Raw genomic sequence first — 458640 nt, forward strand, 5'->3', positions numbered from 1 at the left:
CCTGGCAGCCGACGCAGTTCCGCCTCGTCTGCGCCACCAACCGCGAACTGGAGGCGGAAGTGGCGCGCGGCGCCTTCCGCGCCGACCTGTACTACCGCATCGCCGGCTGGCGTTGCCGGACGCCGCCCCTGCGCGAGCGCCAGGACGACATCCTGCCACTGGCCCGCTACTTCCTGGCGGAACTGGCGCAGCAGCCCGCACCGGCGCTCGACGCCGCCGTGCGCGAGTATCTGCTGCTGCGCGAGTATCCGGGCAATGTGCGCGAACTGCGCCAGACCGTCACGCGCATCTGGCACCGCCATTGCGGCCCCGGCCCCATCACCATCGGCGCCCTGCCGCCCGAAGAGTGCCTGCTGGCGCCGTGCTGGCCCGACCAGCATTTCGAAGCGGCCGTGCGGCGCGCCCTGCACCTGGGCCTGAACCTGTCGCACATCACGCGCTGCGCCACCGACATGGCCATCCGCCTGGTGCTGGCGGAAGAACACGGCAACAACCAGCGCGCCGCCGCCCGCCTGGGCGTGACGGACCGCGCCCTGCAGATACGCCGCAAGGCTGCCGCCTGCGCGGCCCAGCTGGCAAAAACGGCCAGCGAGGTTGCGCCAACATGAGTCCACTGCCTCGCAGGTGGCCATGGTCGGCCCATGTCCCGTATTTCAGCCCCGGGCGCCATGTCCTGGGCGCGTATTTCAAGCTGGCTTCCACGGGCGCGGCGACGCGGCTGCACCCCATGCAGGGCTTGCGCGGGCTGGCCGTGCCGTTCGCGCGTTGCGTCCACCACGCTACCTTGAGCCAGCCACAGCGGCGCCGCATTGGCGGTGCTGGCCAGGCACCTGCAAGCGGCCGGCGCAGCTGTTTTGCCGGACGCCGCCACGCTGGCCGGGCAATAGCCGCTATGCCTATGCGCTGATCCACGGCGTGACGCTGAAGGCGCGTTCCTGGCGCTGGCCATGCTGCAACCGCCGCAGGCGCAAGGCCTGGCCTTTTTCCTGCTGCTCATGCTGCTCATGCCGCTCATGCCGGCCTCGTCCTGCCGGCGTCATCGCGCAGTTACTGCGCGTCGAACAACCCTGCTGCCTGGCGCCCGCGTCGTGCATCGGCGCTAGCGCCGCATCCGGTCCTGCCTGGCCAGGCGCAGGAAATTCTCCCCCATGACGAGCGCCGCATCGGCCGGCGGCAATCCCAGCAAGCGGATCTTGTGCAATTCCAGCCCCGGATGCAGCCACGGGCCATCCGAGCCGAACAAGACCTTGTGCGGCCCGGCGCGACGCACGGCCTGTTCCAGCAAATCGAAACGCCGCACGCCGGAACTGTCCGTGTGGATATTGGCGTGCCGCACCAGGTGATCGATCAGGGCCAGCTGCGCGGCCCAGTCGTCGCCGAAGCTGCCCAGGTGCGGCAAGATGAAATCGACGTCAGGATATTGCAGCGCCAGCAGTTCCGCCACGGCCACCTCGCCCATGGGGTCATACAGCACGGGCAAGCCGAAGAAACGCGCCGCTTCGCACAACTCGCCGCTGATGCGCGCATCCGCGCGGTGCGCCTTAATGCCGACAAAGCCATGACGCTCGACGGCCGTGCGCACGAGATCCATGATGCGGCCCCGGTCGCGCCGCGCGTGCACGAAGGCAAAACCGTAAAAACGCTGCGGGTCGCTGGCGACGAGGCGCGCCACGCCATGATTGGCGATGGCGTAATCGGAGTGGAAAGCAGCGAACAGCACGCTGCGCTCTATGCCGGCGGCCTGCGCGCGGCGCAGATAGGCACCCAGCTGGGCGTCGCTGTCCCACGGTCCGCTCAAGCCGTCGCCGGGCCCGGCATGGCAATGACAGTCGATGACGGGTGCCATCACACGTCCCGCGCCGGCCACTCAGGTCCAGTCGCCCATCACGACGATGCGGTTGCCGCGCCGGCGCCAGCGTCCGCTTTCCGCTTCCTGTTGCGGCGCCGCCGGGCGGAAATGCGGCAATTGCTGGTGCAGCGCCCGCGTCAGCGCGCTTTCCACGGCGCGTGGGCTGCCATCGCCCTCGCTGGCCAGGCGCGCCGCCTGCCCCGCGATGCGCACGAAGCGGCGCGCCATTTCCAGCTCGCGGTCGGCTGGCGCCGCGCTCGCCATTTCCAGTTCCAGCGCATTGCTGGCCGCGCGGCCCAGGGCCGAACCGAGCGCCGTGCCCACGCCCGGGATCGGGATCATCGAGCCGAGCGCGCCGCCGACAAAGGGCAAGGCCGTCTTCGCCACGGCCTTCAGGGCGCCGCCCAGGGGCTGGGCCACCTTGGCGATGGTCGAGCCCACTTTCTTGACGCCCTTCCACACGCTCTTGAAGACATTGCCGAGAAATTGCTCCAGTTCGTCCTCGCTCGCCACTGCCAGCAGCTCCATGGCCAGTTGCAGCTCTTCCTCCGCACTGAACACGGCCGGGGTGCTCTCCTTGCCGGGCCAGGCCTCGCCGAATTCCAGCACTTCAAACGCGGTGCCGGCCCGCTGCCGGCATTGCGCGCATTCGCATTCGAGTTGGTGCATGATGCCCTCCTACGCAGTGATCAAGACGCTATTCTCAATTCCACATCTCGCCCAGCACGGCCAGCTCCAGTTCGCGCCGCTGGTTGGTCAGCACGCCCCGCTGGTTGGCGAACATGTCGTCGTGGATGCGCCGTTCGATGCGCCGCCGCTGCGCTTCCGACGCCAGCGGCGCCACGTACACCTGGTGAGCGCTCAGGTCGACGCCCATCATCTGGCCGCACAGCCGGTGCTGCAGCAGGCGCCGGTGCAGATCATCGGTCTGGCCGCTGTAGGCGCGGCGGCGCCCGCCCGCATCGAACTCGATCACGTACATGCCTGGCCCCCGGCCATTCGGATCAAGCAGGGCATTGGCGAGCGTCCCCAGTGCCAGGTAATTCAAGGCAGCCGCTTCCGGCACCCGGCCCATGGTGCCCGTCAGGGTGGGCGGGATTTCGCCCTGCTGCCGGTCGTCGTCCTGGCCCTGGTCAAAGCCCTGATCCTGGCCCTGGTCCAGACCCGGCTGCTGCACGTCGCCAAATCCGGGTTCAGGCACGGGATACGCCGCAGGATAAATGGCCGGGTAAATGGGCGCATAGCCGCCCCAGCCCCGATAGCGCGGCGGCAGGTAAGGCAGGGGATGTGGCGGGAAGCGCGATGGCCGGCGCCCCTGTCCCTGGTAGCGGGGCGGCGCGGGACGGCGCGGGCCACGCAGCGGCGGGCGCGCGCGCAGGCCGCCGCGGCCGCCGTCGGGGCGCCAGCGCTCGCCCTCCCATTCGCCTTCCTCCTCGCCCTGCCATTCCTGGGACCACTCCTGCGACCATTCCTGCTCTGCCGCATATTCCCCCGCGGCCGGCTGGCCCGCGAAGGGCAGCATTTCAAAAGCTTCGTTCATATCGCCTCCTGATGTGATGTTCAAGCAAGCCCATCGCCTGCTCCAGTTGCGCGGGCGTATGGTCGGCCCGCAGCAGAAACGTCAGCGCCCCCGCCCTGCCTCCCGCTTGCGCCAGCGCCAGCACGCCAGCCTCGCGCAAGACTTCCTGCAAGTGGGCACGGCCCGGCAGGCGCTGCACGGGAAAGCCGCCGCCCCGGCACGCGATGCCGGCCGCCGCCATGCCGGCCCGCCACTGCGCCACCCTCGCTGCCAGCCCGGCGCGCAATGCATCGCCCTGCCGCGCGTTCAGCACCAGCGCCCGCCGCGCCGCCGCCAGCACGGCCGCCGAAGGCGGACTGGCGTGCACGCGCGTCTGGCTATGCGCGGCAAAGCGCCGCAGCAGGCTGCGGCTGCCTGCCAGCACGGCCAGCGGCACGCCCAGCCCCTTGGCCAGCGAGGCGCCGATGATCAGTTGCCCGCCCTGCCCGTCGCTGCCGCCGGACAAGCCATGCAGCCGCGCCGAGCCGCCGCCCTGCGCACCGCACACGCCCAGTACCTGCGTGTCGTCGAGCAATAAATAACCGCCGCCCTCGCGCGCGACGGCGGCATAGGCTGGCAGCGGCAAGACCCGCTCGCTGCCCGGCACATAGCCGTCGGCCAGGACCAGCGGGCGCCGCCCTGCCCTGCGCCAGGCCGCCGCGTGGCGCCGTAGCACATCCACGTCGCCACTGGGAAACAGGCGCAGTGGCAGACCCAGTGCCTGCGCCCGCTCGGCGCCCCAACGCGCGATGGCGTAGCTGCCGCCATCGACGAGGATCACCAGCCGTTCGGCCGCCAGCATGCCGAACAGATCCCAGAACAGGTGCAGGGTCGAGGGCAGCACGCATGCCGCTTCGCAGCCTTGCAGCGCGGCCAGGCCGGCCGCCAGCGCCAGCGCCCCCGGCGCCTCCTGCAGCGCCGCCGGCTTGCCCAGGCTCAAGCTGCTCCAAGGGGCCAGGGCCGCAGCGGGATGGCGCATGCCCAGATACAGGGCGCTGCTGAAGTCGAGCATGCAGGCGCCTCCTGGCCTTCCTACACGCTGCGCAGCTGCTGGCTCAGGCGCTGGCGCAACAGCACCGAGGGCATGGTCGACTCGATCGCCGGGTCGCTGCTGTCGACGGACAGGTCCACCCCCGTGGCGGCCCGGTAACCGTGGATGTAGCCCTGCACTTGCGGACGCCAGAAGCGCGCCCAGTTGAAGGCCTGCGTGGGTTCATAGATGTCGCTCCAGTTGCCATAACGCACGGACAGCAGCAACTGTTCACCGAAGATGGCGAGGTTGCGGAAGTGCATCACGCTGGTATCGGTCCAGCCCTGCAGTTTCTTCATGGCGTCGACCCGGTCCATCCACGGCTCTGGATATGCCACCATCACGCGCGTGGGCAGGAATTCGCGGAACTCGGGCCGCGCCAGCATCCACTGCTGCATCAGCATCTCGATGCGGGCCGTCGACGGCAAGTCGCCGAACTGGTTGTGCGCGCCCTGCGACAGGATCAAATGAATTTCCTTGAGCGCGTTCAGCACGGGGAAGGCATCCGCCTTGACGGTGGTGTCGTCATCCTGCTTGTAAAAAGAGGTCAGCAGGCGCAGCAAATGGTGGAAGGCTTCGAGGAATTTCGAGCGGCTGTCGGCGGGCCGGAAGTGCTGCACCGCCTTGCCATCGAGCCGCACGCCGTAATGGTGGTCGTACTCGTAGTTGCGGCGCACCACGGTCAGCCTGTGCTGCTCGTCTTGCGTGTAGCCCCACAGCAAATTATTCAGCGGGCGCAGCATGTCGATTTCCGTGTTCGACAGGGGGTCGAGTCCGCCGCCGGGCGCGCGCAGGTTCTGGAAGCGCTGCGTGATGGCATTCATGGTTTGCACCAGCATGCCTTCTTCGTGCCAGTACGACCAGATCAGTTCCAGCAGGCAAGGATTGGCCAGCTTTTCCTGGATGATGCCAAAGCACAGGTCCACTTCGCCTTCCTGTCCGCGCGGGATGCTGATGGGAATGTCGGGCAGCTTGCGGCGGATCACGGCCAGGTAGGGCAAGGTCTGGAAGCCGTCGATGTTTTCCAGGTAGTCATTGCGCAACACCGTTTCCAGGTCGCGCCCCTGGGGAATGTCGCGCCGGTCCAGATAGGCGTTGTCCTCCGCCGGATTGAAGGCCAGCGGCTGGTTCAGCACGCCGCAATTGACCATCACGAACGCTTCCGTCGCCACTTTCAGCACGCGGTAGGAGTCCGAATCCGAGAACGGCAGCGCGCGGCGCTGCTTGAGCTGCTGGAACGCCTCGGCCTTCTTGAGGAAGCGCTCCTGCTCGAAACCGCGCACAGTGGCCAGGTCGCTGCAGAACAGGCTGTCCATGAAATGCAGGTAATTCGTAAACGACATGGCCTCGGTGCTGTTGCGTATCAGTGTCCACAGCGGCAAGTCTTCCGTCGGTTCCGTTTCCGTGCGCGTCAGCGAGACGCCCACATTGCCGGAAATGGGCTGCGGCTGGCGCTCCTCCGTCTCGTATTCCGCATCCACGGCCAGCATGGCGTGCGGGCTCAGTCCCTCGGGCACGGGCAAGGCGCTGCGCAGATCCGGGCGCTGCGACAGCATCATCTGCCCGGAAAAGCGATGCATCCCGGCACGCCGCACGGGCGCGGTAAAGGCATTCGGCGTGCCGCGCAGGGGCACCCACGGCGCGGCGGCCAGCACTTGCACCTGGTCGCGGCCATCGGCGCTCTGGTCGCCGTCGAACGACACGGTGGCGATGGCGCGATCGCCCACCCTGCCGAACTGGCAGTCGCTGGGATGGCAATCGGCCGTCTCGAACGCCAGGCCCACCTGCGGATTGAGCTGGGGCTTGAAGCACAGCACGGCGCTGCAGCCGGACTGCACCGTCACGCACTGGGGCATGGTGGCGGGGAAATTGCCGTACACGCCCACGTAACTTCCCGTCTCCAGCTCGGCAAACACGGTGCTGCCACGCCCATCCGTCCAGCGCACGCCCACCAGCCTGGCGGGATCAGGCACCCAGGTGGCGGCGACGAAATTGTGGCAGTCGGCCTCGGCACCGCGGTACAGGCTGATGGCGGCATTGGCGACCATCGTCCCGCTGTCCTGCTCGTGCACGGTGACGGCGATGCTGCCACCCCGGATTTTCGGGCCCGCCTGCCCCGCCCCCCTGCTTTTGCTGCTCATCTTGCTGCTCATGTCATTCTCCTCAATGGATAATCAAACGCGATGCCAGGGGCGGCAGCGGGCTGCCGGGCTGGCGGCCATGCCGCACGACGTCGGCGCACAGTTCCGAGGTGTCCAGGGTGCTGCGCAAAGCCCAATGGGTCAGCAGGCGCCCCAGCAGTTCGCTTTCATCTTCCGGACTCAGGCTGCCGCTCGCGCGCGCCTGGCCCAGCACGGCGAACACCAGGGTGGGCGTGGCCTGGTACATCTGCGCCGGTGCCAGGTTCCAGCTGCGAAAAAGATGCGCCAGCATGGCCGGCTGGCGCCCGTGCACGGCCATGGCCTCGGCCAGCGAGCCGCCGCGCAAGGCCGGCGGCCGGTGCTGCACCAGCAAGCCGACCAGGGCCGCCATGCTGCCCTGCAATTGTTCGAGCAAGCGCTGCTGCGGCATGGGCAGGCCGGCCAGCGGGTAGTACGACAGCCACAGCTGCTCCAGCCGGTTCCACTGCGGGTGCGGATACAGGGCCCGCCCCATGGCGCAGCTGAGGCGCACCCGCAGCCACGGCACCGGATGCGGGTCATCCACGTTGAGGCGGAAGACAAACACGCGCGGCAGGCTGACCACGCCCATCAGGCCCAGGGTGGCGGCCACGCCCACGCGCGCCAGCGACCAGTAGTCGGCCACGATCTCGGAAATCCAGCGCTCCCACAGCTGCCACACGTGGACCAGGCCGCTGCCGCCGTGCTGCATGGCTTGCAGCACGGGCCGCAGGGACGCCACCAGGTCCAGCAGCGCCGCGCCCTGGTGGCCAATCTCGTGCACCAGCGAGGAAGCGATGCCGCTGCCGATCATGCGTTCGCGCGGCAGGCGGATGATGGCGACGGGATTGTCGCCGCCGCCGGGCAGGCGCGTGCGCGCGCGGCGGATGGCCGCGCCCGGCCCCCGGTCCAGATAGCAGATCACGGGCGGCGCCTGGTACACATTGCCGGGCAGCGCCAGCGCGTCGGCGGCGACGATGTCGAGGCCGGCCAGCCACACGCCCGTCTTGTGTTCGCTGCGTTGCGTGATGACCTCGTTGAACAAGTCGAACTGGGTCAGCGCGGCATTGAATTTCAGGCGCAGGAAGGTAAACCGGCGCTGCGCTTCGGCGGCCGTGGCCATGCTGGCGCCGTTGGCCGCCTCGCGCCGCAGCCACCACTGGAACTGTGCCACCATGCGCCGCAGTGCGCGCCGACCCTGCACCAGCTGGCTTTCGATCGCCGACTGGGCGCTGGGCATCAGGGCGGCCGCCAGCACCGTCGGCTCGATCAGCGCAAACGGTTCCAGCCGCGCCAGCCGCGTCAGCAGCGAGCGCGCCTCCTGCGCCAGCATCCAGGCCGCGTAAGCGCCGATGGCCATGATGTCAGACGCCGTACAGGACGATTTTATGGCCCTGGCGCGCCCACCGCCCGCTGGCCGGCCGCATGCCCGATGCGGGGCGCGCACCGCCCTGCGCCAGGCTGCCGCCGCTGCCGTTTTGCGTGGCCACCTGGCTGCCGGGACGGCCCAGCAAGCCGGGCGCGAACTGACGCGCCGCCGCGCTGGCCGCCGCCTGGGCGATGGCGCGCGGATCGCCGTTGCCGCGCGCCTGGGCGGCACGGTTGACGGTATCGGCCGCCAGGCGCACGAACTGCTTGGCGCCCTCGAATTCGCGGTCTTCATTCGATGACGCTTCCGCTTCCAGGCCCAGGGCACTGCCGGCCGCCGAAGCCAGGCCGCTGCCAATCTTGGCGCCCAGCGGGCCGCCGAAATAGCCGCCGATGGCACCGCCTGCCAGGGGGATGGCTTTCTTCGCCACGCCCTTGAGCACGCCGCCGATGGCTTGCCCCACGGGCGACTTGATGATGCCGCCCGCCACCGACGCGGCCTTGCGCAGGAAGTTGCCGAGAAACTGTTCCAGTTCCGCTTCATTGCTGACCGACAGCAATTCATTGGCCAGTTCCATCTCTTCGGCTTCGGAAAACATGGCGTTGGAACCGCCCTCGCCGCTCCATTCACCCTGGCCGAATTCGAACTGTTCCGCTTCAAAGCCGGACATCTCCTGCCCGTATTCCAGGGTCGTACGATCTATGTCATGCATGATGAACTCCTCAAAGTGACACCTCGGTTGACATCCCATTTACACTGCAGTGCCGGACGGCGTGTGCCTCCGGCTAACAATCGAGCACGACGATGTGCCCGCCTTCACGGCGCCAGCGGCCACCGTTCGGAATCTGCGCCGACGCCTGCGCCGCCTGCCGCAGCAGGCCGGGCGCCAGGGTGCGCGCCACGCGCAACAAGGCCGTTTCCACCTGCGCCCTGGGCGCGCGCGCAGCCGTGCCGCCGGCGTCGGCGTTCTGTGCCAGCGCCGTATTGACGGCATCGACCAGATGCACGACGTGACGCGCCAGCTCGAATTCCTGGTCTTCCGGACTCAGTCCCTCCAGTTCCATGCCGAAGAGGCGCGCGGCATGCTGGCGACGCGCCTGCGACGCCGTGCCATGCAGGGGCAGCATGGGCGCCACCACCTGGTTCAGCAGCTGGCGCAACGGCATTTCCAGCGGCGTGCCGCGTATTGTCTGCCCGGCCACGGTGGCGCCCAGCTGGCGCGTGAGAAAGGCGTCGAACTGCGGCGGCGCCGCCACTTCCAGCAGCTGGGCCGCCAGCGCCAGTTCATCCTCGTGCTGCAGGGGCAAGGCGCCCACGGGCTGGGGCAACTCCATCTCGGGACGATAGGCAAGCAGACGGCTGGTCATGGCAGGCTCCGGCAAAAAGAGAAAGCACGCGGCTGATGCCCTGCCAACGCAAGGCCCATGCCAGCAAAAACAGGAGGATGGGGCGGCCGGCGGCGAACGGCGTTTCGCCGATGGCGTAAAAACCATGGTTTCCGGCGAAGCGCATTTCGTTGCCAGGATGAGCTTTCAGACAAGCTTAATTAGCAAGAACGATTACGTCGCCTATCCGCCACAAAGGCGAAAAAACGTTGAAAATATTTTCCATTTATAAAAAATAAAGTTCCATGAAAACAGGCTAAAAACGTCGCAACGCCACTTAACGTGCGCACAAACAAAAAGATGAGCAAGACGCAAATATCTAATTGGAAACGCGATTTTGCGGGCTTCGCTCTACAATTACCGGGCCAGAATTTGATTGCCCGAGAGAAACTAAATGACCCACCCAACTTTGCGCCGCTTGCTGGCCTTGATATTGATCAGTTTGCTATCCGCCTGCGGCGGTGGTGGCGGAAGCGGCGACAGCCAGACCAGCGCCGTCCTGAAGCCGGACACGCCGGCGGTGCCGCCATCAACCGTCGCGCCTGCCGATCCGGACGCGCCCGGCGATACTGTTCCACCACCGCCCCTGACCACGCCGCCCGTGGGACAAGCCGTGACCTTCACGCGCCAGGAAGCGTCGCGCTTCCTGGGCCGCGCCACGTTCGGCCCCAACATGGCGGCCATCGATGCGCTGGCGGCCAGCGACAGCGACGCCTGGTTCAAGGCGCAGTTTTCCAAGCCGCAGACCTTGCACCGGAAATATATCGACGGCATGCTGGCGAACCAGGCAACGGGTGGGCAAAAAGTCGGTTTTACGGGGGTGTATGAGACGTTCTGGCAGCAGGGCATCCGCGGCGAGGATCAATTACGCCAGCGCATGGCCTTCGCCCTGTCCGAGATCTTCGTCATTTCCCTACAAAATGAATCCGTGCGCCCCCAGGTGCGCGGCACGGCCAGCTACTACGACATGCTGGGCCAGCGCGCCTTTGGCAACTTCCGCGACCTGCTGGAAGGCGTGGCGCTGCACCCCATGATGGGACTGTACCTGTCGCACATGCGCAACCAGAAGGAATCGGCCACGCGCACGCCCGATGAAAATTTCGCCCGCGAAGTGATGCAGCTGTTCACCATCGGCTTGTACCAGCTGAATCCGGACGGCAGCCTGAAACTGTCCGGCGGCAAGCCCGTCGAGACCTACACGCACGACGACGTGGCAGGCCTGGCACGGGTGTTTACCGGCTGGAGCTGGGCCGGCCCGGACCAGAGTTCCACGCGCTTCTATGGCGGCACGCCCGATCCGGACCGCGACTGGCAACCGATGCAAAACTATGCGGCCTTCCATTCCAGCGGTGAAAAGCGCTTCCTGGGCCAAAGCATTTCCGGCGCCACCAGCGGCCAGGCCGACCTGAAAGTGGCGCTCGACACGCTGTTCAAGCATCCGAACGCAGGGCCCTTCTTTGGCCGCCAGCTGATCCAGCGCCTCGTCAGCAGCAATCCCAGCCCCGCCTATGTGGGCCGGGTCGCTGCCGCCTTTGCCAACAATGGCAGCGGCGTGCGCGGCGACATGCAGGCCGTCATCCGCGCCGTGCTGCTCGATCCGGAAGCGCTGGCGCCCGCCGGCACCACCTTGCGCACAGGCAAACTGCGTGAACCCCTGCTACGCCTGGCAAGCTGGATGCGCGCCTTTGATGTCAAGCCGGCCAGCGGCCCCTACAGCATTTACTATCTCGACGATCCCTTGAGCGGCCTGGGGCAAAGCCCATTGAATCCGTCCTCCGTGTTCAGCTTTTTCCGGCCGGCATACGTGCCCCCCAATTCCGCCCTGGCCAGCGCGGGACTGGTGGCGCCGGAGCTGCAGATCACGGCGGAACCATCGGTGACCGGTTACCTGAACTTCATGCAGGAAGCCGTCAATAGCGGCGTGGGCGAGGCCCGCGTGATCAAGCCCGACTACACGCGCGAACTGGCGCTGGCGGGCGATCCCGGCGCCCTGCTCGACCGCATCGATCTGCTCATGATGCACGGCAGCATGCCCGCCAGGCTGCGCGGCCAGATCACCGCTGCCGTCAACGGCATCGCCATCCCCGCCGCCACGGCCAGCAATGCCACGCAAGTTGCCACCGCGCAAGCCAACCGCGTCAAGCTGGCTATTTTCCTCACCATGGCCTCGCCTGCCTACCTGGTGCAAAAATAAGTTAAATCATGCAAAATTTCCCATTTTCCCGCCGCCGCTTCCTCGGTTCCATGCTGAGCCTGGCCGGCACCACGGCCGCGCCGTTCGCCCTCAACCTGGCCGCCATGGGCAATGCCGCCGCGCAATCAGCGGGCGACTACAAGGCCATGGTGTGCCTGTTCATGGCGGGCGGCAACGACGCCTTCAATACGGTGCTGGCCACGGACACTCCCTCCTGGAATGAATACCTGCGCCTGCGCAATACAGGCACGGCCGATTCCATCCATTTGCCGGGTCTGAATGAAACGGGCGGCGTGCTGCCTGTCATGCCCGCCACGGCGCAGGCAGGGCGCGCCTTTGCCCTGCATCCCCAGCTCGGGCCCTTGAAGGACCTGTTCGACAATGGCCGCGCGGCCATCGTGGCCAATGTGGGTACCCTGATCCAGCCCGCCACCCTGGCACAGTACAAGGCCGGCAGCGTGGCCTTGCCGCCCAAACTGTTTTCCCACAGCGACCAGCAATCGACGTGGCAATCGGGATCGCCGGAAGGTGCCAGCACGGGCTGGGGCGGACGCATCGGCGATGTGGCCGGCGCAGCCAACGGCAACGCCACCTTTACGGCCGTCTCGGCGGCCGGCAATACCGTTTTTCTCAGCGGTCGCCAGGTGCGCCAGTTCCAGGTGGGCCAGGCCGGCGCCGTGCCCATCCGTGGCCTGAGCGGCAACCTGTTCGGCAGCGCCGGCGGGGCCAGCGCCTTGCAAGCCATCATCAACGAGGGGGGCGGCGACTTGATCGAGCAGGAACACGTGGCCGTCGTGCAGCGCGCCATCTCCAGCCAAAGCGTGCTGAGCGGTGCCATGCTGGCGGCCGGTCCCGGCGGCGTGCCCAATCCCACGCCCTACATCAACCCGAACACGGGCGTGGCAGGCGTCAATCCCCTGGCCGTGCAATTGCAGACGGTGGCGCGCATCATCGGCGGACGCGGGGCCCTGGGGGCGAAGCGCCAAGTGTTTTACGTGACCCTGGGAAGCTTCGATACGCATGACCAGCAGAAAGTGCTGCATGCCGACCTGATGGCGCGCCTGGCCCATGCGCTGGCATACTTCGACAGCACCCTTGCCTCGTTGCAAGGCGCCGACCTGCGCCGCCAGGTGACGACGTTTACGGCCTCGGACTTCGGCCGTACCTTCAGCAGCAATGGCGATGGCACGGACCACGGCTGGGGCGCGCACCACTTCGTCGTCGGCGGCGCCGTGAGGGGCCGCGACATCTACGGCGCCTTCCCCGTCACCGGCCTCGGCCATGAACTGGACGTGGGTTCCGGCGCCCTGCTGCCGACCACCTCGGTCGACCAGTACGGCGCCACCCTGGCCAAATGGTTCGGCGTGGCCGACAGCCAGCTGGCCAGCGTGTTCCCGAACATCGGCAACTTCAGCCGGCGCGACCTGGGCTTCATGGCGGCCTGATACCCTATCCGTTGACGGCGATGGCAAGCGTCACCACGTAGCCATCCGTGGCATTGCCTGTCACGCCGGCCATCTGCAGGCTGGTGCCATCGCTGAAGACGTTGTCGGTGGCGTAGCTGATCTGCGCCAGGTTGCGCACGCTGGCCGTATAGCCGCTGGCCGTGTAGGCCTCGTTCAAGGTGGCCAGCGGGAAAGTGAACTGCGAGGTCTTCACGCGGCTGGCCGCGCTGGCGGCCTTGGCCAGGCTGGGATACACCTCGAAATGCACGTGGGGCATGCGCCCTGCATAGCAGCCAGGGAAAATGCTGGTAAAGCTGACATTGCCGGCGCTATCCGTTTCCTGCACGCCGCGCAGATAGTTTTGTCCCGTCACGCCGCTCGAATACAGCGAATACAGGCCGTCGCGGTCGCAATGCCACAGGTAGATCGCATAGCCGGCCAGGGCGGCGCAGCTGCCGCTGGCATTGAGCAATTGCAGCTGGATGGTCAAGGGCACGCCGGCCGCCACGCCGCTGGCGCCATTGAAGCTGGCGCGGATATCGCCGCGCACCACGCCCGACTGGTTCAGCACGTTGACGATGCTGCCGCCATTCGTGTTCGTGCCGTCGGCCGGGTACGGTCCGCCCGTTTCCTCGGGTATCACCGTGCAGGCGCCCGTCGTGGGCGTCGTGACCGTGCCCGTGCCCGACGTGCCGGTGCCAGCGGCGCCGCTGCCACTGCCGGCGTTGCCGGTGCTGCCGTCGGCCACCGCGCCGCTGGCGTCCGAGCCGCCGCCACAGCTGATCAAGGGCAAGGTGGCGGCGCCGGCCAGCAGCCAGCGCAAGACTTGCCGCCGCTCGGCCGCCTGCCGCCGCATCATTTCGAGGTCGGATGCCAGACCGTGATCATGTAAGTCCATAAATACTCCATCAAGTGGGGCAAGCCCGCCAGCGCCGGGCTCAGGCTGGCGCACAGGAACAGGGCCTGCGTGGCCCGTTCCGAAAATGCTTTCCTGGCGGCGGGGGCGAACTCGCGTTCCATGGTTCAGGCCGTTGTATTGACCAGGTTGCCGCTGGAAGACAGGCTGCCGCCCGCATTCGCCGCGCCCAGGCTGCCCGACAGCGCCTGCAAGAAACTGCTCAGCTTGCTACTGCTGCCACTGCTGCCGCCATCGCCGCCCAGCGCGCTGATCAGGCTGGCAAAGCTGGACTGCAAGTCCGTCACGCTGCTGTCCCCGCTGCCGGCACTGTCCGTCTCGTCGCTGCCGGACGCCGAAAGCTTTTGCAGCAGGCTCTGCAAGTCCGATTCGATATTGCCCGGGCCGCCGCGCGCGCCACCGCTGGGCGGCGGCCCGGACGGCGGTTCGCCGCCCTCTTCCTGCCCACCGGCACCGCCGCCGCTCTGGGCGTGCAGGCTGCCCATCAGCTGGTGCAAAAAGGCGCCCAGCGCCTGGCTGGCGTCACTGCTGCCGGTGCCGCTGGCGCTGGCCGTCGCGCTGTCGCTGTCGCCAGCGTCATCGCTGCCGTTCACCGTCACGCCGATCGCGGACAAGGCGCTGGAAATGGCGTCAAGAAAGGCGCCATCGTCGGGCTTTTGCGGCGGCGTGCCGCCCACGCCGCTGGTGCTGCCGGCGCTGCTGCCGCTCAGGCGGCTGAACGCGCTCAACTGGCTGGCGGCGCTGCTGGAACTCAAGGCACTGATGCTCATGCGGATACTCCCTGTGGTGGATGGGTTTTATTGGGGACGACGGGGGCCGGTGCGGCGCTCGCGTTGCTGCTCCGTCTGCTTGCGCTGCTCCGGCGTCAGCACGGCCAGCAGTTGCTGCTCCAGCCGCGCCTGCTGCAGGCTGATCGTCGCCATGGCTTGCGCCGCCGTGCTGGCCAGCGCGCTGGCTTGCGCATCGTCGTAGGCACTCGACGCGGCCAGTGCGCGCAGCTGCTCGTGCGCCTTGAAAGCAATCTTCTGCTGTTCGCGCAGCAATGGCGCCTGGGCATAGGTGGCGGCAAAGACCTTGTCCTGCTGCGCTTCGCTCAGTTCGATCCCATGCAGGAAAGGCGGCAAGCCTGGCGTGCCAGGGGCACCGGGGCCGGGTCCATGGCCAAGGCCGGGCGGCGGTCCTTGCATGGCGCCTGGCGGCGGGCCGTCGGACTTTGGGCCCTGCTGGGCCAGGGCGACCAGCGGCATGCTGCAGGCGGACAGCAGCAACAGGGATACGGCAATACTCAGGTATTTCATCGGGCTTTCCTTTCGTGGCAGTCAGCCCTGATTGTCGGCGTCTGGCATGTAAAGCAACGTTAGGATGGCGTAAAAGCGTGTAAAGGAAGGCGCGCGAATGTAAGCAGAAGTATGTAAAAGCGGGTAAAACGGTGCTGAACACCCCCGTTTGACTGCTATCATCGGGCGATATTCACCCGAAAAAGCACAGGCATGAGCAAGGTTTTGTTAATAGACGACGACGTCGAACTGGTCGGCATGTTCCAGGAATACCTGACGCAGGAAGGTTTCGACGCCAAGGCCGTGCATGATGGCGAGAGCGGCGCGGCCGAAGCACTGACGGGCCTGTATGCCATCGCCATCCTCGACGTCATGATGCCGCGCATGAATGGCCTGGAAACCCTGCGCCGCATCCGCGCCGGCAGCAACCTGCCCATCCTGATGCTGACGGCGCGCGGCGATGACACGGACCGCATCGTGGGCCTGGAACTGGGCGCCGACGATTACGTCACCAAACCGTGCACGCCGCGCGAACTGACGGCGCGCATCCGCGCCATCCTGCGCCGCGCGCAAGCCGTGCCGCATGACGCCTCGGGCATGGCGCCGCTGACCGTGGGCCAGCTGACGATGTGGCCGGAACAGCGCCGCGCCGCCTGGGCCGGCACGCATCTGGAACTGACGAGCACGGAATTCAACCTGCTGGAAGTGCTGGTGCGCCATGCAGGCAAGCCCGTGAGCAAGAATCAATTGTCGGAACTGGGCCTGGGGCGGCCCATGGCCCGCTTCGACCGCAATATCGACGTGCACTTGAGCAGCCTGCGCCGCAAGCTGGGCAGCCTGGCCGATGGCCGCTCCTGCCTGCAAACCGTGTACCGGCTCGGCTATCAACTGATCAAGGAATAAGCGTGGGCCGTCTGTTCTGGAAGTTTTTCTTATGCATCATGCTGGCCCAGCTCACGGCCACCATCGGCATCGGCGGCACGTTCTGGCTGAAAAACCGTGCCGCGCAGCAGGAACGGGCGCTCGACATCGATACCAGCCCGCCTGCGCAGATGGCCATCGAAGCGGCCAGCGCCACCCTGGAAGCGGGTGGCAGCAAGGCCTTGCAGCAATTCCTCGGCAAGATGGCGCGCATGCGCGTGTTTGCCGTCGACGCGCAAGGACACGAACTGATGGGACGCAACGTCCATCCCGCCATCCTGTCCAAGGCGCGCGCGCTGCTGGCGCAAGACACGCCGCATGCCGTGGTGCGCGACGTGCGCGGCAGCGATGGCGGGCGCTACCTGCTGTTCCTGCCCTCGTCCGAACGCTTCCGCAATGCCGAGGCGGGCGCCGCACGCGACACGCTCAACGCCGTGACGCTGGCCGCCCCGCGCGGCATGCCGCCGGGCCCGCGCCCCAACGAGGCAGGCGCGCCGCCACCGCGCGCCGATTATCCGCGGGGCCAGCCGCGCGAGATCGGCGGCATGGGCGGCATGCCGCCAGGCCCGCGCATGGACAGCCCCTACCGCACCTTCATCCCCCTCACGGCCGCCATCGTCGCCAGCCTGCTTTTCGCCTTTTTGCTGGCCTGGTATTTTGCGCGCCCCATCCGCGACTTGCGGCAGGCCTTCGAGGCTGCCTCGAACGGCAACCTGGCGCCGCGCTTCGACGCCAGCGGCAAGCGCGGCGATGAATTGACCAACCTGGGGCGCGATTTCGACCGCATGACGGGACGTCTGCGCAACCTCATGGATAGCCAGACGCGCCTGCTGCACGACGTCTCGCACGAACTGCGATCGCCCCTGGCGCGCCTGCAGGCGGCCATCGGCCTGGCGCACCAGCAGCCGGACAAGATGGCCGCCTCGATGCAGCGCATCGAGCGTGAAAGCGAGCGCATGGATAAACTCATCGGTGAGCTGCTGACCCTGTCGCGGCTGGAAGCAGGCGCCGTGCAGGCGCATAGCGAGGACATCTGCATCGCCGACCTGGTCCACGATATCGTCGACGATGCCCGCTACGAAGCGGAGCCGCGCCACGTTGCCATCGAAGTCACGGGCAAGGCGGCCAGTGCCGACACCGTCATCACGGGCCAGCCCGAACTGCTGGCCCGCGCCGTGGAAAACGTCGTGCGCAATGCCGTCAAGCACAGCCCGGACGCGGGAAAAGTGGCAGTGGATATTGCGCTGCAGGATGGCGGCCAGCAACTGCGCATTGCCGTGCTGGACCGTGGGCCGGGCGTGCCGCAGGCCGACCTGGCCAGCATTTTTCAACCCTTCTTCCGCGCCAGCAATACCCAGCACAGCACGGAAGGCCATGGACTGGGCCTGGCCATCGCCCGGCACGTGATCGACGCCCATGGCGGCCACATCGCTGCCAACCTGCGCAGCGGTGGCGGCCTGTGCGTGGAAATGCTGTTACCCGTGACCATGCCAGGCTGACCTTCCGGCCGCGCCTGGCATGGTCCGGGCTATGCCTGGGTATCGATGATGCTGCCCAGGGTGGACGAGGCCGACTTGGCCGGACTCGTGGCTGTCTCTGCGCTGCTGGCAGTCTGCGTCTCCTTCTGCGCCGCCTGTTGCGCAGCCGCCGCTTGCAACTGAGCAATTTGCGCCTGCAAGGCCTGGATCTGCTGCGCCAGCTGCTGCTGCAGCTTTTGCGACGCCTCCGTCTGTTCGCCTTTCTGCGATTCCGTCAATTGCTTTTGCGCCGCCGTGATCTGCTTTTGCAGCGCCGCGATCTGCGAACTGCTGCCCGTACTGCCGCTCCCCGCCGCGCTCACTGCGCTGCCCGAACCGATTGCCGCTACCATATTGCCTCCTGTCTGTGTCGATACCCTGGTTAACGGCAAAGGGCGGCGCGGACATAGTGCAGCCAGTGTAAAGCCACGTAAAGGCATGTAAAGATCGCTGCCCGCGCGCATGCTGGCACGCTTGCGCCCAAGCACGAAAGACTGGCACACTGGCGCTTCCTTCCCCGCGCCTGCTCAACGATGAAAACGCCCTTGCTGCCCGCCCTGCCCGACCTCGCGCCCCGCCAGCGCTGTGGCGTGATCGAATTTCCCGTGCACCACATGCGTGGCGGCACCTCGACAGGGCTGGTCCTGCACGCGGCATCCGTCCCTGCCGACCCGGCGCTGCGCGAGGAATTGCTGCGCCACCTGATGGGCGTGCCCCAGTCTGGCCAGCTTGCGGGCAACCGGCAAATCACGGGACTGGGACGCGGCGCGCCCACCAGCAACAAGGTATTTCTCGCCGAGGTGGAACAGCATGCGGGAGAGCCGCGCCTGGTCAGCACCCTGGCGCAGCTGGCAGGCGGGCATGCCGACATCGACTGGAGCGTGAACTGCGGCAATATGTCATCGGCCCTGCAATTGTGGGGGCTGGACAGCGGCGTCATCGAGGCGCTGGCCATCGGCACGCACGCCATCGCCATCCGCAACACGAATACGGGCGTCATCACGACCTCGCGCATGGTGCGCGAACCGGACGGCAGCTTTGCGGCAGCCAGCATCCCCGGCGTGCCGGGCAACTATCCCCGCGTGGACCTGTTCATGCACGACCCCGTGGGGGCGAAGACGGGACAGTTGCTGCCGACGGGCAAGGCGCAGGACAAGGTGCTCGGCCATGACGTATCCTGCGTGGACGTGGCCGTGCCCATGGTCATCGCCTCGGCCCGGCAGTTCGGCAAGACGGCGCACGAGTCGATCGCGGAACTGGAAGCGGACGCGGCGTTCATGGACGCCATCCGGCACGTGTGGAGCGCGGCGGGACGCTTGATGGGCTTGCGGCGACGCGATGGCCAGCGGATGACGCTGGAGGAACTGGCGCGCAGCGAAACCATCCCCAAGTTCTGCATCGTGGGCGCCGCCAAGGAAGAGGGAAATATTGCTGTACGCTACTTTACGCCGCAGGCGGGCCACGCCTCCCTGGCCGTCTCGGGCGGCTGCTGCCTGGCGGCCGCCTGCCTGATAGAGGGAACGGTGGCGCACGGCATCGCGCGCGGCGTGCCGCCCGTGGGCGCGGAGGACGCGGAGATGGATATCGGCATCGCCAACCCGGCAGGCATCCTCGGCACCACCATCGTGGCGCGCCGGGACCTTGCCACGGGCCAGATTATCATCGGCAGCGCGGCCTACCGGCGCAGCGCGCAAATCCTGCTGCGCGGCCATGCGCCGCTCTACCAGGCTTCCGCCGCGCTCAAGGCATGGCTGCTGAAACAGATTTGAGCGGAGCGGGCGCCCCGCCCGCTCAGGCAGCCATCAGGTCTTGGGCAGGGTCACGCCGACCTGGCCCTGGTATTTGCCGCCGCGGTCCTTGTACGACGTTTCGCACACTTCGTCGGATTCGAAGAACAGCACTTGCGCCACGCCTTCGTTGGCGTAGATTTTCGCCGGCAATGGCGTCGTGTTGGAAAACTCCAGGGTCACATAGCCTTCCCACTCCGGTTCGAACGGCGTGACGTTGACGATGATGCCGCAGCGGGCATAGGTGCTCTTGCCCAGGCAAATGGTCAGCACGTTGCGGGGAATGCGGAAATACTCCACGGTACGGGCCAGCGCGAACGAGTTCGGCGGAATGATGCAATAGCCCTTGCCCGACACATCGACGAAGTTGTTCGCGTCAAAATCCTTGGGGTCGACGATGGTGGTATTGATATTGGTGAACAGCTTGAACTCGTCGGCGCAGCGGATGTCATAGCCATAGCTGGACGTGCCGTAGGAAACGATGCGGTTGCCGTCGCGCTCCTTGACCTGGCCCGGTTCGAACGGCTCGATCATGCCCGTCGTTTCCGCCATGCGGCGTATCCATTTGTCGCTTTTAATCGTCATCGCTGGGGTATCTTTCTAGAATATCGTAAAGGCTGGGGCGGCGCGCCTGGCGCAGGCGCGGCCCGGATGGCAGGATTTTACGCGAAAAATCCCCGCCGTTGGCCCTTGCCACATGAAAATCCCTGGCGATCGCCTATTGTTTCGCCAGCAAGGAAGTGATCATCTCCTGCACCACTTGCGCCGTCAGTTCGGGGTTTTCCATGGGAAACAGATGGCCGCCGGGCACCTGGCGAAAAAAGGGACCGACCAGCTTGCGCGTGGCCGTCAGGCCAGCCTGGCGGCACTCCACCGATGCCGTGCCGCCAATAAAGCCGATGGGGACGGGAAAACCATCCCTGACGAGGCGGCCGATATGGTGCGGCAAGCCACGGTACACGTCAGTCTCCACCTCGCGCGTAAAGCGCAGCTGCACCCCGTCCGGATGGGGCGCCAGGCCGCTGGCGATGTAATCGCGCAAGACTTGCGGCGCCCAGATGGCGAACATCTCCTTGGCGGCAAAGTGTTCGTACGCCGCTTGCGCATCGGGCCACAGCTTGCGACGCCTGGCGGAAAACCGCGCGGGGGAATAGCGTTCGCCCAGCGCCGTGTTGCGCGCCAGGCGCACCAGCAAGGCGCGCCAGCCGGCCACCACGGGCGAATCGAGCAAGACCACGCAGCGCACGAGATCGGGCCGCTGCTTGGCCACCATCACGCTGAGCATGCCGCCCAGCGAATGGCCGACGAGGATGACGGGCGCCGTATACCGGCGCTCCAGCTCGTCGATATATTCGCGCACCAGCTCGGGCCAGCCCGTGCTGACGGGATAGGCGGGGTCATGCGCATGCATGTCGAGCGCCTGCACGTCATAGTGCCGGCCCAGCAAGCCGAACAACTTGCGGTAGGTGCCGGCAGGGTAGCTATTGGCATGGGCAAAGTGCAGCTGCGGGAGTGTCATCGTGGGACTGTGCCGGTAAATGCGATAGGCAATTGTAATGGCATGCCGGCAAGACGGATCAGAGGGAGGCCTCTAATTGCTGGCCTGCCAGCGCCATGCCGGGCACGAAGGACGCCAGCACGGCGCCCAGCTCGGCCATCGAATCGACCACGCAAAAGGCATCGTCAAACGCGTGATCCCGGTTCATGTGATTGCGCAGGACGATGCATTCCAGCCCCGCCGCGTTAGCGGCGCGCAAGCCGCGCGGCGAGTCTTCCACGGCCACGCAGTCGCTGGCAGCCAGTCCCAGGCGCTGCAAGCCCAGCTGGTAGCCATCGGGGGCAGGCTTGCTCTGCGCATACATTTCACGCGTCAAGACAAAGTCGAAGTGGCGCAGCAGCCCCGTGGCCGCATGGCTGATGTCAAAATGTTGCGCATATGCGCTGGTGACGACGCCCATGGCCACGTGTGGACGCAGCGCCGCCAGCACGGCCGCGATGCCGGGCATGGCCAGCTGGCGCGCCTGGCGCAGGCGCCGGGCGAACAGCTCGGTGCGCGCCGCCCGCAAACGGTCGACGAGTTCGATACCGTGCCCCTGTCCCAGCAGCAAATGCCAGGCGCCATAGTTATTGTCCAGGAACCAGTCAAAAAACTGCTTCGGCGTCAGGTCGATACCGTATGGCACCAGCAAGTCGCGGTTGCTTTCGTAAAACAGCTGCTCGGTGTTGACCAGCACGCCATCGTTATCCCACAGCACGCCCTGGATGGTTTTCATCGCTAGTACTGACTCACAAACTTACTTGAAGAAAATGTCGTAGGACAGCTTGACGATCAGCAGCACCAGCAGCACGAGGAACAGGATGCGCACGAAGGCGGCGCCACGGCGCACGGCGATCCAGGTGCCCGTCAAGGCGCCCAGGATATTGCACACGGCCATGGGCGCAGCCACCGCATACACCACGTGGCCGGCAGGAATGAAGAAGGCCAGCGCGGCGATGTTGGTGGCGATATTTACCAGTTTCGAGCACGCCGAGGCAAGGATGAAATCGAAGCCGAAGACGCGGATGAAGAGGAAAATCAGGAAACTGCCCGTGCCCGGCCCGAACAGGCCGTCATAGAAGCCGATGGCGCCGCCGATGACGATGGCCAGGATGCGTTCGCGCGGACCGATGGGCCGCGCTTCGCGCATGCTGCCGAAATCCTTCTTGATGAAGGTGTAGATGGCCATGATGATGATCAATACCAGCACCATCGGACGCACCACCTGCTGCGGCACGTAGGACACGGCGGCGGCGCCGATAAAGGACATGACAAAGGCGCTGGCCACGGCCGGCAGCACCAGCAGCCACGGGATATGCACCTTGCCCACAAAAGAGCGGGCGGCAAACGTGGTGCCGCAGGCGGAAGCGAATTTATTCGTGCCCAGCAAGGAGGTCGAGGCCATGTTCGGCATCAGGTTGAACAGGGCCGGCAGCTGGATCAGCCCGCCCCCGCCCACGGCCGCGTCGATCAGGCCGGCAAAGAAGGCGAATAAACACAGCAGCGAGATGGTCAGCATGATAGGCAGCGGGAAATGGGCGACAGGGGCAGTATAGGCGCCGTGGACTTTTCCGGATGCAACTTCAAATTGCGGAAAACGCAATCTGGCGTAGCGCTTGACGGAATGCGCCCCATGCGCTCTACTGGTCTCTTTTGCCGGGAGCGCGTAATGTCGATGAAACTGATGTGGGAAATCCGCGCCTTCTGCACCGTCGTGGAAAAGCGCAGCTTCATCCACGCGGCGCGCATGCTGGGACGCTCGCCGTCGGCCGTCACCCGCGCCATCCAGTTCCTGGAAGACGCCATCGGCGCCGAGCTGATCCTGCGCACGCAAAAGCAGTTCACCCTGACGACGGCCGGTGAAACCTATTACGCGTCGGCCAAGCATTTGCTGGAAACGCAGGCCGAGGCGGAAGACCAGCTGGCCGAGCTGAGCAATTCGCCGCAAGGCTGGGTGCGCCTGTCGGCACCGGAAATCCTGTCGCTGGGCTTCTTGCCGAAAGTGGTGGCGCAGTTTTCGCGCGATTACCCGAACGTGTCGGTGGATATCCATTTCTCGGACAAATCCATCGACCCCATCCAGGAAAAGCTCGACTTCGCCATCCGCGGCGCCTTCCCCCAGTCCAGCGAACTGATCGGCTATCCCCTGTGGAACTACCGCCGCTACATGTACGCTTCGCCCGGCTATATCGCCCGCATGGGCGCGCCGGAGGAACCCGAAGAGCTGGCCGGCCACGACATCATCATGCACTCGGCTCCCCGCATCCTGCGCGACTGGCATTTCGTCTCTGCTACACGCAACGTGCGCTACCAGGTGCAGCCGCGCTTCCGCTTCACCTCCGGCATCGCCACTTTTCAAGCGGCCCTGGAAGGCGCCGGCATCGTGCGCCTGGCCAGCTGGCTGGCCGAACCGGCCGTGGCCGCAGGAACATTACGCAGGGTCTGCACGGCATACCGCCTCACGTCTTCCAAGGAGCTGGACCCCAGCATCCATGCCGTCTACGGCACCTCGCGCATGGCCAAGGGGGCGCGGCTGTTTCTAGAGTATGTGCGGCAGCGGGGGCTGGAGATACCCGATGAACGTGTCATTTAAGGACTATTTCGTGACGATGGCGTCGCTATACACGGCAAACTCGGCGCCTTCGAAGGCAAAGCCAGCCACTTCGCGCATGCCCAGCCGTTCATGCGCGCGCAGCGAAGCGACATTGTCGCGCCGGATGAACAGCACCGCCTCCGCGCCTTGCTGCCGTTCGCGCAGGGCGGCATGCAGCAGCGCCAGCAAGCCCTGTCCCCGCTCCGACGCCGCAATGCAGGCGGGGCCGTACACATAGGCGTTGTCACTTCCCGCATATGCGGCCAGCATGGCCAGCACCACGGGCGCCCGGGCCGTGACTGTAGCTGCGCTGAACAGCACGCCAACGACAGGTCCGCCTGCCACGCGCCGCGCCACGATGACGGGCGATGTACCGTTCGCCATGCCAGCCACCTTGTCGCGCGAAAACTCGCCCGTCAGGCTGCCGCCCTGCGATGGGGAGTTGGCTTGCAACAAGGTCGTGATGGGGGCGATGTCGGCGGCCTGGGCCATGCTGACAAGATACGCGTGGCTGGAATAGCGCAATCTGGACTCCCGGGACGATGGTCAGGAGAGCCTAGCATGAAAATGCTAGCCCCCATGCCAATACCGCGGCCGGCTGGCCCGGTATCGCGTTACCACGACATCGTCGCCAAACGCCAGCAGCACCGTCCCTTCCACATCGGTGCGCAGCCGCGCGATGCCCAGGTCGCCATAGCGCGCATACACCTGCGCCTTCGGATGCTTGTAGCGGTTGCGGTGCCCCACCTGGAAGATCGCCAGGCCTGGATGCACGGCGGCCAGGAAGGCCGGCGTGGACGAGGTGCCGCTGCCGTGATGGGGCGCCAGCAGCACGTCGGCCGCCAGCTCGCCGTCCGCCGAGCGCGCCAGCAATTGCGCCTCCTGCGCCGCTTCGATGTCGCCGGCCAGCAGGATCGCATGCTTGCCGGCCGTGATCTTCACCGTGCAGCTGCGGGCGTTGGGTTTCAGGGCAATGTCCGTATGGCTGGCGGACAATGGGTGCAGCATGGCGAAGTGCACGCCTTCCCAGGTCCAGCTTTGGCCCGCCATGCAGTGCAGATACGGGCGCTTCAGCTCGCGCTGCGCTTCGATGGCCGGGTGGCCGCCGAACAGGGACGAGGCCAGCCAGCCCACTTGCACGTTTTCCAGCAAGGACACGGCACCACCCGCGTGATCGAGGTCGCTGTGCGAAATGATCACGCCGTCCAGCTTGCCGATGCCGCGCGCGCGCAGGTAGGGCACGATGACCCGACTGGCACCGTCGGAGTCCATGCCGTAGGCCGGCCCCGTGTCGTACAGCAGGCGGTGGCCGTGGGTTTCCACCAGCAGGGCCATGCCCTGCCCCACATCGAAGGCCGTGATCCACATGCGCCCCGGCGGCGGACTGGACGGCAAGGCCGTCAGCAAGGGCAGCCAGCCCAGCATGCCGGCCCAGCGGTGCGGCCATCCCCTTGGCGCCAGCAGCCAGGCCGTGCCGAACAGTGCCCAGCAAAAGCTCCACCATGGCGGCGCGGGCGCCGTCCACACGGCGAAACGGCGCGCGCCCAGCCATTCCAGCACCTGCGCCAGCATCTGCACGAGGGCGTGCGCCAGCAGCAACAGCCAGTCGCACAAGGGCGCCGGCAGCAGGCTGCCCGCCAGCGCCAAGGGCGTGACAAGCAAGCTGATGACGGGAATGGCCAGCGCATTGGCGACAGGGCTGACCAGGGACACTTGCGAGAACAGCAGCATCGTCAGCGGCACCAGCCCCACCGTCACCACGTATTGCGTATGCGCCCCCAGCGCCACGGCGGCCCGCAGGCGGCGCCAGCGGCTGGCGCTGTGCGGCAAGTGGGCCGCGGTGCGGCCCGCGCCCGCATACAGCATGGTGGCGACGGCGCCGAACGACAGCCAGAAACCGGGCCACAGCACGGCCCACGGATCGAGCAGCACGACGATGCCCAGCGCCAGGCACAGGATATGCACGATGCTGGTGATGCGTCCCAGCCACAAGGCCAGCGCCACCACCATCAGCATATATAAGGTGCGCTGCGCGGGCACGCCGAATCCGGCCAGCAGCACGTACAGAAAGGCGGCCAGCGCGCCGGCCAGCGCCGCCACCTTCTGCGCGGGCAGCCACAAGGGCAGTTGCCAGTGCGTGAAAAACGAGCGCCGCCACAGCGCGCCCGCGCCCAGCGCGAACAGGCCCGCGATCATGGTGATGTGCAAGCCGGAAATCGAAATCAAATGGCTCACGCCCGTGCGGTTGAACACTTGCCAGTCCGACTGGGGAATGGCGCGCTGGTCGCCCACCACCAGCGCCACGATCACGCCCGCATACTGCCTGCCTTCCAGGCTGCGCCCGATACGCGCCCGCAGCGCCGCGCGGCTCGCTTCCACCACGTTGCCGAAACCGGGCACGAAGGCGGCCAGGCGCACATTCGGCATAGCGGCGCGCGGCGGCGGCCGCACGTAACCGGTGGCGCGCACGCCCTGCTCCAGCAGCCACACTTCATAATCAAACCCCAGCGGGTTCGCGTTGCCGTGCGGACGCTGCAAGCGCACCGTCAGGCGCCAGCGCTCGCCCGGCTGCACGTCGCCCACGGCATTCGCTACTTCATCACGAAAACCCGCGTACCAGGACAGCGCGATGAGCGGCGGCACCGTTGCGCCAACGGCCTGCTCCACGGCAAAATTGAAGCGCACGCCCTGCTCGAAACGGTAAGGCAGGCTGGCCACCGTGCCAATGACCGTGATGTCCTGTCCTTCATCGGCCAGCGCCAGCTGCGGCGCCATGGCGGCCTGGGCCAGCCAGGCGGCCCAGAAAAAACCCAGTCCCGCGCCAGTAGCGAGCGCAACAGCCGAACGCCAGTACGCGCGGCGGCGCAATGGCAGTGCCGCCAGCACCCCGGCCCCGGCGAGCAGCAACAGCAGCGTGCCTGCATGCGGCGGCAGGCTGGCCTGCGTCTGCAGCCAGGCGGCACCGGCGGCAAAACCGAGGATCAAGGTGCGCATGGGGTCGGGTAGTCGCTCGACGCTAAAGGGCCTCCACACTATGCGCGTGGCCTGACCCTGCCGTCTGATCTGGCGCAATGGTGGCGTGGAAAACGCCCTTCACGCATGCGGAAGGGCACGGTCCTTTCCGACAATATCCCCATGCCAAGATGGCTATCCGGCGCCCGGGCGCCACGACGCGGCGGAACTCGCCTGCCCCAGCGGACGGCTGCCGAAACCTATTGGCAGGACTTCCTTCAACGCCAGGTGGGCGCGACCGGCGCCGCGTTTGCGCACCTGCCGGCGCGACCGGCCAGCGCCACCTATGCCGCATCCTCTGCCGCACTGACCAGCCTGTTGCCGGCCGTGGACGCCCCGCTTGGCGTGCCCGACCTGGCCTGCAGCGACGGCTACCTGGTGGACTTGCTGCCGTCCCTGCGCTTCGGCGACCGGCGCACCGGTTCGGAATCGGGCTGGCGCGCGCTGCTCGATGGCGCGTTCACGCATGTCGAACTGGACGATATCGACCTGCCCTGGTCGCCCACGCCGCAAGAACCGTGGACCGCCCTGCCGGACACCTATGACATCGACGGCCTGCACGCCGCCGCCAGGCAGCGCCTGCGCGACGCGTTGATGGCCGCCGTGGCGCCGCCGCAAGTGAAAGATGGCACGATCGCCGCGGGCCGGGGACTGCGCCTGGCGCGCGCCCCCCGCCCTGAGATGCGGGCGCGCAGCCGGGCCGCCACCGTCCGCCCCCATCGACGGTATAATCGGCCTCGCTTACTTCAACACCCAGGCACGACATGACTTCCTCCGCACTTCCTCCCGACGCTTCCACCGACCTCGCCGACCAGACCGAAGACAATAATGACGCCACCCTGGTCGCGGAGCTGGGGGAGCTGGCCAAGCATGTCCGCCTGGTGAAGATGGAAGGCCGCGTCTTCGTGCGCTTTTCCGGCGAGATCAAGGCGGGCGGCCTGCGCGTGCCGTATGCGCTGGTGCCCGCGCAGGGCGTGCTGGCGCGGCCGGCCAAATGGCGCAAGATGGACCGCGAGACCAAGCTGGCCCTGGTGCGCGAACGGGCCAGCGCGGCCGTCTTCGACGAGCTGCGCCAGCACGTGATGGATTTCGTCGCCGATATCGCGGGCCAGTGCGAGGACGTCGAGGCGGACCCGATGCTGTTCCTGCACACCCTGGGCGACATGCAGACGTCCGAGCCGGCCGGCATGGTCTTCGACCGCATCCGCCAGCGCTTCAACCACGCCATCGAGCGCCAGCAGGAAGAGCAGCACGCGGCGCGCACGCGCCAGAGCATCAACCTGGCCGAATATCCCGCCTCGTTCGAGATGGCGCGCCGCCTGCCGCGCCGCTTCATCGCCCTGCTGGGCCCCACCAATTCCGGCAAGACGCACCGCGCCATGGAAGCGCTGGTGAAGGCAAAAAGCGGCATCTACCTGGCGCCATTGCGCCTGCTGGCCCTGGAAAACTACGAGCGCCTGCAGGAAGCCGCGCCGCATGGCAAGCCGCTGGCCGTGAGCCTGATCACGGGCGAGGAGCGCCGCGTGGTCGACGGCGCCACGCACATCGCCAGCACGGTGGAAATGCTGGACACGAAAACCGTCGTCGAGGTGGCCGTCATCGACGAGATCCAGATGCTGGCCGACCCGGACCGGGGCGCCGCATGGACGGCGGCCGTCTGCGGCGCGCCGGCCCACACGGTGTACCTGGTGGGGGCGCCGGAGGCGCGGCGCGCCATCGAGGCGCTGGCCGAGCGCCTGGACTGCCCGCTGGAGGTGCATGTACTGAAGCGCATGGCGCCGCTGTCGATGGAAGCGACGGCCGTGCGCAAGGTGCGCAACCTGCGCCGCGGCGATGCCGTCATCGCCTTTTCGCGCCGCGAAGTGCTGATGTGGCGCGACATGATCACGGAAACGGGACTGTCGGTGGCCACCGTGTACGGCAACCTGTCGCCCGAAGTGCGGCGCGCACAGGCGCAGCGCTTCCGCGACGGCACGGCCGATATCGTCGTCGGCACGGATGCCCTGGCGATGGGACTGAACATGCCGATCGCGCGCATCGTCATGACCACCAGCGTCAAATACAATGGCCGCGAGGAGGAAGAGATTTCCGCCGCGCTGGCGCGCCAGATCGCCGGGCGCGCGGGCCGCTACGGCGTGCATGAAGAGGGGCTGGTGGCCGGCTACGACAACGAAACGCATGAAGTCATGCGCGCGCTGCTGAAGGAAAAGCTGCATCCGCTGAACACCAGCGGCTTTGCCGTGGCGCCCTCGCTGGAACACCTGCACCGCATTTCCGCCGTGACGGGCGAACTGTCGCTGAGCAAACTGCTGCGCCGCTTCATCCACAATATCGACGTGCCGGACGGCTTCTTCTTCCCCCGCATCACGGAAGACCAGAAAGAGCGCGCCATCTGGCTCGATACCCTGCCCCTGTCCGTGGCCGACAAGTTCACCCTGTCGCTGGTGCCCATTTCCAGCAAGGTGCCGTCGCTGCAAACGGCGTGGGAGCACTGGTCGAAGAATCTGTCGCTGGGCAAGACGTCCACCTTGCGCCAGCACGCGTACGGCGGCGGCACGCAGAATTTGCAGCAGGTGGAAGACACTTGCCGCTACTACTCGGCGTATGCGTGGCTCAGCTACCGCCTGCCCGAGTTCTTCCCCGATATCGCCGTGGCGCAAAACCTGTCGCGCGACGCGTCCGAACGCGTCGACTCGATTTTGCGCGCGCACAATGCGGCCTCGCGCGGCCGCTCGAAGAAGTTCAAATAGGCCTTAGCGCAACTCCCAGAACCACACTTCCGCGCAGGTCCAGTAACATTCGGAGCCGCACACCTTCACGCCAGCCGATGGCAGCAGGAGGTCGATATGCCCGCCCGCGCCGCCCAGGTAGCCGGGGATGCGGAAAAAGGCGACGATGCCCTTGCGCTGGCCGATGCCGTCGATGGCCGCATCCCTGCCGAATTTTTCGGGCGCGCCAAACAGCGACGGGCTGGCCAGCATGTGCGCCAGCTTGGCCTGTCCCGGCTCGATCAGCGCGCCCTTGAACGGTCCCTTGCGGATGGCCATGCGGCCTTTCAGCCGGATGCCCGCCTTGATCAGGGCCAGGCTGATGCGGATGGCGCAGGTGTTGGCAAAGCTGTCCTTGCCGATCAAATCCTCCCAGCCGATTTCGCCGAACAGGGCCGCCTGGTCGACGGCGGCCACGCTCGCATAATTTTCACGCAGCTTGATGAATGCAGGTTTCACGTCAGCCTCCTGGAGGTGGAGTGGAACAGGGAAAACGCCGCGCCAGGATGGCGGCGACCAGCGTGGAAGCGTCGCCCTGGCGCGCGCGCGCGGGCAGCTTTTTCAATTCAGCGATGACCTGCGCATCGATTTCCACCGTCTTCACGCGGCCCGTGTCGCACCACAGCCGGCCCTGCGCCGCATCGGCCACGCCGGCCAGATAGCCTTTTGCGTAGCGCTGATCGAGCAGGAAAGCGGGATCGGCCATCTCGCCCTGTGGCGGGCCTTTCGTGTAATGGGCGATCAGCTGGTCGGCGCTCAGGCGCGGCGCCGGCGCATAGGCGGCATCCGCGCCCCGCGCACCCGGCAGGCACAGACACAGTGCGAAGAAGAGCAAGAAAATAGGCATGGCCAGCCCGAGCCGGTGGAGGAACATCTGGCCGATTGTAGGACGCGGCGGCGGCCACGGTTCTGAGCGAGGTCAAGTGCAGGACGGACGTGGCGCGACTGAACCTTCCTTGCTGGTGCCTGTCCATCATCACCCGCCGCCACTTGGGCGCGCGGCAGGGGCCGGGCTTCCCATGGCAGCGCCTGGCCATTCCGTGATTCAACCTGACGATAAGGAATTGACATGTCCACACCATTTCATGGCGAAGAATTCACCTTCACGCAACCGGACGGCAGCGCGCTGGCCGTGCGGGGCTGGGGCAATCAGTATCACGCCGTCTTCGAGACGCTCAATGGCTACACGGTGGTCGAGAATCCGGCCACCGGCTACTATATGTATGCCAAGCTGAGCCCCGACGGCGAGCAGCTGGAATCGTGCGGCGCCAGGCCCCGGCAGGTTGCCGTGCAAGCGCTGGGGCTGGAGCAAGGACTGCGCATCAAGCCTGCGGCGGCCAGGGCGGCCGTGCGCGAGGGCGCCGTGCTGACGCCGGGCACGTCGCGCTGGGAACAGCGGCGCAAGCAATACCAGGCGGGCATGCGCGCCCACAGCCTGGCGCCCGCCATCATGCCGGCACCGCCGAAACGCGAAACCGTGGGCGATTTCGTCGGCCTGTGCCTGCTGATCGACTTCCCCGACGTGCCTGGCACGATTTCGCAGCAACAGGTCAATGATTTCTGCAACCAGCCCGGCTACCAGGGCTTCGGCAACCGCGGCTCCGTGCGCGACTACTTCCTGGATATTTCCGGCGGGCGCATGCGCTACAGCAACCTCGTCACGCCCTACTACACGGCGCGGCAGCCGCGCAGCTATTACACGAACGAGCACGTTGCCCAGCCGCAGAAGGCGCGCGAACTGATCAAGGAAGCGCTGGAACATTTCAAGCGCAATGGCTTCGACTTTTCCAGCCTGACGACGGACGAGCAGGAGTATGTGTATGCGACGAATGTGTTTTATGCGGGCAAGCGCGTCAACAACTGGGCCAAAGGCCTGTGGCCGCACGCCTTCCACCTGCTGACGCCCTATAAGCTGGGGCCGGAAATGTATGGCTTCGACTACCAGATCACGGACATGGACAGGGAACTGTCACTCGGCACCTTCTGCCATGAAAACGGCCACCTGGTGTGCGACTTTCCCGACCTGTACGACTATGGCGACGAATCGTCGGGCGTGGGCGCGTTTTGCCTGATGTGCACCGGCGCCAATATCGACAAGAAAAATCCCACCCAGGTAAACGCCTACCTGAAGTACCGCGCCGGCTGGGCCGCATCCACCGTGCGCATCGATCCCGGCATGAGCGCCACGACAGCGGCCGGCAAGAACCAGTTTTTCATCCATCGCAAGAGCGCCACCGAATACTTCCTGATCGAAAACCGCCAGGCGGCCGGACGCGACCTGGCCTTGCCTTCCGCCGGGCTGGCCGTGTGGCATGTCGATGAACTGGGCGACAACCAGAATGAACAGATGACGGCACAGCGCCACTATGAATGTGCGCTGATGCAGGCGGACGGGCGCTGCGACCTGGAGCGCGACGCGTCGAACCAGGGCGATGCGGGAGACCTGTTCGCGGAAGGCGGCAATGCGCAATTCGGCCCCGAAACGGCGCCGAACAGCCACTGGTGGAATGGCGACGCCTCGGGACTGCACCTGGCGCAGATCAGCGCGGCCGGCGCCGCCATGTCATTTCGCAGCCTGTAAGGCCTGCGCCCTTACGGCTTGGCCGGCGCCGCGTAATGCAGCTTGAGCACCAGGCCATTGTGGTCGTCGGCCAGGTAGATGTCGCCATCCTGGCCCTGCTTGACGTCCACGGGGGCGCCGCGGCCCTGCTTGCCCTTGCGCTCCCAGTTGCCGATCAGCTCGACGGACTTGCCCAGCGGGGCGCCAGCCTTGTCGGGCAGCAGCGCCACCAGGCGGTGGCCGTTGCCGCGGTAGCCGTGGTAGCCGATGATCAGGCTGTTCTTGTACGGCTCGGGGAAGCGGCTGGCCGTGTAGAAAGTCATGCCCAGGGGCGCGGCGTGGCCGGGCAGCAGGCGCTGCGGCGCCACGTATTTGGCGGCGCAGGCCGTCTTCGGGTATTCGGGGCTGGCGACATTGTCGTCGTAGCAGTACGGCCAGCCGTAGTGCTGGTCGGCCTTGATCAGGTTGAGTTCTTCGTGCGGCAGGTTTTCATCGCTTTTCAGCTGCGGCATGGCCGCCTGGATGGCGTCGCGCGCATTTTCCGCCTGCCACAGCTCGCCCGTCGACGGGTGGAAGGCCAGCGCCATCGAATTGCGCAAGCCGCGGGCATGCGTGCGCCAGCCCGTCACCGTGCCGGCCGGCCAGGCCATCTTGTATTCGCGGATGGCGCCCAGCGCTTCCGGGCCTTCCGCCGAGGCGCACGGTTTGGATGGGTCGGGCGCCTTGCCATCGTTTTCGCAGTGGTCGGTGCTGGAACCGACGTTCACGTACAGGTCGCCCCTGGGGCTGAAGCGCATGGTGCTCAGCAGGTGCAGGCCCAGTCCCGGCAAGGCCGGCGTTTTGGCCGTGCCGCCGATGATGTCCGTGGTGGCGCGGGCCGGATCGCGCAAGTCGAAGCGGAAGATGCGCCCCACTTCGCCCACATAGACCATGCCGTCCGGGCCCTGCACGATGCCGTTCGGGCGATCGAGCTTGTCGAGCAGCAGCTTGCGCTCATAGCCGGCGCCGGCGGCCTTGCGCTGCAACAGCCATAATTTGCCCTGCTTCGGCGTCCATCCCGCCATGTCCGTGACGAGGATGTCGCCATTCGTCAGCGGCAGCACGCCACGCGGGAACTTCAGGCCGTCGGCCAGCACGGCCACGCAAAAGCCGGGCGGCGTGGCGACGTCGAGGCGGGGCATGCCGTCGCACTGGGCGCCTTGCGCGGCCATGGCGGGCGCCAGCGCGCCGGACAGGCAGGCGGCCAGCGCGCCTGCGATCATCTTCTTGGTCATTGTGGGCTCATTCCATCAAGGGTAGTCGGGGCAGCACGGCGCGCGCGCTGGCACTGGTGTGCGCCGCCACGTCGGCCAGTGCCAGGCCGCGCAATTCGGCCAGCACGGCGCCGATGCGCGGCAATGCTTCGGGGCTGTTGCGGCCAGGGTGTATCCAGGCCGGGGAAATATCGGGCGCATCCGTCTCCAGCACGATGGCCTCCAAAGGCAATTCCGTGGCCATGCGGCGTATCTGCAAGGCGCGCGTAAAGGTCATGGCGCCGCCGAAGCCCAGCTTGAAACCCAGGTCGATATAGCCCTGCGCCTGCTGGAAGCTGCCGTTGAAGGCATGCGCGATGCCGCCGTTCGGGCGGATCTGGCGCGCGTGCTTGAGGACGATGTCCTGCGAGCGGCGCACGTGGGTGAGCACCGGCAGGTCGAAGTCGCGGGCGATCTTCAGCTGCTCGCGCAAAAAATGCTCCTGCCTGGCGCGCATGGCCGGTTCGCACAGCATGGGGATGAAGAAATCGAGGCCGATCTCGCCGATGGCCACAAAATTCGGGTCGGCCATCGCCACTTCCACGGCGGCGCGCAGCGCCAATAAATCGTCCTCGGTGGCATGCGGCACGTAGATCGGATGGATGCCCAGCGCGTAGCAAGCGTTGGGCGCCGCAGCCGCCAGCTCGCGCACGATGGCGAAATTGGCCCGTTCGACGGCGGGGATGACGATCATGGCCACGCCCTGCCCGGCTGCCCGCGCCGCCACCTGCAGCGATTCGCTGCCGAATTCATGCGCGTCGAGGTGGCAATGCGTATCGGTCCACAGCATGGCGGCTCCTTGGTATTGCTCAGTATTGATAAGGCTGCAGCCCTTCATCCGTCAGGCGCAGCACGCGGTCGCAGCGCCTGGCCAGCTCGATATCGTGCGTGACGATGACGAAGGCAGTGCCCAGGGTGCGCGACAATTCCAGCATCAGGTCGAAGATCTGTTCGGCCGTGGCGTGATCGAGGTTGCCCGTCGGTTCATCGGCCAGCACGCAGGCGGGCTGCGTGACGAGGGCGCGGGCCAGCGCCACGCGCTGGCGTTCGCCACCGGACAGTTCGCCCGGCGTGTGCGTGACACGCTTGGCCAGGTTCACGCGCGCGAGGATTTGCTGCGCCAGCTCGGTGGCCGGCGCGCGCTTCATGCGGCGTATCATCAGCGGCATGGCGACGTTGTCCAGCGCGGAAAACTCGGGCAGCAGGTGGTGGAACTGGTAGACGAAACCCAGCGAGGCATTGCGCAAGTCGCCGCGCGCCTTTTCGCTGAGGGTGGCGAAGTCCTTGCCCAGCAGGGCCACCTTGCCGCTGGTGGGCGTATCGAGGCCGCCCAGCAGGTGCAGCAGGGTCGATTTGCCCGAGCCGGAAGCGCCGACGATGGCGACCCGCTCGCCGCGGTGGATGTCGATGTCGATGCCCGCCAGGACCTGCACCTTGTAGCTGCCCTGCGTGAAAGTCTTGCCCAGGCCGCGGCAGGAAAGCACGGCGGAATCAGCGGAAGCGCCGTTGGAAGCGGGTTTGTTCAGATCGGTCATGGTCATAGTCAGTGGATTATTCATAGCGCAGGGCTTCCGCAGGCTTCACGCGGGCGGCCCACCAGCTCGGGTACAAGGTTGCCAAAAAGGCGAGGATCACGGCCAGCACGCCGATCTTGGTGACGTCTGGCCAGCGCAGGTCGGACGGCACGGTGCTGATGAAATAGATATCCTTGGAGAGGAACTGCACGCCCAGCAGGTGCTCGATGAAGGGCACGATGACATCGATGTTCATGGCCACCAGCACGCCGCCGCCCACGCCCAGGATGGTACCCAGGATGCCCACCAGCGCGCCCTGGATCATGAAAATCTTCATGATGGAGCCGGGCGAGGCGCCCAGGGTGCGCAAAATCGCGATATCGGCCTGTTTGTCCGTCACCGTCATCACCAAGGTCGAGACGAGATTGAACGCGGCCACGGCGATGATCAGGGTCAGGATGATGAACATCATGCGCTTTTCCGTCTGCACGGCGGCAAACCAGTTGGCATTGAGCTGGGACCAGTCGCGCAGCCACAAGTCGCCGGGCATGCTCTTTTTCAGTTGCGCCGCCACTTGCGGCGCCTGGTTCATGTCGGCCAGGCGCAGGCGCAGACCGGACGGTCCGTCGATGCGCAGCAGGCGCTGGCCGTCTTCGATATTGATGAAGGCCAGGCCCGCGTCGAATTCATTGTGGCCCGCCTGGAAAATGCCGCTGACGGTGAAGCTGCGCATGCGCGGCAGCACGCCGGCCGGCGTGACCTGGCCCTGGGCCAGCATCAGCGTGACTTTTTCGCCGAGGTTGACGCGCAGGGCGCGCGCCAGCTCGATGCCCAGCACGATATTGAAGGTGCCCGGCTGCAGGGCCTTGAAGCTGCCCATGCGCGTCTGGCCGGCGATGTCGGACACGTTCGGCTCTTCCTCGGGCAGCACGCCGCGCACGATGGCCGGGCGCAGCGCATCGTCGCGCAGCAGCATGCCCTGCGTTTCGACGAACGGCGCGGCGCCTTTCACGGCCGGATTCTTGAACGCCTGCGCCGCCTCGGCGCGCCAGTCGGGCATGCTGCCGCTGTTGTCGAACACTTCCACGTGGGCCAGCACGGACAGCATGCGGTCCGTCACTTCCTTCTGGAAGCCGTTCATCACGGACAGCACGACGATCAGCGCGGCCACGCCCAGGCCGATGCCGGCCATGGAAATGAGCGAGATGAAGGAGATAAAACTGTTGCGGCCACTGCGCTTGCCGGCCCGCGTGTAGCGCAGGCCGACCAGCCATTCGAAGGGAATATTTTTTAACATGCTCATTAATTCATTAATTCTCTGGGGTCAGACCCGATGGGTCTGACCCCGGCAGTTTGTTGATCAGCCAATGACTCATACCGCAGCAAAAGGCTGGGGTCAGACCCGACGGGTCCGACCCCGGTACACAAGCCAACTATTCATACCGCAGCGCCTCGGCCGGCTTGACGCGCGCGGCGCGCCAGCTCGGATAGATGGTTGCCACCAGCGCCAGGCCAAAGGCGATCAGGCCGATCTGCGCCACGTCCAGCCAGTGCACGTCCGACGGCACGGCGCTGATCTGGTAGATTTCCTTGGAAATGAAGTGCAGGCCGAAGATGCCTTCGATGAAAGGCACGATGACGCCCACGTTCAGCGCCAGCAGCACGCCGCCAATCACGCCCAGCGCGCTGCCCAGCAATCCCACCAGCGCGCCCTGGATCATGAAGATCTTCATGATGGAGAACGGCGAGGCGCCCAGTGTGCGCAAGATGGCGATGTCCGCCTGCTTGTCGGTGACGGACATCACCAGGGTCGAGACCAGGTTGAACGCGGCCACGGCGATGATCATGCTGAGGATGATGAACATCATGTTCTTCTGGCTTTGCACCAGCGCATACCAGCTGGCGCTGGCGCGCGACCAGTCGCGCATCCACAGCTGGCCCGGCATCGACGCCTTCAGTTCGCGCGCCACCTGCGGCGCCTGGTTCATGTCGTGCAGCCGCAGGCGCAGGCCGGACGGGCCATCGAGCTGCAGCAGCTGCTCGGCATCCGCCATGTTGACGAAAGCCAGGCTGCCATCGAGTTCATTGTGCCCCGCCTCGAAGATGCCGGCGACCTTGAGCGCGCGCATGCGCGGCATGACGATGCCGTTGGCGGGGTCGCCCGCCTTCGGCTCGCGTTCCAGCATCAGGGTCACGTTCTGGCCAACCTGCACGCCCAGCGCCTTGGCCAGGTCGATGCCCAGCACGATATTGTAGGAACCGGGGGTCAGCGCATTGAAGCTGCCCTGCTTCATCTGGCCCGCCACGCTGGAGACGGTGGCTTCCTGCTGCGGCAGCACGCCGCGCACGACGGACGGACGCATGGTTTCGTCGTTGAGCAGCATGCCCTGAGTTTCCACGAACGGCGACACGGCTTTCACCTGCGGGTTGGCGTAGGCGGCGCGCTCCTGCGCCTGCCAGTTCGGCATCGAGCCGCTGGTGTCGAACACCTCGACATGCGCCAGCACCGACATCAGGCGGTCGGTGACTTCCTTCTGGAAGCCGTTCATGACGGAGAGGACGACGATCAGGGCGGCCACGCCCAGGCCGATGCCGGCCACGGAAATGAGGGAAATGAAGGAAATGAAGCTATTGCGCCCGCTGCGTTTCCCGGCGCGCGTATAGCGCACGCCGACCTGCCACTCAAAAGGAAATTGTTTGATGATGCCCATGCGCTCCCGCGACAACGATGATATGCGAGCGCGCAGTGTGCCACACAATGGGCATTTCATGCATCAACTCTGCGTGAAACAGCGCACGCCGGCCCTATTTTGCCTCCTGCGTCAGGCCGAAGGCCCGCAACAGCTGGCCCGCCAGCGCATATTGCCGCATCTGCGCCAGGGTCAGGCGATGCAGCTGGTCGATGCGCCGCTGCTGTATCGTGAAATACGTGTCGCGCGTCTGGATGATCTGCTGCAGGTTGCGCCGGCCCGCCTCGTACTGGATGGTGCCGCCGCGCACGACGAAGGCCATCTTCCTTTCCTGCTCGTCGAGCAGGGCCAGGGTGCGCTGCGCATTGGCGATGCGCGGCAGCATGCTGGCCAGGTCGGCGCGCGTGCCCTGTTCCGCGCGCGCCACGTCCGCGTCGGCCGCCTGGGCGCGGCTGATGCTCTCGTCGCGCTGCGCCAGGCTGCCGCCGCCGAGCGGGAATTCCCAGCTCACGCCCACCGACCAGCCCCGCTGCTGGATGGTCGATGGCGGCGGCGTGGTCTTGTTATTTAAAAGATGGCTGACATTCAGGTCCACCTTGGGCGCCAGGGTGGCCGCCACGCCGCGCACGCGCAGCTGGGCCGCCGCCGCCCGCTCGCGCGCGGCGCGCAACTGCGCCTGCTGCGTATCGGCGTTTTCCAGCGCTTGCGCCGACAGCGGCGCAAAGGCGAAATCGGCAAACTGCGCCACCGGCTCGAAGGCCAGCGCTTCGAGCTTGATGCGCGCCGCCTGCTGGTCCGTCAGCAAGCCGTCCTGCACCAGCTCCGCGTCCAGCTGCGAACTTTGCGCCAGTTCGCGGTCCACCTCCGACGATTTTCCCAGCTCCGTCTGGCGCGTCACCTGCTGCACCAGCTGCGTCACGTCGCGCAAGCGCTCCTGCGATTGCAGCAGGCTGCGTTCCAGCCGCTGCATGTCGAAATACGCCTCGGCCAGCTTTTCCGCGCTTTCCGCCCGGGCCCGCTCCACGTCGAAGGCGGCACCTGCCATCTCGCGCTCGGCCGCATCGAGTTCGGCGCGGTCGGCGCCGCCGTTGTAGACATTCCAGCGCACGCTCGCTTCCACCTGGTGCGTACGGCGTTCCACGTCCAGGGTGCCATCGAGGTCGTTGCTGCGCCCCCGCGTCGCCTGCAATCCCGCATTCGGGAACAGGCGCGAGCGGGCCTGCCTGTAGCGCGCCTCGGTGGTGGCCAGCGCCGCCTGCGCCGCCGCCACCTGCGGATCGCGGGGCACGGCGCGCGCCAGCAGGGCCGGCAAGCCGCGCATGGCCTGCGCCTGGAAAGTGGCCGGCGGCGCGGCCTGCGCCCCCGCGTTGGCGCAGGCGAAGGCGATGCAGAGTAAAAAAGCGCGCATCACCGCTCCTGCAGGGAAGACTGCAAGCCGCGCAGCACGGGCTTGAACACATATTGCAGCACCGAGCGGCGCCCCGTCAGGATGCCCACATCGACGGGCATGCCGGGCGTGACGGGCAGCACCTTGCCGTGCGCCGTCAGCTGGCTGCGGTCGGTACTCAGCTGCACTTCGAAATACGGCTCGTTGCGCTCGTCGGGAATGGCGTCGGCGCCCACGCGCACCACCTGCGCCCGCATGCGGCCGTAGGTGGTGGCGTCGTACGCCAGCACATTGGCCGAGGCGCTCTGTCCCACGTGGATGAAACCGATATCGGACGGTTTCACGCGCACGGAGATCAGCACTTCCGAGTCGGCCGGCACGATTTCCAGGATCGGCTTGCCCGGCTGCGCCACGCCGCCCACGGTGGCCACCAGCACGCGGTTGACGACGCCGTCGACGGGCGCCGTGACGTCGCGCCGGCTGACCTGGTCCTGCTGGCCCTTCACCGTGCTGGCCAGGGCGCTCGCCTTGGTTTGGTATTCGCTGCGCTGGGCGCCCCACTGGCCGCGCATGCGCGCTTCCACCTCGCCCGCCTGCGCCTGCGCTTCGGCCAGCGTGGCCACCAGGCGCGGCACGGAGGCGCGCAGGCTGTCGAGCTCCGTGCGCTGCTGCTGCACGCGCTGCTGCGCATTCAGGTAGTCGCCGCGCGAACCGGCGCCCTCTTTGAACAGGCGCTCTTCGATCGACAGGCTTTCCAGGGCGATTTTCAAGCCCGTGTCCAGCTGGGCGATGCGGCTGTGGGCCTCGGCCAGCTCGCCGCGCCGGCGCGTCACGCCTTCGCGCGCGGCCGCCGTGGCGGAGGCGAATTCGCGCTGGCCGTCGCGCCACAGCTGCGTTTCCTTGGCGATCAGCTCGGGCGCCTCCTTCTGCCATTCCGGCGCAAACTGGGGCGTACTTCCGGACAGCAGCGCGTCGAGGCGCGCCCTGCCCGCCAGCGCGGCCAGACGATTCTGCACGCTGGCGCCCAGGTTGGCGTCATACTGGGCCGTGTCCAGGCGCAGCAGCAGGTCGCCGCGGCGCACGCGCTGGCCCGGCTTGACCAGCATCTCGCGCACGATGCCGCCTTCCAGGCTTTGCACTTCCTGCAGGTGCGATGGCGGCGTGATGGCGCCGCGGCCATTCACGGACACGTCGAGCTGGGCGAACATGGCCCAGGCCAGCACCAGCACCAGCAATGCGGCAATCAGGGCCAGCATGCGCAGGACGATGCGCTGCGGCTCCCTTTCCGGGTCCGGGTGGGCCGCCGGCAGCGGACGGGCGTTCAGGGCGCTCATGCCGCCGCTCCCTGTTCCACCGCGGGCCTGGCCGCCTGGCTGTTCAACACGCGCATGACCTCATCGCGCGGACCATCGGCGACGATGCGCCCCTTGTCGAAGACGATCAACCGGTCCACCAGCGCCAGCATGGCCATGCGGTGGGTGACCAGCACGATGGTCGTGTCCTTCAAGGTACGCAGGCGGGCGATCAGGCGCTGCTCCGTGGCCGGATCGAACATGCTGCTCGGTTCGTCGAGCAGCAGCATGGGCGGCTTCGCCAGCAGGGCGCGGGCCATGGCCACGGCCTGGCGCTGGCCGCCGGACAGGCGCTCGCCCCGCTCGCCCACCTCCGTCGCCACGCCGTTGGGCAGCTGGGTGATGATGTCGTCGAGGCAGGCCAGGCGAATGGCGTCGAGCAGGCTGGCGTCGTCGGGCTGGCTGCGTCCCAGCTCGATGTTTTCGCGCAGGGTGCCGTGGAACAGGGTCACGTCCTGCGGCACGTAGCCGATCTGGCGGCGCAGGCTCAAGGGTTCCAGCTGGGTGCTGGCCAGGTCGTCGAACAGCACGCTGCCGCTTTGCGGGCCATATTGGTTGAGCAGCAGGCGCAGCAGGGTGCTCTTGCCGGAACCGAGCTTGCCGATCACGCCCACCCGCTCGCCGGGGCGGATCTGCAGGTTGAGCTTATCGAGCAGCGGCGGCGCATTCGGGTAGGCAAAGCCGACGTCGCGGAACTCGATGCGCCCGGACAGCGGCGGCGCCTGCAGGCTGGCCGCATCGTCGTCCGTGGGCGCTTCCATGATTTTATTCAGTGCGTGATACGACAATTTGGTCTGCTCCCAGCGCATGATCAGGCCCGCGATCTGGCTCACGGGCGCCAGCGCGCGGCCCGTCAGCATGCTCACGGCGATGATCTGGCCCAGGGTCAGCAGGTGTTCGCCCATCAGCAAGGCGCCGGTGGCCACCACGGCCACGCCGGACAGCGCCAGCACGGCCGTGTTGATGTAATTGACCCTGCTGACGATTTCGCGCGTCTCGACGCTGTTGGCGGCGATGGCCACCGTCAGGCTTTCCCATTTGCGCCGGCTCCACGCCTCGGCGCCCAGCGCCTTGATGGTGTCGAGGCCATTCATGGTTTCAAACAGGTGCGCCGTGCGCTGCGCGCTTTCCTGCATCGAGGCGGCCACGTGGCGCGCCAGTGCCGCGCGCGAGGCAAAGGCGACCAGCAGCAGGATCGGGATGGCGGCCAGCGGCACCAGCACCAGCCAGCCGCCCACCAGGGCGATCACCAGCAGGAACAGCAGCAAAAAGGGCAAGTCGCCCAGGGTGGTGAGCGTGGTGGAGGCAAAGAATTCGCGCACGGATTCGAAATCGCGCACGGTATTGGCCAACGTGCCCCCGGAGGCGGGCCGGCTGGCCGCGCGCAGGCGCAGGCACTGGGCGAAGATGTTCGACGACAGGGCCACGTCCATGCGGCGCGAAGCCGTTTCCACCAGTTCGCCGCGCAGCAGGCGCAGGGCCAGTTCGAAGCCCGTCAGCACCACCACGGCGATGGTCAGCACCCACAGGCTGGCCGTGGCATTGTTCGGGATCACGCGGTCGTACACGGCCATCGCGTAGAACGGCACCAGCGCGCCGATGATGTTCAGCACCAGGGTGCCCAGCAAGGCCCAGCGGAAGATCCAGCGGTTGCGGTTGAAAACGTCCCAGAACCAGCGACCCGCCACCGGCATGCTGTAGAGCAAGCTGCGCTGGTCGAAGAACATCACGGGACGCACGGCCACCCAGCGCCCATCGGGCACTTCCTGCGCCAGCGCCGCCCCGTCGAGCCAGGAACTGCCGTCGATGCCAGGTACGTGGCATTCATATTTGCCATCGGCAAGCGCCAGCACCACCAGGACCCGGCCCGCGCCATTGATCAGCAAGGCGGGCATTTCCGTGGCGCGGCGCGGCTGGTCCGCCGGCAGCCAAGTAGCGGCCAGGGTGGCGTGCGCCAGCGCCTGGTCGAGGAAATCGGCGGCGGCCGGGTCGGCCTGTGCCGCCACGCTGGCGCGCAGGCGCTCGGCCTGCACTGGCACGCCAAAAAAGCGCGCCAGGAAGACGATGGCGTCGGCGATGGCAGCGGCATTGGCGGTCGAAGGCGCGGCCGATGCGTCGGCGGGGCCTTGGGCGGCGGCGGAAGGTGGCGTCATGATGGGCTCGATCCAGTCTCTGGCAGTGGCGAGTGGCAAAACAGCGGGACACCAGCGTCACGGCCGCGCTGCGACGACGTACAGAAACACTGCTTGCAGAAACATTGTGCCATAGTAATAACGACTGCTTGAAAATGTGTTGCGAAAAAGAAAAACTGCGGCGCGTCGTGACGGACGCACCGCAGCAAGAGTCACTACAGGGGGACGGCGACAGCCTTAGACTTGGCCAGCCTTGCGGCGGCGGGCCATGAAACCGAGCAGACCCAGGCCGGCGACCAGCATGGCCCAGGTTTGCGCTTCCGGCACCGGCGACACGCTGAGCAGGGTCTGCGAAGCGGGGTTGACGCTGGTCAGGCTCGTGTAGCTGTACAGGTTCTGGATGGCGCCATTGCCCATGGCCACGCCCAGCATGGTGTTCGCTTGCGCGACGACGGCGTTGCTCAGGCTTTTGAAGCGCAGGTCGCCCGTCAGCAGATTGGTGTTGTCATTGTTCAGCTCCCACAGGGCCAGCTGGAAAGCGGCGGCGCCGTTGGCATTGCTGGACGCGTTCGCCACCGATGAACTGTAATAGCCTTCATACAGGCGCTTGATGGCGTCGCTGGCGGCGAAGGTGCCGCTGCTGTAGCTGTTCGCGCCGCTGTTCAGGGCGACATGCGGGTCCAGGCAGAATGCCAGGAAGCTGTTGCTGTCGTAGCTGACTTGCCAAACGGAAGGCGTGATGGCATTGCCGCTGCCGAAGGCGCCGCCGGTTGCCGTGAACAGGGGCACGCCATAGAAATCGTCGACGGTCAGTTTGGAGCCGGCTGCCAGGGCGCTGCCGCTGGCCAGGGCAAAGGCGGCGGCCGCCAGGGTGCCGCGAACGATCAGGTGCATGGATTTTTTCATTGTGTTTCCCTAAATATTTATAGTAAGTATCGAAAGGCGCCGGCCCCCTGAGACAGGGGCCGGCAGCGGTGCCAGGCGCGGTTGCGGCCTGGTACGGGACCTCAGGCAGCCATTTCCTGGGGCTGGGTAATTGCGTGGGCCATGGCGCGGCGCAGGACTTCGGCCATGTCGCACTGGGCCTGGGCTTCCGCGGCCGGGGCGGCGGCTGGCGCGGCGGCGACGGTGGTCACCGTGCCATCCTGGCCCAGCACCACGTCGAGCGTGCTGTCGTCGCGCAGCAGATCGGCCATGCTGGGCAGGTGCACGCCGGCCTGGGCCGCATCCTTGGCATCGACGTTGAAATACACGTCCGTCATGTCGACCGTCTTGCCGTCGGCCAGGGTGGCGCTGCTGCGCTCCAGGTGCAAATTGCTGTTGGCGTCGAGGAAGGGCAGTTCCGTGTAGCTCACCGTCAGGCTGGCCACGCCGGCGTCGTGCAGGGACATCAGTTCGCCGTCGTCCGTCACGCCATTGCTGTTGGCGTCGCGCCAGATGCGCAATTCGGCGAAATGATCATCCTTCGCGTCGACCACGCCGTCGCCGTTCGAGTCATAGCTGGACAGCTTGGCAAAGCCCGTGCCCTTCTCGCTGCCGCCGAACAGTTCCGAGATGTTGTCGATCTTGCCATTGCCATTGCTGTCGATGGCCAGCAAGCCGTCCTGGGCCGAGACCCAGCCCGTCTGGATGGCGTTGCCCGTGCCCAGCAAATCGAAGCTGCCGTGGAAGTCGGCGCGGGCGATCGTGTGCACGCCGTCGCCGTTCAGGTCGATCACGATCGGCGTGATGGCTGCATCCCAGCTCATGTCGTTCTGGCCCGACGCCAGTTTCAGGATGTCCGTGTAGACCACGTTGGCCGTCGTGCCGTTGCTGTTGACATCCGAATCGATGTTGTCGTTCGTGCCCACGTTCTTCGCGCCCCAGCGCCACGTATCCATGGCGTAGCCCGCGTGGTACACGCCCGACTTGTCGAACTTGAGCGAATAGCTGCCCGGATCGAGGTTGCTGAACAGATAGTTGCCGTTGGCATTCGTGTACGTGGTGGCCAGCAGCACGCCGCTGCCCGAGTACAGCTGCACCTTGATGTTGGCGATGCCCGCCTCGTTGGCATCCTGCACGCCGTCATGGTCGGCGTCGCGCCAGACCTTGTCGCCCAGGCTGGCCTTGCGGTAGATACCCGCATCCCAGCTCATGTCGTTCTGGCCGGCAGCCAGGTTGATCAGCGACGAACGCCCCGTGCTGACATCGACGTCGGAATCCGTGGCGTCATTGCCGACATTCGCCTTGGTGTAATAGAAGCCCGATGGACGGATGACTTCCACCTTGTAGCTGCCGGCCGCCAGCTCGCTGAACAGGTAATTGCCGCTGGCATTCGTCGTCGTCGTGGCGATGACCTGGTTACTGGCATTGAGCAGGTTGACCTTCACGCCCGCCACGCCCAGTTCGCCTGCATCCTGCACGCCGTTGTAGTTCTTGTCTTCCCACACGCGGTCGCCGATGGACGCCGTGTTGAGTTTGACCAGGCCCGCATCCCAGTCCAGCTGCACGTCGCCCGATTTCAGCACGGCCATGGTGGTGGTGAGGCCGGTGGCCGGATTGACGTCGGAATCCGTGGCATAGCCGCCGATATCGGCCTTGGTGAAGCCATAGCCGGCCGGCGGCACGAAGCCCAGGTAATAGTTGCCTGGCACCAGGTTACTGAACAGATAGTTGCCGTTCGCATCCGTGGTAGCGCTGGCGACGATGGCGCCGTTGCCGTTGTACAGGTTGACTTTCACGCCGCCCACGCCCGTTTCGCCCGCATCCTGCGTGCCGTTGCCATTCGCATCAAACCACACGCGGTCGCCGATGGAAGCCGTCTTGTACAGGCCCGCGTCGAGATCCTTGTAGTTCTGGCCGGCGACGACCGTCACCTGGCCGCTGTTGCCGGCCCCGTTGATGTCGCTGTCGAGCGCATCGTTGCTGCCCGCATCCTTGACGGTGGTCAGGTAGCCGGCTGGCGCGACGACGGCGATCGAATAGGTGCCCGGATCGACGCTGAAGTTGTAATAGCCGGTGGCATCCGTCACGGTCGAGCCGATCACGCTGCCTGCCGCGTTTTTCAGCTGCACGGTGACGCCGCCAATGCCGGACTCGCCCGCATCCTGGATGCCGTTCGCGTTCGCGTCATGCCAGACCCGGTCGCCGAGGGTGGCCGGCAGGGCCACGATGCCGGCGTCCACGCTGTGGTTGCTGTCGCCCGAAGCGAGCAGCACTTGCGCCGTGCGGCCGTCCGCATTCACATCCGAATCGCGCTGGTCGTCGCCGCCCTGGTCCTGGCCCGTGAAGACATAGCCGGCCGGCAAGGTCGCTTTATCGAACTGCACGCTGTAGGCGCCCGGCTTCAGGTTGGTGAACAGGTAGTTGCCATTCGCGTCCGTCACCAGCGGGCTGCCGACGGGGTTGCCCGACGCATCGAGCAAGGTCACTTTCACGCCGGCAGCGCCCGCCTCGCCCGCGTCCTGCACGCCGTTCTTGTTGGTATCGAACCAGACGCGGTCGCCCAGCTCGGCCGTGCGGTACAGGCCCGCGTCCAGGGTCAGATTGGTCTCGCCCGGCGCCAGGGTGACGGGCGCCATCTTGCCGCTGGCATCGATATTGCTGTCCCTGGCCGTGTCGCTGCCCTGGTTGGCTGCCGTCGGCACATAGCCGGCCGGCGCCACCACGGTCACGGAATACGTGCCCGGATTGACGTCGAAATGGTAGCCGCCGCTGGCGTCCGTCGTGGTGGTGGCCACCACGTTGCCGGCAGTATCCTTGAGCTGCACCACCACGTTGGCGATGCCCGCCTCGCCCGCATCCTGCACGCCGTTGGCGTTCCTGTCTTCCCAGACGAAGTCGCCCAGGTGCGCCATCGGCACCTTGAAGGTCAGGTAATGAGGGACCAGGCTCAGGTCTTGCGCATTGCAGCCAGCCGTGCCGCCGTCATCGCGCACCTTGAAGCCGAGGTCGAAATCGCCCGCGACGGTCTGGCTGGGCACGAAGACCAGGTGGCCCGCGCGGATGTCGTCGATGGCGATTTCCGTGCCCACCGCGACGGCCACGCCGTTCAGCAAGACCTGGCCCGCCGTGGTGGTGTTGGTGATGACGACGGATTTGAAGCCATCGTGCTCGACGTCGTCATGGAAGCCGAAATCGCTTTCGCTCAGCACCACGCTGGCACCGTCGACCAGGGTGAAGGTCTTGTCGGCCGCATCGGGCGCGTCATTGACGGGATCGATGATGACTTGCAGGCTCAACTGGACGATATCGCCGTTGCCCTTGTCGATTGTCACCTCGATGGTGGAAAAGCTGCCGTTGTAGTTCGCGGCCCAGTCGCCGGGGCGCACATACACGGTATCGCTGTCGAGCAGGCCGAACAGCGGCGTATTCGTGTTCGACTCCGTATCGTCGGGCAGCAGCACATTGAAAGTCTTGATGTTCAGCTCGCCCTGCGCCGTATAGCCCGCTTGTATCAGCAGGTCGCGGATATCGAAATTCTTGTTGGTATCTTCGCAAACGTGGACCGTGGTCGACAAATTAAACGTAGTCATGCTGCCTCCTGACGGCGCGCCACGGTGGCAGCAGGAGTGGAAAGAGTCGAGGCCAGGGCGCAGTTAGCCAGGCCGTGCAAAGCGGCGAATGTATACATAGATGGGCTTCCAAGAAGAGACTTGTTAAAAAATGAAGCCGGCAGCATCTTGTATACAGTTTCTAGGGACACAGGAGCCAGACGACGCAACCACACAGCAGGGGGTGATTGTCTTTCTGATATTTAAGTTAGCGCAATTATATCGTCGATATTTTCAAATGCAAATTAATTTCCATCAATATTGATAGATTTTTTATATTAACGATGTATTTTTGACACTTGTCTTGTGGACTTGCAGCTGCGGAAATTGCATGCCCCCTACTCTGGGACGGCCACAATCGCCTACAATCTCGGGATGAATCAACTTACCCTCGTCTTGCCCTTCGCCCTGCCCAACGCCGAACTGGCTGCCGACCTGATCAAGGTCCTGCAAGCACCCGCCCTGGCCGCCCTGCTGTCGCGCACCTCCAGTTGCGAATTAGAAACTTTTGACAACGCCAACCGCCTGCTGCCCCACGAAGCGTGGCTCTCGCATGCACTGGGCCTGTCGCCGGCCGCCGATGGCGAGGCGGCACAAACGGCCTTTGCCGTGCAAGCCATGCGCGGCTACGGCCTGGCGCCCGAGCCGGGTGCCCGCTATTTCCTGCTGCACCCGGCCCACCTGGCCATTGCCCGCAGCCATATCAGCCTGGAAGACTTGCGCCAGCTCAATCTGAGCGAAGCGGACGGGCGCGCCCTGTTCGACATTGCGGCCCCGTATTTCGACGAGATCGGCCAGCCGCTGGCGTATGGCGACGCGGGCACCTGGTTCATGCGCGCCGACGCCTGGAGCGACTTGCAGTGCGCCACGCCGGACGGCGCCACCACGCAGGACCTGTCTGTCTGGATGCCCGAAGGCGAGCATGCGCGCGCCGCGCGGCGCCTGCAAAACGAAGTACAGATGCTGTGGCATGAGCACCCCGTCAATGGCGCGCGCGAAGAGCGCGGCGCCAAGCCCATCAATTCCTTCTGGATCTGGGGCGGCAGCCAGGCCGCGGCCAGCCCTGCCCGCTGCGCAGCCAGCCTGCACGTGGCAGATGCACCGGGCTGGCTGGCCGCGCTGGCGGAACCGGCACGGCGCCAGGCCAGTCCAAGCAGTGTGCTGGCCAACGAGGCGGACGCCATCGTCGTGCTGGACGGCTTGACGCAAGCGGCGCAGGCGCAGGAATGGGGCTTGTGGCTGCAACAGTTGCAGGCGCTGGAAGCGCACTGGTTCGCGCCCCTGCTGGCGGCCTTGAAAGAGGGCCGCCTGGGGCAGTTGCGCCTGGTGCTGAGCCACCGCGACGCCTGGCTCGATTGCACCACCAGCAAGCACGCGCAGCGCAAATTCTGGCGCGCCATTACCCTGAACAAGTTGAAAGCATCATGACCCGTACCCGCATCGCCACCCGTCCCTGCCCTTACCGCGAATCCGAATTGCTGCGCCAGGGCGGCATCCATCCCGTGCTGGCCCGGCTGTACGCGTCGCGCGGCCTGTCCGACGCGGCTGAACTGTCGATCGAAGCGAAGGACTTGATACCACCATCCGGCCTGCTGCACATCGGCGCGGCCGGCGTCTTCCTGGCTGACGCCATTGCCGCCAAGAAACGCATGGTCATCGTCGCCGACTACGATTGCGACGGCGCCACGGCCTGCGCCGTGGCCATACGCGGCTTGCGCGCCATGGGCGCCGACGTCGATTTCATCGTGCCCAACCGTTTTGAATACGGCTACGGCCTGACGCCGGAAATCGTCGCGCTCACGGCGCGCGAAAAGTCGCCCGACATCATCATCACCGTCGACAACGGCATCGCCAGCATCGACGGCGTGGCCGAGGCGAACCGGCGCGGCATCCAGGTGGTCGTCACGGACCACCATTTGCCGGCCCATACCCTGCCCGACGCGGCCGTCATCGTCAACCCGAACCAGCCCGCCTGCGGCTTCCCGTCAAAGCACCTGGCGGGCGTGGGCGTGGTGTTTTACGTGCTGCTGGCCCTGCGCGCGGAGCTGCGCCGCCGCGGCGTCTTCGATGCGCAAACGCAACCCAAGCTGGACAACCTGCTCGACCTGGTGGCACTGGGCACGGTGGCCGACGTCGTGCGCCTCGATACGAACAACCGCATCCTCGTCGCGCAAGGCTTGAAACGCATGCGCAAGGGCAATATGCATGCGGGCGTGGCCGCCCTGTTCCGCGTGGCGGGCCGCGAAGCGCGCAGCGCCACGCCGTTCGACCTGGGCTTCGCGCTGGGCCCGCGCCTGAATGCGGCCGGGCGCCTGCAAGACATGTCGCTGGGCATCGAATGCCTGATCACGGACGACGAAGGCCGCGCCTGGGCGCTGGCCCAGCAACTCAACGACATCAACCTGAAGCGGCGCGAAATCGAGGCGGAAATGCAGGATACGGCCCTGCTGCACCTCGACACGTTCGAGCCGGCCAACAGCAGCACCATCAGCGTCTTCGACGAGTCCTGGCACCAGGGCGTGATCGGCATCGTCGCCTCGCGCCTGAAGGAAAAGTTCTACCGCCCGACCATCACCTTCGCGCCCGGCGCGGACGGCTGGATCAAGGGTTCGGGCCGTTCGATCCCCGGCTTCCACCTGCGCGACGCGCTCGACCTTGTGTCGAAGCGGGCGCCCAGCCTGATCGACAAGTTCGGCGGCCACGCCATGGCGGCGGGACTCACCATCCGCGCCGACGCCTTCGACGCGTTTTCGCAGGCCTTCGAGGCCGTGGGCCAGGCCTGGCTCAGCGCCCAGCAGCTGGAGCGAGTGGTGGAAACGGACGGTCCGCTGGAAGACGCGTACTACACGACGGCCTTCATCGAACTGATGGATAGCCAGGTGTGGGGCCAGGGCTTCGCCCCGCCCGTCTTCTGCGATGAATTCCGCGTCGTCAGCCAGCGCATCCTGAAAGAGCGCCACCTGAAACTGCTGCTGGAAAAGAACGGCGTGCGCTTCGATGCCATCTGGTTCGGCCACACGGACGCCCTGGGCGAGCGCACGCGCGTGGCCTTCCGGCTCGATGCGAATGAATACAATGGCACGACCAAGGTGCAGTTGATGGTGGAGCACGCCGAACCTGTCTGATGGCGCCAGCCCAAACCTGCTGCGCGTCGCGCTTGGCGGCTGGCGATGCTCACCGTGCCCTGGCACGCTTGCGCTTCTCGGCCGCAAATCACTGCCGCTCGCTACGGTTTGGTCAGGCGCCGTGAGGTGCGTGGTCTTATTGCCGTGTCTCATGCTGACCTGGAATAATGTCGCAACAAGCCACCGCGGAGACTGGAACCGGCCTCCCCCACCTGAGAGGTATCCAGCACCATGTTGACCGGCCTGAACCACCTCACCCTCTCCGCGCGCGACCTGGCGCGCAGCATCGTCTTTTACCGCGACGCCTTGGGCCTGCGCCTGCATGCCCGCTGGAACGGGGGCGCGTACCTGTCGGCCGGAGAGCTGTGGCTGTGCCTGTCGCTGGATGGACAGGACACAGCCGCGCTGGCCAGCCCCGCCTACACGCATTACGCCTTTGCCATCGCGCCCTCCGACTTCGCCCCTTTTGCCGCCCGCCTGCGCGCGGCCGGCGTACCCGAATGGCAGCAAAACCGCAGCGCCGGCGATTCCCTGTATTTTCTCGACCCGGACGGCCACCGGCTGGAAGCCCATGCGGGCAGCCTGGCGCAGCGGCTGGCGGCGTGCCGCGCGGCGCCGTACCCGGGCATGATCTTCACGGACTGACAGCGACCATCGCCCCTAAATTCGTGAAATTCGTTAAATTCATTAAAAAACTAAAAATGCATTGCATTGTTGCAATGGGAGAACGCCGTTATGCTTCGATAACCCGCTGATAATCTTGCTTTTAAGACTTAATCAAGCGGACAAGATTGCCTGAGAAAATGGCAAAATATGCGACATTTTGATGCATTAATGAAAATATTGATTGAAAATAGTAAACACTTTATTTGGCAGATTCACTAGAATTGGCACTGCATCAGGTCATTCCACTGGTGCATCATCAGTTCTGAGGGCAAACCCGTCGAAAGGCGGGGACGCAAAGCCACCGGCCTACCGCGCGCAAGCGCCACGGCAGCGGGGCTGCCAATGCAGGGCCGGGTCCGCCAGCGCTCAGCGCCAGGTTCGATGCATTGTCGAGATGTGGCCCTCGCCCAACTCGGAGAATTTCGCCATGCCTGCATCCCTGTCACTTTCCGCACGCCATACCCGCCTGCTGCTGGGCACCGCCACCGCCATGCTGCTCGGCGCTTGCGGCCCCGGCCAGGAAACCGCTGCACCGCCAGCCATCCTCGCCACGGCCGCGACCGAATTCCAGGTCGAGGTGCCGGTCATCCCCGCCGCGGTCGGGGCGCTGGTGGCGCAGCCGATGTTCCACACGGCCCCGGCTCAGCTCGACGCGCCCGACGGGCGCGACAACGCCAACAGCAGTGGCTCGGCCCACTGGCGTCCGCATATGCAGCGCGTGCCGGGCGCCCTGGCGGGCATGGCCACGCGCCGCCTGACGGCGCAGAAAATCGCCGCAGCGGAGCTGGCGGCACAGGACATCGCGCCGCTGCAAGCCGGCGATGCGGGCGCCATCGTCACGCCCATGGCTGGCGGCAGCGTGGTGGCCACGTATTCGCCCGCCCAGATCCGCGCCGCCTACGATCTGCCGCCGCTGCCAGCGGCGGGCACGGCCCTGACGCCAGCCCAGGCCGCGCAGCTGGGCGCAGGGCAAACCATCTACATCGTCGACGCCATGCACGATCCGAACGTGGTGGCCGAACTGGCCGCCTTCAACCAGAAATTCGGCTTGCCCGGCTGCACCACCAAGGCCATCGCCACGAATGCCGCCCTGCCCTTGCCGCCAGCGCCGGCCGGCGGCTGCGAATTTTCCGTCGTCTACAACACGGCGTCGAGCACCATGACGGCCACCGCGCCCGCCTACAATTCGGGCTGGGCGATGGAAATCACGCTCGACGTGCAATGGGCGCACGCCACGGCGCCGCTGGCGCGCATCGTGCTGATCGAAGCGCCCGACGCCTCCCTCAACAGCCTGCTGGGCGCCGTGCGACTGGCCAACCAGATGGGGCCGGGCATCGTCTCGATGAGTTTTGGCGCCGCCGAAGGCAACTGGACGGCCTCCGTCGACAGCGCCTTCACGGGCAAGAACATGAGCTACCTGGCCGCCACGGGGGACTCGGGCAGCGGCGTCTCGTGGCCTTCCGTGTCGGGCAACGTGCTGGCCGTCGGCGGCACCACCCTCAGCTACAGCGGCAGCGGCGCGCGCAGCGAAACGGCCTGGTCCGGCACGGGCGGCGGCGTCAGCGCCTACACGGCGCTGCCCTCCTACCAGACCGGCAATATTGCCGGCCTGGGCAACCTGCTGCGGCGCAGCGTGGCCGACGTGGCCTTCAATGCCGACCCTGCGTCGGGCCAGTACGTGGCCGTGATGACGCCGGGCACCAGCGCCGCCAGCTGGTTCAGCGTGGGCGGCACCAGCCTGTCCACGCCGCAGTGGGCCGGCCTGCTTGCCATCGCCAATGCCAGCCGCGCGCTGCAGGCCAAGTCGGCGCTCGGCTTGCCGCATGGCATGCTGTACGGCCAGATCGCCGCCGTGCCTGGCACGTTTGCCAGCAGCTTTGCCGACATCACGCAAGGCAGCAACGGCACGTGCAGCGTGTGCACGGCCAGGATCGGCTATGACCCGCTGGGCGGCCTGGGCACGCCGAACGTGAAAAACCTGCTGGCCAACCTGGCCGGCACCCCGCCGGCGCCCATCGCACCCGTCGTCGCGCCCGCCAGCATCAGCGGCGCGGCCGGCAAGCCGCTGTCGTTCACCGTCTCGGCCAGCGCCGCCAATCCGCTCGGCTATGCCATGCTGGGCGCGCCAGTCGGCATGAGCATCGCCGCCACGGGCGTGGTCAGCTGGCCCGCTCCCGTCACCGGCACGTATGCCGTGACCATGGTGGCGCGGGACAGCGTCAGCGGCCTCAGTGGCCAGGCCGTGTACGCCATCAGCATCGCGCCGGTGGCGCCGCCCGTCGTCGCTGCCGGCGCCGTCACGGGCAAGGCCGGCACGGCGCTGTCATTCAATGTCGGCGTCACCGCCGCCAATCCCGTCAGCTACGCGCTGAGCGGCGCGCCCGCCGGCATGGCCATCAGCGGTACCGGGCTGGTGAGCTGGGCCGTGCCCGTGGCCGGCCTCTACGCCGTCACCGTCACGGCCACCGACAGCAAGACGGGCCTGAGCGGCAAAGGCGTCACCACGGTGGCGATCGCCGCCCCGCTGCCGCCCGTGGTGACGGCGGCCAGCATCAGCGGCAAGCCGGGCGTGGCCCTGTCGTTCGCCGTCACGGCAGTGGCGCCGAATTCCGTCACCTACAGCCTGGTGGGCGCGCCGGCGGGCATGGCCATCAGCGCCACCGGCGTCGTCAGCTGGGCCAGCCCCGTGCTGGGCACGTATAGCGTGACCGTCATCGCCAGGGATGGCAAGACGGGCCTCGCGGGCCAGGCCATCGCCACGGTGAGCATCGCCGCCGCCGGCCCGACGATCAGCGCCGCCGCCATGACGGGCGTGGCCGGCAAGGCCATGAGCGGCAGCATCGTCCTGACGGCACCGGGCGCCACCTCGCTGCGGGTATCGATCCTCGGCGCGCCGCTGGGCATGCAGTTTTCCATGACTGGCATGACGATCACCGCCAGCTGGCCCCTGCCGCTGGCCGGCAGCTATGCCTTGACTATCGTTGCGGTCGATAACAATGGCTTGACGGCGCAAATGAAGGTACCCGTCACCGTCACGGCGAGATAAGCCGGGAAGCCGTCCTGGCAACGGGGCGCACCAGTCGCAGGCACGGCTGGTGCGCCCCGTTTTTCGTGCGCGTCCCTTGCAGGCAATCCATAAAAAGAGTATATATAATCCATATACGGATTTTTATACAAGGAGATCGCATGAATCTCGCCTACGCCTACCCCAAGAGCCGCTTCGAGCCGGCCGTGCTCGTTGACCTGAACGCCAAGGCCGAGCGCGAGCGCTTGTCGCAGGCGGCGTTAAAAGGCTTCTTCAAGCTGGCCGCCGCCTGGAAGCTGCGCGACGACGATGCGCGCGAATTGCTGGGCGGCCTGTCCAGCAGCGCCTATTACGAGTGGAAGAAACACCCGGACCGCGTGCTGGAAGTGGACCGCATCACGCGCATTTCGTATTTGCTGGGCATCTACAAGGCCTTGCACATCCTGTACGGCGACAAGCTGGCCGATGAATGGGTCAGCCTGCCCAACAAGAACCCCATTTTCGGCGGGCGCACGCCCCTGTCGCAGATGCTGGCCGGCGGCTTGCTGGCCATGCAGACGGTGCGCAAGCTGCTCGATGCGCGCCGCGGAGGGCTGTGACCTTGCCGCCCGCCGCCCTGGAACCCCTGCCGCCGCTGGCCGCGCTGCGCCAGATCGACACCTGCCGCCTGATCCCGTCGCGCTTTGCCGACATGGAAGACTCCGTGCTGGCGCCGCTGGCCGAGGACGACGCCCACCTGCGCGAACTGTTTGACCTGGACAATGCGACGAACGCGCGCCTGGTGGCGGAATATGGCGGCGCGCCAGGCATAGGCGTGGACGAGCTGGTTTTTGGCGTGCCGCACTTCCGCATCATCAACGCCGCCTATACCTATGCCCGACCGGAAGGGGCGCGTTTCAACGATGGCGAGCGGGGCGCCTGGTATTGCGCCTTCGACATGAACACGGCGCTGGCCGAGATCATTTTTCATAAAACCGTGGAATACCAGGAAATCGACTATTTCGACGACAGCGTCAACTACCAGTCGCTGCTGGCCGATTTTTCCGCCAGCTTCCACGACCTGCGCGGCCAGCCCCGCTATGCGGCCTGCCTCGACCCGGCCAGCTACATCGTTTCGCAAGACCTGGCGGCCGTGCTGCTGGACGCGGGCTCCATGGGCGTGATCTTTCCCAGCGTGCGGCACGACGGCGGCACCAACCTGGCCTGCTTCCGCCCTGCCCTGGTCGGCAATGTTCGCAAAGGCGCCGCCTATCGGTTAACATGGCGGGGCACGCCGGCGCCGCGCGTGGAAATCCTGCCAGCTTAGCCGCGCGGCGCGGCACCCGACTCACCGAATATTGATATCTCGCATGCAAACCAATCCTGAAAAAGACACCGAACTGCGCCTCAAAGTCAACAGCGAAACGGCCCGCCTGGCCTGGAGCGAGCTGGAAAAGCATTTCGCCCAGGGCAACGTCGTCTGGGTCGCCAACGAGCTGGACCTGGTCGAAGTGGCCGTGCGCATCTCGCACGACGACAAGACCACCATCAGCCAATGGCTGGCCGATGGCAAGGTCGCCAAGGTCTCCGACCAGCAGGCGCTGGACTGGCAAGCGGCCGACGCGGCCTTATGGGCCGTCGTCGTCAGCCCGTTCATCCTGGTGCAGCAGGAAAAGCCGACGAAGCATTAATGCCCTCCCCCCAGATACGCCGCGATCACCTTCGGATCCGTCTTTAAACTTTCCGCCGGGCCGTGCACGGAAATGCTGCCGTTTTCCAGCACGTAGCCGTAATCGGCCACGTTCAGGGCAGCCGCGGCGAACTGCTCCACCAGCAGCATGGTCACGCCTTCCGCTTTTAATCGCGTGATGATGCGGAAGACTTCTTCCACCAGGATGGGCGCCAGGCCCATCGACGGTTCGTCCAGCAGGATCACTTCGGGATTGAGCATCACGGCGCGGGCCATGGCCAGCATCTGCTGCTCGCCGCCCGACAAGGTGCCGGCCAGCTGGTCGCGCCGCTCCTTCAGGCGGGGGAACAGTTCCATGGCCTTGTCCAGGTCGCCCTTGATGTCGCCTTTCGGGCGCGCCCGCGTAAAGCGGGGGAAGGCGCCCAGCAGCAGGTTGTCCGTCACCGACATCGAGGCGAACACGCGCCGCCCTTCCGGCGAATGGGCCAGGCCGGCGCGCGCGATCCGGTGCGAATCGAGGCCCGTGACGTCCTTGCCGCCCAGGGTCACGCTGCCCGACCTGGGTTTGAGCATGCCGGAAATGGCGCGCATGGTGGTGGTCTTGCCGGCGCCGTTCGAGCCGATCAGGGTCACCAGCTTGCCCTGCGGGACATCGAGCGAGATGCCGTGCAGGACTTCGACTTTGCCGTAGCCGGCGTGCAGATTATGGATCGATAACATGGTATCCCCGTCAGTGTGCAGGTGCGGTGGCGGCGTCGCTGCTGCCGCCCAGGTAGGCTTCGATCACTTTCGGATCGCTCTGGACAAGCGCGGGTGCGCCTTCGGCGATCTTCTGGCCGAAGTCCAGCACCGTCACCACGTCCGACAGCGCCATCACCACGTCCATGTGATGCTCGATCAGGATGATGGTGATGCCATGCTCGCGGATCTTGCGGATGATGGCCATCAGCTCCTTGATGTCGGGCGCCGTCAGGCCCGCCGCCGGCTCGTCGAGCAGCAGCAAGCGGGGGTTCAGGCCCAGCGCGCGGCCGATTTCCAGCAAGCGCTGTTTACCGTACGGCAGGTTGCGCGCCTCTTCGTCGGCCAGGTCGGCCAGTCCGACGAATTCGAGGATGCTGGCGGCCCGCTCGCGCGCCGCCTTTTCTTCGCGCTTGTAGCGGGGCGTGTGCAGCATCACGTCCAGCACGTTCGACTGGAAGGTGTTGTGCAAGCCGACCAGCACGTTTTCCGTCGCCGTCATCTCGCCGAACAGCTGCACGTTCTGGAAGGTGCGCGCCACGCCGCCCAGAGCGATCTCGGACGGCGTGCGCCCGGAAATGACGGCGCCGGCAAATTCCACCTTGCCCGCTGTCGGCTTGTAGATCCCCGTCAGCACGTTCATCATGGTGCTCTTGCCGGAGCCGTTCGGCCCGATCAAGCCATGCACGGAGCCTTGCGTGACGTTCAGGTCCACCTGGTTCAGCGCCTTCAGGCCGCCGAACTGCATCAGCGCCTGCTCCACGCGCAGCAGGGTGGCGCCCTGCGCGCCGCCTTCGGCATGGTGGAACGGCGCCACGCCGCTGGACGCCACCGCTTTCACGTGGCGGCGGCCCTTGCCCACAAAACTCATCAGGAAACCGACGATGCCGTCCTGCAGGTAGTACACGACGAACAGGGTCATCAGGCCGAAGATGGTCAGGCGCCAGTCGACCATGTTATCGAGCTTGTAGGAAAACGCGGCCAGGCCGATGGTGGCGACCAGCGGCACGATCACGCCGCGCACCGTGGAGCGTTTTTTCGCCAGCATGTAGGCCGAGCCGATCACGCCCAGCACGGCGGCGGCCACGGCGATCTTGCGGAACAGTTCGATGTCAGACAGCAGGCTGGGCAGCATGACAACGATCAGGGCGCCGATCAGCGCGCCCGAGCGCGTCTTGCGCCCGCCCATGATGACGGCCAGCAGGAACAGGATCGTCAGCTCGAAGTTGTAGGTATTGGGCGAAATATACTCTTCCGAATACGCATACAGGCTGCCGGCCAGTCCGGCGAAACCGGCGCTGATGACGAAGGCGTAGACCTTGTAGCGGTACACGGAGACGCCCATGCAGTCCGAGGCGATGGGGCTGTCGCGCAGCGCCTCGAAGGCGCGCCCCAGGTTCGATTTCAGGATGCGGTGCACGACGACGAGCGAAATGACCATCAGCGCGGCCACCATGTAGTAGTACTCCACTTCGCTCAATTTGTGGCCGAACAGCACGGGCTTGTGGATCTTGATGCCCATCGGGCCTTCCGTCAGGAAGCTCATCTCGTTGATGAGGATTTGCACGATGGTGCCGAAGGCCAGCGTCACCATGGCCAGGTAGGGACCCGTCACGCGCAGGGCCGGCAAGGCCAGGATGGCGCCGAACAGGGCCGCCCCCAGGATGCTGGCGGGGATGGCCAGCCAGAACGGCGCGCCCAGCTTGAATACCAGCACCCCCGTGGCGTACGAGCCGATGCCGAACAGGCCGGCGTGGCCCAGCGACACCTGCCCCGTGTAGCCGACGACGATGTCGAGGCCGAACAGCAGGATGGCGTAGATCAGGATGGTTTCGGCCAGGTGGATGTAATACGGATTCGGGATGACGACGGGGAACAGCGCGAGCACGGCCAGTCCCGCCGCGCTCAACGCCAGCATGGTGATTTTCTTGTTCATGTGTTCCTCAGACTTTCTTGATCGCGGCTTTGCCGAACAGGCCCGATGGCTTGATGGCCAGCACCAGCAGCAACAGCAGCAGGCCAGGCACCTCCTTGTAGCCGGTGGAGATGTAATAGCCGGTGGTGGTCTCGGCGATGCCCAGGATCAGGCCGCCGACGATGGCGCCCACGCCCGACGTCAGGCCGCCGATGATGGCCACGGCGAACGCCTTCAGGCCCAGCGAGGCGCCCATGGTGGCCCCCGTCAGGGTCAGCGGCGCCACCAGCACGCCCGCAAAGGCGGCCGTGGCCGACGACAGCGCATACGAAAACGTGATGACCATGCCCGTGTTGATACCCATCAGGCCGGCCGCGTCGCGGTCGTTGGCCGTCGCCACCACGGCCTTGCCGTAGATGGATTTGCGGTTGAACACTTCGACGGCCAGCATGATGGCCAGCGCGCCGATGATGACGGCCACCTGCATCTGCTGCACGTTGGCGCCAAACACCTGGAACGGCGCGGCGGACAGGGGCGACGGGAACATCAGGTCATCCTTGCCCCAGATGTTTTCCGCCACATTTTTAAAGATGATGGCCAGCGCGATGGTCGACATGATCCAGCCGAATTCCGACTTGATCTTGATGGCGGGCCGCACGCCGATCCATTCCACGAACACGCCCTGCAGCGCGCCGAAGGCGATGACGATGGGGATCATCAGCAGATAGCTCATATAGGGGCCGCCGTGGATGGTGCCCACCAGCGACAGGCCTACCAGCGCGCCCAGCATCAGGGACTCGCCCTGGCCGAAATTGAGGGTGCCGGACGTGGCAAAGGTCAGCTGGTAGCCGAAGGCGATGACGGCATAGATCATGCCCAGCGCGACGCCGCTGAAGACAAGCTGCAGGAAGATTTCCATGATATTCCCCGAAGGACGGAAGATAAAAAAATGGCCAGTCCTGATTCCTCAAGGCTGGCCACTGCGCGACAAACGTCCGCCAGGCTTATTTGGCGAGGATGACCTTGCCGTCCTTGACTTCGCCGAAGACCGTCAGGTCGGCCGTGATCGCCTCATGGTTGGTCTTGCTGAATGGCTTGTTGTACGTGGTGACGGCGCCGTCCACTTTCTCGCCCAGGTTTTCCAGTGCGGCGCGCACTTTCGGGCCATCCGTGCCGCCGGCCTGCTTGAAGGCGGCGGCCAGCAGGTAGATGGAGTCGTAGCCTTGCGCGGCCGACACGGCCGACGGCATGCGTCCGCCCGACGGTTTATAGGCGGCGACATAGGCGTCAATGAAGGCCTTGCGTTTCGGCGTGCTCGGCTCCTGGATGAAGGTTTGCGGCATGCGCGTGCCGTCACCGTTCTTGCCCGCGTTATCGATGAAGTTGCCCATGGCCAGGGTCCAGCTGCCGATCAGCGGCACTTTCCAGCCCAGTTTTTCCATGCCGTTGGCGATCTGCGCCAGTTCCGGGCCGATGCCGTAGGTCAGCACCACTTCCGCGCCGGCCTGCTTGGCTTTCAGCAGCTGGGCCGTCATGTCGACGTCCTTGATATTGTATTTTTCCACGGCGACGGGCTTGATGCCTTTCGCATCGAGGGCTTTTTCCAGGTCGGCGCGGCCCAGCTGGCCGTAGTTGGTGGAGTCGGCCAGGATCGCCACTTTCTTGAACTTGCGGCGGTCGACGGCTTCCTCGACGATCATGTGCGACTGGATCTGGTCGTTGGCGGCGTTGCGGAAGATGTAGTTTTCAGGCTGGTCGGCGAACTGCTTGGTGACGATGGAGCCGGTCGCCACGTTGTTGATGACAGGAATTTTCGCTTCCTGGTAGAAGCGCTGCGAGGCCAGCGCCACGCCCGTGTTGATGTAGCCGACGGTGGCGGCGACCTTTTCCTTGTTGATGAGTTCCTGGGCGATTTGCACGCCGCGTTCATTCTTCGCTTCGTCGTCGCGCTCGATCAGCAGCAGCGAGCGGCCCATGACGCCGCCCTTGGCATTGATTTCCGCGACGGCCAGTTTCACGCCGTCGCGCATCGACACGCCCATCGGCGCGGAACCGCCCGTGAACGGGCCGGACACGCCGATCTTGATGGGGTCGGCTGCGACTGCCGCTTGCGAGAAACCCAAAACCAAACTTGCCACGAGCAATTTCTGTTTCAAATTCATTGTCATCTCCTGTAATACAACGTTTTTAATGCCACTTATTTTTATAGTCGTACGCTGGATAACCGCCCCATCGATAAATCATTGTAGGTTAGTAAACATGCACCAGCAACAACAACATATGACGCGTCGCAGCATGCAAAAAAGCGCCGATTGTCAGCCTTTTGTAAGAAAAATATGGCGCAAATTGGCGCAGCTTGCGCCATCGCGCAACAGCATTGTGGCAAAACGGGACAACGCCCTGCAAGCAAGCTCGACGATTGCTGGCGAGCTGATCTGGCGCAAGGCCGCCACTGTCCGGCATGCTAAGTTCGGCCATACCGGCGCCCGCGCGCAGGCTCATCCAGCATTCCCACCGCATGGAGGCGATATGCAGCGCCCATCGACAGTCCCGTTCCACACCGTGCTCCTCTCTTCGCTCGCCGGCCTGCTGCTGGCCGGCTGCGCCAGCGACGTGGCGCCCGTGCGCACGTTTGCCGAGCAGACACAGAAATTATCCGTCAGCTTCGATCCCATGCTGGCCGGCACCTTCCACAGCTGCAGCGACAGGGCCCTGCGCAAGCGGCTGGTCCTCAGCGAGCATTTCGATGCGCAAGCCAGCGAGCAGGCAGCGCGCGCCGATTGCGCGCCCATCGCCGAGGCCAGCGTGGCGATCGGCCAGCTCAACGACGTGCTGCTGCGCTACGCGCAGACCCTGGCGGCCGTGGCGGACGAGAAGCTGCCCGTGCACAAGGAAGAATTTACGGGACTCGGCGATGCCCTGGGCGGACTGGCGCAAGCGGATGGCGAAACGCCCCTGCTCGACGCGGACAGGCTGTACAAGGTCGTCAAGCTCAGTGAACACTTGAGCCGGCTGGCCACGCAGCGCCTGCAAAAATCCGCCTTGCGCGAACTGCTTGAGGAACAGGAAGCCGTGACCATCGTCAGCAATGCATTGAAGGAATATGCGCAGCGCAACTACCGCGCCGGCCTGCAAGACGAGCTGCGCGACCTGGCCCTGCTGCGCGGCGCCGTCGATGCCGCCGCGCCGCGCGAACCGCTGGCCGCCAACTACATCCGCACGCGCTTGCACCTGGAAGGCCGGCAACTGCAGGAAAGGGAAAAGATCGTTGCCGCGTACGTAGCCGCCATCGACGCGCTGCAGGCGAGCGTGGCCGTGCTGCGGGCCAACCTGGATCGCCTGCAGGCGCCGGAGCTGGAACAGCAGCTGGCAGCGTTTTCCAGCAACGTCGCCGCGCTGCAAAAACAGGCCGCCTACTATGCGCCCGCCCGCTGGTAAGTCCAGGCACAACCGGAGACCATCATGGCCCCACAGAGCGAATTGACGAAAGACCAGGCCTACGCCATCGCCGACAGCCTGGCGCAGGCATCGAGCCTGGTGCTGGAATTGCGCGTCCGCGCGCGCGACGCGCTGACGCCGGACGAGCGCGCGTTACTGGAACAATATGAAAACCACCTGGACCAGATGGTGGCCCTGTTCCGCGCCTACGGCATCACCCTGATCGCCGAGGGTGCGGAGCAGGCGCGCGGCGAGATCGAGGACGCCATCGCCAAGGGCAAGCTGCAGCTCAAGCGCATCGCCGACGTCAAGGCCGCCATCACCGCCGCCGCCAGGCTGGTCGACCTGGGCGCCGCCATCCTGTCGCGCGACCCGTTCGCCATCGGCGAGGCGGCGGCCAGCCTGCGGGCCAAGCCGAAGAAGGCCGAAGCGGCATAGACGGCTGTCTCAGGGCTCGGCAGACCGGTGCCCCATCGCGTGCGTGGCCATTTTCAGGTACAGGTTCGCCTGTTCCTCGCTGTGCGCATAGCCCATGCGCCCTTCAGCCAGGGCGACGGATTTCTGCTGCAGCGCTTCCGGATATTCCGCGTCACAGGCGGCATCGAGCCAGAGGCGCGCCCGTTGCTGGTCAGTTTCGAGCAGCATGTTCGCCAGGATGAACATGGCGGGCGCCACTTGCTGCCGCGCGGCCTGTTCCAGCGAGCGCATGGCGGCAGGAAGATCCTGCGGCCCGCCCATGCCGTTTTTCAGCATCAGGCCCAGGTAATACGCGGCCGCGCCGCTGCCCTGCCCCGCCGCCTGCGCGAACAGGGCGCGCGCGGCCGGCTGCGATGCCGGCCCGGCGCGCATCAGCACCTTCGCCTGCGCCAACTGCGCGGCGGGACCGGCGCCGGCCTGCGCCAGCGGCGACGCCAGGGGTGATGCCAAGGTTGACGCCAGCGGTGACGCCAGCGCGGCCCCCAGCAGCCAGGCCGCCAGCGTCATTTCGACAGGTCGAGCTGATACAGCGCAAAGCCCTTGCCCGCGCCATCGTCAGCCTTCAATTGCGTCACGTTGGCGATGCCGGCCGCCTTGGCCAGCTCGATCACGTTCGGCGCCGAGTGGAAGACCACCGGGCCTTGCGTGGCGGCCCTGGCGAAACGCCAGCTGCGCGCCGAGCCGTTTTTCGCGCGCGTCAGGTTTTTTTCCTGCGTGACGTAGGCGATCAAGAGTTCGCGGTTGTTGTCGGGCGAGGCCACCACCGTCTTGCTGCCGTCAAGGCCAGGGAAATTGCCGCCGCCGCTGGCGCGGTAATTATTCGTGGCGATGAGGAATTCCTGGCTCGCGTCCACCGGCCTGCCCTTGTAGGTGAGTCCCTTGATGCGCTGGCCCGGCTGCTGCGTGATGTCGATCTGGTAGCGCACGTCGGCGCTGGTGATGGCGTCGAAGTTGTAGCTCGGGTGCGCCGTGTTGACCAGTTCCTGCGGCTCGGTCTTCTTGACATCGATGGTATTGAAGCGCCGCGCCGACTGTTCCAGCCACGCCTTCAGTTCCGCGCCGTTCATCTTCACGCCGTACAGCGCGTTCGGATACAGGTACAGGTCGGCCGCGTTGTTCAGCGCCACGTTGCCCGCCTTGACGTCCGTGTAGTCGGACACGCCGGCCGAGCCGCTCTTGAACGGCGACGACATCGACAGCACGGGCAGGTGCGCGTACTGCGGCAGGTTCGCCTTGACGTAGGCGGCCAGGTAGCCCGATTGCGCCTGGTTCACCACCTCGATGGCGCTGACATCGCCCACGTCGGCGAAATACGTCGACATGCGGAAGTCAGTGGCGCCGACCGGCGTCTGCACGTAGGCGATGGTCGCCGCGTGTTCCTCGGCCACCAGCCTGGCGATGGCCGCATCGGGCGCCACATAACTCTTGTCCGCGTTCTGGATGCCGCGCGCTTCCACCGTGGTGGCGCTCTTGTCGACCACCCACTGCTTGCCGTCGTGGCGCAGGTGCAGGCCGATCACGCCCAGGTGCTTGCCCCACAAATTGGCCATCACGGTGGGCACGCCGTTCACCAGCCCTTTGACCTTGTCGACGCCGGGCAGATTAAACTGCGGCACCGTGCTCGTGGCGTTGGGGAACAGCTGGTGCGAATGGCCGATCAGCATGGCGTCCACGCCCGGCACTTGCGACAGGTAGTAATTGCCGTTTTCCATGGTCGGCGAATACGGGCTGTCATCGAGGCCGCCGTGCGAGATGGCCACCACCAGTTCGGCGCCCTTGGCGCGCATCTCGGGAATGAATTTTTCCGCTGTCTCGCGCACGCCCTGCGTGTAGACGCGCCCTTCCAGCCAGCGCTTGTCCCACGCCATGATGGTGGGCGGCGCAAAACTGATGATGCCGACCTTCACGGTGCTCGTCACGGCCTGGCCATCGGGGCCGGCTGCAGTGATCTGCTTGTCGATGATGTGGTAAGGCGCGAACAGCGGCTTGCCGCTCTTGACGCTGTAGACGTTGGCCAGCACTTGCGGAAATTGCGGGCCGGCGCAGCGCGGTTTGGCGGCGTCGACGCTGTCGACATCAAACCGGTTGCCCGTCACCTGGCTCAAAAAAGCCAGGCCGTAGTTGAATTCGTGGTTGCCGATGCCGCCGCCGTCCACTTTCAGCAGATTCATGGCCTTGTAGATGGCCAGGGTGTGGTCGCAGGCCAGCGGTTTTACCAATGCCTGGTAGTCGGCCAGCGCCGTGCCCTGGATGGTGTCGCCATTGTCGAGCAGGAGGGTATTCGGGAACTCGGCACGCGCCTGTGCGATCAGGGTTGCCGTGCGTTCCAGGCCGATCGACGGTTCCGCCTGCAGCTTGTAGTAATCATAACTGAGCACATTGGCGTGCAAGTCCGTCGTCTCCAGCAGGGCCAGCGTGGCGCTGCTGCCCGCCTGCGCGGCGGCCAGCGGGTGAACGGGTCCGGTGGCGGCGGGCGGCACGGCGCCGCAGCCGGCCAGCAGCAGCGGTAACAGGGCGAGACGGGGAAGTTGGCGCAGGGGGTGGCACATGGGAATTCCTGTGGAAAGACAATATCGCCAGCATCATACGCAGCACGACAGCCCCTTTCAAGGCATAAAACGCCCTTGGCAACCGGCAGAACATTGTCGCAAATACAGCAAATGAGTGCTTTTATTGCGGCGCGCGCCACCGATTCGATGCCGCCGGCATGGGAAACGGCCCGCGCTCGCGTATAATTCAAGGTTTGATTTCACCATAGAAGACCAGAACATTATGGAAGCCGAACGCATCAACGCCATCTCCGCCCTGCTCAACGACCTGACCGTCCGCGAAGCCGAACTTCGGAGGTATCTTTGACTTCACTGTCAAGTCGGAGAAACTAGAGCAAGTCAACGAAGAACTGGAAGATCCTACCGTCTGGAACGATCCCAAGCGCGCCCAGGACCTCGGTAAGGAGAAGAAGGCGCTGGAAGCCATCGTCTTTACCCTGACCAAGGCCGATGCCGACCTGCGCGATACCCGCGACCTGTTCGACATGGCCCGCGAGGAAGGCGACGAAGAGACGCTGGAAGCGATCGAGCAGGACGTGCAGGAAATCCGCAAGGTCATCGAAAGCATGGAATTCCGCCGGATGTTCAACAATCCGATGGACCCGAACAACTGCTTCATCGACATCCAGGCCGGCGCCGGCGGCACGGAAGCCCAGGACTGGGCGTCGATGCTGCTGCGCCAGTACCTGCGCTACTGCGAACGCAAGGGTTTTAAAGTCGAAATCCTCGAGCAGTCCGACGGCGAGGTTGCCGGCATCAAGACGGCCACCCTGAAAGTCGAGGGCGATCACGCCTACGGCTTCCTGCGCACGGAAACGGGCGTGCACCGCCTGGTGCGCAAGTCGCCATTCGACTCGGCCAACGGCCGCCACACTTCGTTTACGTCGCTGTTCGTGTATCCGGAAGTCGATGATTCGATCGAGATCGACGTCAACCCGGCCGATATCCGCGTCGATACCTACCGCGCGTCGGGCGCCGGCGGTCAGCACATCAATAAAACCGACTCCGCCGTCCGCATGACCCACGCGCCGACCGGCATCGTGGTGCAGTGCCAGAACGACCGTTCGCAGCACCGCAACCGCGCCGAAGCGATGGAAATGCTGAAAGCCAAGCTGTACGAGCATGAACTGCGCAAGCGCATGAGCGAACAGCAGAAGCTGGAAGACTCGAAGACGGACGTGGGCTGGGGTCACCAGATCCGCTCCTACGTGCTGGACCAGTCCCGCATCAAGGACTTGCGCACCGGCTTCGAGACGGGCAATACCAAGGGCGTGCTCGATGGCGACATCGACGACTTCATCTCCGCCTCGCTGAAACAGGGCGTGTAAGGATGACTGCATCCGCTCCAGCACGGCGTGCCTTCCTGTTCGACATGGATGGCACGATCGTCGACAACATGGCCTACCACACGCAATCGTGGCTGGCGTTCTTTGAACGCCAGGGCCATGCGCTGGACGCGGACGCCTTTTTCCGCGATACGGCGGGCCGCCAGGGCCGCGAAATCATCGCCAAGTATCTGGGCGAGGATGCCGACCATGCCACCCTGCTGGCGGAAAAGGAAGTCGTCTACCGCGAACTGTATGGCCCGCACCTGGCCACGGTGGCCGGTTTCGACGCCTTGATCGCCAGCGCCCGCCAGCACGGCGTGGGCCTGGTGGTGGGCACGGCCGCGCCGAACGAGAACATCGCGTTCACGCTCGACGGCCTGGACCTGCGCCACCGCTTCGACGCCATCGTCGGCGCCGCCGACGTGGAACGGGGCAAGCCGCACCCGGACGTGTTCCTGAAAGGCGCGCAGCTGGCCGGCGCGCTGCCGCGGCACTGCATCGTCTTTGAAGACGCGCCCCTGGGCGTGGAAGCGGCGCGCCGCGCCGGCATGCGCGTCGTGGCGCTCACCACCACCCTGCCGGCCGAAGCGTTTGCCGCCTTCGACAACGTGATTGCCATCGTGCCGGATTTTTCCGCGCTCGACATCGACGCACTGTTTGCCAGCGTGGCGCCAGCGCTGGCACCACATCATCAATAATCAACAACGAAGAACATCATGACTACGGATATCCAAGAACAAGCCGCCGCCCCCGATGAAAACAAGATCATCGCCGAGCGCCGCGCCAAGCTGGCCGCACTGCGCGAACAAGGCGTCGCCTTCCCGAACGATTTCCGCCCTGAGCACAAGGCGGCCGATCTGCACGCGCAATACGACGGCAAGACGCGCGAAGAGCTGGAAGAAAACCCCGTACACGTGGTGCTGGCCGGCCGCATGATGCTCAAGCGCGAAGCCGGCAAGAAAGCCGCTTTCGCCACCCTGCAGGACGCTTCCGGCCCGAAGGCCGATGGCCGCATCCAGATCTACGCCACGCTCGATCTCACCGGCGAAGCGGCCATGGCCGCCCTGCACCACTATGACCTGGGCGATATCCTGGGCGTTGCCGGCACCCTGTTCAAGACCAAGACGGACGAACTGACCATCAAGGTCACGCAACTGCGCCTGATCACCAAGTCGCTGCGCCCGCTGCCGGACAAGTTCCACGGCCTGGCCGACCAGGAAACCAAGTACCGCCAGCGCTACGTGGACCTGATCATGAACGAAGAGACGCGCCGCACCTTCAAGGCCCGCACCGCCGCCATCTCGTCGATCCGCCGCTTCATGGAAAAGAACGAGTTCATGGAAGTGGAAACGCCGATGCTGCACACCATCCCTGGCGGCGCGGCGGCCAAACCCTTCATCACGCACCACAATGCGCTGGACATGCAAATGTTCCTGCGCATCGCGCCCGAGCTGTACCTGAAGCGCCTGGTCGTGGGCGGCTTTGACCGCGTGTTCGAGATCAACCGCAACTTCCGCAACGAAGGCGTGTCGATCCGTCACAACCCGGAATTCACGATGATGGAATTCTACGCGGCCTACACCGACTACAAATGGCTGATGGACTTCACGGAAGCCGTCATCCGCCAGGCCGCCATCGACGCGCACGGCACCGCCACCCTGACCTACGGCGGCCGCGAGCTGGACCTGGCCAAGCCGTTCCACCGCCTGACCATCGTCGAAGCGATCAACAAGTACGCGCCGGGCTACACGCCGGAGCAGCTGAACGATGCGGACTTCATCAAGGAAGAGCTGAAGAAATTCGGCGTCAAGCCATTCGCCACGGCCGGCCTGGGCGCGCTGCAACTGGCGCTGTTCGAGGAAACGGCCGAAGCGCAGCTGTGGGAACCGACCTACATCATCGACTACCCTGTCGAAGTATCGCCGCTGGCGCGCGCTTCCGACACGGTGGCCGGCATCACGGAACGCTTCGAGCTGTTCATGGTGGGCCGCGAGATCGCCAACGGCTTCTCCGAGTTGAACGACGCAGAAGACCAGTCGGCCCGCTTCCTGGCGCAGGTAGCGGCCAAGGACGCCGGCGATGAAGAGGCGATGTTCTACGACGCCGACTACATCCGCGCGCTGGAATACGGCATGCCGCCAGCCGGCGGCTGCGGCATCGGCATCGACCGCCTGATGATGATCATCACGGATTCGCCGAACATCCGCGACGTCCTGCTGTTCCCTCACCTGCGCCGCGAAGAATAATCGCGGACGCTGGCCAATAAAAAGCCGCCTGATCGCAAGATCAGGCGGCTTTTTCACTTCTGTCGCCGCGTAGGTCGGATTAGCGCTACGCGTAATCCGACACATTGTTGGCCATTCATGTCGGATTACGCGCTTGCACGCCAATCCGACCTACGCATCCCGCATTACTGAATCACGGTATAGCACGGCACATACGCCGTGCCCGCCAATTTCATCCTGTGCTGCGCCACGAACGAGGCCAGCAGCGCGTCCATCGGACCCATGATGGCCTTGTCGCCGTGGATCTCGAAATTGCCGTGCTCCTCGATCGAGCGGATGCCGTCGTCCTTGACGTTGCCCGCCACCACGCCGGAGAAGGCGCGGCGCAGCTGGGCCGCCAGCAAGTGCGTGGGCTGGTTCTTGTGCAGGCTCAGGTTGCGCATGTTGTCATGCGTGGGGTGGAACGGCTTCTGGAATTCGTGGTCGATCTTCAGCAGCCAATTGAAATAATAGGCATCGCTGTGCGCCTTGCGGAATTCACGCACCTGGCGGATGCCTTCGAGCATCTCGCGCGCCACCAGTTCCGGGTCGTCGATGATGATCTTATAGCGCTGCTGCGCTTCCGGGCCCAGGGTGTCGTGGATGAACTGATTGATCTGCACGAAATACTCGCGCGACGTTTCCGGCCCCGTGAAGATCAGCGGGAACGGGATCTCGGCATTATCCGGGTGCAGCAGGATGCCGAGGATATATAAAATCTCTTCGGCCGTGCCGGCGCCGCCCGGGAACACGACGATGCCGTGGCCCGCGCGCACGAACGCTTCCAGGCGTTTTTCGATGTCCGGCATGATCACCAGGTCGTTGACGATGGGGTTCGGCGATTCGGCGGCGATGATGCCCGGCTCCGTGATGCCCAGGTAGCGGCCATTGTGCAGGCGCTGCTTGGCGTGGCCGATGGTGGCGCCCTTCATGGGGCCCTTCATGGCGCCCGGGCCGCAGCCCGTGCAGATGTCGAGGCCGCGCAAGCCCAGCTGGTAGCCCACTTCCTTCGAATAATTGTATTCGGCGCGGTTGATCGAGTGGCCGCCCCAGCACACCACCAGGTTCGGGTTGAGCTGGGTTTGCAGCACGTTGGCGTTGCGCAGGATGTGGAAGACGGCGTCCGTCACGCCTTCCGTGCTGTGCAAGTCGAATTTCGGGTTGCCCGTGACTTCATCGCTGACGAAGATAATGTCGCGCAGGACGGCGAACAGGTGCTCGTGGATGCCCTTGATCATCTTGCCATCGACGAAAGCGATGGCCGGCGCGCCCTTGATGTCGAGCTTGATGCCGCGCTCGCGCTGGATGATGGAAATCTCGAAGGATTGGTAGCGTTCAAGCAAGGCGCGCCCGTCGTCGACGGTGCTGCCGCAATTGAGGACCGCCAGCGCGCAGCGGCGGAAAGTGTTGTACAGGCCGCCCTGGCTGGTGTCGAGCAGTTTGTTGACTTCAGTCTTGGAGAGCACGTCCAGGCGGCCTTCCGGTGAAACCAGAGTATCGATAACGTCGTGTTCCATAATGCGAAAAATCCCTTTAAAAATCGATCCTCGAATGTCTTGCGCCACCAATATACGACAAGTCAGGCAAGTTGTGCTGTAGCGTCACAAAATGCCCCTTGCCCGCCCCCGGGCCACAAACCGGTTTGACCAATATGAAACAGTCATTCTTGCTAATGCGAATGGAAACCTTCGCTCAGCGCAATTTGTAGATTAGAATGCCAGCCTATTGGAATTCCCGTGTGGTCGGTGCTTCATGAGAGTACCCGCAGCCCGGCAGGCTTCCATAAGTTTGTTTTATCGATTGACTATAATAATTTTCAGGAGGAACCGCATGAGCGGTGCGACTACGCCCAACAAGGAAGCCGTTATTCCCGAGTTCAAGCAGATTATGGGCCATCCAAGCCCATTGTGGATGTTGTTCATGACTGAATTCTGGGAACGCTTCGCGTTCTACGGAGTTCGCTGGGCGCTGGTACTGTACATCGTGGCCCAGTTCCACGCTGGCGACGGTTCGGGACAGGCAGCGGCCAACCTGACCTACGGTTCCTTCCTCGCGCTGGTGTACGCCGGCGCCCTGTTCGGCGGCTATCTCGCCGACCGCATCATCGGCTACCAGCGCTCCATCCTGCTGGGCGCCGTCTTCATGGCTGCCGGCCTGTTCTGCATCTCGGTACCCAACCAGGACATCTTCAATCTGGGCCTGGCCACCATGATCGTCGGTAACGGCATGTTCAAGCCGAACATCTCGACCATGGTCGGCAAGCTGTACACGACCGCCGATCCGCGCCGCGACAGCGGCTTCACGATCTTCTACATGGGCATCAACATGGGCGCCATGGTCGCGCCCGTCTTTACCCAGTGGCTGGCCGAGTCGATCTTCGGCACCAGCGCCATGCCGTCGTACAAGATGGTCTTCATGGCCTCCGGCTTCGGCATGCTGATCAGCCTGGTATGGTTCGCCATCGGCCGCCGCGCCCTGAAGGGCATCGGCGCGCCGGAAGCCGGTTCCGGCAACCCGATGCGCGTCGTCTGGGTGGCCCTGGGCTGCCTGTGCGTGATCCCGCTGATGTACTTCCTGCTGACGGTCGGCGCTGAAAAGCTGCAAATCGTCCTGACCGTGCTGTTCATCGGCCTGGCCGTGATGCTGATGGTCGAAGGCATCCGCAATGGCAAGGTGGCGCGCGACCGCGTCATCGCCATGCTGCTGATCTTCGTCTTCAACATCCTGTTCTGGATGTTCTTCGAACAGGCTGGCAGCTCGTTTACCTTCCTGGCGGACAAGATCGTCAACCGCGACCTGGGCTTCTGGATCTTCCCGACCGCCTACTTCCAGACCGTCAACTCGGTGGCCATCATCATCTTCGCGCCGATCATCGCCGCCATCTGGGTTTTCCTGGCGCGCCACAACGTCAATCCTTCGATCCCGCGCAAATTCGGCCTGGGCTTGCTGGGTAACGCCCTGGCATTCGGCCTGCTGATCTTTGCACTGTCGAGCCTGGTTGGCGCCGACAACAAGATCCCGTTCTGGACCCTGACCACGGTCTACGTGCTGCAATCGATCGGCGAGCTGTGCCTGTCGCCGATCGGCCTGTCGATGGTCACCAAGCTGGCGCCGGTACGCCTGGTCGGCATGGGCATGGGCGGCTGGTTCCTGTCGACCGGTATCGGCAACAACCTGTCGGGCATCTTCGCCAGCTACGTCAGCGGCGAGAGCGGCATGTCGGTGCAATCGGCCCTGTCCGGCTACACCTTCGGCTTCTGGTCCCTGCTGGGCGCCGGCGTCGTGCTGTTCCTGATCGCACCGTTGATCAACAAACTGATGCACGGCGTGAAGTAAGTTTTCTGCCTTAGCTGAACACGGCGGCCTGCGGGCCGCCGTTTTTCATTCCGGCGCCGGTTTTTGCCAGGCCGGGCGGTACAATACGGCCAGGGCCACCGGCCACGTCACCAACCTATACAAAGAATCCCATGTCCAGCATCTCCACCACCTCGCCCCTCTCCGACGACGAATACGCCGAACTCGATACCCTGCTGGCCGCGCCCGCGCTGGAAGGGCGCGCCATGGACGTGTCGATGCTGGAAGGGTTTCTCACGGCCGTCGCCCTGAGCCCGAAACAGCTCGCGCCCGAGCAATGGCTGCCGTGGGTCTGGGACAAGGCCGCAGGCAGCGCCGCCCCAGCGCCAGGCGCGGACAGCGACCGGGCGGCCAGCCTGGCCCTGCGACACCACGCCTACATGGTCGAATGGCTGGCGAAAGACCCGGACAGCTTCGAGCCCATCTACGAATGCGGCCCCGAATGGAGCGTGCCCGCCTGGTGCGCAGGCTTCGTGCTGGGCACGACCCTGGACAAGCCCCAGTGGGCGGCCCTGGCCGTCAGCCACCCCGAGTACCTGGCGCCGTTCCAGCACCTGGCCACGGCCACCGAACTCGATGACGAGGCGGCCGAAAACGCCATGGATGGCGTCACCCCGTCCGTCATCGCCATCAACCTTGCCTGGGCGCGCCAGCGCCACCTGAAACAAAGCCAGCCCGGCGCCACGGTGCTGCGCGAGTTGCCGAAGACGGGCCGCAACGACCCGTGCCACTGCGGCAGCGGCAAGAAGTACAAAAAATGCTGCGCCGACGCCGATAGCGCGGCCGGCTAAGGGCGCCTCTCCTTGCGCCAGCTGCTGACGGCCCTGCTGCGCTTCCTGCTGCGCCACGCGCTGCAGTTCGCGCTGTTCATCGCCATCCTGCTGGCCGGACGCCTGCTGCTGGCCGAATGGCGCGCCTACAGCGCCGGCCGCGAGGCCGTGGCCGCATTGCGGCAAGCAAGCGTCACGGCGGACCAGCACGGCGCCAGCCTGGCCGATACGGCCACGGCGCGGGTCAACGCCATGCGGCACGCCTCGCACGCGGCCATCACGGCCCGCCTGCAGGACGTGCAGGCGCAACTGGCCGACTTGCGCGCGCGGCAGCAGCCGGCGCTGTTTACCGTTCCCCTGCCGGACGCCGAGACACTGGCCCGCCACGCGCAGGAGGAAGCGGCGCGCCGCGTGGAAATCGAAGTGCTGGCGCAGGAAGCGCGCTATCTGCTGGCCCTGCAGGCGACGCTGAGCGGCGAGGATGCGCGCCAGACCCTGGCGCGCCTGCACGCGCAGCACGCGCGCGCGTATGCCGCATTGCAGGAGAATGTCCGCCAGCGCCAGCTGCTGGAAGCGCAGCACCCGGTGGCGGCCCACCTGCCCGGCAGCGACGCCCATGCGCAGATGGCGCGCCTGGACGCGGAAGGCCAGCGCCTGCGCGAGATCAATCTGCAGGCCTACAAGGCCTGGCTGGCGCAGCGCGCGCGCACCGGCGACGGCAGCAACGCCGCCCGCCCCGCGCCCTTCGCCATCGACGGGCAAGCCCTGGCCGCCGCGCTGGCGCCCGTGCAGGCGGCCATCGCGGCGGGCGAAGCGCAGCTGGCGCGCAACTGGATCGGCCGCTGGCGCGGTCCCGTCATGGACGTGGCCCCCACGGCCGCCCTGCTGGTGCTGTCGGCCATCCTGCTGCCCGCCGCCATCAAGGCCTTCTTTTACTTCGTGCTGGCCCCCGTGGCCGCGCGCTTGAAACCGCTGTCGATCGCGCGCGAACTGCAGCTCGATGCCGCCGCCCTGCCCTTGCCGCCGCGGGGAGAATCGCGCATCTCCGCCGTCTCGCAGGCGCTGCGCCTGGAACCAGGCCAGCAGATGCTGATCCATCCCGAATACCTGCAATCGTCGCCCGTCAGCACGCGCAAGCGCACCCGGTGGCTGCTGGACTGGCGCTTTCCGTTCACCAGCCTGGCCGCCGGCATGGTGGCGCTGACGCGGCTGCACAGCGACGTGCCGGCGTCCGTGACAATTTCCGCCAGCGACGACCCGCTGCTGGAAATCGCCGTCGTCCGGCTGCCGGCCGGCAGCGCGCTGGTGTTCCAGCCACGGGGGCTGGTCGGCATGATCATCGACGCGGGCCAGCCGCTGGCGATGTCCAGCCACTGGCGCCTGGGCAGCCTGCATGCCTGGCTTACCCTGCAGCTGCGCTTCATCGTCTTTCGCGGCCCCGTCACCCTGATCGTGCGCGGCTGCCGCGGGGTGCGCCTGGAGCGCGCCGGCCAGGGCCGCTCCATCAGCCAGTCGGCCACCCTGGGATTTACCACCGACGTGCTGTATTCCACCATGCGCAGCGAGACCTTCATCCCGTATCTGCGTGGCCAGCAAGCCTTGCTCAACGACCGTTTCGACGGCGACAATGGCGTCTACCTGTACGAGGAAACCCCGCGCCACGGCAAGCAGCCGGGCAAGGCGGGCAACTGGTTCGAGGGATTTACCGACGCAATCCTGAAAGTATTCGGCATCTAGCCGCAGCGCCCCGCATGAACGACTTCCTGTTTGCCGATTTTCTCGAGAACCATGCCGCATATGCGGCCGTGCAGGCCTACTGGCAGACGCGCCTGGCCTGTTTCGACGGCCAGTGCGCGCCGTATCTGCGCACCGCGTTTGCCAACGGCCAGCCGTTTTGCGACGGCAATCCCATCGTCAACCTGGCCGACCGGGACACCGGCAAGGCGGCGCGCATCGTGCAGCAGTGCCCGCGCGAATCCGGCCCCGGCTACACGAGCTTCGAGCAGGCCATCGAACTGGCAAGCCCCGACGGACACCGCCCGGCGCGGGAAAAGATCATCGTGCTGACCTTGACGCAGGCGACGGCGCAGCGGGCCGAGGATGAATTGCGGGCGTGGTTTGCGCCGGCGTAGGATGGCGAACTAGGCTGCCACCGAGTGCGACACCACCAGCCACTCTCCCGGCTGCAGGTTCGCTGCCGCCTCGCGCGTGGCCAGCACGCTGTCCGGATCGAGGTCCGGGCGGTTCAGCTTGTAGGAGTAGGCGAAATCGTCGGCATCGAATGCCTGCCCCGCCTTGACATAGTATTTGAAGCCGACGAAGGTGTCGGGATTGGTGACGACTGCATATTCCAGTGTAACGCTGTTCATGGCGGCCCCCGTCGGCGCTGGTGAGAGGGCCATTATGCGTCAATTCCGGCACCGGCGACGCAACGCTGCCTCCTTGCGGCAAGTCAATGGCCGGGCTGGCTGTCGGCGCTACAGTAGCCTGGGCCAACAAGCACCTCTCCGCTGCCATGCGCACACTCCTCGCCACCATCAGGAACACCTTCCCCCTGCCAGCGCGGCTGTCGCCGGCGGCGCGCAGCGAACGCCGCGCGGACCGGCGCGGCCTGCCCGCCTTCGATCCCGGCCCCGCCGCCGTCATCGACGCCTGCACCGCCTGGCTGGGCGCGGCGCAGGATCATTCCAGCTCAAACGACGGCGGCGTCGCCCGCGACTACAGCCTGCAAACCGGCTGGGCCAGTTCCTATCCCGAGACCACCGGCTACATCATCCCCACCATGCTCGCCCTGGCGCAGCGCAGGGACGACAAGGCGCTGCATGCACGCGCGCGGCGCATGCTCGACTGGTGCGTGGCGATCCAGTTTGCCGAAGGCGGTTTCCAGGGCGGCAAGATCGATTCCGCGCCGCGCGTGCCCGTCACCTTCAACACGGGCCAGATCCTGCTGGGCCTGGCCGCCGGCGTGGCGGCCTATGGCGATGCGTACGCGGATGCCATGCACCGCGCGGCCCGCTGGCTGCGCGACAGCCAGGATGCGGATGGCTGCTGGCGCCGGCATCCGACGCCGTTCGCCCAGCCGGGCGAGAAGGCCTATGAAACCCACGTGGCCTGGGGCCTGTTCGAGGCGGAGCGCATGGCGCCTGGCCACGGTTATGCCGCCGCCGGCTTGCGCCAGGTCGATTGGGCGCTGACCAAACAGCAGCCGAACGGCTGGTTTGCATCGAACTGCCTGGACGATCCCGCCCTGCCCCTGAGCCACACCATCGGCTACGCCCTGCGCGGCGTGCTTGAGGCGCACCGTTACTGCCCGCGCCCCGGCCTGCTGGACGCCGCCGTGCGCACCGGTTCCAGCATCGCCAAGGCCACGGCGCCCGACGGCTACCTGCCCGGCCGCCTGGGGCCGGACTTCCAGCCGGGCGCCGCCTACGCCTGCCTCACCGGTTCCGCGCAGAACGCCCATTGCCTGTTCCTGCTGTACCAGCTGACGGGCGAGCGGCGCCTGCTCGACGCGGCACGCCGCCTGAACCGCTACGTGCGGCGCTCCATCCGCATGGACGGCCCGGCGCACGCGCGCGGCGGCGTCAAGGGCGCGTTTCCCGTCGACGGCGACTACGGCCAATGGGCTTACCTGAACTGGGCCGCCAAGTTCTGCATCGATGCAAATATGCTGGAAATGGATATCGATCGGGACCTGGGCGATGCTTGAGCATGCAAAACGCACCGTCCACGCCGCGCTGGCAATGTGGCGCCGCGCCGCCAGTGCGCAGGCCATGCGCCAGGAGCGGCGCCATGTCGCGCGCGCCGAACTGGCGGCCGGCCTGGCGCGGCTCGGCGTGGCGCCAGGCGACACGCTGTTCGTCCATTCGTCGCTGAAAAGCCTGGGCTATGTGGAGGGCGGCGCGCTGGCCGTGATCCGCGCCCTGCAGGACGCCGTCGGCCCGCACGGCACCGTGCTGCTGCCCACCTATTACCTGCCCGGCGGCACCGTGCGCGCCACCTGCGCCATGCCCGCCTATGTGTTCGACCCGCGCCGCCACGGCACGCACATGGGGCGCCTGCCGGAAGCGTTCCTGGCCAGCGCGGGCATCCGCCGCAGCCTCCACCCCACGCATTCCGTGTCGGCCTGGGGCCGGCATGCCGGGTACCTCACCGAGGCGCACCACCGCGCGGCCTCGATCTTCGGCATGGATTCGCCCTGGCAGCGCTTCATCGGCTGCGACCAGGCAAAAGTGCTGGGCCTGGGCATTTCCATGGGGCCCGTCACGTTCTATCACGCGCTGGAAGACGCCATGGGCGACGCCTTTCCCCTGCCCGTCTGGGAAGAGAAAACGGCGCTGCTGGCCTGCCGGGACCGCGACGGCCAGCGCTGGCAGGTGCCGGTGCGCCCTTTCGATCCCGCCATCGCGCAGCGCCGCATCGACCAGCCCGGCCGCGACGATTTGCGCGATTACTTCCAGAGGGAATTCGACGCCGCCGGCCTGCGCAGCAACGGCCGGGTCGGCGATGCGGCATCGTGGCTGATACCGGCGCAAGCGTTTTTCGAGCACCTGCGCCAGTTGGCCAGCGAAAACGTGACGATCTACGCCACCGCGGCGCAGCTGGCGGCGCGGCCCATCCCGCGCACCCTGCCACGGCACGGCGAGTGAAGCCGCGCCCCGCCGGCTAGGGCTTGCGCTGCAGATCGTATATGCCGCCGCCGCTGGCGATAAAATACAGGGTGCCGCCGGCCGCGCTGACCTCATCCTCGATGGGGCCGTCCGTGCCGCGCTTGCGCACCGTCCAGCTTCCCTCCTGCAAATCGGCCACCAGCACCTGCATGGACGCGTTTTGTGCCGGCAGCTCGACCGTGACCGTTCCGCCCAGCGGCATGCCGCTCTTCGAGAACAGCACCACGCGGTTCTTGATCTTCACGCCCGCCAGCAAAGGCGCATCGATGGCCGTCGTCGGCAGCGCCGGCAGCGCGCTGCCCGCATCCATCACCTGCATCACGTTCAGGAACAGGTCCGTCTCGCTGGCGGCGGGCGGCGACACTTCCAGCCGCCAGGCGCCCGCTTCCTCGGTCGCGTATTCGGCTTCAGGCTGAATCGGATAATTCGTCCCGCCGACGCTGAATTCGTTGCCGCTGCCGCCCACCTTGGCCAGCACGGCATTCGCCGGCAGCAAGGTGCGATTGATCAGCTTGCCGTTGTACTGGTAGCTGCTGTTGTAGTCCCATTCCGTGCGTTGGATCACCACCGTGTCGCCGCTGATGTCCGGCTCGGACTGGCTGTGCAGCAGCCAGGTCTTCTTGAATCCCGCGTCGCTGGCGCTGACCTTGTCAAACACGATCAGTGCCGCCGGGTAGTTCGCATCCTTGAAATTGAGAAACACGAACGAGCGCTGGAACTGGCGCACCTTGTTGCTGTACGCGGCTGTCAAGTCACCCTTGATGTAGCTGAAGTCGGGCGCGCCCGCCACGGCGCCAACCTGCTGCTGGCGCAGCACCGTGGCCACCTTGTGGCCGTTGGCCAGCTGCGCCAGGGTTGACGGCTCGTCGCCAGGAAAGCGCTGGCCGCCGTCATTGGCGTAGCCATCGAATTGCTCGCCAGCGTCATACACCAGCATGGTGTTGTGCGCGATGGTGCGCTTGTGATAATTCATGTCATGCGCGCTGCCATATTCCAGGACAATGGAAGGATCGGCCACGTCCCTGCCGCTATAAATGCCCGAATCGATGGCCAGCCCGCCCTTGTAGTAGATCTGGAAATGCCCGGCATCATAATGCTCGTGGTTGCCGAACCAGTCGCCGCCAAGTTTCATCGTCGCCACCACGTTGCCTGACTGCACCTGGATGGGCTGGCCATCGGTCCAGCCCGTGCGGGCGATCATCAGGCCGGCGGGATCGGGGAAATACTTGGTCAATGGCAACACCGCCGGGACAGGCGTGCTGCCCATGACGGTATTGCCAAGCAGCACAGGCCAGATGCTGTCCTTGGGATGGATGAAGTTGGTCGACTGCTGCAGCGACTGCTTCAAATATTCATGCTTCAAGGTGGCATTGTTGTAGTAGGTGGCGGGCAGCAGGAAAGCCAGCGGTTCGCTCCAGTACTGCTTGCTATTGGTGTACGAGGAATGGTAGACGTCGCCATCACGCATCCATTGCCCATCGGGCCGGCGCGTGTACAGCCAATGATAGGGCATCATCTGCTGCACGGGATCGAACACGGGGGCCGCGCCCATGCGGCGGAACAGCCATGCGGCGTACATATCGGCCAGGAAACGCACGGTGCCGTAAGAAGCACCCTGCTGATACGCCTGCGCGGCGTAGGCATAGTTGCGCGGCGCGACATAGTCGGCAAAAAAGCGCCCGGCAACAATGTTGTAGACCAGCGGCGCCTCGTCATAAAAGGCGATGGCGGCGGACAGCTGGTCGCGCAGCAACTGGTTGTCGCTGCCATGGCCCACGACGGCGCCTTGCCGCGATGGCGGAAAGCCGATTTCCATCGTCGCCGCCAGCTGCGTAAAGCGCGTGACGACGTAGGCGCGCTGCTGCGCGGTCATCAGCTTGAAGCACCAGTCATACACCATGGCGCTGGCCAGGATGGCCTCGCCTTTTTCATTCGGATAGTTGTAGCCAGGCGCAAACCGCACGGCCGCCAGGTAGTCGAGCAGCATCTGCACGGCTTCCTGGCCGCGCTGCGCCTGCGCGGGCGAGGCGCTGCCTTCGTACAAAAGGGAGTGCAGCGCCTTTGCCTTGATTCTGCTCACGACATCGATCTGGTGATTCGTCCCGGCCGGACCGCCGGGCACGAATACGGGCAGGGCCACGACGGCCGGCGCCTCGATGAATTCCTGCAGGACCGCGCGGTGCGCAGCCATCTCTTGCGCGCCAGACTCGAAACGGCTGCGCATGGCGGCCAGGTCCCCCACCCTGGCAAACAGGCGCGGATGTTCGCCAGCGGGCGGCCGCACGGGGGGCAGCGGGTACGCGCCATACCCTTGCGGCACAAAATCGGCCAGCGCCGTGACCAGCAGGCAGTCGATGCCCACGCCACCATCACGGTACTGCAGTTTCAATGTGCGTTCGCCTGCGGCCAGCCAGCGCGTGACGGGCACCCAGGTCCACTGCGCCGCCTGGCCGGCAGAAAGCGGCACGGCGACGCTGGCATACGCGGCATTGTCAAACGCCAGATACAGCGATGCGGCGCTTGCCGCCGGCGCCTGCACGCGCAGCCAGATCGTGTAATTGCCGTCGCGGGGCACGGCCACGCTGTACGACAACTGCGCTGACGCGCCTGGCGACTCGGCGCGCGCCGCGTCCGCCGGCGTGACCAGATACGCGCCGCCCGACACCTCGTTGCTGCCCAGGCCTTGCGCCGCCCACGGCGCGCCGGGCGCCGTCGCTTCCGCTTCAAACATGGCCTCGACGGGAAAAGACGCCGCGTGCAGGACGGGACTGGCCGCCAGCAGGACGACGTGGATCAAACCTTGCAAGCTGTTACGGCATCGCAGCATGGACATGGGGAACTCCTTTTTGTTGTATTTTAAACAGCAGCAACAATACACCATCCGGCGCGATTTGATTTCATTTTTATAACAAATCTGTCTTTTTCAGTTTCTCTTGCGCAAAAAAAACCGCCCGGACTGATCCGGGCGGTTTTCATGGAATGGGCGAAACCATCAAGCCGGCGGACTGTCCGCCTTTTTCTCTCTTGCGACGAAATACAGCAGCACGATGATGGCCGCGTACGGCAGCAGCGACAGCGCGTCCGAGTGCAGGCCCGCGTAGAGCGGATTACCATGCTCGGCCCAGTCGGCCATCATCTGGTCGAAGTGCGTGAGCACGCCGGCCGTGATGGCGATGATGATGCCGGCCAGCGCGCCGCCGGCGATGTAGCCGGACGCCAGCAACACGCCCGAACTGCGGTCGCCCGCCAGCTGGCGCTCTTCCTCGTTCAGCTTGGCGTTGTGTTCCAGCTTGTTGTTGCGGCGATCCGCCAGCCAGCGCACCAGGCCGCCGACGAAGATCGGCAGAGTGGAGGACAGGGGCAAATACACGCCCACGGAAAACGCCAGCGACGGGATGCCGGCCATTTCCAGCACCACGGCGATCATCACGCCAAACAGCACCAGGGTCCACGGCAGCTGCTGGTCAAGGATGCCCTTGATGATGTAGGACATCAGCACGGCCTTCGGCGCATCGTATTTCTTCACTTCCGTGCCATCGGGCCGCTTGTTGTAATGGCCGTTGATGCCCGGATCGACCAGGTAAGCCAGCTGGCCATCGTCCTTCACAAAATACTTGCCGGCCGGGCCGCCCACGGTATCGGTCTTTTGCCAGACTTTGTACGTATTATGGTCGGTGTCCGCTTGCGGGCCATGCAGCTCGCCCGTCACCGTCAGCTTGGACGCGTCGACCGTCAGGCCTGGCGCCACTTGCGCGGCCGGCACGTAGACGGTGCTTGCCTCATTGAGTTTCAGCAGGATGGGGCCGAGGATCAGGGCCGACGACAGGGCGCCCGCCAGGATCGCGTACTGCTGCAGGCGCGGCGTGGCGCCCACCAGGTAGCCCGTCTTCAAGTCTTGCGAGGTGGTGCCGGCATTGCTGGCGGCGATGCACACGATGGCGCCCACCGACAGGGCCGTCACATAGTAACGCCCGCCCGTCCAGCCCATGATCAGGAAGATCAGGCAGGTAAACAGCAAGGTGGCCACGGCCATGCCGGAGATGGGGTTCGACGAGGAGCCGATTTCGCCCGTCAGGCGCGACGACACGGTGGCGAACAGGAAGCCGAAGACGAGGATCAGCAGCGCGCCGAGGAAATTCATGTGCAGCGGCGTGGCAAAGGTGATCACGGCGATGATGGACAGGCAGCCGATGACCACCCATTTCAGGGGAATGTCCTGGTCCGTGCGCAGGGTGGACGTGGTCTTGACGCCCTTGCCCAGGCCCTTCAGGCCGGCCGACAGGCTGCGCCAGATCATGGGCATGGCGCGCACCAGCGAAATGAGACCGCCGGCGGCCACGGCGCCCGCGCCGATGTACAGCACATAGGCGCTGCGCACGTCGTCGGCGCCCATTTCGCTGATCAATTTGGTGCCCGGCGAGAGCACGGTGGTCAGGCTGTCGCCGAAGAACTTGATCATCGGGATCAGCACCAGATAGGACAGCACGCCGCCGGCCGCCATGGTGGCGGCGATGCGCGGGCCGATGATGTAGCCCACGCCCAGCAACTCAGGCGAAATCTCGGCGCCGATGGAGCCGCCCTTCAGCGGCGCGGCAAATTCCACGCCCGGCGTGTCCTTCCAGCCCTTGAACGAAATATTGAACACCTTGTACAGCAGGCCCACGGCAAAGCCGCCGAAGATGATCTTCGCGCGGCGCTTGGCGTCCAGCGCGGCAGCCGAATCCTTCTCGATGCTTTCGCCGGCGGCGATGCGCGATTCTTCCGTGGCGGCGGCTTTCAGCACTTCGGCGCACGCCGTGCCTTCGGGGAATTTGAGTTCCTTGTGCTGGTCGACGATCATGGTGCGGCGCATCGGGATCATCATCAGGATGCCCAGCAGGCCGCCGAGGATACCCACCAGCATGACACGCGAGATTTCCAGGTCGAAGCCGAGGATCAGGATGGCGGGCATGGTCACGCCCAGGCCGAAGGCCAGCGATTCGCCGGCCGAACCGGCCGTCTGCGTGATGCTGTTTTCCAGGATCGACGAATCTTTGCCGCCCACCTTCTTGGCCAGGCCGAACAGGGTGATGGCGATCACGGCGACGGGAATCGAAGCGCTGACGGTCAGGCCCACCTTCAGCACCAGGTAGAGCGAGGAGGCGCCGAAGACCATCCCCAGGATGACGCCCATGAACAGGGCGCGGAAGGTCATCTCGGGCAGCTTCGCATCGGCCGGGATGTAGGGCTTCACGACGCTCGGTGTTGCATCTTTTGCCATGGATATTTCCTTAATTTTTAAAAATAAACAGCCCGGATTGACGCCCGGGCTATTTTCTTGAAGCCGAGACTATCGCACAGCCGCGTTTCGATGAAAAGGTTTTTTGCTCCCCGTACCGGCGCCCCGCCCGCACGGGAGGCGCTGGCGCATTGGTCTATAATCGCTGCCACCGTGCCCTGCACGCTCATGTGAGACTGCCTTGACTGCCAAACGAACCGGATTTCCCTGGCCTTCCCGCCGCGCCACCGTGCGCGGGTTCATCATCGCCGGCTGCGCCGCGCTGGCCGCCGCCGTGCTGCTGGCCGCCTATCTGTTCCTGTACGTGCGTCCGCGCCTGCCCGACCTGGACGTCATCACGGATTACCAGCCGAAGATTCCCCTGCGCGTGTACACGGCCGACAATGTGCTGATCGGCGAATTCGGCGAGGAACACCGCGACTTCGTGCCCATCGCGCAAGTGCCGGAGATGATGAAGAAGGCGCTGCTGGCCATCGAGGACAGCCGCTTCTATGAACACCATGGCATCGACTTCGTGCGCGCCGGCGGCGCCGTGCTGTCGAACCTGCGCCACGGCTTCGGCCACGGCGGCGGCTCCACCATCACCATGCAGGTGGCGCGCAATTTCTTCCTGACGCGCGAAAAGGTCGCCTCGCGCAAGCTCAATGAAATCATGCTGGCCCTGAAGATCGAGGCGGCCCTGTCAAAAGAGCAGATTCTCGAGCTGTACATGAACCAGATGTACCTGGGCCAGCGCTCGTTCGGCTTCGGCAGCGCGGCGCAGACGTATTTCGGCAAGCCCCTGTCAGAACTGTCGATCGCCGAAATGGCCATGCTGGCCGGCCTGCCGCAAAACCCGTCGCGCCACAACCCGATCAGCAATCCGAAAAAGGCGCGCGCGCGCCAGCAGCTGGTATTGAAGCGCATGCGCGAGCTCGATTACATCAGCGAAGGCCAGTACCGGCAGGCGCTGGCGCAGCCGCTGCACCTCAATAGCCGCGGCAAGCAGGGCTTCGACACGCACGCCGAATACGTAGCCGAACTGGCGCGCCAGGCCGTGTACGCGCAGTTCAAGGAAGACAGCTACACCAAGGGAATCAGCGTCTACACGACGATTCTGAAAGCCGACCAGGACGCGGCCTACGCCTCGACGCGCCGCAACGTCATCGCCTACGACCAGCGCCACGGCTACCGTGGCCCGGAAACCTTCATCGACCTGCCGGCGGACCCGGAGCAGCGCGACGACGCCATCGATGCTGCGCTGCAAAAACGCCCGGACAGCGATGGCCTGATCGCCGCCGTCGTCACGGAAGTCGCCAGCGGCAAGGTGCTGGCCGATATCGGCGATGGCGACGCCAAGGCGATTACCGGCGACGGCTTGCGCTTCGCCGCGCCCGCGCTGTCCGCCAAGGCGGGTGCCGGCATCAGGCTGCGCCCGGGCGCCGTGATCCGCATCAGCCAGGATGCCAAGGGCAGCTGGGCCATCACGCAAGTGCCGCTGGTGGCCGCCGCCTTTGTCTCGCTCGACGCGGAGACGGGCGCCTATCACGCCATGGTGGGCGGCTTCGACTACAACCTGCAAAAGTTCAACCACGTCACGCAGGCGTGGCGCCAGCCCGGTTCGGCCATGAAGCCCTTCGTCTATTCGGCGGCGCTGGAAAAAGGCTTTTCGCCGGCGACCCTGATCAACGACGCCCCCCTGGAAATGCAGGCCGGCGGCAAGGTCTGGGCGCCGCAGAATGACGACTTCAAGTTTGACGGTCCGATCACCATGCGCTATGCGCTGGCGCAGTCGAAGAACGTGGCCTCGGTGCGCATCCTGCGCGCGCTGGGCATCGCCTACACGCACGACTTCCTGGAAAAATTCGGTTTTGATCCCGCGCGCCAGCCGAACAACCTGACCATGGCGCTGGGCACTGGCTCCGTCACTCCAGTGCAGATGGCGGGCGCCTACGCCCTGTTCGCCAATGGCGGCCACCAGGTGGAACCGTACCTGATCGACCGCATCGTCGACGCCAAGGGCGCGGTGCTGATGCAGACCAAGCCGCCGGCGCCGAACGACGACAAGACCCTGGCGCTGGACCCGCGCAACGCCTTCGTCATGGACAGCATGCTGCGCGAAGTGGCGCGCTCGGGCACGGGCGCGGCAGCGACGAAAAAACTGGGCCGCAGCGACATCGCCGGCAAGACCGGCACCACCAGCGACGCCGTCGACGGCTGGTTCGCCGGCTACGGCGGCGGCATCGTGGCCGTGGCGTGGATGGGCTATGACGATCCGAAGTCGCTGGGCGGACGCGAATTCGGCGCCACCCTGGCCATGCCGATCTGGATCGACTACATGCGCACGGCCCTGTCGACGCGCCCGCAAGTCGCGCGCGCCGTGCCTGCGGGCCTGAGCCAGGTCGATGGCGAATGGATGTACGACGAATTCATCGACATGAATGGCGTGAAGACGCTGGATATGGATGTGGAGACGCCAACGGACCCGGCTGCCCTGCCGGAGACGCTGCCGCCAGAAACCACGAACTGATCGATAAAGGGCGGTGCGCGCAGGTCGGGTTAGCCGCAACGGCGTAACCCGACACGAGCCGCCGTCCGCGCGTGTCCGATTACGCTGCGCTAATCCGTCCTGCGTCGCCGCTCAGACTCAAATACCTGCGCACCGTGCTGACCACGCTGTCGGCGAAATCGTCGACATTGACTTTCGCGGCGCGGTACTTCCAGCGCTTCACGTACCAGTCCTGGAACAGGGCCAGGCAGTGTGCGGACAGCAAGGTGGGGTCGCCCTGCGGCTTCGGCTCGATTTGCGCGATGGTGGCGGCGATCAGCGTCTGTACGAACAATTCCGAATTTTTCGCCATGCTGCGCTGCTCCACCTGCAGCACGCGCGAATCCATGAAGACAAAATAAAACCACGGCTGCAGCACTTCAGATAGATAAATCGACGAGCGTATCATCGCCTCGAGCCGGTCCAGCGGCGACTTGACGTCGGCGAACAGCAGCGGCATGGCCTGCGTGGCGTGGCGCACGACGTCCTCGATCATCTCGGCCAGTTGGTCCTTGCTGGTGATGTAGCCATACAGCCCGCCCATCGACAGGCCCGTCTCGCGGCACAGGTCGCGCAAGCTCATGGCGCGGAAACCCACGTCATTGGCCAGGCGGAACGTGGCGCCGAAGATGCGTTCGAGATTTTCCAGTGCTGGCTTGCGGCGCTTGACGCCGATACGGCCCGCATGGCGGTCAAGAATATATTCCCAGATATTTTCGCCATTCAGAGGCGTCATCTGCTGAAACTGTTCAAAATTAAAATGGGTCGACAAGTGCATTCCCAAGTAACGGTTATGAGCGGTGTAAATACAGCGCCTGACAACGGCCCTGCAAGACGGCGGGACTGCGGATTTCGGGGCGATTATAGCTCAGGAAAACAACTATTTGACTTTTCAACTATGCAATGGGCGTATAAGCAACGAGCGAGGCGCACAGTTATTGCGCTGCATCATGCAATTCACATGCATTTTCAATCCAGCAATGCTACATTTCAAAAACCGAGCGCTCGCTATATTTAAGACATCGATAGAATGTGTGGCCGGCACGCGGTAATCGCTACAGCATCGACATTTCCACCATACTAAAATATCGGAGACAAAATGAAGAATCGCTTTTGGCAACTGCTGTCCACCCTGCTGCTTTCCCTCGCCATCCTGCCCGCGCGCGCCAACGCCGCCGGCTACACGCAAACGAAGTACCCGATCGTGCTGGTGCACGGCCTGTTCGGCTTCGACAAGCTGGGCCCCGTCGAATATTTTTATGGCATCCCCGACGCCCTGCGCAGCGGCGGCGCGCAAGTGTATGTGACCACCGTCTCGGCGGCCAACAGCACCGAAGTACGCGGCGAACAGCTGTTGTCGCAGGTGCGGCAAATCCTCGCCGCCACGGGCGCGGCCAAGGTCAACCTGATCGGCCATAGCCACGGCGGTCCCACGGCCCGCTATGTCGCTTCCGTGCGGCCCGACCTGGTGGCCTCCGTCACCAGCGTGGCCGGCGTCAACAAGGGATCGAAAGTGGCCGATATCCTCAGTGGCGCCATTCCCAATACCAGCGGCGCGCTGGGTAATGCGCTCGCCTCCCTGATCGGTATTTTGTCGGGCAACAAGGGCTTGCCGCAAAACGCGGGCGCCTCGCTGACGTCGCTGTCCACGGCCGGTTCGCTGGCCTTCAACAGCCGCCACCCGCAAGGCATCCCGACCAGCGCCTGCGGCGAAGGCGCCTACCAAGTGCAGGGCGTGCACTACTTTTCGTGGAGCGGCGCCCAGCCGTACACGAACGTGCTCGACGTGGGCGACCCGCTGCTGGCCGCCATCAGCCTGGCCTTCGGCGGCGCCAAGAACGATGGCCTCGTCAGCAGCTGCTCCAGCCACCTGGGCAAGGTGATACGCGACGACTACGCCATGAACCACCTCGATGAAGTCAACCAGTTCGTCGGCATCGTCAACCTGTTCGAGACCAGCCCCGTCACGGTCTTCCGCCAGCAGGCCAACCGCCTGCAAGGCCTGGGACTGTAAGGAGTAGCGCATGCACGCGAAATGGATCGTCGGCGGCGCGCTGGCCGCCCTGGCCCTGTACCTGGCATTGCGGCCGGGAGCGCCGCCCGCCCCGCCGCCGGAAAAGGCGGAACCGGACCTGTTCGCGTTCGTGCGCTCGATGGAAGGCACGCGGCCCGACGGCAACGTGACGGTGGCCGCCGGCGACAAGCTGGTGGTCGACGCGGAACTGGCCCACCTGTTCGACTACTACCTGGCGGGGCTGGGCGAAAAGCCGCTGGCCGCCATCCGCAGCCAGATCGAAGCGGAACTGGACCAGCGCCTGGCGCCCGTCCCCGCGCGCGAAGCCAAGCGCCTGCTGGGCGCCTGGCTGGCCTACAAGCAGGCCCTGGCCGGCGCGGAACAGGCATTGCCCGCGCAGGCCGATGCCGCCGCGGCGGCGCGCGCGCGGCTGCAGGCCATGCGCGCCTTGCGCGGCAACTACTTCACGGCCGAAGAAAGCGCGGGCCTGTTCGGCGCCAGCGATGCCCAGGACGACGATGCCGTGGCGCGCATGGCTGTCCTGAGCGATCCTTCGCTCGACGAAGCGCAGCGCCAGGCAAGACTGGCGGCGCTGGACCAGCAGCTGTCGCCGGCCCAGCGCGCCGCGCGCGACGCGCCGCTGCAGGTGGCGGCATTGGACGAATCGGTCAAGGCGCTGCGCGCCCGGGGCGGCGGCGAGAATGAAGTCTACCGCCTGCGCGCCAGCACCTTCACGCCGGCAGCGGCGGCGCGCCTGGCGGAGCTGGACCGCGAGGAATCGCAGTGGCAGCAGCGCATCATCGCCTACCAGGCGGCCAAGGCGCAACAGGCCGCCCTGCCCGGCGGCGCGCAGGATGCGGCGGCGCTGCAGCAGCTGCGCGACGCCAGTTTCACGCCGGAGGAACAGCGCCGCCTGGGCGCCTATGAATAAGCGGGCTTGAAGCAAGCCGGACTTGGTCAGGGGTTGGCGAATTCCATGGTCACGCCGGCCGCCGCGGCCGCCTCCAGCAAGGCGGGACGGTATTCTTCACCGCCGATATACGCCACCGTGGCGTCGAGCTGCTTGCCCTTCAGCTGCGCCAGCGCGCGCTCCAGCGTGGCGGCCGCCACTTGCTCGTTCTTGCTGCCCACAGCCAGCTGCTTCATGCCGGCGGACAGCGCGCCGATGATGTCTTGCGCCGCACTGGTCACGGTACCGCTTTTTAGCATGCCGACCATCATCTTGTTGGAAAAATATGAATCGGCGCTGGGCACGTAAATGAAATTGAATTGCTTGTCCGGCAATTGCGCCTGTAGCGCCGTCATCAATTGTTCGGGACTGCCTTTGTCGGCCGCCTGCGCGTGGCCGGCGATGGCGGCAGCCAGACACAGGGAAATGGTGAGGTGCTTAATGAAGGGCATGGCGATAACCTTGTGGGAGGCGCATGCTTGCCGCAAGCGCCGTAGTTAATAAAAACGGAAATGAAATTGATAATAATTCCGTAAATCAACATTGTAAATAGGCAAGTTAAACGAGCTGCGCGAGCAATTGCGCCGCCGCCTGCACGTCGGCGCTGCCCTGCCCCTGCTCGTAGCGCGCATGCACGGGCGCCAGCAGCGCCCGCGCTGCATGGCCGCGCCCCTGCGCGTGCAGCAAGGTCGCCAGGCTGGTGGCGCAGCGCAGTTCCCAGCCCGGCACGCCCTGTTCGCGGGCCAGCGCCAGCGCCTCCTCCAGCTGCGCCTCGACCTGCGCCAGGCCCGCATGATCGTCTTCGTCCAGGCCGCGCCACTGGCGGTGCGCGGCGCGGCGCAGCACTTCGGGCATGCTCCACGGCGCCAGGCCCGTGCGCGCGCGCCGCACCGCCTGCGCATCGGCGGCGGCATCGTGCAGGGTGGCCATGACATCGATCTGCATGGGCCAGCTGCGCACCGCGGGCCAGGAAAATTCGGCCATGCGCTCGCCCGCGTCGAGCAGCTGCTGGTAGCCGGCGCCCCAGGCGCTCCAGTACAGCAGACCGTAGCGGGCCGCGTGGTCGCGCAGCAGGCAGTTCCAGGCGCGCGCCAGGCCATGCTGGCCGCACCACAGGGCGACGGGGATGGCGCTGAAGGCCAGCGCCACGCACAGCGAAGCGCCATTGTGCTCAAAGCCCAGCATCACCGCTTCGCGCGCGATGTGCAGGGCTTCATCGGGCCGCCCCAGCAGCCACAGGCAGCGCGACAGGTTGCCGCGCAAGCACACCTGGTGATCGGCCAGCAAGGCATTGTTCAAGGTCAGCTGGCCGTCGCCGTCGGGATGCGCGAGCACCATGCGCGCCAGCGCCGCCGATTCCGCATGGCGGCCCTGCAAATGTTCGCCCGCCGAGCGCATGCGCGCCTGCACCAGCTGCATCGCCGTGCCGCCGCCGGCCTGGCACAGGTGCGCCAGCTGCGCCACGTAGAGGCCGGCACCCGTGAAATCGGCCAGCGCCATGCTGCAGATCCACATGCCGCAGATGGCTTCGGCGCGGCGTACCGTATCGGCCGACTGCATGGCCAGCACATAACCGTGGCGGAACGACAGCAGCATGGCGCCCGTCACGCCCTGCGTGTGCATCAGCAGATGGGCCAGCGAGGCATGCAGCTGCATTTCGCTGTCCGCGTCGACGATGGCATGCTGCGCCATCTGCTCCAGCGCCCGCTCCACGCGCACGCGGTATTCGTCCAGCAGCGACAGCTGGTAGAACAGGGTTTGCGCCGCCAGGGTCAGGGCGATGCCCAGCGCCGCGTCGGCCGCCTCGCCGAAGGCCCAGTCGATGGCGGCGCGCAAGTCGTCCACGTGGCGGCCATAGCAGGCGCTCCAGCTGGCGAACGACATGCGCTCCCAGTCGGCGGCGACCCTGCCGGCCAGCGCCAGGCAGTGGTGCGCGTGGCGCAGGAACACGGCGTCGCCGTGGCCGCTCGCCTGCAGCTGGGTGGCCGCGTAGGCGCGCGTCGTTTCCAGCAGCCGGTAATACACGTGCTCGCAGCAAAATTCGATGCTGACGAGGGACTTGGCGGCCAGGTCGGCCACCGTGTCGAACACGTCGCGGCCCGCCACGGCGGCGGCGGACTGCATGCGGAAGCGGCTGCGGAACACGCTGAGCACCTGCAGCACCTCGCGCTCCTCGGCGTCGAGCAAGCCATAGCTCCAGTCCAGCGTGGCGCGCAGCGTCTGGTGGCGCAGCGGCACGTTGCGCGGCCCGCGCGTGAGCAGGCGAAAACGGTCGTCCAGCTGGCGCCGCAATTCGTGGATGCCGAAGTGGCCGATGCGCCCGGCCGCCAGTTCCAGCGCCAGCGGGATGCCGTCGAGGCGGCGGCAGATCTCCGCCACCACGGGCACGTCGGCATCGCCCAGCACGAAGCTGTCGTCAACGGCCGCGCAGCGCTCGCAAAACAGCTGCACGGCGGCGAAATGCCGGGCCGCCTGCGCATCGGGCACGACGTCGGCCGGCGGCAGGCCCAGCGCGGGCAGCCGCTGCAGGTGTTCGCTGGTGATGCGCAGCGGTTCGCGGCTGGTGGCCAGCAGGTGCAGCAGCGGCGCGCCCTTGAGCAGCGCGTCGGCCAGCATGGCGGCCGCGCCGATCACGTGTTCGCAGTTATCCAGCACGATCAGCATGTGGCGCTGGCGCAGGTAGGCCAGCAAGGCGGGCATGGAATCGCCGGCCGGCACGGCCACGCCCAGCGCCGTGGCCAGCGCCAGCGGCACCAGGCGGCCTTCGCCCAGCGGCGCCAGGTCGACGAAGCAGACGCCGTCCGCATAGCGGCGCAGCACGCGCGTGGCCAGGGCCACGGCCACCGTGGTCTTGCCGATGCCGCCCGGGCCGACGATGCACAGCAAACGCAGTTGCAGCAGCTGGTTGGCCATCGCCTGCAGCGTTTCGCCGCGCCCGACCATGCGCGTCAGCAGCACGGGCAGATTGTGCTGCGGCTCGGCGCTGGGCGGGCCGGCCGCCACCGCCTGCCCCGTGTAGGACAGGGGCGCCAGGAAGCCGTAGCCGCGCCCGGGGATGGTGGTGATGTAGCGCTGGCCGTCGCGGCCATCGCCCAGCACCTTGCGCAGCGCGGCCAGGTGCACGCGCAAGGTGGCGTCGTCGACGACGGCGTGCGGCCAGACGATGGCCAGCAATTCATTCTTGTCGACGATCTCGCCGGCCCGCTCCAGCAGCGCCAGCAGCAAATCCATCGCGCGGCTCCCCAGGCGCAGCGCGCGCTCGCCGTCGAACAGCAGGCGCTCGAGCGGCAATAGGCGAAACGGGCCGAAAACAAAGGCCGGAATGGAGCTGTTCATAGTTGTTGCATGGGGAAAGGGTGAAAGCAAACGGCGCGCGGTGGCAGTATTCTACTGAGCATCCGCGCCGCGCCACATGGCGTCATGTAGGCGTCCTGTTACAGGGGCCGCTCACATGGCCAGCGCCAGCGCGGGACGGGCGCGCGCCAGCAGCGCGGCCACCGCCGCCGCCGGGGCCGGGCGGTGCAGGTAAAATCCCTGCACCTGCTGGCAGCCGAGGCGGCGCAGGCGCTCCAGCTGCTCGCCGCTTTCCACGCCTTCGGCCACCACCTGCAAGCCCAGGCCGCGCGCCAGGGCGATGGTCGAGGCCACGATCATGGCGTCATTGCGGTCGATGGCGATGTCGCGGATGAAGGAGCGGTCGATTTTCAGCGTATGGATCGGCAGCATCTTGATGTGGCTCAGTCCCGAATAGCCGGTGCCGTAATCGTCGAGCGAAATGGCCACGCCCAGCGCGCGCAGGCGCACCAGCACGTCCTTGGCCTGCGAGATATCGTCGATGAAGCAGCTTTCCGTCACTTCCAGCTCCAGCAGGCCCGGCGCCAGGCCGTGCATATCCAGGCAGCGCGTGACGGTGGCCAGCAGTTGCGGGTCGCGCAGCTGCCGCGCGGAAATATTGATCGCCACGGGCACCAGGTCCAGGCCGGCCAGGCGCCACTGCGCCAGCTGGCGGCAGGCGGCGGCGATGCTCCAGTTGCCCAGCGCCAGGATGGCCTGCGTTTCCTCGGCCAGGCCGATGAACTCATTCGGAAAGATCAGGCCATGCTGCGGATGGTCCCAGCGCAGCAGGGCTTCCAGGCCGACGACGTGGCGGCGCGCCGTGTCGAACTTGCCCTGGTAATGCAGGCAGAACTCGTCGTCGCGCATGGCCAGCTCGAAGCGCCCCTGCAATTCCAGGCTGCGCGCCGACGACAGGTTCAGCGCCATGTCATAGAAGCGGTAGCTGTCGTGCGCCGCCTTGGCGCCGTCCATGGCGCTGCCGGCGCCCGACAGCAAGGCGTCGACGCTTTGCCCGTCGCGCGGGTACAGCGCGATGCCGATGCTGGCCGTGGCCAGGATGGCGGCGCCGCCCGGGGGCGTAAAAGGCTGGCGCAGCGCATCGAGCAGCATGCCGGCGACGGCCGCCAGGCGCTCCTCGCTGGCCACCTCGCACAGCAGCAGCACGAATTCATCGCCGCCGAAACGCGCCAGCAGGTCGCCGTCGCGCAGCGCGTGGCGCAAACGCCGCGCCGCTTCCTGCAACAGGGCGTCGCCTGCCAGGTGGCCCAGGCGCTCGTTGACCTGCTTGAAACGGTCCATGTCGACCAGCAGCAGCGCATAGTGGTTGCGGCTGTGGCGCGCCTGCAGCAGCTTGCCGCCGGCGCTGTCGTAAAAGCGGCGCCGGTTGGCCACGCCCGTCAGCTCGTCGCAGGTGGCCAGCTGGTCGGCGCGGCGTCTCTCGCGCGCCAGCTGCAGGCTCAGGGTGATGTGCGCGCCTTCCGCCAGGCGCCACTGCGCGCGCAGCCGGCGCCGCGCGGCCCACACGACGGCGCCAGCCAGCGACAGCACGGCCAGCGACATCAGCGCCGCCTGCGCCACCAGGCGCCAGCGCAGGCCGTCGAGCTGCGCCAGCACGCGCTCGTGCTCCTGGCTGACGCGCACCTGCAAGCCGTGGCGCAGCAAGGTGCGCACCTCGAGCAGGCGCGCCGCCTCGTCCGCATGCCCCGCCCCACTGGCCGGCAAGCCGTCCTGCAGCGCCGCCAGTACGCCGCTGCCAGCGCCGGCGATCTCGATGCGGCCATGCGCCTTGCGGCTGATTTCTCGATAGGGGCGCAGGAAATACGCCAGGTCGGCCGGCAGCTCGGCCAGCGGCGCCAGGGCGTCGTCCAGCTGCGCCGCCAGGATCGAGGCGACGTCGCGGTTCTCGATGCGCGCGCGGTCCAGCGCCTGCCCGGCCTCGTCGTCGAGGCGCACGGCCGTGTAGCCCCAGATGCACAGCAGCAGGCAGGCGGCCAGCCCGGCGCACAGGCCCGTGCTGACGGCGTTACCCTGCCAGGCCGCGTCCAGCCAGCGCCGCGCCACAGGCCCGATACGCCGGCGCTTCCCGATGACAGGCGGCTCCACTCAGGCCACTACGCGGTCAGGCGCGGCGCGGCCGGCGCAGGACGCGCCAGGGTCGCCGGCGCCGGCTGCAGGCGGAACACGCTGACCACCTGCAGCAGGTTCGCCGCTTCGCCTTCGAGCGACTGCGAGGCCGCCGCCGCTTCTTCCACCAGCGCGGCATTCTGCTGCGTCACTTCGTCCATCTGCACCACGGCCTGGCTGATCTGGCCAATGCCCGTGCTTTGCTCGGCGCTGGCCGCCGTGATGTCGGCCACCATCCGGCTCACGCGCCCGACGGCCGCCACCACCTCCCGCATGGTGGCGCCGGCCTGCGCCACCAGCGCCGCGCCCGCGTCCACCTGTTGCGTGGAATTGGCGATCAGCGCGCGGATATCGCGCGCGGCGGCGGCGCTGCGCTGCGCCAGGCTGCGCACTTCGGTGGCGACGACGGCGAAGCCGCGTCCCTGTTCGCCCGCGCGCGCCGCTTCCACGGCCGCGTTCAAGGCCAGGATATTCGTCTGGAAGGCCAGCATGTCGATCACGCCGATGATGTCGGCGATCTGCGCCGACGAGGCGCTGATCGCTTGCATGGTGTGGATCACCTGTCCCACGGCCTGGCCGCCGTCGCCGGCGATCTTCGCCGCCTCGGTGGCCAGCGCGCTGGCGTGGCGCGCGTTGTCCGCGTTCTGCTGCACGGTGGAACTCAATTCCTCCATGGCGGACGCCGTCTGTTCGAGCGAGCTGGCTTGTTCTTCCGTGCGCGCCGACAGGTCGGCATTGCCGGCCGCGATCTGCGTCGAGGCGGTGGCGATGGTGTCCGTGCCGCTGCGCACGCGCTGCACGATGTCGAGCAGGTTGCCATTCATGACGGACAGCGCGTCGAGCAGCTTGCCCGTCTCGTCGCGGCCATGGCGGCCAAAGCGCGACGTCAGGTCGCCGGCGGCCACCGTCTGCGCCACGCCCAGCGCGTACTGCAGCGGCGCGACGATGCTGCGCGTGACGAGCCAGGCCGTCACCAGCGAAAAAACGACGGCCAGGGCGCCCAGCGCCAGCATCATGCCGCGCGCCGACAGGTATTCCGCGCGCACCTGCGCGCCCGCCTCTTCCATGCGGTCGTGCTGGTGCGCGATCAGGGTTTCCAGCGCCGTCATGTAGCGCAGCTGGTCATCGCGCACGCTGCCCAGCAAGAGGGTCGCCGCCTCGTCGCGCGCATCGGCGTCGAGCAGGGCCAGCACCTTGTCGCGGCCCTGGTTGAAGGCGGCGCGCGCCTGCGTCACGGCCGCCATCAGCGCCCGTCCCTGGTCCGACAGCACGATGCGTTCGAGCCGGGCCAGGCGCTGTTCCGTGTCCGCGCCCGCCCTGGCGATGCTTTCGCGCTCCTGCGCCAGCTGCTGCGGCTCCGTCATCAGCAGCAGGTTGCGCGACGAGCGGGCGATGACGTTGACATTCTTGATGATGTCATTGGCCAGCACGGTCTTCGGGTATTTATCCTCGATCACGTCGCGCATGCGCAGGTCCAGGCTGGCCAGGCGCAGCATGCCCAGCGCGGCAGTGCCCAGCAACATCAAGGTCAGCAAAGCAAAGGACCAGCGCAAGCGGGTCCCGATCTTCAAATTCGCCATCTTCATTCGCATCCTTCAGGGTGGTGCATCGGTCATCGCGCCGGGTCCGCGTGCAAGGCTGACGGCAATGGCTGGCGCCGCCAGCGGCCATGGAAGGCCGGGCGCAGCGGGCGGAGGGGTCAGCCTGGACAAGGCAGAGGCGGGGGCTTGGGGTGCTACGGCGGCAAGTGTGAGTTATCGCACAGGCAATGTCGCGTTAAGTTTTGCAAAGATTTGCTTAGATGGCAAAACAGCTATTTTAATAACACTGTTTTTTTAGTAAGTAGAAACCACAGCAAGGCGGGCGGGAGGCCACGTAAAAACGGCCGCTCAAGGCGGCCGCGGCAAGGGTGGCAAAGGCCGCCCTCTTCCCGTCACGTCATCAGAAGACTTCCCACTCGTCCTCGCGCGGTGCGCTCTTGCGCGCCGACGGCACGGCGCGCAGCACGGGCCGCGCCTTGACTGGCGCAGCAGGATGAGCGGGACGCGCAGGCGCCGCCCGGCGCGGCGCGCCAGCCGCCGCGCGCACCACTTGCGCGCCATCGAGCTTGAACACGCTGACCACGGCGGCCAGCTGGCCCGATTGCTCCTGCAAGGATTCGGCCGCGGCGGCCGCCTCTTCCACCAGGGCCGCATTCTGCTGCGTCACCTGGTCCATCTGGCCGATGGCCTGGTTGATCTGGTCGATGCCCGAGCTTTGCTCCTGCGTGGCCAGGCTGATTTCCGCCATGATGTCCGTCACGCGCTGCACGCTGGAAACGATTTCGGCCATCGTGCTGCCCGCCTCGGCCACCAGCTTGCTGCCTGCGTCCACGGCCACCACCGAGTCGCCGATCAGGGTCTTGATTTCCTTCGCCGCGGCGGCCGAGCGCTGCGCCAGATTGCGCACTTCCGTCGCCACGACGGCGAAGCCGCGTCCCTGCTCGCCCGCGCGCGCCGCTTCCACGGCCGCGTTCAGGGCCAGGATATTCGTCTGGAAGGCGATGCCGTCGATGACGGAAATGATGTCGACGATCTTGCGCGAGGAATCATTGATGGCATCCATGGTCTGCACCACCTTGCCCACCACTTCACCGCCCTTGACGGCCACGCCCGAGGCGCTCAGCGCCAGCTGATTGGCCTGCTGGGCATTGTCGGCATTCTGCCGCACGGTCGACGTCAGCTCTTCCATCGACGACGCCGTCTCTTCCAGCGAACTGGCTTGTTCTTCCGTGCGCGACGACAAATCCAGGTTGCCGCTGGCGATCTGCGACGACGCCGTGGCGATCGTCTCCGTGCCGCCGCGCACCTGGCCGACGATGTTCACCAGGCTGGTGTTCATGTCCTTCAGCGCCTGCAGCAGCTGGCCCGTTTCTTCCGTCGTGTGCACGTCGATCTGGCTGGTCAGGTCGCCCGAGGCCACCGTCTGCGCCACTTTCACGGCCGAATTGATCGGCTGCGTGATGGCCCGCGTGATATACGCGGCGCAGGCGATGCCGGCCGCCGACGCCAGCAGCGCCAGGATCAGCATCAGGCTTTCCGAGCGGATCACCGCCGCGCCGCCCGCCTTCACGCTGGCCTCGGCCACGCCGTTATTAAGCTTGATGATGTCGTTGAGCGTGGCTTCGGCCTTGCCGAACAGGCTGCGCGAATCCTGGTACTGCTTGTAGAAGGCCACGAACAGCTCCTTCTGGCGCTGCTCGTCGCGGTTGTCGGCCAGCTGGCGCAGGATGGCGCGCACCTTGTCGTCATCGACCTTCCAGGCCGACCACTCGCCCTGGAAGCGCTGCCACAGCACGGCTTCTTCGGGGGTTTGCGGCAGCGGCTCGTACAGCTTGCGGCCCGCCTCGATATTGCTCCAGGCGCGCGTGCGCAGCTGCAGCGCCTCGGCAAATTTATCCTGCGCCTGGTAATTGTTTTCATAGATGGCCGCCGTCAGGGTGGCGGCGGCGACGGCCGTCTGGCCTTCGTTTATCATCAGCAAGCCCTGAATCGACGGCAGGCGCACCACGCCGATTTCATTGACGGCGCTGCCGACGGTGGCGATGCCCGTGTAGCCGCTGATGCCGACCACCAGCAAGGCCAGCATCATCACGGCGACGAGCGTCGCCAGCTTCCATTTGATCAGTAAATTCTTAAACATGGCTAGGTCCCTTATAAAGTCACGACGACTGCTGGCGAGGTTGAGGCTGGCATGTTCGAGTAAAACAGCTGACACTTGTATAAAGGTGGCGGGGATGGGGCGTACGCTTCGTTACAATTGGCGAGATTTGTTAACAAGCATAGAGGAAAAGCCCGCGTTTGGCTGATACATACTTGATACAAAACAAGATTTATTTCTTTACTGTGGCGCGCGTTGCAAAATTGCCTACGAGAATGGATGCTTGCCCCCGTTTGGTGCAGAAAATCGGCGCGCGCCGCTATTGGCTGCGCAGTTAATAGTCGTATAAGATGATCAACAGGCAAACAACAGGCACACCATGGCTTATCCTATCGAACACAAACTGGTGATCGGCGTCGCGTCCAGCGCGCTGTTCGACCTGTCCGAATCGCACCAGGTCTACCTCGACAGCGGCCCCGAGGAATACCGCAAGTACCAGGAAGCGCATATCGATACGGTGCTGGCGCGCGGCGTGGCCTTCCCCTTCATCCGCCGCTTCCTGGGCATCAACAGGCACTATCCGCGCCAGTCGCCCGTGGAAGTGGTGCTGTTCTCGCGCAATTCGCCGGAGACGGGCTTGCGCGTCATGCATTCGATCGCCCACTATGGCCTGGACATTTCCCGCGCCGCCTTCATGACGGGCAAGCCGCCCTATCCCTACCTGCCCGCCTTCAATGCGTCGCTGTTCCTCAGCGCGAATGAAGACGACGTGCGCAGCGCCCTGGCCTGCGACTACCCGGCCGGCCTGGTGCTGCCGTCGCGCACGGAAGACGATGAAAGCGACGAGGAACTGCGCGTGGCCTTCGACTTCGACGGCGTGATCGCCGACGACGAGGCGGAAACCGTCTTCAAGCGCAACAACGACGTCGATGAATTCCACGCCCATGAAACCCTGAACGTGGGCACGCCGCACCGCCCCGGCCCGCTGGCCGGCCTGTTCCAGAAGCTGGCGGCCATGCAGCGCCTGGAAGAAAAGGCCCAGCGGCGCGACCCCGCCTACAAGAAGGTCCTGCGCATCGCCATCATCACGGCGCGCAACGCCCCGTCGCACGAACGCGTGGTGACGACCCTGAAAAGCTGGGGCGTGGCGGCCGACGAGACGTTTTTCCTCGGCGGCATGGACAAGTCGCGCGTGCTGGCCGTATTCAGGCCGCATATCTTCTTCGACGACCAGCTGAGCCACCTGAAATCCGTGGGCGGCACCATCCCGATGGTGCACGTGCCGTTTGGCATCGCCAATGTCCGCGCAGGATAAAACCTGCCGCGCGGCGCGCTTGGCTGGCGGCGGTGCTCGCCGTGCCACGGCACGGTTGCGCTTCCTGGCCGCAAATCACCGCCGCTCGCAACGGTTTTCGCAAGCGCGGAGACAGGGGCGATGGTCTATAATCTTGCCTGTCAGCGCCGTCACTGGCGGCGCGGCGCGTATCACAGCTGTTCCATTCAACTGCCTCTGCCACTAGCGTCGTCGCCTGCATGTCCTTAGACTTAAAAAAATCCCTCCCCAAACCCGGCAGCCGCTTCGCGCTGCCCGCCCTGTATGGTTCATCCGACGCCTATGCCCTGGCGCTGGCCGCGCTGGAATTGAAAGCGCGCGGACAGATGCTGGCCGTGGTGGTGGCGCAGGCCAGCGATGGCCAGCGCCTGCTCGATGAAATACCGTGGTTTGGCGGGAAGGAACTGCGCTGCCATCTGCTGCCGGACTGGGAAACCCTGCCCTACGACGCGTTTTCGCCGCACCAGGACCTGGTCTCCGAGCGCCTGGCCACCCTGCACGAAATCCAGACGCGCCAGTGCGACGTGCTGATCGTGCCGGCCACCACGGCGCTGGTGCGCCTGGCGCCGCCCTCGTTCCTGGCCGCCTACACCTTCTTCTTCAAGAAGGGCGAAAAGCTCGACGAGGCGCGCCTGAAGTCGCAGCTGACCCTGGCGGGCTACAGCCATGTCTCGCAAGTGATGTCGCCCGGCGAATATTCGGTGCGCGGCGGCCTGCTCGACCTGTTCCCCATGGGTTCGGCCCTGCCCTACCGGCTCGATTTGTTCGGCGACACCATCGAAACCATCCGCACGTTTGACGCCGACACCCAGCGCTCGCTGTACCCCGTGCACGAAGTGCGGCTGCTGCCGGGGCGTGAATTCCCCATGGACGAAGCGGCGCGCACCACCTTCCGCAACCGCTGGCGCGAGCAGTTCGAGGGCGACCCATCGCGCTCGGTGGTCTACAAGGACATCAGCAGCGGCATCGCCTCGGCCGGCATCGAATACTATCTGCCCCTGTTCTTCGAGCAGACGTCCACCCTGTTCGACTACCTGCCGCCCGACGCGGCGCTGGCCCTGGTGGGCGACATCGACGCGGCCATCGGGCGCTTCTGGACGGACACGCAGTCGCGCTACCGCTTTTTGAAGGCGGACCGCGAGCGCCCTATCTTGCCGCCCGAAGCGCTGTTCCTGTCGGACGAACAGTTCTTCGCCCTGGCCAAGCCGTATCCGCGCCTGGCGATCAGCAAATCGAACGATGCGCTGGCGTCCGAACTGTCGGCGCCCGTGCCGAACATCGCCGTCAACCGCCGCGCCGACGATCCACTGGCCAACCTGCGCAGCTACCTGCTGCAGCCGGGCCGCCGCGTGATGATCTGCGCCGAATCGAACGGCCGGCGCGAAACCCTGCAGCAGTATTTCAGCGAATACGACCTGCACCTGACGCCGGTGGAAGGCTGCGACGGCTTTTTGCAATCAAGCGCCAAGCTGATGCTGGGCGTGGCGCCGCTGCACGCGGGCTTCGAGCTGTTTACGCCCGAGGGCAACCTGGCATTCATTACGGAGACGGAGCTGTATGCGGGTTCCGGCCGCCGCGTCGGCACCAAGAAGCAGGAAGGCGTGACGCAGGTCGAGTCGATGGTGCGCGACCTGTCGGAGCTGAAGATCGGCGACCCGGTGGTGCACATCAACCACGGCATCGGGCGCTACATGGGCCTGACCAGCATGGACCTGGGCGAAGGCGAGACGGAATTCCTGCACCTGGAGTACGCCAAGGACACCAAGCTGTACGTGCCGGTGTCGCAGCTGCACGTCATCTCGCGCTATTCGGGCGCCTCCCCGGAAGACGCGCCGCTGCATTCGCTGGGCTCCGGCCAGTGGGAAAAAGCCAAGAAGCGCGCGGCCGAACAGGTGCGCGACACGGCCGCCGAGCTGCTCAACCTGTATGCGCGCCGCGCGCTGCGCCAGGGCCATGCGTTTGAATTCTCCGCGCACGACTACCAGCGCTTCGCCGACAGCTTCGGCTTCGACGAGACGCCGGACCAGGCCGAGGCCATCAACAATGTCATCAAGGACATGACCTCGGGTAAACCGATGGACCGCCTGGTGTGCGGCGACGTCGGCTTCGGCAAAACGGAAGTGGCCTTGCGCGCCGCCTTCATCGCCGTCATGGGCGGCAAGCAGGTAGCCATCCTGGCCCCCACCACGCTGCTGGCGGAACAGCATGCGCAAACCTTCGCCGACCGCTTCGCCGACTGGCCCGTGCGCATCGCCGAGCTGTCGCGCTTCCGCACCGGCAAGGAAATCACGCAAGCCTTCAAGGGCATGGCCGACGGCACCATCGACATCGTCATCGGCACGCACAAGCTGCTGTCGGACGACGTCAAATTTACCCGATTGGGCCTGGTCATCATCGACGAGGAACACCGGTTCGGCGTGCGCCAGAAGGAAGCCTTGAAAGCCCTGCGCGCGGAAGTGGACGTGCTGACCCTGACGGCCACGCCGATCCCGCGTACCCTGGGCATGGCGCTGGAAGGCTTGCGCGACTTTTCCATCATCGCCACGGCGCCGCAAAAGCGCCTGGCCATCAAGACGTTCGTGCGCAGCGAGGGCGAAGCCATCATCCGCGAGGCGTGCCTGCGCGAACTCAAACGGGGCGGCCAGATCTACTTCCTGCACAATGAAGTGGAAACCATCCAGAACCGCCTGGCCATGCTGACGGAACTGCTGCCCGAGGCGCGCATCGCCGTGGCGCACGGCCAGATGCATGAGCGCGACCTGGAAAAGGTCATGCGCGACTTCGTCGCCCAGCGCTTCAACATCTTGCTGTGCACGACCATCATCGAAACGGGCATCGACGTGCCGACGGCGAACACCATCATCATGCACCGCGCCGACAAGTTCGGCCTGGCGCAGCTGCACCAGCTGCGCGGCCGCGTGGGCCGCTCGCATCACCAGGCGTATGCCTACCTGCTGGTGCACGATGTGCAGGGCCTCTCCAAGCTGGCGCAGCGCCGCCTGGACGCCATCCAGCAGATGGAAGAACTGGGCAGCGGCTTTTACCTGGCCATGCACGACCTGGAAATCCGCGGCGCCGGCGAAGTGCTGGGCGAGAGCCAGTCGGGCGAGATGACGGAAATCGGCTTCCAGCTGTATTCGGACATGCTCAACGAAGCCGTGCGATCGCTGAAGGCGGGCAAGGAGCCGGACCTGGCGGCGCCGCTGGCGTCGACCACGGAGATCAACCTGCATGTGCCGGCCCTGCTGCCGGCGGATTTTTGCGGCGACGTGCACGAGCGCCTGTCGATCTACAAGCGCCTGGCCAACTGCGCCACGCAGGAGAAGATCGACGATATCCAGGAAGAGCTGATCGACCGTTTCGGCAAACTGCCCGATCCCGTGAAGGCGCTGATCGAGACGCACCGCCTGCGCATCGCCGCGAAAACCGTGGGCATCGTCAAGATCGACGTGCATGGCGAAGCGGCCACCCTGCAATTCATGGCCAAGCCGCCGATCGACCCGATGCGCATCATCGAGTTGATCCAGAAAAACCGCCATATCAAGCTGCATGGCCAGGACAAGCTGAAGATCACGGCCGCCATGCCGGACCTGGCCGCGCGCGTGACGCAGATCAAGACCACCATCAAGCAATTGACGGTGTAGACCACTCATCTCATTTATGCAGGCCTGACCCATGACCAATACCAAGACCATCACCATGAATCTGATCCTGCAGGGCCTGGACGGCGACAGCGCACGCCTCGAACGCATCGCCGCGCTGGCCGCGCCCACCTCCATCACGCGCCTGGGCCCGAACGCCGTGCGCTGCGAGAAGATCGCCTACTCGCCCGCGCTGCGCCCCACCATCGAAGTGGCGGCGCAGGCGGCGCAGCTGGACGCCACCTACATGATGGGCCAGCGCGACCTCAGCGAATTCAAGCTGGTGGCGATGGACATGGATTCGACCCTGATCACCATCGAATGCATCGATGAAATCGCCGACATGCAGGGCTTGAAACCGCAGGTGGCGGCCATCACGGAAGCGGCCATGCGCGGCGAACTCGATTTCGCGGCCAGCCTGACACAGCGCGTGGCCCTGCTCGAAGGCCTCGACGCGTCGGCGCTGCAGCGCGTCTACGACGAACGATTGAAACTGTCGCCGGGCGCGGAAGCCATGCTGGCGGCCGTGCAGCAGGCCGGTTTGAAGACCCTGCTGGTGTCGGGCGGTTTTACTTTCTTTACGCAGCGCCTGAAACAGCGGCTGGGCCTGGACTACACGCACGCGAACGAACTGGAAATCGTCGATGGCAAGCTGACGGGCAAGGTATTGGGCGGCATCGTCGACGCCGAGGAAAAGCAGCGCACGGTGGAGCGCGTGTGCGCGGAGCTGGGCATTTCGCCGTCCGAAGCCATCGTCATGGGCGACGGCGCCAACGACCTGAAGATGATGGGCATCGCCGGCCTGTCCGTGGCCTTCCGCGCCAAGCCCGTGGTGCGCTCGCAGGCAGACGTGGCGCTGAATTTCGTGGGCCTGGATGGCATTTTGAATATCCTGAACTGAGTTGCTGTGCTGGGGTCAGGTCTGCCATTCAGACACGATCTCAGCCTCGGACACAATGGCAACGCTGGTGATATCTGGCCCACCAACTGTTGCCATAATATTGATCCGCTATAGCACCCTGCTTGGAGACGGGTCCGGCATCCCGACCAGGGTTTACAGGCGTGCGCCGCCAAGCACTTGCAACTTAAGCAGCGAAACCATACTCAGCATCAGCCTAAAACAGAACACTTAATGTTGAGATCGTGTCGAAATGGCAGACCTGACCCTCCCCCTTCCTCCCCCTTCTTTGCGCCGCCAAGCACCTGCACTTAAGCTGCGAAACCGTACTCCGCATCAGCCTAAACAGAACATTTAAGGATGAGATCGTGTCTGAACGGCAGACCTGACCCTCCCCCCTACATCTGCCACAAACGCAGCGGCAGCAATCCCCACCAGGCCAGCACCAGCAGCAGTTGCAGCGCCGCCAGCAACGCCACCCAATCCCATTTCGCCAGCGCGCCAGCTTCGGCCGCGGTGCCACGGCTGCGCCAGCAGCGGGCCAGGCCGAACGCCATGGCCAGCGGCAGCGCGCCCGTCGCCAGCGCCAGCAGCACGCTGGCCACCGTCACGTCGCCCAGGCGCAGGTAGGACTGGAAGAAAAAGAAGGGCAAGGGCAGCGCCAGCGCCAGCAGCGACAGCACGGGCGCGAACAGATGGTCGCCGCGCCCCAGCGCGCGGCGCGCGGCACGGTAGGCGCCCGCCAGCAGCACGTACAGCAAGCCCGCCACGCCCAGTGCCAGGCTGCCCCACAGCACCAGCATGCGCAGCATCGACACCCGCTCATAGCTGCGCAGGCCGTCGCTGAGGATATGCCGTCCATCCTCCTGCATCAGCACGTGCGATGCGGTGCTGCGGTCGCTGGCGCGGAACAGGAAGCCGCCGGCCGGCTCCAGTTCCGTCGGTTCGCCCTGGAACGGAATCAGGAACAGCGACTCGCCATCCCATTTGAGGCGCGTAAAACCGAAGACGGCATCGATCCAGGCCATGCTGGCCATGGGACTGGGCGACGGCAGGTACACGCCCTGCCAGTTTTCCACCGTGGGAGCGGGCGTGCCACGCGCGGCCGGCGCGCGCAGGGGCACGTCCAAGTCGCGCAGCAGCAGCCGGTTGAAGCGTTCATAGTCGGCTGCTTCCGCATCCGTATTGAAAGCCACGAAAAAGGCGCTGTCCTGCTCGGGGTAGATGCACAGCATGGCGCGGAAACCCACCGTGGTGCCCGGATGGCAGGCGCCCACCACATTGTGGCGGTCGCGCACGGCCAAGGCCAGGCCATGCCCCGTCGCCAGGCCCGCCTGCGCCGCATCCGTGCCGGCCGGCTCGGACAAGGCGCCCATCAGGGCCAGGTCGATGAATTGCGCGCCGTTCAGCCGGCCGTCGCCCATGAGGAATTGCGCCAGCTTGCCCATGTCGGCCGCCGTCGTGGTGAACTGCGCGGCCGGACGCAAATACTGGGGCACGGCTGCCTGTGCGACGCCATGCTCGAAGTGGCCCATGGCCAACCGCGGATCGGCCTGCGCGCCCGCGTGTGTGCCCGTTTGCGTGACAAAGCCGAAGGTGCTGTCCGCCATGCCCAGCGGCTGCAGCAGCTGGGCGTCCAGATAGCGCTCGTACGGCTGGCCCGTGACTTTCTCGATCACCATGCCCAGCAAGCCATAGCCCATGTTCGAGTAGGCATAGCGGCTGCCCGGACGGGCACGCACGCGCAGCAGGTTGCGCCCGCCATCGAAGGCTTCGGCCAGCGGCGTCTCCGGCGCAGGCTTCAGGCTGAATGCCTGCCAGAAGCGCACATTGTCCAGGCCCGAGGTATGCGCCAGCAAATGGCGGATGCGCACGGGATCGCTGGCTTGCCACGGATTCTTCAGGGCCGGTTCGGGCAGCACCTGGTGCAGGGGCGTGTCGAGCGTGAGCCGGTCTTCGCTGATCAGGCGCATGACGCCCAGCGCCAGCGCCACCTTCGCCACGGAACCTACCTGCACGCGCGTGTCCGCCAGCATGGGCAATTGTTTCGAGGCATCGCGCAAACCCGCAGCGCCCGTGCGCACGCTACCATCGGGCATGACTTCGCTCCAGACGGCGCCCGTCAGGCCCTCTTCCTTCAGGCCGGCGGCAAACTCCGCGTCCAGCGTGGCGCCGGCGGCGTGCGCCGCGGCACAGCACAGCAGCAGCGCCGGCACGGCGCGCCGCAGCCATGCGCGTCCATGCTCCAGGGTCGTATGTAATCTGTTAAGTTTCAACAATTGAGCAGCCTCTCCATGCGTGGCCTGCGCCCCCTCGCCGCGGCACTTGTTACAATTAAAAACTGCGCAAAAAGTGAAGCAAGGGAGACTACATGTCACAAGATATTATTTCCGATACCAACATCCAGCAGACCAAAAACCTGGCCTGGTGGTTGTACCTGATACATGGCGCCAGCTTCGTGTTCTCGCTGGGCGCCTTTTCCTTCATTCCGCTCATCATCAATTACGTGAAGCGGGATGAGGCGGCCGGGACCTTCGTATACAGCCATCACAGCTGGATGATCCGTTCCTTCTGGTGGTATGTGTGCTGGATCGTCGTCGGCGCCGTACTGTGGATCACCATCATCGGCATTCCGCTGGCATTCGTCGTGTGGGGCGTGGCCTGGCTGTGGAAAGCCTACCGCCTGCTGCGCGGCTTCCTTGACCTGAGCAACAACACGCCCGTGCCCATGTAAGCCGGCAGGCAAGCCGTCGCGCTGGCCTGCCACCCCGCCTACATCGCCGCGAATGCCCGTTCGATATCGGCGATCAAATCCTGCGGATCTTCCAGCCCCACGTTCAGGCGCACCAGCTGGCCCGGCAACTGCCAGCCCTTGCGCATGGACGCGATGCGGTACGGCATCACCAGGCTGTTCGCGCCGCCCCAGCTGTAGCCAATCTTGAACAATTGCAGGGCATCGATGAAGCGGTCCGTCTGCGCCTCCGTGTAGCGGGCATCGAACAGCACGGAGAACAGGCCGCCCGCACCCGTGAAATCGCGCTGCCAGATGGCGTGGCCGGGGCAATCGGCGAAGGCCGGATGCAGCACCGTGGCGATCTCGCTGCGGCCCTTGAGCCAGCTTGCCACCGTGCGCGCACCCGCGTCATGCGCATCGAAGCGCAGCTTCATGGTGGGCAAGCCGCGCAGCACCAGGTAGGCATCATCGGCCCCCACGCCCAGCCCCAAGCGCATGTGCGCCTGCGCCAGGCGCTCGTGCAAGGCCCGCTCGCGGGTGATCAGGGCGCCCATCAGCACGTCGGAGCCGCCCGACTGGTACTTCGTCAGCGCCTGCATGATGATGTCCACGCCCAGCTCGAAGCCGCGCAGGGCCAGGCCCGCCGACCAGGTGTTGTCCAGGGCCACCAGCACGCCGCGCGCATGGGCGGCCGCGCAGATGGCGGGCAGGTCCGGGACTTCCATGGTCACGGAACCGGGTGCTTCCGTCCAGATCAGCTTGGTATTTTCCTGAATCAGGGCGGCGATGCCGGCGCCGATCAGTGGGTCGTAATAGCGGGCCGTGATGCCGAAATCCTGCGCCAGCCAGCGTCCCAGTTCCCGGTTCGGATTGTAGATATTTTCCGGTAGCAATACATCGTCGCCCGTCTTCAGCAGGGCAAAGTCCGCCATGGCGATGGCCGCCAGGCCCGACGGCGCCAGCAGGCAGTATTTACCCCCTTCGATTTCGGCCAGCCGCGCTTCCAGGGTGAAGGTGGTGGGCGTGCCGTGCAAGCCGTAGGTGTAGGCGTTCTTGTCTTTCCAGTCGCCCGAGCGCATGGCCGCCACGTCCTTGAACAGCACGGTCGACGCGTGGTGGATAGCGTTGGGAAAGGCCGCAAAGCCTTGCGGCGCCTGGTAATCGCTGTGGATCAGCGCGGTTTGCGGGGATTTGGGTATGGTCATGGCATCGTCGGCAAATAAAAAAGGCGGCCCAGCCTGTGCTGGTCCGCCTTGATTGTAAGGGCTTCTGCCCTTGCCTGCCGTACGTCTGACAGAGTGTTACACCTTGTCGAATATCATTTTCACCGTGAAAAAACGTTCAGGCCAGGGCGCGCTGCCGCAGACAGTACCTTAATGTACAGCAAGGCAGCGCGACGCCGGCATGACGTTCTTACTCCGCAGCGCCCCACAGGTCGTGCGCGTCGGCCGAGGTGATGGTCACATCGACGAACTGGCCCACGGCCAGCTTGCGGTGCGGCTCGTATGGCGGCTTGACGTAGACGACGCCGTCGATTTCCGGCGCGTCGGCGGACGAGCGGCCCACGCCGCCGGAGCGGGTGACTTCATCGATCAGCACGCGCACGGTTTTGCCGACCTTGGCTTGCAGGCGCTTGCGGGAAATTTCTTCCTGCAGCAGCATGACGCGGCCGCGGCGCTCTTCGCGCACTTCTTCCGGCACGGGATTGGCGAGTTCATTGGCCGTCGCGCCTTCGACAGGCGAATACGCGAAGCAGCCCAGGCGGTCGATCTGCGCTTCCTTGAGGAAGTCCAGCAGGTACTCGAATTCCGCCTCCGTCTCGCCCGGGAAACCGGCGATGAAGGTCGAGCGGATCGTCAGGTCCGGGTTGATGGCGCGCCAGGCCTGGATGCGGTCCAGGTTTTTCTCGCCGCTGGCGGGACGCTTCATGCGTTTCAGCACGTCAGGATGCGCGTGCTGCATCGGAATGTCGAGGTATGGCAGGATGTGGCCGCCGCTCATCATCGGGATGATCTGGTCCACGTGCGGGTATGGATACACATAGTGCAGGCGCACCCAGGCGCCGTAGGACTTGGCCAGCTCGCCCAGCGCTTCCGTCAGCTGCGTCATGTGGGTCTTGACGGGACGGCCATTCCAGAAACCGGAACGGAATTTCACGTCCACGCCATACGCCGACGTATCTTGCGAAATAACAAGCAATTCCTTGACGCCGGACTTGAACAGGTTTTCCGCTTCCATCATCAATTCGCCGATCGGGCGCGACACGAGGTCGCCGCGCATCGACGGGATGATGCAGAAACTGCAGCGGTGGTTGCAGCCTTCGGAAATTTTCAGGTAGGCATAGTGCTTCGGCGTCAGCTTGACGCCTTGCGGCGGCACCAGGTCGAGGAACGGCGCGTGCGGCTTGGGCAGGTGCAAGTGGACGGAATCCATCACTTCGGCCAGCGCGTGCGGCCCCGTGACGGACAGCACCTTCGGGTGCACCTTCATGATGATGTCGTCGCCGGCAGCATCTTTCTTGGCGCCCAGGCAGCCGGTCACGATGACTTTGCCGTTTTCAGCCAGCGCTTCGCCGATGGCGTCCAGCGACTCTTGCACGGCAGCATCGATAAAGCCGCAGGTATTGACGATCACCAGATCGGCGCCAGCGTAGGATTTCGCCGTTTCGTAGCCTTCGGCGCGCAGTTGGGTCAGGATTTGTTCGGAGTCGACCAGCGCTTTCGGGCAGCCGAGCGAGACAAAGCCCACTTTCGGCGCCGCACCTGGCATGGCCAGCATGGCCTCGGGCTGGGCGGAAGGAAGGGGAATACGGTGAATTTCAGACATAGTTGGCAGCTAGTAAAATGGTGAGGCGAATCGGCTATTGTACCCCGAGCCGCCCTTAGCTGTCAGTGGCGGTCTGGTTTTGCTGCGGGATATGCAACGGTGCGAGCCACGGGCGACCTGCCCTGAGCATATTCTTTCACGTATTCCATATCTGGCTGCAGCCCATACTTGACTAATGTACTTGTTATTTCATACACAGTCTCGCTATAATAAGATTTTATTGCTCTGTGGAAATAAAATGTTCATCAAAAATTTCGTTGCCAACGTTTTTGCAGCAGCCATCTCTGCGCTGATGCTCGGTGGCTGTGTCACAACGCATGTGCAGCGCCCTCTCAGCGTCGGCGTGCCCTCCGAAGGTACAGCCGTTGCTGTCAGCATTACTGCCAACACTGATGCGGTGAACGGATTGGGCCAGATCACCTTGGGCCGCCTGAGTAGCGGAGACGCAGTATCCAGCCTGGTCCTGCAGCAATATATCCTGAACCAGGTTGCCAAGGATATGGCGCGCGACACGACTCTTTTCATGGGGACCCTGCCACCGGGGAAATACTACTTCAGTCAACTGGCCGACGCCGGCAAATCAAACCGCTACATCAAAATGGGCAGCGGCCTGGGCTTATTTACTGTGGAGGAAGGCAAGCCGGTCGATCTGGGCCGCCTGATCGTCACTCCTCTCTATGGCGAGCGTGTACTGGTCGGCCGCAGCGTGCGGGTGCGAGACAACCGCACCCTGCTCGAACGCTATTCTCCCGAGCACCTGAAGCTGTTTGCACCCGAAAAGACAGTCAGCTGGTCCGGATCGCGCAGTGATACGGATCGCGCTGAGGAAGTCGCCATGGCCCGCCCCACCGGCGCCGAATGCGTGACGGAGCTACCAGACGGCAGCGTGGCGGCCGCAACCCGCATGGGCACAGTGCTGTGGCGCAGCCCTGAGGGAACATGGAAACAACTGGCCAGCGACAAAATAGAGACGCTGAACTGCGTGCAGCCGGTGCAAATGCCGGATGCAGACTTGCTGGCCTTCGGCGAGTTCGGCACCCTGCTGCGCCATGCGCCGGGACAGAACAAGCTTGAACCGATTGACACTGGCAACCTTCCCTATGGCAATCTGGTCGGACTGGCTGGCAATATGGACGCTGGCTGGTATGTCGCCGTCCAGCGTAACAATGAAGTCACGATTTATCATTCCGCCCGTCTCGAGCGCGGCGAGTGGAATCAGGTACGCAGTGAGAAGCTGGGGAAGTGGCTCCTGAACCAGGACACCTGGTTCTGGCTGCGCGATATCGGCACAGGCTTTGCCTACACGTCGACGAAAGGAACGCTGCACCTCTACGACTACGCCAGTGGCCAGTGGTCAGAGCGGGCAATGCCTGATCGCCGTGTGGATGCGATGCGCATCAGCGGCAGCGGCATGTGGAGCCTCGTAACACAAGGTTACGGGCCATTTGCGATCACCTCCAGAGATGCTTTCGTTTCAGTGAATCAAGGTCAAACCTGGCAAGAGGTCGCCGCTAGCCACATTCCGCTGGTTCAGCGTACCGATGGCACCCTGCTGCGTTTTGAAAGCAGTCTGATGAGCGATACGACCTTACATGCCAGTAGCGACATGGGCAAAACGTGGACACTGGTGGACGCCAAACCGAAATCACGCGAGTTGACCCCGCTGAAATCGGGTGCGATTCTGGGAAAAATAATGCAGTGGAGCGTGCCGGCGCAATTTGAAATATCGAACGACGGCGGCAAAAGCTGGACTGCCGAAAGCATGAAGTGAAAGTTCTGACCGTCAGTCGACAATGCCATGCCCACCCGATGTGAACGATGACTACCAGGCGGCATCCGTGCCGTCTGCCTGGATCGACTTGCAGAGCAAGAGCCGGATGGCGGACGCGCCTGAATAGGTGGTGGAAGGCACGTCGATTGAAACCCTGATTGAGCAGATCTTTGGCAATCAGGAAGTCAGCTATATCCACGTCCACCACGCCAGACGCGGTAGCTACGCTGTCCGGGTTGACCGGGCATAGGTAGCAATGGATTGCATGTGCGATTCTCAGGCTCCTGCATCGCTTATCATCCAATGCAGGCTATGAGCTTGCTCAGTCCGGTTCCAAAGCACGGCAGGAAGCAGCACCTGGGAATTCAATACGTAGCTTGGGCCAGGTACCTTGCCAATTCTTGCCACGCACGCGGCCTGCGTAGACCGATTGCTTCGCTGTCAGAAATCGCTCTGTCGGCCGGACCACCAGATCGAAAAGATCATGCAGGCCGAAAGGAGCCGCTATATCGATGCCTGCAAGGTCATTGAGTCGCACACCCACGGCAGTGGCGGTTTCCGGCCAGTATCTCCTGGCATCGGAAGCGGTCAGGTAAGGCAGGTCCGCATTGCGTTCATGCATACGCGCCTGATTCTTTACCGACCAGCCCAGCGTGCCGTCCCGTGCTCTTAAATTCGACTCAAGCATGGCGTCATGCGCCTGTGTCGCCTTGCTTGGGTCGTACCAGATGACGTCGATATCGTGAGGCAGTGGCGAGGGCGAACGTTGATGCAAATGATCCCAGACACAGCATCGCACAAATCCCGCAGCGACCCAGCAATCGGGCAGATCAAGTTCCCTGACAAGACGAAGGACATGCATACGCTCATTATCGGCTGCAATCATTGCTTGCAATTGCTCAAGCAGCGCCATACATACTCCTCGTGGACCTGCAGTTGCATATCAAACGAACGCTGCGATGTCATCCTTGCCGGACAGCGTCTGCCCATCAAGGAAAAATGGTTGTACCATGCTCCGATCAAAACCTGGCACACCGAGGCGATATGGCGCCTGAATGCACAACGGCACAGGAACTCCTGTGCCGTTGTACGACGTAAAAACCGGATCAGCTTATTTTTTGTCCGTCGGCGGAACCGGCGGCACGAACGGGAACGTGCCGAACAGATTCTTGCTCTGGCTCTGCATCTGTTCCTGCATCTGCACGAACAGGCTCTTGCTCTGGTCGATGTAGTTGTTCATCATGCCTTGCATCATCGGACCCTGGACATTCATGAACTGGGTCCACATTTCCGGGCTGAATGGCTTGCCTTCGAAACTGCCGGCCGACGTGCCCGTGAATTTGTGCTGGATATCGGTAAACGCTTGCACGTTCTTTTCCAGGTAGGATCCCATCATGCCCTGCATGGCGTGGCCATAGTAGCGGATGATCTGCGACAGCACGCTGCTCGAGAACATGGGCGCGCCGTTGGCTTCCTCTTCCAGAATGATCTGCAGCAAGATGCTGCGCGTCAAATCTTCACTGGATTTGGCATCCACGACTGTAAAGACCTCGTTATCCAACACCAGCTGCTTGACGTCCGTCAAGGTGATGTAGGAGCTGGTTTGCGTGTCATACAGACGGCGGTTGGGATATTTTTTAATCAGGCGGTCTATATTTTTTTTTGCACTACTCATCACAAGTTCCACTTATTGCGCCGCAGCGCGTACTGAGTTAATCCGAAAAAAAAGCGAACGTGGGTCCGCTTTCGCACCTGCCTACTTTTTGCATTATAGAGTGGAAAACGGCTCCATTGCACATCAGGGTAGTAGATTCCCGCATTTATTGCAACGCAACTAAAAGTAGATTCCTGACAAGACCGGAGATCACCGCGGTCTTGCCCTGCCAGAAAGCTTGGCCTTCCCTATTCGGCCCTGACTTTAACATACCGGCCAGGCGCCGCCTCGATCGGCGCGTGGCGCTTATTGCCGGGCTTGCCTGGCGCCTTGACGTCGGCGCCGCCGTGTTCGGCCAGGAACGCCGCCCATTCGGGCCACCAGCTGCCCACGTGCTCCGTCGCGCCTTCCATCCATTGCTCGGCGCTTTGCGGCTTCGACCTGGCCGTGCGTGGCTGGTCATTGCTCCAGTAGCTGCGCTTTTTCTTCGACGCGGGATTGATCACGCCGGCGATGTGGCCGGACGCGCCCAGGATGAAACGGTTGGCTTTTGGCTTTTTCGGGTTCAGCAGGGCCGTGCTGGCATACGCCGCGCCCCAGGGCACGATATGGTCTTCGCGCGAACCGTAGATGAAGGCGGGCGCGTCGATGCTGCTCAAATCGACCTTTTCGCCGGCCACCGTCAGCTTGCCCGGCACTTTCAGGCTGTTTTCCAGGTAGGTATTGCGCAGATACCAGCAAAACATGGGGCCGGGCAAACTGGTGCCGTCGCCATTCCAGTACAGCAAGTCGAACGCGGGCGGTTCCTTGCCCTTCAGATAGTTCGACTGCACGTAGTTCCACACCAGGTCGTTCGGCCGCAGGCTGGAGAAGGTGCTGCCCAGGTCGCGGCCCGACATCAGGCCGCCCTTGGCCAGGGTTTGCTCGCGCAGCGCCACCTGCGGCTCGTCGATGAAGACGTCAAGCGCGCCCGTGTCGCAAAAATCGAGGAAAGTGGTCAAGAGGGTCAGGCTGGCGGCCGGGTTCTGGCCGCGCGCCTTGAGCACGGCCAGCGCCGTGGAAACGATGGTGCCGCCCACGCAAAAGCCGAACATGTTGAGCTTGTCCTGGCCGGAAATCTCCTGCACCACGCGGATGGCTTCGATGACGCCCTGCTCCACGTAATCGTCCCACGTAACGTGCTGCATGCTCAGGTCCGGATTGCGCCACGACATCAGGAATACCGTATTGCCCTGCTCCACGGCATAGCGCACGAGCGAATTTTCCGGCTGCAAGTCAAGGATATAGAATTTATTGATGCATGGCGGCACCATCAACAGGGGCCGCTGGTGTACCGTGGGGGTGCTTGGCGTGTACTGGATCAGCTGGAACAGCGCGTTTTCAAACACCACCGTGCCCGGCGTGGTGGCCACGTTGCGGCCCACTTCGAACGCCGATTCGTCGGACTGCGAGATGCGGCCCTTGCCCATGTCGGCCAGCATGTTGCTCAAGCCCTTGGCCAGGCTCTCGCCCTTGGTCTCGATCAAGGTTTGCTGGGCGTCCGGATTGGTGGCGAGGAAGTTGGCGGGCGACATGGCGTCGACGATTTGCTGCACGGCAAAGGCAATCTTCTGCTTCTGGTGCGGCGTCGCTTCCACGGCATCGGCCATGGCAGTGAGAAATTCGGCGTTCAGCAGGTAGGCGGCCGCGTTGAAGGCGGACAAGGGACTGGCGTGCCAGGCCGGCGCGGCGAAGCGGCGATCCTTCAGCTCCGGCGTCTTGCCCGCCATGAAATCGGTCCACAAGCCCGTCAGCTTGGCGACATAGGCATTTTTCAGCTGTTCGATCACTTCCGGCTTGATGCTGGCACCCGCATCCTGCAAAATGCCGGCAATCGGATTGCTGGCCGGCTGCGGTACCATGTTGAACCACGTTTTCCACTGCTCAGGATTGCTGATCTGCGCCATCCATTCCTTGGTCATCATTTGAGGATCGGGCATGTTCATAGATATATGTAAGTCCATTCAAGAATTGGGGACGCCAAACAAAACCTGCTGAACGCCAGCATTGTTCGGCGTCGAAACGTAGTCGAAGAATAACTTTTTGATCACCTGCATGCAAACCCTGCATGCAAACCTTTACTGACTGCCACTACTCATGATGCTCATGACCGCTGTTGCCTGGATCTATGTCGTCGGCCTCATGGCGCTGACGGAACCGTCCGTCGTTGCCGGGGTGATGACCTTCGTGCTGTACTGCGTCATCCCGCTGTCCATCCTATTCTATCTGACGGGCTCGCGGCGACGCAAACGCAAGGCCGAGCGTATCGCGGACATGCGGGCGCGCGCTCTCGCCTCAGCAGACGATAAAACAAAAACGGCAGACACATAAGTGTCTGCCGTGCAGATTATTTGCGCCAGATCAAGCTGGCCTGTCGTCCCGTGACGCCATCGCGCCGGTACGAGTAAAAGCGTGCCGCATCGCTGACGGTGCAATACTCCCCGCCCGCCACTTGTGCCACGCCGTCGCGCAGCAGCATGGTGCGCGCCAGCGCATAGATGTCGGCCAGGTACTTGCCTGGCTTGCCAGCGATGGCCGTGAACGCGGCCGATAGAACTTGCCGCTCTGCATCGTCATGCGCGCCGTCGCGGAACGCTTGCAGGACATCGTGCCCCACTTCAAATTGCTGCGGACCGATCGCCGGCCCCAGCCACGCGAGGATCTCCGTCGCGCCCTGCGCCCGCATGCGTTCCACCGTGCGCCGCAAGACGCCGCTGGCCAGGCCGCGCCAGCCCGCGTGCGCCGCGCCCACGACGAGTCCGTCATGCGAGCAGAACAGCACAGGCAGGCAATCGGCCGTCATCACCACGCACACGGCGCCCGCCTGCGTGGCGACGCTGGCGTCGGCGTCCGGCACGCAACCGTGCAGGCTGGCGGCGTCCGCCACGGCCACGCCATGCACCTGCGACAGCCAGGCTGGCTGCGCCGGCAAGACGCCGGCCAGCCGCGCGCGGTTGTCCAGCACGTGCGCGGGCTCGTCGCCCACGTGCGTGCCCAGGTTCAAGCCGCCGCCGCCCTGCTCGTCACCATACACGCCCTGGCTGACGCCGCCAGCGCGCAGCGTCGACAGCGCCCCCACATTGGCCGGCAAGCCGGGCCAGTGCGGAACGAGGCAAGGCAAGGCTGCCTTCATCAGACCTGTTCCGGCTCGGGAATGCCGGCCGTGGCGATCAGTTGCGCGAAGTCGTCGGCCAGCGGCACGATCCACTCGCACGCTTCCAGGGTGCCCGGATGCACGAGGCCGAGACGGCGCGCCTGCAGCGCCTGGCGCGAGAAGACGGACACCAGGTGCTGCTTGCCATACACATAGTCACCGACCAGCGCAAAGCCCAGATGCTGCATGTGCACGCGGATCTGGTGCGTGCGGCCTGTTTCCAGGCGACATTGCATCAGGCTCACGGGGCGGCGGTCAAGTTCGCCGCTGCCGATCAATTCGTAGTGCGTGATGGCCGGCTTGGCCGTGAAATTTTCCGACACGGCCATCTTGACCCGGTCGCGCGGGTGGCGCGCGATCGATGCGTCAATGGTGCCCGCCGCTTTCGGCGTGCCCCACACAAGCGCGAAATACTCGCGCTTGACGGTGCGTGCCTGCAGCTGGCGCACCAGGTCCGTCTGCGACGCCAGGGTCTTGCCGACCACCATCAGGCCGCTCGTATCCTTGTCCAGGCGGTGCACGATGCCGGCGCGCGGCACGCCGGCCAGCTGCGGGCAGTGGTGCAGCAGGCCGTTGAGCAGGGTGCCGGACCAGTTGCCGGGGCCCGGATGCACGACCAGGCCGGCCGGTTTGTTGATCACGATGATATGCTCATCCTCGTGCACGATGTTCAATTCCATCGCTTCCGGCTTAAAAGCCTCGTCTTCCGGCGCGCTTTGCGGCAGAATGACGATCTTTTCATCGCCATAGGCGGTCATGTTGCGTTTGGCAACTTTTCCGTCGACGGTCACGAATCCGGCTTCCAGCCACAATTGCAAGCGGCTGCGCGAGTATTGCGGCACCAGCTTGGAGATGACTTTATCGAGGCGGTGGCCGCAGGCGTCCGGCGTCAGTTCCAATGTAATCGGGGCCATTTCCTCGAAGACGTCGTCGGCGGCAAAATCGCCGTCAAACGCCGCTTCGGCAGCATGGTCAGAAAGGGAGTCAAACGCGGGGTCAGCCAAATTAGGCTTCGGAGTTAATATCACAGCATTCCCATCGGCTATAATCAGCCTATTGTAAAATCTTGGTTAAAACCTTCTTGCAAAACGTCATGCAAAAAAAATTATCGTTGGTAGTCGCTTCAGTCGTTCTGCTCGGCATGTCCGCTTGCAGCTTGTTGCCTGAAAAAGTGGATGAGACCAAAAACTGGTCCGTTACGAAATTATACTCGGAGGCGCGTGAAGAAATGGCCGGGCAGCACTATGAAGCTGCAATCGGCCTGTTCCAGAAGCTGGAGGCTAACTATCCTTTCGGCAACTATGCCCTGCAAGCGCAGATGGAGATCGCTTACGCGTATTATAAGTCGGGAGACCAGGCGCAGGCATTGGCCGCCGTCGAACGCTTCATCAAGTTGCATCCGAACCACGCCAATGTGGATTATATGTACTACTTGCGGGGCCTGATCAGCTTTAACGACCAGATCAGCTTCCTGAACTTCCTGTACGAACAGGATCCGACCGAGCGCGATCCGAAAGCCACGCGCGAAGCGTTTGCGGCCTTCAAGCAATTGGTGGACAAGTTCCCGAACAGCAAGTACGCCCCCGATTCGCTGGCCCGCATGAATTACCTGATCGATGCGATGGCGAAATACGAAGTGCACGTGGCGCGCTATTACTACCGCCGTGGCGCCTACCTGGCCGCCGCCAACCGCGCGCAAACGACGGTGAGCGACTTCGCCGCCTCGCCGGCCATCGAGGAAGCGCTGTTCATCATGTACCGCTCGTATGACAAGCTGGGCCTGACCGACTTGCGCGACGACACCTTGCGCGTGCTGACCAAGAACTACCCGAACACGGCATTCCTCAGCCCGGAAGGGGTGAACAAGGAACGCAAGTGGTGGAAGTTCTGGCAGTAACATAAGAAAAACCGGGCTAGCCCGGTTTTTTTTCTTGCTTCGCCCCCAAAAGCAAGAACCGGGGTCGTCCCCTCAGGATACGACCCCGGCTTTTGCAACTGGGCGGGGGCTTTACCGATCCATTCGCGCCTATTCGCCCACTTTGCGCCTAAATACCCAGCTGGTGTCATTCGACGCTTCCGGCACGAAGCCGTAGCCATCCACGTCGAACTGCTTGAGCTGTTCGGGATCGCGGATGGCGTTGACGGCGGCGTAGCGGGCCAGCATGCCGCGCGCGCGCTTGGCGTAGAAGGAGATGATCTTGTACTTGCCGTTCTTCCAGTCCTCGAACACGGGCGCGATGACGGGCACGTCCAGCTGGCGCGGCTTGACGGATTTGAAATATTCTTCGGATGCCAGATTGACCAGCACCTTGGCGCCCTGCTCCTTTGCCGTGCGGTTCAGGCCTTCGGTGATGGTGTCGCCCCAGAAGGCATACAGATCCTTGCCGCGCGCCGTCGACAGGCGCGTGCCCATTTCCAGGCGGTGCGGATGGATCAGGTCGAGCGGGCGCAGCAAGCCATACAGGCCCGACAGGATGCGCACCTGCGACTGGGCGTAGGCCAGCTGGGCCGGCTGCAGGCTGCGCGCCTCGAAGCCCGCATACACATCGCCGTTGAAGGCCATGATGGCCTGGCGCGCGTCGTCGAGCCTGGGCGTCCAGGACGCATAGCGGGCCACGTTGAGGGCCGACAAAGTGTCGGAAATGCCCATCAGGCTGCCCACTTCGGCGGGCGAAAACTGGCGCATGCGTTCGATCAGCTGGGCGGAATGGTCGAGAAAATCGGGGGTGCTGTGCAACGAGGTTGTTGGCGGCGTCTCCAGGTCGAGACTCTTGGCGGGCGAAAGCACGATCAACATAAATTATCACTACAGAATAGAATTGCCGACATGATACCTGCTCCACAAAAACTCGTCCTCGACACCAACGTTTGTCTCGACCTCTTCGTCTTCAACGATCCGCGCTGGGCCCCCTTGCTGGCGGCCATGGAAAGCGGCGCCGTGCACGCCATCACGCGCGAAGATTGCCGCGAGGAATATCTGGTCGTCTTGCATTACAAACATCTGCCGCTCGATGAAGCCAGCCGCGCCGTCGCCGCCGCCCGCTTCGACAGCTTGATCACGGTGGTGGCGCCTGTCGCTTCCAGCGTGCGCCTGCCCGTGTGCACGGACAAGGACGACCAGAAATTCCTCGAACTGGCACGCGACGCCAATGCCGACGTGCTCATCACCAAGGACAAGGCGCTGCTAAAGCTGGCGCGCAAGACGGCCAAGGCAGGCATGTTCAGGATCATGGTGCCGGAAGGCTGGGCACTGCCGGCCTGAGGCGGCAAGGCCGCCACCGGAACGGGGCGCGCTGCGCTAGAATAGGCAACGATTCCATTCTTGCCTTGCGCCACTACCGTTCATGAACAGCCCGTCCCTGCCCTACCCGACTCCCAGCCTGACCACCCGCCTGCCCCTGGTGGGCACGACGGTATTTACCCGCATGTCCAGCCTGGCGGCGCAGCACGGCGCCGTCAACCTGGGCCAGGGTTTTCCCGACTTCGATTGCGACCCGGCCCTGGTCGAGCTGGTCAGCGACGCCATGCGCGCCGGCCACAACCAGTATCCGATGATGACGGGCGCCGCGCCCTTGCGCGAGGCGATTGCCGCGAAGATCGCCAGCCTGTACGGCCACGCCTACGATGCGGGCACGGAAATCACCGTGACGGCAGGCGCCACGCAGGCGCTGACCACGGCAATCCTGTGCTGCGTGCATCCGGGCGACGAAGTCATCGTCATCGAGCCGGCCTATGACAGCTACCTGCCGGCCATCGCGCTGGCCGGCGGCGTGCCCGTGCTGGTCTCCATGCAGGTGGGGGAACAAGGCTACAGCGTGCCGTGGGACCAGCTGGCCGCCGCCGTCAGCCCCAGGACGCGCCTGATCATCATCAACACGCCGCACAATCCGACGGGCACGATTTTGCGCCCGGCCGACATCGCCGCGCTGGCCGACATCGTGCGCGGCACGCAAATCTTGATCTTGTCCGACGAAGTATACGAGCACATGGTGTACGACGGCGTGCGCCATGAATCGCTGAGCCGCCACCCGGAACTGGCGGCGCGCAGCTACATCGTCTCCAGCTTCGGCAAGACCTATCACGTGACGGGCTGGAAAGTGGGTTATGTGGCGGCGCCAGCGGCCCTGACGGCCGAGTTCCGCAAAGTGCACCAGTACAACGTGTTTACCGTCAACACGCCGATGCAGCACGGCCTGGCCGGCTACATGGCCGACCCGCAGCCCTGCCTGGACTTGCCCGCGTTTTACCAGCACAAGCGCGACCTGTTCCGCGGCGGCCTGGCCGGCAGCCGCTTTTCCCTGCTGCCGGCCGACGGCACGTACTTCCAGTGCGTGCGCTACGATGGCATTTCGCAAGAGAGCGAAGCGCAGTTCGCCGAATGGCTGACGACGGAAATCAAAGTGGCGGCCATTCCCGTCTCCGCGTTTTATGCGCAGGGCAAGGAGTCGGGCATCGTGCGCTTCTGCTTTGCCAAGAAAGACGAGACCTTGCGCCTGGCGCTGGAGCGCCTGCGCAGCATATAACCGAGCACGGCTTCGCCACGGCGGGGCAAAGGATGACAGCATGGTACAGCGTCGCATCGGCCCGGCCGACCTGGTTCCCGGCGAACCCCTGCCCTGGGATTTGTTCCTGGCTGATCATAGCGCAGGCCCGCAACTGCGCAAGGGGCAGATCATCTCGGATGGCACGCAGCTGGGGCGGCTGTTGCAGCTGGGCCTGTATGTGGGCGCGCCGGATCAGCCCTCCGTCCTGCGCCTGCTGAACGAAGCGGCGCAGCGCCTGGAGCGCTTGCTGCTGGACTTGCGCAGCGAAAACAACGCCGAGCGCGACGTGCGCGACATCGCCCGCGAACTGCTGCGCGCGCTCGACCACGATGCCGACATCGCCCTGGCCAGCATCATGCTCAACCAGATCGCCGGCAGCTACGCCGTGCGCCACTGCATCGAAACGGCCTTGCTGGCCATGCTGGTGGGGCGCGGCATGCACAAATCCCACGACGAACTGCTGCTGATCGGCGCCGCCGCGCTGACCATGAACGTGGGCATGCTGCGCCACCACGACAGTTTCCAGGACCGGCGCGGCCCCTTGAACGACGAGGAAATGCGCATCGTGCGCCAGCACCCGCAGGAAAGCGAGGAACTCTTGCGCTGCGCCGGTGTCGACGACGAGGAATGGCTCAGCTGCGTGCTGCTGCACCATGAAAACGACGACGGCAGCGGCTATCCGCAGGGGCGCACGGCCGATGAAATCCTGCAAAACGCCAAGCTGATCGGCCTGGCCGACCGCTATTGCGCCCGCGTCTCGGCGCGCAACTACCGCCGCTCCATCCTGCCCGACCAGGCGCTGCAGCACATCTTCCTCGACCAGAACCTGCCCATCGACCCGCTGCTGGGCGAGCAATTCGTCAACCTGCTGGGGAAATATCCGCCAGGCACATTAGTCCGCCTGCGCAGCGGCGAACTGGGCGTCGTCACGCAGCGCGGCGCCGCCCACGTGCATCCGCTCAGCGACCCTCTGGGCGCCCCGCTGGCCGCCGCCGAACTGTCGCAGCTGGCGCCCCGCGACACGGCAGACAGCCGCTTTGCCATCGTATCCTCGCTGCACGAAGACGATGCGGGCCTGCATTTCAGCATGCGCCATGTGTGGGGCGATGAGGCGCGGCTGTAGCGTGGGCAGGCCAAGGCCGCAGCGCACGCAATGTCCGGCAAATGCCACCTTACTGTTTCGCAGGACGGATGCCCGTGTACTGCGCGCTGACCAGCAGCCATTCGTTGCCGCTCAAGCGGGCGACATAGCCGGCGCGCATGGCGAAGGCACGGGCGCTTCCATCCTGGTTGAGACGGTATGACAGGCGTGCCGAAATGAGCGCGGTATCGCCGAGCAGGCGCACCACAGGTTCGTCGACCTGCAGCTGCGGGCTGGGCCGCTTCTGTCCCGGCGCATAAAAGGAAAGCATTTTTTCACGTCCGTCCACTTCGCCCACCGGCGATATTTCCACATAATTCTCGGCCGTGATGGCTTTCAGCGTAGCTTGATCAAAGTTATTCTGCGCCTGCGCATGCCGCTGTACCAGGGCAACAAGTTCGGCATCGCCGGACGCCGCGTTCGCGCTACCGATAACGCCGAAGGCGCCTAGCAGGCAAGTGGAGAGAACATGTGAAAAGGTCAATTTCATGGACAATCATCCTGGTCGAGGTCATTGGGAAGCGTCCGTTGCCTGCTGCGGCAGTATCGGACACTCGCTTGCGGCCGCTCATTGCGAGAAAACCCACTGCATGCTATCCCCTTTCCCTTTTCTGGCGCATGCCAGTGCGACAAACCGCTTGATTGGAGGATTGAAATGCAATTTCGCCGGCTCGGGATGCGCATGGCGATGCGTTCAAAGACGCCCGCAAGCCATGCCTCAGCGCTCTCGCTCAGGAGCATCGAGCAACTTCTGTTGCAGATCAAGGTTGAGCGCCCACTGCTCTTCCACGGGAATGGCGCGCCGCGAGCTGGTCTTGAGGGAGCCTTCTTGCGTCCACAGAAATGGATAAAAATTCAGGCATAGGTCGCCGGACAAGGGCAATTCGGGCAATGCGTCAAAGTCCTGCGCATCGCCGGGCTGCCGGCCGTAAAACTGCCGCAACTGGCGAGTAAAAGCCCATTCGACAAACGCCGTGAAGCCGACCTCCAGCGCCTCCCACGCCAGTGTCTCGGGCGCGAGGTAATACATCTTGCCCTGGTCGGCCCCGAGTGCGCCGCCGTTGATGGCAAAAAAGCCGCCGAGCACGTCGTCGGCCACCAACAAAAAACCCTCGCTCTTTCCGTCGTTCCACGTAGCAATGTTCCGCTCCAGCTTGCCATGCCCTGAGCCCAATATCCGGAGCCAGCCGTCATCGACGAGGATGCCGCCGGTTTCATAGGCGATCGCGCCGAGGGGCGAACGCGTGGTGACCTGCAGGCTCAGCAGCACGTCCTCCCTGCGGGCCGAGGGCGGCAGCAATTCCACCTGGATCTCGGCCTCGCTGGCCCATTGCCTGATCAGCGGAAACGCTGGGTCTTCACTATCCAATAATTCATTCAATGTACGCATTCCACCTGGCCTTATCGATGACCGCTTCCGGCGGTCGGAGAGTGCATGACGACGCTGGCACTGCCCGGCGGGCAGCGCCCGGCATTCCAGCGGCTCGCCCCTGGCGCGATGCAGTGTCGCTGACGACATCTGCACGCTCCGCAAATTTTACACAGACACTCCCCAGTCCCCCTGCACGCCTGCCGCCGGCCACGCAAAGCCGGCCTGATGCCGGCGTCCGGCATGCCGTGCATTCCCCCGTATCGACCGTTCATCCTGCGCCTGGCGCCATTCGTCCTCCCGCGCTCGCCCGCCAGGGCGGCCGCACATACCATGCCGATATGACCACTCCACTCCAGTTCAAGTCCGGCCAATTGTATGGCGACGCGCATCACGGCGCGCGGCAGCCTTTTCGATATCCGCCGCCGGAAGGCCACGCGTGGCAAGGATGAAGCCGAAACGCACCGGCATGACGATGCCCGCTTCGTCTTCGTCCTGTCCGGCACCTATATTTCCAGCGCCTTGCACGACGCACCGAGAGCGCTTCGTCGATGGCAAGGGCAGTTTAATTGCTGACCAGTCCGACCATGCCGACATTGATGCGCCCGTAAGCGACCTTCATTTTGCGGACGTCAAGTATGCGCGCAGTCCATGCGTGAGCACGAAAGGAAACACGCTCGCGTGATCTTCATCCTCGAAGACCCGCAAGCGCGTCTTCAGGCCGGGGAACTTGCGCGATTTCAACTTTCCATCGAATTCGCGCAAGTCGGCCAGCATGTCGGCCTCGTCTTCCAAGCGCGAGCGTTTCTTGCCCGCCGCCAGCTTTTCCCGGCCGCCGATGCCGAAGAAGACGGATGCGGGCAGGTCCTTGTGGCTGGCGGCATACGCCTGCTCGCGGTCGAACATCACGCCCGCGTCGTACCACAGCGAAGGACTGCCGAGGATGTAATGCTCGAAGGTGCGCGGTTCCGTCAGCAGGAATTGCAGGCCCAGCAGGCTGCCATAGGAGTGGCCGATAAACACCTTGCGCTGCATGTTCACGCGGTAATGCTGCGAAATAAAAGGGAAGACCTCGCCCGAGATGAACTGGCCATACGCCTTCGCTTCGCCGAACGCCGCTTGCCGTCCCGGCATGTCCGAGCGGTAATCATGCTTGCGCGGTGTGGTGGGCGTGTAATCGCGGCGCCGGCTGTACACGCCGCCATCGCCATTCGCATACGACAATCCCACCACGATGACTTCTTCCATGCCCGCATGCTTGTTCAGGCGCTGCGCAATATTGCGCACGACGGGAAACGCATAATTGGCGTCGGTGACGAACAGCACCGGATAGCGTTTATTGCCCTGCCGATAGGAATCGGGCAAGGCGACATACAGCTGGTAGTCGCGCTTCAGGGCCTGCGCGCGGATATCGCGCACTTCCGTATTCTCAAGGACGTAGCCGGCAGGCGCGCTGGCGGGGGCGGCAAGTGCGCTGTTGAGCAGGCCGCACAATGCAAGCAGCAGGCCAAGGGTTTTCAAATTACGGGATTTCAAACGGTGCTCTCCATGTCGTGGTGATGGCAGCCCGGCATGCGCATGCAAGACCGGGCAATGCGCCGGTGGCGCCTACTTCGCCGCTGCCGCCGCCAGCTGCACCAGCTTGCGCTCGACAAAGGCCTGCAGTGGCGGCGACAGGGTTTGCAAGCCCTTGGCCCGCTCGAACGCCTGGCGCGCCTGGGCCGGGTGGTTGTCGGCTTGCAAGGCGATCCCCAGGCCCATCCACCAGACGCTGTTGTCGGGCGCCGTCTGCAGGGCCAGCTGGTATTGCTCGGCCGCTTCGCGGTAGCGCTGTTCGCGCTGCAGCACGCCGGCCAGGAAGGCGCGGTAGTCGCCGTTGTCGGCGGCGTATGGCAGGCTGCGCGTCAGGGTGTCGAGCGCCGCCGGTCCGCCGTTGGCTTTATCCAGCTGCAGGCGGGCCAGCATCATGGCCTGCGCCGGCTGTTTCGGGTCCAGCGCCAGGCTCAGCTGCAACTGGCGGGCAGCCTCGTCGGGACGCTGCGCTTCTAACAGCAGGCGCACCAGGGTTTCGCGCGCGCCCTGGTGGCGCGGGTCCAGCTGCAGGGTCTGCAACAAACCGGCCATCGCCTCGGACACGCGGCCCTCCTGCAACTGGGCCAGCGCGCGCCGGTATTCATTCTCCACGCGCTGCTGCGGCGTGACTTGCTTGCCGTCGACAATGCGTTCGCCGACGGCGGGCGCCGCCGCCTTTACCGCAGGCGCCGCGTAGGGCTTGGCGGCACTGCCCGTGATGCGGCGCATTTCCATGTCACCAATAGCGGCTGGCGCCCTGGCCTTCGCCTTGACTGGCGGCCCGGCCTGTTCCGCGGACGCCGCAGCAGGCGCGGCGACCGGCTCTGCCGGCGCAGGGACTGGCACGGGTGCAGGCTCCGCCACGACCGGCGCAGGTGGCGCCGCAGGAACGGTGGCGGGAACCAGCGGCGTACTGGCCACGCTGACCAGCACGGGCGGCACGGCCGGACGCTTCCAATATACCCAGCCCAGCGCGATGGCGGCCGCCGTCAAGCCGGCCGCGCCGCCGAAGACCAGCGCGCGCGAGATGCCCCGCTCGCGTTCCGGCACGGAGCGGATGCCGCCGGCGTCGGCGCGTCCGTCCGCCGTGCCGCGGGCATCGAGGTCTTGCAACATCTTGTTAATCAGGCTCATCTACAGGCTCATCTTCGTCATCGGTTCAATAAAGTCCAGCTCACGCCACAGGCGGCGGCCAGCACGCCGGCGCCGGCCAGCCACGGCCATGGGCGCGTCCAGAAGCGCCGCTTGCTGGCCAGGGTATCGCTGGCGGCCAGCGCCACGTGGCGGCCGCTGACCTGCTGCCGTCCTTCGCCATACGCCGCCATCAGGGCCTTGTGCGCCATGATGTTGATCAGCCGCGGAATGCCGCCGGAAGCCTTGTACAGGCGCGCCACGCCGCTGCGGCTGAACAGGCGCGCGCCGTCAAAACCGGCCACGCGCAGGCGGTGCGCCACATAAAACTCCACGTCGTCGCGCGAGAGCGGCCCCAGGTGATAGTGGAAGGTGATGCGTTGCGCCAGCTGGCGGATTTCCGGCAGGGCCAGCTTGACGTCCAGCTCCGGCTGGCCAAACAGCACGATCTGCAGCAGCTTGCGCTTTTCCGTTTCCAGGTTCGTCAGCAGCCGCAGCGCTTCCAGGCTGTCGACGGGAATCGCCTGCGCCTCGTCCAGGCACAGCAGCACGCGCTTGCCTTGCGCCGCCAGGTTCAGCAGGCGCAGGTTGATGGCGCGCAGCAGCTGGTGCTGCTCAATATCCTTTTCCAGCAAGACATCGAGGTCCTCGGCCAGGGCCAGGATCAGGGAACGCGGCGGCAGGTTCGGATTCGGGATGTAGGCGGTCACGAACTCCGGCCCCAGCGACTGCATGAACTTGCGGCACAAAAAAGTCTTGCCCGTCCCCACTTCGCCAGTGATCTTGATGAAGCCCTCGCCGTTGCGCGCCGCCACCAGCAGGGTGTTGAGCGCCTTTTGCGATTGCGGGCCATTGAAAAAGAAACTGGTATCGGGCGTGAGGCCGAACGGCGCCTCGCGCAAGCCGAAATGGGCCTGGTACATTTAGCGCCGCTCCGACGGACGGCGCGGGTCGAGCGCCTCGATGCGCTTGCCAGAATCGAGCAAGTCCTCGTTCCAGCTATTCGCGCCATCGACGATGGTCGGCTTGATCAATACCACCAGTTCGCGCTTCTGGATCACCTGCCCCGTGTTGCGGAACAGCGCGCCCAGCACGGGAATGTCGCCCGCGCCCGGCACTTGCGAGCGGTCCGCCGTCGTGGCCTGGCGCATCAGGCCGCCGATGGCGACGATGCGCCCATCCTGGCTGCGCACCATGCTGTCCATCTCGGACGTGCTGGAAGCGGCCAGCGGCAGCTTCAGCGAACCGGCACTGCCCAGGTCGATCTCCTTGCTGATGGTCGACACCTGGCTGACGGACGGGTGCACGTGCAGGATGATGTTGCCGTCCGCATCGATCTGCGGCGTCACGTCCAGCACCACGCCGGAAAAGAAGGGTTGCAAGGTGACGTTCGGACTGGTGGTGGCGCCGCTGGCCGTCGTGTTCGTGGTGGTTGACACGCCCGTCACGTAAAACTCGTCCGTGCCGATCTTCAGCACGGCCTTCTGGTTGTTCATGGTGGCGATGCGCGGGCTCGACAGCACGTGCACGGAGCCTTGCGACTCCAGGAAGGAAATCATGGCGGCAAAGTTCGCCGTCTGGAACGCCAGGCCGAACATGGAACCGGCCGAGTTCGCCGCCGAACTGAGGCCGAAGCCGCTGCTGGCCGTCAGGCCGCTGCCATTCGTCATGTTGGGCGGCTGGCCGCCGTTGAACGGCAGCGGCGCCAGGGTGCCGCCCGGCTGGATGAAGCCGGTGGAGACGCGGTTCGTGTGGCCGCTCTTGATCGAGGCAAACGACGCCCAGTTGATGCCCGTCTGCGTGTTGTTGTTGAGCTCGACTTCGAGGATTTTCGCTTCCAGGATCACCTGGCGGTCAACGGACAGCTGCGTGGCCTTCAAATACATGTCGACATTGCGCAACTCTTCCGGCATGGCGCGGATGACGATCACGCCCGATTGCGGGCTGAGCACCACCTGGCGCCCCCCTTCGGTGCCGCCGACGATGGCTTCCAGCGACAGCTTCAGTTCACGCCAGAAATCCGCGTTCGAGGTGGTGGTCAGGTTGCTGCTGTCTTCGCCGGGCACCAGGCCGCCCGGGTTTTGCGTGCTGTTATTGTTGTTGCTGCCACTGCCGCCCGTGCCGCCCGACGTGGTTGCGCCCACGGAGGAAACCGAGGTCGACGAGACGCGCAGGTTCGACGTGCCCTTGCGCGCGCCCGTCAGGTAATTGACGTGGAACATCCGCGTCTGCATGGTCAGGGGCTTGATGTAGATCTGCGTGCCCTCGACCTTGTAGTCGTAGCCATACAGTTCGCGCACGGCGTCGAGCGCCTGGAACAGGGTCACATCCTTCAGGTTCGCGGAAATCGTGCCGCCGATGTCAGGGTGGACCAGCATGTTGTAGCGCGTGCCCGCCACGATGGAAGTGAAGAACTGGCGCGCCGGCACATTGTTGAAGGCCACGTTGAAACGCTCGTCGAGCGCGGCGCGGGCCTTCGGCAATTGCTGCGCCAGGGCCGCCACGGGCGGCAGCAGCGCCGCTTCCACGGCATCGGGCTGGCTGGCCGGAGTGGTGGTGGCCGCCGCGCCTTTCACGGCATCGCTAATGGCATTGTAGGTATCGCGCTTGACGGGCGCGACATTGCAGCCGCCCAGGCCCAGGCTGACGCCGATAACCGCCGCCATCGTACTGATCTTGAACATGCTCGCCTTGTGTTGATTGAATTGCTTGGCCACTTCGTCTACTCCTGCTTGCGACCGGTCCTGGAACCGGCCTTGGACTGATTGTCGGTCTTGCTGTCCGGGTACAGCGTGAAGGTTTCCAGCGTTTTCCCACGCCGCAATAGCACGGCCGTGTCGCGGATGTCCGTCACCACGGCATCGCCCACCTTGCTGCCGACCCTGACCACCTGGCCATCGATGACGGCCACGCGGCGCCCGCCCGGCTTGTTGGAAATGAGCACCGATTGCAGTTGCGGCCGCGCCGGGCCAACGGGCACCGCGCTGGCGGGCGCCCACAGGGCGGCTGGCGGACGCGTAGGGTCGTCCAGCGCCTGCGCCTGCGCGCCCGGCCCGGCCAGGCCCAGCGCAAAAAGGGCCGCCAGCGCTGGGGTCAGAGTGCGATCCATGTGTCGTCCATGCTCAGAGTATATAAAGTCAGGGTCAGCGTCGCGCCCGGATACGTGTCTGCAGCGAGCTGGGCCTTGCCCCAGAACACCCGCGTCGGCATCGCTTGCAGGGCCTGCATGTATTGCACCATGTCCGCATAGCTGCCCTGCAGCACCACCTCCACGCCATGCCGGTGCAGCACGGCGGCGGGCCCGCCGGCGGCCTCGGCCTTGCCCTTGGCGCTATCGCTGTCCGTTGTCCGGCCTTCACCGACGGTGCTGCTCGGTAAAGTTTTCAGCGCAACCACGCGCAGGCCGGCATGCCGCCGCAGCAAGTGTTCGAGCAGCGTGACCATGCGCTCGGGCGCCACCAGGCCATGCTGCTGTTGTCGCAGTTCCTGCTTCAGGGCTTGCGTTTCGGCCAGGATCGCCGCCAGGCGCGCACGCGCGTCGCGGTCCGGATCGGCAGCGTGGGCCAGCATGATCAGCTCGATTTCCTTGTTCGTCGCCGTCAGCAGGTTTTGCTTCTGTGAAATGCTCGCCGCGAGCGCCGCGCGTTTCGCCAGCAAGGGATTAAAGCTCATGAAATAAAACACGAACAGCACGGCGGCGGCACCGGCGCCAAAGACCATCAGCCGCTCGCGCAGGCTGAGGGCATCGAAGGCGGCGGCCCATTTTTTCAGCAGGGGCAGCATCAGCGTACCCCTCCCGCTGACGCGGCCGCTGGCGCGGGCTGGTTCGACGATTGCAGGCTGAATGCCACATAGGGCACGCCCGGCGCCTTGCCTTCGGCTACGGCGGCCTGGGGCGGCGGACCGATGTCGAGGCTGGCGAAGGTCTTGCCCTTCAATACTTCCTGCCGGCCCAGGCGGCTGATGTAGGCCGGCAACAGCGAGGCATGCAAGGCGCGGCCCTGCAAGCCGATGGCATTGCCGGCGCCGGCGATATCCACGCCCGTCAGCCAGACGCCTTCCACCCTCGCCTGCGCCAGCGCGCGGAAATACTCGGCGTAGCCGCGTGTATTGCCCAGCTCGCCGCTGGCCAGCACGGCCGAGGCGTCCTGCAGCAGTTGGCGCTGCGCTTCGGCGGCCGCCAGCTCCTGTGCCAGGGCCGGATCTTTCTTGTGCGGCGGAAAATCGCGCGCAGTCTGGTCGCGCTTGGCTTCGAGCTGCGCCAGCGCCGCCGCGACACCGGCCTCCCGCTGTGCCAGTTCCGTCATCGAACGCGTGCCCAGCACGCTCAAGACCAGCAAGCCCAGCGCCAGCCCGCCCAGGGCCAGGCCGGCCGTGCGCGCCGACATATGGTGGGTTTGCGGTTCAAACTGGGGGTTGAACAGATTGATCTGCTGGCTCATGCGCCCTTCCCTTCGCTCTTGCCCTGCTCGCGCAAGGCCGCGCCGATGGCCAGGAAATAGCGCGCCTGCATGGCCGGTTCGCGCAATTCGGCGAGCTGGGAAAAGTCCAGCACGCTGGCCAGGTCGAGACGCTCGACCGGCATGTACAGGTTGTCGGCAAGGTAGGCGTGCAAGCCATCGGTGCCGTCCGTCATCAGCATCAGGCGCGCCAGGGAAATGAAGTGGAATTGGCGGTCGAAGTGGTCGAACGAGCGCTGCAACTCCAGGGTGACGCGGTCGTAGTATTGGCTGGCGTCGGGCGACTGCAATTGCGCCAGGCTCACGTCAATGCGCCGCGCCTGGTACAGCTCGCCGTTGAAGCTGATCGTCAGCAAGCCGCCATCGCCGTCAAAGGAGAGCACGGCGATGCCGCGCCCCGGGGTTTCCAGCAAGGTGGCGATATTGCGTTGCGCCATCTCGGGAATATCGATCACGGACAGGCCGATCTTGCATTCGGCATACAGCGCCTGGCGCCGCGACACGGCGTTGTTGCGCGCGGCCACGGCAAACACGCTGCTGCCGCGCTGGGTGCCGTTCGGGTCGCCAGGGATATCGAACACGTCGATGGTGGCCTCGGCCAGGGGGAAGTCCAGCATGTCCTTCAGGCGCCAGCCCACGGCCGTCTTGAGTTCTTCACGCGGCACGGCTGGCGCTTCCAGCGACAGCAGCTGGTATTCGCCGCCGGCCAGCACGGTGGTGCAGTGGCGCGACGCCGCTTGCAATTCCTTGCCCAGCTTTTCCAGCGCCTCGACCGGCGCGGGCCGTGCCGCCGCCTGGTAGCTGGCGCCCAGCACGCGCGGCATGCCGTCGGCGGGACGCTCGACAACGACAGCGCTGACACCTTCGCGGCCAAATGCCGTCGCCATCCAGCCATCGTCTTTCTTTGCTCTTGCGAATAAACCCATGCGAACTATCCAGTGTAAGTGCCTGCCCGATCTTGCCGCGCAGATAATGCATCAAACCAATTTTAATTCATGAAACCAATTTATTGTGCATAAACAACAAATTAGCGATGCTTTTCTCCACGCCCCTCAATTTGCGAGCACCGCCTGCAAGCGGCGTTGCACATAATCGGCATTGTTCTGCGGATTCGGACACCCTGCGGCCCCTGGCCGGTTGCACGCGGTGGCCGTGATGGTCCAGGTGCGCAAGGTACCGGGACCGGTGACCAGCGCGCACTGCACATTGACGGTAAACGTGGACAGCGAGGTACCGGCAGGCAAGGCAAACGTGGCGCCCGGATCGCACTGCCCATCGATCAGCTGCCGGTACACGCCCCACTCGAGGCCCGCGCGCGCGGCCTGCTCGGCGCGCGCGCCCTGCACGTCCAGAACCGACTCCGTTTGCTGGAAAGTGGAGATATTCACCATCACGGCGGCCAGCGCGGCCAGTACCACCAGCAGGAAAATGGCCGTGACCAGGCTGAAGCCGCGCATGCGGCGCAGCCGGCCGGCGGTTGGCAAGCGATGCTTCATGGCGTATTCCTTGCCTGCACCTGCTGCACCAGGCGCACGATCCCCGTGTTGCTGCCCGCCACGCCCAGGCTCAGGTCGACACTCACCAGGCCGCGCTGCACATTGTCCAGGATGCTGTAGCTGAAACGGCAGGCGGCCACCTGGCGCGCCAGCAAGGCCCCATTCGCCGCCAACAGGGGCGCCGTGCCCGCAGCGGCCGGCTGGACGGACTGGATGGCATAGCCCGCATAGCGGGTCAGGCTGCCCGTGCCCAGGTTGCAGGCATAGGTGACGGGCATCGTTATCACCTGAAAACGGTTTGATGGCGATGGCAGCGGGGCCGGGTCCGTGGCAAACGGATTGCTGGCCAGCGTGACCTCGTTGCCGGCCACGCCGCTCACGCTCGCGCGGTTGCAGCCCGTCGCGGCACTGCAGGCATAGGCGTCGTTCGCCGTGTACGCCGTGCCCAGGTTATAGACGACGACCTGGTCGCCCACCCGGATGGCCTGGCGCGTGCCCAGCGTATCGGCCGGCGCGGCGCCGACGAGGGTAAAACTGAACGGTGCCGGCGGATTCGGCACGGCGGTAAAGCTCAGCACGTTGCCCAGGCCCGGCGGATCGCTCTCGCTCAGATAGCGCCCGCCTGTCCTGGTCAGCAGCAGCTCCAGGTACAGGCCATCGGCCGACACGCGCACGCTGTTGGGCAGGGCCAGGCGCACGTCGCGCGTCAGCCGGCGCGTGGCCGTATCGGCCGTGTCGGCCAGCGCCGCGCGCGCCGTGACGTCCACATAGCCCTGCACGGGCACGCGGATGAAGACGGCGACCATGGTGCCGATGATGCCCGTGATGACGATCACGATGACCATCTCCACCAGGGTAAAGCCGCGCCTGCGCAACTGCATGGGAGTGGTCTTCATGGGATATTGTTCGGTGCGTAGCGCGTGCGGTAGCCATCGAGCACGACCTGCTGCTTGTCGCCATAGCTCACCGCGACCGTAATGCGCAAGCCGACGAGCGCGGGCGAAGAGGGATAGGCTTGCAGTGTGGTCACGGGGCGGATGGTTACGCCGCTTGCATAGCCGGACGGAAAAGCGACACCCGCCGCATCCGTCGCGTACTTGAGCTCCTCGCCATAGGCTTTCACATAATCGTTGACATTATCAAAAGGCCGCCCCACGCCGCCAGCCTCCTGGCCCGGCCCTTCCGGGATCGCGCAGTCGGCCACGCTGGCGGCCGTCGCGGCGGCGGGGTCTTGCGGATCGCAATAGGTAAAGCGCGCCAGTTCGATTTCTTCCAGCATGCCTTCGGCGATGGCCAGCGCCTGCTTGCGCAGCTGCGGATCGGCGCTGCGCTGCGTCGTCATGCTCATCACGCCCAGGATGGCGGCCGACGCCACGCCGACGATGACGATGAACAGCACCAGCTCGATCAGGCTCACGCCGCGCTGGCGCCGCCGCGCGCTAATACACATAGCCGGTCTCCCCTTCCACCGTCACGCTGCGCGAGGTGCCGTCGCCTCGTACGGTGATGGCCAGCCGCGCGGGGAAAGTCGATGCCGCCGGAAACACATCGGTCAAGGCATACGGCTTGCCCAGCGCGTCGAAATAAAAGCCGCCGATGGCCGCGCCGTTCGGCAGGGCCACGCTGGCCGGGCGGCCTTCGCACAGCCAGGCGGTTTGGCCGGCGCAGGAGGCCAGCGTTTCCTTGCGGCCACTGTTGCTGCCCGCAGGCGGCAGCACCCGGCTGGCCGCCGAATCGCAGGCGGCTGTAAAGCACAAGGCCACCCGGTCGGCATTGACGAGGACAAATACGGAACGGTTTTGCGCGATTGCCAGTTTTTGCCCGTAGCGCACGATATTGGCCACCTGGTCGCTGAAACTGCGTGCATCAAAGGTGGCGCGCTGGAAAAACCGGGAGGCGGCAAACGTGGCCAGCAAGCCAGCGATCACCAGCACGGCCACCAGCTCGATGAGGGTGAAGCCGCGCGCGCCACGGCGCCGCGGCCAGCCTGGCGGCGCTGCGTCGGAGTGCGGGAAAACGGTCGGTGGCTGTGGCAATGGATGGCCCGTAAAAAAGCCCAACTGGCAAAGCCTGGGGTTGGGCTGGGGACGCGCAAGGAAGGCCGGCGCTGCCTGGCGTTCCTTGCAGGGGGTTACAAGCTTAACCGCAAGTGCCTGCGGTTGCATTTACTGCGATAACAGGCGCTCCGCCCGCTGCGGCAGGTGCCGTGTACACCACCGAGCAGCTGGCGCGGGTACTGGCTTTGTCCACCGCGACGGTCATGACGGAACCGGCAAAGGTGATGTTGTAGTCATCGACCGACAAGCCAGCGGCTTCCTGAATGCCATCCGCACTGGCAGCGGGGTAGCCAAACGCATCCTTGATTGTCTTGCCTTCCATCACGACTGCCTTGGTCGGGTCGCCATTGACCAGGTATTGCGCGTGGTACAGCGCCGCACCCGCCTTGACGGCGCCAGCGGCCGCCTGCATCTTGGCCACGCGCGCATCGGTCGACATGTCGATGAATTTAGGAATGGCCGTCGCCGCCAGGATGCCCAGGATAACGATGACAACGATCAATTCGATCAGGGTGAAACCCGCCTGGGCGCCGCTCTTCAGACTACGTAAGGATTTGTTCATACCAACTCTCCAAAATCAATTAAAAACATCAAAAACTTGAAACTTCCGCTGCGCCGCACTCAGTTTGCTGCCGGGTCCGGCGATTTCCACGCCACGATATCGGGCTCCTGGGCGAGCTTTTCAATCTCGGCGTCCGCACCCGGCAAGATTACCTTAAATTTCACCACATCAACCTTCGTAGCAGGAAAAATATTGCCTTCACTTAACAAATAAATGATTTTTTGCTCTGTTTTGTCGTACAACCAGTTCCCCGCAGGTAATTTATCGAGCTCCGGCTGCGCGAACTCGCCCAGGTAATTGGCCGGCTTGTCGGCCAGCCAGTCGAAGGGATTCTGCCGCGCCAGCGCCGCGATCTCGGTGCGCTGGCCCGCCAGGTACAGGTGCAGCACCTGGACCCGCAAACTGGTGCGCAAGGCGCCCAGGGTCTGCGCCATGGCCACCCGCTGCGCCTGCTGCTGGTAGTCGCTCACGCGGCTCAGCAACACCGTCACCAGGATGGCGAACACGGCCGCCACCACCGCCAGCTCGAACAGGGTAAAGCCGCGCTGGCGGACGGGTGGCGCCATCAGTGCAGGGCCGCCCGGCCCAGGTCCCAGATCGGCAGGAAGATGCCCAGCGCCAGCACCAGCACCATGGCGCCGAGGAAGACGATGAGAATGGGCTCGATCTGCGCCGACAGGGTCTTGAGTTCGTAATCGACTTCGCGCTCGTACATGTCCGCGATCTCGTCCATCAGGTCGTCGAGCGAGCCCGATTCCTCGCCCACGGCGATCATCTGCAGCACCACGGGCGTAAACACATTGGCTGCCACCGAGGTGCGCAAGATGCTTTCGCCGCGCTCGACGCCATCGCGCATCTGCTCGACGCGCGCGCTCAGGTAGGTGTTGTCGACCGTTTGCGACACCACCGTCAGCGCCTGCACGATGGGCACGCCGCTGGTGCTTGACAGCGCAAAGCTGCGGGCGAAGCGGGCCATGGTGCCCTTCAGGATGATCTTGCCGGCGATGGGCAGGCGCAGCTTGGCGCGGTCCCACTTGTACAGGCCCTCTTTCGTGCGCAGCCAGGCGCGCCAGCCGAAAAAGCCGCCCGCGCCCGCCAGCAGCAGGATGGGCCAGTACTCGACGGTGAACCGCGAGGTCGCGATCAGGATGCGCGTCATCAGCGGCAATTCCGCATGAAAGCTGGCAAACACTTTCTCGAACTGGGGAATGACGAAGATGTTGACGATGATCATCGCCGCCAGCATGGCGATGACGACGAAGGTCGGATAGCGCGTCGCCGTTTTCACGCGCGAACGCATGTCGCGGTCGAATTCCAGGTGGTCGAACAGGCGCAGGAAGACCTCGTCGAGGCGCCCCGTCATTTCGCCCACGCGCACCATCGACAGATAGAACGGCGTGAAAACGGCCGGGTGGCGCGCCATGGCGGCCGACAATTCGCGCCCCGCATCGAGCGACTCGCGCACGTCCTTGATGATGCGGCCAAAGGCGGGGCTGATGGCGGACTCCTGCAAGCCGGCCAGGCCGCGCATGATGGGCACGCCCGCCTTCAGCAGGGTGTACAGCTGGCGGCTGAACAGCTGCACGTCCATGGGCGTGACTTTTTTCTCCGTCAGCTTGTCCCACCAGTTCAAGGTGCTGGCACCGGCCCCCGTCACCGTCTGCCTGGTAACGCTGATATCGACGGGGGTGATGCCGCCCGCCATCAACTGGTCGGCCACGGCGCCGCTGTCGGCGCCTTCCATCACGCCGGTCAGCAGTTCACCGTTGGCATTGCGTGCCTTGTAAGCGAAGAACGGCACCTCAATCCTCGCTCTGGTTGCTGATGCGCATCGCTTCCATCACCGTCGTGCGGCCGGCAACCACCAGCTGCACGGCGTGGCGGCGCAAGGTTTCGCCCGCCATCTGCGCCGTCGCCACCTTCATGAAGTGGGACGGATCGGCATGGTTGGCGGCGTCGGCCACGGCGCGCGTAATTTCCAGCAACTCGTACACGCCCGTGCGGCCCCGGTAGCCCATGCCATTGCAGTGCGAGCAGCCCTTGCCGTGGAAATACTGGTTGCGCTCGACCAGCTCGCCCAGTTCCAGGCGCAGCCATTCGTATTCGTTCGGCGTGGGCGCATACGGCGTGCTGCAGCTTTCGCAGATCACGCGCACGAGGCGCTGCGCCAGCACGGCTTGCAGCGAGCTGCCCACCATGTAGCGGGGCACGCCCATGTCCATCAGGCGCAGCGGCGTGCTGATGGCGTCGTTGGTGTGCAGGGTCGACAGCACCAGATGGCCCGTCATGGCGGCGCGCAAGCCGATCTGCGCCGTTTCCTGGTCGCGCATTTCGCCGACGAGCACGATGTCGGGATCCTGCCGCAGGGCCGAACGCAGCACCCTGGCAAAGTTCAGCTCGATCTTGTCGTTGACTTGCACCTGGTTGATGCCAGGCAAGCGGTACTCGACGGGGTCTTCCACCGTGATGAGCTTTTTTTCCACGGAGTTCAGTTCGGCCAGGGCGCAATACAGGGTCGTCGTCTTGCCGCTGCCCGTCGGTCCCGTCACCAGCACGAGGCCGTTCGGGCGGCTGACGATGGCGCGGAACTGCTCCACCAGCGCCGGCGGCATGCCGATGGCGTCCAGACGCAAGGTGGTGCCGCCCTGGTTCAGCAGCCGCATCACCACCGATTCGCCGTACTGGGTCGGCATGGTGGAGATACGCACGTCGATGCGCTGGTTTTTCACGCGGATGGCGAAGCGGCCATCCTGCGGCAGGCGCTTCTCGGAAATATCCAGGTCCGACATCAGCTTCAACCGCAGCGCCAGCGAGCTGGCGATCTTGCTGTCCGCTTCCGTCTGCAGGTGCAGCACGCCGTCGATGCGGAAGCGGATCTGCAGCCGGCCTTCCTGCGGCTCGATGTGGATGTCGGAAGCGCGCACCTGCGTGGCATCCTCAAACACGGATTGCAGCAGCTTGACGATGGGCGCCTCTTCCAGGCCCGGATTGACGGCCAGGGCGCCGAAGTCGACGGACACGTCGCCCAGGTCCTGCTCCAGCTCGCGCGTCAGGGTGGAAATATCTTCCGTGCGGCGGTAGATGCGGTCGATGGCGGCCAGCACTTCCGTCTCGTTGACGACGGCCAGTTCGATCTGGCGCTTGACCAGGCGCGAGATCTCGTCGTAGGCGAACAGGTCGGTCGGATCGGACATGCCAACCAGCAAACCCTCGCGGCGGTCTTCCAGCACCAGGGCGCGGAAGCGCCGCGCCTGGGTTTCCGGCAGCAGCCGCACCAGCTCGGGATTGATGTTGAAAAACTTCAGGTTGATGTAGGGAATGTCCAGCTGGCGCGCCAGCGCGCCGGAAATCTGCTCTTCCGTGACAAAGCCGTGCTCGACAAAGACCCGTCCCAGCTTGCGCCCGGAGCGCTTCTGCTCCGTCAAGGCCTGGCCCAACTGTTCTTCCGTCAGCAGTTTCTGCTGCACCAAAATTTCACCGAGCCGGACTTTCTCTGGCCTTGCCATGCTTACTCCTCGACAAATTCAACAGACGGCGCACGCCAGCGGTGCGCGAGAGTATTTTATTCCAGAACCTGTTGTTTCTTAAAGAAAATATATTCCAAGGTTTGATTTTTGTGCATTTCAACACTGTACAAGTAAACACTTGCCGGGCACCCGCGCGCGTGGCAATAATGAAGGTCGTCCACCGTTTTTTTCGCCCACTGTCTCCCATGAACGCCAGCGCCATCGAGTTTCACAACGTGCATACACAGCTGGACGGCATGCGCGTCCTGCGCGGCGTCGACCTGCAGGTGCGCGCGGGGGAACTGTTCGGCCTGGTGGGCGTCAATGGGGCCGGCAAGACCACCCTGCTCAAGTGCCTGCTGGACTTTTGCACGCCGCAACAGGGCAGCATCGCCATCTTCGGCCAGCCGCACCGCCTCAGCGCGGCGCGCCTGCCCCTGTCCTTCCTGCCCGAACGCTTCCAGGCACCCTACTACCTGACGGGCGACGATTTCCTGCGCTACCTGGCGCGCCTGCACAAGGTCGCGCATGACGAACAGGCGGTACGGCAGGTGCTGGCGGCGCTGGAACTGGCGCCGGAAGCCCTGTGCCGTCCCGCGCGCACGTTTTCAAAAGGCATGATGCAAAAGCTGGGACTGGCCGCCTGCCTGCTGTCCGGCAAGCGGCAACTGTTGCTCGATGAACCGATGAGCGGACTCGACCCGAAGGCGCGCGCACAGTTCAAGCAGGCGCTGCGGCAATGCCAGGCACAGGGACGGGGCGCCCTGCTCACCGCGCATGCCCTGGCCGACGTGGAAGAGCTGTGCGACCGCATGGCCATCCTGCATGCGGGCCGCATCGTCTTTGCCGGCACGCCCGCCGCCTGCCGCGCGCAGCATGGCGGCGCGCCCGATGCCAGCCTGGAACAGGCGTTCCTCAATTGCATCGCGACATGAATACCGCCTCCCGCCCAGGCGGCGCGCCCGGCGCTGCAGGCGATCACTACGCGCCGTCGCCGCACGGCATGTATCTGCGCCATTTCGGCTTGCGCACGGCGCCGTTCGGCATCACGCCCGACCCGGCCTTCTTTTACCCCGGCAACACACGGGGCGAATTGCTTGCGGCGCTGCTGTACGCCGTCACGCAGGGCGAAGGCATCATTCAGCTGACGGGGGAAGTGGGCAGCGGCAAGACCATGCTGTGCCGCATGCTGGCCGAGCGCCTGCCGCCCCGCGTCGATGTGCTGTACCTGCTCAATCCCAGCCTGGCACCCGATGAAGTCATGCACGCCATCGCCGCCGAACTGGGCCTGGATCTGGCCGGCCATGGCGCCGATGCCGTGCTGCGCGCCCTGCATGCTGAACTCATCAACAGACATGCGGCGGGACGCCAGGTGCTCTTGCTGGTGGAAGAAGGACAAGCCATGCCGGTCGACACCCTGGAAGCGCTGCGCCTGCTGACAAACCTGGAAACGGCCAGCCACAAGCTGCTGCAAATCGTGCTGTTCGGCCAGCCGGAACTGCAGCACACCCTGGACTTGCCCCAGCTGCGCCAGCTAAAGGAGCGCATCACGCACAGTTTTACGGTACCGCGCCTGCCGCCCGCCTTGCTGAACGACTACCTGGCATGCCGGCTGGCGGCGGCCGGCCGGATGGCACCGCTCGTCTTCACGCCGGCCGCCCTGCGCCAGCTGGCGCGCGCCTCGCAGGGCATCGTGCGGCGCATAAACATCCTGGCCGACAAGGCCCTGCTGGCGGCCTACGCCGACGATGCGCAGGAAATCCATGCGCGCCATGTGCGCCTGGCCATTGCCGACAGTCCCTTCCGCCCCGCACCCTGGCATGCGGGCAAGCCGCTGGCCATCGCGCTGGTGGCGCTGATGCTGTTGCTGGCTGCCACGCTGCTGTGGCAATGGCTGGCGCCCGGGCACGGCGGCGCAACGGCCGCGACCACGTCAACAACTGCGGCGACAACTGCGGCCGGCACGCCCCCCCTCCCACCGCCCACGCCATTGCTCGATCGCAGCTTGCTGGCATCGCGCCACTGGCTGGCCCAGCAAGGCGCACAACAGCTGACCGTGCACATTGCCAGCCTGCCAGCCGCCGACACGGCCGCCGCCGAAGCGTTCCTGCTGCAGGCGCAGCAAGCCATCGGCCTGCGCGACTTGCACGTCTTCCGCCTGCCTGCCGCGACGCCGCCAGCCCGGCACATGGGCACGCGGGACGCCGTGCCGGCTGGTGCCCCCGCGCGCCTGCTGTTTGTCTATGGCAGTTTCGCCGACCGCGCCAGCGCCGAAGCCCTGTGGTCGCGGCTGCAAGGTACATCGCCGCAGAAACTATTGCTGAGTAACATGGACAATATCCGCACGGAAATGAATGCCATCGAACACGAAATGCGCTGACGTGGTACACCCTGATTTTATTTCTTTTTATTCCCTCCATGCCCTGCACAGACGATTGCTTTTAGAGGATCATGGTGGTTAAAATTGCTAAAGCACAACACGACTTCAAGGGCGCACTTTTCATGACTCAACACCCTATTCCCGTGCTGGCCTCTCGCCTCGCCCTCGCCTGCAGCGCCATGCTGGCCGGTTGCGCCTCGCATCAAATGCCCTTGTCGCCCGGTCACCTGAATGAAGCGCCGCGCCCGGCAGGCGCCATTCCCGAACCGGTACAGCAGAGCAGCGTGCTGCCTGCGCCGCTGCCGGCCGCGCAGGCGGAAACGTATAGCGTGACCGTGCACAAGGTGCCCGTGCAATCGCTGCTGTTTGCGCTGGCGCGCGACGCCGGCATGAACGTGGACATCCATCCGCAGATCGAAGGCAGCGTGACCCTGAACGCGCTAAACCAGACCCTGCCGCAATTGCTGGCACGTATCAGCAAGCAAGTCGATATGCGCTACGAAATCGATGGCAAGAATCTGCTGGTGCTGCCGGACGCGCCCGTCTGGCGCAATTACAAGGTCGATTACGTCAACATGGCGCGCAGCACCAACAGCAGCGTCAATATCGCCACGCAGATTTCCACGGCCGGCGGCGGCAGCAACAGCGTCAGCAATCCCAATGGCAATGCCCAGGGCAGCAGCGGCAATGGCAATAACAATTCGACGACCCTGGTGGTGAATCGTTCGGAAAATAATTTCTGGTACAGCCTGGAAAAAAATATCCGCGACCTGCTGCGCGAAACCACGCTCAACGACGTGCAGGTGGACCCGCTGGCACAGCTGAACCAGCAGTTGACGAATGCCCAGGGCAATGCGCAGGGCCAGCAGGGACAGGCGGGCCAGCAAGGGCGGCAGCAGAGCCAGGGCGGCTATCCGTCGCCGCAGGCCGGTGGCGGACAGTACGGCAATGCGTACGGCGCCCTGGCCCCGATGCAGGCCGGCGGCCAGTATGCGCCGGGCCAGCAGCAGGGCAATGCGAATGCCAACCCGTCCCAGCCGGTCGATGCGAACGGCCTGCCCTTGCTGAAACTGGCGAACAAGGGCAGCCCGTCCTCGGTGGTGGTCAATGTCGAGGGCGGCCTGATCGCCGTGCGCGCCACGGGGCGCCAGCACGAGAAAATCGCCGAATTCCTCGACGTGGTGCTGCACAGCGCCAAGCGGCAAGTGCTGATCGAGGCGACCATCATCGAAGTGCGCCTGAGTAATGAGTACCAGCAAGGCATCAACTGGTCGCGCCTGACGGGCAGCCTGCAGCTGCGCCAGCAGCAAGTGGGCAGCCCGCCGCTGCCCTCGGGCGTGACGCCGGGCGCCACGCCGGGCATCTTCGTGCTCAATTACCTCAAGGACAGCTTCAGCACCACCATCCAGTTGCTCGAATCGTTCGGCAAGGTGAAAGTGCTGTCCAGCCCGAAGATCAGCGTGCTCAACAATCAGACGGCGATGCTGAAGGTGGTGGACAACAATGTCTTCTTCACCATCAAGGTCACGCCCGCCGTGATCAGCTCGACAGGCACCATCACCACGCCGGCCACCTATGAATCGAAGCTGGAAACCGTGCCCGTCGGCTTTGTCATGAGCGTCACCCCGCAGATTTCCGACAGCGACGAAGTGACCTTGAACGTGCGTCCCACCATCACGCGCATCGTCGGCTACGTGCAGGATCCGAACCCGGCCCTGGCGACGGCGAATGTGCAGAGCCGCGTGCCCGTGATCCAGGCGCGCGAACTGGAATCGATCATGAAGGTCGGCAATGGCCAGATCGCCGTGATGGGCGGCCTGATGCAGGATTCCATCGACAATGCCAAGGATGGCGTGCCCGGCCTGTCCAGCCTGCCAGTGGTGGGCAACTTGTTTACCTACCGTAACGAGGCCAACAGCAAGACGGAACTGGTGATCTTCATGCGCCCCGTGGTCGTCAAGGATGCCAGCATCGACGGCGACTACCGCGATTACCGCTACCTGCTGCCGGGCCAGGCCCCGCTCAACAGCCAGCCGTACACGGAGGGGCCGCCAGCGGCAGTGGTACAGCCGCAGGCCCGCCTGCAGGGAGACTTCCCATGAGCTTGCTGATGCAGGCGCTCAAGAAGGCCGAGCGCGCCAAGCAGAACAGCCTGCCCGACGAGGAGCTGGAAAAACCGTCGGAAGCCTACGACCAGGTGCTGGCACTGGCGCCGGCCGATGCCATGCCCCCCCGTCCCGCCGCAGCCACGGCCCCCGTGCAGACGCTGAGCACCCTGAGCCTGGAGCCGCTCGGCGACGCTCCCGCCATCGCGCCAGCGCCAGCACCGGCGCCCGCCCCCCTGCCGACGCCGCCTGACGCCAGCCCGGCCCAGGCAGCAACGGCACAGGCCGCCGGGCCGCAGCCGGGCCAGCGCGCCGAGCCGCCCCGCGCGCGTGCCGAGCCGCCGCCGGCCAAGCCCCGCGCCAGCCGCAGCAACACGCCGCCGAAAGGCCCGGCCGGCCCGATCAGCATCGACCCGGCCACCGTGCGCCTGGCCGTGCTGCTGGCCATCCTGCTGCTGGTGGCCGGCAGCATGGCCTGGTGGTACTGGCGCGCCAGCACCAGCCCCGGCGCGGGCGCCAACCTGCCCGGCGTGCCCATGCCGCTGACGGATGCGCCGGGCACGGCTGCCGCCGCCGGTTCCATCGTGGTGCTGGCGGCGCCGGGCGCAGGCACGGCGGGCGCCGCGGCGGCTCCCGAGCCGGCGCCCGCGGCCCTGCCGCCTGAATTGCAGCCGGCGCCGCGCCAGCAAGCCGGCGCGGCCGAACAGCAGGCGATGATACAGGCGGCCGCCCAGGCCGCCGTGGCGGCGCAGCTGGCGCAGATGCCGCCACCGGCGCCGCCCAGCCTGCCGCCCGTCGCCGCGCCCGACAACAGCCAGATCCAGGTGCTGCGCAACGCGCCCGCAGCGCAAATCGCGCCCGGCGTGCAGCAAGCCTACCAGGCCTTGAACGGCGGCCAGCTGGGCACTGCGCGCCAGCAATATGAAGCCGTGCTGCAGCAAGACCCCAATAACCGCGATGCGCTGCTGGGCCTGGCGGCCGTGGCCCTGCGCGACAAGCAGGGCGCGCAAGCCGCCACACTGTATGTACGTTTGCTGGAAATCAATCCTGACGATGGCGAGGCGCTGGCCGGCCTGATCGGCCTGCGCCAGGGCGACGTGGTGCAAAGCGAAGCGAAATTGAAGGCGATCCTGGCCCGTTCGCCCGACAGCGGCCCCGTGCTGTTCGCCCTGGGCAACGTGTACGCCAAGCAGCGCCGCTGGAACGAGGCGCAGCAGCAATTCTTCCGCGCCTACAGCGCCGTGCCCGGCAATCCCGACTATGCATTCAACCTGGCCGTGGGCCTGGACCGGCTGAACCAGCCGAAGCTGGCCGCCACCTATTACCAGCGCGCGCTGGCCCTGGCGCAAACGGCACCGGCCGCCTTTGACCGCGCCGTGGTGCAGGCGCGCCTGCGCGAACTGGGCATGCCGGCGGCCGCCGCGCCAGGCAGCGATCCGGCCATCATCATTACCCGTCAGGAATAAGCACTCCATGGCAGAACAGGCAAAACTTCCCCTCGGCAAACTGCTGATCCAGAAAGGCGTGATCAGCGAGGACCAGCTGCGCATCGCCCTGATCGAGCAAAAGCGCAGCAGCGAGCCGCTGGGCAAGCTGCTGATCACCCTGGGCTTCGTCACGGAAGCCACCGTGCGCGAGGCGCTCAGCGAAAACCTGAAACAGGTCAGCGCCGACCTGTCGAGCCTGGTGGTCGACGCCATCGCCCTGAAACTCATCCCCAAGGATGTGGCCAAGCGCTACCGCGTCTTCCCCATCGTCTACGAGCGGCAGTCCGACAACCTGATCCTGGCCATGGCCGATACCAGCAACATCGTCGCGCTGGACCAGATCAGCGCCATGCTGGTCAAGGGCATCACGATTTCCACCGTGCTGGTGAATGAATCGGATATTTCGCGCGCCATCGACCAGTACTATGGCTTCGAGCTGTCGATCGACGGCATCCTGCATGAAATCGAAACGGGCGAAGTCAGCTATCAAAGCATGGCCTCGCCGTCGGACGAGTACAGCCAGCCCATGGTGCGCCTGATCGATGCGCTGCTGGCCGACGCCGTGCAGCATGGCGCCTCGGACATCCATTTCGAGCCGGAACAGTCGTTCCTGCGCATCCGCTACCGCATCGACGGCATCCTGCGGCAAATCCGCAGCCTGCACAAATCGTACTGGCCGGCCATGGCCGTGCGCCTGAAAGTGATGTCGGGCATGAATATCGCCGAGGCGCGCGCGCCGCAGGATGGCCGCATCAGCATCAAGTTTTCTGGCCGGCAAATCGATTTCCGCGCCTCGGCGCAACCCACCACGCATGGCGAAAACGTCGTGCTGCGCGTGCTGGACCGGCAAAAAGGCATCGTCCCGCTCGATGCCCTGGGCCTGGCCGAGACGGAGCTGAACCTGCTGAAACTGATGATCGCGCGCCCCGACGGCGTGATCCTCGTGACGGGCCCGACGGGCAGCGGCAAGACCACCACCCTGTATTCGATACTCAACCATATCAATACGGAAAGCGTCAACATCATGACCCTGGAAGATCCGGTCGAGTACCCCATGAACATGATACGCCAGACCTCCGTCAACGATTCCGTCAAGCTGGGCTTTGCCGACGGCATCCGCTCGATGATGCGGCAAGACCCGGATATCATCCTGGTGGGCGAGATCCGCGACCGCGAAACGGCGGAAATGGCCTTTGCCGCCGCCATGACGGGCCACCAGGTGTATTCCACCCTGCATACGAGCTCGGCCATCGGTTCCGTCTCGCGCCTGCTCGACATCGGCATCCTGCCCGACATCATGGCCGGCAACATCATCGGCATCGTGGCGCAGCGCCTGGTGCGCCGCCTGTGCCCGCATTGCAAGGAAAGCGTGATCGCCGACGACGTCGAGCGCCGCCTGCTGGGCCTGGCGCCCGACGACGCTCCCGTCAGCATCTGCCGCGCCGTCGGCTGCGAACGCTGCGCGCACCAGGGCTATAAGGGCCGCCTGGCCATCATGGAAATCCTCAAGATGACGGCCGAGCTCGATGAATTGACGGCGCGCCGCGCGAGCAGCCGCGAATTGAAGAACGCGGCGCGCGCGGCCGGCTTCAAGGCCCTGGTCGACGACGGCATGCGCCGCGTGCGCGAAGGCGTCACCACGCTGGAAGAAGTGGCGCGCGTGGTCGACCTGACGGACAGGCTGGCCTGATGGCGCTGTATGTCTACCGCGCCATGGATGCCGCCGGGGCGATGGTTCCCGGCAGCATGGAGGCGGCCAACGTGCCGGACCTGGAGGCGCGTTTGCACCACATGCAGCTCGACCTCATCGACTGCAAGATCACGGGCCAGTACCTGGTGCTGCTGGGCAAGCGCGTCATCCACCGGCGCGACCTGATCAATTTCTGCTTCCACATGGAGCAATTGACGGGCGCTGGCGTGCCCATCCTGGAAGGCTTGAACGACTTGCGTGAAAGCACGGATCACCCGCGCCTGCGCGAAGTCGTCACCGACCTGATCGAAAGCATCGAAGGCGGCCTGCCCCTGTCGGGCGCGCTGGCCCAGCATGGCGACATCTTCGACGCCACGTTCACCAGCCTGATCCTGGCGGGCGAACAGAGCGGCAAGATCGCCGAAGTCTTCAAGAACCTGTCGGAAAGCCTGAAGTGGCAGGACGAGCTGGCGTCGCAGACGCGCAAGATCGTCATGTACCCGGTCGTCGTGGCCATCGTCGTGGCCGCCGTCACGTTTTTCCTGATGATCTACCTGGTGCCCCAGCTGACGGCCTTCATCCGCAACATGGGCGGCGAACTGCCGCTGCATACGCGCGCGCTGATCCTGGTGTCGAATGTCTTCATCGATTACTGGTACGTGCTGCTGGCCCTGCCCGTGCTGGCGTTCTTCGGCGGACGCGCGGCGATCCGCCGCAGCCCGCCCGCGCGCTATGCGTGGGATGGCCTGAAGCTGCGGCTGTGGCTGATCGGCCCCGTGCTGCACAAGATCATCCTGTCCCGCTTCGCCACGTTTTTTGCCCTGATGTATGCATCCGGCATCAGCATCCTCGAATGCATCCGCCTGTCCGAAGGCATCGCCGGCAACCAGGTGGTGGCGGCCGGCCTGCGCCGCGCCGCGCAGCTGATCAGCGAAGGCCACGGCGTCACCGCCGCCTTCCAGCACACGGGCATTTTCCCGCCGCTGGTGATCCGCATGCTGAAAGTGGGCGAAGCGACGGGTTCGCTGGATACGGCCTTGCGCAATGTCAGCTACTTCTACAACCGCGAAGTGAAGGAGTTGATTGAAAAAGTGCAGGCGATGATAGAGCCGGCCATGACGGTGATCCTGGGCCTGCTGCTGGGCTGGATCATGCTGTCCGTGCTGGGGCCGATTTACGACACCATTAGCACGATCAAGACCTGAGGCCGCCGTGTTCCGCAAACAACTGCTCTACATTACCAGCGATGCCCTGTGCGCCTATGACTGGCAGCACGGCGCGCTGGGTCCCGGTCACGTGTTTCCCGCCAGCGCAGCAGGGCTGGACGGTTTTGCCGCCTGGCTGGAAGACGCGCAGGCGCAGCGGCTGGACGTGCCCGCCTACCTGCTGACGGATTTGATCGAGGAAGATTTCCAGCACCAGCTCGTGCCCCACGTGCGCGGCAAGGCGGGCCGCGCGCTGCTGGAGCGGCGCAAGCAGCAGTTGCACCGCGACACGCCCTACCGTGGCAGCACCCTGCTGGGCCGCGAAAGCACGGGCCGCCATGACGACCAGGTGCTGTTCTTTGCGCTGACCAATCCCTCGCTGCTGCAGCCGTGGACGGAAGCGCTGGAACACTTGCGCATCCCCGTCGCCGGCATTTATTCCACCAGTCTGCTCAGCATTGCCCTGGTGCGCAAACTGGCCCTCGCGCACGAGCACCTGCTGCTGGTGACGCAGCAATCGGGCGGCTTGCGGCAAAGCTATTATGAAAAAGGCCAGCTGCGCTTCTCGCGCCAGACGGCCGCCATCGCGCTCGACGGCGTGGCCGTGAATATCGCCCTGGAAACGGAAAAAACCCGGCAATTTCTCACCAGCACGCGCATGCTGGCCCGCGGTGAAGTGTTGAACACGGTCATCCTGGCGCCCGCCGCGCAGATCGCCAAGCTCGAACTGCTGTGCGATAACGACCTGGAAGTGGCCTACCACTTCATCGACCTGCAGATCGCCGGCGAGCGCGTGGGCTTGCGCCAGACGCCGGCGCTGGCCGATGAATTACTGCTGACCTTGCTGGGCAAGCATCCGCCGCCCAGCCATTACCCGCCCGGCCCGCTGGCCCGTTATTACCATTTCCAGCGCGCGCGCAAGGCGCTGTATGGCGCCAGTGCGCTGATCGGCGCGTCGGCGGCCCTGTGGTGCGTGATCAATGTGCTGGGCGGCATCAACGATGACGCGGCCAGCGCGCGGCTGCAGCAGGAAACGGCGTCCTACGAGGAACGCTACCGCAACATCATGGCTGGGATGCCGCCGGCGCCCGCCAAGACGCAGAACATGAAAGTGGCCGCCACCCTGGGGCGCATGATCGCCAGCCAGGCGCCCGAGCCGGGCCGTCTGCTGGGCATGCTCAGCGCCGCGCTGGACCAGGCGCCGCAAGTCCAGCTGGGCCAGCTGCACTGGAACGCGGGCCCGCCGCCCGCCCGCACGGCCGGCAGCGGGCAGGCGCCGCCGCAGCCGGGCAGCGGTCCGCCGCTCGGCAGCAGCCTGGCCGGCATTCCTGCGCCGCCGCCGCAGGCGCTGCGCCTGGAAGCGGACGTAGCCATGCCAAACAATGACTACCGCGCCGCGCTGGGCGCCATCACCGCCTTCGCCCAGACACTGGCGCGCCAGCCAGGCATGCAGGTGGCGATCGAGGAAACGCCGCTGGACTTGCGTTCCAGCGTTGCCCTGTCCGGCAAGAGCACCACGCCGGCGCCGGACAGCCAGGCCCGCTTCACCCTTTTGCTGGTGTGGCAGCCATGAGCGGCCCCGTCAAGCAAACGCCGCTGCCCGGCATGAAAAAGGCCGCCGCCCCCGTCCGCACCCTGCCCGCCTGGCTGGGCGAACTGCCGCTGATCCGCCGCGCCCTGCTGTGTTTTGCGCTGACCATGCTGGCCAGCCTGATACTGCTGAGTCTAAGCGCCGCCTACCGCGAACGCGCGGCGCAGCAGCTCGACTTCGCGCGCCATGCGCGCGCGACAGCGGCCAATCTGTTCAACCACGCGGAAGCGGAAAAAGGCGAAATCCGCCTGTACGAACCGCAATTCCTCGCCTTGCGCCAGCGCGGCCTGATCGGCGAGGAAAACCGCCTGGCCTGGATCGACGCCATCCGCGTGAGCCAGGAACAGCGCAAACTGCTGCCCATCGGCTATGAAATCAGCGCGCAGCAAACGCTGCAAGTGCCCGCGCCGATGGCGATGGGCCAATACCAGCTGCGCGGCAGCCGCATGCAGCTGCACCTGGACCTGCTGCACGAACTCGATCTGCTGAACTTGCTTGACGACTTGCGCCAGGCCGGCTTTTTCGCCGTGCACGACTGCACGCTCAAGCGCAACGGCGCCGGTGGCGCGCCAGCAGGCGCCGCGTCGTCCCTCAGCGCCGATTGCACCTTGCTGTGGCTGACCCTGGGCAGCGTGGCCGTGCCCGTGCAGGGGCTGCCATGAAGCGCGCCCTGATGTTGTGCGTGCTGCTGGGGGCGGCGTTCGGCGCCCGCGCCCAGGTGCCGCAGCTGGGGCGCCTGTTTTCCACGCCCGAGCAGCGCGCCCAGCTTGATGCCCAGCGCTATGGCCCGCCGCCGGGCACGCCGGCCCCGGCCGCGGCGCCACCACCGCCCCCACCGCCACCCGCGCCGCCCGTCGAACTGAATGGCGTGGTCGAGCGCAGCAGCGGGCGCTCGACCGTCTGGCTGAACCAGGCGCCGCAGCAGGAACCGCACAACCAGCTCGAGCATGCCACGGGCGGCACCCTGACTCTGCGCCTGTCGAGCGGCCAGGTGGTACTGCTGAAACCCGGCCAGCGCTACGACCCGGCCAGCGGCAGCGTCAGCGAAGCGCCGGAGGGATCGCCATGAAGCGAGGAACGCCTGCGCGCCAGCGCGGCGCGGCCCTGCTCCTGCTGGTGGCCGTGCTGGGCCTGGGCGCGGCCAGCCTGCTGATCGGCGCCTTCGGCCGCGACACGGGCGAGGCGGCGCGCCAGCAGCGCACCCTGGCCACCCTGGCGCAGGCGCGCGATGCCTTGCTGGGCTTTGCCGTCACGCATGGCCGCCTGCCCCGTCCGGCCGCCTCCGCCCTCGATGGCCGCGAACGCGCCGCCGACTGCGCCAGCGACGCCGACTGCAGCGGCTTCCTGCCGTGGGTGGCGCTGGGCGTGGCCGGCAGCGACGCCTGGGGCAAGCTGCTGCGCTACAGCGTCACGCCGGAAATGAGCCGCGCGCCCATCGTCTCGTTCTCCGCCGTCGCCAACCGGGTCGTGCTGGCGCGCGACGAGCGCGGTGACTTCGTCCACGTGGCCGGGCAGGACCTGTGCGACGTCAGCGCCCAGTGCCTGCCCGTCGTGCTGTTCTCGCAAGGCAAGGAGCATTTCGGCACGACGGCCAGCGGCGTGGCGCAACGCAATACGGCACGCGGCAATATCGATGAAGCCGCCAACGACGGCGCCAGCCGCAGTTTCATTTCCCGTCCCGCCAGCGCCAACGACGCGCTGCCAGGCGGCTCCTTCGACGACCTGTTTACCTGGATTACTTTGCCTACCCTGTATCAACGCATGCGCGCCGCGCGCAACCTGCCATGAGCGCCCGTCCGCCCCATTGCCGCCGGCAGCGCGGTTTTTCGCTGATCGAGATCGCCATCGTGCTGGTCATCGTCGGCCTGATGATAGGCGGGCTGGTCACGCCGCTGACGGTGCAGCTGGAGCAGCGCAAGGTGGCCGAAACGCACACGGCGCTGAACGAGGCGAAGGAAGCCCTGACCGGCTACGCGCTGCGCTACGGCTACCTGCCCTGTCCCGCCATTTCCGCCACCAACGGGCTGGAAGACCGGCGCGGCGGCCGCTGCAACGGCGACAAACGCGCGGGTTTCCTGCCCTGGGCCACCCTGGGACTGCGCCAGGGCGACAGCTGGGACCATCTCTTCCGCTACAGCGTGACGCCCGCCTTCAGCGACAGCGAACAGCCATTCAACCTGGCCACGCCGCGCGACATCAGCATCGTCACGCGCAATGGCGGCGCGCTGCTGCAGGCGACGGCGCTGAACGACATCCCCGCCATGATCATGTCCCACGGCAAGAACGGTTTCGGCGCCACCAGCGTGCAGGGCCAGCGCCAGGCCGTGGCCACCGGCAGCAATGTCGACGAGCGCAGCAACGCGTCGAGCAGCAACATCTACATCAGCCGTCCCGCCAGCGGCGCGCAGCAGCCTGGCGGCGAATTCGACGACATCGTCGTCTGGCTGTCGCCGAATATCCTGTTCAACCGCATGGTGGCCGGGCAAAGGCTGCCACGCTGATGCCGATGTCCGCCCTCGCTCCCGCCCGCACCATCGCCCGCTACACCGTGCTCGAAGCGCTGCGCAGCCGCCTGCTGTGGCTATTCGTGCTGGCCGCCTGCGGCGCGGCCGGCCTGGCCGGTTTCCTGCAACAACTGGCGCTGACGGAAAGCAATGCCGTGCAGGCGGCCTTGCTGGCAGCCGCCTTGCGCCTGGCCAGCGTCTTCCTGCTGGCCACGTTCATCGTCACCAGCATGACGCGCGAAGCCGCCGACAAGGGCCTGGAACTGCTCCTGGCCCTGCCCATGCCCCGCTGGGCCTATCTGCTGGGCAAACTGCTGGGCTATGCCGTGCTGGCGGCCGTGCCCGCCGTGCTGTTCGGCGCCTTGATGGCGCTGTTCGCGGCGCCCGCGCAGGCCGCGCTGTGGGCCCTGTCGCTGCTCGGTGAATTGTGGATCGTCGCCGCTTTCAGCCTGCTGTGCGCGGCCAGCCTGCAGCAGGCGCTGCCCGCGCTGGCCGCCGTCAGCGGCTTTTATGTGCTGGCGCGCATGCTGGGCAGCCTGCAACTGCTGGCGCACGGTCCCCAGGCAGGCCAGGCGTGGCCGCAGCAGGCCATGGCGGGCGCCATCGACGTGCTGGCCCTGCTGCTGCCGCGCCTCGACGACTTTACGCGCACGGAATGGCTGCTGTACGCCACGGGCGACCTGTCCGCCCTGGCGGGCGTGGCGGCGCAGACGGCTATCTATGTCGCCCTGCTGGCCGGCTGCGCGCTATGCGACTTTTACCGCAGGAATATCTGATGGCCGCCTCGCTGCGCCCCTGGTCCAGCGTGCCGCGCCCCGCGTGCTGGCTGCTGGCGGCCAGCCTGCTGCTGCAGCTGGGCTGGCGCGTGACGCAGCAGCAGGCGCCGGCGCAAGCGCGTCCGCTGCCCGCCGCGCCCGCGGCGGCGGTGGCGCGCATGGCCAGCCTGGGCGAGCCGCTGGCCATGTCGAAGGCCATGCTGCTGTATCTGCAGGCGTTCGAGGACCAGCCCGGCGTCAGCCTGCCGTGGCGCGCGCTCGACTATGAGCGCCTGGCCGGCTGGCTGGAAACGGCGCAAACGCTCGACCCGCGCAGCCAGTACGCGCTGGTGGCGGCCAGCGAAGTCTACGCGGGCGTGGCCGATCCCGCGCGCGCGCGGCGCATGCTCGATTTTGTCGCCGCCAGCTTCGCCGCCGACCCGCAGCGCCGCTGGCCCGCCATGGCGCAGGCCGTACTGGTGGCAAAGCACCAGCTGCGCGACCTGCCGCTGGCCCTGGCGTACGCGCGCGCGCTGCGCCGGCAGGCGACGGGGCCGCAAGTGCCGTCCTGGGTGCGCGAAATGGAAGCCTTCATCCTGGAAGACATGGACCAGCTCGACAGCGCGCGCCTGGTGATCGGCGGCCTGATCGCCAGCGGCCAGATCAGCGACCCGCACGAACTGGCATTCCTGGCCCGCCGCCTCGACGAACTTTCCACAAAGAAAACAAAGTGAGCACCCTGACATGGCCGGCCGCGCCCCTGCGGAAACGCCATTCCCGCCCATGCCCATTTGCAGTAAACTTGCCCCTGACCATGCCCCTACCATGCCCTCGCCGGGCCACGCTTTTCAAAGGAATTCCCATGCACCCACGCCGCCAGCAAGGCTTTACGCTCGTTGAAATCGCCATCGTCCTGGTCATCATCGGCTTGCTGCTGGGCGGCGTGCTGAAGGGGCAAGGCTTGATCGACAGCGCCAAGGTGAAAAACATCATCCAGCAATCGAATTCGCTGACGGCCGCCGTGAATGCCTACCAGGACAAATTCCGCGCCCTGCCCGGCGACGATATCCAGGCCACCGTGCACGTGCCTAACTCGGCCGGCAACGGCAATGGCGACGGCCAGATCGGCGACGGCCAGCCGCGCGAATTCACCCTGGCGCCGCAGCACCTGGCGCTGGGCGGCTTCATTACGGGTTCGTTCAACGGCACCTCGCAATTCATGACCAGCGCCCAAGGCGGCGCCGTCTACCTGTACAACGACGAAGTGGGCGGCCGGGCCGGCAACGGCATCCGTTTCGACAACTTGCCGGAAGGCTATGCGGAGCAGATCGACAGCAAACTCGACGATGGAGTGGCCAGCACGGGCAGTGTCCGCGCGAACATGCCATATGGCAATACCGGTGCTATCATCCCCCGCACCGCCGTATTTTTCTGACAAGGCCGTCACTATCAAAGGAATACCATGTCACTGCATCGCAAACTCGTCATCTCCCTGGCCGCCGCCTGCGCCGTGCTGGCTGGCAGCGCCCAGGCCCAGTACGTGGGTCCCTCCACCGGTCCCGAGGCGCCGAAGACCGTCGCCGCCATCCTGAAAAATCCCGTCGACGACCAGGCCGTCGTGCTGCGCGGCTATCTGCTGCGCAAAGTGGGCAATGAAAAATACACGTTCTCCGACGGCACGGCGGAAATCCGCGTGGAAATCGACGACAAGGTCTTCATGAATCGCAAGATCGATGCGAAGACGCCGGTGGAAATCCGCGGCGAAGTGGAAAAAGATTTCATGGAAAGCCCGGAAATCGACGTCGACGTGCTGACCGTGGTGCAGTAAACCTCCCGGCTCTCCCGCCGCCACGGCGGGTTGAGCGCCTTGCCCGCCTGCCATCGGCGCAGCGCGGCGGCTTCTCCATGTGTTCCTTGCGCAACCTATTTTTCATAGCAGAAACTAGGCTTGTCAGAACAATCAATTTCGTCTAGCATCTTTTCATTCAACGTCAGCCAGCGCCAGCGTGAGCCAGCCTGTCGACTCATCCATTCTGGGAGCCTTCCGGGTGCAAGATTTGCCTTCGATACGCTCAAGAATTTCATGGCTGGTGCTCGCCTGGGTCATTCCGACGGCGCTGGTCTTCATGCTGCTGGTGGCACAAAGCTACACGCGCGAACGGGACCATGTCGTCAGCGAGACGGCGCAGGCGGCGCGCGCCGTGGCGGCCGCCGTCGAGCGCGATCTGAGCGGTGCGCAAATGGCCGCGCGCATCATCGCCGGCTCGCCCATCCTGCAAGGCGGCGACGTCGGCGCCCTGCGCACCCTGGCCAGCGGCCTGCTGCAGCCGGGCCTGGCCATCAGCACCTTCATCGTTTCCGATGCCGCCGGCAATCAGCTGGTCAATACCTCCCTGCCCGCCCTCCAGGCGCCGCCGGCGCTGCCGCAGAAATGGGCGGCCAGCATGCAGCGCGCGCGCGAGCAGGGCAAGCCGCGCCTGACCAGCCTGTTCAATGCCCCCGGGACGGCGCCGCAACTGGCGCTGAACCTGCCGCTGCCCCGCGACAAGGGCGGCGCCTGGGTGCTCACGGCCTTGTACCCGGCCGACTACCTGCCCATGCTGATGCGCGAACTGAACATGCCGGCCTACCTGGGCGCGGCCATCATCAATGCCGATGGCATCAACGTGGCGCGCACCCTGGCGCCGCAGCGCTACGTGGGCCAGCGCGCCGCCGCGCCGCTGCTGGAACAGCTGCGCCAGGGACGCGAAGGCGTGCTGCGCCATGCCACGCTGGAAGGCATCGATGTCTACACGGGCTTCCACCGCGCCCGCGCCGATACCTGGACGGTGGCCGTCACCATGCGCACCAGCACGGTGGCCGATGCGCTGCTGCGCTCGGTGGTGACGGGCTCCGTCATCCTGGCCCTGCTGCTCGGCGCCGCCTACGCGCTGGCCTGGCGCGTCGGTGGCCGCCTGGCGCGCACCCTGCAGGAGCTGACGCAGCAGATCCAGGCGCTGGCGCACGGCAAGCCCCTGCTCGCAGGCAAGCACGCGGACCGCGAATCGGCCGACATGGCCGGCGCCCTGGGCGCGCTGGAACGCGACTTGCGGCGCCACCGCACGCAGCTCGAAAGCCTGGTGGCCGAACGCACCCTGGCCCTGGAAAAATCCACGCGCCTGCTGGAAACCGTGTATGCGACGGCGCCCATCGGCATGCTGTTCGTCGACCGCGAGCTGCACATCGTCATGATCAACCAGTACCTGGCCGCCATCAACGCGGCCAGCGTGGAGCAGCATCTCGGCCGCCCTGTCGGCGTCATGCTGTTCGACGATGCCGTGCGGGTGGAAGTGGAGCGCTGCCTGCGCCAGGTGCTGGAGACGGGCCAGCCCATCGTCGATATCGAATTGAAAGGCACCAGCGGCCAGCAGCGCGAGCAGGCCAGCCAGTGGATCGTCTCCTTCCACCCGATCTTTGGCCCCGGGCGGCAGATGCTGGGCGTGTCGGGCCTGTGGCTCGACATTACCGAGCGTAAGCGCAGCGAAGCGGAATTTCGCCGCTCCAAGCATTTGTTCGGCACCATCATCGAAAACATTCCGGCCATGGTCTTCGTCAAGCGCGCGGACAGGCTGAGCTTTGAAATGGTCAACCGCCACGCGGAACTGACCCTGGGACGCTCGCGCGAGCAATTGCTGGGCAAGACGGACAGCGATTTCTTCCCGCCGCAGCAGGCGGCCGCCTTCACCAGCGCCGACCGCAAGCTGCTGGCGACGGGGCAGATGGTGGAAATCGAACAGGAGCCGATCAACACGGCGGACGGCACCACGCGCCACTTCACCACGCGCAAGGTGGTGCTGCGCGACGACGCGGGCCGCGCCAGCCACGTGCTGGGCGTGTCGATCGACGTCACGGACCGCAAGCGCGCCACGGAAGTGCTGCATGCCACCACCTGGCGCCTGGAACAGAGCGAGCGCTTCATCCGCACCGTCACCGACAACCTGCCCGGCATGGTGTCGTACTGGGGCCACGACTTGCGCTGCCGCTTCGCCAATAAATTCTACAACGAGTGGTTTGGCCGCAGCAGCGCCGAGCTGGCCGGCATCCACATGAGCGAACTGCTGGGCCAGGAGCTGTTCGACGTGTATGCGCCCCACGTGGAAGGCGTGCTGGCGGGCCGGCCGCAAAGTTTCGAGCGCGACCTGCTCGACCCGACGGGCCAGGTGCGCCACACGTGGACCAACTACATTCCCGATTTCGACGACGGCGGCGGCGTGCGGGGCTTTTTCGTGCTGGCATCGGACGTGTCGGAACTCAAGCGCACGGAACTGCGCCTGCACGAACTGAACGAACAGATGGTGCGCGCGCGCGACAAGGCCGAGGCGGCCAGCATCGCGAAGAGCGAATTCGTCGCCAACATGAGCCATGAAATCCGCACGCCGATGAACGCCATCATCGGCCTGGCGCGCCTGCTGGAAGAATCGCCGCTGGAGCGGCGCGAGCGCAGCTACGTCGGCAAGATCCAGATGGCCACGCAGTCGCTGCTCAACATCGTCAACGACGTGCTCGATTTTTCCAAGATCGAGGCGGGCCAGATGGTGCTGGAGCAGCGCCGTTTCCAGCTCGAGCGCATGCTGGGCAGCGTCGGCGTGCTGCTGGCCAGCAGCGCCTGGGCGCGCGGCGTGGAACCCGTGTTCGTGCTCGATCCCGGCGTGCCGGCCGAACTGGTGGGCGACGCCCTGCGCGTGGAGCAGATCCTCATCAACCTGGTGGGCAACGCCGTCAAGTTCACCACCGAGGGCGAGGTGGTGCTGTCCATCCGCGCCGTGGCCGAGGATGCGGCCGGCGTGACCCTGGAGTTTTCCGTGCGCGACACGGGCATCGGCATCGGCGCGGCCGAGCAGGAACACATCTTCGACGCCTTTTCCCAGGGCGACAGCAGCACCAGCCGCAAGTACGGCGGCACGGGCCTGGGCCTGGCCATCTGCCGGCGCATGGTGGACCTGATGGGCGGCCAGATCAGCGTCAGGAGCACCCTGGGTGAAGGTTCGGACTTCCGCTTCAGCTGCCGCTTCGCGCGCGTCGCCGCCAGCGCGGCCCTGGCCGACGCGCCTGGCAAGAGCGCGCCGAAAGCCCTGTCGGTGCTGATCATCGACGACAACGCCAGCGTGCGCGCCATGCTGGCCGAGTGGTGCGCGGCGCAGGGCTGGCACAGCCGCAGCGCCGATGGCGGCGAGGCCGGCCTGGCCCTGCTGCGCAGCCATGCCGGCGGCGCCGACGGCTTGCCGCCGGCCGACCTGGTGCTGCTCGACGCGGCCATGCCGGGCATGGACGGCATTTCCATGCTGACGGAAGCGCGCGCCGACGAGCACCTGCGCCTGCCGCCCGTGATCATGCTGGTGGCCGACCAGGACAGCGAAAACCTCGAGCGTCTGGCCGACAGCCTGATGCTGGCGGGGATCGTCGCCAAGCCCGCCACGCCGGCCCGCTTGCTGGCGGCCGTCACGGCCGTGCGCGACGGGCGCAATGGCCGCAATGCGCCGCCCATGCTGCCCGTCTCCACGCCGCTGTCGGGCTTGCTGGCGGGCATGCGCGTGCTGCTGGTGGAAGACAATGAAATCAACCAGGAAGTGGCGCAATACATTTTGCTGCACTCGGGGGCGCGCGTGGCCGTGGCGGCCAACGGCCGGCTGGCCGTCGAGCTGCTGGCCCGCACGCCGCACGCCTGGGACGTGGTGCTGATGGATTTGCAGATGCCCGTCATGAACGGCTATGAAGCCACCCTGGCCATCCGCGCCCTGGGGCTGCTGGAACTGCCCATCGTCGCCATGACGGCCAACGCCATGGACGAGGATCGCCTGCGCGCCATCGCCAGCGGCATGAACGCGCACGTGGCCAAGCCCATCGACGTCGATGACATGATCCAGACCCTGACCCGGCTGGTGCCGGCGCTGCCTGCCGGCGCCAGCGGCGGCGCCCTGGCCGGCGACCTGGCAGCCGACGCGCTGGCGGTGCCGGCCGCCATTCCCGGCATCGACCTGGACACGGCGCTGCGCCGCTTCGGCGGCGACTATGGCGCTTTCCTGGCCCTGCTCAAGCGCTTTGAAAATTCGCAGGGCGACGCCGTTGAGCAAACCCGGCGACTGCTCGACGACGGCCAGCAGCAACAGGCGGCGCAGCTGCTGCACCGCGTCTGCGGCGTGGCCGCCAACCTGGGCGCGGCCAGCATCGCCGGCCTGGCCGCGGACACGGAAAAGGCGCTGAAAGGGGGCCACCCGCACGCCACGGCCACCTTGCTGGGACAGCTGGAAGAGGCGATGGCGCTCGTCATCGAAGGCGCGCGCACCCTGCCCTCGCCCCTGCGGCGCGGCGATGCGCCGCCGCAGGCATCCGGCACGCACACAATCGACCTGCAGGCCGGCCTGGCCGAACTGCTGGTCACGATCCGCAACAACAACCTGAAGGCGCTGGCCCAGTTCCACGCCCTGCACCCCGCCATTCAACAGTCAGACCGAGAAGCCGCTCTGGCGATGGCAAATGCGATTGAAACACTGAATTTTTCCGAGGCGGAAAAGCTCGTGCTCGATCAGCTGAAACGAGAGGAAAACAAGTGAGCTGGACCAACCTTGCCATGAACGGGCGCATCCTCATCGTCGATGACGCCATGGAAAACATCCAGATCCTGCACCAGCTGCTGCGCGAGGAGCACGACGTGCTGTTCGCGCTGAGCGGCGAAAAAGCGCTGGAAATCGCCCATAGGCAGATGCCGGACCTGATCCTGCTGGACGCCGTCATGCCCGGCATGGACGGCTATGCCGTCTGCAGCGCCTTGCGCGAATCGGCCATCCTGAGCGCCATTCCCGTCATCTTCGTCACGGCCCTGAACCAGCCCGAGGACGAGACGCGGGCGCTGGAAGCGGGCGCCGTCGACTTCATCACGAAACCGTTCAACGCCGCCGTCGTGCGCGCCCGCGTGCGCAGCCAGCTGACCATCAAGCGGCAGGCCGACGCCATGCGCGAACTGTCGCTGACCGATTCGCTCACGGGCGTGGCCAACCGGCGCAGCTTCAACGACGCCATGGAAAGCGAATGGCGGCGCTGCGCCCGCGATGGCGTGGCCATGGCCGTCATCATGGCCGACATCGATCACTTCAAGGACTACAACGACACGTATGGCCACCAGGCGGGCGACCTGTGCTTGCAGCAGGTGAGCGCCGCCCTGCGCCGCTGCGCCGTGCGCCCGCCCGACCTGCTGGCGCGCTACGGCGGCGAGGAATTCATCGTCCTGCTGCCGCAGGAAACGCGCGAAGGCGCCGAAGTGGTAGCCCAGCGCATCCTCGATGAAGTGCGCGCCCTGCACATTCCGCACGCCAGATCGAGCGTCGGCCCGCACGTCACCGTCAGCCTGGGCATGGCCAGCGTCATGCCCACGGAAGGCATGGACGCCAGCGCCCTGATCCGCGCCGCCGACGCCCTGCTGTACCGCGCCAAGCATACGGGGCGGGACAGGTATTGCGCCTCCGACGCCGAGTGATTACGGATAGCAGCGCATCAGGAACTCCGCCACGCACACGGGTTTCGTATCGCCTTCCCGCTCCATGGTGACGGCCCAGTTCACTTGCGCCCCTTCCGGCAGCTCGTCGACCGAAAGAATGTCGAGGCGCGCGCGCAGGCGGCTGCCCACGGGGACAGGCGCGGGGAAGCGCACCTTGTTCAGGCCATAGTTGATGGCCATGCGGATGCCGGCCATGTGCAAGGCGCCCGCAAGCATGGCCGGCAGCAGCGACAGCGTGAGGAAACCGTGCGCCACGGTGCAGCCGTACGGCGACTCGCGCGCGCAGCGTTCCGCGTCCACGTGGATCCACTGATGATCATCGGTGGCGTCGGCAAAGGTGTCGATCCGCTGCTGGGTGATGGCGAGCCAGTCGGAGACGGCCACGTGCTGTCCCGCCAGGGCCTGGAAACCGGCGATGCCGGCGATATCACGCATGGCGTTCTCCTGCCGGGCGGCGGCCGAACATGCCCATGCCCTCCACCGTCGCCACCACCTCGCCGTGCTGGTTGCGCACGCTCCACACGGAAATGACGATGCCGCGGTCCGGTTTCGAGCTGGACGGGCGCACTTCCTTGACCTGATAGGTCAGCTGCAAGGTGTCGCCGGCGCGCACGGGCAAGATCCAGCGGATACTGTCCAGGCCTGGCGAGCCCATGCTGGACGAATGCCTGAGCAGCTTATCTACCACCAGGCGCATCATCATGCTGCACGTGTGCCAGCCGCTGGCGATGACGCCCTTGAAAATGGTTTGTTCGGCGGCCGCATGGTCGACGTGGAAGGGCTGCGGGTCGAAATCCGTGGCGAACTCGATGATTTCCTGTTCGCTCACGTGGCGCTGGCCCAGGTCGATTTCCAGGCCTTGCATAAAGTCTTCAAAATACCAGTGCTTGGGTTTGATTCCGGTCAATGCGGTCATGCGGTCTCCGTCGGCAAGAAGCCCGGCTGGGCGATGAAGCGCTCGATGTGATGCTCCACGTCGCCCAGGGTCAGGGCGATCATGCTCAAACGCTTGAAATGGTGGGCGGCGGGCAATTCGTCGGTGACGCCCATGCCGCCGTGCAATTGCACGGCTTGCTGGCCAACAAAAGTGGCGGCCAGCCCCACCCTGGCCTTGGCGGCGGACACCGTGCGGCGCCGCTCCGCCGCGTCCATGCTATCGACCCTGGCGGCGGCCAGCATGGCCATCGAGCGGGCCTGCTCCAGGTGGATGAACATGTCGGCCATGCGGTGCTGCAGCGCCTGGAACTTGCCGATCGGCGCGCCGAACTGCTGGCGCGTTTTCAGGTATTCCAGCGTGGCGGCAAAAATGGCATCCATGGCGCCCACGGCTTCCGCGCACAGCAGGGCGGCACCGTAGTCGGCGGCCGCGTCCAGCACGGCCCAGCCCTGCCCCGCCTGGCCGACCAGCGCGCCGTGGCCAAGCACCACTTGCACGAGGGTCACGCTGGCGGCGCGCTGGCCATCGATGGTGCGGTAGTCGCGCACGCTCACGCCCGGTGCGCCGGCGGGCACGAGGAACAGCGAAATGCCATCCGTGTCGCCCTGGCTGCCGCCGCTGCGCGCCGAGACGATGAGGAAATCGGCCTGCGCGCCGTGGACGACGACGGTTTTTTCGCCATCGAGCACGAAGCCGTCGCCGCTGGCGGTTGCCGTGGTGGCGACGTCATGCAAATCGTGGCGCGCCTGGCGTTCGCCCAGCGCGCAGGCCAGCTTGATGCCGCCGCTGGCCACCTGTTCCAGCACGCCGTCGTGGCCGCCCGCCAGGGTCAGGAAGCGCGCGCCCAGCACGGTAGCCAGGTATGGTTCGACCACCAGGCCGCGGCCCAGTTCCTGCATCACCAGCAGCATGTCCACGGCCGTGCCGTCGAAGCCGCCAGCGCCGGCCGGCAGCGGCAAGGCCGTCATGCCCAGTTCGGCCAGGGTGGCCCAGGCAGAGTCGGACGTGCCGGTGGCCGAATGAATGATCTTTTGCCGCGTCTCGAAGCGGTAATCCCTGTCGACCCAGCGCCTGAGCGCATCGGCGAATTGCTGCTGTTCCTGATTAAAATGGAAGTCCATGTCGTCTCCTTCTGGCTTACAGGCCGAGGATCATCTGCGTGATGATGTTTTTCTGGATTTCATTCGAGCCGCCATAGATCGATGTCTTGCGGTAATTGAAGTAATACGCGGCCAAGGGCGCGGCCAGGTCGTCGCCGCCCGCGCTGTGCGGCGCGCCGCCGTCAAGGTAAGCGGGGTCGAAGGGCAAGGCTTGCGGGCCGATGGCTTCCACCATCAGCTCCGTCAGTTGCTGCTGCAGCTCCGAGCCGCGCACCTTCAGCATCGATGCCTGCGGTCCCGGCCCCTTGCCTTCCTCGCTGATGACGCGCAAGACCGTCATTTCCAGCGCCATCAACTCGATTTCCACATGCGCCACCTTGGCCGCATAGGCAGGGTCGTACAGCAGCGGCGCGCCGCGCTTGGTCTGCTGCATGGCCAGCTGCTTGAGGAACGTCAATTCGCGCTTCGAGCGGCCTACGGCGGCGATGCCCGTGCGCTCATGGCCCAGCAAATACTTGGCATAGGTCCAGCCCTTGTTTTCCTGGCCCACCAGGTTGCTGACGGGCACGCGCACATTGTCGAAGAAGACTTCGTTCACTTCATGCTCTTCGTCCAGCATGATGATGGGGCGCACGGTGATGCCCGGCGTCTTCATGTCGATCAGCAAAAAACTGATGCCTTCCTGCTTGCGCACCGTGCTGTCCGTGCGCACCAGGCAAAAGATCATGTCCGCGTGCTGGCCCAGGGTGGTCCAGGTCTTCTGGCCATTCACAATGTAGTGATCGCCGTCGCGCTCGGCCGTGGTTTTCAGGGATGCCAGGTCGGAACCGGCGCCCGGCTCGGAATAGCCCTGGCACCACCAGTCGTCGCAGTTCAGGATGCGCGGCAGATAGTAGGCCTTTTGTTGCGCGTTGGCGAAGGCCATGATGACGGGCGCCACCATGTTGACGCCGAACGGCAGGATGGGCGGCGTGGCCGCGCGCGCGCACTCGTCTTCCCAGATGTGCCGCTGCACGGCCGTCCAGCCCGTGCCGCCATGCTCCACGGGCCAGGCCGGCGCGGCCCAGCCCTGCTGCGCGACAATCTTATGCCAGCGCACGTAATCGTCACGGTTCAGGCGCAAATGCTGGCGCACCTTGCGCTGCAAGTCCGCCGGCAAATGGGTGTCGAGAAAGGCGCGCACGGAGTCGCGGAAAGCGTTCTCCTCGGCCGTGTAATGCAGGTCCATGTCTGTCTCCTTGTTCTTATGAGTTGCCGTGATGACTGCACGCAAGGAAGCTCAGCGCACAAAAAAAGCACGACCGTTCTCAAGGATTGTACAACAGATTGGGAGCGGCGCCAGGGGTTTTACACAGGCTGGCGCGCAAGGGGAAGTGACTGAAGTTGCCTGGAATTTGCTGGCATTGGCCGGCGGCGGCCGTCCCATGTTCCATGATGGCGAAATTGCCGAATGTCGGGTTCCGGTCGGAGCCGGCGTCTATCATCGCGCCATCTCGCGGCATCTTCCTGATGCCTGACACAGCATCCATTCATTCATTTTGTCGACATCTGACCATCTGCATGCACCAGCGCACCTTGCTCGGTGAACTGCCGGGTACTCGCCAGCACGCCCTTGTCACTGTAAACCTGACGAATGCTTACCTTGCCGTTGGGATGGTAACTATTGTGTACGCCCACGGGCAGCCCCCCGCGCCACTGCCCCCGCGACTCCAGCTTGCCATCCCTGAAATACGTCGTCGCTACGCCGTGTTCGCGGCCATGCTCATCTTGCCCTACCTGCGATCCGATATTGCCATCCCGATCATAAAGGCGGTAACCGCCCACCATCTTGCCTGAAACAAAATCGGCTGCATCGGTCTGTCCGGAGATACGCACCAGGTCGCTCTTGATGGTATCGAAAATCTCCACCTTCCAGGTACCGGGCAACGCGCCTTTTGGCAAGGGCAACACCAACACATAAGGCGAGCGCTGTCTGAGCTGCGGCATCAGCTGTTCGTCCAGGTACAGGCGCGCCTTGCCGTCGGCACAGGTGCTCGGGCCACAGCCAGCAATCAGGCGTGCAAACGGAATGGCCTCCTCCCCTTTTTCCCCACAGGGCAGCCAAACAATGTCACGGCCATGGGCGTCTTGTCACGGATGCGCTCGATGAGTCCCGGCCTGAGGCTTGCATATTCATCTCGATTTTCCAGCATGCCCTGCTTCATGCGCAGCTGGTTGCCGCCACACGCAGTAGTTTCCGCCACGGTCAACACATCGGCCCCTGCGCTATCCTGGCCACTGGAAATCGCCGTAAACACATGTCGCTGAATAATATCCGCCTGCGCCAGCATGGGCCACAACAGCATGGCGCCTAGCGTCGCGCGCAGCATTTTCTGATTTTTTTCAAGTACATCTCTGATATGGGCTCAATTAGCGGGCTTGGCGGATGCGTGCTGTCAATGGCTCCAGGCCGCGATCACCCATACAAATGCAGCAGCACCTGCACGGCCACGATCTTGACGATGGTCATGCTGGGGAAGATCATGGCGTAGCCCAGGTTGGGGCGGTCCGACTTGGCCAGGCGGTTGGCGAACACCAGCACGGCCGGGTTGCCCGTGGCGCCGGCGGCGATGCCCAGCAGCTCGGGAAATGGCAGGCGCAGGACGACCTTGCCGAGGATGACCACGAGGGCCACCACCACCAGCACCGTCACGGCCCCCAGCGCCAGCATGGGCAAGCCGTCGGCGCCCACCTGCTGCACGAAGGGCAAGCCGGAGGCCATGCCGACGGAGGCGAGGAAAATCGTCAAGCCATAGTTGCGCATCACCAGGTTGGCCGACAGCGGCAAGCGCCAGCCGATCTTGCCCACGCGGCCCAGGCGGCCCAGGATCAGCGCCATCACCAGCGGACCGCCGGCCAGGCCCAGGCTGAACGAGCCTATCCACGGCAAGGGAATCGGAATCAGGCCCAGCAGCACGCCCAGCACCATGCCCATGCCCAGCGAGACATAGCTGAACTCGGCCGTGGCCGTGATGGAATTGCCGAACAGCTTGCGCACGTCGGCCGCGTGTTTCGCCGGCGCGATGGCCATCACGCGGTCGCCGAATTCGAGGGTCAGATACGGGTGCGGCAGGATCATGGCGTCGCCGCGGCGGATGAAGGCGATTTGCAGCGGGAAGTCTTTCGACAGGTTCAGCTCGCCCAGCGGCACGCCGACGATTTCCGCGTCCGACACGAACACTTCGTTGCCATCGAAATCGCTGCGGTCCTTCAGCAGGCGGCCAGGGTCCAGGTGGCCCAGCGCCGTGCGCGCCGCTTCCACGCCCTCGACCGTGCCCGACACCATCATGGCATCGCCCACGCCGATCACCATCGACGGGTCGGGCAAACGGTTCTGGTGCCCTTGGCGCACGCCGATCACCTGCACGCCCGCCAGAGGGCCATCGGCCAGTTCGGACAGGGTGGCGCCCGCCAGGCGCGCTTCGTCGATGGTGATTTCCGACACGATGATCGGCGCGGGCGGCGGCGTCAGCACGGGTTTCAGGATGCGCCCCGCCAGGTACAGGCCCAGCATGGGTCCCACCACGCCGAACGGATAGGCGACGGCATAGCCGACGGCCGCGTCGCCATTGCCGTGCGATGCTTCCAGCGCCGCCTGCAATGCAGCCGTGCTGGTCATGGCGCCGGCAAACACGCCGCTGGCCATGCGCAGGGAAATGTCGATCCATTGCCCGCCCCAGATGGAGACGGCCAAGCCGCCCATGACGGCCACGAAAGCGATCAGGTTGTGCTTTTGCCCCGCGCCGCGCAAGCCTGCGAAGAACTGCGTGCCGTACTGCACGCCGATGCCATATAAAAACAGCAGCAGGCCGATGGAGCCGACCAGCGGCGGCGGCACGGAGCCGGGAGCGAATGCCCCCAGCGCCAGCCCCGCGAACAGCACGCCGCCCACGCCCAGCGAAAAACCGAACACGCTGACACGCCCCAGCGCATAACCGGCGCCGATGACAAGGAACAAGGCCAGGATCGGCGACGACTCCAGGGTATGGCGGAAGAGTTCTAGCATCGGAGCAACCTCAATCTGGGGAATGCCCAGTTTAGCATGCACAAAAGCAACATGATGGCGCAATGCCATGCAAGCGTGCGGCGCGTGGCGCGGGAAAAAACGGGCAAAAAAAAAGCCCGCTGCGGGAGCGGGCTGAATCTATTTCCTTGGAGGAAGTAGAGGAGACAGGTGCAATGATGCCGCGTTGCAGCATATAAATCTAATTCTATGTTGTGATGATAGAAATATGCTTTATCAATATCTCTGCCAGGCTGCTGGAGGGCCGGCACGCTTCAGCGCGCATGCATTCCCTGCACCATGCCAAAAATAAGGAGTGCGCGCGGGGATCCCTGCGCGCGCGTGGCCAGTACGCGGGCCTGCTCCACCGCGACGCAAGCGCGCTGTGTAAATCCTGCTGCCACTGTCTGCACCTCCCGCCCGATGCGCTGCGGATCATTGACCACGTCGTAGCCTGCGCGCTGGAACCGCAATTGCTCGATACCGGCGTCGCCTGCAGTCGATGGCTTGACGGCGATGAGCGACCAGTGGCCTTCATCGCCGAGAAATCGCTTCTGTCCCAGGAAAGCGTTGACGCGCTCCGCGAGAGGCTCCGAGCTGGGCAGTTCACTCTGGTACAGGCTCAGCGGACACAGCATCGTGCCAGGCTTCCAATCCAGACTCGGCAGCGCCGCGAGCGCCTCCGGACGCAATTGCCCCAGGTAGCGGTCGAGCGGGTGCCGTTGCTCAGAGCAGGCGCCGAGCGCCATCAGCACAAGCATGCTGGCGGCGCGAAACAGAGGACTCATCAGCTGGTTTCCTTCCTGGAGGTGAGAATACCTCCAGCCATGTTAAACGATCAGCCGGTGATGGCAGCGCATGACGCCGCAGCACTCAGCCCCTCCTTGCGGAACGCCGGTAAACAACGGGCAAAAAAAAGCCCGCTACGGGAGCGGGCTGAATCTATTTCCTTGGAGGAGATAGAGGAGACAGGTGAATGATGCCGCATCGCAGCATCATGATCCAATTGCATGTTGTGATGATAGAAATATGAACCATCTATATCTGCGCCACGCCGGCCTCCCCACCCTCGCCTCTTCTTAGGCCGCGCTGTAGCCCCGCAGGGTTTTCGCAGCCGCCACCATGTTGGCCAGGGCCGGGATCACTTCTTTCCAGCCGCGCGTTTTCAGGCCGCAATCGGGGTTGACCCACAGGCGGTGGGCGGGAATGCGCTCGGCCGCCTTGCGCATCAGCTTGACCATCTGTTCCTGGCTGGGAATGTTGGGCGAGTGGATATCGTAGACGCCAGGGCCGATTTCGTTCGGGTACTTGAAGTCATCGAAGGCGTCGAGCAATTCCATGTCGGAACGCGAGGTTTCGATCGTGATCACGTCGGCATCCATGGCGGCGATCTGCGCGATGATGTCGTTGAATTCCGAATAGCACATATGCGTGTGGATCTGCGTCTCGTCCGCCACGCCATTGGCCGTGATGCGGAACGATTCGACTGCCCAGCGCAGGTAGTCGCTCCATTGCGACTTACGCAGTGGCAAGCCTTCGCGCAGCGCCGCTTCGTCGATCTGGATCACGCGGACGCCGGCCCGCTCCAGGTCCTGCACTTCGGCGCGCATCGCCAGCGCCAGCTGGTGGCACGACACGGAACGGGGCTGGTCGTCGCGCACGAAGGACCAGTTGAGGATGGTGACGGGGCCCGTCAGCATGCCTTTCATCGGCTTGTCCGTCAGCGACTGGGCGTAGGTACTCCATTCGACCGTGATGGCGCGCGGGCGGCTGATGTCGCCGAACAAAATAGGCGGTTTCACACAACGCGAGCCGTATGATTGCACCCAGCCAAACTGGCTGAAGGCATAGCCGTCCAGCTGTTCGCCGAAATATTCCACCATGTCATTGCGCTCCGCCTCGCCGTGCACAAAGACGTCCAGGCCCAGCGCTTCCTGTTCCCTGACGCAATGGGCGATTTCCGCCTGCATCAGTTTTTTATAGCTGGCTTCGTCCAGCTGGCCGCTGCGGAACTGGCTGCGCGCCTGGCGGATTTCCGCCGTTTGCGGGAAGGAGCCGATGGTTGTCGTCGGATACAGCGGCAGATGCAGCAACGCCGCTTGCTTGGCGGCACGCACAGCATAGGCGCTGGCGCGCCGGCCCAGGCTGGCGTCGATGCGGGCCACGGCCGCCTTGACGTCCGGATTGTGCACGCGGCGCGACTGGCGGCGCGCCTGCACGGCAGCGTGATTGGCGTCCAGCACCGCCTGCACGCAGGCGCGGCCATGATTCAGGGCGCTCGCCAGGGTGCGTACTTCATCGAGTTTTTGACGGGCAAAGGCCAGCCAGGACTGGAGCTCGGCATCGAGCTGCTGCTCGCTGTCCAGGTCGACAGGCACGTGCAGCAGGGAGCACGACGGCGCGATCCACAGGCGCGATTGCAGCCTGGCATGCACGGGCTCCAGCCACGCCAGCACCTCGCTCAAATCCGTCTTCCAGATATTGCGGCCATTCACCACGCCCAAGGACAAGACGCTTGAAGCGGGCAGCTGGGCGATGACTTGCTCCACTTCATCGCGGGCATTGACGGCATCCAGGTGCAAGCCTTGCACGGGCAGCGTGCACGCCAGTGCCAGGTTGTCTTGCAGCTTGCCAAAATATGTCGCCAGCAGCAAGTTGACATTGCCCGCCTTGCTCAGCGCATCGTAGGCCGTGCTCAGCGCCTGCTGCCAGGCGCTGCCCAGTTCGGTGACGAGGATGGGTTCATCGATCTGCACCCACTCCACGCCGTGCGCGGCCAGTTCCTGCAGCAGTTGCACGTAAACGGACAGCAAGCCTTGCAACAGCGCCAGCTTGTCGGAATCATCCTTCGCCTTGCCCAGCCACAAGTAGGTGACAGGGCCGATCAGCACGGGCTTGGCCTTGACGTTCAACTGGCGCGCTTGCGCCAGTTGCCGCAGCAAGCGGCTGCTGTCGAGCTTGAATTGTGTGTCGGCAGAAAATTCCGGCACGATGTAGTGGTAATTGGTATCGAACCATTTCGTCATTTCGCCCGCGTGGACGCAGCTGCAATCGCTGTCGCTGGCCGAACGGCCACGGGCCACGCGGAAATAGTTGTCCAGCGCAGCGCCTGCCAGTCCGCGCACGCGCTGCGGCAAGTTACCCAAGGTAAAACTCCAGTCCAGCACCTGGTCATAGAAGGAAAAGTCGCCCACGGGCGCCAGGTCCAGCCCGTGCTGGTCTTGCCAGTGGCGCTGGCGCAATTCGGCCCCGTGGCCTTCCAGCGCATCCAGGCTGCTGTTGCCCTTCCAGTAGTCTTCCAGGGCGAATTTCAGTTCGCGCCTGGCGCCGATGCGCGGGTAGCCCAGATTGTGTGTCGTGACGGTCATGGTGGTAATTCCTCCTGGTGAAGTATGGAGACATCATAGAAGCTTCCATCCATGAAAAATAATGGTAATATTTCATTAATCCATTATTAATATTCATGCGAACTTCTCCATGAACACATCCGACACAAGCGACACCACCGTGGCAGCGGCCGACCTGGCCACCTTGCAGGAAGATTTCAAACGCGGCAGGCTGGTCTGGCCGGATGGCAAGAACAAGGCGCTGCTGCATTCGTGTTGCGCGCCATGCTCGGCAGAAGTGATGGAAGCGATGCTGGCCTCCGGCATCGATTTCACGATCTTCTTTTACAACCCGAACATCCACCCGCTGAAGGAATACGCACTGCGCGAGGAGGAAAACATTCGTTTCGCGGGAAAATTCGGCATCCCCTTCATCGACGCCGATTACGACCGCGACGGCTGGTTCGCGCGCGCCAAGGGCTGGAAAACGCGCCGGAGCGGGGCATCCGCTGCACCATGTGATTCGACATGCGCTTCGAACGCACGGCCCTGTACGCGCACGAGCACGGTTTCCCCGTCATCACCAGTTCGCTGGGCATTTCACGCTGGAAAGATATGCGGCAGATCAACGGCAGCGGCGCGCCCGCGGCAGCCCGCGATCCCGGGCTGCGGTACTGGGAATACAACTGGCGCAAGGGCGGCGGCTCGGCCCGCATGATCGAGATCAGCAAGCGGGAGAATTTCTACCAGCAAGAGTATTGCGGCTGCATCTATTCCCTGCGCGACAGCAATGAACACCGGGTCGCCATGGGCCGCGAGCGCATCCACCTGGGCGTCAAGTTCTATGGCATCAACGATGGCACGGAGGACAAGGACGCGGGCACGAAAAAATAGGCAAAAAAAAAGCCCGCTGCGGGAGCGGGCTGAATCTATTTCCTTGGAGGAGATAGAGGAGACAAGTGAATGATGCCGCGTTGCAGCATATAAAACCACTTTATATTCGTGATGTCAGAAATACGCGGCAGTGATATTAGGGGCAACACATCATTCCATGCGGCAACTTTCATGCCACCGCTTCCGTTTTTGCGTCGCCGGAACGCAACATATTCTTGATGCCGCGCAGGGCTTGCCGTACCCGCGCCTCATTTTCGATCAAGGCAAAGCGCACGTATTCGTCGCCATATTCGCCGAAACCGATGCCGGGCGACACGCTGACCCTGGCTTTTTCCAGCAGCAGCTTGGCAAATTCCAGCGAGCCCAGGTGGCGATACGCCTGCGGGATATGCGCCCAGATATACATGGATGCCTTCGGCTTTTCCACCATCCAGCCCGCCTCATGCAAGCCTTTCACCAGCACGTCGCGGCGGCGCTGGTACTGGGCGCAGATCTCCGCCACGCAGCTTTGATCGCCTTCCAGCGCGGCAATGGCCGCCACCTGCACGGGCGTGAAGCTGCCATAGTCGTGGTAGCTCTTGATGCGCGCCAGGGCCGCCACCAGTTCCGCGTTGCCCACCATGAAGCCGATGCGCCAGCCCGCCATGTTGTAGCTTTTCGACATGGTAAAAAACTCGACGGCCACGTCGCGCGCACCGGGCACCTGCATGATGGAGGGCGCTTTCCAGCCATCGAAGGTGATGTCGGCGTAGGCCAGGTCATGCACTACCAAAATATTGTGCTGTTTGGCCAATGCCACGACGCGCTCGAAAAATTCCAGCTCCACGCATTGCGCCGTCGGGTTCGACGGGAAACCCAGCACCATCATCTTCGGCTTGGGATAGCTTTCGCGGATGGCCCGCTCCAGTTCGGCAAAGAAATCCACGCCCGGCCCCATGCGCACGGAACGGATATCGGCGCCCGCGATGACGGCGCCCCAGATGTGGATGGGGTAGCTGGGATTGGGCACCAGCACCGTGTCGCCACGGTCGAGCGTCGCCAGCATCAGGTGGGCCAGGCCTTCTTTCGAGCCGATGGTGACGATGGCTTCGCTGTCCGGGTCGATATCGACGTCGTAGCGCTTCTTGTACCAGTGGGAAATGGCGCGGCGCAACCGGGGAATGCCCTTCGAGGCGGAGTAGCCGTGCGTGTCGGGACGTTTCACCGTGTCGATCAGCTTATCGACGATGTGCGCCGGCGTGGCGCCATCGGGATTGCCCATCGACATGTCGATGATGTCCTCGCCACGGCGGCGCGCGGCCATCTTGAGTTCGGCGGTAATGTTGAAAACGTAGGGGGGAAGACGATTGATGCGCGAAAAGCTGCGCGGAGCTTGGCTGTCGGTCATGGTTATCTCTGTACGTAAGCGCCCGGATCCGTCCGAGCGACGTTGGCGTAGTAGCTACGCCTGCAACGATACTAACCCGCGCCTGCGCAAACTGGCAAGCGCGATTCGGACGCGCTACAATACGCGCTGATCGAAAATGAGCGCACCGGTTGGTAACCCGGTAAGTGCCTGGCACCGTCCGGCATGCTCCCGCCCACGCGGACCCGCGGCGCTGACCTTTGGCTATGACACCAGCCGGGGAGGTGTTCTGGTTCGTGCATCTTTCCGCCGCGCCATCCCTCCCCTGCCTTGATGAGGAATAAATACGGATGGCAACATACGACACCGCAGTAAGCAGCATGACCCTGGACCGTGCCGGCATGGAACAGCAACTGGCGCAATCGGCGCGTCACTTCGTCGATTGCGCATTCGACGGCGAAGACCTGTCGCGCCTGGATTTACAGGGCTGCACCTTCGAACGCTGCACCTTTGCCGAAACGACTTTATTCGCCTGCAAACTGGCACGCAGCACGTGGCGCCGCTGCCGCGCCGGCAGCGCCGATTTCGAATCCGTCGACGCCGTCGACGCCAGCTTGGAAGGCTGCGACCTGAACAACACCAAATGGCGGCGCGCCAAGCTGTCCTCGGCCACCTTCCGCGGCTGCAAGCTGACGGGCGCGTCGTTCGAGGAAGTGTCCCACCTGGGCTTGACGTTCGAGGACAGCCTGCTGGTGGGCGCCGATCTGCGCGGCTTTTCCTTCCGCAAGGCGCTATTAAAGCAGCTGGATTTTTCCGACGCCTACCTGGCTGGCTGCGACTTCCGCGAGGCTGTCTTCGAAGGCGGCAGCCTGCGCAATGCCACCATCAAACTGGCAAAGTTCCAGGGCGCCGACTTGCGCGGCGCCGATATCGACGGCTTCAAATTGAGCGAAGCCTCGCTGCTGAAAGGCGCCGTCATCACGCATGCGCAGGCGGCCAACTTCATGCGCGCGCTCGATCTCGTGGTGATTTAAGCCTTGCCGCACAGCCAGCAGCGGCTGCCGCCAGCGATACGGCTGGCGGCACCACTGCGCCGCTGTCGGCGCCCGGCATGCCGCATCTTGCCCGGGAATGGGCGGATGCCTGGCATTCCCCAAACAGGCACCCGGCAGGCCAGCTTCCGCCAAATAATGCGTGCTATATTTCACACCCAAGTTTCCATTCTAGAGCTAGCGCTGCGACTGCGCGAATGCAAAAAAAGACCATGATGAAGGCCGTAAAAATAATCCTGTTCATATTTCTGTGCCTGGCAACATCCGTCACCATTCCGCCAGCAGGATTAATTTTTAGCTATATGGCGCTGCGGGAAAACAGGGAGAGCATCCGTAGATTTATCATCAAGACATCTCCCGATACGGAAAAAATCATCCCCGCGCTGATCGCCAGATATAACGATCCCAAGACCATCATTTCGCTGGCTATTTTTTCCATTGCCACGATAGTCGGCTTTTTCCTCCTGGTCTCGCATCTGCAGACACAAGAAACAGATGACTACGTAGCTTACATCCTCAAACAGGTCGCGCTGACCGGCATTCTTGTCACCGGCGTGACAGGCATCGCCTGGGTATTATTCTCGCTGGGCTCCCTTTTTGAAAGCCTGCTGGCAAAGGTGGGGTTTTCCCTGGTAGTGTCTGCCTGCATTATTTTTTCGCGCCTGAACGCGGTCGACTTCTTTGCTGCCAACTTCCCCTTTCCGCCATCCTACGCGCCGTTTTCCTTTGGCCTTGCCACCCTGATATTTGCGTTCTCGTTCAGCGCTTTTGCCTTCGCTGCGCTGGCAATCGTCTTCGAGATTTTTTTCATGCTGTTCCTGTTTATTTTCGACTTCAAGAATCACAAAAAAACCACCTACTTCCTCTTTTTTATCTCTTTTGCAGGGTTTGCAGGAAGTTATTCGGCGGCGCAGGCCATGATTCAGGGCATCTCAAACAAGGGGCCACTTTTCATGCTCAAGGCTGCGGAGCGGTATGATTTCACCACCAATCATATGTGCCAGACCCAGGAAGGTGAAACCGTTCTCTTCATTGAGAATGTCGCCGACCGCGCCATTGCAGCCACGTTTCCGCCTCCCCCGGAAGGCAAAAAGATCGCTCCCCGGGATCTTTCCGATGACATATTAAAAACCTATCTCCCGACCAATTTCCGCACCGTTCATTGCAATCCGTTTTCCGAACCCCGCCAGGAACCTGGCTGGTGCGGCAATTCGCGGGGGTTTGGTTTTTGCGATGCCGATCGCATGCCACACAAGTAAACAGGCAAAAAAAAGCCCGCTACGGGAGCGGGCTGAATCTATTTCCTTGGAGGAGATAGAGGAGACAAGTGCATCTTGCGGCATTGCGGCATATCACGCCACTTTATATTTATGATGATAGAAATTTGAATCCGTGATAATGAGGCGCCATCGGGTTTTCAAGCCGTACGGCGCGCCGCCGAGGGTAAAAATTCTCCCAGCCATACCAGCGCGGCCAGTCCGGGGAACGCCATGCCGGTCAGCAAGGTCGCCTGCCAGCCATGGCTGGCATACATCCAGGCGCCGATGGCCGAGCCGGCAGCGCCGCCCGCAAAAAATAAGGCAAAGTACAGGCCGTTCAGGCGGCCCCGCACTTCCGCGCCCAGGCTGAAGATGGCGCGCTGGCCCAGCACCAGATTCGCCGCCACGCCCATGTCGAGCACGATGGAAGCGGCCACCAGCAGGCCCAGCGCCACATGCTTCGACTCTGGCGCGAACATCGGCAAGGCGAAGGCGATGACGCCCAGCACCAGCGCGGCGGCCGTGGCGGGCAAGGTATGGCCCGCGTCGGCCAGGCGGCCGGCGATCGGCGAGGCAACGGCGCCCGCCATGCCCACCAGGGCGAAGATGGCGATGCCCGTTTGCGACAGGCCGAACGCAGGGCTGGCCAGCACCAGCGGCGTGACGGTCCAGAACAGGCTGAAGGCGCCAAACAGGCCCGCGTGATAGGCGGCGCGGCGGCGCAGCACGGGCGTGCCCAGCAGCAAATGCCACAATGAGGCCATCAGGACAGGATAGCGCATGCTGGAAACGGGCTGGCGCACGGGCAAGGCGCGGCGCAGCACCAGCGCCAGCAGCACCATCAGCACGGCAGCGCCGCCAAACACCACGTGCCAGCTGGCATGGGCCGCCACCAGCGACGCCACGGGGCGCGCCAGCATGATGCCCAGCAATAAGCCGCTGACCACCTTGCCCACCGTCTGCCCCCGCGTCGCTTCCTGCGACAGGTGGGCGGCAAACGGCACGATCACCTGCGCCGCCACGGAACCGAGGCCGATGGCCAGCGCCGCTGCCAGGAACACCACGGCGCCCGTGGAGAGGGCCGCCGCCAGCAACGCCGTGGCCGTCACCAGCAGGGCCGTGATGATCAGGCGGCGGTTTTCCAGCAAGTCGCCCAGCGGCACGACAAACAGCAGGCCCAGGGTATAGCCCACTTGCGTCAGGGTGACGATCAGTCCCGCCGCCTTGGCCGACAGGCCCGTGGAGGCGCTGATGGGCCCGACGAGGGTTTGCGCGTAATACAGGTTGGCGACGATCAAGCCGGAAGCGATGGCCAGCAGCAGCACCATGCCCGGCGAAATGTCGGGTGGTGCGGATGGCGCAGCGCGGGAAGAGGCCTTGTTCATGTTATTTCCTCGGTTCGTTAGGGATGTGGCTATTCTAGGCAAAGCTGCGCCCAAGATAATTAGGGCATAATCCTCCTATACTTTTCACATTAAATGAACAATCAAAGGAAGACGATCCGTGGACAAGATCAAGGCCATGCAAACCTTCGTGCGCATCGTCGAGGCGAACAGCTTTTCCAAGGCGGCCGAGACCCTGAACCTGCCGCGCGCCGCCCTGACGGCCACCCTGCAAAAGCTGGAAGCCTACCTGGGCACGCAGTTGCTGCAGCGAACCACGCGCCGCCTCTCGCTGACGCCGGAAGGGGCCGACTACTTTCGCCACTGCATCGACATCCTGCGCGCCGTGGACACGGCGGAACTGGCATTCCGGGGCCCGGAAGCAAAGAAACCGCGCGGCCTGCTGCGCGTCAACCTGCCCAATACGGTGGGCCGCCGCCTCGTCATTCCCCATATTGCACAATTCCACGCCGCCTTTCCGGACGTGCAATTACAGCTGAGCCTGACGGATCGCCTCGTCGACCTGACGCAGGAAGGCATCGACTGCGCCCTGCGCGTGGGCACCTTGCAGGATTCCGCCTTCATCGGCAGGCAGATCGGCCTGATGCGTTTCGTCACCTGTGCCTCCCCTGCCTACCTGGCGCGGCACGGCACGCCGCAGACCCTGGCCGACCTGGCCGCGCACCGCGGCATCATGCATTACTCCGGCCGCACGGGACGCGCCTTCGACTGGGATTTCCAGCAGGACGGCGAGGTGCTGCGCGTGCCGATGACGGGGTCCATCGCCGTCAACGATGCGGATGCCAGCGTGGATTGCGCGCTGCAAGGGCTGGGCCTGGCGCAGGCGGCCCGCTATCAGGTGCGCGCCCACCTCGACAGCGAAACACTGGTGGCCGTGCTGCCCGCTTGCCCGCCCACGCCGATGCCCATGTCCCTGCTGACGCCGCAAGGCCGTCTGGCGACGCCCAAGCTGCAGGCGTTTGCCGGCTGGATCACGGCCTTGCTGGCGGCGCAGCCCGACGTGCAATTGCCGCCACGACAAATCTGAGGCAAAAAAAAAGCCCGCTACAGAGAGCGGGCTGAATCTATTTTCTTGGAGGAGAATAGAGGAGACAGGAGAAGTATGCTGCATCGCGGCATATCATGCCAATTGAATGTTGGAATGATAGAAATAAGCCAAAAGCATAACTGCCCGGCAGGCGCCATCCGCTTTCCCGCTTGACGCGCTCCGCCTGCGGCACTAGACTGGCATCACCGTATCAATCCGCTGCCTCCGGCAGCCGTAAGCGTTTACGTCAACCAACGCGCAACCTGAAATGGCCCGGCTCACCGCCAGGCTGCTTCACAGCGCGTGGACACGTCATGCTTGCAGCAATTTTCACCCCTTCTCGCCGCGCCCTGCCTGCGCAGCCGCTTGCCACCCTCATTCTTCGTTCTGCCTGCGCTGCCACGCCACGCCCATGCCTGCTGGCGCGCACGCGCAACCGCGGCATCGGTCGACACGGCCTGGCGGCAGTTGCCTGGCCAAGCGCGCCGGCGCGCGCGCCCCCATCCCTTCCCCGCTTGCACCGCACGCCCCTCCCTCCCCTCATCAGAAAGCCATCATGACTATCCATTCAAACACGACCGCATCGGTACAGGCGCCCCTCGGCATCAATCACCTGGTCCTCAACGTCCGCGATATCGAAGAATCGCACCATTTCTGGTCCGCGCTGCTGGGATTTCGCCACGTCGGCACGTTTCGCCCGACAACGCTCGCCGCCGCGCCGCCGATGCGTTTCTACAGCGGCCAGCGCGACGGCAAACTGCATCACCATGATATCGGCCTGTACCAGCCGCCAGGATGGCAACGCGGCGACGCGCAGTCGCTCAACCACCTTGCCATCGAATATGCGTCGCGCGATGCCTGGCTGGCGCAGATCGCCTTCCTGACGGCGCAGGGCGTGCCGCTGCACCGCCGCGTGGAACGCGTGGCGACGCACAGCATCCACCTGTTCGACCCGAACGGCGTGGAAATCGAGCTGCTCTTCGAATTGCCGCGCGAGCGGTGGGAGGGCGACATCGACGGCGCCCTCAACACCCGCATTGAAAAGCCCGTCACCGGCCAAGCGCGGCGCCCATAAAAAAAGCCTGGCTGGCCCTGTCGAGGCCAGCCAGGCTGCTTGATGCGGCAGGAATTACTTGGCTGCCGCCACCGGCGCTGCCTTGGCGTCTGCGCCATACGGCAAGACCTTGGCCGCCAGGCGCGTATCGGCCTTGATCAGCGCCACTTCGTCGGCCAGGATGCGCGCCGACTCGTTCAGCAGCACGTCCTTGGCGCTCTTCGCGGCCGTCTCGGCATCGAGCTCGGCGCTCAGTGCGCGCTCGTCACCCTGCAAGCCATCGTCGGTGCGCAAGGCGCCCTTCACGGCGGCGATCTGCTTGGCCGTCTTGTTGGCCGCCTTCGCGCCTTTCAGCACGTCTTTCGGATCAGGAATCACCACCAGGTCGTCGGAAGGATTCGAGATCTGCGCGATCAGGCGTTTTTCACGGGCCTTGGCGCGCGCTTCCTGGGCATCGCGCTCCTTGCGGCGCACGGCTTCATTCAGCGAGATCTGGTTCTCCTTGCGCTGCTTGAGGACCAGGGCGATATCATCCTGCAAGTACTGGAAGTCCTTGTCCTTGGCCACGCGCGCTTCATGCTTCTTGTCCAGCAGCGGCACGATGTCCTTCAGGTCGCCCGTCGGCATGTACGGCGCCGGCTTGATGGCAACCCATGGCAAGGCGTTGTCATAGCTCGACTCGCCAAAGTTTTCCGTGTCCGACATGGCCGGCAGCTTGATGTCCGGCGTGACGCCGCGCAATTGCGTGGTGCCGCCATTGATGCGGAAGAACTGCGCGATGGTCATCTTCAGCTCGCCGAAGCGGGCCTTCTCGCTGCCGCCGAAACGGTCGAGACTGAACAAGGTCTGTACGGTGCCCTTGCCGAAGCTGCCTTCGCCGATGATCACGCCGCGGCCGTAGTCCTGGATCGCGGCGGCAAAAATCTCGGAAGCGGAAGCGGAACCGCGGTTGATCAGCACGCCCATCGGGCCGTCCCAGGCCAGGCCGGCGTTGGTATCGCTTTCAATGTCGACCTTGCCTTCAGCATTGCGCTGCATCACCACCGGACCTTTGTCGATGAACAAGCCTGTCAATTCGACCGCTTCGTTCAGCGAGCCGCCGCCGTTGTTGCGCAAGTCGATGAGGACGTTGTCAACCTTGTCCTTTTTCAGCTCGCCCAGCAGACGGGTCACGTCGCGCGTGGCGCTCTTGAAATCCTTGTCGCCACGGCGGCGCGCTTCGAAGTCCTGATAGAAAGTCGGCAGGGAAATGACGCCGATGCGGCGCTTGACGCCGTTGTCGCGCACTTCGATGATCGATTTCTTCGCCGCCTGCTCTTCCATGCTGATTTTCTTGCGCACCAGCGGCAGCACCACGTGCTTGGCATCGGGCCCCGCGTCAGCTGGCAGGATGTCCAGGCGCACGGTGGAATCCTTGGCGCCACGGATCAGCTGCACGACGTCGTCGATGCGCCAGCCCAGCACTTCGGTGATGGGCCCGCTTTCGCCCTGTCCCACGCCGACGATGCGGTCGCCCACTTTCAGCTTGCCCGACAGGCCGGCCGGGCTGCCAGGCACGACTTCCCGCACCACCGTGTATTCGTCGCGCGTCTGCAGCACGGCGCCGATGCCTTCCAGCGACAGGCGCATGGCGATGTCGAAGTTTTCCGAAGCGCGCGGCCCCAGGTAATTGGTATGCGGCTCGATCGACATGGCATACGCGTTCATGAAGATCTGGAACACGTCTTCGCTGTTGAGCTTGCGCGAACGGGTGGTGTAGCTTTCATAGCGCTTGTCCAGCGTTTCGCGGATGGCCTTGTCTTCCTTGCCCGCCAGCTTCAGGCGCAGCCAGTCGTTCTTGACGCGCTTGCGCCACAGGTCGCGCACCTCGTCGTCGCTCTTCGGCCAGGCGGCCTTTTCGCGGTCGAGCTGGTAGCTCTCGTCGGCCGTGAAATCGAATTTGGTTTTCAGCAGTTCACGCGCATATGCCATACGCTCGTCGAAACGCTGCTGGTACAGATTGTAGATGGCGAACGGCGCCGTCAGGTCTTCATTGATGATGGCGTCGTCGAGCTTGGTGCGCAGCGGCGCGAAACGGTCGATGTCGGCTTGCACGAAGAACAGTTTTTCCGCATCCAGCGACTTGAAGTAGCGGTCGAAGATCTTTTCCGACATGGCGTCGTCGAGCGGCATGGCCTTGTAATGGACGCGCGTCAATACGCGCGATGCCCACAAGGCTGCCTGCGTTTGCTGGGCCAACGGCTTCATGGGGGGCGGAGGAGCGGCGCTCTTGTCCGTCTGGGCTGCGCCAGCTTGGGCTGACAGGGCGAGCACCAGGGTGACCAGCATCATTTGCTTCTTCATCGGCTTCTCCGAAAATTAGTTAAATCAATTCCAGGCGGCGCGACTACGACTGCGCCAGCCAGCAAGACAGTAAGGGGAATACACGACTGGTCTGCATATTATTCTACAGGATACGGACAAGCAGTCTCCCATGGAATATCAGTTTCTTCCCGGAAGCTTAAACGCGGATTAAGGATGGCGTTTCATTCATTACAAAGTGAAACATCCGTGAGGAATTGTGCGGCACGCCCAGGCCGGACTGGAAAACGACCAAGCAATATGAAAAAAGTCAATGGATGAATTGACCGAAACTTGATTCAGGTGCTGTTTTCATGCGAAATAATGGTTCTTGCGGGAAACACTTAGTAACAAAACGCAAGCAACATGCTATCATCGCGCCCTGAAATTCAGCTTGGCGCAGTGTCTGCACGCCGTCACCACGCCAGCACGCCTCCGTTTCAACCGCATTCCCCACCAGATCCCCTCCCCGCGTGTCATGTCATGACCAGGAATGGCCGAGCTGATTACCCTTTGCCCGACTCATTAAGCGCTATGCCTACAATTTCGTTCTCCCCCCGCCACTGCAGTGTCGGCGGCAAGATCACCATTTTCACGTTTGCCCTCGTCAGCCTGATCCTCGCCAGCCTGACGGCGCTGATCAGCATCACCACCACGCGCGTACTGGAACAGCGCGCCGAGGCGGCCGTCACCAGTGAACTCAACAGCGTGATGACGACCACGCAAGTGTTCCATGCGGCCATGGTCAACGAGGCGGCCAGCTTCGCGCGCCTGTTCGCGGCCGAATTCCCCGGCCCGTTCACGGTCGACACGGGCGCCATGGTGGCCGTGGCGGGCAAGGCCACGCCGGCCCTGGCCAACGGCGGCAAGGTGCTCAATCTCGACACCGCGCTGGTTGACCGCTACACGGCGCAGACGGGCGTGATCGCCACCATCTTTGCCGCCGATGGCGATGAATTCGTGCGCATCAGCACCTCGCTGAAAAAGCAGGATGGCGAACGGGCCATCGGTACCCAGCTCGACCATAATCACCCCAGCTATGCGCCGTTGCGCGCGGGCCAGCGCTTCGTTGGCATGGCCACCTTGTTTGGCAAGCAATACATCACCCAGTACGACCCCGTGCGCGACGCAAGCGGCAAGGTGGTGGGCGTGCTGTTCATCGGCCTGGACATCAGCAAGAACCTGGCCATGCTGAAGGAGAAGATTCGCCAGGTGAGAATCGGCCAGACGGGCTACATCTACATCGTCGACACGGCGCCCGGCGCCAACTACGGCCACCTGGTGCTGCACCCGAACAGCGAAGGCAAGAGCGCGCTCGATTTCAAGGCCGCCGACGGCCGCCCGTTCATCCAGGACATGCTGGCGCAAAAGAATGGCGACATGCGCTACACCTGGGCGGCGCCGGGCGAAACGGGCGCCCTCGCGCGCGAAAAGCAGCTGTACTACCGCCAGTTCAAGGATTGGCAATGGATCATCGCCGGCGGCACGTTCACGGACGAAATCACGCTGGAGGCGCGCCAGCTGCGCAACCAGCTGGCCATTTCCGGCTTCATCGCCCTGCTCGTCTTTGCCCTGCTGCTGTACTGGCTGGTGCGCGCCCTCGTCTCGCGTCCGCTGGCCACCGCCGAGGCAGCCGCCGCGCAAATCGCCGCCGGCGACCTGACGGTGCACCTGGAGTCGGACAGCCTCGATGAAATCGGCCGCCTGCTGCGCGCCATGAACCACATCAGCGACAACCTCTCGCAAGTGGTCAGCCAGGTGCGCGGCAGCGCGGGGCAGATCGCCACGGCCTCGGGCGAAATCGCCAGCGGCAACCTGGATCTGTCCAGCCGCACGGAAGAGCAAGCCAGCTCGCTGGAAGAGACGGCCGCGTCGATGGAAGAACTCAGTTCCACCGTGCGCCAGAACGTCGATCACGCGCAGCAAGCCAGCCGGCTGGCGCATGAATCGTCCGGCCTGGCGGCCAAGGGCGGCGCGGCCGTGACGCAGGTGGCCAGCACCATGGACGCCATCCGCAGCGCATCTGGCAAGATCGCCGACATCATCGGCGTCATCGACGGCATCGCCTTCCAGACGAATATCCTGGCCTTGAACGCGGCAGTGGAAGCGGCGCGCGCCGGCGAACAGGGACGCGGCTTCGCCGTCGTCGCCACGGAAGTGCGCACCCTGGCGCAGCGCTCGACGGCAGCGGCAAAAGACATCAAGGACCTGATCCAGGCGTCCGCCAGCACGGTGGACCTGGGCCACGCGCAGGTGAGCCAGGCCAGCGCCACCATGGATACGGTGGTGGCCAGCGTGCAGCAGGTGAGCGGCATCATGGCCGAGATCGCGCAGGCAAGCGAAGAGCAGCGCAGCGGCATCGAGCAGGTCAACCAGGCCATCGCCCAGATGGACCAGGTGACCCAGCAGAACGCGGCCCTGGTGGAAGAAGCGGCTGCGGCAGCCGACGCCCTGCAGGAGCAGGCGCACGAGCTGACCCGGGTGGTGGGCGTGTTCAAGCTGTAAAGGGTGGCGGGTGCTAAGATGGCGCACACCCACTGCGCCAGGAGTTCCCATGCATGACGACTACGTGTTGATCGCCCGCCTGATGATCCCCACGGATGCGCACGTGATCCGCGGCTGCCTGGCCGCCGCCGGCATCGACGTGCTGCTGACGGACGACCAGCACATGCAGGCCGACATGCTGCTGGCGGCCGCCATCGGCGGCGCCCGCGTGATGGTGCGCGAACACGACGTGGCCCGCGCCAAGGAGATCCTGGCCGCCTTCGAGCGGGGCGACCTGGCGCTGTCGGACGATGCCGACGTGGGGCTGCCGGAGGTGGAGTAGCGTTTTCATCTGGCCACCTCGCTGCCGCCCCCCCCTTACCGCCAGCCTCGCCCCTTTTCAGGCTGCGGTCGTCATTGCCATTAAAATCCTGGTCACTCCTCTCCCACCGCATGCGCTGTTCAATCGACGCATATTTATGATCGGCTGAGATTGCATATCTGGCATGACAGCATATACACTCCTTGTTGAATTAGGACGCTGCGGCTTTTTATATGCCGACCGCCCGTACCATGGAACTATCTTTTAAATTCCACGGCAAACCGGACATAAATATGTCCTCATTGACAATACGGGAAAACGCCGGCAATAAGTCTTCTGACTAAGTGCGCTGTCCGCCGAAAACCTTGACAGCATGATTCATGAAGGACTAGAGGAAATTTTGCAGAAAAAAGAATCAACGTGGTTCGCCTGGATTCACTTCCGCAAGCCGCGCGTCATCCACCTTCTCAGCGATAAGCTCCAGATTGGAGATACTTCGATTCCGATTGAAGGAATATCAAACGTATGCATTGAAAACCAAGGATGGCTGCAGGCGCTCTTCAAGTGCGATACAATAAACTTATCATACACGCAAGATGAGGATGCGCTATTTGAATCGTTCACGATAGAAGCAGACAGTACGCGGGAAGTCACCAATGCCATCAATGCAGCGACCTCTCGCTTCATCGACCTGAAACTGTCCAGTATCGAGCGCTATACAAGCGCAGCGGAAGAAAGAAGGTCTTTGGCCTATCAACCGCATGCGTATATGCGCCATTCCGTTGCCACCCGATTTGCCAAGCTAGAGCGCCCTTTATTCAAGATAAACTGTATCCATGCAGCTTCGCTGCGCAAGCTGCGTATGGCAACCGACAAGCAACGCCAGTGCGCTCGTGCGCTGCATGATCGTCTGGCAAGCCTCGCCCCTTTTTTCGAATCCCCCCAAAAAGCTCAAGAAGCACACAATACGCAATACAAGGCATATTGGAGAGAAGCAGAAGCAGCGTATTTTCACAATGTGGAAAGCCGTGCCCTGACTGAAGAACAGATCGATACCGCGCTCACATTTGAGGACGCTACACTGGTTATCGCTGCAGCCGGCTCTGGAAAAAGCTCTTGTATTGTTGGGAAAATCGGTTTCGCACTCAAAAGCGGAATGTTTCAAGATCATGAAATTATTGCGCTCGCATACAACAAGGACGCAGCAAACGGCCTCAAGAAAAGGCTGAAGGAAAAACTTGGCAATGCTTTGGGACGCCCAGTTTCCGTGGCATCGAAGACTTTCCATAGCTTCGGCTTATCCATTTTGACGGAACATTATGGCGCCACATATACACCCAAAGTCTTGAAGGAAGACGAGGGAGAAGAAGGCCGCTTAATGAAAAGCGTCATTCATAATTTGCTGGATACGAATGAAAGTTTTCAACAAGCATTAACTTTATGGTTCAGTCTCTTCCCTTGTGATAATCCAAACCCCATAGGAGCAAGCGGCGATCTGGATGAGTGTGAAAAGCGCTACGAGGAATGCTGCAGGGAACGTCTGCGGCTACGCCGAGATCCGCATAGAAAGCCATGGGAACCGAGCATTCCAACTTTCAGCCAGTCAATTTATGTTCGTTCCCTGGAAGAACGCGCAATCGCAAATTGGCTGATATTGCGCGGCGTAGTCTTTGAGTACGAACGCCCCGACTGGGCCGGAGCGAAGCGCTTGGGACTGGGCGCCTATGCGAGCGGCAAGAGCAAACCTTACAATCCGGATTTCAGCTATCTTTACCAAGAACGCCTGCCCGGTGGACACATGCGTACCGTGAGAGTCATCCATGAGCATTTCGCGCTGAATGATCAGGGAAAGGCCCCCGAATGGATGGGAGGAAAAAAATATGAAGAGCGCGCGGCGCACAAGCGCGCCATGTATCAGAAATGGATGAAAGAACCGGAAAATTCGGCTGAGCGCATCGTGTATTTCGAGACAAGCAGTGCCCAGGTACGCGACGGTTCCATTTGGTTGCATCTACAGAAAAACCTGCACGCAGCCGGTGTAAAGATCGGCGACTCCGATGAACATATCCGGGCCTGTGCACTGCAGCAGTTTCGCGAAGCCAGTCATCTTGAGCAGTTATTAATCAACTTTGTTCTGCTCTTTAAGAACTCAGGATATACCGAACAGCGCGTCCGCGAAGCCGCAAGCGGATCGGTCAACCCAGCCCGTGCCGAACTATTTCTTGATGTTGCCATTCTGATATACCACGGGTATCAAGATGCCCTTAGAGAAGCGGGCAAGATCGACTATGCCGATATGCTGCGCGATGCCGTAAACATCCTGGCGACCGGCAGCGTTGCGTCGCCATTTCGATTCGTGCTGGTGGATGAATTCCAAGACATCAGTCATTTGAAAGGCGACTTGGTAAAAAGTATTCTGAACCAGTCGCCACACGAGTCCATCGTTTTTTGCGTTGGCGACGACTGGCAATCGATTAATCGATTCTCCGGATCAGACATCGATATCTTTAACAATATGGACCATTACCTTGGCAGGCACACCAGCAGGCTCAAGCTCTCCAGGACTTTCCGCTGCGCGCAAGGTATCGCCGATGTCTCACGAGCATTGGTCATGCAAAACTCGCGGCAATCGACAAAAGAAGTCTACGCTAACGCATCGCCATTTTCCAGTTGCGTGAGGGTCGTGCATCATCCTGACAGCGCAGAAAACAGGCGGCAAGTCTTACAGGAAGAACTAGAGCATATGTGCGCACTTGGCCGTCAACTTGATATCGCATGTCCCAGCGTTCAGATACTGCGGCGCACAAAAAAAGACTCCACAACAACTGAAGGGCTTACGACCGCCTATCTGCAAACGCTCAAGACCCATTATGCGGGCAGGCTGTCGATCGAATTCAATTCCGTGCATGCGGCAAAAGGTTCAGAAGCGGATTTCGTCATACTTCCCGGCCTCGATTCTGGATTTAGGGGGTTTCCCGATGACCGCCCGGCAGAACCTTTGCTGGATCTGGTACTACCGCCGCTCGGCGATAGCGTAGAGGAAGAGCGCCGGTTGCTTTACGTTGGCCTGACCCGCGCACGCCATGCAGTCAGTATGCTGGCGGCGACAAACAGGCCGAGCGAATTCGTGCTGGAGTTAGATAATCTACGCATCGAGCACCAAACGATCGAGTGGATCGAGCATGAACAGACAAGAATTCCTTGCCCGCGATGTCATCGCGGCTCGCTTGTCAAAGCACCCAAGTCCGCATTCAGAATTTGCAGTAAATCGAATTCGTGCGGCTATCGAGAAAAAGGGCTGATTGCAGGGGCCAAGAAACCATCGAATCTGGAGACTGTTGGCTAGCGAGATGGCTGGACACCGTGCAAGCGAACTCAACCGGCATAGAAACAGCGCCCGCACGCCTGGCGGTAGCTTTCGTTGCCGCCAATACTGATCTGCTCGCCTTCCTTGATGCGGCGGCCCTGCTCGTCCACGCGGATGTTCATCGTGGCCTTCTTGCCGCAGGTACAAATATTCTTGAGTTCCTCGATATCATCGGCCAGCGCCAGCAGATAGGCCGAGCCGGGGAAAGGCTCGCCCTTGAAATCCGTGCGCAAGCCGTAGCAGATGACGGGCACGCCCTTTACCTGCGCCAGCTGGTGCAGCTGCTGCACCTGGGCCGTGCTGAGAAATTGCGCCTCGTCCACCAGCAAACACGCCACTTGCGGGATATCGTCGAGGAAATTCGTGTCGGCATGGAAGATATCGACCTGGCGCTGCGGACCCAGGCGCGAAGTCACCCGGCCCACGCCATAGCGGCTGTCGATGGCCGCCGTGTACAGCCGCACCTGCTGACCCTGCTCTTCATAATTGTGCGCGACTTGCAACAAGGCCGTCGACTTGCCCGCGTTCATCGCGGAATACCGGAAATAAAGTTTTGCCACTGCCGCCTGCCTGTCTGTCGAAGTAATTTTGAATACTATTTAGTATCTTTTGAAGGCGTGATTATAAATCGCATTGGCAAGCTTGCGGCAGCTTAATCCATGCGCCAATGCCGAGGCAAAGCGCCGGAAAACGGTGCATACTGGGAAGATGCACGTGTCCAGCCATATGCGAAAGCCGCATATGCAAGCATTAAAACATTCGTTCGCAGCCCATGTCCGCAAGCCTACACTCCGGCCTTTTGCACGGAAAGCGGCTCGGGACACAATCCGGGGCGGCTGTTTCGCTGACAGGAGCCATCATGAATGATCGAATGCCAAGCCCACCCTCGCCGCCGGCCCTATACAAGCTGATCGGCAATACCCCATTGGTCGAAGTGACCAGGCTCGACACGGGCCTGTGCCAGCTGTTCCTGAAACTGGAATCGCAGAATCCGGGCGGTTCCATCAAGGACCGCATCGGCCTGTCCATCATCGAAGCGGCCGAAGCCGACGGCCGCTTGCAGCCGGGCGGCACCATCATCGAAGCGACGGCCGGCAACACGGGCATCGGCCTGGCGCTGGTCGGGCGCATCAAGGGCTACCGCGTGATCCTCGTCGTGCCCGACAAGATGTCGACGGAAAAAGTGCTGCATCTGAAAGCCCTGGGCGCCGACGTGCGCACCACGCGCTCGGACGTGGGCAAGGGCCATCCCGAGTACTACCAGGATTACGCGGCCCGCCTGGCGCGCGAACTGCCGGGCGCCTTCTTCGCCGACCAGTTCAACAACCCCGCCAATCCGCTGGCCCACGAAACCACCACCGGCCCGGAAATCTGGGAGCAAAGCGGCCATGACGTCGACGCCATCGTCGTCGGCGTCGGTTCGTCCGGCACGCTGACGGGCTTGACGCGCTACTTCCGCAAGGCGCAGCCGAAGCTGGAATTCGTGCTGGCCGACCCGCAGGGCTCCATCCTCACCGAATACATCGAATCGGGCAAAGTGTCCGACACGAGCGGCTCGTGGGCCGTGGAAGGCATCGGCGAAGATTTCATTCCCTCGATCGCCGACATGGACAGCGTGGGCCGCGCCTATACCATCAGCGACCAGGAAAGTTTTGATTCCGCGCGCGCCCTGCTGCTGGCCGAAGGCATTTTGGGCGGCTCGTCCACAGGCACCCTGCTGGCCGCCGCCCTCAAGTACTGCCGCGAACAGAGCACGCCCAAGCGCGTCGTCACCTTCGTGTGCGACACGGGCACGCGCTACCTGTCGAAAGTCTATAACGACGGCTGGATGCGCGACCAGGGTTTATTGCAGCGCGCGCCATCGGGCGACTTGCGCGACCTGATCGGGCGCCGCTACGATGAAGGCGACGTGGTCAGCGTGGCGCCTGGCGACACCCTGCTCACGGCCTTCAACCGCATGCGCGCCAGCGACCTGGCGCAGCTGCCCGTCATCGACGGCGGCCAGCTGGTGGGCATCATCGACGAATCGGACCTGCTGCTGCATGTCTCCGGCGACGCCGCGCATTTCGCGGGCCTGGTGGGCGCCACCATGACGACGCAGCTGGAAACCCTGGCGCCATCCAGCGGCTTGCCCGCCCTGCGCGCCACCCTGGACCGGGGCCTGACGGCCGTCGTCGCCGATGACGCCGCCTTCTATGGCCTGATCACCCGCTTCGACCTTCTCAACCACTTACGCAGGACACTATCTTGAGCCAGGAAACCACCCGCAAGAGCCGCCTCGCCACGCGCGTCATCCACGCCGGCCAGTCGCCCGACCCGTCGACGGGCGCCATCATGCCGCCGATTTACGCCACTTCCACCTTCGTGCAGGAGAGCCCCGGCGTGCACAAGGGACTCGATTACGGCCGCTCGCACAATCCCACGCGCTGGGCGCTGGAGCGCTGCGTGGCCGACCTCGAAGGCGGCAGCGCCGCGTTTGCGTTCGCCTCGGGCCTGGCCGCCATTTCCTCCGTGCTGGAACTGCTGGACGCCGGCAGCCATGTCGTCGCCGGCGACGACATGTACGGCGGCACCTACCGTTTATTTGAGCGCGTGCGCCGCCGCTCGGCCGGCCACGAATTCACGTATGTGGACCTGACCAATCCCGAAAACCTGCTGGCCGCGCTGCGCCCTGAAACGAAGATGGTGTGGGTGGAAACGCCCACCAACCCCATGCTGAAACTGGCGGACCTGCGCGCGATTGCCGACATCTGCCGCGAGCGGGGCATCATCGCCGTGGCCGACAACACGTTTGCCAGCCCGCTGGTGCAGCGCCCGCTGGAACACGGCTTCGACATCGTCGTGCATTCGACCACCAAGTATCTGAACGGCCACTCGGACATCATCGGCGGCATCGCCATCGTGGGCGCGGAAGAACGCCAGGCGGAATGGCGCGAGCAGCTGGGCTTTTTGCAGAACTCCGTGGGCGCCATTGCCGGGCCGTTCGACAGCTTCCTCGCCCTGCGCGGCGTGAAAACCCTGGCCATCCGCATGCAGCGCCACTGCCAGAGCGCCCTGGCGCTGGCGCAATGGCTGGAGCAGCAGAAGGAAGTGAAAAAAGTCTTCTATCCGGGCCTGGCATCGCACCCGCAGCACGCGCTGGCGCAGCGCCAGATGGACGGCTTCGGCGGCATCATCTCGATCGACCTGGACACGGACCTGGCGGGCGCGCGGCGTTTTCTTGAACGCTGCGAAGTGTTCGCCCTGGCCGAAAGCCTGGGCGGCGTGGAAAGCCTGATCGAACACCCGGCCCTGATGACGCACGCCAGCATTCCCGCCGAGCAGCGGGCCAGGCTGGGCATCGGCGACGGCTTGATCCGCCTGTCGGTGGGCATCGAGGATATCGAGGATTTGCGCCACGACCTGCGCACGGCGCTGGACGCGATCTAGGTGGGGATTGTCGGATTACGCTGCGCTAATCCGACCTACATGTATCGTGTACCGTAGGTCGGATTAGCCCGCAATGGCGTAATCCGACACACAAGCAACTTCACTCCCCCGGCCGGTACCTGCGTTCCAGGTGCCGGGCCACGTCCTCGGGATAGAACAACACCTCCTTGAACTCGCCGCGCGCATACATGGCCGCCTGGTCGCTGAAGTGCGGCGAACGCGGGTCGCCGCTTTGGCCGCCCGCCAGGATGCTTTTCGCCTTGATGCGGGGACCGAATTCCACGGCGGCGACAAAGCTGTTGCCACGCTCGCCGTAGATGCGTTTCGTCCTGCTCTTGCTGCTCTGGCCGTAGGCCGCCAGCGCGCCCCAGTTGCCGGAAGCGTAAGGCACGGGCAGGCTGGGCTGCGCATCGTCGAATGCCTGCACGCTATCTCCCGTCAGGCGCTGGAAGCGGTTGATCTCGCCCCATGGCGTCTGCCAGTGGCCGAAATCGCGCTGCAGCTTGTCGGCGGCCGTCGCCAGCGCGGCCAGGCGTTGTTCCGCGCTGACCTGGTCCGTCGCCATGAAGTCAACCACGGGCACGCCCTGCTCCCTCGCCTGCCTGCCCGCCAGCTCGGCCAGTTCCTGGCCCCAGAACACGGCCAATGAGGTGGGCGTGGACGCGAGCGTATAGCGCCAGTCCCATGCCCGCAGCAGCGCGATTTTCTCCGCCAGCGCGCGCTTTTGCGCGGATGCCGCAGGCAATGCATCCCAGGCCGCGAACAGCGGCGGCAGCAAGGATTCGAATGCCGTCAGTTCGCTGTCATACGAGGCGGCGATCAGGCTGTCCAGGGTAAACCCCGTCTTGTTCTGGAAGACTTTGACGGCATGCAGGCCGCGCGCGTTTTCGCCGTACACGGACATGTAGGCGGGATAATCCTGCTGGCGCGGGCTGTTGGCGCCGGCCGCCGAATAGGGCCAGTTATTCGTGTTCTGGATCCAGCCATTCTTCGGGTTGAACAGGGTGATGGTTTGCGCCACCGTGTGCAGCCCTTGCCACTCGGTGGCCGGGTCGCTGCCGTCGACGGGCTGCTTCCAGTTGAAGCGCGGGTCGCGCACGGGGATGAAATTGCCGTGGAAATAGGCGATATTGCCATCCGCATCCGCATACACGGTGTTGTTCGAGGAATTCGTGCGCAACTCCATGGTCTTGTAGAACGCCGCGTAATCGCGCGCCTTGGTGCGCGTGTACGATTGCGTGAGCGCCTTCAACGGTTCATTCATCAGGCGCACGGCCACCCATTTACCGTCCTGCGCGCGCACGATGGGGCCGTGATGACTGTAATAGACGGTGATGGTCTTCTCACCCATGGCGCCGCCGGCCAGTTTATAGGGCAAGGTGATGGGTACGGCTTTCAAGGGGCGCAGCGCGCCGCCGTAGCGGTAGAACCAGGCGCCGTCCTTTTCCACGATGCTTTCCAGGTACTCGTCGATGACATCGCCGCCGCCCGAGGTATGCATCCAGCCCACGCGCTCATTGAAACCCTGGTAGACAAAGAACTGGCCCCAGGTGACGGCGCCGTACGCGTTCAGGCCTTCGCCGCTGGTGACGTGCACTTCGGGACGGAAATAAAACGAGGTGTGCGGATTGATCATCAGCAGCGCATGGCCGTTTTTCGTGATGGCCGGGGCGATGGCGAAGCCGTTCGAGCCGCTCGGCTCAGGCTCCAGTCCAGTCTCCAGGCTGGCCAATGCCACGCTGGCGGGCTTGGCCTGCTGGCCGTAAAACGCTTCGAGCTGCGCCAGGTTGACGGATTCGATATCGCCGCCGATGCTGCCCTCGCTGAAGCTCAAGGCCATCCACGGCTCGAAATGCGCGATCAGCCGCGGTTTCACTTGCGGATGCGTGGCCAGGTAAAAATTCAGGCCGTCGGCAAAGGCGTCCATCAATTTGCGTAGCCACGGCGGGCTGGCGCGATACTGCGCCTGCAGGTCGGCCGGATTGATGAAGAGTTTCATGCGCAGGTCGCGGTACAGTTCCTGCTCGCCCCCCACTTCCGCCAGCCGTCCCATGGCGTTGATGTAATTGAGTTCCACGCGCGCGAAATCGTCTTCCGCCTGCGCATACATCAGGCCAAACACGGCGTCCGCATCGCTTTTGCCCGTCACATGGGGGATGCCCCAGGTGTCGCGCGCGATGCTGACACGGGCGGCCTGCGCCTGCCAGCGGGCCATGTCGGCGGCGGAAGCCGAGACGGAAGCGGCGGGCGCGGCCAGCGCGGGCGGGCTGGCAACGACGCCGCAGGCGATGGCGGTGAAAAAGACACTGCGATGTAGCATATACGGCTCCACAAATGCATTCACGGCGCCTGACAAAACCGTAGCGAGCGGCGATGATATGTGGCCAGGAAGCGCAGCCGTGCTGGCGCACGGTGAGCATCGCAGGCCGCACAGCGCGACGCGCAGCAGGTTGGGTCAGGTGCCCTACGACGCGTCGATCAGTGCCGCGACGCGCTGGTTCAATTCGGCATTTTCCGCCTGCAGCTGCGCCACCTTCTGTTTCAGGCTGGCGATCTCGCCGCGCAGGCGCTCCGTTTCGGACGGCGCCTGGGCCGCATTCTCGGCCCACGGTTCGTTGCCCGTCTCCGGCGTATCCTGCGATACGTGCGGCGTCTTCGGCTCGCGCGGCGTGCGCGTGGCGGCGCGCTGTTCGCGGATTTCCTTGGCCGCCTGGCGCAGCAGCTTCTTGCCGCCGGCGACGGCCGCCACCTGTTCTTCCGGCGGCAGCGACGCCACGGTGGCGGCCGCATTGATGGAAATCGTGCCCGAGCGGACGGCTTCCACCAGTTCCGGCGAGGCCGCCTTCTGGATCTTCTCGATCTGGCTGATCTGGTTGCTGCTCAGGCGCGCCGCCTTGGCCACCTCTTCGCGCGTGCTCATGGGCGGCTTCGGCGCATTTTCACCCTCCGGCGCATCCTGGGCGCTGACGGGCGCCGGGCTGCGCGCGGCGACGATTTCCTTCTTGCGCAAGGCCAGCACGCCGCGCTGGAAATCCGACACGCTGCGGCGCGCCAGGTGATTGTCGATCATCCACAGCATGACGTCGTCGAGCGAGGTAAAGCTGGTGTTCTGGATGGTCTTGAATTCGATGCCGTGCTGGCGGCAGATGGCATAGCGGTTATGCCCGTCGATCAGCACGTCGTTCCACAGCACCAGCGCGTCGCGGCAGCCCTCGGCCAGCAGGCTGCGCTCGAGCGCCGCGTATTCGCTGGCGGTGAGCGGGTCGATGTACGACTGCAGCACCTGATTGATAGTGATATTCATGGTTGTCCTCAATATTGCGGCGCGATGGTCCGCGCCGGCACGAATGCTACACCATCTGCCATCCATAAAGCTGATCGAGGTCCGCCATCGCCCGCCACGACGGGAAAAAAGCGCTTTCCCCTTTCTTTCACAGGCAACTGAACTTATCATTTGGCAATATTTAACAATCACTCCCCTTGCTCGCGCCAGCTTGCACGGGGGCGCTCCGAAGACAGGCAAGGAAATTCATGAAAAAGTTATGCCGCGTCGCCATCGCCTCCCGGCTACTCAGCGGCTGCACCACCATGGAGGTCCGCGAAACACCCCGCACGATGGAACGCATCGGGCATGATCCGCAACTGCACGTCATTTCAACGGTCACTGCTGGCGAAGCACTGCTCTCCACATTCCAATACACAAGCAAAACGGGCTATCAGATTTATGATGGGCGCGCCGTGTCGATTGGCGGCGGACGCGTCGCCGTCATCGAGGGCGACGTTCTGTATCGCGCCGACGTCGAGGGGAAGCCTGCTTACTGTACTGAACGGCAGGTCGCTGACATATTATTGCCCGGACAAGGCCTGGAGTATCAAATCCTGAGCGGCTACTAAGCCGCGCGAGCGCATTGCGATGCGGAAAGATACAGCATGAAAAGAAAATACGCCGCCGCCGTGATTTTTAGCGTCGCCGCCATCGGCTTCACCTGGGTCAGCCCCTACATCGCCATGTACCGCATCAGCATCGCGGCCAAGTCGGTGCGCCTGGAAAACCTGGCGCAGCATGCCGACCTGGCCGCCGTGCGCGCCAGCGTGGCGCGGCAGCTGCAGGCGGCCGGCGAAGGGACGGACGCGGACGACTTGAAGGAAATGCTCGACACCATCGTCTCGCCGCCCGGCATCACGGTCCTGATCTTGCACGGCAAGCATGGCGCCGATGGCCGGCGCCATGATTTCGGCATGGCCTACCGCTCGTGGAATGAAGTCGTGCTGCGGCGCAAGGGTGCCGGCCCCGCCGCCAGCCAGTTCCTGCTGCGGCGCCATGGCATGTGGGATTGGCAACTGAAGGACATCACCTTGCCGCCCGAATTGCTGAAATATTGATCTAGGACAACACTTAAAGAAACTTGGCTAAACCGCTATATTGATTTTGGGAAATATTATGTAGAATGCCAACACTTCAGGCGCACCGGGTCGCCAGGCATCCGAGAGATTGCACGATGAAAAGAATGATGCTTCTCGCAGTAGTGGCACTGGTCGCCTTGGCCGGCGTCTTCTATGGCAGCCCGTACTTCACCATGAACAAGATCCGCACGGCGACGATGGAACAGGATACGGACGCGCTGGCCGCGCACATCGACGTGACCCGGCTGCGCGGCAGCCTGGGACAGCAGCTGCACACCCTGTTCTCGGCGCCGGAAGTGGCCGACGACATCAGCCCCGACGTCATCGATCCCCTGCTCGACACCATGCTCATGCCCGAAGGCATTGTCGCCTTGATCAAGCTCAACGACCGCTACGAACATCCGATCGCCAAGGTCAGCGACATCAGCGGCCGCCAGCGCAACAGCAAGCCCGACTACACCCTGCGCTACACCTCCTGGGACAGCGTCGTGGTCCAGCGCGCCCACAGCAAGAGCCACATTGGCGAACTGACCTTGACGCGCGACGGCGTGTGGGGCTGGAAACTGACGTCGGTGGCACTGCCGAAGAATCTGCTGGCCGACGCCTAAGGCGTCCCGCTACACCTTGACCAGCTTCCAGTCCAGGGTCGCGGGCGATATCCTGCCAGTACCCTGGACCGGGGTCCAGGTATATCGTATGTAGATGCGATTATCGATGGGATACAAGCCCCCTGCTTTCGCCAGGCCGTCGCCGACGACGACAACCGATTCCGCGAACCCGTTGCAGCCACCATTCTCGCTGCTACCACCAACGGAAATGGTGGCATTGGCGAGAAAGGTATCGCCAGCGGCGGTATGCCACCCGACGGCGAAATCGTGGCCCGTATCGATGTAAATGGTAAAGGGCACATAGCTGCCCGAGATATAACCGACCCAGCCCACGTTGATCGCCAGCGTGCCCGACCTGACGACCTTGGGCGCGGAAACGATGTCGCGCGAAAAGTATCCCGAGCCGTTGGCGCGCAAGCCGATCTGGTCGCCGATGGCAATGAACACCTGGTCGCCACTGGCATCGAGATTCACGTACGCGCTGTTCGCCGCATTCTGCAGGCGGCCGGAGGTGATCGTGCCCAGGCTGCCCGAGGCCGCCTGCAGGGCGCCAGCAAAGCGGGCATTGCCGTTGACGATAGAAAACTGTGGCGTATAAATATCGCCACCCGAGGTGGCCTGGAAATACTTGCCCGTAGCAGGATTGCCAAACAGCAATCCTTCACCCCCCAGGTAATAACCTGTCCCGCCATTGGAGGGCCAGGCATACGCGGTGTAGGCCCCGCCGGCAATGCTGCCACGCAAGCGCACATTGTTCGCATGCAAATCACCGCCACGCTGCAAATACCAGCCTTCCTTGCCAGCCACGTAATTGCTGCTCCACAAGTCGCCGCCGATCTTCGCATTGGTGATCGAGGCATTCTGGATATACGCATCCGCTATGTAGACGCCGATGGGCACGGTCACGCCATTGACTACGCTTTCCGTCGCGCGCACGATGAATGGCATGCTGGCGGGGATGCCGGGACCGGCAGGGTTGGCGATCATGAAGGTATCGGCGCGCACGGCGAACAAACTGGTCGGCGTGGCGTTATTGGCCGTCGTCGCCAGGCCATAGCCGCTGATGTAGCCGTTGACGTCCTGCTTGATCGTATATTGCGCCGACAACTGCCCTGTCTGCGTGGCGCGCGTGGTCGCCTCGATCTGGATTGCCGCCGTACGGGCCTGCGACTCCGCGGCCAAGCGCTGCGTCACGCTGCCGGCCAGGGTCGCCGGTCCGTCGACGAGGGAAATGCGCTCCCCCAGATGGTTGCTCAGCTGGCTTTCCGTCAACCGGGCCGTCAAGACGCCCAGCAAATGCTCGACTTCGATATCGGAAGCGCCGACGGTGCCCGACGACGCATTGTAGGGGCCAGGAACGTTGGCCCAGGATATATAGCGTATCCAGTAATAGCGCGTGGCGCCCGGCCCCACTGGATCGACATGGCTGTTGCCGCCGGCGCGCACCAGTAGCGTGGCCTGGGCGAAATTATTCACGGGAGCACGCCACACTTCCGTATAGGCCAGTTGATGATAATTCGCCGGCGGCGGCGCCCACGCCAGCTCGATGGTGGCGGCCTTACCCGTGGTAAACAATCCGGACGGCGCCGGGGGCGGCGTCAAATCCAGGGGACGCGACATGGCGATGGTCTGCCGGCCCACATGGCTGCGGCCATCGATCACCATCGTCGCGCTGACCGTGACGGTGCTGGCCACCATGACCGCATAGCGCAAGGTGGCCGTATTGCCATTCACGCGCAAGGGCGTTTCCGGAGCGCAGGAAAACACCACCGTGCCCGCGGCTCCCAGGATGGTCGCCGTCAGCACGATTTCGGCCGGCGCGGCAGTGCCGCCTTGCGCCACCTCGAACAGGCTGGAACTGGCGGACAACAGCACGCCCGCATCGTGCGCAGGGGAATAGCGGGGCGAAGTTGCTTGCAGCAGGATATCGCGGTCATTGATGGGAGCGCCCATTATTGGCCTCCCGCCGCCATCGAAGGCGGCATGTATGTCATAGTCATGATTTCTTTCCATAGTGTGCCAGCGTCGGCGGCGCTGGCATTCGAGACGTTAAACAGCCTTGGCCATGATGCAGGCGCGGCCATCGCTCCTGATGCAGATCGCCCTGCCAGCGGCGGCCAGGCATTGCGGCGGCGCGCAGTGCCCCACCCTCGCGATACCCGCGCCATCCTGAAAAGGTATGCGCGCGGAAGTGCAGATACACGGCGCGCGCGGCTGGCCAGGCGGTGCGGTTGATGGATCAGGTCTTTTTGACGCTGGCAAGAAAGCCAGTCATCAGATTTCCTCGATGTCGATGCTGCTGGCATAGGTTTGAAACGATGGCGTGGTGATGGCTGCCAGGTTCGCCAGGCGGCCGTAGACCTGATGCGCCTGCTCCAGTTCAGGATCGTCATCATCGGGAAACAGGCTGGCGAACAGGGGCCGCGACAGGCCATTGCCGCGCACGATGCGCCACAAGCCGGCGCGGTCCAGCGCCGTCATGTTCGACAGCGGCAGCGACAGCTTGCGGTATTGCGCGCCCAGTTCGACATTCTGCTGGCCGGCCGCCGTGCGGTATTGCGTGCTGGTATCGACCAGCGCCAGCCCCGCGCCATAGGCGGCATTATTTTGCGGACTCCAATAGCTGCCGGCCACCAGGCGCGCCGCCTCCAGGTAGCCGGCCGGATTTTCCGGATCGCTCAGTTCGATCAGCAGCACGCGGAAACTGGTGATGGGGAACCACACGCGCGCATACGTGCCGCCGCCATACGAAAAGGCGTTCACGCCCAGCGGCAAGGCGCCCCAGTCCCACAGGCCCAGGGGCGCGTAGTCGCAGGCGGCCACCAGGCCCGTGTCGAACAGCGGCACGCTGTCGCCGGGCTGCGCATAGCCGCGCACGCGTATCCTGGCCAGCGGCGTCAAATTGCAAAACGGCAGCGCGACGCAGCCTCCCAGTTCCGGCGTTGGCCAGGTGGCGATGATATTGAGGGCGGTGCCGATCGAGCGCAGCACCTGCGAACGGTCTTCCGTCAGCAAATTGGCCGGCCCCAGGCTGCCGCTCTGGCTGGACGCCGTCAAGGCGGCGCGGTCGGCGGCATTGTCGTGGATGATACGCACATGGCTCATGCAGCCTCCATGCGGGTATGGGTTGAATGTGTAGCAAGCGTAGGCACGATAGTTTTCCTTTGTCGTATCAATGTGGATGAAAAAGCGGGCGCAGGCCTTCCTGGCCGGCAAGCGGAGAATTTGTTGAGGGGAAAGACGGCAAGCGGCCACGCGCGCGGGCCGGCGAAACGGTAGAATCGGGGGAAATCAGCAGCGGCCAGCGGCCAGCGGCCGCAAGGCAACCACACACCATGAAAGAGGTACAGAGATGAGCGATGTCGTACACCATGCCCTGGCCCACGCGGGCAAACCGGCCACCACGCCCTGGGTCGTCACCCTGGTCAGCGGTGAAAAGCTGACGGGACCCATCACGGCCCTGGCCGACGGCTGCTACGCCATCGGCCTGGGGCAGATCAAGTACTTTTCCAGCGACAAGGTGGCCAGCCTGAACGTGTCGGGCGCGGGCGCGTTTCCCATCTGAGCCATCCGATGCGTTTGCCTTTGGACGGCGCGGAACTGGCAGCGCAGTTGCAGGCGCTGGAAGCGGCGCTGCAAAGCGCGTCCGTGCGCGCCGACAGCGCCAGCCTGGCAGCACTGCTGGCAGATGAATTCGTCGAGTTCGGCAGTTCGGGGAATATCTGGACGCGGGAAGCGACCTTGGCCGACCTGCCGGTGGAACAGTTTACGCCGCGCAGCATCAGCGATTTCCAGGCGCAGCTGCTGGCAGACGATATTGCCTTCGTCACCTACCGCTCGCAGCGGCACGCCGCAGGCGCCCTGCCCGCCAGCGCCAGCTTGCGCAGCTCGCTATGGAAGTGGCGCGACGGCCGCTGGCAAATGGCGTTTCACCAAGGCACGCCGATTCCTGTCACTGGCTGAGCTTGCGCCTGCTCACGCCGCCAGGCGCTCGCCCTGCGTCGTCAGTACCGGCAGGCGCGCCAGCGCCGCCTGCAAAGCGGCAAAGCATTGCGCATCGATGGCCGTGCCCACCGTTTCCGCCATGATTTCAAGCGCTTTGGGTATCGGGATCGGTCCACGGTACGGGCGGTCGGCCGTGATGGCGTCGAAAATATCGGCCGTCGTGATGATGCGCGTTTCCAGGCTGATGTCATCCGCCGTCAAGCCCCGCGGATAGCCCTTGCCGTCGAGGCGTTCGTGGTGCGCGGCGGCGATGATCGCCAGTTCGGCAAAGGCATCGATGCGCGAAAGAATGGTTTCCGTGTAATGGGCGTGCAGCTGCACGGCTTGCCACTCGTCCGCATCGAGCTTGCCCGCCTTGTCCAGCACGCTATTGCTGACGCCGAGCTTGCCGACGTCGTGCAGCAGGGCGCCCCGCTTGAGCCAGCGCCGCCGCTCGGCCGTCACGCCCATGGCCTCGGCGATCATGTCCGTGTACAGCGCCACGCGCTCGCTGTGGCCGCTCGTGTACGGGCTTTTCGAATCGACCACCTGGCCGAACGCGGCGGCAATATCGTCGAGATAATCCTCGTCCACCGGCACGCAGCGGTTTGCCGGTTCCAGCGCCGCCACGGCGGCCGTAATCTCTTGCGAGCGCAGCATCGACCAGAAGGCGCCCGACTGCGCCACCCGCCCGAACGCCTGCACCAGTTGGGGATCAAACCAGCTCGCCGAGCGCTGGCGCACTTCCACCTGCGCCGCGCGCGCGCCGTCGGCCGTATGAAACACGTCGACCACCTGTGCCAGCAAGGCGATGCGCGAAAACAGGGGAATCGCCTGGCCCGCCAGTTTTTCCGGCTTGCCCTGTCCATTGTAGTGTTCGTCCAGGCTGTAGATGCCCTGCGCCACGCTTTCCGGGAAGCGCAGCAGGCGGGCGATCTCGGCGCCGCGCTGGCAGCGCGTGGCGATCAGGTCCTGCGCGATTTGCGGACCGTCGCGCAGGATCGTCATCACGGCGCGGAAACGCTCGGCCAGGCCCGCCTTCAGGCCCGTGTGCTTGAGAACGAACTTGAGCACCTGCGGCAAGCTGTCGCCCACCGTCTTGAAATCCTGCTTGAACGCCAGATCGTCCGTCAGGTACAGCTCGCAGATGCGCGCCGCGTTGCTGCTGCAGCCCAGGTCCTTGAGCAGCAAGGTGTAATACAGATTCCACAAGTCTTCATCGGGCATGCCCAGTTCACGGCCCACATGCATGCCGATCCAGCAGCAGCGGATGCAATGGCCTTCGGGCTGCCCTTCCGTGATGTCCAGTGCCTGGCTCAGGGCGGCAATCAGTTCGGATAATTTGATACCGTCAACGGCCGGCGCGCCTGCGGATGAGATTGACATAATGGAAATAAAAATTTCTTAATTGAAATAAATTGCATTTTACGCGAATCACGCATTGGAATGTGCCTAAAGGCAACCAGCCAGCCTGCTGGCGGGAGCGGCCACCCTGCCCTGCATGCGGCAGGCGGCACAAACTTGTGGCATTGCAGCAACATTTTTGGCGAGCCAAATAAAGGCCGGCTGGTGTTGTATTTGCGGCCGGGAACGGCAACTTGCAGCACGCCGCTGCGGCGCCCTGTTGCGCCGTCACAGGGAAACGCGTCGCCACCTTTACCTTTTTTTGCGCAAGCACATGCCTGGCGGCACTTCACTATGCGCCTGCACGATATTGACGACAAATACGATTTTATTGGCCTATTCAGAGGAATTTGATATGAATTATCTGCACGCCGAAATGGCATGAAGGACAAAAAATCCCGTGCTAGCATGATTTTTCGCCTGGCCGGAAAGCACCCGCCAGTACACCGAATAACCTGTCCCGAAGGAGCCGTTTCATGATGACACCGCATGCCAGCATCGTACGCCGCACCCTGATCGCCCTGGCAGTCACTGCCGCCTTTCCCCTGCAAGCCATGGCACAGGATGGCGGCCAGGCAACGGCAACCGGGACGCCTGCGGCCACGGCCGTGCAAGCCGGGCCGGGCCAGCTGGAAACGGTGATCGTCACGGCGCAACGGCGCGCGGAAAACATCAAGGATGTGCCCATGTCGATCGCCACCCTGAAGGGGGACAAGCTCGACACCCTGACGGCCGGCGGCGCGGACATCCGCTTCCTCAACAGCCGTTCGCCCAGCGTCTCGGTCGAGTCGGACTATGGCCGCACCTTCCCGCGCTTCTACATTCGCGGCCTGGGCAATACCGACTTCGACTTGAACGCCTCGCAGCCCGTGGGCCTGGTGATGGACGACGTGGTGCAGGAAAATCCCATGCTGAAAGGCTTTCCCGTCTTCGACGTGGACCAGGTGGAAGTGCTGCGCGGTCCGCAAGGCACCCTGTTCGGGCGCAACTCGCCGGCCGGCGTGATCAAGTTCGATTCGGCCAAGCCCGTCTTCAAGACGGAAGGCTATTTGAGCGGCGGCTTTGGCAAGGATGGCGTGAAAAACCTGGAAGGTGCCTTCAACGTGCCCGTCAGCGACACGGTGGCCCTGCGCTTTTCCGGCCAGACGCAGCGCCGCGACGACCGCGTGCACAACCCGCGCCCCACCGGCACGCGCGACTTCGAAGGCTACGAAGACAGCGCCGCGCGCCTGCAGGTGCTGGTCAAGCCCACGCGCGATTTCACCGCCCTGTTCAACGTGCACGCGCGTAACCTGGATGGCACGGCCACCCTCTTTCGCGCCAACATCCTGAAACAAGGCACGAATGACCTGGTCGACAATTTCGACTATGGCTCCTATCCCACGGACGGCATCAACCGCCAGCACCTGAAGACCAAGGGCGGCAGCATGCGCCTGAAGTGGGACCTCGATGGCGTCACCGTGCACTCGATCACCGGCTATGAAAAACTCGATTTCTACAGCCGCGCCGACGTCGACGGCGGCTATGGCGCCGTGTACGCCCCGCCGATGGGCCCTGGCTACATCCCGTTCGTGGTGGAAACGGCCGACGTGATTCCCGACCACAAGCAGATTTCCCAGGAATTCCGCGCCGAGTCCAGCACCAAGGGCCCGCTGCAATGGATCGCCGGCCTGTTCTATTTCAAGGAAGACATCCGGATCGACAGCATCAGCTTTGACAGCCTGGCGCCGGGCAATCCGCAAAACCCCTTCTATGCCACCCAGAACCAGAGCTCGAAATCGTACGCGGCCTTCGGCTCGGTGAACTACGCCGTAACGGACGCGCTGAAGCTGCGCGCCGGCCTGCGCTACACGACCGACAAGAAGGATTTCTCGGCCAAGCGCGTGGAGGCGACCACGGCCGGCCCGTTCAACCTGAACGACACCTCGCACAACGTCAGCTGGGACTTGAGCGGCACTTACGTGCTGACGCCGCAAACCAACGCCTATGCCCGCATCGCCACCGGCTACCGCGCGCCATCGATGCAGGGCCGCCTGAACGGCCTGGCCGACCGCCCTTCGTTTGCCGGCGCCGAAAAAGTGCTGTCCGTCGAAGCGGGCATCAAGCAAGACCTGTTCGACAAGCGCGCCCGCCTCAGCCTGGCCGTGTTCCAGTATCGCGTGAAAGACAAGCAGCTGACGGCCGGCAGCGGCGTCATCAACATGAACCAGCTGCTCAATGCCGACAAGGCCACGGGCCAGGGCGTGGAGCTCGATTTCCAGGCCAACCTCAGCGACTCGCTCAGCATGACCCTGGGCGGCAGCTACAACCACACGGAAATCCAGGACAAGAGCCTGTTCGTGCAAAGCTGCGGCAACGCACAAAACACCCCGTCCAGTGGCTGCACCGTCACCGACCCCGTCGGCCCCTTCGCCGGCACGGCCTACATCGACGGCAACCCGCTGCCGCGCGCGCCGCAATGGCAAGCCAACGTCACCCTGAAATACAGCATCCCCGTCGCCAGCGGCGAATTTTTCGCCTACACCGACTGGGCCTACCGCACCAGCTACAACTTCTTCCTGTACGAAGCCAAGGAATACAAGGCGAAGGAGCTGCTGGAGGGCGGCCTGCGCGTCGGCTACAAATGGGACCGCTATGAAATCGCCGCCTACGGCCGCAACATCACCAACCAGATCCAGTCACTGGGCGCGATCGAGTTCAACAACCTGACGGGCATCGTCAACGAGCCGCGCACCTATGGAGTGCAGTTGAAGGCGACGTTCTGACGGCGGGCGGACAAAAGCCGGAAGACTCCGCGCAAACCCAACAGGGCGCTACCTCGCTGTATATGCGGGACCATCGCTCAGCCACAAGATGGCGGAATAAGCATCACCTGTGCTAGAATCTCGCCGCGCTGCCCGGATGGTGAAACTGGTAGACACTGGAGACTTAAAATCTCCCGCCTGTAAGGGCGTGCCGGTTCGATTCCGGCTCCGGGCACCAGCGCACAGAATTCAAAAACATCAAAAAAGCCATTAACCCCACTACAATCAACGGGTTAGTGGCTTTTTTTTCGCTCGCGCATTCGTTCGAGCCCGTGTTCATCGCTACAAATCAGTGGCGACGACGTCAGCATGACACCATGCTCACGCCTCGACCATGGGCTGGCGCCCGGGATGCATCACGACACGCCCAACGAGGGGCTCAGCTGCCAGCGCCGGCGTGGTGGCAGCAAGGCGCGTCGACGCCAGCCTGGCCAGCCGCGATGAGCAAACCTGTTTGCTGCCTGCCGGGAAGCCCATCCCGGATCTTGCTCCATCAGCACTGCCTACTGATATAATACTTGCAATCAAGTACTGCCATGACCTCTGCGCCTCAAGGCTCCCGCAACCGTCTGTGTACCGCACGCCCAGCCCATGAGCGCCCTTTTCGACCACGAGATCATCAAACAGCTGCACAGCGGCACCCGCTCACGGGTGTACCGCGCGAAGGCTGCCGATGGCACCGCGCTGGTGGTCAAGATGCCCAACCAGCAGTTCCCCTCGTTCCAGCAACTGGCGCAGTTCAAGCGCGAGTACGCGATCGCGCGCCGCTGTCGCCATCCTGGCGTGGCGCATCCGCTGGCGCTGCAGCTGCACGCCGGGTGCTGGACGATGATAGTGGAAGATACCGGCGGCCTCGTGCTCGACCAGGTGCTGCGCGCGCGCGTGGCGACGCGCAGGTCGCCGTCCGAGCCCGCCATGGCGCTGGACGATTTTTTCGACATCGCGCTGCAACTGTGCGCAGCCCTCGAGGAAGTCCATCGCCAGGGCGTGATCCACAAGGACATCAATCCATCGAACCTGGTGTGGAATGACGAGCGGCGCCTGCTGCAGCTGATCGATTTCGGCATCGCCTGCGAACTGCCCGCCGAAAGCCATGGCATCGGCAATCTGCATCAACTGGAAGGCACGCTGCGCTACATGGCGCCGGAGCAGACGGGGCGCATGAACCGGCGCGTCGATTACCGCGCCGATTTTTACGCGCTCGGCGCCACCTTCTACGAACTGCTGGCCGGCCAGGCACCGTTCGAGGCGGGCGACGAAATGGAACTCGTGCACTGCCACATTGCCCGCAGTCCGGACTGGTCACACCCGGCGCTGGCGGCCCTGCCTGGCCAGCTGCTGCCGATCATCCAGCGGCTGCTGGAAAAAAATGCCGACCAGCGCTACCAAAGCTTGCCCGGGCTGCGCAGCGACCTCGCCGCGTGCCGCGTGGCCCATCCGGCGCAGGCACGCAAACTGTCCGGACACAATGGCCGCTTCCTTTTGCCGCAAATGCTGCACGGACGCGAGGACGCCATCGCCACGCTGCTGGCCGCGTTTGAACGCAGTGCGGCGGGCAGATGCGAGATGCTGCTGGTGGCCGGCCATTCAGGCATCGGCAAGTCGGCGCTCGTGCACGAAGTTCAGAAGCCCATCATCGCCCAACGAGGCCGGTTTTTGGCCGGCAAATTTGACCAATTCCAGCGCGACGTCCCGTATGCGCCGCTGGTTGATGCCTTCCAGGGGCTGGTGCGCCAACTGCTCGGCCAACCCGAAGAAACGCTGCGGCTATGGGCCGGAAAACTGCATGCCGCCCTGGGCAGCGGCATGGGCGTGATCGTTGATTTAATTCCCCAGCTGGCATTGATCGTCGGTCCCACCGACACGGCCCCTGCCTCCGCGCCGGAACAGGCTCAACTGCGCCTGGACCGGCTGTTCTCGCGCTTCGTCGAAGTGTTCGCCGCCGGCGGCCATCCGCTGGTGCTATTCCTCGACGACCTGCAATGGGCCGATGCGGCCACATTGCGGATGATCGAGCTGCTGATGGTCTCCTGCGACAGTTACAGCATGCTGTTCATCGGCGCGTACCGCGACAACGAAGTCGGCGCCGGGCATGCACTCGTCGCGCTGCGCGACAAGCTGCTGGCACGCGGCGTGCGCCTGTCAACGCTCACGCTGGGCGCATTGAGCGAGCCGCAGGTGGCGCAGATGGTGGCGGCCACCGTGCGCGTGGCCGTTCCGGACTGCGCGCCGCTGACGCGCGTATGCTACCGCAAGACGGCTGGCAATCCGTTTTTCCTCAACCAGTTTCTCGCATCGCTCAATGATCACGGCCATCTGCGCTACCGGGCGGCCGGCGATTGCTGGGACTGGGACCTGCCAGCGATCGAACAGGCCAGGTATGCGGACAACGTGGTCGACGTCCTGCTGGAGAAAATCGGCCACCTGCCCGCAGTGACGCAGCACTTGCTGCAACTGGCCGCTGCGTGCGGCAACCGTTTCGCGCTCGATACGCTGGCGCTGGCCGTGGCGCGCACGCCCTGGCGCACGCAGCAGGACCTGTGGCCAGCGCTCGATGCGGGCCTGATCCAGCCGCTCGATGAACGCTATAAATACATCGATGGCGACAGCGGCGCCGGAGAGAGCGGCGTCAGCTACCGCTTCCTGCACGACCGGGTACAGCAGGCAGCCTATGCAGTCGCCGATGCGGGCGCGCGCGCCGCCAGCCACCTGCTCATCGGCCGCCTGCTGCTGCGGCACACGCCGCAAGAGCAGCAGGACGAGAAGCTGTTTGAACTGGTCGAACAGTTCAATGCCGGCCGCGCGCTGATCGGCGATGCTGCCGAGCGGTTGCAGCTGGCGGCGCTGAATCTGCGCGCCGGTGAAAAAGCCCGGCGCCGCGCCGCGTTCCAGGCCACCTTGGAGCACATGCAGACGGGCCTCGAACTGCTGCCGCCAGAGGCCTGGCAGCGCCACCCCGGCCTCTGGCTCGACCTTCAGCTGGGTGCGGCCGAAGCGGCCTACCTGTGCGGCCGGTTCGATGCCGCCGAAGCGCTCTATCCGCTGGTGCGGGCACGCGCGCCAGGCCCGCTGCTGCAGGTACGCTGCATCGCCATCCAGGCGCACCAGTATCAGTTGCAGGGCCGCCTGCTCGACGCCATCGCCGTGCAGCGCGAAGGCTTGGCGCAGCTGGGCATCGACATCCCGCACGACGTGCCGCAGATGAAGGCGCGCTTCGAGGAGATTTTGGCCGACATCGCGCGGCTCGATGTGGCCCATGCGCCCGATACCTTGCTGGCGGCCGAGGACATGCGCGATGCGGGCGCGGTGGCCGCGATGCAGATGATGCAGGGCCTGTGGATGGCCAGCTACTATGCCGGCCAGCAGGATTTGAGCGCGCTGATGGTGGTATCGATGACGCGCTTGTCCATGCAGCGGGGGAACAGCGATTTCAGCGCCGTCGCGTATATCGGCTACGCGATGATGCTGGCGCTGTACCACGGCGAGGTCGCGCGCGGCTACGACTTTGGCGCGATGGCGATGGCGCTGGCCAGGCGCCGCGCCAACCTGCAGACGCGCACCCTCACCGCCCTGATGTTCGGCGCGCTGAGCAACCACTGGACACGCCCGCTGCGCAGTTCCGATGCCCTGTACGAAGAGGCATTTGGCTGGGCCCTGGAAATCGCCGACTTCGTGCAGGTCGGCGTGGTGGCCGCCGTGCGCGCCACCGAGCGGATCATCCTCGGCGACCACCTGCCGCAGCTGCTGCACGACATCGGGCACGACCTGGCGCTGATGCGCGCCCATGGCCAGCAGGCGATGGCCGATTGCTGTGTCGCCGCCGCGATCCAGCCGATCAAGTGCCTGATGGGGCAACTCCCCCATCACGACAGTTACGATGATGCGGCATTCAGCGAGGCGCGCTTCCTCGATCAATATGGCGATTCGCAGCTGTACCGCGCCTACTTCCTGCAGGGGAAGATCCGCAGCGCCTACCTGTTCGACAGTGCCGACGCCGAGACGCTGGCCAGCCAGCTGGGCATCGTCACCCAGATCATGCGCGGCCAGGCCAAGGTCGTCGAGTCCAGTTTCTACGCCGCGCTGATATGGCTGCGCGCGTTGCGGCGCGCTCCCGCCCGCGCCGATGCCGGCGAGGTGCTGGAAGTGGTCGACGCGCTGCAGGCGAGCCTGGCGGAATGGGCCAGCCAGGGCTCGGACAACAGCAACGCCAAGCATCTGTTGGTGCAGGCCGAAATGGCACGCTGCCGGGAAGACCTGCAGCTGGCCGTGCGCTGTTACCAGCAGGCGAACGACGCCGCCGGCCTGGCAGGCTATGTCAACGTGCAGGCGCTGGCCAATGAACTGTGCGGCGAATGCTGGCACGACGAGGGACAGCCGCGCGTGGCCGCCGTCTTCATCCAGGACGCTATCGCGCATTACGGCCAGTGGGGCGCGGAGGGGAAAGTGGCGCAACTGCGAGCGCGCCACGCCGCGCTGCTGTCAAGGACAGACGCCCGCGCCACGCAGCCGCCATCCGGCTCCCAGGCGCATGGAAGTGCCGCGCTCGACCTGGTGTCGCTGCTGAAGGCGGCACAGATACTGTCGAATGAAGTCGGCCTGCGCAACGTGCTGACGCGCCTGATTGCCATCGTGTGCGAAAACGCTGGCGCGCAGGTCGCGCGCCTGCTGCTGCTGTCCGATGGCGCCTACCAGCTGGAGGCCAGTATCGATGCCGAGGATGATGTCGCCACCGTCCTGCAATCGCGTCCGCTCGACCTGGATGCCGCCAGCGACCCGCAGTTCCCGCTGTCGCTGCTGCGCTACGTCATCCGCACTGGCACCGCGGTCATCGAAGACAACATCACCGACATCTCGCGCTTTGCCGACGACCCGTACGTCGAGTTGCAGCGGCCGGGTGCCGTCATGTGCCTGCCGATCCGGCACGGCGGCCAGATCGACGGCATCCTGTATTTCGAAAACCGCCTCGCCGAAGCCTCGTTCACGGAGGAGCGCGTGGCCTTCCTGCGCATGCTCGGCGCACAGGCCATGATTTCAATTTCCAGCGCCAGGCTGCATGACAGCCTCGAACGGCGCGTTGCCGAGCGCACGGAGCAGCTGGAGGACGCCAACCGCAAGCTGGCGACCCTGTCCATCACCGACAGCCTGACCGGCCTGGCGAACCGGCGCCATTTCGATGACGTTCTGCGCACCGAATGTGCGCGCGCCACGCGCGTCGGCCAGCCGCTTGCCGTCATCATGCTCGATGTCGATTACTTCAAGCTGTTCAACGACCGTTACGGCCACCAGGCCGGCGATGCATGCCTGATCCGTGTCGCACATGCGCTGCTGGGCGGCATGCGGCGCGCCAGTGACCTGACGGCGCGCTACGGCGGCGAAGAGTTTTCCATCGTGCTGCCGAACACGGGCGCAGACGAGGCGCGCCAGATCGGCGAAGCACTGCGGCGCGCCATCGAGGAGCTGCACATCGCCCACGCGAGCGCGGATGCGCAGCAGGTAACGATCAGCGTTGGCATCGCCGTCCAGCCGGCGCCGGGCACCGCCGATCCGGACGCCCTGTTGCGGGTGGCCGACGCAGCGCTGTACCTGGCCAAGGATGCGGGGCGCAATGGCGTGGTGACCAGAGTGCTGGGACGCCCCTGAGCGGCAGATGACAGGCGCCCTTTTCCCTTATTCATGGCGCCTGCGCTGCATTTTTATCGTTCAATCGCTGCCATGGCTGTTCTCGCGCGCCTGCTCCTGCGCCTCGTCCCCGGATGCCAGTCCGTTGAAGAACAGATTGAGCAGCACCGCGACGATGGCGGCCAGCAGAATGCCGCTGTGCAGCAGCGGCGACAGGGCTTTCGGCATGTGCTGTGCATACTGTTCCGCCACCAGCGGCAGCATGCCGAAGCCGATCGACAGGGCAACGATGAACAGATTGTTGCGGTTGCTCCTGTAGTCGACGCTGGCCAGGATGCGGATGCCCGTGGCCGCCACCATGCCGAACATCACCAACCCTGCCCCGCCCAGCACGAAGGCCGGCACGGCTTCGGCCGTCTGCGCAATCTTCGGGATCACGCCCATGACCAGCAGGATGATGCCGGCCGCGACGCAAACCCAGCGGCTGCGCACGCCCGTCACGCCCACCAGGCCCACGTTCTGCGAAAACGAGGTATAGGGAAAGGTGTTGAAGATGCCGCCAATCAAGGTACCGAGGCCATCGACGCGCAAGCCGCGGCTGATGTCGGCCTGCGTGATGCGCTTGTCCGTCATCTCGCCCAGCGCCAGGAACATGCCCAGCGACTCGATCATGACGACGATCATCACCAGGCTCATGGTCACAATGGCGACCAGGTCGAAAGTCGGCATGCCGAACTGGAATGGCGTGACGATGGCAAACATCTTGGCGCTGGCCACCTTGGCGAAGTCGGCCTTGCCCAGCGCAAATGCCAAGGCCGTGCCGGCGATGATGCCGATCAGCACGGCAATATTCGCCAGGAAGCCGCGGCCATACTTCGCCACCAGCAAGATGACGGCCAGCACGAAGAAGGCAATGCCCATATTGTCCAGCGCGCCATAACCGGGGTTGGCGATCATCGGCACGGGCCCGGCAGGCGCAGGCAAGCCCGCCGCCGTGGCGGCCGCGGCCATCTTGACGAAAACCGGGTCGGCGATCTGCGCCATCGCCGGCGGCCCGCCCATGGCCCAGTTCACGCCCACGCGCATCAGCGACACGCCGATGACGGCAATGATGCTGCCCGTGACCACGGGGGGAAACAGCGCCAGCAGCCGGCTGATGAAGGGGGCGATCAGCATGGAAACGACACCGGCGCCGATCACGGCGCCAAAGATGCCGGTGATGCCCAGGGCAGGATTATTCGCCATGGCCAGCATGGGACTGACGGCGGCAAAGGTCACGCCCATCATCACGGGCAGGCGGATGCCGAAGTATTTTCCCAGCCCCAGCGACTGGATCAGCGTCACCAGGCCGCAGCAGAACAGGTCGGCGCTGATCAGCGCCGCCACCTGCTCGGGCGGCAGCTTGAGGGCGCGGCCGACGATCAGCGGCACGGCGATGGCGCCTGCATACATGACCAGCACATGCTGCAAGCCCAAGGTGAACAGTTTTCCAGCGGGCAGCATTTCATCGACGGGTGATGGCGTCGCAGCCGGTGCGCCGGGCGCGCTGCGGTGGATGGATTTCAGACGGGGAGAGGCCATTTACGCTCCATTTCCAGGGTTTCCGCAGCCCGGATGGGTGCAGAGGCAAGGGAAAAACAAGAGAGAAACGGGACGACAGGAATACGACGGCGGCGACGGATGCATGCGAAGCTCCTTGGAATGGGGAAATGTCCAGGATGGGCAATGCACGCATCGTGCCAGGTAAATTGTATACAGAAATTGTGCCGAAAACCGTTCTCCGCCGAAAAAATCGGGCCGTACATGCACCGTTTTCTCGCGTGCCGCCGCGCGCATGCACCAGAAGGCGGCAAAATGCGGTGGCGGTGGCGGTGGCGGTGGCCGGCTGAACACCAAGGGTTGATGTAAGGTGGCAGATGCCTGCTGCTTGCTGCTTGCTACCTGATGCTTGCTACCTGATGGCATCAGGCAGATGGCTGAAGGGCAGATGGTCAATGGACGGATGGACGGTGGCTAGCCACCGGCACAGGCGTCCAGCAGCATTTCCAGCTGCCGCGCATGGGCTGCGCGCAACTGTTCGCGCGCCAGCAAGGCTTGCACCTGTTCGAAAATGCCATGGGCTGGCACGGCCGGCAGGACAGGCGCCCTGGGCCGCGTTGCCATGCATGGCACACCCACCGGCAGCATCTCTACCTTGGCCGTCGGCACGACTGCCGCACAGGCACTCAGCCCACTCACCAGCACCACCCCGGCTGCGTGCCTGAAACCTCTGCTGGCACGCGTCTTCGCCCGCGCACCTGCCCCCCTCATGGCAGGCTGCTGGTGATTTCACTGGCGATCAGTGCTTCTGCCGCCCGGCAGGCATCGCCATCGGGCCGCAGCGCCAGGAGGCGCGCCGCCGCCGCTTGCGCATCCGCCTGCCCGGCCCGCGCATGGGCCAGTGCCTGCGCCACCCGCGCCGAACGGCGCGCGCCCTCTTCCCGCAGCACGCCCAATGCCTGCTGCTGGCGCCGCAACGCGCTTTGCGCCTCCTGCACCTGCACCGCGCACGCCATGCGCCCCGCTTCACGTCCCCAGCGCTGGGCGCAAAACACGGCCGCGCCCAGCAGCAAGAGCATGGACAGTGCCATCAACGGCGGCTTCATGCGAGCACCTTGCGCGCCACCTGGTACAGCGCCAGGCGTTCCTCCAAGCCATTCACGCCGCCATTGATGCGGCGCGTCAGACGTTCCTGATCGCCGGCATCAGCCAGACGGTTCAGGCCGCGCGACTGCCAGAACCAGCCTGCCGAGCGGCACGCGGCAGTCGCCTGCTCCAGCAATTCCGGTTTGGCCAGCAAATCCAGCTGCAACGCCACGCCACACGCCGCGTAATTGGCGCGTCCCGTCACTTGCAGCAAGCCGCGTCCCTTGAAGCGCACGCCGTCACCGGCGACCACATTGCCCAAGTCACCGCGCCCTTCGTAGGCGGCGCCACTGGCCAACTCGCGCACGTAACGCAACTGGCCCGATTCGTGCCCCACCTGCGCCAGGAAGGCCGCCTGGCGCAGCGGCGTATCGATGCCGAATTCCGCCATCGCCGCGTTCAGGGGCGCCAGGAACAGGCTAACGCGCCGGCCTGCCAGTGGCATGATCTGCATCAATTGTGCGCCCGTCACAGCGCACCCCGCACATCCTTGACGACAGCGGCCGCATCGGCCGCCAGTTCGCCGATATCCTTGCCGCGCCGTTTGTCAAACCAGCGCACGCAGGCGCCCAGCACCCACCAGGCAGGCAAGCCGGCCGCCACCATCAATGGCGCGGCGATGAACAGGAAACCCGTGGCAGGATCGCCGCCATACAGGCCCGCCACGGTCTTTGCGCTGTCGAACAGGCTGGGCCACCACGACAGCACGGCCGCCACCAGCAGGGGGCCGAGAAAGGTGGAAATGATGATGCTGGAACAAAAACGGATGAATGCCTCCTTGGTGGACTGGGGCCACATGAACATGAAGCCCAGCGATGTCGCGGCGGCGCCGGCCAGCACGGGCACGCCAAACAGTTTGATCAATGCGCCGCCGGCGGCGGTGGTTTCGATGGCCATGATTGCCTTTCTGTCGGAGAAATAAAAAACCCGCCGAAGCGGGTTGATTGAGAATTGCTGCTGCCTCACACGGCCTTGACCATCACGTACGCCCTGCCGTCGGGTTCGATCGAGATCACGCGCCCGACCGCCTTGCGGTACTGTCTGTCGGTCAATTCGTCCTCGTGCACGGCAATGCCCCTGATGCCGGCCCCATCCTGCACCGCGACGATATAGTCGCCCGGCTGCGCGCCCAGCACGTTCACCGGCACGCGGCCGGCGATGGCGATGCGGTCCACACGGGCCCGTGCTACTTCCAGGCTGTCATTGAATTCCCTCATGACGTCCGCATCTTCCTGGACAGACAGCGCCCATGTCAGCATGGCCTGCCTGTACTGATGCAGTTTGGCTTCCCATTCTTCGTCAGTATCGCCCGTGGCCATGGCGCTCGCACCTGTGCCTTCCGGAATGCTCGTCTCATCCATCACACCTTCCAGACGCATTGGCCTGACTGGTTCGTCGCCGGCCTGGGGGCTTGGTGGAATACCAAGTTCTCGAGCCCAGTCATCACCGCCGACAAACGAAGGGTCGGTGGATTTGATGGCGAACATGATAGCTCCTGTCCATGTATCCACAATCTCATTATTGGCCGTGATGCCGATAATCTGACCCGGCCGGACATCGCTGCACGACAGGCATTTGGGCATGTATTCAGCATAGTCATTGCCCTGTGCGTTGATCGTACCGGCAGTGCCGACACTACGTCCGGTGGCAGAATGCTTGCCAACGTACAGCACGGATGGCGATGCGGCCCACCCTCCCGAGCCATCGGAACCGTTTACAGCGACACAAGGTTGTGCGAGCCCTTCGCGGCCGACCTGCAAAATTTCAGCCCCCTGCGCCGCCGTCCTGTTAATGGTATGGCGCGGCGTGCCATCTGCGCTGCCCGCCTTGAGCGTGCCCACGTACACTTGCCCGTTACCGCGCACTTCCATGAGCGCCGGCGACCAGCTATTGAGCTGGGTATCCCAAGCCTGATAACGCAGTTTGAAACCATTCGCGTATAGGAAACCCGTCGTGGCCTCGGTCACCACGCCAAAACGGCCGGGATAGTTATGGCCTTCCTTGCCAACGACCCCCAAACTCAAGACTTCCTGAGCCGTGCCTTCGTTCTGGCCGACCGAAACGCGCTCACTCCCCAGCATGGCTGTGGCGTTGCTCTCGTTATGGCCCACATACACACCGCGTGGAAACACGGTGGTCTTGCGATTCAGGGGACTGTGACTCGTGCGTCGAATAGGCGTAATGTAAGCATCGTTGCCGAAACGAGCTGAGGTATCAAAAACGATGACGCCTGTTTCCGGAAGCCCAAACGAAATAACGGGCCGGTCCAAAACCGGCGTTTGAATACCCGACACTTCAAAGCTGAGCGTCGCCCAGGAACCGCCTTCAGTAAATGCATACACGTCGTACAGGCCGTCCGTGCGCTTAATAACAATGAAGCGGGCTTTCATGGGAGTGTATCCCTCGATCGACCAGGTCACATTCAGGCCACCTCGATTTCCAAGCAGGATATCCACAACGGCGGTGCCAGCAGCAGACCAGCCATCATTCAAGATGCCGCGAATACGGATATTCTGCAAGTTGCTATCACTGTCTGCCGAAAGAGTAGCAAAACGGATGAATTTATGGGTATTTTCGCCGTTGGACGTGTAGTTGTAGCCGGTTCGGACTGTGGTACCGGCACCATTAATATCACCCAATATGCTATTTGCCATTATATTCTTGGCGCTTACAGAACCTGCCACGATATTTTTTGCGGGATCAAGCCAGGCCGGGTCCATAAAGCCATTCGGCCCGCCCACCGGCGACATCCCCACCTTCGGCGCATACGACGCCACCACGGCACCCCGCCCTGCCAGTTCGTTCAGGCGCCGTATCATATCTTTCTGCCCGTAGTAAAAAAAATCACTCATTTCAATTCCTCGACTTCATTGTGGACCATACACGCCTGACCGGCGCATGCCCGGCAAACCGGACGCCCTGACGAAAAAAAAACCCGCCGAAGCGGGTCACTCTGGATTGCCATGCTCAGGCCATCTTGACGACGATGCGCGCCCGGCCATCGTCCTCGACGGCGATAACCTTACCGACGGCGCGCATGTATTGCGTCAGCGTCATGCACTCCTCGTTGACGGCAATGCCGGCACCATCCTGGACGGGTACGATGAACTGGCCGGGAACGGCACCCCGGACGTTGCACGGCACCTGGCCCGCGAAAGCGATGCGGTCGACCGTCTGGCGCAGCGCTTCGAGCGCCGCGTCATATGCCAGGCCCGGCGCCTGGCGCGCAGCCCAATCTTCATCCGTTTCGCCAGCCACGGTAACTTCGCCATACACGGCGGCCCTGGCCGGCATCGCCGGTGCGACGAGCGCAAGACCGTCATATACGGCATCGACGGCTGGTTGCGCCTCGCTGATTAGCCGTGATTCGACGGCATCGAGGATACGCGTCACGCAGGCCGGACGCGGGCCGAGTTGTTGCGACCACTTGTCGCCGCCCACCATGCAGGGGTCGGAGGATTTCACGGCAAACGAGATGGACTCGCTCCAGCGGTCCGTCAGCTTGCCGTCCGCGCCGATGCCGATCACCTGTCCTGCCGCAACAATGCCGCACGCAGGCGCCTTGAGCATGTACTCGGCATAGTCGGCGCCACTGGCGTTGATCGTGCCGGCGGCGTTGATGCTGCGGCCAGTCGTCTGGCTGCCCACGTACAATACGGCAGTACTGGCCGCCCACGCCGTCATGCCGGCGCCAGCCAGCACCGCCAGAGTGGCCGTCGCCGCTTCGCCAGTGCGTCCCACATACAGAATCTCTCCGGCCGGTGCCGTGTCCTTGTAAATCGCATGAATATCGCGTGCACCCGCAGCTGCCGGGACGGGGCCACAGCGCATATTGCCCGGCCATGCCACCTGGCCGGTGCCGGTAATGCCCAGCAACGGTGCGGAGAAAATGCCGCTGTTTTCGTCGTACGCCCGCAGATTCATCTTGTAGCCTTGAGAGTAAAGGCTACCGGTTCCCGAGGAGGTGGACCAGAGGAAGCGGCCGGGAAACGCGGCGCCGGCGACTCCACCCACGCCCAGCGCCGCCACCTCGTAATATGTGTTGGCCAACAATGGCTTGCCGTCATTCGGTATCGACAAGCTGCTTTGCTGTCCACCGCGTTGACCGGCGTGGATGATTTTAGGACCATTCAACGTCGAATTGCTTTGCAATTCAACGGCTCCTGGCCGTATCGTCATGATCGGTGCGCCGCCAACGCTCAGCGCGTAGACCGCGACGGCGTCCCACGAATCCTTGGGCGGCTCGGTACCCAAAAATTCCAGTTTTTGCTGAAACCACATATTCGAATCGATGTAGCAGGACAGCGTGGAAAACTGTACCGCCCCCACGTAAATGACGCCATCGCTGTCTATCCTTACCCCCTGGATGTCGGCATGCTTGCCATCGCTGGTGCTATACCAGGAACCTCGAATCTTGTTGTCGTTATCACAGCGCAACAAAATCACCGTTTCGATGCCATTGGAAGCACCTTCATACGAGGAGTAAGAAGTCGCTCCGGAAATACGGATGGTCGCTTCGCCTCCCATGGCGGCCACGTTGAACTTGGCAATACGCCACCAGCCATTGCTCAGACCAACATTTTGCTGCTGGCCAGGCCCACGTACCCCCATGGTAATAAAGCTGGGTGTCGTGATGGGGCCCGTCATGGTGCCACCCGTCAAGGGCAAGGCGCTATACGGCCCCGCCGCAAACGCATCATCCATCTGGTTGAGTTTCTCGACGACGTCGAGCTGGCCTGGATAAAATTTCGTCGACATTCAGATTCCTTCGATTTCAAGTGGAAAGGCATAGGTGCCGAAATACGGCGTCGTCACGGCGGCCAGATTGCTGGCCTTGCCGTACAGCGTGTACTCCTGCTCCAGCACGGGATCGGGGTTTTCCGGGAACAGGCTGACGAGCATGGGCGTATGCTTGCCGTTGTCGCGCAGGATGCGCGCCAGGCGCATGCGGTCATCGGACTGCAAATGACTGAGTTGCAAGGTCAGCTTGTTGCTGGTACTGCCTTTCTGCGTCAGCAAGTCGCCCGTCTCGTTACGAAAATGCACGCTGCTATCCTGGTTTTGCAGCCCGGCGCCAAAATCGGCGTTGCATTGCGGCGACCAGTAATCGCCAGCCACCAGGCGGCCCGCCTCGATGTAGCCTTGCGGATTACGCGCGTCGTCCAGGTCGATGACCATGCGACGGCCGCGCGCCGGCGCGAACCACGTCACCGCCGCGGCACCGCCGCCATTGCCCCAGGTGCTCACGCCACCCCAGCGATAGGCATTGAAGGCAAGCGGCAAAATGCCAAAATCACGTGGGGCGAACGGCGCCGGGGCGCACGCGAATACCCAGCCGGTGTCCAGCACCGGCGCGCTATCGTCTGGCATGGCGTACAGGCGAACGCGCATGGCCCCGCCAGACGTCAGATTGCTAAATGGAAAAGCAACGCAGCCGATGCGCTCGGCCATGGGCCAGGACAGGACAAACGTCGCCCGCGTCCCCGTCGAGCGATAGATATCGGTCTTGATGTCGCTTTGCAGATTGGCGGCTGCCAAGGCAGCGGCCACCGGCGAGGCAGCAAGCGTCGCCCGGTCGGCCGCGTTATCGTAAATAATGCGAAGATTTTTCATGGGCGTCATTCAGTAATCGTCACCGTTAATGATGTAGCATCGCTCCTCAGGGAACGAATTCCAGCCAGGATTATTGTCATCCCGATACAAAAATGACGTGGTCGCCCTGGAAAGCCTGGAAATTTCACCGTTCGAGTAAGTCCAGCCTGGGCTGTAGGCAGCAATACTGAACTGCGCGTCGTTGCTCACTCTGGCGCCATTTTCCCCGGAGCGGCCGGGTGCGGCAGAGGACATCAGATACGGAGAAGCGATGCCCGTCAGTGCCTGGGTTTGCACCGCACCGCCCTTGGAAGTGTCGCGAAAGGAGGCCCAGTCGAGCTTGCGTCGAATGACGAGCATTTTTTCCGTGCTGTCCCAGGTCCGGTTTCCCGCGTTGTCCCGGATGCGCAAACCCACGAGTCCCGGCACTCCCTGCCCAACCAGCCGCGAGAAACACTTGACTGTCGGCGTAACGGTCCACACGGAACCGCTGACCACAATTTCCCAGGCATTCGCCCCAACCTTCAAAATGGAGCAGATGGCAAACCGCTGTGGCGAAAGAAGCTGGATGAACGCCATCGGCGGATGTACCGAGTTAATGCGGTAAACGTAGTAGGGGTCGCCGGAACCGGGAATAGGCGCCAAGGCGTCGGAAAAATAACTGAAGGGCTTGCGCTCTCCGGTAAAAGCGGCGTTTCCTATAAAAGCCACGCCATACTGCAGATTGGAGATCACCGCCCGTTGCGCGGCATTTGTAAAAGATACACCGATGGCCATGGCCACTCCTTCCCTGTGTTGTTCATGTCTATTCCCGCGATACGATGTACCAGCCATCGGCTTTCGTGGTCACCGTGACCACCGCCGCGCCATCGCGGCTGCCCACAGTCACGGTGGGAACGCCGCCAAACCCATTGGCGCCAAGGCTGATTACCTTGATCTCCGAGCTGGCCACTCCCGGATAAGTCCTGGTAGTGGTGCCTGGGGCCATGTCAAACTGGTCGAGAAAAAGCAAGCCCAGATCATCCGAAGACATGCGCAAGGCGCCGGTAAGGGGATCGCGAATACGGAAGCCGAATGTCATGACAACAACCCTGCTTCGAATACGGGCAAGGCCACGCCCGGTGCATAGAAGCGCAAATACCTGTTCGTCAAATCACTGCTGCCATTCTGGTCTGAACTTTGCATGCGCAAGGTGCCAGCCTGGCCATCGATGACTACATTCCCATTCGCCGACTGGCAAGTGCCCGTAAATAACAAATTGCCTGTGGCAATAGCCAGGGCATCGAGACTTCCCACCTTCAAGGAGCTCATGTAGGGCGCCGTCCACACCGTCCTGTTCGTCACCGGGTCATACACGCCGCTGGCCTGGAACCAGGCCTGGCCAGGTGCCGGGGCCGCATCGATGTTGGCCTGCCAGGCGCGCGTCTCGCCCCAGGTGCCGGCAGGTGGCCGCACGTCGCCGTCGACGAGGATGGAACCTGGCGCCGCATTCAAGGAAAAACCGTTAATCAGCGTAAAGGCGATGCGCGCGGATTTGCCCTGCGGACCGATGGCGCCGTCGGCCGCCAGCAATTGCGCGGCGGCCCATTCCGCTGGCTCGATAGTGTCCGTGGCCGTCATCGATACGGCTGTTGCGGTGGAGACGAACAGATAGGCGCCGGTGCCGACGGGCGGCACGGTGGCGGACCAGCCACCGGTCAGGCCGGACAGTAGCGGCGGCGAAAAGGCATAGGTGGCGACGCCGGTGGGCGTGGCCGGCGGCGCGGTGCCATTCTGGCGCTTGTAGATCGTCAGGGTGGCGCTGCTAAAACCGTTCGTGCCAGGGGCACCCGGAGCGCCGCTCTCGGCCAGCAGCACCGCCGCCGCCCATTCCGCCGCCGCTATCGTGTCGCTGCTGCCGGCTCCGCTGGCCGAAGCGGCGGTAACGTACAACGGCCCCTTGCCCGCCGGAATGGTCTTGCGCCAGCCATTATCCAGCGCATCGCCAGCCGGCGCGATGATCGCCGCCGATGCAAAGCCGTAGGTGACATTGCCGGGAGAACTTGCCGGCGGCTGGGCCGCGCGCTGGTAGGCATACAGCACGGCATTCGTCAGCGCGGAAGCGCCGGCCGGACCACGCAGGCCATCCTGCACCTTGTTGATCGTCACCGACATCGCCAGTTCCACGCCGCTCTCGTGCAGCACGCTGGCCGTGATCTTCGCCTGCGGCACCCGCATGTCGCCGTACGCCAACTGGCGCGACAGGCCGCGCCCCGTCAGGGTCACACCCATCGTTGAGGTGAATACCACCTTGTCGGCATAGCCGGCCAGGTTCAGCAAGGCGGCCGTGAACGTGATCGCCCCGGGTGCGCCGGCGCCTTCCGCGTCGACGTGAAACACGAGACTGTCCGCGGACAGCACCAGCAGGGCGCCCGCTTCCGGCGCCGTCAGCCGCGGCGACGTCGCCTGCAGCAGCGCGTCGCGGTCATTGACGATTGTGCTCATACGATAAACCCCACTTTCACGTGTCCCGTCAGCCAGTCAGGCGCCAGCGATACCACCTGGCCCGTCACGCCCTGCTCCATGCCGTAGCGCGGATGCGTGACAGTCACGGCCTGCCCCAGTTCCAGCGCCAGCATCTCCGCCGTGCCATCGAATTCGTACACCGTGCGCGGCACGCGGCCGATCGCCAGGCGGCGCTGGGCCTCCGCCTCGGCATCCACGCGGCGCAGCAGCATGGTGTCCTGCTGCAGCGGCTCCGCGTCGAGCCGGTAATCAGCCTGCACGCCGGCGTCCGAGCGGGTGGCGGTCAGCCACTCCGTCTCAAACAGATCCTTGTGCTGCAGCGGGATGCCCGTCTGCAGGCCGGTCTGCACCGTCCAGTTTTTGCTGAAGGCCAGCTTGACGGATGCCGTCGGCGCACTGCGGCTGACGGGCGCCAGGCTGCCCGCCACCATGTGCTGCGGCCCCACCTTCGCCGGCACTCCCAGCGGCGGCAGGCTGACTTGCAACAGCCGCAACTGCCCCAGGCGCGACATCACCAGCTGCGCCCCCAGGCTGGAAGCGAGCATCTGGCAGGCATTGAGCACATTCGTGCGGCCAGCCAGGAACAGGCCGGCCGCTTGCGGATGCGCGGCATCAAAGGCCGCCAGGTTGGCCGCATCGAGGTCGCTGTCGGCAAAGCGGTCGCCCGCCTTGCCATAGCCTGTCGCCAGGCGCCGCACCAGCGCCGCCACTGTATTGGCATAGGCGGCCGGGCGGTCGCCCTGCACCGAAACGGTCAAGGTGCCGGCAGGCGCCGCCGCCAGGGTGAACTTGCCACCGGCATTGTCCGCCGTTACGCGCACTGGCAGGCCGTTGTCGCGCACTTCGATGACGCCTTCGATGGCGCCATCGTGCACCTGGTACTGCAGCAGGGCCGGATCGGCCAGCAGCGGCGTGATGTTGTGTACCTCGCCAAAGGACAGCGGCAGCACGGCGTCCTTGTTCGGCGTCGCGCCACCCAGCTTGGCCTCGCTGACCGGCGTATTCAGGCGCTGCAGCTTGTCACGCAGTTTCAGCGCCAGCTTGTCGCGCCCTTTCGGGGCGATGTCGGCCACGACGCCATTGAAGATCATGCGGAAGTCGCCGCGGCGCCAGCGCGGGTCGCCGATCCAGGCAAGGATCGGCCGGTTCATCCACACATCATTGAGCCAGGCGTCGCGAATGCCGGACGGATTGTGGATCTCGATATCGCCCGCCGACAGACTCGCCTCGCCGCCCAGCGACAGCTGCTCGGTGAACTGCATGCCCGTCGAGACGATGGACTGGTACGCCAGGTTGGGCGGCGCATCGTCCGGCGCCGTGACATACGCCCCGGTGCTCAGGAAGCGCGTCACTTCCGTGGCGCCGCTACGCGCGGCCACCTCGATCAGCACCAGGCGCCGCGCCGCGGGATTGCGCAGCCACGCGGCGAACTGCGCGTCGCTCATGGCCGCGTTGAAGGTCTCGCTCATACTATGCTCGCTTTCGATTGACTGGCCCAGACCGAAGCCCGGGCCGCTTCCGAGGCGCCGGCCGACACCTTGTCGGCGGCGCGTTCATTGGCGTCGTAATTGCTGCTGATGATGGCGCCCGTCTGCTGGTCCTGATCGGCGCGCAGCTGGCGCACTTCCTCGCGCAAGCCCTTGATCTCCGCCACCAGCGCTTCATTGGCCCCATCGCCGGCACTGAAATAGCGCTGCATGGCTTGCGCCGCCGGCGCATCGACCACCACTTCGTCAAAAGCGGCAGCGAGCGGCATGCCGAAGCTGGCCGCGAACTGCATCCCGCTGGTGACATCGGTCTTGCCGCCGGCCCGCAAGGCCGCGCCCAGCGCATCGACCGCTTCCTGGATGCCCACCGCCGTCTTGTTCAGGTTGATCAACTGCCCTACTTGCGTATCGAGGGCCGTCAACTGCTTCTGCGCATCGCTCATCTGCGTGCCGGCAATCGCCGCCAGCGCAGCCAGGTCGGCCTGCACCCGCGCCGCATCGGCCGCATACGCGTCGCTCGACGACTTGACCACCTGGTTCGCCGTCAGGTAGGCGGTAGCCGCCGCCGTCAGCGCGGACTGCGCCGCCGCATCGCCCGTCTTCGCCTTGGCCAGCGTCTCTTCATACTGGCGCTGCGCCTCGGCCATCTTCTGCAGCGGCGTCAGCGTCGACAGGCTGCCCAGCAACAGCGAATCCTTGAAAGTGCGGATGCCGTCGCCGAAGGTTTTCAGGCGGTCGATGGTGGATTTGAGGGCCTCGGACTGCGTCGTGTAGGCAGCCGAAAGATCATTGCGCGCCGTCACTTCGTCATACAAGGCACGATTGGCTTCAGCGATCTGCGCACGCTCCCTGGCACGTACTTGCGCAGTGGTCGACGTCAGCGAGTCCAGCTGCGATTGCAGGCCGCGACGCTCGCTGGCAACTTCGCCCGCAGTTTTCGCCGCAGTGGCAAACTCGCCGGTAGCTCCTGCCAAGTCCGCCGCATACCCGGCAGCCTTCTTGAATGGCTCGGCCAAGGACAGCAACGCGACATACAGCTCGGCCGCCCCATCCTTCCCAGTGGCAACGCCATCGGCGGCAGATAATACGGCAGCCTTGAAGCCATCCATCGTCGTCACGCCGCCCAAACCCAACTTGCCCATGGCATCGTTCACCGACTTGGTGACCGGGGCCATCTTTTCGGATTCAGACAGGAAATTCTCGTAAAAATACGAGGTGCCACTGGTCAGCTTTTCGAGACCACCGGCAGTATCGATCAAGTCTTCGCTCAGCTTTACCGCTGCCATCCCAGTGGCAGCGAAAGATTTCCCCAATACAAACAGGACATCGCCGACCTGCTGGAAATCATTGGCGATGCGATTCAATGTTTCAAATGCGCCTTCGCCTATCTTGGCGAAATCGCGCAGGCCGGCAACGCCAGCGTCGGCCATTTTGTCGCCAAGCGCGGAAAATGCCGTTTCCAGTGCTTTCTGTTGTTCCTCCGCCGAGAGTCCCTTCAGACTGATCTTGCCCAGGTCGACTTTGAAGGCATCCATCCTTGCATTGAAATCGCCGCCGGCCACGCCCATGACGTTGGCAGCGCCACGGATAGCGTTGCCCATGCTGACGATAATCATCGTGAACTGCTTATTGACATCATCGGACATCGCCGCGGTTTCTGTCTTGTTTTTATTGCTATAAGTAAAGCCCAATGCTTTCTTCTTGGTATTGACATCGGCATATGATTGGGCGGTAAAACCGATATCCTCGATCTGGCCCAGGCTCATGGCCTTGCCGGTTATCCCCTGATCGACCACCGTCTTGGAGGTATTGAACAGTTTGGAAACAACGCTGCCCAGCACCGTGCCCACCACACTTCCAAGTATGAGGCCGATGGGGCCGCCAATTGCCGCCATGCCCATGCCAAGATAGGTACCCAGCATGGCGCCACCCACGCCACCAGCCGACATACCGGCAACAACGCCCAGCGTACCTCCCAGGACCTTGGTTCCGGTCTGCACGCCTGCCGCAGCACCACCCGCTCCCGTCGCCACCGATTCGCGTGCCAGCAGATTGGCTAGGTTGCCGATACCGGCAGCGAGCTTGCGCAGCGAGTTATCCATTGAAATGGTGTGCGCCAGGCCCAGACCCGAATTTTTTTCCATGATGGCCAGGCTGCGCGCAATCGAATCGCTTTTAGCCGATGGGTCACCCAGCACCGTGCCTGTGCCGTTCGCCTTTTGGCGCTCCTTGGCAACATCGACATTGCCTCCGCCTCCGCCTCCGCCGCCGATCGCCACGCCCAGGCCGGCCACGATCGCCGCCATGGCCGCCATGCGACCAAATGCCGTATACGGATCTCCCGAACCCTGGCTCAGAACCGCGCTGATTCCTTTTGGCACCAGTTCGGCCAGGGTCATGGCCACTTCGGCCGCATGAAATACCTGGGAAACCGTGGTCAACGCCTTGTAGCCGGCACTTTGCTCGTCGAAGAAGCCAGCCGCTGCACCGGCCATGTCGCTGTAGCCTTTCATCTGGGCTTGCGTGGAATCCAGCTGCGCTTTCGATTCCGCAGCGATTTTCTTAGGTTTGTCCCCATTGGCATCCTGCTTCGCGTTCGCCAGGGTTCGTTGAATCTCTTGCTGGGCCTTCTTGTGCTCAACCAGCGCGGAAGTCACCTTGCCTATCGTGCCCCCCACCTTGCCGAAAGCCTTTTCCAGCGCATCGCCGAGGGCCTTGGCGCCATCGGCAGCCTGTTTCCACTGCTGCTCGTCGGCCGCCTTGACATCGGCGCGGTCCTTGGCCATTTTCGCCTGCGCGTCGTCTTCCCGCTTTTTGCGCGTCTCTGCTGCCTGCTGGCGGGCGTTTTCTTCCACCTGTGCCAGCTCGGCCTGCGTCTTCGGATCCACCCTTTCCTTAGCGGCACCAGCTTCGGCGATCTTGTTCCTGTTTTCCTGGACCGCCAAAGGCGTTTTCGCCTTGAAGGCGCTCAATACATCGATCTGCTTCTGGTAGGCATCCGCTTCTGCCTTGCCCCGCTCGCGAATGGCGTTCTTGCGACTTTCAAAATATTGCTCTTCGCTTAAGATCCCTCCCTTGCGGCGCAATTCATCGAGTTTGGCGAGCTGGTCGTAGCCCTCGGTCTTCATTTTCAGTTCGCTTTGAATTGTCTGCAACGCGCCTGCCAGCACGGCGTCACGGGGATCCGAACCGGCCGCTGGGGGGGCCGGCGACCTGGCAGGTGCAGCAAACAAAGCTCGCATGCTCTGCCGTAGCTCCTTCTCCCTTTCGGGAGAGACGGCATAACCGCCGGCCTTGGCACTGGCCAGGGTTTCCTCGAACTTCATTATTTCCGCTGTTTCGCGCTGCGCCTTGGTGACATAGCGCTTCTGCATCTCATCGAGCTCCTTGACCGCCTGCTTGGAGTCGGCATTGCGTTTCGATTCGTTCTGGTCGGCCTTCGCCTTTGCTTCCAATTGCGTCTTCTTGTTCATCGCCACGGCCAATGCCTTGGCCTGTTCCTGCTCAAACTGTTCCATCTGGGCGCCTGTCAGGCGTGCCGCCGGGTGCGTGCCGGGAACCAGCTGGCCCGTGCGCCGCACTTCGGCCGTGCGCTTCTTGATTTTTTCAATCTCGTCTTCCGGTGTCTCTTCACGTCCGATGGAACGCATGCCATCCATGAAGCTGGACCAGAGATTTTTACTTCCTTGCAGCAAGCTGCCAATCATGCTGAGCTTTTCAGCACGTTTTTGCAGGCCCGCATTGATCAAGTCGCTCGCCATGACCATGGCTTCCTGCGTCTTGCCTTCCTTTTCCAGGGCGGCGATATGCGCGTACTGGGCACCCGTCAGGATGTTGTAATTCTTATCGTGCGTGTCGACCCAGTTGGTGACGCCGTCGGCCATCGTGGCGAAATCGGCCGCCACGGTGCCGGCCGACTGGCCATTCATTTGCGCCATGGTGACGGCAGCCGCGCCAACGGAATTGAGCGCTTCGCTGGTAAACTGTCCCGTTTCCACCAGGGTCTGCAAGACCACGCGGGTATCGCCCAGGCCGCCCTGGCTGGCGCCGGCGACCGACGCCACCATGGTATTGAACTGGCCTTCCGTGATGCCAGCGGCATTGCCGGTCAGTTCCAGGGCTCGCGAAAATTTGTCCGATTCCAGCTGGCCCTGCACGAAGGCATCGGCCACGAAAGCCGCCACATCGGCCGCCATCTGCAGCGCCAGCAGCGGCCCCGCGCCCAGGCGTTTCATGGCCAGTTCCGTCAGGCCGGTGGCATTTGCCATTTCCCCCAGGCCGTCCTTGATCTTCCCGATGTCGGCATTCAATCCGCCTTCACCGATCTTGGCCGAAGCCTTGGCAAAGCCATTGACCGCCTCCAGCGCCTTGAGCAGTCCGGCGGCGGCGTCGCCAGCACCTGCGCCCAGGGCGATGTTCGCATCGGTTGCCGTTAGTGCCGCTTCGGCCTGCGCGCGCGCCCGTGGTACGAAGTTGCGAAACTTGCCGCTGGCTTCCTCGACCTGACTTCCCGTCTGCTTGCTGGCCTCGGCCAGGTCATTCATTGCCTGCGTCCCTGCCTTTACTTCCGCCGTATTCACGGCAATTTTTAACTCAGTTATCTCTGGCATGGTTGGCCCATAAAAAAAGCCGCGCATGGCGGCCGGGTTGAAAAATGCGGGTCAGCCCGCCGCATGCTGGTGCGACAGGAACAGCGCGTCGAGCTGGTCCAGCAACTGGTGCTCGAACGGCTCGATGGCGATGCCGTGGCGCGCCTGCCAGGCGAGGATTTCCGTGCTGGCGATGGGATTGACGGCCATGCCGTTCTGCCGCTTGCGGTTCAATTGCGCGAACCATTCCCACACGTGGGCCAGCTCGAACGGCATGGCCGGCGCCTCCGGTTCGGGCGGCGCGCGGTACAGGGGATGGCGCCGGGCGGCATCGATATGCTCGCCCTTGGCATGGCCATCGGCCGCGCGCGCGCCGCGCTCGAACTGGTGCCCGGCGTAGCGCAGCAGGCTGGCCGTCAGAGTTTCAAAAAATTCGACTCGTTTTCCAGCGCCGTGGTGACTTTTTCCTGCCAGGTCGGGTACTTTTCAAACGCCGCTTCCAGCAGGGCCGCATCCAGCGGCACGGGCGCGCCGTTGCTGGTGAAGCCGTACCAGCCCGTGACCACGGCCAGCGCCAGACGCTTCTGGTTGCCGTCGATGGCTTGCACCAGCAATTCGGCGCCTTCGTCGGTGGAAGCGTCGATGGCCGTCTTGCGACGCGCCGACTTCTTGTAGCCTTCGGCGCGCACGGCGTTGTTGGCGACGCGATACTGTTCGCTGTTCTTGCCGACGATGGTCAGGCCGGCCACCGCTTCGCCATCGGCGTCGAAGATGACGGGCACGTCGAAAGTGATAGGCGCGGCTACCGCGTTGATGTTGCCGATGTCGAAACCTGCCTGGATTTTTTGTGCGTTGTTCATGTGTGCTGCTTTCTTGATCAAGGTAAAAAGTAAAAGGACCGCCTTCACGGCGGCCCCGGTGCAGGCGCTAAGCGCTTACAGCGCGCTGTCCTGGATGGTCAGGGTGGTTGCTTCGTGCTGCGCGTCCGTGCCCTTGTAGCGCAGGACGTCGAAGGCGCAGGTGACGATCTTGTTTTTCTCGCCGTCGTCGATCTTGGCCGAGGTGATCTTGATGCGGCCCATGGCCAGCGCCAGCACGTCGGCTGCCGGTGCCGTGCCCGACGCCATGGCGTAGGCCAGCGGGATTTCCGTCTCGGACTTGAAGTAGTCGAGGTAGGCGGCGTCCTGCAGCAGCACCGTGAACTGGCCCGAGCCCATTACCTTGCCGCGCGAGGCGGCCGTGGCGTACTTGGAGCCGATCACCGGATCGACCTTGACCTGGCCGTCCAGCGAGACGGACATGCCGGTGCAGATCTGCGATGGAATGCCGTTCACCGACAGCATCGCCGTGGCGCCCGAGAACTTGCCGGAGCCTGCCGCCGCCAGCGGCGCCGGGAAGTACGGCACGGCCGTGGTCGGGCCTTCGGCCTTGCCCATCAGGGTGAAGTCCAGGCTGGTGATGCCGTTCGGCTGCACGGCGATATCCATCTTGCTGACCAGCTGGTCGACGAAGCTGCGGTGCACGCCGATCTTCGGGTCCTGCACTTCGGCCGTGAACCAGTCGGTGGTGTGGCCCGTCAGGGGGGTAAAGCTGCGCTTGCCCACCGCCGCCACGCCAACCGAATCGCCGGCCGCCTTGACGATCATGGCCGAACCGTCCATGAACTGGCCATTCAGGTTGGTGGCCGTGACGGAAGTGACAAAGAAGTTCTTGCCGTTGTTGCCGGCGGCAGGCGCCGTCAAGCCCGTGATGCGCACCACGCTGCCGGCGCGGAAACCGTCCGCCAGCCAGGAACCGGCGCTGCGGGTCAGGCCCGTGGCGGCGGCGGCGATGGTGGTTTGCGCGGCGGCGACGCCGCCGGCCGTGAAGTCGCGGCGCAGCAGCGCGGCCATCAGCGGCGCATACGTACCGCAGGCCGCTTCAGCCTTGATGGCGCCCGTGGTGCGGAAATTGCCCAGGCGGGTATCGCCCTGCTGCTGGCTGGCGTCGATTTCGGCGCTGGCGTACTTGTCCGCTTCCGTGTCGAAGGTGGCCGTGACGCGGGGATAGATCTGGCCGCCGCCGGCGGCGGCCTTGCTGCCTTCCGCGCTTTGTTTGCTGATAACGATCACGCTGTCGATGCCGTTTGCTGTCGATGCCATAGGTAATGCCTTTCGTGGGATGAAAAAAAAGACCGCAGCTGCGGTCTTGGGAGGAAACAACTGAAAATTTAGGGGGGAGAAACGACGCAGCCCGCGCGCGGTGAGGCGGCGGGCTGGCGTCTGTGCGTCCGGGCGGCACGGGGCCGCGCCGGATGATGCTGGGGCGAAGAGCGCCAGGAAGGCGGTTCGCTGCGCTGAATTCCCTTATCGGTGGCACGCCTGCGGCGCGCCTATTACGAGTGGGGAAGCATGTGGTCCTGCGGTACTGCGATGCTGCTGGTGTTGCCGTTGCTGCGTGATCGAGACTCTATTGTAGGAGACTTTTTTTCATCGCCAGGCATATTGCAAAAAATCTTTCAATGTCCCAGCCGGCGCATGGCGCGGGCGCCGTGCGACTGGAAAATGCCTTCCAGTTCGCTGACCATGTCCTTGATGCGCTCCAGTTCAAAACCGCCGGAACAGGTAATCGGCGCCTCGCCGCTGCCTTTGCAAGCCTTGCACACGACCGGCGCGCCCGCCGTTCCGGAAGCAACCACGCCGGTGCCATGGCAAGCCTGGCATTTGCTGTCGAGCCAATGCGCGAGCGACGCTTCGGCGACGCGGCGGTACAGGGCATTGGCCGCCTGCGCATCCCACGCCGTATGCGCCTTGACCCAGCGCCGCGCCTTGCCTTTTTGCGTCACGGCCGCCGTCCATGTGCGCAGCAGCTGCGCCAGGTTGCCCGCATTGCCTTCGAACAGGCGGCTGATGGTGCCGTCCGCATATTTGACGCGGCACAGCAAGGCGCCCATGTCGCCAGCCAGCGCGGCGGCGGCGATGACATCCAGGTCGTGGTGGACGGCATCGTCGCGCAGGTTCTGCGACGACAGCGATGCGATGAATTTTTCTACAAACCCCATGATTTCTCCTCGTTGATTCTTGTATCAGTTACACGCCGGTCCAAACAGCGCGGCCACCAGCGGATCACGCCTGGCAACGCCGCGTGGCCAGCTGGCCGTGCGGCACACCTGCGGCGGCAATTCAGCCCAGCCATCGACATCCTCGTCCTGCTCGCCCAGCGCATACAGGGCGGGACGCTGGCGGCCCGGTTCCGTGCAATGGCGCTGCGCCAGATGGATTTGCCCCAGGCCGCACATGTGGCGCAAATAGCGGCTCATGGTGCCCGCGTCGAGTCCCAGCAAGGCGGACAATTGCGCCGCGCTGGCCTGTCCGTGCTCGCCGATATATTGCGCGATGCGCGCGATATGCAGCTGCGACTTCTTGCTGCGTCCCTGTAACTGGCGCCCCTGCCGTGGCGCCGCCCTGCTTTCGACTATCTGACTGCTGTTCAACATCTGCCTGACCTCCCGTGGTGTCGCCAGCCGGCAGACGCTCTTGTGCGAATTTGCGACAGGCAACGAGTGGACTTTATCAATCGCTAATGTTAAAGTCAAGCATTTGGTAATTTATCAAACGGTAAATTTCAGGTTTAATGTGGAGATGAATATGTATCAATACAGACGCGACCGCCTGCTGGCCCTGATACGCGATCACTACGACAACACGCGCAAGAAAATTTCCGATGCCAGCGGCTGGAGCGAGGCGCGCATCTCGCAAATCCTCTCGCCCACCTACCGCGAAGGCCGCGCCTTCAGCGAGAAGATCGCGCGCAAGCTGGAAGCGGACCTGCGCCTGGAAGGCATGTACTTCGACCAGGGCGCGGCGCCCGACCAGGCGGCGCTGGCCGCGCGCGCGCTGGGCGCCCTGGGCGAAGTGCAGCCCGTGGTGGTGGCCGACGGCGAGGATGAACGCTTTTACCCGATCCGCAAGGTGAAACTGCGCCTGTCGGCCGGCATCACGGGCTTTGCCATCGAGCCGGAAACGCACGATGGCAGCACCATCAGCGTGCCGCGCAGCTGGGTCGAACGCAACGGCTTCCACCCGGAACGCCTGGTGGCGATCAAGGTCAAGGGCGAGAGCATGGAGCCGGCCCTGTACGAGGACGACGTGGTGATCATCAACACGGCCGACAACCGGCCCGCCGACGGCGTGGTGTTCGCCGTGAACTACGAAGGCGAGCCGGTGGTCAAGCGCATGGCGCGCGATATCGGCGAATGGTGGCTGACATCGGACAATCCCGACCAGCGCAAATACCACCGCAAACTGTGCCGCGGCAATGAATGCCTGATCGTCGGCAGGGTCGTGCGCAAGGAAAGCGACCGCATTTGATAACAGAGTTTACCGTTTGATAAACTCCGTCATGCCCACGCCTCGTTATGCCAGCGCCGCCTGGATTTGCTGCAGCGCGGCCGGATCATCCATCGACGTCAGGTCGCCGGGACTGCGCCCTTCGCAAATGGCCTGGATGGAACGGCGCAGCAGCTTGCCCGAACGGGTCTTCGGCAGCTGGGGCACGAACAGCACGCGCGCGGGCCGCGCCACGGCGCCCAGCTGGCGGTCGACCACGGCCATCACCTCGCGCTCCAGCGCCGCTTTCGCCTCGACGCTGTCGAAGCCTTGCGGGTTTTTCAGGATCACGAACGCCATCGCCACCTGGCCCTTGAGTTTATCTTCCACGCCGACCACCGCCACTTCCGACACGTTCGGATGGCTGGTGATGCTTTCCTCGATTTCGCGCGTCCCCAGGCGGTGCCCGGCCACGTTGATCACGTCGTCCGTGCGGCCCAGGATGAAGTAATAGCCATCCGCGTCGCGCACGCCCCAGTCAAACGTGGAATACACTTGCCGGTCGCTGAAGGTGGACCAGTAGGTGTCGACAAAGCGTGCATCGTCGCCGTACACGGTCTGCATGCAGCCTGGCGGCAGCGGGCCTTCCAGCACCAGCACGCCCTTCTCGTTGGCGCCGCACTCTTCGCCCGTCGCTTCATTGAGCAGCTTGACCCGGTAGCCATACATGGCCAGGCCCGGGCTGCCCAGGCGCGTGGGCGTGTCGGCCACGCCCTTGGCCACCGACAAGATCGGCCAGCCCGTCTCCGTCTGCCAGTAGTTGTCGATAATGTCCACTTGCAGTTCATCGGCGATCCATTGCGAGGTGGTTTCATCGAGCGGCTCGCCCGCCAGGTACAGCGCCTTCAAGGACGACAGGTCGTGCTTGCGCATCAGTTCCACCGGATGCTTGCGCAGCACGCGGATGGCCGTCGGCGCCGAGAACATGCGCGTGACCCTGTATTTCTCGACGATGCTCCACCAGATCCCCGCATCGGGACAGATGGGCAAGCCCTCGTACAGGATGGTGGCCATGCCGGCGATCAGCGGGCCGTAAACGATGTAGGAGTGGCCCACGACCCAGCCGATGTCCGAAGTGGCAAAGAAGGTTTCGCCGGGCTTGCCGCAGAACGTGTACTGCATCGACGACGCCAGCGCCACGGCATAGCCGCCCACGTCGCGCTGCACGCCCTTGGGCTTGCCCGTCGTGCCCGAGGTGTACAGCACGTACGACGGCGCGTTCGATTCCAGCCAGGTGACGGGCACCCGGGCTTCCAGGTGCTGCGCGCGCAAGGCCGCGTAATCAACATCCCGCCCTGGCGTCAGTTCCATCGGCACGAGATGGCGGTCGACCAGCAGCACGTGCCGCGGCTTGTGGCTGGCCAGGCGGATGGCGTCATCGAGCAGCGGCTTGTAGGCAATCGCCTTGCCGTTGCGCGAGCCGGCATCGGCGGAGAACACCAGCTTGGGCTGGGCATCGTCGATGCGGCTGGCCAGGCTGTTGGCGGCAAAGCCGCCGAAGACCACGGAATGGACGGCACCGATGCGCGCGCAGGCCAGCATGGCAAACGCCGCTTCGGCGATCATCGGCATGTAGATCAACACCCGGTCGCCCCTGGCAACGCCCAGCGACAGCAGGATGGCGGCGCAGCGCTCCACTTCGCGCTGCAGTTCACGAAAGCTGTAAGTGCGCTCCGTATTCGTCTCGGTGGAAATGGCGATCAGCGCGGCGGCATCGCCCTGGCTGTCCACCCAGCGGTCGACGGCGTTGTGGCACAAATTGGTGGTGCCGCCGACGAACCACTTGGCGAACGGCGGGCGCGAATAGTCCAGCACTTGCGAAAACGGGGCATGCCAGTCGATCTTTTCCGCTTCCTCGCGCCAGAAAGCGTCTGGCGTGTCGATCGAGCGTTGATAAAATGCTGCGAAATTCATGTCTCCTCCGGTAGGCGTGCAATCTGTCGTTTTTGTCTGTTCGTGCATGTTGTGCTTAGCTTTTCATCTGCCTCCTCCGGTATGGCCATGCTGCGTGGCGAGCAGCTGCGTTGCAAACAATGCCGGCTGCACCGCCGCGCAAGCGCCGCGTTCCCGTGCGATGCGCGCGCGGTTCGATTCCAGGCTGGCGCCATCGAGCAGGACGCCGAACTGCCCGCCGGCTGGCGCGGCTTCCTGCGGAGCCATTAAGCGCTGCAGCACGATGTCGCCCAGCGCCTTCTTGAAATGCCCCGCCTCCCAGTACCAGCGCGTGGCCGCATCCCGTTCATTGGCCGCGGGAATCCGCTCGCAGTTGTAAGCGCCATAGCCGCTGAAATCCGTCAGGGAAATGCGCGCGTCCGGGTAGCGCGCCTTGACCGCGCCAATTGCCAGTATCAGCTGTGCTTTCCACTCCTCGAACAAAGGCCACAGCCCTGCCGCTTCGAACATGGCCAGCATTTGCGCGTGGTAGGGATAGATCACCAGCTTGATGTCCGCTTGCGTGGCGGCCATCGCCAGCAGGAAGAGGCGCAAGGCTTGAAAGTCTTCATTGGCAAGGCCCCGCGTCGATTTGCGGCGCAAGTTGGCGGCGCTTTCCTGCGCCCGCTGCGCAAACATCTTGTGATAGCCGTCCTTGCGCGCATGGGCGCCATATTCCAGCAAGGGATTGAAGCCATCGGCCGACAAGGTGGCTGCCTCGCCGTCATGCTGGATGCGCAAGGTATGCAGGGCATCCCAGATGGAGGCCAGCGAGAAGAGCGCATCGAAGCGCCAGAACGCGCGGCCCGGTGCAGGCGACGCGGCCGCTGCCAACGGGCGCGCGGACGGCGCGACGGCGGGGTTGAGAAAATCGATGAATTCCAGTCCCACGATGACCATGCGCGGCCGGACGCCGCCCTGGCGCAGTTGCGCAAACTGGCTGGCCGAGGTGGCCAGGCCCGTGCCGGGAATCGCCAGGTTGTAGCCGGGGCCCGATGCTGCCAATGCGCTGGCGCGCGGGTCGAATCCGATCTCGGCGCGCGAATTGCCGAGGATGATGAACTGCGGCTGCCGGCGCAGCGCATGCTCCTGCTTGATCTGGTTCTGGTAGCGGCTCAAGCCCGGCTTGACGGCATTAAAATGGTCGCGCCGGACGACGCCATACAGGCCGTAAGGATCGACGATGACCACGAAAGCGCCAACGAGCAGCGCACCGCCCGCCAGCACCAGTGCCAGAATGGCCAGATAGGACTTGAATGGGGATGCCGTCATGGTACGCGCCCCCTAGAATTGAAAATACAGGAATTCGGCGGGCCGGTTCAAGGCCAGCATGCTTGCCAGCGCCAGCACGGCAATGGCGGCAGCCCACCTGGGCGTAGCGCGCCAGGCAAGCAGCGGTTCCCCGCCTGCCTGGAAATCGAGCGCGGGATCGAAACGGCACATGATCTGCTGCGTATTCGGCAAGGCAAAGGTAAGCAGCGCCGCCACGGCGATCCACATCCACGTCTCGATGAACAGCGTGCCGCCGCCCAGGTAAAAGCCCATGCCCATGGCTGCCAGCACCGGTTGCAGCGGCAGCAGATGGGATGCCAGCGCATCGGGCAAGGCCAGGCCGAAACCGCCCGCCATGCCCTTCAGGATCGTCAGCGCCACCGGCATGTCGGGCGCGCGGAAGAAGACCCACGCAACGCACACGGCAGAGAAGGTAAGGAGCGTCGCCAGGATCCTCCCCACGCGCGTATCACCAGGCAGGTGGCATCGGCGCGCGAATGCGCCCCAGCCCTTGTGGATGGCCAGGTAGGCCCCGTGCAGCGCGCCCCAGACGATGAAATTCCATCCGGCGCCATGCCACAGGCCGCCCAGCACCATGGTGATCATCAGGTTGCGATAGCGCCGCAGCGGGCCGCAGCGGTTGCCGCCCAGCGGGATATACAGGTAGTCGCGCAGGAAGCGCGACAGGGTCATGTGCCAGCGGCGCCAGAATTGCGCGATATTGCGCGCCTTGTAGGGCGAAGCGAAATTGAGCGGCAGGCGCACGCCAAACAATCTCGACAAGCCGATGGCCATGTCGGAATAGCCGGAGAAATCGAAGTACAGCTGAAACGCGTAAGCGAGCACGCCAGCCCAGGCGATCAGCAGCGACGGCGCCGCGGGAGCGTCGAACAGCGCCGCCGCATACGGCCCGATGTTGTCGGCGATCAGCACTTTCTTGGCCAGGCCAATGAAAAAAATCGTGCTGCCGATGGCGATGTTGCTGGCTGAGAGACGAAAGGTGCGCTTGTCGGCGAACTGCGGCATCATTTCCTTGTGGTGCAGGACGGGACCGGCGATCAGGTGCGGGAAATACGTGACGAACAGCAGATAGTGGACAAAGCGGCTTTCCTGCGCCTTGCCCTTGCAGGTGTCCACCAGGAAGGCGATCTGCGTGAAGGTAAAAAAGGAGATGCCGATCGGTAGCACCACGTGCAGGGCGGGCATGGGCCGTTCCAGCAATTGCGCTATGCTGGAAACGAAGAATCCCGCGTACTTGTAATAGGCGAGCAGGCCAAGGTTGGCGGCGATGGCGGCCGCCAGCACCCACTTGCGGCGCGCGGGCGCGCGGGCGGCCAGCCACGCGGCGCAGCCGTAGTTGAAGACGACGGAGCCGAGCAGCAGCGGCAGGTAGCGGTAATCCCAATATGCGTAGAAGAACAGCGACGCCGCCGCCAGCCAAGCCGCGGCCCACGAATGGCTGCGCCGTCCCAGCATGAAAAATCCCGCCACCGTGACGGGCAGGTAGGCAAACAGGAAGATGTAGGAATTGAATAGCATCTGTTCACCTATCGGGCAGGAGCAAAGTTTGCTAATGTGGCCGTGCGCAGCGGCATGGGGGCGCCACGCCATTTTTCCTCGTCGTTCGGTTTCCGGGTAGCGGAAAAATCAATTTTTCCTGATATTCATGACTGGCCGGCGCAACTTCAGGCCGGCCAGGACGGCTTAGGCGGTGAAAGCGTCGCCGGGCACGCGCACAAAACCCTCCATCAGCACGCGCGCGCTGCGGCTCATGATGGCCTTGGTGACGCGCCAGGCGCCGTCGACCTGCTGCGCTTGCGCGCCCACCATCAGGGTGCCGGAAGGGTGGCCGAAACGCACGCTGGTTTTTTCACCGCCGCCCGCCGCCAGGTTGACCAGGGTGCCAGGAATGGCCGCCGCCGTGCCGATGGCCACGGCCGCCGTGCCCATCATCGCGTGGTGCAGCTTGCCCATGGACATGGCGCGCACCAGCAAATCGATGTCGCCCGCTTCCACCCGCTTGCCGCTGGATGACACATAGCCGGCCGGTTTGGCGACAAACGCCACTTTCGGCGTGTGCTGGCGCTTGGCCGCTTCGTCCGCGTGCTTGATGAGCCCCATGCGCACGGCCCCATGCGCGCGGAGGGTCTCGAAGCGGGCCAGCGCGGCGGGATCGCCATTGATGGCGTCCTGCAGTTCCGTGCCCGCGTAGCCGATCGCATCCGCATCGACAAAAATCGTCGGGATGCCCGCGTTGATCATGGTGACCTTCAACACGCCGATGCCGGGCACGTCGAGGTCATCGACCAGGTTCCCGGTCGGGAACATGGCCGAGGTGCTACCGTCGCCGCCCTCTTCGTCCGCAGCAGGATCGAGGAATTCCAGTTTCACTTCGGCGGCCGGGAAAGTCACGCCATCGAGCTCGAAGTCGCCCGTTTCCTGCACTTCGCCATGCGTCATGGGCACGTGGGCGATGATGGTCTTGCCGATATTGGCTTGCCAGATGCGCACCGTGGCGATGCCGTTTTGCGGCACGCGGGCGGCGTCCACCAGACCGCTGGCGATGGCGAACGAGCCGACGGCGGCCGACAGGTTGCCGCAGTTGCCGCTCCAGTCGACGAAAGGCTTGTCGATGGAGACCTGGCCGAACAGGTAGTCGACGTCGTGGTCAAGCTTGGCGCTTTTTGCCAGGATCACCGTCTTGCTGGTGCTGGACGTGGCGCCGCCCATGCCGTCGATCTGCTTGCCGTAGGGGTCGGGGCTGCCGATCACGCGCAGCAGCAGGGCGTCGCGCGCGGCGCCCGGCACTTGCGCGCTGGCGGGCAAATCCTGCAGGCGGAAAAACACGCCTTTACTGGTACCGCCACGCATGTAGGTGGCGGGGATCTTGATTTGGGGTTGATGGCTCATGTCATTTTCCGGAAAGAGGTAGGTCGGATTAGCGTGGCATCGCCACGCTAATCCGACACATTGTTGGCGGGTTTTTCACAAATATAGTCGGATTACGCTACGCTAATCCGACCTACCCGATTTATGCCGCTTTCGCCGACTCGAGGAAATCCTGCGCGAATCGCTGCAACACGCCGCCCGCTTCATAGATCGACACCTCTTCCGCCGTATCGAGGCGGCAGGTGACGGGCACTTCCAGCGTGTCGCCGTTCTTGCGGTGGATGAGCAAAGTCAGGGTGGAGCGCGGCGTGCGCTCGCCCACGACATCATAGGTTTCGCTGCCGTCCAGGCCCAGGGTCTTGCGGTTCACGCCAGGCAAGAACTCCAGCGGCAGGACGCCCATGCCCACCAGGTTGGTGCGGTGGATGCGCTCGAAGCCTTCGGCCACGATGGCTTCCACGCCGGCCAGGCGCACGCCCTTGGCGGCCCAGTCGCGCGAGGAACCCTGGCCATAGTCGGCGCCGGCGATGATGATCAGGGGCTGCTTGCGCTCCATGTACACTTCGATGGCTTCCCACATGCGCGAAATCGTGCCATCGGGCTCGATGCGCGTGAGCGAACCCGCTTTCACCTTGCCGTCCTCGATCACCATCTCGTTTTTCAGGGTCGGATTGGCAAACGTGGCGCGCTGCGCCGTCAGATGGTCGCCCCGGTGCGTGGCGTAGGAATTGAAGTCTTCCTCGGGCAAGCCCATTTTCGCCAAATACTCCCCGGCCGCGCTATCGAGCATGATGGCGTTCGATGGCGACAGGTGGTCGGTCGTGATGTTGTCGCCCAGGACGGCCAGCGGACGCATGCCCTTCAACGGGCGCGCGCCAGCCAGCGCGCCTTCCCAGTACGGCGGACGGCGGATGTACGTCGTCTGCGGACGCCAGTCGTACAGCGGGCTGACTTTCTGGCCGTCGTCGGCCTGCGCGGCAAACATCGGAATGTAGACCTTGCGGAACTGCTCCGGCTTGACGCTGGCGGCGACGATGGCGTCGATTTCCTCGTCCGATGGCCAGATATCCTTCAGCAAAATCGGCTTGCCATCCGCGTCATGGCCCAGCACATCCTTTTCGATATCGAAGCGGATGGTGCCGGCGATCGCATATGCCACCACCAGCGGCGGCGAAGCGAGGAAAGCCTGCTTTGCGTAAGGGTGGATGCGGCCGTCGAAGTTGCGGTTGCCCGACAGGACGGCCGTCGCGTACAGGTCGCGCGACACCACTTCGTCCTGGATGACGGGATCGAGCGCGCCCGACATGCCGTTGCACGAGGTGCAGGCGAAAGCCACCACGCCAAAGCCCAGCTGTTCGAGTTCCGGCATCAGGCCCGCTTCCTGCAAATACAGCTCCACGGTTTTCGAGCCGGGCGCCAGCGAGGATTTCACCCACGGCTTGCGCGTGAGGCCCAGGCGGTTCGCATTGCGCGCGATCAGGCCGGCGGCGATCATGTTGCGCGGGTTGTTGGTGTTGGTGCAGCTGGTGATGGCGGCGATGATGACGGCGCCGTCCGGCATCTTGCCCGGCTCGTTTTCCACCACGCCGGAAATCCCGCGCGCGGCCAGTTCCGACGTCGGCACGCGGTTGTGCGGGTTCGACGGCCCGGCGATATTGCGCACGACAGACGACAGGTCGAAACTCAGGACGCGCTCGTACTCGGCCTCCTTCAGGCTGTCGGCCCACAGGCCCGTCTCTTTCGCGTACAGCTCCACGAGTTTCACCAGTTCGTCGTCGCGGCCCGTCAATTTCAAATACTTGATGGTCTGCTCGTCGATGTAGAACATGGCGGCCGTGGCGCCGAATTCCGGCGCCATGTTGGAGATCGTGGCGCGGTCGCCCAGGGTCAGGTGCGACGCGCCCTCGCCGAAGAATTCCAGGTAAGACGAGACGACCTTCTGCTTGCGCAAAAATTCCGTCAGCGCCAGCACGGTATCCGTGGCCGTGATGCCCGGCTGCGGCTTGCCCGTCAGCTTGACGCCGATGATGTCGGGCAGGCGCATCCACGAGGCGCGGCCCAGCATCACGCTTTCCGCTTCCAGGCCGCCCACGCCGATGGCGATCACGCCCAGCGCGTCGACCATGGGCGTGTGCGAATCCGTGCCAACGAGGGTATCGGGATAGGCCACGCCGTCCTGCACCTGGATCACGGGCGACATGCGCTCGAGATTGATCTGGTGCAAGATGCCATTGCCTGGCGGGATCACGTCGACGTTCTTGAACGCCTTCTTGGTCCAGTCGATGAAGTCGAAGCGGTCTTCGTTGCGGCGGTCTTCGATGGCGCGGTTCTTGGCGAAGGCGTCGGGGTCGAAGCCGCCGCATTCGACTGCCAGCGAATGGTCGACCACCAGCTGCGTGGGCACGACAGGGTTGACCAGGGCCGGATCGCCGCCCTGGGCCGCGATGGCGTCGCGCAGGCCGGCCAGGTCGACCAGGGCCGTCTGGCCCAGGATGTCATGGCAGACGACGCGGGCGGGGAACCACGGGAAGTCGAGGTCGCGGCGGCGTTCGATGAACTGGCCCAGCGAAGCGTTCAGGGTGGCCGGGTCGCAGCGGCGCACGAGATTTTCGGCCAGCACGCGCGAGGTGTAGGGCAAGGTGGCGTAGGCGCCTGGCTGGATCGCATCGACGGCGGCGCGCGTGTCGAAATAGTCTAGCTGGGTGCCCGGCAAGGATTTGCGGTGCAGGGTGTTCATGTTGATGCTCATTATTTGCGGTCCTTGATCGGCACGAATTCCAGGTCTTCCGGGCCCACGTAGTTGGCGCTCGGGCGGATGATCTTGTTGTCGATGCGCTGCTCGATGATGTGGGCGGCCCAGCCCGAGGTGCGCGAAATGACGAACAGCGGCGTGAACATCGCCGTCGGCACGCCCATCATGTGGTAGGACACGGCCGAGAACCAGTCCAGGTTCGGGAACATGTTCTTGATTTCCCACATGACCGATTCCAGGCGCTCGGCGATGTCGAACATCTTGGTGGAACCCGCTTCCAGCGACAGATTGCGCGCCACTTCCTTGATGACCACGTTGCGCGGGTCCGAGATCGTGTAGACGGGGTGGCCGAAGCCGATCACCACTTCCTTGTTGACGACGCGCTCGCGGATATCCGCTTCCGCTTCGTCGGCGTTGTCGTAGCGCTTCTGGATCTCCAGCGCCACTTCGTTCGCGCCGCCGTGTTTCGGGCCGCGCAGCGCGCCGATGGCGCCCGTGATGGCCGAGTGAATGTCCGAGCCCGTGCCGGCGATGACGCGGCTGGTGAAGGTGGAGGCGTTGAATTCGTGTTCCGCGTACAGGATCAGCGAGGTGTGCATGGCTTTTTCCCACGATGCCGACGGTTTTTCGCCATGCAGCAGGTGCAGGAAGTGGCCGCCGATCGAGTCGTCGTCCGTTTCCACTTCGATGCGCTTGCCGTTATGGCTGTAGTGGTACCAGTACAGCAGCATGGAGCCGAACGACGCCATCAGGCGGTCGGCGATGTCGCGCGCGCCCGGCGCGTTATGGTCGTCCTTTTCCGGCAGGGTGCAGCCCAGCACGGACACGCCCGTGCGCATCACGTCCATCGGGTGGGCGGCGGCCGGCAGCGCTTCCAGCGCCAGCTTGACGGCCGACGGCAGGCCGCGCAGCGACTTCAGCTTGGCCTTGTAGCCTTTCAGTTCGGCGGCTGTCGGCAGCTTGCCGTGCACCAGCAGGTAGGCGATTTCCTCGAACTCGCAGCTGTCGGCCACGTCCAGGATGTCATAGCCGCGGTAGTGCAAATCGTTGCCGGTCTTGCCGACCGAGCACAGCGCCGTGTTGCCGGCGGTGACGCCGGACAGGGCGACGGATTTTTTAGGCTTGAAAGTGGCGGCTTGCGGTGCGGTCATTGTGTTCTCCAGATTGAATAGTCTCGGGTGCGTCACTGCGGGACCGACATGCGGCCCCTGCTTCTCTATTTATTTCTTTTGCGCGGCAAACAGCGCATCGAGCTTTTGCTCGAAGTCGTGGTAGTTGATCGATTCATACAGCTCCATGCGCGTCTGCATGGTGTCGACGACGTTCTTTTGCGTGCCGTCGCGGCGCAGCGCCTGGTAGACGTTTTCCGCCGCCTTGTTCATGGCGCGGAAAGCCGACAGCGGATACAGGGCCAGGCCCACGTGGGCGCTGCGCAGTTCGTCCAGCGTGAACAGGGGCGTGGCGCCGAATTCCGTGATATTGGCCAGGATGGGCACGTTGACGGCCTTGGCGAAGGTGGCGTACATGTCCAGGTCCGTGATGGCTTCCGGGAAGATCATGTCGGCGCCCGCTTCCACGCAGGCGACGGCACGCTCCAGCGCTGCGTCCAGGCCATCGACGGCCAGCGCATCGGTGCGCGCCATGATGACGAAGTTCGGGTCCGTGCGCGCATCGACGGCCGCCTTGATGCGGTCGACCATTTCTTCCTTGCTCACGATTTCCTTGCCCGGACGGTGGCCGCAGCGCTTGGCGCCCACCTGATCTTCGATGTGCAGGCCGGCCGCGCCGAACTTGATCATCGATTTGACCGTGCGCGCCACGTTGAAGGCGGAAGCGCCGAAGCCCGTGTCGGCATCGACCAGCAGCGGCAGGTCGCACACGTCGGTGATGCGGCGGATATCCGTCAGCACGTCGTCCAGGCTGGAAATGCCCAGGTCGGGCAAGCCCAGCGAGCCGGCAGCCACGCCGCCGCCGGACAGGTAGATGGCCTTGTAGCCGGCGCGCTTGGCCAGCAAGGCGTGGTTGGCGTTGATGGCGCCGACCACTTGCAATGGGGATTCTTCCTGGACGGCCTTGCGGAATGCGGCACCTGCGGAGTATTGAGTCATGTGTTCACCTTATCGAATTCGGGGCGTCCCGAATGTTTCATGGAACTGCTATGCGTACCAGTAGTGCAAATGCCGTGCCAGGCGTGCGCGGCAAGGCGGCAAAGCCGCTGCCGCAGAGTGAAAACGAGGCGCAGGCGGCGATGTGGCGGCATTGCCAGGCCGTCAGGCAGGCGAACAGCCATGTCACGTTTGCCGTCAAAAATGTTTCATCAATGTTTCATGCAATGCATTTTGAAACGTTTTTTGAAACATGCAACCGGCGGGGTGACAGGGGGAAGATCGCCAAGGCTGGCAAGGCGCAAAAAAACAGCCGGCGGGTGCCGGCTGGGAGTGATACGGGTGGAACGACGAAGGCAGGCTAGGCCAGGCGCACGAGCGGATTGGCAATGATGTTGTCGATCTGGCGCACCGCCTCTTCGCAGGCGGCGGCAATGGCGCCCTCCTCGTCGTCGCGCACGAATTGCATGGTCGACCCTTCGAATACTTCCAGGCCTTCCGCGGTGGCGCGTTCGATGTCGCAACTGGCGGACCATTTGCCATCGGTGGTGGGCACGGCCAAGGGAACGATTTCCCAGCCTTTATAGTGAATTTTAGAACTGCTATCCATGGGGTGCCTCCATATGAACTGACTCAATACTGGAAATCGTAGCATGAAGCGCGGCTGCTAGCGACGTGTTTCACGCGCCAGCCGGGAATCAGGCTAAACGATTTACGCTGGCTCAAGGGCGCAGCAGATTATCCACTTCCGTCTTGGCCACTTCCAGCCCGGCAATACAGGCCGTCTCCGGTGCCAAATAGCCGCCCAGGGTGCGGCTGCGCGTGATGGCCTGCGCCTCGGGCTCACCCTCGCGCTGCAAGCGGTAGGTAAAGTCCCACAAGTCGTCATTGTCCTTTTGCGGGGTTACGGAAATCGTAAAACCGCGGTATTGCTCGCTGCGTACAGTGGTATCGTTCATGAATTCCTCCTTGTAGGAACGAGATTACCACGCAGCAAGCCGCAGGGCGCGCACGGCTGTGCCGTGCTAGACGGGGCTCCCTTATCTGTTTTTTGCATGTCAAAAGTCAATTTGCAGCATTTTTTTAACGAGCTGTGGCGATATAATACTGTTCCCTGCCCGCACCTTGTCGCCGTGATGACCCCACAAATCCAAGCCTTTTTCGACCCGGCCACCGCCACCGTCACCTACGTTGTCTACGCGCAAGATGGCCAGGACTGCGCCATCATTGATTCCGTGCTCGACTACGACCCCAAGGCAGGCCGCACCTCGACCACCTCGGCAGACAAGGTCATCGCCTTCGTGCGCGCACACGGCTTGCAATGCCGCTGGCTGCTGGAAACCCATGCCCATGCGGACCACCTGTCGGCCGCGCCCTATCTGCAGCAGCAGCTGGGCGGCGACGTCGCCATCGGCGCCGCCATCCAGACGGTGCAGCGGGCCTTCGCCGAGGTGTACCACCAGGATGGCGCCAGGGCCGACGGCTCGCAGTTCGACCAACTGTTCGCGCCGGACCAGGTATTCCATATCGGCCCATTGGAAGTGCGCGCCCTGCACGTGCCGGGCCATACGCCGGCCGACCTGGCCTACCAGATCGGCGACGCCGTCTTCGTGGGCGACACCCTGTTCATGCCGGACGTGGGCTCGGCCCGCTGCGACTTCCCCGGCGGCTCGGCGGCCCTGCTGTACCGCTCCGTGCAGCGATTATTGTCGCTGCCGCCGCAAACGCGGCTGTTCATGTGCCACGACTACCCGCCCAAGGGCCGCGAGCCACGCTGGGAAGTGACGGTCGCCGAACAGCGCGCCAGCAACATCCACCTGCGCGACGGCATCACGGAAGAGCAATTCGTGGCCATGCGCACGGGCCGCGACGCCACCCTGGACATGCCGACCCTGATCCTGCCCGCCATCCAGGTCAATATCAATGCGGGCAAGCTGCCCGAGCCGGAAGACAACGGCGTGCGCTACCTGAAGATTCCGCTCAACGCGATCTAGCGCGGCGCGGTAATACGCGGGGCTCCGCTCCGCGCCATCCTGTCCTCATGGCGCAGCAACCTTCCCTCGCGCCAGCGCGGAATTTGCCAATACGCCTCCCGCTCCACCAGCCTCACCCATCGCGAGCGGCGCATCTCCCACGCCGGGCGCGTGCCGGCCGTTTGCCTCCCTCACATGGCGTCAAACGCAACAATATAGTGCACATGGTGCGCCTTCCACCATGCCAGATCCCCCGCTACCATGGCCCTACCCTTATTGGATGGATACGCCACGCCATGAATGCACCGTCGACACCCGTCCCGCCCAGCCAGCAGCAGTCCGCCGCGAGCACTCGCCGGTCCGTGCGCGGCGCGCTTGCCAGCCTGTCCCTGGCGATGCTGCTGCCCGCGCTGGGTACCAGCATCGCCAACGTGGGCCTGCCCGACATGGCGAAGGCCCTGCAGGCATCCTTCCAGGATGCGCAATGGATCGTGCTGGCCTACCTGTTGGCCATCACCGCCCTGATCGTCAGCGTGGGCCGCCTCGGCGACATGGTCGGCAGGCGCCGCCTGCTGCTGGCCGGCATCGCCCTGTTTGCCCTTGCCTCCACCTTGTGCGCCCTGGCGCCTGCCTTGTGGCTGCTGGTCGCCGCGCGCGCCCTGCAGGGCCTGGGCGCCGCCGCCATGATGGCGCTGACCATGGCCTTCGTCGGCAGTACCGTGCCCAAGGCGCAGACGGGCAGCGCCATGGGCCTGCTCGGCACCATGTCGGCGGTCGGCACCACGCTCGGCCCCGCGCTGGGCGGCCTGCTGATCGCGCGCTTCGGCTGGCAAGCCATTTTCCTCGTCAACGTGCCGCTGGCGGGCGTGGCGCTGCTGCTGGCCTGGCGCTTCCTGCCGGCGCACCAGCGCGGCGCGCCCGCCGGGCGGCCCGTGTTCGACCACCGCGGCACCCTGCTGCTGGCGCTGACGTTGGCCGCCTATGCGCTGGCGATGACCCTGGGCCGCGGCCATTTCGGCATGCGCAACGCGGCGCTGCTGCTGGCCGCCTGCATCGGCGGCCTCCTGTTCGTCCGGGTCGAACGCCAGGCGCCGGCGCCGCTGATCCGCCTGGCCATGCTGCGCGCGCCCGCGCTGGGCGCCGGCCTGGCGGCCAGCATGCTGGTGTCGACGGTCATGATGTCCACCCTGGTGGTGGGTCCCTTTTACCTGGCGCGCGGGCTGGGCCTGGGGACGGCTGCCACCGGCATGGTGCTGGCGGCCGGGCCGCTGGTGGCGGCATTCTGCGGCGTGCCGTCCGGCTGGCTGGTGGACCGCTGCGGCGCGCAGCGCATGGGCGGCGCGGGCCTGTGCGGCGCCGCCGGCGCCTGCCTGGCACTGGCACTGCTGCCCGCCAGCCTGGGCATCGCGGGCTATGTGGCGCCCATCCTGCTGCTGACGGCCAGCTACGCGCTGTTCCAGGCCGCCAACAATACCGCCGTAATGGCCGACATCGCCGCCGAGCAGCGCGGCCTCGTCTCCGGCATGCTCAATCTGTCGCGCAACCTGGGCCTCGTCACGGGCGCCTCCGCCATGGGCGCCGTGTTTGCCGCCGGCGCCAGCGATATTGCCAGCGCCCCGCCAGCGGCCATGATCCGCGGCATGCACGCCACCTTTGGCGCGGCCAGCGCGCTGATACTGGCCGCGCTGGCCATTTTCCTGCTCGGCCGCGCCTTGAGCAGGCGCCGTGCGCCTGCCGGAGACCCCGCATGAGGCGCACCCGCGCGATTGCATCCCTGCCTGTGCCGCTACTGCTGCTGGCCCTGGCCTTCGGCGCCGCCCTGTCCGGCTGCTGCTGGCCCTGAGCTGCCGCGCCGGCAGGCCGGCACCGGCGGCGTCACTCCCCGCCCAGCTGGTCCGCGCAGGCGTCGACCACGCAGCCGCGCAGCCAGCGGTGGGCGGGATCGGCGTCCATGCGCGGATGCCACATCAGCGAGACGCTCAGTTCCGGCATGCCCAGCGGCAGCGCAAAGCTGAACATGCCGGCGCGCAGCTTGCCCGTATGCCGCTCCGGCACGGTGGCGATCAGGTCGGAGCCGGCGGCCAGCGCCAGCGCCGCCGTAAAGCCGCCGACGATGCTGGCGATGCTGCGCCGCAGTCCCAGGGCCGCCAGCGCATCGTCCATCGGCCCCGTATCCTGGTCGCGCCGTGCCACCAGCACATGCTGGCCGGCCGCATAGCGCGCGGCGCTGATCTCGCCGCGCGCCAGCGGATGGCCACTGCGCACCACGCCCACGAAGCGGTCGCCGAACAGCCTGCGCGTGCACACTTCCGGGCCCGTGAGGCTGCCGATCACGCCCGTTTCCAGGTCGATGCTGCCATCGCGCAGCAGCACGCTTTCGCGGTCGATCTTTTGCACGAAGCGCAAACGCACGCCGGGCGCCTGTGCGCCGACATGCGCGAGCAGCGCGGGGCCGAAATTTTCCACGAAACCATCGCTTGCACGCAGCGTAAACGTCTGCTCCAGCTGCCGCGGGTCCAGTTGTTTTTCCGGCCCCAGCACGGCCAGTATGTCGCCCAGCAAGGGAGCGACTTTTTCGCGCAGCGCCAGCGCGCGCGGCGTGGGCACCAGTGCGCGCCCGGCGCGCACCAGCAGCGGATCGCCGGTCGCCTCGCGCAGGCGCGCCAGGGTCCGGCTCATGGCCGAGGGGCTCAGGCGCAAACGCCGCGCGGCGCGCGTGACGCTGCCTTCGGCCAGCAGGACATCGAGGGCGATCAGCAGGTTCAGATCGGGTAGCGGCATGGTGCCTACCTTGGCGTGACTTGCCGGCGCCACAACTGGCGCGCGCCGATCTCGATACGCTCCAGTTCACCCGCGGCGCGCAACTGCTCCAGCGCGGCCTCGACGACTTCCCGTGGAAATAGCCCGCCCAGCCACCATTGCGCTATGCCGTCGAGCGTATCGGCGCTGTGGGGACGCTCGCCCGCGTAGGCGCGGATATGGTGGATGGCGTTGTCGATGGAAGCAGGTGTCATGGCATGCGCTGGATATCAATTGGGGGGATGGCGGACAGACACGCGGGCCGCGCCGCCCGGGGCGGCGGCCCGCGCCAAGGCGCATTACTCGTCCTGCTGCGGCGCGCGGCCGATCTCGCCGTCGATATTCGCCAGGAACCAGGCCAGCGACGACATCAGCGCCACGTTGCGCTTGAGGTTATCCGGATCGACCTTGTCCAGGGTGTCGGCCGCCGTGTGGTGGTAGTGGAAGTAGCTGTGGCTGTCGACCAGCGGCTCGAAACTGGGCACGCCGCCCGTTTCCAGGCGGTGCAAGTCGCCCGTGCCCAGCGCGTCGCGGCGCGTGAACGCATGCGCGCCCATCGGCTGCAGTGCGGCCAGCAAAGGCGCAAACAGTTTTTCCGCCTTCGGCCCCACGCTGGCCTTGATGCCGAACGGACGGCCCGCGCCGCTGTCCATTTCAATGGCGGCGTACTGCTTGCCCAGCGCCTGCTTGTTGGCCTCGAAATAGGCCTGGCCGCCACGTCCGCCGTTTTCCTCGTTCATCCAGGCGATCACGCGGATGGTGCGGCGCGGACGATAATCGAGCTTTTTCAGGGTTTCCACCACGCCCATGGCCGCCACTACGCCGGCGCCGTCATCGTGCGCGCCCGTGGCCAGGTCCCAGGAATCGAGGTGGCCGGAGACCACCACCACTTCGTCGGCCTTGTCCGTGCCCGGCCAGTCGGCGATGACGTTATAGCTGTCGGCGTCCGGCAGGTTTTGCGGCGTCAGGGTCAGGTGCATCGTCAGCGGGCCGCGCGCGGCCAGGCGGCCGATCAGCAAGGCGTCTTCCACGGTGACGGCGGCGGCTGGAATGCGCTTGCCGTCTTCCAGTCCGGTCGCGCCCGCATGCGGGATGCGGAAATCGGCGCCGCCGATGGAGCGCACCAGCGCGGCGGCCGCGCCCAGTTCCGCCGCCGCCTTCGGCCCGTTGAAACGGAAGCGCGAGCCCTGGCCGTAGGTCACGCCGGCCAGGCCACGCTCGGCCATCTCCTGGTCGAACGGCGTGTCGATCAGGACGATGGCGCCCTTCACTTCCGCCGCGCGCGCCTTGAGTTCCTCGAAGCTTTTCACGAGAATGACGGGCGCCGTCAGGCCGGCGGCCGGCGTGGCGCCGGAACCGCCCAGGGCCGTGAGCACGACGCGTTGCGACACGCCCTGCGGACGGCCCGCGTAGTCGACGATGTCCGCCGTTTCCACGCCGCGCACCCAGTGCGGCACCTTCACGGGCTGCAGGGTCACTTTCGCGCCCAGCTGGCGCATGGCATGGGCCACCTGCTGCACGGCGGCCGCCGCGCCGGCCGAGCCGGACAGGCGGGGGCCGATCAAGTCCGTCATGTCGGCCAGGCGGGCATACGGCCAGTCGCTCTTGAGCGCCGTGTCGCGCACCTGCGCCAGCGCTTGCGGCGTGTTGCCCGGCGCGGCGGCAAATGCGCCGGCGCTGGCGAGGCAGCCAAGGGTCAGGGATACGGCGCAACGGCGCAGCGGCGCGCCAGTCAAAACGGTCATCATAGGTTTCCAATTCCAGTCAACGGAGAATACGGGCCAGCCATGCTCAGGGGCAAGGCGCGGCTTTCTACGATAGCGTATTTATTCTGTCATTGCAGCAACTTTTACCGGGCGCGCATTGCCGCACCAGCCCGGGTGGATTACCATGCATGTCGTACCCACCACTGGAACACGCCATGCTCAAGGGAACTCTGTGTACCGTCCGGCATTTGCTGGCAGCCGATCTGAATAATTATCTCGCGCTGGTCAACGACCTGCCCTCGCGCGGCGAGTTCTTTTCCATGCAATTCAAGTCGCCCGAGGTGATGCGGCGCGAGTTCATGCAGACGGGCCTGGTCACGGAAGACAGCGAGCTGTTCCTGATCGAAGACCACCACCAGAACATCATCGGCACGATCACGCATTTCAAGAGCCGCACGCCGGCCTCGCGCGAGATCGGCTACCGCCTGTTCGACCGCCAGCGCGGCGGGCGCGGCTATACCAGCGAAGCGACGCGGCTGCTGGTCGACTACCTGTTCAACGCCTACCCGTACCACCGCCTGGAATTGCTGATGGATCCGCACAACACGGCGTCCGAGCGCATCGCGCAGAAGAACGGTTTTACGCAGGAGGGGCTGATGCGCCAGGCGTTCTTCATCAATGGCAGCATGCGCGATGTCAAAATGTACAGCCTGCGGCGTCCGGAATGGCAGGCGCGGGCGCGCTGACTGGCGCGCCAACTTGTTACGGCCCGGGCCTGAATGTAATAAGTTGTATTAGACGTGGATCAAGCGACTGGCAGCAGATATAGTCCAGTTCATGCAGATCACTGTGATCTCGTCGGAATGGAAGGAAATGCCATGTTGAACAAGAAACTCCTGGGTGCGGTAATGGTAGCGGCAGTGGCTGTGTCTTCGGCCGCAGTCGCCGGTGACCGCGACTTCAATACCGTTGCGGGCGCCGTAGTCGGGGCGGCCATTGGCAACAGCACTGGCGGCCGTAACGGCGCGATCGTCGGTGGCGTCATCGGCGCCGCCGTCGGCAACAGCATCAATACGAATGACCGCTATTACGACCGTGGCGGCTATCGCGGCGGCTACCGCGAAACGTATTACGCGCCGGCGCCACAGCCCGTGTACTATGCGCCTGCGCCGCAACCCGTGTATTACGCGCCGCCTCCGCGCTACTACGGCCCGCCGGCCGTCGTCTACGTGCAACCGGGCCGCGGCTACTACCGCGACCATGGCCGCCGCGACTATTACGACCGCGGCCATGGCCACGGCTGGGGTCACCGCCGCTAAGCACGCTCCTGCGGCCTGCCCCACCAAACACCTGCGCCAGCCTGCTGCCGCAGGTTTTTTTGTGCCAGATAAGCAAGATTTCATCCACGCATACGCGTGGAAATCGGCTAAGCTGTGTCCTATGATCAACACTCTTGGCCGCCTGGACCGCACCAAACGATGCATCTAATCAAAAACGAGCTCGATTTCGGCTCCTGGCTCGATGCCGCCGCCGGCAGCAGCGTGGGCGCAGGGCCGCTGCCTCGGCGCGAGAACCAGGATAATCTGCTGTTGATCGATGCCAGCGGGCATGCCGTGTGCCTGTCGCAGCAGGCGCCTCTGTATTGCCAGGTGCCCGGCTGGCCGCTTGGTCATGTGCGCGCCGCCGTGCTCGACGGCATGGGCGGCCACGGCCACGGACGGGAGGCGGCCGAAGCGGCCGTGCAGGGCTTGCTGGCCATCCCCGCCTGCATGGACACGGCCAGCCTGTCCGCGCGCCTCGATGCCTTGCATACGCGCCTGCAAGCCAGTTTCGCCAGTGCCGCGCCGGCAACGGCACGCCCGCCAGGCACCACCTTGACCTTGCTGGAAGTGCCACCCGGACAGGCGCCGCTGCTGTACCACGTGGGCGATTCGCGCCTGTATGAAGTGAGCGATGGCGTGGCCAGCATCCTCACCGTCGACCACGTGCCGGCCACCGTGTACGCCATGCGCGGCGCGCTGGACGAGGCGCGCTGGCGCGCCAGCGTGCATGGCGAACACCATCCGCAAATCTCGCAGGCCTTTATATTGGGCAATGCCATCGGCGACGCCTTGCAGCTGGAAAAACCGCTGCGCGCGCTCGATGCAGGCAACCTGCCGCCCTTTCTGGCCCACCTGGGCGACCGCCGCGTGCTGTCCCTGCGGCGCGGTGCCCACTATGTGCTGGCCAGCGACGGTTTCTGGGCCTGCGCCGACCCGCTGGCCCTCACGGCCCGCTGGCCCGCCCTATGCGCTGGCAAGACGGCGGCGCAAGCCGTCAGCGCCCTGCTCGACGATTTTCATGCCACGCCGCCCGAAGGACTGCACAGCGACAACATCACGGCCCTGGTGCTGCGCTTTTCCCCGTGAGTCATCTGCCGGCGCGGCTGGCCGCCAGATAGCCCGCCGTGGCCGCCAGGCTCGACAACACGGCGCCCCAGGCCATGTCGATTGCCGTCAGGGCCTGGGGCCAGGCCTGCAAGGTCGCATAATTGCTCAGATCATAAGTGCCGTAAGAAACCAGGCCCAGCAACGCGCCCAGCGCCGCCGCCATGCGGCCGCGCCGCGCGCGCAAGCCGGGCAGGATGGCAAACACCAGCAACCCCAGGATATATAAAAGATAGAACAGGGCGGCCGGCGCCCATCTGGGCTGTTCGGCCAGCAGGGAGCCCAGGGCAGCGGCATACACGGGCCGCATCAGCACGCTCAGCCACAAGGCATCGACGGCCAGGAACACGATCAGGGCGGCGCCATAGGCGACGGCAAGCTGGAGCGGGCGTTTGACAGGCATGGACATCCTCCGGGTAGTCAGGCGGTGGCGGGAACCGTTGCTCCAGCATACGGCAAAATGCGGCCAAGCTCGCATGCCCACCGAAAAATGAACCACTGCCACGCCGCGCGGTCTGAAGGAAGACAGCTTTCATCCCGCTAGGAGAACGCCATGAGCGATCCTGTTTCCCCGGCGCCAGCGCAGCCGCCTGGCACGCCCGCTTTTGCCACCGACTATGCGGCCATCAAGCAGCGCCAGCAGGCAAGCTGGGCCAGCGGCGACTTCGCCGTCATCGGCGTCACCCTGCAACTGGTGGGCGAAGCGCTGGCCGAGGCGGCCGACATCCGCGCCCGGGAAGACGTCATCGACATTGCCGCCGGCAATGGCAACGCCACCCTGGCGGCGGCGCGCCGCTTTGCGCACGTCGTTTCCACCGATTACGTGCCGGCCCTGCTGGAAAAGGGCCGCGCCCGCGCCGAGGCGGAAGGCCTGGCCGTGACCTTCCAGGTGGCCGACGCGGAAGCCCTGCCCTTTGCCGACGCCAGCTTCGACGCCGCACTGTCCACCTTTGGCGTGATGTTCACGCCCGACCACCGGCGCGCCGCCGCCGAAATGCTGCGCGTGCTTCGCCCAGGCGGTCGCATCGGCATGGCAAACTGGACGCCTGACGGCTTCGTCGGCCAGTTGTTCAAGCTCGTCGGCAAGTACCTGCCACCGCCGGCAGGCCTGCCATCGGCGGCCCGCTGGGGCGAGGAAGCATACCTGCGCGACCTGTTCGGTCCGGCGGCAGGGCAGCTCCACGCGCAGCACAAATTCTTCAATTTCCGCTACGCATCCGCCACCCATTGGCTGCAAGTCTTCCGTGATTATTATGGCCCCGTGCACAAGGCCTTTGCCGCCCTCGACGAGGCCGCCGGCCAGGCACTGGAACAGGATGTGCGCGCCCTGCTCGACCGCTCGAACACGGCCGGCCCGCATTCGCTGGTGGTGCCGGGCGAATATCTGGAAGTCATCGTCAACAAGCGCCAGGCTTGATGGGGCTGGCAAAAAAACATATCCGAAAGAACATAAAATGTGATTTTAGGCAATTGTTTCCATGGCATGTATAGCCAAGTGTGACGTATGGCCTGCATTTGCGCAAAAAGAGCGCTTTCGGGAGCCGCAAAAGTTGCCAGACGGGCGCAAAAGCGCGTAAGCTCTCATGTATAACAGAGGGCAAAATGTCCCCGCTCGATTCGAGTCAGAATGTCATGAAAAAATGCAGCAACCCGGAGCACCCGCACTGTACGTTCTGGGTCTTGCCTGGGGAAAACGTCTGCGCGGCCAACCACCCGCAAGCGACGATTGCTCCCAGCAGCTACGACCTGTTGACCGCACTGCGCAGCGCCCGTTCCGAGCCATCGGCAACGGCGCTTCCGCACGCCCCTGCCTCTGCCCATGCTCATGATGCGCTGGTCGCCCCTGCCGTCGCCAGCGCGACGGCTGCACGCAACGCCACGCCTGCCAGCGCGGCCGCGCCCCAGGCCAGCGCGCCTGCGCTGGCGGCGGTGGCCACGACGGCCCCTGCCGCCGCCAGCGCACCTGCTCCCGCATTGCCTGGCCGTCCGGCCTACCAGCCCGTCCAGGCCCATCTGCACATCAGCGGCTTTGATCCGCGCGCGGCCGGCGGGCGGCAAACCCTGAAAATGGAATTGCGCGGCATGAGCGCCGCCTGCGCGCCGCACCTGACCTTGCGCCTGCGCTCGGACCTGATCCCCCGCGGCGCCGTGCAGCACGACTTCGTGCGCACCACGCGCGGCGACTGGCGGCCCGTGTTTGTCGAATTTTCTTCGCGCAACAAGGAACACGGGCAATATCAAATCGAGGTGGAAGTGCACAGCCACCTCGATGGCGCCGTGGCGCAGAAATGGGTGTGCACTTTCGTCATCCTCGTGCCGCGCCGCGACGCCACCCTGACGGAAATCCACCAGATCTTCCTCAGCACACACAAGAACGTGCGCGTGATGGCCGACGACGCGTCGATCGCCCGCGTGACGGGCGGCGACGGCTACAACCTCGACGTGACGGCGCGCAATGCCGGCATCGCCCACGTGGACCTGTCTGCGCCGCAAGGCAAGATCGACATGGGCTTTACCACCATCGCCTGGGACGAGGAATTGATCGAGGTCGACCTGCCCGCCGCCAGCCATTGCCATCCGCACCCCAGCCACGCCGCCTGCCTCGTGAACGCGGCGCCGGAAGCGGGCGAGCAGCGCCAGATCCGCCTGTTCGCGCTGGAAGAATGCATGCTGGGCCGCTTCGAGCTGGTCGATCCGGAAGCCGATGTCCTGCTCAGCCATTTCAGTCCCGACGGCCAGGACAACAATGGCTTGACGCGCCGCCTGTCGGGCCGCCATGCCATCATCCGGCGCAGCCAGCAAGGCTTTGAAATCGAGGATGTCTCGCGCTACGGCCTGCTGCTTGACGGTGTCTGGCCCGGCAAGCACAAGCCCGTCGCCCTGCGTCTGGGCATGCGCATCGAATTGTCCGCCAGCATCAAGGGCATCGTCGTGCTCAGCGTCACGGCCCTGCTCGCGCATGGCGTCATCCTGCACCGCATCGACCAGGGCGCCCGCGCCGAATGCTTTTACCTGCTCTTGCCCGAAGCCCGGCCCGCGCCGTCCAGCCACCTTGCCACGCCGCAGGCGGCGGCCCTGCCCGTCCTGTTCCACCGCAATGGCGGTTTCTGGCACCTGGACGTGGCCAGCGGCAAGGAAACGGCGCTGTCCCCCGCCACGCCGCTGGATAAGCTCAGCGGCTTCGCGCGGCACAACCGTTTCGCCAGCGAACCCTATCCGGAATGCTGGATCATCCGCACCGAAGGCGCGGCGCTGTGCGACAGCAGCATGCAAGCTGCATAGGCACACGGAACCAAACCTACTGCGCTACTGCGCGTCGGCATAGGCGCCCAGCGATGCTCACCGGCTCGGCGCCCCCGTACCGAGTACGGTTGCGCTTTTCGAGCACCTCTCTCTTCCGCTCGCTACGGTTTTGTTCAGTGTTGTAAATTTGCAGTTACCCACAAGGTACTAGCGAGGTACCAGTATCAGGAAAATCATCGACAGGCCCAGAATGAACACCGCTTCCAGCGTAAACACGATGGCGGGAATCTGCAATTCGCGCGGGATTTTCATGGCGACACCTCCTCAAGACAGACAGCTGCTTTCAGCATAGCGCGCGCCGCGCCGAATACATTATCATCCGCACAACACACTTGACCCGCCGGCATGGCTTGCCGCGCTCGCGGATAATACCTCCCCGACACATTATTTAACAAATATGTGACAAATATTCGGCAATATCCCCCCTCCCCATCCCGCGCTTACTGTATATTCATCCAGTTAATATTCCCGACGTTTCACAATGCGCCCGCAGGCGTTTTACATTTCCTATGGCTTCCAATAAAGCGCATCATGCGACCGGTTGGGCTGCCGGCGTGATCGCCGCGGCCCTGGTCGCGCACGCTGGCGCCGGCGGCCCCTATCAAGTGCTGAGCGTGCTCGCCTTTGTCATGGGCGCGCTGGGCGGCACGGCGCCGGACTGGCTGGAAGTGGCCTGGTGGGCCCGCACGCACCGGCTGTGGATCACGCACCGCACGTGGACCCACTGGGGCCTGGCCTGGATCGCCCTGCTCGTCTATACCTACCTGCATTTGCCGCACCACGCGTGGGCGCCGCCCCTGTTCGGCTTTGCGGCGGGCGGCATCATGCATCTGCTCGCCGACTGGCCCAATCCGCTGGGCGTGCCGTGGATCTTCCGCCGCCACTCCTTGCGCTGGTGGAAGAGCGGGCGCCACGACATCATCGTCATCCTCGCCGCTTGGCTGGCCGCCACCGTGGTGGCCGACCACGTGTTTTTCGACGGCATCCACTGGCGCCGCAGCGTGCTGGCGTTTGATGGCCTGCTGCACTGGTCCGGCGCTGCCCTGCAGCAGGGCTGGGCGGATCTGCAACAGTGGCAGGAGCGCTGGCGCCTGGGCGGCCAACAGTGATTGACGCCACCCGCATGGCAATGTGATAATGAGTATCATTCTCAATCGCCCAGCCAGCCGGCGCCACGCGTTCCGTCAGCCCAGCGCATCCTTTGCACGGAGTCCGCAGTGAGCACCGCCAGTCCCACCCATCCCGCCCACCTCACCACCCTGTACAGCGAGCACCACGGCTGGCTGTTTGCCTGGCTGCGCGGCAAGCTGGGCAACCGGGCCGACGCGGCCGACCTGGCACAAGACACTTTCCTGCGCCTGCTGGGCAAGCGCGAGGTGACGCCGCTGGCGCCCCTGCGCGAACCGCGCGGCTACCTGGCGACCATCGCGCGCGGCCTGCTGATCGACCGCTACCGGCGCCAGGCGCTGGAACAGGCCTACCTGGAAGCGCTGGCGCAGCAGGCCGAGCCGACGGCGATGTGCGCCGAAACGCACGCCATCATCATCGAAACGCTGCTCGCCATCGACCGCCTGCTCGACAGCCTGGGCACGCGCACGCGGGCCATCTTCCTGCTGGCGCAGATCGAGGAACTGAGCTATGTGGAGATCAGCCAGCGCCTCGGCGTCTCGCTGCCGACCGTGAAAAAGCACCTGGTGCGCGCCTACACGGAATGCCTGATGCTGGCGACCGCCTGATGTTCAGCCCTTCTTCCGCCCGCCCCATCGCCCGCAAGGTGCTGGCCGCAGCCGCCCACTGGCATGTGGAAATCAAGTGCGGCAGCGCCGACCCGGCCGCCCTGCAAGCCTGGCGCGATGCCAGCGCCGAGCACGAACGGGCCTGGGACCTGCTGCGGCGCATGGATGGCCAGCTGGGCGCGATCCCGCCAACGCTGGCGATGCCGGCCCTGCAGGCCGCGCAGCAGCGCCGGCGCGCGGCGGCCAAGATCCTCGCCATGCTGGTGGCGACGGGCGGCGGCATCATGCTGGGCCAGGCGGGCTTGCAGTCCGCGCCATGGCAGGCATGGTCGGCGGCGCTGCGCACGGCGCCGGGCCGGCGCCGCCACGTGACGCTGGCCGACGGCGGCAGCATGGACATGAACACGGACAGCGCCGCCGACGTGGACTACAGCGCCGCGCATCGCCGCATCCGCCTGCACCACGGTGAAATCATGCTGGCGACAAAACCCGACCCGCGCCCCTTCCTGGTCGACACCGCGCATGGCGTGATCCGCGCGCTGGGCACGCGCTTTGGCGTGCGCTGCGACGACAGTGGCAGCACCGTCAGCGTGTTCGAACACGCGGTGGAAGTGCGCTGCGCCGGGCGCCCTGACGCCGTGCAGCGCCTGGAAGCGGGCCAGCAGCTCAGCTTTGCTGCCGGCGGCGCCGATGCAGTGCAAGCCGTGCCGGCGCACCAGGACAGCTGGCTGCGCGGCATGCTGGTGGCCGCCGACTGGCCGCTGCAAAAACTGGTCAACGAACTGGCGCGCTACCGGCGCGGGCGGCTCGCGTGCGACGCCGCCGTGGCGGGGCGCCCCGTCACGGGCACCTACCGCCTCGACGATATCGACGCCGTGCTGGAAAGCCTGTGCGCCTCGCACGGACTGCAGGTAACGTACTTCACGCGCTACTGGGCCACGGTATCGGCCCGGCGGGCATAAATATTTGCGTTTTTTTTGCGTCAGGGGTTGGTGTTTCGGCGCGCTGCTTCGGCTTCATGGATAAGTAGCCAATTCATTAGCCGATTCATACGCCAATTCCTATCCCTCTGAGCAGAAAGACCGAGCATGCAGCTGACCACCCCCGTTCTCCATCCCGCCGCGCGCGCCATCCGCCTGGCCGTTCTCGCCATGGCTTGCGCCGCCCCCGCCGCCTTCCTCGCCGCTCCCGCGCTGGCGCAAGGCCAGGCCGCCGCCCCGCAAGCCCAAGCCTATGCCGTGCCGGCCGGTCCGCTGGCCACGGCATTGAATGACTTTGCCGTCGCCGCCGGCGTCAGCCTGTCGACCGATCCCGCGCAGACGCGGGGCCTGCGCTCGCCCGGCGTGCACGGCAGCGTTGGCGTGGCCCAGGGCTTTGCCCAGGTACTGGCCGGCAGCGGCCTGGAAGCGGTGCAGCTGCCGAACGGCGCCTATGTGCTGCGCCAGGCGGCCACGTCCTCCGCATCGGCAGCCGGCACGGAAAAGACCATGGCGCCCGTGACGGTCAGCGCCAGCATGGAACGCGATCCGGTCAGTGAGCACAGCAACTCGTACGCGGCGCGCGCCGTCACCGTCGGCAAGGGCGTGCAGACCCTGCACGAAATTCCCCAGTCCGTCAGCGTCGTCACGCGCCAGAAGATGGACGACCAGAACCTCAACACCATCGACGCCGTGCTGGCCAACACCACCGGCATCACCATGTACGACAGCCCGATGGGCGGGCGCTATGTGTATTCGCGCGGCTTCATGGTGGAAACGTACCAGTTCGACGGCGTCAACCGCGCCATGTACTACCCGCAGGCGAACAGCTTCACCAGCAATACGGCCATGCTGGACCGGGTGGAAATCGTGCGCGGCGCCACGGGCCTGCTGCAGGGCACGGGCTCGCCCGGCGCGGCCATCAACATGGTGCGCAAGCGCCCGCTGGCGGAAAAGCAGGTGCAGCTGGCGCTGGGCGCGGGCCGCTGGAACGATGTGCGCGGCGAGGTGGACGTCACCGGCCCCTTGAACGAAGCGGGCAGCATCCGTGGCCGCGCCGTGGCCGCGCACGAGCAGCGCGATTACTTTTATGACGTGGCCGACAGCCGCACGGACGTGCTGTATGGCGTGCTGGAATTCGACCTGGCGCCGGGCAGCAAGCTGACGACGGGCGCCAGCTACGAAAAACTGCACGCGACGCCGTTCTTTTCCGGCATGCCGCGCTACCGCGATGGCAGCGACCCGCACCTGCCCCGCTCCACCTTCCTGGGCGCCGACTGGAACCGCTGGAATAGCAAGCAGACGGCCGTCTTCGCCGAATTCGAGCACCGCTTCGACGCCGACTGGCTGTTCAAGGCCAGCGCCAACTACACGCGCGAACGGCATGACGTGAAATACATGTTCAGCCAGGGCGCGATCGATCCCGCCACCCTGGCCGGCATGATGATGTACGGCGGCGTGTTCGACTACGGCAGCACCAACAAGGGCATCGACCTGTCGCTCGATGGCAAGTTCAACGCCTTCGGCCGGCGCCACGGCTTCAGCGCCGGCATCAGCACGAACCGCCTGGAAAGCGACAGCGATTACAGCCTGGCCCTGCTGCAGCAGCCGAACAACCCGCTGCAGCCGAACCACGGCGTGGCCGAACCCAGCGACGCCTGGTTCCGTGCAAACAGCTACCGCGGCGATCCCAGCGTGACGAGCATGACGCAGACGGGCGCCTACGGCGTGGCCCGTTTCAGCGTCAGCGATCCGCTCACCGTGGTGGCCGGCGCGCGCGTGTCGAACTACAAGTCGAGCAGCGTGTACCGCGACACGGGCGAAGTGTATATCGACCCCTACCGCGAAAACGGCGTCGTCACGCCGTATGGCGGCGTGATCTACGCATTCGACCCGCGCTGGTCCGGCTATGCCAGCATCTCCGACATCTTCCAGCCGCAGAACCAGCGCACGGCCGATGGCGCCCTGCTCGACCCGCTCAAGGGCCGCAACCTGGAAGTGGGCGTGAAAGGCGAACTGTTCGACGGCAAGGTGAATACCTCGCTGGCGCTGTTTCGCATCGAGCAGCGCAACCGCGCGGAACTCGACCTGGTGAATACCTGCTCGTCCGGCACGGAATGCTATTTCTCGACGGGCAAGGTGCGCAGCGAAGGCCTCGATGCGGAAATCAGCGGCGAAGTGGCGCAGGGCTGGCAGCTGTTCGCCGGCTACACGCTGAATAACTTCAAGTATCTGGAGCAGACCTCGAGCGCAGGCGTGATGTTTGCCAGCACCTACTCGCCGCGCCACATGCTGCGCGCGTGGAGCGACTACCGCCTGCCCGGCGCCTTGCAGAAGTGGAGCGTGGGCGGCGGCGTGAATTTCCAGACGGAGAGCTCGCGCGTGACGCAGGCCATCACGGTGGCGCAAGGCGCGTACGCGCTGTGGAGCGCGCGCGCCGCCTACCAGATCGACCGCAACTGGACGGCCTCGCTGTCCGTGACGAACTTGCTCGACAAGCGCTACTACCAGACGGTGGGCGCGCCGGCCTGGGGCAATTTCTATGGCGAGCCGCGCAAGGCGCAACTGACCTTGCGCGCGCGTTTCTAAGGATCGCTCAGGTGGCCGGGCGCAGGGGCGCCTGCGGCAACGGGATGAATTCCGTCTCGCCCGGCACCTGCCCCATGCGCTGGGCGCTCCAGTCGTCGGCCGCCTGCGCCAGGCGCTCCTTGCTCGACGAGACGAAGTTCCAGAACAGGTAGCGGTGGCCATCCAGCGGCTCGCCGCCGATCACCACGAACTGCACCGGGCCGCTGCCTGCCGTCACCACTGGCACGGCGCCCGCTTGCACGGCGCCCGCCTCGATCAAGGCCATGGTGTGCGGCGCCAGCGCCTCGCCATCGACCAGCACCTCACCGCTGACCGGATAGATCGCCGCCTCCGCCGGCAAGCCTTCCAGGCGCAGCTCCCTGCCTGGCTCCAGCGCCACGTCCAGGTACAGCGTCTGCATATAGGCGCGCACGGGCGAGGTCTGGCCAAACGCCGTGCCAATCAGGACTTTGACCACGGCGCCATCGAGCGGCACGACGGGAATGTCGGCCTGCGGCGTGTGCGTGAAGCTCGGTTCATCTTCCTCGTGCGCCTTCGGCAGCGCCGCCCACAGCTGCAAGCCGTGCGTGCGGTGCGGCTGGCCCGCCAGGTCGTGCGGCGTGCGCTCCGAATGCACGATGCCGCGCCCGGCCGTCATCCAGTTGATGGCGCCCGGTTCGATGCGCTGGTACGAGCCGATGCTGTCGCGGTGGTCGATGGCGCCCTCGAACAGATAGGTGACGGTGGCCAGGCCGATATGCGGATGCGGGCGCACGTCGTGGTTGGCGTCGGGCGCCACGTCGATGGGACCGAAATGGTCGAAGAAAATGAAGGGGCCGACGGCCTGTTTCACGGCGGACGGCAGCAGGCGCCGCACGACGAAGCCGCCGCCCAGGTCCTTCTCGTGGCTTTTCAGGATGGCCGAGCTCATGCCAGCACCGTCGTCACTTCGGTCGTCACCGCCGTCATCAGTTTATGCAGCGGGCACTTGCCGGCGGCGGCCAGCAATTCCTCGCGCTGCGCGTCCGTCAGGTCGCCCGTCAGGTGCAGGGTGGCGGCCAGGCGGTACACGCCCTTGCGCTCCTCGCTGGCATCGCGCTCGGTCGACACCTCCACGTGTTCGAGCGGGATGCCTTTGTGTTTGGCGTACCAGACGACGGTGAGCGCCTTGCAGGCCGACAGGGCCGCATCGTACAGGTCGTGCGGCGAAGGACCGGAATCGCCGCCCCCTTCGGCCACCGAGGCGTCGGCGGAAATGATGTGATCGCGTACGTGCACGATGTGGCGCATGGGCTGCGACTGGTCGCGGATGGCTGTGATGATCATGGCGTTCCTTGGTGCGTTTGGAAAGCCACAATTTACACCGTTTGCCCGCTTTGCGCAGCCCGCCCCCGGCTATCCGCTCATTTGATGCGGAACAGCGCGTCGACCGTCTGCGCCATCTTGATGCTGGTGACCATCAGCATGTCGTCGGGATTTTGCCGCTCGCGGCTATTGGCACGCTGGTAGCGGTCAGATGGCACCAGGCCCACCGCATTGCCCAGGTTTTTCAGCTGCTCCGACGAAATGCCGGCCACGGCCCCGACGCGCTTGCCGAAGCCGCGCGCCATGGCGTCGGCCTTGCGCTGCGCGTCCTTGACGGCTTCGCCCATCAGCTCTTCTTCCAGGCGCACGCGCTGCGTGGCGCCGAAGGTGACGGCAAACGCATCCAGATTGGGCATCTGCAGCAGCGGACGCACGACGGCCGGCCATTTCGACAGATCGGCCACGTTGATATGCACGCTCGCCTTGATCAGGTACTGCGGGCTGGCGGGGTCCTGCTCGGCGCCCTTGCGGATTTCCTTGCGCACGTCGCGCACCTCGATGCCGGCCGCCGCATCCGGCAAGCCCTGCTCCGCCAGCAGCGCCTTGACCTCCGCGATGCGCGCGTGCACGAGCGCGGTGGCCGCCGCCGGCGCCGGATCGAAGGCGCTGACTTCGAAATCAATCTCGCCCAGGTCCGGCATGATGAAGCTGTACGCCGTCCCCGTCGCGTGGATGAAAGGATAGCCGGGCAAGTCGCCTGCCAGGGCAGGCATGGGCAGGCAGACGACCAGGATGGATAGCAGGCGCTGCATGAACACGGACGCTCCAGCACGATTGAAGTACATGGAGTATCCGCCAAGATGGCGGATATGACAACAAATCAATCGAGCGTGCGCGCCACCCGGAAGCCCACGATATCGTTGGACAGCACGGTGGAAAAACCGTTGCGCAGGGCCGAGCGCAGATAGCGCGGGTGGTACAGCCAGGAGCCGCCGCGCAGGATGCGCCGGCTGCTGTCGCTGCCGTCTTCCCAGGCGCTGCCGTCGACGGGCGCGCCTTCGTAATTGTCGTGCACCACGTCCTGCACCCATTCCCACACATTGCCATGCATGTCGAACAGGCCCCACGGGTTGGGCGCAAAGGTGCCCAGCGGGCTGGTGCCGCCCCGGTACACGCCGCGCGGGCCGCCGTTGTAGACATACAGGCCGTCGTAGTTGGCCTGCTCCGTGCTGATGATGTCGCCCACGTTGAAGGCCGTGCGCGTGCCGGCGCGGCAGGCGTATTCCCATTCCGCCTCGCTGGGCAGGCGGTAGTGGCGGCCCGTGCGCTGGCCCATCCAGGCCAGGTAAAGCTGGGCGTCGTTCCAGCTCACGCCCACCACCGGGTGCTCGTCATTCTGCACGAAGCCGGGGTTATCCCAATCCGTTTCCGCGCCGCCCGCTTCCCATCCCGTCGCTTTCACGAAGGCGCGCCATTCGCCCACGCTGACGGGATGCCGCGCCAGGGCGAACGGACGCTCGATGCCGACCCAGTGCTGCGGCTTTTCGCGGTCCAGCCAGGTCTGCTGCGAACCGGCTTGCAGGGCGGCCTTGTGCTCCAGCTCGTGCGCGCCCATCTGGAAACGGCCGCTGGGGATGAGCACCAGTTCCGGCCCCTGGCCCGAACCATCGAGATAGTCGTCGCGCAGGATACCTTCGGCATTCGCCACCGGCTCCGCGTGGTCGGGCGCCGGTACGGCCGCTGTCGCTGCCGGCGGCGCCTGCTGCTGCGCCTGCGCCGCGGCGGCGCGGCTGGCTTCTTCGCGGCGCGCCCTTTCCTGTTCGGCGCGGTACGCCGCTTCCGCCTTGGCGACGATGGCCTTGCGCTGCAATTCCTGGTGTTCCTGCAAGGCGGTGGCCGCATCGGCTTCGCGCCGCGCGCGCAGCTGGCCGCGCAGCGCTTCCTTGCGCAGCTTGCGCGCCTCTTCCGCCTCGAAATGGCGCTGCGCCTCCTGTTCGCGGCGCAGCTTGTCCTGCCGCTGCTTTTCCAGCGCGGCCGCCTGGATCTCGGCCTTGCGGCGCTGGTCCAGTTCTTCCTGGCGCTGGCGCGCCTGCCTGAGTTCTTCCTCGCGCGCCTGCTCGGCCGCCAGGGCCGCCTGTTTTTGCTGCTGCGCCAGGCGCGCCTGCTCCTGGCGGGCCTGTTCCGCCAGTTCTTCGGGCGACGGGCCGGCGGCACGCTCCAGCCCTTCGAGCAAGGCTTGCACGGATAGCGGCCGCAGTTCGGGCGTCAGCGAAAAGCCGTTTTGCAGCACTTGCCACTGCTGCGCATTGAGTCCCTGCGGCGCCGAGGGCAGATGGCTGGCGCTGCGCATATCGTCAAACGGCATGCGCCCTTCCAGCATCTGGTAGATCATCACGGCTACCGCGTACACGTCCAGGCGCGGGCTGGGCTGGCGCTGGTTGGCGCCCGCCTCGGGCGCGCGGTAGCCTTGCGTGCCGGCGTTCGGCATGTCCAGCGCCAGGCTGCTGTCGGCATTGCGCACGCGCGAGGCGATGCCGTAGTCGAGCAGCTTGACATCGCCCCTGGCCGTGAGGAAGACATTGCCCGGCTTGAGGTCGCGGTGCACCAGCTTGTGCTTTTCCCACGCATACGACAGCGCCTCGGCCACCGGATGCAGCAGCTCCTGCACGGTCGACAGCGGCAGCGCGCCCTGGCGCGCCAGGTAATGCTCCAGGTCTTCGCCGTCGAGGCATTCCATGATGATGAAATAGCTGGCCGTGGCCGGGTCCTGCGCCCACTCGTAGACGCGCACGATGTTTTCATGGGCCAGCTTGCGCGCCTGCGTGGCTTCCTCGATCAGCAGCTTGGCGTGCGTGGCGCTTTGCGTCAGCTGCGGCGGCAAAATCTTCAGCGCCACCATTTCGCTGCTGCCCAGTTCCGCGTGCGTGGCCAGGTCCGTGGCTTGCCACACCTGCCCCATGCCGCCCGTGCCGATCAGCCGTTCGAGCCGGTAGCGGCGGTTTTGCGGGCCGATTTCCTGGCCCGCCATGAAACCGAGTTCCGTTCCCTGGCGCGCGGGCAGCGGCGCTGGCGCGCCACCGGGCGGCGCGTACTCGGCGTCGAGGATGGCGTTCTTGCGGCTTTCGAATTCCTGCTCGCTGAGCAGCCCGTCGTCGTGAAGGGCGCGCAGTTCGCGCAGCTTGTCTCGTGCTTTTTGCATCATCTAGGGTGAAACACTTCCATCAAGGCTGCAGGGCGACGCCGCAGGCGGCGCAAAATTTGTCTTCCGGATGGCCCGCGCGCAGCGCATGGCCGTTCTTGCAGCGCGCCGGCGCGGCACCGGCAAATGCCGGCTGCAGCGCCTGCGCGACGGCCACGCCCACTTGCGCCTGCGCCGACAAGCCATGGCCGTGCGCCGCATTCTGCAGGTTGATCAGGTCGAGCTGCTGGCGCCGTTCGCGCTCCGCCTGGCCTTCCAGGTAGCTGCGTTCCTGCGCCACGCTGTCCTGCGCCAGGCGCAGCGCATCGAGCGGTGCCATGCTGTTCTCGGCCGCCGCCAGGGCCGCCAGCGCGTGGAGCTGCTCGGCGCTCATGCCGGCCTGCAGCTGCACCTTCAGTACCTGCGCCAGCACGGCCGCATTCGGCCCCTGCGCCATGGCCACCTTGCCCGTGTCGCTCAGGGAACCGATCTTCTCGATGCGGTCGATGTCGATGCGCGCCAGTTCGGCCGCATGCGCCTGCTGCGCCAGCAAGGCTTCGTATTCGCCCTTCCAGCGCGCGTAATCCGTTTCGCGCTGCTGCGCCATGGCCAGCAAGTCGCGCTGCCATTGCGCTTCCTGTTCCAGCTGGCGCAGCTGCTGGCGCTGTTCCTCGACGGCCAGCGCGTCGAGCTGCGCCAGGTGCGCCTGCTGCTGCAGCTGGCGCGCGTGCACGCCGTCGGCCTCGATGGTGCGCAGCAGCTTTTCCTGCTGCGCGATGGCGTCCTCGCGCGCACCGCCGCGCCGCAGCGCCGCGACTTTTTCGGCGATTTCCGCCGCCTGCACCTGGGCCGCTTCATCCTTGTGCGCCTCGGCGCGCAGCAGTTCGCGCTGGCGCGCCAGCTGCATCTGCTCTTCCCATTCCTGCACCCGTTCCGCCTCGCGCTTGCGCGCCGCATTCGCCAGCATCAGCCCCTGCCAGGCGGCCTTGTGCTGTTCCGCCTCCAGCTGCGCTTCGCGCTGCGCCGCGTCCATCTCGGCCTGGCGCAAGCGGGCCAGCTGGGCACGGCGGCCCGCCTCGTCGTCGATCAGCAGCGCGCTTTCGATTTGCTGCGCGATCGCCTGCAGGTGCACCTGGTGCGTGAAGCGCTGCTGCGCCATCTGGATCTGTTCGCGCCCGTTCAGCTGCGACAATTCCAGTTCGCTGCGCATCTTGATGGCGGCCAGCGCGCGCACGTGCTCCCAGTTGGCCGCTTCATCGGCGCGCTGCGCGCCCTTCTGCGCCAGTTCCTGTTCCAGCTCGCCCAGCGCCAGCGCGGCGCCATGGTCGAGCGCCTGGCGCCGCGACTTCGCTTCCAGGATGCGGCCATACAAATCGATCTGGCGCCCGCGCAGCGCTTGCAGGCGCTCCGCTTCCTGGTGCCCCAATTCGGCCTTTTCCAGCGTCGCCTCCTGCTGCAGTTCGGCGCGGCGGTGCGCATGGCGCGCCGCCAGCTCCTCGCGCCGGATGCGCTGCCATTCTTCCTCGTCATACAGCTGGTCGAGCTGCTTCATGCGCTCCAGGCTGTGCTGCTCCAGTTCCTGCGCCGGCAAGCCACCGAGCCACAGGGTGCCGATGCTGGCCGCCGCCTGCCCCTCGCCCGCGCGCTTGTCGTGCCGCAGGCTGAGGGTTTCCACGCGCGCCACGGCCAGGCCGCTGGGCGCCAGGCGCTGCGTCAGCGCCGATTGCAGGCGCTCGTTCAGCTGGGGACGCAGGTCGGCATTCGCATCCATCTCGCGCAGCGCGCGGCTGCCGATGAATTCCAGCGCGATCTGGCGCACGGAGGGCAGCAGCAAGGCGTGCAGGTGGGCGCGCGTGACGGCGCCCGGCGCGCGCATGAACTGGCGCGCGAAGGCGTCGGGCTGGCCCAGCGCGATGTCGACGCGCAGGGACGCGGCCACGCCGAGCAGTTCCGTGCTGGCCAGGTCGGGCAAGTCGAATTCCAGGCTCAGCGCATCGGCCCGCGCAATCAGCACTTCGGCCGGGCGCGCCGGCAGCAGGGCCGGCAGACGGGCAAAGAAGGCGGCACTGTCGTAGTCGCCAGCCGGTATCAAGGTGAAAGCGTCGGTCTGCACGATCCAGGCGCGCGACTCGGCCGGCACCTGCAGGCGGCGCGGCGCGCTGCCGAACAGCGAGGACAGTTCGCGCACGCCAAAGAACAGGGCCAGCTGGTCGTCGGCCAGGCGCCACTGGTTGGCATGCAGCACCGCGTCGCTGTCGGGCGCGCCCAGCGACAGGCCGCACCGGGCGCAATAGCCGGCCGCGGCGCCGTTCCGGTGCTCGCAACGGGGACAGCGGGCGCCGCCAAAACCAAACAATTGGAACATGTGTGACTCCTGATGATAATGATTGTGCACGCGACCGGGCCGCCATGCCGATTCTAGCAGGACAGCTGACGCAGCACTGGCAGCGCACAGCATGGGCACTGCATGGTGCAGCGTCAAATAATGCCACGCGGCAATTGCATTCATATGCCCGGATACAGGGCTATTTAGGCCTCAATTCCAAGGGTCGCCCTGCCGGCCCCGCGCGCAGGCATTTCAGCGCCGTTTTTTTGCAGGCCATCCCGCCAAAACCACGTCTGGTCGCAAGGGCATGGCGGCGCGATGCCCGCCTGGCTACAGTACATGCATACCCACCCGCCACCCGAAAGGAACGATCATGAAAACGCTGAAAAACATGGAAGCCATCTTCACCGTCGCCGTCGCCCTCGCCTGCGGCGCCAGCTATGTCAGCTTCATGCAGCCACACGCCGCGCAGGCCGGCAACGTGGCGAAGGCCGCCAGCATGCCCGTGGTGGTGGTCAGCGCCAAGCGCATGACGGAGCAGGAAAAGAAAATCTCGCTGATCGAGGAACGCCAGGCCCTGCTGGGCAACGCCACCGCCAGCACCCTGTGAGCCATGCATGCCGATTCCACGCCGCCTGGCGCCGGTTTGCATTGCGCCGCGCCAGGCCGCCATTTGTATCCGCCGCGGATACACAGCCACGCAGCATTGTGTCAATTGTAATAAGTTGAATCAAAGGCGATAACGCCGCCGGCAAGCGCCTATAGTCCATTTCACGCAATCACCGAAATGGAGCACACCATGAAACCCATCGCACTTTACGCAGCAGCCATGCTTGCCATCAGCACCGCAGCCTTCCTGCCCGCGCAAGCCATGGCGCAAAGCCCGGTCGGCGTCAGCATTGTCATCGGCAGCGCGCCGCCCCCACCACGCTTTGAAAGCGTGCCCGCACCGCGCAGCGGCTATGTCTGGGCGCCCGGCTACTGGAACTGGGACGGCCAGCACCACGTCTGGACGGGCGGCGAATGGCTGCGCGAACGCAACGGCAACCAGTACCGCCGCGCCGCCTGGATACAGGAGAACAACCGCTGGCGCCTGGACCGCGGCGGCTGGACGGCCGCGCAAATCCAGCCCGTGCGCTATGACGAGATCCGCATCGCCCCGCCGCCGCCGCGCCGCGAAGCCATCCCGCGCGCCCGCCACGGCTACATCTGGGCACCCGGCCACTGGGAATGGCGCAGCCAGCGCTACGCCTGGACCCCGGGCGTGTGGATCGCCGAACGCCCCGGCTATGTGTATGCGCCGCCCGCCTGGAACCAGCGCGATGGTCGCTGGCAGATGGAGCAAGGCCGCTGGTCGCGCGGCCCGAACGGCGACCGCGACCGCGACGGCATCCCGAACCGCTATGACCGCGACAATGGCAACCGCCACGACCGCGACGGCGACGGCATCCCCAACCGCGACGACCGCCGCCCCGACAATCCGCGCCGCAGTTAGCGACACCTGATCCAAGCTGCTGCGCGGCGCGCTGTGCGGCCGGCGATGCTCGCCGCACTGGCGGCCGGCTGCGCGTCCCGGCCACAAATCACTGCCGCCCGCGCCGGTTTGCTCAGGCGTCGTGCGCTTGCATGCACAGCGAGGCCACCCGGCGCGGTGGCCTTGTCATTTTCCCGACACATCCGTGTATTAACATCGCGCGACGATCAATCACACTGCGCGAGAAAGATTCACGATGGCGATGGAAAATGCCGGCTTTACCTACGGCTCGGATACCTCGGGCCTGGTCTGGGGCTTCCTGTTTGGCCGCGATGCGCAGCCGCTGGCGCTCGATTCGGGTGCCGCGCTGGCCTGGCTGGCGCCTGGCGCGGCGCACCCGGCGCACGAATTTGTCTGGCTGCATTTCAACCTGTCGCATGCGGCCAGCGAAAAGTGGCTGCTGGCGCATACCCAGCTGGCCGGCGAATTCTATGAAACGCTGCACCAGGGTTCGCGCTCGACGCGCATCGAGCAGGCGGAAAACACCCTGATCGCCGTGGTCAACGATGTGGTGCACAACTTCTCGTTCGAAGCGTCCGACATTTCCACCATGTGGGCCAGCGTGGCGCAAAACCTCGTCATCACGGCGCGCCGCGCGCCGCTGCAGTCGATCGAGCGCCTGCGCCAGGCCGTCATCAAGAACCACGAGCCGATCCGCTCGTCGGTGGAGCTGCTGATCCATTTGCTGCGCGACCAGGCCGACGTGCTGGTCAACATCGTGCGCGATGCCGTGGCCAGGGTCGACGATATCGAGGATCACTTGCTGGCCGGGCGCCTGGTGCCGAAACGCGAAGACCTGGGCGCCATGCGGCGCGTGCTGGTACGGCTGCAGCGCCTGCTCGCGCCGGAGCCGGCCGCCCTGTTCCGCCTGCTGCAGCGCCCGCCTTCGTGGGTCTCGGAGCTCGACAGCCTGGAACTGCGCCAGTCGACGGAGGAATTTTCCGTCGTGCTCAGCGACATGTCGTCCTTGCAGGAACGCATCAAATTGCTGCAGGAAGAGATCGCCGCCCGGGTCAACGAGGAAAACAGCCGCAGCCTGTTCGTGCTGACCATCGTCACGGTGCTGGCCTTGCCGATCAATATCATCGCCGGCATGCTGGGCATGAACGTGGGGGGCATTCCGCTGGCCCAGCATCCGCAGGGCTTCTGGATCATCGTCGCCATCATCGTCACGTTTACGGTCGTGGCCGGATGGCTGGTGGTGCGCGTGCAACGCAATAGTTCATGAACGCCGGCACGGCCTTGCGGGCGAACGGCAGGCGCCGTCCGCCGTCACTGCATCAGCGCTTAGCGGTGGTATTCACCGGCCCGTTCAGGCTGATAAACGATTTCCTCGATCTTCACCTTCACCACGCCGCCGGGCATGGGCCAGGCGATGCTGTCGCCCACGGACAGGCCCAGCAGCGCGCTGCCGACGGGCGCCAGCACGGAAATGCGGTCGGCCTGGCCTTCCACGTCCTTCGGATACACGAGCGTCAGGCAGAATTCATCCTTGTTTTCCACCGTGAAGCGCACGGTGGAATTCATCGTCACGACAGTCGGCGGGATCTCCTGCGGCTCGAGCACCTCGGCGCGGCCCAGCTCGTCGAGCAGGGCCGCCTTGTCCGGCGACAGATTATTTCCCAAGGCGTACAACAACGCTTCCAGTCGTTCCAGGTCTTGTGACGACAAAATAATTTTTGGTTTTTTTTCCAAGATATCCTCACTATTTTTATCATTAGGGCGGCGTCCGGCTTCGCTGGCGGCGAGTTACTTGCGCGCACAAGACAAAACAAACAGCATCAGAACGTCCATCATCTGCGGATTATGGACGAACTCGCGGAGCAAGGCCATAGCGTTCATACATTCTCTCTTAAAATTTATTAAAATCAATAACTTGCAATTTAATATTTATTCGCGGCATAAAAACAGGCACTGCGTGCACATTCACCCGGGAGGATACCGAGTTATTCCTGCCGGCATTGTATTTACCGCAGGCATGTCTTGAACAGGAAAAAACATGCCTGCAAAAAAAGGATTAGAATCAATCTGGATTATTATTATAAAGACATGCCCATATGCGGGACATGACGCCACCGTACTTCCCAGCAACAGTTGCCTTGTTGCTGGCCACATGCACTGACGCAGCAAGGGCAAGGCCGCGCCCGCTGTACTTTCTCGCTGCAAAATGACAATATGTCGGCCTTAACAACACGTTGAGAGTTCCGGCTCACTTCGGTTTTTCATCAGACTGGAACGTAAAGTATGGCAGGGCAAGGCGGCATCACACGGGGCGGCGGCAGGCGGGGCCGGCAAGGGAGGGCGTCATGATGGCGCCCTTGATACTGCCCTCCGCCCAGTTGCGCGGCGACAGGATTTCCAGGCTGAACTTGCTGGCGGCAGGCGCCATGCTGGCCGGCGCCAGCCTGCTGCTGGTGCTGTTCCAGTGGTTCACCTTGCAAGCGGCATTGCAGCGCGACTTGCGGATACAGTCCGCCATGCTGGCTCCCGCCGCCGCCCGCGCCCTGCGCCAGGGCGACCCTCTTGCGGCAGAACAGGTCCTCGCGCCCCTGGCGCTCGCACCGCACATCCGGCAAGCCCTGATCTACAGCCCCTACGGCGCGCCGTTTGCCCGCTACGCGCGCGGCGCCGATGCCGCTGCGGCGCCGGCCGCGCCGCGCGCCGGCCTGCACCTGGACTTGCTGGCTGGCAGCGCCAGCATGCTCACCGCGCTGCCGGGCGGCGGCGCCCTGCTGCTGCGCGCCAGCCTGGCGCCGCAATACCGCAGCCTGGCGCAGTTCGCCGCCTTCACCGTGCTGGTCAGCCTGTGCGCCTTCGGCCTGACGGCGCTGCTGGTGCGCCGCACGCGCATCGCCGCCCAGCATGCGGAAAACCATTTGCACTACCTGGCCCACGTCGATCCCGTCACCGAACTGCCGAACCGGCATGAGTTCAACGAAGCGCTGGCGTATGCGCTGGCGCGCGCCGATCGCCAGGACAGCAGCGTGGGCCTGCTGCTGCTGGACCTGGACAACTTTAAGGTCGTCAACGACACCCTGGGCCACCATTGCGGCGACCAGCTGCTCAAACTCGTCGCCGGGCGCCTGGTGGCCATCCTGCGCACCACCGACATCATCTGCCGCATCGGCGGCGACGAATTCGTCGTCATCGTCGAACCGGCCGACGACAGCTCGGAAATGGCCAGCGTGGCGCGCAAGATCCTCGCCGTGCTGGCCGAGCCCTTCGACCTCGAAGGCCACCAGCTGTATGTCAGCGCCAGCATCGGCGTGAGCCTGTATCCGTTCGACGCGCACGACGTGGCCACCCTCACGCGCAATGCCGACACGGCCATGTACCACGCCAAGCACCAGGGCAAGAACCGCTACGCCGTCTTCCAGGCCGAGATGGAACTGCGCGCCCAGCGCCGCCTGCGCATGGAAGCGAACCTGCGCCGCGCGCTGCACAACGAGGAACTGTATCTGCACTACCAGCCGCAGATCGACTTGCGCAGCGGCCGCATCGTCGGGGTGGAAGCGCTGGTCCGCTGGCATTGCCGCGAGATGGGGCAACTGAGTCCGGCCGAATTCATTCCCGTGGCCGAGGAAAGCGGCATCATCGTCGACCTGGGACGCTGGGTGCTGCAAAGCGCCTGCCGCCAGGCGGCCACCTGGTGCAAGGCGGGCTTGCTCGATTCGCTGGAACACGTGGCCGTCAACCTGTCCGCCTGCCAGGCGCGCGATCCTGGCCTGATGGACGACATCCGCGCCATCCTGCACGAAACGCAGCTGCCGCACGGCTTGCTGGAACTGGAAATCACGGAAGGCGTCCTGATGGACAATATCCACGCCAACGTGGAATTGATGCGGCGCCTGCAGGAAACGGGCATCCACCTGTCCATCGATGATTTCGGCACCGGCTATTCCTCGATGTCCTACCTGAAGCGCCTGCCCATCGACCAGCTGAAAATCGACCGCAGCTTCGTGCACGATTTGCCCGGCGAGGGCGAAGCCATCGTCACGGCCATCATCGCCATGGCGCACAGCCTGCATCTGAAAGTGGTGGCCGAAGGCGTGGAAACGCTGCAGCAAGTGGAGTTTTTGCGCAAAGCGGGCTGCGACAACGTGCAGGGCTTCTTCTTCGCCCGTCCGATGACGGCGGCGCAGCTGACGGCGCTGCTGCTGGAGCGGCGCGACTGGAGCACGCGCACGATCCTGCCGGCTTGAATTGCCGCCAACAAGGGTGTCGGATGACGGCCCTTGGCCTGATCCGACCTACGCCATCAACGGGCAGGTCGGGTTAGCGCAAAGCGCGTAAGCCGACGCCTGCCGATCTGAACAAGGGTGCCGGAGAAAATGCGCAGACGTAGGTCGGATTAGCGCAAGGCGCGTAATCCGACACCGCCAGCGCTAAATCAAGCCAGCTTGGCCGAATGCTCGCGCGTGGCGTGGAACTTCAGCTTCGGCCAGCGCTCTTCCGTCAGGCGCAGGTTCACGCCGGACGTCGCCAGGTAGGCCATGTTGCCGGCCGCATCGTAGGCCACGTTGTGGCCCAGCGCGTTTTCGAAGTCGTTCAGGATGCGCTTGTCGTCGCAGCTGACCCAGCGCGCGCTGCTGATGCTGGTGCCTTCGAACACGGCGTCGACGCCGTATTCGTTGAGCAAACGGCTGGCCACCACTTCGAACTGCAGCACGCCGACGGCGCCCAGGATCAGCTCACCGCCCTGCACCGGCTTGAAGACCTGCACCGCGCCCTCTTCGCCCAGCTGCTGCAAGCCCTTGTGCAGCTGCTTGATCTTCAGCGGGTTGCGGATGCGCACCGAGCGGAAGAAGTCCGGCGCGAAGTACGGGATGCCCGTAAACGTCAGCATCTCGCCTTCGGAAAAACTGTCGCCGATCTGCATGTTGCCATGGTTCGGCAAGCCGATGATGTCGCCCGCGTACGCTTCTTCCACCTGTTCGCGCGACGATGCCATGAAGGTCACCACGTTCGACACCTTGATCTCGCGCCCCAGGCGCAAGTGCTTGACCTTCATGCCGCGCTCGAAACGTCCCGAGCACACGCGCAAAAAGGCGATGCGGTCGCGGTGCGCCGGGTCCATGTTGGCCTGGATCTTGAAGACGAAGCCGGTGAATGGCTGCTCGGTCGGATCGACGGAACGCACGGTGGCATCGCGCTCGCGCGGCGCCGGCGCCCAGTCGACCAGCGCCGACAGGATCTCGCGCACGCCGAAGTTGTTGATGGCCGAACCGAAGAACACGGGCGTCTGCACGCCGGAGAGGAATTCCTCCAGGTTGAACGGATGCGAGGCGCCGTGCACCAGTTCCACTTCCATGCGCAGCTGGTCCATCTCCAGCGGGAACATCTCCTGCAGGCGCGGATTGTCGATGCCCTTGATGATCTCGAAGGCGCCATCGGCCTTTTCCTCGCCGGCCTTGAACAGCATGATCTCGTCGTTCAGCAGGTGGTACACGCCGCGGAAGTTTTTGCCCATGCCGATCGGCCAGGTGACGGGCGCGCACTGGATCTTCAGCACCGATTCGAGTTCGTCGAGCAGTTCCAGCGGATCGCGCGTCTCGCGGTCCATCTTGTTCATGAAAGTGACGATGGGCGTGTTGCGCATGCGGCAGACGGCCAGCAGCTTGATCGTCTGCGCTTCCACGCCCTTGGCCGCATCGATCACCATCAGCGCCGAATCGACGGCCGTCAGCACGCGGTAGGTATCTTCCGAGAAGTCCTGGTGGCCCGGGGTGTCGAGCAGGTTGACGACGTGGTCGCGGAATTCGAACTGCATCACCGAGGAAGCGACGGAAATGCCGCGCTGCTTCTCGATTTCCATCCAGTCCGACGTCGCGTGGCGGCCCGACTTGCGCGCCTTGACGGTACCGGCCATCTGGATCGCGCCCGAGAACAGCAGCAGTTTTTCCGTCAGGGTGGTTTTACCCGCATCCGGGTGGGAAATGATGCCGAAGGTGCGGCGGCGCTTGACTTCGCGCGCGATCACGGCCGGCGCCTTGCTGCCCGTAGCGGCGCTGGCGGTATCGGCGGCATTGTCCGCATTGTCGCTGGAATCGGGGGTAGTGATGTCGTTCTCGTTGGCCATATTGGTGACCATAATATGGCCCTCGCAAAAAACCCTCGATTTTACAGAAGGATCGGCCTTCCGTGTGAACTGCTTCACTCTGGCGGACGGCAAAATCGCCTTCTCTGTGCGCACTTCATCAAGGGGTCACAATCCGCAGGCAACATTGCACTGCAGAAATGTTGCCACCCTACCCTGGAAATCCGATGAAAATCCTCCTCACCCCCGCCATCCGCCTCATGCAGCGCTTGCGCCTGCTGCCCAAATTCATGCTTGTCTGCCTGGTGTTCCTGCTGCCGCTGGCGCTGGCGACCACCCTGCTGATCTCGGAACTGGGCAAGTCGCTGGCCCAGGCACAGGATGCCCAGCTGGGCGTGGCGTACGTGCGCCAGCTGCAGGAAGGCACGCGCCTGCTGCAGCAGCGCCGCGGCCTGGAACACCTGCGCCTGAGCGGCAAGGAGGGGATGGACAATGCGGCCCTGGCGCCACGCATCTCGGCCGCGCTGGCCGCCCTGACGCGCCTGCCGGCGGGCGCCGGGCTGCCCCAGGCGGCGGAATTGAACAAGCAATGGCAAGCCCTGCTGGGCCGCCAGGCGGGCATCACGGCGCGCGACAGCTATGCGGCGCACACGGCGCTGCTGCGCCAGGCGGGCAAGCTGGGCCAGCTGGTGGCCGACCGTTCGCACCTGAGCCTGGACCCGGACGCGGGCGCCAACCACCTGAGCGCCGTCTTCACCGCCACCCTGCCCGATTTGGCCGAGAGCCTGTCCGACATCGCCGGGCGCGGCGCCGCCTATATCGACACGGGCCTGTTCGAGGCGAATGAAGACCAGCTGGTCAACGCCAACGCCCTGATCGCGCGCCACGAACTGGAACGCCTGCCGGCCCGCTTCGAGGAAATCCTCGCCGCCAAGCCGACCCTGAAAGCCAGCCTGCAGCCAGCCTTGAAAGCCGTGCCGTCGGCCCTGGCCTTTCTGGAGCGCACGAAGAATGAAGTGACGAATTCCTACGACCAGACCTCGGGCGCGCAATTCCACGCGGCCGGCATGCAGGCCATCGACGCCCTGCACGCGCTCTCTGGCGCCTCCGCCAGCGCCCTCGATGGCTTGCTGGCGCAGCGCATCGCCCGCGACCAGGCGCGCCGCGCGCTGATCCTGGCCGCCATGCTGCTGGTCCTGCTGGCCGCCGCCTACCTGTGCGCCGGCTTCTATGCCGCCTTCGCGCGCGACGTCAAGCAGCTGCGCGTGGCCGTGGGCGCGGCGGCGGCGGGCGACCTGTCGCAGCGCATCACCTCGCAGGCGCACGACGAGATCGGCGACCTGGTGCGCGACTTTGGCGCCATGACGCATGGCCTGGCCACCCTGGTGCAGGAGATCCGCGGCGGCGCGGCCGTCATCGCGGCGGCCGGCGCCGACATCGCGCAGGGCAACCTGGCCCTGTCCGGCCACACGGCCACGCAATCGGAAGCGCTGGGAGCCACGGTGGATTCGATGCGCGAGCTGACGGCGACCGTGGGCCGCAACGAAGCCCACGTGGGACAGGGACGCACGCTGGTGGCGTCGGCGGCCGAAGTGGCCCTGCGCGGCGGCGCCACCGTCAGCGCCGTGGTCGAGACCATGGCCTCGATCAAGGCCAGCTCGCACAAGATCGTCGACATCATCGGCGTCATCAACGGCATCGCCTTCCAGACCAACATCCTGGCCCTGAACGCGGCCGTGGAAGCGGCCCGCGCGGGCGAGCAGGGACGCGGCTTTGCCGTGGTGGCGTCCGAGGTGCGCAGCCTGGCGCAGCGCTCCAGCGAGGCGGCGCAGCAGATCAAGCGCCTGATCGGCGATTCGGTGGCCACGGTGGACGCGGGCGGCGACCTGGTCAACGCGGCCGGCAGCACCATGCGGCAAGTCGTCGACGCGGTGCAGCAGGTGGCCGTGGTGATCGGGCGCATCAGCAGCGCCGGCGCCGAGCAGAATGGCGAGATCGCGCAAATCAACGCGGCGCTGGCGCAGATCGACGACATGACGCGGCAGAACGCGGGCCTGGTCGACGAAGCGCGCGCCGGCTCGCAGCGCTTGCACCAGGAAGGCGAAGCGCTGACGCAGGCCGTCAGCCGCTTCCGCCTGGGCGAGCACGACGATGCCGTCACGCGCCAGGCGCCGGCGCTGGCAGCCCGCGACGGCCTGCCCAGCGTGCGCCCGGCGGGCCTGTGGAGCGCGAATAAACCGCGCGTAATATCACAAAATCGCGGGGAACGGCGCAAGGCTTGACCGTCAAAAGTGTGCATGTAGGACAAGGACTACAATTTGGCCTCAAAATAGACTACAAAGTGGCGACTGCTAATCTTATGTTCGCCACTTACATAAGCTTTTAAAGTAGCTACATCGCGATCTGCACTGCGCGGCCAGAAAAAACGCTGTTATCACATGGATACAGCCGCAGTTCTGGCCAGCAACGCCGGCAGTCGCACTCCGATGTAAAAAAAGCCTGTGAGGAATAAAATGAACCATACTCAACTTAGCACCCCGGTCGCAAAAAACCAGTTGCTGCCACGCGCCATGCCGGCGGCGGGCCGGGAGATCAAGATTGCGTCCCGGGTTAGCCTCAGCAGTGCTCAACAAAATGAATTGCTGGCCGCCTTGCCGCGCGCCGCGCTCGAATCGCTGTTCGAAGACCTCGAACTGGTGGAACTGCCGTTCGGCAAGGAACTGTACGCCTACGGCAATCACCTGGAATACAGCTACTTTCCCACCACGGCCATCATTTCGCTGCTGTATGTGATGGAAGATGGCGCCACGACGGAAATCGCCGTCGTCGGCCATGAAGGCGTGGCCGGCGCCTCGCTGCTGGCAGGCGAACGGGCCATGTGCACGGCCGTCGTGCAAAGCGCCGGCTACGGCTACCGCCTCAAGACGCAAAGCCTGCGCGATGCGTTCAACCAGGGCGGCGCCCTGCCCCAGCTGCTGATGCGCTACACCAACGCGCTTTTTGCGCAAATGGCGCAAAACGCCGTCGGCGGCCGCCACAGCTCGATCGAACAAAAGCTGTGCCGCTGGCTGCTGGACCGCCTGGACCGTTCGCCATCGAACGAATTGAAAGTCACGCAGGAACTGATCTCCATCATGCTGGGCGTGCGCCGCGAAAGCATCACGGCCGCCGCCGGCAAGCTGCAGGAAGAAGGCTTGATCCATTATCGCCGCGGCAACATCACGGTGCTGGACCGTGCCGGCCTGGAATGCTATGCGGGCGAATGCTACAAAGTCGCCAAGACGGAATACGACCGCCTGCTGCGCGACGTGTCGCGCTGCTGATCTGCTGCCAAGCCTGGCTGCCGCTTCCCCGGCAGCATGGATAAAAAAAATGGCCGGGCAATTTGCCCGGCCATTTTTTTGCCCCACAATCTTTACGCCTCGGCATCTGCATCGATGCCTTCCGGCTCAGGCGTGAGCGGCAGCGGAATCAAGGCTTCCACGCACGTGCCCTTGCCATCCGGCCCCTGCCGCACGGTGAGCGTGCCACCCAGCAGCAGCGCCCGCTCGCGCATGCCCAGCAAGCCGTGCGACATGGGTTTTTGCAGCGCATCTTCCGTGATGCCGATGCCGTCGTCGATGACGCGCAGCACCAGGCCGTGTTCGTTGCGTTTCAAGGTCACGCTGACCATGCCGGCGCGCGCGTATTTCAGGATGTTGGTCAGCGATTCCTGCACGATGCGGAACAGGGCGATCGTCAGGGTCGCTTCGCGGTTGTCGATGTTGATGGCCACGTCCGTATCGCAGCGCACCGAGCTCATGCGCGCAAAATCCTCGCAATAGCTTTCGATGGCGGCGCACAGGCCCAGGTTGTCCAGCAGGCTGGGACGCAGATCCTCGACGATGCGGCGCTTGAGCTCCACCGTTTCCAGCAGGGTTGCCTTGGCGCGGCGCAATTGCGCCGCCAGTGCCGGCTGCGTCTGCGCCAGCTGCTGGGTGACGGCGCCCAGGTCCATGCTGATCGACGTCAAATTGGCACCCAGCTCATCGTGCAGTTCGCGCGCCAGGCGCGCCTTCTCCACTTCATTGACGCTGATCAAATGCCGCGACAGCACGGATAATTGCTCCGTACGCTTGGTAACCGTCGACTCCAGGTTGTCGTTGGCATTTTGCAATGCATACTCGACGGCCGCGCGGTTCTGGAAACTGCGCCGCACCAGCTGGTAAAACATGATCAGCACGAGGATGGCCAGCGCATTGATGCCGATGCCAAGCAGCACGGCTTTCTGGTACTCGTGGTAAAAGGCGGCGCTGCCGGAAGTCAGCGCTTCATTCTGTTCGCGCGTCATGATCACCACCTGCAGGCGGATCTCGTCCATCGTGGCGCGGTCGTCCGTCACGCGCGAGATATTGACAATCTCGGCCAGCCCGCCCTGCTTGTAGACATCGATCGACTGCTGCAGCATCGACATCTTGCGGCGGATCAAGGTTTTCAGCTGAGTCAGGTTTTTCAGCTGCGTGGGGCTGCCCGCCAGCAAGGTCTGCAACTCATTGAATTCGTTTTCGATTTCCGTGGTGGCCGTCTTCGACGGACCCAGGTAAGTTTCCGAGCCGGAAATGAAATAGCCGCGCAAGCTGCTTTCCGCATCAAGCACGAGCACGTTCAGATACTGCAGGCGGTCGGCCACGCGGGCGCTCTGGCTGAGCAAGGCATTCGTGCCCTTCAGCGACTGCAGATTATGGAAGAGGCTGAAACCATTCAGGACAAGCAGCAAGGCGCAGGTGACGCACAATATCGTCTTGTACAGGGGCAGGCGGTGATTCGGGGCCGGTTCGACGGTGAAATACATCCTGGTGTGCATCCTTAGCAAGGTTCGGCGCGGGAGAGAGCGCCGGCGCCGGCCAATTATAATCCTCGCCACAGACTGCTGCACTGCACAAGTCGTGCCTGGCCCGCATCGCTGAGCGATCATGGTGGCATGATCGCACCGCCACGCTAGTCAAGCAAATTGTTTTTCATTGCGTAATAGGTCAAGTCGCTGTTGGATTGCAAGCCCATTTTTTCCATGATGCGCGTGCGGTAGGTACTCACCGTCTTGATGCTCAGCGACAAGGCGACGCCGATATCAGAGACGGTGGCGCCACGCGCCAGGCGCAGGAAGACCTGAAACTCGCGGTCCGACAATTCCGTATGCAGCGCGGCATTCGTATCGCGGTCGAACGATTGCGCCAGCAACTCGCCCACGGTGGAGCTGACGTAGCGGCGCCCCTGGAACACGGTGCGCACGGCCGTCATCAGCTCGTCCGCCTCGCATTCCTTGTTCAGATAGCCATTCGCGCCCATCTTGAACAGGTTCAGCGCATATTGCTGCGCAGGATAGCCGCTGAGTATCAGCACAGGCAATTCCGGCTGGCCCTGGCGGATCGTGCGCAAGGTATCGATGCCGCTCTGGTCGGGCATGGCGATATCGAGCAACAGCACATCACATATTTCACGGCGGGCGATATCGAGGGCTTCGCGCCCCGTACCGGCTTCCGCCACCACACTGAAATCGCTCGACGACGAAAAAATCTGTTTGAATCCAGCTCGTACTATTTGGTGATCATCACAAATGGCAACGCGTATCATTGTTTCCCCTTAAATTTTCCTGGCCTGGGAAAGACTACCGGAACCTGAACGCTGCTCCGGTTCAGCGTTACTAACAAAAACGCAACATTAACATTATATTCAAAATGGCGCGCGCCGTACGATACCGGCGCTGCAACCATACAGTATAGTATGCCGGTATCGGACAACCCGGCCTATATTGGTACAAATCTTATTTTAGCAAGTTTAAAATCGCAATTAATTCATTGCGTATCCATCCGCGGTCCAGCGGCGCTTCCTGCGGCGCGACCGGTGCGGCGGCCAGCGGCGGCATATCGTCGATCACGGCATGCGCCGCGCCACGGCTGTCAAGCTTGTTGCGCGCGCCGCTGATGGTAAAGCCCTGCTCGTACAGCAGTTCGCGGATGCGCCGTATCAGCAGCACTTCATGGTGCTGATAATAGCGGCGGTTGCCGCGCCGCTTGACCGGCTTGAGCTGCGAGAACTCCTGTTCCCAGTAACGCAGCACATGCGGCTTGACGCCGCACAACTCGCTCACCTCGCCGATCGTGAAGTAGCGCTTGGCCGGAATGGGCGGCAAGGCGATCAACTCGGTTTTACTGATGCGCTCGTTCATCGCCACTCACTCAGGCAGCACGGGCCAGCGGACTGGTCTCTTCGACCATGCTTTTCAGCTTCTGGCTCGCATGAAAGGTAACGACACGGCGTGCCGTGATGGGAATCTCTTCGCCTGTCTTCGGGTTGCGGCCCGGCCGCTGCGGCTTGTCGCGCAGCTGGAAGTTGCCGAAACCCGACAATTTCACGGCTTCGCCCCGCTCCAGCGCATTGCGGATTTCGTCGAAAAAGGTTTCGACCATGTCTTTCGCTTCGCGCTTGTTCAAGCCCACCTGCTCGAACAACAGTTCGGCCAGTTCCGCCTTGGTCAAGGTGGGCAAATCTTTTTCCGCTTCCTGGCGCACCTTGGCAACCAGCATGGCCCGATGCAGATCGGCGGCCAGTGCGGACTGCAGTACGGCGGAATCAACGTCGCTATTATTAATTTTCCTGCCCTGCCTTTTCTGTGCGCCCGAGCCGCCACATGGCGACCCCGTATACGGTTGATGGCGGCTCAGCCGTCACCTGGGGCGACGGCCGATCCGGCAATTACGAACGCAATTTCGCGTCGTGGCCCTGCTTTGCCGCGTCGATCAACACAGCCATCAGGCCATCGACCACATCGTCTTGCAGGGTGTTTTGAGTATCTTGCAAGCTAATCCGGAAAGCAAGGCTTTTTTCATCCGCTTCCAGCCCTTTTCCTCGATATTCATCAAATAAAACAATGGCTTGCACGATACGCGCTGCCGGGCTTGCCTTGGCGGCGGCGTGGAAGCTGTCGAGCAGATCCTGCACGGCCACGGATTGCTTGACGACCACGGCCAGATCGCGGCTGGCGCCAGGGAATTTCGAGATTTCCTGGTACACGGGCACCTTGCGTTGCGTCAGTGCAGCGGCATCGACTTCAAACAGCACGGGCGCCAGCGGCAGGTCATACTTTTGCATCCAGCGCGGGTGCAATTCGCCGATGAAACCGATGACCTTGCCATCGAGCTCCACATTGGCCGAGCGGCCAGGATGCAGGGCCGGGTGCTCCGCCTTGGTGAAGCGCAAGACCAGCGGCGCGAACAGCGCTTCCAGGTCCGCCTTGACGTCGAAGAAGTCGACGGTGCGGGACGGCTGGCCCCACTGCTCGTCCGCCACGGCGCCATATGCCATGGCAGCGACGCGTTTTGGCTGCGCGTAACCGGCCACCGACAAGGGACCGTTTTCCACGCTGTCATCGCGCTGGTAGATGGCGCCCACTTCAAAGATGCGCACGCGACTGGTCTTGCGGTTCAGGTTGTAGCGCACGTTGGCGATCAGGCTGCCGATCAGCGACGAGCGCATCACGCTCATCTGGCTGGCGATCGGGTTCTGCAATTTGATCGGGTTCGTGTTGCCGGAGAAATCGCGCTCCCATGCCGTATCGACAAAGCTCATGTTAACCACTTCCTGGAAGCCCAGGTCGGCCAGCACATGACGCACCGCAAACAGCGAGCGGGTATTTTCCGGCGCGATCTGCATCACGTTCGCGGCCACGGGCGGCAAGGTCGGGATGTTTTCAAAGCCGTACACGCGCGCCACTTCCTCGATCAAGTCTTCCTCGATCTCGATGTCGAAACGGTAGCTGGGCGAGGTCACGGAAAACACGCCGTCCGCCAGGGTGAATGGCAGGGCCAGGCGCGTGAAGATATCGGCGATCAGCGCGTCATCGAGCGGCACGCCGATGACTTTTTGCGCGCGCGCCGTGCGCATGGACACAGGCTGGCGTTGCGGCAGGTTCACCACGTGGTCGTCGACGGGGCCGACGGTGGTCGCCGGCGTGCCGCAAATTTCCACGATCAGCGCCGTGATGCGCTCGATATGCTCGACGGTGGTGGCGAAATCGACGCCGCGCTCGAAACGGTGGGCCGCATCGGTGGAGAAATTCAGGCGGCGCGCGCGGCCTTGAATCGCGTTCGGCCACCAGAATGCCGCTTCCAGGTAGATGCTGTCCGTATCGTCCGAGACGGAACTGGCGTCGCCGCCCATGATGCCGGCCAGGGATTCGATTTCCTGCTCGTCGGCGATGACGCCGATCCACTCGTCGACGGCAACCGTATTGCCGTTCAACAGCTTGACGGACTCGCCGGCCTTGCCCCAACGCACGTCAAGGCTGCCGTGAATTTTCGCCAGGTCGAACACGTGGCTAGGACGGCCCAGTTCCAGCATGACATAGTTGGAAATGTCGACCAGGGCCGACAGGGGACGCTGGCCGCTGCGCTCGAGGCGCTGCTTCATCCAGTCCGGCGTGGCGGCACGGGCATTCAAGCCGCGGATGACGCGGCCCGTGAAGCGGCCGCACAGGTCCGGCGCGCTCACTTTGACGGGCAGGATTTCATCGCTGGTGACGGGCACGGTGCGGAACTGTGGCGCATTCAGGGGCACGCCCGTCAAGGCCGACACTTCGCGCGCCACACCCAGCACGGACAGGCAGTCCGCCTTGTTTGGCGTCAACTTGATGGTGAATTTCAAGTCGTTCAAGGCAAAATAATCGCGGAAATTCTGGCCGATCGGCGCGTCGTCCGGCAATTCCATCAGACCGGCATTTTCTTCCGACAATTTCAGTTCGCGCGCGGAGCACAGCATGCCTTGCGACTCGACGCCGCGCAGCTGGCCCACCTTGATTTCAAACGGCTTGCCATCAGCGCCAGGCGGCAGCACGGCGCCCGCCATGGCGCACACGACTTTCAAGCCCGGGCGCACGTTCGGCGCGCCGCACACGATGTTGAGCATGGTGCCGGTGCCGACATCGACCTGGCACACGTTCAGGCGGTCCGCGTTCGGATGTTTCTCCATCTCCAGGACCAGGCCCACCACCACGTTCGAGAACGGCGGGGCGACGGGATCGACGTCCTCGACTTCCAGACCGGACATGGTCAGCAGATGGGCCAGTTCGTCCGAAGTCATCTTCGGATCGACCATGGTACGGAGCCAGTTTTCGGAAAATTGCATAATCAAGCCTTCAAATGGTCAAAGCTCACAGCGCGAGCGCACAGGCGCTCCAGCGCCATGAATCAAACGGAACAACGCTTAGTTGAATTGCTTCAAGAACCTTAAATCGCCCTCGTAGAACAGGCGCAGGTCGTTGATGCCGTAGCGCAGCATCGTCAAGCGTTCCAGGCCGGAGCCGAAAGCAAAGCCGATGAATTTCTCGGGATCGAGGCCGAAGTTCTTCACCACGGTCGGATGCACCTGGCCGGCGCCCGACACTTCCAGCCAGCGGCCCTTCAACGGACCGGAGCCGAAGGCGATGTCGATCTCGGCCGACGGTTCCGTGAACGGGAAGTACGACGGGCGGAAGCGCACCTGCAGGTCGTCCGTTTCAAAGAAGGCCTTGACGAAGTTCAGGTAAATGCCCTTCAGGTCGGCAAAGCTGATGTCTTCGGCGATCCACAGGCCTTCGACCTGGTGGAACATGGGCGAATGGGTGGCGTCGCTGTCGACGCGGTAGGTGCGGCCCGGCGCGATGACCTTGATCGGCGGCGTGTGCGTGCGCGCATAGCGCACCTGCATCGGGCTCGTGTGCGTGCGCAGCAGCAGTGGCTTGCCATCGGTGTCGTTGCCATCGATGTAGAAGGTGTCCTGCATGGAACGCGCCGGATGGTTTTCCGGGCTGTTGAGCGCCGTGAAGTTGGTCCAGTCATTCTCGATTTCGGGGCCGTCGGCCACGTCGAAACCGATGGAGCGGAAAATTTCCTCAACCCGCTCCCACGTGCGCATCACGGGATGGATGCCGCCGGGCATGCGGCCACGGCCTGGCAGGGTCACGTCGATCGCTTCGGCGTTCAGGCGGCCTTGCATCTGGGCATCGGCCAGCGCATCACGGCGCGCCGTCAGCGCGTCCTCGATCTGCACTTTGACGGCGTTGATCAGGGCGCCTTGCGCCTTGCGCGCGTCCGGGTCCAGCTTGCCCAGGCCCTTCATCATTTCAGTAATCTGGCCAGTCTTGCCCAGGTAGCGGGCTTTGGCGTTTTCAAGTGCGGCAGCGTCTGCGGCGGCGATAAAGTCAGCCTGGGCCGAGACGACGAGTTCTTCTAGGGAGTTCATGCGGCTTTTCCTGTTTTGGAAATCAATCCTGGATTTAGTACACCTATCAAAGCCTGCTGCGCGTCGGGATTTGCGGTCTGCGATGCTCACCGTACTTTCGTACAGCTGCGCTTCTCAACCACAACGTCCTTCCGCTCGCTACGGTTTTGTACGGCGTTGTTAGTAATCTAGAACCCAACAATCAAAAACGGAAACGGGGCACAAGGTTCACACCTCTGCCCCGCTCTTTATAACGTCACCCTACGGATGACGCTGTGCAATGACCGTGCTTACGCAGCGATTTTTGCTTTAACTGCGTTGACAATCGCAGCGAATGCTGGCTTGTCCATCACAGCCATATCGGCCAGGACTTTACGGTCCAGTTCGATATTTGCTTTTTTCAAGCCGTTCATGAATACGCTGTACGTTACGCCATGCTCACGGGAAGCAGCGTTGATACGGGCGATCCACAGGCGGCGGAAAACGCGCTTCTTGTTGCGGCGATCGCGGTAAGCGTATTGGCCAGCGCGCATAACTGCTTGCTTGGCAACACGGTATACACGGCTGCGGCGACCACGGTAGCCTTTAGCTTGAACAAGAATCTTCTTATGACGGGCACGAGCTGTAACCCCACGTTTTACTCTAGGCATAGTAACTCCTTAAATTGAGTGTGAGATTAAGCAGTCGGCATCATGCGCATGACGGATGTGACATCCGATGCGTTGATGTTACGGGTACCGCGCAACTGACGTTTGTTTTTGGTGGTTTTCTTGGTCAGGATGTGGCGTTTGAACGCGTGACCCGACTTGACTGTTCCACCTGGACGCACGCGAAAACGTTTTTTCGCGGAGCTTTTGGTCTTCATTTTAGGCATAGCAATCTGTCCTCTTACGGACAGCTCCATTTATAACAGGATTGCAGGTGGCAACACGACGCTGCGCTTAGATGCCTGCTTTCACATGTTGTGCAGCGGATGCGAGTCCACTACAGTTCACGCGGCCCGGGCATTGCTGACCGGGCCGCGCAAATTCTGCCTGGGGCTTGACGCCGCGCCAATGCTGGCACGCGCAGTTTCCACCCACAGTAAAACGCTATTGTAACTTACTTCTTCTTCTTAGGCGAAAGAACCATGATCATTTGGCGGCCTTCCATCTTCGGGAACTGCTCGACCTGGCCGTACGGCTCCAGATCGGCTTTCAAACGTTCCAGCATGCGGAAGCCAATATCCTGATGCGCCATCTCACGACCGCGGAAACGCAGCGTGATTTTGGTTTTATCACCATCCTCGAGGAACTTGATGAGATTACGCAACTTGATATTGTAGTCACCATCATCAGTCCCCGGACGGAATTTGACTTCCTTCACGAGGATGATCTTTTGCTTCAATTTGGCTTCGTGAGCTTTCTTTTGCTCCGAATACTTAAATTTGCCGTAGTCCATCAAACGGCACACCGGTGGCTGCGCGGTAGGCGCAATTTCCACCAGGTCGACGTTTGCCTCTTCCGCCAGGCGGAAGGCTTCAGCCAAACTTACGATACCGAGTGGCTCGTTATCGACCCCGCTTAAACGCATTTCAGGGGCAGTGATTTCGCCATTGATGCGATGTGACTTGTCAGTAGCTATTGTAATTTCCTTTAAAAATCTTGTAGAACGGTCGTGCAGCGAGTTTCCTCGTCAGGCCTTGGTGTCGACTTCATGTTTGAGTCGCTCTATCAGGGCATCGACGGACATCACGCCCAGATCGACATTGCCCCGCGCCCGCACGGCCACCGTATTGGCATCCCGTTCTTTGTCGCCAATCACTAAGATGTAAGGCAATTTTTGTACGGAATGTTCACGTATTTTATAGGTAATCTTCTCGTTACGCAAATCAGCCTGTACGCGCAGCCCCGCTTTGCGCAGTTTTGTTGTTACTTCTTGTACATAATCAGCTTGAGCGTCGGAAATATTCAACACCGACACTTGCACTGGCGACAACCACAGCGGCATGGCGCCCGCGTAGTGTTCGATCAGGATGCCGATGAAACGTTCCAGCGAACCGACGATCGCGCGATGCAGCATGATCGGCACCTGGCGCGTGTTGTCCACCGCGACATATTCCGCACCCAGACGGCCCGGCATCGATGGATCGATCTGCACGGTACCCACTTGCCATGCGCGGCCCAGGCTGTCCTTAAGGTGATACTCGATCTTCGGACCATAGAATGCGCCCTCGCCCGGCAATTCCGTCCACTCCACGCCACAGGCGCGCAGGGCCGAACGCAGCGATTCTTCCGCCTTGTCCCACGACTCTTCCGTGCCGATGCGGCTATCCGGACGCAAGGCCAGCTTCACATCGATATTCGTGAAGCCGAATGCCGTATACACATCCATCGCCTGCTGGTGGAAAGCCGTCACTTCGGCGGCGATCTGTTCTTCCGTACAGAAGATGTGACCATCATCCTGCGTAAAGCCGCGCACGCGCATCATGCCGTGCAAGGCGCCCGACGGTTCATTGCGGTGGCATTGGCCGAACTCGCCGTAGCGCAATGGCAGGTCGCGGTAGCTGCGCATGCCGTTATTAAAGATCTGCACGTGGCCAGGGCAATTCATCGGCTTCAGCGCATAGGCGCGGTTTTCCGATTCCGTGATGAACATGTTTTCACGGTAGTTATCCCAGTGCCCCGTCTTTTCCCACAGGCCGCGGTCGAGGATTTGCGGCGCCTTGACTTCCTGATAACCATTGACCTGGTAGACATTGCGCATGTATTGCTCGACCTGTTGCCAGATCGACCAGCCCTTCGGATGCCAGAAGATCAGGCCCGGCGCTTCTTCCTGGAAATGGAAGAAATCGAGCTGCTTGCCCAACTTGCGGTGATCGCGCTTTTCCGCCTCTTCCAGGTTATGCAGGTACAGTTCCTGGTCTTCCTTCTTGGCCCAGGCCGTGCCATAGATACGCTGCAGCATCTCGTTTTTCGAGTCGCCGCGCCAGTAGGCACCGGCCAGCTTCATCAGCTTGAAGACTTTCAGCTTGCCCGTCGACGGCACGTGCGGGCCGCGGCACAAGTCCGTGAACTTGCCTTCGGAATACAGCGACACTTCCTGGTCGGCCGGGATCGAACCGATCAATTCAGCCTTGTAGGCTTCGCCGATGCCCTTGAAGTATTCGATGGCCTCATCGCGCGCAACAACCTTGCGCGTGACTTGTTCATCCTTCTTGGCCAATTCCGCCATTTTCTTTTCGATCGCCACCAGGTCTTCCGGCGTGAACGGGCGCTTGTAGGCGAAGTCATAGTAGAAGCCGTTGTCGATCACGGGACCGATGGTCACTTGCGCTTCCGGGAACAATTCCTTGACGGCATACGCCAGCAAGTGGGCCGTCGAATGGCGGATCACTTCCAGGCCATCGGCATCCTTGTCCGTGACAATCGCCAGCTCCGCGTCTTGTTCGATCAGATAGGAAGTATCGACCAGCTTGCCATCAACCTTGCCGGCCAGCGCAGCCTTGGCCAGGCCGGTACCAATATTGGCCGCAACCTGGGCCACGGTGACCGGGCCGTCGAATTGACGGGCGGAACCATCGGGAAGTCGGATTGTAAGCATATTGATCTCCATATCGGCGCTGGCGCCAGGTAAAACTGCAATGTGGTGTGGACTGAAAAACTGAAAGGAAAACGCAGACGCAAAAAAACGCGGACTAGCCGCGTTTTTCACTTTTTTGAGACAAAGGAAACCCGTTCGACTAGCGTCACTCCCAAAGCTTGGTAGTAGTTCGCGGTGTCATAACCGGTTTTACCTTTCTCTCTAACTGCATTCTGGTGGGCGGTGAGGAATTCGAATCCCCGACCCCTTGGATGTCGACCAAGTATTCTAACCAGCTGAACTAACCGCCCGTAAAACTTTATTGACCATTTTATTTCACATGGTCGCTTGCGGCTTGCGCCAGCTTAAAAACCATTTACTGCCAAATTCTGGTGGGCGGTGAGGAATTCGAATCCCCGACCCCTTGGATGTCGACCAAGTATTCTAACCAGCTGAACTAACCGCCCCGAAGACCAGCATTATAGAGAGGCTTTCCCAGAATGACAAGGGCTCTTTTACAGGAAACTTTAATCAGTTCTCCGGGCGTCAGCCGCCTTTATATGGAGAGGGCCCGGCACGCGCGGAATGCCGCTAGAATCGGGGCATGAACTCCACCTTATTAGCCTGGCTGAAAACCCTGAGCCGCGTCTGCGGTTTCGAAACGGCCGACTCCTTCCCGCCCGGCCACCCGTATGCGCGCACGCGCTGGGAAGCCGCCTACTTCGATATCGCCTCCGACGTGAAGCCGGACGAGATCGAACGGCGCATCTGCGCGGCCATCGCCAACACCCCCAGCGTCTTCGCCTATATCACCAATCCAACGCCGCGCATGCAGCGCGCGCTGCTGAACGTGATCCACGACCGGCTGCGACGCCAGCCGGGCGCCGGCGCCACCGACCTGGTGCTGCTGCTGATCAACGCTTATGCGAGCGAGCACATCACGGAAGCCGTGCCCGGTTTGCGCACCCTGATCTTCAATACGCAGCACGAAGACACGAATCTGCGCGTGCATGCCATCCTGGAATTGCTGGTGGGCACGCCTCGCGGACTCGATGTCATCGACATGTAGGCGTCAGGCGTGATTGGCGGGAACATGGCGCGCCCGCAGGCGCACGAACGGCGTTTCCACCACTGCATATAAGAGCCAGCCCGCGGCGATGCTGAACGCTATCATCACCAGCATCGCGCACAGGCTGTCCGGCCCGTAGCCCAACTCCTGCAATGTGGGCCGCAGCAGGATGCACACCTGCTTGTGCAGCAAATAGATCGCGTATGACCACAAGGCCAGGCTGGCCGCGCCGGGCACGCGCACCTTGTACAGCACGCTGCCCGGGCTCAGCGCGGCGATCAGCAGCAAGCTGAAACTGGCGGCCAGGGCCGGATAGCCGAACACCGTCACCCCATAGCCATAGTGATCGGTAAGAAACACATAAAACATCAGCGCCGTGCCGGCAATTCCCGCCAGCAAAGTGCGGTTGCCATGCGCTGTCAGGCGCGCCCAGGCGGCCGGGTGGAAATTTTTCAGCAGCGCCAGCGCCACGCCCGCCACCAGCTCGTCGAAGCGGCACCACGAGGCATAGTAGATGTACTTGTAATAGCCGAGGCCACCGTACGGCCGTTGCACATACTCATCCCACAGGTAGGCGCGCACCAGCATGCCCACGATAAAACTGGCAGCCACGGCCACCCACGCCCACAGCAGCGACCTGCGGCAAGCGGCAACACCCATGGCCACGGCCGGCAGCAGCACATAAAACTGCTCTTCCACGCACAAGGACCAGGCATGTGAAAACGCCGTGCCCGGCGTCAGGTTGATGTTTTGCGTAAAGGTGAGAAATTTCCACAGCGGCAGCAGCGCGCTGTCGCCGCGAAATGCGGGCCATAAATAATACAGGGCCAGCACGACATAAAAATTGGGCAAGGTGCGCAGGAAACGGCGCGCATAGAAACGCGGCAAGGAAAAGCCGTTCTCGCTGCGCAGGGCCGCGAAAATCTGGTTGCCGATCAAGTAGCCACTGAGAGCAAAGAACAGGTCCACGCCCGCCCAGCCGATCTCCCCCCAGAAGCCAAAGGCGCCGCCATCGCTGACGAACAGCAGATAATGGTTCATGAACACGAGCACGATGGCCAGCGCGCGCAGGGTATCGAGGCCGTACAGGCGGGAAGGAGGGGAAGAGCTGGGCATGGAATCGGCAAGGAAAGACAACGGTGGCGCCGATCATGCCATGCCGGAGTGGGCTATGGGTACCCTCCTGGCCACATTTTTACGGGCGCCCGCCGCGAATCCCGCTAAAATATGCCGACCCCGCTTTCCCTTCCCTGATACAGCATAGGATATGTCCAGCATGAGCAGCGCACTCCACTTCAAATCCATCAACTACACGGGCCAGGGCAGCGGCCCGCGCCTGATCGTCACGGGCGCCGTGCACGGCAATGAAACCTGCGGCACCAAGGGCATCGAACGCGTGATGGCTGAACTCGACAGCGGCGCCCTCTCCATCCTGGCCGGCAGCGTGACGTTCGTGCCCATCACCAACCCGCTGGCCTACGCCAAAGGCGTGCGCAGCGGCGACCGCAACCTGAACCGCAACCTGTTCCCGAACGACAATCCGCAAGATTTCGAAGACCGCATCGCCAATTGGCTGTGCCCCTTGCTGGGCCAGCACGACGTGCTGCTGGACTTGCATTCGTTTAATGCCGACAGCCAGCCTTTCGTGATGGTTGGTCCGCGCAACAACGACGGCCCGCTGCAACCGTTCCAGCACGAAGAAAAGGAACGCGCACTGGCGCGCCGCCTGGGCGTGCGCCGCTTCGTCGATGGCTGGCTGCAAACGTATGGCGCGGGCGTACAGCGCCGCCTGGGCAGCAGCGACCAGGTCGGCATGGTCCTGCGCTATGGCGTGGGCACGACGGAATACATGCGCTCGACGGGCGGCTATGCGCTGACCCTGGAATGCGGCCAGCACGCGGACCCGGCCGCGCCGGACGTCGCCTATCGCGCCATCATGAACACCCTCGCCTTCCTCGGCTTCATCGACGCGCCGCAGCCGGAGCCGATCGCGGACGCCGACATGGAAGCGCTGAACATGGTGGTGGTGCACGACAAGCTGCACGCGGACGACCGTTTCATCAAAACCTGGTCCAGCTTTGACAAGGTCAAACAGGGCGAGCAGATCGGCGTGCGCGCGGACGGCACGCCCGTGACGGCCGAATTCGACGCCTATATCCTCTTCCCGGACGTCAACGCGCAAGCCAATGCGGAGTGGTATTACCTGGCGCGCGTGGCCGGCAGTTTTTGATCAGTGTCCGACGGACTTGGAAAACAGGTTAATCACCAGCACGCCGGCAATGATCAGCCCCAGGCCGATCAGCGCCGGCGCATCGAGGCTTTGCTTGAACCAGAACCAGCCGACGGCGGAAATGAGGACGATGCCCACGCCGGACCAGATCGCGTACACGATACCGGTGGGAATGACTTTCAAGGTCAGCGACAGGCACCAGAAGGCGATGCCGTAGCCGATCACGGTGATGACGCTGGGCCACAGCCGGCTGAAACCCTCGGATGCCTTCAAGGCGCTGGTGGCGATGACCTCCGCAATGATGGCGATGGCCAGATAGAAATACGTCATGCCCAAGCTCATGCGACAGTCCCTTCCAGGCAAGTAAAGACAGACAACAACGCCCTGCCCGTCCGCCGCCAGATCATGCCGGCGGCACGACGGCGCAGGGCGCGTCAAGAAAGAGTTACTGAGGGCTGAGCAGTTTCAAGCCCAGGATACCGGATACGATCAAGGCGATGCAGGCGATGCGCGCGGCGCTGGCCGGTTCGCCCAAGACCATGATGCCGAAAATGGCCGTGCCCACGGTGCCGATGCCCGTCCAGATGGCGTACGCCGTGCCCAGCGGCAAGGTACGCAAGGCCAGGCCCAGCATCACTACGCTGCCGATCATGGATATGGCTGTCAACACGGATGGCACGAGGCGGGTAAAGCCGGCGCTGTATTTGAGGCCGATGGCCCAGCCGATTTCCAGCAAACCGGCCAATACCAAGATTATCCACGCCATTTTATTCTCCCGAGGCGGCAGGGTCGTCCCCGCCATGCAGCCCCGTCATCGAGCGGGGTCGTCCCCGCAGGAGCAAAAGCGCGAGTATACCATCGGCCGGAAACCCTTGCCGTCAGCACACTATTGCTAGTGCCGCCGCTCCAATCAAATGTTGCCAAAAAACATGCCAATGACAGCATAATGGCTGCACCACTCACTTTCAGGAACAACGATGCTGCTACTGGCCCAGATCCTCACCGCCATCATCCTGCTGCTGCACGTATATATCGTGCTGCTGGAAACGCTCCTCTTCGACTCGCGCGGGCGCAAGGTCTTTGGCCTGAGCAAGGAAAAGGCGGATATCGTGCGTCCCGCCATGTCCAACCAGGGCTGCTACAACGGCTTCCTCGTCGCCGCGCTGGCGCTGGGATTTTTCCATCCGGATGCGGCCATCGCCCATGCTTTCACCATATTCGGCCTGGCGTGCATCGCCGTCGCGGGACTGTGGGGCGCAGCCACCGTCATGACGCGCATCCTGTACCTGCAGACAGTACCTGCCGTCGTCGCCCTGCTGCTGTTCCACTTCGCCTGATTCCTGCCGGGCGGCCCTGGCGGCCACCTGGCGCCAGCCTTCCCTGAAAAATCCACGCGCCGGCACGTTTTTTACTTATATCGTAATATACCGATATTGAAATTCATAAAAGACGATACATATATCGCCTACAGACGAACATCGATCAGGAGAAACACCATGGACATCGACGCCATCCACAAGGCGCTGGCCAATCCCGTGCGGCGACAGATTCTGCAATGGCTGAAGGAGCCGGAGCGGCATTTCGCACAGCAAGACCATCCGCTCGACTTCGGCGTCTGTGCCGGGCTGATCGACCGCAAGCTGGGCTTGTCGCAATCGACGGTGTCCGCCCACCTGGCCACCTTGCAAAAGGCCGGCTTGATTTCCGCCAGAAAAGTCGGGCAATGGAGTTTCTTCAAACGCAATGAAGACACCATCCAGGCCTTTCTGGAGCATATGCAGCAAGGTTTGTAACCGTAGCCCCATCCACATCGCCGTCCGCGGCACTCTCGACAGGAAAGATAGCACCCATGGCAACCTTATTCGACCCCATTACCATTGGCAGCCTGCAACTGAAAAACCGCATCATCATGGCGCCGCTGACGCGTTCGCGCGCCGGCAACCCGGGCCGCGTGCCCAACGCCCTGATGGCCGAGTACTACGCGCAGCGCGCCTCGGCCGGCATGATCATCTCGGAAGCGACGGCCATCACGCCGCAGGGCGTGGGCTATGCCGACACGCCGGGCATCTGGTCCGATGAACAGGTGGAAGGCTGGAAACACATCACCCAGGCCGTGCATGAGGCCGGCGGCTTGATCGTGCTGCAACTGTGGCACGTGGGCCGCATTTCCGCGCCCGTTTTCCTCGACGGCGACTTGCCCGTGGCGCCCAGCGCCATCAAGCCGGCCGGCCATGTGAGTCTGTTGCGCCCGAAACAGGAATTCGTCACGCCGCGCGCGCTCGATACGCAGGAAATCCCCGGCATCGTGGCCGCCTATCGCCTGGGCGCCGAAAATGCGAAAAAAGCCGGCTTCGACGGCGTGGAAATTCATGGCGCCAACGGTTACCTGCTCGACCAGTTCCTGCAAGACAGCACCAACCAGCGCACGGACAACTATGGCGGCTCGATTGAGAACCGTGCCCGCCTGATGCTGGAAGTAACGGACGCGTGCATAGCCGTGTGGGGTGCGGACAAGGTCGGCATGCACCTGGCGCCGCGCCGCGATTCGCACGACATGGGCGACTCCAATCCACGCGCCACCTTCGGCTACGTGGCGCGCGAACTGGGCAAGCGCGGCATCGCCTTCATCTGTGCGCGCGAAGCGCTCGGCGACGACCGCCTGGGCCCGTATCTGAAGCAGGAATTCGGCGGCGTGTACATCGCCAATGAAAAAATGGACAAGGCAGCCGCCGAAGCCTTGCTGGCCAAGGGTGAAGCCGATGCCGTGGCCTTTGGCCTGTGGTTCATCGCCAACCCGGACTTGCCGATCCGCCTGCGCAGCGACGCGCCATTGAATCCGCTGAATGCGGAGACCCTGTACGCGCCCGATGCGGCCGGTTACACGGATTACCCGGCACTAGCGCAGGCGTAAGCAGGCCTGGCGCTACCCAGGCGTCACTGCTTGGGGCTTTGCTTGGGTCTTACTACCCGGGTAGCAGCTCAGCAGCCGCGCCCTCCCCTGGCGGCGGGCGCAACGATACAATCGCCGCTCACCGCCTGACGATCGCGGCGCCCGCCATTTGACTTGCCGCCGTTTGTGAAAAGTTTAACGCCAGCGGTGGCGCGCCGGACGTGCCGGCCGGCGCGCCTGCGCACTGCTGAAGACGCGGTAGATCACCTCGGCCGGCACGGCATGCTCGCGCAGGTACGCCGTCGCCACCGTCCTGCCCAAGGCATGGTGGAAGGCAACGCCGCGCTCGACGAGTTCGGCCATCACCTTGTCTGTCCTGACATTGTCCCCATTATTATCCCCATTCAACACATCAATGTTGTTTTTCATGCCATGGCTCCGTGTCTGGTGGATCAGCACTGCATCAAGTTTTGACAACATGGCACGCATTTAGTGCCCGGCACCGAGCCAAAACATGGCTAAAATGGCAGTAGCAACGGCCCCGACCCCGCATGGATAGCGGCCCCGGCTGCTTGTCGCCACCGCCAGCCCCGTATAGAATGCCTGCGCAGAATTTTTGCTTCAAGCAATGGCCAGCCGCGCCACTGCCCAAGAACAGAGACAAGCACATATATAAAGGGTATCAATGGACGATTTATTTGTACAAGCAAGCGATTTGCCGACCTGGCACCAGCGCTGCGCGCTGCGGGTGCTGCATCTGTTCGGCTGGCGCATGCGCTTTCGCCCCTTGCCCGGACCGCGCGGCATCGCCGTCGTGTATCCGCATACCTCGAACTGGGATTTCATGGTGGGCCTGTTCGGCAAATGGGCCCTGTCGCTGCCGTTCCGCTGGCTGGCCAAGGATTCGCTGTTCCGTGGCCCGCTGGGCAAGGTGCTGCGCTACCTGGGCGGCGAACCCGTCGACCGCAGCACCACCAGCGGCACCATCCAGCGCCAGGCCGAGCGCATGCTGGCGGCCGACTGGTACTGGCTGGCCATCACCCCCGAAGCGACGCGCAGCTACCGCCCCAGCTGGAAGAGCGGCTTTTACCACCTGGCGCTGGCCGCCAAGGTGCCACTGTTGCTGGTCTACATAGACTATCCAAACAAGGTGCTGGGCGTGGTCGACCATCTGTATCTGACGGGCGACAAGGAAGCGGACATGGCCGCCATTGCCGCCGTGTATGCAGGCCACCAGGGCTTGCACCCGGAAAACGCGGCGCCCATCGTGCTGTCCGAGCGCCGGCCGAATTAATTCATTCCCATCAGCACCATGCCGGCCGCCGTCAAGGCCACGCCGGCCAGGCGCAGCACGCGCTCGGCCAGAACCTGGCCGATGAAACGTCCCGCAAACAACAGGGTGGCCGAGGCCAGCATGAAGCCGAAAGCGGCCGAGGCAGCCGGCAATTCCTGGCCATGCGCATTCCCATGCGCCAAGGCAAACACCCCCACGAGCAACATGCCTAGCCAGTTCGGCACGGCCAGCGCCAGCGCAATGGCCAGCCCCACCAGCGCCACCGTGGCGGCAATGCCCGTTTCCAGTCCGGGAACCGTCAAGCCCGCCATGCCGGCCAGCGCGCCGAGCAGCATCATGCCGAGAAACGTGAGCGGCTGCGCCAGGCCGCGGCGCTGCTGGCCGCCCCAGATGCCCACGCCCAGCATGGCCAGCAAATGATCGATGCCCGTGAACGGATGCGCCAGGCCTGCCAGGAAGCCGGCGCTGTCGCCATGGCCGGGATGCGCCATCGCCGGCAGGGCCAGCAGGCACAGTGCGGCCACGGCCGCTGTTTGTTTCATCAGTCTTGCGTTCATTGCAGCTCCTGCTTCGGTTGATCGAGCAAACCTTGCTCGCGGATAAAATCAATCACCACCTGCACGCCGTCGCCGCTGCGCAGGTTGGTGAAGACGAAGGGGCGCTCGCCGCGCATGCGCTTCGCGTCCTGCCCCATCACGTCCAGGTTGGCGCCCACATACGGTGCCAGGTCCGTCTTGTTAATGATCAGTAAATCGGAGCGCGTGATGCCAGGGCCTCCCTTGCGCGGGATCTTTTCACCGCCGGCCACGTCGATCACGTAGATCGTCAGGTCCGACAATTCCGGACTGAAGGTGGCGGCCAGGTTATCCCCGCCCGATTCGACCAGGATCAGGTCGAGAGCGGGGAAATCCGCCTGCATGCGCGCGATTGCTTCCAGGTTGATGGACGCGTCCTCGCGGATGGCCGTGTGCGGACAGCCACCCGTCTCCACGCCCATCAGGCGCTCGGCCGGCAAGGCATCCGCGCGCAGCAGGATTTCCATGTCTTCCTTGGTGTAGATGTCATTCGTGATGACGGCCATGTCGTAGCGCTCGCGCATGCCCTTGCACAGCATTTCGCACAGGGCCGTCTTGCCCGAGCCGACGGGGCCGCCGATGCCCACGCGCAGCGGATTGGAGGTAATCGAAGTCATGTCATGGTCTCTCGTTGTAGTGTTCAGGAGCGGTACAGCCGGCTGTACTGCACTTCGTGCCGCATCGACAGCAAGGACAGGCCGGGCGCCCAGTTGCCCATCTCGTCGTCGTGCAAGGTTTGCGCCGTGAGGGCCGCCGCTTCCAGGTCGGGCCGCAGGGACAGCAGCAATCGCTGGCCCGCCACCTGCCCCAGCGGCACGGATTTCACGCACACCAGCACCTGGTTTTCCGCCCAGGCGAACAGCATGGCCAGCAGCGCTTGCTCGCGCGGAATCGCCAGCGCCGCCACGGCGCAGGCATACGCGGTGGGCAAGGCCACCTCCGGCTGGCCCTGCAGCATGTCGATCAGGACACCGTCGGCCACGCCCAGTTCGGCCAGCAATTTGGTCAGCGAATAGCCCATCTGGATGGTCTCGGCGCGAAATTCCGCCGTGTCGCGCGAAGCGATGAAGCGCTCGCTCCAGCGCTGCACGGCGCGCAGGTCCTGCTCTTCAAACGCCTGCATCAAGCGCCAGCACAGGGGTGCTTCCCAGCGCGCCACCACCTGCGCCAGATGCTGCGCGATCCAGTCGCGCGCCGTGGCCGCGTCATGTACCAGGCCGGATTCCAGCGCCGCTTCCAGTCCCTGCGAATAGCTGTAGGCGCCGATCGGCAAGGCGGGACTGGCGAACTGCAGCAAATGCAGCAGGGCCGACGCCTGCATCATGCAGTGTCACCGGGGCGGTGGATTTTCTGCCGCAGCGGCACGGGCGCCAGCAAGTGCTGGCCGTGGCCGTCGTGGTGGCCATGGCCGCCGCCGTACGCGCCCGCTTCCGGCTCGAACGGCGCGTTCTCCTCCGTCACCAATGCCTGCAAGCCTTCCAGCATTTCCTTCAATACCGGGTCCTTGCGGATGCGCAGAAAGCCATCGCCCACCTGCGCCTGCGTGTGGCGGTTGCCCAGGTGAAAAGCGCAGCGCAGCAGGGACTGCGCGTCACGGCAGCGCACCAGATAGGTCGGCTCGCGCGCGGCGACGATCTGCACCACCTGCCCTTCCGGCCCCGTCATGCGCTCGCCGTCGCGCAGCACCGTGCCGCGCACGGTAAACACGGCCACTTCGCCGCCGTTCGACAGCACGGCGCGCAGCCGGCATTTTTCGCGCTGGTCGTAGGGCAGCACCAGTTGCGCCACGGCGGCGCGCTGATCGTCCGCCGCCAGTTTGGTATGCAAAGTGAGCATGATGTCTCCTGCCTAAAATAGAAAATAGCGCTGCGCCATGGGCAGCACGCTGGCCGCCTCGCACACCAGCAGCTGGCCGTCGGCGCGCACGGCGTAGGTTTCGGGGTCCACTTCCATATGCGGCGTGGCGCTGTTGTGGATCATGTCGTGCTTGCGCAAGCCGCGCATGTTTTTCACGGCGATGACGGATTTATTCAATTTGAGCTGATGCCCGATATCGAGGTCGTAAGCCGCCTGCGAGACGAAGGTAAACGACTTTTTCAGGCCGCCGCCAAAGGCGCCGAACATCATGCGATAGTGCACGGGCTGCGGCGTGGGAATCGAGGCATTCGGGTCGCCCATCTGCGCGGCGGCGATCATGCCGCCCTTTAAAATCATCGATGGCTTGACGCCGAAGAAGGCGGGCTTCCACAGCACGATGTCGGCGATCTTGCCCGCCTCGATGGAGCCCACCACGTGCGATATCCCGTGCGTGATGGCCGGGTTGATCGTGTACTTGGCGATGTAGCGCTTGGCGCGGAAATTGTCGCTGCGCGCCGTGTCGGGCGCCAGCGCGCCGCGCTGCACCTTCATCTTGTGCGCCGTCTGCCACGTGCGCATGATCACTTCGCCCACCCGCCCCATGGCTTGCGAATCGGACGACATCATCGAAATGGCGCCGATGTCGTGCAGGATATCCTCGGCGGCGATGGTTTCGCGGCGGATGCGCGACTCGGCAAAGGCCACGTCTTCGGCAATGGCCGGGTCCAGGTGGTGGCACACCATCAGCATGTCCAGGTGCTCGTCGAGCGTGTTGACGGTGAACGGGCGCGTCGGGTTGGTCGAGGAGGGCAGCACGTTGGCCTGCCCGACGGCGGCGATGATGTCCGGCGCATGGCCGCCGCCCGCCCCTTCCGTGTGAAAAGTGTGGATGGTGCGGTCCTTGAAGGCGGCCAGGGTGTGCTCCAGGAATCCTCCCTCGTTGAGGGTATCGCTGTGCAGCGCCACCTGGATATCCATGCGTTCCGCGACGCTCAGGCAGTTGTCGATGGCGGCCGGCGTGCTGCCCCAGTCCTCGTGCAGTTTCAGGCCGATGGCGCCCGCGCGCACCTGCTCTTCCAGCGGCAGCGGCAGGCTGACGTTGCCTTTGCCCATGAAGCCCAGGTTCATGGGAAAGGCGTCGGCGGCCGCCAGCATGGCGTGCAAATGCCACGGTCCCGGCGTGCAGGTGGTGGCGGCGGTGCCCACGGCCGGTCCCGTGCCGCCGCCCAGCATGGTGGTCACGCCGCTCATCAGGGCTTCCTCGATCTGCTGCGGGCAGATGAAGTGGATGTGCGTGTCGACGCCGCCGGCCGTGACGATCATGCCTTCGCCGGCGATGATCTCCGTGGCGCCGCCGATGGCCAGGGTCACGCCGGGCTGGATATCCGGGTTGCCCGCCTTGCCGATGCCGAAAATCAGCCCGTTTTTCAGGCCGATGTCGGCTTTCACGATGCCCCAGTGGTCGAGGATCACGGCGTTCGTGATGACGGTGTCCATCACCTCGGCCGCGCAGCGCTGCGACTGGCCCATGCCGTCGCGGATCACCTTGCCGCCGCCGAACTTCACTTCTTCGCCGTAGATGGCGTAGTCATGCTCGATTTCGATGAACAGGTCCGTGTCGGCCAGGCGGATGCGGTCGCCCTTGGTGGGGCCGAACATCTCGGCATAGGCGCTGCGGGGTATACTGGCCATCTCAATCCTTTCCCGGTGGCGTAGCTTGCAATTCGCCCATCACTTCGCCATTGAAGCCGAAGACCTTGCGTTCGCCCGCCAGCGCCACCAGTTCCACGGTGCGCTGCTGGCCCGGCTCAAAGCGCACGGCGGTGCCGGCCGTGATATTGAGGCGCATGCCGTAGGCGCGCCAGCGCTCGAACGACAGCGCCGGGTTGACCTCGAAAAAGTGGAAATGCGAGCCCACCTGGATCGGCCGGTCGCCCCGGTTCGCCACCACCACGGTCGCCGTGGCGCGGCCCGCATTGATGCTGATTTCGCCTTCTTCCAATCTGTATTCGCCTGGTGTCATGATGGTTTCCTTCGTCTATGCGCCCTACACTGGCCGGCGGATCGCCGGCGCGACACAGGCACGGCGCGGATGGCGCCCTGCCATGCAATGAAAACTACGGTATCGGATGATGCACGGTCACCAGCTTGCTGCCGTCGGGGAAGGTCGCTTCCACCTGGATGTCGGGGATCATCTCGGCGATGCCGTCCATGACGTCGCCGCGCGAAAGGATCTTCGTGCCGTCCGACATCAGCTGCGCCACCGACTTGCCGTCGCGCGCCCCTTCCATGATGGCCGCGCTGATCAGGGCCACCGCTTCCGGGTAGTTCAGCTTCAGGCCGCGCGCCAGGCGCCGTTCGGCCAGCAGCGCGGCGGTAAAAATGAGCAGCTTGTCTTTTTCGCGGGGAGTCAGGTCCATGTCTTTCCTTGTGATGTCAGGTATTCCAGCTGCGCGGAACAACCGCGTCGCGCCCCAGCATGGCGGGGCGCAGCAGCTGCCAGGCGGCCAGCATGATGCGGCGCGCCGCCTCGCTGTCGGCGCACAGCAGGCGCACCACCACCAGCGATTTCATCTGCGTGGCGCCAAATGCGGCGCCGGCCGGCACGGCGATCCCGCGCACGGCCGCCAGCACGGCCGGCGCAATGGGCATGCCGACGGCGATCAGGGTGGCGCACACCGTGTGGCCCGCCAGGCCCAGCGGGCTGGCCATCAGCGCGCCGCCGGCCGCCAGCACGCCCTGCTCCCACCACAGCAGCTTGCCGCCGCGGCGGATCTGCACCTGCTGGCTGATGCTGCCGCTATTGAACACTTCGCCCGAGGCGCTGCGGCCCAGGCAGACGATGTCGCAGCCGATGTAGCTGGCGTCCGGCGCCAGTTCCACCGTGTGGCGCAGGCGCACGCAGGCCTGGTCGAAGAAGATGCTCTCCTGCGGCAGCCACTCGATGGCCGCGCCGCTGCCTGCGCGCAGCGCGATGCGCTGGCCCGAGACGTGGCCGTTGGCGCGGTACCATTTGGCCGCGCCCGGCGAGGTGAGGAACGCGTGCGCGCCATCGCCGACGGTGGCGTCGACGGCCAGCTGGTCGCCGCCCACCACGCCGCCGGGCGGATGGATGATGATGGCGTGGCAGACGCCATCGCCTTCCGGATACAGGGGCTTTTGCACGCGCAGGGGACCGCTGTGCGTGCGCTCGACGAGGCGGCTGACGCCATCGTGCAGCGCAAAGCCCAGGCGCAGATGCGCCTGCCAGGCGCTGTGGGCGCTGGCGTCAGAAGGCGTGGCGAAATGGGGGCGGTCTGGCATGCACTGCAATCGTGTAAATAACGATCAACAAAGCAGAAAATGTGCCAGTTACGACGGGGGCCGGCAATTGGCGGCGCGGCGCGCTGTCCAGGAAGGAAAAAGTGAGAATCGTGCACCGTGAAATGGCGGGCGCACCACCGTGGTGCGCCCGCCACGCCCGGCGCATGCTAGGCAGTCACGGTGCCGCCAGGTACGGGCTCTTGCCGCCGTCGGCGATGAAGCCGTCGATGCGCCGTTCCAGCACGGGCAGCGGCACCGACCCCATTTCCAGCACCATGTCGTGGAAGGCGCGGATGTCGAAGTGCTCGCCCAGCGCCATTTCCGCCTTGCGGCGGCCATCGAGGATGGCCATCTCGCCCAGGTAGTAGGACAGCGCCTGGCCCGGCCAGGAGATATAGCGGTCCACCTCCGTCTCGATTTCATGCGCGGACAAGGCCGTGTTCTCGTGCAGATAGGCCTGCGCCTGCGCGCGCGTCCAGTCCTGCGCGTGGATGCCCGTGTCGACCACCAGGCGCGCGGCGCGCCAGGCCTGGTAACTGAGCATGCCGAAGGTTTCATAGGCATTCTCGTAGATGCCCATCTCGGCGCCCAGGCGCTCGCAGTACAGTGCCCAGCCTTCGCCATACGCGGAGATGTAGGCGCGGCGGAAGGCCGGCCGGCCCTTCTGCTCCAACGCCACGGGCATCTGGAAGGCGCGGCCAGGCGCCGATTCGTGCAGGGTCAGCGCCGGCATGCTGTACAGGGGCCGCGATGGCAAATCATAGGTATTGACCAGGTAGACGCCCGGCCCGCCGCGGCCCGACGTGTAATGGGGCGCCTGCTCGTCCGGCACGGGGATGATGGCAAAGCGCTGGCGTGGCAGGTAGCCGAAATACTGCGCCGCCTTGGCATCGAACTTCTTGGCCACCCAGGCTGAGCGCATCAGCAGCTCTTGCGGCGTGCGCGCATAGAATTGCGGATCGCTGCGCAAGAATTGCAGGAAGGCGGCAAAGTCGCCCTTGAAGCCCGTCTGCGCGATGGTGGCGCCCATCTCGGCGCGGATCTTCTCCATCTCGCGCAGGCCGATGGCGTGGATCTGCGCCGCGCTCATGTCCGTGGTGGTAAATTCCGTGATCTTCGACTGGTAGTACGCCTTGCCGTCGGGCAGGCGTTCGGCAGCCAGGGTCATGGCCGCGCCGGGAATATACACGTCGCGCATGAAGGCCAGCAGCTCGCCGAACGCCGGCATGACGGCGTCGCGGATGGCTTGCACGGCGGCGGCGCGCAAGGCCGATTGTTCCTGCGCCGGCATGCTGGCCGGCAGCTGCCGCAAGGGCTGGTAATACAGGGTCGCCCGCGCATCGGCCGCGTTGGCCACGTCGGCCAGCGCCTGCTCGCGCCCCGCCAGCGTCACGCGCGGCGGCGTGAAACCGCGCCGCAGGCCGGCGCGCATATTTTCCATCTGCTCGCTGAAATAGCGCGGCACGTCATTGAGCTGCGCGATGTAGGCGCGGTAGTCGGCGCTGGTGCGCAGCGGCTTGCGGGCAGCATATGCCAGGTCATTCCAGAAAGCCGTATCGGCATTGAGGGGGCGCTCATACTCGCGGAACTGCTGCGCCGCCAGCAAGGCCGCCACCTGCGCGCGGTAGACGGCGAAGTTGACGCCATCGTCGCCCGCCAGGCTGGCGGAATCGAGCGCATCGAGCTGCGCCAGCACGCGCGCCCAGTAGTCGCGGCGCTTTTCCTGCGTGGCCGCGTCCACGCGTGGCAGGCCGGCGTCCAGCTTCTGCTCCTGGCGCCATTGCCATTCGGCGCCATAAATCTGCAGGAACTGGCCAGCGGCGCCCGCAGGCGGCACGGTGTCGGTGGCTGCCGCGGCAGCGCCGCCGAACAGCATGCATGCGCCCAGCAGCGCGGGGATCAGTCTTTTCACGGAATACTTGCCCAAGAGAAAAAAGAGCCAGCATACCTGCTCACGCCAGCGCCAGCATCCTTTTTTCGCGCAGCAGCGCCGTAAAGGCCTGCGCCGGCAATGGCCGGCTGAAGTAATAGCCCTGCATCTCGTCGCAGCCGTGCTCCGTCAGAAAATCCACCTGCGAGCGCGTTTCCACTCCTTCGGCGATGACGCGCATGTCCAGGTTGTGCGCCAGCGAGATGACGGAGCGGGCGATGGCCGCGTCGCTGCTGCTGGTGGTGACATCATCGACGAAGGATTTGTCGATTTTCAGCACGTCGATGGGGAAGCGCTTCAGGTAGCCCAGGCTGGAGTAGCCGGTGCCGAAGTCGTCGAGCGAAATGCCCACGCCGATATCCTTCAGGCGCGTCAGGGCCGCCACCGCCTTGTCCGGATCGCCCATCACGGTGCTTTCCGTGATCTCGATGCCCAGGCAGGCGGGCGCGATGCCGTACTTGCGCAGGGCCGCCTCGACGAACGGCACCGTGCGGTCCTGCGCGAACTGCTTGCCGGACAGGTTGACGGCCACCTTGATGCTGCCCAGGCCCGCATCGTGCCAGGCGCGGATCTGCGCGCAGACGCTTTCCAGCACCCACTCGCCGATGGCCGTGATGGAGCCGTACTCCTCGGCCAGGGCGATGAACAGGCCTGGCGGCACCTTGCCCAGCACGGGATTGTCCCAGCGCAGCAGGGCTTCGGCGCCCAGCATGGTGCCCGTGCGCAAGCACATCTGCGGCTGGTAATGCACCTCGAATTCATCGCGGCCGATGGCCCCGCGCAGCTGCTGCTGCATGGCCAGGCGGGCGCGGATGTCGCTGCCCATGCGCTCGGTGAAGAAGGCGTAGTGGTCGCGCCCCATTTCCTTGGCGCGCACCAGGGCCGTGTCGGCGTGGCGCAGCACGTCATCGAGGCTGTCGCCGTCGGCCGGGCACATGGCGATGCCGATGCTGGTGGTCAGCGCCAGGCGTTCGCCATCGACGCTGAGCTCCTCGCGCAGGCCGGCCAGGATGGTTTGCGCCAGCGCCAGGGTGCGCCCCAGCAGGGCATCGTCCTGCAGCAGGATCTGGAACTCGTCGCCGCCCTGGCGTGCCACCGTGTCGCCCTCGCGCACGCAGCCGGAAAGGAAACGCGCCACCACCTGCAGGGCCTTGTCGCCGACGGCCTGGCCGTGCGAATCGTTGATGTTCTTGAAGCGGTCCAGGTCCAGGCACATCAGCACCACCTGCTGGCCATCGCGCGCGGCGTTCGCGCGCGCGTGTTCGAAGCGCTCGCGCATCAGCACGCGGTTGGGCAGGCCCGTCAAGGCGTCGTGGTAGGAGAGGAAATCGATCAGGTGCTGCTCGGCCTTGCGCTCGCTGATGTCGAGGAAGACGCCCACGTAGTTGACGACGGCGCCGTCCGGGCCGTGCACGGTGGAGGCGCTGAGCAAACAGGGATAGGTGTCGCCGCTCTTGCGTCGCGTCTGCACCTCGCCCGACCAGCAGCCGCTGCTGCGCAAGCCCTGGCGCAGGGCCAGCAGCACCGCTTCGCCCGTGTATTCCGCGTGCAGGCGCATGATGTCGGTGCCCACCACTTCCTGCGCCGCGTAGCCGGTGATGCGGGTAAACGCGGGATTGGCCGTGACGATGACGCCGGCCGGATCGGTGATCAGGATGGCGTCCTGCGTGGCCTCGAAGACCTGGCCCGACAGCCGCAGCAATTCCTCGTTGGCGCGGCGGATCTGCACTTCGCGCGCCAGCGTGCTGGCCACCTGCTCCAGTTCCGCCGTGCGTTCGGCCACGCGCCGCTCCAGGTTGGCGCGTTCCTGCGCCAGTTGCAGCTGCGCCCGCGCCAGGCGCACGTGGGCGTCGGTGCGGGCAAGGATTTCCTCGGCCTGGAACGGCTTGGCGATGAAGTCGACGGCGCCCAGCGCAAAGCCGCGCACCTTGTCGTCCGTATCGTACTGGGCCGAGAGAAAGATCACGGGTACCTGGCGCAGGGCGGGGATTTCCTTCAGGCGCCGGCACACTTCAAAGCCATCGAGGCCCGGCATGCGCACGTCGAGCAGGATCAGTTCCGGCGGACGCGCCTGCGCCGTCCACAAGGCCAGTTCGCCGTTCGGCGCCTGGCGTACCGCATAACCGGCGCTGCCCAGCAAATCGCTCAACAACTTGAGCGACGCCGGCGTGTCTTCAACGATCAGTACTTCGCCCTTCGAATTCACTTCCGAAAAATCGCGGTGCATGTAGCAGTTCTCTCAGCTTTGGATGAGGCGCGGCGCTCCGTTGCCGCGCTGGACAAGACATTTCTTTGCAGTGAACTACGTACCATCATCATAATCTTTATTGCAATTTAGCACCATCCATCGCCGGCAATTTGCTTGCCTTTTTATCTAAAGCGATGTTGGCTGTCCACACTTTCATACTGCCGCCAGGCTGCTGTCGTCCTCCAGCAAGGCGCATAGCTGGCGGTACTGATGCCGCTCCAGCATCGCCTGCAAGCCCGGCACCAGCGGCGCCGCCGCCGCCGGCAAGCCGGCCAGCAGCAAGGCCACGCGGGCCAGGTTCAATTCGCGCAGCGCCACCAGCAAGGCGGCGCGCGCGTCGTGGTCCAGCAGCGCCAGGTCGCGCGCCTGCAGGGCGGGCAACTCTCCGGGCTGCGCCAGCACCGGCATGGCAGGCGGCAAGGGTGGCTGCTGCGGCAGCCGGGCCGCCTGCACGGGAATGCTGAAACGGAAGGTGGCGCCCTGCCCCGGCGCCGATTCGACCGTCAGTTCGCCGCCCATCAACCGCACGAATTCGCGCGAAATGGCCAGGCCCAGCCCCGTGCCATCCTTGGGCCCCGCGCTGTCGGCCTGCACGAACGGCTCAAAAATGCGCTGCTGGTCTTCCATGGCGATGCCGGCGCCCGTGTCGCTGACGGCAAACGACAGGCGCCAGCGATCCTCGTCCAGCCGTTCGCCGCGCACGCGCAAGGTGATGCAGCCGCTGCCTGCGAACTTGACGGCATTCGACGTCAGGTTCAGCAGCACCTGGCGCAGCCGCGTGGCGTCGAGCAGCGCGGCTGGCGGCACGGCGACGCAATCGAGGCGCAGAGGCAGGCCCTGCAGGCCGGCGCGCATGTCCAGCATGTCCATCACTTCCTGCAGCAGCGGCGCCAGCGCCACGGCCGTCGTTTGCGTCTGCAACCGACCCGCCTCGCCCTTGGACAGGTCGAGGATTTCATTGATCAAGGTGAGCAGATGATTGCCCGAGCGGTGGATGATGGCCAGGTTGCGCTTTTCATCGGCCTGCATGTTGGGCGAGGCGGCCATCAGGCGAGAAAAGCCGATCACGGAATTGAGGGGCGTGCGCAATTCATGGCTCATGTTGGCGAGGAAAACGCTTTTCGCGCGGTTCGCCGCCTGCGCCTGGCTGACGGCCACCGACAGGGCGCCCGTGCGCTCGGCCACCAGCTCTTCCAGGTGATGGCGGTGGCGCAGCAGCTCCAGCTCCGCCTCGCGGTGCGCCGTGATGTCGTAGTTCGAGCCTACCAGGCGCATGGGCTGGCCCCGGCCATCGCGGAAGATCACGGCGTCGGCCTTGATGTAGCGCGTGCTGCCGTCGGGCCAGCGGATGCGGTACTCGTGCGTGAAGGCGTGGCCCGCCCGCAGCGCCGCGCGCAGGGCCGCTTTCGCCGCCGCCACGTCGTCCGGCACCAGCGCCGCGCGCCAGATGGCCGCCGGCGCCAGGCCGCCGCCCGCATCGGCCTTGAACTGCGCGTACATCTGCTCATCCCACTCCAGGGCCCCCTGACTCACGTTCCAGTCCCAGATGCCGATGCTGGCCGCGCCGGTGGCCATCTGCACGCGCTCCTCGCTGCGCTGCAAGGCGCGGTAGCGGCTGTCGAGCAGCCCCACCATGTCGCGGATGGTGCGGTACAGGGTGCGCAGCTCGCCCAGGAACCAGGCTTTCGGCGGCGAGCCGAATGCCTCGCTCTGTCCCGCCTTGACGCCCGCCGCGTACTGGCCGATGGCGCGCAAGGGCTTGAGCATCAGGCACCACATCAGCAGCCAGACACTGGCCACCAGGATCACGTCGAGCGCCACGATCATGGCGCCGATGGCCAGCGCGCGCTGGCGCAGCTGCGCATGCAGCAGCTGCGCAGTGGCATACACGGCAACGCTGCCAATGACCTGTCCGCCCATGGTCACCGGGCGCCGCTGCACCAGCAGGCCGGCATCGGCGGGCGGCGCGGCCAGCGTCTCCAGGGAGCCGGCCGCATTGCGGCGCAGGGCCAGCGCTTCCTTGCCGATGCCGGGCGTGAGCGCACTGGCCACCAGTTCGCGGTTGCCCAGGGTGCTGCGCATGATGGCCAGCATCTGCTTTTCATCGAGATTCCACAATGGGAGTTCGATGGCCACGGCCAGCTGGTCGGCGCTGAGCGACAGGCTGCGGTGCAGCTGCTGCCAGCGCTGGTCGCGCTCGGACTGGTAGAACAGCACGGCGAACACCAGCAGCAGCGCGGTGACGACAAAGGTCAGCGCCACGCTCAGGGCCAGCACGATGGAGACGCCGCCCAGGCGCGCGCCCCGGATTGCGGGAGCGCTCATGCGTCCGTGCCCTGCGCTTCGCTGGCCAGCTGTATCAGCATGGCGCACAGCGGCTGGTACTGGTGCAGCTCCAGCATGGCGTTGATCTGCGCGGCCAGTTGCGGCCAGCGCGTGGCCACGCCGGCCAGCACGATGGCGCTGCGCCGCAAGTCGAGCGCCTGCACCGATGCGAGCAGGGCCTGGCGCTCGGCCGCGTCCAGCTGGCCCATCGCGCGCAGCATGTCAAAGGCGGCATCGGGCGCGCCTTGCCGGCCTGCCGCTTCATCCGCGGCGCGCGGGGCGCGCTGGAAACGCACGCCCAGCTGCTGCTCCAGCATGGCGAACAGATGTTCCTGCTCGATCGGCTTGCGCAGGAAGCCGTCCGCGCCCGCCGCCAGCGCTTCCTGCTTTTCTTCCTCGAAGGCGGATGCCGTCATGATCACCAGACGCGGCTGCGCCAGCTGCGTTTGCGCGCGCAGCCAGCGCGTCAGCGCCAGGCCATCCATGTCCGGCATGCGCCAGTCGCTGAGCACCATGTCGAAGCGCCGCGCCGCCAGCATGGCTTGCGCCTGCGCGCCGCCCGCCGCCTCCTGCAGCTGGAATCCCAGTGGCCCCAGCAAGCCGGCCAGCAGCTTGCGGCAATTCTCGTCATCGTCGACCAGCAGCACCGTGCGCCCGCGCTGCGCGGACGGCAGGCGCGCCACGCGGCCGGGAGCCGGCGCGGCAACGGCCGGCCGCTGCACCACGGGCGCGCGCAGGGCGAAGCGGAAGACGGAACCTTCGCCCAGCGCCGATTCGACGGCCAGCTCTCCCCCCATCAGGCGCACGAATTCGCGCGAAATCGTCAGCCCCAGTCCCGTGCCCGCCTGCGCCACGGCGCTGTCGGCCTGCACGAACGGTTCGAAGATGCGTTCCAGGTCGGCCTCGGCGATGCCGCTGCCCGTATCGCGCACTCCGAAGGCCAGCGCCACCTGGCCGCCGTCCTGCGCCTGGCAATGCAGGGACAGGGTGACGCTGCCCTGCTCGATGAACTTGAGCGCGTTCGACAGCAAGTTGAGCAGCACCTGGCGCAGCTTGGCGCCGTCGAGACGCACCAGCGGCGGCACGTTGGCGCGCTCCAGGCGCAGGGCGATGCCCTGGTCGCCCGAGCGCATGCGCACCATCTCGAGCACTTCGTCCAGCAAGCCGTTCAAGTCCACGGGTCCCGTTTGCAGCTGCATGCGTCCCGCCTCGATCTTCGACAGTTCCAGGATGTCGTTGATCAATGTCAGCAGATGATGTCCGGCGCGGTTGATGATGGCCAGGTTATGCTTTTCTTCCTCGAACATGCTGCTCGAATCGGCCATCATCTGCGAAAAGCCGATCACCGAATTCAGGGGCGTGCGCAATTCATGGCTCATGTTGGCCAGGAAAACGCTTTTCGCGCGGTTCGCCGATTCCGCCTCGGTGACGGCGACGGAGAGCGCGGCCGTGCGCTGCTGCACCAGTTCTTCCAGATGGTCGCGGTAGCCGAGCAGTTCCTGCTCGCTGTGCTTGCGCTCGGAAATATCGACGATGCCGCTGCGCACCAGGCGCCGCCCTTCCATCGGCAATTTCACCAGCCGCACCTCGCATGGGAACACGCTGCCATCGGCGCGCCGCACGTTGCGCTCGACGAGGATGGGTTCCCCCAGCATGGCGCGGCGCAAGTGCTCTTCCACCATCAGGCCCAGCGGCAAGGCATCGGGCTGCTCGGCGCTGTACAGGTCGAACGGCCCCTTGTTCAGCAATGCCTCGCGCGACAGGCCCAGCATGCGCTGCGCGCTGCTGTTGGCATCGATGAAGCGGTCGAGGTCCAGGTCGTACACGACGATGGCTTCGGGCGCATGCTCCACCAGGATGCGGAAGCGCTGCTCGCTTTCGCGCGCCTCGCTCTCGGCGCGGCGCAGGCGGCGGCGCTGCAGCAGCAAGGCGCTCAGCAGGCCGGCCATCACGAGGAACACGGCGCCCACGGACAGCACGGCGACGCGGTGCTCATGCCACAGCTGCGGCGGGCGGTTGACGAAGACGGTGTGCGGCGGCAGCACGCTGATGTCGGCATCCCAGCGCTGCAACTGTTCCCAGTCGTACATGGGTACGGGAGCCGACGGCGGCAGCAAGGCGCCGGGCGCGGCAGGCGCCTTGCCGGACAGCAGCGCCAGCGACATCTGCGCCACCTGCTGCGCGGCCCGCTCGATATGCAGGACGGAGCCGCCCAGGATGCCCTGCCCCATGCTGGCGTTGTACATGCCGAAGGCGGGCACGTTCGCCAGCCGCGCCAGCTGCCCCGCGAACTGCACCGGCGTGGCGAAGCTGCCGGCCACGTCGCGGTTGACATTGCCCACCACCAGCACGGTATCGGCAGGCAGCCGCGCCACGGTCGCGCGCATCTGCGCCAGGGTGAGCTTGTCGAGATACTGCATGGCGACCCTGCCCTGCCACGCCAGCGCCGCCTGCTGCATGTTGCGCTTCAAGGCCTGGTCGGCTTCGCTGGCGCCGACGGCCATGACGATGGTTTTCGTGTCGGGGAACAGCGCCATCGCCTGCGCCAGGGTGCCGGGAAAATCGACATTCGCCTTTTGCTGCCAGATGACGCCAGTGCTGCCAGGTGGCAAAGCCTTGCCGGAAGTATTGATCGCCAGCACGGGCACGCCGCGCGCCATCGGCGCCAGCTCCGTCAGCAGGTAATCGAGGGCCGGCTGCTGCATGGCGACGATCAGGTCGGCCTGGCGCCCCATCATGTGCGTGTATCTTAATAGCAACAAATCGCGCATCTCGCCGCGCAGTGCCGGATCGCCCTGGGTATTCAGGTTCAGGTGCTCGACCATGACATCTTCGCTGGCCAGGCCGGCCGCCCGCATGGCGGCCACATAGGTGCGCGTATACGATTCCACGCCGGCGCGGCCGTAATCGTAGGCGTTCAGAAAGAGGATGCGCTTGCCGTGCAGCGGGACGGCGTCGGCGGCGCGGGCAGGCGCAGCCAAAGCCGCGGCGGCGCAAAGCGCCAACAGCAATGCGCGGCTCCAGCGGCACACCGCTGCCCTGTCCGTCCCGCCGCCAGGCAGCAAGCCGCCCGGCACATCACGCATTATTCACCATGCCCATGCCCGCTTTCGCCTGTCACCCTGTTTCAACCGTGCGCCGAGTCCTCGGCCACCGACACTTACAAAAACATGATAACGTCAACTGCAGGGGCAAGTCTATTCCTTCGGGCAAAGTTTTATTGCCTGGCCAGCGCGGCTTCTCGTGGCAACGGTCAGCGTAAAGCGCGAGTCATGGCTACTCGGCGGTGCTGCTGATGCCGAACAATTCCAGCTTCAATCCCTTTATTCCGGACGGCACATAAATCGCGATTGCCTGAGCCTTGATCATTGCCTCATACATGCTGCCCTTGTTTTCAATCGAGAAGTAATAAGTATTCGGACGCACCGGCACTTCCGCCGGCACCTGTGCCATATGCCGCAATTCGACACCGGGCAGCGCCCTCCCCAGCAGGAGTTCGATATTGTCTGGCGACGAAATCTTGAATTGCAACGGCACCGTGGCGACCAGTTCCAGTGCAGGAATGTCCGCATTCACCGCCAGACAAAGTTCGGTTTGACGGTCGATGCGCGTGCCGTCCAGCGCAGCATGGTAGTGAGTATTTTTTTGCGCATCATTGGACAAGGCAATCGGGAAGTAACGCGATAACAGCACGGTATCGATCAGGTCGCGAATGATGCCATCGAGCTTGCCAAAACCCGGGGCCGGGTCTTCATGCCGATATGCAGGCAAGTCGCTCAGCGCGTATTTTTTCGAGAACGTCATCAAGCCGCCGGCCAGTGCCATCAACTTTTCAAACAAATACACGGGATGGTGGCGCCGATAGCTGGCGCAGTGACTGAGCGCGGCACTGGCGGTATTCAAGGTGTTGAGCATCCAGAACGAGGAGGCATCACCGCCATGAAACTCCACCGTATTCTTGCCGGGCTGACGGTGCCGGCTGTACAGCGCCTCGATTTTCGCCCCCATGCGTTCGATCAGCGAATCGAGCATTTTCTGCAGCGCCGGTTCCGCGCTGATGGTCAGGCCTGGGGGAATGAAGGAAGTGTCGATATCAAAACTGCCGTTGCCGCTGCGATACACCCGCACCAGCGGAATCGCCAGATAGTCATGCAGCGGGTCCAGTTGCGACAGCAGGTACACACGTTTTTTCAAATAGGCGACGTCTATGCTGACCGCTTCACTGTATAAATCAGGCGTTTCAATATCCGTCTGAACATAGCGTGCGCCCGCTGTACTCACATTGCCGCCATGCGCCTGCATGGCGGGCAGCGCGGCATAAAAGGTAAAGCTATGTTCGCCGGAAGGCAGCTTGCTCAAGTCTACCGCGCTGGGCAATACATCGCTGAGCGGCGCTTCACAGATCTCGCCATCCTGAAAGACGAGTGACATGGCGTCCGCGCGCAAGCTGTTGTTCGCCAGCGCATCCATATTCCAGCTCACGGCATGCACGCCCCACAAATGCGGATTGATCAGTGAGACCAGGCGTTGCAGACGGGCTTCGTGATAGCGGTCCAGTTGCTGGAATTGCTGGGGACCGATGGCCAGGCCCTCCGACCACAGTAATTTTGCGGGCAAAGTCATTGCGCTCTCCATGGTAAACATTGGGATCTTGCTGTCGTGCCAGTCTGATATTGCCAGCCTGAAAGCTCTTGATGCTGCGCAACAACCCTGTTCAATTATTTGCGCAAACGCAATTTACCTCTGGGAAAACGCTCGGATACTGGCCATTCCGCAGCACACACGTTCAGGAGGTTTCCCCGTCCCGACACGACGCGCCCGCAGGGTACGACGCCAGGTCGTGTGGCGGGGAAAAATAAAAATGGAAGACTTGCTGCCTTATTTCGAACGCGAACTGGTGATGCTGCGGCGTCATTGCCAGGAATTCTCGGAACGCTATCCGCGGATCGCCGGCAAACTGCAAATGTCTGGCGAGTCCTGCGAGGATCCGCACGTCGAACATTTGATCGAATCGGTCGCCATGCTGGCGGCACGCATCTCGAAAAGGCTCGATGACGACTATCCGCAATTTACCGAAGCCTTGTTCGAAGCCCTGTTCCCCCATTACCTGCGCCCTTTTCCCTCCTGCACCATCGTGCGCCAGCCGGTGCCGGCCCCGGGCACCGGAGTAATGCACCTGCCGTCCGGCAGCGAAATGGACTCCCCGCCAGTGCGCGGCGTGCGCTGCCGCTTCAAGACGGTGTATGACATTACAACTGGAGCATCGACACTGGACAATGCGACGTTCGATGCAATGATCCAGGCGCCACCGGGGCTACGCCTGCCGGCGTCAGTGACGTCCTCGCTGACCATCGGCATCCGGCATGTCGACGCCGCGCCTGCGTCACTGCGCGTGTTCATCGATGGCGAACCTTCATTTTCGGCTACGCTGCGCGATGCCCTGTTCATGCGTACCGTCTGCGCCTTTGTTTCTACCGACGCGGCGCAATGGTCTGCGTTGGCCGCGGTGCCATTGGCTCCAGCCGGCTTCGCCGATGCCGATGCCTTGCTGCCTTTCGGCGCACGTTCGCAAGCCGCCTACCGCATCCTCGGTGAATACTTTGCCTATCCAGAAAAATTCAATTTCTTTGATATCGATATCGTTGCGCTGGGCAATGCGCTGCCGCCTGGCTGCACGAGCGTCAGCCTGCATCTGTGCATGGCGGGCATGCGCCCCGATTCCGATGCAGCACGCATGTTGTCCAGCCTTTCCAGTGACAATTTCAAGCTAGGCTGCAGTCCGGCAGTCAATCTGTTCCGCCAGGAAGGCGTGCCGATCGCCGTCACGCGGCAGAAAACCGACTACTCGGTGCTGGCCCATGCTACCCACGCGCATGGCTATGAAGTGGTCACCGTCGATGCCGTCCGCATGCTGCGCCAACGCGGTGGCGACAGCACGCTCACCGAATTCCGGCCGCTGTACTGCCTGCGCCATGGCGAGGGCGCGGCGCAACGTGGCCACTACTGGGTCATGCGACACGACACTCACCTCGCCATCAACAGCCCGGGCCATGAAAAGAGGATGACGCTGGTCGACAGCGACTTCAATCCCCTGATCAATGAGAAGGCCAGCTTGTCGCTGTCGCTCACTTGCAGCAACCGGGATCTCCCGCTTGCGCTCAAGTATGGCCAGCCGCAGGGAGACTTGCAACCGTCCGGCGGCGGACCAGCACTGCAACTGCTGCGACGCCCGAGCCAGCCACGGCGCTTTTCACCTGGGGCAGGCCTGCACTGGCGCTTGATCTCCCACTTGGCGCTGAACCATCATGCGCTGGTCCAGGAGGGCCTGCCAGCGCTACGCGAAATGCTGACGCTGTATGACTTGTCCCAATCGGCGACCTCGCAACGCCAGATCAACGGCATCGTCGCGCTGGCGCATTCAGCCACCACCACATGGCTGCGGCACAGGCGCGGCACGTCCCTGGCGCATGGCGTGGAAGTACGCATCACACTTGACGAAGCAGCGTTTGTCGGCAGCGGCATGCACTTGTTTGTCCAGGTCATCGATCACTTCCTTGGCTTGTACGTGCAAATCAACAGTTTCATCGAACTGGTAGTGCTGTCACTGCAAAGCGGAGAGGAGCTGATCCGATGCAAACCAAGAAGCGGACTGCAGAATCTGGTGTAGTCCGGCATTTGCTGGCAGAACCATACCGCTATCAATTCGTGCAGGCGGTGCGTATTCTGCTGTGCTGCTTACGCCAGCAGAATATGACTCGGACACAGGCGTTCAGTCAGGTGCTGCGGTTCAAGAACAGCTTGTCGCTGAGTTTTCCGGCCAGTGAAATCGAACGGCTGTCGCTGGAAGAAAACGAACAGATAGCCCTGGTACCCAATTTCATGGGTTTTCTGGGCGTCAGCGGCACCTTGCCCCTGCATTACTCGGAACGCATCGCCGCTTATCGCCTGTCGACCAAGGACGCCGGCGTCTCGGCTTTCCTGGATATTTTCTCGCAACGCATGGTGGCGCTGTTTTTCCTGGCGTGGGAAAAGTACCGCCTTGAATCACCAAGCGAGACCCAGGCAAAAGATGCGCAATTGCCTTTGCTGCTGGCGCTCGCTGGCGTGCAGCGCAATGCGCTGCCGTCGCATGGCGGGCCTGGCTGCGTGACACAGGACGCCGCCGCCTGGTATGCGGGCCTGCTGCGCTGTCGCCCCGTCAGCGCGCAAGCGATCGCGCGCGCGCTGACTGAATATTGCGGCGTGCCAGTCACCTTGGAGCAGTTTATTGGCAGTTGGGATTATCTGAAAAAAAACCGCCTCAGCCTGCTTGGCAGCAGCAATTTTACCCTTTCGCGTGGCGCAACCCTGGGCCTGCGATTGTGGCGCCATGACCTGCGCGTTTGTCTCCATATCGGACCGCTGGATCTAGCCGGGATGCAACGTTTCCTGCCTCGCAGCGCAGGTGCAGCGGCACTGGCAAAAATGCTGGCGCTGTTTGGCGTACCGGATTTGCAATTTGAGGTGCGGCTGATATTGAGTCCGGCATGCATCGCTCCCCTGCTCCTGTGCTCCCGACCGGCAGAAAGAAGCCGCCTGGGCTGGACGACCTTTCTGCCAACCGCATACGGCATGGTACGCAACGCCGAAGTGCGTTACCTGCTGAAGCTGTCTTGAACACACCCTACAACGAAAGCGAGGCACTCATGAAACACGAGGGGCGCGGTGTCATCCGGCTCGGCGACGCAACCGACCACGGCGGCAAGGTCACCAGTGCATCGTCCGGCACCACGGTCATGGGCAAGACGGCGGCGCTGGCCGATGACACGACCTTCTGCCCCAAGTGCAAAGGAAACTTCCCGATCACGCCTGATGGCGCCGGCGCAAGGCACATGGGCAAACCGTACGCCTATGACGGCGATGCGACCGCCTGTGGCGCCCGCCTTATCACGTCGCTGTAGCGGAGGCAGTCCATGCATGCAAGCATCCAGGCGGCCTTGTCCGCCTTCGACCTCGCCGCACAGGAGCGGCGCCTGCTGCGGATCGACTTTCCCCATGAGGACGGCCCGCCTGGCGCCATCCTGCTGGTCAATTCGCTGAAGGCCAGAGAGGAAATCTCGCGCGACTTCCGTTTCGAAGCCGAATTGCTGTCCGACGATGCGCATATCGCCCTCAAGGCCATGATGGGCCGCATGGTCACCATTTCCATGGTGCGCGACGATGGCACGCTGCGCCATTTCAACGGCTATGTGGGCGAATTCTGCCTGCTGCGCGCCGATGGCGGCTTCGCCTGGTACAAAATGGTGCTGCAGCCGTGGCTGGCCTTCGCCAGGCTGCGCCAGGACAATGTGTCCTTTCACGGCCAAAGCGTGATGCAGCTGACCGAAACGACATTCGCCCATTACGAACAGCGCGACTGGAAAACCAGCCTGCACGGCGACGATCCGCAGATCACATGCGCCAACCAGCACAATGAAACCGATTACAACCACCTGCACCGGCGCTGGGAAGCACTGGGCTGGCATTACTGGTACGAACACCACGCCGATGGCCATACGCTTTGGCTGGGGGACAACAGCACGTTGGCCGAACTGATCGCCACGGCATCCGGAGACGGCGCCATCAATTTCCATTCCGAATCAGGCTCCATGGAAGACGATGGCCTGAAACAGTGGCAGGCGGTGCGGCGCCTTGGCTCCGGCCAGTTGACGTTGGCAAGTTTCGATTACAAAAGCCCCCAGCCAAGGCTTGCCAGCGGCTACTCCCTGAATCGGCAGGGCGATGTGTTTGCCCACGAGCTATATGAGAACACGGGCGCATATGGCTACAAAGACAGTGATGACGGGCAATCCCTGGCGCAGCGCCGCATGGAAGAAAGCGACCATCTGCGCCAGTATTTCGACGCTGCCGGCAATCACCGCAGTGTCCAGCCGGGCCTGTGCTTCCGGCTCGACGGACATTTCAGCGGCGAAGAAAAGCGCTACCAGCCAGGCCAGGACCGCCCGGAGCGTATCAGCGAACGCGAGTATCTGATCATCTCGGTCGAACACATTGCCTGCAATAACTATCAGGCTGGCCCCGGCGCTCCCTCGCATTACGAGAACAATTTGCTTTGCGTGCGCCGCGACATCCGCTGGCGCCCCGGGCGCAGCTACAACAGCACGCCGTGCATCATGGCTGGCGTGCAAACGGCGCTCGTGGTCGGCCCTGCCGGCGAGGAAATCCATACCGATGCCTTGGGCCGCATCCGCCTGCAATTTCACTGGGACCGCCTGGGCGAGTTCGATGAGCGCAGCTCGCCATGGATCAGAGTCATGATGCCGATGGCGGGCCCGCAAATGGGACACATCGCCTTGCCGCGCGTGGGGCAGGAAGTCGTCGTGCAATTCCAGGACGGCAACATCGACCATCCTGTCGTCATCGGCGTGCTCTACAACAGCGCCAATCCGCCGCCCTGGCAGCTGCCGCAGCAGCGCGCCCTGTCCGGCGTGCGCAGCCGCGAACTGGGCACCCGCAACGCCAACCATCTCGTGCTCGACGATAGCAAGGGGGCGATCCAGGCGCAGCTGCGCAGCGAACATCAGGATAGCCGCCTGTCATTGGGCAACATCACGCGCATCGACGACAACGCCGGACGCAAGGAAGCACGAGGAGAAGGTTTTGAATTAGCCAGCAATGCCTGGGGCGCCGTGCGGGCAAGCAAAGGCATGCTGCTCACCACCGAAACGCCAGCCGGCGCAGGTACGGTCAAGCAACTGGACGAAACACAGGCCCGCCTTGCGCACGCCCGCCAGTTGCAGCAAGGGCTGGCCAGCATGGCCGTTGATGCGGGCGCGCAAGACAGCGCCGGCCAGCAAGGCGCCGTCGCCGATGCCATCGAGCGGCAAAACGCCGCCATCAAGGGGGCCAGCGGCGACTTCCCGGAGTTGTCCGAACCGCATTTGCTGCTGGCCAGCCCGGCCGGTATCGAACTGAGCACGGCCCAGTCGCTCCACCTGGCCGCCAGCGAACACGTGGCGCTCACCAGCAGCAAGCATATTTCACTCGCCAGCGGCGACAGCATCTTTGCCAGCATCGCCAAGACCTTCAGCCTGTTCGTGCACAAGGCCGGCATGAAACTGATCGCGGCCAGCGGCAAGGTATCCATCCAGGCCCACAGCGACGAGGTGGAAATCCTCGCCCAAAAAGTACTGTCGCTGATCAGCGAAGCGGACTGGGTCAACATCAAGGGCAAGAAAGGTGTACGCCTGCACGGCGCCAACCACATGCTGGAAATCAGCGACAAGGTGCAATTCTTCACCTCCTCGCCCGTGCTCTTCAACGGCAACCTGGAAACCCTGGCACCGAAGAGCGTGTCGCAGGAATTTAATGACAGGCCGCATAGCAGTTTTGATCAGGAGGTCTTGCTGGTAAATACCGACGATACGCCGGCCGCTGGCATAGCTTTTGAAATCCTGCGCGATGACGGTAACGTGGCCGGCAAAAGCGCGGAAGACGGTTCCACGCAACTACAAAAATCTACCGGCATGGACAGCTACATCATTCGCTACAAGGGAGAACAGCCGTGAGCGATAACAATGAACTGAACAAACGCGGCAATCACCGAGGAAATTTCTCACAGAATGTAGGTGGTGCAGCAGAGTATGCCGTGTATATGACGAGGAACAGCGATACGGCGCGCCATGAGGTAGCAAAACCACCGGGGAAGGTAATACCGATCATTTTTTTACCAGGCGTCATGGGGAGTAATTTACGTATGTCCAGGGCGCGGCAAAAACGATTGGAGCGCCCGGACAATCGAGCGTGGCGACCGGACGACTTGATGGGGGTCGGAGGAATGACAGACGTTGCAGCCGGAACTGGTTTGGGCGGATGGTTCAGAGAGGCTACGCCTCAACAACGTCAGTTGGTGTTTGATCCCAACGAAACTGAAGTCGAGTATTACCATTACACAGAGAACAAGGATCGTTTTGATGCGGAGGGACCAGAAACAATGGCATCCGATATACGCCATCAAAATGTTCCCGATAGCTTGACCGCCATACCACCATTGATGGGCTCGAACAAAATTACCCCCGGCAATCGTCCTGTACAAGGCAAGCCGCAGGCGTTCGCCACCCCAGCGCAGGTGGCGCGATGGCGCGGCTGGAGCGAAGTACTGTTCGATGGAGCTTATGGCTCCATGCTCCAACACACTGAAAAACACATGAACAATATCGTGTTGGGCGGTAAATTGCATCCAGTCTGGCGCGGGACAAGTGGCTTGGGTGCGTCGGTGATGAAAGACCCTTCTTCGTTTGGTGGCGTGTCAGGCAATCCCATCACTGAAGAAGACTTGAAAAAAATCGCGGCATGCTGGTATCCAGTTCACGCGATGGGTTACAACTTTGTGCAGAGCAATGGCGCCACTGCCGTGACCATTGCCAGACGCCTAAGAGCCTTGGTCAAAAATTATCGTGAGCGCGGCTTCAAATGTCATGAAGTCATTCTGGTCACGCACAGCATGGGTGGCCTGTTAGCCCGCGCCTTGATACACCCCGACTATGGAAAAATAGTCAATGATAATGACCTGACAATACTTGGCATTTATCACAGTGTAATGCCGGCCATTGGCGCCGCCGGAGCATATAAACGCATGCGCTTCGGCTTTCAGGAGAAAAACACTACTGCGGGTGAATACGAAGCAGAGGTACTTGGCATAAATGGTATCCATGCTACCGCCATTCTGGCGAATGCCCCGGCACCGCTGGAGATGATGCCTGGCGTCGTCTACGGTGAAAAGTGGCTCAGGGTGGTGGATCAGCAAGACAAGGAACTGTGGAGCTGGCCGCGCGAGGGCGCTACAGCATTGGATGCCATCTATTTACAGCCACCCCATGCGTGGTGGCGGCTGATAAATCCGGAATGGATAAATCCGGCCAAAATAGAAGAAAAGAATGGCGGTGGTTTGATGGAAGTGAATCGCAGACTTAAAAACGCATTTGAATTTTTAGAATCCATGAAAAATACCTTCCATTCTCTTACTTACGCAAGCTACTGCGCGTCGCCGAAACGCTTAAGCTATGGCAATGTCACATTCAAAGTAATCGATGGGCTTAACAACGAACTCCCTTATACCAAAGAAAAAATCAAGTCACTTTCTCCCGAAAAATGGATACTAAAAGTAGACAACGCAAAAAATGAGCTTATTGTTCAAAATGAATCTCAAAAACTACGGTTGAAGCTAATGCCAGCCAATGCCGCTGGAGATGACACAGTCCCGTCAAAAAACTTAGAAAAATGTTTCAACAAGGAAAGGCTATTTATTCATGGGATGAAGGATGGAACTGATTATGGTCACCAAGACAGCTATTCAAATCCCAATGTACTTTCTTCAATGTTGTATTCCATCATAAAAATCGCAAAAACCGCACAGTGGACTTAATCATGCTTAGTCAAAAACGAAAAATATTATTTCTCTTCACTACCATTGCAGTATTTGGATTACTTCAGCCTTTCAATGCACGAAGTGCAATCGAGGAGAATTCCGTGTCAGAAAACGTCCCTCTTACTAAACGTCTTGAACTTCTCTTTCTCAAAACGAAACTGGCATGTTTTGGACGTTATGCCATTCTTATACCGCAAGAGACAGAATTGATTTTTGGGGAAACATCATTACCATCGACGATTGACATAAGAACCGATGGCTTCGCGGGAAGAGACAAACAAGTCTTAGACGATATTGAACGAATAAAACTCAATAACCCCACTTCTGAAATTATATACAGCGGAACTTCCCCAATTGAAGACAGTTGGCAGCTTCAGTATTTTTCTGACAAATACACCAAGGAGACAGGCAATGCATTTTTCAATACATATCTTACTAGAGGAAATATCACATTTACCATAGGGGATTCCACCCGTGAAGGAACAACAAAAGCAGACACCGCCGCTCGACAAATAGTTCGCGCCAATAGTTTGCGATTACGTGAAGAATCTGACATACCTGCCGAACCGGGAAATTGCATTTCTTACGGATTCATTAGTGAAAATAGCTATGATGAGCAAGAAATAGTTAGTGCAGGCCTGCACTTTCCCAGCTTTCCTGACGTCACATTTTCAATAAGTTCAAATAAAAATGCATATATGGATTATTCAAGTGAATTGTATGAAGAAATGCGCACTGAGTTATCTCTATTGGGACGTATTGATATAGCCAAGAAAAGACAAGGAAAGAACTATCCCAGACGCACCTTGTTGCGTGAAGGCAAGCGCGACGTGCAACACTGGCATGGAGAAGAGTCGTTGATACGGCGTACCGATGGCGTGCATGATTTTGAATGGGCATTGGTGGGCAAACCAAAGGACATCGCCAATCCGTCAGTATTGGAAGTCAAGATGTACACCAAAGTCGCCCATAACATGGTCGGCGCCGCCGACGCATCGTCGCTGACGGACGACGAAGCCATCGCCTTGTGGGACAAGCTGCTCTCCGGCCTGAAGTTTCGGGTGAAAGTGCCGGGCGCCCCGCCGGGGTCCTACTATATCGATCCGGACAAGCCGGCGCAGTGACGGCTGGACTAGCCTCTGCTTGCGCCCTGCCAGCTGTTGCGCTAGCATGGCCTTTTGCCCGAAAGCTTCCATGCCCGTCACCCTGCGCCCCGCCCTGCCCTTGGACATAGCCGCCCTGTGGGCCCTGCGCACCGTAGCCGTGCGCGTCAGCTGCGCCACGCATTATGAGCCCGAGCAGATTGCCGCGTGGACGGCTTCGCCCGTGCCGCCATCGTATGTCGCCATGCTGGCCGACGGTGGCGGCATCGTGGCCATGCATGGCGCGGCCATCGCCGGCTATGCCATGCTCGATGCGGAGAAACAGGAAGTCGATGCCGTCTTTGTCGATCCCGCGCAGGCGGGGCTGGGGACCGGCAAGCGGCTGCTGGCGGCGCTGGAGCAGTTGGCGCGACAGCGCGGCATCGGCCGCCTGCGATTATCGGCCTCGCTCAATGCCGTGCCGTTTTACCGGGCGGCAGGATTCGTGGCCTTGCGCGAGGAAGCATATGCCCACCCCAGCGGCATCAGCCTGGCCAGCGTGGCGATGGAAAAGGAGTTGACGCCCGCCTGAGCCTTCAGTCGGGCACCGCGCCCGCTTCGGACTCTGCCAGGCATCGCTGCAGCCTGGCGATCAGGGCGCGCACTTCGTCGTCGCCCAAGTCCAGCGGATCGCCGTTGGCGCCCACGGCGATCAGGCAGATGGCCGAGCCGTCATACCAGGCGTCCAGGCGTTCTTCTTGATTACTCATACGCTTCTGCCTCCTGCTGCAAGTCCGCCAGCAAATCGTAGGGCGCCGCGACGCTGGCACTGCCTTGCGGCACGGCGAATACGAAAGCCAGCTCGCCGTTGCCCCGCATGCCGGGCAGCCATTTTTGCAGGAAATCACCGAGCGCGATGGGGCGCGGCTGGTAGCCGGCCCAGTCGCCGCTGGCGCACGCTTGCGCGAATGCCGCTTCCGGCCAGAACGGGATGGCGACCCGCCCGTCCACCTGCGCCGTGGCCCAGCCCGCTTGGTACAATCCCCACACTTGCTGCGTATCGGCCGCCTGACGCACGAAGTAGCCGTACCGTTCGGCGGACGGCAAGCCTGCCACCTGTTTGACCTTTTCAGGATGCATGGTCGTCCCATACCCGTAATTCCGGCCCGCACCAGCCCGTCACCATGTCGAGGGCGTCCAGTATGACGTCTTCCAGCGCCTCATCCTGCGTGGCCGCGCGCATGTCGTGCAGCAAGCCGGCCACTTGCGCCGCCGTCACGCCGCAGGCCTGGTAGCGCAGCAGGATGGCGCGCAGCGCGAGCAGACCCGCCCTGGCGTCCAGCGCAGCGCGCAGTTCGCTGTCGATGCCGGCGATGATGGTTGGCGGCATCTCAATCCGCTTCCCATTCGATGCCGGCAGGCCGCGCGCCGCCCGTCCTGAAAAAGGCGAGCAAAGCCCGCTGGCACTGTTCCACATCCACGCACCAGGCTTCCGGATATTCATCCACCTGGCCATTGCTCAGCAAGTAGCTGCACGCGCCCTCCGCCTCCTCGTCACCGAGCGAATGAAAACTCACGTCATCCTGTCCCGACAGGTACATCAGCCAGGCGTTGCCGCCATTGCGCAGCATGCACAGGGCCGCGCCCTGTGCGGCATCCTCGGCCATGGTCAGCCACAGCTCGCATTGCGCCAGGGCGCGCGCTTCCAGCAGCGCCTGCTCCAGCGCGGGGATGCTGTCCACCACACGGGGCTCGCCGTGCAGATTCAGTTCCATCGTCATGCCTTTTCTCCACTCAGGTCGGTCGTCGCCAGTGCCGTGCTCAGGTACAGCTTGCCGCTCAGGTCTTGCAGCAGGCTGCTCTGGCGCAAGCGGTCCATTACGGGGCCTTTCACTTCGGCCAGGTTCAGGCTGATGCCGCGCTTGGCCAGGGTGCTGTTGAGCTCAATCAAGCCCAGCAAGGCCGTGCTGTCGATCTGGTTAACGGCCGACAAGACCAGCACCAGGTGGCGCGCCGTCGGATGGCCGCGCAACTCTTCTTCCACCCGCTCGGTGACGGCTTCGACATTGCCGAAGAACAGGCCCGCGTCGATGCGCAGCAACAAGACGTCCGGCAAGGTTTTCGCCTCGTAGCGCTCCACGTTACGGAAGTGCTCACTATTCGGTATACGCCCCAGCACGGCGATGTGGGGGCGGCTGGCGCGCCAGATCAGGGTGCCCATCGACAGCAGCACGCCGATCACCACGCCCGCTTCCACGCCCAGCACCAGCACGCCGGCCGTCGTCGCCAGCAGGGCCAGCGCATCGCTGCGGTCGTAGCGCCACGACAGCTTCAAGGTATCCCAGTCCAGCAGGCTGGCCACGGCAAAGATGATGGTGGCCGCCAGCACGGGCAGCGGCAGCAGGGCCAGCCAGCCCGTGGGCGCCACCAGCGCCAGCGCCAGCAAGCTTGCCGTGATGATGCTGGCCAAGGGGGTATTTGCGCCCGCCTGGAAATTGACGGCCGAGCGCGATATGGAACCGGTCACGGGAAAGCCGCCCGACAGGGCGCTGGCCACATTGGCCGCGCCCAGGCCCAGCAGTTCGCGGTTGGTGTGCAGCTTTTCGCCGCGCTTTTGCGCCAGGGTCTGCGCGGCGGACATGCTCATCAGAAAGATGATGAAGGCGATCAACAGCGCTGGCGACAGCAGCGTTCGCCAATGGGCACTGGAGGTGGCCAGGTTCAGGCCGGGCAAGCCGCTGGGCACGTGGCCCGTCGTTTGCACGCCCATGCTGTCCAGGCCGCAATACGTGACCAGCACGATGCCCGCAATCACCAGCGCCATCGGCGCCAGGCGCGCGCCCACGTCGGCGGCTACCTTGTTCAGGCCGCAGCGCTGCAGCAGACCCGACAGATAGCGTTTCGCCAGCCACAGGAACAGCAGGCTGGACACCCCCAACACGAGGCTGGGCGTGTGCCAGTGGGGCCAGGTGGCGCCCAGCAAGGGGGTGATCTGGCCCCAGATGATCAGGATCGCCGCACCATTGCTGAAACCGCTGATCACAGGGCGCGAGAGGAAACTGGCCATGAAGCCCAGGCGCAGCACGCCGCACAGCAGCAGGACGAGGCCGCTGATGAAGGCCAGCTGGGCAGCCAGGACGATATACAGGGAAGAGCCGGGGTCGGCCAGCGGCGCCAGGGCGGCGGCCGTCATCAGCGAGACGATGGCCATGGGTCCGACCGACTGCGTCATGCTGCTGCCGAACAAGGCGTACAGCACGGGCGGCAAGATGCTGGCGTAGATGCCGACCACGGGCGGCAAGCCCGCCACCAGGGCGTAAGCCATGCCTTGCGGCACCATCATCATGGCGACAACGATACCGGCAGTGATGTCCCCGGCCAACAGAGGACGCCGGTATTGCCTGAGCCAGAGCAGCATGATCGATCCCAAAATCTGAAAACCGAAGCCTATCATGCGACGAGGCCGGCTGACAGGGGGCACGCACTCAGTCTTGCAGCAATTGCGCCTTCACGGCGTCGAGGATTTCTTGCGACAGGGCTTCGTCGTCGATGGAGCGGGCCAGCACCATGGCCCCCACCATGGCGGAAAAGGTGGCGATCGCCTGCTGGCGCCGCCGTTCCGGCGCGTCATCGGGCATCAACTCCTGCAGCATGGCGAACTGCTGCTGCGTGGCTTGCGTGAAGGCGGGGCGCGCGCCGGGCGACATGCGCGCCACGTCGACGCCCATGGCCGCCGCCGGGCAGCCCGTGCCGGGCTGGTCGCGATGCCGGGCGGTCAGGTAGCTGTCGACGATGGCCGGCAGCGCCTGCTGCGGGGCCTGCGCGATCTTCGTCCGCCAGCCTTCCAGCGATTTCTCCAGCGCATGCTGGCAGGCCTCGACCATCAGGTCTTCCTTCGAGGCAAAATGCCCATAGAAACCGCCGTGCGTGAGACCCGCGCTCTTCATCAGGTCGGCCACGCCGATGCCGTCATAGCCCTTTTCGCGGAACAGCCTGGCCGCCGTTTCGACGATGCGCTCGCGGTTCAGCGCCGCCTGCTCTCTGCTTACCTTCATGCTGGCCTCCCACATTAATGTCAACCATCATATAACTTTGCACGGGATTGCGCCACTCTGTTAACAAGCGCACCGTATGGCGCCCCTGCCGGGCCGATACTGGATTATCGTTTCCCAGGAGGCCAGCATGAACGAAAACAAGGACCAATCCGCCGGTAACCTGCAGCGCAGCATCCAGCATGAGCAGGATCAGCGCGATAAGCAGCGCGATGCCGCCAAGCCCGCCGAGCAGCAAAGCCGCCAGCCCGTGCAGACGGGCAACCGCAGCCAGCCGGGCACGCCCCTGCCCGCCCAGCACCTGGACAAGCCCGGCATCGAGGCGCAGATGCAGCTGAAACCCCGCTTCCTGGCGCCCGACTATTGCGGCAGCGGCAAGCTGGCCGGCATGGTGGCCATCATCACGGGCGGCGACTCGGGCATCGGCCGCGCCGTGGCCGTGCTGTATGCCCGCGAAGGGGCCGATGTCGCCATCATCTATTTGAACGAACACGAAGACGCCAACGAAACCAAGCGCTACGTGGAAGCGGAAGGCCAGAGCTGTTTATTGATTCCCGGCGACGTGCGCGAACAGCGCTTTTGCCAGGAAGCCGTCAGCCAGGTAATGGCCAAATTCAACCACATCGACGTGCTGGTAAACAACGCCGCCTTCCAGGAACACGCGGCATCCCTGCTCGACCTGAGCGAGGAGCGCTTCGACCTGACCATGAAAACCAATGTCTACGGCTATTTCCACATGGCAAAGGCCGTACTGCCCCATTTGCAGCGGGGCGCATCCATCATCAACACGGGTTCCGTGACGGGCTTGCAAGGCTCGAAGCACTTGCTCGACTATTCCACCACCAAGGGCGCCATCCACGCGTTTACCATGGCGCTGGCCGGCAACTTGCTGGAAAAAGGCATCCGCGTGAACGCCATCGCACCCGGCCCCGTGTGGACGCCGCTCAACCCGGCCGACAAATCGCCGGAAGAAATCCGGACATTCGGCGCGGACACGGACATGCGCCGCCCGGCCCAGCCCGAGGAATTGTCGCCCGCCTACGTCTTTCTCGCCTCGCCCGCCTGTTCCAGCTACATCAGCGGCATCGTCCTGCCCGTCACCGGCAGCGTGGGAGAATAAGCGATGGCGCGGGCACTCTGGAAAGGCGCCATCAGCTTCGGCCTCGTGCACATCCCCGTCGAGCTGATTTCGGCCAGTCTCGACCATGAACTGGATCTGTCCATGCTGGACCGGCGCGACTTCGCGCCCATCGGCTACAAGCGCTACAACAAGCAGACGGGCAAGGATGTCGAGTGGGACGACATCATCAAGGGCTACGAATACAAGACGGATGAATACGTGGTGCTGTCCGAGGAAGACTTGAAGCAGGCCAACGTGAAAGCCACGCAAACGATCGACATATCGACCTTTGTCGACGCGGCGGACGTGCCGCTGACGTTTTACGAGCACCCATATTATTTGCTGCCCGCCAAGGGCGGCGAAAAGGTCTATGCGCTGCTGCGCGAAACCTTGCGCAAGGCGAACAAAGTGGGCATCGCCACGGTTGTCATGCGCACCAAGCAGCATCTGTGCGCGCTCGTCTGCATAGGCGACGCCATCGTGCTCAATACCCTGCGCTTTGCCGACGAGCTGCGTGCCACGGACGACCTCGATTTACCGGGCAGCACCCTGAAGGCGGCCGGCATCAGTGACAAGGAACTCAAGATGGCCCTGTCTCTCGTGGAGGGCATGAGCGAAGCGTGGAAACCGGAGCAGTATCACGACAGCTACCGCGAAGACGTGCTGGCGCTGGTGAAAAGGAAAATCAAGGCGAAACAGACCAAGACGATTACCCCGCCCGCGCCCGAGCCGGAAGAGGAGCGCAGCAGCAACGTGATCGACCTGGTGGCCCTGCTGCAGCAAAGCCTGGGCAAGAAGGCGCCCGCTGCCGCGCCGCGCAAGAGTACTGCCAAGGCAAGCTCAACGACTGCGGCCAAGCCGGCTGCGCGCAAAGCCGCGGCACCACGCCGCAAGGCTGCCTGACTTCATGCCCGGTGTGACGCCTGCCCGTCCTCCATGATCAGCGCATGGTGGGCGCCCACGGCCGCCATCACGCCATCGGCCATGGCGAACGTGATATTGGCCATGGCGCGCGCCGCATCGCCGGCCGCATGCACGCCGGGCACGGACGTCATCTTCATGGCATCGACTTGCACGATGGGTCCCATCATGCCCTCTTCCAGCACGCAGCCCAGCTGCTGCGCCAGCGCACTGGCCTGCTGCACGGGGGCGGCCAGGAACAGCGCGCGCAGGGGCAGCAAGCGGCCATCGGCCAGGCGCGCGCCGCTGAGCGCGGGAGCATTTCCCTCAACAGCCATGACGGCCGTGCTTTCCAGCGCCACGTTGCGCCGTGCCAGCAATTGCAACGCGTCATCATCGAGCGGCGGCATGCCTGCCGTAAACAAGGTCACGTCGCCCCAGTCGGCAATCAAGCTGGCCTGGTGCACGGAGGCGGGCAAGCGGCCCAGCACGCCGATGGGGCCGCCGCCAATTTCATAGCCGTGGCAATACGGGCAATGCAGCACCGTCTGTCCCCAGCGTTCGGCCACGCCTGGCAGCTGGGGCAAGACGTCGCGCACGCCCGTGGCCAGGATGAGGCGGCGGCCTGCGATGAGCTGGCCATCGTCGAGGCTGACGCTGAAGGCAAGCTTGCCGGAAGAACCCGGCGTGGCCTGGCGCACCGTGCCCGTCAGCTGGCTCACGTTCGGATATGCGGCCAGCTGCGCGCGCGCCTCGGCCAGGATGGCGCTGCCGGACTTGCCGTCCTGCGCCAGCACGCCGTGCGCGCGGGCGGCAAAACGGTTGCGTGGCATGCCGGCGTCAATGACGGCGATGGGACGGCGCGTGCGCGCCAGTTGCAGCGCGGCCGACAGGCCGGCAAAGCTGCCGCCGATGATGATGACATCAAACATGGAGTAGTCCTCAAGGATGGCTACGGATAGGGGGAAGCGGCGGCAGGCCGCCGGCGATGAAAGGCGCGCCATCGCCTATATCGAGCAGCAAGGCTTGCAGGCTGATCTCGCCCAGGCGCGCCACCAGCATGGCTTCGGCCTCGCGGTAAACGTCGGCCAGCACGCGCGTGACGGCCCGCTCCACCAGGCATTGCGCGTGGGGTTCGCCGATGCGTGCGCCGATGTCGACCTTTAGCGTCACGCTTTCCTGCAGGGCCGCATACACATCGCGCAGGCTGATGGCGGACAGGGGCCGCGCCAGCGACCAGCCGCCCCCATGGCCGCGCACCGATTGCACGAGGCCCGCATGGCGCAGGCTGGCCATCGTGCGCCGCACCACGACGGGATTCGTGTGCAGGCATTGCGCCAGGGTGTCGGAAGTCATGGGTTCCACCTGCCCGGCCATGTGCAGCAGGCCGTGCAGGACGGTGGAGAGTCGGCTGGGCGTTTTCATGTAACAAGTATAGTTACAAATAAATGCAAACGCAAGTAAACTGCGTATGCGGTCTATCTACCCAGGGAAGTCCAGTTTTTTCATGGCCGCATCGATGCCCTTCGCGCTGCGCGCATAACCGGCCCATGGCGCATTGCCCACGTCGAGACGACTGTGCACATTGCCGACATTCCATTGGTCGCCCGCCTTCAGCTTGTCCAGCTCATCCCAATCCAGCGGCACGGAAATGCCCAGTCCCGAGCGCGTGCGGGCCGACCATGCGCACACGGTGGTGGCGCCGCGCCCATTGCGCAGGTAGTCGATGAAAATCTTGCCTACCCGGTTCGCCGGCCCGCTTTTCACGACGAAACGCTGCGGTATCAGCTGGGCCATGTGGGCCACGATGGCTTGCGAAAACGCCTTCACCGTATCCCAGTCATGCTTGGGGCGGATCGGCACGACCACGTGCAAGCCCTTGCCGCCGCTGGTTTTCAGCCAGGCGGGCAGGCCCAGCTCCGTCAAAAAGGCGCGCAGCAGCACGGCCGCCTCCCGGATGGCAGGCCAGTCCACGCCCTTGCCCGGGTCCAGGTCGAACACCAGGCGGTTCGGCGTGTCATAGGCGCTGGCCAGTGCGTTTTGCGTATGGAATTCCACCACATTCCATTGCGCGGCCGACAGCAAGCCTTGCGCGGTGGCCACTTCCAGCATGGGCGGATGTTCGGGGTCGAGGCGCGCATCGAGCTGCCGGACGCCCGGCATTTTGCCTGTATCCGCATGTTTCTGGAAAAACAGCTCGCCGCCGACGCCGGCCGGCGCGCGCACCAGCGAGACGGGCCGCCCGCGCAGATGCACGAGCATCAGCTTGCCCACCAGCGCGTAATAGCGCACCAGGTCGATCTTCCTCGCGCCGCTGTCCCTGTCGATCACCCGCTCCGCATGGCTGACCTTGAAACTGGCCGGCAAGACCTTGTCCGGCTCCCCTTTGTCGTGCATGGCTTTCTCCTTGATGACGGGCTGCGCCCGCTCGCGCACGATGGCGCCGGCTTTCTTATCCAGGCGCAAGCCAAGAAACACCGCATGGCGGATGGAACCGCCGCTGGTCCACTGCGCAAAACTCACTTCCGCCACCAGCTGCGGCTTGACCCACAGGGGCTGGCGCACCCCGCCCGCCTTGCCCGTGAACGGACTGGCATCGATGGCGAGCGCATCGAGGCGGCGCCGCAAATCGCGCAATGCGGCATCGTCAAAGCCGCTGCCGACATTGCCCGCATAGCGCAATTGCCCCTCGTCATCATAGATGCCCAGCAACAGGGAACCGAGGCCTTCGCGCGCGCCCTGCGGCGCCGTGTAGCCGCCAATGACGAATTCCTGGCGCTGCCCGCACTTGAGCTTGATCCAGTCGCCGGAGCGGCGCGATACATACGGCGCGCCGCGCCGCTTGCCGATCACTCCTTCCAGCCCCAGCTTGCAGGCGTGGGCCAGCAATTGCCGCGGCCCCGCATCGAGCGCGTCGCTGAAACGCACGAGCGGCGACGTTGGCAGGCTGAGCAACAGCTGCTGCAGCAGCGCGCGACGCGCCTCGACAGGCTGGCGGCGCAGATCGTGGCCGTCGAAATACGCCACGTCGAACAGATAGTATGTGATCTCGCTCGTCGTTTCCGCCTCGAACGCGCGCTGCAAGGCACCGAAGTCGGGCCGGCCATCGGCGCCGTTGACGACGATTTCGCCGTCATACCAGCCCGGTGGCAAGCCCAGCTTATGCAAGGCGGCATGCAGCGTCGGCAGCTTGTGCGTCCAGTCATTGCCATTGCGCGTGAACAGGGCGACCTGTTCGCCATCGCAGCGTGCCAGGATGCGGTAGCCGTCGAATTTCAGTTCAAAGATCCAGTCCTGCGCATCGGCTGGCGGCGCCTCGGCCAGGGTGGCCAATTGCGGCGACAAGGTGGCGGGCAGCTTTGCCGCCGGCGCCGCCGGCGCTGTTGCCGCCGCTGTTGCCGCCGCTGTTGCCGTATCATCGCGCTTCCTGCGCCGGGGCATGGCCTTGTCCTTCACGCTGTCGGGGAATTCGTCGACGACGGAAAATTCCAGCGCCGGCCGGGCATATTCGTCCTTTTCCTTGATCAGCAGCCAGGCCGGCTGCTTTTCGCTGCGCTTGTCGCCCTTGCCCTTCATGCGCACCAGCACCCACTTGCCATGCATCTTGTGTCCGTGCAAGGTGAATTTCAGTTCGCCCGCCGCCAGGGCCTTGCGCGCATCGGGCGTGGCTGCCTGTGGCTGCCACGTGCCCCTGTCCCAGATGATGACCTTGCCTGCGCCATACTGTTTTTCAGGAATCGTGCCTTCAAAGCTGGAATACGCGATCGGATGATCTTCCACCTGCACCGCCATGCGCTTGTCATGGGTATCGTAGCTGGGGCCTTTCGGCACGGCCCAGCTTTTCATCGTGCCGTCCAGTTCCAGGCGAAAATCGTAGTGCAGGCGGCTGGCCCAGTGCTTCTGGATGACGAACGTCAGCATATCGCCCTGCGCCTCGTCGCCGCCGGCCGGTTCGGGCGTGACGGCGAAATTGCGCTTGGACCGGTACATTTTCAAGGCGGCTTTCATGGCGAACCCATGCAGTAAGGATGGCACCGAGTCTAGGCCGCCAGGGCTGCCGGCGCGGTACGCCAGCTAACAGAGCGACCGCCCGGGCAAATGTAAGTGTTTGTAATTACTTGAAAACCCTGTCAACGCTATTGTCGTACGGCGCGTTTTTGCCTCAGTGACAGGGGAAATGCATCTCCTGAACTACAACCCACTTCTCGAGGAACTGCACCATGAAAAAAGTAATCGCTACTCTGATCGCCGGCTTGTTCGCTACCGCAGCCTTTGCTCAAACGCCAGCCGTGCCTGCCAAGGCCGAAGCGAAGCACACCAAGGAAGTGGCTAAAGCAGAAGCCAAGGAAACCAAAGCTGTCGTAAAAGCCGACGCGAAAGAAGCAGCCGTTGCCGCAGATGCCAAAGCCGATGTCGCCAGCGCCAAGGCTGACGCCGCAGCGACCAAGGCCAAAGCCCATCACAAGGCAAAAAAAGCCAAGGCCAAGGCCGCCGAAGACAAAGCTGAAGCGACCGCGGCAGCCAAGTAATCCGCCGCATTTCGCCCCACGCAAAAAGACAGCTTCGGCTGTCTTTTTGCATTTTCATGCGCGCATCACACTGCAACAGCACATAAAACAGGTGATTGTAAGAAAGTGTAAACGAGGTCAACTGTATCTTCCCGGGCCGCGTTTTATGCTCAGTGACACGGGAATCATCCCGGCACACCAGACAAACCACCACCGAGGACTGCACCATGAAAAAAGCAATTGTTACCCTGATCGCCGGCCTGTTCGCCACCGCAGCCTTCGCCCAAACCCCAGCCGCCCCGGCAGCAGCAGTGCCTGCCAAAGTGGAAGCGGCCCACACCAAGGCCGTCGTGAAAGCGGATGCCAAGGAAGCGCAAGCCGTCGTCAAAGCCGATGCGAAAGAAGCCAAGGCTGTTGTTGCCGCGAAAACGGACGTGGCCAGCGCGAAAACGGAAGCCACCGCCACCAAGGCCAAGGCGCATCACAAAGCCAGGAAAGCCAAGGCCAAGGCCGACGAAAAACTGGCCTCGGCCACGGCTGAAGCCGCGCCTGCCGCAGCCAAGTAATCGCACCTGCCGCCACAAGCCCACCTTACTACTCACATTCGGACCAAGGATTACATCATGAAAAAAGTCATCGCTACCCTGATCGCCGGCCTGTTCGCTACCGCAGCCTTCGCCCAAACCCCTGCCGCTCCGGCAGCAGCCGTACCCGCCAAGGCGGAAGCGGCCCACACCAAGGCCGTGGCCAAGGCTGACGCCAAGGAAACCAAGGCCGTCGTGAAAGCCGATGCGAAAGAAGCGCTTGTCGCCGCCGATGCGAAAGCCGACGTGGCCAGCGCCAAGGCCGACGCGAAAGTGAGCAAGGCCAAGGCCCACCACAAGGCGCACAAGGCCAAGCTGAAAGCGGACGAAGCGAAAGCGGCGGAAGCCATTCCAGCAACGCCAGCGAAGTAATTCCTTACGCGCCAAAAAAAAGGCAGCTTCGGCTGTCTTTTTGCATTGGAAAAGCACTGCACTAGCGGAAAGCCCATCCGCCGATGCCAGCGCCGATGTAAATCCACGTAAAGACAGGGAAAACGACGCTTTTCAGTCACAAAATAGTTGCCGCCATGGCCAGCGCCCCATAAAATTGAGAATTATTCTCATTCTCATTCACGTTTCAGGAGCCGTTTCATGCCAGGTCGCACCCTTCCGTTTTCCCGTCCCGCGCTGTCGCCGCACCCGCTCACCCTGGCGATCTCACTGGCGCTGTGCGCCGGCATGGCGCATGGCGCCGAGAGCCCTGCGGCCGATGGCGCTGCCGACGATACGCCGGTGATGCAAACCATCACGGTCACGGGCAGCAGCGACGCCAACGCCTATACTGCGCGCAAGAGCGCTTCGGCCAGCAAGTTCGACCTGTCGCTGCGCGATACGCCGCAAGCCGTCTCCGTCGTCACGCGCGCGCAAATGGACGATTTCAAGCTCGACAACGCCAGCAAGGTGCTGGCGCAAACGACGGGCGTGACAGTGGAAGCGGTGGAAACGGACCGCACCTATTACACGGCGCGCGGCTACGACATCACCAATTTCCAGTTCGACGGCGTGGGCATTCCTTTCGTCTTCGGCAATGTCATGGGCGATCTCGATACGGCGCTGTTCGAGCGGGTCGACATCGTGCGGGGCGCGAATGGCCTGATTTCCTCCACCGGCAATCCATCGGCCACCGTCAACTTCGTGCGCAAGCGCCCCACTGCCGGCCTGGCCGCTTCGGCCGGCGTCACGCTGGGTTCCTGGAATACGCGCCGCCTCGACGCCGACGTGTCCACGCCGCTCAGCGCCGATGGCAAGGTGGCCGCGCGCTTCGTTGTCGCACATGAAGAAGGCGATTCCTACCTGGACCGCTACTCGCCGCGCAAGGATGTCGCCTATGCCATCGTCGAGGCAAAGCTGACGCCGGACACCAGCCTGACCGTGGGCCATAGCTACCAGAACAACCTGGCCAAAGGCGGCATGTGGGGCGCCCTGCCCATCGCCTACACGGACGGCACGCCGACGAACTACCCGATTTCCACCTCGACCTCAGCCGACTGGTCGCGCTGGAACATCCTCAACAACAGCACTTTCGCCGAACTGGCGCACCAGTTCAATGCCGACTGGCGCGTGGCCGCCACGGCCACCTATAACCGCTCCACCTCCGATTCGAAGCTGTTCTACGTCTACGGCACGCCGGACAAGGCGACGGGCGACGGCTTGTTCAGCTATCCCTCGCGCTACGGATCGACCAACAAGCAGCGCCTGCTCGATGTCGCCGCCACGGGAAAATTCACCCTGGCCGGACGCCAGCATGACCTCAGCATGGGCTTGGCCTGGTCGAAATCGACGCTCGACGATGTGTCCTACTATGGCCGCGGCATCGGCACGGCCCTGCCAAATGGCACGGCGTTCGACGGCTCCTATCCTGAACCGGCCTTTGACGCCTCGACCGATGGCAGTTCCTACAAGGATGAACGCAAGAACGCCTATCTGGCCGCCCGCTTCAACCTGGCCGACAATACCCGGCTGCTGGCAGGCGTGAATACCGTCAAGGCCGACAGCACGGGCAGCGCATATGGCGTCAGCCAGGCCAAGTCGCAAAGCGACACCACGCCGTACGTCGGCCTGGTGTACGACATCGGCCGCCACGTGTCGGCCTACGGCAGCTACACGGAGATCTTCAATCCGCAAAGCAGCATCGACAGCACGGGCCAGACCCTGGCGGCAGCCACCGGCAAGAGCCTGGAAGCGGGCCTGAAAAGCGACTGGTTCGACGGGCGCCTGAACCTGTCCGGCGCGCTGTTCAAGACGCGCCAGAAGAACGTGGCCGAAGCGGCCGGCACGACGCCCGACTTCAAGACGTTCTACAAGGGCGTCGATTCGGAATCGCAAGGCGTCGAACTCGATGCCTCGGGTGAACTGGCGAAGGGCTGGCAGGCCAACGCCGGCTATTCGCAGCTGCGCATCAAGGGCGACGATGGCCAGGATGCGCGCACCTTCATCCCGCGCAAGCAGTTCCACCTTGCCACCACCTACCATGTGCCGGCAATGCCGGCGCTGAAAGTGGGCGCCAGCCTGACGTGGCAGGACGCCATCTACAACAGGATAGACGACAGCACCACCCTGCACCAGGGGGCGTATGCGCAATTGGGCCTGATGGCCAGCTACGCCATCAGCCGCAACGTCAGCCTGTCGCTGAACCTGAACAATGTGACGGACAAGAAGCATCTGACCAGCTTGTACTGGACCCAGTCGCTGTACGCGCCCGGCCGCAATGGCAGCGCCACCCTGAGCTGGAAATACTAGGGGGCCGCCATGCGACTGCGTCCCCCCATGGTCATTCTGCACCGCTGGTTCGGCCTGGCGGTGGCGCTCTTCCTGTTCGTTTCCGGCCTGACGGGCGCCGTGATCTCGTGGGATCACGAGCTCGATGCCTGGCTCAATCCGCAGCTGTTCCACGCCGCCAGCGGCGCGCATGCGGGACCGGCACGATCGGGGCTGGAACTGGCGCGCCAGCTCGAGGCGCAGGACCCGCGCCTGCGCGTCAACTACACGCTTACGACGCTTGAACCCGGCCACACGGCGCTGCTTTCCGTCGAAGGACGGCCGGATCCCGCCACGGGAAAAGCCTTTGAACCGGGCTTCAACCAGGTGGCCATCGATCCCGTCACGGGCGCCATCCAGGGCACGCGCCAGTGGGGCGTGGTCTCGCTGACGCGGGAAAACCTGCTGCCCTTCCTGTATAAACTGCATTACACCATGCACATCCCCGATGGCTGGGGCATCGAACTGGGCGTCTGGTTCATGGGCATCGTCGGCATCGTGTGGCTGTTCGATTGCGGCATAGCGCTGTACCTGTCGTTCCCGAACTGGCGCAGCTGGCGCAAGTCGCTGGCCTTCCGCTGGCGCCAAGGCGGCCACAAACTGAACTTCGACCTGCACCGTTCGGGCGGCGTGTGGGTCTGGTTGCTGCTGCTGGTGCTGGCGATTACTTCCGTGTCGATGAATTTGCAAACCCAGGTGATGCGCCCCCTGGTAGCGAAGTTTTCCACCCTCAGCCCGAACGCCTTCGACAGCCGCACGCCGCAGCCGCCCGGCAAGCCCATCGAGCCGCGGCTGACGCGCGAACAGGCCGTGGCGCTGGCCAAAACGGAAGCGGCAAGGCGCGGCTGGACGCTGCCGGCCGGCGGCGTGTTTTACTCGTCCAGCTACGGCCTGTATGGCGTGGGCTTTTTCGAGGCGGACAACGACCATGGCGACGGTGGCCTGGGCAATGCCTGGCTGTACTTTGATGGCAGCGATGGCAAGCCGGCTGGCGGCGTGGTGCCCGGCACGGGCAGCGCAGGCGATATCTTCCTGCAGGCGCAATTCCCGCTGCATTCGGGACGCATCCTCGGCTTGCCGGGGCGCATCCTGATTTCCGCCATGGGTCTGGTGGTGTCCATGCTGAGCGCGACGGGATTGATCATCTGGCTGCGCAAGCGCCGCGCGCGCGTACTGCAAGCCGGAAGGGAGAGACAGGAAGCGTCCCCGCTTCATGCAACCTTCAGCAAATAAAGCGGGCAAAGCGCCACACGGCGGCGCAATTGAGCGACACTGGCAATCCGACCCTTCGCCACGAAAGCTGTCCATGCGCCGCACGTCCCTGCCACTGATTGCCACTCTTCTCTTCCCCTGCGCCGCGCTGGCGCAGGACAATTCCCATTCCACGCTGGAGCAGGTGCTGCAAGCCCAGGATGGCGACAGCCATGGCGACCTGCGCGCCGTCGTCGTGCTGCGCGATGGCGCCATCGTGGCCGAGCGCTATTACAACGGCGAGACGGCCGATACGCTGCACGACATCCGCTCGGCCGGCAAGAGCATCACCGCCCTGCTGGTGGGCGCGGCCGTGGCGCGGGGACAGCTGGCCGCCGGCAAGACGGTGGGCGACTACTGGCCGGAGGTGGCAAACAGCCCGGCCGGCAAGGTCGTCCTCGACGACTTGCTGACCATGCGTTCGGGCCTGGCCGCCTTCGATGAGGACGAACACTCGCCGGGCAATGAAGACAAGCTCGATGAAGCGCCCGATCCCGACGCCTTCGTGCGCGCCGTGCCGGCTGCCACGGCGCCGGGGACGGTGTACCGCTATAACTCGCTGGGCTCGTATATCGCCGGGCGCGTGGTGGAAAATGCCAGCGGCGCCGACCTGGAAAAGCATGCCGCCAAGGTGCTGTTCGTGCCGCTTGGCATCACGCGCTGGAGCTGGGGCCGGGACGTGGCGGGCCATCCGAAAGGTCAAGGCAATCTGTCGCTGCGCGCGCGCGACACGGCGAAGATCGGGCAGATGGTGCTGGACGATGGCGTGGTTGACGGCAAGCGGGTGATCGACGCAGGCTGGCTGCAAGCCGCGCTGGCGCCGTGCGTGGCCATCGGCGCCGCAGACCGCTACGCGGACAGCTATGGCTATTTCTGGTACGCGAAGACGCAGGACATCGGCGGCAAAAAGATCGCCGTGCATTTCGCCTCTGGCAATGGCGGCAACAAGATCTACGTGATCCCCGCGCGCCGCATGGTGGTCAGCGTGGCGTCGAGCGCCTATGGCAAGGGCTATGGACAGCGCCGCTCGGAAGACATCCTGAAAGGCATCCTGACGGCGGATACGCGGTAGTTGTAAGCGTTTGTAATGGCCGTCAACGGCAGCACTCGAGGGCGCGTTTTATGCTCAGTGACACGGGAATCATCCCGGCACCAACCGACATACCAGACAAACCACCACTGAGGACTGCACCATGAAAAAAGCCATTGCCACCCTGATCGCCGGCCTGTTCGCAACCGCTGCCTTTGCACAAACGCCAGCCGCTCCAGCGGCCTCGGTACCTGCCAAAGTGGAAGCGGCCCACACCAAGGCCGTCGTGAAAGCGGACGCCAAGGAAGCACAAACGGCCGTGAAAGCCGATGCAAAGGAAGCCAAGGCAGTCGTCGCCGCGAAAACGGACGTGGCCAGCGCCAAGACGGAAGCTGCCGCTACCAAGGCCAAAGCGCACCACACAGCGAAAAAAGCCAAAGCCAAGGCAGATGCCAAACTGGCGTCGGCCACCGCTGAAGCGGCACCTGCAGCAGCGAAGTAATCAAGTTTGACAGCACCCGATTTTTGACCAGATACGCCACCATAGAGGACCTCGCCATGAACAAATTGATCGCCACCATCGTTGCCAGCCTGTTCGCCACCGCTGCTTTCGCCCAGGCCCCAGCTGCCCAGCCAGCACCTGCCGCACCGGTAGCTCCAGCCGCCGCCATGGCGCCGGCTGCCAAGGCCGAAGCGCCGGTTGCCGCCGTCAAGCCGGCCGCGCACAAGAAAGCCAAGCACCACAAGGCGAAGAAAGCCGCCGCTGCAGAGAAGGCAGCACCGGCAGCCGCTGCGGAACCAGCCGCGCCAGCCAAGTAATCGACATCGCAGAAAATCAAAAGACAGGGTCTTCCCTGTCTTTTTTTTCGCCCGCCTATTTAGGCATCAGCACCGTGTCGATCACGTTGATCACGCCATTCGACTGGTACACGTCATAGGTGCTGATGTTGGCGCTATTGCCGCTTTCATCCATCACCACGATGTTGTGCATGCCGTTCATGGCGAACATCAGCTTGCCGCCGCTGGCCGTGGGCAGGGTTGCCTTGCCATCATGCATCTTGATTTCCTTTGCCAGCGCCTTGAAGTCGTATTTTCCGGGCACCACGTGGTAGGTGAGGATCTTCGTCAGGGTGGCCTTGTTTTCCGGCTTTACCAGGGTCTCGACGGTACCGGCGGGCAGCTTGCCAAAAGCCGCATTCGTCGGCGCGAACACGGTGAACGGACCCTTGCCTTTCAAGGTATCGACCAGGCCGGCCGCCTTGACGGCGGCGACCAGGGTCGTATGGTCGGCCGAATTGACGGCGTTGTCGACGATGTCCTTGCTCGGGTACATGCTCTGGCCGCCCACCATGGTCGTCATGTCGGCGGCAAACGGGGCGCTGGCGGCCAGCATGGATGTGACAAACAGTGCTGCGGGAATAAAGGTGCGCATGATGGTATCTCCTGGATGACTGCGTTTGCGTGATTGCAGGAGTACTTACGCGGCAAGGCGGGGATTGGATTCAGATTATTTTACTGCGCGAAGAATAGCGGCTGGCGCAATGACGGCCAGGCCTGCCTGCGTTGTGTGAAGACGCAGGCATAAAAAAACGGCGCCATGCAATGCACGGCGCCGTTCACGACAGGCTCCCGCGTCGCGGGCCGGAGCGATTCCAGCCCGCGGTGCCGGGAAACTAGTTGGCCGCCACCTGCGGCTCCGTCTCGCCCCAGCCGCCGCCCAGGGCGCGGATCAGCGCCACGGTGGTGACGGCGCGGTTGCCGCGCAGCTGCACGGCATTGCGCTCGATGGTCGCCAGGTTGCGCTGGGCGTCAAGCAAGTCAAGGTAGCTGGACCGGCCGGCGTCGTACAGCTTTTGCGCCAGGTCGGCCGAACGGCGCGCCGAGACGACGGCTTCGTCGATCTGCTGCGTCTGGCCCGACAGGATGCGCAGGCCGGCCAGGTTGTCTTCCACCTCGGCGAAGGCCACCAGCACGCTCTGGCGATACGTCGCCACCGACTCTTCCAGCTGCGCTTCGCTGCGCGTTACCGCCGCCTTGTTGCGTCCGCCGTCGATGATCGGCATCGACATCAGGGCGCCCAGCAGCCAGGAACGGCTGCTCCACTTGAAGATGTCCGAGAAGGTATCGGACGCGCCGCCACCGGAGGCGTTCAGGGTCAGGGCCGGGAACATGGCCGATTTCGCCACGCCGATGCGCGCATTCGACGCTTCCATGGTGCGCTGCGCCGACGCGATGTCGGGGCGGCGTTCCAGCAGGGACGACGGCATGCCGGCCGGAATCACGGGCAGGAAGGCGCTGTCCTGCAGCGGATTGGCCACGGCCGTGAAACTGGCGGCCGGTTTACCTAAGAGGACGGCCAGCGCATGCTCGCTGGTGGCGCGCTGGCGCTGCAGGCCGATGGCTTCGGCGCGCGCCGTCGACAGCTCCGTGCGGGCACGGGACAAGTCGAATTCGCCGATGTCGCCCAGGTCATAGCGGCGCTGGTTCACATGCACGCTTTCCTCGCGCAGGCGCACCGTCTGTTCCAGGGTCGCCAGCTCGGCGTCCGTGGCGCGCAGCTGGAAGTAGGTCTGCGCCACGTCCGCCTGCAAGGACAGCAGCACCGAGCGGTAAGTCGCTTCCACGGCCAGCGCATCGCTACGCGAGGCGCTCACGTTCGAAGCCACCCTGCCGAACAAATCGACTTCATAGCTGGCCGTCAGGTTCGCCTGGTAGACGTTGCCGGCGGCCACCGGCGCGCCATTCGGCAAGCCCAGCGAAATGGCGGAGGCACGGTTGCGCTGCGCGCCCACGTTGACGCCCACTTGCGGGATGCGGTCCGCTTCGGCGATGCCGGCAATCGCCCTCGCCTGCTTGACGCGGGCGGCGGCGACGGCCAGGTTGGCATTGGCCTGCGTGGCGTCGCTGATCAGGCTTGTGAGGGCCGGATCATTGAAGGCCAGCCACCACTCGCCGCGCGCCTGGCGTTCGGCTGGCACGCCCTGCTTCCAGCGCGTGCCATCGGCTGCCGTCTGCACGGCAGGCGCTTGCGCTTCCTTGAACGCCGTTGGCGTCTCGATCTGCGGCTGCTTGAACTCGGGCGCCGCGCAGGCGGCCAGCAGCACGGCGGCGGCCATGGCCGTCAAGGCCGTGCGCAGGACGGTGACCCGCGTAGTTGCGTTGGTTTTCAATATATATCTCCTTCCAGATCCAGCGCTGGCGCGGCGACAGGCTTGGCGGCAGCGGCGGCTGGTTTTTTCTCAAAACGCTGCGCCAGGGTGCGCAGCAGTACATAGAACACGGGCGTCAGGAACAGGCCGAAGAAGGTCACGCCCAGCATGCCGGCAAACACCGCCACGCCCATCGCATGGCGCATTTCCGAACCAGCGCCGTGCGAGAACACCAGGGGCACGACGCCCATGATGAAGGCGATCGACGTCATCAGGATCGGACGCAGGCGCAAACGGCACGCTTCCAGCGCGGCTTGCACGACGCTGCGGCCATGGTCTTCCAGTTCGCGGGCAAATTCCACGATCAGGATCGCATTCTTCGACGCCAGCCCCACCAGCACGAACAGCGCGATCTGGGTAAACACATTGTTGTCGCCACCGGTCAATTTGACGCCAAGCAGCGCGCACAGAATCGACATGGGCACGATCAGAATCACGGCCAGCGGCAGGGTCCAGCTTTCGTACTGCGCGGCCAGCACCAGGAACACCAGCAGCACGCACAGCGGGAAGACATAGATCATCGTATTGCCGGACAAGATGTCCTGGTAGGTTAGCTCCGTCCATTCATACGAAATCCCTTGCGGCAGCACTTCCTTGGCGATGCGTTCCAGCGCGGCTTGCGCCTGGCCGCTCGACACGCCAGGAGCGGCGCCGCCGTTGAAGTCGGCCGCGGAGTAGGCGTTGTAGCGCTGCACGCGGTCCGGCCCATAGGTATCCTTGACGCGCATCAGCGACGACAGCGGAATCATCTCGCCCTTGTCGCTGCGCACCTTCAGCTGCGCGATATCCTGCGCATGCGAACGGAACGACGCATCGGCCTGCACGCGCACCTGGTAGGTACGGCCGAACTGGTTGAAGTCATTCACGTACAGCGAACCGAGGTTGATCTGCAAGGTCTGGTAAATCGTTTGCAGCTGCACGCCCATCTGCTTGGCCTTCACGCGGTCGACATCGGCAAACAGCTGTGGCACGTTGATCTGGTAGCCCGAGAACACGCCCGCCAGTTCCGGCGTCTGGTAAGCCTTGGCGGCCAGTGCCTGCGTGGCGTTGTACAGCGCGTCGTAACCGAGGTTGCCGCGGTCTTCGATCATCATCTTGAAGCCGCCGATGGTACCGAGGCCGTTGACCGGCGGCGGCGGGAAGACCATGATGAAGGCGTCCTGGATGCCGCCCAGGCGCTTGTTGATCTCGGCCGCGATGGCGCCGCCCGACAATTCCTTGCTGGTGCGCTCGTCGAACGGTTTCAGCGTGGCGAAGACGATGCCCGAGTTCGGCGCATTGGTGAAGTCGTTGATCGACAGGCCCGGGAAAGCGATGGTCGATTCGACGCCAGGCACCGACTTGATCACGTCCGACATGCGGCGCACGACGTCTTCCGTGCGGTCCAGCGAGGCGGCGTCAGGCAATTGCGCAAAACCCACCAGGTACTGCTTGTCCTGCGCCGGCACGAAGCCGGCCGGCACGGCCTTGAAGGTGAAGATGGCGGCGACGACCAGCAGCGCATACACGCCCAGCGAGGCGCTCTTGCGGCCCAACACGCCTTTCACGCCCGCTTCGTAGCGGTGCGAAGCACGGCCGAAGAAGCGGTTGAACCAGGCGAAGAAGCGGCCGAAGACCTTGTCCATGCCACGCGTCAGCGCGTCTTTCGGCGCATCGTGCGGCTTCAGCAGGGCGGCCGACAGGGCCGGCGCCAGGGTCAGCGAGCTGAATGCCGAGATCACGGTCGAAATGGCGATCGTCAGCGCGAACTGGCGATAGAACTCGCCGGACAGGCCGGGCACGAAGGCGATCGGCACGAACACGGCGCACAGCACCAGGGCGATGGCGACGATAGGCCCGCTGACCTCTTTCATGGCCTGGATGGTGGCATCGCGCGGCGACAGGCCTTCCTCGATATTGCGCTCGACGTTTTCCACCACCACGATGGCGTCATCGACGACGATACCGATGGCCAGCACCAGGCCGAACAGCGACAGGGTGTTGATCGAGAAGCCAAAGCCCAGCATCACGGCAAAGGTGCCGACGATGGAGACAGGCACGGCCAGCAGCGGAATGATGGATGCGCGCCAGGTTTGCAGGAAGATGATCACCACCAGCACCACCAGGGCGATGGCCTCGAGCAACGTATGGATCACGGCTTCGATGGACGAGCGCACGAACTGCGTCGGGTCATATTCGATGCGGTATTCCACGCCTTGCGGGAAGTCTTTTTTCAGTTCTTCCATCTTGGCGCGCACGTCGGACGACAATTGCAGCGCGTTGGCATTCGGCGCTTCGAAAATACCCATGCCGACGGCCGGATTATTGTTCAGCAGCGAACGCAGCGAGTAGCTGTTGGCGCCCATTTCCACGCGCGCCACGTCCTTCAGGTGCGTCACGGCGCCGTCGGCATTGGTGCGCACGATGATGGCGCCGAATTCCTCGGGCGTCTGCAGACGGCCCTGGGTATTGACGGTCAGCTGGAAGTCCGAGTTCTTTGCCGGCGAAGCGCCGATCACGCCGGCGGCAACCTGCACGTTCTGCTCGCGGATGGCGTCGACGACGTCGTTGGCCGTCATGCCGCGCGCCGCCACTTTCTGCGGATCGAGCCAGATGCGCATGGCGTAGTCGCCCGCGCCGAAGATCTGGATGTCGCCCATGCCGGGCAAACGGGCCAGCTGGTCCTTGACGTTCAGCACCGCGTAGTTACGCAGGTACATGTCGTCATAGCGCTTGTTCGGCGAGACCAGATGCACCACCATGGTCAGGTTGGGCGACGACTTGACGGTCGTCACGCCGATCTGGCGCACTTCCTCCGGCAGGCGCGGCAAGGCGCGCTGCACGCGGTTCTGCACCTGCGTCTCGGCCTGCTCGACGTTGGTGCCGATCTTGAAGGTCACGGTCAGCATCATGGCACCGTCGGAAGTGTTTTGCGAGGACATGTAGAGCATGTTCTCGACGCCGTTGATCTGCTCTTCGAGCGGCGCGGCCACGGTTTCGGCGATCACTTTCGGGTTAGCGCCCGGATACTGCGCGCGCACCACCACCGAAGGGGGCACGACGTCGGGATATTCGGAGATGGGCAGGCCGAAAATCGACAGCAGCCCGGCCACGAATATGACAATCGACAGCACCGCCGCGAAAATCGGCTTGTCGATGAAAAAGCGGGAAAAATTCATGTTTATTCCTTGGTAGTCGATGCCGCTTTGGCGGCGATCTTGGCGTCTTTTACTTCAGGTTTCGCGGGAGCGGCGGGCGCCGTCGGATCGAAATCCATGGCCACCATCTGCGGCGTCACCGGCGCGCCGGGGCGCACGCGCTGCAAGCCGTTGACGACCACTTTTTCGCCCGCCTTGAGGCCTTCGCGCACCACGCGCAAGCCGTCCGCGCTCGGGCCCAGCTTGACGGCGCGGTACTCGGCCTTATTGTCGGCGCCCACCACGTACACGTATTTGCGGCTCTGGTCCGTGCCGACGGCGCGGTCGCTGATCAACAGGGCCGTGTTTTGCGCCTGCGGGCCATTGCCGCCATCGAGCTGGATGCGGGCAAACAGGCCTGGCACCAGCTGGCGGTCCGTGTTGGCGAAGGTGGCGCGCATGCGCACGCTGCCGGTGGCCGGATCGAGCTGGTTATCGACGAATTCCAGCTTGCCTTCATGCGGGAAGCCCGTTTCGTTGGCCAGGCCCACCTTGACGGTGACGGGCGTGCCTTTTTGCGCCGTGCCGGCCACGCGCAGATACGTATCTTCATCGCCGTCGAAGCTGGCGTAGATGCGGTCCGTCGATACCACCGAGGTCAAAATGGCGGAAGCGTCGATCAGGTTGCCGACGGTGATTTCCGCCTTGCTGACACGGCCGCTGATCGGCGCCTGCACCTGCGTGTACGACAGGTTCAGCTTGGCCGCTTCATACGCGGCTTGCGCCGAGCGGGCGTTGGCGTCCAGCTCTTTCAAGCCCGAGGCTTTCTCATCGAATTCGCGCTGGGCGATGGCTTTTTCGGCCAGCAGCTTTTCAGCGCGCGACAGTTCCAGCTTGGCCAGTTCCGCCTTGGCGCGGGCCGAGGCGGCCGTGCCTTCGGCGCGCGAGACTTCGGCCTGGAACGGACGCGGGTCGATGACGAACAGCACGTCGCCCTTTTTCACTTCGCTGCCCGGCTTGAAGTTGACGGCGGTGATGAAGCCACCCACGCGGGAGCGGATTTCCACGCGCTCGATCGCTTCCAGTCGGCCCGAGAATTCCTGCGTTTCCGTGATCTGTTTTTCCACCACGGCGGCGGCCGAGATGGGCGGGCCGCCGGCCGCAGGCGCGTCGGGCACCTTGCTGTTGGCCGAATCGCAGCCGGCCAGGCTCACGGCCACCAGTCCTGCCAGTGCCAGCGAGGCAGCCAGAGGCTTGAGCAGAGTGGAAAATTGTTGAACGTTTTTCATTTTATTTCCCTGTTTTATGAAAATTTCTAATGGTATGGGCGGCATGAAGCAACCCAGCGAAAAGTTGGACACTGCAGTGAACGGTGTTGCAATGGCGCCCGACGGCGCTCGGTCAAAGGTCTACAGGCCGCCTGCTGGCTAAAAGCAGACGGGGACGGCAAAGCTGGCTGTGCGAGCGCACAGCGCAGAAGGGAATGGCGTTACAATGAGAATCTACACTCAGCAGTGTAACAACCAGAACTCAAAAAGTAAACTAGTAAGTGTAATTTTTTTATGGCACCGCGCGGGGCGGCTTCATGACTCGGGCTCTTGCCCCAGTCCGGCGACGAAACTGCTAATTTCGCTCAATACATGCACCTTGCAGGCGCACTCGTTGCGGGCACTGGCGTCTTGCAGCGGCGCCGCCGGCATGCGCCGCACGGTGGTCTTGATGCCGCAGGCGATCAATTTGCTGCCGTATTGTTCAGCCTCGTCGCGTAATGGATCATCTTCACTGGACAGGATGAGCGCCGGCGGCAGGTTCTTCAGGCGGCTCGACTGCAAGGGCGATGCGTAGGGATGGGTACGGTCAGCGGCATTCGGCAGGTAGCCACGGTAGGCGGCGGCGCATTGGTCGGCCACTTCCGCCAGGTCCGGACACGTCGGCAAGGTGCGCATCGAGCACGACGATAGGCCGGGATCGAGCATGGGCATGATCAGCACCTGGCCCGCGAGGGGCGGTCCGCCCCGGTCGCGCGACATCATGGCGCACACGGCGGCCAGGTTGGCGCCCGCTTCGATGCCCGACACCACCATCTGCTTGCCCGTCCAGCCCAGCTTGGACTTGTTCTTTTTCGCCCACAGCAGCACGGCATGCGCGTCTTCCACGGCGGCGGGAAAGGGCCGTACCTTGGCCAGCGTATAGTTCGAGGCCAGCACCACGTGGTCGGGATTGCTCAGTACCAGGCAGCGCAGGAAGTCATCCGCATCGTCCAGGTCGCCATCGACGAAACCGCCGCCATGGAAAAAGACCATCAGGTTCGGCTGCCTGGCGCCGGGCACGCCGGCCGTGTACAGACGCGCGGCGAGCGCATCCTGCGCGCCCTGCACCTGGATATCGCGTATCTTCAGCGCCTGTCCTGGGGCAAGCTCGGCGACGTTCTCGGCAACGCTCATTGCGCCACCACTGGCTGCACCGCAGCATCGAGTACCGCGTCGTTCAGGCACAACAGGGTGCCGCCCACTTCATGGGTCAGGGCGCTATAACCGCTGGCTTCGCTCTGCGCCGCCAGTGAATAGGCATCCGTCGACACCATCCCGGCCAGAGCAAGCGAGCTCATGGCGAGAGCGAGCACTGCAAAGATTCCATTCCGATGACCCATGATAATTCTCCTGTTGTGCTTCCTGCGGCATCACATTTATGCTGCAGTACAACAACTATAGACTTGTTCTACAATCTGATAAAGAGTGCAATGGCGAATTGATTGTTCAGGATTCTGAATAATCGCGCGTAAAGTGATAAGGAATCAAGTGAACAAGCTGCAAGCCATGGAAGTATTCATCCAGGTCGTCGATGCGGGCGGCTTTACGCGCGCGGCGGAAAACATGCAGCTGCCGAAAGCCACCGTGTCGACCCTGATCCAGTCGCTGGAAACGAGCTTGTCGGTTAAACTGCTGAACCGCACCACCCGCCACGTCAGCATCACCTCGGATGGCGCCGCCTATTACGAGCGCTGCGTGCGCATCCTGTCGGACGTGCGCGAAGCGGAGGAATCGCTGTCGCGCACGCGCCTGAGCCCCAGCGGGCGCCTGCGCGTGGACGCGCCCACGGCCCTGGCCAGCGAACTGATCATCCCCGCCCTGCCCGACTTCTTCGCCCGCTACCCGGACATCTCGCTGGAACTGGGCTGCAGCGACCGCCCCGTCGACCTGATCGAGGAAGGCGTCGACTGCGCCGTGCGCGGCGGCGAACTGGGCGACTTGAACCTGATCGCGCGGCGCGTCGGCGTGCTGCATTTCATGACCTGCGCCTCGCCCGGCTACCTGGCGCACCACGGCACGCCGCTGCACCCGAACGACTTGCCGCGCCACCGCGGCGTAAACTTCTTCTCCGCCAAGACGGGCAAGACCTTCGAATGGGATTTCACGCGGGCCGGTGAGCGCATCCAGATCGCCATGCCCAGCCATATCGCCCTGAACGACTCGAACGCCTACACGGCCGCCGGCCTGGCGGGCCTGGGCATCGTGCAAATGACGCATTTCATGCTTGCGCCCCTGATAGAACAGGGCAAAATGGTGGAATTGCTCGATGAATGGGAATCCGACCCCTTGCCCATCCACGTGATCTATCCGCCCAACCGCCACCTGTCAGCCAAGGTGCGCGTGTTTGTCGAATGGGTCGCCGACATGTTTACCAACCACCCGGCCACGCAACTGAAGGGCAAGAGCAGCCTGCCCAGCGCGCGCCCCAACCTGACCGAGGCACAGCCATGACCGTAGCAGCAGCGTCCCACCGCATCGTCTTTCTCGACCGCGACAGCCTGATCGCCAAGGTGCGCCCGCCCGCCTTTGCCCACAGCTGGGAAGAGCATCCGCACACCAGGGGCAGCGCGCAGACCGTGGAACGCCTGCAAGGCGCCACCATCGCCATCACCAACAAGGTGCCGCTGCGCGCGGCAGAGCTGGCGCAGTTGCCCCAGTTGCAAATGATCGCCGTGGCCGCCACCGGCACGGACATTCTCGACCTGGCCGCCTGCCGCGAGCGGGGCATTATCGTGGCGAATATCCGCGACTACGCGCGCGCCACGGTCCCCGAACACACGCTGGCGCTGATGCTGGCCCTGCGGCGCCAGCTGCTCGCCTACCGCGCCGACGTGGAGGCGGGCCTGTGGCAGGCCTCCGAACGCTTCTGCCTGTTCGGCCATCCGATCCGCGACCTGGCGGGCAGCCGCCTGGGCCTGCTCGGCTACGGCGCGCTGGGCAAGGCCGTGGCGCACCTGGGCCGCGCCTTCGGCATGCAGGTGATCGTCCACAACCGTTCTCCCATCAATGAGGATGGCGTGACGGAGGTGAGTTTTGACGACTTGCTGGCCACCTCCGACGTGCTGAGCCTGCACCTGCCCTTGACGGATGCCACGCGCAACATCATCGGCGCCCAGGAACTGGCGCGCATGCAATCGACGTCCCTCCTGATCAACACGGCACGGGGCGGCCTGGTCGATGAAGCGGCGCTGGCCGATGCCTTGACCCGCGGCGTGATCGCCGGCGCCGGCTTCGACGTGCTGAGCAAGGAGCCGCCGCTGCCCGACAACCCGCTGTTGCAGCTGCGCCTGCCCAACTTCATCCTCACGCCGCACACGGCCTGGGCCAGCGGCGAGGCCATGCAAAAGCTGGCCGACATTCTGATCGGCAACGTGGAAGCGTTTGAACGGGGCGCACCGGTGAACGTGGTGGCATGAGCGTATTGAACCAGCTGGATGAACTGCTGCGCGAAGGCGACGACTATGACCGCCTCGACCTCTTCCTCGAAGCGGACGCGCTGCTCGGGCAGCTGCGTCCGGATGACGTGCCCGCCCTGCTGGCGCTGTGGCCGCAGCGCCAGCTATCCTGGCAGCAGCGCTTCACGCAGGCCAGCGCCAGCATTGACGGCGCCGTGCTGCGCGCCCTGCTAGCCGGATTGCTGCAGATCAAGGAGCCACCGCACGGCGTGCTTGAACTGATGACGCGCCTGCCGGCGACAGCCGATGCCTCCGCCCTCAGCGCAGCGCTGCTCGATTACGCGGAACAAGCCTGGCAGGCGGAACCGGCACGCCACCGGCAAATCCAGATGAGCTGCTGGAGTTGCGGGCTGTCGGGCCGCTTGCTGAAGCGGCTGCAACTGGCGTCGTGGAAAGATGCAGGCTTGTAGCTATGGCGCGGCCGGCTGTTCGAAGCTGAAGCCCGGCGCATACGCGTGATAGCCATCGAAATCGCCCTTGCCGATGGCGGCGCCGGCGCTGCGGGCGATCGCATACGCCATGCCGAAGTGAAAGTAGAAATTCGGCAGGATGTACAGGTTCAAGTACTCGCCGGCAGGCAGGGCGATGTCGGCAAAGCCGGCGCGGTCGCGGCAGATGCGCCCGGGCGCGCCGTCAAAGCGGCTGGCAGGAATGTCGTTGAGGTAGCGCAGGGTCTGCGCGATCTGCTCCTGCAGGCTGGCCGCGGCGCTGAAATCGGCCACCGCCAGTCCCGCCAGCGGGCAGCAGCCGCGCAGCGCAAAACTCACGGCCGCGCGCACCTGCTGGGCGAACGGCAGCATGTCCGGATGCAGGCGCGCCGCCAGGATCTGCGGCGCCGTGCCGGTCTTGTCGAGCATGGCGGACAATTGCTCCAGGGAGCGGCAAAACACGGTGACGGGACTGATCTGCATGACATTCTTCCCTGGATATTGAAAAACGGTGCCCTTTCTTGCCTCAAGCCACCTCGGCGATGCGCGCATACAGCCAGAAGTTGCGCGGCCTGCCCCGCACCAGCCGGTAGCTGCGCAGGTAGCCTTCGCGTTCAAACGCGCAGCGTTCCAGCACGCGGAGCGAGCGCAAATTGCTGTCCAGCACCGTGGCCTGGATGCGCATGAAACCGAGATCCCGCATGGCCCAGGCCACCACGGAGTCGACGATGGCGCTGGCCACGCCCCGGCCCCAGATGGCGGGCGAAAGGTCGTAGGCGATTTCCGCCGTGCGGTGCTGCGGGGAAACGGCATTCATGCCGATGGTGCCCACCAGCTGCCCGCCCTCGCGCAGCACGACGGCCAGGCGGATGGGCGACGCAGCGTCGCCTGCTTCGTAGGCGTCGAAATTGGGCAACAGGTCATTGATGCCGCGCAAATTCCAGCTCGTGTGCTCGACGACGGCCGGCTCGGCAAGGTAGGCATACCAGGCGGGCGCATCGTCGCGCACGAGGTGGCGGAACGTGACCAGGGGATGGGCGGAACTTGGCAACGTTGCGGGTGTCATGCCTGGCGTCCTCCTCAGTCCACAGGACAATCTGCGGCCAGCCAGGCGTGAAAATCCCCGGCGGCCAGTTCGAATTCATCGCGCTGCATGACGCCGTGACCGACCAGGTAGACGGCATGGTCAAGGCCATCGAGCGCCAGCATCACGGCGCGCCCGCCGCTGTCGTCGCCGATGCTGATAAAGCCGGGACAATATTGCTGCGTCTCATAGGTTTCGTTGCGCTCCAGTAAACTGTCTGCGCCGTACAGCAGCACTTGCTCGCCACGCAGGCCCTCCTGCGCGCCCTTGAGGAAGGCCAGGTAGTACGGCGGCAGCGCATGTCCCAGCCATTGCTGGAAGGCCAAGATTTCTTGCAGCGTCTCAGGCATTCTTTCCATCCCGTCTGTATCTCAGCGGCACTTGCATTGCGTCGGCCCCTTATCCCTCATTCCCGCTGTTTGCTGCGCGCCATGGATATGCTCCAGATAGCCGGCCTGGCGCTCCTTCGCGCAGGTCGCCGTGCACATGTCCTGCTCCGAAGGCAAAAAGCGCGACGGGCAAGCGGCCAGCAAATACACGCTGATCGCCGCGGCGATGGCCAGCAGCACGATCACGGAGGGCCGACAGGCGCGCAGTCCTGCACTTTCGCATGTTTATTTCGCCAGCAGGCGCCGCGCTTCCCACTCGCGCCGCAGCAAACCGTACAAGGCAGAGTCGCTGACATGGCCGTCGACGATCCAGCGTTCTGGCAAAAAACCTTCCTTGTTGAAGCCCTGGCGCTCCAGGGCGCTGGCCGAACCGGCGTTGAGCGGGTCGATATCGGCTTCCAGGCGGTTCAGGTCGCGCTCGATGAACGCGTATTCGAGCAGCGCGGACAAGGCTTCGTGCATATAGCCCTTGCCCCAGTACGGGCGGCCCAGCGCGTAGCCGATCTCGGCGCGGCGGTTTTGCGTGTGCAGGGAAAACAGCGTGCAGCTGCCCAGATACTCCCCGCTTTCCTTCAGCTCGATGGCGAAGCGGAAGAATTCCTCTTTCTCGAAGGCGGCACTGTCTTCCGCGACCTGGCGCGTGGCGCGAGCAGCATCTTCCCATGGCGGTTCGCTGAAATAGCGCATCACGTCGGGATCGCTGTGCATGGCGAACATGGCCGCTTCGTCGGATGGCTGCGGCTGACGCAGGATCAAGCGTTCGGTGATGATGGTTTTTGTGTAGGCCATGCAATTCCAATCGAGGTTCATAACGGACAATTCTTATTATTCCATGCAACTATAAGAATGTGGCAACTTTGTGCCCGTGCTTTTAATGTAGTATGGCAATATTTTCACCATGTCATTGGTGCAACTTCATGATTCGCCTATGCACGCCGTAAAGAATGCAGCAGACGCCAGCCAACCGCAGGCCGAGGACTTGAGCCGCCTCAAGCGGCCAGCAATCATCTGGGCCAGCAGCGCTTTTTTCGCCATGTGCGCCATGCTGCTTGGCATGACCATCTGGATCGTCTGGTCCTCGCACGCGGTGCGCCTGCGCGAGGCCAGCGTGACGACGCAAAACATGGCACGCGCCCTGGCCTCGCAAGCTTACATGGAACTGGAAATCGCCGATGTGATGCTGGAAGATCTCGCCGAACACGTGCGCAACGAAGGCAATGATGACCATACGGGCGAACGCCTGGAATCGCATCTGGTGCAGCTGTCCCGGCGTTTTGTGGAAATTGCCGGCGTCTTCATTTTTGACAGCGAAGGCGACTGGCTTGCCACCTCGTCCGGCACGGGACAGGACGGCAACAATGCCGAGCGCGATTACTTTATTTATCACAAGACACACAAGCAGCTGGGCAGCCGCATCAGCGCGCCAGTACTCAGCAAATCGACGGGGCAATGGGTGTTGCCCGTGTCGCGCCGGGTCGAGTCGGCGGACGGCGCCTTTGCCGGCGTGGTGCTGGTCACCCTGGAACTGGCCTCGTTTGAACGCATCTACGACAGCCTGAATCTTGGCACTACGGGGACGGCCTTCTTTGCCCTCGATGACGGCACGCTGATCTATCGGCGTCCATTCCAGAGCAATGTCATCGGCATGGATATCTCCTCGGGTGCGCTGCTGCGCGCCTACCGCGAAAAAGGACCGGTCGGCACGGCCATGTTGACGGCGAAAGTGGACGAGATCGAACGGCTGTACAGTTATCGCCACCTGGAACGCTTCCCCGTCATCGTTGCGGCGGGCTTGTCCAGGGAAGATATTTTCGCCGAATGGCAGCGCCTGAGCATCCAGATCGTGCTGGCCTCGCTGGTGGCGGGAGCGGCGCTGATCTACCTGTTCCGCAAGCTGATGCTGCAGTTTGCGATACGCGACCGTATCGTGGCCAGCCTGCGCCAGGCCACGGCGGAGCTGCGGCATGCCAATGCCGACTTGGCGGCGCGTGCCTCGCAAGACGGCTTGACGGGACTGGCCAACCGCCGCTGTTTCGATGAAACGCTGGCGCATGAGCTGAACCGTGCCCAGCGCAGCGGGCACGACGTGTCGCTGATCATGCTCGACGTGGATTTCTTCAAGAAATTCAACGACCAGTATGGCCACGTGGCCGGCGACGCCTGCCTGCAGGCCGTCGCCGCTGCCGTGGCGCGCAGCGTGGGACGGGCAGAGGATCTGGCGGCGCGCTACGGTGGCGAAGAATTCGCCGTGATCATGCCCGGCACCAGCTCTGCCGGCGCGCGGCAAGTGGCCGAAGCCATTCGCGCGGCCGTGGTAGCCTTGCAGATACCCCACGCGGCCAGCGCGATCGATGTCGTGACCATCAGCCTGGGCGTCGCCACCTTGCGGCCTGGCCACGACCCGCACGCCAATAGCAGCGAACTGATACGCCAGGCCGACGCCTTGCTGTACCAGTCGAAAAACAGCGGGCGCAACCGCGTCACCATCCACCCAGCCGCGGCATGAAGCCGACCATTCCCATGCCAAGAATCCGTATCACCATGCCGGTGGCCATCGCCGCCCTGGCCGTCTGGCTGGGCCTGACGCTGGGCGTGCGCCGGTTCGTATCCGCCGGCAGTGCCAGCGTGGAGGCGGCCGTCAGCAGCGGCATCGGCCTGTCGTGGGCGCTGGCCGCGCTGTTCTCGCTGGCGCTGGTGCTGGCCTCCGACCGGCGCCGCGCGGCCGGGCTGTACGCGCCGCAACCCTGGAAAACCTTCTGGCTGGTCTGGCCGCCCCTGCTGTATGCGCTGCTGATGCTGCTGCTGGCCTGGGCCGGCGGCTGGCCGATGCCACGCGTGCTGCTGATGGTGGCCTGCAATGCGGCCCTGGTGGCCGTCTCGGAAGAGCTGATGTTCCGTGGCATCTTGCTGCAAGGCCTGCTGGACAGGCACGCGGTCTGGCCGGCCGTGCTGATATCATCGGCGCTGTTCGGCGTCGTCCACACCACCAATGGCCTGGCCACGGGCGACGTCAGCGGCGCCGTGTGGCAGGCCGTGGCCGCCGCCTTGCAGGGTGTCGGCTATGCGGCCATCCGCCTGCGCACCCGCTCGGTCTGGCCCATGGTGCTCGTGCATGCGCTGTGGGACTTCGCGCTGGTGACGGCGACTTTGGCGGACCCGGCCGAAGATGGCATTTCGATCCTGCCATATGCGGCCCTGCTGGCCGTGCTGCCCCTGTGCCTGTACGGCGTCTACCTGCTGCGCCCCAGCCAGCGGGCCGCCTTGGCGCCGGCCGATGCCGCCGCGTAGCGCAACGGGAATGGCGTCTGCTCGTTCATGCAACTATAATATTGCGGCAAGAATTCCTTTGATTGATTGAGGTGTGCATGGCGTTTTTTTCACGTGAGTACGAAGTATTCCTGCTGCTGGCCGCGCCCGAGGCGCCGGGACTGTGGAACGCAGAACCATGGATGCCGTTCGCCGCCGGCCTCGACGGCATCATGGCGCAAGCGGCAAGCAGGGGCAAGGCTGGCGTGCGCAGCCATCAATACAATCCCGCGGGCAAGCTGATTTCCTTTGGCCGCCTGGGCTGGAATGACAAATCGCATGCCAGGTGGACGCACGCGCCGGCGAGCGGCGCGGCGCGGTTCATGAGCCTGGAAGCATGGGCGCCCTCGTGGACGGTCTGCGAAAAGGACGACCAGGCGCCCGACGTGTTCCTCGCCCTGGCCAACGAGTCGCTGCTGGGACTGCCCGACAAGACCTTGCAATTTGGCCAGCGCCTGGTCTGCGCCATCGCCACGGACATGGGGCCGGAAGCGGCCGCCACCTTGCAAACGTCGCTGGCGCAGCTGGCCGCGCAGCAAAATGCCGTCATCTTCGCCCGCACGCGGCGCCAGTGGGGCAAGGCCTCTGCCTATGGCGGTTTCACGGGCGCCATCCAGGACATGCTGGTGGGCGGCCTGTTCCGGCAAGACGACCCGCATGCGCTGCCGCTCGATGCGCAAGCGTTCCGCGAAGCGTGGACGCGCCTCGCCCCGACGCCACGGCCATCCTGAGCGGACCGCCATGCAACGCCTGTCGCGCCTGCTCTTCGCTACCCTGCTGTGCTGCGGCGGCCATGCGGGCGCCGTCGAACTGCGCGGCGCCATCCATAGCAATGGCGCACCGCTGCCGCCCGCCATCACCATTGTTGCAGAGCTGGCCCCGGGCCAGCCGTACAGCGTCGGCCGCGTCGAACATGGCCGCTACCGCATCGACGTGCCGGATAGCGGCCTGCTGGCACTGCTCGTGCGGTCGCCCGGATGGGAAGCGGAACCAAAGATCATTTACGATGCCGCGACGGCAGGCGCGCTCGATGTCCTGCCGCTCGATATTCTGCTGTATCCCGCCACCTTGCCCGAACCGGCACTGGCGCAGGAACTGCTGGCCATGGAAAAGGCAGACCAGGCCGCGCGCATGGATAGGCCGGCCACGGGCGACGATACCCAGGCACGCCGCCGCATGCGCGAAACGGACGAGCGGAACGAAGCGCGTTTGCGCCACATCCTTGCCAGCAAGGGCTGGCCCACGCAGTCGATGGTCGGCTACAAGGCGGCCAACAGCGCCTGGCTGGTCGCCCAGCACGGCTCCGCTGCCTTCCTCAAAAGCTGCCTGCCCCGCATGCGATCGGCCGTGGAGCACCTGGAAATGACGCCATCGAAGCTGGCGCTGTCCATCGACCGCGACTTGACCAATGACAATCAGCCACAACTGTACGGCAGCCAGTTCCAGACCGGCCGCGACGGCAGGAGCACCGCTTTTCCCATCGCCGATCCGCAGCGCCTGGAGCAGCGCCGCGCCAGCATGGGGCTGGAGCCGTATGCGCAATATCGGCAAGCCTTCGAGTGAGCGCGCGCGCGGGCATTGACAAGGCCATGGGCGCATGGCATCGTCAGCGCATGCAATCGACCACCGCTTCCCTGCCATCCATTATTGCCGCCATTCCAACGATGGTGGCTGGGCAGGAATAAGATTGCCAAAGCCGCCTGGGAGGCGGCTTTGATGTGCAGCACCGGTCAAGACGTCTCGCAGGTTTATTTTCGATACTCACCCATTTCGATACTGAGCGAGCATGCACCCCACTTCCAGCACTACCGTTACCGCCCCGCCCACCCTGCACCTCGTGTGCGGCAAGATTGCCTCCGGAAAATCCACCCTGACCAGCCGGCTTGCGCAAGCGCCGCACACCGTGCGCGTCAGCGAAGACAGCTTGCTGGCGCAGTTGTATCCTGGCCAGATCGCCAGCCTGGCCGACTACGCGGCTTGCGCGGCGCGGCTGCGCGCGGCCATCGCGCCGCTATGCCTGCAGATGCTGCAGGCGGGCGTATCCGTCGTGCTCGATTTCCCCGCGAATACGCCGGCCAGCCGCGCCTGGATGCGCGAACTGTTCCAGCAGGCGGGCGCGCCGCACGTGCTGCATTTCCTCGACGTGGCGGACGACGAATGCAAGGCGCGCTTGCGCCAGCGCAATGCCAGCGGACTGCACCCGTACTCCACCAGCGACGCGCAATTCGATGACATCACGCGCCACTTCGTGCCGCCCGATGCGGCCGAAGGTTTTCACGTGGTGCGGACAGCGGCTTAAAACGTGCCTGGCAGCAGGATTTTCTTATCCACCTGCTGCAAGTCGCGCAAGCCGCAAAACGCCATCGTCAAGTCGAGCTCGTTGCGCAGGATGTCCAGGCATTTGGTGACGCCCGGCCCGCCCATGGCGCCCAGGCCGTATAAAAACGGACGCCCGATGTACACGCCTTTCGCGCCCAGGGCCACGGCCTTGATCACGTCCTGGCCCGAGCGGATGCCGCCATCCATGTGCACTTCGATCTGGCTGCCGACGGCGTCGACGATGGCGGGCAAGGCTTCGATCGACGACTGCGCGCCATCGAGCTGGCGCCCGCCGTGGTTCGAGACGATCAGCGCGTCGGCGCCGCTTGCCACGGCCAGGCGCGCGTCTTCCGGGTCCATGATGCCCTTGATGATCAGCTTGCCGCCCCAGCGCTGCTTGATCCATTCCACGTCCGCCCACGACAGGCTAAGGTCGAACTGCTGCTGCGTCCAGGCCGACAGGGACGACATGTCCGACACGGACGTGGCATGGCCGACGATATTGCCAAAGCCGCGGCGTTTCGTGCCCAGCATGCCCATCACCCAGCGCGGCTTGGTGGCCATGTTGAGGATATTCGGGATGGTCAGCTTGGGCGGCGCCGACAGGCCGTTGCGCAAGTCCTTGTGGCGCTGGCCCAGCACCTGCAAGTCCAGGGTCAGCACCAGCGCACCGCATTTCGCTGCCTTGGCGCGGTCGATCAGGCGGTTGATGAATTCGCGGTCCTTCATCACGTACAGCTGGAACCAGAACGGCTTTGTCGTGTTGGCCGCCACGTCCTCGATCGAGCAGATGCTCATGGTCGACAGGGTAAACGGCACGCCGAAGCGTTCGGCCGCCTGGGCCGCGAGGATTTCGCCATCCGCATGCTGCATGCCCGTCAGGCCCGTGGGCGACAGGGCCACGGGCATGGCCACGGGCTGCCCCACCATGGTCGAGGCCAGGCTGCGGTTTTCCAGGTTGACGGCCACGCGCTGGCGGAATTTGATCTTGGCGAAATCGCTGTTGTTGGCGCGATACGTCGATTCCGTCCAGGAGCCGGAATCGGCGTAATCGTAAAACATGCGCGGCACCCGTTGCTGGGCCAGCACACGCAAGTCTTCGATGCAGGTGATGATACTCATGCGTTTCCTCGGTCGATGGCAAGTCGAACCATGATCGTGCATTTGGCCCCGCTTGTCTATCCGCAGGGCAAGCCTGGCGGATAGGGCGTGGCTTACCAGGCGCGCGCGCCGAGGATTTTCTCGCCCATCGCCGTCAAGCGTGCCTGCGGATAGCGCCGGCTTTCCTTTTCCTCCGGGTCGCCGGGAAACGCATAGCCCTGCGGCGCGCTGCGCTCGCGCCAGCTTTGCACGCGCCAGTCGCGCAGCGCCTGATTATCTTGCTGGGCTGGCGTGAAGGAAATATATTGCGCCAGGCGCACCTGGTCCGTGGACGTATTCGGGCGGATGCCGTGCGCCAGCAGGCTGTTAAAGATCAACAACTCCCCTTTCTTCATGGCGATGAATTCCATCGGATACGGCACCGTCGCCAGGTCCGGCTGCCACGGGTTGCGGTCCGCCGGCACGGTCTTGCGCCATGCCAGCAAGTTGTTGAACAGCTCAGGGTAGCACTGGAAACCGCCGCTCTCGGGCGAGGTATCGGACAGGGCCAGCACGCCCTGCACGTTGACGGGCAGCGGGTCGAGCGTGGTGTCGGCATCCCAATGGATGAAACCGCCAAACTTGCGCTTGCCATTGTTGGGCGTGTTCAGATTGGCGCGGTCGATCGTCACCCACAAATCCTGACGGTCCCAGATGTCGACGAAGGCGTCAACCACGCGCGGCGTCTGGCGGTTATCCCACAGGGTCTGGTTGTGGTAGGCCTCGACCATGCCGGAACCGTTGAGTTCCTTCATGGCGTGGTCGCGCAGCTGGTCCCGGTTCCATGTGGCGGGGTCATGCTGGTCGAGGCCCTGGAATTCCCACAGAAAATCGCTGGTGCGCCGCACCTGTTCGGGCGGCACGGCATCCTTGACGATGACGTAGCCATACGTTTGCCAGTGTAAAAAATCGCTGGCGGACAGCACGCGCAGCGACAGCTGCTTTTGAATGTCGCGCAACTGCGTCTGTTCCGTGTAGGCCACGGACGGGTTGCCTGGACGGTCTTCGCCGTACTGATATTTGTCTTGCATCGCTGTCTCCGGTTGTGGTGGTGATGTGGGACAGAGTGTGCGGGCGAAATGCCGGGCACAATGCGTGCGAAGCGGCCAATACTGATACTATCCTGACCATCCACATCCACACAACGTCACGATGACGCCTTTATTTGAACAAGTCACGATACCGACGGGCCACTCGTGGGGCTTGCTGTGGCGCGAACTGGACGCCATTCCCTTCATCTGGCACTACCACCCGCAATTCGAGCTGACCCTGACGGTGAACGCCCGCGGCCAGCGCTACATCGGCGACCACCTGGGCGATTTCGAGCCGGGCGACCTGGTGCTGCTGGGGCCAAACTTGCCGCATACGTGGTCGGCCAGCGAGCGCATCGACAGCACGCGGCCCATGCTGGCCGTCGTCGTGTGGTTTTCATTGGAGTGGCTGGAACGGCTGGCGGCATGCTTTCCTGAACTGCAGGAATTAAGGCAGCTGGCGGGCCGCGCCGGGCCGGCCCTGCATTTTTCGCCGGCGACGAGCGCGCACTGCGCCCGGCAACTGCTGCGGCTGAACGCCCTGCCCGTGCCACAGCGCTTGCCGCTGCTGCTCGATGTGCTCCTGGCGCTGGCGGGCGACAGCGGCGCGCAGCCGCTGGCATCCATGGGGCAGGCGCCCGTGCACGGCGATGGCCGGCAAAAACGCATGGCCAGCGTGCTCGACTTCATGCATGCGCACTTCAGGGAAGAGATTGCCTTGGAGACCTTGGCGCGACGGGCCGCCCTGTCGCTGGGCGCGTTTCACCGCTTTTTCAAGCGCCACGCGCATTGCACGCCGGGCGACTACCTGGCGCGGCTGCGCATCGGCCGCGCCTGCCAACAGCTGATCGAGAGCGAACTGGCCATCGCCGTCATCGCGCAGGAGGCGGGCTACCGCAACCTGGCACATTTCAACCGCCAGTTCCGCGCCGCCAAGGCGGTGACGCCGCGCGCCTTCCGCCTGCAATACCGGCGCGGCGTCAAAGGCGCGGCGTAAATTCAGTCCGAAACGAAAAAGGGGATCAGATTTTACAATCTGACCCCCGATATTCTGGTGCGGCTGGCAGGAATTGAACCCACGACCCCTTGGTTCGTAGCCAAGTACTCTATCCAGCTGAGCTACAGCCGCCTAAGACAAGATTATAGCAGGCCTTTGCAGAATGGCAAAGGGCACGGCGACGATATTTCACAATTGGCGCGCCGGATTGCACTTGCCCCGCCATGGGCGCCACGCCAGGGAAGATGGACGAAAAAAAACCCGGAAAGCGAACTTTCCGGGTTTTTTCTTACTGCTAATACTGGTGCGGCTGGCAGGAATTGAACCCACGACCCCTTGGTTCGTAGCCAAGTACTCTATCCAGCTGAGCTACAGCCGCAAACTCTGACACACTTCGCCGGACGGCGCGAAGCTTAAAACTTTCATCAGAACGGAGCGAACTCCCTTCTGGCAATACTGGTGCGGCTGGCAGGAATTGAACCCACGACCCCTTGGTTCGTAGCCAAGTACTCTATCCAGCTGAGCTACAGCCGCAAAACTTCTACAACATCTCCGATACAACAGGAGGGTCAAACTTTTTACAACAAAACCAGGCAAAGCCTGATTTTCAGTATTCTGGTGCGGCTGGCAGGAATTGAACCCACGACCCCTTGGTTCGTAGCCAAGTACTCTATCCAGCTGAGCTACAGCCGCGCAGGCAAACATTATAGCGTATTCATTTCGCTTTGAAAAGTTCGATTTTTCAATCGCTTAGCTGATTTTGCAGAATACCGCCCCGCACCATCCGCCATCTTTTCACCGCTAAAAAAGCGTACGCCTTTTCGATGGAGTCGCCTGCTTTCACAGTGTCATCCAGCGAATCGAGAAGTTGCTGTCTCGAAAGAAGCGGGATTATAGGGACTGCTTTCCCGCCTGTCCAGTGCTATCTGCGCGCGGCGAAAAAACGGCTGGCATACGGGCCGCGGCCCGGCGTGCAAGCGTGCGGTGGCCGTCTGCCGCTTGGGGCTACAATACCAGTCAGATGGTGCGCAGCAAGGGGCGCATCGCGGGGCGCCGGCGCATGACCATATCAACAGCCCTTCACGCCCCGGCACCATGAGCATACACCGCGCGGCAATGGCCCCTGGCCTGCCGGGCAGCGGCGGCCCCACAGGGCAAGGCAGCCCGCGTGGCAGATTAACTGTTGCAGGATTTCCGATGGCCAAGCATGAACGCAAGCAAGACCTGCTCCCCCCATCGGCGCCGCTGAGCCTGTCAACAGAGCACCTCGCCAGCTTGCTGGAGGGCGTGACCGACGGTTTCAGCCTGCTCGACCGCGACTGGACCATCCGCTATATCAACACGCGTGGCGCCGACATGCTGGCGCCACAGCGCCCGCCGGGCGCCAGCCTGGCCGGCAGCAGCCTGTGGCAGGCCTGCCCCGAGTTGCTGGGCACGGAGCTGGAAACCTACTACCGGCGCGCCATGGCGCAGCAGCACAGCGCCAGTTTCGAGCTGTTCTATCCGCCGCTGGGTCGCTGCCTGGAAGTGCGCATCTTCCCTTCCACCGATGGCTTGACCACGTACATCCAGGATATCAGCCAGCGCAAGGCGGCCGAAGACAGCCTGCGGCAGAGCGAGGAAGACTTGCGCGCCCTGGCCAATTCCATTCCGCAACTGGCATGGATCGCCAGTTTTGACGGCACCATGTCCTGGTACAACCAGCGCTGGCATGACTACACGGGCACCACCGCCGGGCAAATGGCGGGCGACGGCTGGAGCATTGCCTACGATACGGAAAGCCTGCCGCACATGCTGCAGCGCTGGAAGGCCTGCTTGCACGCCGGCACCCCGTTCGAGATGGAATTCCCCATCCGCGGCGCCGATGGCCAGTTCCGCTGGTTCCTGACGCGCGCCAATCCCGTGCGCGACCGGGGCGGCCAGCTGCTGCGCTGGTTCGGCACGAGCACCGATGTCGACCAGGTCAAGCGCGCGCAGGAAGCCTTGCGCGATGAAACCCGCGTGCTCGAACTGCTCAACACCACGGGTGCCACCCTGGCCGGTACCCTGGACCTGCCCGCCCTGCTGCAGGAAACCGTCGACGCGGCCACGCGCATCAGCGGCGCGCGCTTTGGCGCCTTCTTTTACCAGGGCGACGAAGCCTTGCCCCAGGCGCGTGCCGTGAGCGGCATCAGCGCGCAACAGGCCAACGCGATTGCCGCCGAGCTGCGCCAGGGACCGGCCATGCGCCAGAATGACTTGCTGGCGGCGCCGGACGGCCACGCGGGCGCCGCCATCGCGCCGCCGCTGCGCAGTTGCCTGAGCCTGCCAGTCAGCTCGCGCTCGGGCCAGCTGCTGGGGCGCTTGCTGCTGGGCCACCCGCTGGCGGGCATGTTCAGCGCGCGCAGCGAACGCATCGTTTCGGCCATCGCCGCCCAGGCCGCCGTCGCACTGGACAATACGCGCCTGTACGCGGCCGCCACGCGCGCCGCCGAGGAGCGCAAGGCACTGCTCGACAGCGAGCGCGAGGCGCGTGCCGAGGCCGAGCGCACGAACCGGCTGAAGGATGATTTCCTCGCCACCCTGTCGCACGAACTGCGCACCCCACTGTCGGCCATCCTGGGCTGGGCCCAGGTGCTGCGGCGCGGCACGCGCGACCAGGCCGACCTGCACCGCGGCCTGCAAAGCATCGAACGCAATGCGCGCGCGCAGGCACAACTGATCGAAGACCTGCTCGACATGAACCGCATCACCTCGGACAAGGTGCAGCTCGACCTGCAAACCGTGGCGCCCGCCAGCGTCATCGCCTCGGCCATCGAAACATTGCGTCCGGCGGCCGACGCCAAGCACATCACCATCAACTGCCAGGTCGCCAGCGATGCGGGCAACATCACGGGCGACCCCAGCCGCCTGCAGCAAGTCATCTGGAACCTGCTGTCGAACGCCCTGAAATTCACGCCGCAAGGGGGCCAGGTCGATATCGGCGTGCAGCGCGCGGGCAGCCGCCTGGCCATCACGGTGGCCGATAACGGCATCGGCATCCGCGCCGACTTCCTGCCGCACGTGTTCGACCGCTTCCGCCAGGCCGACGCCTCCACCACGCGCAAGCATGGCGGCCTGGGCCTGGGCCTGGCCATCGTCAAGCACCTGGTGGAGCAGCATGGCGGCACGGTCACGGCCAGCAGCGACGGAGAAATGCAGGGCGCCAGCTTCACCGTGCGCCTGCCCCTGAGCGTGCCCGCCACGCCGGCGCGCCAGCCGGGCGGCACCCAGTCCGCCCTGCCCGATTTGCGCGGCATCCGCGTCTTGCTGGTCGACGACGAGCCGGACGCGCGCGAGCTGACGGAACGCATCTTGCGCGACAGCCACGCCGAAGTGCACGGCACGGCCAGCGCGGCCCAGGCGCTGCAACTGCTGGCCCAGGTGCAGCCCCACGTGCTGGTCAGCGACATCGGCATGCCGGACTCAGACGGATTCGACCTGCTGGCGCAGATCCGCGCCCGCGCGCCCGGCGACCTGGGCACTCTGCCCGCGCTGGCGCTGACGGCATTTGCGCGGCCGCAAGACCGCCAGCGCGCACTCGACAGCGGCTTCCAGGCCTGGATCTCGAAGCCGCTGGACCCCAACGAACTGCTGGCCGCCGTGGCCAGGCTGGCGGCGCCCCGCCTGGCCGATGCGCCACCGTGAACGCGGGGCAAAAAGGTGATGCAAAGAAATAAATAACCCAGGACAAAATGTTCATTCCCATGGGTTAGCCTTCCTACTTTCAGACGCGGCCCTGTCCTACAAGCAACTTACCCGAAGTTTGCTACACTGAAATGCAGAAGTACACCTGTATGGCAGGCTGGTACAGGCGACCTTGGCCGAAAGGAGCGGGAGCAGCGGACTCGTGCGCTGTTGTGCGCCCTATCTTGATGCAAGGCGCTACTATCATGCCCAGCCGCCGTCAGCCCATTACCAGCGGTAGAAGCCAGCGTTGCATAGACCGTATAACCGAGACCCTACATGCCCAGCCAAGATGAGATTTTGAAAGCCAAAATTTTGGTCGTCGACGATTCACCCGACAATGTCGACCTGATGCTGGAAATCCTGCGCGATGCCGGTTACACCAACGTCACGGCCACCATGCGCCCGGCCCAGGTCTGCCCCCTGCACCAGGAACATTGCTACGACTTGATCCTGCTGGACTTGCAGATGCCCGAGCTGAATGGTTTCCAGGTCATGAAAGGCTTGAAGGAGATCGAGCATGGCGGCTACCTGCCCGTGCTGGCCCTGACGGCGCAGCCCAGCTTCAAGATCGCCGCCCTGGAAGCGGGCGCGCGCGACTTCATCAGCAAACCGTTCGACCTGATGGAAGTGCACAAGCGCATCCATAACATGCTGGAAGTGCGCCTGCTGTACAAGGAACTGGCGCAATACAGCAAGCAGCAGCAGGAGCTGGCCCTGCACGATCCGTTGACGGGCTTGCCCAACCGGCGCCTGCTGGAAGACCGCATCGAGCACACCTTGCAGCATTCGGCCCGCAACCGGGGCAAGTCGGCCATCCTGTACCTGGACCTGGACGGCTTCAAGGCCATCAACGACAGCTACGGCCACGGCTATGGCGATGAAATCCTGAAAATGGTGGCGGCGCGCCTGGTGGGCGCCTCGCGCAAGGAAGACACGGTGGCGCGCATCGGCGGCGATGAATTCGTCATCGTGCTGGGCAACCTGGCTGGCAAGGGCGACGCGCGCGAGCCGGCCGCCAAGCTGATCGAAGTCATTTCCGAACCGTATTTCATCAACGACCTCACCCTGCGCCTGTCGACCAGCATCGGCATCGCCATCTACCCGGACGATGCCTGCTCCGTCGAAGCGCTGCTGGGCGCGGCCGACACGGCCCTGTATGAAGCCAAGCGCGCCGGCAAGAACCGCTTTTGCTGTTCGCCCCACGAAGTGATCGTGCCACAGGTGAACGTGCAGAAAAGCAGCATTCCCTCGATCGCCTGAGCCGCGGGCGGGGCGATCGACGCAAAAAAACCGGGCGCCTTGACGGCTGCCCGGTTTTTTTACGTTTTACTGCTTATTTCTTGGCTGCCGCCGCTTCATGCTTGCCGGCATGCTGGTGATCCGTTTGCGCATCCACGGTGTCGGGCGACACTTCGATGCGCGTGATGCCCGCATCGACGGAAATGGGATCGCTGGCGGGGAACGTCATTTCCACGGCATCGTCCAGCAGCTCTTCCTTGGCCCGCTCTTCGCCGCTCATGCCCTCTTCATCGGCAAGAATGGCCAGCGCGCTGGCCCATTTGACGAAATTGAGATTGGACAATTCGCGCACGGTGGTCACGCCAAACGCCTGCTGCAAGGCCTTGGCATCTTTCGCGCTGACACCGCGCAAGGCGCTGATGGGGGCGTTGACGATGTCGCGGAAGCTTTTGTCGAGGTATTCCTTGTCGACGATGGTTTCGATATTCATGGCATGTCCTTTCGTTTCTATGAGTGGGCCTGCACCGCGGTGGCGGCCATGCTGCGTGGAGATGATGCACGCCCCCACTATGGCAGGGGTGCCTGGCCAGGTATGTGCGCAACCGTACGTAACTGCGGGTCCGCTCGCCCATGCCGGCAGAATGCCTGAAGTTTCCTATTGCACAAAAATGATGAGAGGAGATTAAAATTGCCGAAAAGACAGAAATTTTCCATCCATGCGCCCTGCGATGGAATCATCATGTATGATCCACAACTTGAATTTGGTCCTCTCCTTTCACCATTCACGGGGCGCTATGTCCGCACAAACAGATCCGAACCAGGAAACGGCCCAGGCCGATGCGGAACGCGCCGCCGATCTCAGCGAGTTGCTGGGGCATGTCAATACCAGCTGGGACAATGAACGGCGCGCCCTGTCGCGCCAGCTGCACGACAGCCTGGGCTCGTCGCTGACGGCGCTGACCATGCACTTGTCGCTGCTGACGCAAAAGATGCCGCAGGAAGCGGCCTTGCTGGACCGCGCGGCGACGATGAAGCAGCTGCTGCTGAATGTGATCGAAACCAACCGCCAGATGCAGATGAAGCTGTGGAACGACAAGCTGGAATTTCTTGGCGTGAATGTGGCACTGAGCGAACTGGCCGCGCAATTTGCCGAACAGCACAAGATGACCGTGCGCTGCAGCCTGCCGGAAGATGAGCTGATCTGTCCGCGCAACGTGGGCGTGGCCCTGCTGCGCACCCTGGAAGAAGCGCTGAGCAACATCGCCGCCCACGCGCAAGCCACCGAAGTGGACATCATCATCGACGACAACGAGGAAGCGCTGATGATGACCGTCAAGGACAACGGCGTGGGCTTGCCCACGCATGCCCCTGTCGAGATGAGCAAGCACGGCTTGCGCTCCGTGCGCGAGCGCGTGCACTACCTGGGCGGCACCCTGAGCCTGGCGGCCAACCCGCAAGGCGGCACGGCCCTGAGCGTGATTCTTCCCCGTATTACCCCGAAAGAATAAGTTGCCTGCCGCCTCAGCGCGGCAGCCCTGCCACCGCCTGCGGCAGCACCAGCTGCGCGGCCAGCGCGGCGCGAGGATCCGCCAGGCTGCCCAGGCGGCCATCGAGCAGGCGCAGGAAGTATCCCACGCGCAGCACATCCGTCAATTGCTGCATCAATGCCACGTCAGCCAGGTGGGCCTGGGTCAACGCCAGCGCCAGCAGGCTTTGCCAGATATCGTCTTGCGCCGTTGTCCAGGCGCTCGACGCGAGGAAGGTGCCGGGCGGCTGCGCCAGTTCCCCATGCACCTTAGCCAGCAAGGCATCGCGCGGCAATTCGCCAGGCAACAGCGCCAGTTCCGTGCGCCACAAGGGAAAGCGCAGCAGCGGCGCCGGCAGCGCCTCCAGGCTGGCGATGAAACTGGCCCTGGCGTATCCGTCCATGCGGAAATGCATGGCATGGCGCCTTCTTTCACCGGCAGCATCCTCGCCCGTGCACGACAGCAGCAGCTGGTAAAAGTCCAGCCTGTCCGGCTCCAGCCCCAGGCTCTCCAGGGTCATGTAGTTGAGCAAGGCAGGATCGCCTGGCACGGCGGACTGCGTGGAAATATCATGCATGGCGCACTTTCGGCAAGGTGGTGATCGGAGTGTGCGCCAAGTATAGAGGGTTTTTCCAGCCTCGCGCCGCGCCCTGCCGCGCATCGGCTACACTGGGACGTGATCTTATCAACGAGGGGAAACCGCATGCAACGAAGCATAACGGCCTTGCTGGCGGCGCTGCTGGCCATGGGCGTGGCCCAGGCCGCCGAAAAAACCGTGCCGCCGCCCGACACGGTCGACAAGCTGGCGTGGCTGGCCGGCTGCTGGCTGGCCGATGGCGCCGAACCGGGCTCCGGCGAACAGTGGAGCACGGCCGCCGGCGGCACCATCCTGGGCACCGGCCGCACCGTCAAGGGCGGCAAGACGACAGAATTCGAGTTCATGCAGATCCGTATCACGGAGCCGGGCCAGCTGGCCTACATCGTGCAGCCCTCGGGCCAGCCACCCGTGATTTTCAACCTGCTGCGCCAGGAGAAGCCGAACGAGTTCATCTTCGCCAACCTGGACAATGATTTTCCCAGCCGCATCATCTACCGCCACGACAGCGAGCGCATCTTGCACGCCAGCATCGTGGGTACATTGAAGGGCAAGCTCACCACCATAGCCTTTCCCATGACGCGGGGCCGCTGCGAGACGGCCCCCGTCGCGCGCGGCAAATAACAAGGGGCCTCGCGGCCCCTTGTTTACTGTGTTGCGAATGGCTTAGTGCAGCTTGACTTGCGGCGTGCTGCGCTTGATCAGGAAACGGCCCATGGCCATGACGGCCGTGCGCACGCTGCCCAGCACGGCATTGTGGTGCATCAGGTGCAGGCTCACGTACATCATGCGCGCGACAAACCCTTCGACGAACCAGCTCAGGCCCTTCAGCGACCCCATCAGCGTGCCCACCGAGGTGGTGCGGCCGAAGGACACGAGCGAGCCGTAATCGAGGTATTCATACGGTTTCGTTTGCGGCGGCTTGCCCTTGGCTTGCAGCAGGAAGGTTTTCAGCAAATAATCGGCTTGCTGGTGGGCAGCCTGGGCCCGTGGCGGCACCAGCTTGCCATCGGGGCCGGCACAGGCGGCGCAGTCGCCCAGCGCGAAGATGTTCGCATGGCCCTGCACGTTGAGCATGCCCGTCACTTCCAGCTGGCCGGCGCGGTTGGTCGGCAAGCCCAGGGTCGACAGGAACTCCGGCGCGCGGATGCCGGCCGCCCACACGCAGATGTCGGCCGCGTAGCTGGTGCCGCTGGCCACCGTCACCTTGTCGGGGTCGATAGCCGTCACGCGCGTGTCCGTCACCACCGTGATGCCATGCTGGTGCAGCAGTTTCGACGCGGCGATGGAGACGCGCTCGGGCAGCGGCGCCAGGATGCGCGGCGCGCCTTCGAGCAAGGTGATGCGCACGTCCTTGATGGCGTTGAGATTCTGGAAACCATAGGCCGCGTACACGCTGCTCGCTTCGCGCAGTTCGGCCGCCAGTTCCACGCCCGTGGCGCCGCCGCCGATGATGACGATATCGACGCCGGGATGGCCCGCGTCGCCCTGGCGCTGCTCGGCCATGGCCAGCAGCTTGAGCAGGGTCAGGCGGAAACGTTCCGCGTCTTCCGTGGCGTTCAGGGAAATCGTGTTTTCCTTGGCGCCGGGCACGCCAAAGTAATTCGAGGTACTGCCCACGGCCAGCACCAGCTGGTTGTAGCCGATTTGCCGCTGCGGCAAGAGCTGCTCGTCCTTGTCCGTGGCGATGGCGCCCACGGTCAGACTGTTCGAGGCGGCGTCGAGCGCGATCAGGGGACCGTAGACATAGGTAAAGCCATTGTCATGCGCCAGCATCTGGTACGACAGGCCCTCCTGGTGGATGTCCAGGGTGCCGGCCGCCACCTCATGCAGCGAGGGTTTCCAGATATGGTAGAGGCGGCTGTCGACCAGGGTCACCTGGCCGGCGCCGAGCTTGCGGCTGAGTTTACAGGCCAGCTCCAGGCCGCCTGCTCCGCCACCTACGATTACGATTTTACTATGCAAAGATCCTCCGATTGACTAACTTAATTCCTGTGGTCGTTGCCCCGATCGCCGCGGTTGCCGTGGCCATTGTCGCCCTTGCCTGGCTTGTTGCCTGGACCATGGCCGTTGCCGTGGTCATTGCCTGGGCGATTGCCGTGGTCATTGCCAGGGCGTCCCGGGCGGTTGCCATTGTCGTGATGGTCGCCTGGGCGGTCCGGCCGGCCATGCTGCGGCTGCGGCGGACGTCCGCCGGGACGGCCATAGTGGTGGTCGGGATGCTGCTGGCGATAACGGGGCACATACTGGTTGTTATACCAACTATCCTGGACGAAATAAACTTCTTGGTTACAGGCATTATACTTGCGGCAGTGCTTGGACCAGTTTTTCGCGTGGCCTGGCGGCACGCGCAGGTAGATCGGGCGTCCCGCATAGTACGCCGGGCGCTCCACGATGATCGGTTGCGGGTACAGCAGTTGCGGTGCGGGATAGTCGCCCACATCGATGCGCCCGTAAAAGCCGGGCTGGCCGATATTGATGGACACGCCCACTTGCGCCAGGGCGCCGGTGGCGGCCGACAGCAAGGCGGCGGCAAGTATCAGGTTCTTCATGGAGGCACTCCTTCTATTGGTTATATCTCATTGTAGACCTTGTGCAAAAACAAGTTTGTACGCAAGGACACATAAGGGAGTGCCATACTTTCACCACAATTTGCCTAAGGGCACGACAAAACCGCTGAACAGCGACCAGTCCGGCGACGCGCCCGTCAACCCTCTTGCCATGCCGACATCGATGGCCAGGCGCGGCGTGGGATTGTAAGTGGCGGCCAGCAACAGCTGGGCCGTGGCGGCGGCGCCGCGCAGGCGCGTGCCCGAGAGTTCCGCCGTGGCGCCCCAGCGCGCGCTGACGGGAGTGGAAAATGAAGCCGCCCAGCCCGTTTGCACGGTGCCCGTGCCGGGGTCGGACGCGCCAAGGCGCGTGGCGTTCAGGTTGGCATCCATGTGCACGGCGCCCAGGTCGCGGCTGACAATGCCATTGAGCGACACATCGCTCTTGCCGCTGCCGATCGCATCCTTGGCCGTCGGCGCCTTCCAGCCCAGTTCCAGGCCCAGGGCCGTGGCGCTGTCGAGCACGAACGCGCGCTTGAGCACCAGGGTCGTGTCGCCCACGCCCGTCTCGCGCCGGCCCGTGTCGTCGCGCGCCCGCACATAGCCCTCGCCTTCGAGCAGGAGTCCCCATGCGGGCGTGAACGCCAGCTTGAACGTATACGGCAGGCTGGCGCGGCGCGCATCGCCCGTTTTCGTCGACAGGCCGCCCGCTTCGAATTCCAGCTGGCCCGGCGCGGGCAGCTGCGCGGGACTGGCAACGGAGGGCCGGTACGGCAGCACGGGATCGCCGTCCTGCGCCTGCGCCAGGGGCGCCAGCAGCAGGGACAGGATCAGCAACGGGATGGCAGGAGACGGCATGGCAGGCCCATGGTGGCAAACGATAGCCACAGCCTACCACCGTCGTGGCAATGGCGCGCGGGCAAGCGGCTTCAGGCCAGGCGCCGCACGCCCTGGCGCGATACGGCGGCCGGGCGGCGCAGCGGCGTTACATTGTTTGCGGGCGGCACGGCGATGCGTTCCGCTTGCGCATGCAGGCGGAACACGCCCACCAGCTCCGTCAGGGTCTGCGCCTGGTCTTGCAGCGATTCGGCGGCAGCGGCAGCCTCTTCGACGAGGGCCGCGTTTTGCTGCGTCACCTGGTCCATCTGCAGCACGGCCTGGTTGACTTGTTCGATGCCGGCGCTTTGCTCGGCGCTGGCAGCCGTGATTTCCTGCATGATGTCGGCCACCTGGCGCACGCTGATCACCACTTCATCCATCGTCTTGCCCGCATCATGCACGAGCTTGGCACCGGCTTCCACCTGGTCGACGGAGTCACCGATCAGGGTCTTGATTTCCTTGGCGGCACTGGCCGACCGCTGGGCCAGATTGCGCACCTCGGCCGCCACGACGGCGAAACCGCGCCCCTCCTCGCCCGCCCGCGCCGCTTCCACGGCCGCGTTCAAGGCGAGGATATTCGTCTGGAAGGCGATGCCGTCGATGACGCTGATGATGTCGACGATCTTGCGCGACGACGCATTGATCGATTCCATCGTCTGCACCACCTGCCCCACCACGGCGCCGCCCTTGCCCGCCACCTCGGAGGCGGCGCCGGCCAGCACATTGGCCTGGCGCGCATTGTCCGCGTTCTGGCGCACGGCCGAGGTCAGCTGTTCCATCGACGACGCCGTTTCTTCCAGGGAACTGGCCTGCTCTTCCGTGCGGGACGACAGGTCCAGGTTGCCCTGGGCGATTTCGCCGGAGGCCGTATTGATCGTGTCCGTACCCGAGCGCACCTGGCTGACGATGCCCACCAGCTTGTCACGCATGGTTTTCATGGCAAACAGCAAACTGCTGCTGTCGTGGCTGGCCGTGCGGATATCCACGGTCAGGTCGCCTTCGGCAATGGCGCCGGCGATCTGCACGGCATACGCCGGCTCGCCGCCCAGCTGGCGCGTCAGTGCCCGCGTGATCAGCGCCCCCAGCGCCAGCCCCGCCGCCACGCTGCCCAGCACCAGCGCGATCATGAAGCTGCGGCTGGTCTGGTACACGCTGGAGGCCTGCTCGGCAGCCGCCTTGGCACGCTCTTCCTTCTGCAAGGACAGTTTATCCAGCACTGCGTCGAGCTCGTCGGCATGCTGGCGCGTCTTGTTCAGCAATTCCGTCAGCTGGGCGCTGCGCTGCGCCAGCGGTTCGGCCGCCGCCAGCACCAGCGACTGCTGCAGGGTGCTCGCGTATTCCGCTTCGACGGCGGCAAAGCGGGCAAACAGTTCCTTGGCCGCCTGCGTGACGAACAGCGGCTGGGCCTTGGCCAGGTTGCTCCTGTTCTGCTCCAGGTATTTGGCGATATCGGCCTGGCGCCCCGCGCGCTCTTCGCTGGTGGTGGCCAACAGGAAATTGCCGCGCGCGCGGCCCACCTTGATCAGGGCGATATTGGCTTCCTTGATGTACGACAGGCCCAGCAGCTCGTTGTTGTACATCTGCCCCGCCATGGTGTCGATCTTGCCCATGTTGAAGATGCCGATGCCGGCCACGATGGCACCCATCAGGGCCACACAGAAAAACGCCGCCAGCAGGCGCGTTCCCACCTTCATTTGATTCAACATGATTTTTCCCTTTCAGCCTTGCCCCCACGCCACTGTCTTGCACAGCGGCGCTTGCGTATCACGGGGTCGATCAGCGTTTCAAAGAAACGTAATGGCTTGAATATAAAGAAAAAAAGGCAGATAAAATGCTCGGATTGTCACTAAGCGACAATTCCTTGATATGAAGCAACATGGATAACGGCTTGCCGTGCTAGGCAAGCCGTCCATGACACTTAATGGCCCGCGTGGCCGCTCGGCTTGCGCACCGTCATCTCGACCCCGCCCTTGGCGACCGGCTTGCCCGCGCCCTGGCCGCGCACCGGTTCCGGCAAGGCGCCCGTCCATTCATAGGCAAGGGTGCCGGCCGGATGCTTATACCAGCCCGGGTCGCGGTAATCGCCCGGTTTCTGGTCCTTGCGCACTTTCACCGTGGTAAACATGCCGCCCATGCCGATGGCGCCGAACGGGCCGTCTCCCGCCATCATCGGCAAGGTGTTGTCGGGGATCGGCATCTGCATTTCGCCCATGTCGGCCATGCCCCGCTCGCCCATCACCATGTAGCCGGGCACCAGCTGGTTGATCTTCGCCGCCACGCCCTGGTGGTCGACGCCGATCATGGTCGGTACGTCATGCCCCATGGCATTCATCGTATGGTGCGACTTATGGCAGTGGAAGGCCCAGTCACCCAGGTCGGTGGCCATAAACTCCACGGCGCGCATCTGGCCCACGGCCACGTCCGTCGTCACTTCGGGCCAGCGCGACTCGGGGCGCGTCCAGCCGCCGTCCGTGCCCGTCACCTCGAATTCATGGCCATGCATGTGGATCGGATGATTCGTCATGGTCAGATTGCCCACGCGCACGCGCACCTTGTCGCCCTGGCGCACCACCATCGGGTCGATGCCGGGGAAGACGCGGCTGTTGAAGGTGAACAGATTAAAATCCGTCATGGTCATGATCTTCGGCGTGTAGCTGCCCGGATCGATGTCGTAATTACTCAGCAAGAAGACGAAATCGCGGTCCACCTTCATGAAATTCGGGTCTTTCGGATGCGTCACCCAGAAACCCATCATGCCCATGGCCATCTGCGTCATTTCATCGGCATGCGGGTGGTACATGAAGGTGCCGGGCCGCTTGGCGACGAATTCGTAGACAAAGGTCTTGCCCGGGGCGATGCCGGGCTGGGTCAGGCCCGTGACGCCGTCCATGCCGTTGGGCAAGCGCTGGCCATGCCAGTGCACGCTGGTGTGTTCCGGCAATTTATTGGTGACGAAGATGCGCACGCGGTCGCCCTCCACCACTTCGATGGTGGGACCGGGCGACTGGCCGTTGTAGCCCCACAGGTTCGCTTGCATGCCGGGCGCCAGTTCGCGCACGACGGGTTCCGCCACCAGGTGAAATTCCTTGACGTTGTTGTTCATGCGCCAGGGCAAGGACCAGCCGTTCAGGGTAACGACGGGGTTGTACGGGCGTCCGTTCGGCGGCGGTGGCGGCGCCTTGGTATCCGCGCCGGCCATGCTGACGGCTTCCGGCAGGGACGCCGCACCCACGCGGCTGACGGCTGCCGCACTCAGGGCGACGGCGCCCGCATTCATGAAAAAGTTTCTACGTGTAATCATCATTAATCCTTTGCCGCAGTGGCCGCGCCTGGGCCGCTGCCATTGATGGCCGACTGCAATTCGGTTTGGGCGATCCAGAAATCGCGCTGGGTGTCGATGGCGCCGTTCACGCTGGCCACCTGCTCGCGCGCGTCGGCCAGCAGTTCGAAGACGCTGGCCAGCATGCCGTTGTAGCGCAGCAGCACTTCATGCGAAATCGTCTTGCGCAGCGGAACGACTTCATCGCGGTAGTGCCGCGCCAGGTCGTAGGCCGTGCGGTAGCTGGAATACGCCTCGCGCACTTCCGAGCGGGCCTTGACGGCCGTGCCCGCCGTGCGCTGCAGCGACTGTTCATACAAAGCTTGCGCCTTGGCATTGCGCGCCGTGCCCCAGTCGAACAGGGGCAGCTCCAGCGACACTTCGTAGCCGTTTTCGCGCGGCGCCTCGCTCGTGCTCTTGTTGGTGTAGCCCGCGTCGAGCACGTTGACGAACCCCGTCACCTTCGACAGGCCCAGCGCATCGGCCGTCGCATGCGCGTCGAGCTTCGCTCTTTGCACGTCGAGGCGCTGCTCCATGGCTTGCGCCTCGATATTGCCCGCTTCCGCTGGCGCGGCCGGCAAGTCGGGCAGGCGCTGCGGCAAGGTAAACGCCGTTTGCTTGCCCCACAGGCCCAGCAAGCGCGTCAGGTGTTCGCGCGTGGCCGTGGCCTGGTGGCGCGCGCGGGCCAGGTCGCTGACGGCGTCCGCATAAAACACTTGCTGGCGCGCCTGGTCGAGGCGGCTCCAGTTGCCCGCCTGCTGCAGGCGCGTGGCCAGCTCGGCGCCCGCCTCGGCCGACACGAGCGCCCGCTGCATGAACTGCTCCGTCTGCGCGGCGGCCACCGCGTTGAAATAGGCGCGGCGCACATCGGCCGCCAGCTGCACGGCACTGCTGGCCGCCTGCAGCTTGGCTTGCTCGAAACGGCCCCGTTCGATATTCATGCGCAGCGGCATGGTCAGCAGGCCGGCCAGGTCGACGCTGACGCCGCGGTCGATTTCATTGCCATGGCTGCCGTGCGAGCGGCCGAACGACAGGCCCGGGTTGCGCAAGCGCCCCGCCTGCACCAGGTCCGCCTCGGACGCGCCCAGCTCGGCCAGCGCCACTTTCAAGGTGTGGTTGTTCATCAGGGCGATGCGCACGGCACTGTCGGCATCCAGGGGCTGGGCCAGCAGCTGCGCCAGCCTGGCGTCCGCATTCCCGGCGGCCAGGGCGTCGGGGGCGCCCGTGCGGGCGTCGGCCAGCGCCGCGACGGCCTGCATGCCGCCATCCTGGCTGAAGCTGGCGCAGCCGCCCAGCAGCAAAACGGCCGCCAGCGCCAATGGCGTCAGACAAGTTGATTTATTCAAGCGGGCCATCTCAGTGTCCTTCGTGGTGGTGTTGCGGCGCGGGCTTGCCGGCCGGCTGGGGCATGGCGTGGTCCATCGGCATCTTGTCCATCGGCATAGCGTGGCCGTCCATCTTGTGGCCTGGCATCTTGTGGCCCTCCATCTTCATCATGCCCATGTGCCCGCCAGCGTCGCCCACTTTCCGGTTCAGGGCGCGCCAGGTCTGGTCGGGCGTGGCATCGTCCTCGGCGGCGGGACGGTAGCCGTCGAAGGCGGAGCGGTAGGTGGTGGCCGGCACGGCGGCTTGCGCCTCCTGCGGGGCGGCGGCGGACTGGACAGGCGCGACGGCGGAAGCGGCCAGCGGCACGGCCAGCGCAACGCCGGCGGCCAGCGCGAGGCTAAGTAATGGCTTCATGGTATTCCTTGAGTGACAGGGTATGGCGCGGCAGGCGCGCGGTGGAACGCTGGCGTGCCATCGCCACGTGCAGGGACGTGCGGCGGCGCACCGCCAGGTTCACGGGCGGTCAGGCGGAGTGCGTGCTTCTCGGGGGGCGTTCGGGACCAGCAGGGATATGCCCGGCGAACAGGGAGTCAGGCGCCAGCGCCGGTGGCGGCGCGCGCAGGGTCAGGGCATGCAGCGCGGGCATGCCGGGCGGCGCCGTCGCGCCCGCGGTGCAAGCGCCATGGTTGCCGCAATCGTGGCCCTGATGGCTGGCGGCGCCATCGTCCATGGCCATTTTCATGGGCACGGGCTGGTCCGCCATTTGCATGCCGGCCATGTCGGCCATGCTGTGGCAATGCTGGACTTGTGCCTGCGCCGCCGTGACGGCGATGGCCTCCAGCGGCTCGTCCACGCAGCAGCTGCGCATGGCCGACGCAAAGCCCTGCAAGGGCAGCGTCACGGCCAGCAGCCACAGCAGCGAGTGGGCGAGAGAGCGGAAAAAGGCACGGTTCATGGCAGGACTATAAACCTTCCCACATGAGGAAGGTCAAGCCCCATTTGCGCTGCGCTCAGTGCGTCAGCCAGATAACGTACGCGCCATGATAGCCTTCTCCCTCGAACACGGCATGGCCGTCGGCAAACGAGACCGTGTGCACGTGATTGATGGTGAAATAGGCGCGCCTGTCGGCCGTCTCCACATCGCCCCAATAGCGGGCATCGGGTGAACGGTAGCCGCTGGCGCGGCCGATGGCCGCCATCAGGTCGCCGATCATGAAATCGACCAGCATCTCGGCCAGCAGCGGCCGGTGGCCCGCCAGCATGGCCGTGATGTCCGGGTAGCCCGCGTCCCTGAGCGCGGGCAAGTCGCTTTCCGCATACGCGGCGTCGTCTTCGCGGCAGGTTTGCACGAAGCTGTTGAAGGGCTCGTCGAGCAGAGGCGCCAGCGCCGCTTCCGGCACGCGCAGGCGGAACGGGTGCAGCGGCAGCTCGCTGCGCTGGCCATAATTGAGTTCGCGGCAGCCCAGGAAGGCCAGCGCGTGCGGCCGTCCATCGACGTCGCAGCGGATGCCCGGTTCTTGCTCAAACGTCATTGCCATCCATCCCTGCCATGCCTGCTGCCCTCCTTCTGCGTCCCAGGGCCACATGGTAAGCGCTGACGCGCAAACGGAACAGGCTCAGAAGCAACAGAAAACAGCGTATCAGTTTGTGCCGCACGACAATACCGTCAGGCCGGCTCCGTGATGCCCACGCAGTTGCGGCCGTTTTCCTTGGCCACGTACAGGGCCGCATCGGCAGCCAGCAGCACGGCGTCCATGCCGCCAACTTCCTGTTCCGACGACACCACGCCCAGCGAGACCGTGATGGCGCCCGCGCCGGCGATCACGGCGGCGGCCACCTTGGCGCGCAGGCGCTCGGCCACCTGGATGGCCACGTCGAGGTCGGCGTCTGGCAGCAGCATGATGAATTCATCGCCGCCGTTGCGGCACAGCACGTCGGCATCGCGCGAACAGGCGCGCATCAGCTGCGCCAGGCGCAGGATGACGTCGTCGCCCACGGCATGGCCCCAGCGGTCATTGACTTGCTTGAAATGGTCGATATCGATGGCGATGACGGAGAACGGCCGCGCCTGCGCCTGCCAGGCGTCCAGCGCCGCCGCCATGCCGCGCCGGTTCGACAGGCCCGTCAGCGGGTCCGTCTGCACGTCGGACTTCAGCTTGCCGATCTTGCTCTGCAGCAGCGCCAGCCCCTTCAGCAAGGCTTTCTTGATCTGCGCCGCTTCCACGTACCAAGAGCGGATGGCGGCCAGCTGTTCCGCCGTGCCCGGCGCATCCATGCGCCGCGCGCCCTCGGCCAGCTGCACCAGCGGGCGCGAAATCAGGTTCGCCAGCCACCAGATGAACGGCAGGGTCAGCAACGCGATCGGCAGCGAATGCCAGACCGTGTTGGCCATCAGCTGCTTCAGCGGCGCCAGGGTCATGGCCGTCGGGCGCTGCGCCACGATGCCCCAGCCTGTCGACGGCATGACGGCATAGCCGGCCAGCATATCCACGCCCAGGCTGTTGGCCATGCGCCGGCTGCCGCCGCCCTGCCGCGCGATGATGGCATCGATGACTTCATTGCTGCCGGCCAGGTCGCCCAGGCGCGCCGGGTCGGGGTGGTACAGCAGGCGCCGCTTCTGGTCCACCACATACAGGTAGGAGCCGTCGCGGTAGTAATGCTGGCCCAGCATGGTGTACAGGATATTTTTCTGTTTCAGATAGATGCTGCCGCCCACATAGCCCAGGTAGCGCCCATCCCTGCCGACGATGGGATGCGAGATGAACACCACCAGGTTGCCAGCGGAGGAAATATACGGCTGCGTGACGAGGGGACGGCGCTCGCGCAGCGCCTGTACGGCGCCGGCCGAATCGAGCTGGCGGTGTTTCAGGGCCAGGGTTTCCGGCGACACGCCCAGCACCTTGCCCTGGGCATCGACGATCAGCACGGAGTTAAAACTGTTGGTTTGCAGGCGCAGCCGCTGCGCCTCGGCCGTCAGCCAGGCGTCGTCCTCCATGCGCGACGGCAGGCTGCCCGCGCTGTACGCCAGCTGCTGGCGCGCCGACTGCAAAAAGTCCTCGGCCGTGCTGGCCAGCTTGCTCGCATACGCATGGTTCGCTTCCAGGGTCGTATCGATCAGCAGCTGGCGCTGCACGCGGTAGCTGGCATAAAAGGTGTTCGCCAGGGACACCAGGGCACTGGCGAAGGCCACGAGCACGATCAAACGGCGCAAATTCATGCGCAGAACAGGTTTAGTCCACATGGCGTCAGCAGAGAGGGGAAAGTATTGCGCGAAAGAAAGTGCGCATTATACCGAGTAAAACGTGCCAAAAAGGAAATTCTAGCAGCCAGGCAAGAGGAATGTGTACAGGCGGCAACGGGTTGCGTTGCCGCCTTGATATGCATCAAGGACGATGCGTCAAATACACCGCATCAGGCGTGGATGGCGTGTTTCTTGACCCAGTCCACATAGCGCTGCATCCAGCCCTGGAAGAAGCCCAGGCTGGCGGGACCGATGCCGCCATGCTCGTCAAACAGGCCATCCTTGGCCTGGATGAACATCTCGGGCTGGCCCAGCAGCGGCACGTCCAGGTAGGCAAGCACGTTGCGCAAATGCTGCTGCGCCAGCGCCGTGCCCGTGGCGCCCACGGACACGCCCAGCACGGCGCCCGGCTTGCCGCCCCACACGCTCTGGCCGTACGGACGCGAACCGTGGTCGAGCGCGTTTTTCAGCACGCCGGGGATCGAGCGGTTGTATTCGGGAGTGAGGAAGAGCAAGGCTTGCGCATCGGCGATCTCGGTCTTCAGGCGCAGCACCTGCTCGGCCTGCGCGCCGTCGTCGTCCTGGTTATACAGCGGCAGGTCGCCGATTTCGATGTGTTTGAAGGAAAATTCAGGCGGCGCCAGCTTGATGATGGCTTCGGCCAGCTTGCGGTTGAAGGAATCCTTGCGCAGGCTGCCGACGATGATTGCAACGTTATATTGACTCATAAAAATCCCCGCTGATGGTGAAAAAATAGCCCTGGAGTGAATGTCACTACAGGGCTATCTTGCCACACAATCATCGCTTTTGCGCTGCGGCGCCGCCTGGCGTGCGGCACCGGCGCGCCTGAAAAAATGCTCAGGGCCAGCCGCCGTGCCGAAGACAGTACGCAGGTACGGCTAGGCAAGGCAACAACGCCATGGGCGTTCTGGCAGCCCGGCGCGCCAGAAAAAATGCTCATGGCCAGGCGCCTTGCCGAAGACAGTACGCAGGTACGGCTAGGCAAGGCAACAACGCCATGGGCGTTTTGGCAGGCGCGCTAGCGTGCCAGGCCCTGGTACTCGCGGTAATAGCGCCCGCCCAGGTTGGTCAACACCTCATAGCCGATGGTATTGGCCATGGCAGCCACGGCGTCGACCGGATGTTCGGCGCAGATCAGGTCGACCAGGCTGCCCGGCGCCACGCGCTCGCTGGCGATGGCGCTCACGTCCAGGGTGATGGAATCCATGGAAATGGCGCCGATCTGCGGCACCTTCACGCCATCGACGATGGCCAGGCCCTGGTTGCTCATGCTGCGCAGCCAGCCATCGGCGTAGCCGACGGAGACGGTGGCCACCTGACGCGGCTCGCTGGCCGTGTAGCGGCGGCTGTAGCCCACGTGGTCGCCGGCGGCAATCGTGCGCGTCTGCATGATCTTGCCCTGCAGGCGCACCACCGGGTGCAGCGGATTGGGCGCATCCGCATGCGGCGCGATGCCGTACAGGGCCGCGCCCGGACGCACGAGGTCGAAGTGATAGGCGGGCGACAAAAAGATGCCCGAGGAATTGGCCAGGCTGGCGCGGTACTGCGGCAGGCGGGCGCGGATGGCGGTGAAACGGGCCAGCTGCTCGCCATTCATGGGATTGCTCCGCTCGTCGGCGCACGCCAGGTGGCTCATGATGTAGCGCACCTTGATGCCATCAAGAAAGTGAGGATCAAGCAGCCAGGCGTCGATTTCCTGCGGCGACAAGCCCATGCGCGACATGCCCGTATCGACCTGCACGATGGCGTCCAGCGTGCTGCCCAGCGCCTGCGCATGCTGGCGCCAGCCCGCCACCTGCGGCTCGCTGTTGAGCACGGGAATCAGGCCGTGGGCCGTGAATGCGCCTTCCGTGCCGACGGGCGGGCCGTGCAGCACGAAGATGGCGGCGTCGGGCGCCACGTGCGGGCGCAGGCTGATGCCCTCTTCCAGGTGGGCCACGAAGAAATGGCGGCAGCCCTCTTCATACAGGGCCGCGCCCACCTGGGCGGCGCCCAGGCCGTAGGCGTCGGACTTCACGACGGCCGAGCAGGCGGCCGGGTGCGCCTTGTCGCGCAGCAGGCGGTAGTTGGCGCGCACGGCGCCGAGGTCCACCGTCAGGATGGCGCCGCTACGTTCCTTGGGAGGCATGCTGGCGCCCATGTCAAGCCGCCGCGTGTTGCAGTTTGCCCTGGGCCTGCGCGCCGCTGTAGCGGCTGACGGACAGGTCGTCGGCCAGGATGGCCGGCTTTTTCGACGACATCAGGTCGGCCAGCAATTGCGCCGAGCCGCAGGACATGGTCCAGCCCAGGGTGCCGTGGCCCGTGTTCAGGAACAGGTTGCGCAGCGGCGTGCGGCCGACGATGGGCGTGCCGTCCGGCGTCATCGGGCGCAGGCCCGTCCAGAAGGTGGCTTCGGCCGTGTTGCCGCCGCCGGGGAACAGGTCGTTGACGACCATTTCCAGGGTTTCGCGGCGGCGCGGGTTCAGTGCCAGGTTGTAGCCGGCGATTTCCGCCATGCCGCCCACGCGGATGCGGTCGTCGAAACGCGTCACGGCGATCTTGTAGGTTTCATCGAGGATGGTCGACACGGGCGCCTTGGCGGCGTTGACGATCGGCACGGTGATGGAATAGCCCTTCAATGGATACACGGGAATGTCGAGCAGCGGCTTCATGAAGCCCGTCGAGTAGGAGCCCAACGCCACGACGTAGGAATCGGCCTTGACGATTTCCGCGCCGCATTGCACGCCGGCGATTTCGTCGCCCTGCGTCAGCAGCGCGTCGATCGCCACGCCATAGCGGAACTTCACGCCCAGCGCCACGGCCATTTCCGACAGACGCGTGGTAAACAACTGGCAATCGCCCGTTTCATCGTTGGGCAGGCGCAGGCCGCCGTACAGCTTGTCTTTCACCGCTTCGAGGGCCGGTTCCGCGCGCGACAGTTCGTCGCGCTGCAGGACTTCATACGGCACGCCCGCGTCTTTCAGCACTTCGATATCTTTCGCCGCATCGTTGTATTGTTTTTCAGTGCGGAACAATTGCATCGTGCCTTGCTGCCGGCCTTCATAGGTGATGCCCGCTTCGGCGCGCAGCACCTTGAAGCAGTCGCGGCTGTATTCGGCCAGGCGCACCATGCGTTCCTTGTTCACGGCATACGCTTCCGGTGTGCAATTACGCAACATCTGCCACATCCATTTCAGCTGGGCGGCACTGCCGTCGAGCGAGATGGCCAGCGGCGCGTGGCGCTGCATCATCCACTTCACGGCCTTCAGCGGAATGCCGGGCGCCGCCCATGGCGAGGCGTAGCCGGGCGAGATCTGCCCCGCATTCGCGAAGCTGGTTTCCAGTGCCGGGCCCGGCTGGCGGTCGATGACGGTCACATCGTGCCCTGCCTTGGCCAGATAGTAAGCACTGGTGACGCCGATGACGCCGCTACCCAGAATCACAATACGCATAGTTTCCTCAATTATATTTATGGCTAGTGCCAGATTAACCGCTATCATATTGGGAAAGAGCCAGTATTTGTTCACGTATAAATCGAGATATTCAGCAATAAATCATGAGAATCCTTAAAGAATCGGCACGTGGCCTCGACAAGCTGGACCGCCACATCCTGCGCATCCTGCAACAGGACGGCCGCATCTCGATGAAAGACCTCGGAGAACAGGTGGGCTTGTCCATCACGCCCTGCATCGAGCGGGTCAAGCGCATGGAGCGCGACGGCGTCATCACCGGCTATCACGCCAAGGTGAACCCGGCCGCGCTGGGCGCCAAGTTGCTCGTCTTTGTCGAGATTACGCTGAATCAGAAATCCGCGTCCGCCTTCGAGCAATTCCGCCGCGAAGTGCTGCAGATTCCCGAGGTGCAGGAATGCCATCTGGTATCGGGCGATTTCGATTACCTGATCAAGGCGCGCATCCATGAAATGGCCGAATACCGCAAGCTGCTGGGCGACATGCTGCTGCAACTGCCCGGTGCCGCGCAATCGAAAAGCTATGTGGTGATGGAAGAAATCAAGGAAACCCTGGCACTCTCGACGGAAGTACTGCAAAACCGCTGAAGGTACTGCGAGACAGTACCGACAGCGCCGAAATATGCGACTTTGTATAATCTTGTAGCACATTCGCTGCCACGCAAGCACACTCCAGTCCTGACATCACGCCCGTCCCCTCTGAGATTGGAAGCAGTGATGCACACTGGGAGTCCCTATGAACACATTGATAAAACTGGCAGCTTCCTGCCTCGCGGGCCTGGCCGTGGCCATGTGCACCGCCAGTGAATACAAAGTCAACCGCGCGCCGGCCAACGGCGCCATCTATCAAAACATTACCGTCGGCAAGACCACCCGCCTCGACCTCGATGCGGCGCTGGGCAACGCCACCGTCGTCAGCTTCGATCCCGGCTATGAAGTGTGGGTCTACAAGAACCAGCTGCAAACGCCGGGCGTCACGCGGCTGATCCCCCTGCTGGGCGAAAAAGGCACGCGCGAAGTGGCCGTCATGTTCGACCAGGCCGGCATCGTCAGGAAATTTCGCATACACGAGCCGAGGAAGTAGTCCAGTAACATTGGCAGGCGCAAACCGGCGCAGGCATTGCGCTGCCGCCAGCCCGCGCGACAATGAACGCGCGCCGCCGGCCAGGCTGGCTATACTGTCTGCTGGCTCCGGCCACCCACCGTCCACTACCCCAGCAAGGAGTTTGCATGCGCCTGCCCCTGATCGCTCCGCAAGACCTGACGCCCGCACAAAAGCCGCTGTATGACGACATGCGCAAAGGCATCACCAGCAATTTCAATGATTTCATCGCCGTGCGCGACGACGGCGCCCTGATGGGGCCATGGAATCCGTGGCTGCACGAACCGGCCATCGGCAAGGCCATCTGGGACCTGACCCTGGCCATGACGGCCAACGCCACGCTGCCCGACAAGGTGCGCCAGATTGCCATCCTGGTGGTCGGCGCGCGCTACAACGCCGCCTATGAAATCTACGCCCACATCGCCGTCGCCGAGCGCGAAGGCATGTCGGCCGAGCGCCTGGCCACCTTGGTGGCCGACGTCAAGCCGGTCGACCTGGACCAGCATGAAAGCATCGCCTACGACCTGGCCTATGCGCTCAGCGGCGGCGGCACGCTGCCGGAGCCGCTGTACCGGCTGGCGCTGGCCACCTTTGGCCAGCATGGCACCAACGAGCTGATCTATCTGGTGGGCCTGTACGCGCTGGTCTCGACCACGCTGAACGGCTTCAACGTGCCGGTGCCGGAACGCGACTGAAGGGGCTTGCCCTGCCCCGCCCACGGCGCGCGCCCCTTCAGGCCGCCGCCGCGCTGGCCAGCGGCTCCCATTACAAAGGACAGCCGGCCTGCGGCGCGGCCACGGCGCCATGCCCTGGCTTGCGCCCGCCACGGCCCAATGTCACCGCCCTGCCCGCGCCGCCGGCCGCGTCGCGCACATCGCGCGCGTCGCCGATGTTGAACGTGCCCACCAGCGCCGCCATCTGGATGGCCTGCTCCTTCAATTGATCGGCCGCCGCCGCCGTCTGCTCCACCATCGCCGCGTTCTCCTGCGTCATGCGGTCGAGCTGGCTCACCACCACATTGACCTGCCCGATGCCTTCACTCTGTTCGCTGGCGGAAGCGCTGATCTCGCCGATGATGGCAACCACATGGCCGACGCTGTCGACGATTTCATCCATGGTCGCGCCCGCATCCTGCACCAGACGGCTGCCCGACGCCACGCTGGCCACGGAAGCGTCGATCAAGCCCTTGATTTCCTTGGCAGCAACAGCACTGCGCTGCGCCAGGTTGCGCACTTCGCTGGCCACCACGGCAAAACCGCGTCCTTCCTCTCCCGCGCGGGCCGCCTCGACCGCCGCATTCAAGGCCAGGATATTGGTCTGAAAGGCAATGCCGTCGATGGTGCCGAGAATATCGGCAATGCGTTGCGAGCCAGCATTGATCACACTCATGGTCTCCACCACCCGGGCGACCACGTCGGCACCGCGGCAGGCAACTTGCGACGCGGACGTGGCCAGCTGGGCGGCCTTGCTGGCCGCATGCGCAGTATTGCTGACCGCGCCAGTCAATTCCTCCATCGATGCCGCCGTCTGCTGCAAGCTCGATGCCTGCTCCTCGGTACGCAAGCTCAGGCTGGTATTTGCCGTGGCGATTTCCGCGGATCCCGTGGAGATCGACTGCGACGCCTGCCGCACCTGTCCTACCACCGCCGCCAGGGCGCCCTGCATCGCCACCAGCGAGTGCATGACACTGCCGGCCGGCGCCGATGCATGTTCGCCGGCAAGACGCAGATCGCCCGCGGCGACCTTTTGCGCGGCGGCACCCAGCAGTGCCGGCTCGCTGCCCAGCGAGCCGAACAAGGTGCGCGCGATCCACACGCCAGCGCTGCAGGCAGCAATAAAAGCCAGCAGGCAAATGGCCAGCAGCAGCGTGCGCTGAGTGGCAAACGCTTGCTTGCCCGCCAGCAAGCGCGCTTCGGCCCGGCTCTCGGCATAGCGCGCGTATGCACCGGTGGCCTGCTCCAGGCGCACGAGCAGGGGCTGGCATTCGCGGTTCAGTTTCTCGATGGCGGCAGCCTGCTGGCCCGCCAGGGCCAGCTCGACAATGGACAAGGCCACGGGGCCATACAGGGCTTCCAGCGCTGCCATTTCCCGTATCATCCTGCTTGCCGCCTCCGTGATTTCGGTCGATTGCGCGGAGCTCCGCTGCAATTGTTCCAAGGAAGATTGCACTCGGGCATGGGCGGCGGCGACCCGCTCTTTTTCCTGCGCGATATCTTGCACATTGGTAAATAGCAACAAATTGCGCGCGGCGATGGCCCGGTTATCGACCGCCTCCTGCAATTTGGTGACCAAAACGGAGCGGGCATTCGTTTCGGACAGATAGGAATCGAAACGCGCATTCGCATCGAGCAGCGCTGTGATGGAAATGCCGGACACGGCCAGCACCATCAGCGCCAGTCCGGTGAAAGCGATGGCCAATTTACCCTTGATCGTACGGATGTTCATATCATTTTTCCCTGTGTGAAGGCGAGCGGCGCAGGCCCGCCGGAGTGCTGACGCATTTTGCTGCCGGTACCGACGTGGCCTTAGGCGGGCGCGTCGGCATAAAACACGACGCAATCCTTGCCCGACAATTTCGCGCTGTATAGCGCCTCATCCGCATGCCGGAAGCTGTCCGCCACGCCTGGCCCGTGGACACGCGCGACGCCGACACTGATCGTCACGCCCCGCTTGATCATGGCCGCTCGCCGCACCGCCTCCAGCAACTGGTCCGCCATGCGCGCCGCGCGCGCCAGGTCGGCATCGATCAGCATGGCAAATTCCTCGCCGCCAATGCGTCCGTGCGGACAGCCGGCCGCGGACGCGGCAATAATCTGGCCCAGCGCGCGCAAGACGACGTCGCCGGCATCGTGCCCCAATTCATCGTTGATCTTTTTAAAGTCATCGACATCGGCCATCAGCAGATAGCCGTACGGAGGCTTGCCCTCATTTATGACCGCATGCAGCACATCGAGAAAACAGCGGCGATTTGGTATGCCGGTCAGATAATCGCGGTAAGCCATGTCTTCCAGGCGCGCCGTGGCGACATGGTTCGAATAGCGCAACCGGAAAAAACAGCTGCTGAAAAGCAAACCTATCGCCACCGCCGCTGCCACATACAATAACGACCAGTCGCCGCTGGCCAGCAGCGCCTGCTCAAAACCGCCCAGTCCCAGCACCAGCCATACCACCAGGATCAGGACCAGGTAAGTCAAGGGATCGCTGGCGATGGCGGAAATGGATACCGTCATCAGCACACCCAGGGGTAACATCCAGTAGTCGCCAATACCGCTGGCCGACAGCAGCATGCGAAAAGCGACACATGAAAAAATGGTGGTTACCAGGCCGCCGACATTCAGATAGCGCAAATTACTGGCGATGCAGCTGATCGCAATACCAAGCAGCACGCCGGCGACGCAGAGGACATATTCCATCCCCACCGCATAAAGCAGCCTGCTTGCCATGGCATACGACGCCAGCACCCCACTCAATGCCATGCATTGCAATGACAAGCTGGGCGATTTTAATTCCCGATGAAAATATCGCTGCTGCGACGTATCATGCGCGCCAGCATGCACCACCCTGCCTATTTCCGCCATTTTCCTGTGCAATGCACGCATTCCCGCTCCCTGCATGGCCATCATCGATAACCAGCGCACCATTACCATTCAAACAAAAATAATTTTTTAGTAAATCAATTTATTAATATTTTTTTATTTACCACAATCGCAAATATTTCCCCTTGGAAATTCAACTACCACACGGTACATTTATCCTGGCGCAGGCGGTACTACACCTTGGTTCTATTGATAATGGCACATGAAACCCGTACCATCGCGCTCGGTCATTTCAGCTAAATCGCTCCATGCATGGGAATAATTACAATGTTGCCTTTTAGGGAATGTAAGAGAATTACTTTTCATACAAATATCTGCCTGTTAATTAGCTGCATCATCTTTTCTACACTGCCCGGCACCAGGGCGCTTGCGGCACCTGGGCCCCTGCCGCAAACGGCTACGGTGGATGTCGCGCAAGCGTCGCACCTGGGCACGTTGAAGCGCTATCAGGTGCTTGAAGACCAACAATGTGCACAACAGCTGGACGAGGCCAGGCACAGCCCGCACTGGACTTCGGTAGCAGACCGGTCTCCCAATTTTGGCTTCACCGGCGCATGCTGGTGGATCAGGTTCAAACTGGAGAATTCCCAGCGGCAAGCGGTGCCACTGACGATCGACCTGGGCACGCCCCTGCAGGACTATGTCGACTGGCATGTGGTGGACCGGGCCGATGGACGTCTGTTGACCAGCGTTCGCAGCGGCGACCGGCGCGACTTCAATTTCCGCTATCAAAAGTCGCTGACCTTGTCGCTGCCGCTGACCATCGCTGCCGGACAACAGCTGGATATATATGCCAGGCTGGCCAGCTTTGACGGATTTCAGGAACCCCTCGCCATAACCGTGCAAACCAGCGATGTCTTTTTACAGGAAAAGTCCAGGGAAAACTTATTAACTGGCATGTATTTTGGCTGCCTTCTGGCATTCTGCATTTACAGCGTCTTTCTTTTTATTTCAACCAGAGAAAAAATTCACATTATCTATGCAGCGTTTCTCGGCCTGCTGATCATGACAACCTGCGTCTATTACGGTGTCAGCGCACAATTCATCAATCCCGGCCAACCGGATTTCAATAACCCTCTGCTGCCATTTTCTTTTGCCCTATGCATGTTCTTCTTCTTTGTCTTTGCAAAAATGCATTTGAAATTAGCGAATCAGCCGCCCGACATTCTCATGGGAACTTATAATGTCGTCACTCTCCTGCTTTTACTGATATCCCCGCTGGCATTCCTGCTTGGCCATGCCGCCGGCCACGCCGCCAATGCCATTCTCGTCCTATTCAATATCGCCATTCTCCTGCTGCTGACCGTTCGCCTGTGCCGGCATAAAAACACGAATGCTATTTTCCTGCTGATCGCTTTCTTTCCGCTTGGCACATCGCTGTCATTAAAACTGCTCAGCCTGGATAATATCGTCACCTTCCAGCCTTTATTCGAACGTAATTTTTATCTGGCGGAAAGCACGATTTTTTCCGTGGTGGCATTGAGCTTCTCCATCGCCCATTCCCTGAAAATGATGCGGCGGCTGATGGAACAGGCCAAGTCGCGCGAACTGGAATCGACCATCGCGCTGCAGGACAATGAACTCAAGCTGCTGCACCTGTCGCGCGTGACCCTGGCCGGCGAATTGTGCGGCGCCATCGCCCATGAATTGAGCCAGCCCCTCACGGTGATTCTCAGCAATGCCCAGGCGGCCGAGTTCATGCTCAAGAACAGGCATCTGAATGAATCGGCGCAGCTGGCCATCACGCGCGACATCATCGACCAGGCAAAACTGGCGGCCACGGTGATCACGAAAATCAGGCGTCTGCTGTACCCGGGCAAACGCGCGACCGGCAGGATTCCCGTCAACGATGTGCTGGCCAGCGCGCGGAAATTTCTACAGCATGACTTGCTCCTCAAAAATATCCGCCTGAGCGAATATGGCGACCATGCGCTATCCATCAGCGGCGACCTGGTGCAGATCCAGCAAGTCATGATCAACTTGCTGACCAACGCGATTGAGGCGGTCAAGGACCAGCCGGAGGAGCGCAAGTGCATCTATTTGTCAGTGCGCCGCTATCTGGGCAAATATGCCTTGTTTACCGTCAGCGATACGGGCGTGGGCTTGCCGCCCGAACATCAAGATAAAATATTCGATGCCTTCTACACCACCAGGGAGGGCGGCATGGGGCTGGGCCTGAATATATGCAAGAAAATAGTCGTGGCCCACTATGGCGAGATCTGGGCCCGCGCGTCCTACCCCTTCGGTTCCATCGTCGAATTCACCATTCCCACCGATGAATAATGCCGCCGCCGCGCCCTGCGTTTTCCTCGTCGATGACGACCCGTTCATTTTGCGGGCGCTGGAAAGAATTCTGTCTTGCGGCAGTTATCGCGTTCAAGCATTTTCTTCCGCGGAAGACTTCCTTGCTACCGCCGACTTGCAGCAAGCGGGTTGCATCGTGCTCGACTTGTCCATGCCCGCCATGTCCGGTTCCCTGCTGCAAGAACACCTGCTACGCTGCGAGTCGCTGCTGCCGATTATTTTTCTGACTGGCAATGGCGACGTGAGCAGTAGCGTCAAAGCCATGAAGCTGGGAGCCTTTGATTTCCTGACGAAACCCGTCGACGCCCTGCGCCTGCTCGGCGCGGTGCCACTGGCGCTGGCGCTGAACCGCAGACTGATGGCGGACCAGGCCCTGCTGCGCTCGATCGAATTGCGGCTGGGCAGCCTCACGAAGCGCGAGCGCCAGGTCATGGAACTGGTGGTAGCAGGCCGGCTGAACAAGCAGATCGCGGCCGAGCTGGGCACCGTGGAGCATACGGTCAAATTGCACCGCGCCAGCGTCATGCGCAAGATGCACGCCGAGTCCTTTTCCGACCTGATGACGACCATCACCACGCTGCGGCTGCTGAACGCGCATGCAAGCGGACGCTGATCACGGGCAGGCCGCAGCCGCCGGCTCCGTGCGGTGCGCCAGCGCGCACGCCAGCACGCCCGCCAGCAGCAGCACGGTCGCCGCAAATTCCGCCGCAGTTGGCCAGCGCTGTTCCCACACATAGCCATACAGCAAGGCAAACAGGAATTCAAAGACGATCATCTGGCCCATCAGGGTCAGCGGCAGCACGCGGCTGGCGTAATTCCACAAGCCGTTACCGGCGACAGAACAGAGCAGCGCCACGGCGCCCGCCACGCCTGCAAATTGCAGCCATTGCGCAGGCGCGCGCGCCGCTGCCGGCAGGAGCATGGCGGGAACGGCCAGCAGCAGCGCGGCCGCGCCCGTGACCACGCCCGTCAGCAGGTTCCATTCCTGCGCCGAGACGGCCGGCAGGCGGCCCATGGCACGGCTGTTGCTGACGGCGTACACCGTCCACGACAGCAGCGCCGCCAGCGCGCATGCCAGGCCCGGCAGCGAAGCGTGGCCCGCCTGGGACAGCGACTGCCAGCTGATGCAGCCCAGCCCGCCGGCGCTCAGCAGCAGCGACGGCAGCAGGCGGCGCAAGGGCGCGGCGTTCCGGTCGCGGCTGCCAACGAGGGTGACGACCACGGGCAGCAAGCCGATCACCATCGACGTCAGCGCCACGCCGCCCGTCTGCACGGCGCTGGCCAGCAAGACGTAATACACGATGTTGCCTGTCAGGCTGAGCCAGAGCAGCGTGCGCCAGTCGCGCCAGCCCAGGGTGCGGCACAAGCGCTTCCAGGCCGGCGCGACCAGCACCAGGGCCACGCAGCCATACGCCAGGTAGCGCCCGGCGGCCAGCTCCAGCGGGCGAAACGCGGGCAGCAAGGCGGGGACGAGAAACACCAGGCCCCACAGCGCGCCCGCGCCGATACCGGCCAGCATGCCTGCCCGGGTGTTGTGAACGTGCATACATAATCTCCTGAAAAGGAGATTGTGGCCGTTGCGCTCCCCCGCTTCTTGACGCGGGCTACCGCGTTTTTGACGGATGCTCGCGATGTTGGCGCCGGTAGGCGGCTGGGGTCGTGTCGATGCTGTCGCGCATGGCCCGCGTCAGCGCGCTCTGCTCGGAAAAGCCGGCGGCCAAGGCGATTTCGGCGATGCTGGCGTCGCTGGCGGCCAGCAACTCGCAGGCCCGCCCTATCCTTTGCTGCTGCAGCCAGGCATGCGGGCTGGTATCCATTTCCTCGCGGAACAGCGCGTGCAAGCGGCTGACGCTGAGGTTGGCGAAACGCGCCATCGATGCCGCCGGCCAGGGCAAGCCTGGCTCGGCTTGCACGCGGGCGATCAGCGCGGCCAGCCGCGACCGGGGCTGCGGTCCTGCCAGCAGCAGGGTATCGAGCAGCAGCGGCGTCCAGCCCTGGATGACGGCCGGCGTCAGCGCTTGCTGCCGGGCCATGAGGCCCAGATATTCGATCAGCTTGCGGGCGCCGGGGCCGAGAGCCGTGTAGGGGCCGTCCAGCAGGCGCTGCCAGCCGCACCGCGCCACGGCTGCCGTCTCCACGTCGAGGATGATGGAATGGTTCGCCACCCGGCTGTGCTGGGCATGCCAGGTATTGGCCGGGATCACCACGCCCCGCTGGGTGTCCACCTTGCCCGGCCTGCCGTCGATATCCAGCTGCAACTGGCCATGCAGGGGCAGCACCAGCTGCACGAAATCATGCCGGTTCGGCGCGCCGATGTCCGCATAGCTGCGAAGGGTGAGGTCAATTGCTGGATGGGCTGTGCTGGACATGGCGGGGCCGCCGGGCGCGAAGAAGCGTATATTTTATCAGTTCGGTGCACTATCCCGCTTGGTCTGCCGGCACGCGGTTCAACAGTGCGCGCCGGTCTGTGCGCGCTTGCTCTACACTGGCGCTTTTTCCTGCGCAACCTCCATGCAACTACCCGCAAACCTCGCCAACATTTCAGTGGATCAAGACTGGCAGCATGCCGCGCCCTACCCGCCACTGGGCTTCACGCCGTTCTACGAAGGCGCACTGGGCAATGGAGATACCTTCGGCCTGTACTGGCCCATCGGCCGCGAAGCGAGCGAACCGATCGTCGTCGAGACGTGGCACGATGAAGGACGGCTCCAGCCGCATTTTTCCAGCCTGGCCGCGTTCCTGCAAGGCTACGCGGCGGCGGACGAGGAATATGTCGGCACGCCTGCGCTGGCCGACGACCCCGATTCACCGCGGGCCGCCTTCCTGGAAGCGAAGGAATTGATTGCCCGGCAAAACCCGGCGGCCGCCATCGCGCTGCTGGAAGCGGCGCTGGCCCGCCTGCCCGAATACACGGATGCGCTGGCGCTGCTGCATGGCCAGTACGTGCGCGCGGGACGCACCGATGAAGCGGTCAAGGTGGCCATCCAGGCCATCATTTCACCGCCATCGTTTGGCGGCCCGCCCTTGAAAGCCTTGCACTGGCTGCGCAAGCAGCCGCTGCCGGATACGCAACATGACCCCATCTGGCGCGCCTGCGGCCAGCTGTCGCTCAGCTTTGGCGGCAGCAAGGACAATGCGGATTATCCCGTGCTGCTCGCCGCCATCGACACGTATCTTGAGCAAGGCAATGAGCGCTGCGCCTCGACCCTGATGCAAACCTACGCGGAACTGATGTTCGCAGAAACCGTTTCCTTCCAGGAGCGCTACGGCTTCGATGCCGCCGCCTTCATCGCGCGCCAGATCGCCGTGGGCGCGCGGCTGGCCCACGGCGGGCGGGACGCGTCGGGGCTCTGCTGGCCGGACATGGCTTAGCTAGTCAAAGGTCAGGGAATTGAAGAATCGCTGGCGGGATGCAAGCGACTGCGCGTCATGCTCCTTGTCGACAAGGATGCTCAACATATAAGTGCCGCCAGGCACGCGGAACCACAGTCCATGCGTCACCATTGTGCCATTACTGCCAGGTAAAGTCCCCTGCGTGATGACGGCATCGGCGCCCTTGAATTGGGTGACGTCCGCATCCGGCTTGAAAAATGCTGCGTCAAACGTCGCACCCATGCCCGAATCCGGCCCGGACGGTTCAAACACAGCCACGAAGGTGACGCCATGACGGTCAGCTCCACGCAGCACGAATGCCGCTTGCCCGGCACCGCCTTTGGTCATGTCGGAAAAAGGACCTGGCATGTCCACTGAAAAGCCCCCCTCCGTGGAATGCGCCCTGGTCCAGCCCTGCGCGTCGGCGGGCGCTGCGGCTGGCTGGTGATTTTTAGACGTATATTCCTTGCGTGCCACGCCAAGGACCGGCATGGATGGCGCAATGGCCTGCACGTAGAAGAAACGGCGGCCCCCGCCGGATGTCAGTTTCGTGCCATAAAAGCGCATGCGCTTGCCTACGAGCTGACTGGCGGCGGCTTTACCGCGCAGGGGAATTTGCCCCTCTAAAAAACAGGGATCGGCAAGCAACATGGCACTCAGGAAACGTGGCGAACGCGCCAGTTCGTACTGAACCTTGGCATTGTCTATGCTGACATGCAAGCGGGCAGGGTCGGCATGCATGGCCACAATATCAACGATATCGCCGTCGATCACCCAGTCCGCCTTGTCAGCCGCGTCTTGCGGGGACTTGACGATGGCGGTGCAGTCATTGCCAGCTTGGGCAAGCGCCGCGTGCGACAACAGGAAGCAGGCCAGTGCAGTGGCAGGACGCAAGTGTTTCAAGCGCATCTCTCTTGTCTGGGTAATTTCAAGCGGTGCCAGCGCCGCGGATATTACCCCAGCACAACCAGAAACACATTTATTATTTGGCAATAAAAAAGACTGCATCGAGTCTCAGGCCGCGCCATCGTCCGGCCGCTGCCGGAACAGCTTGCGGTAGGCGGACGGCGACGTCCGCAAGTTCGCGCGGAAATGCTGGCGCAGCGACAGGGCCGTGCCAAAGCCCGCCTCCTGCGCCACCACATCGATCGAGGCGGCGCTTTTTTCCAGCATGCCTTGCGCATGCGCCAGGCGCTGGTTCAGCAGCCATTGCTTGAAGGATGTCCCCGTCGCCTGGCGGAAGTGGCGCGTGAAGTTGCGCCGGCTCATGGCGGCCCGCTCGGCCAATGCATCGATGCTGTGGGCCTTGCCCAGGCTGGCCGTCACGCAGGCCAGCACCTCGGCAAAGCGTCCTTCGCTGCCGGACACGGGCAGCGGCCGCTCGATGAACTGTGCCTGCCCGCCCTGGCGGTGCGGCGCCACCAGCAGGCGGCGTGCCACGCGGTTGGCCACCTCGGCGCCGGCCAGCTGGCGCAGCAGGTGCAGGCAGCAGTCGAGCCCGGCAGCCACGCCGGCCGACGTCAGCACGCCCCCATCGTCCACGTACAGCACCTCGCGCTCGACCTTGACCTGCGGGTAGCGCGCCGCCAGCTGGACGGCCATGCCCCAGTGCGTGGCGGCGCTCTTGCCATCCAACAAGCCCGCCTGCGCCAGGGGAAACGCGCCCAGGCACAGGCCCACCATGCGCGCGCCGCGCCCGCTGGCCGCCCGCAACGCGGCGACGAGGGTCGCCGGCGCCTCGCTGCAATCGTCGCGCCAGGCCGGCATGATGACGATATCGGCACCGTCCAGGCCTTCCAGGCCGAACTCGGGCGTGATGCTGAAACCGGCCGGCGTGCGCAGGGGCACCGCATCGGCGGCGCAGACGCGCACCGTAAAGCGGGGCAGCCCCGGCTCGTCGAATTGCTCGCCAAACACCAGGCACGGTACGGACAAGTGAAATGGCGTCATGCCGTCAAAGGCAATCACGGCCACGGTCAAGGGGGCGGCTTGGGGAAGAAAAGTAGGCATGGCCCGATTTTATCGCAGATAGGCCTTCGGGCCACTTTTTATTGATGGCGCGCGGCCTGACAATGACCGCAGCGGGAAAGCCCTTCCCCTTTCACCTTTTCCAGGAGCCATGCATGAGCAACACAATCACCGCACCACGCCGCGCCCTGCTCGTCATCGACGTGCAAAATGAATATTTCACGGGCGACTTGCCCATCGAATACCCGTCCGTCGACATCTCCCTGCCCAACATCGTGCAGGCCATGGCTGCCGCGCGCGCCGCCGGCGTGCCCGTCATCGGCGTCCAGCACGACGCGCCGGAAGCATCGCCCATCTTTGCCAAGGGCAGCGACGGCTGGCAGCTGCACCCGCAGGTGGCCGCCTTTGCCGCCGATCACCGCATCAACAAGGTCATGGGCAGCGCCTTTACCGGCACGGACCTGCGCGCCTGGCTGGACGGCCGCGGCATCGACACGCTGACGGTGACCGGCTACATGACGCACAACTGCGACGCGGCCACCATCTACCAGGCGGCGCACGATGGCTTGCAGGTGGAATTCCTGCAGGACGCCACGGGCACCCTGTCGTATGCGAATGCGGGCGGCACGGCCAGCGCCGAGGAGATCCACCGCGTCTACAGCACCGTGTTCCACTCGAACTTCGCGGCCGTCGCCAGCACGCAGGCCTGGCTGGACGCCGTGCGCGAAGGCAAGCCGCTGGAAAAGGATAATATTTATCTGTCGAACCAGCGCGCAGCGCGCGCGCAAGGCGCAGGCGAACTGACGCCTGACGGGATGGACGGGTATGATGCGTCCGTCTGATGCGTCCATCCGATGCGTCCATCCCGAGTTTCATTCTCCACCATGCGAAAAATTCTGTTCCTGGGCCTGAGCGCCCTTGCCGCTTTCCTGCTAGCCACTGCCGCCCTGGTGCTGGAAGGACTGGGCGACAAGCTAGGCCCCGCCGACGTGATCGTCGTGCCCGGCAACACCATCGCGCCGGACGGCACGCCCAGCCCCCGCCTGCAGGCGCGGCTCGACGCGGCGCTCAAGCAGTTCCGGCAGCAAAGGGCGCCGCGCATCCTCGTCAGCGGGGCGACGGGCAAGGAAGGTTTCGACGAAGCCGCTTCCATGGGCCGCTACCTGCAGTCGCGCGGCGTGCCGGCCAGCGCCATCATCGAGGACAATCAAGGCTGGACCACGGAGGCCACGGCCCGCAACGCGGCAGCCCTCATGCACCAGCATGGCTGGAAGACGGCCATGGTGGCCACGCAGTATTTCCACGTGCCCCGCTTCCGCCTGGCGCTGCAGCGGGCCGGCATCACCGTCAGCGGCAACGTGCACGCGCCCTACTTCGAGCTGCGCGACCTGTACTCGGTACCGCGCGAAACCGCCGGCTATGCCGTGTATTTCATGCGCCACTGAGCGCCCGCTTTCACTCGCTCCAGTCGCGCGAACGCTCCACGGCCCGCTGCCACTTGTGCAGGCGCGTCAGGCGCTCGTCAGCCGCCATCTTCGGTTCAAAACGGCGTGCCACCTGCCATTGCGAGGCGATTTCTTCCTCGGAAGCCCAGAAGCCCACGGCCAGGCCCGCCAGGTAGGCGGCGCCCAGGGCCGTCGTTTCCGTCACCACGGGACGCACCACGGGCACATTCAGAATGTCGGCCTGGAACTGCATCAGCATGTCGTTGCGGGCCGCGCCGCCGTCCACGCGCAGTTCTGAGAGCGCAATGCCCGCATCATCCTGCATGGCGGACAGGACGTCCACGTTCTGGTAAGCCACGCCTTCCAGCGCCGCGCGCGCGATGTGCGCCTTGCCCGTGCCGCGCGTGATGCCGATCAGGGTGCCGCGCGCATACGGGTCCCAGTACGGCGCGCCCAGGCCCGCGAATGCTGGCACGAAGACGAGGCCGCCCGAATCGGGCACGCTGGTGGCCAGGGCTTCCACCTCGGACGAGTCGCGGATGATGCCGATGCCGTCGCGCATCCATTGCACGGCCGCGCCCGCGATAAAGGCGCTGCCTTCGAGCAAATAATCCGTTTTATCCGTTCCCTGTCCCAGGCTCCAGCCCACCGTCGTCAACAGGCGGTTTTTCGACTGCAGGGGGCGCTTGCCCACGTTCATCAGCATGAAGCAGCCCGTGCCATAAGTATTCTTCGCCATGCCCGGCTTCAAGCAGGCCTGGCCGAACGTGGCCGCCTGCTGGTCGCCCGCGATGCCGGCAATCGGCACGGATACGCCCAGCAAGGCCGCATGCGTGTGGGCCGCCACGCCGCTGGACGGCACGACGTCGGGCAGCAGCGAGGCGGGAATGTCCAGCAGCGCCAGCAGATCCGTATCCCACTGCAAGGTATGTATGTTGAACAGCATGGTGCGCGCCGCGTTGCTCGTGTCCGTGATGTGGTCGCCGCTCATTTTGTAGATCAGCCAGCTGTCCACCGTGCCGAAGGCCAGCTCGCCCCGCTCGGCGCGCGCGCGGGCGCCCGGCACGTTGTCGAGCAGCCATTTGAGCTTGGTGGCGGAAAAATAGGCGTCCAGCACCAGGCCCGTCTTTTGCTGGATCAGGTCCGCCTTGCCCTGCTCGACCAGCTGCTCGCAAAAGGCCGCATTGCGCCGGTCTTGCCAGACGATGGCGTTGGCCACCGGTTCGCCCGTGGCGCGGTCCCACAGCACCGTCGTCTCGCGCTGGTTGGTGACGCCGATGGCGGCCACGTCGCTTGCCGCCACGCCGCTGTCGCGCATGACCTGTTGCAGCACGCCCTCCTGCGAGGCCCAGATTTCACCGGCGTCATGCTCGACCCAGCCCGGCTGGGGGAAAATCTGGCGGAACTCCCGCTGCGCGCTGGCGCGCGGCCGGCCCGCATGATCGAACAGGATGGCGCGCGAACTGGTGGTGCCCTGGTCTAAAGCAAGTATGTATTTGGTCATGGTCGCTACTACATTAATACAGAGAAAGAGGCACGGGCGAACGCCCGTGCCCCGGAACAACGGCGGCAGGAGTTTACACGACTACCTGACCTTGCCTTCTTTCCACGCTTGCAGCAGCTTGTCATAGGCAATGGTTTCACCCTTCGGCTTTTCATTTGCCAGCTTTTTCCATGGGGCGTGCTGGTCCGACAGGTACTGGTTCGGATCGCCCTTCGGATTGAGCTTGGGCGCGCACGCCTTCATGCCGGCCCGCTGCAGGCGCGCCATGACCTGGTCCATTTCCTCGGCCAGGTTATCCATGGCGGCCTGCGGCGTTTTTTCCGCCGTGATGGCCGTGGCCACGTTTTTCCACCACAGCTGGGCCAGCTTCGGATAGTCGGGCACGTTGTTGCCCGTCGGCGTCCACGCCACCCTGGCGGGGCTGCGGTAGAACTCGATCAAGCCGCCATATTCGTTCGCGTGTTTCGTAAAATAATCGTGGCGAATGTCGGAATCGCGGATAAACGTCAGGCCCACGATGGATTTCTTCAGCGATACGGTTTTCGACGTGACGAATTGCGCGTACAGCCAGGCAGCCGCCTTGCGGTCGTCCGGCGTGGACTTGAACAGGAACCAGGAGCCCACGTCCTGGTAGCCGTTCTGCATGCCCTCTTTCCAGTACGGGCCGTGCGGCGACGGCGCCATGCGCCATTTCGGCGTGCCGTCCTTGTTGACCACTGGCAAGCCCGGTTTCGTCATGCCGGCCGTAAATGCCGTGTACCAGAAGATTTGCTGGGCGATTTCGCCCTGCGCCGGCACGGGGCCCGATTCCGAGAAATTCATGCCGTTCGCCTGCGGCGGCGCGTACTTCTTCATCCAGTCGATGTATTTCGTCAACGCAAAGACGGCCGCCGGCGAATTGGTGGCGCCGCCGCGCGACATGGACGCGCCCACGGGCGTGCACTTGTCGGCCGCCACCTTGATGCCCCATTCATCGACGGGCATGCCGTTCGGAATGCCCTTGTCGGCCGCGCCAGCCATCGACAGCCACGCATCCGTGAAGCGCCAGCCCAGCGATGGATCCTTCTTGCCGTAATCCATGTGACCGTAGACTTTCTTGCCGTCCAGTTCCTTCACGTCATTCGTAAAGAAGTCGGCGATGTCTTCATACGCGGACCAGTTCTGCGGCACGCCCAGCTCGTAGCCATACTTGGCCTTGAACTTCGCCTGCAAATCCTTGCGCGCAAACCAGTCGGCACGGAACCAGTACAGGTTGGCGAACTGCTGGTCGGGCAACTGGTATACCTTGCCGTCCGGCGCCGTCGTGAAGCTGATGCCGATGAAGTCCTTCAAGTCCAGGCCCGGATTCGTGAATTCCTTGCCCTTGGCCGCCATGTAGTCGGACAGGGGTTCCACGGCGCCATAGCGGTAATGCGTGCCGATCAGGTCGGAATCGGAAATCCAGCCGTCATAGATGCTCTTGCCGGACTGCATGGACGTTTGCAGTTTTTCCACCACATCGCCTTCCTGGATGATGTCGTGGCGCACCTTGATGCCCGTGATTTCCTCGAAGGCCTTGGCCAGCGTCTTCGATTCGTACACATGGGTGTCGATGGTCTCCGAGACCACGGAAATTTCCTTGATGCCCTTGGCTTTCAGCTTGGCGGCCGCATCGATGAACCATTTCATTTCAGCAAGCTGTTGCTGCTTGCTCAGGCTGGATGGCTGGAATTCCTTGTCGATCCAGGTTTGCGCCTGCCTGGCGTCCGCCAGGGCCGCATTCGACACGAGCATGGCCGCAGCCGCGAAGACCGTGAACTTCAATTTCATCGTGAATCTCCTTTTATAATTTTTACCGGCCGCCTGCTGGCGGTACGGCATCCATCAACACCGGCAAGCCGGTCATCCCCAACGCATTACTAAGAGCAACAACAAAAAACTGATGGCAGCCCCGATGGCCTGCTGCATGTCCGTGAACCCCGCCCACGCCAGGTTGACGTAGGCGGCCGTCAGCAGCCCGATGAACAAACGGTCGCCGCGCGTCGTCGGCATCGGCAGGAAACCTTTTCGCTCGATGCTGGGCGAACGGATTTGCCAGACCGTCATGCCGGCCAGCATCAGGCCGATGCAGATGAAAAAGACGGCCACTTCCGGCGTCCACGCCATCCAGCCGAACAGGCTGGCTGTGCTATCGAGATTGTTTTCCATGTCACACCCTCCCCATGGCAAAGCCCTTGGCAATGTAATGGCGCACGAACCAGATCACCAGCGCGCCGGGCACGATGGTCAGCACGCCCGCCGCCGCCAGCACGCCCCAGTCCATGCCCGCCGCCGACACGGTGCGCGTCATGGTGGCGGCGATAGGCTTGGCATTGACGGACGTCAAGGTGCGCGCCAGCAGCAGTTCCACCCAGCTGAACATGAAGCAGAAGAAGGCCGTCACGCCCACGCCCGACTTGATCATCGGCAAAAAAATCTGGATGAAGAAACGGGGGAAGCTGTAGCCGTCGATATACGCCGTCTCGTCGATTTCCTTCGGCACGCCGGACATGAAGCCTTCCAGTATCCACACGGCCAGCGGCACGTTGAAGACCATGTGCGCCAGCGCCACGGCCAGGTGCGTATCCATCAGGCCCACCGTCGAGTACAGCTGGAAGAACGGCACGAGGAACACGGCGGGCGGCGTCATGCGGTTGGTCAGCAGCCAGAAGAACAGGTGCTTGTCGCCGACGAAGTTGTAGCGCGAAAACGCATACGCGGCCGGCAAGGCGACCGTGACGGACATCACCATGTTCAGCGCCACGTAAATCATGGAATTGATATAGCCGCTGTACCAGGATGCATCCGTGAAGATGGTCTTGTAGTTGGCAAACGTGAGGCTCCGGGGCCACAGGCTCAGGACGCCGACGATTTCCTCGTTGGTCTTGAGCGACATGTTGAGCATCCAGTAGATGGGCAGCAGGGAGCCCAGCAAAAAGAGCGCGAGGATGGCGCCGCCGATTTTCCGGTTCATCATTTCTGGTCTCCCGTGCCGACGCGCTGCATCCACGTGTACAGCACAAAGCAGAACAGCAGGATGATGAGGAAATAAATCAGGGAAAACGCCGACGCCGGCCCCAGGTCGAACTGGCCCACGGCCTTTTGCGTCAGATACTGCGACAAAAAGGTGGTGGCGTTGCCGGGACCGCCGCCCGTCAGCACGAACGGTTCCGTGTAGATCATGAAACTGTCCATGAAGCGCAGCAGGACGGCGATCATCAGCACATTGCGCAATTTCGGCAGCTGGATGTAGCGGAACACGGCCAGGCGCGAAGCGCCATCGATGCGCGCCGCCTGGTAATACGCGTCGGGAATGGCGCGCAAGCCCGCATAGCACAGCAGCACGACCAGCGGCGTCCAGTGCCAGATATCCATCACCATCACCGTCAGCCAGGCGTCGAGCGAATTGCCGTTGTAGTTGTAGTCAAAGCCCAGCTGGTTCAGGGTGTAGCCCATCAGACCGATGTCGCCGCGGCCAAAGATCTGCCAGATGGTGCCCACCACGTTCCAGGGAATGAGCAGGGGCAGCGCGATCAGCACCAGCGCCAGCGAGGCCTTCCAGCCATCGGCCGGCATGCACAGGGCGATCAGGATGCCCAGCGGTATCTGGATCGCCAGCACGGAACCGGAAAACAGCAGCTGGCGCAGCAGCGCGCTGTGCAGGTCGCCGTCGAGCATGACCATGCGGAACCACTCCGTGCCGACAAACACCTTTTGCGTGGGACTCAGGATATCCTGCACGGAATAGTTCACCACCGTCATCAGGGGCAGGATGGCGGAAAAGGCCACGCATAACAGCACGGGCAGGATCAGCAGCCAGGCGCGGCGGTTGTTATCGGTTTTGCCATTATGTATCATCATGCCACCCGCTTATCGTTGACGTAGAACAAGGTGCGTTGCTGGGGAAAGCGCAGCCGCACGGCATCGCCCGCCACCGCCTCGATGGCGCGCAGCTTGGCGGCCACGGTGGCGCCGCCCACGCGGAACTCGGCCAGGCAATGCGTGCCCATGTTGCGCACGGCGGTGACGGTGGCGGCCAGCGTGTCCCCGCCCTCCCCGCCTGCTTGCAGGCACTCGACGAATTCCGGCCGCACGCCGACGGTGATCTTGCCTTGCGCGCCCAGCAGGGCGCCGCGCGCCGCGGCGGACACGGCGAGCAGCTGCCCCGCCACGCGCACGCCGCCATCGTCCAAGGTGCAATCGAGCAAATTCATGCCCGGGTTGCCGATGAAATAGCCGACAAACGTGTGCTCGGGTTCTTCGAACAGGGCTTGCGCGCTGCCCGTCTGCACCACTTCGCCCTGCGTCATGACGACCACCTGGTCGGCAAAGGTCAACGCTTCCACCTGGTCGTGCGTGACGTAGATCAGCGACAATTTCAGTTCGTGGTGAATTTCCTTGAGTTTCCTGCGCAGCAGCCATTTCAGGTGCGGGTCGATCACCGTCAGCGGTTCGTCGAACAGCACGGCCGCCACGTCGGGACGCACGAGGCCGCGTCCCAGCGAAATCTTTTGCTTGGCGTCCACGGACAAGCCGCTGGCGCGCAATTTCAAGTCGTCCGTCAGCTCCAGCATCTGCGCCACCTGCTGCACGCGCTTTTTCACGTCCGGCTCTTTCCAGCCGCGATTGCGCAGCGGAAACGCCAGGTTGTCGTGCACGGTCATGGTGTCGTAGATGACGGGAAACTGGAACACTTGCGCGATATTCCTCGCTTCCGTCGGCAGCTGCGTGACGTCGCGGCCGTCGAACAGCACCTTGCCATGCGACGGCTTGACGAGACCGGAAATGATATTGAGCAAGGTCGTCTTGCCGCAGCCCGATGGCCCCAGCAAGGCATACGCGCCGCCATCGCGCCATTCCATGCTCATGGGCCGCAGCGCGTAATCGGCCGGCACTGCCGGATTCGGCTTGTAGGCGTGGGCCAGGTCCAGCAGTTCGATGCGCGCCATGTCACGCTCCCCCTGTCATGGCTTGCCCTGGAGCGAACAGCAATCGCCCATCGTCGGCGAAGATCAGCAAGGCATGCGGCTGGCAATACACGGTGCAGGCGCTGCCGATTTCCAGGTTATGCACGCCGCCCAGCTGCGCCACCAGCGCCAGTGCGCCGCGGCGCGCATGCACATAGGTTTCCGAGCCGCTGATTTCCGCCAGGTCCACCTGCGCGGCGATGGGCACGTCGCCATCGGACTGCGGCGACAGATGCAGGCTGTGCGCGCGCACGCCGAGTATCACGTCCGTCTGCGCGCCGATGCGCGCGCGCTGCTCGCCGCTCAAGTGGATGGCCAGGCCGTCGGCTGCCTGCGCCACGCCGTGCGCATCGACCTGCGCGGCGATCAGGTTGATGGGCGGATCGCTGAAGGTGCGCGCCACGGCGATGGAATTGGGCGCGTTGAACACGTCCAGCGTCGGCCCCTGCTGCAGCAGGCGTCCCTCGTGCAGCACGGCCACGTGGCCGCCCAGCTGCAGCGCTTCCAGCGGTTCCGTGGTGGCGTACACCACCGTCGTGCTGCCGCTGGAAAACAGTTCCGTCAATTCGCGGCGCAATTCCTCGCGCAATTTATAGTCGAGATTGACGAGCGGCTCGTCGAGCAGCAGCAGGGACGCATCCTTGATCAGCGCGCGCCCCAAGGCCGTGCGCTGCTGCTGGCCGCCGGACAGTTCGCCCGGCGTGCGCTGCAGATACGGCGTGATATGCAGGCGCTCGGCCAGCGCCTGCACCTTCGCGCGTATCTGCGCCTCGGGCACCTTGCGCAGGCGCAAGGGCGAGGCGATATTGTCGTAGACGGTGAAGGCGGGATAATTGATGAATTGCTGGTACACCATGGCCAGGTTGCGGCGGCTGACCGGCACGCCCGTGACATCCACGCCATCGGCCGTCACCGTGCCGGCGCCGGGCTTGTCCAGGCCCGCCATGACGCGCATCAAAGTGGTCTTGCCGGCACGCGTAGTGCCCAGCAGCACATTGATGGCGCCCGGCACGAGAGCCAGCGACATCGGATGCAAATACGTCTCGGCACCCTGCTTCTTGCTGATATTTTCCAGTACCAGTTGCACGCGCTTCTCCTCCAGTGATGTGTTCTTTTTCGCCGCGCCCTCAGGGGACCCGGTCGGCGGCACGATCTTTTCTACGACAGCAGGGGATGCCGCGCCAGCCAGGCATCGAGCGCGCCCGCCGTCTCGCGCGGCAGGTGCAGGCCCAGCTTGGAGCGCCGCCACAGGATGTCGGCAGCGCTGACGGCCCATTCATGGCGCCGCAAATACGCCACTTCGGCCGCGTACAGGCCGGCGGCGATTTCCTCGCCCATGTCCGCCACCGCGTGCCGGCCATCGAGCAGCACGTGGATACGCATGCCGTACGCGCGCGCATAGCGGGCCACCAGGCTGGCGGGCAGCCACGCATACTCGCGCTGCACGCCCTGCACGAACTGGCCGAACTCGCGCACGGCGCGGTTTTGCGGCGTGCTGCCGAACAGGTCGCCGCCGGGCAGGCAAGCCTTCGCCGTCCAGGCGCCGCGCGTTTTACCCTGCGCCAGCAACGGCGCCAGCAGATCCACCGCTTCCTCGGCCAGCTTGCGGAAGGTGGTGATCTTGCCGCCGAAAATACTCAGCAGCGGCGCCCCATCCTGCTCCAGTTCAAAACGGTAATCGCGCGTCACGGCCTTGGCATCGGCGGCCGCGTCTTCCACCAGCGGGCGCACGCCCGCATACGTCCAGACCACGTCGGCAGGATGGACAGGCTTGCTGAAATAGTAACTTGAAAGTTCGCACAAGTAACTAATTTCCTCGTCGTCAATTTCTACCTTGCCACTGTCGCCCTGGTAATCGAGGTCGGTGGTGCCGATCAGGGTGAAGTCGTGTTCATAGGGAATGGCAAAGACGATGCGCCCGTCGGGATGCTGGAAGATATACGCATGATCATGCGCGAACAGGCGCTTGACGACGATATGGCTGCCCTTGATCAGGCGCAAATGCTTGTGCGGCGCGGCGGGCGCCGCCTGCCGCAGGAATTGCGCCGTCCATGGCCCGGCCGCATTGACGACGCTGCGCGCGCGCACCGTCATCAGCTTGCCGCTGGCATGCTGCAAGGTGGCCAGCCACGCATCGTCCCCCTCGCCCAGGCCATCGCGCGCCAGCGCCGTGCAGCGCGTCCGCGTCAGGATGGTCGCGCCATGTTCCGCCGCATCCATGGCGTTGAGCACCACCAGGCGCGCATCGTCGACCCAGCCGTCGGAATACACGAAGCCGCGCTGGAACTCGGGTTTCAATGGCTGTCCCGCCGCATGGCGCTTGAGGTCGATGCCATGCGAGGCGGGCAGCAGTTCGCGGCGCGCCAGCATATCGTAGAGAAACAGGCCCGCGCGTATCAGCCAGGCGGGACGCTGGCCCTTGGCGTGCGGCATGACGAAGCGCAGCGGCCACATGATGTGCGGCGCCGAGCGCAGCAGCACCTCGCGCTCGATCAGCGCCTTGCGCACGAGGCCAAATTCATAGTATTCCAGGTAGCGCAGGCCGCCGTGTATCAGCTTGGTGGAAGCGGACGAAGTGTGGGCGGCGAGGTCATCCTTTTCGCACAGCAGCACGGACAGCCCCCGCCCGGCCGCGTCGCGCGCGATGCCGGCGCCATTGATGCCGCCGCCCACCACCAGCACGTCGCATTCGAGCGCGCCATCCGCCGCCACTTCCACGTCCTGCCGTGCTGCCGCCATCGGGACTCCGTCGCTGTGAAAGGACCGGCGCGCCAGGAAACACTAGGCGCTGCCGGCAACTGCCGTTAAGATCAAGATTGATGTGATACGCATGCAATATGAATAAGGTTACGTCAAAATACGAACTCATAGCAACATATTTTCATGCCTATTTGTTCGTTTTTGTTCGTTTTTGATTTTTAAAGAGACAAGCCAATGAATTTGAATCCCCGCCAGCGCCGCCTGCTCGAAGCCGTGCGCCAGAAGGTCACCGTGTCGGTCGAGGAACTGGCGCAGCAACTGGAGGTGACGCCGCAAACCGTGCGCCGCGACGTCAAGCAGATGGAGGAAGCGCGCCTGCTGGCCCGCTACCACGGCGGCGTGGGCTTGCCCTCGTCCGTGGAAAACATCGATTACCGCCAGCGGCAAGTGTTCAATAGCGAGGCCAAGCGGCGCATCGCCGCCGCCGTCGCCGCGCAAGTGCCGCATGGCTGTTCGCTGCTGATCAATATCGGCACCACCACCGAGGAAGTGGCGCGCGCGCTGGGCCAGCACACGGGCCTGCACGTGGTGACGAACAACCTGAACGTGGCCGCCATCCTGGCCGACAACGCCGCCTGCGAAGTGATCGTGGCCGGCGGCGTGGTGCGCGGGCGCGACCGCGGCATCGTGGGCGAGGCCACCATCGACTTCATCCGCCAGTTCAAGGTCGACATCGGCATCATCGGCATTTCCAGCATCGACGAGGATGGCAGCCTGCGCGACTTCGATGCCCGCGAGGTGAAGGTGGCGCAAGCCATCATCGAACAGTCGCGCGCAGTGTGGCTGGTGGCCGACCAGCATAAATTCGGCCGCAAGGCCCTGGTGCGCCTGGCCGACCTGGCGCAGGTGGACATGCTGTTTACGGACGCGCCGCCGCCGCCCCGCTTTGCCGCAGTGCTGCGCGATGCGCGCGTGAAGGTGGTCGTGGCGGCGTAAAGAGTGGGACGGGGCCGTATGGCGCCGCGCTGTCGCGTGGGCAAGACGCCTTGTGTGGGGAAGCGCACTGAATGATATGAAATATTTATCAATTCATTAAAAAGCCTGTTACCATTGATGCAACATGCGTTATTTTTTTAATCTTCCTCTCCGGCAGTACGATTATTCGCCTGATATTGCTTTTTATGCACTTAAAGCAATAAAATGAAGGAAAGCGCATGGCAGGTAAATGATTTCCAGTGAAAACAGTGTTAGAACTACCTCACGCAAGACGATTGTTCCCCAACAAACCACTCGACAGCAAGCGCGAAGGCCTTAACCATGCCGGCAGCGCCGCCCAGTGAAGGAAAAGAAATGAGCCACAATTTTGAAGCGGCCGCCATGCCGCAAGCCTCGCATCCCAACAGCGCTTCCGTCAGCGAACTGGAAGCCCACCTCGGCTACTGGCTGCGCTTCGTCTCCAATCACGTTTCCCACAGCTTTCAGAAAAAAGCCGAAGCCAATGGCGTGACGGTGTCCGAATGGGTGGTGCTGCGTGAAATGTTCCGCCTGGGCTGCACTTCGCCCACCGTGCTGGCGCAAGTGGCCGGCATGAGCAAGGGCGCCGTGTCCAAGCTGATCGACCGCCTGGAAAGCAAGGGCATGGTCAGCAAGTCCATCCTGCTGGCCGACCGCCGCCAGCACTCGATCGAACTGACGACGGAAGGCGAAGCGCTGGTGCCCGTGCTGGCCGGCATGGCCGACCAGAATGACGAGGAATTCTTTGGCAAGCTGCCGCGCCAGCTGCGCGAAGACTTGCTCGAAGCGATGAAGGAAGTGGCGCGCACGCATCAGCTCAAGAGCGCGCCGCTGAACTGACGGCGCCAATGCGAAAGGCGCCGCAGCGCCCCTGGGGACAGTGCCGGACGGCAGGTCAGACGGTCGGCGACGGCAAGGCGATGCCGATGGCAGCGGCCGCTTCTGCATTCTCGCCAGGCGAACCGGCCAGCACGTAGCCGCGTTCAAGCAGCTTGCCCGTGTAGTATTTGTTGTACAGGAAGGCCCACACCACGCCGACGATGAACATGCCGAAGCCGGCGGTAAACAGGCCGATGATCACGGTGACGACAAAGGCGCCGATAAACGTAATGAAGTCGCCGCGGAACAGCGCCGGGAAAAAGCCGAAGAAGAACGTGGTCCACGAAAAGCCATAAAAACCGTCTTTCATCAGGCCCGTGTCCTTGTGCTTCATTGCAATACGAGTTGCCATTACATTTCCTTTGCATTTTGAAGTAGAGAAAAATTCAATTCATTTTATCAACTTTGCAAATTGTCGTGTGGAAATTTTTCATGCCCAGCAGGACGCCGCCAGGCGCCTCATCTGGGCTAAGATGACGGCCTGACCGTCTTCCCGGAATACGCATGGCCCTGCACATCGAAACCCCTCTGCTCAACTCGCGCGCCCTGAGCCTGCACAGCGAGCGCGCCATCTGGCTCAAGCTGGAAGCCTTGCAGCCGCCCGGCTCCTTCAAGATCCGCGGCATCGGCCTGGCATGCGAAGAATACGCGCGCCGCGGCGCCAGCCGATTCATCTCCTCTTCCGGCGGCAACGCCGGCATCGCCGTCGCCTATGCGGGACGCCAGCTGGGCATCCCCGTCATCGTCGTCGTGCCGGAAACCACCAGCGAACGGGCCCGCGCCCTGATCGCGCAGGAAGGCGCCGAAGTCATCGTGCACGGCGCCGCCTGGCAGGAAGCCAACGCGCTGGCGCAGTCCATGCTCACGCCGCACGACGCCTTTCTGCACCCGTTCGACGACCCGCTGTTGTGGCAAGGCCACGCGGGCATGATCGATGAAGTGGCGCGCGCGGGCGTGAAACCCGATGCCGTGGTGCTGTCGGTGGGCGGCGGCGGCTTGCTGGCCGGCGTGGCCGAAGGCTTGCAGCGCAATGGCTGGGATGACGTGGCCCTGGTGGCCGTGGAAACCGATGGCGCCGCCTCGCTGGCCGCCGCCGTGGCCGCGCGCGAACACCTGGCCCTGCCCGCCGTGAGCAGCGTCGCCACCTCGCTGGCCGCGCGCCAGGTCTGCGCGCAGGCATTCCACATCAGCCAGACGCGCCCGCTGCACAGCGTGGTGGTGTCGGACCGCGCCGCCGTCGATGCCTGCCAGCGCTTCATCGGCGACCAGCGCCTGGTGGTGGAACCGGCTTGCGGCGCGGCCCTGGCCGCCGTGTACGGAAAAGTGCCGCAGCTGGCGCCCTACCGCAACGTGCTCGTCATCGTCTGCGGCGGCGTGACGGCCACCACGCAGCAGCTCGACCAGTGGAGCGCCAGCCTGTAAGGGCTATGCCGGCGCCTCGAGCAGCGCCACGCCATCGCGGCCCTGTCCCTTGGCCTGGTACAGGGCCTGATCGGCCAGGTCCAGCAACTGCGCCGGCGACTGCTCGCCGGCGCAGTAGACGGCGATGCCGATGCTGGTCGTGACGGCCAGCGGAGCGCCGGCCAGCGCGAACGGCACGCGGATCGCGTCGATGATCTTGGCGCCGATCTGGCGCACTTCCGCCGCGCTCTTGACGCCTTCAAAAATAATGACGAATTCATCGCCGGCCAGCCGCGCCACCAGGTCGCTGGCGCGCACGCTGCGCGCCAGGCGGGCGGCGAACTCCTGCAGCACCGCGTCGCCCGCCTGGTGTCCCAGGCTGTCGTTGATGGCCTTGAAGCGGTCGATGTCCAGATAGGCCAGCGCCATCGGCGCGCCCGTCACGCGCGTGCGCTGCATGCCCAGAGCCAGCTGTTCGTCGAAGCGGCGCCGGTTGGCGATGCCCGTCAGGGTGTCCGTGGCGGCGGCAAACTGCAGCGCCGTATGCACCGCCTTGGCCTTGGTGATCTCGTGGATCAGGCCATACACGCCGGCCACCGCGCCGCTGTCGTCCACATCGGGCACGTAGCTGGTCTGGAAGGCGCGCCGGCCGCGGCCCTTCGCGCCCTCGATGTCGCCCTCGATGTCGCCGTCGACGGTAAACTCGAACTCCACTTCCTCGCCCGCGAAGGCGCGCCGCAGATACTGTTCGCGCAGCTGGTACGCTTCCTCGCCCAGCACCTCGCGGATGGAATGCATCAGGCTTTCCTTGCGCGACATGCCGAACCATTTTTCAAACGTGGCGTTGATGAACTGGTAGCGGTGTTCGCGGTCGATATACACGATGACCACGGGCACATGGTCCGTCAGCAGCTTCAGGCGCCGTTCGCTGTCGCGCGTCTGCGCCTCGGCGATTTCGCGCTCGGCCACCAGCGAGTAAAAATCGCGGCTCAAGTCGCCGATCTCGTCGCGCCGCTCGATCTGCAGTGCTTCGATGCCCAGGCGCTGGCGGCGGATCTGGTGCACCTGGCGGCGCAGGCGCTCCAGCGGCTGCAGCAGGCGCAGCACCACGCGCCAGCCGGCCAGGCCCGCCAGCGCCGCCAGCAGCACGGCGGCCAGCAGGATCTTGCTGCGGATGGCGTGCAGCGGCGCGAACGCATCGCGCATCGGATACACGGAGGCCAGTATCCAGCCCGTCGAAGCGATGCGGTGATAGGCGAACAGCGCATCGACGCCCTGCGCGGTGCGGCCCGCCATCCAGCCTTCGAAACCCTGCATGGCGCGCCGCGTCGGTTCGCTGACGGGCCCCTGCGCTTCGATATGCTGCATGATGCGCGACTTGTCCGGGTGCTCGACGATCACGCCGTCATTCGTCATGATGTACAGGTAGCCGCCCTTGCCCGGCTTGAGCGCTTCCAGGCGCCCCAGGAAATCGGGCTGGCGCAGGTTCACGCTGGCCGCCAGCACATAGCGCACGCCGCCCTGCGCATCGAACACGGGCTGCGTCACGACGACGATGGGCATGCGGGAAATGCTGCCGTTGAGCGGCGCGGAAATGACGGAACGCCGGGTCGCCAGGGTCTGCTCGAAATACGGCCGGCCCTTCAGGCTCATGCCCGCCTGCGCCTTGAAGGGACTCACGCTGGCCAGCAGGGTGCCGTCGATGGCGACCACGCCGGCCGTATAAAATTCCCTGGCCAGCACCGTTTGCGCGGCCAGGAAGCGCTGCAGGCTGGCGCCGTCGTGCGCGCCGCCGGCCGCCAGGCTGTCGGCCATCGCGCGCAGCACATTGCGCCTGGAGTCGAGTTCCTCGTCGATGAAGACGGCGGCGCTGGCCAGCGACACATGCTGCTGGCGTCCCGTCACGTCGCGCATGCCCCGTTCGGCCACGGCCAGCGTGGCCAGCGCCAGCAAGGCCACGGCACCGAGCACCAGCAAAAAGACGACCACGCTCATGCGCGCCTTCAGGCTGGCGGGCAGGCGCCGGCGCAAGCGTTTTCGCCAGCTCGTCACTGCTGCTGCCGCTGCTTCAGGTACAGGCAGATGCGCTCGACCGATTCCTCTAGCGCCAGCGCCTGCGTGTCCAGCGTCAGGGCGGCGTCCAGCGGCGCTTCATACGGCGCGGACACGCCCGTGAATTGCGCCAGCTGGCCCGCGCGCGCCTTCGCATACAGGCCCTTGACGTCGCGCGCTTCGCACACGGCCAGCGGCGTGCTGACATGCACTTCGACGTAGCGTTCGGCGCCGATGATGGCGCCCGCCATGGCGCGGTCGCTGCGGTACGGGGAAATGAATGCGGCGATGACGATCAGGCCCGCCTCGTTCATCAGGCGTGCCACTTCCGCCGTGCGGCGGATATTCTCATGCCGGTCTTCCGGCGTAAAACCCAGGTCGCGGTTCAGGCCATGGCGCAGCTGGTCGCCATCGAGCACGGTCGCGGCGTGGCCCTGCGCCTTCAGCGCCTGTGCCAGCGCCAGGGCGATACTGGTCTTGCCTGCGCCGCTCAAGCCCGTCAGCCAGAGCGTGGGGTGTTGTGCTGCTGTCATCACACTGCCTCTCTCTTGTAGAGCTGGCAATATAGCAAAGCCGCGCGGGAAAGGACAGATTATCAGGCCGCGCTGTGCGCCTCGAGCAGCAACTGTCGTATCTCCGGTACGCAGGAACCGCAATTGCCGCCCGCCCTGACGCAGGCCGTCACCTGCGCCGTGGTGCTCAAGCCATGCCCGCGGATGGCCGCGCAGATGGTGTTGCGTCCCACGCCAAAGCACGAGCAGACGGTGGGACCGGCGTCGACGTCCTTGCCGATGGGCTGGCCCAGCAGCACTCCGGCGCGGTCGGCCGCGCCGAGCTGCGCGTGCGCGAACAGGCCGGCCAGCCAGCTGCGCGACGGCAGGTCCGGCCGCGGCGAGACGTACACGCATTGCGCGATGCGTCCGTCTTCCAGGTGCACGGCGCGGTACACGCCGGCGCTGGCATCCGCATAATCGAGCCAGTCGGCCTGCTCGTCCGTCACGCCCAGGAGCGCGCGCGCCCACCCGCCCAGGTCATCGATGCGCCGGCGCCCGGCCAGCTCGTAGCGCAGGAACTGTTCGCCCTGGATGCGCGTCCAGTGCGCCACGCCATCGAGCTTCAGGGGCGTGCGGCTCAGCACGAAAGCATGCCAGTGCACGCGGAACTGCTCAATGCGCACGGGCGTGTGCTTGAATTCCGGTTCGCCCGAGACGGGGTCGACGACCGGATTGACGACGGCGCCCACGCGCGCGTCGGACGCGTGCGCCTCGCTCCAGTGGATCGGCACGAAGACCTGGCCGCGCGCGATGCCGCCGCCATGCACGACGCGCGCCACCATGGCGCCCCAGGCGCTCGACACGCGCGCCAGCTCCCCTTCGCGCACGCTGTACAGCAGCGCGTCCTGCGGGTGGATGTCGATGAACGCCTCGGCGACATGCGCGGACAGTTTCGCCGCCTTGCCCGTGCGCGTCATGGTGTGCCACTGGTCGCGCACCCGCCCCGTGTTGAGGATCAGCGGATAGTCTTCATCGGGCAGGTGGCGCGGCGCGCGCGGCGGCGTCGGCACGAAACGGGCGCGCCCGTCCGCGTGGGCGAAACGGCCGTCGCCGAACAGCCTCGCCTGGCCCTGCGGCCACTGCTGCGGCGCCAGGGCGTCGTACCCTGCCGCATCCAGGCCGGCCAGGTGGCCCAGGTTGAACAGGCGCGCCGTCTCGCCCCCGTTGCGGAAGGCGGACAGGCGCGCATGCTCGTCGAAGATGGCTTGCGGCGCCGTGAAATCGAAGCCGGCGTAACCCATGCGCCGCGCCACGTCGCACAGCACCTGCCAGTCGGCGCGCGCCGCGCCCGGCGCCGGCAAAAAGGCCCGCTGGCGGGAGATGCACCGCTCCGAGTTCGTCACCGTGCCGTCCTTCTCGCCCCAGCCCAGCGCGGGCAGCAGCACGTGCGCATGGGCGTTCGTGTCCGACTCGGCGCTGATGTCGGACACCACCACCAGTGCGCAGCTGGCCAGTGCGCGGCGCACCTGGTCGGCGTCCGGCATGCTCACCAGCGGATTGGTGGCGATGATCCACACGGCTTTCACCGTGCCCGCCTCGATGGCCTGGAACAGCTCCACGGCTTTCAGTCCGGGCGTGCGCGCGATCGTTGGCGAATGCCAGAACGCCTGCACCGTCTCGCGGTGCAGCGGATGATCCAGCTCCAGGTGCGCCGCCAGCATGTTGGCCAGGCCGCCCACTTCGCGCCCGCCCATGGCGTTCGGCTGGCCCGTGAGGGAAAACGGTCCCATGCCGGGATGGCCGATGCGCCCCGTCGCCAGGTGGCAGTTGATGATGCTGCTGACCTTGTCCGTGCCGGAAGACGACTGGTTCACGCCCTGCGAAAACGCCGTGACGACCTTGCGCGTGGCGGCAAACGCCTGGTAGAACGCCAGCAAGGCGTGCGCATCGACCTTGCAGATTTTCGCCACCTGCAGCGGATCGCCGCAATCCACATGCGCGGCCGCCAGCGCCGCGTCCAGCCCTGCACTGTGCCGCGCGACGAAAGCCTCGTCGATCAGGCCTTCCCGCGCCAGATGACACAGCAAGCCGTTGAACAGCCACACGTCCGTGCCCGGTTTCACGGGCAAATGTACGTCGGCCAGCTCGCAGGTGGCCGTGCGGCGCGGGTCGATCACTACCAGTTTTACCTCCGGCCGGCTTTCGCGGATGCGCGCGATGCGCTGGAACAGGATCGGATGGCACCAGGCCGTGTTCGAGCCGACCAGCACGATCATGTCGGCCAGTTCCAGGTCCTCGTAGCAGCCGGGCACGATGTCTTCGCCGAACGCGCGCTTGTGGCCGGCCACGGCCGACGACATGCACAGGCGCGAATTGGTGTCGATATTCGCGCTGCCCACGTAGCCCTTCATGAATTTGTTGGCGATGTAATAGTCTTCCGTCAGCAACTGGCCCGACACATACAGGGCCACGGCGTCGGGGCCATGTTCATCGATGATGGCGCGCAAACCGCCGGCCACCTTGTCCAGCGCGGCGTCCCAGGTGGACGGCTGCAGCACGCCGTCGACGCGCAGCTGCGGCCGCAGCAGCCGCTTGTCGAGGCCCAGGGTGTCGCCCAGCGCCGCGCCTTTCACGCACAGCTTGCCCAGGTTGGCCGGGTGGCTGGCATCGCCGGCGATGCGGATGGCGCCATCGGGCAGATGCGCCGCTTCCACGCCGCAGCCGACGCCGCAATAGGGGCAGGTGGTTTTCACGGGCAGGCAAGTCGTCATGGGGATTCCAGTCAGGCGGCCTGGCCGCACAGGGCCTGGCCAAACAGCAAATGGGAGCGCAGCGCGCCGATGTCGCGGCGCTGCTGGATCAGGTCGAAATACCAGGGGCCGTCCTGCACCTCGCCGTACAGCACGGCGCCCACCAGGCGGCTGCCCTGCACCACCAGGCGCTTGTAGACGCCGCGGCGCGGGTCGCGCAGCACCAGGTCTTCGCTGCCCTCGCCGCCGAGGATGTCGCCGGCCGAGTACAGGTCGATGCCCGTCACTTTCAATTTGGTGGCGCTGGCCTGCTGCACGTAGCGCCGGTGGCCCGCGCCCGCCAGGTGGGCGCCGCACACGCGCGCCTGCTCCCAGATGGGCGCCACCAGGCCGAAGGTGGCGCGCCGGTGCTGCACGCATTCGCCCACGGCGTAGATGCGCGGATCATAGCTTTGCAGGCAGTCGTCGACGACGATGGCGCGCTCGCAATGCAGCCCGGCGTCCCTGGCCAGGGCGATGTTCGGCCGCACGCCCGCCGTCATCACCACCAGGTCGGCGGGGATGCCGCTGCCGTCCGCGAAGCGCACGCCCTGCACCCGATCCGTGCCGGTGATTTCGGCCGTCTGCGCATGCATCAAAAACCGCAGGCCGCGCGCTTCCAGCGCCGTTTTCAGCAGCATCGAGGCAGGTGCATCGAGTTGCTGGTTCATCAGGCTGCCGCCCATGTGCACCACGGTGACGTCCATGCCCTGGCGCTGCAAGCCATTGGCCGCTTCCAGTCCCAGCAGGCCGCCGCCGATGACCACCGCGTGGCGGTGCGCGCGCGCCGCCTGCAGCATGGCGTCGACGTCGCTGATATCGCGAAAGCCGATCACGCCAGGCAGCGCGTGGCCCGGCACGGGCACGATGAAGGGCGTCGAGCCCGTCGCCAGCAGCAGGCGGTCATAGCGCACCCCGATGCCGGACAAGGCATGCACCGTGCGGGCCTGGCGGTCGATGCGCAGTACCGGGTCGCCCGCGTGCAGGGTGATGCCATGCTGCGCATACCAGTCGCGCGTGTGCAGCATGATGTCATCCACCGTCTTTTCGCCGGCCAGCAGCGGGGAAAGCAGGATGCGGTTGTAGTTGCCGTGCGGTTCGGCGCCGAACACGGTGATGTCGTACAGGTCTGGCGCCAGCTGCAGCAATTCCTCGACCGTGCGCATGCCGGCCATGCCGTTGCCGACGACGACGAGGGAAGGACGCGCAGCGGCCCTGACTGGCGGGTTCACAGGGCCACCCACACCATGCCGCCGAACACGCGCGCGGGCCAGGTGGCGACAGCGTGCTCCGGCGCCTCGATGCACTCGCCGCTGGCCAGGTCGAAATGCTGCTTGTACAGGGGCGAGGCGACGACGATGCGCTCGCCGATGCTGCCGACGATACCGCGCGACAGCACGGAAGCGCCCGCGTGCGGATCGATATTGTCGATGGCGAAGACGCGCGGCACCGCATCGCCGACGCGGAACACGGCCACGTGGCGGCCGTTCAGCAGCGCGCACACGCCCGTGTCGGGCACGATGTCGGCCAGCGAACACACGGCCACCCAGCTGGCGCCGGCGGACAGGGACATGTCATTCATGGTCACGCCTCCACGGCAAGGATGGGAATCACGGTGCTGCGGCGTTCACTCTCGGTGGCGGGCCGGATCTGGCCCCGCTCCTCGACGAACACCACGTTTTCATCCGTGCTGTCGCTGTTGACGAAGTGGCGGAAGCGCTGGCGCACGGCGGGCTCGGTGACGGCCGTCTTCCACTCGCAGGCATAGGTATCGACCACGTGCTGCATGTCCGCCTCCAGCTCGGCGCCCAGGCCCAGGCTGTCGTCGATGATGACGCGCTTGAGGTAATCGAGGCCGCCTTCGAGGTTGTCGCGCCACACGCTGGTGCGCTGCAGACGGTCGGCCGTGCGCACGTAGAACATCAGGAAGCGGTCGACATAGCGCACCAGGGTGGCTTCATCGAGGTCCGATGCGATCAGTTCCGCGTGGCGCGGCTTCATGCCGCCATTGCCGCACACGTACAGGTTCCAGCCCTTTTCCGTGGCGATCAAGCCCACGTCCTTGCCCTGCGCCTCGGCGCATTCGCGCGTGCAGCCGGACACCCCGAACTTGATCTTGTGCGGCGTGCGCAAGCCCTTGTAGCGGTTTTCCAGCCGGATCGCAAAACCCACGCTGTCGGCCACGCCGTAGCGGCACCAGGTGGAACCGACGCACGATTTGACCGTGCGCAGCGACTTGCCGTAGGCGTGGCCCGATTCGAAGCCGGCCGCAATCAGCTCTTCCCATATGGCCGGCAACTGCTCGACGCGCGCGCCGAACAGGTCCACCCGCTGGCCGCCCGTGATCTTGGTATATAAACCGTATTTTTTCGCCACCATGCCCACGGCGATCAAGCCGTCGGCCGTCACCTCGCCGCCCGGCATGCGGGGTACCACCGAGTACGTGCCATCCTTCTGGATATTGCCGAGGAAGTAATCGTTACTGTCCTGCAGGCTCGCATGCACGGGCGAGAGGATGAAATCGTTCCAGCATGAGGCGAGGATATTCGCCGCCACGGGCTTGCACACGTCGCAACCCAGGCCCCGGCCATGCGCGGCCAGCAGGGCGCCGAAGCTGCGGAGCTTGCCGACGCGCACCAGGTGATGCAATTCCTGGCGCGAATACGCGAAGTGCTCGCACACGTGGTTGTTCACCGCCATGCCCTGCCTCTGCATTTCCGCCTTCATGACCTGCGTCACCAGGGGCACGCAGCCGCCGCAGGCCGTCCCCGCGCACGTAGCACTTTTCAGGGCGCCGATGCTGGTCGCGCCAGCGGCCACGGCCGCGCACAGCGCGCCCTTCGACACGTCGTTGCACGAGCAGATTTGCGCGCCAGCGGGCAAGGCGTCCACGCCCAGGCCGACCTTTTGCTGGCCATCGGCCTGCGGCAGGATGAGGAATTCGGGCGATGCCGGCAGCTCGATTTTATTGAGCATCATCTGCAGCAGGGTGCCGTATTCGCTGGCGTCGCCCACCATCACGCCGCCCAGCAGATACTTGCCGCAAGCGGAAACGACGATCTTCTTGTAGATCTGCTTGCGCTCGTCCATGAACTGGTAGGAGCGGCTGCCCGGCGCATGGCCGTGCGGGTCGCCCAGGCTGGCCACGTCCACGCCCATCAGTTTCAATTTGGTGCTCATGTCGGCACCCTTGAAGCCGGCCCCGCCCGCTTCTCCTTCCTCCTCCTGCAGCACGTGGCGCGCCGCGATGCGCGCCATTTCATAGCCCGGCGCCACCAGGCCGAAGACCAGGCCGCCCCACAGCGCGCATTCGCCGATGGCATAGATATCGGGGTCGGACGTGAGGCAGCTGTCGTCGATGGCGATGCCGCCGCGCGGCCCCACGTCCAGGCCGCAGGCGCGCGCCAGCTCGTCGCGCGGGCGGATGCCGGCCGAGAAGACGATCATGTCCGCCTCCAGGTGGCTGCCGTCGGCGAACTGCATGCGGTGCGTGGCCGCCTCGCCATCGACGATGGCCAGGGTATTTTTTTGCGTGTGCACGGTCACGCCCAGTTCCTCGATCTTGCGGCGCAGGACGCGCGCGCCGCCCTCGTCCACCTGCACGGCCATCAGGCGCGGCGCGAATTCCACCACGTGGGTATCGAGCTGCAAATCGCGCAAGGCTTTCGCGCATTCGAGGCCCAGCAGGCCTCCGCCGATCACCACGCCCGTTGCGGACTTGCCGCCCCAGGCCAGCATGGCTTCCAGGTCTTCGATGGTGCGGTAGACGAAGCAGCCGTCGCGCTCCTTGCCCGGCAGCGGCGGCACGAAGGGCGTGGAACCGGTGGCGAAGACCAGCTTGTCGTAGGCCAGCACCTCGCCCGTGCTGGCCGTGACGGTTTTTGCCGCGCGGTCGATGGAGACGGCCCGCGCATTGAGTTTCAAGGCGACGTTGTCCTTGTCGAAGAAACCGGGCGCCACCAGCGACAGGTCGTCGGCCGATTTACCGCTGAAAAACTCGGACAGGTGCACCCGGTCGTAGGCGGGACGGGGCTCTTCGCACAGCACGGTGACATGCAGGTGCGGCGCATGTTCCAGCGCCAGGCGTTCGAGGAATTTGTGCCCGACCATGCCATGGCCAAGGACGACGATTTTCAGAGGGTGGTGCATGCTGTTCTCCTCAGGCCGCGGCCATCGATGGTTCGGCCGCTGCGCGGGTAAAGCGCGCGGCGATGGCGCACAGGGCCGAGATCACCACCAGCACGCTCAAGATGATCAGGGTCTGGCGGATGTCGCCCGTGCCCTTCATCAAAAAACCGGCCGCCACGGCGCCCACGTTGCCGCCCGCGCCGATGATCCCTGCCACGCCGCCCAGGGCGCGGCTGTCGATGAAGGGCACCAGTGCATAGGTAGCGCCGCAGGCCATGTGGGTGAACAGGCCGAAGACCAGCATGGCGATGACGGCCCAGGTGACGCTGTCGACTTTCGCAAACCACAGCAGGCCCACGCCTTCGCCGATCATCAGCATGAACAGCAATGTCACGCGGCTGTTCAAATTGCCGCGCAAGGCCAGTTTGTCCGACAGCCAGCCGCCGAGGGCGCGGGCGAACAGGGCCAGCAAGCCGAAGCTGCCGGCGGCCAGGCCGGCCGATTTCAGGGACAGGCCGAAATGCTCGACGTAGTACACGGCGGCGATATTGTGGATGAAGATTTCGATGCCGAAGCAGGCGCCGTAGGTGACGAACAGCAGCCACACGCGGTAGTTGGCGCTGGCCGCCTTGAAGCTGGCCCAGCCGCCGGCCGGAGCCTGTCCGGCCTTCGCCCCCTCAATGGCCACGCCGGCAGCGCGCAAATCCGAGTAATTGCCTTCCGGGCAATCCTGCGTATAGCGCCAGTACAGCGCGGCCATGACCAGCATCAGCACGCCCGGCACCAGCAGGGCGATGCGCCAGCCCAGCGATTCGGACACGCCCAGCATCAGCACGGCGCCCAGCAGCAAGGGCATCAGCGCCTGCGCCGCGCCGCCGCCCGCATTGCCCCAGCCGGCGGCGGCGGCATTCGCCGTGCCCACCACGCGGGGGGCGAACATCACGGAGGTGTGATATTGCGTGATAACAAAGCTGGCGCCCACGGCGCCGATGCCCAGGCGAAAGAACAGGAAGCTTTCATAGCTTTGCGCAGCGGCCACGCCCAGCACGGGGATGGCGCCCAGCAGCAGCAAGCCCGTGTAGGTCTTGCGGGGGCCGTAGCGGTCGCACAAGGGACCGACGAGCAGGCGCACGAGGATGGTGATGGCGACGGCCGCAATATTGATGTTGGCCACTTGCGCCAGCGACAGGCCGAACTCGCCCTTGATGACCGGCATCAGCGGCGCGCAGGCGAACCAGGCGAAGAAACACACGAAAAATGCCATCCACGTCAGGTGGAATGCGCGCATGGGCGGCGTGGCGAGGGAGAAGAGCTCGATGCGCGTTGCTTTTTGGCTGGCCATGATTGGTTCCCGAAATATCCCGTTGATAAAACAAAACGGCGCCCGCCCCTGCCGATGAAAATCAGCCAGGGCGGACGCCGTTGTCCAGGTGGTCCGTCGTTGGACCGTCGTGCGTTTATTCAGGGGATCGCCGTTGATCCGTCTCTTCTGCTTAGCAAGCGCCGTGCCAGGCCGCGGCCCGGGCACGCGGCCTTATCGGCACGCAGTTTGCGCCAGATCATGTCACCTGACGGTGCAGACACGCCACTTCCTGGTGCAGGCGGGAACTGGCGCAGCGCACGGCTTGTCTAAATACTATTGGCAAGACGAAACGGGAGGAGCGGGTGAGCGATCGCGTGCACAATCCGGTGAACATTCGAGTGAACGCGAGCAATCAGCGGAGCAATCGCATCGGCAATCTGCCTTGGTGGCAACGTTGGCGCCAAGGCAGATGGATGGCGTGTGCCTGCGTTGGCGCGCTCCTGTTTGCCTGGAGCAGCAGCGTGGCGGCACAAGCCGGTGCGGCGCCCAAGGAACACAGCGAACTTGATGCCACCGTGCAAGCACCGTTCCGCGCCGCGCCGGCCCAGCGCGGCACGCAGGCGCGCACGTTTGTCGTGCGCCTCGCCTATCCGGACGCGGGCCGCCCGCACGCCGTGCGCTGGAGCTTGACCTTGTCCGGCCCCGGCCCGCAAGGCGCCGTGCTGCGGCGCTGGGCAGGCACGGAACAGGTGGGCGCCGGCGGTGCCGGCGAGCGCAGCATCAGCCTGCCGTGGGACGGGCGGACCGACGCCGATGCCCGCGAACGCCGCGTGCAGGCAGCGGACGGCCTGTACCAGCTGCGCCTGCTTGCCGTGGCCGACCCGGGCACGCCGCAGGCAGCGCAGGTGGAGCAGCAGTGGCAAATCCAGGTGCAGCGGGGGCGCAGCGCCGCGCCCCGCATCCCCGCCTTCCAGGCCGGCATGCGGCAACTGTCCGGCCTTGATGGCCAGGCCGGCTACCGCATCGTCTACGCCAACCTGCACAGCCAGACGCGCCACAGCGACGGCGGCGCGGCGCTCGATGCCTGCAATGGCGCGCAGGAGCCGCAGACGGCGCCGTTCGGCCCCATCGATGCCTATGTGTATGCGCAGCAGCATGGCCTCGACGCCCTGCTGACGTCCGAGCACAATCATATGTATGACGGTTCCGACGGCACCAACAGCGCGGCGGAACCGGCGGAGGCGAAAGCCCTGTACCAGACGGGCCTGGCCGAAGCGGCCGCCTATTCGGCCGCCCATCCCGGCTTCCTGGCCCTGTACGGCATGGAATGGGGCGTCATCAACAAGGGCGGGCACCTGAATATTTTCAATAGCGAGCAGTTGCTGGGCTGGGAAAGGAACGCGCGCGGCGAACTGCTGGCCGATGTGGAAACGCCGAAGAGCGACTACCCCGCCCTGTATGCGCTGATGCGCGCGCGTGGCTGGCTGGGCCAATTCAACCATCCCGCCTACGCGGGGCAATTTCTCGTCAATGGCCAGCCGCTGGGCTACACGCCGGATGGCGATGCGGCCATGGTCTTGTGCGAAGTGATGAACACGTCCGCATTTTCCAGCAACGACAAGGAAACGGAAAACCGGCGCAGCAATTACGAGGCGGCCTGCAACCGGGCGCTGGCGGCCGGCTACCACGTGGCGTTCAGCAGCAACCAGGACAACCACTGCGCCAACTGGGGCGCCGCGTATGGCAACCGCACGGCCGTGCTCATGCAGGCACAAGCCGGCATGCCCCTGTCACGCGACAGCTTCCTCGCAGCGCTGCGCGCGCGCCGCGTGTTTGCCACCATGGACAAGCATGCGCAGCTGCTGTTCACGGCCAATGGCAGGCCGATGGGCGAACGCTTCGACAACCAGGGGACGCTGCAGCTGGCCACCAGCTTCAGCAACAGCGCGGGGCGCCAGGCGGCGGCCATCGCCATCTTCCACGGTGTGCCAGGCGGCAACGGTTCCGTCACGCCCATCGCCGACCAGGCCAGCATCACCGTCACGCCTGCCCCCGGCCCGCATTTTTATTATGCGCGCCTGACGCAGGATGACGGCAACATCGTCTGGTCGGCGCCCGTCTGGGTCAATCAGCTGCCTTAGCACGCCAACGCTGCGTACGTTAGCGAACTGACGGGACCGCCAGGCAATGTTCCAATCGACGATAGGCCTGGAAATATGTTCCGGCCATCGTCCAGGAAGGAAGCCCCCATGAACAAGAACATCGTCTTTTCCGCCATGATTGCCACTTTGCTGGCCAGCGGCGCATCGGCCTTCGCCCAGGATCGCCACGAACAGAACGACCGCATGGCGCAGCAACACGAACAGCGCGGCGAACGCGGCGATCAACGCGGCGACAAGCATGGTGATGATCACCGCGGCAACGACCATGGCCGCCCGGAGAATAGCCACGGGCAGCCAGGCAGCCGTGGCGTCGGTCCGCGCCACGAGCTGCACAAGGGCAATCGCCTGCCGGCCGAGTACCGCACCAGGCAGCATGTCGTCAATGACTGGCGCGCCCGCCGCCTCAGCCCTCCGCCTCGCGGCCACCAGTGGGTGAAGGTCGACAATGACTACGTGCTGATGGCGGTGGCAACGGGCTTGATCGCGAATATTATCCTGGGCAACTAACCCTGGCGCATGCCGCCCTGCACGACGGGCGCATGCAGCGCCATCAAGTCGGCGACCCAGTCGATGAAGACGCGCAGCTTCTTGCTGACATGCCGGTTCGGCGGATACGCCAGGTACAGCGGCATCGGTGCGATCCGCCACTGCGGGAACAGCGGCACCAGCGTCCCTGCCGCCACGTGGGGCCTGGCCATGTAGTCGGGCAGCCACAGCACGCCCAGACCCGCCAGCCCTGCCGCCAGGTAGGCGTTGCCGTCATCGATGGACAGGATGTGCTGGCCTTCGATCGTCACGCGCGTGTCGCCCTGCTGCATCACGGCAGGTAAACTGCCGTCGCGTCCCCAGCGAAAGCGCACGATGCGGTGCCGCGCCTCCTGCAACTGCTCAGGGTGCACGGGCATGCCCGCGCGCGCCAGATAGCCGGGCGCCGCATACACGGCCAGTTGCAAGTCGCCGATCTTGCGCGCCACCAGCGACTGGTCGCGCACTTCCCCGCCACGGATGACGCAATCGACATTTTCCCCGATTACATCGACCATGCGGTCGCTGGCGCCCATGTCCAGCTGGATGTCCGGATAGCGGGCGGAAAACTGCGGCAGCGCGGGCACCAGCAGCATGCTGGCGAGCGGACTGGGCACGTCTACCCGCAACTGGCCGCGCGGCAGCGCGGCGGCGCCGGGCAAGGTGGTTTCAATCTCGTCCAGGGTGGCCAGCAGGGGCACGATGCGCTCGTAATACGCGGCACCATCGGCCGTGACGTTGACCTTGCGCGTCGTGCGGTTCAGCAATGTCAAGCGCAGGCGGGCTTCCAGCTGCTGCACCAGCTGGGTCACGCTGGCGCGGCTCATGTGCAAGGTCTGGGCCGCCCGCGTAAAACTGCCCGTCTCCACCACCCGCACAAACACGCGCATCGCATCCAGCTTGTCCATCGTCACCTCCGCCACTCGATTGTTTGGATTATACAAACAGTCTTGGGGAGACTTGCCCCTTTATCTGCACTGCTTTGATGGCTACAGTGTGTTCCAGGCAGCCGGTCCGGCTGCACAGCGAACCGACCAACCCAGGAGCAATGCAATGAACGATGTCGATACCAACCGGCGCAACACGAACCAGCGCGACGTGGTGTTCCCGCCCGGACGCCAGGCCTTGTATGAAAAGAACCGCTATTCGCCCGCCGTGCGGGCCGCTGGCTTGCTGTTTGTCTCGGGCCAGGTGGGCAGCCGCGCCGACGGCTCGCCGGAACCGGAACTGGAAGCGCAAGTCAGGCTGGCCTTCGACAACCTGAACGCCATCCTGCACGCCGCCCGCTGCAGCTTCGACGACGTGATCGACGTGACGGTGTTCATCGTCAATCCGGAGGCGAATTTCCAGCGCATCTGGGATATCGTGCAAGCCGGGTACTGGGGCGCGGCGCCGCACCCCACCGTGACGGCCGTGGGCGTGACGTGGCTGTACGGTTTTGATTTCGAAATCAAGGTGGTGGCCAAGCTGCCGGCATAGCCCGTATCCGGACCGCGCCAGCGCCAGCGCCGCAGAATATACGGCCTGGCGCAGCCTCGGCGAATATTATAGGAAAAACATGCCAAGCCTTTACTGATATCCACGAGACACTGGTTCCCCTCAGCAATCCATGGCACCATGGCTGCGCCGTTTTTCCTGCAACACGGCCTCCACCCGGACCATCAAGGAACCCTACATGTCGTCATATCGCACCTTCGCCGGCAGCATGCTGCTCGGCCTGGCCGCAGCGGGCATTGCCCATGCGCAAGCACCCACCCCTGCCGCCGCCCCTGCCGATCCCCACCAATGGCTGGAAGACGTCCTCGGCGACAAGCCGCTGGCCTGGGTCAGGCAGCACAATGCCGTCACCGTCAAGGAGCTGGAAAGCCAGCCCGGCTTCCCTGCCCTGCAGGCGCGCCTGAAAACCATCCTCAACTCGAAGGAACGCATCCCCTACGTCAGCAAGGAAGGCGAGTATTACTATAATTTCTGGCGCGATGCCCAGCATGTGCGCGGCATCTGGCGCCGCACCACCCTGGCGCAATACCAGCTGGCGGAACCGAGCTGGGAAACCGTGATCGACCTGGACCAGCTGGCCGCCGGCGAGAATGAAAACTGGGTCTGGGCCGGCGCCTCCTGCCTGTATCCGAAGGGCGAACGCTGCCTGATTTCCCTGTCGCGCGGCGGCGGCGACGCCAAGGTGGTGCGCGAATACGACGTGGCGAAACGCGCCTTTGTCGACGGCGGCTTCACCCTGCCCGAGGCGAAAGGCAGCGCCAGCTGGATCGACGAGGATACCCTCTTCGTCTCCACCGACTTCGGCCCTGGCTCGATGACCAGCTCCGGCTACCCGCGCATCATCAAGCAATGGCAGCGCGGCACGCCCCTGCCGCAGGCGCAGACCGTGTATGAAGCCAGGGCCGACGACCTGAGCGCCGGCGCCTACAAGGATTTCACGCCAGGCTATGAACACCAGTTCATCGAGCGGCAGATCGATTTCTACAGCGGCGAGATGTTCCTGCGCGACGGCGCCAGGCTGACCAAGGTACCGAAGCCGGACGACGCCACAGCCTTCACCGTGCGCGATCAATTGATCATCACCTTGCGCTCGGACTGGAAAGTCAACGGCAAGACCTACCCGCAAGGCGCCCTGCTGGCCACGGACTTCAAGGCCTTCATGCAGGGCAAGCAGGACCTGGAAGTGCTGTTCGCGCCCACCGCCACCTCGTCGCTGGACAATGTCACGCCGACGAAATCGGCCATCCTCGTGACCACCCTGGACAAGGTCAAGAACCGCCTGACGGAACTGCGCCGCGTAAACGGCAAGTGGCTGCGCCGCAGCGTCGACGCGCCGAAGCTGGGCACCCTGGCCGCCAGCGCGCTCGACCCGGTCGATTCGGACCAGTACTTCCTCACCGTCACGGACTTCCTCAACCCCACCACCCTGTACCTGGGCACGGCGCAGAGCGACAAGCGGACGAAAATCAAGTCCCTGCCCGCCTTCTACGACGCCACCCCGTACAAGGTGGAGCAGTTCGAATCGACGTCGAAGGATGGCACCAGAGTGCCGTATTTCGCCATCATGAACAAGAAGACGAAGTTCGACGGCAGCAACCCGACCGTGCTGTACGGCTACGGCGGCTTTGAAGTGTCGCTGAAGCCGAGCTACAGCGGCACCACCGGCGTGGCGTGGCTGGAAAAAGGCGGCGTGTACGTGCTGGCGAACATCCGCGGCGGCGGCGAATTCGGTCCGCGCTGGCACCAGGCGGCGCTGAAGGAAAACCGCCAGCGCGCGTATGACGACTTCATCTCCGTGGCGCAGGACCTGATTGCCCGCAAGATCACCACCCCGCGCCACCTGGGCATCATGGGCGGCAGCAATGGCGGCCTCCTGACGGGCGCCGTGCTGGTGCAGCGCCCCGACCTGTTCAACGCCGTCGTCAGCCAGGTGCCGCTGCTCGACATGCGCCGCTATAACAAGCTGCTGGCGGGCGCCTCGTGGATGGGCGAGTACGGCGACCCGGACGTGCCGGAACAATGGGCCTACATCAGCAAGTACTCGCCGTACCAGAACGTCTTCAAGGACAAGAAATATCCGCGCGTGCTGTTTACCACCTCGACGCGCGACGACCGGGTGCACCCCGGCCATGCGCGCAAGATGGTGGCCAGGATGGAAGAGCAAGGCCACGACGTGCTGTACTGGGAAAACACGGAAGGCGGCCATGCGGGCGCCGCCAACAACGACCAGCAGGCGCTGATGTGGGCACTGACCTATACCTTCCTGCAGGAACAGCTGAAGTAAAGGGCGGATATGCGGGATGACGCGTTCCGCCAAGCCGACCTGCCCGGCTGAAGTAAGGCTGGCCTGGCTGGCAGCAAAAAAAACGCCTGCCCGGAGACTCCGGCGCAGGCGTTTTGCACGGCACGCTTACTTTGCCTGCGCGCTGGGCCGCTCGGCGATGCGGTCGCGGTAGGCCTGCAGGTGCGCGAGTCCCTCCGCGCCCGGCTTGTACTTCATCAGGCCGCGCGCAAATTCCAGCGCGCAGAAGGCCGTGATGTCGGCGATGGTGAAGCGTTCGCCGGCGATGTAGGGCTGTCCCGCCAGCAGCCGGTCCAGCCATTGCGCCGTCTCGCGCATCTTGGCGCCCTGCGCCGCGCCGAAATCGGGGAATTGCGGATTCTCCAGTGCCACCAGGGCCGGATGGCTGTGGCGGATGGCGTTGGCGATGCCCATGAACAGGTGCAGCTCCACGCGGCGGTCGGCCATTTCAATGAAAGCGCGCTCCTCGAAGCCTTCGCCCATCAGGTTAGGCTGCGGGTGCAGGCCTTCCAGGTAGGTGCAGATGGCGCGCGTCTCGGCCAGCACGCGGCCATCCGGCAATTCCAGCGCCGGCACGCGGCCCATGGGATTCTTTTCCAGGAAGGCCGGGTCGCGGTGCTGGCCCGCCATCAGGTCAAGCGCCACTTCCTCGATGCCGGTGATGCCCTTTTCGGCGATGAACATGGTGACGCGGCGAGGATTCGGCGTGCGGGGGCTGATATACAGTTTCATGTGCTGGGTCTCGCTTTGTTATGGTGGTTGAAGATGCCGGTGGTTGAAGATGCTGGTGGTGGAAGATGCCGGTGCCTGAAAATCAGGATGGCGGTCGGCCCGTTTCGACAATGGCGCGGGCGCCGGCGGCAAACGCGGCCGTGCTGGCCGCATCGGCATCGCTGTCGATGGGCGAGGCGGGCATCAGAATGCCGCGCTGCGCCGCCGGGCGCGCGTAAATGGCGGCCAGCCAGCGCCGCAGGTGCGGCATGTCGTCGATCGCCACGCCCGACCACTTGTGCGTGCGCACCCAGGCCCAGTTGGCGATGTCGGCGATGGAATAGTCGCCGGCCAGGTATTCATGCTGTTCCAGGTGCGTGTCGAGCACGCGCAGCAGGCGCCGGCTTTCGCCCTGGTAGCGGTCGATGGCGGGCTGGATCTTTTCCGGGAAATAGCGGTAAAACACGTTCGCCTGTCCCATCATGGGACCGACGCCGCCCATCTGGAACATCAGCCACTGCATCACGCGCGAGCGGCCCTTGGCGTCCTGCGGCATCAGCCGGCCCGTCTTTTCCGCCAGGTAGACGAGGATGGCGCCCGACTCGAAGACGGCGAAATCGTCATTCCCGCGGTCGACGATGGCGGGGATGCGGCCGTTCGGATTGATGGCCAGGAACCACGGCTCCTTCTGCTGGTGCTGCGACAGCTCCAGCGCGTGCACGGTGTACGGCAGCGCCAGTTCTTCCAGCGCGATGGAAACCTTGTGGCCGTTCGGCGTGGCGGCCGTATACAGGTCAATCATCAGGTCAATCATCAGGTCAGTCGTCAAGTCAGTCATGCATGCTCCCGGCGGATGATCAGGCGCCCATCATACCAGCGCCCGGTCGCGGCGCGGCGCCCACGGCGCGTTGACTTTGCCCCCGTTTCGCCTTAGATTGCTGGACGGGAACGCTGGCCGACAGCTCCAGCGAGGTCCCGCCACCGTCATCCACGCCTGCGGCCTATCCGGCCGGCGGGCGTTTACCTCACGAATCCAGGGCATACCATGCATCGCACTCCAACTCCCCTTTTCCGCCGCAGCCAGCTGGCCGCCGCCGCGCTGGCGCTGGGCGCCATCGCCACTGCCAGCGCGAGCAACGCCGTCCACGCCGCCCCCGCCAAAGCCAGGTATGTCTCGGCCAGCCATGCCGCCAGCACCACCACGCAGCTGCCGCGCGGCGTCACGCCGCTGCACTACATCGTGTCGATCACGCCGGACGCCGCTGCCGCCACCTTCAAGGGCGCAGTCGCCATCAAGGTGGCCATCGACAGGCCGACAGCCAGCATCACCTTCAATGCGCTGGACCTGGCCTTTGCCGCCGCCGCCATCGAAGGCGCGGGCGGCAGCAAGCAGGTGACGCGCAAGATCGATTTCGATACGGACAAGCAGACGGCCACCGTGCATTTCGCCGAGCCGCTGGACAAGGGCGAATACCTGCTGCGCATCGACTACAGCGGCAAGATCGGCACGCAGGCGACGGGCCTGTTCTCGCTCGACTACGACACGCCCGAAGGGCGCCAGCGCGCGCTGTACACGCAATTCGAGAACTCGGACGCGCGCAGCATGCTGCCATCGTGGGATGAACCGGACTACAAGGCCACCTTCGCGCTCGACGTCGTCGTGCCGAGCGGCCAGATGGCCGTCGGCAACATGCCGATTGCCCGCAGCGAAGAGCTGGGCTATGGCAAGAAACACGTGTATTTCGCCACCACGCCGCGCATGTCGACCTATCTGCTGTTCTTCGGCCTGGGCGACTTCGAGCGCGCTACAAAGATGTCCGACGGCACGGAGATCGGCGTGATCACGAAAAAGGGCGCGCTGGCGCAAAGCCGCTTCGCGCTTGACGAGTCAAGCGCCCTGCTGCGCGAATACAACGATTATTTCGGCGTGCGCTATCCACTGCCCAAGCTGGACAACATCGCCGCGCCGGGCCGCAGCCAGTTCTTCGGCGCCATGGAAAACTGGGGCGCCGTCTTCACCTTCGAATATGGCCTGCTGCTCGATCCGGCCATCTCGACCCAGGCCGACAAGGAAAACATCTACACCACCCTGTCGCATGAAATGGCGCACCAGTGGTTCGGCGACCTGGTCACCATGCGCTGGTGGGACGACCTGTGGCTCAACGAAGGCTTTGCCTCGTGGATGGAAGGGCGCACCACGCAGCGCCTGCACCCCGAGTGGAACACGGCCCTGTCGAACGTGGCCGGGCGCGAATCGGCCATGGGCCAGGACGCGCTGCGCACCACGCACCCGGTGATCCAGCGCATCGCCACGGTGGAGCAGGCCAGCCAGGCCTTCGATGGCATCACCTATCAAAAGGGCAAGGCGGTGATCGGCATGCTCGAAGCGTACGTGGGCGCCGACACCTGGCGCACGGCCGTGCGCAGCTACATGCGCAAGCATGCGTATGGCAATACCGTGTCCGACGACCTGTGGCGCGAAGTTGATGCGGCGGCCCGCAAGCCCGTCAGCGCCATCGCCCATGATTTCACCCTGCAGCCGGGCGTGCCGATGATCACGGTGGGCGACGCCGTGTGCCGCAAGGGCAGCACGCGCGTGACCTTGCGCCAGACGGAGTTTTCCAAGGACCAGGCGGATAAAAAACCGCTGTCATGGCAAGTGCCCGTGATCGCCTCGACGGTCGGCAATGCCAGAGAAGCCAGGGTGCTGGTAAAAAATGGCAAGGCAACCATGAACGTGCCCGGCTGCGGCGCCCTGCTGGTGAACGCGGGACAGAGCGGCTACTACCGCACCCTGTACGCGCCATCGGGCACGCGCGCGCTGGCCGGCAGCTTTGCGCGCCTGGCACCCATCGATCAACTGGGCCTGCTGGCGGACAGCCAGTCGCTGGGCATGGCGGGCCCGCAGTCGCCGTCCGACTTCCTGGAACTGGTGAAGGCCACGCCCCTGTCGGCCGACCCGCAAGTGCTGGGCAAGGTGGCCGCCGCGTTGAATGGCCTCTACGAACAGTACGCCGGCGATCCTGCGCGCCAGCAGGCGTTTGGCCGCTTCGCCATGGCCCGCCTGGCGCCGATGATGGCGCAAACAGGCTGGGAAGCGCGCGCCGGCGAAGCGTCCAGCGTGACGACCCTGCGCGCCCAGCTGATCGCCATCCTCGGCGACATGGGCGAAGCGGGCGTGCTGGCCGAGGCGCGCCGCCGCTATGCGGCCAGCGAGCAGGACCCGGCCGCCATGCCGGCGCCACTGCGCCGCGCCATCCTGGGCGTCGTGGCGCAGCATGCCAACAGCGCCACATGGGAGCAATTGCACGCCAGGGCACGGCAGGAAAAGACGCCGCTGATCAAGAACCAGCTGTACGACTTGCTGGCGGCCAGCGACGACACGACCCTGGCGCAGCGCGCGCTGGCCCTGGCGCTGACGGATGAACCGGGCGTGACCAACAGCCCAGCCATGATCTCGCGCGTGGCGCGCGCGCATCCGGAACTGGCCTTCGACTTCGCGCTGGCGCACCTGGAGCAAGTCAATGCGCGCATCGACGCCAGCTCGCGCAGCCGCTATTTCCCGCGCCTGGCCGCCGCCTCCGCCCAGCCGCAGATGATCGCCAAGCTGCAGGCGTATGCGCAGGCTAATCTGCCCGAAGGCGCACGCGGCGACGCCGACAGCGCCGTGGCCGGCATCGCCTACCGCATCAAGCTGCGCGCCGAGCGGCTGCCGGCCATCGATGCCTGGCTGGCGAAACAGGCAGGCTAAGCAGGTTTCCCGGCGCCGCGGCGCCGGGACCTGACAAATCAACAGGCAAAAAAAAACCGGCTTCGCTAGTCGCGGCAGCCGGTTGAAACGCTGTTTCAGAGCGCAGGGATAAACTGGGAAAAACTGCTTAATACAAACATAGCGGAAATCGTGCCGGTCAGTGAGGTGTCCGGCAACCTTGGGCCCGGGGTTTCCGTGCGCCATGTGTCCACTATGCCAGCCCTTCCCTGCCCCAGGCTTAGGACTTCATTAAATCCCTCACCCGATGCCCGTTTTTCCCGTTCCCTGCCTTGCATTCATTGCTATCAAAACAAGTTTGACGTGTCTGGTGCCGATGGTTGAGCTCACCGGCTAAGCTGTTGAGTCATGCCTGCATCCTATCGCTCCCGGAGCGTAGTGATGTGCGCAATGCATGCTGTGTGCCAACAAAAGCATCATACCAGCGGCATATGACCGGCCCATGACGCAGGCTAAACTTTAGCGCTGTCATGCCGCTTTTCCGGCGCCGCACGCGTCGCGCATGACACTGGGGCCGCTGGCCCGCGCCCCGCACGGCCTCCACCGGCGTCCGTCGCGCACCTTGCCACCGGTGCCGCGCGGCGCGGGCGCCATCCTGCTGTGTGCGCAATCATCTAATCATTGCGCGCGCGCTTAATGCCGGTCAGCTCGATCTCCACCCGGCGGTTCGGCTGCAGGCAGGCGATCAGGGCGGCGCGCGGCGCCACTTTATCGCAGGCGGCCACGGGCTCGGCCTTGCCCTTGCCATACGCGCTGATGACATTGTCGATGCCGTGCTCGCGCAGTAATTGCTTGATCGTCAACGCCCGTTTCTCGGACAGGGCCTGATTGTAGCTGTCCGTGCCCAGTCGGTCCGTGTGGCCCGTCACGGACAGGGTATCGATCTGCACATAGCCCTGCTGCAGGCGCGCCGCCAGTGCGCGGATTTTTTCCAATCCCTGCGGCAAGACGTCGGCCGGGCCGGCCTTGTCGAAGCGGAACAGGGCATCCATGTCCAGGGTGATGCGCTCATGCTCGATGCGCGGCGGCAGGATTTCCGGCTGCGGGTCGGGCTTGGGCTTGTCGGCCGGGCAGGATGCTGCGGCGGACTGCGCCGCCGCCTGCGCATCCTCGGCCAGCTGCACGTACGGATTCGCATGGCGCCAGCCCTGCTGCTTGTATTCATTACCCGCATGCACCAATTCCACTTCGCCGCACGCCACCTTCTGCGCCGCGCAGGCAAAGCCGGGCGACGCGCGCAGTGTGCCAAAGCTGGCCCACAGGTCGTCGCGCAAGCGCGTGGCATCGTTCAGCAGCGGCGTGGCGTCGCCGGGATTGGGCTGGCTGCCGTCTTCCAGCGCGGCGACGATCTTCGCCGATTCCTGCAAGGCTTGCAGGGGAAAGGCCGAGCGGTCGTTGCGCGTGTATTCGTGGAAGGACACGTCGAGCCAGCATTGCGCCTTGGACAAATAATAATCGCCCACGCGCACGCCGCCATCGTTGAGTTTCTTGATGCGTTCCTGCAGCAGCCGGTAGGCTTGCTGGTCAGCGGCAACGGCACGGTCGCTGATGCGCAGTTCGGGCATGGCCAGCGGCGCCGTTTGCAGGGCGGGCGTGGCCGCCTGGGCCAGCCCCATGGCCAGCAGGCTGGCGAGCGGCAGCAGCGTCATCATCAGGCTTTTCGTCGGTGTCATCGTCGGTGTCATTTTGGGTGTCATGGTAGTTTTCATGGCCGGGCCAGGGTGCGGTTGATGGTGGCGTCTTTGCCTTTGAACAGGTTTTCATCGAACTTGAAGCGCAGGCGCAAATACGGGCCGCGCGCCGTGTAGTCGGCGCCCGTCAGGTCGCGGTCGGAAAAGCCCGACCAGTTGTGGCCGGCCGACAGCCACAGGTTTTGCGCCAGCAGATAGCCCACTTCGACGCCGTTGGCCCACTGGCGGCTGCCCCCTTGCGGGCTGCCCATCACGGCCGCCAGCACGCCGATGTCCCAGTTCTTGCTGACGTCATACACGGTGCGCCCGGAGAACAGCCACGCCGTGTATTTTTCCTGGCCAGCCGGCAAGTTCCTGTCGTTGTTGTGCTTGGCGGCGACACGTCCCGTGAACCACCACGGACGGCTGGGATGGTAATCGACATGCGTGGAAACGATATGCGCGCGATAATTGTCGCCATCGATCTGCGACTGGTCGCGCACCGTCTTGTACTCATAGCGGGCCAGGCCATTAAAACGGTTGTCGTCCACGGGACGCCAGGCAAAGCCCAGCTGGGCACGGTCCTGCAGCACGTTGCCGACCGGCGCGCCGCTGGCGTCGTCGTTGTTGCGCGTGTACAGCAAATAATTGCGCGCAAGGAAAGTCCAATCGCGGCTCAGCTTGCGCGCCCAGGCGATGGTGTTGAGCCATTGATCCTGGCGCTGGTCGCCGGGCGCGATCTCGCTGTCGAACAATCGCCGGTACTCGAGCTTGACGGAACCGCGCCACAGCGGACTGGTGGAAAAATCCAGCCCTGCCGCCACGGCCACGGCTTGCTGCTGCTGGCCGTTCATGACTTTCAGGTATTCGATATGCGTATTCGCCGCCAGTCCTTCGCCCAGGTTCCACGTGTTGCGCAAGCCGGAGGCCAGCTGCAGGTCGCGCTGGTTGCTCAGGCTGTAATCGATGGCGTCGCGCATGCGGTACTCGCCAAACACGGTGCCGCCCGGCATGTAGCCCGTGTCCGCGCCGGCGATAAAGCTGGTGCTGCGGTCGGCCGGATTGAGCGAATACGCGGATGCCAGTCCCGTCTGGTTTTCATAGCGCGCATACAGCCGGCTGCGCTCCGCCAGCTGGTATTGCGCGCCCAGGCCATAGCGGTGCTGGTCCGTGTCGGCAATGCTTTTTTCCACGTCGCCCGTCAGGGTCCAGCGGTCCGTGGCCTTGTACTGCGCGCCCAGGCGCACGGTGGTGGCGTCGAGCGGCGCCGTGGTGCCGCTGCCCACGCCCGGGTTGATGGGCGCAAACGTGGTGATGCTGCTGCCCGTCACGGGATCGATGGCCGTGTTGGCAGAACCGTTGCCGAAGAAGCCGCCCGTGGGATTCAAGCCCGTGCCCAGCGGCGAGGTGTTCGGCGCGATGCCGGCCGTCGACGGCATGCCGCCCGATTCCTTCATGTGCTGGACGGACACGTCGAGCAGCCAGCGCTCGCTGGCATTCCACGCCACGCCCAGGCGGGCCGCCTCGCGCCGCGCATCAGTGCTGCGCTCGTCGCTGCGGATGGCCTCGCCATACACGGTGACGGCCGGGGTCAGCTTGTAGCCCGCCTTCAGTCCCGCCTCGCCCCGTCCGCCCGTGATGCCGGCCGCCGTGTTGTTGAAGTCGCGGTCAGAACGGCTCCAGTACGCTTTCGCGTCCAGCTTGTCATCCTTGTGCTGCAGCTCGACCCGCGCCGCGTTGCCGCTCACTTCATCGCGCAGCTCGCCCGCCTGGCCCGATGGCGTCGTGTAGATATTGCCGCCCGCGCTGTAGCTGGTGGAGGTGGTGCGCGCCGCCTCCAGCACCAGCAGGCTGTGCTCGCCCAGGCGCAAGCCCGCATTGACGCTGTGCAGCTTGTAAGGCGACAAAGGATTCTTGTCTTCCACGGCCGAACCGCCAATGGAAACCATCTTGCCCAGCTGCACCTGCCCATCCACGCCCAGGGTCCAGAATTTCTCGCCGCCCTGGTCCACCTCGTAGCTGATGCGGATCGATTGCGGATCGCCATTCGGCGTCAGCGCGGGGATCGCCTGTTTGAACAGGATGCGCCCGCTGAACGGCTCGAAGCTGTAGTCCTCGAAGCGCCGCAGCTGCGTCACCTGCAGGATATTGCCGTTCTGGTTCTTGTCGCGCACCACGATCTCGATCTTTTCCGAGTTTTCGATGGCGTCGTTGTTGCGCACGGCAAACGGTCCCGACGTGCCATTCGCCCGGTATTCTTCCACCACCTGCTTCAGGCTGTCGTTGATGGCGAAGGCATTGGCGACGATGCCGTCCTGTTCGTAATGGCCGCGTCCGCCCGTCGCCGTGCGGTTGTACTGGCCCAGTTTTCTTTGCTGCAAGCTGGCCACGGCGCCGCCGCCCGTCATCTGGCTGAAGCCGTCGCCGGTGGCAAAGTCGCCGTACAGCACATAGCTTTTCTGCTGGTCGATGCGCACATACAGGCGGTCGCTGGAGCGGGCGTCGAAGTTGCGCACGGAACTGTCGCCGTAGACGGGGTAAAACTCTTCCGGATTAACGTCGCGCATCAAACGCGCGCGCGTATCCTTGTCCGAATCGTAGGCGGCCGTCAACAGGGCGTCGCCACGGATGGTTCCCTTCAAGAACATCGCCGCCCGGCCCGCCACATTGGCCTTGCCATTATTAAAAGCGCGGCTCCAGCGCTGGATGTCGCGCTCGAAACCATCGTTGAAGCGCGATGGCGAAATGTCGCTGCTCGACAGGCTGCGCTTGCTGATGATGCCGTCGATCAAGCCCACGGCCAGCATGTCGCGCAATTCCGGCAGGAAGCTGATGGTGCCCTGCGCGGTCACGGCACCGGCCGAGACGCGCAGCAGCACGTCCTGCGGCGTGGCGGGGGCCAGCAGGCTGAAGGTCGCCTCGCCATTTTCCACCGCCAGCTGCGTGCCGGGCGTGACCTTGTCCACGTCGCGCCGCTCCGGCCCCAGCTCGTCGGTGCGCGCGCCGGGCAGCAGGATGCGCCCGCCGCTGGCCTCGATGGTCAGCAGGGCCGTGCCCGTCAAAGGCTTGCCCTGTTCGTCAAACAGTTTCACCGTCACCTTGACGGGACTCTGGCCATCGGCCGGCGCCTCGCCGTGGTCCGTCTCGACGGCGATGCGCGCCACGCCCCGGTTGATGGCGTAGTCGGCCAGGCCCACCTTGCCCGGAAAAAAGGCGGGCGCCACCACGCCAGGGCCGGCGGCGCTGTCCGGCAAGGGCAGCTGCGCCTGGCTGGCTGCTGGGAAGACCAGCAGCGCCAGCAGGGCGGCCAGGCGCCGGGGCGCGGGGGGATGTTTCTTCATGACCGGTTTCTCGTTGGCGGCAATGGCAAGCGGCAAGTGATTGAAAAGTGGCTTATTGCGCATGGCTGCCTCCCGCGGCTGGCGCCTTGGCTGGTATGCCGGCTGGCGCGCGGGGCGCCACGACAGGCTGGTTGGCGCTGTCCGTCGCTTGCGCGGGCGCGCTGGCGGGCTGGCTGCTGAAACTCAGTCCCGGCCCCCTGCCCTCCCTTTCCACGCTGCGCACTTCACCCTGTGCGCGGCGCGCCTTGACTTGCTCCAGCACGGGATTCGAGCACGAGCCTTCGATGAAGTCGGCGCGCAGCAGCTCGCCGTTCTTGGTGTCGAGGAACAGGCTGTGCGGATCGCCCAGGTTGCGGTTCGACGCTTCCATCATGCGGCTGGCGCGCGGCAGGGTCGAGCCATCGACCTTGATCACATGGCTGTTCGGCGTGATGCCGCAATAGCTGTACTTGCCTTCCACGTCGGTGGTGAAGTTGGTGCCGTCTTCCATGTACAGGCGCACGCCGGGGATGCCCAGTTCCTCCTCGTCCTGCACGTGGTTGTTATTGCAGTCAACAAACACCTTGCCGGCGACGCAGGCATCCGTGGTGAACACGCCGCCCGTCACTTTCACCTTGGCCCGTGCCTCGTTCGACGGCGGCCCGCTGGTGGTCGTGGCCTGGGCGCGGTTGACCCCGTCGCCCTGCAGCGAGCCGACGCCCACGCGCAGGCGGTAGCGGAAGCTGGCGCTGGCGTTCGGCGCCAGCGATTCCAGCTTAAAGCTCAGCTGCGGCCCCGGCTTGCCGGAGGGATCGGGCTGCACCACGTTGTTGCGCGTGGTGGTGCCGTCGATGTAGCGGAAGCCGGCCGGCAGTTTATCGAGCACGCTGACGCCAAACGCCGTCGCCACGCCCGTGTTCTTCACCTCGATGGTGTACTGCAGGCTGTCGCCGATCTCGGCCTGCGTCTTGTTGACGCTCTTGCTGATCAACAGCATCGGCTTGTCCGTCGTGTTGAACACCACGGGGGTGAAGCTGGGCGGCGTGGCGCCCGGCGTGGCCGGCAGCACCAGGGTGTCGGACGAGCTGGCCAGGGCCAGCACGCTGACGGGCGCCACGGGCGTGTTGCCGCCGTCGCCGCCGCTGTAGCTGTGGCCGATGTTGCGCCCGCCCCCCTCCGTGCCCAGCATGGTGCTGGCATACACCTGGTTCAGCTGCGGCGTGGCGGGAATCGCCGCCACGCTGCCGAAATCCACCAGCACCGTGAAGACGATATTGCAGCTTTCCTGCGGCTGCAAGTCGCCCTTGCCTTCCAACAAGCCAAAGACGCTGACGCCGTTGAAATCGGCGTTCGCCACGCAGGCCGTGGCGCCCGCAGGCCGCGCCGTGACGGCCAGGCTGCCCGGCTTGAAGGTGACGCTGGTGGCCGTCGGGAAGACGGCCTTCAGGTTTTCCACCACCTGCACCATGGTCGACGTCGGATAGCCGGCCGGATAGCGGTTGGCCGCCTGCACCGTGTAGCTGATCTCGAACTTGCTGGCGTCGACTTGCTGCTGGGCCGACACGGCCTTGATGACGTCCACCACCTGGCGCAGCAAGACCACGGGCGTGGGCGTGTCTTCGCCCGTGAACGGCACGCCGCCCACGGTTTCCGAGGCATTGCCGTTGCGGTTAGGGTCGACCTTTTCCGCCAGGGCAGCCACTTCCGCCGCCGTCGCCACGGCGCCCGCGTAGGCGCCCCCATTGTTCGAGGCGTCGAACACGGGGCTGCCCGCCGGCGGCGTGTAGGCCGGGTTGGCGGCGATGGCGCCTGCCGCCGGGGCCGGCGGCACGCTGATGCTGCCGCCCCCGTTGGCGACATTGCCGCCCAGCGCGCTGGCAAACACGCTGTTGTTGTACTGCGGCGCGCTGGTGTCTTGCACGGTGATCTGCACGGTGAAGGTGACAACGCTCAGTTCGCCTTCGGCCAGGGCAGCATCACCGCTGAGCAGGCGCAGGTCGCTGCCGCCGCAACCGCCCGTGTATCCCGGGTTGACGGCCAGCTGCCTGCTGCCGCCGATGGCGGGCGCGGCGGGCGGCGTGACGATGCGGCACGCCACCGGATCGGGGAAGGCGGCGCGCAGGCTGTCGAGCGCCTGCACGTTCGATGCCGTGCCCTTGCCCACGTTCCTGATCACCACCGTATATGGCACGTTGAAGACCTTGGCCGACAACTGCGCCACCTTGCCCACGCCCAGTGCCGCGCCGATGGCCGGATTCGCCACTTCCGTGACGGCCGTGCAATCAGATACTTGCGCGCAACGCGGCAAGTCCGTGCCAGTGGGCACGATGGTATTGCTCAAGCTGCCGCTGGCGGCCACTTTCGCGCTGACGGTGACGGCGGCCACGGCGTTGGGCGCCAGGCCGGCCGGCACCGTGCACACCAGTTTATTGGCCGCCAGCGGAGCGCAGACGGTGGGCGCCGCGGGCGTGACGGCGATATCCGTCAGGCTGGTCGCCAGCTCATCCGTCAGGACGATGGCCGCCGTGGTGGCGCCGCTGCCGCTGTTGGTGGCGGTGATGGTCCAGCTGAGGGTATCGCCGATGCTGGCGCTGGCCTTGTCCGCCACCTTCTTCACCATTACGCTGGGGCTGGTGACGTTGGTGGTGGTCTGGCAATCGGCCGGCGCCAGGCACAGGGGCGCGTCGGGACCGGACGGCACGACGCTGTTGCGCGCGCTGCCTGGCTGGGTGACGGTGGCCGACACTTCCACGCTGGCTTCGCCGCCATTGCCGATCAGTCCCGCAGGCACGCTGCAGCTCAGCACATTGCCGGCCACGGGCGCGCAGGTGGCGCGCAGCGGCGTCACCACCACGTTCGTCAGGCCGGCCGGCAAGGTGTCGACCAGGGTCATGGCGGCGCGCGTGGGTCCGCTGCCCGAGTTGGTGGCGCTGATGGTCCACACCACGGTGTCGCCCACGTTGGCGGCCGCGCGGTTGGCGATTTTCTTCACGGCCACTTTCGGGCCCGTCAGCACCACGCCCGATTCGCAGCTGCTGGCCTGCGCGCAGGCCGGATTGTCCGGACCGCTCGGCATGACCCGATTCGACAGATTGCCTTCCACCGTGCCCGTGGCCGTGACGCGCACGCTGCGCGTGCCATTGCCGGCAGCCAGCTGGCCGGCTGCGATGCGGCAGCTTTGCACGCTGTTCGCCACCCAGCTGGCCAGCGGCGGACACGTCACGCCGGCGTCGGCGCTGACGGCCAGCACGGCGATATTCGCCGGCAGGATGTCGGCCAGGGTCACGATGCCCTGGCTGGCCACGCCGCCGCTGTTGACGGCCGTGATGGTCCAGACGATGCTGTCGCCGACGTTGGCATTGACCGTGCTGGTGCTCTTCGTGACGCGGATCACGGGACCCGGCATGGTCACCGTTGCCGTGTTCGGCAAGTCATTCGCCACTTCCGTCGAGCTGGTGGCGATGATGCTGACGATGGTCGATACATTGCTGGCCGGCTGCACATACGACAGGCCAAAGCTGTGCACCTCGTTCGGCACCAGGCTGAATGGCAAGCCCTGCACCGTCAGCATGCCGCTGATGGCATCATAGCTGCCGGCGGCGCCGCTCAGGGTCACGCCCATCAGGCCTTGCGCCAGTTTCAGGCTGTACGTCACGTTCTCGGCGGTGCCGGGACCCACGTTGGTGAAGGTCACGATACCGTTGATCTGGTCGCCCGCGTTGGTGGTGCCGGGGAAACCGTTCAAGGTGGTGGTCACGTCGACCAGCAGCTTGATGGCCGTGGTGCTGGTGGTGCAATCGGCCGCCTGGACGCACGCGGGATTGTCGGGACCGGCAGGCAGCACGGTGTTTTGCAGCACGCCGGCGGCGGCGACCGTGGCGCGCAGCACCACTTGCGCCTGTCCGCCCGGCGCCAGGCCGGCCGTCACGCTGCAGGTAACGATATTGCCGGCCACGGGCGCGCAGGTGGCCAGTTGCGTGGACAGTACTTGCGCGGCGCTGACGCCGGCCGGCAAGTTATCGGTCAGCACGATGGCGGACCTGGTCGCGCCCGTGCCGGTATTGCTGGCGGTAATCGTCCAGGTCAGCAAGTCGCCCACGCTGGCCGTGCTCTTGTCGACGCTCTTGCGTACCGTCACTTGCGGCGCCACCAGGGTGGTGATGGCCTGGCAGGCGCTGGCCGTGTCGCAGGCGGGATTGTCGCCGCCGCCGGGGACGACGCGGTTCGACAGGTTGCCGCCCACGGATCCGCGGCCCGTGACGACCACCTTGCGGCTGCCATTCGTGGCTGCCAACTGCCCTGCCGCCACCGTGCACGCCTGCACGCTGCCGGGCGCCCAGCTGGCGGCCGGCGCACACGTCACGCCCGCATCGGGCGTCACGCCGAGAATGACGATGTTGGCCGGCAGCACGTCGCTGACGACGACCGGGCTCTGGTTCGGCAAGTTGCCGGTATTCACGGCCGTGATGGTCCAGGTCAGGACATCGCCCACGGCCGCGTTCACCTTATCGACCGTCTTGCTGACGCGGATCACGGGACCGGGCAGATTCGTCGTTGCCGTATTTGGCAAGTCATTGACGATTTCCGTGGAACTGGTGCCCACCAGGCTGGTGATGCGCGAACTGTTGCTGGCCGGCTGCGTGTAGAACAGGTTGAAACTGGCGCTCTGGCCGCTGATCAGGGTGGCCGGCAGGCCGCTCAGCACGAACAGGCCCGTGCCGCTGTTGTAGGCGCCGCTGATGCCGGGCGCGCCGCTGATGGCGCTGAGCGAGACGCCGGCCAGGCCGCTTTCCAGCTGCAGGCTGTAGGTGACATTTTCGGCCACGCCGGGACCCGAGTTGGCAAACGTGACGACGCCACGGATGGCGTCGCCCGCATTGCTGCTGGCGGGAAAGCCGTTCAGGGTGGTGGTCACGTCGACCAGCAATTTCGACACCACCGTGGTGGTCTGGCAATCGCCGGGCACGGCGCAGGCGGGATTGTCCGGCCCGCCAGGCACGAGCGCATTGACCAGGCTGCCAGACGCGGTGGCCGTGGCGCTCAGCTTCACGCTGGCGACGCTGCCGGCGGCCAGGCCGGCCGGCACGCTGCAGGTAACGACATTGCCCGCCGGCGTGGCGCAAGTGACGGGCGCCACCGGCGCGACCAGCACATTCGCCAGGCCCGCAGGCAAGGTATCGCTCAAGGTGGCGATGGCCGTGCTGGGGCCCGTGCCGCTGTTGCGCAAGGCCAGGGTCCAGGTCAGGGTATCGCCCACGCTGGCCGCCGTCCTGTCGACGGTTTTACTCGCCGTCAACAACGGCGAGCTGACCGTGCTGGTGGTGCCGCAGTCGCCCGCCTGCAGGCATACGGGCGTATCGGGACCGCTGACGCTGACGCTGTTGGCAAGCGTGCCGGCGGCAACGGCGCGCGCCGTCACTTGCACGGTGGCGGCGCCCCCCGCGGCCAGGCCGGCCGGCACGCTGCAGCTGAGCACATTGCCCGCCAGCGGCGCGCATGTCGTCGGCGCCGCTGGCGTGGCGACGATATCGGCCAGGCCGGCCGGCAAGGTGTCCGTGACGCTGGTCACCGCCGTGCTGGCGCCCGTGCCCGTGTTGGCCAGGGTGATGGTCCAGCTCAGGCTGTCGCCGATATTCAGGGCCTGCTTGTCGACGGTTTTCTTCAGCGCCAGGGCCGGGCTGGTGATGGTCGTCGTCGTCTGGCAGCTGCTGGCCTGGAAACAGGCAGGGTTGTCCGGGCCGCTTGGCATCAGCTGGTTGGCCAGGCTGCCGCCGGCGCTGGCCTTGCCGGTCAGCACGATCTGGCGCTGGCCATTGCCCGCCGCCAGCTGGCCGATGGCCACGCTGCAGCTCTGGCTGCTATTGGCCACCCAGCTGGCCAGCGGCGGACATGTCACGCCGCTGTCCGGCGCCACGTTCGTGACGACGATGTTTGCAGGCAGCAAGTCCGTCAAGACCACGCCACCCTGGTTGGCCAGGCTGCCCGTGTTACTGGCCGTAATGGTCCAGATGATTTCCTCGCCCACGTTCGCCACGGCCTTGTTGGCCGTCTTGCTGACGCGGATGATGGAACCGGGCATGGTGACGGTGGCCACGTTCGGCTGGTCGTTCGCCACTTCCGTCGAGGTGGTGGCGATGCGGCTGACCACGGTCGACAGATTGCTGGCCGGCTGGATATAGCCCAGCTGGAAGCTGAAGCCCTGCCCCGGCGCCAGGGTGGCGGGCACGCCGCTGAAGGTCGCCAGCCCGGTGCCCGCATTGTAGTTGCCCGTCACGCCATTGAAGGTGACGCCGGCCAGGCCGGGCGCCAGCTGCAGGCTGTACGTCACGCCTTCGGCCGCGCCGGGGCCGATATTGCTGAAGCTCACCGTGCCGCTGATCGTGTCGCCCGCATGCGTGCTGCCGGGGAAGCCGTTCAGGGTGGTGGTGACGTCCACCAGCAGTTTCACGGCCGTGCTGGTGGTGCTGCAATCGCCGGCCTGCAGGCACGCCGGATTGTCCGGGCCGCCCGGCACCACCGTGTTGACGAAAGCACCGGCCGCGGTGGCCACGCCCTTGACGACGATATTGAGCGAGGAAGCGGCCGCCATGCCGGCGGGAATCGAGCACACGAGCTGGTTGCCGTTCGGCACGGCGCACGTGGCGGGCGATGCGGGCAACACTTGCCACAGCGTCAGGTTGGCCGGCAAGGTGTCGGTCAGGGTGATCACGCCGCGGGTCGCGCCCGTGCCCGTGTTGGCCACGGCAATGGTCCACGTCAGCGCATCGCCCACGTTGATGCTGGTCTTGTCGACCGTCTTGCGCACGGCCACTTGCGGACTGAGGATGGTGGTGGCGGTCTGGCACGATGCGGCCTGCGCGCAGGCGGGATTGTCCGGTCCGCTTGGCAGCACTTTATTGCCCAGGCTGCCGCCTGCCGTGGCCGTGGCGCTGATGGTGATGCTGCGGCTGCCGTTGACAGCGGCCAGCTGTCCCGCCGCGATGCTGCACGCTTGCGCGCTGTTGGCCAGCCAGCTGGCCAGCGGCGGACACGTCACGCCCGCGCCCGGCGTGACGGCCAGTACCGTCACGTTGGCGGGCAGGATGTCCGTCAGGGTCACCACGCCCAGGTTGCCCAGGCTGCCCGTGTTCGTCGCCGTGATCGTCCACGTCACCGTTTCGCCCACGTTGGCCGTCGCCTTGTCGGCCAGCTTCGTCACGCGGATGATGGGGCCGGGGACGGTCGCCATCGCCGTGTTCGGCAAGTCGTTCGCCACTTCCACCGAGGTGGTGGCGATCGTCGACGCCACCATCGACAGGTTGTCGGCCGGCTGCGTGTAGCTGACGTTAAAGCTGGTGCTCTGGCCATTGGCCAGGGTCGCGGGCAAGCCCGACAGCGTCACCAGGCCCGTGGCCGGATTGTAGCTGCCGACGGCCCCCGTCAAGCTCACGTTGGCCAGGCCCGGCGTCAGCCGCAGGGTGTAGGTCACGCCTTCGGCGGGACCGGGTCCCACGTTGGCATACGTGACGATGCCGGAAATGCTGTCGCCGGCCAGGGTATTGGGCGGGAAATTGTTCAGGGTGGTGGTGACGTCGACCAGCAGCTTGACCACCGTGGTGGTGGTGCCGCAGTCGCCGGGCAGCACGCAGGACGGGTTGTCGGGACCGCCCGGCACCACGCTGTTGACGGCGGCGCCGGCCAGGGTGGCCGTGGCGCTGACGAACACCTTGACGGTGGCGCCGGCGGCCAGGCCGGCCGGCACGCTGCACGCCAGGTTGTTGCCGGCGACGGGGGCGCAGCTGGCCGGTGACTGGGGGCTGACGACAACGTTGCTCAGGCCGGCCGGCAAGGTATCGGCCAGCGTCACGCTGCCCGTGCTGGCGCCCGTGCCGCTATTGCTGACGCTCAAGGTCCAGGTAATCGTCTCGCCCACGTTGACCGTGGTCTTGTCGACGCTTTTCTTCACCGCCACGTTCGGGCTGGTGACGGTCGTCGTCGTCTGGCAGGCGCCCGGCGTGGCGCAGGCGGGATTGTCGGGGCCGGATGGCACGAGGCTGTTGGCCACCGTGCCGGGCGCATTCGCCACGGCTTTCACGACGATGCTCGCTTCCCCATTCGCGGCCAGGCCTGCCGGCACGCTGCAGGTCAGGGTCGCGCCGGCGGGCACGCCGCAAGAGGCGGGCGCCACCGGCAGGATCTGCAGCGCGCCCACGTTGGCGGGCAAGGTGTCGGTCAGCGTGACGGCCGCAGTCGTCGGGCCGCTGCCGTTGTTGCGCGCCTTCAGGGTCCAGGTGATGGTGTCGCCGAGGTTGACGGTGGTCTTGTCGACGCTTTTCGTCACGGCCACGCTGGGACTGGTCACGGTGCTGGTGGTGGCGCAATCGGCGGGCGTGGCGCAGGCCGGGTTGTCGGGGCCGGATGGCACGACACTGTTGCCATAGCTGCCGGCGGCGGCAGGCTGGGCCGTGACGGTGAAACCGGCGACGCCGCCGTTCGCGGCCAGGCCGGCCGGCACCGTGCACGTGAGGATATTGCCCGCGGGCGCGGCGCAGGTGGCGCTGCCGACCAGTGCCACGTTCACATTCAGCAGGTTGGCCGGCAAGGTATCGGTCAGCGTGATGGGCGCGGTACTGGCGCCATCGCCGCTGTTCGTCGCCGTCACGTTCCAGTTCAGGGTGGCGCCGATATTCACGGTAGCATGGTCGACGCTCTTTTTCACCGCCACTTTCGGGCTGGTGATGGTGCTCGTGGTCTGGCACACGCTGGCCGAGCTGCAGGCCGGGTTGTCCGGGCCGCCGGGCATGATGCGGTTCGACAGGCTGCCGCCCGCCGTCGCATGCGCAGTGATGGTGACGGTGCGGCTGCCATTCAGGGCCGCCAGCTGCCCGGCGGCAACGCTGCACGTCTGCGTGCTCGACGCCACCCACGCGGCCAGCGGCGGACATGTCACGCCCGGCGCCGCCACCACGCTCGTCACCACCAGGTTCGGCGGCAGCAGGTCGGCCAGGCTGACGACGCCCTGGTTGGCGACATTGCCCGTGTTGCTGGCGGTGACCGTCCAGATGATGTCTTCGCCCACGTTGGCCGTGGCCTTGTTGGCCGTCTTGGTGACGCGCACATTCGGCCCCGGCACCGTCACCATGGCCATGTTCGGCAAGTCGTTTGCCACTTCCACCGAGGTGGTGGCGATGATGCTGGTGACGGAGGAAATATTGCTGCCCGGCTGGGTGTACGACAGGTTGAAGCTGAAGGTCTGCCCCGCCGCCAGGGTCGCGGGCAGGCCCGTGAACGTGATGAAACCCGTACCCGCGTTATACGTGCCGCTCGCGCCGGTGACCGACACGCCCGCCAGGCCCGTGGCCAGTTGCAGGCTGTAGGTGACGTTTTCGGCCGCGCCCGGTCCCGCGTTGGCGTAGGTCACCAGGCCGGCGATGACATCACCCGCATTCGACGTGCCGGGGAAACCGTTGAGGGTGGTGGTGACGTCAACCAGCGGCTTGCTGACGACGGTGGTGGTCTGGCAGGCCGCTGGCGTGAGGCAGCTGGCGCCATTGCCGCCCGACGGCAGCACGCTGTTGATGAAATTGCCCGCCGCCGTGGGGCTGGCGCTGATGCCGACCTGGGCGCTGGCGCCCGGCGCCAGGCCCGCCGGCACCGTGCACGTGAGCGTATTGCCGGCCAGCGCCGCGCAGGTCGTCGGCGCCGCAGGCGTGACGACGATGCCGGCCAGGCTGGCGGGCAAGGTATCGGTGAGGGTCAATGCCGCCGTGGTGGCGCCCGTGCCCGTGTTGGCGGCGCTCAAGGTCCATTGCAGGGTGTCACCCACCGTGGCGGCCGCCTTGTCGACGCTTTTCTGCACGCGCACGAGGGGGCTGACGACGCCCAGCGGTTCGCTGTCGACATTATTCGCCGGCACGGGATCGAGCGTGGTGGTGCCGGCCGTGGTGGTGATCGTCAGGCTGCCGCTGGCGGGCAGGTTGAAAGTGGCGCTGCAATTGATGCGCGAGCCGGGAATGAAGGGCGAGACAGGCGCGCTGCAGGTGGGCGTGGCACCGGCCGGCAAGCCGCTCATCACGCAGGTGGGCGCGGCCGCGTTGTCGGGGCCGTTATTCGTGCAGACGCCCGTGACGGTGATGGGGCTGCCCGCATTGTAGGGGCCGGGCGGCACGGTCGTCACTGCCTGCATGTCCGCCTGCAGGCGGCGGTTGCTGATGGTACAGGCGACGGGCGCGTCCGGCATGGTGAAATTGCCCGAGGTGGCCGCGCCGCTGGAAATGACGGCGGCCGTATCCGTGCGCGCGCAACTGTAGCTGCTCTGGTATTGCGCCAGCACGGTGCCCGTGCCCGCCGTTTCCGCGAATGTCACCAGGTTGCCCACGCGCGCCACCGCGCTGGCCGTGGCGCCATTGCCGCCCTGCGCGCCTGGCGTGCCGTTGGCGTTCATGACGAACAGGCCGCTGTCGCTGGCGGGCGCCAGCGCCTTGGTCACCGTCACGGTATTCGTCCTGACGGCGGCCGTGGTGCTGCTGCTGTTGTTGCTCAGGTCAGTATCCGTCTCGTTGGGCGAGACGGTGACCGTGGCCGTATTGACGATGCTGGCCGCGTCGCCCGGCGTGGCCGTGATGGTCACGGTCAGGTACGACCCGCTGGCGGGGTCGCTGGCGGCGGCGTTCAAGGGCAAGGCGCCCATGGTGATGCTCACGTTGTTGCTGCCGGAACCCGAAGTTTTCGTGCCGCACGAGGCCGTGCCGCTGGCCGCGCACGTCCAGCTGACATTGCTCAGGGTGGCCGGCAGCACGTCGTTGAAGGTAGCGCCCGTGCTGACGGCCGGGCCCCGGTTCCACACCTTCAGGGTGTAGGTCAACGGCTTGCCGACGGAAAACGTGGCCGGGCCCACCTTGTTCACGGCCAGGTCGGTCTTGGCATTGGTGCAACTGGTATAGGAACTGGCCAGGCTGGGGTCGCGCAACTGGGCGGCGGGAATGATTTCCGTCACGTTGTCGGGCCGCGTCCAGCGCATGTGCAGATAATTGATGCCGCCCACGTTATTCCACAGGACGCGGGCCAGATAACAGCCGCCTGGCGTGGCACTATTGAAATTGCCGGCCAGATTCTGAAAATCCGTTTCATTATTCGAGTATTCCGCCACGCTGCCGACCGATACGTTGTACACGGCGCTACGATAATTGGTCGAATACTGGGTGGAAAAATCGACATCCACGTCATCGTCGTGGGCGACGCTGAATTTATAGCTGCCCGCCTGGGGAAATACCACCAGCGTGTACATGACGCGGCCCATGATCCAGGCCCGGCAGGCAGCGGAAGTTTGCTGTGTATCAAGGTTGCATAACTGGGCAGGACTGGCGGCCGAGCCGTTGGCCCAGTCCAGTTGCGGCGAGGTGCCGGTGCGCGCCGCGTTGACGCCGGGATTGGCGGCCAGCGTCAGCAGGCTGGCCAGGCGGGCCGTGCTGCCCGCATTGAAACCATTGTTGTAGTTGGGCGTGGCCGGGTTGGCCGGCACGCGCTCGATGCCCCGGTAATCTTCCCACAGCACCTGCGCGCTGGCGGGCGCGGCGGCACCCAGCAAGGCGCCGGCCAGCGCCAGCAGCGGCGTCCAGCCCTTGCGCACGGCGAATGGCGACAGCCAGGCAGGGCGGCGGCGGGGCATGTCAAGCAGGCGTTTTACAAGGTGCCTTGCACGCCGGAGCATGGCGGCAACGGCTGGACGCGGGGCTGGCGAAGCGACGTTCTGGCGGCCGGCATGCACCGCACCCTGTAAGTTTTTTGTCATGTTGTTCGCTATGAAAGGTACCGCGGCAAGGCGCAGATCGATATTAAAATGTCACTAAGTTGACATAATTATATGGACAAGTAACACTTCAAGCGTACGTGAATGGTGTTTTTTTTGTTTCCAACAAAGAAATTAAATTTGTTCGTTGATATTTCGCAACACATTCCATTAATTAACATGCTTATCAAGTCGACATTCTCGAATGATGCTTATACTGATCGACTCGGCAGATTATTTAAATTATCAATTACATAATCATGAGAAACTATCAAATGCATAGTTTATTTTCCAAATGCAATTATTAATTCTTATTCCCACCAATTATTGCAACGCCTCCAACATATATCTGCGCGATCAAATATTATTTAAAAGTTACGGTAAAAAATTTTCAAAATATCATTCATTTTCTCCGGCATTCAATACCAATTCCCTTTTCCAGACAGCGTCCTTACTGCTGGGTAATGCACGTCGCCGCGCCCGCCGGTCTTGTCGTGCCAGCCGCCTGCACCCGCAAAAAATCCATGGCTGCGCGAACAGGGCTGGCTGCCGGCACGCCCGATCGCTTACCATGGGTCCATTAGCGATAGCGCCGTCACTGCCTGCCCATGCTTCCTCAGGAAACTTCATCGATGCCGAATGCCCGCCGCCGCGCCATGCTCGCCTGCGCCCATGCCTGTGCCTTTGCTTGCGCCCCCTACTTGCTGGCGGGCTGTTCGCCGTTCGCCCCGCCGCCCGCCGCGCTGTCGCCGGCGCCGGCCACGCAGGCGGGCGGCATGCCGGCGCCAGCCTGGCAGCAGCCTGGCATGCGCCTGCTGCCAATCGCCCCACAGGACTCCTTGCTGACCATTACCGTGCGCCGTGGCGGCGCCTTGGCGCGCCTGGGCCACGACCACGTGATCGCCAGCCGCAGCTTGCAGGGCGTGGTGGCTCCCGCTGCGGGACGCGCCGCCTTCCAGTTCCGGCTGGACGAGATGAGCGTGGATGAAACAAGCTTGCGCCAGGCGGCAGGATTGACGACGACGCCATCGGCCGACGCCATCGCCGGCACGCGGCACAACATGCTGGTGCGCGTGCTGGACGCGGAACGTTATCCGTGGGTACGCGTCGAGATACGGCGCAACGGCACCGGACGCGCGGGTGACAGCGAAGTGCTGGACGCCGACATCAGCCTGCACGGCGTGACGCGCAAGGTGCAGGTGCCGGTGCGGATCGAGGAAACTGCCGATGGCGGCAGCTTGCAGGCCAGCGGCAGCCTGCTGTTGAAACAGAGCGATTTCGGCATCGTGCCGTTCGCCATCCTGGGCGGCGCCATGGCCGTGCAAGACCAGATGGAACTGGCCTTCCGCATCACCGCCACGCGCGCAGCTAGCGCGCCAGGATCAGGCGCAAGCCCAGGGCGATGAAGATGGTGCCGGCCACGCGGTCGAGCCACAGGCCCGCGCGCGGACGGCGGTTCAGCCAGGTGCCGACGGCGCCGGAGAAATAGCCAAGCAAGCCGAACAGCACGCACGCCTGCGCCGTGAACACCAGGCCCAGCTGCGCCGTCTGCCAGCTGGCATCGCCCTGTCCCGCCACGATGAACTGCGGCAGGAACGACAGGAAGAACAGCACGACTTTCGGATTGATACTGTTGGCGAACAGGCCCTTGCCAAACAATCGCAGCAGCGATTCATCGGGCAAGGCCGCCGCGCCATCGACTTGCGCGCCGCCGCGGCTGCGGATGGCGCCAAAGCCCAGCCACACCAGGTACAGGCCGCCAGCCACTTTGAGCGCGGTAAACGCCGCGGGCGAAGCGGCCAAGAGGGCTGACACGCCGATGGTCGCCAGCAGCGTATGCGTGAGGCAGCCGAGGGCGCAGCCCAGGCCGAACGCCATGCCCTGGCGCCGCCCGCGCGACATGCCCACGCCCAGCACCATCAGGTTGTCGGGGCCGGGGCTGGCGGTGATGAGGACGGCGGCGGCCAGGAAGGCCAGGAACTGGTCGGGACTGAGCATAATGACTCGCAGGCAAAAGGCGACATGATACCGGAGCACCCGCGCGTCGCACCAGCGGCAGACCGTGCAGAAGCATGCTTGCAAGACATGAATTTGCGCGTGCGCCACCAAGAGTCGATTAAAATGCTTACTTCATAGCACAGGGCGTTGCCGCCTATTCCACGCGCGACCATCACCATACCCGCCGATGCCAGCCCACACGCCCCCATTCCGCCACCGCGCTTCCAGCTTTCGCGCCTGCGCCTGGCTATGCCGGTGGCTGTGTCTGTTTGGCTTGCTGGGCCTGGCCAGCGTGGCGCAGGCGCAAAGCGAGCCGCTGTCGCTGGGCAAGCAAGGCATCCATACCCTGGGCAGTGGCGGGCGCCTGCTGCACGCCGGCGACGCTGCCGCGCCCGCCGATGCCGCCGCCCTGCCCGCCTGGCTGGCGCGGCAGCGCCCGGCCGCCGAAGTCGACCTGTTCGGCGGCGCCTACTGGCTGCTGGCGCAGGTGCGCAACGATACCAGCGAGACGGCCTGGGTCATCGATCCGAACGACACGCTGATCGACCTGGTCGACATCCATGTGTACGGTCCCGGGCAGCACGACGCGCCGCGCACCCTGCTGACGGGCTACCAGCGCCCGCACGAGTATTTGCTGCATTACGGCAAAAACGTGCAGCTGCAGCCGGGCGCCACCTACGCCATCCTGATCCGTTTTTCCAGCCCGTACTACGCGCGCGCGCCCATGTTCGGCGTGAAGACGCAGCAGGCCTACCGCAAGCTGGTGGGCAAGGAAAACTTCCTCATGGTGGCGTCCATCGGCGCCCTGCTGGCGCTGGGCCTGTTCAATTTCTTCATCTTTTCCATCACCCTGGAAAAGGCCTCGGCCTACTATGCGCTGTACGTGCTGACCTATGGCGTGGCCTGGGCCATGACCTTCCACGTCTTCGCCGACCTGTTCGACTGGCACATGCTGCCGCTGCATTACGTGCCGTTTTTCCTGCTGCCCGTCTTCAGCACCCTGTTCTACATGCACTTCCTGCACCTGCGCGACTACTCGCCCCTGCTGTACCGCATCAGCAAGGTCAACCTGGTGCTGCCGCTGCTGCTCCTGCCCAGCTGCTTTTTCGCCATGCAATATGCGCATGCGCTGGCCACCATCGCCATCACCATCTGGATGCTGCTGGCCCTCACCTGCGGCATCGTCGTCTGGTGCCGCGGCTACCAGCCGGCGCGCTTCTTCGTGCTGGCCTTCGTGGCGCTGATGCTGCCCGGCTTCCTGATCCTGCCCGCCAACCTGGGCCTGATGCCCGCCATGGTGGACAACGCCCAGCTGGTCACCCTGCTGGGCGGCACCCTCGACGGCCTGCTGCTGGCATTCGCGCTGGCCGACCAGATCCGTTTGCTGCGCAATAACCTGGAGCAGCGCGTGCGCGAGCGCACCCTGGCGCTGACCCTCAGCAACGACGCCCTGCTGACGGCCAAGGAGCATGCGGAAGTGGTCAGCCGCCACCGCATCGATTTTCTCTCGGCCATGAGCCACGACATCCGCACGCCGCTGGCCGGCGTCATCGGCATGCTGAAATTCGCCCTGCGCGACCAGTCCGTGCGGGGACGCACGCAGGAATACCTGCGCATCGGCCTGCACAATGGCGAATCCTTGCTGACCATCCTCAACGACATCCTCGATTTCTCGAAGATCGATGCGGGCAAGCTGACCCTGGAAACGCTGGACTTCGACTTGCTGGCCCTGATCGGCGACGCGGCCGGCATCGTGCAGGGCCAGGCCGATGCCAAGAGCCTGCTGCTGCGCCGCGAACTGGCGCTGGACCTGCCCCGCTACGTGCGCGCCGATCCCACGCGGCTGCGGCAGATCCTCATCAACCTGCTGGGCAACGCCCTGAAATTCACGGCAAACGGCGAAGTGCTGCTGGAAGTGCGGCGCGCCCGCGCGGCGCCGCGCCGCGATGGCCGCAGCCAGATCGACTTCATCATCAGCGACACGGGCCCCGGCATCGACGCCGACACCTTGCCGCGCCTGTTCCAGAAATTCGAGCAGGCCGACCATTCCACCACGCGCCGCTACGGCGGCACGGGCCTGGGCCTGGCCATCTGCAAGGAGCTCGTCGAGCTGATGGGCGGCAGCATCGGCGTGGAAAGCCGCGTCGGCATCGGCTCGCGCTTCCATTTCAGCCTGCCGCTGGCCGAAGGCAGCGCGCCGCCGGCCGATGCGCGCCTGGCGCCGCGCCACGCGCGCCACGCCTGCCGCCTGCGCATCCTGTGCGCCGAAGACGTGCGCACCAACCAGATCATCATCGGCACCCTGCTGGAAAGCATGGGCCATGCCGTGACCATCGTCGACAATGGCGAGGAAGCGCTGCGCGCGCTGGGCACGGATGCCTACGATTGCGTGCTGATGGATGGCCGCATGCCGCTGATGGATGGCGAGCAGGCCGCGCGCCTGGTGCGCGACGGCGGCAACGCGCAATTCCCCATTCCCGACGCGCACATTCCCATCATCGCGCTGACGGCCAACGCCAGCGAACATGACCGCCAGCGCTACCTGGCGGCGGGCATGGACGACTTCCTCAGCAAGCCTGTCGATGAGGCGCTGCTGTTTGAAAAAATCGACGCCATCATCGACCTGCTGCTGGCGCGCGGCCAGGCCCTGCCGCCAGCCCTGCCCGCCGATGACGATACGCTGGCGCGCCAGTTCGGCCTCGATGGCGCCAGCGGCGCGCCGGCCGCCGAGCCGCCGGCACCGGCCGATCCCATGACCACGCCCGTGCACATCCTGCCGCTGGCGGGCCTGTCGCCGCAGCACTTGCAGCGCATCGCGCAAGCGTTTTTGATGGAGGCGCCGCGGCGCCTGGACCTGGCCTGCCATGCCGTACGCAACGGCAACGCCAGCGCGGCGGCGGCCGCCTTCCACGCCTTGAAAGGCAGCGCCGGCTATCTGAGCCGCCCCACCCTGCACGGCCTGTGCCACCAGGTAGAAACCCTGGCCTCCAACGGCCGCCTCGATGAAGTGGAACAGTACCTGCCGCAGATCCAGGCGGCGCTGGAAACGGCGCGGCGCGACCTGCTGGCGTACTCGGGCAGCCTGTCCTGAGGATGCGTCACTGAGGCTGCGCCATCCAGCCCTGCGCCTGCAGCCAGGCCAGCAGCAATTGCGGCCAGGCCGCCGGCTCGCTGCCCGCCTTGCCCAGGCCCCAGCCATGGCCGCCCTGCCGGAACAGGTGCAGTTCCACGGGCACGCCCGCGCGCTCCAGGGCGGCGGCCATCAGGCGGCTGTTGTCGGGTGGTGAAATCGGATCGTCCAGGGCCTGCGCGATGAAGGCGGGCGGCGTGCGCGCATCGACGTGCAGCTCCACCGACATGGCGTCGCGCGCGGCCCGCGCGGGATGGGCGCCCAGCAGCTCCTTCTTCGCATGCGTCGTGTCGAACGGCCGCTGCATGGTCAGCACGGGATACAGCAGCACGGCAAAATCGGGACGCGCCGACGCCCGGTCCGCCGCGTCGACGGGCGCATAGCGCGAGGCGTCCGGCTGCACGGCCGTCATTCCGGCCAGGTGCGCGCCGGCGGAAAAACCCAGCATGCCGATGCGCGCCGGATCGATGCGCCATTCGGCCGCGCGCGCGCGCAGCAGGCGCATGGCGCGCTGGCCATCCTGGAACGGCGCATCCACCCCGCCGCCTTCCTGCGGCAAGCGATACACGAGTTCAAAGGCCGTGATGCCCTGCGCCTGCAGCCAGTCGGCGGCGGGGCCGCTTTCCTTGCCCGCCTCGATATGCGCATAGCCGCCGCCGCTGACCAGCAGCATGGCCAAGCCGTTCGGCCGCGCCGGACGGTGCACGATCAGATACGGCTGGTCGACCTGCGTGATGGAACCCCTGGCGCTGTCGCGCTGCGGACCGGGCGCCGCGCCACCGGGCGGCGCGCCTGGCCACAGCAGCAGCGCGCCGGCTGGCGCGGCGCCGGCGTGCAGGTGGACGAGGACAAGGCACAGCAGCATCAGGCGTTTCATGGGCATGCTCGCGCAAGGGACGGTGAAACGCCATCATAGCAAGGGCTTAAAAATCCGTCTCGCCCTGGATCACGGCAGGATAGCCCGTCATGGCGCGCGAGGTCTGCATGCCCGCCATCACGGCCGCTTCCACGCAACCCGCGTTGATGCCCGTCCTGATCCAGTCGCCCGTCAGGAACAGGTTGGAAAAGCCCGACTGGTCGGTGGCCAGCCGGTACTGCGTGCTGTTTACCACCGACATCACGTAGCGTTCGGAAGGATCGACGTTGGCGCGCCAGTACTGGCTGTCGAACCGGGCCGGCCCCGTCCCCGCCTTCGCGTCGACCAGCCATTGCCACGGGAACGCGCCCGGCCCGCCCGCCTCGGGCCACAGCGCGCCGATCTCGCGCGCCAGCTGGTGCAGGGCGCCCTCCTTGGCGCGTGCCGCGCAGCGGGCGGGGAAATCCGTGTCCGTCACGGGCGGATAGCTGTCGACGGGGAAGGCGCTGCAGAAGTAGGACACGTTCTTCGGCTCCAGCCCCGCCGGCCAGTCCTCGCGCGCCAGCAGCTGGTCCATCGGCGCCCACGTGTCGTACGGTTCCGTGAAGGCCGACAGCACCGGCTGCTGGCCTTTCGGCTGCGTGGTCCAGCCCATCTGCGCCAGGTTCTTGTTCAGCCATACCTGGTAGGCTTGCGTGGCCACCGTTTTTACCTTCTCCGCCGCCAGCTGCAATGCCGGACTCTGCGCCAGCAATTGCGGGCACAGGGCGGCCAGCGAGCCGATGGAAATGCCGAACACCACCTTGTCGAAATCCACGCCTTTTTTTAACACCGTGACAGGCAGCGGCTGGCCGAACGCCTGCTGGTACTGCCGCGGCCAGTCGCTCCAGTACGACTCCAGGTTGACGGCCTTTTCCTGCAGCAGGACGGCCTGGGCGGGATCGAGCTGCGCGTAGTCGGGCGCGCTGGGCCAGCAGGCGAGCCCCTTGACGTCCACCAGCGGCGCGTAGCCGGCGGCGGGGTCCTTCAATTGCACCTGCCCGGTGATGCGGATGCTGTCGATGTCGCCCGCGCCCGGCACCAGTTCTTCCACGCGCTGGAAGAACTTGAACTTCACGCCGCGCTTTTCCAGCACCTGGTACAGCGGCGTGAAAATCGTGTCGCCCATGCCGGCCTGCATCTTGAACATGATGCCGCCCTTGTACGCCAGGCCGATGCGCGCCATCGCCCGCAGCAAGGTGCCTGCCTCGATGTTCGGCTTCGCGAAATCGCCGCCCTCGTAGGCGAACACCAGGTCGTAGAAGCCGCGCACGGGGGCCGAGTTGACGCTGAACTGTTCGTCGCCGCCATGCTTGCGCAGCCAGTCGCGGAAGTCGATGTCGTTGATGACGTCGAAGCCGTTCTTGAACACGCCATCCTGGAACATGCCCTTCATGACCGTGATGCCCAGGTCCAGGCAGATGAACAGGCGGCGCAATTCGTCGTCGCCATCGATCAGCGCGCGGTAACGCAGGCGCAGCCAGGCGCGGATGCCGTTCAGGGTACTGGCCAGCAGCTGGTGGCGGGCCTGGTCGTGGCGCGTGGAATCGGGCGCCAGGTCGCTCACCAGCGCCACCAGTGCGCCCACGGAGAGGCCCACGTCGAGCCCCAGTTCATCGGCCTGGCCCACCACTTCGTCGGCCAGGCGGCGCAGCCAGCCCGGCCACACGCCCTCGCCCTGCGAGGCGCTGGCGCGCACGATGCGCGCGTCGGCATCGGCCACTTGCCGGATCTGGCGTATCCACTGCTCGATCCAGCCCACCATGGCCACGGCCATCTGCCACAGGGTGACGTCTTCGCCGCCCTCGCCCGGCTCGCCCGGCAAGGTGGGGAACACGATGGACCAGTTGCGCCACTGCCCCTTCACGTCTTCGGACAGGGCCACGTAGTCGTGCTGCTTGAAGGCGTCGCGCCAGGTGGCCAGCGGGCTGCCGGGCGGGCGCTCCAGGCTGGCATAAGCTTCCTTGATCATCTTGAAGGCGTTGGCATAAAAGCCGAACCAGATGTGCAAGCCGTGCTCCTCGATGCGCTGGCCCGCCTGCGCATTGCGCCCGCTGGCGCCCTTGCCGCCCAGGCGCCAGCCCAGCTGGTAGACGGTGATGTCGTGCTGGTTCTGCCAGCCCGGCTGGCTGGTCAAATAATATGCCGTCGTCATGGCCGCCACGCCGCCGCCGAGGATGGCGATCTTTTCCGGCGCGATCTGCGAATTGTCCACCAGCTCTTCGCCCGGCATGGCCGTGAAATCGAAGTTGACGTTGAATGGCAGGATGGCCGCCTGCGGTCCCAGCTGCAAGCCCAGTGTCTGATCCAGCGGGAAGCTGTCGAAGGCGTGCAGCGTGCATGCGTATTCATAGCCCAGCAGGCGCGCGCTGTGCAGGCGGTTGATCTCGGCCGGCGCGGCCACCAGGGCCTGGTACACGGCCTTCACGCCCGCACTGTCGGGAAATTGCTTGAGGAAGATCTGGTCGATGCGGGGATGGCGCAGCAGCGACAAAATATCCGCCCAGCCGGCCTGGTCCATGTCGAAGAAATCGGGAATCGAAAGGAAGATCTTGAAGGCCTGCTCGATGAGTTCCAGGAAGCTGTTGACGCTCTTGTGCGGTCCCGTCTGCACGGTGGCGTTGACTTCCAGCAGCGGGTGCAGGGCCAGTTCGGTTTCCGGCGAAAAATGCTGGAACCCCTTGGCGGCCACGGAACAGCGCAGCGGGTCGCTGCCGGCGGCGGGAATCTCGTATTCGCACAAGTATTTCGGGTAGCCGAACAGTTCGCGCCCGTTGATCAGGGCCATGGCGTCGTCGACGAAAATATGGCACGGGTACCAGTAGATATGCGCCAGCTTGCCCTGGTCATCCATCTGACCCACCATGATCCAGGTAACGATGTCGACTTCCGTGATCCAGCCCTTGGCCTGGTCGACGGGGTTGCTGGAATCCGCATGGTTGACGCGGGTAAACGTCAGCATGACATACGGCGACAGGGCTTTCAAGGTCATGCGCTGGCCCGCCACCTGGTTCAGGGTGGTGTTGACGGTGGCCTGCAGCTTGCCCAGGTCGCCCTTGACGAAATAGCCGTACATTTCCGACTGTTTCAATTGCAGCGGCGAGTGCATCATCACCGAACCGCCCTGGTAAATATACGAAGGTCTTGCCGAAGGTATCGCCGTCATTGCCCTGCCCCTCATTTAAGTTTCAGACAAACAAGATTGCTATAGTGTATTTGAGAAATATCAATGAATGATATGAAATAAATTAAAGGATTTGCCAAGATGCATAGGCTCAGCAGGAAAGCGGCAGGCAGGCCACGCGAAACGGCACGTGAAGGCAGGCGTACGCCATCCGGTGTAGGATGGGACATCCCGCATTCGCAAGCGAACTGAACAAAGCAATGATTACCACCGACTACGTGTCCACTTTTTCCGGCAACCGTTTTTATCCCTTGCGTCCACACATCGACAAGGTCGCCATCGAAGACATCGCCCATGGCCTGGCCTACCAGTGCCGCTTCAATGGACAGACGCAAGTGTTTTATTCGGTTGCCCAGCACAGCCTGATCGTCGCCAGCCTGGTGCCGCCCCGCCTGCGCCTGGCCGCGCTGCTGCACGACGCGGCCGAAGCGTACCTGGGGGACATGGTGAAGCCGCTGAAAGTGCTGCTGCCGGAATTTGCCGCGCTGGAAGACAAGGTCAGCGCCATCATCGCCGCCACGTATGGCATCGACTTTTCCGATTACGCCCCCATCAAGCGGGCCGACTTGATCGCGCTGGCCACGGAAAAGCGCGACCTGATGCCCCATTCGGCCGAGCGCTGGGCCTACCTTGACGGCATCGCCCCCTTGCCCGGTATAATCGATGTCATGGGGCCGGCCGACGCCAAGCAGCATTTCCTGCAGGCATTTGCCGAACTGAGCGGAGAAGGTTTGGCCGCCTGACTGCCTCGCCTCCCGCCTTGCCATTGCGTGCTAAGGCCCCGTTTTTACACGGCTTTTTTAGATATCCACAGCAACTGTGGATAAAGTTGTTGATAAGCCCCTCTTGACAAGCCGCAACGCCAGTATTGATGCGGCTTTCAACATTTTGCTGATTTCACAGGCATTTTTTAATACCAATGAAATCAATGACTTACAATCACACATTTGCGCTAAAACAAAGCTGCCTCATGACTATGAAAATATATTTTTCCGTGCTTGAGCGGCCAGGGCAGGCGACGTCTTGCATGAACAGCATTGTTTTGACAAACCTTGCGGACTGGCATAGTGTGGAGTGAGTGGGAACGATCAACGTTGGAAAATGCATGGATATGGATAGCGATAGTGCCGCCAAGGCGGCGGACGAACCGGACTGGCTGATGGATGAGCCGCTGGAGCATGCCGGCACGGCGTCCGGACAAGCCGGCGCGCCGCCGCCATGGCGCGTGCTGATCGTCGACGACGATGTCGACGTGCACGTGGTGACCAAATTTGCCCTCAGCCAGGCCAGCTTCCAGGGACGCCGGCTGAGCTTTCTGCACGCGTATTCGGGTGCCGAGGCGCTCAGCGTGCTGCGCGGCACGCCCGATGTCGCCGTGGTGCTGCTCGATGTCATCATGGAAACGCAGGATGCCGGCCTGCAGGTGGCGCGCCAGATCCGCGACGACCTGCATAACAGCGCCGTGCGCATCATCCTGCGCACGGGCCAGCCGGGCCAGGCGCTGGAACACCGCATCATCATCGATTACGATATCAACGATTTCTGGTGCAAGACGGACTTGACCACGCGCAAACTGTTCACCACCGTGATCGCCTCGCTGCGCACCTATGCCACGTTGCGCGAGGCGCAGCAGCAGGTGGCCGACCTGGCCGCCGCCCTGGCCCAAAGCGGCGGCACGCCGCCCGCTCCGCCCGCTGGCACGCCCTGATTTTCCGCGCTGACTTTCAGTTATAAAACACGACCACTGGATGGGCATACAGGCCGCCCTGCACGCCCGTTTTCACCTTCCCTGGCGAACAATCGGCCAGGCCGATTTGGCGAAATGGCCTAAGTGGCGGATTGTTAAGCGCTTTTTCAGATATCCACACGGACTGTGGATATCTTTGTGGATAAGCGCCTATTGACAGGCCTCAAAGCCACAGCCCGTGCGGCTTTCAATAAACTGCTCAATCAAACAGCAAAAATAAAACCCAATAAAATCAACAAGTTAGAAAATCACACATAATCACGGGAAAATTATTTCGCCAATTTCGCTAGCCCATCATTTGTGCATAACTGAGCCATAATGATCAATTCGATAACGTCCGTTCATGACGTTGGGCAACACAGTTGGCATGGCAAGCAATCAGTGCAGCACCTGGCGGCGCTGCTCGGGATGCAGCAGCACCCGTTCGATCAATGCGGCGTCGATATTGTATGACTTCAGGTATTCCAGGGCGCACAGAGTGCTGAACGCTGCCTGCACGGCGATGCCCAGATTGACGATTTCGCACATCTTCTGGTCGACCCGCGCATGGCGCACCATGGGCTTGACGGGCATATGCAAGGTTTCTGTGGAATGAAGCATGGCGGCAACTCCTGCGATGAGGGAAGAAAGGTGGCGCAAGGGGTAGCATCCCTTGCGCTGGCGGAGGCATGCATATATGGGACAGCGGCTGTGTCGCCGGTAAAGTATTGCCGATAAATTCTCGATGTCAATGACAGCCGAACATGAGACGCCGTTTTTTCTTGCAAGCACAACAGTCGCCGAAAGCGGTGGACAAGCGTAATCGGCCACGGCGATAATCAGCCATGCCTCCCGCTTCCCCTGCCCAGCCCGACCTTCCCCGTCCCCAGCCCGCTTCGCTTGCCGATCTGTTTTTCTCGTTCACCTGGCTGGCCTTGCAAGGCTTTGGCGGCGTGCTGGCCGTGATCCAGCGCGAGATGGTGGAACGCAAGCGCTGGATGACGCAGGAGGAATTCCTGGAAGACTGGGCCGTGGCGCAAATCATGCCCGGCCCCAACGTGGTCAACCTGTCGCTGATGGTGGGGGGACGCTATTTCGGCTTGCAGGGCGCGCTGACGGCACTGGCCGGCATGCTGGCCGCCCCCCTCGTCATCGTCCTCGTGCTGGGCGTGCTGTACACGCGCTTTGGCGACAACCCGCAGCTGGCAGGCGCCCTGCGCGGCATGGCCGCCGTCTCGGCCGGCATGATCGCCGCCACGGGCGTGAAACTGGCGGCCGCCCTGAACAAGCATCCGCTGCCCCTGTGGCTGACCCTGCCGCTTGTCGTGCTGGGCGTGCTGATGGTGGCCGTGCTGCGCTGGCCCCTGCTGTATATCCTGCTGGGCCTGGGCGGCATCGGCTGCATCCTGACCTACCGCAAGCTGTCGTCATGAATCCGCCCCTGCAACTGGTCCTGAGCACGGCGGACTGGCTGAACCTGTTCGGCCACTACCTGATGCTGTCGCTGATGTCGATCGGCGGCGCCATCTCCACCACGGCCGAAATGCACCGTTTCCTGGTGGAACAGCATGGCTGGCTGACGCAGGCGCAATTCAATGAATCGATCGCCATCGCCCAGGCCGCGCCGGGACCCAACGTGCTGTTCGTCGCCCTGATGGGCTGGAACGTGGGCATGAATGCGGGCAGCTATGCGGCCGCGTATCTGGGCGTGCTGGTGACGATGGTGGGCATCATGCTGCCCAGCACCACGCTCACCTACATGGCGGCCCAGTGGGGCTACCGCAACCGCGACCTGCGCGCCGTGCGCGCCTTCAAGCAAGGCATGGCGCCCATCGTCGTCGCCCTGCTGATTTCCACGGGCATGATCCTGGGCGGCGCCAACCATGCCTTGGCCACGGACTGGCCCGTGTGGAGTCTGTCCATCGTGGCCGGCCTTCTCATCTGGCGCACGAAGATCCATTTATTGTGGCTGCTGGCGGCGGGCGCCGTGCTGGGCTGGCTGCAGCTGGTTTAGTACGCCCGTCAAAACCTGCTGCGCATCGCAATTGCGGCCTGCGAAGCTCACTGACCAGGCGTCCCCGTCCCTTCGCCCAGTTGCGCGTCCCGAGCCAACGGGGGCGCCGAGCCTTCCTTCCGCTCGCTACGGTTTTGTCAGGCGTTGTTGAGCCTGTTATTAAGCCAGTTATTAAGCCAGTTATTAAGCCAGTTATTAAGCCTACAGGGCCAAATGGCGCTTCACGTCCTCGCCATCCATCTGCCCCGCCTTGCCGCTGGCCACGACACTGCCGCGCGACAGCACGATGAAGTCGTCGGCCAGCTCGCGGGCGAAATCGAAATACTGTTCGCACAGCACGATAGCCATGTCGCCGCGCTGCTTCAAGAGGGAAATAACCCGGCCGATATCCTTGATGACGGAGGGCTGGATGCCTTCCGTCGGCTCGTCGAAGATGATTAATTCCGGTTCGGCCAGCAGGGCACGGGCGATGGCCAGCTGCTGCTGTTGCCCGCCAGACAAATCCCCGCCCCGCCGCTGCAGCATTTCCTTGAGTACGGGAAACAGTTCATACACATGGGGATCGATGCGCGACGCCAGCCTGCCCCGCTTCACGGCCATGCCCATCAGCAGGTTTTCCTCGACCGTCAGGCGCGCAAAGATGTCGCGCCCCTGCGGCACGTAGGCCATGCCCAGCCTGGCGCGCGCATGCGGCGCCAGCTGCGTGATATCGCGCCCATTGAAGAGCACCGTGCCCTGCGCCACGGGCAGCACGCCCATCAGGCATTTCAGCAAGCTTGTCTTGCCCACACCATTCCTTCCCAGCAAGGCCAGGCATTCCCCCCTGCGCGCCGCGAGATTAACACCACGCAAGGTATGCGAGGAGCCATAGTATTGGTTTAATTCTTGCACTTCGAGCATGGTCTGTGATCTCCCCTATTACCTTCCCAGATAGACTTCGATGACGCGCTCGTCCGCCTGCACCTCGTCCATGCGTCCCTGCGCCAGCACGGCGCCTTCATGCAGCACGGTGACGATGCCCTGCCGGGCGATTTCCGTCACAAAGCCCATGTCGTGCTCGACCACCATGATGGAATGCTTGCCGCGCAATTCGTCGAGCAGTTCCGCCGTGCGCGCCGTTTCCGCGTCCGACATGCCGGCCACGGGTTCGTCCAGCAGGATCAGCTGCGGCTCCTGCATCAGCAGCATGCCGATTTCCAGCCACTGCTTTTGCCCGTGCGACAGCAAGCCGGCCAGCCGCGCCTCGTGGCCATGGAGACGGATCAGGCGCAAGGTGGCCTCGATCCGGCCCGCCTGCTCCGACGTGAGGCGGGCGAACAGGGTGGGCGCCACGCGCTTGTCCATCTTCATGGCCAGTTCCAGGTTGTCGAACACCGTGTGCTGCTCGAACACGGTGGGACGCTGGAACTTGCGGCCGATGCCCGCGTGGGCGATCTGCGCTTCCGTCATCGTGGCGAGGTTCATGGTCTGGCCGAACCAGGCCGTGCCGGACGTGGGCCGCGTCTTGCCGGTGATCACGTCCATCATCGTCGTCTTGCCCGCGCCATTCGGGCCGATGATGCAGCGCAACTCGCCCACGGAAATATCGAGGCTCAGCTTGTTGATGGCCTTGAAGCCATCAAACGACACACTGATGTCTTCCAGGTACAGGATGGCGCCATGCGTCGTGTCGACGCCCTCGCCTTTGACGCGCGCGTACGCGGGACCAGCCTCGGCGCTGGCCATGCCGGGCAACATGCGGATGCTCATGCGGCCTCCTCTGCCACGATAGGCTTGCGTTTGAGCTTGCTCAAGACACCCAGCATGCCTTGCTGCATGAACAGCGTGACGACGATGAACAGCAGGCCCAGCACGAACAGCCACAGTTCCGGCAAGGCGGCCGTGAACCAGCTCTTCAAGCCGTTCACCGTGAAGGCGCCCAGGATGGGGCCAAGCAGGGTGCCGCGCCCGCCCACGGCCACCCACACCACCATCTCGATGGAATTGGCCGGCGACATCTCGGAAGGATTGATGATGCCCACCTGCGGCACATACAGGGCGCCGGCGATGCCGCACAGCACGGCGGATAAAGTCCAGACGAACAGCTTGAACCACAGCGGGTTGTAGCCGAGGAACATCAGCCGCGCCTCGCTGTCGCGCACGCCCTGCAATACGCGGCCCAGCTTGGAGGTGACGATGGCGCGCGCGCCGATCAAGGCCGCCAGCAGGATGGCCAACGTCAGCAGAAACAGCACGGCCTTGGTGGCGGGCGCCGTCACGCTATGGCCGAGGATGGTCTTGAAGTCCGTGAAACCATTGTTGCCGCCAAAGCCGGTGTCATTGCGGAAGAACAGCAGCATGAAGGCATACGTCATCGCCTGCGTGATGATGGAAAAATACACGCCCTTGATGCGCGAGCGGAAGGCGAAATAGCCAAACACGAAGGCGAGAATGCCCGGCACCAGCACGACGAGGGCCATGCAGTACCAGAAATGTTCCGTGAAGGCCCAGTACCAGGGATACGTCTTCCAGTCGAGAAAGACCATGAAGTCGGGCAAGCTGCTGTGATACTGGCCCTGGTCGCCGATGGCGCGCATCAGATACATGCCGTGCGCATACGCGCCCAGCGCAAAGAACACGCCATGGCCCAGGGACAATATGCCCGTGTAGCCCCACACGAGGTCCAGCGCCAGCGCGGCCAGCGCGTAGCACATGAACTTGCCCACCAGCGCCACCGTATAGGCGGACACATGCAGCGCATGCCCTTCGGCAAACATCAAATTAAACATCGGCAACAGCGCCGCCAGCACCGTACAGGCGGCAATCGCCATCCACACGGGCCGCGTGAACAGGCCGGACTTGATTTGATAGGAGGTAATCATTCGACGCTGCGTCCCTTCATGGCAAACAGGCCCTGCGGCCGGCGCTGGATGAAAATGATGATGAATACCAGAATGGCGATTTTCGCCAGCACGGCGCCCGCCACCGGTTCGAGGAATTTGTTGACTTCGCCCAGGCCCAGCGCGGCGATCACGGTGCCGGCCAGCTGGCCCACGCCACCCAGCACCACCACCATGAAGGAATCGACGATGTAGCTTTGTCCCAGGTCCGGCCCCACATTGCCCAGCTGCGACAGGGCCACGCCACCCAGTCCGGCGATGCCGGAACCGAGGCCGAAAGTCAGCATGTCGACCTTGCCCGTTGCGACGCCGACGCAATCGGCCATGCGGCGATTTTGCGTGACGGCCCGCACGAACAGGCCCAGGCGAGTCTTGTTGAGGATCAGCCAGACGGCCACGACAACGACAATGGCAAAAACGATGATGGCCAGGCGGTTGTACGGCAGCACCAGACCGCCCAGCACGGTCACGCCGCCCGACATCCAGGCCGGATTGGCCACTTCCACATTCTGTGCGCCGAAGATGGTGCGCACGGCCTGCATGAGGATCAGGCTGATGCCCCACGTGGCCAGCAGGGTTTCCAGCGGCCGCCCGTACAGCCAGCGGATCACCGTGCGCTCCAGCACCACGCCCACCAGTCCGGCGACAAAGAAGGCGGCCGGCAAGGCGGCCAGCAGGTAGGCATCCTGCATGCCGGGCAAGTAGCTGCGGAAGAACAGCTGGCACAGATACGTCGTATAGGCGCCGATCATCAGCAGCTCGCCATGCGCCATGTTGATGATGCCCATCAAGCCAAACGTGATGGCCAGACCCAGCGCGGCCAGCAGCAGCACGCTGCCCAGCGAAATGCCGTAGAACACATTGCCGGCCAATTCCATGCGCGCCACTCGTCCCTTGATCTGGTGCATGGTCTCGATGGCGGCCAGCTGCACGGCTTCGTCCGGTTCGCTGGCGCGGCCATCCGGCCCCCTTTCCAGCATGGCTTGCAGCACGGGCAATAACCGTGCATCGCTGCTGCCGGCCAGGTCCTGCACGGCCTGCCTGCGCGTGGCCGCATCGGGCGCATGCAGGTTGGCGCTGGCGATCAGCACATGCAGGACCTGCCGGATCTCCGCATCCGTCTCCTGCGCCAGCGCGGCGCGGATCAGCGGCAGTTGCGCCGGCTCGACGGCTTGCTGCAGCGCCTGCGCGGCGGCCAGCC

388 protein-coding genes, 7 tRNA genes, 1 pseudogene and 1 riboswitch (2 of these 397 running past the window's edge) are annotated in these 458640 nt (G+C 64.5%); of the genes and pseudogenes, 157 read left to right on the top strand and 239 right to left on the bottom strand.

The annotated features are described in order from the left end of the window. Positions 1 to 608: the 3' portion of a sigma-54-dependent transcriptional regulator gene (locus ACZ92H_RS04730; protein ID WP_131375341.1), read on the top strand. Its footprint begins 772 nt before the window's first position; the window shows 608 of its 1380 coding nt (coding positions 773–1380); its start codon lies off the left edge, out of view; it ends in the stop codon at positions 606 to 608. 288 nt (positions 609 to 896) lie between these two features. Here ACZ92H_RS04730 and ACZ92H_RS04735 read toward each other — a convergent pair whose 3' ends face one another. The 9 genes from ACZ92H_RS04735 to ACZ92H_RS04775 form a co-directional block, all read right to left on the bottom strand. Further along, positions 897 to 1040 carry a hypothetical protein gene (locus ACZ92H_RS04735; protein ID WP_465052351.1) on the bottom strand — a complete coding sequence of 48 codons (144 nt, stop codon included), beginning with the start codon at positions 1038 to 1040 and terminating at the stop codon, positions 897 to 899. 59 nt (positions 1041 to 1099) lie between these two features. After that, entirely contained in the window at positions 1100 to 1846 is a 747-nt protein-coding gene (locus tag ACZ92H_RS04740; RefSeq protein WP_465048501.1) for an amidohydrolase family protein, read from the bottom strand. Between the two features lie 21 nt (positions 1847 to 1867). After that, positions 1868 to 2518, bottom strand: coding sequence for a hypothetical protein (locus ACZ92H_RS04745; protein ID WP_465048502.1), 651 nt, complete (start codon positions 2516 to 2518; stop codon positions 1868 to 1870). Between the two features lie 34 nt (positions 2519 to 2552). Further along, a complete protein-coding gene (locus ACZ92H_RS04750; protein WP_465048503.1) occupies positions 2553 to 3389 on the bottom strand; it encodes a hypothetical protein in 837 nt (278 codons plus the stop codon). Further along, positions 3373 to 4419 (bottom strand): aminotransferase class I/II-fold pyridoxal phosphate-dependent enzyme, encoded by a 1047-nt coding sequence (locus ACZ92H_RS04755; protein ID WP_465048504.1) that lies wholly within the window; start codon positions 4417 to 4419, stop codon positions 3373 to 3375. Before ACZ92H_RS04755 ends, ACZ92H_RS04750 begins: the two co-directional genes overlap by 17 nt. 20 nt (positions 4420 to 4439) lie before the next feature. Next, positions 4440 to 6590 carry a hypothetical protein gene (locus tag ACZ92H_RS04760; RefSeq protein ID WP_465048505.1) on the bottom strand — a complete coding sequence of 717 codons (2151 nt, stop codon included), beginning with the start codon at positions 6588 to 6590 and terminating at the stop codon, positions 4440 to 4442. A 10-nt stretch (positions 6591 to 6600) separates the two neighbouring features. After that, on the bottom strand, positions 6601 to 7956 hold the full coding sequence (locus tag ACZ92H_RS04765) for a hypothetical protein (RefSeq protein WP_465048506.1): 1356 nt from the start codon (positions 7954 to 7956) through the stop codon (positions 6601 to 6603). A 4-nt stretch (positions 7957 to 7960) separates the two neighbouring features. After that, on the bottom strand, positions 7961 to 8677 hold the full coding sequence (locus ACZ92H_RS04770; protein WP_131375323.1) for a hypothetical protein: 717 nt from the start codon (positions 8675 to 8677) through the stop codon (positions 7961 to 7963). A 73-nt stretch (positions 8678 to 8750) separates the two neighbouring features. Next, positions 8751 to 9332, bottom strand: a complete 582-nt coding sequence (locus tag ACZ92H_RS04775; protein WP_465048507.1) for a hypothetical protein — start codon at positions 9330 to 9332, stop codon at positions 8751 to 8753. Here ACZ92H_RS04775 and ACZ92H_RS04780 point away from each other — a divergent pair. The 3 genes from ACZ92H_RS04780 (at position 9331) to ACZ92H_RS04790 (ending at position 12989) form a co-directional block, all read left to right on the top strand. Then, positions 9331 to 9582, top strand: coding sequence for a hypothetical protein (locus ACZ92H_RS04780; RefSeq protein WP_465048508.1), 252 nt, complete (start codon positions 9331 to 9333; stop codon positions 9580 to 9582). The genes ACZ92H_RS04775 and ACZ92H_RS04780 overlap by 2 nt on opposite strands. A 162-nt stretch (positions 9583 to 9744) precedes the next feature. Then, a complete protein-coding gene (locus ACZ92H_RS04785; RefSeq protein ID WP_465048509.1) occupies positions 9745 to 11544 on the top strand; it encodes a DUF1800 domain-containing protein in 1800 nt (599 codons plus the stop codon). A gap of 8 nt (positions 11545 to 11552) precedes the next feature. Then, on the top strand, positions 11553 to 12989 hold the full coding sequence (locus ACZ92H_RS04790; RefSeq protein WP_465048510.1) for a DUF1501 domain-containing protein: 1437 nt from the start codon (positions 11553 to 11555) through the stop codon (positions 12987 to 12989). A 4-nt stretch (positions 12990 to 12993) separates the two neighbouring features. Here ACZ92H_RS04790 and ACZ92H_RS04795 read toward each other — a convergent pair whose 3' ends face one another. Genes ACZ92H_RS04795 through ACZ92H_RS04810 form a run of 4 tightly spaced genes read right to left on the bottom strand, consistent with a single transcriptional unit; the run spans position 12994 to position 15203 of the window. Next, positions 12994 to 13887 (bottom strand): dioxygenase family protein, encoded by an 894-nt coding sequence (locus ACZ92H_RS04795; RefSeq protein WP_131375314.1) that lies wholly within the window; start codon positions 13885 to 13887, stop codon positions 12994 to 12996. Beyond that, positions 13845 to 14009 carry a hypothetical protein gene (locus ACZ92H_RS04800; protein WP_465048511.1) on the bottom strand — a complete coding sequence of 55 codons (165 nt, stop codon included), beginning with the start codon at positions 14007 to 14009 and terminating at the stop codon, positions 13845 to 13847. Before ACZ92H_RS04800 ends, ACZ92H_RS04795 begins: the two co-directional genes overlap by 43 nt. A gap of 3 nt (positions 14010 to 14012) precedes the next feature. Next, positions 14013 to 14675, bottom strand: a complete 663-nt coding sequence (locus ACZ92H_RS04805; protein ID WP_131375312.1) for a hypothetical protein — start codon at positions 14673 to 14675, stop codon at positions 14013 to 14015. Between the two features lie 27 nt (positions 14676 to 14702). After that, positions 14703 to 15203 carry a Spy/CpxP family protein refolding chaperone gene (locus ACZ92H_RS04810; protein WP_465048512.1) on the bottom strand — a complete coding sequence of 167 codons (501 nt, stop codon included), beginning with the start codon at positions 15201 to 15203 and terminating at the stop codon, positions 14703 to 14705. 192 nt (positions 15204 to 15395) lie between these two features. On the opposite strand from ACZ92H_RS04810, the gene ACZ92H_RS04815 reads away from it, so the two are divergent. Further along, positions 15396 to 16085 carry a response regulator transcription factor gene (locus tag ACZ92H_RS04815; protein ID WP_465048513.1) on the top strand — a complete coding sequence of 230 codons (690 nt, stop codon included), beginning with the start codon at positions 15396 to 15398 and terminating at the stop codon, positions 16083 to 16085. 2 nt (positions 16086 to 16087) lie between these two features. Then, positions 16088 to 17602, top strand: a complete 1515-nt coding sequence (locus ACZ92H_RS04820; protein ID WP_465048514.1) for an ATP-binding protein — start codon at positions 16088 to 16090, stop codon at positions 17600 to 17602. 29 nt (positions 17603 to 17631) lie between these two features. Here ACZ92H_RS04820 and ACZ92H_RS04825 read toward each other — a convergent pair whose 3' ends face one another. Continuing rightward, positions 17632 to 17973, bottom strand: coding sequence for a FlxA-like family protein (locus ACZ92H_RS04825; protein WP_465048515.1), 342 nt, complete (start codon positions 17971 to 17973; stop codon positions 17632 to 17634). A gap of 180 nt (positions 17974 to 18153) precedes the next feature. Between ACZ92H_RS04825 and ACZ92H_RS04830 the strand changes: the two genes are divergently transcribed. After that, positions 18154 to 19389: a PrpF domain-containing protein gene (locus ACZ92H_RS04830; RefSeq protein ID WP_465048516.1), complete on the top strand. Its 1236-nt coding sequence runs from the start codon at positions 18154 to 18156 to the stop codon at positions 19387 to 19389. 33 nt (positions 19390 to 19422) lie between these two features. Here the strand turns inward: ACZ92H_RS04830 and dcd are convergent, their stop codons facing one another. The 4 genes from dcd to ACZ92H_RS04850 form a co-directional block, all read right to left on the bottom strand. Then, positions 19423 to 19992 (bottom strand): dCTP deaminase, encoded by a 570-nt coding sequence (gene dcd, locus ACZ92H_RS04835; RefSeq protein WP_034755486.1) that lies wholly within the window; start codon positions 19990 to 19992, stop codon positions 19423 to 19425. Between the two features lie 133 nt (positions 19993 to 20125). Then, positions 20126 to 20926, bottom strand: coding sequence for an alpha/beta fold hydrolase (locus ACZ92H_RS04840; RefSeq protein ID WP_465048517.1), 801 nt, complete (start codon positions 20924 to 20926; stop codon positions 20126 to 20128). Positions 20927 to 20984: 58 nt separating this feature from the next. After that, a complete protein-coding gene (locus ACZ92H_RS04845) occupies positions 20985 to 21680 on the bottom strand; it encodes an HAD family hydrolase (RefSeq protein ID WP_465048518.1) in 696 nt (231 codons plus the stop codon). A 21-nt stretch (positions 21681 to 21701) separates the two neighbouring features. Beyond that, entirely contained in the window at positions 21702 to 22463 is a 762-nt protein-coding gene (locus ACZ92H_RS04850) for a sulfite exporter TauE/SafE family protein (protein ID WP_131375296.1), read from the bottom strand. Between the two features lie 150 nt (positions 22464 to 22613). Here ACZ92H_RS04850 and ACZ92H_RS04855 point away from each other — a divergent pair, with 150 nt between their 5' ends. After that, complete coding sequence (locus tag ACZ92H_RS04855) at positions 22614 to 23537, top strand: LysR family transcriptional regulator (RefSeq protein WP_131375294.1); 924 nt, start codon at positions 22614 to 22616, stop codon at positions 23535 to 23537. Between the two features lie 3 nt (positions 23538 to 23540). Here ACZ92H_RS04855 and ACZ92H_RS04860 read toward each other — a convergent pair whose 3' ends face one another. Further along, positions 23541 to 24062 carry a hypothetical protein gene (locus ACZ92H_RS04860; RefSeq protein ID WP_465048519.1) on the bottom strand — a complete coding sequence of 174 codons (522 nt, stop codon included), beginning with the start codon at positions 24060 to 24062 and terminating at the stop codon, positions 23541 to 23543. Positions 24063 to 24107: 45 nt separating this feature from the next. Continuing rightward, positions 24108 to 26531, bottom strand: a complete 2424-nt coding sequence (locus tag ACZ92H_RS04865) for a DNA internalization-related competence protein ComEC/Rec2 (RefSeq protein ID WP_465048520.1) — start codon at positions 26529 to 26531, stop codon at positions 24108 to 24110. Between the two features lie 345 nt (positions 26532 to 26876). Here ACZ92H_RS04865 and ACZ92H_RS04870 point away from each other — a divergent pair, with 345 nt between their 5' ends. Continuing rightward, complete coding sequence (locus tag ACZ92H_RS04870; RefSeq protein WP_465048521.1) at positions 26877 to 27317, top strand: hypothetical protein; 441 nt, start codon at positions 26877 to 26879, stop codon at positions 27315 to 27317. After that, entirely contained in the window at positions 27314 to 29299 is a 1986-nt protein-coding gene (locus ACZ92H_RS04875; RefSeq protein WP_465048522.1) for a helicase-related protein, read from the top strand. Before ACZ92H_RS04870 ends, ACZ92H_RS04875 begins: the two co-directional genes overlap by 4 nt. Positions 29300 to 29302: 3 nt before the next feature. Here the strand turns inward: ACZ92H_RS04875 and ACZ92H_RS04880 are convergent, their stop codons facing one another. Beyond that, positions 29303 to 29776, bottom strand: a complete 474-nt coding sequence (locus tag ACZ92H_RS04880) for a T6SS effector amidase Tae4 family protein (protein WP_465048523.1) — start codon at positions 29774 to 29776, stop codon at positions 29303 to 29305. 1 nt (position 29777) lies between these two features. Then, complete coding sequence (locus ACZ92H_RS04885) at positions 29778 to 30164, bottom strand: Rap1a/Tai family immunity protein (RefSeq protein WP_465048524.1); 387 nt, start codon at positions 30162 to 30164, stop codon at positions 29778 to 29780. Positions 30165 to 30386: 222 nt separating this feature from the next. Here ACZ92H_RS04885 and ACZ92H_RS04890 point away from each other — a divergent pair, with 222 nt between their 5' ends. Further along, entirely contained in the window at positions 30387 to 31898 is a 1512-nt protein-coding gene (locus ACZ92H_RS04890; protein ID WP_465048525.1) for a M6 family metalloprotease domain-containing protein, read from the top strand. An 11-nt stretch (positions 31899 to 31909) separates the two neighbouring features. Here the strand turns inward: ACZ92H_RS04890 and ACZ92H_RS04895 are convergent, their stop codons facing one another. The 10 genes from ACZ92H_RS04895 to ACZ92H_RS04940 all read right to left on the bottom strand — a co-directional run bounded on the left by ACZ92H_RS04895 (position 31910) and on the right by ACZ92H_RS04940 (position 46758). Continuing rightward, complete coding sequence (locus ACZ92H_RS04895; protein WP_465048526.1) at positions 31910 to 33151, bottom strand: PQQ-dependent sugar dehydrogenase; 1242 nt, start codon at positions 33149 to 33151, stop codon at positions 31910 to 31912. A gap of 7 nt (positions 33152 to 33158) precedes the next feature. After that, positions 33159 to 33956, bottom strand: coding sequence for a TatD family hydrolase (locus ACZ92H_RS04900; RefSeq protein WP_465048848.1), 798 nt, complete (start codon positions 33954 to 33956; stop codon positions 33159 to 33161). 22 nt (positions 33957 to 33978) lie between these two features. Continuing rightward, positions 33979 to 34704, bottom strand: coding sequence for a lipoprotein-releasing ABC transporter ATP-binding protein LolD (gene lolD / locus ACZ92H_RS04905; protein ID WP_465048527.1), 726 nt, complete (start codon positions 34702 to 34704; stop codon positions 33979 to 33981). A gap of 16 nt (positions 34705 to 34720) precedes the next feature. Then, the gene (locus tag ACZ92H_RS04910; protein WP_465048528.1) at positions 34721 to 35986 is read right to left on the bottom strand and encodes a lipoprotein-releasing ABC transporter permease subunit; all 1266 of its coding nucleotides are present in this window, start codon (positions 35984 to 35986) and stop codon (positions 34721 to 34723) included. A 130-nt stretch (positions 35987 to 36116) separates the two neighbouring features. Continuing rightward, entirely contained in the window at positions 36117 to 37394 is a 1278-nt protein-coding gene (locus tag ACZ92H_RS04915) for a lipoprotein-releasing ABC transporter permease subunit (protein WP_131375276.1), read from the bottom strand. A 94-nt stretch (positions 37395 to 37488) separates the two neighbouring features. After that, complete coding sequence (locus ACZ92H_RS04920) at positions 37489 to 38781, bottom strand: TolC family protein (protein WP_465048529.1); 1293 nt, start codon at positions 38779 to 38781, stop codon at positions 37489 to 37491. Continuing rightward, on the bottom strand, positions 38781 to 40094 hold the full coding sequence (locus ACZ92H_RS04925; protein WP_465048530.1) for an HlyD family type I secretion periplasmic adaptor subunit: 1314 nt from the start codon (positions 40092 to 40094) through the stop codon (positions 38781 to 38783). Before ACZ92H_RS04925 ends, ACZ92H_RS04920 begins: the two co-directional genes overlap by 1 nt. Then, positions 40091 to 42265, bottom strand: a complete 2175-nt coding sequence (locus tag ACZ92H_RS04930; RefSeq protein ID WP_465048531.1) for a type I secretion system permease/ATPase — start codon at positions 42263 to 42265, stop codon at positions 40091 to 40093. Before ACZ92H_RS04930 ends, ACZ92H_RS04925 begins: the two co-directional genes overlap by 4 nt. Positions 42266 to 42481: 216 nt before the next feature. Continuing rightward, positions 42482 to 43138 carry a PEP-CTERM sorting domain-containing protein gene (locus tag ACZ92H_RS04935; protein ID WP_465048532.1) on the bottom strand — a complete coding sequence of 219 codons (657 nt, stop codon included), beginning with the start codon at positions 43136 to 43138 and terminating at the stop codon, positions 42482 to 42484. Positions 43139 to 43251: 113 nt separating this feature from the next. Next, positions 43252 to 46758, bottom strand: a complete 3507-nt coding sequence (locus ACZ92H_RS04940; RefSeq protein ID WP_465048533.1) for an SdrD B-like domain-containing protein — start codon at positions 46756 to 46758, stop codon at positions 43252 to 43254. 393 nt (positions 46759 to 47151) lie between these two features. Here ACZ92H_RS04940 and ACZ92H_RS04945 point away from each other — a divergent pair, with 393 nt between their 5' ends. From ACZ92H_RS04945 to ACZ92H_RS04975, 7 genes are all read left to right on the top strand, one after another. Then, positions 47152 to 48204 (top strand): hypothetical protein, encoded by a 1053-nt coding sequence (locus tag ACZ92H_RS04945; RefSeq protein ID WP_465048534.1) that lies wholly within the window; start codon positions 47152 to 47154, stop codon positions 48202 to 48204. Next, a complete protein-coding gene (recJ, locus tag ACZ92H_RS04950) occupies positions 48201 to 49901 on the top strand; it encodes a single-stranded-DNA-specific exonuclease RecJ (RefSeq protein ID WP_465048535.1) in 1701 nt (566 codons plus the stop codon). Before ACZ92H_RS04945 ends, recJ begins: the two co-directional genes overlap by 4 nt. Before the next feature lie 231 nt (positions 49902 to 50132). Further along, positions 50133 to 50546 carry a fosfomycin resistance glutathione transferase gene (gene fos, locus ACZ92H_RS04955; protein ID WP_465048536.1) on the top strand — a complete coding sequence of 138 codons (414 nt, stop codon included), beginning with the start codon at positions 50133 to 50135 and terminating at the stop codon, positions 50544 to 50546. A 278-nt stretch (positions 50547 to 50824) separates the two neighbouring features. Beyond that, positions 50825 to 50911: riboswitch (cyclic di-GMP riboswitch) on the top strand. An 83-nt stretch (positions 50912 to 50994) separates the two neighbouring features. After that, on the top strand, positions 50995 to 53613 hold the full coding sequence (locus ACZ92H_RS04960; RefSeq protein ID WP_465048537.1) for a putative Ig domain-containing protein: 2619 nt from the start codon (positions 50995 to 50997) through the stop codon (positions 53611 to 53613). A gap of 140 nt (positions 53614 to 53753) precedes the next feature. Continuing rightward, on the top strand, positions 53754 to 54191 hold the full coding sequence (locus ACZ92H_RS04965) for an MbcA/ParS/Xre antitoxin family protein (protein WP_046682984.1): 438 nt from the start codon (positions 53754 to 53756) through the stop codon (positions 54189 to 54191). Beyond that, entirely contained in the window at positions 54188 to 54898 is a 711-nt protein-coding gene (locus ACZ92H_RS04970) for an RES family NAD+ phosphorylase (protein WP_465048539.1), read from the top strand. The genes ACZ92H_RS04965 and ACZ92H_RS04970 overlap by 4 nt, the downstream gene beginning before the upstream one ends. 43 nt (positions 54899 to 54941) lie before the next feature. Continuing rightward, a complete protein-coding gene (locus ACZ92H_RS04975) occupies positions 54942 to 55262 on the top strand; it encodes a DUF2288 domain-containing protein (RefSeq protein WP_131375258.1) in 321 nt (106 codons plus the stop codon). Here ACZ92H_RS04975 and ACZ92H_RS04980 read toward each other — a convergent pair. The 5 genes from ACZ92H_RS04980 to ACZ92H_RS05000 form a co-directional block, all read right to left on the bottom strand. Beyond that, a complete protein-coding gene (locus ACZ92H_RS04980) occupies positions 55259 to 55981 on the bottom strand; it encodes an ABC transporter ATP-binding protein (protein WP_131375256.1) in 723 nt (240 codons plus the stop codon). The two genes, ACZ92H_RS04975 and ACZ92H_RS04980, sit on opposite strands and share 4 nt — an antisense overlap. Before the next feature lie 10 nt (positions 55982 to 55991). Further along, positions 55992 to 57935, bottom strand: a complete 1944-nt coding sequence (locus ACZ92H_RS04985; protein WP_131375254.1) for a branched-chain amino acid ABC transporter ATP-binding protein/permease — start codon at positions 57933 to 57935, stop codon at positions 55992 to 55994. A 7-nt stretch (positions 57936 to 57942) separates the two neighbouring features. After that, positions 57943 to 58833, bottom strand: a complete 891-nt coding sequence (locus ACZ92H_RS04990) for a branched-chain amino acid ABC transporter permease (protein WP_131375252.1) — start codon at positions 58831 to 58833, stop codon at positions 57943 to 57945. An 85-nt stretch (positions 58834 to 58918) separates the two neighbouring features. Continuing rightward, positions 58919 to 60076, bottom strand: coding sequence for an ABC transporter substrate-binding protein (locus ACZ92H_RS04995; protein ID WP_131375250.1), 1158 nt, complete (start codon positions 60074 to 60076; stop codon positions 58919 to 58921). A gap of 88 nt (positions 60077 to 60164) precedes the next feature. Beyond that, on the bottom strand, positions 60165 to 60416 hold the full coding sequence (locus ACZ92H_RS05000) for a hypothetical protein (protein ID WP_465048540.1): 252 nt from the start codon (positions 60414 to 60416) through the stop codon (positions 60165 to 60167). Positions 60417 to 60443: 27 nt separating this feature from the next. On the opposite strand from ACZ92H_RS05000, the gene ACZ92H_RS05005 reads away from it, so the two are divergent. Next, positions 60444 to 61352 carry a hypothetical protein gene (locus ACZ92H_RS05005; protein WP_465048541.1) on the top strand — a complete coding sequence of 303 codons (909 nt, stop codon included), beginning with the start codon at positions 60444 to 60446 and terminating at the stop codon, positions 61350 to 61352. Between the two features lie 24 nt (positions 61353 to 61376). Then, positions 61377 to 61790 (top strand): hypothetical protein, encoded by a 414-nt coding sequence (locus ACZ92H_RS05010; protein ID WP_131375244.1) that lies wholly within the window; start codon positions 61377 to 61379, stop codon positions 61788 to 61790. Between the two features lie 9 nt (positions 61791 to 61799). Here ACZ92H_RS05010 and ACZ92H_RS05015 read toward each other — a convergent pair whose 3' ends face one another. Together ACZ92H_RS05015 and ACZ92H_RS05020 are read right to left on the bottom strand one after the other, a co-directional pair. Continuing rightward, positions 61800 to 62279: an SEL1-like repeat protein gene (locus tag ACZ92H_RS05015; protein WP_465048542.1), complete on the bottom strand. Its 480-nt coding sequence runs from the start codon at positions 62277 to 62279 to the stop codon at positions 61800 to 61802. Between the two features lie 53 nt (positions 62280 to 62332). Then, positions 62333 to 64378 (bottom strand): bifunctional 2',3'-cyclic-nucleotide 2'-phosphodiesterase/3'-nucleotidase, encoded by a 2046-nt coding sequence (locus ACZ92H_RS05020; RefSeq protein WP_465048543.1) that lies wholly within the window; start codon positions 64376 to 64378, stop codon positions 62333 to 62335. 223 nt (positions 64379 to 64601) lie between these two features. Here ACZ92H_RS05020 and prfB point away from each other — a divergent pair. The 3 genes from prfB to lysS all read left to right on the top strand — a co-directional run bounded on the left by prfB (position 64602) and on the right by lysS (position 67952). Further along, positions 64602 to 65706 (top strand): peptide chain release factor 2 gene (gene prfB, locus ACZ92H_RS05025; RefSeq protein WP_131375238.1). Its coding sequence is split into 2 segments (ribosomal slippage): positions 64602 to 64682 and positions 64684 to 65706, totalling 1104 coding nucleotides; the frame shifts between segments, so codons are not numbered across the junction. 2 nt (positions 65707 to 65708) lie between these two features. Then, a complete protein-coding gene (locus ACZ92H_RS05030; protein ID WP_465048544.1) occupies positions 65709 to 66404 on the top strand; it encodes an HAD family hydrolase in 696 nt (231 codons plus the stop codon). A gap of 18 nt (positions 66405 to 66422) precedes the next feature. Continuing rightward, complete coding sequence (gene lysS, locus ACZ92H_RS05035; RefSeq protein WP_131375234.1) at positions 66423 to 67952, top strand: lysine--tRNA ligase; 1530 nt, start codon at positions 66423 to 66425, stop codon at positions 67950 to 67952. Between the two features lie 164 nt (positions 67953 to 68116). Here the strand turns inward: lysS and ppnN are convergent, their stop codons facing one another. Then, the gene (gene ppnN / locus ACZ92H_RS05040) at positions 68117 to 69487 is read right to left on the bottom strand and encodes a nucleotide 5'-monophosphate nucleosidase PpnN (RefSeq protein WP_131375231.1); all 1371 of its coding nucleotides are present in this window, start codon (positions 69485 to 69487) and stop codon (positions 68117 to 68119) included. Positions 69488 to 69857: 370 nt separating this feature from the next. Between ppnN and ACZ92H_RS05045 the strand changes: the two genes are divergently transcribed. The 4 genes from ACZ92H_RS05045 (at position 69858) to ACZ92H_RS05060 (ending at position 74226) form a co-directional block, all read left to right on the top strand. Further along, positions 69858 to 71306 (top strand): peptide MFS transporter, encoded by a 1449-nt coding sequence (locus ACZ92H_RS05045; protein WP_465048849.1) that lies wholly within the window; start codon positions 69858 to 69860, stop codon positions 71304 to 71306. A 131-nt stretch (positions 71307 to 71437) separates the two neighbouring features. Continuing rightward, positions 71438 to 72115, top strand: coding sequence for a UPF0149 family protein (locus tag ACZ92H_RS05050; protein WP_465048545.1), 678 nt, complete (start codon positions 71438 to 71440; stop codon positions 72113 to 72115). Between the two features lie 12 nt (positions 72116 to 72127). After that, positions 72128 to 73831, top strand: coding sequence for a hypothetical protein (locus ACZ92H_RS05055; protein WP_465048546.1), 1704 nt, complete (start codon positions 72128 to 72130; stop codon positions 73829 to 73831). Between the two features lie 14 nt (positions 73832 to 73845). After that, complete coding sequence (locus tag ACZ92H_RS05060) at positions 73846 to 74226, top strand: hypothetical protein (protein WP_465048547.1); 381 nt, start codon at positions 73846 to 73848, stop codon at positions 74224 to 74226. Positions 74227 to 74235: 9 nt separating this feature from the next. Here ACZ92H_RS05060 and ACZ92H_RS05065 read toward each other — a convergent pair whose 3' ends face one another. After that, positions 74236 to 74463 (bottom strand): hypothetical protein, encoded by a 228-nt coding sequence (locus tag ACZ92H_RS05065; protein WP_465048548.1) that lies wholly within the window; start codon positions 74461 to 74463, stop codon positions 74236 to 74238. Positions 74464 to 74609: 146 nt separating this feature from the next. Between ACZ92H_RS05065 and ACZ92H_RS05070 the strand changes: the two genes are divergently transcribed. Together ACZ92H_RS05070 and ACZ92H_RS05075 are read left to right on the top strand one after the other, a co-directional pair. Then, complete coding sequence (locus tag ACZ92H_RS05070) at positions 74610 to 75803, top strand: hypothetical protein (protein ID WP_465048549.1); 1194 nt, start codon at positions 74610 to 74612, stop codon at positions 75801 to 75803. Then, complete coding sequence (locus tag ACZ92H_RS05075; RefSeq protein WP_465048550.1) at positions 75796 to 76743, top strand: AAC(3) family N-acetyltransferase; 948 nt, start codon at positions 75796 to 75798, stop codon at positions 76741 to 76743. Before ACZ92H_RS05070 ends, ACZ92H_RS05075 begins: the two co-directional genes overlap by 8 nt. Before the next feature lie 16 nt (positions 76744 to 76759). Here ACZ92H_RS05075 and ACZ92H_RS05080 read toward each other — a convergent pair whose 3' ends face one another. After that, a complete protein-coding gene (locus ACZ92H_RS05080) occupies positions 76760 to 79597 on the bottom strand; it encodes a heparinase II/III domain-containing protein (protein ID WP_465048551.1) in 2838 nt (945 codons plus the stop codon). A 159-nt stretch (positions 79598 to 79756) separates the two neighbouring features. Further along, entirely contained in the window at positions 79757 to 82024 is a 2268-nt protein-coding gene (locus tag ACZ92H_RS05085) for an OPT family oligopeptide transporter (protein WP_131375213.1), read from the bottom strand. Between the two features lie 199 nt (positions 82025 to 82223). Between ACZ92H_RS05085 and ACZ92H_RS05090 the strand changes: the two genes are divergently transcribed. Beyond that, a complete protein-coding gene (locus tag ACZ92H_RS05090; RefSeq protein WP_465048552.1) occupies positions 82224 to 84551 on the top strand; it encodes a penicillin-binding protein 1A in 2328 nt (775 codons plus the stop codon). A 79-nt stretch (positions 84552 to 84630) separates the two neighbouring features. Here the strand turns inward: ACZ92H_RS05090 and ACZ92H_RS05095 are convergent, their stop codons facing one another. Beyond that, positions 84631 to 85305 (bottom strand): TetR/AcrR family transcriptional regulator, encoded by a 675-nt coding sequence (locus tag ACZ92H_RS05095; protein WP_465048553.1) that lies wholly within the window; start codon positions 85303 to 85305, stop codon positions 84631 to 84633. A 363-nt stretch (positions 85306 to 85668) separates the two neighbouring features. Between ACZ92H_RS05095 and ACZ92H_RS05100 the strand changes: the two genes are divergently transcribed. Continuing rightward, entirely contained in the window at positions 85669 to 86583 is a 915-nt protein-coding gene (locus ACZ92H_RS05100) for a lipase family alpha/beta hydrolase (RefSeq protein ID WP_465048554.1), read from the top strand. Positions 86584 to 86593: 10 nt separating this feature from the next. Further along, entirely contained in the window at positions 86594 to 87514 is a 921-nt protein-coding gene (locus ACZ92H_RS05105; protein WP_465048555.1) for a lipase secretion chaperone, read from the top strand. 26 nt (positions 87515 to 87540) lie between these two features. On the opposite strand, the gene ACZ92H_RS05110 is transcribed toward ACZ92H_RS05105, so the two are convergent. From ACZ92H_RS05110 to ACZ92H_RS05130, 5 genes are all read right to left on the bottom strand, one after another. Next, positions 87541 to 87984 (bottom strand): hypothetical protein, encoded by a 444-nt coding sequence (locus tag ACZ92H_RS05110; RefSeq protein ID WP_465048556.1) that lies wholly within the window; start codon positions 87982 to 87984, stop codon positions 87541 to 87543. Positions 87985 to 88090: 106 nt separating this feature from the next. Next, the gene (locus tag ACZ92H_RS05115; RefSeq protein ID WP_465048557.1) at positions 88091 to 90868 is read right to left on the bottom strand and encodes an ATP-binding protein; all 2778 of its coding nucleotides are present in this window, start codon (positions 90866 to 90868) and stop codon (positions 88091 to 88093) included. A gap of 111 nt (positions 90869 to 90979) precedes the next feature. Further along, positions 90980 to 92929 (bottom strand): putative bifunctional diguanylate cyclase/phosphodiesterase, encoded by a 1950-nt coding sequence (locus tag ACZ92H_RS05120; RefSeq protein ID WP_465048558.1) that lies wholly within the window; start codon positions 92927 to 92929, stop codon positions 90980 to 90982. A 50-nt stretch (positions 92930 to 92979) separates the two neighbouring features. Then, positions 92980 to 94578 (bottom strand): methyl-accepting chemotaxis protein, encoded by a 1599-nt coding sequence (locus tag ACZ92H_RS05125; protein ID WP_465048559.1) that lies wholly within the window; start codon positions 94576 to 94578, stop codon positions 92980 to 92982. Positions 94579 to 94933: 355 nt separating this feature from the next. Then, positions 94934 to 96673 carry a methyl-accepting chemotaxis protein gene (locus tag ACZ92H_RS05130; RefSeq protein WP_465048560.1) on the bottom strand — a complete coding sequence of 580 codons (1740 nt, stop codon included), beginning with the start codon at positions 96671 to 96673 and terminating at the stop codon, positions 94934 to 94936. Positions 96674 to 97010: 337 nt separating this feature from the next. Between ACZ92H_RS05130 and ACZ92H_RS05135 the strand changes: the two genes are divergently transcribed. The 3 genes from ACZ92H_RS05135 (at position 97011) to serB (ending at position 102506) form a co-directional block, all read left to right on the top strand. Continuing rightward, positions 97011 to 97946, top strand: coding sequence for a 5'-nucleotidase (locus ACZ92H_RS05135; protein ID WP_131375197.1), 936 nt, complete (start codon positions 97011 to 97013; stop codon positions 97944 to 97946). A gap of 218 nt (positions 97947 to 98164) precedes the next feature. Next, positions 98165 to 101608 carry a transcription-repair coupling factor gene (gene mfd / locus ACZ92H_RS05140; RefSeq protein ID WP_465048561.1) on the top strand — a complete coding sequence of 1148 codons (3444 nt, stop codon included), beginning with the start codon at positions 98165 to 98167 and terminating at the stop codon, positions 101606 to 101608. Between the two features lie 55 nt (positions 101609 to 101663). Further along, positions 101664 to 102506, top strand: coding sequence for a phosphoserine phosphatase SerB (gene serB / locus ACZ92H_RS05145; RefSeq protein ID WP_465048850.1), 843 nt, complete (start codon positions 101664 to 101666; stop codon positions 102504 to 102506). Positions 102507 to 102901: 395 nt separating this feature from the next. Here serB and ACZ92H_RS05150 read toward each other — a convergent pair whose 3' ends face one another. Then, complete coding sequence (locus ACZ92H_RS05150; protein ID WP_465048562.1) at positions 102902 to 104782, bottom strand: serine hydrolase domain-containing protein; 1881 nt, start codon at positions 104780 to 104782, stop codon at positions 102902 to 102904. 92 nt (positions 104783 to 104874) lie between these two features. Between ACZ92H_RS05150 and ACZ92H_RS05155 the strand changes: the two genes are divergently transcribed. Then, a complete protein-coding gene (locus ACZ92H_RS05155) occupies positions 104875 to 105237 on the top strand; it encodes a DUF4870 family protein (protein ID WP_131375191.1) in 363 nt (120 codons plus the stop codon). A 38-nt stretch (positions 105238 to 105275) separates the two neighbouring features. Here the strand turns inward: ACZ92H_RS05155 and ACZ92H_RS05160 are convergent, their stop codons facing one another. Together ACZ92H_RS05160 and rimO are read right to left on the bottom strand one after the other, a co-directional pair. Beyond that, positions 105276 to 106442 carry a cystathionine beta-lyase gene (locus ACZ92H_RS05160; RefSeq protein ID WP_465048563.1) on the bottom strand — a complete coding sequence of 389 codons (1167 nt, stop codon included), beginning with the start codon at positions 106440 to 106442 and terminating at the stop codon, positions 105276 to 105278. 208 nt (positions 106443 to 106650) lie between these two features. Continuing rightward, the gene (gene rimO / locus ACZ92H_RS05165) at positions 106651 to 108006 is read right to left on the bottom strand and encodes a 30S ribosomal protein S12 methylthiotransferase RimO (protein ID WP_465048851.1); all 1356 of its coding nucleotides are present in this window, start codon (positions 108004 to 108006) and stop codon (positions 106651 to 106653) included. 295 nt (positions 108007 to 108301) lie between these two features. Here rimO and ACZ92H_RS05170 point away from each other — a divergent pair, with 295 nt between their 5' ends. Both ACZ92H_RS05170 and ACZ92H_RS05175 read left to right on the top strand, forming a co-directional pair. Beyond that, complete coding sequence (locus ACZ92H_RS05170) at positions 108302 to 109834, top strand: sialidase family protein (protein WP_465048564.1); 1533 nt, start codon at positions 108302 to 108304, stop codon at positions 109832 to 109834. 130 nt (positions 109835 to 109964) lie between these two features. Then, positions 109965 to 110084 (top strand): DUF1203 domain-containing protein, encoded by a 120-nt coding sequence (locus ACZ92H_RS05175; RefSeq protein ID WP_465048565.1) that lies wholly within the window; start codon positions 109965 to 109967, stop codon positions 110082 to 110084. A gap of 72 nt (positions 110085 to 110156) precedes the next feature. On the opposite strand, the gene ACZ92H_RS05180 is transcribed toward ACZ92H_RS05175, so the two are convergent. From ACZ92H_RS05180 to phaC, 3 genes are all read right to left on the bottom strand, one after another. Continuing rightward, on the bottom strand, positions 110157 to 110747 hold the full coding sequence (locus ACZ92H_RS05180) for a nucleotidyltransferase family protein (protein WP_465048566.1): 591 nt from the start codon (positions 110745 to 110747) through the stop codon (positions 110157 to 110159). Between the two features lie 198 nt (positions 110748 to 110945). After that, complete coding sequence (gene phaR / locus ACZ92H_RS05185) at positions 110946 to 111509, bottom strand: polyhydroxyalkanoate synthesis repressor PhaR (RefSeq protein WP_092800050.1); 564 nt, start codon at positions 111507 to 111509, stop codon at positions 110946 to 110948. A 227-nt stretch (positions 111510 to 111736) separates the two neighbouring features. Next, entirely contained in the window at positions 111737 to 113473 is a 1737-nt protein-coding gene (gene phaC / locus ACZ92H_RS05190) for a class I poly(R)-hydroxyalkanoic acid synthase (protein WP_465052352.1), read from the bottom strand. A 151-nt stretch (positions 113474 to 113624) separates the two neighbouring features. Here phaC and ACZ92H_RS05195 point away from each other — a divergent pair, with 151 nt between their 5' ends. Then, positions 113625 to 113858, top strand: a complete 234-nt coding sequence (locus ACZ92H_RS05195; protein ID WP_465048568.1) for a hypothetical protein — start codon at positions 113625 to 113627, stop codon at positions 113856 to 113858. Between the two features lie 16 nt (positions 113859 to 113874). On the opposite strand, the gene pgeF is transcribed toward ACZ92H_RS05195, so the two are convergent. Both pgeF and ACZ92H_RS05205 read right to left on the bottom strand, forming a co-directional pair. Then, on the bottom strand, positions 113875 to 114660 hold the full coding sequence (gene pgeF, locus ACZ92H_RS05200; protein WP_465048569.1) for a peptidoglycan editing factor PgeF: 786 nt from the start codon (positions 114658 to 114660) through the stop codon (positions 113875 to 113877). Then, positions 114660 to 115685, bottom strand: a complete 1026-nt coding sequence (locus ACZ92H_RS05205) for an RluA family pseudouridine synthase (protein ID WP_131375176.1) — start codon at positions 115683 to 115685, stop codon at positions 114660 to 114662. The genes pgeF and ACZ92H_RS05205 overlap by 1 nt, the downstream gene beginning before the upstream one ends. A gap of 89 nt (positions 115686 to 115774) precedes the next feature. Between ACZ92H_RS05205 and ACZ92H_RS05210 the strand changes: the two genes are divergently transcribed. Then, positions 115775 to 116578, top strand: coding sequence for an outer membrane protein assembly factor BamD (locus tag ACZ92H_RS05210; protein WP_099377512.1), 804 nt, complete (start codon positions 115775 to 115777; stop codon positions 116576 to 116578). A gap of 129 nt (positions 116579 to 116707) precedes the next feature. On the opposite strand, the gene yaaA is transcribed toward ACZ92H_RS05210, so the two are convergent. Beyond that, the gene (gene yaaA / locus ACZ92H_RS05215) at positions 116708 to 117478 is read right to left on the bottom strand and encodes a peroxide stress protein YaaA (RefSeq protein WP_131375174.1); all 771 of its coding nucleotides are present in this window, start codon (positions 117476 to 117478) and stop codon (positions 116708 to 116710) included. Positions 117479 to 117508: 30 nt separating this feature from the next. Between yaaA and ACZ92H_RS05220 the strand changes: the two genes are divergently transcribed. From ACZ92H_RS05220 to ACZ92H_RS05230, 3 genes are all read left to right on the top strand, one after another. Next, positions 117509 to 117943 (top strand): putative toxin-antitoxin system toxin component, PIN family, encoded by a 435-nt coding sequence (locus ACZ92H_RS05220; RefSeq protein WP_131375172.1) that lies wholly within the window; start codon positions 117509 to 117511, stop codon positions 117941 to 117943. 82 nt (positions 117944 to 118025) lie between these two features. After that, positions 118026 to 119204: a pyridoxal phosphate-dependent aminotransferase gene (locus ACZ92H_RS05225; protein WP_131375170.1), complete on the top strand. Its 1179-nt coding sequence runs from the start codon at positions 118026 to 118028 to the stop codon at positions 119202 to 119204. A gap of 40 nt (positions 119205 to 119244) precedes the next feature. Next, the gene (locus ACZ92H_RS05230; RefSeq protein ID WP_465048570.1) at positions 119245 to 120348 is read left to right on the top strand and encodes an HD-GYP domain-containing protein; all 1104 of its coding nucleotides are present in this window, start codon (positions 119245 to 119247) and stop codon (positions 120346 to 120348) included. A 49-nt stretch (positions 120349 to 120397) separates the two neighbouring features. On the opposite strand, the gene ACZ92H_RS05235 is transcribed toward ACZ92H_RS05230, so the two are convergent. Together ACZ92H_RS05235 and ACZ92H_RS05240 are read right to left on the bottom strand one after the other, a co-directional pair. After that, positions 120398 to 120856, bottom strand: a complete 459-nt coding sequence (locus ACZ92H_RS05235; RefSeq protein ID WP_131375166.1) for a nuclear transport factor 2 family protein — start codon at positions 120854 to 120856, stop codon at positions 120398 to 120400. Between the two features lie 228 nt (positions 120857 to 121084). Continuing rightward, the gene (locus ACZ92H_RS05240; RefSeq protein ID WP_131375164.1) at positions 121085 to 121756 is read right to left on the bottom strand and encodes a DUF2625 family protein; all 672 of its coding nucleotides are present in this window, start codon (positions 121754 to 121756) and stop codon (positions 121085 to 121087) included. A gap of 357 nt (positions 121757 to 122113) precedes the next feature. On the opposite strand from ACZ92H_RS05240, the gene ACZ92H_RS05245 reads away from it, so the two are divergent. After that, a complete protein-coding gene (locus ACZ92H_RS05245) occupies positions 122114 to 122311 on the top strand; it encodes a hypothetical protein (protein WP_465048571.1) in 198 nt (65 codons plus the stop codon). 42 nt (positions 122312 to 122353) lie between these two features. Here the strand turns inward: ACZ92H_RS05245 and ACZ92H_RS05250 are convergent, their stop codons facing one another. The 16 genes from ACZ92H_RS05250 to ACZ92H_RS05325 form a co-directional block, all read right to left on the bottom strand. Beyond that, positions 122354 to 123271: an alpha/beta hydrolase gene (locus ACZ92H_RS05250; protein ID WP_131375160.1), complete on the bottom strand. Its 918-nt coding sequence runs from the start codon at positions 123269 to 123271 to the stop codon at positions 122354 to 122356. Between the two features lie 72 nt (positions 123272 to 123343). After that, positions 123344 to 124441, bottom strand: a complete 1098-nt coding sequence (locus ACZ92H_RS05255) for a tetratricopeptide repeat protein (protein ID WP_465048572.1) — start codon at positions 124439 to 124441, stop codon at positions 123344 to 123346. A gap of 17 nt (positions 124442 to 124458) precedes the next feature. Beyond that, positions 124459 to 125361, bottom strand: coding sequence for an ExeA family protein (locus tag ACZ92H_RS05260; protein WP_131375158.1), 903 nt, complete (start codon positions 125359 to 125361; stop codon positions 124459 to 124461). Then, a complete protein-coding gene (gene mshL, locus ACZ92H_RS05265; protein ID WP_131375156.1) occupies positions 125362 to 127122 on the bottom strand; it encodes a pilus (MSHA type) biogenesis protein MshL in 1761 nt (586 codons plus the stop codon). Positions 127123 to 127160: 38 nt separating this feature from the next. Continuing rightward, positions 127161 to 127547: an MSHA biogenesis protein MshK gene (locus ACZ92H_RS05270; RefSeq protein ID WP_131375154.1), complete on the bottom strand. Its 387-nt coding sequence runs from the start codon at positions 127545 to 127547 to the stop codon at positions 127161 to 127163. Then, the gene (gene gspM / locus ACZ92H_RS05275; protein ID WP_465048573.1) at positions 127532 to 128221 is read right to left on the bottom strand and encodes a type II secretion system protein M; all 690 of its coding nucleotides are present in this window, start codon (positions 128219 to 128221) and stop codon (positions 127532 to 127534) included. Before gspM ends, ACZ92H_RS05270 begins: the two co-directional genes overlap by 16 nt. Beyond that, positions 128221 to 128880, bottom strand: coding sequence for a PilN domain-containing protein (locus ACZ92H_RS05280; protein WP_131375150.1), 660 nt, complete (start codon positions 128878 to 128880; stop codon positions 128221 to 128223). Before ACZ92H_RS05280 ends, gspM begins: the two co-directional genes overlap by 1 nt. Continuing rightward, a complete protein-coding gene (locus tag ACZ92H_RS05285) occupies positions 128877 to 129824 on the bottom strand; it encodes an agglutinin biogenesis protein MshI (RefSeq protein WP_465048574.1) in 948 nt (315 codons plus the stop codon). Before ACZ92H_RS05285 ends, ACZ92H_RS05280 begins: the two co-directional genes overlap by 4 nt. Before the next feature lie 126 nt (positions 129825 to 129950). After that, positions 129951 to 130394: an agglutinin biogenesis protein MshP gene (locus ACZ92H_RS05290; RefSeq protein ID WP_131375146.1), complete on the bottom strand. Its 444-nt coding sequence runs from the start codon at positions 130392 to 130394 to the stop codon at positions 129951 to 129953. Then, positions 130391 to 131290, bottom strand: a complete 900-nt coding sequence (locus tag ACZ92H_RS05295) for a prepilin-type N-terminal cleavage/methylation domain-containing protein (protein ID WP_465048575.1) — start codon at positions 131288 to 131290, stop codon at positions 130391 to 130393. Before ACZ92H_RS05295 ends, ACZ92H_RS05290 begins: the two co-directional genes overlap by 4 nt. Then, the gene (locus ACZ92H_RS05300) at positions 131287 to 131844 is read right to left on the bottom strand and encodes a type IV pilus modification PilV family protein (protein WP_465048576.1); all 558 of its coding nucleotides are present in this window, start codon (positions 131842 to 131844) and stop codon (positions 131287 to 131289) included. Before ACZ92H_RS05300 ends, ACZ92H_RS05295 begins: the two co-directional genes overlap by 4 nt. Then, on the bottom strand, positions 131834 to 132430 hold the full coding sequence (locus tag ACZ92H_RS05305; RefSeq protein ID WP_465048577.1) for a pilus assembly FimT family protein: 597 nt from the start codon (positions 132428 to 132430) through the stop codon (positions 131834 to 131836). Before ACZ92H_RS05305 ends, ACZ92H_RS05300 begins: the two co-directional genes overlap by 11 nt. A gap of 103 nt (positions 132431 to 132533) precedes the next feature. Next, complete coding sequence (locus ACZ92H_RS05310) at positions 132534 to 133013, bottom strand: type II secretion system protein (protein ID WP_131375138.1); 480 nt, start codon at positions 133011 to 133013, stop codon at positions 132534 to 132536. A 59-nt stretch (positions 133014 to 133072) separates the two neighbouring features. Beyond that, on the bottom strand, positions 133073 to 133579 hold the full coding sequence (locus ACZ92H_RS05315; protein WP_131375136.1) for a type II secretion system protein: 507 nt from the start codon (positions 133577 to 133579) through the stop codon (positions 133073 to 133075). Beyond that, a complete protein-coding gene (locus ACZ92H_RS05320; RefSeq protein WP_131375134.1) occupies positions 133579 to 134814 on the bottom strand; it encodes a type II secretion system F family protein in 1236 nt (411 codons plus the stop codon). The genes ACZ92H_RS05315 and ACZ92H_RS05320 overlap by 1 nt, the downstream gene beginning before the upstream one ends. A gap of 1 nt (position 134815) precedes the next feature. Continuing rightward, complete coding sequence (locus tag ACZ92H_RS05325) at positions 134816 to 136519, bottom strand: GspE/PulE family protein (RefSeq protein ID WP_131375132.1); 1704 nt, start codon at positions 136517 to 136519, stop codon at positions 134816 to 134818. A 206-nt stretch (positions 136520 to 136725) separates the two neighbouring features. Between ACZ92H_RS05325 and ACZ92H_RS05330 the strand changes: the two genes are divergently transcribed. The 17 genes from ACZ92H_RS05330 (at position 136726) to ACZ92H_RS05410 (ending at position 157746) form a co-directional block, all read left to right on the top strand. Further along, entirely contained in the window at positions 136726 to 137454 is a 729-nt protein-coding gene (locus ACZ92H_RS05330; RefSeq protein WP_465048578.1) for an ABC transporter ATP-binding protein, read from the top strand. Next, entirely contained in the window at positions 137451 to 138899 is a 1449-nt protein-coding gene (locus tag ACZ92H_RS05335; protein ID WP_465048579.1) for an ExeA family protein, read from the top strand. Before ACZ92H_RS05330 ends, ACZ92H_RS05335 begins: the two co-directional genes overlap by 4 nt. Before the next feature lie 122 nt (positions 138900 to 139021). Continuing rightward, the gene (locus tag ACZ92H_RS05340; RefSeq protein ID WP_465048580.1) at positions 139022 to 141001 is read left to right on the top strand and encodes a secretin GspD/PilQ domain-containing protein; all 1980 of its coding nucleotides are present in this window, start codon (positions 139022 to 139024) and stop codon (positions 140999 to 141001) included. Beyond that, positions 140998 to 142470 (top strand): tetratricopeptide repeat protein, encoded by a 1473-nt coding sequence (locus tag ACZ92H_RS05345; RefSeq protein ID WP_465048581.1) that lies wholly within the window; start codon positions 140998 to 141000, stop codon positions 142468 to 142470. Before ACZ92H_RS05340 ends, ACZ92H_RS05345 begins: the two co-directional genes overlap by 4 nt. 7 nt (positions 142471 to 142477) lie before the next feature. Beyond that, positions 142478 to 144181 carry a GspE/PulE family protein gene (locus ACZ92H_RS05350; RefSeq protein WP_465048582.1) on the top strand — a complete coding sequence of 568 codons (1704 nt, stop codon included), beginning with the start codon at positions 142478 to 142480 and terminating at the stop codon, positions 144179 to 144181. After that, positions 144181 to 145386 (top strand): type II secretion system F family protein, encoded by a 1206-nt coding sequence (locus ACZ92H_RS05355; RefSeq protein WP_465048583.1) that lies wholly within the window; start codon positions 144181 to 144183, stop codon positions 145384 to 145386. Before ACZ92H_RS05350 ends, ACZ92H_RS05355 begins: the two co-directional genes overlap by 1 nt. A gap of 7 nt (positions 145387 to 145393) precedes the next feature. After that, positions 145394 to 146959, top strand: a complete 1566-nt coding sequence (locus ACZ92H_RS05360; RefSeq protein ID WP_465048584.1) for a hypothetical protein — start codon at positions 145394 to 145396, stop codon at positions 146957 to 146959. Further along, positions 146956 to 147639, top strand: a complete 684-nt coding sequence (locus tag ACZ92H_RS05365) for a hypothetical protein (RefSeq protein ID WP_465048585.1) — start codon at positions 146956 to 146958, stop codon at positions 147637 to 147639. Before ACZ92H_RS05360 ends, ACZ92H_RS05365 begins: the two co-directional genes overlap by 4 nt. Then, the gene (locus tag ACZ92H_RS05370; RefSeq protein ID WP_131375118.1) at positions 147636 to 148046 is read left to right on the top strand and encodes a hypothetical protein; all 411 of its coding nucleotides are present in this window, start codon (positions 147636 to 147638) and stop codon (positions 148044 to 148046) included. The genes ACZ92H_RS05365 and ACZ92H_RS05370 overlap by 4 nt, the downstream gene beginning before the upstream one ends. Next, positions 148043 to 148765 carry a hypothetical protein gene (locus tag ACZ92H_RS05375; RefSeq protein WP_465048586.1) on the top strand — a complete coding sequence of 241 codons (723 nt, stop codon included), beginning with the start codon at positions 148043 to 148045 and terminating at the stop codon, positions 148763 to 148765. Before ACZ92H_RS05370 ends, ACZ92H_RS05375 begins: the two co-directional genes overlap by 4 nt. Continuing rightward, the gene (locus ACZ92H_RS05380; RefSeq protein ID WP_465048587.1) at positions 148762 to 149478 is read left to right on the top strand and encodes a type II secretion system protein; all 717 of its coding nucleotides are present in this window, start codon (positions 148762 to 148764) and stop codon (positions 149476 to 149478) included. Before ACZ92H_RS05375 ends, ACZ92H_RS05380 begins: the two co-directional genes overlap by 4 nt. Continuing rightward, positions 149478 to 150257 (top strand): ABC transporter permease, encoded by a 780-nt coding sequence (locus ACZ92H_RS05385; protein ID WP_465048588.1) that lies wholly within the window; start codon positions 149478 to 149480, stop codon positions 150255 to 150257. Before ACZ92H_RS05380 ends, ACZ92H_RS05385 begins: the two co-directional genes overlap by 1 nt. Then, complete coding sequence (locus tag ACZ92H_RS05390; protein WP_465048590.1) at positions 150257 to 150970, top strand: hypothetical protein; 714 nt, start codon at positions 150257 to 150259, stop codon at positions 150968 to 150970. Before ACZ92H_RS05385 ends, ACZ92H_RS05390 begins: the two co-directional genes overlap by 1 nt. 128 nt (positions 150971 to 151098) lie before the next feature. Further along, positions 151099 to 151671, top strand: a complete 573-nt coding sequence (locus tag ACZ92H_RS05395; RefSeq protein WP_131375109.1) for a prepilin-type N-terminal cleavage/methylation domain-containing protein — start codon at positions 151099 to 151101, stop codon at positions 151669 to 151671. Positions 151672 to 151698: 27 nt separating this feature from the next. After that, on the top strand, positions 151699 to 152064 hold the full coding sequence (locus ACZ92H_RS05400) for a NirD/YgiW/YdeI family stress tolerance protein (RefSeq protein WP_131375107.1): 366 nt from the start codon (positions 151699 to 151701) through the stop codon (positions 152062 to 152064). A gap of 262 nt (positions 152065 to 152326) precedes the next feature. After that, positions 152327 to 156826 carry a PAS domain-containing protein gene (locus tag ACZ92H_RS05405; protein WP_465048591.1) on the top strand — a complete coding sequence of 1500 codons (4500 nt, stop codon included), beginning with the start codon at positions 152327 to 152329 and terminating at the stop codon, positions 156824 to 156826. Next, positions 156823 to 157746 (top strand): diguanylate cyclase domain-containing protein, encoded by a 924-nt coding sequence (locus ACZ92H_RS05410; protein WP_131375105.1) that lies wholly within the window; start codon positions 156823 to 156825, stop codon positions 157744 to 157746. The genes ACZ92H_RS05405 and ACZ92H_RS05410 overlap by 4 nt, the downstream gene beginning before the upstream one ends. On the opposite strand, the gene ACZ92H_RS05415 is transcribed toward ACZ92H_RS05410, so the two are convergent. From ACZ92H_RS05415 to ACZ92H_RS05430, 4 genes are read right to left on the bottom strand one after another with little or no spacing between them, the layout of a single operon-like run. Continuing rightward, the gene (locus ACZ92H_RS05415; RefSeq protein ID WP_131375103.1) at positions 157747 to 158202 is read right to left on the bottom strand and encodes a MaoC family dehydratase; all 456 of its coding nucleotides are present in this window, start codon (positions 158200 to 158202) and stop codon (positions 157747 to 157749) included. It abuts the gene before it with no gap. Beyond that, positions 158195 to 158683 carry a MaoC family dehydratase gene (locus ACZ92H_RS05420; protein WP_465048592.1) on the bottom strand — a complete coding sequence of 163 codons (489 nt, stop codon included), beginning with the start codon at positions 158681 to 158683 and terminating at the stop codon, positions 158195 to 158197. The genes ACZ92H_RS05415 and ACZ92H_RS05420 overlap by 8 nt, the downstream gene beginning before the upstream one ends. Further along, on the bottom strand, positions 158680 to 159825 hold the full coding sequence (locus ACZ92H_RS05425) for an acyl-CoA dehydrogenase family protein (RefSeq protein ID WP_465048593.1): 1146 nt from the start codon (positions 159823 to 159825) through the stop codon (positions 158680 to 158682). Before ACZ92H_RS05425 ends, ACZ92H_RS05420 begins: the two co-directional genes overlap by 4 nt. Positions 159826 to 159841: 16 nt before the next feature. Further along, positions 159842 to 161032, bottom strand: coding sequence for an acyl-CoA dehydrogenase family protein (locus tag ACZ92H_RS05430; protein ID WP_465048594.1), 1191 nt, complete (start codon positions 161030 to 161032; stop codon positions 159842 to 159844). A 31-nt stretch (positions 161033 to 161063) separates the two neighbouring features. Between ACZ92H_RS05430 and ACZ92H_RS05435 the strand changes: the two genes are divergently transcribed. Then, on the top strand, positions 161064 to 161321 hold the full coding sequence (locus ACZ92H_RS05435; protein ID WP_465048596.1) for a hypothetical protein: 258 nt from the start codon (positions 161064 to 161066) through the stop codon (positions 161319 to 161321). A gap of 16 nt (positions 161322 to 161337) precedes the next feature. On the opposite strand, the gene ACZ92H_RS05440 is transcribed toward ACZ92H_RS05435, so the two are convergent. From ACZ92H_RS05440 to ACZ92H_RS05465, 6 genes are all read right to left on the bottom strand, one after another. Continuing rightward, the gene (locus ACZ92H_RS05440) at positions 161338 to 161790 is read right to left on the bottom strand and encodes a toxin-antitoxin system YwqK family antitoxin (RefSeq protein WP_465048597.1); all 453 of its coding nucleotides are present in this window, start codon (positions 161788 to 161790) and stop codon (positions 161338 to 161340) included. 65 nt (positions 161791 to 161855) lie between these two features. Continuing rightward, positions 161856 to 162173: a hypothetical protein gene (locus ACZ92H_RS05445; protein ID WP_465048598.1), complete on the bottom strand. Its 318-nt coding sequence runs from the start codon at positions 162171 to 162173 to the stop codon at positions 161856 to 161858. Between the two features lie 86 nt (positions 162174 to 162259). Beyond that, a complete protein-coding gene (locus ACZ92H_RS05450; RefSeq protein ID WP_465048599.1) occupies positions 162260 to 163849 on the bottom strand; it encodes an aspartate:alanine exchanger family transporter in 1590 nt (529 codons plus the stop codon). A gap of 272 nt (positions 163850 to 164121) precedes the next feature. Continuing rightward, entirely contained in the window at positions 164122 to 164634 is a 513-nt protein-coding gene (locus ACZ92H_RS05455; RefSeq protein ID WP_465048600.1) for a hypothetical protein, read from the bottom strand. A gap of 291 nt (positions 164635 to 164925) precedes the next feature. Beyond that, the gene (metE, locus tag ACZ92H_RS05460) at positions 164926 to 167214 is read right to left on the bottom strand and encodes a 5-methyltetrahydropteroyltriglutamate--homocysteine S-methyltransferase (RefSeq protein WP_465048601.1); all 2289 of its coding nucleotides are present in this window, start codon (positions 167212 to 167214) and stop codon (positions 164926 to 164928) included. 93 nt (positions 167215 to 167307) lie between these two features. Next, the gene (locus ACZ92H_RS05465) at positions 167308 to 167508 is read right to left on the bottom strand and encodes a hypothetical protein (RefSeq protein WP_465048864.1); all 201 of its coding nucleotides are present in this window, start codon (positions 167506 to 167508) and stop codon (positions 167308 to 167310) included. On the opposite strand from ACZ92H_RS05465, the pseudogene ACZ92H_RS05470 reads away from it, so the two are divergent. Beyond that, positions 167438 to 168066: pseudogene (locus ACZ92H_RS05470) on the top strand (epoxyqueuosine reductase QueH). The gene ACZ92H_RS05465 and the pseudogene ACZ92H_RS05470 sit on opposite strands and share 71 nt — an antisense overlap. A gap of 169 nt (positions 168067 to 168235) precedes the next feature. Here the strand turns inward: ACZ92H_RS05470 and alaC are convergent. Then, positions 168236 to 169453 (bottom strand): alanine transaminase, encoded by a 1218-nt coding sequence (alaC, locus tag ACZ92H_RS05475; RefSeq protein WP_465048602.1) that lies wholly within the window; start codon positions 169451 to 169453, stop codon positions 168236 to 168238. Positions 169454 to 169761: 308 nt separating this feature from the next. On the opposite strand from alaC, the gene ACZ92H_RS05480 reads away from it, so the two are divergent. Further along, a complete protein-coding gene (locus ACZ92H_RS05480) occupies positions 169762 to 170445 on the top strand; it encodes a pentapeptide repeat-containing protein (protein WP_465048603.1) in 684 nt (227 codons plus the stop codon). Between the two features lie 230 nt (positions 170446 to 170675). Further along, positions 170676 to 171722 carry a hypothetical protein gene (locus ACZ92H_RS05485; RefSeq protein WP_465048604.1) on the top strand — a complete coding sequence of 349 codons (1047 nt, stop codon included), beginning with the start codon at positions 170676 to 170678 and terminating at the stop codon, positions 171720 to 171722. A 158-nt stretch (positions 171723 to 171880) separates the two neighbouring features. Here the strand turns inward: ACZ92H_RS05485 and ACZ92H_RS05490 are convergent, their stop codons facing one another. Continuing rightward, positions 171881 to 173107 carry an MFS transporter gene (locus ACZ92H_RS05490; RefSeq protein ID WP_465048605.1) on the bottom strand — a complete coding sequence of 409 codons (1227 nt, stop codon included), beginning with the start codon at positions 173105 to 173107 and terminating at the stop codon, positions 171881 to 171883. Between the two features lie 118 nt (positions 173108 to 173225). Between ACZ92H_RS05490 and ACZ92H_RS05495 the strand changes: the two genes are divergently transcribed. Further along, positions 173226 to 174152 carry a LysR family transcriptional regulator gene (locus tag ACZ92H_RS05495; protein ID WP_465048606.1) on the top strand — a complete coding sequence of 309 codons (927 nt, stop codon included), beginning with the start codon at positions 173226 to 173228 and terminating at the stop codon, positions 174150 to 174152. Between the two features lie 556 nt (positions 174153 to 174708). Next, positions 174709 to 175227 carry a VOC family protein gene (locus tag ACZ92H_RS05500; RefSeq protein ID WP_465048607.1) on the top strand — a complete coding sequence of 173 codons (519 nt, stop codon included), beginning with the start codon at positions 174709 to 174711 and terminating at the stop codon, positions 175225 to 175227. Positions 175228 to 175281: 54 nt separating this feature from the next. Here the strand turns inward: ACZ92H_RS05500 and ACZ92H_RS05505 are convergent, their stop codons facing one another. After that, positions 175282 to 177549, bottom strand: coding sequence for a carboxy terminal-processing peptidase (locus tag ACZ92H_RS05505; RefSeq protein ID WP_131373177.1), 2268 nt, complete (start codon positions 177547 to 177549; stop codon positions 175282 to 175284). A gap of 531 nt (positions 177550 to 178080) precedes the next feature. On the opposite strand from ACZ92H_RS05505, the gene ACZ92H_RS05510 reads away from it, so the two are divergent. The 3 genes from ACZ92H_RS05510 to ACZ92H_RS05520 all read left to right on the top strand — a co-directional run bounded on the left by ACZ92H_RS05510 (position 178081) and on the right by ACZ92H_RS05520 (position 183698). Next, entirely contained in the window at positions 178081 to 180051 is a 1971-nt protein-coding gene (locus ACZ92H_RS05510) for a methyl-accepting chemotaxis protein (RefSeq protein ID WP_465048608.1), read from the top strand. A 49-nt stretch (positions 180052 to 180100) separates the two neighbouring features. Further along, a complete protein-coding gene (locus tag ACZ92H_RS05515) occupies positions 180101 to 180373 on the top strand; it encodes a putative signal transducing protein (protein ID WP_465048609.1) in 273 nt (90 codons plus the stop codon). A gap of 352 nt (positions 180374 to 180725) precedes the next feature. Further along, positions 180726 to 183698, top strand: a complete 2973-nt coding sequence (locus ACZ92H_RS05520) for a UvrD-helicase domain-containing protein (protein ID WP_465048610.1) — start codon at positions 180726 to 180728, stop codon at positions 183696 to 183698. Between the two features lie 29 nt (positions 183699 to 183727). Here ACZ92H_RS05520 and ACZ92H_RS05525 read toward each other — a convergent pair whose 3' ends face one another. After that, positions 183728 to 184279, bottom strand: a complete 552-nt coding sequence (locus tag ACZ92H_RS05525; RefSeq protein ID WP_131373174.1) for a thymidine kinase — start codon at positions 184277 to 184279, stop codon at positions 183728 to 183730. Positions 184280 to 184590: 311 nt separating this feature from the next. Between ACZ92H_RS05525 and ACZ92H_RS05530 the strand changes: the two genes are divergently transcribed. Both ACZ92H_RS05530 and ACZ92H_RS05535 read left to right on the top strand, forming a co-directional pair. Beyond that, positions 184591 to 185970, top strand: coding sequence for a pyridoxal-phosphate dependent enzyme (locus tag ACZ92H_RS05530; RefSeq protein ID WP_465048611.1), 1380 nt, complete (start codon positions 184591 to 184593; stop codon positions 185968 to 185970). Beyond that, the gene (locus ACZ92H_RS05535) at positions 185967 to 187148 is read left to right on the top strand and encodes a trans-sulfuration enzyme family protein (RefSeq protein ID WP_465048612.1); all 1182 of its coding nucleotides are present in this window, start codon (positions 185967 to 185969) and stop codon (positions 187146 to 187148) included. Before ACZ92H_RS05530 ends, ACZ92H_RS05535 begins: the two co-directional genes overlap by 4 nt. 100 nt (positions 187149 to 187248) lie before the next feature. On the opposite strand, the gene ACZ92H_RS05540 is transcribed toward ACZ92H_RS05535, so the two are convergent. Continuing rightward, positions 187249 to 189468: a penicillin acylase family protein gene (locus ACZ92H_RS05540; RefSeq protein ID WP_465048613.1), complete on the bottom strand. Its 2220-nt coding sequence runs from the start codon at positions 189466 to 189468 to the stop codon at positions 187249 to 187251. Between the two features lie 144 nt (positions 189469 to 189612). Then, on the bottom strand, positions 189613 to 190452 hold the full coding sequence (locus tag ACZ92H_RS05545) for a hypothetical protein (RefSeq protein ID WP_131373170.1): 840 nt from the start codon (positions 190450 to 190452) through the stop codon (positions 189613 to 189615). Between the two features lie 227 nt (positions 190453 to 190679). On the opposite strand from ACZ92H_RS05545, the gene ACZ92H_RS05550 reads away from it, so the two are divergent. The 3 genes from ACZ92H_RS05550 to ACZ92H_RS05560 all read left to right on the top strand — a co-directional run bounded on the left by ACZ92H_RS05550 (position 190680) and on the right by ACZ92H_RS05560 (position 192160). After that, positions 190680 to 191042 carry a hypothetical protein gene (locus tag ACZ92H_RS05550; RefSeq protein ID WP_465048614.1) on the top strand — a complete coding sequence of 121 codons (363 nt, stop codon included), beginning with the start codon at positions 190680 to 190682 and terminating at the stop codon, positions 191040 to 191042. A 36-nt stretch (positions 191043 to 191078) separates the two neighbouring features. Then, on the top strand, positions 191079 to 191531 hold the full coding sequence (locus tag ACZ92H_RS05555) for a DUF2939 domain-containing protein (protein ID WP_131373168.1): 453 nt from the start codon (positions 191079 to 191081) through the stop codon (positions 191529 to 191531). Between the two features lie 125 nt (positions 191532 to 191656). Next, positions 191657 to 192160 (top strand): DUF2939 domain-containing protein, encoded by a 504-nt coding sequence (locus ACZ92H_RS05560; RefSeq protein WP_465048615.1) that lies wholly within the window; start codon positions 191657 to 191659, stop codon positions 192158 to 192160. A gap of 9 nt (positions 192161 to 192169) precedes the next feature. Here the strand turns inward: ACZ92H_RS05560 and ACZ92H_RS05565 are convergent, their stop codons facing one another. Further along, positions 192170 to 194113 carry a phage tail tip fiber protein gene (locus ACZ92H_RS05565; RefSeq protein ID WP_465048616.1) on the bottom strand — a complete coding sequence of 648 codons (1944 nt, stop codon included), beginning with the start codon at positions 194111 to 194113 and terminating at the stop codon, positions 192170 to 192172. A gap of 321 nt (positions 194114 to 194434) precedes the next feature. Then, positions 194435 to 195265, bottom strand: a complete 831-nt coding sequence (locus ACZ92H_RS05570) for a hypothetical protein (protein ID WP_465048617.1) — start codon at positions 195263 to 195265, stop codon at positions 194435 to 194437. Positions 195266 to 195512: 247 nt separating this feature from the next. Here ACZ92H_RS05570 and ACZ92H_RS05575 point away from each other — a divergent pair, with 247 nt between their 5' ends. After that, entirely contained in the window at positions 195513 to 195725 is a 213-nt protein-coding gene (locus ACZ92H_RS05575; protein ID WP_465048618.1) for a hypothetical protein, read from the top strand. 8 nt (positions 195726 to 195733) lie between these two features. Further along, entirely contained in the window at positions 195734 to 196123 is a 390-nt protein-coding gene (locus tag ACZ92H_RS05580) for a nuclear transport factor 2 family protein (protein WP_465048619.1), read from the top strand. A 12-nt stretch (positions 196124 to 196135) separates the two neighbouring features. Here the strand turns inward: ACZ92H_RS05580 and ACZ92H_RS05585 are convergent, their stop codons facing one another. After that, positions 196136 to 197530 carry an HD-GYP domain-containing protein gene (locus ACZ92H_RS05585; RefSeq protein ID WP_465048620.1) on the bottom strand — a complete coding sequence of 465 codons (1395 nt, stop codon included), beginning with the start codon at positions 197528 to 197530 and terminating at the stop codon, positions 196136 to 196138. Between the two features lie 497 nt (positions 197531 to 198027). Here ACZ92H_RS05585 and ACZ92H_RS05590 point away from each other — a divergent pair, with 497 nt between their 5' ends. The 3 genes from ACZ92H_RS05590 to ACZ92H_RS05600 all read left to right on the top strand — a co-directional run bounded on the left by ACZ92H_RS05590 (position 198028) and on the right by ACZ92H_RS05600 (position 205992). Then, positions 198028 to 200313 carry a TonB-dependent receptor gene (locus tag ACZ92H_RS05590; protein ID WP_465048852.1) on the top strand — a complete coding sequence of 762 codons (2286 nt, stop codon included), beginning with the start codon at positions 198028 to 198030 and terminating at the stop codon, positions 200311 to 200313. A gap of 130 nt (positions 200314 to 200443) precedes the next feature. Beyond that, positions 200444 to 200530, top strand: a tRNA-Leu gene (locus ACZ92H_RS05595). A gap of 413 nt (positions 200531 to 200943) precedes the next feature. Then, positions 200944 to 205992, top strand: coding sequence for a diguanylate cyclase domain-containing protein (locus tag ACZ92H_RS05600; RefSeq protein ID WP_465048621.1), 5049 nt, complete (start codon positions 200944 to 200946; stop codon positions 205990 to 205992). Positions 205993 to 206052: 60 nt separating this feature from the next. Here the strand turns inward: ACZ92H_RS05600 and ACZ92H_RS05605 are convergent, their stop codons facing one another. From ACZ92H_RS05605 to ACZ92H_RS05690, 18 genes are all read right to left on the bottom strand, one after another. Then, entirely contained in the window at positions 206053 to 207552 is a 1500-nt protein-coding gene (locus ACZ92H_RS05605; RefSeq protein ID WP_465048622.1) for a nucleobase:cation symporter-2 family protein, read from the bottom strand. Positions 207553 to 207984: 432 nt separating this feature from the next. Then, positions 207985 to 208209 carry a hypothetical protein gene (locus ACZ92H_RS05610; RefSeq protein WP_131373156.1) on the bottom strand — a complete coding sequence of 75 codons (225 nt, stop codon included), beginning with the start codon at positions 208207 to 208209 and terminating at the stop codon, positions 207985 to 207987. Between the two features lie 68 nt (positions 208210 to 208277). Beyond that, positions 208278 to 208616: a hypothetical protein gene (locus ACZ92H_RS05615; RefSeq protein WP_465048625.1), complete on the bottom strand. Its 339-nt coding sequence runs from the start codon at positions 208614 to 208616 to the stop codon at positions 208278 to 208280. Next, positions 208613 to 209110: a glycoside hydrolase family 19 protein gene (locus ACZ92H_RS05620; RefSeq protein WP_465048626.1), complete on the bottom strand. Its 498-nt coding sequence runs from the start codon at positions 209108 to 209110 to the stop codon at positions 208613 to 208615. Before ACZ92H_RS05620 ends, ACZ92H_RS05615 begins: the two co-directional genes overlap by 4 nt. 14 nt (positions 209111 to 209124) lie before the next feature. Further along, complete coding sequence (locus ACZ92H_RS05625) at positions 209125 to 209553, bottom strand: hypothetical protein (protein WP_131373153.1); 429 nt, start codon at positions 209551 to 209553, stop codon at positions 209125 to 209127. A gap of 65 nt (positions 209554 to 209618) precedes the next feature. Continuing rightward, positions 209619 to 211508: a hypothetical protein gene (locus tag ACZ92H_RS05630; protein WP_465048627.1), complete on the bottom strand. Its 1890-nt coding sequence runs from the start codon at positions 211506 to 211508 to the stop codon at positions 209619 to 209621. 115 nt (positions 211509 to 211623) lie between these two features. Then, a complete protein-coding gene (locus ACZ92H_RS05635) occupies positions 211624 to 213414 on the bottom strand; it encodes a hypothetical protein (protein WP_465048628.1) in 1791 nt (596 codons plus the stop codon). Beyond that, on the bottom strand, positions 213415 to 214269 hold the full coding sequence (locus ACZ92H_RS05640) for a hypothetical protein (protein WP_465048629.1): 855 nt from the start codon (positions 214267 to 214269) through the stop codon (positions 213415 to 213417). Positions 214270 to 214278: 9 nt separating this feature from the next. Next, on the bottom strand, positions 214279 to 215025 hold the full coding sequence (locus ACZ92H_RS05645; RefSeq protein WP_465048631.1) for a hypothetical protein: 747 nt from the start codon (positions 215023 to 215025) through the stop codon (positions 214279 to 214281). 28 nt (positions 215026 to 215053) lie between these two features. Next, positions 215054 to 215329 (bottom strand): hypothetical protein, encoded by a 276-nt coding sequence (locus ACZ92H_RS05650; RefSeq protein WP_465048632.1) that lies wholly within the window; start codon positions 215327 to 215329, stop codon positions 215054 to 215056. Beyond that, the gene (locus ACZ92H_RS05655) at positions 215326 to 216732 is read right to left on the bottom strand and encodes a hypothetical protein (protein WP_465048633.1); all 1407 of its coding nucleotides are present in this window, start codon (positions 216730 to 216732) and stop codon (positions 215326 to 215328) included. The genes ACZ92H_RS05650 and ACZ92H_RS05655 overlap by 4 nt, the downstream gene beginning before the upstream one ends. Next, positions 216729 to 218222 (bottom strand): hypothetical protein, encoded by a 1494-nt coding sequence (locus ACZ92H_RS05660; protein WP_465048635.1) that lies wholly within the window; start codon positions 218220 to 218222, stop codon positions 216729 to 216731. The genes ACZ92H_RS05655 and ACZ92H_RS05660 overlap by 4 nt, the downstream gene beginning before the upstream one ends. Beyond that, positions 218219 to 222877: a phage tail length tape measure family protein gene (locus ACZ92H_RS05665; RefSeq protein ID WP_465048636.1), complete on the bottom strand. Its 4659-nt coding sequence runs from the start codon at positions 222875 to 222877 to the stop codon at positions 218219 to 218221. The genes ACZ92H_RS05660 and ACZ92H_RS05665 overlap by 4 nt, the downstream gene beginning before the upstream one ends. Before the next feature lie 24 nt (positions 222878 to 222901). Then, positions 222902 to 223303: a phage tail assembly chaperone gene (locus ACZ92H_RS05670; protein ID WP_465048853.1), complete on the bottom strand. Its 402-nt coding sequence runs from the start codon at positions 223301 to 223303 to the stop codon at positions 222902 to 222904. After that, positions 223246 to 223689 (bottom strand): hypothetical protein, encoded by a 444-nt coding sequence (locus ACZ92H_RS05675; protein ID WP_465048637.1) that lies wholly within the window; start codon positions 223687 to 223689, stop codon positions 223246 to 223248. The genes ACZ92H_RS05670 and ACZ92H_RS05675 overlap by 58 nt, the downstream gene beginning before the upstream one ends. Positions 223690 to 223764: 75 nt before the next feature. Continuing rightward, on the bottom strand, positions 223765 to 224970 hold the full coding sequence (locus ACZ92H_RS05680; protein ID WP_131373143.1) for a phage tail tube protein: 1206 nt from the start codon (positions 224968 to 224970) through the stop codon (positions 223765 to 223767). 356 nt (positions 224971 to 225326) lie between these two features. Beyond that, a complete protein-coding gene (locus ACZ92H_RS05685) occupies positions 225327 to 225869 on the bottom strand; it encodes a hypothetical protein (protein WP_465048638.1) in 543 nt (180 codons plus the stop codon). A gap of 24 nt (positions 225870 to 225893) precedes the next feature. Beyond that, positions 225894 to 226304, bottom strand: a complete 411-nt coding sequence (locus ACZ92H_RS05690; RefSeq protein ID WP_131373141.1) for a hypothetical protein — start codon at positions 226302 to 226304, stop codon at positions 225894 to 225896. Positions 226305 to 226455: 151 nt separating this feature from the next. Here ACZ92H_RS05690 and ACZ92H_RS05695 point away from each other — a divergent pair, with 151 nt between their 5' ends. Next, on the top strand, positions 226456 to 227178 hold the full coding sequence (locus tag ACZ92H_RS05695; protein WP_131373140.1) for a S24 family peptidase: 723 nt from the start codon (positions 226456 to 226458) through the stop codon (positions 227176 to 227178). A 45-nt stretch (positions 227179 to 227223) separates the two neighbouring features. Here the strand turns inward: ACZ92H_RS05695 and ACZ92H_RS05700 are convergent, their stop codons facing one another. The 7 genes from ACZ92H_RS05700 to prpB all read right to left on the bottom strand — a co-directional run bounded on the left by ACZ92H_RS05700 (position 227224) and on the right by prpB (position 238149). Then, positions 227224 to 229110: a propionate--CoA ligase gene (locus ACZ92H_RS05700; RefSeq protein WP_465048639.1), complete on the bottom strand. Its 1887-nt coding sequence runs from the start codon at positions 229108 to 229110 to the stop codon at positions 227224 to 227226. Positions 229111 to 229173: 63 nt separating this feature from the next. Beyond that, positions 229174 to 230400 (bottom strand): hypothetical protein, encoded by a 1227-nt coding sequence (locus tag ACZ92H_RS05705; protein ID WP_465048640.1) that lies wholly within the window; start codon positions 230398 to 230400, stop codon positions 229174 to 229176. A 12-nt stretch (positions 230401 to 230412) separates the two neighbouring features. Then, positions 230413 to 231939, bottom strand: a complete 1527-nt coding sequence (locus ACZ92H_RS05710; RefSeq protein ID WP_465048641.1) for an MBOAT family O-acyltransferase — start codon at positions 231937 to 231939, stop codon at positions 230413 to 230415. Between the two features lie 165 nt (positions 231940 to 232104). Then, the gene (gene prpF, locus ACZ92H_RS05715) at positions 232105 to 233310 is read right to left on the bottom strand and encodes a 2-methylaconitate cis-trans isomerase PrpF (protein WP_465048642.1); all 1206 of its coding nucleotides are present in this window, start codon (positions 233308 to 233310) and stop codon (positions 232105 to 232107) included. A 121-nt stretch (positions 233311 to 233431) separates the two neighbouring features. Further along, positions 233432 to 236026, bottom strand: a complete 2595-nt coding sequence (acnD, locus tag ACZ92H_RS05720) for a Fe/S-dependent 2-methylisocitrate dehydratase AcnD (RefSeq protein WP_465048643.1) — start codon at positions 236024 to 236026, stop codon at positions 233432 to 233434. A gap of 11 nt (positions 236027 to 236037) precedes the next feature. Next, positions 236038 to 237192: a bifunctional 2-methylcitrate synthase/citrate synthase gene (gene prpC, locus ACZ92H_RS05725; RefSeq protein ID WP_465048644.1), complete on the bottom strand. Its 1155-nt coding sequence runs from the start codon at positions 237190 to 237192 to the stop codon at positions 236038 to 236040. Positions 237193 to 237261: 69 nt separating this feature from the next. Next, positions 237262 to 238149, bottom strand: coding sequence for a methylisocitrate lyase (gene prpB / locus ACZ92H_RS05730; RefSeq protein WP_131373133.1), 888 nt, complete (start codon positions 238147 to 238149; stop codon positions 237262 to 237264). 50 nt (positions 238150 to 238199) lie between these two features. On the opposite strand from prpB, the gene ACZ92H_RS05735 reads away from it, so the two are divergent. Beyond that, positions 238200 to 238511 (top strand): hypothetical protein, encoded by a 312-nt coding sequence (locus ACZ92H_RS05735; RefSeq protein WP_465048645.1) that lies wholly within the window; start codon positions 238200 to 238202, stop codon positions 238509 to 238511. Here the strand turns inward: ACZ92H_RS05735 and ACZ92H_RS05740 are convergent. Beyond that, on the bottom strand, positions 238508 to 238756 hold the full coding sequence (locus ACZ92H_RS05740) for a hypothetical protein (protein WP_034783948.1): 249 nt from the start codon (positions 238754 to 238756) through the stop codon (positions 238508 to 238510). The genes ACZ92H_RS05735 and ACZ92H_RS05740 overlap by 4 nt on opposite strands. A gap of 112 nt (positions 238757 to 238868) precedes the next feature. Further along, entirely contained in the window at positions 238869 to 239105 is a 237-nt protein-coding gene (locus ACZ92H_RS05745; RefSeq protein WP_131373131.1) for a hypothetical protein, read from the bottom strand. Positions 239106 to 239282: 177 nt separating this feature from the next. Between ACZ92H_RS05745 and ACZ92H_RS05750 the strand changes: the two genes are divergently transcribed. Together ACZ92H_RS05750 and ACZ92H_RS05755 are read left to right on the top strand one after the other, a co-directional pair. After that, positions 239283 to 240140: an MBL fold metallo-hydrolase gene (locus ACZ92H_RS05750; RefSeq protein WP_465048646.1), complete on the top strand. Its 858-nt coding sequence runs from the start codon at positions 239283 to 239285 to the stop codon at positions 240138 to 240140. 275 nt (positions 240141 to 240415) lie between these two features. Next, entirely contained in the window at positions 240416 to 241870 is a 1455-nt protein-coding gene (locus ACZ92H_RS05755; RefSeq protein ID WP_465048647.1) for an MFS transporter, read from the top strand. A 124-nt stretch (positions 241871 to 241994) separates the two neighbouring features. Here ACZ92H_RS05755 and ACZ92H_RS05760 read toward each other — a convergent pair whose 3' ends face one another. From ACZ92H_RS05760 to ACZ92H_RS05770, 3 genes are all read right to left on the bottom strand, one after another. Next, complete coding sequence (locus ACZ92H_RS05760) at positions 241995 to 242900, bottom strand: LysR family transcriptional regulator (protein ID WP_465048648.1); 906 nt, start codon at positions 242898 to 242900, stop codon at positions 241995 to 241997. 5 nt (positions 242901 to 242905) lie between these two features. Then, a complete protein-coding gene (locus ACZ92H_RS05765) occupies positions 242906 to 243133 on the bottom strand; it encodes a hypothetical protein (protein WP_465048649.1) in 228 nt (75 codons plus the stop codon). Positions 243134 to 243217: 84 nt separating this feature from the next. Next, on the bottom strand, positions 243218 to 244666 hold the full coding sequence (locus ACZ92H_RS05770; RefSeq protein ID WP_465048650.1) for a M20/M25/M40 family metallo-hydrolase: 1449 nt from the start codon (positions 244664 to 244666) through the stop codon (positions 243218 to 243220). Between the two features lie 146 nt (positions 244667 to 244812). Between ACZ92H_RS05770 and ACZ92H_RS05775 the strand changes: the two genes are divergently transcribed. The 3 genes from ACZ92H_RS05775 (at position 244813) to ACZ92H_RS05785 (ending at position 247032) form a co-directional block, all read left to right on the top strand. Beyond that, a complete protein-coding gene (locus ACZ92H_RS05775; RefSeq protein ID WP_465048651.1) occupies positions 244813 to 245370 on the top strand; it encodes a GNAT family N-acetyltransferase in 558 nt (185 codons plus the stop codon). Positions 245371 to 245502: 132 nt separating this feature from the next. Then, positions 245503 to 245943 (top strand): glycine zipper 2TM domain-containing protein, encoded by a 441-nt coding sequence (locus ACZ92H_RS05780; protein ID WP_092794163.1) that lies wholly within the window; start codon positions 245503 to 245505, stop codon positions 245941 to 245943. A 159-nt stretch (positions 245944 to 246102) separates the two neighbouring features. Continuing rightward, positions 246103 to 247032, top strand: coding sequence for a PP2C family protein-serine/threonine phosphatase (locus ACZ92H_RS05785; protein WP_465048652.1), 930 nt, complete (start codon positions 246103 to 246105; stop codon positions 247030 to 247032). A 1-nt stretch (position 247033) separates the two neighbouring features. Here ACZ92H_RS05785 and ACZ92H_RS05790 read toward each other — a convergent pair whose 3' ends face one another. Continuing rightward, complete coding sequence (locus ACZ92H_RS05790) at positions 247034 to 247453, bottom strand: DUF2177 family protein (protein ID WP_465048653.1); 420 nt, start codon at positions 247451 to 247453, stop codon at positions 247034 to 247036. Positions 247454 to 247603: 150 nt separating this feature from the next. On the opposite strand from ACZ92H_RS05790, the gene ACZ92H_RS05795 reads away from it, so the two are divergent. From ACZ92H_RS05795 to ACZ92H_RS05820, 6 genes are all read left to right on the top strand, one after another. Continuing rightward, a complete protein-coding gene (locus ACZ92H_RS05795) occupies positions 247604 to 248467 on the top strand; it encodes a class I SAM-dependent methyltransferase (protein WP_465048654.1) in 864 nt (287 codons plus the stop codon). A gap of 215 nt (positions 248468 to 248682) precedes the next feature. Continuing rightward, positions 248683 to 250332, top strand: coding sequence for an FHA domain-containing protein (locus ACZ92H_RS05800; protein WP_465048655.1), 1650 nt, complete (start codon positions 248683 to 248685; stop codon positions 250330 to 250332). A 530-nt stretch (positions 250333 to 250862) separates the two neighbouring features. Further along, positions 250863 to 251462 carry a metal-dependent hydrolase gene (locus ACZ92H_RS05805; RefSeq protein WP_465048656.1) on the top strand — a complete coding sequence of 200 codons (600 nt, stop codon included), beginning with the start codon at positions 250863 to 250865 and terminating at the stop codon, positions 251460 to 251462. Between the two features lie 108 nt (positions 251463 to 251570). Then, positions 251571 to 252089, top strand: a complete 519-nt coding sequence (locus ACZ92H_RS05810) for a sigma-70 family RNA polymerase sigma factor (protein WP_465048657.1) — start codon at positions 251571 to 251573, stop codon at positions 252087 to 252089. Then, the gene (locus ACZ92H_RS05815) at positions 252089 to 253051 is read left to right on the top strand and encodes a FecR domain-containing protein (RefSeq protein WP_465048658.1); all 963 of its coding nucleotides are present in this window, start codon (positions 252089 to 252091) and stop codon (positions 253049 to 253051) included. Before ACZ92H_RS05810 ends, ACZ92H_RS05815 begins: the two co-directional genes overlap by 1 nt. A 126-nt stretch (positions 253052 to 253177) precedes the next feature. Beyond that, on the top strand, positions 253178 to 255655 hold the full coding sequence (locus ACZ92H_RS05820; RefSeq protein WP_465048659.1) for a TonB-dependent siderophore receptor: 2478 nt from the start codon (positions 253178 to 253180) through the stop codon (positions 255653 to 255655). A 7-nt stretch (positions 255656 to 255662) separates the two neighbouring features. On the opposite strand, the gene ACZ92H_RS05825 is transcribed toward ACZ92H_RS05820, so the two are convergent. From ACZ92H_RS05825 to ACZ92H_RS05845, 5 genes are all read right to left on the bottom strand, one after another. Beyond that, complete coding sequence (locus ACZ92H_RS05825; RefSeq protein ID WP_465048660.1) at positions 255663 to 256565, bottom strand: pirin family protein; 903 nt, start codon at positions 256563 to 256565, stop codon at positions 255663 to 255665. Continuing rightward, on the bottom strand, positions 256562 to 256960 hold the full coding sequence (locus tag ACZ92H_RS05830; RefSeq protein ID WP_465048661.1) for an OsmC family protein: 399 nt from the start codon (positions 256958 to 256960) through the stop codon (positions 256562 to 256564). The genes ACZ92H_RS05825 and ACZ92H_RS05830 overlap by 4 nt, the downstream gene beginning before the upstream one ends. A 77-nt stretch (positions 256961 to 257037) precedes the next feature. Next, complete coding sequence (locus ACZ92H_RS05835; RefSeq protein ID WP_465048662.1) at positions 257038 to 257784, bottom strand: SIMPL domain-containing protein; 747 nt, start codon at positions 257782 to 257784, stop codon at positions 257038 to 257040. Positions 257785 to 257819: 35 nt separating this feature from the next. Further along, complete coding sequence (locus ACZ92H_RS05840; RefSeq protein WP_465048663.1) at positions 257820 to 260138, bottom strand: bifunctional serine/threonine-protein kinase/formylglycine-generating enzyme family protein; 2319 nt, start codon at positions 260136 to 260138, stop codon at positions 257820 to 257822. Positions 260139 to 260160: 22 nt separating this feature from the next. After that, positions 260161 to 262482: a coiled-coil domain-containing protein gene (locus ACZ92H_RS05845; RefSeq protein WP_465048664.1), complete on the bottom strand. Its 2322-nt coding sequence runs from the start codon at positions 262480 to 262482 to the stop codon at positions 260161 to 260163. Between the two features lie 334 nt (positions 262483 to 262816). Here ACZ92H_RS05845 and ACZ92H_RS05850 point away from each other — a divergent pair, with 334 nt between their 5' ends. The 3 genes from ACZ92H_RS05850 (at position 262817) to ACZ92H_RS05860 (ending at position 265205) form a co-directional block, all read left to right on the top strand. Then, positions 262817 to 263053 (top strand): hypothetical protein, encoded by a 237-nt coding sequence (locus tag ACZ92H_RS05850; RefSeq protein WP_465048665.1) that lies wholly within the window; start codon positions 262817 to 262819, stop codon positions 263051 to 263053. A 189-nt stretch (positions 263054 to 263242) separates the two neighbouring features. Next, the gene (locus ACZ92H_RS05855) at positions 263243 to 263938 is read left to right on the top strand and encodes a YXWGXW repeat-containing protein (protein WP_465048666.1); all 696 of its coding nucleotides are present in this window, start codon (positions 263243 to 263245) and stop codon (positions 263936 to 263938) included. 235 nt (positions 263939 to 264173) lie between these two features. Further along, positions 264174 to 265205, top strand: coding sequence for a transporter (locus ACZ92H_RS05860; protein WP_465048667.1), 1032 nt, complete (start codon positions 264174 to 264176; stop codon positions 265203 to 265205). Positions 265206 to 265264: 59 nt separating this feature from the next. On the opposite strand, the gene rnk is transcribed toward ACZ92H_RS05860, so the two are convergent. After that, on the bottom strand, positions 265265 to 265672 hold the full coding sequence (gene rnk, locus ACZ92H_RS05865; protein ID WP_131373114.1) for a nucleoside diphosphate kinase regulator: 408 nt from the start codon (positions 265670 to 265672) through the stop codon (positions 265265 to 265267). A 611-nt stretch (positions 265673 to 266283) separates the two neighbouring features. Here rnk and ACZ92H_RS05870 point away from each other — a divergent pair. Further along, the gene (locus ACZ92H_RS05870) at positions 266284 to 268179 is read left to right on the top strand and encodes a putative bifunctional diguanylate cyclase/phosphodiesterase (protein ID WP_465048668.1); all 1896 of its coding nucleotides are present in this window, start codon (positions 266284 to 266286) and stop codon (positions 268177 to 268179) included. Positions 268180 to 268367: 188 nt separating this feature from the next. On the opposite strand, the gene ACZ92H_RS05875 is transcribed toward ACZ92H_RS05870, so the two are convergent. After that, a complete protein-coding gene (locus ACZ92H_RS05875) occupies positions 268368 to 270056 on the bottom strand; it encodes a peptide chain release factor 3 (protein WP_131373240.1) in 1689 nt (562 codons plus the stop codon). A gap of 185 nt (positions 270057 to 270241) precedes the next feature. Here ACZ92H_RS05875 and ACZ92H_RS05880 point away from each other — a divergent pair, with 185 nt between their 5' ends. Together ACZ92H_RS05880 and ACZ92H_RS05885 are read left to right on the top strand one after the other, a co-directional pair. Continuing rightward, positions 270242 to 272296, top strand: coding sequence for a methyl-accepting chemotaxis protein (locus ACZ92H_RS05880; RefSeq protein WP_465048669.1), 2055 nt, complete (start codon positions 270242 to 270244; stop codon positions 272294 to 272296). 231 nt (positions 272297 to 272527) lie between these two features. After that, complete coding sequence (locus tag ACZ92H_RS05885) at positions 272528 to 273337, top strand: Crp/Fnr family transcriptional regulator (protein ID WP_131373111.1); 810 nt, start codon at positions 272528 to 272530, stop codon at positions 273335 to 273337. Positions 273338 to 273429: 92 nt separating this feature from the next. Here the strand turns inward: ACZ92H_RS05885 and ACZ92H_RS05890 are convergent, their stop codons facing one another. From ACZ92H_RS05890 to ACZ92H_RS05945, 12 genes are all read right to left on the bottom strand, one after another. Then, positions 273430 to 274845, bottom strand: a complete 1416-nt coding sequence (locus ACZ92H_RS05890; protein ID WP_131373110.1) for a sensor histidine kinase — start codon at positions 274843 to 274845, stop codon at positions 273430 to 273432. A 146-nt stretch (positions 274846 to 274991) separates the two neighbouring features. Continuing rightward, complete coding sequence (locus ACZ92H_RS05895) at positions 274992 to 275624, bottom strand: response regulator (protein WP_034783185.1); 633 nt, start codon at positions 275622 to 275624, stop codon at positions 274992 to 274994. A gap of 190 nt (positions 275625 to 275814) precedes the next feature. Continuing rightward, a complete protein-coding gene (locus tag ACZ92H_RS05900) occupies positions 275815 to 276219 on the bottom strand; it encodes a MerR family transcriptional regulator (protein WP_131373109.1) in 405 nt (134 codons plus the stop codon). Positions 276220 to 276229: 10 nt separating this feature from the next. Next, complete coding sequence (locus tag ACZ92H_RS05905; protein WP_010399205.1) at positions 276230 to 276577, bottom strand: integration host factor subunit alpha; 348 nt, start codon at positions 276575 to 276577, stop codon at positions 276230 to 276232. Between the two features lie 169 nt (positions 276578 to 276746). Next, the gene (gene pheT, locus ACZ92H_RS05910; RefSeq protein WP_465048670.1) at positions 276747 to 279173 is read right to left on the bottom strand and encodes a phenylalanine--tRNA ligase subunit beta; all 2427 of its coding nucleotides are present in this window, start codon (positions 279171 to 279173) and stop codon (positions 276747 to 276749) included. A 78-nt stretch (positions 279174 to 279251) separates the two neighbouring features. Continuing rightward, a complete protein-coding gene (pheS, locus tag ACZ92H_RS05915) occupies positions 279252 to 280268 on the bottom strand; it encodes a phenylalanine--tRNA ligase subunit alpha (protein ID WP_092794222.1) in 1017 nt (338 codons plus the stop codon). 269 nt (positions 280269 to 280537) lie between these two features. Then, entirely contained in the window at positions 280538 to 280897 is a 360-nt protein-coding gene (gene rplT, locus ACZ92H_RS05920; RefSeq protein WP_010399214.1) for a 50S ribosomal protein L20, read from the bottom strand. 26 nt (positions 280898 to 280923) lie between these two features. Further along, positions 280924 to 281121 (bottom strand): 50S ribosomal protein L35, encoded by a 198-nt coding sequence (gene rpmI, locus ACZ92H_RS05925; protein ID WP_038493025.1) that lies wholly within the window; start codon positions 281119 to 281121, stop codon positions 280924 to 280926. A gap of 227 nt (positions 281122 to 281348) precedes the next feature. Beyond that, positions 281349 to 281909, bottom strand: coding sequence for a translation initiation factor IF-3 (infC, locus tag ACZ92H_RS05930; RefSeq protein ID WP_374755240.1), 561 nt, complete (start codon positions 281907 to 281909; stop codon positions 281349 to 281351). 12 nt (positions 281910 to 281921) lie between these two features. Continuing rightward, positions 281922 to 283829, bottom strand: coding sequence for a threonine--tRNA ligase (gene thrS / locus ACZ92H_RS05935; protein WP_131373107.1), 1908 nt, complete (start codon positions 283827 to 283829; stop codon positions 281922 to 281924). Positions 283830 to 284042: 213 nt separating this feature from the next. Continuing rightward, a tRNA-Val gene (locus tag ACZ92H_RS05940) sits at positions 284043 to 284119 on the bottom strand. Between the two features lie 79 nt (positions 284120 to 284198). After that, positions 284199 to 284275, bottom strand: a tRNA-Val gene (locus tag ACZ92H_RS05945). Positions 284276 to 284412: 137 nt separating this feature from the next. On the opposite strand from ACZ92H_RS05945, the gene ACZ92H_RS05950 reads away from it, so the two are divergent. Continuing rightward, on the top strand, positions 284413 to 284877 hold the full coding sequence (locus ACZ92H_RS05950; RefSeq protein WP_465048671.1) for a hypothetical protein: 465 nt from the start codon (positions 284413 to 284415) through the stop codon (positions 284875 to 284877). Between the two features lie 3 nt (positions 284878 to 284880). On the opposite strand, the gene ACZ92H_RS05955 is transcribed toward ACZ92H_RS05950, so the two are convergent. Then, on the bottom strand, positions 284881 to 285993 hold the full coding sequence (locus ACZ92H_RS05955; protein WP_465048672.1) for an acyltransferase family protein: 1113 nt from the start codon (positions 285991 to 285993) through the stop codon (positions 284881 to 284883). Positions 285994 to 286144: 151 nt separating this feature from the next. Between ACZ92H_RS05955 and ACZ92H_RS05960 the strand changes: the two genes are divergently transcribed. Continuing rightward, positions 286145 to 287107 (top strand): M14 family metallopeptidase, encoded by a 963-nt coding sequence (locus ACZ92H_RS05960; protein WP_465048673.1) that lies wholly within the window; start codon positions 286145 to 286147, stop codon positions 287105 to 287107. Here ACZ92H_RS05960 and ACZ92H_RS05965 read toward each other — a convergent pair whose 3' ends face one another. After that, positions 287108 to 287437: an SMR family transporter gene (locus ACZ92H_RS05965; protein WP_131373239.1), complete on the bottom strand. Its 330-nt coding sequence runs from the start codon at positions 287435 to 287437 to the stop codon at positions 287108 to 287110. A 115-nt stretch (positions 287438 to 287552) separates the two neighbouring features. Beyond that, on the bottom strand, positions 287553 to 287873 hold the full coding sequence (sugE, locus tag ACZ92H_RS05970) for a quaternary ammonium compound efflux SMR transporter SugE (protein ID WP_465048674.1): 321 nt from the start codon (positions 287871 to 287873) through the stop codon (positions 287553 to 287555). 211 nt (positions 287874 to 288084) lie between these two features. Here sugE and ACZ92H_RS05975 point away from each other — a divergent pair, with 211 nt between their 5' ends. The 3 genes from ACZ92H_RS05975 to ACZ92H_RS05985 all read left to right on the top strand — a co-directional run bounded on the left by ACZ92H_RS05975 (position 288085) and on the right by ACZ92H_RS05985 (position 290018). Next, on the top strand, positions 288085 to 288444 hold the full coding sequence (locus ACZ92H_RS05975; RefSeq protein WP_465048675.1) for a DUF1304 domain-containing protein: 360 nt from the start codon (positions 288085 to 288087) through the stop codon (positions 288442 to 288444). Positions 288445 to 288603: 159 nt separating this feature from the next. Next, positions 288604 to 288900 carry an ArsR/SmtB family transcription factor gene (locus ACZ92H_RS05980; RefSeq protein ID WP_131373102.1) on the top strand — a complete coding sequence of 99 codons (297 nt, stop codon included), beginning with the start codon at positions 288604 to 288606 and terminating at the stop codon, positions 288898 to 288900. Positions 288901 to 288956: 56 nt separating this feature from the next. Continuing rightward, complete coding sequence (locus ACZ92H_RS05985) at positions 288957 to 290018, top strand: alkene reductase (RefSeq protein WP_465048676.1); 1062 nt, start codon at positions 288957 to 288959, stop codon at positions 290016 to 290018. A 174-nt stretch (positions 290019 to 290192) separates the two neighbouring features. Here ACZ92H_RS05985 and ACZ92H_RS05990 read toward each other — a convergent pair whose 3' ends face one another. Then, entirely contained in the window at positions 290193 to 290426 is a 234-nt protein-coding gene (locus ACZ92H_RS05990) for a hypothetical protein (protein ID WP_131373100.1), read from the bottom strand. A 256-nt stretch (positions 290427 to 290682) separates the two neighbouring features. On the opposite strand from ACZ92H_RS05990, the gene ACZ92H_RS05995 reads away from it, so the two are divergent. Then, a complete protein-coding gene (locus ACZ92H_RS05995) occupies positions 290683 to 291291 on the top strand; it encodes a 1-acyl-sn-glycerol-3-phosphate acyltransferase (RefSeq protein ID WP_131373099.1) in 609 nt (202 codons plus the stop codon). Here the strand turns inward: ACZ92H_RS05995 and ACZ92H_RS06000 are convergent. The 13 genes from ACZ92H_RS06000 to tssK all read right to left on the bottom strand — a co-directional run bounded on the left by ACZ92H_RS06000 (position 291288) and on the right by tssK (position 308152). Then, complete coding sequence (locus ACZ92H_RS06000) at positions 291288 to 291848, bottom strand: HupE/UreJ family protein (protein ID WP_465048677.1); 561 nt, start codon at positions 291846 to 291848, stop codon at positions 291288 to 291290. The two genes, ACZ92H_RS05995 and ACZ92H_RS06000, sit on opposite strands and share 4 nt — an antisense overlap. After that, entirely contained in the window at positions 291845 to 292483 is a 639-nt protein-coding gene (gene ureG / locus ACZ92H_RS06005) for an urease accessory protein UreG (protein ID WP_131373098.1), read from the bottom strand. The genes ACZ92H_RS06000 and ureG overlap by 4 nt, the downstream gene beginning before the upstream one ends. 23 nt (positions 292484 to 292506) lie before the next feature. Further along, on the bottom strand, positions 292507 to 293187 hold the full coding sequence (locus ACZ92H_RS06010; RefSeq protein ID WP_131373237.1) for an urease accessory protein UreF: 681 nt from the start codon (positions 293185 to 293187) through the stop codon (positions 292507 to 292509). Continuing rightward, positions 293187 to 293702 (bottom strand): urease accessory protein UreE, encoded by a 516-nt coding sequence (gene ureE, locus ACZ92H_RS06015; protein ID WP_131373097.1) that lies wholly within the window; start codon positions 293700 to 293702, stop codon positions 293187 to 293189. Before ureE ends, ACZ92H_RS06010 begins: the two co-directional genes overlap by 1 nt. 12 nt (positions 293703 to 293714) lie before the next feature. Then, the gene (ureC, locus tag ACZ92H_RS06020) at positions 293715 to 295415 is read right to left on the bottom strand and encodes an urease subunit alpha (RefSeq protein ID WP_465048678.1); all 1701 of its coding nucleotides are present in this window, start codon (positions 295413 to 295415) and stop codon (positions 293715 to 293717) included. Position 295416: 1 nt separating this feature from the next. Further along, on the bottom strand, positions 295417 to 295746 hold the full coding sequence (locus ACZ92H_RS06025; RefSeq protein WP_131373095.1) for an urease subunit beta: 330 nt from the start codon (positions 295744 to 295746) through the stop codon (positions 295417 to 295419). A 94-nt stretch (positions 295747 to 295840) separates the two neighbouring features. Then, the gene (locus tag ACZ92H_RS06030) at positions 295841 to 296143 is read right to left on the bottom strand and encodes an urease subunit gamma (protein WP_131373094.1); all 303 of its coding nucleotides are present in this window, start codon (positions 296141 to 296143) and stop codon (positions 295841 to 295843) included. Positions 296144 to 296159: 16 nt separating this feature from the next. Continuing rightward, entirely contained in the window at positions 296160 to 297026 is an 867-nt protein-coding gene (locus ACZ92H_RS06035) for an urease accessory protein UreD (protein ID WP_465048679.1), read from the bottom strand. A gap of 175 nt (positions 297027 to 297201) precedes the next feature. Then, positions 297202 to 298938 (bottom strand): DUF885 domain-containing protein, encoded by a 1737-nt coding sequence (locus ACZ92H_RS06040; protein ID WP_465048680.1) that lies wholly within the window; start codon positions 298936 to 298938, stop codon positions 297202 to 297204. 40 nt (positions 298939 to 298978) lie between these two features. Next, a complete protein-coding gene (locus ACZ92H_RS06045; protein WP_465048681.1) occupies positions 298979 to 301183 on the bottom strand; it encodes an EAL domain-containing response regulator in 2205 nt (734 codons plus the stop codon). Positions 301184 to 301357: 174 nt separating this feature from the next. Further along, positions 301358 to 303529, bottom strand: coding sequence for a sensor histidine kinase (locus tag ACZ92H_RS06050; protein ID WP_465048682.1), 2172 nt, complete (start codon positions 303527 to 303529; stop codon positions 301358 to 301360). Continuing rightward, a complete protein-coding gene (locus ACZ92H_RS06055; RefSeq protein ID WP_465048683.1) occupies positions 303526 to 306540 on the bottom strand; it encodes a sensor histidine kinase in 3015 nt (1004 codons plus the stop codon). The genes ACZ92H_RS06050 and ACZ92H_RS06055 overlap by 4 nt, the downstream gene beginning before the upstream one ends. A 265-nt stretch (positions 306541 to 306805) precedes the next feature. Then, positions 306806 to 308152: a type VI secretion system baseplate subunit TssK gene (gene tssK, locus ACZ92H_RS06060; protein ID WP_465048684.1), complete on the bottom strand. Its 1347-nt coding sequence runs from the start codon at positions 308150 to 308152 to the stop codon at positions 306806 to 306808. Positions 308153 to 308390: 238 nt separating this feature from the next. Here tssK and tssF point away from each other — a divergent pair, with 238 nt between their 5' ends. The 7 genes from tssF (at position 308391) to ACZ92H_RS06095 (ending at position 317609) form a co-directional block, all read left to right on the top strand. After that, positions 308391 to 310196 (top strand): type VI secretion system baseplate subunit TssF, encoded by a 1806-nt coding sequence (gene tssF, locus ACZ92H_RS06065; protein WP_465048685.1) that lies wholly within the window; start codon positions 308391 to 308393, stop codon positions 310194 to 310196. Continuing rightward, positions 310160 to 311185 (top strand): type VI secretion system baseplate subunit TssG, encoded by a 1026-nt coding sequence (gene tssG / locus ACZ92H_RS06070; protein ID WP_465048686.1) that lies wholly within the window; start codon positions 310160 to 310162, stop codon positions 311183 to 311185. Before tssF ends, tssG begins: the two co-directional genes overlap by 37 nt. Positions 311186 to 311214: 29 nt before the next feature. After that, the gene (locus ACZ92H_RS06075) at positions 311215 to 311469 is read left to right on the top strand and encodes a PAAR domain-containing protein (RefSeq protein ID WP_465048854.1); all 255 of its coding nucleotides are present in this window, start codon (positions 311215 to 311217) and stop codon (positions 311467 to 311469) included. A gap of 12 nt (positions 311470 to 311481) precedes the next feature. Beyond that, positions 311482 to 314076: a type VI secretion system Vgr family protein gene (locus ACZ92H_RS06080; protein WP_465048687.1), complete on the top strand. Its 2595-nt coding sequence runs from the start codon at positions 311482 to 311484 to the stop codon at positions 314074 to 314076. Next, a complete protein-coding gene (locus tag ACZ92H_RS06085; protein WP_465048688.1) occupies positions 314073 to 315932 on the top strand; it encodes an esterase/lipase family protein in 1860 nt (619 codons plus the stop codon). Before ACZ92H_RS06080 ends, ACZ92H_RS06085 begins: the two co-directional genes overlap by 4 nt. 2 nt (positions 315933 to 315934) lie before the next feature. Next, positions 315935 to 317059 (top strand): T6SS immunity protein Tli4 family protein, encoded by a 1125-nt coding sequence (locus tag ACZ92H_RS06090; protein ID WP_465048689.1) that lies wholly within the window; start codon positions 315935 to 315937, stop codon positions 317057 to 317059. A 70-nt stretch (positions 317060 to 317129) separates the two neighbouring features. Further along, the gene (locus tag ACZ92H_RS06095; RefSeq protein ID WP_465048690.1) at positions 317130 to 317609 is read left to right on the top strand and encodes a GNAT family N-acetyltransferase; all 480 of its coding nucleotides are present in this window, start codon (positions 317130 to 317132) and stop codon (positions 317607 to 317609) included. A gap of 4 nt (positions 317610 to 317613) precedes the next feature. On the opposite strand, the gene ACZ92H_RS06100 is transcribed toward ACZ92H_RS06095, so the two are convergent. The 6 genes from ACZ92H_RS06100 to ACZ92H_RS06125 form a co-directional block, all read right to left on the bottom strand. After that, positions 317614 to 317787, bottom strand: a complete 174-nt coding sequence (locus tag ACZ92H_RS06100) for a hypothetical protein (protein ID WP_465048691.1) — start codon at positions 317785 to 317787, stop codon at positions 317614 to 317616. After that, a complete protein-coding gene (locus ACZ92H_RS06105; protein ID WP_465048692.1) occupies positions 317780 to 318157 on the bottom strand; it encodes a DUF2750 domain-containing protein in 378 nt (125 codons plus the stop codon). Before ACZ92H_RS06105 ends, ACZ92H_RS06100 begins: the two co-directional genes overlap by 8 nt. Next, entirely contained in the window at positions 318147 to 318407 is a 261-nt protein-coding gene (locus tag ACZ92H_RS06110; RefSeq protein WP_131373084.1) for a hypothetical protein, read from the bottom strand. The genes ACZ92H_RS06105 and ACZ92H_RS06110 overlap by 11 nt, the downstream gene beginning before the upstream one ends. Position 318408: 1 nt before the next feature. Then, positions 318409 to 318798, bottom strand: coding sequence for an Imm1 family immunity protein (locus ACZ92H_RS06115; protein WP_465048693.1), 390 nt, complete (start codon positions 318796 to 318798; stop codon positions 318409 to 318411). Then, positions 318795 to 320435, bottom strand: coding sequence for a SulP family inorganic anion transporter (locus tag ACZ92H_RS06120; protein ID WP_131373082.1), 1641 nt, complete (start codon positions 320433 to 320435; stop codon positions 318795 to 318797). The genes ACZ92H_RS06115 and ACZ92H_RS06120 overlap by 4 nt, the downstream gene beginning before the upstream one ends. A 67-nt stretch (positions 320436 to 320502) precedes the next feature. Continuing rightward, positions 320503 to 321072 carry a TetR/AcrR family transcriptional regulator gene (locus tag ACZ92H_RS06125; protein ID WP_465048694.1) on the bottom strand — a complete coding sequence of 190 codons (570 nt, stop codon included), beginning with the start codon at positions 321070 to 321072 and terminating at the stop codon, positions 320503 to 320505. A 127-nt stretch (positions 321073 to 321199) separates the two neighbouring features. On the opposite strand from ACZ92H_RS06125, the gene ACZ92H_RS06130 reads away from it, so the two are divergent. Together ACZ92H_RS06130 and ku are read left to right on the top strand one after the other, a co-directional pair. Then, a complete protein-coding gene (locus ACZ92H_RS06130) occupies positions 321200 to 322189 on the top strand; it encodes an SDR family oxidoreductase (protein ID WP_465048695.1) in 990 nt (329 codons plus the stop codon). Between the two features lie 3 nt (positions 322190 to 322192). Continuing rightward, complete coding sequence (gene ku / locus ACZ92H_RS06135; RefSeq protein ID WP_465048696.1) at positions 322193 to 323092, top strand: non-homologous end joining protein Ku; 900 nt, start codon at positions 322193 to 322195, stop codon at positions 323090 to 323092. A 2-nt stretch (positions 323093 to 323094) separates the two neighbouring features. On the opposite strand, the gene ACZ92H_RS06140 is transcribed toward ku, so the two are convergent. Genes ACZ92H_RS06140 through ligD form a run of 3 tightly spaced genes read right to left on the bottom strand, consistent with a single transcriptional unit; the run spans position 323095 to position 327097 of the window. Continuing rightward, positions 323095 to 324021 carry an NAD(P)/FAD-dependent oxidoreductase gene (locus ACZ92H_RS06140; RefSeq protein ID WP_465048697.1) on the bottom strand — a complete coding sequence of 309 codons (927 nt, stop codon included), beginning with the start codon at positions 324019 to 324021 and terminating at the stop codon, positions 323095 to 323097. 10 nt (positions 324022 to 324031) lie between these two features. Next, a complete protein-coding gene (locus ACZ92H_RS06145; protein WP_131373077.1) occupies positions 324032 to 324514 on the bottom strand; it encodes an RrF2 family transcriptional regulator in 483 nt (160 codons plus the stop codon). A gap of 57 nt (positions 324515 to 324571) precedes the next feature. After that, a complete protein-coding gene (ligD, locus tag ACZ92H_RS06150) occupies positions 324572 to 327097 on the bottom strand; it encodes a DNA ligase D (protein WP_465048698.1) in 2526 nt (841 codons plus the stop codon). Positions 327098 to 327309: 212 nt separating this feature from the next. Here ligD and ACZ92H_RS06155 point away from each other — a divergent pair, with 212 nt between their 5' ends. The 8 genes from ACZ92H_RS06155 (at position 327310) to ACZ92H_RS06190 (ending at position 334038) form a co-directional block, all read left to right on the top strand. Then, complete coding sequence (locus ACZ92H_RS06155; protein WP_131373075.1) at positions 327310 to 327618, top strand: hypothetical protein; 309 nt, start codon at positions 327310 to 327312, stop codon at positions 327616 to 327618. Positions 327619 to 327824: 206 nt separating this feature from the next. Next, a complete protein-coding gene (locus ACZ92H_RS06160; protein WP_465048699.1) occupies positions 327825 to 328163 on the top strand; it encodes a hypothetical protein in 339 nt (112 codons plus the stop codon). Positions 328164 to 328220: 57 nt separating this feature from the next. After that, positions 328221 to 328553, top strand: a complete 333-nt coding sequence (locus ACZ92H_RS06165; RefSeq protein ID WP_131373073.1) for a hypothetical protein — start codon at positions 328221 to 328223, stop codon at positions 328551 to 328553. A gap of 219 nt (positions 328554 to 328772) precedes the next feature. Continuing rightward, positions 328773 to 330920 carry a TonB-dependent siderophore receptor gene (locus ACZ92H_RS06170; RefSeq protein ID WP_465048700.1) on the top strand — a complete coding sequence of 716 codons (2148 nt, stop codon included), beginning with the start codon at positions 328773 to 328775 and terminating at the stop codon, positions 330918 to 330920. A 15-nt stretch (positions 330921 to 330935) separates the two neighbouring features. After that, positions 330936 to 332171, top strand: coding sequence for a PepSY-associated TM helix domain-containing protein (locus ACZ92H_RS06175; protein WP_465048855.1), 1236 nt, complete (start codon positions 330936 to 330938; stop codon positions 332169 to 332171). 73 nt (positions 332172 to 332244) lie between these two features. Next, positions 332245 to 333261, top strand: coding sequence for a serine hydrolase domain-containing protein (locus ACZ92H_RS06180; RefSeq protein WP_465048701.1), 1017 nt, complete (start codon positions 332245 to 332247; stop codon positions 333259 to 333261). Positions 333262 to 333382: 121 nt separating this feature from the next. Beyond that, entirely contained in the window at positions 333383 to 333721 is a 339-nt protein-coding gene (locus ACZ92H_RS06185) for a hypothetical protein (RefSeq protein ID WP_465048702.1), read from the top strand. Between the two features lie 56 nt (positions 333722 to 333777). After that, entirely contained in the window at positions 333778 to 334038 is a 261-nt protein-coding gene (locus ACZ92H_RS06190; protein ID WP_131373069.1) for a hypothetical protein, read from the top strand. A 55-nt stretch (positions 334039 to 334093) separates the two neighbouring features. On the opposite strand, the gene ACZ92H_RS06195 is transcribed toward ACZ92H_RS06190, so the two are convergent. From ACZ92H_RS06195 to ACZ92H_RS06220, 6 genes are all read right to left on the bottom strand, one after another. After that, positions 334094 to 334651 (bottom strand): fasciclin domain-containing protein, encoded by a 558-nt coding sequence (locus ACZ92H_RS06195; protein ID WP_465048703.1) that lies wholly within the window; start codon positions 334649 to 334651, stop codon positions 334094 to 334096. A 241-nt stretch (positions 334652 to 334892) separates the two neighbouring features. Continuing rightward, complete coding sequence (locus tag ACZ92H_RS06200) at positions 334893 to 336335, bottom strand: efflux transporter outer membrane subunit (protein ID WP_465048856.1); 1443 nt, start codon at positions 336333 to 336335, stop codon at positions 334893 to 334895. Between the two features lie 50 nt (positions 336336 to 336385). After that, positions 336386 to 339586 carry an efflux RND transporter permease subunit gene (locus tag ACZ92H_RS06205; protein ID WP_092794344.1) on the bottom strand — a complete coding sequence of 1067 codons (3201 nt, stop codon included), beginning with the start codon at positions 339584 to 339586 and terminating at the stop codon, positions 336386 to 336388. Positions 339587 to 339588: 2 nt separating this feature from the next. Next, complete coding sequence (locus ACZ92H_RS06210; RefSeq protein ID WP_465048704.1) at positions 339589 to 340833, bottom strand: efflux RND transporter periplasmic adaptor subunit; 1245 nt, start codon at positions 340831 to 340833, stop codon at positions 339589 to 339591. 294 nt (positions 340834 to 341127) lie between these two features. Beyond that, positions 341128 to 341988, bottom strand: a complete 861-nt coding sequence (locus tag ACZ92H_RS06215; protein ID WP_131373067.1) for an alpha/beta hydrolase — start codon at positions 341986 to 341988, stop codon at positions 341128 to 341130. Further along, the gene (locus tag ACZ92H_RS06220; RefSeq protein WP_465048705.1) at positions 341985 to 342152 is read right to left on the bottom strand and encodes a hypothetical protein; all 168 of its coding nucleotides are present in this window, start codon (positions 342150 to 342152) and stop codon (positions 341985 to 341987) included. The genes ACZ92H_RS06215 and ACZ92H_RS06220 overlap by 4 nt, the downstream gene beginning before the upstream one ends. Positions 342153 to 342342: 190 nt before the next feature. Here ACZ92H_RS06220 and ACZ92H_RS06225 point away from each other — a divergent pair, with 190 nt between their 5' ends. The 3 genes from ACZ92H_RS06225 to ACZ92H_RS06235 are packed head-to-tail and all read left to right on the top strand — an operon-like array spanning position 342343 to position 344719. Then, positions 342343 to 343305, top strand: a complete 963-nt coding sequence (locus ACZ92H_RS06225; RefSeq protein WP_131373065.1) for a LysR family transcriptional regulator — start codon at positions 342343 to 342345, stop codon at positions 343303 to 343305. After that, positions 343302 to 344270 carry a D-2-hydroxyacid dehydrogenase gene (locus ACZ92H_RS06230; protein WP_131373064.1) on the top strand — a complete coding sequence of 323 codons (969 nt, stop codon included), beginning with the start codon at positions 343302 to 343304 and terminating at the stop codon, positions 344268 to 344270. Before ACZ92H_RS06225 ends, ACZ92H_RS06230 begins: the two co-directional genes overlap by 4 nt. Beyond that, a complete protein-coding gene (locus tag ACZ92H_RS06235; protein WP_465048706.1) occupies positions 344267 to 344719 on the top strand; it encodes a hypothetical protein in 453 nt (150 codons plus the stop codon). The genes ACZ92H_RS06230 and ACZ92H_RS06235 overlap by 4 nt, the downstream gene beginning before the upstream one ends. Here ACZ92H_RS06235 and ACZ92H_RS06240 read toward each other — a convergent pair whose 3' ends face one another. From ACZ92H_RS06240 to ACZ92H_RS06260, 5 genes are read right to left on the bottom strand one after another with little or no spacing between them, the layout of a single operon-like run. Further along, on the bottom strand, positions 344720 to 345220 hold the full coding sequence (locus tag ACZ92H_RS06240; RefSeq protein WP_465048707.1) for a DUF1993 family protein: 501 nt from the start codon (positions 345218 to 345220) through the stop codon (positions 344720 to 344722). A 43-nt stretch (positions 345221 to 345263) separates the two neighbouring features. After that, positions 345264 to 345803 carry a GNAT family N-acetyltransferase gene (locus ACZ92H_RS06245; protein WP_465048708.1) on the bottom strand — a complete coding sequence of 180 codons (540 nt, stop codon included), beginning with the start codon at positions 345801 to 345803 and terminating at the stop codon, positions 345264 to 345266. Positions 345804 to 345817: 14 nt separating this feature from the next. Further along, the gene (locus ACZ92H_RS06250; RefSeq protein WP_131373061.1) at positions 345818 to 346171 is read right to left on the bottom strand and encodes an SMI1/KNR4 family protein; all 354 of its coding nucleotides are present in this window, start codon (positions 346169 to 346171) and stop codon (positions 345818 to 345820) included. Positions 346172 to 346192: 21 nt separating this feature from the next. Next, positions 346193 to 346396 (bottom strand): hypothetical protein, encoded by a 204-nt coding sequence (locus ACZ92H_RS06255; protein ID WP_131373060.1) that lies wholly within the window; start codon positions 346394 to 346396, stop codon positions 346193 to 346195. 39 nt (positions 346397 to 346435) lie between these two features. Then, positions 346436 to 346999 carry a GNAT family N-acetyltransferase gene (locus ACZ92H_RS06260; RefSeq protein WP_465048709.1) on the bottom strand — a complete coding sequence of 188 codons (564 nt, stop codon included), beginning with the start codon at positions 346997 to 346999 and terminating at the stop codon, positions 346436 to 346438. A 139-nt stretch (positions 347000 to 347138) separates the two neighbouring features. Between ACZ92H_RS06260 and ACZ92H_RS06265 the strand changes: the two genes are divergently transcribed. The 5 genes from ACZ92H_RS06265 to ACZ92H_RS06285 all read left to right on the top strand — a co-directional run bounded on the left by ACZ92H_RS06265 (position 347139) and on the right by ACZ92H_RS06285 (position 351815). Next, on the top strand, positions 347139 to 348716 hold the full coding sequence (locus ACZ92H_RS06265) for a diguanylate cyclase (protein ID WP_465048710.1): 1578 nt from the start codon (positions 347139 to 347141) through the stop codon (positions 348714 to 348716). A gap of 14 nt (positions 348717 to 348730) precedes the next feature. After that, positions 348731 to 349498, top strand: a complete 768-nt coding sequence (locus tag ACZ92H_RS06270; protein WP_465048711.1) for a CPBP family intramembrane glutamic endopeptidase — start codon at positions 348731 to 348733, stop codon at positions 349496 to 349498. Positions 349499 to 349575: 77 nt separating this feature from the next. Next, positions 349576 to 350247 carry a hypothetical protein gene (locus tag ACZ92H_RS06275; protein ID WP_465048712.1) on the top strand — a complete coding sequence of 224 codons (672 nt, stop codon included), beginning with the start codon at positions 349576 to 349578 and terminating at the stop codon, positions 350245 to 350247. 10 nt (positions 350248 to 350257) lie between these two features. Further along, complete coding sequence (locus ACZ92H_RS06280) at positions 350258 to 351079, top strand: DUF6624 domain-containing protein (protein WP_465048713.1); 822 nt, start codon at positions 350258 to 350260, stop codon at positions 351077 to 351079. Positions 351080 to 351302: 223 nt separating this feature from the next. Further along, the gene (locus ACZ92H_RS06285) at positions 351303 to 351815 is read left to right on the top strand and encodes a P-loop nucleotide/nucleoside kinase family protein (protein ID WP_465048714.1); all 513 of its coding nucleotides are present in this window, start codon (positions 351303 to 351305) and stop codon (positions 351813 to 351815) included. On the opposite strand, the gene ACZ92H_RS06290 is transcribed toward ACZ92H_RS06285, so the two are convergent. Both ACZ92H_RS06290 and ACZ92H_RS06295 read right to left on the bottom strand, forming a co-directional pair. After that, positions 351812 to 352957 (bottom strand): alpha-hydroxy acid oxidase, encoded by a 1146-nt coding sequence (locus ACZ92H_RS06290; protein WP_131373053.1) that lies wholly within the window; start codon positions 352955 to 352957, stop codon positions 351812 to 351814. The two genes, ACZ92H_RS06285 and ACZ92H_RS06290, sit on opposite strands and share 4 nt — an antisense overlap. 92 nt (positions 352958 to 353049) lie before the next feature. Next, positions 353050 to 354006 (bottom strand): phytanoyl-CoA dioxygenase family protein, encoded by a 957-nt coding sequence (locus ACZ92H_RS06295; protein ID WP_465048715.1) that lies wholly within the window; start codon positions 354004 to 354006, stop codon positions 353050 to 353052. 121 nt (positions 354007 to 354127) lie between these two features. Here ACZ92H_RS06295 and ACZ92H_RS06300 point away from each other — a divergent pair, with 121 nt between their 5' ends. Further along, positions 354128 to 355003 carry a helix-turn-helix domain-containing protein gene (locus tag ACZ92H_RS06300; protein WP_131373051.1) on the top strand — a complete coding sequence of 292 codons (876 nt, stop codon included), beginning with the start codon at positions 354128 to 354130 and terminating at the stop codon, positions 355001 to 355003. 55 nt (positions 355004 to 355058) lie between these two features. Here the strand turns inward: ACZ92H_RS06300 and ACZ92H_RS06305 are convergent. The 4 genes from ACZ92H_RS06305 to ACZ92H_RS06320 form a co-directional block, all read right to left on the bottom strand. Next, positions 355059 to 355135 (bottom strand) — tRNA-Arg (locus tag ACZ92H_RS06305). A 170-nt stretch (positions 355136 to 355305) separates the two neighbouring features. Beyond that, positions 355306 to 355382: transfer RNA gene (locus tag ACZ92H_RS06310), tRNA-Arg, on the bottom strand. Positions 355383 to 355460: 78 nt separating this feature from the next. After that, positions 355461 to 355537: transfer RNA gene (locus ACZ92H_RS06315), tRNA-Arg, on the bottom strand. Between the two features lie 82 nt (positions 355538 to 355619). Continuing rightward, positions 355620 to 355696, bottom strand: a tRNA-Arg gene (locus tag ACZ92H_RS06320). Positions 355697 to 356200: 504 nt separating this feature from the next. On the opposite strand from ACZ92H_RS06320, the gene ACZ92H_RS06325 reads away from it, so the two are divergent. Both ACZ92H_RS06325 and ACZ92H_RS06330 read left to right on the top strand, forming a co-directional pair. Next, positions 356201 to 358669 carry a PAS domain-containing hybrid sensor histidine kinase/response regulator gene (locus ACZ92H_RS06325; protein WP_465048716.1) on the top strand — a complete coding sequence of 823 codons (2469 nt, stop codon included), beginning with the start codon at positions 356201 to 356203 and terminating at the stop codon, positions 358667 to 358669. A gap of 318 nt (positions 358670 to 358987) precedes the next feature. Then, on the top strand, positions 358988 to 359971 hold the full coding sequence (locus ACZ92H_RS06330) for a response regulator (RefSeq protein WP_131373049.1): 984 nt from the start codon (positions 358988 to 358990) through the stop codon (positions 359969 to 359971). 73 nt (positions 359972 to 360044) lie between these two features. On the opposite strand, the gene ACZ92H_RS06335 is transcribed toward ACZ92H_RS06330, so the two are convergent. After that, entirely contained in the window at positions 360045 to 360440 is a 396-nt protein-coding gene (locus tag ACZ92H_RS06335; protein ID WP_131373048.1) for a hypothetical protein, read from the bottom strand. 304 nt (positions 360441 to 360744) lie between these two features. Here ACZ92H_RS06335 and ACZ92H_RS06340 point away from each other — a divergent pair, with 304 nt between their 5' ends. Next, the gene (locus tag ACZ92H_RS06340; RefSeq protein ID WP_465048717.1) at positions 360745 to 361458 is read left to right on the top strand and encodes a sensor histidine kinase; all 714 of its coding nucleotides are present in this window, start codon (positions 360745 to 360747) and stop codon (positions 361456 to 361458) included. 13 nt (positions 361459 to 361471) lie between these two features. On the opposite strand, the gene ACZ92H_RS06345 is transcribed toward ACZ92H_RS06340, so the two are convergent. Continuing rightward, on the bottom strand, positions 361472 to 362053 hold the full coding sequence (locus ACZ92H_RS06345; RefSeq protein WP_465048718.1) for a hypothetical protein: 582 nt from the start codon (positions 362051 to 362053) through the stop codon (positions 361472 to 361474). A gap of 126 nt (positions 362054 to 362179) precedes the next feature. Here ACZ92H_RS06345 and ACZ92H_RS06350 point away from each other — a divergent pair, with 126 nt between their 5' ends. Continuing rightward, positions 362180 to 362695: a DUF6265 family protein gene (locus ACZ92H_RS06350; RefSeq protein ID WP_465048719.1), complete on the top strand. Its 516-nt coding sequence runs from the start codon at positions 362180 to 362182 to the stop codon at positions 362693 to 362695. Between the two features lie 42 nt (positions 362696 to 362737). Here the strand turns inward: ACZ92H_RS06350 and ACZ92H_RS06355 are convergent, their stop codons facing one another. The 13 genes from ACZ92H_RS06355 to ACZ92H_RS06415 all read right to left on the bottom strand — a co-directional run bounded on the left by ACZ92H_RS06355 (position 362738) and on the right by ACZ92H_RS06415 (position 376837). Then, on the bottom strand, positions 362738 to 364036 hold the full coding sequence (locus ACZ92H_RS06355) for an NAD(P)/FAD-dependent oxidoreductase (RefSeq protein WP_465048720.1): 1299 nt from the start codon (positions 364034 to 364036) through the stop codon (positions 362738 to 362740). Positions 364037 to 364056: 20 nt separating this feature from the next. Further along, positions 364057 to 364623, bottom strand: coding sequence for a hypothetical protein (locus ACZ92H_RS06360; RefSeq protein WP_465048721.1), 567 nt, complete (start codon positions 364621 to 364623; stop codon positions 364057 to 364059). Between the two features lie 90 nt (positions 364624 to 364713). Next, positions 364714 to 365478: a transporter gene (locus tag ACZ92H_RS06365; RefSeq protein WP_465048722.1), complete on the bottom strand. Its 765-nt coding sequence runs from the start codon at positions 365476 to 365478 to the stop codon at positions 364714 to 364716. Between the two features lie 71 nt (positions 365479 to 365549). Next, positions 365550 to 367205, bottom strand: coding sequence for a methyl-accepting chemotaxis protein (locus ACZ92H_RS06370; RefSeq protein ID WP_465048723.1), 1656 nt, complete (start codon positions 367203 to 367205; stop codon positions 365550 to 365552). Between the two features lie 212 nt (positions 367206 to 367417). Beyond that, a complete protein-coding gene (locus tag ACZ92H_RS06375) occupies positions 367418 to 368800 on the bottom strand; it encodes a multicopper oxidase family protein (protein WP_465048724.1) in 1383 nt (460 codons plus the stop codon). A 2-nt stretch (positions 368801 to 368802) separates the two neighbouring features. Continuing rightward, positions 368803 to 370173 carry a TolC family protein gene (locus tag ACZ92H_RS06380; RefSeq protein WP_465048725.1) on the bottom strand — a complete coding sequence of 457 codons (1371 nt, stop codon included), beginning with the start codon at positions 370171 to 370173 and terminating at the stop codon, positions 368803 to 368805. 1 nt (position 370174) lies between these two features. Then, a complete protein-coding gene (locus tag ACZ92H_RS06385; protein ID WP_465048726.1) occupies positions 370175 to 370558 on the bottom strand; it encodes a hypothetical protein in 384 nt (127 codons plus the stop codon). A 109-nt stretch (positions 370559 to 370667) separates the two neighbouring features. After that, entirely contained in the window at positions 370668 to 371099 is a 432-nt protein-coding gene (locus tag ACZ92H_RS06390) for a hypothetical protein (RefSeq protein WP_465048727.1), read from the bottom strand. A gap of 55 nt (positions 371100 to 371154) precedes the next feature. Continuing rightward, positions 371155 to 371676 carry a hypothetical protein gene (locus tag ACZ92H_RS06395; RefSeq protein ID WP_131373038.1) on the bottom strand — a complete coding sequence of 174 codons (522 nt, stop codon included), beginning with the start codon at positions 371674 to 371676 and terminating at the stop codon, positions 371155 to 371157. Between the two features lie 134 nt (positions 371677 to 371810). Next, positions 371811 to 373361 (bottom strand): diguanylate cyclase, encoded by a 1551-nt coding sequence (locus ACZ92H_RS06400; RefSeq protein ID WP_465048728.1) that lies wholly within the window; start codon positions 373359 to 373361, stop codon positions 371811 to 371813. A 194-nt stretch (positions 373362 to 373555) separates the two neighbouring features. Next, positions 373556 to 374113 carry an NADPH-dependent FMN reductase gene (locus ACZ92H_RS06405; protein ID WP_131373036.1) on the bottom strand — a complete coding sequence of 186 codons (558 nt, stop codon included), beginning with the start codon at positions 374111 to 374113 and terminating at the stop codon, positions 373556 to 373558. A gap of 311 nt (positions 374114 to 374424) precedes the next feature. Next, positions 374425 to 375534 carry an alanine racemase gene (alr, locus tag ACZ92H_RS06410; RefSeq protein WP_465048729.1) on the bottom strand — a complete coding sequence of 370 codons (1110 nt, stop codon included), beginning with the start codon at positions 375532 to 375534 and terminating at the stop codon, positions 374425 to 374427. A 13-nt stretch (positions 375535 to 375547) separates the two neighbouring features. Then, positions 375548 to 376837, bottom strand: coding sequence for a D-amino acid dehydrogenase (locus ACZ92H_RS06415; protein WP_131373034.1), 1290 nt, complete (start codon positions 376835 to 376837; stop codon positions 375548 to 375550). A gap of 104 nt (positions 376838 to 376941) precedes the next feature. On the opposite strand from ACZ92H_RS06415, the gene ACZ92H_RS06420 reads away from it, so the two are divergent. The 3 genes from ACZ92H_RS06420 to ACZ92H_RS06430 all read left to right on the top strand — a co-directional run bounded on the left by ACZ92H_RS06420 (position 376942) and on the right by ACZ92H_RS06430 (position 378651). Beyond that, entirely contained in the window at positions 376942 to 377442 is a 501-nt protein-coding gene (locus tag ACZ92H_RS06420) for an Lrp/AsnC ligand binding domain-containing protein (protein ID WP_071322999.1), read from the top strand. A gap of 148 nt (positions 377443 to 377590) precedes the next feature. Next, the gene (locus ACZ92H_RS06425; protein ID WP_131373033.1) at positions 377591 to 377938 is read left to right on the top strand and encodes a hypothetical protein; all 348 of its coding nucleotides are present in this window, start codon (positions 377591 to 377593) and stop codon (positions 377936 to 377938) included. A gap of 146 nt (positions 377939 to 378084) precedes the next feature. Beyond that, positions 378085 to 378651 (top strand): carboxymuconolactone decarboxylase family protein, encoded by a 567-nt coding sequence (locus ACZ92H_RS06430; RefSeq protein WP_131373032.1) that lies wholly within the window; start codon positions 378085 to 378087, stop codon positions 378649 to 378651. Between the two features lie 70 nt (positions 378652 to 378721). Here ACZ92H_RS06430 and ACZ92H_RS06435 read toward each other — a convergent pair whose 3' ends face one another. Together ACZ92H_RS06435 and ACZ92H_RS06440 are read right to left on the bottom strand one after the other, a co-directional pair. Beyond that, complete coding sequence (locus tag ACZ92H_RS06435; RefSeq protein ID WP_465048730.1) at positions 378722 to 380401, bottom strand: methyl-accepting chemotaxis protein; 1680 nt, start codon at positions 380399 to 380401, stop codon at positions 378722 to 378724. 80 nt (positions 380402 to 380481) lie between these two features. Continuing rightward, positions 380482 to 381597, bottom strand: coding sequence for a GGDEF domain-containing protein (locus tag ACZ92H_RS06440; RefSeq protein WP_465048731.1), 1116 nt, complete (start codon positions 381595 to 381597; stop codon positions 380482 to 380484). A gap of 357 nt (positions 381598 to 381954) precedes the next feature. Between ACZ92H_RS06440 and ACZ92H_RS06445 the strand changes: the two genes are divergently transcribed. Both ACZ92H_RS06445 and ACZ92H_RS06450 read left to right on the top strand, forming a co-directional pair. Next, positions 381955 to 383835 carry a sensor histidine kinase gene (locus tag ACZ92H_RS06445; RefSeq protein ID WP_465048732.1) on the top strand — a complete coding sequence of 627 codons (1881 nt, stop codon included), beginning with the start codon at positions 381955 to 381957 and terminating at the stop codon, positions 383833 to 383835. Further along, positions 383828 to 384469, top strand: coding sequence for a response regulator transcription factor (locus ACZ92H_RS06450; protein WP_465048733.1), 642 nt, complete (start codon positions 383828 to 383830; stop codon positions 384467 to 384469). Before ACZ92H_RS06445 ends, ACZ92H_RS06450 begins: the two co-directional genes overlap by 8 nt. Here the strand turns inward: ACZ92H_RS06450 and ACZ92H_RS06455 are convergent, their stop codons facing one another. Then, entirely contained in the window at positions 384470 to 385402 is a 933-nt protein-coding gene (locus tag ACZ92H_RS06455; protein ID WP_465048734.1) for a DMT family transporter, read from the bottom strand. Positions 385403 to 385460: 58 nt separating this feature from the next. Next, positions 385461 to 386225, bottom strand: a complete 765-nt coding sequence (locus tag ACZ92H_RS06460) for a helix-turn-helix domain-containing protein (protein WP_465048735.1) — start codon at positions 386223 to 386225, stop codon at positions 385461 to 385463. Between the two features lie 142 nt (positions 386226 to 386367). On the opposite strand from ACZ92H_RS06460, the gene ACZ92H_RS06465 reads away from it, so the two are divergent. Beyond that, entirely contained in the window at positions 386368 to 387228 is an 861-nt protein-coding gene (locus ACZ92H_RS06465) for a tetratricopeptide repeat protein (protein ID WP_465048736.1), read from the top strand. Here ACZ92H_RS06465 and ACZ92H_RS06470 read toward each other — a convergent pair whose 3' ends face one another. After that, complete coding sequence (locus ACZ92H_RS06470) at positions 387229 to 388236, bottom strand: hypothetical protein (RefSeq protein WP_465048737.1); 1008 nt, start codon at positions 388234 to 388236, stop codon at positions 387229 to 387231. Positions 388237 to 388242: 6 nt separating this feature from the next. Beyond that, positions 388243 to 389208: a GlxA family transcriptional regulator gene (locus ACZ92H_RS06475; RefSeq protein WP_465048857.1), complete on the bottom strand. Its 966-nt coding sequence runs from the start codon at positions 389206 to 389208 to the stop codon at positions 388243 to 388245. Positions 389209 to 389351: 143 nt separating this feature from the next. Between ACZ92H_RS06475 and ACZ92H_RS06480 the strand changes: the two genes are divergently transcribed. Together ACZ92H_RS06480 and ACZ92H_RS06485 are read left to right on the top strand one after the other, a co-directional pair. After that, positions 389352 to 390038 (top strand): cysteine hydrolase family protein, encoded by a 687-nt coding sequence (locus tag ACZ92H_RS06480; RefSeq protein WP_465048738.1) that lies wholly within the window; start codon positions 389352 to 389354, stop codon positions 390036 to 390038. Between the two features lie 42 nt (positions 390039 to 390080). Beyond that, complete coding sequence (locus ACZ92H_RS06485) at positions 390081 to 390641, top strand: YdcF family protein (RefSeq protein ID WP_465048739.1); 561 nt, start codon at positions 390081 to 390083, stop codon at positions 390639 to 390641. A gap of 10 nt (positions 390642 to 390651) precedes the next feature. Here the strand turns inward: ACZ92H_RS06485 and glpK are convergent, their stop codons facing one another. The 8 genes from glpK to glpD form a co-directional block, all read right to left on the bottom strand. Beyond that, complete coding sequence (gene glpK / locus ACZ92H_RS06490; protein ID WP_465048740.1) at positions 390652 to 392145, bottom strand: glycerol kinase GlpK; 1494 nt, start codon at positions 392143 to 392145, stop codon at positions 390652 to 390654. Positions 392146 to 392226: 81 nt separating this feature from the next. Further along, the gene (locus ACZ92H_RS06495; RefSeq protein WP_131373026.1) at positions 392227 to 393954 is read right to left on the bottom strand and encodes an ABC transporter substrate-binding protein; all 1728 of its coding nucleotides are present in this window, start codon (positions 393952 to 393954) and stop codon (positions 392227 to 392229) included. A gap of 72 nt (positions 393955 to 394026) precedes the next feature. Then, positions 394027 to 394302 (bottom strand): DUF2160 domain-containing protein, encoded by a 276-nt coding sequence (locus tag ACZ92H_RS06500; RefSeq protein WP_465048858.1) that lies wholly within the window; start codon positions 394300 to 394302, stop codon positions 394027 to 394029. Positions 394303 to 394333: 31 nt separating this feature from the next. Beyond that, complete coding sequence (locus tag ACZ92H_RS06505) at positions 394334 to 395137, bottom strand: carbohydrate ABC transporter permease (RefSeq protein ID WP_465048859.1); 804 nt, start codon at positions 395135 to 395137, stop codon at positions 394334 to 394336. Continuing rightward, the gene (locus ACZ92H_RS06510) at positions 395137 to 396024 is read right to left on the bottom strand and encodes a carbohydrate ABC transporter permease (RefSeq protein WP_131373024.1); all 888 of its coding nucleotides are present in this window, start codon (positions 396022 to 396024) and stop codon (positions 395137 to 395139) included. The genes ACZ92H_RS06505 and ACZ92H_RS06510 overlap by 1 nt, the downstream gene beginning before the upstream one ends. Next, a complete protein-coding gene (locus ACZ92H_RS06515) occupies positions 396021 to 397112 on the bottom strand; it encodes an ABC transporter ATP-binding protein (RefSeq protein WP_465048741.1) in 1092 nt (363 codons plus the stop codon). Before ACZ92H_RS06515 ends, ACZ92H_RS06510 begins: the two co-directional genes overlap by 4 nt. A gap of 1 nt (position 397113) precedes the next feature. Next, positions 397114 to 398217: an ABC transporter ATP-binding protein gene (locus ACZ92H_RS06520; RefSeq protein WP_131373022.1), complete on the bottom strand. Its 1104-nt coding sequence runs from the start codon at positions 398215 to 398217 to the stop codon at positions 397114 to 397116. A gap of 71 nt (positions 398218 to 398288) precedes the next feature. After that, positions 398289 to 399869 (bottom strand): glycerol-3-phosphate dehydrogenase, encoded by a 1581-nt coding sequence (glpD, locus tag ACZ92H_RS06525; RefSeq protein WP_465048742.1) that lies wholly within the window; start codon positions 399867 to 399869, stop codon positions 398289 to 398291. 195 nt (positions 399870 to 400064) lie between these two features. Between glpD and ACZ92H_RS06530 the strand changes: the two genes are divergently transcribed. Both ACZ92H_RS06530 and ACZ92H_RS06535 read left to right on the top strand, forming a co-directional pair. Then, positions 400065 to 400826, top strand: a complete 762-nt coding sequence (locus ACZ92H_RS06530; RefSeq protein ID WP_465048743.1) for a DeoR/GlpR family DNA-binding transcription regulator — start codon at positions 400065 to 400067, stop codon at positions 400824 to 400826. A 354-nt stretch (positions 400827 to 401180) separates the two neighbouring features. Continuing rightward, positions 401181 to 401684 (top strand): MarR family winged helix-turn-helix transcriptional regulator, encoded by a 504-nt coding sequence (locus ACZ92H_RS06535; RefSeq protein WP_131373019.1) that lies wholly within the window; start codon positions 401181 to 401183, stop codon positions 401682 to 401684. A gap of 55 nt (positions 401685 to 401739) precedes the next feature. Here the strand turns inward: ACZ92H_RS06535 and ACZ92H_RS06540 are convergent, their stop codons facing one another. Continuing rightward, positions 401740 to 402075, bottom strand: coding sequence for a hypothetical protein (locus tag ACZ92H_RS06540; RefSeq protein WP_131373018.1), 336 nt, complete (start codon positions 402073 to 402075; stop codon positions 401740 to 401742). Positions 402076 to 402227: 152 nt separating this feature from the next. Between ACZ92H_RS06540 and ACZ92H_RS06545 the strand changes: the two genes are divergently transcribed. Continuing rightward, positions 402228 to 403145: a pyridoxal-phosphate dependent enzyme gene (locus ACZ92H_RS06545; RefSeq protein WP_465048744.1), complete on the top strand. Its 918-nt coding sequence runs from the start codon at positions 402228 to 402230 to the stop codon at positions 403143 to 403145. A gap of 3 nt (positions 403146 to 403148) precedes the next feature. Here ACZ92H_RS06545 and ACZ92H_RS06550 read toward each other — a convergent pair whose 3' ends face one another. The 7 genes from ACZ92H_RS06550 to ACZ92H_RS06580 form a co-directional block, all read right to left on the bottom strand. Next, complete coding sequence (locus ACZ92H_RS06550) at positions 403149 to 405176, bottom strand: diguanylate cyclase domain-containing protein (RefSeq protein WP_131373016.1); 2028 nt, start codon at positions 405174 to 405176, stop codon at positions 403149 to 403151. Then, entirely contained in the window at positions 405173 to 405709 is a 537-nt protein-coding gene (gene cysC, locus ACZ92H_RS06555) for an adenylyl-sulfate kinase (protein WP_131373015.1), read from the bottom strand. Before cysC ends, ACZ92H_RS06550 begins: the two co-directional genes overlap by 4 nt. A 62-nt stretch (positions 405710 to 405771) precedes the next feature. Beyond that, entirely contained in the window at positions 405772 to 408441 is a 2670-nt protein-coding gene (locus ACZ92H_RS06560) for a molybdopterin-dependent oxidoreductase (protein WP_465048745.1), read from the bottom strand. 11 nt (positions 408442 to 408452) lie between these two features. After that, positions 408453 to 409691, bottom strand: coding sequence for an NAD(P)/FAD-dependent oxidoreductase (locus ACZ92H_RS06565; protein WP_465048746.1), 1239 nt, complete (start codon positions 409689 to 409691; stop codon positions 408453 to 408455). Then, positions 409688 to 410041, bottom strand: a complete 354-nt coding sequence (nirD, locus tag ACZ92H_RS06570; protein ID WP_465048747.1) for a nitrite reductase small subunit NirD — start codon at positions 410039 to 410041, stop codon at positions 409688 to 409690. The genes ACZ92H_RS06565 and nirD overlap by 4 nt, the downstream gene beginning before the upstream one ends. A gap of 2 nt (positions 410042 to 410043) precedes the next feature. After that, positions 410044 to 412608, bottom strand: a complete 2565-nt coding sequence (gene nirB, locus ACZ92H_RS06575) for a nitrite reductase large subunit NirB (protein ID WP_465048748.1) — start codon at positions 412606 to 412608, stop codon at positions 410044 to 410046. A 10-nt stretch (positions 412609 to 412618) separates the two neighbouring features. Continuing rightward, the gene (locus ACZ92H_RS06580; RefSeq protein ID WP_465048749.1) at positions 412619 to 413929 is read right to left on the bottom strand and encodes an MFS transporter; all 1311 of its coding nucleotides are present in this window, start codon (positions 413927 to 413929) and stop codon (positions 412619 to 412621) included. A 482-nt stretch (positions 413930 to 414411) separates the two neighbouring features. Between ACZ92H_RS06580 and ACZ92H_RS06585 the strand changes: the two genes are divergently transcribed. Next, a complete protein-coding gene (locus tag ACZ92H_RS06585) occupies positions 414412 to 416031 on the top strand; it encodes a CehA/McbA family metallohydrolase (protein WP_465048750.1) in 1620 nt (539 codons plus the stop codon). A gap of 108 nt (positions 416032 to 416139) precedes the next feature. Next, the gene (locus ACZ92H_RS06590) at positions 416140 to 416559 is read left to right on the top strand and encodes an RcnB family protein (RefSeq protein ID WP_465048751.1); all 420 of its coding nucleotides are present in this window, start codon (positions 416140 to 416142) and stop codon (positions 416557 to 416559) included. On the opposite strand, the gene ACZ92H_RS06595 is transcribed toward ACZ92H_RS06590, so the two are convergent. Then, positions 416556 to 417485 carry a LysR family transcriptional regulator gene (locus tag ACZ92H_RS06595; RefSeq protein ID WP_465048752.1) on the bottom strand — a complete coding sequence of 310 codons (930 nt, stop codon included), beginning with the start codon at positions 417483 to 417485 and terminating at the stop codon, positions 416556 to 416558. The genes ACZ92H_RS06590 and ACZ92H_RS06595 overlap by 4 nt on opposite strands. 145 nt (positions 417486 to 417630) lie before the next feature. On the opposite strand from ACZ92H_RS06595, the gene ACZ92H_RS06600 reads away from it, so the two are divergent. Beyond that, positions 417631 to 418056: a RidA family protein gene (locus ACZ92H_RS06600; protein ID WP_131373006.1), complete on the top strand. Its 426-nt coding sequence runs from the start codon at positions 417631 to 417633 to the stop codon at positions 418054 to 418056. 196 nt (positions 418057 to 418252) lie between these two features. Beyond that, positions 418253 to 420358: a prolyl oligopeptidase family serine peptidase gene (locus ACZ92H_RS06605; RefSeq protein ID WP_465048753.1), complete on the top strand. Its 2106-nt coding sequence runs from the start codon at positions 418253 to 418255 to the stop codon at positions 420356 to 420358. 126 nt (positions 420359 to 420484) lie between these two features. On the opposite strand, the gene ACZ92H_RS06610 is transcribed toward ACZ92H_RS06605, so the two are convergent. Together ACZ92H_RS06610 and ACZ92H_RS06615 are read right to left on the bottom strand one after the other, a co-directional pair. After that, positions 420485 to 421108, bottom strand: coding sequence for a glutathione S-transferase family protein (locus ACZ92H_RS06610; protein ID WP_131373004.1), 624 nt, complete (start codon positions 421106 to 421108; stop codon positions 420485 to 420487). A gap of 82 nt (positions 421109 to 421190) precedes the next feature. Continuing rightward, positions 421191 to 421889, bottom strand: a complete 699-nt coding sequence (locus ACZ92H_RS06615; RefSeq protein WP_465048860.1) for a glutathione S-transferase family protein — start codon at positions 421887 to 421889, stop codon at positions 421191 to 421193. A 243-nt stretch (positions 421890 to 422132) separates the two neighbouring features. Between ACZ92H_RS06615 and ACZ92H_RS06620 the strand changes: the two genes are divergently transcribed. Next, positions 422133 to 424838, top strand: a complete 2706-nt coding sequence (locus tag ACZ92H_RS06620; protein WP_465048754.1) for a M1 family metallopeptidase — start codon at positions 422133 to 422135, stop codon at positions 424836 to 424838. A gap of 632 nt (positions 424839 to 425470) precedes the next feature. Here ACZ92H_RS06620 and ACZ92H_RS06625 read toward each other — a convergent pair. The 3 genes from ACZ92H_RS06625 to ACZ92H_RS06635 are packed head-to-tail and all read right to left on the bottom strand — an operon-like array spanning position 425471 to position 441493. Continuing rightward, positions 425471 to 426553: an OmpA family protein gene (locus ACZ92H_RS06625; RefSeq protein ID WP_465048755.1), complete on the bottom strand. Its 1083-nt coding sequence runs from the start codon at positions 426551 to 426553 to the stop codon at positions 425471 to 425473. 8 nt (positions 426554 to 426561) lie between these two features. Then, a complete protein-coding gene (locus ACZ92H_RS06630) occupies positions 426562 to 429867 on the bottom strand; it encodes a hypothetical protein (RefSeq protein WP_465048756.1) in 3306 nt (1101 codons plus the stop codon). Between the two features lie 52 nt (positions 429868 to 429919). Beyond that, positions 429920 to 441493 (bottom strand): hypothetical protein, encoded by an 11574-nt coding sequence (locus tag ACZ92H_RS06635; RefSeq protein WP_465048757.1) that lies wholly within the window; start codon positions 441491 to 441493, stop codon positions 429920 to 429922. 752 nt (positions 441494 to 442245) lie between these two features. On the opposite strand from ACZ92H_RS06635, the gene ACZ92H_RS06640 reads away from it, so the two are divergent. Continuing rightward, entirely contained in the window at positions 442246 to 443019 is a 774-nt protein-coding gene (locus ACZ92H_RS06640) for a YceI family protein (protein WP_465048758.1), read from the top strand. Here ACZ92H_RS06640 and ACZ92H_RS06645 read toward each other — a convergent pair. Next, positions 442982 to 443611, bottom strand: coding sequence for a LysE family translocator (locus ACZ92H_RS06645; RefSeq protein ID WP_465048759.1), 630 nt, complete (start codon positions 443609 to 443611; stop codon positions 442982 to 442984). The genes ACZ92H_RS06640 and ACZ92H_RS06645 overlap by 38 nt on opposite strands. 187 nt (positions 443612 to 443798) lie before the next feature. Here ACZ92H_RS06645 and ACZ92H_RS06650 point away from each other — a divergent pair, with 187 nt between their 5' ends. Then, complete coding sequence (locus ACZ92H_RS06650; protein WP_131372999.1) at positions 443799 to 446702, top strand: hybrid sensor histidine kinase/response regulator; 2904 nt, start codon at positions 443799 to 443801, stop codon at positions 446700 to 446702. Between the two features lie 7 nt (positions 446703 to 446709). Here ACZ92H_RS06650 and ACZ92H_RS06655 read toward each other — a convergent pair whose 3' ends face one another. Both ACZ92H_RS06655 and ACZ92H_RS06660 read right to left on the bottom strand, forming a co-directional pair. Further along, positions 446710 to 447618 (bottom strand): alpha/beta hydrolase, encoded by a 909-nt coding sequence (locus ACZ92H_RS06655; RefSeq protein ID WP_465048760.1) that lies wholly within the window; start codon positions 447616 to 447618, stop codon positions 446710 to 446712. 46 nt (positions 447619 to 447664) lie between these two features. Then, on the bottom strand, positions 447665 to 450802 hold the full coding sequence (locus ACZ92H_RS06660; RefSeq protein ID WP_465048761.1) for an NAD(P)-binding protein: 3138 nt from the start codon (positions 450800 to 450802) through the stop codon (positions 447665 to 447667). 218 nt (positions 450803 to 451020) lie between these two features. Between ACZ92H_RS06660 and ACZ92H_RS06665 the strand changes: the two genes are divergently transcribed. Continuing rightward, positions 451021 to 451563, top strand: a complete 543-nt coding sequence (locus ACZ92H_RS06665; protein WP_131372997.1) for a phosphohydrolase — start codon at positions 451021 to 451023, stop codon at positions 451561 to 451563. Positions 451564 to 451931: 368 nt separating this feature from the next. Further along, the gene (locus ACZ92H_RS06670; protein WP_465052353.1) at positions 451932 to 452528 is read left to right on the top strand and encodes a response regulator; all 597 of its coding nucleotides are present in this window, start codon (positions 451932 to 451934) and stop codon (positions 452526 to 452528) included. 417 nt (positions 452529 to 452945) lie between these two features. Here ACZ92H_RS06670 and ACZ92H_RS06675 read toward each other — a convergent pair whose 3' ends face one another. Then, on the bottom strand, positions 452946 to 453167 hold the full coding sequence (locus ACZ92H_RS06675; RefSeq protein ID WP_131372996.1) for a hypothetical protein: 222 nt from the start codon (positions 453165 to 453167) through the stop codon (positions 452946 to 452948). Between the two features lie 224 nt (positions 453168 to 453391). Between ACZ92H_RS06675 and ACZ92H_RS06680 the strand changes: the two genes are divergently transcribed. Further along, positions 453392 to 453979, top strand: a complete 588-nt coding sequence (locus tag ACZ92H_RS06680; RefSeq protein WP_131372995.1) for a chromate transporter — start codon at positions 453392 to 453394, stop codon at positions 453977 to 453979. Continuing rightward, complete coding sequence (locus ACZ92H_RS06685) at positions 453976 to 454560, top strand: chromate transporter (RefSeq protein WP_465048763.1); 585 nt, start codon at positions 453976 to 453978, stop codon at positions 454558 to 454560. Before ACZ92H_RS06680 ends, ACZ92H_RS06685 begins: the two co-directional genes overlap by 4 nt. Before the next feature lie 201 nt (positions 454561 to 454761). Here the strand turns inward: ACZ92H_RS06685 and urtE are convergent, their stop codons facing one another. The 4 genes in view from urtE to urtB are tightly spaced (at most 18 nt apart) and all read right to left on the bottom strand, a layout consistent with a single transcriptional unit that may run on beyond the window. Beyond that, positions 454762 to 455460 carry an urea ABC transporter ATP-binding subunit UrtE gene (urtE, locus tag ACZ92H_RS06690; protein ID WP_131372993.1) on the bottom strand — a complete coding sequence of 233 codons (699 nt, stop codon included), beginning with the start codon at positions 455458 to 455460 and terminating at the stop codon, positions 454762 to 454764. A gap of 18 nt (positions 455461 to 455478) precedes the next feature. Continuing rightward, positions 455479 to 456309 carry an urea ABC transporter ATP-binding protein UrtD gene (gene urtD, locus ACZ92H_RS06695; protein ID WP_131372992.1) on the bottom strand — a complete coding sequence of 277 codons (831 nt, stop codon included), beginning with the start codon at positions 456307 to 456309 and terminating at the stop codon, positions 455479 to 455481. Further along, a complete protein-coding gene (gene urtC / locus ACZ92H_RS06700) occupies positions 456306 to 457421 on the bottom strand; it encodes an urea ABC transporter permease subunit UrtC (protein WP_465048764.1) in 1116 nt (371 codons plus the stop codon). The genes urtD and urtC overlap by 4 nt, the downstream gene beginning before the upstream one ends. Then, on the bottom strand, positions 457418 to 458640 hold the 3' portion of the coding sequence (gene urtB / locus ACZ92H_RS06705) for an urea ABC transporter permease subunit UrtB (RefSeq protein WP_465048765.1). Its footprint extends 379 nt past the window's final position; only the last 1223 of its 1602 coding nucleotides appear in the window; its start codon lies beyond the right edge, outside the window; the stop codon is at positions 457418 to 457420. The genes urtC and urtB overlap by 4 nt, the downstream gene beginning before the upstream one ends.

Source organism: Janthinobacterium foliorum (genome assembly GCF_978021625.1).

Bases quoted from the DNA above. Each gene is read 5' to 3' on its own strand.
- ACZ92H_RS04735 (WP_465052351.1), bottom strand. From the start codon at position 1,040: ATGACGCCGGCAGGACGAGGCCGGCATGAGCGGCATGAGCAGCATGAG.
- ACZ92H_RS04740 (WP_465048501.1), bottom strand. From the start codon at position 1,846: ATGGCACCCGTCATCGACTGTCATTGCCATGCCGGGCCCGGCGACGGC.
- ACZ92H_RS04745 (WP_465048502.1), bottom strand. From the start codon at position 2,518: ATGCACCAACTCGAATGCGAATGCGCGCAATGCCGGCAGCGGGCCGGC.
- ACZ92H_RS04750 (WP_465048503.1), bottom strand. From the start codon at position 3,389: ATGAACGAAGCTTTTGAAATGCTGCCCTTCGCGGGCCAGCCGGCCGCG.
- ACZ92H_RS04755 (WP_465048504.1), bottom strand. From the start codon at position 4,419: ATGCTCGACTTCAGCAGCGCCCTGTATCTGGGCATGCGCCATCCCGCT.
- ACZ92H_RS04760 (WP_465048505.1), bottom strand. From the start codon at position 6,590: ATGAGCAGCAAGATGAGCAGCAAAAGCAGGGGGGCGGGGCAGGCGGGC.
- ACZ92H_RS04765 (WP_465048506.1), bottom strand. From the start codon at position 7,956: ATGGCCATCGGCGCTTACGCGGCCTGGATGCTGGCGCAGGAGGCGCGC.
- ACZ92H_RS04770 (WP_131375323.1), bottom strand. From the start codon at position 8,677: ATGCATGACATAGATCGTACGACCCTGGAATACGGGCAGGAGATGTCC.
- ACZ92H_RS04780 (WP_465048508.1), top strand. From the start codon at position 9,331: ATGGCAGGCTCCGGCAAAAAGAGAAAGCACGCGGCTGATGCCCTGCCA.
- ACZ92H_RS04775 (WP_465048507.1), bottom strand. From the start codon at position 9,332: ATGACCAGCCGTCTGCTTGCCTATCGTCCCGAGATGGAGTTGCCCCAG.
- ACZ92H_RS04785 (WP_465048509.1), top strand. From the start codon at position 9,745: ATGACCCACCCAACTTTGCGCCGCTTGCTGGCCTTGATATTGATCAGT.
- ACZ92H_RS04790 (WP_465048510.1), top strand. From the start codon at position 11,553: ATGCAAAATTTCCCATTTTCCCGCCGCCGCTTCCTCGGTTCCATGCTG.
- ACZ92H_RS04795 (WP_131375314.1), bottom strand. From the start codon at position 13,887: ATGGACTTACATGATCACGGTCTGGCATCCGACCTCGAAATGATGCGG.
- ACZ92H_RS04800 (WP_465048511.1), bottom strand. From the start codon at position 14,009: ATGGAACGCGAGTTCGCCCCCGCCGCCAGGAAAGCATTTTCGGAACGG.
- ACZ92H_RS04805 (WP_131375312.1), bottom strand. From the start codon at position 14,675: ATGAGCATCAGTGCCTTGAGTTCCAGCAGCGCCGCCAGCCAGTTGAGC.
- ACZ92H_RS04810 (WP_465048512.1), bottom strand. From the start codon at position 15,203: ATGAAATACCTGAGTATTGCCGTATCCCTGTTGCTGCTGTCCGCCTGC.
- ACZ92H_RS04815 (WP_465048513.1), top strand. From the start codon at position 15,396: ATGAGCAAGGTTTTGTTAATAGACGACGACGTCGAACTGGTCGGCATG.
- ACZ92H_RS04825 (WP_465048515.1), bottom strand. From the start codon at position 17,973: ATGGTAGCGGCAATCGGTTCGGGCAGCGCAGTGAGCGCGGCGGGGAGC.
- ACZ92H_RS04830 (WP_465048516.1), top strand. From the start codon at position 18,154: ATGAAAACGCCCTTGCTGCCCGCCCTGCCCGACCTCGCGCCCCGCCAG.
- dcd (WP_034755486.1), bottom strand. From the start codon at position 19,992: ATGACGATTAAAAGCGACAAATGGATACGCCGCATGGCGGAAACGACG.
- ACZ92H_RS04840 (WP_465048517.1), bottom strand. From the start codon at position 20,926: ATGACACTCCCGCAGCTGCACTTTGCCCATGCCAATAGCTACCCTGCC.
- ACZ92H_RS04845 (WP_465048518.1), bottom strand. From the start codon at position 21,680: ATGAAAACCATCCAGGGCGTGCTGTGGGATAACGATGGCGTGCTGGTC.
- ACZ92H_RS04850 (WP_131375296.1), bottom strand. From the start codon at position 22,463: ATGCTGACCATCTCGCTGCTGTGTTTATTCGCCTTCTTTGCCGGCCTG.
- ACZ92H_RS04855 (WP_131375294.1), top strand. From the start codon at position 22,614: ATGTCGATGAAACTGATGTGGGAAATCCGCGCCTTCTGCACCGTCGTG.
- ACZ92H_RS04865 (WP_465048520.1), bottom strand. From the start codon at position 26,531: ATGCGCACCTTGATCCTCGGTTTTGCCGCCGGTGCCGCCTGGCTGCAG.
- ACZ92H_RS04875 (WP_465048522.1), top strand. From the start codon at position 27,314: ATGACTTCCTCCGCACTTCCTCCCGACGCTTCCACCGACCTCGCCGAC.
- ACZ92H_RS04885 (WP_465048524.1), bottom strand. From the start codon at position 30,164: ATGCCTATTTTCTTGCTCTTCTTCGCACTGTGTCTGTGCCTGCCGGGT.
- ACZ92H_RS04890 (WP_465048525.1), top strand. From the start codon at position 30,387: ATGTCCACACCATTTCATGGCGAAGAATTCACCTTCACGCAACCGGAC.
- ACZ92H_RS04895 (WP_465048526.1), bottom strand. From the start codon at position 33,151: ATGACCAAGAAGATGATCGCAGGCGCGCTGGCCGCCTGCCTGTCCGGC.
- lolD (WP_465048527.1), bottom strand. From the start codon at position 34,704: ATGACCGATCTGAACAAACCCGCTTCCAACGGCGCTTCCGCTGATTCC.
- ACZ92H_RS04910 (WP_465048528.1), bottom strand. From the start codon at position 35,986: ATGAGCATGTTAAAAAATATTCCCTTCGAATGGCTGGTCGGCCTGCGC.
- ACZ92H_RS04915 (WP_131375276.1), bottom strand. From the start codon at position 37,394: ATGGGCATCATCAAACAATTTCCTTTTGAGTGGCAGGTCGGCGTGCGC.
- ACZ92H_RS04920 (WP_465048529.1), bottom strand. From the start codon at position 38,781: ATGCGCGCTTTTTTACTCTGCATCGCCTTCGCCTGCGCCAACGCGGGG.
- ACZ92H_RS04925 (WP_465048530.1), bottom strand. From the start codon at position 40,094: ATGAGCGCCCTGAACGCCCGTCCGCTGCCGGCGGCCCACCCGGACCCG.
- ACZ92H_RS04930 (WP_465048531.1), bottom strand. From the start codon at position 42,265: ATGACGCCACCTTCCGCCGCCGCCCAAGGCCCCGCCGACGCATCGGCC.
- ACZ92H_RS04935 (WP_465048532.1), bottom strand. From the start codon at position 43,138: ATGCACCTGATCGTTCGCGGCACCCTGGCGGCCGCCGCCTTTGCCCTG.
- ACZ92H_RS04940 (WP_465048533.1), bottom strand. From the start codon at position 46,758: ATGACTACGTTTAATTTGTCGACCACGGTCCACGTTTGCGAAGATACC.
- ACZ92H_RS04945 (WP_465048534.1), top strand. From the start codon at position 47,152: ATGAATCAACTTACCCTCGTCTTGCCCTTCGCCCTGCCCAACGCCGAA.
- recJ (WP_465048535.1), top strand. From the start codon at position 48,201: ATGACCCGTACCCGCATCGCCACCCGTCCCTGCCCTTACCGCGAATCC.
- fos (WP_465048536.1), top strand. From the start codon at position 50,133: ATGTTGACCGGCCTGAACCACCTCACCCTCTCCGCGCGCGACCTGGCG.
- ACZ92H_RS04960 (WP_465048537.1), top strand. From the start codon at position 50,995: ATGCCTGCATCCCTGTCACTTTCCGCACGCCATACCCGCCTGCTGCTG.
- ACZ92H_RS04965 (WP_046682984.1), top strand. From the start codon at position 53,754: ATGAATCTCGCCTACGCCTACCCCAAGAGCCGCTTCGAGCCGGCCGTG.
- ACZ92H_RS04975 (WP_131375258.1), top strand. From the start codon at position 54,942: ATGCAAACCAATCCTGAAAAAGACACCGAACTGCGCCTCAAAGTCAAC.
- ACZ92H_RS04980 (WP_131375256.1), bottom strand. From the start codon at position 55,981: ATGTTATCGATCCATAATCTGCACGCCGGCTACGGCAAAGTCGAAGTC.
- ACZ92H_RS04985 (WP_131375254.1), bottom strand. From the start codon at position 57,935: ATGAACAAGAAAATCACCATGCTGGCGTTGAGCGCGGCGGGACTGGCC.
- ACZ92H_RS04990 (WP_131375252.1), bottom strand. From the start codon at position 58,833: ATGGAAATCTTCCTGCAGCTTGTCTTCAGCGGCGTCGCGCTGGGCATG.
- ACZ92H_RS04995 (WP_131375250.1), bottom strand. From the start codon at position 60,076: ATGAATTTGAAACAGAAATTGCTCGTGGCAAGTTTGGTTTTGGGTTTC.
- ACZ92H_RS05000 (WP_465048540.1), bottom strand. From the start codon at position 60,416: ATGAGCCTGCGCGCGGGCGCCGGTATGGCCGAACTTAGCATGCCGGAC.
- ACZ92H_RS05005 (WP_465048541.1), top strand. From the start codon at position 60,444: ATGCAGCGCCCATCGACAGTCCCGTTCCACACCGTGCTCCTCTCTTCG.
- ACZ92H_RS05010 (WP_131375244.1), top strand. From the start codon at position 61,377: ATGGCCCCACAGAGCGAATTGACGAAAGACCAGGCCTACGCCATCGCC.
- ACZ92H_RS05020 (WP_465048543.1), bottom strand. From the start codon at position 64,378: ATGTGCCACCCCCTGCGCCAACTTCCCCGTCTCGCCCTGTTACCGCTG.
- ACZ92H_RS05030 (WP_465048544.1), top strand. From the start codon at position 65,709: ATGACTGCATCCGCTCCAGCACGGCGTGCCTTCCTGTTCGACATGGAT.
- lysS (WP_131375234.1), top strand. From the start codon at position 66,423: ATGACTACGGATATCCAAGAACAAGCCGCCGCCCCCGATGAAAACAAG.
- ppnN (WP_131375231.1), bottom strand. From the start codon at position 69,487: ATGGAACACGACGTTATCGATACTCTGGTTTCACCGGAAGGCCGCCTG.
- ACZ92H_RS05045 (WP_465048849.1), top strand. From the start codon at position 69,858: ATGGGCCATCCAAGCCCATTGTGGATGTTGTTCATGACTGAATTCTGG.
- ACZ92H_RS05050 (WP_465048545.1), top strand. From the start codon at position 71,438: ATGTCCAGCATCTCCACCACCTCGCCCCTCTCCGACGACGAATACGCC.
- ACZ92H_RS05060 (WP_465048547.1), top strand. From the start codon at position 73,846: ATGAACGACTTCCTGTTTGCCGATTTTCTCGAGAACCATGCCGCATAT.
- ACZ92H_RS05065 (WP_465048548.1), bottom strand. From the start codon at position 74,463: ATGAACAGCGTTACACTGGAATATGCAGTCGTCACCAATCCCGACACC.
- ACZ92H_RS05070 (WP_465048549.1), top strand. From the start codon at position 74,610: ATGCGCACACTCCTCGCCACCATCAGGAACACCTTCCCCCTGCCAGCG.
- ACZ92H_RS05075 (WP_465048550.1), top strand. From the start codon at position 75,796: ATGCTTGAGCATGCAAAACGCACCGTCCACGCCGCGCTGGCAATGTGG.
- ACZ92H_RS05080 (WP_465048551.1), bottom strand. From the start codon at position 79,597: ATGTCCATGCTGCGATGCCGTAACAGCTTGCAAGGTTTGATCCACGTC.
- ACZ92H_RS05085 (WP_131375213.1), bottom strand. From the start codon at position 82,024: ATGGCAAAAGATGCAACACCGAGCGTCGTGAAGCCCTACATCCCGGCC.
- ACZ92H_RS05095 (WP_465048553.1), bottom strand. From the start codon at position 85,305: ATGACGCCTCTGAATGGCGAAAATATCTGGGAATATATTCTTGACCGC.
- ACZ92H_RS05100 (WP_465048554.1), top strand. From the start codon at position 85,669: ATGAAGAATCGCTTTTGGCAACTGCTGTCCACCCTGCTGCTTTCCCTC.
- ACZ92H_RS05105 (WP_465048555.1), top strand. From the start codon at position 86,594: ATGCACGCGAAATGGATCGTCGGCGGCGCGCTGGCCGCCCTGGCCCTG.
- ACZ92H_RS05110 (WP_465048556.1), bottom strand. From the start codon at position 87,984: ATGCCCTTCATTAAGCACCTCACCATTTCCCTGTGTCTGGCTGCCGCC.
- ACZ92H_RS05115 (WP_465048557.1), bottom strand. From the start codon at position 90,868: ATGAACAGCTCCATTCCGGCCTTTGTTTTCGGCCCGTTTCGCCTATTG.
- ACZ92H_RS05125 (WP_465048559.1), bottom strand. From the start codon at position 94,578: ATGAAGATGGCGAATTTGAAGATCGGGACCCGCTTGCGCTGGTCCTTT.
- ACZ92H_RS05130 (WP_465048560.1), bottom strand. From the start codon at position 96,673: ATGTTTAAGAATTTACTGATCAAATGGAAGCTGGCGACGCTCGTCGCC.
- ACZ92H_RS05135 (WP_131375197.1), top strand. From the start codon at position 97,011: ATGGCTTATCCTATCGAACACAAACTGGTGATCGGCGTCGCGTCCAGC.
- mfd (WP_465048561.1), top strand. From the start codon at position 98,165: ATGTCCTTAGACTTAAAAAAATCCCTCCCCAAACCCGGCAGCCGCTTC.
- serB (WP_465048850.1), top strand. From the start codon at position 101,664: ATGAATCTGATCCTGCAGGGCCTGGACGGCGACAGCGCACGCCTCGAA.
- ACZ92H_RS05155 (WP_131375191.1), top strand. From the start codon at position 104,875: ATGTCACAAGATATTATTTCCGATACCAACATCCAGCAGACCAAAAAC.
- ACZ92H_RS05160 (WP_465048563.1), bottom strand. From the start codon at position 106,442: ATGACCATACCCAAATCCCCGCAAACCGCGCTGATCCACAGCGATTAC.
- rimO (WP_465048851.1), bottom strand. From the start codon at position 108,006: ATGCCAGGTGCGGCGCCGAAAGTGGGCTTTGTCTCGCTCGGCTGCCCG.
- ACZ92H_RS05170 (WP_465048564.1), top strand. From the start codon at position 108,302: ATGTTCATCAAAAATTTCGTTGCCAACGTTTTTGCAGCAGCCATCTCT.
- ACZ92H_RS05180 (WP_465048566.1), bottom strand. From the start codon at position 110,747: ATGGCGCTGCTTGAGCAATTGCAAGCAATGATTGCAGCCGATAATGAG.
- phaR (WP_092800050.1), bottom strand. From the start codon at position 111,509: ATGAGTAGTGCAAAAAAAAATATAGACCGCCTGATTAAAAAATATCCC.
- phaC (WP_465052352.1), bottom strand. From the start codon at position 113,473: ATGAACATGCCCGATCCTCAAATGATGACCAAGGAATGGATGGCGCAG.
- ACZ92H_RS05195 (WP_465048568.1), top strand. From the start codon at position 113,625: ATGATGCTCATGACCGCTGTTGCCTGGATCTATGTCGTCGGCCTCATG.
- pgeF (WP_465048569.1), bottom strand. From the start codon at position 114,660: ATGAAGGCAGCCTTGCCTTGCCTCGTTCCGCACTGGCCCGGCTTGCCG.
- ACZ92H_RS05210 (WP_099377512.1), top strand. From the start codon at position 115,775: ATGCAAAAAAAATTATCGTTGGTAGTCGCTTCAGTCGTTCTGCTCGGC.
- yaaA (WP_131375174.1), bottom strand. From the start codon at position 117,478: ATGTTGATCGTGCTTTCGCCCGCCAAGAGTCTCGACCTGGAGACGCCG.
- ACZ92H_RS05220 (WP_131375172.1), top strand. From the start codon at position 117,509: ATGATACCTGCTCCACAAAAACTCGTCCTCGACACCAACGTTTGTCTC.
- ACZ92H_RS05225 (WP_131375170.1), top strand. From the start codon at position 118,026: ATGAACAGCCCGTCCCTGCCCTACCCGACTCCCAGCCTGACCACCCGC.
- ACZ92H_RS05230 (WP_465048570.1), top strand. From the start codon at position 119,245: ATGGTACAGCGTCGCATCGGCCCGGCCGACCTGGTTCCCGGCGAACCC.
- ACZ92H_RS05235 (WP_131375166.1), bottom strand. From the start codon at position 120,856: ATGAAATTGACCTTTTCACATGTTCTCTCCACTTGCCTGCTAGGCGCC.
- ACZ92H_RS05240 (WP_131375164.1), bottom strand. From the start codon at position 121,756: ATGCGTACATTGAATGAATTATTGGATAGTGAAGACCCAGCGTTTCCG.
- ACZ92H_RS05245 (WP_465048571.1), top strand. From the start codon at position 122,114: ATGGCGACGCGCATCACGGCGCGCGGCAGCCTTTTCGATATCCGCCGC.
- ACZ92H_RS05255 (WP_465048572.1), bottom strand. From the start codon at position 124,441: ATGAGCCTGATTAACAAGATGTTGCAAGACCTCGATGCCCGCGGCACG.
- ACZ92H_RS05260 (WP_131375158.1), bottom strand. From the start codon at position 125,361: ATGTACCAGGCCCATTTCGGCTTGCGCGAGGCGCCGTTCGGCCTCACG.
- mshL (WP_131375156.1), bottom strand. From the start codon at position 127,122: ATGTTCAAGATCAGTACGATGGCGGCGGTTATCGGCGTCAGCCTGGGC.
- ACZ92H_RS05270 (WP_131375154.1), bottom strand. From the start codon at position 127,547: ATGGATCGCACTCTGACCCCAGCGCTGGCGGCCCTTTTTGCGCTGGGC.
- gspM (WP_465048573.1), bottom strand. From the start codon at position 128,221: ATGCTGCCCCTGCTGAAAAAATGGGCCGCCGCCTTCGATGCCCTCAGC.
- ACZ92H_RS05280 (WP_131375150.1), bottom strand. From the start codon at position 128,880: ATGAGCCAGCAGATCAATCTGTTCAACCCCCAGTTTGAACCGCAAACC.
- ACZ92H_RS05285 (WP_465048574.1), bottom strand. From the start codon at position 129,824: ATGGGTTTATTCGCAAGAGCAAAGAAAGACGATGGCTGGATGGCGACG.
- ACZ92H_RS05290 (WP_131375146.1), bottom strand. From the start codon at position 130,394: ATGAAGCATCGCTTGCCAACCGCCGGCCGGCTGCGCCGCATGCGCGGC.
- ACZ92H_RS05295 (WP_465048575.1), bottom strand. From the start codon at position 131,290: ATGAAGACCACTCCCATGCAGTTGCGCAGGCGCGGCTTTACCCTGGTG.
- ACZ92H_RS05300 (WP_465048576.1), bottom strand. From the start codon at position 131,844: ATGTGTATTAGCGCGCGGCGGCGCCAGCGCGGCGTGAGCCTGATCGAG.
- ACZ92H_RS05310 (WP_131375138.1), bottom strand. From the start codon at position 133,013: ATGAACAAATCCTTACGTAGTCTGAAGAGCGGCGCCCAGGCGGGTTTC.
- ACZ92H_RS05315 (WP_131375136.1), bottom strand. From the start codon at position 133,579: ATGGCGCCACCCGTCCGCCAGCGCGGCTTTACCCTGTTCGAGCTGGCG.
- ACZ92H_RS05325 (WP_131375132.1), bottom strand. From the start codon at position 136,519: ATGGCAAGGCCAGAGAAAGTCCGGCTCGGTGAAATTTTGGTGCAGCAG.
- ACZ92H_RS05330 (WP_465048578.1), top strand. From the start codon at position 136,726: ATGAACGCCAGCGCCATCGAGTTTCACAACGTGCATACACAGCTGGAC.
- ACZ92H_RS05335 (WP_465048579.1), top strand. From the start codon at position 137,451: ATGAATACCGCCTCCCGCCCAGGCGGCGCGCCCGGCGCTGCAGGCGAT.
- ACZ92H_RS05340 (WP_465048580.1), top strand. From the start codon at position 139,022: ATGACTCAACACCCTATTCCCGTGCTGGCCTCTCGCCTCGCCCTCGCC.
- ACZ92H_RS05345 (WP_465048581.1), top strand. From the start codon at position 140,998: ATGAGCTTGCTGATGCAGGCGCTCAAGAAGGCCGAGCGCGCCAAGCAG.
- ACZ92H_RS05350 (WP_465048582.1), top strand. From the start codon at position 142,478: ATGGCAGAACAGGCAAAACTTCCCCTCGGCAAACTGCTGATCCAGAAA.
- ACZ92H_RS05355 (WP_465048583.1), top strand. From the start codon at position 144,181: ATGGCGCTGTATGTCTACCGCGCCATGGATGCCGCCGGGGCGATGGTT.
- ACZ92H_RS05365 (WP_465048585.1), top strand. From the start codon at position 146,956: ATGAGCGGCCCCGTCAAGCAAACGCCGCTGCCCGGCATGAAAAAGGCC.
- ACZ92H_RS05370 (WP_131375118.1), top strand. From the start codon at position 147,636: ATGAAGCGCGCCCTGATGTTGTGCGTGCTGCTGGGGGCGGCGTTCGGC.
- ACZ92H_RS05375 (WP_465048586.1), top strand. From the start codon at position 148,043: ATGAAGCGAGGAACGCCTGCGCGCCAGCGCGGCGCGGCCCTGCTCCTG.
- ACZ92H_RS05380 (WP_465048587.1), top strand. From the start codon at position 148,762: ATGAGCGCCCGTCCGCCCCATTGCCGCCGGCAGCGCGGTTTTTCGCTG.
- ACZ92H_RS05385 (WP_465048588.1), top strand. From the start codon at position 149,478: ATGCCGATGTCCGCCCTCGCTCCCGCCCGCACCATCGCCCGCTACACC.
- ACZ92H_RS05390 (WP_465048590.1), top strand. From the start codon at position 150,257: ATGGCCGCCTCGCTGCGCCCCTGGTCCAGCGTGCCGCGCCCCGCGTGC.
- ACZ92H_RS05395 (WP_131375109.1), top strand. From the start codon at position 151,099: ATGCACCCACGCCGCCAGCAAGGCTTTACGCTCGTTGAAATCGCCATC.
- ACZ92H_RS05400 (WP_131375107.1), top strand. From the start codon at position 151,699: ATGTCACTGCATCGCAAACTCGTCATCTCCCTGGCCGCCGCCTGCGCC.
- ACZ92H_RS05415 (WP_131375103.1), bottom strand. From the start codon at position 158,202: ATGCGTGATATCGCCGGCATCGCCGGTTTCCAGGCCCTGGCGGGACAG.
- ACZ92H_RS05420 (WP_465048592.1), bottom strand. From the start codon at position 158,683: ATGACCGCATTGACCGGAATCAAACCCAAGCACTGGTATTTTGAAGAC.
- ACZ92H_RS05425 (WP_465048593.1), bottom strand. From the start codon at position 159,825: ATGGACTTCCATTTTAATCAGGAACAGCAGCAATTCGCCGATGCGCTC.
- ACZ92H_RS05430 (WP_465048594.1), bottom strand. From the start codon at position 161,032: ATGGACCTGCATTACACGGCCGAGGAGAACGCTTTCCGCGACTCCGTG.
- ACZ92H_RS05435 (WP_465048596.1), top strand. From the start codon at position 161,064: ATGACTGCACGCAAGGAAGCTCAGCGCACAAAAAAAGCACGACCGTTC.
- ACZ92H_RS05440 (WP_465048597.1), bottom strand. From the start codon at position 161,790: ATGCCGCAGCTCAGACAGCGCTCGCCTTATGTGTTGGTGTTGCCCTTG.
- ACZ92H_RS05445 (WP_465048598.1), bottom strand. From the start codon at position 162,173: ATGCTGCGCGCGACGCTAGGCGCCATGCTGTTGTGGCCCATGCTGGCG.
- ACZ92H_RS05450 (WP_465048599.1), bottom strand. From the start codon at position 163,849: ATGCTAGAACTCTTCCGCCATACCCTGGAGTCGTCGCCGATCCTGGCC.
- ACZ92H_RS05455 (WP_465048600.1), bottom strand. From the start codon at position 164,634: ATGAGTCCTCTGTTTCGCGCCGCCAGCATGCTTGTGCTGATGGCGCTC.
- metE (WP_465048601.1), bottom strand. From the start codon at position 167,214: ATGACCGTCACGACACACAATCTGGGCTACCCGCGCATCGGCGCCAGG.
- alaC (WP_465048602.1), bottom strand. From the start codon at position 169,453: ATGACCGACAGCCAAGCTCCGCGCAGCTTTTCGCGCATCAATCGTCTT.
- ACZ92H_RS05480 (WP_465048603.1), top strand. From the start codon at position 169,762: ATGGCAACATACGACACCGCAGTAAGCAGCATGACCCTGGACCGTGCC.
- ACZ92H_RS05485 (WP_465048604.1), top strand. From the start codon at position 170,676: ATGATGAAGGCCGTAAAAATAATCCTGTTCATATTTCTGTGCCTGGCA.
- ACZ92H_RS05490 (WP_465048605.1), bottom strand. From the start codon at position 173,107: ATGAACAAGGCCTCTTCCCGCGCTGCGCCATCCGCACCACCCGACATT.
- ACZ92H_RS05500 (WP_465048607.1), top strand. From the start codon at position 174,709: ATGACTATCCATTCAAACACGACCGCATCGGTACAGGCGCCCCTCGGC.
- ACZ92H_RS05505 (WP_131373177.1), bottom strand. From the start codon at position 177,549: ATGAAGAAGCAAATGATGCTGGTCACCCTGGTGCTCGCCCTGTCAGCC.
- ACZ92H_RS05510 (WP_465048608.1), top strand. From the start codon at position 178,081: ATGCCTACAATTTCGTTCTCCCCCCGCCACTGCAGTGTCGGCGGCAAG.
- ACZ92H_RS05515 (WP_465048609.1), top strand. From the start codon at position 180,101: ATGCATGACGACTACGTGTTGATCGCCCGCCTGATGATCCCCACGGAT.
- ACZ92H_RS05520 (WP_465048610.1), top strand. From the start codon at position 180,726: ATGATTCATGAAGGACTAGAGGAAATTTTGCAGAAAAAAGAATCAACG.
- ACZ92H_RS05530 (WP_465048611.1), top strand. From the start codon at position 184,591: ATGCCAAGCCCACCCTCGCCGCCGGCCCTATACAAGCTGATCGGCAAT.
- ACZ92H_RS05540 (WP_465048613.1), bottom strand. From the start codon at position 189,468: ATGCTACATCGCAGTGTCTTTTTCACCGCCATCGCCTGCGGCGTCGTT.
- ACZ92H_RS05545 (WP_131373170.1), bottom strand. From the start codon at position 190,452: ATGAATATCACTATCAATCAGGTGCTGCAGTCGTACATCGACCCGCTC.
- ACZ92H_RS05550 (WP_465048614.1), top strand. From the start codon at position 190,680: ATGAAAAAGTTATGCCGCGTCGCCATCGCCTCCCGGCTACTCAGCGGC.
- ACZ92H_RS05555 (WP_131373168.1), top strand. From the start codon at position 191,079: ATGAAAAGAAAATACGCCGCCGCCGTGATTTTTAGCGTCGCCGCCATC.
- ACZ92H_RS05560 (WP_465048615.1), top strand. From the start codon at position 191,657: ATGATGCTTCTCGCAGTAGTGGCACTGGTCGCCTTGGCCGGCGTCTTC.
- ACZ92H_RS05565 (WP_465048616.1), bottom strand. From the start codon at position 194,113: ATGGGCGCTCCCATCAATGACCGCGATATCCTGCTGCAAGCAACTTCG.
- ACZ92H_RS05570 (WP_465048617.1), bottom strand. From the start codon at position 195,265: ATGAGCCATGTGCGTATCATCCACGACAATGCCGCCGACCGCGCCGCC.
- ACZ92H_RS05575 (WP_465048618.1), top strand. From the start codon at position 195,513: ATGAGCGATGTCGTACACCATGCCCTGGCCCACGCGGGCAAACCGGCC.
- ACZ92H_RS05580 (WP_465048619.1), top strand. From the start codon at position 195,734: ATGCGTTTGCCTTTGGACGGCGCGGAACTGGCAGCGCAGTTGCAGGCG.
- ACZ92H_RS05585 (WP_465048620.1), bottom strand. From the start codon at position 197,530: ATGTCAATCTCATCCGCAGGCGCGCCGGCCGTTGACGGTATCAAATTA.
- ACZ92H_RS05590 (WP_465048852.1), top strand. From the start codon at position 198,028: ATGACACCGCATGCCAGCATCGTACGCCGCACCCTGATCGCCCTGGCA.
- ACZ92H_RS05600 (WP_465048621.1), top strand. From the start codon at position 200,944: ATGAGCGCCCTTTTCGACCACGAGATCATCAAACAGCTGCACAGCGGC.
- ACZ92H_RS05605 (WP_465048622.1), bottom strand. From the start codon at position 207,552: ATGGCCTCTCCCCGTCTGAAATCCATCCACCGCAGCGCGCCCGGCGCA.
- ACZ92H_RS05615 (WP_465048625.1), bottom strand. From the start codon at position 208,616: ATGAAGCCGCCGTTGATGGCACTGTCCATGCTCTTGCTGCTGGGCGCG.
- ACZ92H_RS05620 (WP_465048626.1), bottom strand. From the start codon at position 209,110: ATGCAGATCATGCCACTGGCAGGCCGGCGCGTTAGCCTGTTCCTGGCG.
- ACZ92H_RS05625 (WP_131373153.1), bottom strand. From the start codon at position 209,553: ATGGCCATCGAAACCACCGCCGCCGGCGGCGCATTGATCAAACTGTTT.
- ACZ92H_RS05630 (WP_465048627.1), bottom strand. From the start codon at position 211,508: ATGAGTGATTTTTTTTACTACGGGCAGAAAGATATGATACGGCGCCTG.
- ACZ92H_RS05635 (WP_465048628.1), bottom strand. From the start codon at position 213,414: ATGTCGACGAAATTTTATCCAGGCCAGCTCGACGTCGTCGAGAAACTC.
- ACZ92H_RS05640 (WP_465048629.1), bottom strand. From the start codon at position 214,269: ATGAAAAATCTTCGCATTATTTACGATAACGCGGCCGACCGGGCGACG.
- ACZ92H_RS05645 (WP_465048631.1), bottom strand. From the start codon at position 215,025: ATGGCCATCGGTGTATCTTTTACAAATGCCGCGCAACGGGCGGTGATC.
- ACZ92H_RS05650 (WP_465048632.1), bottom strand. From the start codon at position 215,329: ATGACATTCGGCTTCCGTATTCGCGATCCCCTTACCGGCGCCTTGCGC.
- ACZ92H_RS05655 (WP_465048633.1), bottom strand. From the start codon at position 216,732: ATGAGCACAATCGTCAATGACCGCGACGCGCTGCTGCAGGCGACGTCG.
- ACZ92H_RS05660 (WP_465048635.1), bottom strand. From the start codon at position 218,222: ATGAGCGAGACCTTCAACGCGGCCATGAGCGACGCGCAGTTCGCCGCG.
- ACZ92H_RS05665 (WP_465048636.1), bottom strand. From the start codon at position 222,877: ATGCGCGGCTTTTTTTATGGGCCAACCATGCCAGAGATAACTGAGTTA.
- ACZ92H_RS05675 (WP_465048637.1), bottom strand. From the start codon at position 223,689: ATGAACAACGCACAAAAAATCCAGGCAGGTTTCGACATCGGCAACATC.
- ACZ92H_RS05680 (WP_131373143.1), bottom strand. From the start codon at position 224,970: ATGGCATCGACAGCAAACGGCATCGACAGCGTGATCGTTATCAGCAAA.
- ACZ92H_RS05685 (WP_465048638.1), bottom strand. From the start codon at position 225,869: ATGGGGTTTGTAGAAAAATTCATCGCATCGCTGTCGTCGCAGAACCTG.
- ACZ92H_RS05690 (WP_131373141.1), bottom strand. From the start codon at position 226,304: ATGTTGAACAGCAGTCAGATAGTCGAAAGCAGGGCGGCGCCACGGCAG.
- ACZ92H_RS05695 (WP_131373140.1), top strand. From the start codon at position 226,456: ATGTATCAATACAGACGCGACCGCCTGCTGGCCCTGATACGCGATCAC.
- ACZ92H_RS05700 (WP_465048639.1), bottom strand. From the start codon at position 229,110: ATGAATTTCGCAGCATTTTATCAACGCTCGATCGACACGCCAGACGCT.
- ACZ92H_RS05705 (WP_465048640.1), bottom strand. From the start codon at position 230,400: ATGACGGCATCCCCATTCAAGTCCTATCTGGCCATTCTGGCACTGGTG.
- ACZ92H_RS05710 (WP_465048641.1), bottom strand. From the start codon at position 231,939: ATGCTATTCAATTCCTACATCTTCCTGTTTGCCTACCTGCCCGTCACG.
- prpF (WP_465048642.1), bottom strand. From the start codon at position 233,310: ATGAGCCATCAACCCCAAATCAAGATCCCCGCCACCTACATGCGTGGC.
- acnD (WP_465048643.1), bottom strand. From the start codon at position 236,026: ATGAACACCCTGCACCGCAAATCCTTGCCGGGCACCCAGCTAGACTAT.
- prpC (WP_465048644.1), bottom strand. From the start codon at position 237,192: ATGACCGCACCGCAAGCCGCCACTTTCAAGCCTAAAAAATCCGTCGCC.
- prpB (WP_131373133.1), bottom strand. From the start codon at position 238,149: ATGACTCAATACTCCGCAGGTGCCGCATTCCGCAAGGCCGTCCAGGAA.
- ACZ92H_RS05735 (WP_465048645.1), top strand. From the start codon at position 238,200: ATGCGTACCAGTAGTGCAAATGCCGTGCCAGGCGTGCGCGGCAAGGCG.
- ACZ92H_RS05740 (WP_034783948.1), bottom strand. From the start codon at position 238,756: ATGGATAGCAGTTCTAAAATTCACTATAAAGGCTGGGAAATCGTTCCC.
- ACZ92H_RS05745 (WP_131373131.1), bottom strand. From the start codon at position 239,105: ATGAACGATACCACTGTACGCAGCGAGCAATACCGCGGTTTTACGATT.
- ACZ92H_RS05750 (WP_465048646.1), top strand. From the start codon at position 239,283: ATGACCCCACAAATCCAAGCCTTTTTCGACCCGGCCACCGCCACCGTC.
- ACZ92H_RS05755 (WP_465048647.1), top strand. From the start codon at position 240,416: ATGAATGCACCGTCGACACCCGTCCCGCCCAGCCAGCAGCAGTCCGCC.
- ACZ92H_RS05760 (WP_465048648.1), bottom strand. From the start codon at position 242,900: ATGCCGCTACCCGATCTGAACCTGCTGATCGCCCTCGATGTCCTGCTG.
- ACZ92H_RS05765 (WP_465048649.1), bottom strand. From the start codon at position 243,133: ATGACACCTGCTTCCATCGACAACGCCATCCACCATATCCGCGCCTAC.
- ACZ92H_RS05770 (WP_465048650.1), bottom strand. From the start codon at position 244,666: ATGATGACCGTTTTGACTGGCGCGCCGCTGCGCCGTTGCGCCGTATCC.
- ACZ92H_RS05775 (WP_465048651.1), top strand. From the start codon at position 244,813: ATGTCGTACCCACCACTGGAACACGCCATGCTCAAGGGAACTCTGTGT.
- ACZ92H_RS05780 (WP_092794163.1), top strand. From the start codon at position 245,503: ATGTTGAACAAGAAACTCCTGGGTGCGGTAATGGTAGCGGCAGTGGCT.
- ACZ92H_RS05785 (WP_465048652.1), top strand. From the start codon at position 246,103: ATGCATCTAATCAAAAACGAGCTCGATTTCGGCTCCTGGCTCGATGCC.
- ACZ92H_RS05790 (WP_465048653.1), bottom strand. From the start codon at position 247,453: ATGCCTGTCAAACGCCCGCTCCAGCTTGCCGTCGCCTATGGCGCCGCC.
- ACZ92H_RS05795 (WP_465048654.1), top strand. From the start codon at position 247,604: ATGAGCGATCCTGTTTCCCCGGCGCCAGCGCAGCCGCCTGGCACGCCC.
- ACZ92H_RS05800 (WP_465048655.1), top strand. From the start codon at position 248,683: ATGAAAAAATGCAGCAACCCGGAGCACCCGCACTGTACGTTCTGGGTC.
- ACZ92H_RS05805 (WP_465048656.1), top strand. From the start codon at position 250,863: ATGGCTTCCAATAAAGCGCATCATGCGACCGGTTGGGCTGCCGGCGTG.
- ACZ92H_RS05815 (WP_465048658.1), top strand. From the start codon at position 252,089: ATGTTCAGCCCTTCTTCCGCCCGCCCCATCGCCCGCAAGGTGCTGGCC.
- ACZ92H_RS05820 (WP_465048659.1), top strand. From the start codon at position 253,178: ATGCAGCTGACCACCCCCGTTCTCCATCCCGCCGCGCGCGCCATCCGC.
- ACZ92H_RS05825 (WP_465048660.1), bottom strand. From the start codon at position 256,565: ATGAGCTCGGCCATCCTGAAAAGCCACGAGAAGGACCTGGGCGGCGGC.
- ACZ92H_RS05830 (WP_465048661.1), bottom strand. From the start codon at position 256,960: ATGATCATCACAGCCATCCGCGACCAGTCGCAGCCCATGCGCCACATC.
- ACZ92H_RS05835 (WP_465048662.1), bottom strand. From the start codon at position 257,784: ATGTACTTCAATCGTGCTGGAGCGTCCGTGTTCATGCAGCGCCTGCTA.
- ACZ92H_RS05840 (WP_465048663.1), bottom strand. From the start codon at position 260,138: ATGCAAAAAGCACGAGACAAGCTGCGCGAACTGCGCGCCCTTCACGAC.
- ACZ92H_RS05845 (WP_465048664.1), bottom strand. From the start codon at position 262,482: ATGTTCCAATTGTTTGGTTTTGGCGGCGCCCGCTGTCCCCGTTGCGAG.
- ACZ92H_RS05850 (WP_465048665.1), top strand. From the start codon at position 262,817: ATGAAAACGCTGAAAAACATGGAAGCCATCTTCACCGTCGCCGTCGCC.
- ACZ92H_RS05855 (WP_465048666.1), top strand. From the start codon at position 263,243: ATGAAACCCATCGCACTTTACGCAGCAGCCATGCTTGCCATCAGCACC.
- ACZ92H_RS05860 (WP_465048667.1), top strand. From the start codon at position 264,174: ATGGCGATGGAAAATGCCGGCTTTACCTACGGCTCGGATACCTCGGGC.
- ACZ92H_RS05870 (WP_465048668.1), top strand. From the start codon at position 266,284: ATGATGGCGCCCTTGATACTGCCCTCCGCCCAGTTGCGCGGCGACAGG.
- ACZ92H_RS05875 (WP_131373240.1), bottom strand. From the start codon at position 270,056: ATGGCCAACGAGAACGACATCACTACCCCCGATTCCAGCGACAATGCG.
- ACZ92H_RS05880 (WP_465048669.1), top strand. From the start codon at position 270,242: ATGAAAATCCTCCTCACCCCCGCCATCCGCCTCATGCAGCGCTTGCGC.
- ACZ92H_RS05885 (WP_131373111.1), top strand. From the start codon at position 272,528: ATGAACCATACTCAACTTAGCACCCCGGTCGCAAAAAACCAGTTGCTG.
- ACZ92H_RS05890 (WP_131373110.1), bottom strand. From the start codon at position 274,845: ATGTATTTCACCGTCGAACCGGCCCCGAATCACCGCCTGCCCCTGTAC.
- ACZ92H_RS05895 (WP_034783185.1), bottom strand. From the start codon at position 275,624: ATGATACGCGTTGCCATTTGTGATGATCACCAAATAGTACGAGCTGGA.
- ACZ92H_RS05900 (WP_131373109.1), bottom strand. From the start codon at position 276,219: ATGAACGAGCGCATCAGTAAAACCGAGTTGATCGCCTTGCCGCCCATT.
- ACZ92H_RS05905 (WP_010399205.1), bottom strand. From the start codon at position 276,577: ATGCTGGTTGCCAAGGTGCGCCAGGAAGCGGAAAAAGATTTGCCCACC.
- pheT (WP_465048670.1), bottom strand. From the start codon at position 279,173: ATGCAATTTTCCGAAAACTGGCTCCGTACCATGGTCGATCCGAAGATG.
- pheS (WP_092794222.1), bottom strand. From the start codon at position 280,268: ATGAACTCCCTAGAAGAACTCGTCGTCTCGGCCCAGGCTGACTTTATC.
- rplT (WP_010399214.1), bottom strand. From the start codon at position 280,897: ATGCCTAGAGTAAAACGTGGGGTTACAGCTCGTGCCCGTCATAAGAAG.
- rpmI (WP_038493025.1), bottom strand. From the start codon at position 281,121: ATGCCTAAAATGAAGACCAAAAGCTCCGCGAAAAAACGTTTTCGCGTG.
- thrS (WP_131373107.1), bottom strand. From the start codon at position 283,829: ATGCTTACAATCCGACTTCCCGATGGTTCCGCCCGTCAATTCGACGGC.
- ACZ92H_RS05950 (WP_465048671.1), top strand. From the start codon at position 284,413: ATGAACTCCACCTTATTAGCCTGGCTGAAAACCCTGAGCCGCGTCTGC.
- ACZ92H_RS05955 (WP_465048672.1), bottom strand. From the start codon at position 285,993: ATGCCCAGCTCTTCCCCTCCTTCCCGCCTGTACGGCCTCGATACCCTG.
- ACZ92H_RS05960 (WP_465048673.1), top strand. From the start codon at position 286,145: ATGTCCAGCATGAGCAGCGCACTCCACTTCAAATCCATCAACTACACG.
- ACZ92H_RS05965 (WP_131373239.1), bottom strand. From the start codon at position 287,437: ATGACGTATTTCTATCTGGCCATCGCCATCATTGCGGAGGTCATCGCC.
- sugE (WP_465048674.1), bottom strand. From the start codon at position 287,873: ATGGCGTGGATAATCTTGGTATTGGCCGGTTTGCTGGAAATCGGCTGG.
- ACZ92H_RS05975 (WP_465048675.1), top strand. From the start codon at position 288,085: ATGCTGCTACTGGCCCAGATCCTCACCGCCATCATCCTGCTGCTGCAC.
- ACZ92H_RS05980 (WP_131373102.1), top strand. From the start codon at position 288,604: ATGGACATCGACGCCATCCACAAGGCGCTGGCCAATCCCGTGCGGCGA.
- ACZ92H_RS05985 (WP_465048676.1), top strand. From the start codon at position 288,957: ATGGCAACCTTATTCGACCCCATTACCATTGGCAGCCTGCAACTGAAA.
- ACZ92H_RS05990 (WP_131373100.1), bottom strand. From the start codon at position 290,426: ATGAAAAACAACATTGATGTGTTGAATGGGGATAATAATGGGGACAAT.
- ACZ92H_RS05995 (WP_131373099.1), top strand. From the start codon at position 290,683: ATGGACGATTTATTTGTACAAGCAAGCGATTTGCCGACCTGGCACCAG.
- ACZ92H_RS06000 (WP_465048677.1), bottom strand. From the start codon at position 291,848: ATGAACGCAAGACTGATGAAACAAACAGCGGCCGTGGCCGCACTGTGC.
- ureG (WP_131373098.1), bottom strand. From the start codon at position 292,483: ATGACTTCGATTACCTCCAATCCGCTGCGCGTGGGCATCGGCGGCCCC.
- ACZ92H_RS06010 (WP_131373237.1), bottom strand. From the start codon at position 293,187: ATGCAGGCGTCGGCCCTGCTGCATTTGCTGCAGTTCGCCAGTCCCGCC.
- ureE (WP_131373097.1), bottom strand. From the start codon at position 293,702: ATGCTCACTTTGCATACCAAACTGGCGGCGGACGATCAGCGCGCCGCC.
- ureC (WP_465048678.1), bottom strand. From the start codon at position 295,415: ATGGCCAGTATACCCCGCAGCGCCTATGCCGAGATGTTCGGCCCCACC.
- ACZ92H_RS06025 (WP_131373095.1), bottom strand. From the start codon at position 295,746: ATGACACCAGGCGAATACAGATTGGAAGAAGGCGAAATCAGCATCAAT.
- ACZ92H_RS06030 (WP_131373094.1), bottom strand. From the start codon at position 296,143: ATGGACCTGACTCCCCGCGAAAAAGACAAGCTGCTCATTTTTACCGCC.
- ACZ92H_RS06035 (WP_465048679.1), bottom strand. From the start codon at position 297,026: ATGCCAGACCGCCCCCATTTCGCCACGCCTTCTGACGCCAGCGCCCAC.
- ACZ92H_RS06045 (WP_465048681.1), bottom strand. From the start codon at position 301,183: ATGCACCGCGATTTTTCGGAAGTGAATTCGAAGGGCGAAGTACTGATC.
- ACZ92H_RS06050 (WP_465048682.1), bottom strand. From the start codon at position 303,529: ATGAGCGCTCCCGCAATCCGGGGCGCGCGCCTGGGCGGCGTCTCCATC.
- tssK (WP_465048684.1), bottom strand. From the start codon at position 308,152: ATGACTTTGCCCGCAAAATTACTGTGGTCGGAGGGCCTGGCCATCGGT.
- tssF (WP_465048685.1), top strand. From the start codon at position 308,391: ATGGAAGACTTGCTGCCTTATTTCGAACGCGAACTGGTGATGCTGCGG.
- tssG (WP_465048686.1), top strand. From the start codon at position 310,160: ATGCAAACCAAGAAGCGGACTGCAGAATCTGGTGTAGTCCGGCATTTG.
- ACZ92H_RS06075 (WP_465048854.1), top strand. From the start codon at position 311,215: ATGAAACACGAGGGGCGCGGTGTCATCCGGCTCGGCGACGCAACCGAC.
- ACZ92H_RS06080 (WP_465048687.1), top strand. From the start codon at position 311,482: ATGCATGCAAGCATCCAGGCGGCCTTGTCCGCCTTCGACCTCGCCGCA.
- ACZ92H_RS06090 (WP_465048689.1), top strand. From the start codon at position 315,935: ATGCTTAGTCAAAAACGAAAAATATTATTTCTCTTCACTACCATTGCA.
- ACZ92H_RS06095 (WP_465048690.1), top strand. From the start codon at position 317,130: ATGCCCGTCACCCTGCGCCCCGCCCTGCCCTTGGACATAGCCGCCCTG.
- ACZ92H_RS06100 (WP_465048691.1), bottom strand. From the start codon at position 317,787: ATGAGTAATCAAGAAGAACGCCTGGACGCCTGGTATGACGGCTCGGCC.
- ACZ92H_RS06105 (WP_465048692.1), bottom strand. From the start codon at position 318,157: ATGCATCCTGAAAAGGTCAAACAGGTGGCAGGCTTGCCGTCCGCCGAA.
- ACZ92H_RS06110 (WP_131373084.1), bottom strand. From the start codon at position 318,407: ATGCCGCCAACCATCATCGCCGGCATCGACAGCGAACTGCGCGCTGCG.
- ACZ92H_RS06115 (WP_465048693.1), bottom strand. From the start codon at position 318,798: ATGACGATGGAACTGAATCTGCACGGCGAGCCCCGTGTGGTGGACAGC.
- ACZ92H_RS06120 (WP_131373082.1), bottom strand. From the start codon at position 320,435: ATGCTGCTCTGGCTCAGGCAATACCGGCGTCCTCTGTTGGCCGGGGAC.
- ACZ92H_RS06125 (WP_465048694.1), bottom strand. From the start codon at position 321,072: ATGAAGGTAAGCAGAGAGCAGGCGGCGCTGAACCGCGAGCGCATCGTC.
- ACZ92H_RS06130 (WP_465048695.1), top strand. From the start codon at position 321,200: ATGAACGAAAACAAGGACCAATCCGCCGGTAACCTGCAGCGCAGCATC.
- ku (WP_465048696.1), top strand. From the start codon at position 322,193: ATGGCGCGGGCACTCTGGAAAGGCGCCATCAGCTTCGGCCTCGTGCAC.
- ACZ92H_RS06140 (WP_465048697.1), bottom strand. From the start codon at position 324,021: ATGTTTGATGTCATCATCATCGGCGGCAGCTTTGCCGGCCTGTCGGCC.
- ACZ92H_RS06145 (WP_131373077.1), bottom strand. From the start codon at position 324,514: ATGAAAACGCCCAGCCGACTCTCCACCGTCCTGCACGGCCTGCTGCAC.
- ligD (WP_465048698.1), bottom strand. From the start codon at position 327,097: ATGAAAGCCGCCTTGAAAATGTACCGGTCCAAGCGCAATTTCGCCGTC.
- ACZ92H_RS06155 (WP_131373075.1), top strand. From the start codon at position 327,310: ATGAAAAAAGTAATCGCTACTCTGATCGCCGGCTTGTTCGCTACCGCA.
- ACZ92H_RS06160 (WP_465048699.1), top strand. From the start codon at position 327,825: ATGAAAAAAGCAATTGTTACCCTGATCGCCGGCCTGTTCGCCACCGCA.
- ACZ92H_RS06165 (WP_131373073.1), top strand. From the start codon at position 328,221: ATGAAAAAAGTCATCGCTACCCTGATCGCCGGCCTGTTCGCTACCGCA.
- ACZ92H_RS06170 (WP_465048700.1), top strand. From the start codon at position 328,773: ATGCCAGGTCGCACCCTTCCGTTTTCCCGTCCCGCGCTGTCGCCGCAC.
- ACZ92H_RS06180 (WP_465048701.1), top strand. From the start codon at position 332,245: ATGCGCCGCACGTCCCTGCCACTGATTGCCACTCTTCTCTTCCCCTGC.
- ACZ92H_RS06185 (WP_465048702.1), top strand. From the start codon at position 333,383: ATGAAAAAAGCCATTGCCACCCTGATCGCCGGCCTGTTCGCAACCGCT.
- ACZ92H_RS06190 (WP_131373069.1), top strand. From the start codon at position 333,778: ATGAACAAATTGATCGCCACCATCGTTGCCAGCCTGTTCGCCACCGCT.
- ACZ92H_RS06195 (WP_465048703.1), bottom strand. From the start codon at position 334,651: ATGCGCACCTTTATTCCCGCAGCACTGTTTGTCACATCCATGCTGGCC.
- ACZ92H_RS06200 (WP_465048856.1), bottom strand. From the start codon at position 336,335: ATGGCCGCCGCCGTGCTGCTGGCCGCCTGCGCGGCGCCCGAGTTCAAG.
- ACZ92H_RS06205 (WP_092794344.1), bottom strand. From the start codon at position 339,586: ATGAATTTTTCCCGCTTTTTCATCGACAAGCCGATTTTCGCGGCGGTG.
- ACZ92H_RS06210 (WP_465048704.1), bottom strand. From the start codon at position 340,833: ATGAAAAACGTTCAACAATTTTCCACTCTGCTCAAGCCTCTGGCTGCC.
- ACZ92H_RS06215 (WP_131373067.1), bottom strand. From the start codon at position 341,988: ATGAGCGTTGCCGAGAACGTCGCCGAGCTTGCCCCAGGACAGGCGCTG.
- ACZ92H_RS06220 (WP_465048705.1), bottom strand. From the start codon at position 342,152: ATGAGCTCGCTTGCTCTGGCCGGGATGGTGTCGACGGATGCCTATTCA.
- ACZ92H_RS06230 (WP_131373064.1), top strand. From the start codon at position 343,302: ATGACCGTAGCAGCAGCGTCCCACCGCATCGTCTTTCTCGACCGCGAC.
- ACZ92H_RS06235 (WP_465048706.1), top strand. From the start codon at position 344,267: ATGAGCGTATTGAACCAGCTGGATGAACTGCTGCGCGAAGGCGACGAC.
- ACZ92H_RS06240 (WP_465048707.1), bottom strand. From the start codon at position 345,220: ATGCAGATCAGTCCCGTCACCGTGTTTTGCCGCTCCCTGGAGCAATTG.
- ACZ92H_RS06245 (WP_465048708.1), bottom strand. From the start codon at position 345,803: ATGACACCCGCAACGTTGCCAAGTTCCGCCCATCCCCTGGTCACGTTC.
- ACZ92H_RS06250 (WP_131373061.1), bottom strand. From the start codon at position 346,171: ATGCCTGAGACGCTGCAAGAAATCTTGGCCTTCCAGCAATGGCTGGGA.
- ACZ92H_RS06260 (WP_465048709.1), bottom strand. From the start codon at position 346,999: ATGGCCTACACAAAAACCATCATCACCGAACGCTTGATCCTGCGTCAG.
- ACZ92H_RS06265 (WP_465048710.1), top strand. From the start codon at position 347,139: ATGCACGCCGTAAAGAATGCAGCAGACGCCAGCCAACCGCAGGCCGAG.
- ACZ92H_RS06270 (WP_465048711.1), top strand. From the start codon at position 348,731: ATGCCAAGAATCCGTATCACCATGCCGGTGGCCATCGCCGCCCTGGCC.
- ACZ92H_RS06275 (WP_465048712.1), top strand. From the start codon at position 349,576: ATGGCGTTTTTTTCACGTGAGTACGAAGTATTCCTGCTGCTGGCCGCG.
- ACZ92H_RS06280 (WP_465048713.1), top strand. From the start codon at position 350,258: ATGCAACGCCTGTCGCGCCTGCTCTTCGCTACCCTGCTGTGCTGCGGC.
- ACZ92H_RS06285 (WP_465048714.1), top strand. From the start codon at position 351,303: ATGCACCCCACTTCCAGCACTACCGTTACCGCCCCGCCCACCCTGCAC.
- ACZ92H_RS06290 (WP_131373053.1), bottom strand. From the start codon at position 352,957: ATGAGTATCATCACCTGCATCGAAGACTTGCGTGTGCTGGCCCAGCAA.
- ACZ92H_RS06295 (WP_465048715.1), bottom strand. From the start codon at position 354,006: ATGCAAGACAAATATCAGTACGGCGAAGACCGTCCAGGCAACCCGTCC.
- ACZ92H_RS06300 (WP_131373051.1), top strand. From the start codon at position 354,128: ATGACGCCTTTATTTGAACAAGTCACGATACCGACGGGCCACTCGTGG.
- ACZ92H_RS06325 (WP_465048716.1), top strand. From the start codon at position 356,201: ATGGCCAAGCATGAACGCAAGCAAGACCTGCTCCCCCCATCGGCGCCG.
- ACZ92H_RS06330 (WP_131373049.1), top strand. From the start codon at position 358,988: ATGCCCAGCCAAGATGAGATTTTGAAAGCCAAAATTTTGGTCGTCGAC.
- ACZ92H_RS06335 (WP_131373048.1), bottom strand. From the start codon at position 360,440: ATGAATATCGAAACCATCGTCGACAAGGAATACCTCGACAAAAGCTTC.
- ACZ92H_RS06340 (WP_465048717.1), top strand. From the start codon at position 360,745: ATGTCCGCACAAACAGATCCGAACCAGGAAACGGCCCAGGCCGATGCG.
- ACZ92H_RS06345 (WP_465048718.1), bottom strand. From the start codon at position 362,053: ATGCATGATATTTCCACGCAGTCCGCCGTGCCAGGCGATCCTGCCTTG.
- ACZ92H_RS06350 (WP_465048719.1), top strand. From the start codon at position 362,180: ATGCAACGAAGCATAACGGCCTTGCTGGCGGCGCTGCTGGCCATGGGC.
- ACZ92H_RS06360 (WP_465048721.1), bottom strand. From the start codon at position 364,623: ATGAAGAACCTGATACTTGCCGCCGCCTTGCTGTCGGCCGCCACCGGC.
- ACZ92H_RS06365 (WP_465048722.1), bottom strand. From the start codon at position 365,478: ATGCCGTCTCCTGCCATCCCGTTGCTGATCCTGTCCCTGCTGCTGGCG.
- ACZ92H_RS06370 (WP_465048723.1), bottom strand. From the start codon at position 367,205: ATGTTGAATCAAATGAAGGTGGGAACGCGCCTGCTGGCGGCGTTTTTC.
- ACZ92H_RS06375 (WP_465048724.1), bottom strand. From the start codon at position 368,800: ATGATTACACGTAGAAACTTTTTCATGAATGCGGGCGCCGTCGCCCTG.
- ACZ92H_RS06380 (WP_465048725.1), bottom strand. From the start codon at position 370,173: ATGGCCCGCTTGAATAAATCAACTTGTCTGACGCCATTGGCGCTGGCG.
- ACZ92H_RS06385 (WP_465048726.1), bottom strand. From the start codon at position 370,558: ATGAAGCCATTACTTAGCCTCGCGCTGGCCGCCGGCGTTGCGCTGGCC.
- ACZ92H_RS06390 (WP_465048727.1), bottom strand. From the start codon at position 371,099: ATGAACCGTGCCTTTTTCCGCTCTCTCGCCCACTCGCTGCTGTGGCTG.
- ACZ92H_RS06395 (WP_131373038.1), bottom strand. From the start codon at position 371,676: ATGACGTTTGAGCAAGAACCGGGCATCCGCTGCGACGTCGATGGACGG.
- ACZ92H_RS06400 (WP_465048728.1), bottom strand. From the start codon at position 373,361: ATGAATTTGCGCCGTTTGATCGTGCTCGTGGCCTTCGCCAGTGCCCTG.
- ACZ92H_RS06405 (WP_131373036.1), bottom strand. From the start codon at position 374,113: ATGAGTCAATATAACGTTGCAATCATCGTCGGCAGCCTGCGCAAGGAT.
- alr (WP_465048729.1), bottom strand. From the start codon at position 375,534: ATGCCTCCCAAGGAACGTAGCGGCGCCATCCTGACGGTGGACCTCGGC.
- ACZ92H_RS06415 (WP_131373034.1), bottom strand. From the start codon at position 376,837: ATGCGTATTGTGATTCTGGGTAGCGGCGTCATCGGCGTCACCAGTGCT.
- ACZ92H_RS06420 (WP_071322999.1), top strand. From the start codon at position 376,942: ATGAGAATCCTTAAAGAATCGGCACGTGGCCTCGACAAGCTGGACCGC.
- ACZ92H_RS06425 (WP_131373033.1), top strand. From the start codon at position 377,591: ATGAACACATTGATAAAACTGGCAGCTTCCTGCCTCGCGGGCCTGGCC.
- ACZ92H_RS06430 (WP_131373032.1), top strand. From the start codon at position 378,085: ATGCGCCTGCCCCTGATCGCTCCGCAAGACCTGACGCCCGCACAAAAG.
- ACZ92H_RS06435 (WP_465048730.1), bottom strand. From the start codon at position 380,401: ATGAACATCCGTACGATCAAGGGTAAATTGGCCATCGCTTTCACCGGA.
- ACZ92H_RS06440 (WP_465048731.1), bottom strand. From the start codon at position 381,597: ATGGTGCGCTGGTTATCGATGATGGCCATGCAGGGAGCGGGAATGCGT.
- ACZ92H_RS06450 (WP_465048733.1), top strand. From the start codon at position 383,828: ATGAATAATGCCGCCGCCGCGCCCTGCGTTTTCCTCGTCGATGACGAC.
- ACZ92H_RS06455 (WP_465048734.1), bottom strand. From the start codon at position 385,402: ATGCACGTTCACAACACCCGGGCAGGCATGCTGGCCGGTATCGGCGCG.
- ACZ92H_RS06460 (WP_465048735.1), bottom strand. From the start codon at position 386,225: ATGTCCAGCACAGCCCATCCAGCAATTGACCTCACCCTTCGCAGCTAT.
- ACZ92H_RS06465 (WP_465048736.1), top strand. From the start codon at position 386,368: ATGCAACTACCCGCAAACCTCGCCAACATTTCAGTGGATCAAGACTGG.
- ACZ92H_RS06470 (WP_465048737.1), bottom strand. From the start codon at position 388,236: ATGCAGTCTTTTTTATTGCCAAATAATAAATGTGTTTCTGGTTGTGCT.
- ACZ92H_RS06480 (WP_465048738.1), top strand. From the start codon at position 389,352: ATGAGCAACACAATCACCGCACCACGCCGCGCCCTGCTCGTCATCGAC.
- ACZ92H_RS06485 (WP_465048739.1), top strand. From the start codon at position 390,081: ATGCGAAAAATTCTGTTCCTGGGCCTGAGCGCCCTTGCCGCTTTCCTG.
- glpK (WP_465048740.1), bottom strand. From the start codon at position 392,145: ATGACCAAATACATACTTGCTTTAGACCAGGGCACCACCAGTTCGCGC.
- ACZ92H_RS06495 (WP_131373026.1), bottom strand. From the start codon at position 393,954: ATGAAATTGAAGTTCACGGTCTTCGCGGCTGCGGCCATGCTCGTGTCG.
- ACZ92H_RS06505 (WP_465048859.1), bottom strand. From the start codon at position 395,137: ATGAACCGGAAAATCGGCGGCGCCATCCTCGCGCTCTTTTTGCTGGGC.
- ACZ92H_RS06510 (WP_131373024.1), bottom strand. From the start codon at position 396,024: ATGATGATACATAATGGCAAAACCGATAACAACCGCCGCGCCTGGCTG.
- ACZ92H_RS06515 (WP_465048741.1), bottom strand. From the start codon at position 397,112: ATGGCGCGCATCGAACTGCTGGACCTGGCCCACGCCTACAAGCCGAAT.
- glpD (WP_465048742.1), bottom strand. From the start codon at position 399,869: ATGGCGGCAGCACGGCAGGACGTGGAAGTGGCGGCGGATGGCGCGCTC.
- ACZ92H_RS06530 (WP_465048743.1), top strand. From the start codon at position 400,065: ATGAATTTGAATCCCCGCCAGCGCCGCCTGCTCGAAGCCGTGCGCCAG.
- ACZ92H_RS06535 (WP_131373019.1), top strand. From the start codon at position 401,181: ATGAGCCACAATTTTGAAGCGGCCGCCATGCCGCAAGCCTCGCATCCC.
- ACZ92H_RS06540 (WP_131373018.1), bottom strand. From the start codon at position 402,075: ATGGCAACTCGTATTGCAATGAAGCACAAGGACACGGGCCTGATGAAA.
- ACZ92H_RS06545 (WP_465048744.1), top strand. From the start codon at position 402,228: ATGGCCCTGCACATCGAAACCCCTCTGCTCAACTCGCGCGCCCTGAGC.
- cysC (WP_131373015.1), bottom strand. From the start codon at position 405,709: ATGACAGCAGCACAACACCCCACGCTCTGGCTGACGGGCTTGAGCGGC.
- ACZ92H_RS06560 (WP_465048745.1), bottom strand. From the start codon at position 408,441: ATGACGACTTGCCTGCCCGTGAAAACCACCTGCCCCTATTGCGGCGTC.
- nirD (WP_465048747.1), bottom strand. From the start codon at position 410,041: ATGAATGACATGTCCCTGTCCGCCGGCGCCAGCTGGGTGGCCGTGTGT.
- nirB (WP_465048748.1), bottom strand. From the start codon at position 412,608: ATGCACCACCCTCTGAAAATCGTCGTCCTTGGCCATGGCATGGTCGGG.
- ACZ92H_RS06580 (WP_465048749.1), bottom strand. From the start codon at position 413,929: ATGGCCAGCCAAAAAGCAACGCGCATCGAGCTCTTCTCCCTCGCCACG.
- ACZ92H_RS06590 (WP_465048751.1), top strand. From the start codon at position 416,140: ATGAACAAGAACATCGTCTTTTCCGCCATGATTGCCACTTTGCTGGCC.
- ACZ92H_RS06595 (WP_465048752.1), bottom strand. From the start codon at position 417,485: ATGGACAAGCTGGATGCGATGCGCGTGTTTGTGCGGGTGGTGGAGACG.
- ACZ92H_RS06600 (WP_131373006.1), top strand. From the start codon at position 417,631: ATGAACGATGTCGATACCAACCGGCGCAACACGAACCAGCGCGACGTG.
- ACZ92H_RS06605 (WP_465048753.1), top strand. From the start codon at position 418,253: ATGTCGTCATATCGCACCTTCGCCGGCAGCATGCTGCTCGGCCTGGCC.
- ACZ92H_RS06610 (WP_131373004.1), bottom strand. From the start codon at position 421,108: ATGAAACTGTATATCAGCCCCCGCACGCCGAATCCTCGCCGCGTCACC.
- ACZ92H_RS06615 (WP_465048860.1), bottom strand. From the start codon at position 421,889: ATGATTGACCTGTATACGGCCGCCACGCCGAACGGCCACAAGGTTTCC.
- ACZ92H_RS06620 (WP_465048754.1), top strand. From the start codon at position 422,133: ATGCATCGCACTCCAACTCCCCTTTTCCGCCGCAGCCAGCTGGCCGCC.
- ACZ92H_RS06625 (WP_465048755.1), bottom strand. From the start codon at position 426,553: ATGACACCCAAAATGACACCGACGATGACACCGACGAAAAGCCTGATG.
- ACZ92H_RS06630 (WP_465048756.1), bottom strand. From the start codon at position 429,867: ATGAAGAAACATCCCCCCGCGCCCCGGCGCCTGGCCGCCCTGCTGGCG.
- ACZ92H_RS06635 (WP_465048757.1), bottom strand. From the start codon at position 441,493: ATGCCCCGCCGCCGCCCTGCCTGGCTGTCGCCATTCGCCGTGCGCAAG.
- ACZ92H_RS06640 (WP_465048758.1), top strand. From the start codon at position 442,246: ATGCCGAATGCCCGCCGCCGCGCCATGCTCGCCTGCGCCCATGCCTGT.
- ACZ92H_RS06645 (WP_465048759.1), bottom strand. From the start codon at position 443,611: ATGCTCAGTCCCGACCAGTTCCTGGCCTTCCTGGCCGCCGCCGTCCTC.
- ACZ92H_RS06650 (WP_131372999.1), top strand. From the start codon at position 443,799: ATGCCAGCCCACACGCCCCCATTCCGCCACCGCGCTTCCAGCTTTCGC.
- ACZ92H_RS06655 (WP_465048760.1), bottom strand. From the start codon at position 447,618: ATGAAACGCCTGATGCTGCTGTGCCTTGTCCTCGTCCACCTGCACGCC.
- ACZ92H_RS06660 (WP_465048761.1), bottom strand. From the start codon at position 450,802: ATGACGGCGATACCTTCGGCAAGACCTTCGTATATTTACCAGGGCGGT.
- ACZ92H_RS06665 (WP_131372997.1), top strand. From the start codon at position 451,021: ATGATTACCACCGACTACGTGTCCACTTTTTCCGGCAACCGTTTTTAT.
- ACZ92H_RS06670 (WP_465052353.1), top strand. From the start codon at position 451,932: ATGGATAGCGATAGTGCCGCCAAGGCGGCGGACGAACCGGACTGGCTG.
- ACZ92H_RS06675 (WP_131372996.1), bottom strand. From the start codon at position 453,167: ATGCTTCATTCCACAGAAACCTTGCATATGCCCGTCAAGCCCATGGTG.
- ACZ92H_RS06680 (WP_131372995.1), top strand. From the start codon at position 453,392: ATGCCTCCCGCTTCCCCTGCCCAGCCCGACCTTCCCCGTCCCCAGCCC.
- ACZ92H_RS06685 (WP_465048763.1), top strand. From the start codon at position 453,976: ATGAATCCGCCCCTGCAACTGGTCCTGAGCACGGCGGACTGGCTGAAC.
- urtE (WP_131372993.1), bottom strand. From the start codon at position 455,460: ATGCTCGAAGTGCAAGAATTAAACCAATACTATGGCTCCTCGCATACC.
- urtD (WP_131372992.1), bottom strand. From the start codon at position 456,309: ATGAGCATCCGCATGTTGCCCGGCATGGCCAGCGCCGAGGCTGGTCCC.
- urtC (WP_465048764.1), bottom strand. From the start codon at position 457,421: ATGATTACCTCCTATCAAATCAAGTCCGGCCTGTTCACGCGGCCCGTG.